Annotated in this window: 426 protein-coding genes and 13 tRNA genes (1 of these 439 only partly in view); 231 read left to right on the forward strand and 208 right to left on the reverse strand. The window is 63.6% G+C overall.

The window, feature by feature from the left end:
• A protein-coding gene (locus J2X44_RS10370; RefSeq protein WP_310083424.1) for a pyridoxal-phosphate dependent enzyme crosses the window boundary here: on the reverse strand, positions 1-577 show its 5' portion. The gene continues 413 nt to the left of window position 1, outside the view; only the first 577 of its 990 coding nucleotides appear in the window; the start codon lies at positions 575-577; its stop codon lies off the left edge, out of view.
• Positions 578-642: 65 nt separating this feature from the next.
• On the opposite strand from J2X44_RS10370, the gene J2X44_RS10375 reads away from it, so the two are divergent.
• The 4 genes from J2X44_RS10375 (at position 643) to J2X44_RS10390 (ending at position 4666) form a co-directional block, all read left to right on the forward strand.
• Positions 643-1851 (forward strand): saccharopine dehydrogenase family protein, encoded by a 1209-nt coding sequence (locus J2X44_RS10375; RefSeq protein ID WP_310083427.1) that lies wholly within the window; start codon positions 643-645, stop codon positions 1849-1851.
• Positions 1852-2002: 151 nt separating this feature from the next.
• The gene (locus J2X44_RS10380; RefSeq protein ID WP_310083429.1) at positions 2003-2353 is read left to right on the forward strand and encodes a DMT family protein; all 351 of its coding nucleotides are present in this window, start codon (positions 2003-2005) and stop codon (positions 2351-2353) included.
• A gap of 38 nt (positions 2354-2391) precedes the next feature.
• The gene (locus J2X44_RS10385) at positions 2392-3396 is read left to right on the forward strand and encodes a N(4)-(beta-N-acetylglucosaminyl)-L-asparaginase (protein ID WP_310083431.1); all 1005 of its coding nucleotides are present in this window, start codon (positions 2392-2394) and stop codon (positions 3394-3396) included.
• An 82-nt stretch (positions 3397-3478) separates the two neighbouring features.
• Positions 3479-4666 (forward strand): carboxynorspermidine decarboxylase, encoded by a 1188-nt coding sequence (locus J2X44_RS10390; protein WP_310083435.1) that lies wholly within the window; start codon positions 3479-3481, stop codon positions 4664-4666.
• Here the strand turns inward: J2X44_RS10390 and J2X44_RS10395 are convergent.
• Entirely contained in the window at positions 4659-6317 is a 1659-nt protein-coding gene (locus J2X44_RS10395; protein ID WP_310083438.1) for an FAD-dependent oxidoreductase, read from the reverse strand. The two genes, J2X44_RS10390 and J2X44_RS10395, sit on opposite strands and share 8 nt — an antisense overlap.
• A gap of 255 nt (positions 6318-6572) precedes the next feature.
• On the opposite strand from J2X44_RS10395, the gene J2X44_RS10400 reads away from it, so the two are divergent.
• The 6 genes from J2X44_RS10400 to J2X44_RS10425 all read left to right on the forward strand — a co-directional run bounded on the left by J2X44_RS10400 (position 6573) and on the right by J2X44_RS10425 (position 12853).
• Positions 6573-7766, forward strand: a complete 1194-nt coding sequence (locus tag J2X44_RS10400) for a type III PLP-dependent enzyme (RefSeq protein ID WP_310083440.1) — start codon at positions 6573-6575, stop codon at positions 7764-7766.
• Positions 7767-8048: 282 nt separating this feature from the next.
• A complete protein-coding gene (locus J2X44_RS10405; RefSeq protein ID WP_310083442.1) occupies positions 8049-9209 on the forward strand; it encodes a helix-turn-helix transcriptional regulator in 1161 nt (386 codons plus the stop codon).
• Between the two features lie 98 nt (positions 9210-9307).
• Positions 9308-10633, forward strand: coding sequence for an MFS transporter (locus J2X44_RS10410; protein WP_310083444.1), 1326 nt, complete (start codon positions 9308-9310; stop codon positions 10631-10633).
• A 69-nt stretch (positions 10634-10702) separates the two neighbouring features.
• Positions 10703-11908, forward strand: a complete 1206-nt coding sequence (locus tag J2X44_RS10415; RefSeq protein WP_310249270.1) for a CoA transferase — start codon at positions 10703-10705, stop codon at positions 11906-11908.
• 65 nt (positions 11909-11973) lie between these two features.
• Complete coding sequence (locus tag J2X44_RS10420; RefSeq protein ID WP_310083450.1) at positions 11974-12405, forward strand: MAPEG family protein; 432 nt, start codon at positions 11974-11976, stop codon at positions 12403-12405.
• Between the two features lie 13 nt (positions 12406-12418).
• Positions 12419-12853 (forward strand): MAPEG family protein, encoded by a 435-nt coding sequence (locus tag J2X44_RS10425; RefSeq protein WP_310083452.1) that lies wholly within the window; start codon positions 12419-12421, stop codon positions 12851-12853.
• A gap of 137 nt (positions 12854-12990) precedes the next feature.
• On the opposite strand, the gene J2X44_RS10430 is transcribed toward J2X44_RS10425, so the two are convergent.
• The 8 genes from J2X44_RS10430 to J2X44_RS10465 form a co-directional block, all read right to left on the reverse strand.
• On the reverse strand, positions 12991-14190 hold the full coding sequence (locus J2X44_RS10430) for a class I SAM-dependent RNA methyltransferase (RefSeq protein ID WP_310083455.1): 1200 nt from the start codon (positions 14188-14190) through the stop codon (positions 12991-12993).
• A gap of 1 nt (position 14191) precedes the next feature.
• Entirely contained in the window at positions 14192-15559 is a 1368-nt protein-coding gene (locus J2X44_RS10435) for an NAD(P)H-hydrate dehydratase (RefSeq protein ID WP_310083459.1), read from the reverse strand.
• Between the two features lie 143 nt (positions 15560-15702).
• Positions 15703-16092 carry a hypothetical protein gene (locus tag J2X44_RS10440; RefSeq protein WP_310083461.1) on the reverse strand — a complete coding sequence of 130 codons (390 nt, stop codon included), beginning with the start codon at positions 16090-16092 and terminating at the stop codon, positions 15703-15705.
• Complete coding sequence (gene ilvD / locus J2X44_RS10445; RefSeq protein WP_310083463.1) at positions 16089-17945, reverse strand: dihydroxy-acid dehydratase; 1857 nt, start codon at positions 17943-17945, stop codon at positions 16089-16091. Before ilvD ends, J2X44_RS10440 begins: the two co-directional genes overlap by 4 nt.
• Positions 17946-18004: 59 nt before the next feature.
• Entirely contained in the window at positions 18005-18736 is a 732-nt protein-coding gene (locus J2X44_RS10450) for an N-formylglutamate amidohydrolase (RefSeq protein WP_310083465.1), read from the reverse strand.
• Positions 18733-19584 carry a 4-(cytidine 5'-diphospho)-2-C-methyl-D-erythritol kinase gene (locus tag J2X44_RS10455; RefSeq protein ID WP_310083468.1) on the reverse strand — a complete coding sequence of 284 codons (852 nt, stop codon included), beginning with the start codon at positions 19582-19584 and terminating at the stop codon, positions 18733-18735. The genes J2X44_RS10450 and J2X44_RS10455 overlap by 4 nt, the downstream gene beginning before the upstream one ends.
• Entirely contained in the window at positions 19581-21188 is a 1608-nt protein-coding gene (locus J2X44_RS10460; protein WP_310083471.1) for a hypothetical protein, read from the reverse strand. The genes J2X44_RS10455 and J2X44_RS10460 overlap by 4 nt, the downstream gene beginning before the upstream one ends.
• 49 nt (positions 21189-21237) lie before the next feature.
• Entirely contained in the window at positions 21238-22893 is a 1656-nt protein-coding gene (locus tag J2X44_RS10465; RefSeq protein ID WP_310083473.1) for an electron transfer flavoprotein-ubiquinone oxidoreductase, read from the reverse strand.
• Between the two features lie 139 nt (positions 22894-23032).
• Here J2X44_RS10465 and J2X44_RS10470 point away from each other — a divergent pair, with 139 nt between their 5' ends.
• From J2X44_RS10470 to J2X44_RS10485, 4 genes are all read left to right on the forward strand, one after another.
• Positions 23033-23800 carry a uracil-DNA glycosylase family protein gene (locus J2X44_RS10470; protein WP_310083476.1) on the forward strand — a complete coding sequence of 256 codons (768 nt, stop codon included), beginning with the start codon at positions 23033-23035 and terminating at the stop codon, positions 23798-23800.
• 3 nt (positions 23801-23803) lie between these two features.
• On the forward strand, positions 23804-25570 hold the full coding sequence (locus J2X44_RS10475; RefSeq protein ID WP_310083477.1) for a lytic transglycosylase domain-containing protein: 1767 nt from the start codon (positions 23804-23806) through the stop codon (positions 25568-25570).
• The gene (moaB, locus tag J2X44_RS10480; RefSeq protein WP_310083480.1) at positions 25560-26084 is read left to right on the forward strand and encodes a molybdenum cofactor biosynthesis protein B; all 525 of its coding nucleotides are present in this window, start codon (positions 25560-25562) and stop codon (positions 26082-26084) included. Before J2X44_RS10475 ends, moaB begins: the two co-directional genes overlap by 11 nt.
• A gap of 150 nt (positions 26085-26234) precedes the next feature.
• Entirely contained in the window at positions 26235-27323 is a 1089-nt protein-coding gene (locus J2X44_RS10485; RefSeq protein ID WP_405053362.1) for a PA0069 family radical SAM protein, read from the forward strand.
• Between the two features lie 87 nt (positions 27324-27410).
• Here the strand turns inward: J2X44_RS10485 and J2X44_RS10490 are convergent, their stop codons facing one another.
• From J2X44_RS10490 to tpiA, 9 genes are all read right to left on the reverse strand, one after another.
• Complete coding sequence (locus tag J2X44_RS10490; protein ID WP_310087007.1) at positions 27411-29009, reverse strand: long-chain fatty acid--CoA ligase; 1599 nt, start codon at positions 29007-29009, stop codon at positions 27411-27413.
• An 81-nt stretch (positions 29010-29090) separates the two neighbouring features.
• Complete coding sequence (dnaE, locus tag J2X44_RS10495) at positions 29091-32591, reverse strand: DNA polymerase III subunit alpha (protein WP_310083482.1); 3501 nt, start codon at positions 32589-32591, stop codon at positions 29091-29093.
• Between the two features lie 142 nt (positions 32592-32733).
• Entirely contained in the window at positions 32734-33210 is a 477-nt protein-coding gene (locus J2X44_RS10500; RefSeq protein WP_310083483.1) for a glutathione peroxidase, read from the reverse strand.
• Between the two features lie 118 nt (positions 33211-33328).
• A complete protein-coding gene (locus J2X44_RS10505; protein ID WP_310083486.1) occupies positions 33329-34006 on the reverse strand; it encodes an ABC transporter ATP-binding protein in 678 nt (225 codons plus the stop codon).
• Positions 33999-35249, reverse strand: coding sequence for a lipoprotein-releasing ABC transporter permease subunit (locus tag J2X44_RS10510; protein ID WP_310083488.1), 1251 nt, complete (start codon positions 35247-35249; stop codon positions 33999-34001). Before J2X44_RS10510 ends, J2X44_RS10505 begins: the two co-directional genes overlap by 8 nt.
• A gap of 483 nt (positions 35250-35732) precedes the next feature.
• Positions 35733-36416 carry a Crp/Fnr family transcriptional regulator gene (locus J2X44_RS10515; protein ID WP_310083491.1) on the reverse strand — a complete coding sequence of 228 codons (684 nt, stop codon included), beginning with the start codon at positions 36414-36416 and terminating at the stop codon, positions 35733-35735.
• A 27-nt stretch (positions 36417-36443) separates the two neighbouring features.
• Entirely contained in the window at positions 36444-38075 is a 1632-nt protein-coding gene (locus J2X44_RS10520; RefSeq protein WP_310083492.1) for a CTP synthase, read from the reverse strand.
• A gap of 107 nt (positions 38076-38182) precedes the next feature.
• Positions 38183-38635 carry a preprotein translocase subunit SecG gene (secG, locus tag J2X44_RS10525; RefSeq protein WP_310083501.1) on the reverse strand — a complete coding sequence of 151 codons (453 nt, stop codon included), beginning with the start codon at positions 38633-38635 and terminating at the stop codon, positions 38183-38185.
• A 166-nt stretch (positions 38636-38801) separates the two neighbouring features.
• Positions 38802-39548 carry a triose-phosphate isomerase gene (tpiA, locus tag J2X44_RS10530; protein WP_310083504.1) on the reverse strand — a complete coding sequence of 249 codons (747 nt, stop codon included), beginning with the start codon at positions 39546-39548 and terminating at the stop codon, positions 38802-38804.
• 179 nt (positions 39549-39727) lie between these two features.
• Here tpiA and J2X44_RS10535 point away from each other — a divergent pair, with 179 nt between their 5' ends.
• The 6 genes from J2X44_RS10535 to trpC all read left to right on the forward strand — a co-directional run bounded on the left by J2X44_RS10535 (position 39728) and on the right by trpC (position 46782).
• A complete protein-coding gene (locus J2X44_RS10535) occupies positions 39728-41674 on the forward strand; it encodes a SurA N-terminal domain-containing protein (RefSeq protein ID WP_310083507.1) in 1947 nt (648 codons plus the stop codon).
• A 3-nt stretch (positions 41675-41677) separates the two neighbouring features.
• Complete coding sequence (locus J2X44_RS10540) at positions 41678-43195, forward strand: chorismate-binding protein (protein WP_310249273.1); 1518 nt, start codon at positions 41678-41680, stop codon at positions 43193-43195.
• 35 nt (positions 43196-43230) lie between these two features.
• Positions 43231-44298, forward strand: coding sequence for an alpha/beta fold hydrolase (locus J2X44_RS10545; RefSeq protein WP_310083513.1), 1068 nt, complete (start codon positions 43231-43233; stop codon positions 44296-44298).
• Positions 44299-44414: 116 nt separating this feature from the next.
• Entirely contained in the window at positions 44415-45005 is a 591-nt protein-coding gene (locus J2X44_RS10550) for an aminodeoxychorismate/anthranilate synthase component II (RefSeq protein WP_310083516.1), read from the forward strand.
• Positions 45002-46000 carry an anthranilate phosphoribosyltransferase gene (trpD, locus tag J2X44_RS10555; RefSeq protein ID WP_310083519.1) on the forward strand — a complete coding sequence of 333 codons (999 nt, stop codon included), beginning with the start codon at positions 45002-45004 and terminating at the stop codon, positions 45998-46000. Before J2X44_RS10550 ends, trpD begins: the two co-directional genes overlap by 4 nt.
• Positions 45997-46782, forward strand: coding sequence for an indole-3-glycerol phosphate synthase TrpC (trpC, locus tag J2X44_RS10560; protein WP_310083521.1), 786 nt, complete (start codon positions 45997-45999; stop codon positions 46780-46782). The genes trpD and trpC overlap by 4 nt, the downstream gene beginning before the upstream one ends.
• Before the next feature lie 330 nt (positions 46783-47112).
• Here trpC and J2X44_RS10565 read toward each other — a convergent pair whose 3' ends face one another.
• Complete coding sequence (locus tag J2X44_RS10565) at positions 47113-47991, reverse strand: hypothetical protein (RefSeq protein WP_310083524.1); 879 nt, start codon at positions 47989-47991, stop codon at positions 47113-47115.
• A 307-nt stretch (positions 47992-48298) separates the two neighbouring features.
• On the opposite strand from J2X44_RS10565, the gene moaC reads away from it, so the two are divergent.
• The 3 genes from moaC to lexA all read left to right on the forward strand — a co-directional run bounded on the left by moaC (position 48299) and on the right by lexA (position 50709).
• Positions 48299-48772: a cyclic pyranopterin monophosphate synthase MoaC gene (moaC, locus tag J2X44_RS10570; protein ID WP_310083527.1), complete on the forward strand. Its 474-nt coding sequence runs from the start codon at positions 48299-48301 to the stop codon at positions 48770-48772.
• On the forward strand, positions 48769-49959 hold the full coding sequence (gene glp / locus J2X44_RS10575; RefSeq protein WP_310083529.1) for a gephyrin-like molybdotransferase Glp: 1191 nt from the start codon (positions 48769-48771) through the stop codon (positions 49957-49959). Before moaC ends, glp begins: the two co-directional genes overlap by 4 nt.
• 66 nt (positions 49960-50025) lie before the next feature.
• On the forward strand, positions 50026-50709 hold the full coding sequence (gene lexA, locus J2X44_RS10580) for a transcriptional repressor LexA (RefSeq protein ID WP_310083531.1): 684 nt from the start codon (positions 50026-50028) through the stop codon (positions 50707-50709).
• Here the strand turns inward: lexA and J2X44_RS10585 are convergent.
• On the reverse strand, positions 50663-52822 hold the full coding sequence (locus J2X44_RS10585) for a ComEC/Rec2 family competence protein (RefSeq protein ID WP_310083534.1): 2160 nt from the start codon (positions 52820-52822) through the stop codon (positions 50663-50665). The two genes, lexA and J2X44_RS10585, sit on opposite strands and share 47 nt — an antisense overlap.
• Before the next feature lie 58 nt (positions 52823-52880).
• Here J2X44_RS10585 and gltX point away from each other — a divergent pair, with 58 nt between their 5' ends.
• Both gltX and J2X44_RS10595 read left to right on the forward strand, forming a co-directional pair.
• Complete coding sequence (gene gltX, locus J2X44_RS10590) at positions 52881-54359, forward strand: glutamate--tRNA ligase (protein ID WP_310083537.1); 1479 nt, start codon at positions 52881-52883, stop codon at positions 54357-54359.
• A gap of 38 nt (positions 54360-54397) precedes the next feature.
• On the forward strand, positions 54398-55684 hold the full coding sequence (locus J2X44_RS10595) for a citrate synthase (RefSeq protein ID WP_310083539.1): 1287 nt from the start codon (positions 54398-54400) through the stop codon (positions 55682-55684).
• A 225-nt stretch (positions 55685-55909) separates the two neighbouring features.
• On the opposite strand, the gene J2X44_RS10600 is transcribed toward J2X44_RS10595, so the two are convergent.
• From J2X44_RS10600 to J2X44_RS10610, 3 genes are read right to left on the reverse strand one after another with little or no spacing between them, the layout of a single operon-like run.
• Positions 55910-57292: a HAMP domain-containing sensor histidine kinase gene (locus tag J2X44_RS10600; protein ID WP_310083542.1), complete on the reverse strand. Its 1383-nt coding sequence runs from the start codon at positions 57290-57292 to the stop codon at positions 55910-55912.
• Complete coding sequence (locus J2X44_RS10605; RefSeq protein ID WP_310249277.1) at positions 57289-58212, reverse strand: hypothetical protein; 924 nt, start codon at positions 58210-58212, stop codon at positions 57289-57291. The genes J2X44_RS10600 and J2X44_RS10605 overlap by 4 nt, the downstream gene beginning before the upstream one ends.
• Before the next feature lie 58 nt (positions 58213-58270).
• Positions 58271-59485, reverse strand: a complete 1215-nt coding sequence (locus tag J2X44_RS10610; protein WP_310083546.1) for a hypothetical protein — start codon at positions 59483-59485, stop codon at positions 58271-58273.
• 108 nt (positions 59486-59593) lie between these two features.
• Between J2X44_RS10610 and J2X44_RS10615 the strand changes: the two genes are divergently transcribed.
• The 4 genes from J2X44_RS10615 to J2X44_RS10630 all read left to right on the forward strand — a co-directional run bounded on the left by J2X44_RS10615 (position 59594) and on the right by J2X44_RS10630 (position 64648).
• The gene (locus tag J2X44_RS10615) at positions 59594-60301 is read left to right on the forward strand and encodes an SDR family oxidoreductase (RefSeq protein ID WP_310083550.1); all 708 of its coding nucleotides are present in this window, start codon (positions 59594-59596) and stop codon (positions 60299-60301) included.
• 82 nt (positions 60302-60383) lie between these two features.
• Positions 60384-63122 (forward strand): DNA gyrase subunit A, encoded by a 2739-nt coding sequence (gene gyrA / locus J2X44_RS10620; protein WP_310083553.1) that lies wholly within the window; start codon positions 60384-60386, stop codon positions 63120-63122.
• The gene (locus tag J2X44_RS10625; RefSeq protein ID WP_310083556.1) at positions 63119-63427 is read left to right on the forward strand and encodes a DUF952 domain-containing protein; all 309 of its coding nucleotides are present in this window, start codon (positions 63119-63121) and stop codon (positions 63425-63427) included. Before gyrA ends, J2X44_RS10625 begins: the two co-directional genes overlap by 4 nt.
• Positions 63428-63499: 72 nt before the next feature.
• Positions 63500-64648 carry a DNA glycosylase AlkZ-like family protein gene (locus J2X44_RS10630; protein ID WP_310083559.1) on the forward strand — a complete coding sequence of 383 codons (1149 nt, stop codon included), beginning with the start codon at positions 63500-63502 and terminating at the stop codon, positions 64646-64648.
• 33 nt (positions 64649-64681) lie between these two features.
• Here J2X44_RS10630 and J2X44_RS10635 read toward each other — a convergent pair whose 3' ends face one another.
• On the reverse strand, positions 64682-65239 hold the full coding sequence (locus J2X44_RS10635; protein WP_310083561.1) for a peroxiredoxin: 558 nt from the start codon (positions 65237-65239) through the stop codon (positions 64682-64684).
• Between the two features lie 192 nt (positions 65240-65431).
• Between J2X44_RS10635 and J2X44_RS10640 the strand changes: the two genes are divergently transcribed.
• Positions 65432-66274 (forward strand): TauD/TfdA family dioxygenase, encoded by an 843-nt coding sequence (locus J2X44_RS10640; protein ID WP_310083562.1) that lies wholly within the window; start codon positions 65432-65434, stop codon positions 66272-66274.
• Between the two features lie 103 nt (positions 66275-66377).
• Here the strand turns inward: J2X44_RS10640 and J2X44_RS10645 are convergent, their stop codons facing one another.
• Positions 66378-67043 (reverse strand): lysoplasmalogenase family protein, encoded by a 666-nt coding sequence (locus J2X44_RS10645; RefSeq protein WP_310083565.1) that lies wholly within the window; start codon positions 67041-67043, stop codon positions 66378-66380.
• 75 nt (positions 67044-67118) lie between these two features.
• Between J2X44_RS10645 and trmFO the strand changes: the two genes are divergently transcribed.
• Positions 67119-68456, forward strand: a complete 1338-nt coding sequence (gene trmFO, locus J2X44_RS10650) for a methylenetetrahydrofolate--tRNA-(uracil(54)-C(5))-methyltransferase (FADH(2)-oxidizing) TrmFO (RefSeq protein WP_310083568.1) — start codon at positions 67119-67121, stop codon at positions 68454-68456.
• 104 nt (positions 68457-68560) lie between these two features.
• Here the strand turns inward: trmFO and J2X44_RS10655 are convergent, their stop codons facing one another.
• Positions 68561-69028 (reverse strand): hypothetical protein, encoded by a 468-nt coding sequence (locus J2X44_RS10655; protein WP_310083570.1) that lies wholly within the window; start codon positions 69026-69028, stop codon positions 68561-68563.
• Positions 69029-69164: 136 nt separating this feature from the next.
• On the opposite strand from J2X44_RS10655, the gene J2X44_RS10660 reads away from it, so the two are divergent.
• The gene (locus tag J2X44_RS10660) at positions 69165-70070 is read left to right on the forward strand and encodes a hydrogen peroxide-inducible genes activator (RefSeq protein WP_310083571.1); all 906 of its coding nucleotides are present in this window, start codon (positions 69165-69167) and stop codon (positions 70068-70070) included.
• An 85-nt stretch (positions 70071-70155) separates the two neighbouring features.
• Here J2X44_RS10660 and J2X44_RS10665 read toward each other — a convergent pair whose 3' ends face one another.
• The 3 genes from J2X44_RS10665 to pgsA are packed head-to-tail and all read right to left on the reverse strand — an operon-like array spanning position 70156 to position 71432.
• Positions 70156-70599, reverse strand: coding sequence for a molybdenum cofactor biosynthesis protein MoaE (locus J2X44_RS10665; protein WP_310083574.1), 444 nt, complete (start codon positions 70597-70599; stop codon positions 70156-70158).
• The gene (locus J2X44_RS10670; protein WP_310083576.1) at positions 70596-70853 is read right to left on the reverse strand and encodes a MoaD/ThiS family protein; all 258 of its coding nucleotides are present in this window, start codon (positions 70851-70853) and stop codon (positions 70596-70598) included. The genes J2X44_RS10665 and J2X44_RS10670 overlap by 4 nt, the downstream gene beginning before the upstream one ends.
• A gap of 6 nt (positions 70854-70859) precedes the next feature.
• Positions 70860-71432, reverse strand: a complete 573-nt coding sequence (gene pgsA, locus J2X44_RS10675; protein ID WP_310083579.1) for a CDP-diacylglycerol--glycerol-3-phosphate 3-phosphatidyltransferase — start codon at positions 71430-71432, stop codon at positions 70860-70862.
• 147 nt (positions 71433-71579) lie between these two features.
• On the opposite strand from pgsA, the gene J2X44_RS10680 reads away from it, so the two are divergent.
• A complete protein-coding gene (locus tag J2X44_RS10680; RefSeq protein WP_310083581.1) occupies positions 71580-72977 on the forward strand; it encodes an MFS transporter in 1398 nt (465 codons plus the stop codon).
• Between the two features lie 145 nt (positions 72978-73122).
• On the opposite strand, the gene J2X44_RS10685 is transcribed toward J2X44_RS10680, so the two are convergent.
• The 3 genes from J2X44_RS10685 to nadC all read right to left on the reverse strand — a co-directional run bounded on the left by J2X44_RS10685 (position 73123) and on the right by nadC (position 74985).
• Positions 73123-73344 carry a hypothetical protein gene (locus J2X44_RS10685; RefSeq protein ID WP_310083583.1) on the reverse strand — a complete coding sequence of 74 codons (222 nt, stop codon included), beginning with the start codon at positions 73342-73344 and terminating at the stop codon, positions 73123-73125.
• 83 nt (positions 73345-73427) lie between these two features.
• Positions 73428-74126 carry a ribonuclease T2 family protein gene (locus J2X44_RS10690; protein ID WP_310083586.1) on the reverse strand — a complete coding sequence of 233 codons (699 nt, stop codon included), beginning with the start codon at positions 74124-74126 and terminating at the stop codon, positions 73428-73430.
• Positions 74127-74136: 10 nt separating this feature from the next.
• On the reverse strand, positions 74137-74985 hold the full coding sequence (gene nadC, locus J2X44_RS10695; RefSeq protein WP_310083588.1) for a carboxylating nicotinate-nucleotide diphosphorylase: 849 nt from the start codon (positions 74983-74985) through the stop codon (positions 74137-74139).
• 104 nt (positions 74986-75089) lie between these two features.
• On the opposite strand from nadC, the gene J2X44_RS10700 reads away from it, so the two are divergent.
• Complete coding sequence (locus tag J2X44_RS10700) at positions 75090-76220, forward strand: nitronate monooxygenase (protein ID WP_310083590.1); 1131 nt, start codon at positions 75090-75092, stop codon at positions 76218-76220.
• A 190-nt stretch (positions 76221-76410) separates the two neighbouring features.
• Here the strand turns inward: J2X44_RS10700 and J2X44_RS10705 are convergent, their stop codons facing one another.
• Entirely contained in the window at positions 76411-76860 is a 450-nt protein-coding gene (locus J2X44_RS10705; protein ID WP_310083593.1) for a peptidylprolyl isomerase, read from the reverse strand.
• 169 nt (positions 76861-77029) lie between these two features.
• Between J2X44_RS10705 and mgtE the strand changes: the two genes are divergently transcribed.
• Together mgtE and J2X44_RS10715 are read left to right on the forward strand one after the other, a co-directional pair.
• Complete coding sequence (gene mgtE / locus J2X44_RS10710) at positions 77030-78484, forward strand: magnesium transporter (protein WP_310083596.1); 1455 nt, start codon at positions 77030-77032, stop codon at positions 78482-78484.
• A gap of 234 nt (positions 78485-78718) precedes the next feature.
• Positions 78719-78847: an entericidin A/B family lipoprotein gene (locus tag J2X44_RS10715; protein WP_293647339.1), complete on the forward strand. Its 129-nt coding sequence runs from the start codon at positions 78719-78721 to the stop codon at positions 78845-78847.
• A gap of 45 nt (positions 78848-78892) precedes the next feature.
• Here J2X44_RS10715 and tatC read toward each other — a convergent pair whose 3' ends face one another.
• The 9 genes from tatC to J2X44_RS10760 all read right to left on the reverse strand — a co-directional run bounded on the left by tatC (position 78893) and on the right by J2X44_RS10760 (position 86181).
• Positions 78893-79702, reverse strand: coding sequence for a twin-arginine translocase subunit TatC (gene tatC / locus J2X44_RS10720; RefSeq protein ID WP_310083601.1), 810 nt, complete (start codon positions 79700-79702; stop codon positions 78893-78895).
• Positions 79699-80079: a Sec-independent protein translocase protein TatB gene (gene tatB / locus J2X44_RS10725; protein WP_310083603.1), complete on the reverse strand. Its 381-nt coding sequence runs from the start codon at positions 80077-80079 to the stop codon at positions 79699-79701. Before tatB ends, tatC begins: the two co-directional genes overlap by 4 nt.
• 32 nt (positions 80080-80111) lie before the next feature.
• Positions 80112-80345, reverse strand: coding sequence for a twin-arginine translocase TatA/TatE family subunit (locus tag J2X44_RS10730; RefSeq protein ID WP_405053363.1), 234 nt, complete (start codon positions 80343-80345; stop codon positions 80112-80114).
• Between the two features lie 25 nt (positions 80346-80370).
• Entirely contained in the window at positions 80371-80964 is a 594-nt protein-coding gene (scpB, locus tag J2X44_RS10735) for an SMC-Scp complex subunit ScpB (protein WP_310083607.1), read from the reverse strand.
• On the reverse strand, positions 80961-81749 hold the full coding sequence (locus tag J2X44_RS10740; RefSeq protein ID WP_310083610.1) for a ScpA family protein: 789 nt from the start codon (positions 81747-81749) through the stop codon (positions 80961-80963). The genes scpB and J2X44_RS10740 overlap by 4 nt, the downstream gene beginning before the upstream one ends.
• Positions 81750-81757: 8 nt before the next feature.
• Entirely contained in the window at positions 81758-82765 is a 1008-nt protein-coding gene (gene nagZ / locus J2X44_RS10745; RefSeq protein WP_310083613.1) for a beta-N-acetylhexosaminidase, read from the reverse strand.
• A 108-nt stretch (positions 82766-82873) separates the two neighbouring features.
• Positions 82874-83647, reverse strand: coding sequence for an SPOR domain-containing protein (locus tag J2X44_RS10750; RefSeq protein WP_310083615.1), 774 nt, complete (start codon positions 83645-83647; stop codon positions 82874-82876).
• Positions 83647-85374 carry an arginine--tRNA ligase gene (argS, locus tag J2X44_RS10755; protein ID WP_310083617.1) on the reverse strand — a complete coding sequence of 576 codons (1728 nt, stop codon included), beginning with the start codon at positions 85372-85374 and terminating at the stop codon, positions 83647-83649. Before argS ends, J2X44_RS10750 begins: the two co-directional genes overlap by 1 nt.
• Positions 85375-85509: 135 nt before the next feature.
• Positions 85510-86181, reverse strand: coding sequence for a hypothetical protein (locus J2X44_RS10760; RefSeq protein WP_310083619.1), 672 nt, complete (start codon positions 86179-86181; stop codon positions 85510-85512).
• Positions 86182-86342: 161 nt separating this feature from the next.
• Here J2X44_RS10760 and ispH point away from each other — a divergent pair, with 161 nt between their 5' ends.
• The 4 genes from ispH to J2X44_RS10780 all read left to right on the forward strand — a co-directional run bounded on the left by ispH (position 86343) and on the right by J2X44_RS10780 (position 90016).
• Entirely contained in the window at positions 86343-87329 is a 987-nt protein-coding gene (ispH, locus tag J2X44_RS10765; protein WP_310083622.1) for a 4-hydroxy-3-methylbut-2-enyl diphosphate reductase, read from the forward strand.
• A complete protein-coding gene (gene thrB, locus J2X44_RS10770; protein ID WP_310083624.1) occupies positions 87329-88291 on the forward strand; it encodes a homoserine kinase in 963 nt (320 codons plus the stop codon). The genes ispH and thrB overlap by 1 nt, the downstream gene beginning before the upstream one ends.
• Positions 88288-88758 (forward strand): ribonuclease HI, encoded by a 471-nt coding sequence (gene rnhA, locus J2X44_RS10775; RefSeq protein WP_310083626.1) that lies wholly within the window; start codon positions 88288-88290, stop codon positions 88756-88758. Before thrB ends, rnhA begins: the two co-directional genes overlap by 4 nt.
• A gap of 322 nt (positions 88759-89080) precedes the next feature.
• Positions 89081-90016, forward strand: a complete 936-nt coding sequence (locus tag J2X44_RS10780) for a hypothetical protein (RefSeq protein ID WP_310083630.1) — start codon at positions 89081-89083, stop codon at positions 90014-90016.
• A 6-nt stretch (positions 90017-90022) separates the two neighbouring features.
• Here the strand turns inward: J2X44_RS10780 and J2X44_RS10785 are convergent, their stop codons facing one another.
• Positions 90023-91243, reverse strand: coding sequence for a hypothetical protein (locus tag J2X44_RS10785; protein ID WP_310083632.1), 1221 nt, complete (start codon positions 91241-91243; stop codon positions 90023-90025).
• Between the two features lie 70 nt (positions 91244-91313).
• Between J2X44_RS10785 and J2X44_RS10790 the strand changes: the two genes are divergently transcribed.
• The 4 genes from J2X44_RS10790 to J2X44_RS10805 are packed head-to-tail and all read left to right on the forward strand — an operon-like array spanning position 91314 to position 97439.
• A complete protein-coding gene (locus J2X44_RS10790; protein WP_310083633.1) occupies positions 91314-92084 on the forward strand; it encodes a hypothetical protein in 771 nt (256 codons plus the stop codon).
• The gene (locus tag J2X44_RS10795; protein ID WP_310083636.1) at positions 92081-94270 is read left to right on the forward strand and encodes a hypothetical protein; all 2190 of its coding nucleotides are present in this window, start codon (positions 92081-92083) and stop codon (positions 94268-94270) included. Before J2X44_RS10790 ends, J2X44_RS10795 begins: the two co-directional genes overlap by 4 nt.
• Entirely contained in the window at positions 94267-95316 is a 1050-nt protein-coding gene (locus J2X44_RS10800) for a TniB family NTP-binding protein (RefSeq protein ID WP_310083639.1), read from the forward strand. Before J2X44_RS10795 ends, J2X44_RS10800 begins: the two co-directional genes overlap by 4 nt.
• Positions 95317-95336: 20 nt before the next feature.
• Positions 95337-97439, forward strand: a complete 2103-nt coding sequence (locus J2X44_RS10805; RefSeq protein ID WP_310083642.1) for a TniQ family protein — start codon at positions 95337-95339, stop codon at positions 97437-97439.
• 170 nt (positions 97440-97609) lie between these two features.
• On the opposite strand, the gene J2X44_RS10810 is transcribed toward J2X44_RS10805, so the two are convergent.
• Both J2X44_RS10810 and J2X44_RS10815 read right to left on the reverse strand, forming a co-directional pair.
• Entirely contained in the window at positions 97610-97786 is a 177-nt protein-coding gene (locus tag J2X44_RS10810) for a DUF1508 domain-containing protein (protein ID WP_310083646.1), read from the reverse strand.
• A gap of 90 nt (positions 97787-97876) precedes the next feature.
• Positions 97877-99007, reverse strand: a complete 1131-nt coding sequence (locus J2X44_RS10815) for an FAD-binding oxidoreductase (protein ID WP_310083648.1) — start codon at positions 99005-99007, stop codon at positions 97877-97879.
• A gap of 101 nt (positions 99008-99108) precedes the next feature.
• Here J2X44_RS10815 and J2X44_RS10820 point away from each other — a divergent pair, with 101 nt between their 5' ends.
• The 7 genes from J2X44_RS10820 to J2X44_RS10850 all read left to right on the forward strand — a co-directional run bounded on the left by J2X44_RS10820 (position 99109) and on the right by J2X44_RS10850 (position 106174).
• On the forward strand, positions 99109-99591 hold the full coding sequence (locus J2X44_RS10820) for a prepilin peptidase (RefSeq protein WP_310083651.1): 483 nt from the start codon (positions 99109-99111) through the stop codon (positions 99589-99591).
• Between the two features lie 54 nt (positions 99592-99645).
• Entirely contained in the window at positions 99646-100680 is a 1035-nt protein-coding gene (gene cpaB, locus J2X44_RS10825) for a Flp pilus assembly protein CpaB (RefSeq protein WP_310083654.1), read from the forward strand.
• A 1-nt stretch (position 100681) separates the two neighbouring features.
• Positions 100682-102160 (forward strand): type II and III secretion system protein family protein, encoded by a 1479-nt coding sequence (locus J2X44_RS10830; protein ID WP_310083656.1) that lies wholly within the window; start codon positions 100682-100684, stop codon positions 102158-102160.
• Positions 102161-102185: 25 nt separating this feature from the next.
• Positions 102186-102833 (forward strand): CpaD family pilus assembly protein, encoded by a 648-nt coding sequence (locus tag J2X44_RS10835; RefSeq protein ID WP_310083659.1) that lies wholly within the window; start codon positions 102186-102188, stop codon positions 102831-102833.
• On the forward strand, positions 102830-104104 hold the full coding sequence (locus J2X44_RS10840) for a pilus assembly protein CpaE (protein ID WP_310083662.1): 1275 nt from the start codon (positions 102830-102832) through the stop codon (positions 104102-104104). Before J2X44_RS10835 ends, J2X44_RS10840 begins: the two co-directional genes overlap by 4 nt.
• Before the next feature lie 53 nt (positions 104105-104157).
• On the forward strand, positions 104158-105126 hold the full coding sequence (locus J2X44_RS10845) for a type II secretion system F family protein (protein WP_310083665.1): 969 nt from the start codon (positions 104158-104160) through the stop codon (positions 105124-105126).
• 70 nt (positions 105127-105196) lie between these two features.
• Positions 105197-106174 (forward strand): type II secretion system F family protein, encoded by a 978-nt coding sequence (locus J2X44_RS10850; protein WP_310087008.1) that lies wholly within the window; start codon positions 105197-105199, stop codon positions 106172-106174.
• A 56-nt stretch (positions 106175-106230) separates the two neighbouring features.
• Here the strand turns inward: J2X44_RS10850 and J2X44_RS10855 are convergent, their stop codons facing one another.
• Positions 106231-107232: a fumarylacetoacetate hydrolase family protein gene (locus tag J2X44_RS10855; protein WP_310083668.1), complete on the reverse strand. Its 1002-nt coding sequence runs from the start codon at positions 107230-107232 to the stop codon at positions 106231-106233.
• A gap of 58 nt (positions 107233-107290) precedes the next feature.
• A complete protein-coding gene (locus J2X44_RS10860) occupies positions 107291-107704 on the reverse strand; it encodes a hypothetical protein (RefSeq protein WP_310083670.1) in 414 nt (137 codons plus the stop codon).
• Positions 107705-107853: 149 nt separating this feature from the next.
• Here J2X44_RS10860 and J2X44_RS10865 point away from each other — a divergent pair, with 149 nt between their 5' ends.
• The 4 genes from J2X44_RS10865 (at position 107854) to J2X44_RS10880 (ending at position 110215) form a co-directional block, all read left to right on the forward strand.
• Positions 107854-109086 carry an ATP-binding protein gene (locus tag J2X44_RS10865; RefSeq protein WP_310083673.1) on the forward strand — a complete coding sequence of 411 codons (1233 nt, stop codon included), beginning with the start codon at positions 107854-107856 and terminating at the stop codon, positions 109084-109086.
• A 188-nt stretch (positions 109087-109274) separates the two neighbouring features.
• Entirely contained in the window at positions 109275-109481 is a 207-nt protein-coding gene (locus tag J2X44_RS10870; RefSeq protein WP_310083676.1) for a cold-shock protein, read from the forward strand.
• Positions 109482-109484: 3 nt separating this feature from the next.
• Positions 109485-109748, forward strand: a complete 264-nt coding sequence (gene infA / locus J2X44_RS10875) for a translation initiation factor IF-1 (RefSeq protein WP_310083678.1) — start codon at positions 109485-109487, stop codon at positions 109746-109748.
• A 227-nt stretch (positions 109749-109975) separates the two neighbouring features.
• Positions 109976-110215, forward strand: coding sequence for a hypothetical protein (locus tag J2X44_RS10880; RefSeq protein WP_310083680.1), 240 nt, complete (start codon positions 109976-109978; stop codon positions 110213-110215).
• Here the strand turns inward: J2X44_RS10880 and J2X44_RS10885 are convergent.
• Positions 110212-111528: an aspartate aminotransferase family protein gene (locus J2X44_RS10885; protein ID WP_310083683.1), complete on the reverse strand. Its 1317-nt coding sequence runs from the start codon at positions 111526-111528 to the stop codon at positions 110212-110214. The genes J2X44_RS10880 and J2X44_RS10885 overlap by 4 nt on opposite strands.
• A 498-nt stretch (positions 111529-112026) precedes the next feature.
• On the opposite strand from J2X44_RS10885, the gene J2X44_RS10890 reads away from it, so the two are divergent.
• From J2X44_RS10890 to J2X44_RS10925, 8 genes are all read left to right on the forward strand, one after another.
• Positions 112027-113373 (forward strand): glutamine synthetase family protein, encoded by a 1347-nt coding sequence (locus tag J2X44_RS10890; RefSeq protein WP_310083686.1) that lies wholly within the window; start codon positions 112027-112029, stop codon positions 113371-113373.
• Positions 113374-113387: 14 nt separating this feature from the next.
• Complete coding sequence (locus J2X44_RS10895) at positions 113388-114668, forward strand: FAD-binding oxidoreductase (RefSeq protein WP_310083689.1); 1281 nt, start codon at positions 113388-113390, stop codon at positions 114666-114668.
• Positions 114665-116008, forward strand: a complete 1344-nt coding sequence (locus J2X44_RS10900) for an aspartate aminotransferase family protein (protein ID WP_310083692.1) — start codon at positions 114665-114667, stop codon at positions 116006-116008. Before J2X44_RS10895 ends, J2X44_RS10900 begins: the two co-directional genes overlap by 4 nt.
• 7 nt (positions 116009-116015) lie before the next feature.
• Positions 116016-117407, forward strand: coding sequence for a glutamine synthetase family protein (locus tag J2X44_RS10905; protein ID WP_310083694.1), 1392 nt, complete (start codon positions 116016-116018; stop codon positions 117405-117407).
• A gap of 92 nt (positions 117408-117499) precedes the next feature.
• Entirely contained in the window at positions 117500-118606 is a 1107-nt protein-coding gene (locus tag J2X44_RS10910) for a spermidine/putrescine ABC transporter substrate-binding protein (RefSeq protein ID WP_310083696.1), read from the forward strand.
• Positions 118607-118623: 17 nt separating this feature from the next.
• Entirely contained in the window at positions 118624-119529 is a 906-nt protein-coding gene (locus tag J2X44_RS10915) for an ABC transporter permease (RefSeq protein ID WP_310083699.1), read from the forward strand.
• Positions 119529-120371, forward strand: coding sequence for an ABC transporter permease (locus J2X44_RS10920; RefSeq protein WP_310083702.1), 843 nt, complete (start codon positions 119529-119531; stop codon positions 120369-120371). The genes J2X44_RS10915 and J2X44_RS10920 overlap by 1 nt, the downstream gene beginning before the upstream one ends.
• A gap of 121 nt (positions 120372-120492) precedes the next feature.
• Positions 120493-121623: an ABC transporter ATP-binding protein gene (locus tag J2X44_RS10925; RefSeq protein WP_310083705.1), complete on the forward strand. Its 1131-nt coding sequence runs from the start codon at positions 120493-120495 to the stop codon at positions 121621-121623.
• A gap of 98 nt (positions 121624-121721) precedes the next feature.
• On the opposite strand, the gene J2X44_RS10930 is transcribed toward J2X44_RS10925, so the two are convergent.
• The 10 genes from J2X44_RS10930 to J2X44_RS10975 all read right to left on the reverse strand — a co-directional run bounded on the left by J2X44_RS10930 (position 121722) and on the right by J2X44_RS10975 (position 133441).
• Positions 121722-122663 carry a DUF808 domain-containing protein gene (locus tag J2X44_RS10930; RefSeq protein WP_310083707.1) on the reverse strand — a complete coding sequence of 314 codons (942 nt, stop codon included), beginning with the start codon at positions 122661-122663 and terminating at the stop codon, positions 121722-121724.
• A 146-nt stretch (positions 122664-122809) separates the two neighbouring features.
• The gene (locus J2X44_RS10935; RefSeq protein WP_310083711.1) at positions 122810-124186 is read right to left on the reverse strand and encodes an aspartate aminotransferase family protein; all 1377 of its coding nucleotides are present in this window, start codon (positions 124184-124186) and stop codon (positions 122810-122812) included.
• Positions 124187-124371: 185 nt separating this feature from the next.
• Positions 124372-125112 carry a gamma-glutamyl-gamma-aminobutyrate hydrolase family protein gene (locus J2X44_RS10940; protein ID WP_310083714.1) on the reverse strand — a complete coding sequence of 247 codons (741 nt, stop codon included), beginning with the start codon at positions 125110-125112 and terminating at the stop codon, positions 124372-124374.
• Positions 125113-125155: 43 nt separating this feature from the next.
• Complete coding sequence (locus tag J2X44_RS10945; RefSeq protein WP_310083717.1) at positions 125156-126124, reverse strand: glucokinase; 969 nt, start codon at positions 126122-126124, stop codon at positions 125156-125158.
• Positions 126125-126242: 118 nt separating this feature from the next.
• Positions 126243-126319: transfer RNA gene (locus tag J2X44_RS10950), tRNA-Arg, on the reverse strand.
• A gap of 44 nt (positions 126320-126363) precedes the next feature.
• The gene (locus J2X44_RS10955) at positions 126364-126891 is read right to left on the reverse strand and encodes a DUF1254 domain-containing protein (protein WP_310083720.1); all 528 of its coding nucleotides are present in this window, start codon (positions 126889-126891) and stop codon (positions 126364-126366) included.
• A gap of 1 nt (position 126892) precedes the next feature.
• A complete protein-coding gene (locus tag J2X44_RS10960) occupies positions 126893-127471 on the reverse strand; it encodes a DUF1214 domain-containing protein (protein WP_310083722.1) in 579 nt (192 codons plus the stop codon).
• Positions 127472-127561: 90 nt separating this feature from the next.
• On the reverse strand, positions 127562-130222 hold the full coding sequence (gene ppdK / locus J2X44_RS10965; protein WP_310083724.1) for a pyruvate, phosphate dikinase: 2661 nt from the start codon (positions 130220-130222) through the stop codon (positions 127562-127564).
• A 112-nt stretch (positions 130223-130334) separates the two neighbouring features.
• Positions 130335-132539 (reverse strand): glycine--tRNA ligase subunit beta, encoded by a 2205-nt coding sequence (gene glyS / locus J2X44_RS10970; protein ID WP_310083727.1) that lies wholly within the window; start codon positions 132537-132539, stop codon positions 130335-130337.
• The gene (locus J2X44_RS10975) at positions 132536-133441 is read right to left on the reverse strand and encodes a glycine--tRNA ligase subunit alpha (RefSeq protein WP_310083728.1); all 906 of its coding nucleotides are present in this window, start codon (positions 133439-133441) and stop codon (positions 132536-132538) included. The genes glyS and J2X44_RS10975 overlap by 4 nt, the downstream gene beginning before the upstream one ends.
• Positions 133442-133674: 233 nt before the next feature.
• Between J2X44_RS10975 and J2X44_RS10980 the strand changes: the two genes are divergently transcribed.
• From J2X44_RS10980 to J2X44_RS11015, 8 genes are all read left to right on the forward strand, one after another.
• A complete protein-coding gene (locus tag J2X44_RS10980; protein WP_310087010.1) occupies positions 133675-133890 on the forward strand; it encodes a helix-turn-helix transcriptional regulator in 216 nt (71 codons plus the stop codon).
• Positions 133880-134497: a hypothetical protein gene (locus tag J2X44_RS10985; RefSeq protein WP_310249282.1), complete on the forward strand. Its 618-nt coding sequence runs from the start codon at positions 133880-133882 to the stop codon at positions 134495-134497. Before J2X44_RS10980 ends, J2X44_RS10985 begins: the two co-directional genes overlap by 11 nt.
• A 67-nt stretch (positions 134498-134564) precedes the next feature.
• On the forward strand, positions 134565-135509 hold the full coding sequence (locus tag J2X44_RS10990) for a TraB/GumN family protein (protein WP_310083733.1): 945 nt from the start codon (positions 134565-134567) through the stop codon (positions 135507-135509).
• 53 nt (positions 135510-135562) lie between these two features.
• Positions 135563-136405, forward strand: coding sequence for a TraB/GumN family protein (locus tag J2X44_RS10995; protein ID WP_310083735.1), 843 nt, complete (start codon positions 135563-135565; stop codon positions 136403-136405).
• Between the two features lie 274 nt (positions 136406-136679).
• Positions 136680-137315, forward strand: a complete 636-nt coding sequence (locus J2X44_RS11000) for a 50S ribosomal protein L25/general stress protein Ctc (RefSeq protein WP_310083738.1) — start codon at positions 136680-136682, stop codon at positions 137313-137315.
• Between the two features lie 67 nt (positions 137316-137382).
• Positions 137383-137952, forward strand: a complete 570-nt coding sequence (pth, locus tag J2X44_RS11005; RefSeq protein WP_310083741.1) for an aminoacyl-tRNA hydrolase — start codon at positions 137383-137385, stop codon at positions 137950-137952.
• Between the two features lie 216 nt (positions 137953-138168).
• A complete protein-coding gene (locus J2X44_RS11010; protein ID WP_310083745.1) occupies positions 138169-139164 on the forward strand; it encodes an SDR family oxidoreductase in 996 nt (331 codons plus the stop codon).
• Positions 139165-139311: 147 nt separating this feature from the next.
• Positions 139312-141189, forward strand: coding sequence for a PhoX family phosphatase (locus J2X44_RS11015; RefSeq protein WP_310083748.1), 1878 nt, complete (start codon positions 139312-139314; stop codon positions 141187-141189).
• A gap of 48 nt (positions 141190-141237) precedes the next feature.
• Here J2X44_RS11015 and J2X44_RS11020 read toward each other — a convergent pair whose 3' ends face one another.
• A complete protein-coding gene (locus J2X44_RS11020; RefSeq protein WP_310083750.1) occupies positions 141238-141891 on the reverse strand; it encodes a CAP domain-containing protein in 654 nt (217 codons plus the stop codon).
• Between the two features lie 134 nt (positions 141892-142025).
• Between J2X44_RS11020 and ychF the strand changes: the two genes are divergently transcribed.
• A complete protein-coding gene (gene ychF / locus J2X44_RS11025; protein WP_310083753.1) occupies positions 142026-143123 on the forward strand; it encodes a redox-regulated ATPase YchF in 1098 nt (365 codons plus the stop codon).
• A 91-nt stretch (positions 143124-143214) separates the two neighbouring features.
• A complete protein-coding gene (locus J2X44_RS11030; protein ID WP_310083757.1) occupies positions 143215-144780 on the forward strand; it encodes an alkaline phosphatase D family protein in 1566 nt (521 codons plus the stop codon).
• Here J2X44_RS11030 and J2X44_RS11035 read toward each other — a convergent pair.
• Together J2X44_RS11035 and mutL are read right to left on the reverse strand one after the other, a co-directional pair.
• Positions 144777-145574, reverse strand: a complete 798-nt coding sequence (locus tag J2X44_RS11035) for a DUF1206 domain-containing protein (protein ID WP_310083759.1) — start codon at positions 145572-145574, stop codon at positions 144777-144779. The genes J2X44_RS11030 and J2X44_RS11035 overlap by 4 nt on opposite strands.
• A 63-nt stretch (positions 145575-145637) precedes the next feature.
• On the reverse strand, positions 145638-147470 hold the full coding sequence (gene mutL / locus J2X44_RS11040; protein ID WP_310083761.1) for a DNA mismatch repair endonuclease MutL: 1833 nt from the start codon (positions 147468-147470) through the stop codon (positions 145638-145640).
• A gap of 184 nt (positions 147471-147654) precedes the next feature.
• On the opposite strand from mutL, the gene J2X44_RS11045 reads away from it, so the two are divergent.
• The 7 genes from J2X44_RS11045 (at position 147655) to J2X44_RS11075 (ending at position 154510) form a co-directional block, all read left to right on the forward strand.
• Positions 147655-148701, forward strand: a complete 1047-nt coding sequence (locus J2X44_RS11045; RefSeq protein ID WP_310083763.1) for a rod shape-determining protein — start codon at positions 147655-147657, stop codon at positions 148699-148701.
• Positions 148702-148721: 20 nt separating this feature from the next.
• Positions 148722-149627, forward strand: a complete 906-nt coding sequence (mreC, locus tag J2X44_RS11050; RefSeq protein ID WP_310083766.1) for a rod shape-determining protein MreC — start codon at positions 148722-148724, stop codon at positions 149625-149627.
• Positions 149624-150148 (forward strand): rod shape-determining protein MreD, encoded by a 525-nt coding sequence (locus J2X44_RS11055; RefSeq protein ID WP_310083768.1) that lies wholly within the window; start codon positions 149624-149626, stop codon positions 150146-150148. The genes mreC and J2X44_RS11055 overlap by 4 nt, the downstream gene beginning before the upstream one ends.
• A 20-nt stretch (positions 150149-150168) precedes the next feature.
• Positions 150169-152076: a penicillin-binding protein 2 gene (gene mrdA, locus J2X44_RS11060; RefSeq protein WP_310083769.1), complete on the forward strand. Its 1908-nt coding sequence runs from the start codon at positions 150169-150171 to the stop codon at positions 152074-152076.
• On the forward strand, positions 152073-153179 hold the full coding sequence (gene rodA / locus J2X44_RS11065; RefSeq protein WP_310083771.1) for a rod shape-determining protein RodA: 1107 nt from the start codon (positions 152073-152075) through the stop codon (positions 153177-153179). Before mrdA ends, rodA begins: the two co-directional genes overlap by 4 nt.
• A gap of 112 nt (positions 153180-153291) precedes the next feature.
• Positions 153292-153367: transfer RNA gene (locus J2X44_RS11070), tRNA-Lys, on the forward strand.
• A 216-nt stretch (positions 153368-153583) separates the two neighbouring features.
• Positions 153584-154510 carry a lipid kinase gene (locus J2X44_RS11075; protein WP_310083774.1) on the forward strand — a complete coding sequence of 309 codons (927 nt, stop codon included), beginning with the start codon at positions 153584-153586 and terminating at the stop codon, positions 154508-154510.
• Positions 154511-154544: 34 nt separating this feature from the next.
• On the opposite strand, the gene J2X44_RS11080 is transcribed toward J2X44_RS11075, so the two are convergent.
• From J2X44_RS11080 to J2X44_RS11105, 6 genes are all read right to left on the reverse strand, one after another.
• Positions 154545-155300 (reverse strand): protein phosphatase 2C domain-containing protein, encoded by a 756-nt coding sequence (locus tag J2X44_RS11080; protein ID WP_310083776.1) that lies wholly within the window; start codon positions 155298-155300, stop codon positions 154545-154547.
• Positions 155297-156337, reverse strand: coding sequence for a type VI secretion system-associated FHA domain protein (locus tag J2X44_RS11085; protein ID WP_310083778.1), 1041 nt, complete (start codon positions 156335-156337; stop codon positions 155297-155299). The genes J2X44_RS11080 and J2X44_RS11085 overlap by 4 nt, the downstream gene beginning before the upstream one ends.
• Before the next feature lie 20 nt (positions 156338-156357).
• Positions 156358-158052, reverse strand: a complete 1695-nt coding sequence (locus J2X44_RS11090) for a protein kinase domain-containing protein (protein WP_310083781.1) — start codon at positions 158050-158052, stop codon at positions 156358-156360.
• Between the two features lie 52 nt (positions 158053-158104).
• Entirely contained in the window at positions 158105-158845 is a 741-nt protein-coding gene (locus tag J2X44_RS11095; RefSeq protein ID WP_310083783.1) for a LysM peptidoglycan-binding domain-containing protein, read from the reverse strand.
• On the reverse strand, positions 158842-160401 hold the full coding sequence (locus J2X44_RS11100; protein ID WP_310083786.1) for an EAL domain-containing protein: 1560 nt from the start codon (positions 160399-160401) through the stop codon (positions 158842-158844). The genes J2X44_RS11095 and J2X44_RS11100 overlap by 4 nt, the downstream gene beginning before the upstream one ends.
• A gap of 548 nt (positions 160402-160949) precedes the next feature.
• The gene (locus J2X44_RS11105) at positions 160950-161114 is read right to left on the reverse strand and encodes a hypothetical protein (protein WP_310083790.1); all 165 of its coding nucleotides are present in this window, start codon (positions 161112-161114) and stop codon (positions 160950-160952) included.
• A 110-nt stretch (positions 161115-161224) separates the two neighbouring features.
• Here J2X44_RS11105 and J2X44_RS11110 point away from each other — a divergent pair, with 110 nt between their 5' ends.
• From J2X44_RS11110 to J2X44_RS11150, 9 genes are all read left to right on the forward strand, one after another.
• A complete protein-coding gene (locus J2X44_RS11110) occupies positions 161225-161425 on the forward strand; it encodes a hypothetical protein (RefSeq protein WP_310083792.1) in 201 nt (66 codons plus the stop codon).
• 153 nt (positions 161426-161578) lie between these two features.
• On the forward strand, positions 161579-162115 hold the full coding sequence (locus tag J2X44_RS11115; protein ID WP_310083794.1) for an RNA polymerase sigma factor: 537 nt from the start codon (positions 161579-161581) through the stop codon (positions 162113-162115).
• Between the two features lie 110 nt (positions 162116-162225).
• Entirely contained in the window at positions 162226-164001 is a 1776-nt protein-coding gene (locus tag J2X44_RS11120; RefSeq protein WP_310083797.1) for a VWA domain-containing protein, read from the forward strand.
• A 186-nt stretch (positions 164002-164187) separates the two neighbouring features.
• Positions 164188-165255, forward strand: coding sequence for a tetratricopeptide repeat protein (locus J2X44_RS11125; protein WP_310083800.1), 1068 nt, complete (start codon positions 164188-164190; stop codon positions 165253-165255).
• 235 nt (positions 165256-165490) lie between these two features.
• Entirely contained in the window at positions 165491-166153 is a 663-nt protein-coding gene (locus J2X44_RS11130) for a hypothetical protein (RefSeq protein ID WP_310087012.1), read from the forward strand.
• 133 nt (positions 166154-166286) lie between these two features.
• Entirely contained in the window at positions 166287-169499 is a 3213-nt protein-coding gene (locus J2X44_RS11135; protein ID WP_310083803.1) for an autotransporter domain-containing protein, read from the forward strand.
• Between the two features lie 235 nt (positions 169500-169734).
• Complete coding sequence (locus J2X44_RS11140) at positions 169735-170256, forward strand: sigma-70 family RNA polymerase sigma factor (protein ID WP_310083806.1); 522 nt, start codon at positions 169735-169737, stop codon at positions 170254-170256.
• Positions 170246-171178 carry a FecR domain-containing protein gene (locus tag J2X44_RS11145; protein ID WP_310083808.1) on the forward strand — a complete coding sequence of 311 codons (933 nt, stop codon included), beginning with the start codon at positions 170246-170248 and terminating at the stop codon, positions 171176-171178. The genes J2X44_RS11140 and J2X44_RS11145 overlap by 11 nt, the downstream gene beginning before the upstream one ends.
• Positions 171179-171225: 47 nt before the next feature.
• Positions 171226-173664 (forward strand): TonB-dependent receptor, encoded by a 2439-nt coding sequence (locus J2X44_RS11150; protein WP_310083810.1) that lies wholly within the window; start codon positions 171226-171228, stop codon positions 173662-173664.
• A gap of 211 nt (positions 173665-173875) precedes the next feature.
• On the opposite strand, the gene J2X44_RS11155 is transcribed toward J2X44_RS11150, so the two are convergent.
• From J2X44_RS11155 to J2X44_RS11185, 7 genes are all read right to left on the reverse strand, one after another.
• On the reverse strand, positions 173876-175015 hold the full coding sequence (locus tag J2X44_RS11155) for an acyl-CoA dehydrogenase family protein (protein WP_310083813.1): 1140 nt from the start codon (positions 175013-175015) through the stop codon (positions 173876-173878).
• Positions 175016-175128: 113 nt separating this feature from the next.
• Positions 175129-176322 carry an acyl-CoA dehydrogenase family protein gene (locus J2X44_RS11160; protein WP_310083814.1) on the reverse strand — a complete coding sequence of 398 codons (1194 nt, stop codon included), beginning with the start codon at positions 176320-176322 and terminating at the stop codon, positions 175129-175131.
• Between the two features lie 133 nt (positions 176323-176455).
• Positions 176456-177352 (reverse strand): PAS domain-containing protein, encoded by an 897-nt coding sequence (locus J2X44_RS11165; RefSeq protein WP_310083815.1) that lies wholly within the window; start codon positions 177350-177352, stop codon positions 176456-176458.
• Between the two features lie 99 nt (positions 177353-177451).
• Positions 177452-179080 (reverse strand): TadG family pilus assembly protein, encoded by a 1629-nt coding sequence (locus J2X44_RS11170; RefSeq protein WP_310083818.1) that lies wholly within the window; start codon positions 179078-179080, stop codon positions 177452-177454.
• Positions 179081-179082: 2 nt separating this feature from the next.
• The gene (locus tag J2X44_RS11175; RefSeq protein ID WP_310083820.1) at positions 179083-179526 is read right to left on the reverse strand and encodes a TadE/TadG family type IV pilus assembly protein; all 444 of its coding nucleotides are present in this window, start codon (positions 179524-179526) and stop codon (positions 179083-179085) included.
• A gap of 179 nt (positions 179527-179705) precedes the next feature.
• On the reverse strand, positions 179706-180581 hold the full coding sequence (yghU, locus tag J2X44_RS11180) for a glutathione-dependent disulfide-bond oxidoreductase (protein ID WP_310083822.1): 876 nt from the start codon (positions 180579-180581) through the stop codon (positions 179706-179708).
• A 90-nt stretch (positions 180582-180671) separates the two neighbouring features.
• Positions 180672-181850: a CoA transferase gene (locus J2X44_RS11185; RefSeq protein WP_310083825.1), complete on the reverse strand. Its 1179-nt coding sequence runs from the start codon at positions 181848-181850 to the stop codon at positions 180672-180674.
• Between the two features lie 140 nt (positions 181851-181990).
• Here J2X44_RS11185 and J2X44_RS11190 point away from each other — a divergent pair, with 140 nt between their 5' ends.
• The 3 genes from J2X44_RS11190 to hspQ all read left to right on the forward strand — a co-directional run bounded on the left by J2X44_RS11190 (position 181991) and on the right by hspQ (position 185954).
• Positions 181991-185230: an amidohydrolase family protein gene (locus J2X44_RS11190; RefSeq protein ID WP_310083828.1), complete on the forward strand. Its 3240-nt coding sequence runs from the start codon at positions 181991-181993 to the stop codon at positions 185228-185230.
• A gap of 163 nt (positions 185231-185393) precedes the next feature.
• Positions 185394-185483 (forward strand) — tRNA-Ser (locus J2X44_RS11195).
• Positions 185484-185579: 96 nt separating this feature from the next.
• The gene (gene hspQ, locus J2X44_RS11200) at positions 185580-185954 is read left to right on the forward strand and encodes a heat shock protein HspQ (RefSeq protein ID WP_405053364.1); all 375 of its coding nucleotides are present in this window, start codon (positions 185580-185582) and stop codon (positions 185952-185954) included.
• A 10-nt stretch (positions 185955-185964) separates the two neighbouring features.
• On the opposite strand, the gene J2X44_RS11205 is transcribed toward hspQ, so the two are convergent.
• Positions 185965-186837 (reverse strand): ABC transporter permease, encoded by an 873-nt coding sequence (locus tag J2X44_RS11205; RefSeq protein ID WP_310083835.1) that lies wholly within the window; start codon positions 186835-186837, stop codon positions 185965-185967.
• Between the two features lie 118 nt (positions 186838-186955).
• Between J2X44_RS11205 and J2X44_RS11210 the strand changes: the two genes are divergently transcribed.
• Complete coding sequence (locus J2X44_RS11210; RefSeq protein ID WP_310083837.1) at positions 186956-187651, forward strand: GcrA family cell cycle regulator; 696 nt, start codon at positions 186956-186958, stop codon at positions 187649-187651.
• Positions 187652-187659: 8 nt separating this feature from the next.
• Positions 187660-188073, forward strand: a complete 414-nt coding sequence (locus tag J2X44_RS11215; RefSeq protein WP_310083840.1) for a PaaI family thioesterase — start codon at positions 187660-187662, stop codon at positions 188071-188073.
• Positions 188074-188130: 57 nt separating this feature from the next.
• Here the strand turns inward: J2X44_RS11215 and J2X44_RS11220 are convergent, their stop codons facing one another.
• Complete coding sequence (locus J2X44_RS11220) at positions 188131-188964, reverse strand: outer membrane beta-barrel protein (protein ID WP_310083842.1); 834 nt, start codon at positions 188962-188964, stop codon at positions 188131-188133.
• A gap of 169 nt (positions 188965-189133) precedes the next feature.
• Here J2X44_RS11220 and parE point away from each other — a divergent pair, with 169 nt between their 5' ends.
• Genes parE through J2X44_RS11240 form a run of 4 tightly spaced genes read left to right on the forward strand, consistent with a single transcriptional unit; the run spans position 189134 to position 193614 of the window.
• Positions 189134-191113, forward strand: a complete 1980-nt coding sequence (gene parE / locus J2X44_RS11225) for a DNA topoisomerase IV subunit B (RefSeq protein ID WP_310083845.1) — start codon at positions 189134-189136, stop codon at positions 191111-191113.
• Positions 191114-191168: 55 nt separating this feature from the next.
• Positions 191169-191720: a sigma-70 family RNA polymerase sigma factor gene (locus tag J2X44_RS11230; protein WP_310083848.1), complete on the forward strand. Its 552-nt coding sequence runs from the start codon at positions 191169-191171 to the stop codon at positions 191718-191720.
• Positions 191717-192307, forward strand: a complete 591-nt coding sequence (locus J2X44_RS11235) for a hypothetical protein (protein ID WP_310083851.1) — start codon at positions 191717-191719, stop codon at positions 192305-192307. The genes J2X44_RS11230 and J2X44_RS11235 overlap by 4 nt, the downstream gene beginning before the upstream one ends.
• Positions 192304-193614, forward strand: coding sequence for a serine hydrolase (locus J2X44_RS11240; RefSeq protein WP_310083853.1), 1311 nt, complete (start codon positions 192304-192306; stop codon positions 193612-193614). Before J2X44_RS11235 ends, J2X44_RS11240 begins: the two co-directional genes overlap by 4 nt.
• 90 nt (positions 193615-193704) lie before the next feature.
• Here J2X44_RS11240 and J2X44_RS11245 read toward each other — a convergent pair whose 3' ends face one another.
• The 7 genes from J2X44_RS11245 to uvrC form a co-directional block, all read right to left on the reverse strand.
• On the reverse strand, positions 193705-194496 hold the full coding sequence (locus J2X44_RS11245) for a LysR family transcriptional regulator (RefSeq protein ID WP_310083856.1): 792 nt from the start codon (positions 194494-194496) through the stop codon (positions 193705-193707).
• Positions 194493-194894, reverse strand: a complete 402-nt coding sequence (apaG, locus tag J2X44_RS11250) for a Co2+/Mg2+ efflux protein ApaG (protein ID WP_310087014.1) — start codon at positions 194892-194894, stop codon at positions 194493-194495. The genes J2X44_RS11245 and apaG overlap by 4 nt, the downstream gene beginning before the upstream one ends.
• 17 nt (positions 194895-194911) lie before the next feature.
• Positions 194912-196117 (reverse strand): aminotransferase class I/II-fold pyridoxal phosphate-dependent enzyme, encoded by a 1206-nt coding sequence (locus tag J2X44_RS11255; protein ID WP_310083858.1) that lies wholly within the window; start codon positions 196115-196117, stop codon positions 194912-194914.
• Positions 196118-196122: 5 nt separating this feature from the next.
• Positions 196123-197169 carry a 3-isopropylmalate dehydrogenase gene (gene leuB, locus J2X44_RS11260; RefSeq protein ID WP_310083859.1) on the reverse strand — a complete coding sequence of 349 codons (1047 nt, stop codon included), beginning with the start codon at positions 197167-197169 and terminating at the stop codon, positions 196123-196125.
• Between the two features lie 48 nt (positions 197170-197217).
• Positions 197218-197955: a DNA repair protein RecO gene (gene recO / locus J2X44_RS11265; protein WP_310083861.1), complete on the reverse strand. Its 738-nt coding sequence runs from the start codon at positions 197953-197955 to the stop codon at positions 197218-197220.
• A complete protein-coding gene (locus tag J2X44_RS11270) occupies positions 197943-198335 on the reverse strand; it encodes a PaaI family thioesterase (protein WP_310083864.1) in 393 nt (130 codons plus the stop codon). Before J2X44_RS11270 ends, recO begins: the two co-directional genes overlap by 13 nt.
• A 159-nt stretch (positions 198336-198494) precedes the next feature.
• A complete protein-coding gene (uvrC, locus tag J2X44_RS11275) occupies positions 198495-200429 on the reverse strand; it encodes an excinuclease ABC subunit UvrC (RefSeq protein WP_310083866.1) in 1935 nt (644 codons plus the stop codon).
• Positions 200430-200502: 73 nt separating this feature from the next.
• Between uvrC and J2X44_RS11280 the strand changes: the two genes are divergently transcribed.
• Positions 200503-201222, forward strand: a complete 720-nt coding sequence (locus tag J2X44_RS11280) for an SDR family NAD(P)-dependent oxidoreductase (RefSeq protein ID WP_310083869.1) — start codon at positions 200503-200505, stop codon at positions 201220-201222.
• A 277-nt stretch (positions 201223-201499) separates the two neighbouring features.
• On the opposite strand, the gene J2X44_RS11285 is transcribed toward J2X44_RS11280, so the two are convergent.
• The 8 genes from J2X44_RS11285 to J2X44_RS11320 form a co-directional block, all read right to left on the reverse strand.
• The gene (locus J2X44_RS11285; protein ID WP_310083871.1) at positions 201500-202042 is read right to left on the reverse strand and encodes a F0F1 ATP synthase subunit B; all 543 of its coding nucleotides are present in this window, start codon (positions 202040-202042) and stop codon (positions 201500-201502) included.
• Positions 202035-202535, reverse strand: a complete 501-nt coding sequence (locus J2X44_RS11290) for an ATPase (protein ID WP_310083874.1) — start codon at positions 202533-202535, stop codon at positions 202035-202037. The genes J2X44_RS11285 and J2X44_RS11290 overlap by 8 nt, the downstream gene beginning before the upstream one ends.
• Positions 202536-202614: 79 nt before the next feature.
• The gene (locus J2X44_RS11295; RefSeq protein ID WP_003044110.1) at positions 202615-202842 is read right to left on the reverse strand and encodes a F0F1 ATP synthase subunit C; all 228 of its coding nucleotides are present in this window, start codon (positions 202840-202842) and stop codon (positions 202615-202617) included.
• 42 nt (positions 202843-202884) lie between these two features.
• The gene (locus tag J2X44_RS11300; RefSeq protein WP_310083920.1) at positions 202885-203670 is read right to left on the reverse strand and encodes a F0F1 ATP synthase subunit A; all 786 of its coding nucleotides are present in this window, start codon (positions 203668-203670) and stop codon (positions 202885-202887) included.
• 67 nt (positions 203671-203737) lie between these two features.
• On the reverse strand, positions 203738-204058 hold the full coding sequence (locus J2X44_RS11305) for an AtpZ/AtpI family protein (protein ID WP_310083922.1): 321 nt from the start codon (positions 204056-204058) through the stop codon (positions 203738-203740).
• Positions 204059-204280: 222 nt separating this feature from the next.
• Positions 204281-204685: a YdbL family protein gene (locus J2X44_RS11310; RefSeq protein WP_310083923.1), complete on the reverse strand. Its 405-nt coding sequence runs from the start codon at positions 204683-204685 to the stop codon at positions 204281-204283.
• A gap of 14 nt (positions 204686-204699) precedes the next feature.
• Complete coding sequence (locus J2X44_RS11315; protein ID WP_310083926.1) at positions 204700-204891, reverse strand: YnbE family lipoprotein; 192 nt, start codon at positions 204889-204891, stop codon at positions 204700-204702.
• Between the two features lie 32 nt (positions 204892-204923).
• A complete protein-coding gene (locus J2X44_RS11320) occupies positions 204924-208091 on the reverse strand; it encodes a YdbH domain-containing protein (RefSeq protein ID WP_310083928.1) in 3168 nt (1055 codons plus the stop codon).
• 200 nt (positions 208092-208291) lie between these two features.
• Here J2X44_RS11320 and radC point away from each other — a divergent pair, with 200 nt between their 5' ends.
• Positions 208292-209002: a DNA repair protein RadC gene (radC, locus tag J2X44_RS11325; protein ID WP_310083930.1), complete on the forward strand. Its 711-nt coding sequence runs from the start codon at positions 208292-208294 to the stop codon at positions 209000-209002.
• Positions 209003-209063: 61 nt separating this feature from the next.
• On the opposite strand, the gene J2X44_RS11330 is transcribed toward radC, so the two are convergent.
• Positions 209064-209546 carry a calcium-binding protein gene (locus J2X44_RS11330; protein WP_310083932.1) on the reverse strand — a complete coding sequence of 161 codons (483 nt, stop codon included), beginning with the start codon at positions 209544-209546 and terminating at the stop codon, positions 209064-209066.
• A gap of 30 nt (positions 209547-209576) precedes the next feature.
• On the reverse strand, positions 209577-209870 hold the full coding sequence (locus J2X44_RS11335; RefSeq protein ID WP_310083934.1) for a hypothetical protein: 294 nt from the start codon (positions 209868-209870) through the stop codon (positions 209577-209579).
• Between the two features lie 199 nt (positions 209871-210069).
• Here J2X44_RS11335 and purB point away from each other — a divergent pair, with 199 nt between their 5' ends.
• The 8 genes from purB to J2X44_RS11375 all read left to right on the forward strand — a co-directional run bounded on the left by purB (position 210070) and on the right by J2X44_RS11375 (position 217674).
• Complete coding sequence (gene purB, locus J2X44_RS11340; RefSeq protein ID WP_310083936.1) at positions 210070-211386, forward strand: adenylosuccinate lyase; 1317 nt, start codon at positions 210070-210072, stop codon at positions 211384-211386.
• Between the two features lie 66 nt (positions 211387-211452).
• Positions 211453-211782: a LapA family protein gene (locus J2X44_RS11345; protein WP_310083939.1), complete on the forward strand. Its 330-nt coding sequence runs from the start codon at positions 211453-211455 to the stop codon at positions 211780-211782.
• The gene (pyrF, locus tag J2X44_RS11350; protein WP_310083941.1) at positions 211779-212453 is read left to right on the forward strand and encodes an orotidine-5'-phosphate decarboxylase; all 675 of its coding nucleotides are present in this window, start codon (positions 211779-211781) and stop codon (positions 212451-212453) included. The genes J2X44_RS11345 and pyrF overlap by 4 nt, the downstream gene beginning before the upstream one ends.
• A 115-nt stretch (positions 212454-212568) precedes the next feature.
• Positions 212569-213201, forward strand: a complete 633-nt coding sequence (locus J2X44_RS11355; protein WP_310083943.1) for a phosphoribosylanthranilate isomerase — start codon at positions 212569-212571, stop codon at positions 213199-213201.
• Between the two features lie 99 nt (positions 213202-213300).
• Complete coding sequence (trpB, locus tag J2X44_RS11360) at positions 213301-214542, forward strand: tryptophan synthase subunit beta (protein WP_310083945.1); 1242 nt, start codon at positions 213301-213303, stop codon at positions 214540-214542.
• Positions 214539-215330, forward strand: coding sequence for a tryptophan synthase subunit alpha (trpA, locus tag J2X44_RS11365; RefSeq protein ID WP_310083950.1), 792 nt, complete (start codon positions 214539-214541; stop codon positions 215328-215330). Before trpB ends, trpA begins: the two co-directional genes overlap by 4 nt.
• Positions 215327-216178, forward strand: coding sequence for an acetyl-CoA carboxylase, carboxyltransferase subunit beta (accD, locus tag J2X44_RS11370; RefSeq protein ID WP_310083952.1), 852 nt, complete (start codon positions 215327-215329; stop codon positions 216176-216178). Before trpA ends, accD begins: the two co-directional genes overlap by 4 nt.
• 146 nt (positions 216179-216324) lie before the next feature.
• Entirely contained in the window at positions 216325-217674 is a 1350-nt protein-coding gene (locus tag J2X44_RS11375) for a glutamate ligase domain-containing protein (RefSeq protein ID WP_310083955.1), read from the forward strand.
• 43 nt (positions 217675-217717) lie between these two features.
• Here the strand turns inward: J2X44_RS11375 and J2X44_RS11380 are convergent, their stop codons facing one another.
• The 3 genes from J2X44_RS11380 to J2X44_RS11390 all read right to left on the reverse strand — a co-directional run bounded on the left by J2X44_RS11380 (position 217718) and on the right by J2X44_RS11390 (position 220157).
• The gene (locus J2X44_RS11380; protein ID WP_310083957.1) at positions 217718-217912 is read right to left on the reverse strand and encodes a hypothetical protein; all 195 of its coding nucleotides are present in this window, start codon (positions 217910-217912) and stop codon (positions 217718-217720) included.
• A gap of 138 nt (positions 217913-218050) precedes the next feature.
• Positions 218051-219616: an AmpG family muropeptide MFS transporter gene (locus J2X44_RS11385; protein ID WP_310083959.1), complete on the reverse strand. Its 1566-nt coding sequence runs from the start codon at positions 219614-219616 to the stop codon at positions 218051-218053.
• A gap of 103 nt (positions 219617-219719) precedes the next feature.
• Positions 219720-220157: a response regulator gene (locus J2X44_RS11390; protein WP_310083962.1), complete on the reverse strand. Its 438-nt coding sequence runs from the start codon at positions 220155-220157 to the stop codon at positions 219720-219722.
• A gap of 154 nt (positions 220158-220311) precedes the next feature.
• Here J2X44_RS11390 and J2X44_RS11395 point away from each other — a divergent pair, with 154 nt between their 5' ends.
• From J2X44_RS11395 to J2X44_RS11420, 6 genes are all read left to right on the forward strand, one after another.
• Positions 220312-221175 (forward strand): pseudouridine synthase, encoded by an 864-nt coding sequence (locus tag J2X44_RS11395; RefSeq protein WP_310083965.1) that lies wholly within the window; start codon positions 220312-220314, stop codon positions 221173-221175.
• A gap of 5 nt (positions 221176-221180) precedes the next feature.
• A complete protein-coding gene (gene rsmD / locus J2X44_RS11400; RefSeq protein WP_310083967.1) occupies positions 221181-221723 on the forward strand; it encodes a 16S rRNA (guanine(966)-N(2))-methyltransferase RsmD in 543 nt (180 codons plus the stop codon).
• Between the two features lie 54 nt (positions 221724-221777).
• Complete coding sequence (locus tag J2X44_RS11405; protein WP_310083969.1) at positions 221778-224090, forward strand: UvrD-helicase domain-containing protein; 2313 nt, start codon at positions 221778-221780, stop codon at positions 224088-224090.
• 74 nt (positions 224091-224164) lie between these two features.
• Positions 224165-225073 carry a DUF4349 domain-containing protein gene (locus tag J2X44_RS11410; RefSeq protein WP_310083972.1) on the forward strand — a complete coding sequence of 303 codons (909 nt, stop codon included), beginning with the start codon at positions 224165-224167 and terminating at the stop codon, positions 225071-225073.
• Positions 225074-225126: 53 nt separating this feature from the next.
• Positions 225127-226176 carry an aspartyl/asparaginyl beta-hydroxylase domain-containing protein gene (locus J2X44_RS11415; RefSeq protein WP_310083975.1) on the forward strand — a complete coding sequence of 350 codons (1050 nt, stop codon included), beginning with the start codon at positions 225127-225129 and terminating at the stop codon, positions 226174-226176.
• 19 nt (positions 226177-226195) lie between these two features.
• Positions 226196-227359, forward strand: a complete 1164-nt coding sequence (locus J2X44_RS11420; RefSeq protein WP_310083978.1) for an acyl-CoA dehydrogenase family protein — start codon at positions 226196-226198, stop codon at positions 227357-227359.
• A 28-nt stretch (positions 227360-227387) separates the two neighbouring features.
• Here J2X44_RS11420 and J2X44_RS11425 read toward each other — a convergent pair.
• Positions 227388-227463: transfer RNA gene (locus J2X44_RS11425), tRNA-Ala, on the reverse strand.
• 96 nt (positions 227464-227559) lie between these two features.
• On the opposite strand from J2X44_RS11425, the gene J2X44_RS11430 reads away from it, so the two are divergent.
• On the forward strand, positions 227560-228576 hold the full coding sequence (locus J2X44_RS11430) for an NADP-dependent oxidoreductase (RefSeq protein WP_310083981.1): 1017 nt from the start codon (positions 227560-227562) through the stop codon (positions 228574-228576).
• 119 nt (positions 228577-228695) lie between these two features.
• On the opposite strand, the gene J2X44_RS11435 is transcribed toward J2X44_RS11430, so the two are convergent.
• Entirely contained in the window at positions 228696-230108 is a 1413-nt protein-coding gene (locus tag J2X44_RS11435; protein ID WP_310083983.1) for a DEAD/DEAH box helicase, read from the reverse strand.
• 121 nt (positions 230109-230229) lie between these two features.
• Positions 230230-230754 (reverse strand): hypothetical protein, encoded by a 525-nt coding sequence (locus tag J2X44_RS11440; RefSeq protein WP_310083985.1) that lies wholly within the window; start codon positions 230752-230754, stop codon positions 230230-230232.
• A gap of 189 nt (positions 230755-230943) precedes the next feature.
• On the opposite strand from J2X44_RS11440, the gene J2X44_RS11445 reads away from it, so the two are divergent.
• From J2X44_RS11445 to J2X44_RS11455, 3 genes are all read left to right on the forward strand, one after another.
• Complete coding sequence (locus J2X44_RS11445) at positions 230944-232368, forward strand: FAD-binding oxidoreductase (RefSeq protein WP_310083987.1); 1425 nt, start codon at positions 230944-230946, stop codon at positions 232366-232368.
• Between the two features lie 112 nt (positions 232369-232480).
• Positions 232481-233260: a SapC family protein gene (locus J2X44_RS11450; RefSeq protein ID WP_310083990.1), complete on the forward strand. Its 780-nt coding sequence runs from the start codon at positions 232481-232483 to the stop codon at positions 233258-233260.
• A gap of 14 nt (positions 233261-233274) precedes the next feature.
• Positions 233275-233829 (forward strand): cytochrome b, encoded by a 555-nt coding sequence (locus J2X44_RS11455; protein ID WP_310083992.1) that lies wholly within the window; start codon positions 233275-233277, stop codon positions 233827-233829.
• Between the two features lie 20 nt (positions 233830-233849).
• On the opposite strand, the gene J2X44_RS11460 is transcribed toward J2X44_RS11455, so the two are convergent.
• Positions 233850-234116 carry a DUF1674 domain-containing protein gene (locus J2X44_RS11460; protein WP_310083995.1) on the reverse strand — a complete coding sequence of 89 codons (267 nt, stop codon included), beginning with the start codon at positions 234114-234116 and terminating at the stop codon, positions 233850-233852.
• On the opposite strand from J2X44_RS11460, the gene J2X44_RS11465 reads away from it, so the two are divergent.
• Positions 234115-235416, forward strand: coding sequence for an RsmB/NOP family class I SAM-dependent RNA methyltransferase (locus J2X44_RS11465; protein ID WP_310083997.1), 1302 nt, complete (start codon positions 234115-234117; stop codon positions 235414-235416). The genes J2X44_RS11460 and J2X44_RS11465 overlap by 2 nt on opposite strands.
• A 28-nt stretch (positions 235417-235444) precedes the next feature.
• Here J2X44_RS11465 and J2X44_RS11470 read toward each other — a convergent pair whose 3' ends face one another.
• Positions 235445-237169 (reverse strand): DUF885 domain-containing protein, encoded by a 1725-nt coding sequence (locus J2X44_RS11470; RefSeq protein ID WP_310083999.1) that lies wholly within the window; start codon positions 237167-237169, stop codon positions 235445-235447.
• 129 nt (positions 237170-237298) lie between these two features.
• On the opposite strand from J2X44_RS11470, the gene J2X44_RS11475 reads away from it, so the two are divergent.
• The 4 genes from J2X44_RS11475 to J2X44_RS11490 all read left to right on the forward strand — a co-directional run bounded on the left by J2X44_RS11475 (position 237299) and on the right by J2X44_RS11490 (position 241489).
• Entirely contained in the window at positions 237299-238612 is a 1314-nt protein-coding gene (locus J2X44_RS11475) for an MFS transporter (RefSeq protein WP_405053366.1), read from the forward strand.
• 127 nt (positions 238613-238739) lie between these two features.
• Positions 238740-239408, forward strand: a complete 669-nt coding sequence (locus J2X44_RS11480; protein ID WP_310084001.1) for an alpha/beta hydrolase — start codon at positions 238740-238742, stop codon at positions 239406-239408.
• Positions 239405-240325 carry a cysteine synthase A gene (gene cysK / locus J2X44_RS11485; RefSeq protein ID WP_310084004.1) on the forward strand — a complete coding sequence of 307 codons (921 nt, stop codon included), beginning with the start codon at positions 239405-239407 and terminating at the stop codon, positions 240323-240325. The genes J2X44_RS11480 and cysK overlap by 4 nt, the downstream gene beginning before the upstream one ends.
• A 9-nt stretch (positions 240326-240334) precedes the next feature.
• Entirely contained in the window at positions 240335-241489 is a 1155-nt protein-coding gene (locus tag J2X44_RS11490) for a cell wall hydrolase (protein WP_310084007.1), read from the forward strand.
• A 7-nt stretch (positions 241490-241496) separates the two neighbouring features.
• Here the strand turns inward: J2X44_RS11490 and J2X44_RS11495 are convergent, their stop codons facing one another.
• From J2X44_RS11495 to J2X44_RS11525, 7 genes are all read right to left on the reverse strand, one after another.
• Complete coding sequence (locus J2X44_RS11495) at positions 241497-242252, reverse strand: DUF2306 domain-containing protein (protein ID WP_310084010.1); 756 nt, start codon at positions 242250-242252, stop codon at positions 241497-241499.
• Between the two features lie 218 nt (positions 242253-242470).
• A complete protein-coding gene (locus tag J2X44_RS11500; protein ID WP_310084013.1) occupies positions 242471-243508 on the reverse strand; it encodes an AraC family transcriptional regulator in 1038 nt (345 codons plus the stop codon).
• Positions 243509-243530: 22 nt separating this feature from the next.
• Positions 243531-244661 (reverse strand): zinc-binding dehydrogenase, encoded by a 1131-nt coding sequence (locus J2X44_RS11505; RefSeq protein ID WP_310084016.1) that lies wholly within the window; start codon positions 244659-244661, stop codon positions 243531-243533.
• Positions 244662-244850: 189 nt separating this feature from the next.
• Complete coding sequence (locus J2X44_RS11510) at positions 244851-245594, reverse strand: 3'(2'),5'-bisphosphate nucleotidase CysQ (RefSeq protein WP_310084019.1); 744 nt, start codon at positions 245592-245594, stop codon at positions 244851-244853.
• 1 nt (position 245595) lies between these two features.
• Positions 245596-247497, reverse strand: a complete 1902-nt coding sequence (cysN, locus tag J2X44_RS11515; protein WP_310084022.1) for a sulfate adenylyltransferase subunit CysN — start codon at positions 247495-247497, stop codon at positions 245596-245598.
• Positions 247497-248402 carry a sulfate adenylyltransferase subunit CysD gene (gene cysD, locus J2X44_RS11520; RefSeq protein ID WP_405053367.1) on the reverse strand — a complete coding sequence of 302 codons (906 nt, stop codon included), beginning with the start codon at positions 248400-248402 and terminating at the stop codon, positions 247497-247499. The genes cysN and cysD overlap by 1 nt, the downstream gene beginning before the upstream one ends.
• Before the next feature lie 82 nt (positions 248403-248484).
• Positions 248485-249387 carry a LysR family transcriptional regulator gene (locus J2X44_RS11525; protein WP_310084023.1) on the reverse strand — a complete coding sequence of 301 codons (903 nt, stop codon included), beginning with the start codon at positions 249385-249387 and terminating at the stop codon, positions 248485-248487.
• Between the two features lie 101 nt (positions 249388-249488).
• Here J2X44_RS11525 and J2X44_RS11530 point away from each other — a divergent pair, with 101 nt between their 5' ends.
• The 7 genes from J2X44_RS11530 to J2X44_RS11560 all read left to right on the forward strand — a co-directional run bounded on the left by J2X44_RS11530 (position 249489) and on the right by J2X44_RS11560 (position 256310).
• The gene (locus J2X44_RS11530) at positions 249489-250658 is read left to right on the forward strand and encodes an isovaleryl-CoA dehydrogenase (RefSeq protein ID WP_310084026.1); all 1170 of its coding nucleotides are present in this window, start codon (positions 249489-249491) and stop codon (positions 250656-250658) included.
• Positions 250655-251005, forward strand: coding sequence for a hypothetical protein (locus J2X44_RS11535; RefSeq protein WP_310084029.1), 351 nt, complete (start codon positions 250655-250657; stop codon positions 251003-251005). Before J2X44_RS11530 ends, J2X44_RS11535 begins: the two co-directional genes overlap by 4 nt.
• Positions 251002-251295 (forward strand): hypothetical protein, encoded by a 294-nt coding sequence (locus J2X44_RS11540; RefSeq protein WP_310084030.1) that lies wholly within the window; start codon positions 251002-251004, stop codon positions 251293-251295. The genes J2X44_RS11535 and J2X44_RS11540 overlap by 4 nt, the downstream gene beginning before the upstream one ends.
• Entirely contained in the window at positions 251292-252890 is a 1599-nt protein-coding gene (locus tag J2X44_RS11545) for a carboxyl transferase domain-containing protein (protein WP_310084032.1), read from the forward strand. Before J2X44_RS11540 ends, J2X44_RS11545 begins: the two co-directional genes overlap by 4 nt.
• A 5-nt stretch (positions 252891-252895) precedes the next feature.
• Positions 252896-254737, forward strand: a complete 1842-nt coding sequence (locus tag J2X44_RS11550; protein ID WP_310084035.1) for an acetyl/propionyl/methylcrotonyl-CoA carboxylase subunit alpha — start codon at positions 252896-252898, stop codon at positions 254735-254737.
• Between the two features lie 132 nt (positions 254738-254869).
• The gene (locus J2X44_RS11555; RefSeq protein ID WP_310084038.1) at positions 254870-255319 is read left to right on the forward strand and encodes a MaoC family dehydratase; all 450 of its coding nucleotides are present in this window, start codon (positions 254870-254872) and stop codon (positions 255317-255319) included.
• 139 nt (positions 255320-255458) lie between these two features.
• Complete coding sequence (locus J2X44_RS11560; RefSeq protein ID WP_310084046.1) at positions 255459-256310, forward strand: CoA ester lyase; 852 nt, start codon at positions 255459-255461, stop codon at positions 256308-256310.
• Between the two features lie 9 nt (positions 256311-256319).
• On the opposite strand, the gene J2X44_RS11565 is transcribed toward J2X44_RS11560, so the two are convergent.
• The 5 genes from J2X44_RS11565 to hisI all read right to left on the reverse strand — a co-directional run bounded on the left by J2X44_RS11565 (position 256320) and on the right by hisI (position 261155).
• On the reverse strand, positions 256320-257840 hold the full coding sequence (locus tag J2X44_RS11565; RefSeq protein WP_310084048.1) for a phospholipase D-like domain-containing protein: 1521 nt from the start codon (positions 257838-257840) through the stop codon (positions 256320-256322).
• A gap of 45 nt (positions 257841-257885) precedes the next feature.
• Positions 257886-259688: an acyl-CoA dehydrogenase C-terminal domain-containing protein gene (locus J2X44_RS11570; RefSeq protein WP_310084051.1), complete on the reverse strand. Its 1803-nt coding sequence runs from the start codon at positions 259686-259688 to the stop codon at positions 257886-257888.
• Between the two features lie 68 nt (positions 259689-259756).
• On the reverse strand, positions 259757-260188 hold the full coding sequence (locus J2X44_RS11575) for a MerR family DNA-binding transcriptional regulator (protein ID WP_088439096.1): 432 nt from the start codon (positions 260186-260188) through the stop codon (positions 259757-259759).
• A 66-nt stretch (positions 260189-260254) separates the two neighbouring features.
• Complete coding sequence (locus J2X44_RS11580; protein WP_310084058.1) at positions 260255-260788, reverse strand: hypothetical protein; 534 nt, start codon at positions 260786-260788, stop codon at positions 260255-260257.
• Positions 260775-261155 carry a phosphoribosyl-AMP cyclohydrolase gene (gene hisI, locus J2X44_RS11585; RefSeq protein ID WP_310084061.1) on the reverse strand — a complete coding sequence of 127 codons (381 nt, stop codon included), beginning with the start codon at positions 261153-261155 and terminating at the stop codon, positions 260775-260777. The genes J2X44_RS11580 and hisI overlap by 14 nt, the downstream gene beginning before the upstream one ends.
• A gap of 140 nt (positions 261156-261295) precedes the next feature.
• Here hisI and purF point away from each other — a divergent pair, with 140 nt between their 5' ends.
• The 3 genes from purF to J2X44_RS11600 are packed head-to-tail and all read left to right on the forward strand — an operon-like array spanning position 261296 to position 263939.
• Positions 261296-262753 carry an amidophosphoribosyltransferase gene (gene purF / locus J2X44_RS11590; RefSeq protein WP_310084063.1) on the forward strand — a complete coding sequence of 486 codons (1458 nt, stop codon included), beginning with the start codon at positions 261296-261298 and terminating at the stop codon, positions 262751-262753.
• Positions 262754-262763: 10 nt separating this feature from the next.
• The gene (locus J2X44_RS11595; protein ID WP_310087020.1) at positions 262764-263492 is read left to right on the forward strand and encodes an SDR family NAD(P)-dependent oxidoreductase; all 729 of its coding nucleotides are present in this window, start codon (positions 262764-262766) and stop codon (positions 263490-263492) included.
• A gap of 60 nt (positions 263493-263552) precedes the next feature.
• Positions 263553-263939 (forward strand): hypothetical protein, encoded by a 387-nt coding sequence (locus tag J2X44_RS11600; RefSeq protein ID WP_310084067.1) that lies wholly within the window; start codon positions 263553-263555, stop codon positions 263937-263939.
• A 100-nt stretch (positions 263940-264039) separates the two neighbouring features.
• Here the strand turns inward: J2X44_RS11600 and J2X44_RS11605 are convergent, their stop codons facing one another.
• The 6 genes from J2X44_RS11605 to J2X44_RS11630 all read right to left on the reverse strand — a co-directional run bounded on the left by J2X44_RS11605 (position 264040) and on the right by J2X44_RS11630 (position 271869).
• On the reverse strand, positions 264040-265212 hold the full coding sequence (locus J2X44_RS11605; RefSeq protein ID WP_310084070.1) for a serine hydrolase domain-containing protein: 1173 nt from the start codon (positions 265210-265212) through the stop codon (positions 264040-264042).
• A gap of 20 nt (positions 265213-265232) precedes the next feature.
• Complete coding sequence (locus tag J2X44_RS11610; RefSeq protein ID WP_310084073.1) at positions 265233-266513, reverse strand: cyclopropane-fatty-acyl-phospholipid synthase family protein; 1281 nt, start codon at positions 266511-266513, stop codon at positions 265233-265235.
• A 35-nt stretch (positions 266514-266548) separates the two neighbouring features.
• On the reverse strand, positions 266549-267937 hold the full coding sequence (locus J2X44_RS11615) for a deoxyribodipyrimidine photo-lyase (RefSeq protein WP_310084074.1): 1389 nt from the start codon (positions 267935-267937) through the stop codon (positions 266549-266551).
• Positions 267934-268893 carry a metal-dependent hydrolase gene (locus tag J2X44_RS11620; protein WP_310084078.1) on the reverse strand — a complete coding sequence of 320 codons (960 nt, stop codon included), beginning with the start codon at positions 268891-268893 and terminating at the stop codon, positions 267934-267936. The genes J2X44_RS11615 and J2X44_RS11620 overlap by 4 nt, the downstream gene beginning before the upstream one ends.
• A 79-nt stretch (positions 268894-268972) precedes the next feature.
• Positions 268973-270010, reverse strand: a complete 1038-nt coding sequence (locus tag J2X44_RS11625) for a 2-oxoacid:ferredoxin oxidoreductase subunit beta (protein ID WP_310084080.1) — start codon at positions 270008-270010, stop codon at positions 268973-268975.
• Positions 270007-271869 (reverse strand): 2-oxoacid:acceptor oxidoreductase subunit alpha, encoded by a 1863-nt coding sequence (locus J2X44_RS11630; RefSeq protein WP_310084083.1) that lies wholly within the window; start codon positions 271867-271869, stop codon positions 270007-270009. Before J2X44_RS11630 ends, J2X44_RS11625 begins: the two co-directional genes overlap by 4 nt.
• A 197-nt stretch (positions 271870-272066) precedes the next feature.
• On the opposite strand from J2X44_RS11630, the gene J2X44_RS11635 reads away from it, so the two are divergent.
• The gene (locus J2X44_RS11635; protein ID WP_310084085.1) at positions 272067-273014 is read left to right on the forward strand and encodes an alpha/beta hydrolase; all 948 of its coding nucleotides are present in this window, start codon (positions 272067-272069) and stop codon (positions 273012-273014) included.
• On the forward strand, positions 273011-273487 hold the full coding sequence (locus J2X44_RS11640; protein ID WP_310084087.1) for an RNA pyrophosphohydrolase: 477 nt from the start codon (positions 273011-273013) through the stop codon (positions 273485-273487). The genes J2X44_RS11635 and J2X44_RS11640 overlap by 4 nt, the downstream gene beginning before the upstream one ends.
• Here J2X44_RS11640 and J2X44_RS11645 read toward each other — a convergent pair.
• Positions 273448-274137, reverse strand: a complete 690-nt coding sequence (locus J2X44_RS11645; protein ID WP_310084089.1) for a uracil-DNA glycosylase — start codon at positions 274135-274137, stop codon at positions 273448-273450. The two genes, J2X44_RS11640 and J2X44_RS11645, sit on opposite strands and share 40 nt — an antisense overlap.
• A gap of 23 nt (positions 274138-274160) precedes the next feature.
• On the opposite strand from J2X44_RS11645, the gene folK reads away from it, so the two are divergent.
• Together folK and J2X44_RS11655 are read left to right on the forward strand one after the other, a co-directional pair.
• Entirely contained in the window at positions 274161-274682 is a 522-nt protein-coding gene (folK, locus tag J2X44_RS11650; RefSeq protein WP_310084091.1) for a 2-amino-4-hydroxy-6-hydroxymethyldihydropteridine diphosphokinase, read from the forward strand.
• Between the two features lie 43 nt (positions 274683-274725).
• Positions 274726-274801, forward strand: a tRNA-Lys gene (locus J2X44_RS11655).
• A gap of 56 nt (positions 274802-274857) precedes the next feature.
• On the opposite strand, the gene J2X44_RS11660 is transcribed toward J2X44_RS11655, so the two are convergent.
• On the reverse strand, positions 274858-275523 hold the full coding sequence (locus J2X44_RS11660) for a spermidine synthase (RefSeq protein ID WP_310084094.1): 666 nt from the start codon (positions 275521-275523) through the stop codon (positions 274858-274860).
• A gap of 185 nt (positions 275524-275708) precedes the next feature.
• Between J2X44_RS11660 and galE the strand changes: the two genes are divergently transcribed.
• Positions 275709-276725: a UDP-glucose 4-epimerase GalE gene (gene galE, locus J2X44_RS11665; protein WP_310084097.1), complete on the forward strand. Its 1017-nt coding sequence runs from the start codon at positions 275709-275711 to the stop codon at positions 276723-276725.
• On the opposite strand, the gene J2X44_RS11670 is transcribed toward galE, so the two are convergent.
• The 6 genes from J2X44_RS11670 to J2X44_RS11695 all read right to left on the reverse strand — a co-directional run bounded on the left by J2X44_RS11670 (position 276722) and on the right by J2X44_RS11695 (position 287216).
• Entirely contained in the window at positions 276722-277294 is a 573-nt protein-coding gene (locus tag J2X44_RS11670) for a TMEM165/GDT1 family protein (RefSeq protein ID WP_310084100.1), read from the reverse strand. The genes galE and J2X44_RS11670 overlap by 4 nt on opposite strands.
• A 177-nt stretch (positions 277295-277471) precedes the next feature.
• Positions 277472-277756, reverse strand: a complete 285-nt coding sequence (locus J2X44_RS11675; protein WP_310084103.1) for a hypothetical protein — start codon at positions 277754-277756, stop codon at positions 277472-277474.
• Positions 277756-281985, reverse strand: a complete 4230-nt coding sequence (locus J2X44_RS11680) for a translocation/assembly module TamB domain-containing protein (protein WP_310084106.1) — start codon at positions 281983-281985, stop codon at positions 277756-277758. Before J2X44_RS11680 ends, J2X44_RS11675 begins: the two co-directional genes overlap by 1 nt.
• Positions 281985-284279: a BamA/TamA family outer membrane protein gene (locus J2X44_RS11685; RefSeq protein WP_310084108.1), complete on the reverse strand. Its 2295-nt coding sequence runs from the start codon at positions 284277-284279 to the stop codon at positions 281985-281987. Before J2X44_RS11685 ends, J2X44_RS11680 begins: the two co-directional genes overlap by 1 nt.
• 196 nt (positions 284280-284475) lie before the next feature.
• Entirely contained in the window at positions 284476-285660 is a 1185-nt protein-coding gene (locus J2X44_RS11690) for a nucleotide sugar dehydrogenase (RefSeq protein WP_405053368.1), read from the reverse strand.
• A gap of 92 nt (positions 285661-285752) precedes the next feature.
• Positions 285753-287216 (reverse strand): protein adenylyltransferase SelO family protein, encoded by a 1464-nt coding sequence (locus J2X44_RS11695; protein WP_310084111.1) that lies wholly within the window; start codon positions 287214-287216, stop codon positions 285753-285755.
• A 168-nt stretch (positions 287217-287384) separates the two neighbouring features.
• Here J2X44_RS11695 and J2X44_RS11700 point away from each other — a divergent pair, with 168 nt between their 5' ends.
• On the forward strand, positions 287385-288890 hold the full coding sequence (locus J2X44_RS11700) for a right-handed parallel beta-helix repeat-containing protein (RefSeq protein ID WP_310084114.1): 1506 nt from the start codon (positions 287385-287387) through the stop codon (positions 288888-288890).
• 103 nt (positions 288891-288993) lie between these two features.
• On the opposite strand, the gene J2X44_RS11705 is transcribed toward J2X44_RS11700, so the two are convergent.
• The 5 genes from J2X44_RS11705 to J2X44_RS11725 form a co-directional block, all read right to left on the reverse strand.
• The gene (locus J2X44_RS11705; RefSeq protein WP_310249288.1) at positions 288994-290190 is read right to left on the reverse strand and encodes a sugar transferase; all 1197 of its coding nucleotides are present in this window, start codon (positions 290188-290190) and stop codon (positions 288994-288996) included.
• A 434-nt stretch (positions 290191-290624) separates the two neighbouring features.
• Positions 290625-291845: a glycosyltransferase family 4 protein gene (locus J2X44_RS11710; protein ID WP_310084119.1), complete on the reverse strand. Its 1221-nt coding sequence runs from the start codon at positions 291843-291845 to the stop codon at positions 290625-290627.
• Between the two features lie 44 nt (positions 291846-291889).
• The gene (asnB, locus tag J2X44_RS11715) at positions 291890-293833 is read right to left on the reverse strand and encodes an asparagine synthase (glutamine-hydrolyzing) (RefSeq protein WP_310084122.1); all 1944 of its coding nucleotides are present in this window, start codon (positions 293831-293833) and stop codon (positions 291890-291892) included.
• Positions 293833-294975, reverse strand: coding sequence for a glycosyltransferase (locus J2X44_RS11720; protein ID WP_310087024.1), 1143 nt, complete (start codon positions 294973-294975; stop codon positions 293833-293835). Before J2X44_RS11720 ends, asnB begins: the two co-directional genes overlap by 1 nt.
• Positions 294976-295103: 128 nt before the next feature.
• Positions 295104-296120, reverse strand: coding sequence for an EpsG family protein (locus tag J2X44_RS11725; RefSeq protein WP_310084124.1), 1017 nt, complete (start codon positions 296118-296120; stop codon positions 295104-295106).
• On the opposite strand from J2X44_RS11725, the gene J2X44_RS11730 reads away from it, so the two are divergent.
• Complete coding sequence (locus J2X44_RS11730; RefSeq protein WP_310084127.1) at positions 296090-297304, forward strand: glycosyltransferase; 1215 nt, start codon at positions 296090-296092, stop codon at positions 297302-297304. The two genes, J2X44_RS11725 and J2X44_RS11730, sit on opposite strands and share 31 nt — an antisense overlap.
• Here the strand turns inward: J2X44_RS11730 and J2X44_RS11735 are convergent.
• The 9 genes from J2X44_RS11735 to J2X44_RS11775 form a co-directional block, all read right to left on the reverse strand.
• On the reverse strand, positions 297274-298203 hold the full coding sequence (locus J2X44_RS11735; protein ID WP_310084129.1) for a glycosyltransferase family A protein: 930 nt from the start codon (positions 298201-298203) through the stop codon (positions 297274-297276). The two genes, J2X44_RS11730 and J2X44_RS11735, sit on opposite strands and share 31 nt — an antisense overlap.
• Before the next feature lie 2 nt (positions 298204-298205).
• A complete protein-coding gene (locus J2X44_RS11740; RefSeq protein WP_310084131.1) occupies positions 298206-299108 on the reverse strand; it encodes an FkbM family methyltransferase in 903 nt (300 codons plus the stop codon).
• Positions 299042-300367: an oligosaccharide flippase family protein gene (locus J2X44_RS11745; RefSeq protein ID WP_310084134.1), complete on the reverse strand. Its 1326-nt coding sequence runs from the start codon at positions 300365-300367 to the stop codon at positions 299042-299044. Before J2X44_RS11745 ends, J2X44_RS11740 begins: the two co-directional genes overlap by 67 nt.
• A 29-nt stretch (positions 300368-300396) precedes the next feature.
• Positions 300397-301695, reverse strand: a complete 1299-nt coding sequence (gene tviB, locus J2X44_RS11750; protein WP_310084136.1) for a Vi polysaccharide biosynthesis UDP-N-acetylglucosamine C-6 dehydrogenase TviB — start codon at positions 301693-301695, stop codon at positions 300397-300399.
• Positions 301692-302708: an SDR family NAD(P)-dependent oxidoreductase gene (locus J2X44_RS11755; RefSeq protein ID WP_310084139.1), complete on the reverse strand. Its 1017-nt coding sequence runs from the start codon at positions 302706-302708 to the stop codon at positions 301692-301694. The genes tviB and J2X44_RS11755 overlap by 4 nt, the downstream gene beginning before the upstream one ends.
• Before the next feature lie 21 nt (positions 302709-302729).
• Entirely contained in the window at positions 302730-303725 is a 996-nt protein-coding gene (locus J2X44_RS11760) for a hypothetical protein (protein ID WP_310084142.1), read from the reverse strand.
• A 282-nt stretch (positions 303726-304007) separates the two neighbouring features.
• A complete protein-coding gene (locus J2X44_RS11765) occupies positions 304008-306215 on the reverse strand; it encodes a polysaccharide biosynthesis tyrosine autokinase (RefSeq protein WP_310084145.1) in 2208 nt (735 codons plus the stop codon).
• A 17-nt stretch (positions 306216-306232) separates the two neighbouring features.
• The gene (locus J2X44_RS11770; protein ID WP_310084147.1) at positions 306233-306970 is read right to left on the reverse strand and encodes a polysaccharide biosynthesis/export family protein; all 738 of its coding nucleotides are present in this window, start codon (positions 306968-306970) and stop codon (positions 306233-306235) included.
• Positions 306971-307048: 78 nt separating this feature from the next.
• A complete protein-coding gene (locus J2X44_RS11775; protein WP_310087026.1) occupies positions 307049-308317 on the reverse strand; it encodes an O-antigen ligase family protein in 1269 nt (422 codons plus the stop codon).
• Positions 308318-308375: 58 nt separating this feature from the next.
• Between J2X44_RS11775 and J2X44_RS11780 the strand changes: the two genes are divergently transcribed.
• A complete protein-coding gene (locus J2X44_RS11780) occupies positions 308376-308573 on the forward strand; it encodes a hypothetical protein (RefSeq protein ID WP_310084150.1) in 198 nt (65 codons plus the stop codon).
• A gap of 49 nt (positions 308574-308622) precedes the next feature.
• Here the strand turns inward: J2X44_RS11780 and J2X44_RS11785 are convergent, their stop codons facing one another.
• Positions 308623-309405 (reverse strand): metallophosphoesterase family protein, encoded by a 783-nt coding sequence (locus tag J2X44_RS11785; protein ID WP_405053369.1) that lies wholly within the window; start codon positions 309403-309405, stop codon positions 308623-308625.
• Between the two features lie 261 nt (positions 309406-309666).
• Between J2X44_RS11785 and wecB the strand changes: the two genes are divergently transcribed.
• The 12 genes from wecB (at position 309667) to J2X44_RS11845 (ending at position 321497) form a co-directional block, all read left to right on the forward strand.
• Complete coding sequence (gene wecB / locus J2X44_RS11790; protein WP_310084154.1) at positions 309667-310773, forward strand: non-hydrolyzing UDP-N-acetylglucosamine 2-epimerase; 1107 nt, start codon at positions 309667-309669, stop codon at positions 310771-310773.
• A complete protein-coding gene (gene wecC / locus J2X44_RS11795; RefSeq protein WP_310084156.1) occupies positions 310763-312058 on the forward strand; it encodes a UDP-N-acetyl-D-mannosamine dehydrogenase in 1296 nt (431 codons plus the stop codon). The genes wecB and wecC overlap by 11 nt, the downstream gene beginning before the upstream one ends.
• Positions 312059-312071: 13 nt before the next feature.
• Positions 312072-312914 carry a class I mannose-6-phosphate isomerase gene (locus tag J2X44_RS11800; protein WP_310084159.1) on the forward strand — a complete coding sequence of 281 codons (843 nt, stop codon included), beginning with the start codon at positions 312072-312074 and terminating at the stop codon, positions 312912-312914.
• 55 nt (positions 312915-312969) lie between these two features.
• Positions 312970-313536 (forward strand): ATP-dependent protease subunit HslV, encoded by a 567-nt coding sequence (gene hslV, locus J2X44_RS11805; protein WP_310084161.1) that lies wholly within the window; start codon positions 312970-312972, stop codon positions 313534-313536.
• Positions 313537-313542: 6 nt separating this feature from the next.
• Complete coding sequence (hslU, locus tag J2X44_RS11810; RefSeq protein WP_310084163.1) at positions 313543-314844, forward strand: ATP-dependent protease ATPase subunit HslU; 1302 nt, start codon at positions 313543-313545, stop codon at positions 314842-314844.
• A gap of 143 nt (positions 314845-314987) precedes the next feature.
• Positions 314988-315845, forward strand: coding sequence for a RodZ domain-containing protein (locus tag J2X44_RS11815; RefSeq protein WP_310084166.1), 858 nt, complete (start codon positions 314988-314990; stop codon positions 315843-315845).
• A 114-nt stretch (positions 315846-315959) separates the two neighbouring features.
• Positions 315960-316904 (forward strand): tetratricopeptide repeat protein, encoded by a 945-nt coding sequence (locus tag J2X44_RS11820; RefSeq protein WP_405053370.1) that lies wholly within the window; start codon positions 315960-315962, stop codon positions 316902-316904.
• Complete coding sequence (gene tilS / locus J2X44_RS11825) at positions 316858-317862, forward strand: tRNA lysidine(34) synthetase TilS (RefSeq protein ID WP_310084172.1); 1005 nt, start codon at positions 316858-316860, stop codon at positions 317860-317862. The genes J2X44_RS11820 and tilS overlap by 47 nt, the downstream gene beginning before the upstream one ends.
• Positions 317863-317943: 81 nt before the next feature.
• Positions 317944-319890, forward strand: coding sequence for an ATP-dependent zinc metalloprotease FtsH (ftsH, locus tag J2X44_RS11830; protein ID WP_310084177.1), 1947 nt, complete (start codon positions 317944-317946; stop codon positions 319888-319890).
• 37 nt (positions 319891-319927) lie between these two features.
• On the forward strand, positions 319928-320338 hold the full coding sequence (locus J2X44_RS11835; RefSeq protein ID WP_310084180.1) for a hypothetical protein: 411 nt from the start codon (positions 319928-319930) through the stop codon (positions 320336-320338).
• A 33-nt stretch (positions 320339-320371) separates the two neighbouring features.
• Entirely contained in the window at positions 320372-320872 is a 501-nt protein-coding gene (locus J2X44_RS11840) for a hypothetical protein (RefSeq protein WP_310084183.1), read from the forward strand.
• 19 nt (positions 320873-320891) lie between these two features.
• Positions 320892-321497 (forward strand): DUF3800 domain-containing protein, encoded by a 606-nt coding sequence (locus J2X44_RS11845; RefSeq protein ID WP_310084185.1) that lies wholly within the window; start codon positions 320892-320894, stop codon positions 321495-321497.
• Between the two features lie 239 nt (positions 321498-321736).
• Here the strand turns inward: J2X44_RS11845 and rpoZ are convergent, their stop codons facing one another.
• Positions 321737-322081: a DNA-directed RNA polymerase subunit omega gene (gene rpoZ / locus J2X44_RS11850; RefSeq protein ID WP_310084188.1), complete on the reverse strand. Its 345-nt coding sequence runs from the start codon at positions 322079-322081 to the stop codon at positions 321737-321739.
• Between the two features lie 139 nt (positions 322082-322220).
• Here rpoZ and J2X44_RS11855 point away from each other — a divergent pair, with 139 nt between their 5' ends.
• Positions 322221-323417, forward strand: a complete 1197-nt coding sequence (locus J2X44_RS11855; RefSeq protein ID WP_310084191.1) for a phosphatidylserine/phosphatidylglycerophosphate/cardiolipin synthase family protein — start codon at positions 322221-322223, stop codon at positions 323415-323417.
• Here the strand turns inward: J2X44_RS11855 and J2X44_RS11860 are convergent.
• A complete protein-coding gene (locus J2X44_RS11860) occupies positions 323414-324052 on the reverse strand; it encodes a methyltransferase domain-containing protein (RefSeq protein ID WP_310084196.1) in 639 nt (212 codons plus the stop codon). The two genes, J2X44_RS11855 and J2X44_RS11860, sit on opposite strands and share 4 nt — an antisense overlap.
• A 149-nt stretch (positions 324053-324201) precedes the next feature.
• Between J2X44_RS11860 and J2X44_RS11865 the strand changes: the two genes are divergently transcribed.
• The gene (locus J2X44_RS11865; RefSeq protein WP_310084199.1) at positions 324202-325512 is read left to right on the forward strand and encodes an MFS transporter; all 1311 of its coding nucleotides are present in this window, start codon (positions 324202-324204) and stop codon (positions 325510-325512) included.
• Here J2X44_RS11865 and J2X44_RS11870 read toward each other — a convergent pair.
• Positions 325509-327836: a CDC48 family AAA ATPase gene (locus J2X44_RS11870; protein ID WP_405053371.1), complete on the reverse strand. Its 2328-nt coding sequence runs from the start codon at positions 327834-327836 to the stop codon at positions 325509-325511. The two genes, J2X44_RS11865 and J2X44_RS11870, sit on opposite strands and share 4 nt — an antisense overlap.
• A gap of 154 nt (positions 327837-327990) precedes the next feature.
• Between J2X44_RS11870 and J2X44_RS11875 the strand changes: the two genes are divergently transcribed.
• A complete protein-coding gene (locus J2X44_RS11875) occupies positions 327991-328869 on the forward strand; it encodes a LysR substrate-binding domain-containing protein (protein ID WP_310084201.1) in 879 nt (292 codons plus the stop codon).
• A 7-nt stretch (positions 328870-328876) separates the two neighbouring features.
• On the opposite strand, the gene J2X44_RS11880 is transcribed toward J2X44_RS11875, so the two are convergent.
• A tRNA-Thr gene (locus tag J2X44_RS11880) sits at positions 328877-328951 on the reverse strand.
• 118 nt (positions 328952-329069) lie between these two features.
• Between J2X44_RS11880 and J2X44_RS11885 the strand changes: the two genes are divergently transcribed.
• Complete coding sequence (locus tag J2X44_RS11885; RefSeq protein ID WP_310084204.1) at positions 329070-329198, forward strand: hypothetical protein; 129 nt, start codon at positions 329070-329072, stop codon at positions 329196-329198.
• Here the strand turns inward: J2X44_RS11885 and J2X44_RS11890 are convergent.
• Both J2X44_RS11890 and J2X44_RS11895 read right to left on the reverse strand, forming a co-directional pair.
• Positions 329188-329502 carry a DUF1905 domain-containing protein gene (locus tag J2X44_RS11890; RefSeq protein ID WP_310084207.1) on the reverse strand — a complete coding sequence of 105 codons (315 nt, stop codon included), beginning with the start codon at positions 329500-329502 and terminating at the stop codon, positions 329188-329190. The genes J2X44_RS11885 and J2X44_RS11890 overlap by 11 nt on opposite strands.
• Positions 329503-329504: 2 nt before the next feature.
• On the reverse strand, positions 329505-330509 hold the full coding sequence (locus tag J2X44_RS11895) for a peptidylprolyl isomerase (protein ID WP_310084210.1): 1005 nt from the start codon (positions 330507-330509) through the stop codon (positions 329505-329507).
• A 74-nt stretch (positions 330510-330583) separates the two neighbouring features.
• On the opposite strand from J2X44_RS11895, the gene J2X44_RS11900 reads away from it, so the two are divergent.
• From J2X44_RS11900 to J2X44_RS11920, 5 genes are all read left to right on the forward strand, one after another.
• A tRNA-Ser gene (locus tag J2X44_RS11900) sits at positions 330584-330674 on the forward strand.
• Positions 330675-331264: 590 nt separating this feature from the next.
• A complete protein-coding gene (locus tag J2X44_RS11905; protein ID WP_310084212.1) occupies positions 331265-332215 on the forward strand; it encodes a hypothetical protein in 951 nt (316 codons plus the stop codon).
• 169 nt (positions 332216-332384) lie between these two features.
• Complete coding sequence (locus J2X44_RS11910) at positions 332385-333638, forward strand: HEPN domain-containing protein (RefSeq protein ID WP_310249292.1); 1254 nt, start codon at positions 332385-332387, stop codon at positions 333636-333638.
• 88 nt (positions 333639-333726) lie between these two features.
• Positions 333727-334851 carry a hypothetical protein gene (locus J2X44_RS11915; protein ID WP_310084218.1) on the forward strand — a complete coding sequence of 375 codons (1125 nt, stop codon included), beginning with the start codon at positions 333727-333729 and terminating at the stop codon, positions 334849-334851.
• 531 nt (positions 334852-335382) lie between these two features.
• Complete coding sequence (locus J2X44_RS11920; RefSeq protein ID WP_310084220.1) at positions 335383-337188, forward strand: NERD domain-containing protein; 1806 nt, start codon at positions 335383-335385, stop codon at positions 337186-337188.
• 123 nt (positions 337189-337311) lie between these two features.
• Here the strand turns inward: J2X44_RS11920 and J2X44_RS11925 are convergent, their stop codons facing one another.
• A complete protein-coding gene (locus J2X44_RS11925) occupies positions 337312-337716 on the reverse strand; it encodes a hypothetical protein (RefSeq protein ID WP_310084223.1) in 405 nt (134 codons plus the stop codon).
• 327 nt (positions 337717-338043) lie between these two features.
• Positions 338044-338274, reverse strand: coding sequence for a hypothetical protein (locus J2X44_RS11930; protein ID WP_137751614.1), 231 nt, complete (start codon positions 338272-338274; stop codon positions 338044-338046).
• Positions 338275-338372: 98 nt separating this feature from the next.
• On the opposite strand from J2X44_RS11930, the gene J2X44_RS11935 reads away from it, so the two are divergent.
• The 3 genes from J2X44_RS11935 (at position 338373) to J2X44_RS11945 (ending at position 339944) form a co-directional block, all read left to right on the forward strand.
• Complete coding sequence (locus J2X44_RS11935; protein ID WP_310084228.1) at positions 338373-338927, forward strand: hypothetical protein; 555 nt, start codon at positions 338373-338375, stop codon at positions 338925-338927.
• Positions 338920-339225, forward strand: coding sequence for a sigma factor-like helix-turn-helix DNA-binding protein (locus J2X44_RS11940; protein WP_310084231.1), 306 nt, complete (start codon positions 338920-338922; stop codon positions 339223-339225). Before J2X44_RS11935 ends, J2X44_RS11940 begins: the two co-directional genes overlap by 8 nt.
• A gap of 245 nt (positions 339226-339470) precedes the next feature.
• The gene (locus J2X44_RS11945) at positions 339471-339944 is read left to right on the forward strand and encodes an Lrp/AsnC family transcriptional regulator (protein WP_310084234.1); all 474 of its coding nucleotides are present in this window, start codon (positions 339471-339473) and stop codon (positions 339942-339944) included.
• Here J2X44_RS11945 and J2X44_RS11950 read toward each other — a convergent pair.
• Positions 339930-340172: a hypothetical protein gene (locus J2X44_RS11950; RefSeq protein WP_310084236.1), complete on the reverse strand. Its 243-nt coding sequence runs from the start codon at positions 340170-340172 to the stop codon at positions 339930-339932. The genes J2X44_RS11945 and J2X44_RS11950 overlap by 15 nt on opposite strands.
• A gap of 16 nt (positions 340173-340188) precedes the next feature.
• A complete protein-coding gene (locus J2X44_RS11955) occupies positions 340189-340932 on the reverse strand; it encodes a LuxR family transcriptional regulator (protein ID WP_310084239.1) in 744 nt (247 codons plus the stop codon).
• Between the two features lie 435 nt (positions 340933-341367).
• Between J2X44_RS11955 and J2X44_RS11960 the strand changes: the two genes are divergently transcribed.
• The 14 genes from J2X44_RS11960 to J2X44_RS12025 are packed head-to-tail and all read left to right on the forward strand — an operon-like array spanning position 341368 to position 353810.
• On the forward strand, positions 341368-342021 hold the full coding sequence (locus J2X44_RS11960) for a lytic transglycosylase domain-containing protein (protein WP_310084242.1): 654 nt from the start codon (positions 341368-341370) through the stop codon (positions 342019-342021).
• Positions 342009-342374 (forward strand): TrbC/VirB2 family protein, encoded by a 366-nt coding sequence (locus tag J2X44_RS11965; RefSeq protein ID WP_282950457.1) that lies wholly within the window; start codon positions 342009-342011, stop codon positions 342372-342374. The genes J2X44_RS11960 and J2X44_RS11965 overlap by 13 nt, the downstream gene beginning before the upstream one ends.
• Positions 342375-342400: 26 nt before the next feature.
• A complete protein-coding gene (locus J2X44_RS11970; protein WP_310087030.1) occupies positions 342401-342724 on the forward strand; it encodes a VirB3 family type IV secretion system protein in 324 nt (107 codons plus the stop codon).
• A gap of 19 nt (positions 342725-342743) precedes the next feature.
• Positions 342744-345134, forward strand: a complete 2391-nt coding sequence (locus tag J2X44_RS11975) for a VirB4 family type IV secretion/conjugal transfer ATPase (protein ID WP_310084245.1) — start codon at positions 342744-342746, stop codon at positions 345132-345134.
• Between the two features lie 18 nt (positions 345135-345152).
• Complete coding sequence (locus J2X44_RS11980) at positions 345153-345860, forward strand: type IV secretion system protein (RefSeq protein WP_310084249.1); 708 nt, start codon at positions 345153-345155, stop codon at positions 345858-345860.
• Complete coding sequence (locus tag J2X44_RS11985; protein WP_310084251.1) at positions 345857-346114, forward strand: hypothetical protein; 258 nt, start codon at positions 345857-345859, stop codon at positions 346112-346114. Before J2X44_RS11980 ends, J2X44_RS11985 begins: the two co-directional genes overlap by 4 nt.
• A gap of 27 nt (positions 346115-346141) precedes the next feature.
• On the forward strand, positions 346142-347137 hold the full coding sequence (locus J2X44_RS11990) for a type IV secretion system protein (RefSeq protein ID WP_310084254.1): 996 nt from the start codon (positions 346142-346144) through the stop codon (positions 347135-347137).
• Between the two features lie 12 nt (positions 347138-347149).
• Entirely contained in the window at positions 347150-347470 is a 321-nt protein-coding gene (locus J2X44_RS11995) for a hypothetical protein (RefSeq protein WP_310084256.1), read from the forward strand.
• A gap of 5 nt (positions 347471-347475) precedes the next feature.
• Positions 347476-348162, forward strand: coding sequence for a VirB8/TrbF family protein (locus J2X44_RS12000; protein WP_310084258.1), 687 nt, complete (start codon positions 347476-347478; stop codon positions 348160-348162).
• The gene (virB9, locus tag J2X44_RS12005) at positions 348159-349025 is read left to right on the forward strand and encodes a P-type conjugative transfer protein VirB9 (protein ID WP_310084260.1); all 867 of its coding nucleotides are present in this window, start codon (positions 348159-348161) and stop codon (positions 349023-349025) included. Before J2X44_RS12000 ends, virB9 begins: the two co-directional genes overlap by 4 nt.
• Positions 349025-350215, forward strand: a complete 1191-nt coding sequence (virB10, locus tag J2X44_RS12010) for a type IV secretion system protein VirB10 (protein WP_310084262.1) — start codon at positions 349025-349027, stop codon at positions 350213-350215. Before virB9 ends, virB10 begins: the two co-directional genes overlap by 1 nt.
• Entirely contained in the window at positions 350215-351225 is a 1011-nt protein-coding gene (gene virB11 / locus J2X44_RS12015) for a P-type DNA transfer ATPase VirB11 (RefSeq protein ID WP_310084264.1), read from the forward strand. The genes virB10 and virB11 overlap by 1 nt, the downstream gene beginning before the upstream one ends.
• Positions 351197-353035 carry a type IV secretory system conjugative DNA transfer family protein gene (locus J2X44_RS12020; protein WP_310084266.1) on the forward strand — a complete coding sequence of 613 codons (1839 nt, stop codon included), beginning with the start codon at positions 351197-351199 and terminating at the stop codon, positions 353033-353035. The genes virB11 and J2X44_RS12020 overlap by 29 nt, the downstream gene beginning before the upstream one ends.
• Positions 353025-353810 (forward strand): LPD7 domain-containing protein, encoded by a 786-nt coding sequence (locus J2X44_RS12025; protein WP_310084267.1) that lies wholly within the window; start codon positions 353025-353027, stop codon positions 353808-353810. The genes J2X44_RS12020 and J2X44_RS12025 overlap by 11 nt, the downstream gene beginning before the upstream one ends.
• Before the next feature lie 93 nt (positions 353811-353903).
• On the opposite strand, the gene J2X44_RS12030 is transcribed toward J2X44_RS12025, so the two are convergent.
• Together J2X44_RS12030 and J2X44_RS12035 are read right to left on the reverse strand one after the other, a co-directional pair.
• A complete protein-coding gene (locus tag J2X44_RS12030) occupies positions 353904-354197 on the reverse strand; it encodes a hypothetical protein (protein WP_310084269.1) in 294 nt (97 codons plus the stop codon).
• Between the two features lie 209 nt (positions 354198-354406).
• Positions 354407-355756 (reverse strand): hypothetical protein, encoded by a 1350-nt coding sequence (locus tag J2X44_RS12035; RefSeq protein WP_310084272.1) that lies wholly within the window; start codon positions 355754-355756, stop codon positions 354407-354409.
• A gap of 429 nt (positions 355757-356185) precedes the next feature.
• Between J2X44_RS12035 and J2X44_RS12040 the strand changes: the two genes are divergently transcribed.
• The 9 genes from J2X44_RS12040 to J2X44_RS12080 all read left to right on the forward strand — a co-directional run bounded on the left by J2X44_RS12040 (position 356186) and on the right by J2X44_RS12080 (position 367258).
• Complete coding sequence (locus J2X44_RS12040) at positions 356186-356827, forward strand: hypothetical protein (RefSeq protein WP_310084275.1); 642 nt, start codon at positions 356186-356188, stop codon at positions 356825-356827.
• Positions 356824-358212: a 7-cyano-7-deazaguanine synthase gene (locus J2X44_RS12045; protein ID WP_310084276.1), complete on the forward strand. Its 1389-nt coding sequence runs from the start codon at positions 356824-356826 to the stop codon at positions 358210-358212. Before J2X44_RS12040 ends, J2X44_RS12045 begins: the two co-directional genes overlap by 4 nt.
• Positions 358209-359384, forward strand: a complete 1176-nt coding sequence (locus J2X44_RS12050; RefSeq protein ID WP_310084279.1) for an XRE family transcriptional regulator — start codon at positions 358209-358211, stop codon at positions 359382-359384. Before J2X44_RS12045 ends, J2X44_RS12050 begins: the two co-directional genes overlap by 4 nt.
• Positions 359359-360030, forward strand: a complete 672-nt coding sequence (locus J2X44_RS12055) for a hypothetical protein (RefSeq protein WP_310084281.1) — start codon at positions 359359-359361, stop codon at positions 360028-360030. Before J2X44_RS12050 ends, J2X44_RS12055 begins: the two co-directional genes overlap by 26 nt.
• The gene (locus J2X44_RS12060; protein WP_310084283.1) at positions 360020-360169 is read left to right on the forward strand and encodes a hypothetical protein; all 150 of its coding nucleotides are present in this window, start codon (positions 360020-360022) and stop codon (positions 360167-360169) included. Before J2X44_RS12055 ends, J2X44_RS12060 begins: the two co-directional genes overlap by 11 nt.
• Before the next feature lie 184 nt (positions 360170-360353).
• Positions 360354-361037, forward strand: a complete 684-nt coding sequence (locus J2X44_RS12065) for a hypothetical protein (RefSeq protein ID WP_310249295.1) — start codon at positions 360354-360356, stop codon at positions 361035-361037.
• Positions 361038-361266: 229 nt separating this feature from the next.
• The gene (locus J2X44_RS12070) at positions 361267-363636 is read left to right on the forward strand and encodes a hypothetical protein (RefSeq protein ID WP_310084287.1); all 2370 of its coding nucleotides are present in this window, start codon (positions 361267-361269) and stop codon (positions 363634-363636) included.
• Entirely contained in the window at positions 363636-365120 is a 1485-nt protein-coding gene (locus tag J2X44_RS12075) for a hypothetical protein (protein WP_310084290.1), read from the forward strand. The genes J2X44_RS12070 and J2X44_RS12075 overlap by 1 nt, the downstream gene beginning before the upstream one ends.
• Before the next feature lie 473 nt (positions 365121-365593).
• The gene (locus tag J2X44_RS12080) at positions 365594-367258 is read left to right on the forward strand and encodes a recombinase family protein (protein WP_310084293.1); all 1665 of its coding nucleotides are present in this window, start codon (positions 365594-365596) and stop codon (positions 367256-367258) included.
• A 23-nt stretch (positions 367259-367281) separates the two neighbouring features.
• On the opposite strand, the gene J2X44_RS12085 is transcribed toward J2X44_RS12080, so the two are convergent.
• From J2X44_RS12085 to J2X44_RS12095, 3 genes are all read right to left on the reverse strand, one after another.
• A complete protein-coding gene (locus J2X44_RS12085) occupies positions 367282-368340 on the reverse strand; it encodes a relaxase/mobilization nuclease domain-containing protein (RefSeq protein WP_310249298.1) in 1059 nt (352 codons plus the stop codon).
• Positions 368340-368894 (reverse strand): hypothetical protein, encoded by a 555-nt coding sequence (locus tag J2X44_RS12090; protein ID WP_310084300.1) that lies wholly within the window; start codon positions 368892-368894, stop codon positions 368340-368342. Before J2X44_RS12090 ends, J2X44_RS12085 begins: the two co-directional genes overlap by 1 nt.
• Positions 368895-369354: 460 nt before the next feature.
• Positions 369355-369690: a single-stranded DNA-binding protein gene (locus J2X44_RS12095; RefSeq protein WP_310084305.1), complete on the reverse strand. Its 336-nt coding sequence runs from the start codon at positions 369688-369690 to the stop codon at positions 369355-369357.
• A 169-nt stretch (positions 369691-369859) separates the two neighbouring features.
• On the opposite strand from J2X44_RS12095, the gene J2X44_RS12100 reads away from it, so the two are divergent.
• Positions 369860-370201 carry a hypothetical protein gene (locus J2X44_RS12100; RefSeq protein ID WP_310084308.1) on the forward strand — a complete coding sequence of 114 codons (342 nt, stop codon included), beginning with the start codon at positions 369860-369862 and terminating at the stop codon, positions 370199-370201.
• 3 nt (positions 370202-370204) lie between these two features.
• Here J2X44_RS12100 and J2X44_RS12105 read toward each other — a convergent pair whose 3' ends face one another.
• The 7 genes from J2X44_RS12105 to J2X44_RS12135 form a co-directional block, all read right to left on the reverse strand.
• Positions 370205-370402 carry a DUF1289 domain-containing protein gene (locus J2X44_RS12105; RefSeq protein ID WP_310084310.1) on the reverse strand — a complete coding sequence of 66 codons (198 nt, stop codon included), beginning with the start codon at positions 370400-370402 and terminating at the stop codon, positions 370205-370207.
• Positions 370403-370605: 203 nt separating this feature from the next.
• On the reverse strand, positions 370606-372462 hold the full coding sequence (locus tag J2X44_RS12110; RefSeq protein ID WP_310084313.1) for a ParB N-terminal domain-containing protein: 1857 nt from the start codon (positions 372460-372462) through the stop codon (positions 370606-370608).
• A gap of 42 nt (positions 372463-372504) precedes the next feature.
• Positions 372505-372696 carry a hypothetical protein gene (locus J2X44_RS12115; protein ID WP_310084316.1) on the reverse strand — a complete coding sequence of 64 codons (192 nt, stop codon included), beginning with the start codon at positions 372694-372696 and terminating at the stop codon, positions 372505-372507.
• A 14-nt stretch (positions 372697-372710) separates the two neighbouring features.
• On the reverse strand, positions 372711-373103 hold the full coding sequence (locus tag J2X44_RS12120) for a DUF3768 domain-containing protein (RefSeq protein WP_310084319.1): 393 nt from the start codon (positions 373101-373103) through the stop codon (positions 372711-372713).
• Positions 373100-373333 (reverse strand): hypothetical protein, encoded by a 234-nt coding sequence (locus tag J2X44_RS12125; RefSeq protein ID WP_310084321.1) that lies wholly within the window; start codon positions 373331-373333, stop codon positions 373100-373102. The genes J2X44_RS12120 and J2X44_RS12125 overlap by 4 nt, the downstream gene beginning before the upstream one ends.
• A 522-nt stretch (positions 373334-373855) precedes the next feature.
• On the reverse strand, positions 373856-375394 hold the full coding sequence (locus J2X44_RS12130) for an ATP-binding protein (RefSeq protein WP_310084324.1): 1539 nt from the start codon (positions 375392-375394) through the stop codon (positions 373856-373858).
• A gap of 6 nt (positions 375395-375400) precedes the next feature.
• Positions 375401-378352 (reverse strand): DEAD/DEAH box helicase family protein, encoded by a 2952-nt coding sequence (locus J2X44_RS12135; protein ID WP_310084327.1) that lies wholly within the window; start codon positions 378350-378352, stop codon positions 375401-375403.
• Positions 378353-378441: 89 nt separating this feature from the next.
• On the opposite strand from J2X44_RS12135, the gene J2X44_RS12140 reads away from it, so the two are divergent.
• Complete coding sequence (locus J2X44_RS12140; protein ID WP_310084329.1) at positions 378442-379371, forward strand: restriction endonuclease PLD domain-containing protein; 930 nt, start codon at positions 378442-378444, stop codon at positions 379369-379371.
• Between the two features lie 7 nt (positions 379372-379378).
• On the opposite strand, the gene J2X44_RS12145 is transcribed toward J2X44_RS12140, so the two are convergent.
• The 7 genes from J2X44_RS12145 to J2X44_RS12175 all read right to left on the reverse strand — a co-directional run bounded on the left by J2X44_RS12145 (position 379379) and on the right by J2X44_RS12175 (position 388455).
• A complete protein-coding gene (locus tag J2X44_RS12145) occupies positions 379379-381322 on the reverse strand; it encodes a DNA methyltransferase (protein ID WP_310084332.1) in 1944 nt (647 codons plus the stop codon).
• Positions 381312-381725, reverse strand: coding sequence for a hypothetical protein (locus J2X44_RS12150; RefSeq protein ID WP_310084336.1), 414 nt, complete (start codon positions 381723-381725; stop codon positions 381312-381314). Before J2X44_RS12150 ends, J2X44_RS12145 begins: the two co-directional genes overlap by 11 nt.
• A gap of 25 nt (positions 381726-381750) precedes the next feature.
• Positions 381751-382497, reverse strand: a complete 747-nt coding sequence (locus J2X44_RS12155; RefSeq protein ID WP_310084339.1) for a DUF4391 domain-containing protein — start codon at positions 382495-382497, stop codon at positions 381751-381753.
• Between the two features lie 10 nt (positions 382498-382507).
• The gene (locus J2X44_RS12160; protein WP_310084341.1) at positions 382508-385621 is read right to left on the reverse strand and encodes a DEAD/DEAH box helicase; all 3114 of its coding nucleotides are present in this window, start codon (positions 385619-385621) and stop codon (positions 382508-382510) included.
• A gap of 28 nt (positions 385622-385649) precedes the next feature.
• Positions 385650-386753 carry a Fic family protein gene (locus J2X44_RS12165; RefSeq protein WP_310084343.1) on the reverse strand — a complete coding sequence of 368 codons (1104 nt, stop codon included), beginning with the start codon at positions 386751-386753 and terminating at the stop codon, positions 385650-385652.
• Between the two features lie 269 nt (positions 386754-387022).
• Positions 387023-387107 (reverse strand) — tRNA-Leu (locus J2X44_RS12170).
• Positions 387108-387168: 61 nt separating this feature from the next.
• Positions 387169-388455, reverse strand: coding sequence for a site-specific integrase (locus J2X44_RS12175; protein ID WP_310084346.1), 1287 nt, complete (start codon positions 388453-388455; stop codon positions 387169-387171).
• Between the two features lie 271 nt (positions 388456-388726).
• Here J2X44_RS12175 and J2X44_RS12180 point away from each other — a divergent pair, with 271 nt between their 5' ends.
• On the forward strand, positions 388727-389830 hold the full coding sequence (locus tag J2X44_RS12180; RefSeq protein WP_310084348.1) for an AI-2E family transporter: 1104 nt from the start codon (positions 388727-388729) through the stop codon (positions 389828-389830).
• A gap of 112 nt (positions 389831-389942) precedes the next feature.
• On the opposite strand, the gene J2X44_RS12185 is transcribed toward J2X44_RS12180, so the two are convergent.
• Entirely contained in the window at positions 389943-391394 is a 1452-nt protein-coding gene (locus J2X44_RS12185; protein WP_310084350.1) for a coniferyl aldehyde dehydrogenase, read from the reverse strand.
• A 163-nt stretch (positions 391395-391557) separates the two neighbouring features.
• A complete protein-coding gene (locus tag J2X44_RS12190; RefSeq protein WP_310084353.1) occupies positions 391558-392556 on the reverse strand; it encodes an alpha/beta hydrolase in 999 nt (332 codons plus the stop codon).
• 206 nt (positions 392557-392762) lie between these two features.
• Between J2X44_RS12190 and J2X44_RS12195 the strand changes: the two genes are divergently transcribed.
• Together J2X44_RS12195 and J2X44_RS12200 are read left to right on the forward strand one after the other, a co-directional pair.
• Complete coding sequence (locus J2X44_RS12195) at positions 392763-393950, forward strand: acetyl-CoA C-acyltransferase (protein WP_310084355.1); 1188 nt, start codon at positions 392763-392765, stop codon at positions 393948-393950.
• A 283-nt stretch (positions 393951-394233) separates the two neighbouring features.
• On the forward strand, positions 394234-394704 hold the full coding sequence (locus tag J2X44_RS12200; protein WP_310084359.1) for a DUF1090 family protein: 471 nt from the start codon (positions 394234-394236) through the stop codon (positions 394702-394704).
• 72 nt (positions 394705-394776) lie between these two features.
• On the opposite strand, the gene J2X44_RS12205 is transcribed toward J2X44_RS12200, so the two are convergent.
• Complete coding sequence (locus J2X44_RS12205) at positions 394777-395238, reverse strand: SH3 domain-containing protein (RefSeq protein ID WP_310084363.1); 462 nt, start codon at positions 395236-395238, stop codon at positions 394777-394779.
• A gap of 125 nt (positions 395239-395363) precedes the next feature.
• Here J2X44_RS12205 and J2X44_RS12210 point away from each other — a divergent pair, with 125 nt between their 5' ends.
• Positions 395364-396362 (forward strand): D-glycerate dehydrogenase, encoded by a 999-nt coding sequence (locus J2X44_RS12210; protein ID WP_310084366.1) that lies wholly within the window; start codon positions 395364-395366, stop codon positions 396360-396362.
• Positions 396363-396481: 119 nt separating this feature from the next.
• Here J2X44_RS12210 and J2X44_RS12215 read toward each other — a convergent pair whose 3' ends face one another.
• The 4 genes from J2X44_RS12215 to J2X44_RS12230 all read right to left on the reverse strand — a co-directional run bounded on the left by J2X44_RS12215 (position 396482) and on the right by J2X44_RS12230 (position 400304).
• Positions 396482-396784, reverse strand: coding sequence for a GIY-YIG nuclease family protein (locus J2X44_RS12215; RefSeq protein WP_310084369.1), 303 nt, complete (start codon positions 396782-396784; stop codon positions 396482-396484).
• 44 nt (positions 396785-396828) lie between these two features.
• Entirely contained in the window at positions 396829-398232 is a 1404-nt protein-coding gene (locus J2X44_RS12220) for a nitronate monooxygenase (RefSeq protein WP_310084372.1), read from the reverse strand.
• 102 nt (positions 398233-398334) lie between these two features.
• Positions 398335-399456 carry a glycosyltransferase family 4 protein gene (locus J2X44_RS12225; protein ID WP_310084375.1) on the reverse strand — a complete coding sequence of 374 codons (1122 nt, stop codon included), beginning with the start codon at positions 399454-399456 and terminating at the stop codon, positions 398335-398337.
• A gap of 17 nt (positions 399457-399473) precedes the next feature.
• A complete protein-coding gene (locus J2X44_RS12230; RefSeq protein WP_310084378.1) occupies positions 399474-400304 on the reverse strand; it encodes an alpha/beta hydrolase in 831 nt (276 codons plus the stop codon).
• Between the two features lie 201 nt (positions 400305-400505).
• On the opposite strand from J2X44_RS12230, the gene astD reads away from it, so the two are divergent.
• The 6 genes from astD (at position 400506) to J2X44_RS12260 (ending at position 406277) form a co-directional block, all read left to right on the forward strand.
• Entirely contained in the window at positions 400506-401951 is a 1446-nt protein-coding gene (gene astD / locus J2X44_RS12235; protein WP_310084380.1) for a succinylglutamate-semialdehyde dehydrogenase, read from the forward strand.
• A gap of 113 nt (positions 401952-402064) precedes the next feature.
• Positions 402065-402853, forward strand: a complete 789-nt coding sequence (gene cobA / locus J2X44_RS12240) for a uroporphyrinogen-III C-methyltransferase (protein WP_310084383.1) — start codon at positions 402065-402067, stop codon at positions 402851-402853.
• Positions 402850-403146 carry a DUF2849 domain-containing protein gene (locus J2X44_RS12245; protein ID WP_310084387.1) on the forward strand — a complete coding sequence of 99 codons (297 nt, stop codon included), beginning with the start codon at positions 402850-402852 and terminating at the stop codon, positions 403144-403146. The genes cobA and J2X44_RS12245 overlap by 4 nt, the downstream gene beginning before the upstream one ends.
• Positions 403147-403338: 192 nt before the next feature.
• Entirely contained in the window at positions 403339-404970 is a 1632-nt protein-coding gene (locus J2X44_RS12250; RefSeq protein WP_310087032.1) for a nitrite/sulfite reductase, read from the forward strand.
• The gene (locus J2X44_RS12255) at positions 404963-405376 is read left to right on the forward strand and encodes a DUF934 domain-containing protein (protein WP_310084390.1); all 414 of its coding nucleotides are present in this window, start codon (positions 404963-404965) and stop codon (positions 405374-405376) included. Before J2X44_RS12250 ends, J2X44_RS12255 begins: the two co-directional genes overlap by 8 nt.
• Positions 405377-405530: 154 nt before the next feature.
• On the forward strand, positions 405531-406277 hold the full coding sequence (locus J2X44_RS12260) for a phosphoadenylyl-sulfate reductase (RefSeq protein WP_310087034.1): 747 nt from the start codon (positions 405531-405533) through the stop codon (positions 406275-406277).
• A gap of 118 nt (positions 406278-406395) precedes the next feature.
• On the opposite strand, the gene J2X44_RS12265 is transcribed toward J2X44_RS12260, so the two are convergent.
• Entirely contained in the window at positions 406396-407907 is a 1512-nt protein-coding gene (locus tag J2X44_RS12265; RefSeq protein WP_310084394.1) for a replicative DNA helicase, read from the reverse strand.
• Positions 407908-408036: 129 nt separating this feature from the next.
• On the opposite strand from J2X44_RS12265, the gene J2X44_RS12270 reads away from it, so the two are divergent.
• The 7 genes from J2X44_RS12270 (at position 408037) to J2X44_RS12300 (ending at position 412965) form a co-directional block, all read left to right on the forward strand.
• Positions 408037-408534: a UPF0262 family protein gene (locus tag J2X44_RS12270; RefSeq protein WP_310084397.1), complete on the forward strand. Its 498-nt coding sequence runs from the start codon at positions 408037-408039 to the stop codon at positions 408532-408534.
• A gap of 3 nt (positions 408535-408537) precedes the next feature.
• Entirely contained in the window at positions 408538-409293 is a 756-nt protein-coding gene (locus tag J2X44_RS12275; RefSeq protein WP_310084399.1) for a glycoside hydrolase family 25 protein, read from the forward strand.
• On the forward strand, positions 409290-409742 hold the full coding sequence (locus tag J2X44_RS12280) for a cytidine deaminase (protein ID WP_310084401.1): 453 nt from the start codon (positions 409290-409292) through the stop codon (positions 409740-409742). Before J2X44_RS12275 ends, J2X44_RS12280 begins: the two co-directional genes overlap by 4 nt.
• A gap of 38 nt (positions 409743-409780) precedes the next feature.
• Positions 409781-410335 carry a dCTP deaminase gene (dcd, locus tag J2X44_RS12285; protein ID WP_310084403.1) on the forward strand — a complete coding sequence of 185 codons (555 nt, stop codon included), beginning with the start codon at positions 409781-409783 and terminating at the stop codon, positions 410333-410335.
• Positions 410336-410405: 70 nt separating this feature from the next.
• Positions 410406-410918 carry a DoxX family protein gene (locus J2X44_RS12290; protein WP_310084406.1) on the forward strand — a complete coding sequence of 171 codons (513 nt, stop codon included), beginning with the start codon at positions 410406-410408 and terminating at the stop codon, positions 410916-410918.
• Between the two features lie 69 nt (positions 410919-410987).
• Entirely contained in the window at positions 410988-412157 is a 1170-nt protein-coding gene (locus J2X44_RS12295) for a saccharopine dehydrogenase NADP-binding domain-containing protein (protein WP_310084408.1), read from the forward strand.
• Positions 412158-412164: 7 nt separating this feature from the next.
• Positions 412165-412965 (forward strand): thioesterase family protein, encoded by an 801-nt coding sequence (locus tag J2X44_RS12300; RefSeq protein WP_310084410.1) that lies wholly within the window; start codon positions 412165-412167, stop codon positions 412963-412965.
• On the opposite strand, the gene J2X44_RS12305 is transcribed toward J2X44_RS12300, so the two are convergent.
• The 4 genes from J2X44_RS12305 to J2X44_RS12320 all read right to left on the reverse strand — a co-directional run bounded on the left by J2X44_RS12305 (position 412962) and on the right by J2X44_RS12320 (position 416271).
• Entirely contained in the window at positions 412962-414311 is a 1350-nt protein-coding gene (locus J2X44_RS12305; RefSeq protein ID WP_310084413.1) for a HAMP domain-containing sensor histidine kinase, read from the reverse strand. The two genes, J2X44_RS12300 and J2X44_RS12305, sit on opposite strands and share 4 nt — an antisense overlap.
• Positions 414308-415042 (reverse strand): response regulator, encoded by a 735-nt coding sequence (locus J2X44_RS12310; protein ID WP_310084416.1) that lies wholly within the window; start codon positions 415040-415042, stop codon positions 414308-414310. The genes J2X44_RS12305 and J2X44_RS12310 overlap by 4 nt, the downstream gene beginning before the upstream one ends.
• Before the next feature lie 148 nt (positions 415043-415190).
• Positions 415191-415823 (reverse strand): hypothetical protein, encoded by a 633-nt coding sequence (locus J2X44_RS12315; RefSeq protein WP_310084419.1) that lies wholly within the window; start codon positions 415821-415823, stop codon positions 415191-415193.
• A 220-nt stretch (positions 415824-416043) separates the two neighbouring features.
• Complete coding sequence (locus J2X44_RS12320; protein WP_310084422.1) at positions 416044-416271, reverse strand: hypothetical protein; 228 nt, start codon at positions 416269-416271, stop codon at positions 416044-416046.
• A gap of 219 nt (positions 416272-416490) precedes the next feature.
• On the opposite strand from J2X44_RS12320, the gene J2X44_RS12325 reads away from it, so the two are divergent.
• Entirely contained in the window at positions 416491-416985 is a 495-nt protein-coding gene (locus tag J2X44_RS12325) for an FKBP-type peptidyl-prolyl cis-trans isomerase (RefSeq protein WP_310084425.1), read from the forward strand.
• A gap of 13 nt (positions 416986-416998) precedes the next feature.
• Here the strand turns inward: J2X44_RS12325 and J2X44_RS12330 are convergent.
• A tRNA-Gly gene (locus tag J2X44_RS12330) sits at positions 416999-417072 on the reverse strand.
• Positions 417073-417184: 112 nt separating this feature from the next.
• On the opposite strand from J2X44_RS12330, the gene dinB reads away from it, so the two are divergent.
• The gene (gene dinB / locus J2X44_RS12335) at positions 417185-418315 is read left to right on the forward strand and encodes a DNA polymerase IV (protein ID WP_310084429.1); all 1131 of its coding nucleotides are present in this window, start codon (positions 417185-417187) and stop codon (positions 418313-418315) included.
• Positions 418316-418415: 100 nt separating this feature from the next.
• Here the strand turns inward: dinB and J2X44_RS12340 are convergent, their stop codons facing one another.
• Entirely contained in the window at positions 418416-420014 is a 1599-nt protein-coding gene (locus J2X44_RS12340; RefSeq protein WP_310084431.1) for a peptide chain release factor 3, read from the reverse strand.
• Between the two features lie 77 nt (positions 420015-420091).
• On the opposite strand from J2X44_RS12340, the gene J2X44_RS12345 reads away from it, so the two are divergent.
• Positions 420092-420730 (forward strand): hypothetical protein, encoded by a 639-nt coding sequence (locus J2X44_RS12345; protein ID WP_310084433.1) that lies wholly within the window; start codon positions 420092-420094, stop codon positions 420728-420730.
• A 248-nt stretch (positions 420731-420978) separates the two neighbouring features.
• Entirely contained in the window at positions 420979-421785 is an 807-nt protein-coding gene (locus tag J2X44_RS12350; protein WP_310084436.1) for an enoyl-CoA hydratase-related protein, read from the forward strand.
• Positions 421786-421885: 100 nt separating this feature from the next.
• Here J2X44_RS12350 and J2X44_RS12355 read toward each other — a convergent pair whose 3' ends face one another.
• The 3 genes from J2X44_RS12355 to J2X44_RS12365 all read right to left on the reverse strand — a co-directional run bounded on the left by J2X44_RS12355 (position 421886) and on the right by J2X44_RS12365 (position 423821).
• Positions 421886-422488, reverse strand: coding sequence for an HD domain-containing protein (locus tag J2X44_RS12355; RefSeq protein ID WP_310084439.1), 603 nt, complete (start codon positions 422486-422488; stop codon positions 421886-421888).
• 71 nt (positions 422489-422559) lie between these two features.
• Positions 422560-423267, reverse strand: a complete 708-nt coding sequence (locus tag J2X44_RS12360) for a hypothetical protein (RefSeq protein ID WP_310084442.1) — start codon at positions 423265-423267, stop codon at positions 422560-422562.
• Complete coding sequence (locus J2X44_RS12365) at positions 423264-423821, reverse strand: hypothetical protein (protein WP_310084445.1); 558 nt, start codon at positions 423819-423821, stop codon at positions 423264-423266. Before J2X44_RS12365 ends, J2X44_RS12360 begins: the two co-directional genes overlap by 4 nt.
• Positions 423822-423972: 151 nt before the next feature.
• On the opposite strand from J2X44_RS12365, the gene J2X44_RS12370 reads away from it, so the two are divergent.
• Positions 423973-424413 (forward strand): Rrf2 family transcriptional regulator, encoded by a 441-nt coding sequence (locus J2X44_RS12370; RefSeq protein WP_310084447.1) that lies wholly within the window; start codon positions 423973-423975, stop codon positions 424411-424413.
• 187 nt (positions 424414-424600) lie between these two features.
• On the opposite strand, the gene J2X44_RS12375 is transcribed toward J2X44_RS12370, so the two are convergent.
• Together J2X44_RS12375 and J2X44_RS12380 are read right to left on the reverse strand one after the other, a co-directional pair.
• Positions 424601-424676, reverse strand: a tRNA-Ala gene (locus tag J2X44_RS12375).
• 128 nt (positions 424677-424804) lie between these two features.
• Positions 424805-425128 (reverse strand): TIGR02300 family protein, encoded by a 324-nt coding sequence (locus tag J2X44_RS12380; RefSeq protein ID WP_310084450.1) that lies wholly within the window; start codon positions 425126-425128, stop codon positions 424805-424807.
• Between the two features lie 124 nt (positions 425129-425252).
• Between J2X44_RS12380 and aroA the strand changes: the two genes are divergently transcribed.
• The 5 genes from aroA (at position 425253) to J2X44_RS12405 (ending at position 430208) form a co-directional block, all read left to right on the forward strand.
• Positions 425253-426581 (forward strand): 3-phosphoshikimate 1-carboxyvinyltransferase, encoded by a 1329-nt coding sequence (gene aroA / locus J2X44_RS12385; protein WP_310084451.1) that lies wholly within the window; start codon positions 425253-425255, stop codon positions 426579-426581.
• On the forward strand, positions 426578-427108 hold the full coding sequence (locus J2X44_RS12390; protein WP_310084454.1) for a hypothetical protein: 531 nt from the start codon (positions 426578-426580) through the stop codon (positions 427106-427108). Before aroA ends, J2X44_RS12390 begins: the two co-directional genes overlap by 4 nt.
• Positions 427108-427737, forward strand: a complete 630-nt coding sequence (locus tag J2X44_RS12395) for a (d)CMP kinase (RefSeq protein WP_310084456.1) — start codon at positions 427108-427110, stop codon at positions 427735-427737. Before J2X44_RS12390 ends, J2X44_RS12395 begins: the two co-directional genes overlap by 1 nt.
• 276 nt (positions 427738-428013) lie before the next feature.
• Positions 428014-429726, forward strand: coding sequence for a 30S ribosomal protein S1 (rpsA, locus tag J2X44_RS12400; protein WP_310084459.1), 1713 nt, complete (start codon positions 428014-428016; stop codon positions 429724-429726).
• 203 nt (positions 429727-429929) lie between these two features.
• Entirely contained in the window at positions 429930-430208 is a 279-nt protein-coding gene (locus tag J2X44_RS12405; RefSeq protein ID WP_310084461.1) for an integration host factor subunit beta, read from the forward strand.
• A 150-nt stretch (positions 430209-430358) separates the two neighbouring features.
• Here the strand turns inward: J2X44_RS12405 and J2X44_RS12410 are convergent, their stop codons facing one another.
• Both J2X44_RS12410 and J2X44_RS12415 read right to left on the reverse strand, forming a co-directional pair.
• Positions 430359-431126: an ABC transporter permease gene (locus tag J2X44_RS12410; RefSeq protein ID WP_310084463.1), complete on the reverse strand. Its 768-nt coding sequence runs from the start codon at positions 431124-431126 to the stop codon at positions 430359-430361.
• Entirely contained in the window at positions 431123-432061 is a 939-nt protein-coding gene (locus tag J2X44_RS12415) for an ABC transporter ATP-binding protein (RefSeq protein WP_310084465.1), read from the reverse strand. The genes J2X44_RS12410 and J2X44_RS12415 overlap by 4 nt, the downstream gene beginning before the upstream one ends.
• Before the next feature lie 91 nt (positions 432062-432152).
• Between J2X44_RS12415 and J2X44_RS12420 the strand changes: the two genes are divergently transcribed.
• The 4 genes from J2X44_RS12420 (at position 432153) to J2X44_RS12435 (ending at position 436569) form a co-directional block, all read left to right on the forward strand.
• A tRNA-Leu gene (locus J2X44_RS12420) sits at positions 432153-432238 on the forward strand.
• Positions 432239-432310: 72 nt separating this feature from the next.
• Complete coding sequence (locus tag J2X44_RS12425) at positions 432311-433819, forward strand: ABC transporter substrate-binding protein (RefSeq protein WP_310084466.1); 1509 nt, start codon at positions 432311-432313, stop codon at positions 433817-433819.
• A gap of 40 nt (positions 433820-433859) precedes the next feature.
• A complete protein-coding gene (locus J2X44_RS12430; protein WP_310084468.1) occupies positions 433860-434282 on the forward strand; it encodes a DUF4112 domain-containing protein in 423 nt (140 codons plus the stop codon).
• Positions 434283-434463: 181 nt separating this feature from the next.
• Complete coding sequence (locus J2X44_RS12435; protein ID WP_310084471.1) at positions 434464-436569, forward strand: prolyl oligopeptidase family serine peptidase; 2106 nt, start codon at positions 434464-434466, stop codon at positions 436567-436569.
• 37 nt (positions 436570-436606) lie between these two features.
• On the opposite strand, the gene J2X44_RS12440 is transcribed toward J2X44_RS12435, so the two are convergent.
• Positions 436607-436692: transfer RNA gene (locus tag J2X44_RS12440), tRNA-Tyr, on the reverse strand.
• Positions 436693-436771: 79 nt separating this feature from the next.
• Between J2X44_RS12440 and J2X44_RS12445 the strand changes: the two genes are divergently transcribed.
• Positions 436772-437539 (forward strand): RNA methyltransferase, encoded by a 768-nt coding sequence (locus J2X44_RS12445; protein WP_310084473.1) that lies wholly within the window; start codon positions 436772-436774, stop codon positions 437537-437539.
• A gap of 84 nt (positions 437540-437623) precedes the next feature.
• On the opposite strand, the gene J2X44_RS12450 is transcribed toward J2X44_RS12445, so the two are convergent.
• Positions 437624-437941: a 2Fe-2S iron-sulfur cluster-binding protein gene (locus tag J2X44_RS12450; RefSeq protein WP_310084477.1), complete on the reverse strand. Its 318-nt coding sequence runs from the start codon at positions 437939-437941 to the stop codon at positions 437624-437626.
• Between the two features lie 101 nt (positions 437942-438042).
• Here J2X44_RS12450 and J2X44_RS12455 point away from each other — a divergent pair, with 101 nt between their 5' ends.
• Positions 438043-438660, forward strand: a complete 618-nt coding sequence (locus J2X44_RS12455) for a DNA-3-methyladenine glycosylase 2 family protein (protein WP_310087036.1) — start codon at positions 438043-438045, stop codon at positions 438658-438660.
• A gap of 161 nt (positions 438661-438821) precedes the next feature.
• Here the strand turns inward: J2X44_RS12455 and tig are convergent, their stop codons facing one another.
• The gene (tig, locus tag J2X44_RS12460) at positions 438822-440432 is read right to left on the reverse strand and encodes a trigger factor (RefSeq protein WP_310084480.1); all 1611 of its coding nucleotides are present in this window, start codon (positions 440430-440432) and stop codon (positions 438822-438824) included.
• A 100-nt stretch (positions 440433-440532) separates the two neighbouring features.
• Positions 440533-440617, reverse strand: a tRNA-Leu gene (locus J2X44_RS12465).
• A 167-nt stretch (positions 440618-440784) separates the two neighbouring features.
• Between J2X44_RS12465 and J2X44_RS12470 the strand changes: the two genes are divergently transcribed.
• Complete coding sequence (locus J2X44_RS12470; protein WP_310084482.1) at positions 440785-441003, forward strand: hypothetical protein; 219 nt, start codon at positions 440785-440787, stop codon at positions 441001-441003.
• A 129-nt stretch (positions 441004-441132) separates the two neighbouring features.
• Here J2X44_RS12470 and J2X44_RS12475 read toward each other — a convergent pair whose 3' ends face one another.
• The 5 genes from J2X44_RS12475 to J2X44_RS12495 all read right to left on the reverse strand — a co-directional run bounded on the left by J2X44_RS12475 (position 441133) and on the right by J2X44_RS12495 (position 446881).
• On the reverse strand, positions 441133-441654 hold the full coding sequence (locus tag J2X44_RS12475; protein ID WP_310084485.1) for a hypothetical protein: 522 nt from the start codon (positions 441652-441654) through the stop codon (positions 441133-441135).
• 49 nt (positions 441655-441703) lie between these two features.
• Positions 441704-443170 carry an Asp-tRNA(Asn)/Glu-tRNA(Gln) amidotransferase subunit GatB gene (gatB, locus tag J2X44_RS12480; protein ID WP_310084488.1) on the reverse strand — a complete coding sequence of 489 codons (1467 nt, stop codon included), beginning with the start codon at positions 443168-443170 and terminating at the stop codon, positions 441704-441706.
• A 99-nt stretch (positions 443171-443269) separates the two neighbouring features.
• The gene (gene gatA, locus J2X44_RS12485; protein ID WP_310084490.1) at positions 443270-444751 is read right to left on the reverse strand and encodes an Asp-tRNA(Asn)/Glu-tRNA(Gln) amidotransferase subunit GatA; all 1482 of its coding nucleotides are present in this window, start codon (positions 444749-444751) and stop codon (positions 443270-443272) included.
• Positions 444751-445053 (reverse strand): Asp-tRNA(Asn)/Glu-tRNA(Gln) amidotransferase subunit GatC, encoded by a 303-nt coding sequence (gatC, locus tag J2X44_RS12490; protein ID WP_310084493.1) that lies wholly within the window; start codon positions 445051-445053, stop codon positions 444751-444753. The genes gatA and gatC overlap by 1 nt, the downstream gene beginning before the upstream one ends.
• Before the next feature lie 64 nt (positions 445054-445117).
• The gene (locus J2X44_RS12495) at positions 445118-446881 is read right to left on the reverse strand and encodes a DUF4153 domain-containing protein (protein ID WP_310084496.1); all 1764 of its coding nucleotides are present in this window, start codon (positions 446879-446881) and stop codon (positions 445118-445120) included.
• Positions 446882-446965: 84 nt separating this feature from the next.
• Here J2X44_RS12495 and J2X44_RS12500 point away from each other — a divergent pair, with 84 nt between their 5' ends.
• From J2X44_RS12500 to J2X44_RS12520, 5 genes are all read left to right on the forward strand, one after another.
• Complete coding sequence (locus J2X44_RS12500) at positions 446966-448258, forward strand: DUF3089 domain-containing protein (protein ID WP_310084498.1); 1293 nt, start codon at positions 446966-446968, stop codon at positions 448256-448258.
• Between the two features lie 111 nt (positions 448259-448369).
• Complete coding sequence (gene ruvX, locus J2X44_RS12505; protein WP_310084501.1) at positions 448370-448831, forward strand: Holliday junction resolvase RuvX; 462 nt, start codon at positions 448370-448372, stop codon at positions 448829-448831.
• The gene (locus J2X44_RS12510) at positions 448828-449145 is read left to right on the forward strand and encodes a DUF1294 domain-containing protein (protein ID WP_310084504.1); all 318 of its coding nucleotides are present in this window, start codon (positions 448828-448830) and stop codon (positions 449143-449145) included. Before ruvX ends, J2X44_RS12510 begins: the two co-directional genes overlap by 4 nt.
• A 13-nt stretch (positions 449146-449158) precedes the next feature.
• Positions 449159-450154, forward strand: coding sequence for an aspartate carbamoyltransferase catalytic subunit (locus J2X44_RS12515; RefSeq protein WP_310084507.1), 996 nt, complete (start codon positions 449159-449161; stop codon positions 450152-450154).
• Positions 450145-451359 carry a dihydroorotase gene (locus J2X44_RS12520; RefSeq protein ID WP_310084510.1) on the forward strand — a complete coding sequence of 405 codons (1215 nt, stop codon included), beginning with the start codon at positions 450145-450147 and terminating at the stop codon, positions 451357-451359. Before J2X44_RS12515 ends, J2X44_RS12520 begins: the two co-directional genes overlap by 10 nt.
• A 135-nt stretch (positions 451360-451494) precedes the next feature.
• Here the strand turns inward: J2X44_RS12520 and J2X44_RS12525 are convergent, their stop codons facing one another.
• The 4 genes from J2X44_RS12525 to J2X44_RS12540 form a co-directional block, all read right to left on the reverse strand.
• Positions 451495-452796 carry an Hsp70 family protein gene (locus tag J2X44_RS12525; RefSeq protein WP_310084512.1) on the reverse strand — a complete coding sequence of 434 codons (1302 nt, stop codon included), beginning with the start codon at positions 452794-452796 and terminating at the stop codon, positions 451495-451497.
• Between the two features lie 447 nt (positions 452797-453243).
• A complete protein-coding gene (locus J2X44_RS12530; protein WP_310084514.1) occupies positions 453244-454662 on the reverse strand; it encodes an SPOR domain-containing protein in 1419 nt (472 codons plus the stop codon).
• A 23-nt stretch (positions 454663-454685) separates the two neighbouring features.
• Positions 454686-455426, reverse strand: coding sequence for a hypothetical protein (locus J2X44_RS12535; RefSeq protein ID WP_310084516.1), 741 nt, complete (start codon positions 455424-455426; stop codon positions 454686-454688).
• A 17-nt stretch (positions 455427-455443) separates the two neighbouring features.
• Positions 455444-456166: a ParA family protein gene (locus J2X44_RS12540; RefSeq protein ID WP_310084521.1), complete on the reverse strand. Its 723-nt coding sequence runs from the start codon at positions 456164-456166 to the stop codon at positions 455444-455446.
• A gap of 243 nt (positions 456167-456409) precedes the next feature.
• Between J2X44_RS12540 and J2X44_RS12545 the strand changes: the two genes are divergently transcribed.
• Positions 456410-457612, forward strand: a complete 1203-nt coding sequence (locus tag J2X44_RS12545) for an SPOR domain-containing protein (RefSeq protein ID WP_310084524.1) — start codon at positions 456410-456412, stop codon at positions 457610-457612.
• A 199-nt stretch (positions 457613-457811) separates the two neighbouring features.
• On the opposite strand, the gene bla is transcribed toward J2X44_RS12545, so the two are convergent.
• The gene (bla, locus tag J2X44_RS12550; RefSeq protein ID WP_310084527.1) at positions 457812-458684 is read right to left on the reverse strand and encodes a subclass B3 metallo-beta-lactamase; all 873 of its coding nucleotides are present in this window, start codon (positions 458682-458684) and stop codon (positions 457812-457814) included.
• Between the two features lie 217 nt (positions 458685-458901).
• Here bla and J2X44_RS12555 point away from each other — a divergent pair, with 217 nt between their 5' ends.
• Positions 458902-459804, forward strand: coding sequence for a LysR family transcriptional regulator (locus J2X44_RS12555; protein ID WP_310084530.1), 903 nt, complete (start codon positions 458902-458904; stop codon positions 459802-459804).
• Between the two features lie 25 nt (positions 459805-459829).
• Here J2X44_RS12555 and J2X44_RS12560 read toward each other — a convergent pair whose 3' ends face one another.
• The gene (locus tag J2X44_RS12560) at positions 459830-461191 is read right to left on the reverse strand and encodes a DUF1963 domain-containing protein (RefSeq protein WP_310084533.1); all 1362 of its coding nucleotides are present in this window, start codon (positions 461189-461191) and stop codon (positions 459830-459832) included.
• Between the last annotated feature and the right edge of the window lie 182 nt (positions 461192-461373).

Below are 461373 nucleotides of genomic sequence, written 5' to 3' on the forward strand. Positions count from 1 at the left end.
CGCCGCAGCATGCGATCACTTTATCGGGCCCGGCAAGGCCTCGCGCCGCCAGCTGCGCGCGCGCCTCGATCCCGGCACTGCCCTGCCCCTCAATGATCCACGGATCGCCATAGGCATGGACCAGCGTTCCGCCGCGATCCTCGAGCAGCTTTGCAGCGACTGCATCGCGCGACTCGGTCACCCGGTCGTACAGTATGACCTCGGCGCCTAGCGCGCGCGTTGCCGCCAGTTTCATCTTCGGCGCATTGCTGGGCATCACGATCGTCGCCGCGATGCCCAGCCGTTTCGCCGCCCACGCAACCCCCTGCGCGTGGTTGCCGCTGGACACCCCGACCACGCCCGCCGCCGCGTCTTCGGGGCTCAGATCGGTGAGGCGGTGCCAGGCGCCGCGAATCTTGAATGCCCCCACGGGTTGCAGGCATTCGGCCTTGCACCAGATCGTCCGGCCATCGACCTCCATCGGCAACAAGGGGGTCAAAGGCAGCAGTTCGGCGACCTTGGCGGCAGCGCGTTCGACGCCCGCCAGCGTCGGGGCGCGGTTCGGGCTCAAGAGGGGATCGGGGCTTTGCTGTGTCATCGCTTCGTCCTATAGCGCCCGGCATACAAGACAAGGCGGCAGAGGTCCGCGACAGGAGATTTTCGATGAGCAAGGTTCTGGTGATCGGCGCGGGTGGCGTCGGTTCGGTCGCGGTGCACAAAATGGCGATGAACGCCGACATTTTTCCCGACATCACACTGGCCAGCCGCCGCAAGTTCAAATGCGACGCGGTCGCCGAATCGGTCAAGGCACGCACCGGCGTCACGATCAAGACTGCCGAAGTCGATGCCGACCATATCGACGCCACTGCGGCGCTGATCCGCGAAATCGGCGCAACGCATGTCGTGAACCTGGCCCTGCCCTATCAGGATCTGACGATCATGGAAGCATGCCTGTCCACCGGCGCCCACTATATGGACACCGCGAATTACGAGCCGCGCGACGAGGCGAAGTTCGAATATCATTGGCAGTGGGCGTATCACGACCGGTTCAAGGATGCGGGGCTGATGGCGCTGCTCGGCTCGGGCTTCGACCCCGGCGTGACCAGCGTGTTCACGACCTGGCTGAAGAAACATCACTTCGCGCGCATCGACACGCTCGACATTCTCGATTGCAACGGCGGCGATCATGGCCAGCATTTTGCGACCAACTTCAACCCCGAGATCAACATCCGCGAAGTGACAGCGGTTGCGCGGCATTGGGAAAATGGCGACTGGGTCGAAACCCCGCCGATGTCGGTGAAGCAAAAATTCGACTTCGAAGCGGTCGGCGAAAAGACGATGTACCTCATGTATCATGAGGAGATCGAAAGCCTGAAAACGCACCTCCCCGAAATCCAGCGCATCCGCTTCTGGATGACCTTTGGCGAGGCCTATATCACCCACCTCAATGTGCTCCAGAACGTCGGCATGACGCGCATCGACCCGGTGATCTACGAAGGACGCGAGATCATTCCGCTGCAATTCCTGAAAGCCGTGCTGCCCGAACCGTCGAGCCTGGGCGAGACCACCAAGGGCAAGACCAACATCGGCGTCATCGCCACCGGTCTGGGTCAGGACGGCAAGGAAAAGACGCTCTACCTCTACAACATCTGCGACCATGAGGACGCCTATGCCGAAACCGGCAATCAGGCGGTCAGCTACACCACCGGCGTCCCCGCGATGATCGGTGCGGCGATGATGGTTACGAATACGTGGGGCGGCGACGGGGTGTTCAACATGGAGCAGATGGACCCCGATCCGTTCATGGCCATGCTGAATGATCACGGCCTGCCTTGGCAGGTGAAAGAACTGGACGGGCCGCTAGATTTCTAACGCGGCAGATAACCTCAATCCCGTTCGTGCTGAGCTTGTCGAAGCACCGTTCTTTCTTTCAGCACCAAAAGAAAGAGCGGCCCTTCGACAAGCTCAGGGCGAACGGAGTAGGGTCGTCTTTCCGCGATTCACGGCGGACGAAGGACAAGCCATGACCGCCTATCTCGCCCCGATCGGGCTGCTGATCATCTCGAACATTTTCATGACCTTTGCCTGGTATGGGCATCTGGGTGATGTATCGCGGCCGTTGTGGCTCGCGGTGCTGATCGCGTGGGGCATCGCCTTCTTCGAATATTGCCTCGCGGTGCCCGCCAACCGCATCGGCTATGGCGTCTACACCGCCGCCGAACTCAAGACCTTGCAGGAAGTCATCACCCTGGTCATATTCGCAGGGTTCGCGGTCTTCTGGCTCGGTGAGAAGCTCACCGTGAACCATCTCGTCGGCTTTGGCTTTATCGCGGCGGGCGCCTTTTTCATCTTCAAGGGACCGATTGCGGCCTGACCTCCGCCCCGCTAGCCTCGCATCACGGAGGATCGGCGATGGCAACAGATGATCGGGGCATTTCACGGCGGACGTTCGGGGTCGGCGCGGCAGGACTGGCCACCCTCGGCGCGTCACAGGCGTCGGCGAAACCGGCAAAGCCGAAAACGATCCCGACGGGCCAGCCCTTCATCCTGACGACATGGGACTTCGGCCCCGGCGCCAACGCCGTCGGCTGGCCGATTCTCGCAGGCGGCGGTTCGGCGCTCGACGTCGTCGAATCCGCAATCAACCATGTCGAACTGCTTGGCGATTATTGGGTCGGCGCCGGAGGCGTTCCGAACGAGGTCGGCGAGACCACCCTCGATGCGATGATCATGTGGGGGCCGACGCACGATGCGGGCGCGGTCGGTTGCCTCAAGCGCGTAAAGAAAGCGATCTCGGTCGCGCGCAAGGTGATGGAGGAAACCCAGCACAGCCTGATCGTCGGCGACGATGCGACGCGCTTTGCGGCGCGTGTTGGCTTTACCGAAACCTCGCTGACCAGCGTCGTGTCGCAGCAGGCGTGGGACAAATGGGCCGCCAAGGGCGAGAAAACCAACGCGTTCGCTCCCGAACCGATCGGAAAAAATCCGAAACTCGCCGGACATGACACGGTCGGCAGCATCGCGCTCGATGCCGCGGGCAATTTGTGCGTCGGCTGCTCGACCAACGGGCGCGAGTTCAAGATCCCGGGCCGCGTCGGCGATTCGCCGATCATCGGCGCGGGTGCCTATGTCGATCAGGCGATCGGCGCCGCAGTCGCGACGGGCAACGGCGATGTGATGATGCGGTTCCTGCCAACCTATCATGTCGTCGAACTGATGCGCGGCGGGATGGCCCCCCAGGCGGCGGCGGAGGCCACGATCCGGCGTATTGTCGATGCTGGATATGAAATCGACGGCGGCATCGCGGTCATCCGCCGCGACGGTAGGCACGGCGGCGCCAAGACCGGGTGGAAGGATACGCCGTTCAGCTATTCGGTCCAGACTGCGGCCGGAAATGTCAAAGTGCCCGTGGCATAGAAGCGCGGCGCCGGACCGGGATTTGGGCGGCCCCGGCGCAGCCCCCTTCCTTCACGGCGCCAAACCCCCTACATGGCCGCGCATGGAAACCAGAGCCGGCGACCCCGGGGCTTTTGCCCATTTCGACCTCACCCGCGTCCCCTCGCCCGCCTTTGTCGTGGATGCGGCAAAGATACGCGCCAATCTCTCGGTGCTGCGCCATATCGGCGATGCGTCGGGTGCGCGGGTACTCGCGGCGCTAAAGGCGTTTTCCATGTGGTCGCTGGGTCGCACCGTTACCGAATATCTCGACGGTGTCTGCGCCTCGGGGCTCTACGAGGCGAAGCTCGGCCGCGAGGAATATGGCGGCGCGGACGGGGACAAAGAGGTCGCGACCTATTGCGCCGGCTACAAGGAAGCCGACCTGCCCGAAATCGCGGCGCTGTCGGATCACCTCATCTTCAATTCGCCGGGGCAGATCGCCCGGTTTCGTCCGCTGCTGGATGACCTTCGCGCACAAGGGGCGACGTTCGACGTCGGTCTGCGGATCAACCCGATGCACAGCGAGGGCGAAACGCCGAAATACGACCCGGCGGCGCCGTGCAGCCGCCTGGGCTTTCCGGTCACCCAGCTGCTGCCCGAGCATATGCAGGGCATCGACGGCATTCATATGCATAGCCTGTGCGAACAGGATTTCCCGCCGCTCCAGCGCACTTGGGAAGCCGTGCAGCCGATGCTGCGGCCCTTCTTTGGCCAGCTCAAATGGATCAACTTCGGTGGTGGCCATCATGTGACACGCGCCGATTATCAGGTCGACGATCTGATCGCGTTCCTGAAACAGGTGCGCGCCGCGACCGACTGCGACGTGATGATCGAACCCGGTGAAGCGATCGCACTCGACGCTGGCATTCTTGTCGGAGAGATTCTCGACCTGTTCGACAATGGCATGCCGATCGGCATCACCGATATTTCGGCGACCTGCCACATGCCCGATGTCATCGAAGCGCCCTATCGCCCGGCGATGCTGGGCGAAGGCGATGAGGGGATGCCGGTGCGCCTTGGTGGCCCCTCATGCCTCGCGGGCGACGTCATCGGCGACTACCGCGTCCCCGGCGGCGCCCGCATCGGCGAGCGTTTCGCTTTCCTCGACCAAGCGCATTATTCGATGGTCAAAACCAACACCTTCAACGGCGTCCCGCTGCCGTCGATCTGGCTCTGGGACAGTGAGACTGACGAGCTCAAGCTGATCCGCGAGTTCGGGTATGAGGATTTCAAGACGCGCCTCAGTTGAGGTCCGCGCCGACCTCCGCCAGCGCCTGATGAATGTCGCTGACCACCACCGACCCCTCGCCGACCGACGACGCGACGCGCTTCACCGATCCCTTGCGGACATCGCCGATGGCATAGATGCGCGGCCAACTCGTCTCGTACCGGCTGGGCATCCGGTCGAGCGACCAGCCCGCCTTCACCAGTTCCATTGGCGAAATGTCGGCACCTGTTTTCACAAAGCCGCGCTCGTCGCACACCATTTCCTTTGGCAACCAGCCGGTGTTCGGGCTGGCGCCGAGGAACAGGAACAGGAAGCGGCAGTCGCAATGGCCTTCCTCGCCGGTCTCGCGGTCACGATAGGTAAGCCCGGCGAGCCCGTCGTCGCCATGCAGCGCGACCACGTCAGTCGACGGGATGATCTCGATGTTCGGATGGTCTTCGAGCCGCCTGACCAGATATTCGGACATCGTTTCGCGCAGGCTCTTGCGGCGAAAAATGACATAGACCTTCTTGGCAACGCCCGCGAGATAGATCGCCCCCTGCCCCGCCGAATTGCCCGAGCCGACGACCGTGACCTCGGCGTTGCCGCACAGCTGCGCTTCCATCGGGGTCGCGCCATAATAGATGCCGCGCCCTTCATAAGCCTCGATCCCCTCGATCGGCAGGCGCTGATATTGCGCGCCCGAAGCGACGACTACCGCGCGGCTGCGGAGCTTGCGCCCGTCGGCCAGATGAAGGCAATAGACGTCCTCGTCACGCATGATCGCCGTGCCGCGCACCGGCGCGACCAGCCGCGCGCCGAACTTCTGCGCCTGCACCGTCGCGCGCCGCGCCAGCTCATTGCCCGAAATGCCGGTCGGAAAGCCGAGGTAGTTCTCGATCTTTGACGATGTTCCGGCCTGTCCGCCCGGCGCGAGCGCGTCGAGCCCGATGACCGTCAGCCCTTCGGACGCCGCATAGACCGCCGCCGCCAACCCGCCCGGCCCGCTACCCACGACGATGACATCGGCGGTCGAGCCATCGGGAAGCAGGTCGAGCCCGAGCGCTGCCGCGAGCTGTTCGGGCGTCGGCTGGACCAGCACATCGGCGGCACCGAGGATGACGACTGGAAGTTGCTCCCCGTTGATATTGCGCTCGCCCATCAGGTGTCCGGCCACCGGCCCGTCGACGGGGTCGAACCAGCGATGTGCAACGCCATGCTTCATAAGCAGGTCGCGCAGCGCATAGACACTGCGATCCATTGCGGCGCCGATCACAATCGTCACCGCAAAACCGCGCTGGTTGCTGAACTCGCGCCGCGCCGAAAGCACCCGCACGAAAATGTCCGAATAATGCGAATTGCCGGCGATCAGCCGCTGGAAATCGGCGTGCTTGATCCGCAATATCTCGCCATCGGCGCCCATTTCGACCCGCGACAGATGCCGCTGCCCGGTCAGCACCGACAGATCGCCCGCGAACTGCCCGCGCTCCATCCACCCGACGCGCTTCCGACCTTCGTCGGTGGACGCAAAAATATCGGTATGGCCCGACAGGGTGATGATGCAATCGGGCGCCATTGCGCCCTCTTCGATGATCAGATCGCCAGCGCGATGCGATTCGACCGTACCGAACGCCAGCAGTTCCTGCAGCTCGGCATCAGAGAAAGTATGATTCACATCAGCAGGAGTAACCATGGCCAGCGCGTCCTTGTTGGCGTTGCAGAGGGGTTGCCTTAGCGCAGAGCTGATGCCCTGTCTCGATTTTGCCCCGTTCGGCGCGCTACTGCCCCGCTTCGCCCTTTGTGTTACTGCGGCGTTACAAAATTACGCGATGGGGTCTTTACATGGGGGGACCCCCTGCATATATCGCCGTCCGCTGCCCCAGGGGGACTTCCAATAACCGCAAGGCAGCCTTGTCGTTTACCGTTACACTTTTGGGGGTCCCTTGCATTGCACCAGCATCATAGCGCCCACGGGCTGATTCAGGCACTTTCGCCGGTCGAACCCGTCACGCTCGTCCGCCCGCACGCCGCGCGGCGCGCAGCGCGTTTCTTCATTGACCGGTTTCCCGGCACGACCATGTATGCGGTCAAGGCGAATCCGTCCGCTGACCTGCTGCGCGTGCTGTGGGATTCGGGCGTCACCCATTACGACGTCGCCTCGATCGCCGAGGTCCGACTGGTATCGCGCACCCTGCCGCAGGCGACGCTGTGCTTCATGCATCCGGTGAAGGCCGAGGAAGCGATTTCCGAAGCCTATTGGAAGCATGGCGTGCGCACCTTCTCGCTCGACACGATGGACGAACTGGAAAAGATCGTCCGCGCGACCGAAGGCGCCGCCGACCTCAACCTGCTCGTGCGCCTGCGAGTCTCGTCCGACCACAGCAAGCTCAGCCTCGCCGCCAAATTTGGCGCCGAAGCCGACGAAGTGGCCGAACTGCTGATGGCAACGCGGCAGGCCGCCGACGCGCTCGGCATCTGCTTCCACGTCGGCAGCCAGGCGATGACCCCGCACGCCTATGCCCAGGCGATGGAGCGCGTCCGCGCCGCGATCGTTGCCGCGTCGGTCACCGTCGACATCATCGATGTCGGGGGCGGTTTTCCGTCGTCCTATCCCGGCATGGAGCCTCCGCCGCTCGACGCCTATTTCGACACCATCCACCGCAGCTTCGAAAGCCTGCCGATCAGCTATTCGGCCGAACTGTGGTGCGAACCCGGCCGCGCGCTGTCGGCCGAGTATAGCTCGCTGATCGTCCGCGTCGAAAAGCGCCGCGGCGAAGAATTGTACATCAACGACGGCGCCTATGGCGCGCTGTTCGACGCCGCGCATGTCGGCTGGCGCTTCCCCGTGTCGCTGCAACGCGACGTCGAAAGCGATGCCGAGCTGGTGCCGTTCAGCTTCTATGGGCCGACCTGCGACGATCTAGACCATATGGCCGGCCCCTTCTTCCTGCCCGCGGACATCAAGGCGGGCGATTTCATCGAAATCGGCATGCTCGGTGCCTATGGCTGCGCGATGCGGACCAAGTTCAACGGCTTTGGCGCTGACGAAACCCACGTCGTCAGCGACGAGCCGATGGTCAGCCTCTACACCGGCGAAGTCGAACAGGAACGCCGCAGCGCGACGGTGACCAAGCTGTTCTGAACCGGTCGCATGATCGAAACAAACAGGGCTGGCGCAGCGATGCGACCAGCCCTTTTGTTTGCTGATGCAAAGAAGCCCGCCGGGTTGAGCCGACGGGCCTGAAGCGAACAGGATGGTCGTTGCGGACCATCCTGCCCTTGGGTCGCACCCGATCCATGCCCCATCCGGCGCGGGCTTTCGCTACCCATCTGGGTAGCGAAACGCATTTTTGTACGTTTCCGGCAGGATAATCGTGTATTGCTGTCACGCTACTGACCAATAGACCGCTTGCCGGGGAAGCGTGTGCCTGATGACGGTCCGATCTTTGCGCCGAGTCACAACGAACCCGCCGAATGGGAAACGCTGAATGCGCTGATCGGGCTCATCTACGATTCGGTCCTCCAGCCTGAACGCTGGAACGACACCCTCGCGCGGATCACCGGCGCGCTATGCCCGCTCAGTTGGGAAGCGGCATTCATTCTATGGGAAAGCAGCAATCCGCCGCGCGCGCGCTTCGTCGCGGCGACGGGGCTCGCCGCCGGGGTTCAGGAAATTTACGCGGCGGTTTATGCCGGCAACCACCCCTGGTCGCGCAAATTGATGCGTTACGGCAATGGCAGCGTCGTCGACAGCAACGACATCATGACCCGCGAAGAATTTGCCGAGTCCGCCTTTTTCCAGAACTTCCTTGCGCCGTGGGGGATCGACCGGATGGTCTGCGTCTTGCTCGACCGCCGCGGCGGCGAGCGGCTGGGCTTGATGCTGCCCGGCCCCGGCGACCGCGATGTCGAAACGCTCAAACGCGGGTTGCGCGTGTTGGCGCCCCATATCCAGCGCGCGATGCGGATCAGCGATCGCATCGCGACGCTCGAACTCGCGGTTGGTGCGGCGCGGGCGGCCGCCGATGTCGCGCCCTTCGCGATCTTCAGCCTCGACGATCAACTGAACATCCTCGCCGCCAACAGCCGCGCCGGCCGATATGAGGATGCCGGGGTCGTCCACCTCGCGCAGGGCCGCTTTGCCTTTGCTCACCCCGCCAGTCAGAAAAAACTGCTCGATCTGGTCCGGAGCGAGCATGCCGCAGGGCTCGCGTTTCAAACGATCGGCAATTCTGGGACCGAATGTCCGGTGCTCGTCGCCCGGATAACACCGCAAGCCGCGCAGCAGATCGGCGGCGTCACCGCCGGAGCCTCGCTGATCGTCACCCTGGGCAGCGCGCCGGGCGAAACCCCCGTCGTCGAGATCGACCGGGTCGCGCAATGGTTCGCCCTGACCCCGGCGGAAGCGCGGCTCGCGGTCGCACTCGCCGCGGGGCAATCGCTGCAAAGCTATGCCGCGCTGCGCGCCGTCAGCCTCAACGCTGTGCGTTTCCTGCTCAAAGGCATATTCCGAAAAACCGGCGCCACCAGCCAGGCACAGCTGGTCGCGATGCTGGCGCGCCTCCCGGCGGCTGGACAAAGCTAGACGCCACCCGCGCCTTTCGCGTTCCGACCGATCATGGTAGCCATCCGCCCGGGTGGCGTTCCAGCGCACCAGATGCGGGTCAGACAGCAGCGATATTTATGCAGCCCTTCCACCATCTCCTGATCAACAATCTGGTCGCCAACATCACCAATTTCACGGTGTGGTTCGCGATCACCTTCTGGATATTCCTGGAAACCCTGTCGGTGTTCGCGACGGGGATGATCGCCGGCATCTATCTGGTGCTGACCGGCGCGCTCGGCATCTGGTTCGGCAGCCTGGTCGATCATCACCGCAAACGCAGCATGATGCTGGTCTCCAGCCTGGTCTCACTGGCAATCTATGCCGCGGCGCTCGGCGCCTATGCGCTCGACCCGTCGATCGCCGCCGCGCGGGTGTCCAGCGTGTCCCTGTGGCTATTCGTCCTGTTGACGATGCTCGGCGTCATCGTCGGCAATATCCGCATGATCGCGCTGCCGACGCTGGTTACCCTGCTGGTGCCCGAGGACCGCCGTGACAAGGCGAACGGACTGGTCGGAATGGTCAGCGGTATCGGGTTTCTGACCACCTCGGCGATCAGCGGTTTTCTCATCGCTTGCGGAGGCATGGTTGCGACGCTCGCCTTCGCAATTACCTTCTCGCTCATTGCCGCCCTGCATCTCCTCTTGGTGTCCGTCGACGAGCCGCGCGAAGCGAGCGAGCATGACAAGCCGCGCCGCATCGATCTGATCGGCACGTTTCGCATCGTCACCGCAATCCCTGGCCTGTTCGCGCTGATCCTGTTCGCGGCGTTCAACAATCTGCTCGGCGGCGTCTTCATGGCGCTGATGGACGCCTATGGCCTGTCGCTGATGAAGGTCGAACAATGGGGGCTGCTGTGGGCGTTCGTCTCGTGCGCGTTCATCCTCAGCGGCGCGTTGATCGCCCGCACCGGGCTCGGTGCCAATCCGGTGCGGACCTTGCTGCTGGTCAACCTGATCGTGTGGGCGGTCGCGGCGCTGTTCACCGTACAGTCGTCGATCCTGTTGCTCACCGTCGGCTGCTTCATCTGGCTGTTCCTTGGCCCCTATGCCGAAGCCGCCGAACAGACGACCCTGCAAAAGGTCGTGCCGTTCGAACGGCAAGGGCGGGTTTTCGGCTTTGCCCAGTCGGTCGAACAGGCCGCCTCGCCGCTCACCGCCTTTCTGATCGCGCCGCTGACGCAGTTCATCTTTGTGCCGCTGATGACCAGCGGAGCGGGTGCCGACTTGATCGGCGACTGGTATGGGCGCGGCGCCGAACGCGGCATCGCGATCGTCTTCACCATCACAGGGATACTCGGAGTGATCGCCACGCTCGCCGCCTTCCGGTCGCAATCCTACCGCCGGATTTCGGCCGCTTACGCAGCGGGGGGCACGGGCGCAGACACGCCCACGCCTCCCCAATAATGGCAGGCAATCGCCTCTTCCGTTTCACTTCGAAATCATTCTATCCTTGGCAAAAGAGCAAAGGGAGGGATGCCGCATGGGGGTTGTGATTCGTCGAACAGCGGTGGCATCGGCATGACGATGCTGTCGGGCATCCGCATCATCGACCTGACGACGGTGATCTTCGGCCCCTATGCGACTCAGATGCTCGCCGATCTGGGCGCCGAGGTGATCAAGGTCGAGACCCCCGGCCTTGGCGACATATCGCGCTATCTGGGCAGCGGCGTTCCCGATCCGACGATGGGGTCGATCCATTTGACGGTGAACCGCGGCAAACGCTCGATCGCACTCGACCTCAAGAAACCCGAAGACGCCGCGGTGCTGCGCAATCTGGTCGCGGGCGCCGACGTCTTTTTCCACAATGTCCGCGGCAAGGCGATCGCCAAGCTGGGGTTCGACTATGCCGGATGCCGCGCCATCAAGGACGACATCATCTATGTCCATGGCACCGGCTTTGGGCAGGATGGTCCCTATGCCGATTTGCAGGCCTATGACGATGTCATCCAGGCGGCGACGGGCACGACCAGCCTGTTGCCGCGCGTCGATGGCGATCCCCGCCCGCGCTATTTCCCGTCGCTGATTGCCGACAAGATTGCGGGCCAGTTCGGCGCGCAGGCGATCCTCGCCGCGCTGATCCACAAGCTGCGGACCGGCGAGGGGCAAGCGGTCGAGGTGCCGATGTTCGAATGTTTCGCATCCTTCATGCTGACCGAACATCTGCGCGACGCCGCGCTCGACCCGCCGCTCGGCCCCGCGGGCTATCCGCGCCAGCTCGACCCGACGCGCCAGCCCTTTCCGACCCGCGACGGGTATCTGGCGATCGTCCCTTACACTCCCGAATCGACCGCGCGGCTGATGACGCTGCTTGGCAGCGCGGGGCTGACCGAAACGCCCGAATTCGAAGCCGCCAAGGCGAAGGGCCAGCATATGCCGATCGTCTATAGCGAGATTGCCCGCAAGACCCCGGCCAAGACGACCGCCGAATGGCTTGCGCTGTTCGCAGCGAACGACATCCCGGCGATGGCAGCGCGCGACCTGCAAGACGTCAAGGAGGATCCGCATTTCTCCGCGACCGGCTTCTTCCGCCCCCGCACCCACCCCGACGTCGGCGCGTTCCACGAAATGCAGCCGCCCGTGAAATATGGTGCGGCGCCCGCGCGCGACCTGGGCTTTGCACCGCGGATCGATGGCGACGGCGCGGCGATCCGTGCCGAACTTGCCAACCCGCATAGCTGAACATCGATCATTGCATTGTCCCGCGCGTATCCTAGCATCGCGCGGAAATAATCAGGGGGAACGATATGCCAGAAAATTTGCTGGCGCCCGGCGCGGTGCTCGCGCTGTGGACGCTCATCATGCTCATCTGGGTCGCCGCGACGCGCTTTTCGGCGATGGCCAAGGTCGGAATCGACGTGAAGGCCGCACCGCCCGGCGGTCGCGGCGCCGATCTGGAGGCCGTCCTGCCGCCCGTGACCAACTGGAAATCGCATAATTACACGCATCTGCTCGAACAGCCGACACTGTTTTATGCGGTCATCATCTTTCTGCATCTGTCGGGCGGCAGTACCGACCTGACGCGCGGGCTGGCCTGGGTCTATGTCGTGCTGCGGATCATTCACAGCCTGTGGCAGGCGACGGTCAATCGTATCCCGGTACGCTTTGCCATTTTCGGGCTATCGACATTTTGTCTATTCGCACTTTCGGTGCTGGCGGTGATTGCCACTTTGGGTTGAGGGGGGAAGATATATGGAGACGAATGCGATTTTGGGAGCGGTCGCGACGCTCGCGCTGTGGTCAATGATCATGTGGGTGTGGATGTACGCGACGCGCATCCCGGCGATGAGCCGCGCGAAGATCGATGCGAAGAATCTCGTCGGCACGACCGGTCGCGGCCTCGACGAGGTTTTGCCGCCAGAAGTGCAATGGAAAGCCCATAATTACAATCACTTGATGGAACAACCGACGGTCTTTTACGCCGTCGCGCTGGCGCTCGCGGTCGGCGGGATGGGCGGCGGGCTGAACACCCAGCTTGCGTGGGCCTATGTCGCGCTGCGGATCGTTCACAGCCTGATCCAGGTGACGGTCAACCGCGTCATGTGGCGTTTTCTGGTGTTCGCGCTGGCCAGCCTCGCGCTGCTCGCGCTGTGCGTGCACGCGTTCATGGGGTTTGTGTTGAATTGAGCGCAAACCCCCTCGCTTTTAGGGAGGGGCAGCGAGACTTGGCAGCTTGCTGCCTAGTCGCAGCGAGGGTGGGTCTGAAGTCATGCGCCTTCGGCGGCACCCACCCCTAACCCCTCGCGCAAGCGGGAAGGGTAAAGCTATCGCGAAAACCGCGCCGCCAACTCGACATGCGTCGACCAGCGGAACTGCCCGACCGGCTGCACCCAGTCGAGCGTGTAGCCACCTGCAACGAGCAGTTTGGCATCGCGCGCGAAACTCGCGGGGTTACAGCTGACATAGGCAATGACCGGCGCGTCCGACGCCGCCAGCTGCACCACCTGCTCCTCGGCCCCCGCGCGCGGCGGATCGAGGATCACCGCGCCAAAGCGATTCAATTCCGCGGGGATCAGGGGCCGCCGGAACAGGTCGCGATGTTCGGTGGCGACCAGCGCACCGGCGCGGTTCGCCGCGGCCTTCAGCGCCGCGATCGCATCGCGTGCGCCTTCCGCAGCATAGACCTTGCGCCCCTTCTGGAGCGACAGCGCGAAGGTTCCGACCCCGGCGAACAGATCGGCAATCGCCCCAGCGTCACCGACCGCCCGCGTCACGGCGTCCACTAGCGCCGCCTGCCCAGCGGTCGTCGCCTGCAAAAACGCAAACGCGGGCACCTCGACCGTCATATCGCCAAAGCGCACCGTTGGCGGTTCGGGCTGCCACAGCGTTTCCAGCCCCTGCCCCTGATCGATCGCAAAGCGCGCCAACCTATGCGCGCCCGCGAAATCCTGTAACGCCATCGCGGCGTCGAGCCCCTCGGCCTTGACGCCTTCCAATATCACTTCGACCCCCTGATCGAGCATCTGGAGCTTGACCTTTGTCGGCCGCCGTTGCTGCGCGATTGTCGTCAGCAAGTCGCGCAGCGGCGCGATCAGCGCGAACAATTCGGGCAGCAGCAGCGGGCACTGCCGCATGTCGACGATCTGGTTGCTCTGCGCGGCATTGAACCCGATCGCAACCTGCTTGCCGGTCCGCAGCGCCGTCAGCGCCGCGCGGCGGCGACTCTGCGGTGGCGAAAGATGGGCGGGCAGCACGTCGCCAACCGGCACCTCCTGGCCCGCCAGCGCACCGACCACCCGATCGCGGACAAAATCGGCAAGCGCAGGTTCAGCGACGTGCTGCAACTCGCATCCGCCGCATTTGCCGAAATGGCGGCACGGCGGCTCAGCGCGGTTCGGCCCCGGGATGATGATCCCGTCATAGCGAACGCGGTCGCCCGGCACGCCGCCCGCCACATGGCGACCGTCGGCCGTCACACCATCGCCGCGCGCGGCGATGCGCTCGATCAGCGCAGTTTCGCTCATTTCATTCCCTAACCAGATCGTCGGCGACCAGATCGTCAGCGACAAGGCCGGGGCCTATACGCACGGCCTGCGCGATATGCCACCCCACCGCCGCCACCGCGGCATCGAACGCATCGCCGCCACGCGCCAGCATCGCGCCGCACGCTCCCGCCAGCACATCGCCGGTTCCCGCGGTCGCCAGCCACGGGCTACCCGGCCACGCCCCCACCACACGGCCATCGGGCGCCGCGATGACGGTATCGGCACCTTTGTAGATCACCACCGCCCCCGTTCGCACCGCCGCGGCCTTGGCGCGGTCGATCTTGCTGCCGTATAATTCGGGAAAGGCGCGCGCGAACTCGCCCTCATGCGGGGTCAGGATCGCGCAGCATGGGGTTTCGCACAGCCGCGGCAGAGCTGCGGCAATCGCGGCGGCGTCGAGGACCAGCGGCTTGCCCGAATCGAGCGCCGCCTCGACATCGAACAGCAATTCGTCGCCCGCGGGAAAGCCCGGCCCGATCACCACCGCGCCGACTCGCGGGTCGCTCAACCGTTCGCCAAAGCGCGCGTCGCTTTCGGTGATGATCGCCGACAGCGGCGCCCGTTCGCTGCCTTCCAGCACGACATAGCCCGCGCCCGCGCGCAGCGCCGCTGCGGCTGCCAACCCCGCCGCGCCCGGCATCGGTCCGGCAAAGACCAGCACCATGCCGCGGTTGAACTTGTGGGCTGCCGCGGCGGGCGTTGCGACTGTCGCCGTCGGCAGCGTCCGCATCTTACCCGGCGCGGCAATTCCGATCGGCGCGAGCAGCACCCTGCCGCAGGCGGACGCGGTCGGCAGCAAGACATGCGCCGGTTTCAGCGCGCCCAGCGCCAGGGTGACATGGGCAGCCAACGGCGGCATCCATGCGGAGCCGCCGTCGCTGTCGACCCCGCTCGGGACATCGACGGCGAGGACGCGGTGTCCGGCAAAGCGATGCAGCAAACGGGCCAGATCGTCGGCCAGCGGCCGCGACAAGCCGACGCCGAACAGCGCATCGACGATCAACGGCGCAGCGGCCAGTGCGGCGTCGATCACTTCGACAGGACCGCTCCAAGCGGCGCGCGCGGCCTTCGCCAGATCGGTCGCGGGATCGGCACGCGCCGCCACTCGCACCGCCGCGCCCCGTTCCGCCAAGAGCCCCGCCGCGACATAGCCGTCGCCGCCATTGTTGCCGGGACCGCACAGGATCAGGATCGGCCCGCCCGCCGCCATGCGCCATGCGGTGTCGGCGACTGCCGCCCCCGCGCGCTCCATCAAGTCCGCCAGCGACGTCCCCTGCACCGCGCACGCCGCCTCCGCCTCGCGCATCGCGGCGCTGGTCAGGATCGGGGCGTCAGCGGGAACGGACATGGCGCTCAGACTATCACGGCCAGCGAAAAAGTCGCGATGGAAGCGATCGGCCACCTCAACCCGTCATTGCGAGCGCAGCGAAGCAATCCAGAGCGGCGTAAACCGCTCTGGATTGCTTCGCTGCGCTCGCAATGACGATGTTGCTACTTCGCCCCACCCGTATTCGCGGGCAACCGATAGCGATCATTTCCGACCGCGACCTCGATCATCCCGTCGCCCACGATCGTCACGTTGGCCGGTTCAGCGCCATCGGCCGACACGACACCGCGGCCGTCGGTGGTAATCTGCAAGCGACGGTAGCCGACATTGCCGCGTCCGACGACCAGAACGGCGCCGTCCTGACCGCTCATTTCCTCGACGGTGCAGGTGCGGTCGAACAGCTTGGCGCCTTCCAGCGCACATTCGATCCGGCCGTTCGCTGCCGCGTCACGCGATCCGCGCGCTTCGGCTTCGGCCAAGTCGCCATTGTCGGGTGCACCGCCGCACGCCGCAAGCAGCAGGAACCCAGCGACACACCCCAGTCTTTGCATCATTTGCCCTTCAGCTGCGACAGGTCGCGCACCGCGCCGCGCGCCGCACTCGTCGTCATCGCGGCATAGGCCTGAAGTGCCACCGATATCTTGCGCGGGCGCGGCTTGGCGGGTTGCCAGGCCGAGTCGCCCTTGGCCTCCATCGCCGCCCGCCGCTCAGCCAGCTCGGCATCGGATACGACAAGGTTGATCGTGCGGTTCGGAATATCGATCTCGATCAGATCACCATCCTCGACCAGCCCGATCACACCGCCCTCGGCGGCCTCGGGCGAGGCATGGCCGATCGACAGCCCCGACGTGCCACCCGAAAAACGCCCATCGGTGACGAGCGCGCAGGCGGCGCCCAGCCCCTTCGATTTCAGATAGCTCGTCGGATACAGCATTTCCTGCATCCCCGGCCCGCCCTTCGGCCCTTCGTAGCGGATGACCACAACATCGCCCGCGACGACCTGGCCGGTCAGGATGCCCGCGACCGACGCGTCCTGGCTTTCAAAAACCTTCGCCGGGCCCGAGAATTTCAGGATGCTCTCGTCAACCCCGGCGGTCTTCACGATGCAGCCATCGAGCGCGAGATTGCCCGACAGCACCGCCAGCCCACCGTCCTGGCTGAAGGCATGCTCGGCCGACCGGATCACGCCGCTTGTCCGATCGAGATCGAGCGATTCCCAGCGCCGCTCCTGACTGAACGCGACCTGCGTCGGCACCCCGCCGGGCGCCGCCATGAAGAATTTCTGCACATCGGGGTCGTTGGTCCGCGAAATATCCCATTTGTTCAGCGCATCGCCCAGCGTCGCGCTGTGCACGGTCGGCAGATGCGCGTGGAGCAGGCCGGCGCGCTCAAGCTGGCCGAGGATCGCCATGATCCCGCCCGCGCGGTGGACATCCTCCATGTGCACGTCCGATTTGGCGGGCGCGACCTTCGACAGGCACGGCACCCGGCGCGACAGCCGGTCGATGTCGGTCATGGTAAAATCGACCCCGGCCTCGAACGCCGCGGCGAGCAGATGCAGCACCGTGTTGGTCGATCCGCCCATCGCAATGTCGAGGCTCATGGCATTTTCAAACGCCTCGAAGGTCGCGATATTGCGCGGCAAGACGCTGTCGTCATCCTCTTCATAATGGCGGCGACACATCTCGACGACGATCCGCCCGGCGCGCAGGAACAAATCCTTGCGATCGGCGTGGGTCGCCAGCTGCGACCCGTTGCCCGGCAGCGACAGCCCCAGCGCCTCGGTCAGGCAGTTCATCGAATTGGCGGTGAACATGCCCGAGCAGCTACCACAGGTCGGGCACGCCGCCTGCTCGATCGCGGTGACTTCCTCGTCGGTATAGCTTTCGTCCGCGGCTGCAACCATCGCATCGACCAGATCGAGCGCGACCGTCTTGCCCTTCAGCACGACCTTGCCCGCCTCCATCGGCCCGCCCGACACGAACACTACCGGAATGTTGATACGCAGCGCCGCCATCAACATACCCGGCGTGATCTTGTCGCAATTGGAAATACACACCATCGCGTCGGCGCAATGCGCGTTTACCATATATTCGACCGAGTCCGCGATCAGGTCGCGGCTGGGCAACGAATAGAGCATTCCGTCATGCCCCATAGCGATCCCGTCATCGACCGCGATCGTGTTGAATTCCTTGGCAACGCCGCCCACTGCTTCAATCTCGCGCGCGACCATCTGACCCAGGTCTTTCAGATGGACGTGGCCCGGTACGAACTGGGTAAAGCTGTTGACCACCGCGATGATCGGCTTGCCGAAATCGCTGTCCTTCATTCCGGTAGCGCGCCAAAGGCCGCGCGCGCCGGCCTGATTGCGGCCGTGGGTGGTCGTCCGCGAACGATAAGAAGGCATTTTTATATTTCCTAGAAATAATATTACAATTTTTCACGACAGAAAGCGCCTCTACACGCCTATGTCGCGATGTTCAACGCCACTTTATGGCACATGCGCGCCAGTCGCTTGGCAAACAGTCGCTGTCCCGCGGCATCGCCGACCAGATCCTGCCGCATCTCGATCCCGACATAGGGAATGGCATTGCCCTCGGCATGACGGTTCATCGTCGCGTTGAGCAGCTTCCCCGAATAGGGCAGCTGATCGCCGACAATCAGCCCCTCGGCCGCCAAAGCCGCGATCGCCGCCGCCGCCAGCCGCTCGTCCTCATTATACAGCACCCCGACATGCCAGGGCCGCTCCTGTTCGGGATGCGCTGCCAGCGACGGGGTAAAGCTGTGCAGCGACAGGATCATCGCCGGGCGATACGCCGCGATCGTCGCCTCGATATGCGCGTGATAGGGCCGGAAGAACCGCACAAGCCGCGCCTCGCGCGCAGGATCGTCCAGCGCGTTACCCGGCACCGCATGCCCGTCGCTGGCGATCGGCAGCACCCCCGGTGCGTCCTCCTCGCGGTTACAATCGACCACCAGCCGCGACACGCCGCCGAGGATCGCCGCATCGACTGGGCCGTCCTGCACCAGCAGCGCCGCGACCTCGGCCACGCCGATGTCGACGGCGATATGATTGGAAAGTAATGCTGAATCGATCCCCAAATCAATGTCAGGCGGAACATGGTTCGACGCATGATCGGCGATCAGCAGGAAGCCGCCGGCGCGCGGCGTGCCTAACTGGCGCCACGCTTCGCTCACCGCAGCGTCCCTGCCATCAGCCACCAGTGCGGGTGGCTTTGCGCGAGGCGCGTCGCCGCCGCGTCGCGTTCGGCCAGCGCATCGAACAGCGCAAAACAGGTCGCCCCTGACCCCGACATCCGTGCCAGCCAGGGCCCGAGCGCGCCCAATTCGGTCAGCACATCGACAATGGCGGGGCATTGCGCGATCGCCGCGCGCTGCAAATCGTTGCGCGCCGCCAGCAGCTGCGCGCGGCCCGCCGGATCGCGGAACAATTCCCCGCGGTCGATCCCATCCCACGCGGCGAACACCGGCCCGGTCGCCACCGGCTGGCGCGGGTTGACCAGCAGCACCGGCGTGGCGCCAAGTCGCAGGTCCGGCACCGCGCGCAATTCCTCACCCACGCCAACTCCCAGACAGGTCGCGCTCGCGACGCAGGCGGCAATGTCGGCGCCGAGCGGCGCGATGATCCGCGCCAGCGTCGCATCGCCCAGCTCGGGCAGAAAATGCTGCCGCACGAGCCGCGCCGCCGCCGCCGCATCGGCGGACCCGCCGCCGATCCCCGCCGCAACCGGCAACCGCTTGGTCAGCGTTACCGCCAAGGGTGGCACCCGGTCAGCGCCATAGCGGGCGCGCAGCAAGGCCAGCACCTGCATCACCAGATTGTCGGCGCCCGCGCTCAAGCCCTCGGCAAAATCGCCGACGATCGTCAGCCTGTCCGCGTCGACCACCTCGGCGACCAGGCCATCGCCGCCATCGACAAAGGCGAACAAAGTCTCGATGTCGTGATAGCCGTCGCTGCGTCGCGCCCGCACATGCAGCGCCAGATTGATCTTGGCCCAGCCGGTTTCCTGCATCACCTGTGTCATGGCGCGGTCGTCGCCGGGGTCAGCCCGTCGCGCAGCTTCGCCGCCAGCCGCGTCGCCATGTCCGCCTTGGCCAGCAGCGCCGCAGCGCGCCAGGTGTAGCGCGCCTGAAACCTGCGCCCCGCCTGCCAATAGGCATCGCCCAGATGTTCGACGATCACCGCGTTAGTCGGCTCGCCGCGCTGCGCCTTTTCCAGCAGATCGACCGCGTCATCGGTGCGTCCGGTCAGGAAATAGGCCCAGCCGAGCGAGTCGGTGATGCTCGCATTCTGCGACTCCTGCGCCCACGCCGCCTCGATCCGCGCCAGTGATTGCTCGACATCCTTGCGCCGTTCCAGCGCCGAATAGCCCACAAAATTGAGCACCGCGGCATCGTCGGGGCGAAGCGCCACCGCCTTTTCCATCAGCGGCGCCGCGGCGTCCCACTGATCCGCCTGCAATAGCAATTCGGCGCGCGCGATCAGCAAACTGCCGCGCAGCGCCTGGTCGTCGGCGTCGTCGGCCAAAGCGCCTTCCAGCCGCTCATAGGCGCGCGCCGCCGCCTTGGGATCGTCGGAGCGCCGCGCGACATCGGCCAGCCGGACGAGCAGGCTGCGCGGCGTATCCCGCGCCGCCGCCGCGCGCTCGGCCAGTTTTGCCGCGCCCACCACGTCGCCACCATCGGCGACCAGTTCGGCGCGGCGCATCGCCAGCACCGGCGGCAGCGCCGTTCCGCTATCGCCCAGAAACGCCATTGCATCGGCGCGCTGACCATTGCGATCGAGCGCCTCGACCAATGTCGCCCGCACCGCCCAATCCTGATCGTTCAGCCAAAAGGACGCGCGCGAAAACAGCAGCGGCACCTTCGTGTTGCTGTTCGGGGTCCGCGCCAGCCCATCGCCGAGCAGGCCGAGCCAGTGGGCGACGCCCGCGCGCGCCGTCGATACCGGCTGATCGGGCAGCAGCAGCATCGGATCCTCGCGCTGTCCCGACGCCAGCGCGATCTTCGCGCGCAGGCGGGTAGCCGCATCGCGCTGTCCGGCCCGGTCCAACGTCGCCGCGAGACGCAGGGCGACGAGTTGGCTTGTCCGGTCGGTAAGCACGATATCGTCAGCCAGCGCCGCCGCCGCCCCCGGTCGCTGCGTCGCCAGCTGCACCAGCGCGACCTGCAACCCCAGCGCCGGTTCGGGGCGGGTGCGACTGTTCGCCGCCAGCAAATGCCGTTCGGGCTGCTTCTCGCGCGCGCCCACGTCAATCCAGGCGTTGACGGTCGGCAGGATCAGCCGCGCGATCGTGTCGGCGCCGGTCTTGTCGCCGCGCCCCGACATGATGTCACGCGCCGCCTTCCAGTCTGATCGCCGGATCGCATCGACCATCAGCACCAGTTGGGCATCGAAACGGCGGTCGCCCGCGGTCCATAATTGCAACGCCGCGGTGCGCGCCGCGGCCAGATCGCCGACCTGGATCGCCTGCTCCAAGATCCGCCCGCGCACCCCGGGCAGCCCTGGCGCCAGGCTCGACACGTCGGTCAGCGCTGCCAGCGCCGCGGCGGGCTCGCCGCTCTCCTCGGCCAGCCGCGCGCGGACCAGCGCGTTAAGCGCCGCGCCGCCATCGTCGGCGGCCTGCACCGGCCCCGCCCCCGCGAGTGCACCGACGGCCAGAAAAACCCGTGCGAGCTTACATATTCGGGTAATTGGGGCCTCCGCCGCCTTCGGGGGTGACCCAGTTGATATTCTGGGTCGGATCCTTGATGTCGCACGTCTTGCAATGGACGCAATTCTGCGCGTTGATGACGAATTTGGGATCGCCTGTATCCTCACCGACGATCTCGTAAACCCCGGCGGGACAATAACGCTGCGCGGGTTCGTCGTACAGCGGCAGATTGTATGCGACCGGGATCGACGGGTCTTTCAACTGCAAATGAACCGGCTGGTCTTCCTCATGATTGGTGTTCGACACGAAAACCGACGACAGGCGGTCAAACGTCAGCACCCCGTCGGGCTTGGGATAGTCGGGCTTGGGCATCATGTCGGCGCGGTACAGGCTTTCATTGTCCGGATGATGCTTCATTGTGAACGGGACTTTGATCTTCAGCGTTTCGAGCCACATCGTCATGCCCGACAGCAGCGTCCCCGCCAGATCGCCCCATTTTTCGACGAGCGGCAGCACGTTGCGCACAACGCTCAGCTCTTGCTTGACCCAGCTGTCGTCATACGCCGCCTGATAGGCATCGAGCGTGTCGCTGCCGCGTCCGGCGGTCACCGCCGCGAAAGCCGCTTCGGCCGCCATCATCCCCGATTTCATCGCAGTGTGGGTGCCCTTGATCCGCGGGACGTTCAGGAAACCGGCGCTGTCGCCGATCAGCGCGCCGCCGGGAAAGGCCAGCTTGGGAACCGACTGATATCCTCCATCGCTGATGGCGCGCGCGCCATAGGACACGCGCTTGCCGCCCTTCAGAATCTTCGCGATCTCGGGATGCGTCTTCCACTTCTGCATCTCCTGGAACGGAGAGATGTGCGGATTGCGATAGTTGAGCCAGGTCACGAACCCCAGCGCGACCTGCCCGTTCGCCTGATGATAGAGGAAGCCGCCACCATTGGCATGTTCGTCGAGCGGCCAGCCCTGCGTATGGATGACACGGCCCGGCGCGTGATTTTCGGGATCGATATCCCACAATTCCTTGACCCCAAGGCCATAGACTTGCGGCTCGCAATCGGCGTCGAGCGCGAATTGCGGCTTGAGCATCTTGGTCAGGTGGCCGCGCACGCCTTCACCGAAGAAGGTGTATCTGGCATGGAGTTCCAGCCCCGGCGCATAATCGCCCTTGTGGCTGCCGTCGCGCGCGACGCCCATGTCGCCGGTCGCGACGCCTTTGACCGAACCATCGTCGTTGTAGAGGATTTCAGCCGCCGGAAAGCCGGGGAAGATTTCGACCCCCAGCCCCTCGGCCTGCTCGGCGAGCCAGCGGCAGAGATTACCCAAGCTGCCCGTGTAGGTGCCCTTGTTGTGCATGAAACCGGGGGTGATGAAGTGCGGCACCCCGATCTTCTTGGTCTTGGTCAACACCCAATGCTGGTTGTCGTTGACCGGCACTTCGGCCATCGGACAGCCCGTGTCGCGCCATTCAGGCAGCAGTTCATCGAGCGACTTGGGGTCGATCACCGCCCCCGACAGGATATGCGCGCCGACCTCGGACCCTTTTTCCAGGATACAGACCGACAGTTCGCTGCCCGCCTCGTTCGCCAGCTGTTTCAGCCGGATCGCCGCCGAAAGCCCCGCCGGCCCCGCGCCGACGATGACCACGTCATAGGGCATCGATTCCCGTTCGCTCACCGCAAATACCTTTCTGCCGTCCCAGCGCGGACATTCATCGCGTCCTGCGCTCATTCTGTCACGAATTGCGATGCCCGCCAATTGACGGGTCCGTCAACTGCCTGTTTGAACAAATCACATGGGTGGGTCACAAACAGCCTTGCTGGCGGAAAGCATTGGCGACTGGTGGTCGCTGGCGGGCGTCGATGCGCTGGTCGGCGAAGAACCGGCCGGCTGGCTGGTACTGCCCGCGGCGAATGACGCGGCGGCAGCCAAGCCGAAACCGGCGATCGCGGCCGAACCGGAAGTCGTCCCACTCCCCGCCGTCCTGCAACGTCAGGAAGCGCCGCAACCCGAAGAAACCCGGGGACCGGTCGCGTTTCCGGACGGCTGGGATGATTTTCAACATTGGCTGGCGACGAGCGACGATGTGCCGGGCAGCCAATGGGATGCGCGCCGGGTGCTGCCGGTCGGCCAAGCGGGCGCGCCTTTGATGCTGCTCACCGCATGGCCCGAAATCGACGATCAGCAAGCCGGGGCACTATTTACCGGCGGCGCGGGCCAATTGCTCGACGCGATGCTCCTCGCGATCGGGATGAAGCGCGAAGACTGTTATATGGCGAGCCTTGCGGTCACCCGTCCGGCAGGCGGCCGCTGCGACGGCAAGGATGCGGCGGAACTCGATCGCTTGCTCTGGCATCATCTGCGATTGGCCAGGCCCGGCCGGTTGCTGCTGATCGGCAGCGACATCGTCCGCATGGCGGCGGCAAAAGAATTGCCCGATACGCGCGGGAAGTTACTGGATATTAACCAAGAAGGCGGCAAGGTGGCGATAGTGGCGGTGGCGCATCCGGCGATGCTCCTGGCCCGGCCCGCGCAAAAAGCCGCGGCTTGGGACAGCCTGAAACTGTTCAACCGGGGACGTTGACAGATGAAAATGATGACCAGAAGTTTTTTATCAGCTGCGATTTTTACTGCGGCGATCGCTGCGAACCCCGCGTCGGCGGCCGATGCCAGCAGCCGGGATATGGCGTCGGCGCCGCAAACCGTGCCCGACATACTGACGTCGAAACAGAAGCAACTCTATACGCAGGTGCTGACAGCGATCCGCGGCCAGCGCTGGCCCGACGCCAAGGCGCTGCTCGACGGGTCGGAAGGCGGTCCGCTCACTGATTTCCTGCGCGCCGAACTGCTCACCGCCGCGAACAGCCCGCGCGCCGAAGTCGCCGACATCATGCCGATCCTGTCGCGCTCACCCTATCTGCCGCAGGCCGAACAACTCGGCCGTCTCGCCGCCAAGCGCGGCGCGACCGATTTGCCGACCTTGCCGTCGCAGGCGCGTCTTGCCTGGGCGGGTAGCGCCCCGCGGCGGCTGGGCGCCGATGCGGTCAGCGGCGATCCGGTGGCGTCGGCGCTGACCCGCACGATCCCCGACCGGATCAAGAATGACGATCCCGTCGGCGCCGAGGCGCTGCTGAGTGCGGTCGCCGACCGGCTGACCCCCGAAGCGCGCGACGAATGGCGCCAGAAGGTCGCCTGGTCCTATTATATCGAAAATGACGATGCCAATGCCCTGCGCCTCGCCACCGAATGTTCTGGCGGACGCAGCGCTTGGTCGACGCAGGGGGCGTGGGTTCAGGGGCTTGCCGCGTGGCGCCTGCGCGATTATCCGACCGCGCTTGTCGCTTTCGACCGCGTGGCCAAGGAAGCGCCCGATAATGAGCTGCGCGCGGCGGCTTATTATTGGTCGGCGCGCGCCGCGATCGCCGCCGGACAGCCGGCGTCGGTGCAACCCCGCCTCCGCGCCGCTGCCGCCAACGAAGAAACCTTCTACGGCCTGCTTGCCGCGGAAACCCTGGGCGTCGAAACTAGCAACCAGCGCGAAAATGTCCGCGCCGATCGCAGCGCATGGCGCGCGCTCGCTGAACTGCCCAACGTCCGCGCCGCGATGGCGCTGTCGGAAATTGGCGAGGATAAATATGCCGACGCGCTGCTGCGCCACCAGGCACGGATCGGCGACGCGCGCCAGCATGAGCAGTTGCTCGGCATCGCTGGGGCCCTCAGCCTGCCCGAAACCCAGCTTTATCTCGCGCACAACACCCCGCAGGGACGCAAGCCCGCGGCGCAGTCGCGCTACCCGCAGCCCAGATGGGAGCCCAATGGCGGCTGGAAGGTCGATCCGGCGTTGGTCTTTGCCCACACGCTTCAGGAATCGCGTTTTCAGCGCACCGCGGTCAGCCCGGCGGGTGCCACGGGTTTGATGCAGGTTCGCCCCGGCACCGCGTCCGATCTGGCGCGCTGGGGCGGCGACGGCCGCGGCCCCGGCGACCTCAAGACCCCCGCGGTCAACATGGATTTCGGCCAGCGCTATCTGCAATATCTCAGCAAGGATAGTTCGACCGGCGGGCAATTGCTCAAGGTCATTGCTGCCTATAATGCCGGCCCGACGCCGATCGCGCGCTGGCAGTCCGAAATCCGCGATGGTGGCGACCCGCTGCTGTATATGGAATCGATCCCCTATTGGGAAACGCGCGGCTATGTCGGCATCGTGCTGCGTAATTACTGGATGTACGAAGCGCAGCAGGGCAAACCGTCGGACAGCCGTGCCGCGCTGGCACAGGGCAAAATGCCGCGCTTTCCCGACGGCAAGGATCGTATCCGCCTGACCTGGGCTGGCGGCCTCGCCAATGCCGATTGACGAAAGCCTGACGTTCAAACCGGTCCGCATCGCGCTGCTGACAATTTCGGACAGCCGCAGCGCGGCCGAGGATAGGTCAGGCGACAAGCTGGAGGAATTGCTGACCACCGCAGGTCACACCCTCGCGGCGCGCGCAATCATCAAGGACGAAACCGACCTGATCGTCTCGCGCCTCCACAACTGGATCGACGACCCAGAGGTCGATGTCGTGATCACCACCGGCGGTACCGGCCTGACGGGCCGCGATGTGACGCCCGAGGCGCTGCACCGGCTCGACGGCAAGGACATTCCCGGTTTCGGCGAGCTATTCCGCTGGCTCAGCTACCAGACGATCGGCACCTCGACGATCCAGTCGCGCGCCTGCGCGGTGGTCGCGCGCGGCACCTATATCTTCGCGCTGCCCGGTTCGACCGGCGCGGTGACCGACGCGTGGGAGGGAATTTTGGCGACGCAACTCGACAGTCGGCACCGACCGTGCAACTTCGTCGACCTGATGCCGCGATTGATCGAGTAGGCCGACGCCGAACCGTCGTCACCCCGGACTTGATCCGGGGTCCATACGGCGGCGCTGGAATGGATGCCGGATCAAGTCCGGCATGACGATGCTGGCCTCGATTGACGAATTGTTCTTTATTTGTTCTCACTGCAGCGATAAACTAGCTCGGTGGAACCCGCCAAACCCCTCCCCCCGATCGCTGGCCGCGGCGCCCCTGCCAACCCGCGCCCGACGCGCACCGGATCGCTCGATCGCGAGGCCGACGGCGACTGGCTCGATGTCGCAGAGATCATCGACGGCGCCCCATCACCGCTGCGCACCACCGTCACGGTCGAGCATCCCAAAACGATCATCGCGCGCAACACGTCGCCCGACATCGGCTTCGACCGTTCGATCAACCCTTATCGTGGCTGCGAACATGGCTGCATCTATTGCTATGCGCGCCCAACCCATGCCTTCCATGACCTGTCGCCGGGGCTCGATTTCGAAAGCCGCCTGTTCGCCAAGCTCGACGCCGCCAAGCTGCTGCGCGCCGAACTCGCCAAGCGCGGCTACACCCCCGCACCGCTCGCGATCGGCACCAACACCGACGGTTACCAGCCGATCGAGCGCGAATGGGGCATCACGCGGTCGGTGATCGAGGTGCTCGCCGAAACGCGCCACCCGCTGCTCATCACCACCAAATCCGACCGGCTGCTGCGCGACATCGACCTGCTTGCCGCCATGGCGCGCGACAATCTGGTCGGAGTCGCAATCTCGGTGACTACGCTCGACCCGGCGCTAGCGCGCACCCTCGAACCACGCGCCCCACACCCCAAACGCCGGCTCGCCGCGATCCGCCAGCTGATCGACGCCGGGGTGCCGACGCAGGTCAATATCTCACCGATCATCCCCGCAATCACCGATCACGAGATCGAGGCGATCATGGCAGCGGCGGCGCAGGCGGGCGCCATCCGTGCCTCGTACATCCTGATGCGCCTGCCGTTCGAAGTCGCGCCCCTCTTCCGCGCGTGGCTTGCCGCCCACTACCCCGACCGCGCCGACAAGGTGATGCATATGGTGCAGGACATCCGCGGCGGCCGCGACAATGACGCCGGGTTCTTCACCCGCATGAAGGGCCAGGGCGTGTGGGCGCAGCTCATTCGCGCCCGCGTTAAGCGCGCGGCGAGGGAGCATGGGATGGACCGCAGATTCCCGCCGCTGCGGTCAGATTTGTTCAGGCCGCCCGAGCGGGATGGACAGATGGAGTTGTTCTAGTCCTCGTCATTGCGAGCGAAGCGAAGCAATCCAGAGCGGTTTACGCGACGCTGGATTGCTTCGCTTCGCTCGCAATGACGAAGTGTTTTACACCCCCGCCAACGATTTCAGCTTATAATCCTTGTAATCATCGCGGATCTGCCGCTTCAAAATCTTCCCCGTCGCGGTGTGCGGCAATTCATCGACAAACACGATCTCGTCAGGCAGCCACCATTTGGCGATCTTGTCCTTCAGATATTCGACGATGCTCGCCTCGCTGACATCGGCGCCCGGTTTCCGTACGATCAACAGGATCGGTCGCTCGTCCCACTTGGGATGATACACGCCCACAGCCGCCGCCTCCTGCACCCCCGGCGCGCCCACCGCGGCATTTTCCAGCTCGATCGACGAAATCCATTCGCCCCCCGACTTGATGACATCCTTTGCCCGGTCGGTGATCTGCATGACCCCGTCGGGGTGGATCACCGACACGTCGCCGGTGTCGAACCAGCCGTCGGCGTCGGCAGCATCGGCATCGGCCTTGAAATAGCGCTGGATGATCCACGGGCCGCGACACTGGAGCCGCCCGCTGCTCATCCCATCGCGCGGCAGTTCCTGATCCTCGTCATCGACGATGCGCAGTTCGACCCCGAACGGCGGACAGCCCTGCCGTGCCACCACATCGACGCGCTCGTCGAAACTCATCTCGTCCCAGTTCCACGGGCGCTTGCCCATCGTCCCGATCGGGCTGGTTTCGGTCATCCCCCACGCATGGCCGACGTCGATTCCCGCCTTCATGAACCGTTCGATCATCGCGCGCGGACAGGCGGAGCCGCCAATGATGACGCGGTGCAGCTTGCCGTAATCGATGCCCGCCTGGTCCATATGCGCGAACATCGCGATCCACACCGTCGGCACCCCGGCGCTGTGCGTCACGCCCTCGCTGTGCATCAGGTCGCACAGCACCGCGGCGTCGTTAGTGGCGGAAAAAACCAACTTGGCGCCGACCGTCGCCGCCGCAAAAGGAATGCCCCAGCTATTGGCGTGGAACATCGGCACGATCGGCAGGATCACGCTGCGGTTCGACATGTCGAACACATCGGGCTGGATTTCGGTGATCGCATGGATGACGTTTGAGCGATGCTCGTACAGCACGCCCTTGGGATTGCCCGTCGTGCCGCTGGTGTAGCAGAGGCCAACCGGATCGCGCTCGTCGAGGCGGGCCCACTGAAAGCTGCCATCCTCGGCGCCGATCAGGTCACGATATGCCAGATAACCGTCCTGCGCGGGGGCATCGAACAGCACAAAATGCTCGACCGTCGGCAATTGACTGCGCAGCCGCTCGACGATCGGCAGGAACATCGCGTCGAACAGCAGCACGCGGTCTTCGGCGTGGTTGATAATATAGACCAGTTGCTCGTCGAATAGCCGCGGGTTGACCGTGTGCAACACCCCGCCCATGCCAGCGCTGCCGTACCAGCTGACCAAATGATGACCATGGTTCATCGCCAGCGTCGCGATGCGGTCGCCTTTCTGCATCCCCAGCTTGACCATCGCCGCGGCAAAGCGCCGCGCGTCATGCCCGACCTCGCCCCAGTTCGATCGCGTGACGCTGCCGTCGGCCCAGCGCGACACGATCTCGCGCCCCGCATGTTCGCGCGCGGCATGGTCGATTAGGCTGGTGACCAGCAACGGCTGGCTTTGCATTCCGGACATTTCGGGCATTCCTCTCTATGTTTGCCTCAGGAATAAGGCGAGGAACGCGTTTCGCGCAAGCACCAAGCGGGGTTAGCGCACTCGAAAATCGCGCGGGGTGACCAGCGACAGCGCGGCTTCGCTGATCCCGACAATGGTTTCGAACCGCGCCACGACATCAGGCCCCAGTGCAAAGCCGCGCCCCAGGTTGATGCGGATGTCATCGCCGGTTGCCGCATCCTCGGTCACGACAATCACCCGCCCGCGCGCATCGTCGCGCTTTTCCAGCAGCCGCGCCATCTCGGTGATCGCCTCGGGCTGCGCCACGCGGCAGGTCAGCTCCAGCGCCGCGGTCGCCGCGATCTCCGCCAGCGGCTGCGCCCCGCGCACCGTCACGCGCGGCGTTTCTTCGCCTTCGAGCAGGTCGAGTTCGACCGACAGCATTGCACAGCCGCCATCGACCGCCAGCGTCTCCAGCAGCTTGCACGTCTGCTCGTCGAAACAGCTCGATTGGAATTGCCCGCTGCGGTCGGACAGCGTCAGGTTCAGGAACCGGTTGCCGCGCTGCGACACGCGCGCCTTGGCGTTTTCGACCATCCCCGCCATCACCATCGGAATGCGCGTGCCGGGCGACATTTCGACCTGGGAGCAGATGTCGCCATAGGTCCGCGCGCCGCGCGCGGCAACAATCGCTTCATATTGCTCGACCGGGTGCGACGAGAAGTAAAAGCCGAACGCCTCCTTTTCGCGCGTCATCCGCTCCGCGAGTGTCCAGGGTTCGGCGGTCGGCAGTTGCAGCACCGGGGCGACGTCGATGTCGCCGCCAAACAAGCCGCCCTGTCCGGTCGATCGTTCATGCGCCGACGAATTGGCGCAGGCGAGCAGGCTTTCGGCCCCCGCATAAGCCCGCGGCCGGTTGGGTTCGACCCCGTCAAACGCACCCGCTCCCGCCAGCGCCTCGATCTGGCGCCGGTTGAGCAGCTTGGGATCGATCCGGCTGGCGAAATCGTCGAGGCTGGCAAAATCGCCCTTTGCCTGCCGCTCGGCGACCAGCGCTTGCATCGCACGTTCGCCGACCCCCTTCAGCGCGCCGAGTGCAAAGCGCACCATCAGTTCGTCGCCGCTCTGGCCCACCGAGAAATCGGCCTCGCTGTCGTTGATCGACGGCGGTGCGACCGCGATGCCCGACCGGCGCATGTCGTCGATAAAGATCGACAGTTTGTCGGTCTGATGGCTGTCGAACGACATCGACGCGGCGAAAAATTCGTGCGGATAATGTGCCTTCAGCCACGCCGTCTGATATGACAGCAGCGCGTAGGCGGCGGCATGGCTCTTGTTGAAACCATAGCCCGCAAATTTGTCGATCAAATCGAACAGCTCGTTCGCCGCCTTCGGCGCAATCTGGTTATGCTCGCCGCACCCTTTGACAAAGGTGTCGCGCTGCGCGTCCATTTCGGCCTGGACCTTCTTGCCCATCGCACGGCGCAAAAGGTCGGCGCCGCCCAGACTGTAACCCGCCAGGATCTGCGCCGCCTGCATCACCTGTTCCTGATAGACAAAGATGCCATAGGTTTCGGCGAGAATGCCTTCGAGCAGCGGGTGCGGATAGGCGATCGCCTCGCGCCCGTTCTTGCGCGCCCCGAACAGCGGGATATTGTCCATCGGCCCCGGGCGATAGAGCGCGACGAGTGCGATGATGTCACCGAAATTGGTCGGTTTCACCGCCGACAGCGTTCGCCGCATCCCTTCGGATTCCAGCTGGAATACTCCTACCGTTTCGCCGCGCTGGAGCAGCTCATAGACCTTTGGCGTAGCCTCGGCATCTTCCCACGGCAGCATGTCAAGATCGACGTCGATGCCGCGCAGCGCCAGCAACCGCCGCGCCTCTTTCAGCACCGATAGCGTTTTCAGACCCAGAAAGTCGAACTTCACCAACCCCGCGCTCTCGACATATTTCATGTCGAACTGGGTCACCGGCATGTCCGAGCGCGGATCGCGATAGAGCGGGACGAGCTGGTCGAGCGGGCGGTCGCCGATCACCACGCCCGCGGCGTGGGTCGAGCTGTGCCGCGGCAGCCCTTCGAGCTGGCGCGCCATGTCGAACAGGCGGCGCACCCCGTCATCCTGCTTATATTCGGTCATCAGCTCGCTGACGCCGTTCAGCGCGCGTTCGAGCGTCCACGGATCGGTCGGATGGTTCGGCACCATCTTCGCCAGCCGGTCGACCTGACCATAGCTCATCTGGAGTACGCGCCCAGTGTCCTTGAGCACCGCGCGCGCCTTCAGCTTCCCGAAGGTGATGATCTGCGCGACAGTATCGCGGCCGTATTTTTCCTGCACATAGCGAATGACTTCGCCGCGCCGCGTTTCGCAGAAATCGATGTCGAAATCGGGCATCGACACGCGCTCGGGATTAAGGAAGCGTTCGAACAGCAGCCCCAGTTTTAGCGGATCGAGATCGGTAATCGTCAGCGCCCATGCGACCACCGAACCCGCGCCCGACCCGCGCCCCGGCCCGACGGGAATGTCGTGCATCTTGGCCCATTTGATGAAGTCGGCGACGATCAGGAAATAACCGGGAAAACCCATCTGGGTAATCACCCCGACCTCGAAATTCAGTCGGTCGATATAGGTCTGGCGCTCGTCATCCGACAGGTCGGCATAGACTTCCAGCCGCGCATCGAGCCCGTCGCGCGCGTCGCGCGCCAACTGCGCCGCCTCCGCCTCGCGGTCACCGGCCAGGCTGGGCAGGATCGGGGCACGGTTGGGTGCCATGAACGCACACCGCTGCGCGACGACCAGGCTGTTCCGCATCGCCTCGGGCAGGTCCGAAAACGCATCCTCCATCGCCTCGGCGGGCTTCAGCCATGCCTCGGGGCTGCTCACCCGCCGGTCGGTGCTTTCGACATAAGCCGACTGCGCAATGCACAGCATCGCGTCGTGCGCGGGATGGAATTGCGGTTCGACAAAACTCGCCGGATTGGTCGCGACGAGCGGCAGCGCGCGCGCATAAGCCAGATCGATCAGCGCCCCTTCCGCCGCCATTTCGGTCGCATCGCCGCGCCGCGACAGTTCGACATACAGCCGCCCGGCGAACAATGCCTCCAACTGTTCGACATAGTCGTTCGCCGCGGTCACCTGCTCGCCCGCCAGCAACCGCGTCAGCGCGCCCTCGCCGCCGCCGGTCAGACAGATCAGCCCGTCGGTCTTGCCCGCCATGTCGGACAGCAGCACATGCGGCTCCTGTTCGACCGGGCGCCCGAGATGCGCCGCCGACACCAGCGCGCACAGATTGTTGTACCCCGTGCCATCCTGCGCATAGAGCGCCAGCCAGTCGATCAGCGGCGCCCCGTTCGCCAGCCGCTGCCCCGGCCGCGCAACGCTGAGCAGCGCCCCGACGATCGGCTGCACCCCCGCCGCCTTGCACGCATCGCCAAACGCCATCGCGCCATACAGCCCGTTACGGTCACAGATCGCGATCGCGGGAAACCCCCGCTCGCGCGCCGCCTTGGCAATCGCCTTCGGCTCGATCGCCCCTTCGAGCATCGTGTAGCTGGAAAAGACGCGCAGGGGGACAAAGGGGCTGTAGGCCATGCGGGGACGCTATGCGGGTCGAATGATTCTGGGAAGCGGAGAGTGACGGAAATGTGAAACCCGTCGCCCCCGCGAAGGCGGGGGCCGCCATCGGCCTTACGCCATCGCTCCAGCGGCCCCCGCCTTCGCGTGGGCGGCGCGTTCAGCCCAACAATTTCTCAATCTCTTTCCGAAGCTGCTCGGGCTTCGTCGTCGGCGCGTGCCGCGACACCACCTTGCCGTCACGTCCAACCAGAAACTTTGTGAAATTCCACTTGATCCCGCTCCCAAGCAGCCCCGTCTGCTCTTTTTTCAGATGCTTGAAAATCGGATCGGCGCCGTCGCCATTGACCTCGATCTTCGCCATCACCGGAAAGCTGACATCATAGGTCAGCGAGCAGAAATTGGCGATCTCGGCCGCGTCGCCCGGCTCTTGCGCGCCAAACTGGTTGCAGGGAAAGGCCAGGATTTCGAGCCCGCGATCCTTGTAATCGCGGTACAGTTCCTCCAGCCCTTCATATTGCGGGGTAAAGCCACATTTCGACGCGGTGTTGACGATCAGCAGCACTTTGCCGCGATAATCCGCCATCGATTGGCTCGCACCACCGGGCAGCGGCGCCGAAAAATCATAGAGGCTCATAAAAACTCCCTCCCCTAAAACTAATCGTCATCCCGGCGAAGGCCGGGATCTAACCCTCGCCTTGCAGCGCACCGCAAAGATTCCGGCCTTCGCCGGGATGACGAACCTCGAAGCCAGCCTAACTCTCTATCCGCCCGTCGTGCAAGCGCAGCACGCGGTCCATCCGCGCCGCCAACCGTTCATTGTGCGTGGCGACCAACGCTGCCGAGCCATGATCGCGCACCAGCGAAACGAACTGGTCGAACACCCGGTCGGCGGTCGCCTCATCCAGATTGCCCGTCGGCTCGTCGGCGAGCACGAGCAAGGGCCGGTTTGCCAGCGCCCGCGCCACCGCGACGCGTTGCTGCTCCCCGCCCGACAGCTTGCTCGGCTTGTGCTGCAACCGCTCGCCCAGCCCCAGCCGTCCGAGCAGTTCCGCCGCGCGTTCCTCGGCGTCGGCCTGCGCCGTCCCGCGGATCAGCTGCGGCAGCACGACATTCTCGATCGCGTTGAAATCGGGGAGCAGGTGGTGGAACTGATAGACAAAGCCGATCTTCTCGCGCCGCGTCTTGGTCCGCTCGCCCTGATCATATTGCGTCACGTCGGCGCCATCGATGCGGATCGTCCCGTCGAACCCGCCTTCGAGCAGCCCGACGGCTTGCAGCATCGTTGATTTGCCCGACCCCGACGGTCCGAGCAGCGCGACGATTTCGCCCCGCTTCAGATGCGCATCGACCCCGCGCAGCACGTCGATCGTGACATCGCCCTGCGTAAAGCTGCGCTTGAGCGCGGTCAGCTCGAGGATCATGTCACTCATAACGCAGCACCTGGACCGGATCGGTATTCGCCGCCTTGAACGCCGGGTAGAGCGTCGCGAGAAAGCTGAACACGACCGCCATCAACGCGATGCCCGCGATCTCGAACGGGTCGGGCTTCGACGGCAATTCGGTCAGAAAGCGGATCGAGGGATCCCACAAAGGCTGGCCGGTCAGAAATTCGACCCCGCGCAGCACGCCCTGCCGGAAATACAGCAGCCCGAAACCGAACGCCATGCCCATCAATGTCCCCGCGATCCCAATCGACAGCCCGATCGACATGAAAATACGCAGCACCGCATCGCGCGGCGCTCCCATCGTGCGCAATATCGCCATGTCGCGTGTCTTGGCGCGCACCAGCATGATCAGCGACGACACAATGTTGAAAGCCGCGACCAGCACGATCAGCGACAGGATAACGAACATCGCGACGCGCTCGATCGACAAGGCCTCGAACAGGCTGCTGTTCATCTGTCGCCAGTCCGACACCACTGCCTGCGCCGCGACCTTTTCCTTCAGCGGCGCCAAGGTAGCGTCGACATCGTCGGGATCGGTGACCTTCACCTCGATCATCCCAATCTGGTCGCCGGTCAGCAGCAGCAATTGCGCGTCCTCCATCGGCATCACGACGTACATTTTGTCGAAGTCATAGACCCCGATTTCGAACACCGCAGTGACCCGGTAGCTGATCTCGCGCGGCACGGTGCCGAACGGCGTCGAACGCCCCGCCGGGTTTATGATCGTCAGATTTGATCCGACCGTCGCGCCCAGATTGCGCGCCAGTTCGCTGCCGATCGCGATATTGCCCGCATTGGCGGTCAGGGTGTTCAGATTGCCCTGCAACACCTTGCCGCCCAGCGTCTGGTTGTTGCGGATGTCGGGCACCGTCATCCCGCGCACCAAAATCCCTTCGACCCGGCCGTTGAAGGTGGTGAGCAGAGGCTGCTCGATCAGCGGCGTCGCCGACACAACGCCCGGCGTCGCCTTCGCCTGTTTCAGCACATCGCGCCAGTCGTCGAGCCGCCCGCCAAAGCCCTGCACCACCGCGTGACCGTTCAGCCCGACGATCTTGTCGAACAGGTCGGCGCGCACGCCGTTCATCACGCTCATCACGATCACCAAGGCCGCGACGCCCAGCGTTACCGCGACAAAGCTGAACGCTGCGGCGACGAAGATGAACCCTTCGCCGCGCTGCGGCAGCATATAGCGTTTGAAGATGGTGCGTTCGTAGGGACGCAGGATCATGGGGCGACACGCCTTGGCGGCGCATGGGGATTGACACGCATGCGGCGGCTTTACGGGGCATCGCCACCGCTGGCAATGGGCGCTGGCATGACGTCATCTTGCGAGCGAGTCGCAGAATATGTTGCACATCGGCCACAGCCGGGGCCAAAAGCGCCGCCGAATGGCTGCCACAGGGTGACAAACCGCCAGCTTGCGCCTAGCCCGATGGCTTCTGGATCAAGCGGCCCCAAGGCCCGGTTTCAGGGAGTGCAGGCCTTTCGCCGGGCCTGCAACAAAGGGGGATGGCGAGTGTTCGTCACACGCGCCCGGGTCTTGCAAAGCGAGGCCCGGGCGTTGTGATTCCGGCGCGGAGCGTCGCTTACCTGGTCTCCATCTGCATCGTCACCCCGGACTTGATCCGGGGCCCATGACTTGGGCGCAGCAGTGGATCCCGGATCAAGTTCGGGATGACGACGAAAGATAGACGGGCTTTATGCCGCTCCCCTACCCCTCGCTCTCGCTGATATCCTCCAGCATAACGGCATCCAGCACCCGCACCCGCCCCTGCTCCAGCGAAATCACGCCCGATTCCTCCCAGCTTTTCAGCTGACGGTTGATATGCTCGCGGCTCATCCCGGCAAAATTGCCGAGTTCGGTCTGGCTCAGTTCCACGCGCTGTGACGCCTCGACATCCTTGCGGATCAGGCGTTTCAGGTAACGCGCCAGCCGCGGCCCGGACGCATAGGCACGGTCGCTTTCGATCGTCTGGTCGGCGGTGCGTAGCCGCCGTGCGAGTTGCTGCATCAGCGACCAGGTAAATTCGGGATGGCTTGCGGCAAAATCCTTGAGCGCATTACGCCCGAGTTGCAGTGCGCTGCCGGCGCTCGTGGCCGTCACCGATGCGGTCCGTTCGCCGCCGTCGAGCAAGGCGATCTCGCCCAGCACCGCTCCGGGTTCGGCATAGGCCAACACGATCTCGCGCCCGCCGCCGGTCAGCATCGACACGCGCGCCGTACCTTGGGTCAGGATCAGCATCATGTCGCCGGGATCGCCCTGGACCAGCAATTCCTTGCCCTTGACGAAATTGACCTGGACCGCGCGGCTGGTGATCTCAGCCCAATCTTCGGCCGACAGTCCCGAAAAAATGCTGTCGGGGCTCTGCAACTCGGCGAGTTTTGCGTGATCCATGCCCCTTAAACCCCTTTGTCCGAACGGTCAGACCAACCGGCTCTGTTTCACCGCCGCTTCGATGAAACCCGCGAACAACGGGTGCGGATCGAACGGCTTGGATTTCAGCTCCGGATGGAATTGCACCCCAATGAACCACGGATGGTCGGGTCTTTCAACGATTTCGGGCAGCATACCGTCTGGCGACATGCCGGAGAACACCAGCCCGCCCTTTTCCAGCCGGTCGCGATAGGCGCCGTTGACCTCGTAGCGGTGACGGTGGCGTTCGCTGATGTCGCTGGCGCCATAGACCGCCGCGACATGGCTGTTCGGCGATAATTTGGCGTCATAAGCGCCCAGCCGCATCGTCCCGCCCAGATCGGTGTCGGCGCCGCGCTGTTGCAGGCCTTCGGCGCTCATCCATTCGGTGATCATGCCGACGACCGGCTCGTCGGTCTTGCCGAATTCGGTGCTCGACGCGTCGGCGATGCCGCTGGTGTTCCGCGCGCCTTCGATGCACGCCATTTGCATCCCCAGGCAGATGCCGAAGAACGGAACGCCGCGCTCGCGCGCGAAACGCACGCTCGAAATCTTGCCCTCCGACCCGCGTTCGCCGAACCCGCCGGGGACCAAAATGCCGTGCAGCGGTTCCAGATTGGCGGCCAGATCCTCGTCGCGCTCGAACATCTCGGCGTCGAGCCAGCGGATATTGACCTTCACCCGGTGCGCCATGCCGCCATGGACCAGCGCCTCATTGAGCGATTTATAGGCATCGGGCAGCGACACATATTTGCCGACGACGCCAATCGTGACCTCACCCTCGGGATGCTGCTTGCGGTCCATGATGTCATACCAGCGCGACAGGTCGGGCGCGGGCGCATCAGGGATGCCGAAATGCCGCAGCACTTCATTGTCCAGCCCTTCGCCATGATATTGCACCGGTACCGAATAGATGCTGTCGGCGTCGAGTGCCGGGATCACCGCTTCTTTGCGGACGTTGCAAAATTGCGCGATCTTGGCGCGCTCGCCATCGGGCAGCGGCCGTTCGCAGCGGCAGAGCAGGATTTCGGGCTGGACGCCGAGCGAGGCGAGCTCGCGCACGCTGTGCTGCGTCGGCTTGGTCTTCAGCTCGCCCGCGGCGGCAATGTACGGGACCAACGTGACATGGACCGACAGCGTCTTGTCGCGGCCTTCCTCGTTGCGAAGCTGGCGGATCGCCTCGATGAACGGCAGCGATTCGATGTCACCTACGGTGCCGCCGATTTCGCAAAGCACAAAATCCAGATCGTCGAGTTCGGCGCGCGCAAACGCCTTGATTGCGTCGGTCACATGCGGGACGACCTGCACCGTCGCGCCCAGATAATCGCCGCGGCGTTCCTTGGTGATGATCTGCTGATAGATGCGGCCCGAGGTGATATTGTCGCTTTGCCGCGCCGCGACGCCGGTAAAGCGCTCGTAATGGCCCAGATCGAGGTCGGTCTCGGCCCCGTCGTCGGTCACATAGACCTCGCCATGCTGATACGGCGACATCGTGCCCGGATCGACGTTCAGATAGGGATCGAATTTCCGAATCCGGACGCGATAGCCACGCGCTTGCAACAAAGCCGCGAGGCTAGCCGCCATCAAACCTTTGCCAAGCGAGGAGACCACGCCGCCGGTGATAAAAATGAACCGCGCCATGGGAGGAAAGACTTACTCAACGGGAGGGGGACGGCGCAAGCCGTCGAATCGCGTGACGCGGAAATAATTTCCGCCGCGCGGGATGGAACGCCGACCGCAGCCGATGTTTATTTGGTGGCGGGTGCCTGCGCCGGAGCCGGGGCAGTTTCCTGCTTCGCCGCCGCAGCCGCAGCAGCGGCCAGCGGATCATCGCTCGCCGGAGCGGGGGTCGCCGCCGCCGGTGCGGTTTGGGCGGGCTGCGCGGGAGCAGTCAGCGACGAAGCCCGGGCAGCGCCGCTGGTCTGCGCCGTTTTCGACAGCGAAGTGTCGATCGTCGATCCGCCGCGCCCGACCGACGCCATCGCCGCCAGGACGATAGACAGACCGACGAACAGGCACGCCAGGACGGTCGTCGCCCGGGTCATGAAATCCGCCGCGCCGCGCGCCGAGAGCAAGCCCGCGGGGCTGCCGCCGACGCCCAGACCGCCGCCTTCCGACTTCTGCATCAAGATGACGCCGATCATCGCCGCAGCGACCAGCGCCTGCAGGACGAGGATGAAGGTGAAAAGGCTGGACATCATATTTTCCCGAACTTGCGCTGCCTCACACGGACCACGCCCGCGGCGCACATAGAGATGAAGCGGCTGCGCTTCAAGCCACAGCGTGCTTGATCGCGCCTACCTACCCCGTTCGTGCGAAGTCGCCACGAACCAAACCCGTCGCCCCCGCGAAGGCGGGGGCGACGGACTATAAGGCCGCAGCCGCCGCCACGATCGGCACAAACTTCGCCGCAGTCAGACTTGCCCCGCCCACCAGTGCCCCGTCGACATCGCCCGCATCCAGCAACTCGGCGGCATTATCGCCATTCACCGACCCGCCGTACAACAACCGCATTTCCTCGGCCTTGCCGCCGAACCGCGCCGCCAGCGCGCCGCGGATCGCGCCGTGCATCGCGGCGACATCGGCGACCGTCGGCACCAGCCCGGTGCCGATCGCCCAGATCGGTTCATAAGCGATCGCCAGCCGATCGACGGCAAAATCATCGGGCACCGATCCGGCGATCTGCGCCAGCACATAATTGATCGCGCCGCCCGATTCGCGGACCCCGCGCGGCTCGCCGACGCACAGGATGACCGAAAGTCCGGCGGCCAAGCCGGCCTCCGCCTTGGCGCGGACATCGGCATCCCCCTCGCCGCACCCTTCGCGCCGCTCGCTATGCCCGACGATCACCAGCCGCGCCCCGGCGTCAGCCAGCATCGGCGCGGCAACCGACCCGGTGAAGGCGCCCGCCGCAGCACTGTGGCAATCCTGCCCGCCGATCGCCGCGCCCGGCGCCGCCGCAACCATCGCGCCGATCAGCGTGAACGGGGGGCAAAGCGCGACATCGACGCCGGGATGCTCCGCTGCCGCGGCAAAAATCGCCTGCGCGTCGGCGATCGCCGCCGCCAGCCCGTTCATTTTCCAGTTGCCGACAACATATTTGCGCCGTGCCATTGCCGCGTCCCTCCCGCTGTTCGGATAATCCGACCGCCCTAGCGGCGGGCGGGGGCGATAGGCAAGCCGCCACAGGTCGATGCGAAAAACCCCCATCTCGCCTTGATGCGATGCGGGCTCGCGCCTAAAGCATCGCCCAAACGCGTATTCCTGCGCCCCGCCGAAAGACTGCCCGCTCCATGATTACCGCTATCCGCCGCATGTTTTCCTCGACGCTCGGCAAGATCCTCGCGCTCGGCTTCGTCGCCTTTATCGGCGTCGCGTTTGCGCTGAGCGATGTGACCGGTAATTCGACCTTTGGCGGCATCGGCGGCGCCAATGTTGCCAAGGTGGGCAGTGAGGAAATCGGCGTCGGCGAGCTGCGCGATCGCGTTCGCTTGGCCTATAATCAGGCACGGCAGAACCAGCCCGGAATGACGATGGCGGCGTTTGTCGAATCAGGCGGGCTGGACCAGGTGCTCGATCAGATTGTCGAGGGACTGGCGTTCGACCAGTTCGCCACCGAAATGGGCTTTGGGGTCAGCAAACGGCTGATCGACGGCCGTATCGCCGACATTCCGGCCTTTGCCGGTGTATCGGGCAGCTTTGACCAGACCCGTTTTGAAAATTTCCTGCGCGAAAACGGCATGACCGAGGCGCAGCTCCGCCGCGACTTGCGTCAGCAATTGCTGATCGAACAGATCGCGGCGCCGATCGCCACCATGCCGCGCATCGCACCCGGCATAGCACAGCCCTATGCCGCGCTGCTGCTCGAACAGCGCCGCGGTCAGGCCACCTTCATTCCCGCCAGCCCCTTCGCGCCCACCGCCGATCCCGGCGACGCGGCACTGAAAACCTATCTGACGCAGAATGCTGCAAGATTTACGGTGCCCGAGCGGCGCGTAATCCAATATGCGGTGTTCGACCGCGCGGCGGTGCCCGTTCCGGCGGTGACCGATGCCGAAATCGCCAAGGTTTACAAGGACAATGCCAGTCAGTTCGCCGCCAGTGAAACGCGCCGTTTCGCTCAGGTAATCGTTCCGGATCAGGCGACGGCGAACGCGCTTGCGGCCAAGGTGCGCGGCGGAACCCCGCTGACCGCTGCGGCGCAGGCCGCCGGTCTGTCGGCTTCGACGACCGGCGATCTGACCCAGTCGGCTTATGCCGCAACCAGCACCGCCGCTGCCGCCAAGGCCGCCTTTGCCGCCAAGCGCGGCGACCTGATCGGTCCGATCCAGACCGGTCTGGGCTGGAGCGTCGCGCGGGTCGAGGATGTCACGACGCGCCCGGCGCGCAGCCTGGCCGACGCCAGCGCCGACATTCGCACCGAGCTTGGCAAGAACAAGGCCAATGAAGCGATCGTCGATTATTATAATTCAATTCAGGATGCGGTGAACGGCGGCGCGGCGATCGAGGAAATTGCCGCCGACCGCAAGCTCGCGCTGGCCACGACACCGGCGTTGCTGCCCAGCGGCCGTGTGCCCGGCCAGCCTGCCTTTGCCTTGGCGCCCGAACTCGCGCCACTGGTGAGCCAGGCGTTCCAGGGCGGATCCGAAGGCGAAGGCCAGCTCGCGACGCTGGTCGAAAACGAAAAATTCGCCGTCTATGCGGTGAAATCGATCATCGCCGCGGCGCCGCCGCCCTTTGCACAGATCCGCGCAGATCTGCTGACCGACTGGCGGTTCGCGCAAGGGCAAAAGATCGCCCGCGACAAGGCCCGCGCGATCGTCAAGGCGGTCGAAGGTGGCAAAAGCCTGCCCGACGCGGTCGCGGCAGCGGGACCGAATATCGGCAATGTTCAGACCATTGGCGGTCGCCGCGCCGAACTGGGCGCTGGCGGCAAGCCGGTTCCGCCCGAACTCGCGCTGCTCTTTTCGATGGCCAAGGACAGCGTCAAGACGCTCGAAATTCCTGGCAATCGCGGGTGGATGGTGATCGCGCTCGCCGATGTGCAGCGGCCCGATCCCAAATCGATCGATCCGGCCCGCGTTGCCGGTATTGCCCAGCCGCTCGCCCCGGCCTTTGGCAACGAACTGGTCGAGCAGCTGGCCCGCGAAGCCAAGCGCCGCGCCGGAGTGACGATCAACAAGGATCTCGTCGAACAGCTGCGCAAAGAACTCACCGGCACCGCGCCGGTCGCCGAATAGGGCGTGAGCCTGGAGGGCAGAGCTGCCGCGCTCGAAGCGCTGGCACAGGGCCGCGGCGCAGTCGTGTGGCAGCGGCTGATCGCCGATGTCGAAACCCCGGTGTCGGCGGCGCTCAAGCTGATCGAGCCGGGACGCGGCGACTGGGTGCTCGAATCGGTCGAAAGCGGCGAAACGCGCGGGCGCTACAGCCTGATCGGACTCGACCCCGACCTGATGTTCGAAGTCACCGGCGACGCGGCGCGGATCAACCGCGACTGGCGCCGCAACCGCGATGCTTTTGTGCCGCTCTCTGCCCCCGCGCTTCAGGCGCTGCGCGACCTCGGCGCCGAATGCCGCTTCGACGTGCCCGATGGCCTGCCCAAGGCGCTGGCGACGCTCGTCGGCTTCTTCGCTTATGAAACGATCGGGCTGGTCGAGCGCATCGCGCGCGCGCCGGGAACCGGGCTCGGCTTGCCCGAAATGATCTTCGTGCGCCCGACGACGATCCTTGTCTTTGACCGTCTCGCCGACGAATTGTTCCTGATCGCGCCCATCTGGCCCGATCCCGACGGCGCGATCGACCGGATGATCGAGGCGGCGCAGGACCGGCTCGATAGCATCGCCGCACGTCTGTCCAGCGCCAACGTCCACGCCGACCGCGCGATTACCGCGGCGCTCCCCGCCGACATCGGACCGCATGCCGCAACCACCCCCGCGCAGTTCGCCGCGATGGTTGCCGCCGCCAAGGATTATATCGCCGCGGGCGACATTTTTCAGGTTGTGCTGTCGCAGCGTTTCTCGACCCCCTTCGACCTGCCGCCGTTCGATCTCTATCGCGCGCTGCGCCGCATCAACCCCTCGCCCTTCCTCTATTTCCTCGACCTGCCCGGCTTTGCGCTGATCGGATCGTCGCCCGAGATATTGGTTCGCGTCCGCGACGGCGAGATCACCATTCGCCCGATTGCTGGAACCCGCCCGCGCGGCCGCACCAGCGCCGAGGATGTTGAAAACCGCGACAGCCTGCTCGCCGATCCCAAGGAACGCGCCGAACATCTGATGCTGCTCGACCTCGGCCGCAACGATGTCGGCCGCGCCGCGGTGGGCGGCAGCGTGGTCGTCACCGACAGCTACACGGTCGAATTTTACAGCCATGTCATGCACATCGTGTCGAACGTCGTCGGCCGCATCGCCCCCGAGAAGGACGCGATCGACGCGCTGTTCGCGGGCTTTCCCGCGGGCACCGTCAGCGGCGCCCCCAAGGTCCGCGCCTGCCAGATCATCGCCGAACTAGAGGCTGACGCGCGCGGGCCTTACGCGGGCGGCGTCGGCTATTTTGCGCCCGACGGCAATATGGACAGCTGCATCGTCCTCAGAACCGCGATCGTCAAGGACGGCGAAATGCATGTCCAGGCGGGTGCCGGCATCGTCGCCGACAGCGACCCCGCCTATGAGCAGCGCGAGTGCGAGGCCAAGGCGGGCGCCTTGTTCGCCGCCGCCCGCGAAGCGGTGCGGCTGGCGGGAACCCCGGGATATGGGCAATAGCTTGACCTGAACCGGGCGGGCGTTAGCGTCGCGCCATGCGCAAAATCCTCGCCCCACTCGCCCTGCTGCTCACCAGCGTTCCCGCCCACGCCCAGACGCCGACGCCTGCGGGCGCGGCGGAAGGCGACGCAATCCTCAAGGATTTCGCCTTCGCCAGCGGCGAAAAACTGCCTGAGCTCAAGATGCACTATACGACGCTCGGCACGCCGCAGCGCGATGCGAAGGGGCATGTCACCAATGCGGTGATGATCCTCCACGGCACCGGCGGCACCGGCAAGCAATTCTTCCAGCCGCAATTTGCCAGTGAACTGTTCGGCCGCGGCCAGCTGCTCGACACCGCGAAATATTACGTCATCCTGCCCGACAATATCGGCCATGGCGGCTCGTCGAAACCGAGCGACGGCCTCAGGATGAAATTCCCGCAATATGACTATGACGACATGGTCGCCGCGCAGCACCGGATGCTCACCGAAAAACTGGGGGTGCATAAACTCAAGCTGATCCTCGGCACCTCCATGGGCTGCATGCACGCCTTTGTCTGGGGCACCACCCGCCCCGGCTTTGCCGAAAAGCTCGCGCCTTTTGCCTGCCTGCCGGTCGAGATCGCGGGACAGAACCGTATGTGGCGGACGCTGTCGATCGACGCGATCAAGGCCGACCCGCGTTGGCAGGGTGGCAGTTACACGTCGCCGCCCGCCGCGGGCCTGCGCACCGCCGCCTCGCTCAGCCTGATCGCGGGCGCCAACCCCTATGCGCTGCAAGTGCAATATCCGACGCGCGAAGCCGCGGAAAAGTACAAGGACGAAGCCTTCGCGCGCACCTATGGCCGCAACGACGCCAATGATACCATTTATCAGCTCGATAGCTCGCGAACCTACAACCCGTGGCCCCTGCTCGAAAAGATCAATGTCCCGACGCTGTGGATCAACTCAGCCGACGATTTCATCAACCCGCCCGCCTACGGCATCACCGAACAGGCGGCATCGCGGATGAACACCACCAAGTTCATCCTGATCCCCGCCAGTCCCGAGACCAAGGGTCACGGCACCCACACCTGGGCCAAATTCTGGAAAGATGATCTGGCGAAGCTGATGGCGGAGTAACCAATCCTCCCTGTGGCGAAGCCATGGGGCGAATCGCGACCTGAAAATCCCGTCTCGTCCCCGCAAAAGGACTTATTGCTTCACTCGCGCCCCTTCACCCATTACGGCCCACCCCCATGATCCTGGTCATCGACAATTATGACAGCTTCACCTTCAACCTCGTTCATTATCTGATCGAGCTGGGCGCCGACGTGCGCGTCGAGCGCAACGATGCGCTGACCGCCGCCGAAGCCCTCGCCACCGGCGCCGACGCCATCCTGATCTCGCCCGGCCCCTGCACCCCGAACGAAGCCGGGATCAGCCTCGATCTCGTCGCCGCCTGCGCCGACACCGCGCGCCCGCTGCTCGGCGTCTGCCTCGGCCATCAGGCGATCGGCCAGCATTTCGGCGGCACTGTCCAGCGCGGCCATCTGATGCACGGCAAGACCTCACCGGTGTGCCACGACGGTAGCGGGCTTTACGCCGGCCTGCCTTCGCCGTTTCAGGCGACGCGCTACCACAGCCTCGAAGTCGTCGACATTCCGGACTGCCTGATCATCAACGCGACGAGCGACGACGGCGCGGTGATGGGCTTCCGCCACGCCGAGCTGCCGATCCACGGGGTGCAATTCCATCCCGAAAGCATCGCCACGGAACATGGCCACGCGATGCTGGCCAATTTCATGACCGCCGCGGGTCTGCCGGTCGGGGCGCGCCAGGCCGCATGAACCGCTTCGGCCCGCTCCCCGACCCGGCGCACCTGCTGGACCATGACGAGGCGGCGCAGGCATTTGCCGATATTCTCGACGCGCGGACCAGCGAGGACCAGATCGCCGAATTCCTCACCGCGCTGTCCGATCGCGGCGAGACCATGGTCGAAATCGCCGCGGCGGCGCAGGCACTGCGCGACCGGCTGATCCCCATCGACGCCCCCGTCGGCGCGATCGACGTATGCGGCACCGGCGGCGACGGTCATCACACGCTCAACGTCTCGACCGCGGTCGCCATCGTCGTCGCGGCGTGCGAGGTTCCGGTTGCAAAGCACGGAAATCGCGCCGCTTCCTCTAAATCCGGCGCTGCCGATACGCTCGAAGTGCTGGGCCTCGACATGGAGCGCGCCGGGCGCCTTGCCGAGGCAACGCTCGCCGACCTTGGCATCTGCTTTCTGTTCGCCGCCAACCATCATCCGGCAATGAAGCGCATCCAACCGATCCGCACCCGACTCGCGCGCCGCACCATCTTCAATCTGATGGGCCCGCTCGCCAACCCGGCGCGCGTCACCCGCCAGCTAATCGGCATCGCGCGCCCCGGCTATGTCCCCGTCTATGCCGAGGCCTTGCACCGACTGGGAACCGAGCATTCGCGCGTCGTGTCGGGCGACGAGGGGATCGACGAACTGTCGCTCGCGGGCGGCAATGAGGTTGCGGTGGTGAATGCCGAAGGCGTGTTCATGCAGCGCAGCCAGGCCGCCGACGCGGGCCTCCCCACCCACCCGATTTCGGCGATCCGCGGCGGTGACGCGGCCGACAATGCGAAGGCGCTACGCGAATTGCTGCAAGGCACCCCCGGCGCCTATCGCGATGCAGTCCTGTACAATTCCGCCGAGGCGCTCGTGATCGCCGGCGCTGCCGAAACGCTGGCCGACGGCGTCGAGGAAGCCGCCGAAGCGATCGACAAGGGTCTGGCGAACGCGCTGCTCAACTGCTGGATCGCGTATAAATGAACAAACTCACCCAAATCCTCGCGACCAAGGCCGAAGAAGTCGCCGCGCGCCGCGCGAGGCGCACCGTCGCCGACCTCGACGCCATCGATGCGGGACCGGTGCGCGGTTTCCATGCCGCGTTGCAGGCGAAAATCGACGCGGGCGGCTATGCGCTGATCGCCGAGATCAAGAAGGCATCGCCATCCAAGGGATTGATCCGAAACGATTTCGACCCCTCCGATCACGCCCGCGCCTATGCGGCAGGCGGCGCCGCCTGCCTCTCGGTCCTCACCGACGCCCCCTATTTTCAAGGCCACGAAGACTATCTCGTCTCCGCACGCGCCGCCTGCCACCTCCCCGCGTTGCGCAAGGATTTCATGATCGACCCCTGGCAGGTCGCCGAAGCGCGCGCGATCGGGGCCGACGCGATCCTGATCATCGTCGCCGCGCTCGACGACCGCGCGATGCAGGACATCGAAGCCGCCGCGATCGATCGCGGCATGGACGTGCTCGTCGAAGTCCATGACGAAGCCGAACTGGGTCGCGCGCTAAACAAACTCAAATCGCGCCTGATCGGCGTCAATAACCGCGACCTTCGCACCTTTGAAACCGACCTCGGCGTCACCGAACGCCTCGCCAAACTGGTTCCCGTCGATACCCTGCTGGTCGGCGAAAGCGGCATCGCCACCCACGCCGATTGCCAACGCCTCTCGGCCAGCGGCGTGAAAACCTTTCTCGTCGGCGAAAGCCTGATGCGCCAGCATGACGTCACGGCGGCAACGAGGGCGTTGCTCGGAGGGTGAGTCCACTTTGGGGTGGGGAGTTGCCCTAATGTCGTCGTCATCCCGGACTTGATCCGGGATCCATCTGCCTTCGCGTCTCAGGGCAGTGCGGGGGCTCATGGACCCCGGATCAAGTCCGGGATGACGACCATGAGAAAATCCGCCCTGTGGCGCAGCCCAAGGGGGGACCGTTCGCGAAGCGAATGGCGGAGGGACGTGACCGGACGCAAAGTTCGCCAGGCTAATTGCGACAGAGCATCCTTTCGACCGAAAGATTTTAGAGCTGCTCGCACGCAGCGGTCTGCACATCGCGCGGCAGCGACGTTTGCGGTCTCCGCTGGACAGCCGCACCTATTCGCTGCCCGTCGCGCCCAGTTCCTTTATGATCGCTCGGCGGATGCGGTCGCGCTGGGAACTGGAATAGCTGTAAGGCGGAACGGAATACGCGCTCTTGAGAAAGGCAAGGTCCCATTGCGTCAGCGAGAGGGGCGTGTCGTCACCGATCTTACTGCTCATCACGCGCAGGATGGTCGGTGCATTGCTACGCGACAGTCGATGCGGAGAGATCGTGGTGAGTGCGCGCATCGCGGCATAATCGGCGATCTGCGTGGTCGTGAGACCGATCAACCCTTCTTGTTCGATCAGGATCATCGCGCCCATCGCTACCGGGCGGTATAGGGCGAGGACGCGCGGCGATGCGCCATCGAAGGATATTGATGTGATGCCGCTGGCGCTCGGTTCCAAGGTGTTGCCGTTCCGATCGAGCTTTTGTCTGACGTGCCACGCGGTAACGGGACCGTCTTCCTTGACGATTTCCACCGGCCGACGATCATAGTCACGGAAGAGCACCGGATGCTTGCTTTTCAAAGCCTTAAGCATCTCCTCATTGTCGGGGACTACGACTACGCGGACATTCGATCGACATCCCTCCTCCGCTACCTTTATGCCGGCGGCCGTTGCGACCGCGCGGATACGCGCGACGATTTCCCGATTCCGGGCTGGGGAAAGACCGATGACTCCCGGACAAATATTTTCGAATCGAGTCATCGGACTGTCCCAACCCTCGGTGGAGAGAGAGCGGACGAATTCGTTGATTAGCTCAGCTTGCTTCTCCTGCTTTTCGCGCTCGCCAACCACCAGGATCTCGGTCTCCGTTTTGGGAGGCGGCCGATCCTGCGCTACGGTCGGTGCAGCCGTCAGAACGAAAGCTAGCAGGTAAAAGCGTTTCACGCCGGTTCTCCGGGCAATGGGTCGGGACGGAGCCGGGGTAATCTCTTCCACGGTCAAGCTGCAACAGAAACCATCCGAAAAAATGGCTGAAGGCCCATGTCGATGACTATCCGAAACGTTGGCGGGAGGTGATTTCAGGACTTGGCTCATGGCAGACATGCCGGGTTGCAGTCGTCGAAGCGATAGATGTTTGTAGGCCACGAAGCAGCAACCGACCGTCCGCGATAGGTCGTTTCTGGTCATTAACGCCGAATGTCTACCGCCATCTCCCCTTGCCTTTCCCCCCCCACCTTGCTTCGCTCCCGCAATGACGCTGAAACCGACTCATCTCGACGACACCGGCGCCGCGCAAATGGTCGATGTCGGCGCCAAGCCGGCGACCCAGCGCCGCGCCGTTGCCAGCGGCCGCATCACCATGTCGGCGGCCGCGCTCGACGCGATCCGCAGCGGCAACGCGCCCAAGGGCGACGTGCTCTCGACCGCACGAATCGCCGGGATCGTGGCGGCCAAGCGCACATCGGACCTCATTCCGCTCTGTCATCCGATTGCGCTGACCAAGGTCGGGATCGACTTTGCATGGGAGGACAGTGGCATCGCGGTGACCGCCACCGCCGCCACGAACGGGCCGACCGGGGTCGAGATGGAGGCGCTGACCGCCGCGTCGGTCGCGCTGCTCACCCTTTACGACATGGCCAAGGCGCTCGACCGCGCGATGGTGCTCGGCGACATCCGTTTGCTCGAAAAAAGCGGCGGCCGCTCGGGCGACTGGCGCGCCGAATGACCGCTCTGCTGCCGGTCGAGGAGGCGCAGGCGCGGCTGCTGGGGCTAAAGCACCCGCTACCGACCGAAAAAATTTCTTTTTCCGAATGCTTTGGTCGCTATCTTTCAGACGATATCGTCGCGCAGCGCGATCAACCCGCGGCACCTCTGTCAGCGATGGACGGCTATGCGATTCGATTTGACGACCTGCCCGGACCATGGACCGTCGTCGGAGAAAGCGCCGCAGGAACGGCGCCCGACCGCGCGGTGGGCGCTGGGGAGGCCATGCGGATATTTACCGGTGCGATCGTCCCGGGCGGCGCCGACACCGTCATCGTTCAGGAGGATGTCGCGACCGACGGCGCCGCGCTGACGATGACCGGCGACGGCCCCGGCGCACGCGGCCGCCACATCCGTGGCCAAGCCACCGATTTTGCCGCTGGTGATTGCTTGTTGCACGCGGGAACGCGCCTGACGCCGGGCGCCATCGCTGCGGCTGCAATGAGCGGCGCCGTCCAGCTCACCGTCGGCCGCCGCCCGCGCGTCGCGATCCTCACCACGGGGGACGAGCTCGTTCAGGCGGGGCGCCCGCTCACGGCAGGGCAAATTCCTGACAGCAACAGTCCGATGTTGATGGCGATGCTGGCGGGCGGGCCTGCCGACGTCAGCCTGCCGCATCATGTGCGCGACGATCGCGCAACACTTACGAAGATTCTGAAGGAGTTGGCGCGACGTCACGACGTCATCGTCACCGTCGGCGGCGCGTCGGTCGGCGACCATGACCATGTTCGCGGCGCGCTGCAAGACGCGGGCGGGCAGATCGATTTCTGGAAGATCGCGATGCGTCCCGGCAAGCCCCTCATCGCCGGAACGATCGGCGATGCGGTCCTGCTCGGCCTGCCCGGCAATCCCTCGTCCGCGTTCGTCACCGCGACACTCTTCCTGCTACCGCTCGTCCGTCACCTTGCCGGTGCGCTTGATGCCTTGCCAGCGATCCACCAGGCTCCTCTTGCAAGCCCGCTCGGCGGCGGCGGCGGTCGCCGCGACTATCTGCGCGCCCGACTCGAAAACGGTGCGCTCCTACCGCTGATCGGACAGGACAGCGGCATGACGCTGCCGCTCGCCGCCGCCAGCGCCTTGCTGATCCGCAATATCGGCGCCCCGCCCCGCGCCGCAGGGGAAACGGCCGACTATATCGTCATCACTTGACAAGTTCCGCTCTGTTCCACTATCGTTCTCATTATGTCCGGTTTTGGTCCTGACGGAGGATGATCGATGTTGACCGCCAAGCAGCATGAACTGCTTCACTTCATTCAGCAAAAGCTCGACGCCAGCGGCATTTCGCCGTCGTTTGAGGAGATGAAGGAGGCGCTGGGACTGAAATCGAAATCAGGCATACATCGCCTGATAAGCGCCTTGGAAGAAAGGGGTTTTCTTCGCCGCCTGCCCAATCGTGCCCGGGCGCTCGAAGTGATCAAGGTGCCCGAAGCGGCTAAGCCTGCCGGGCGCGATGATCGCGACAATGTCGTTCCGCTGCGCAAGCCCGCCCCCGCGATGCGTCCCATCGCGGCGAACGATATCATCGAAGTGCCGCTGCACGGCAAGATCGCCGCGGGTGTGCCGATCGAGGCGTTTGAAGAGCATAACAACCTTGCGGTCCCCGCCGCACTGCTCGGTTCGGGCGAACATTATGCCCTCGAAGTGTCGGGCGACTCGATGGTCGAGGCGGGCATCTTCGACGGCGATTACGCGCTGATCCAGAAAGCGAGCACTGCGCGCGAGGGTGACATCGTCGTCGCGCTCGTCGACGGGCAGGACGCGACGCTCAAATATTTCCGCCGCGAAGGCCCGATGATCCGGCTCGATCCCGCGAACAGTGCCTATGAGCCACAGCGTTACCCCGCCGACCGCGTCATCGTGCAAGGGCGCCTGTCGGGACTGCTTCGTCGTTACCACTAAGCTGCTGCGGCTGTCGCCACGGATGCGCGTCGCCGACGCGCAACGTGGCGACCGCCTCGGTCCGCTCGCCCAGATAGAGCGCCAGCCCGCCGGTTTCGGCCAGGCTATCACGGTCGATCGTCAGCCAGCGCCCGGCGCATTCGCGCGGTAGCCAGCGATCGCTGATCACCACATCGGCGGCGGCGCAGGCGGCGATCATGTCGGCGCCCTCGATCCGGTCGCGCCCCCGCGACGCCAGGATGATCCGGCGGGTCGCGCCCGCGCCGTGGCTCCAGCGGCAGAAATCGCGGTTGCACTCGACATGATCGAGGTCGGCGAGCGCGGACAGCGGTGTATCGACCCCGGCGGCTTCGGACAGCGTATCGCGGATATAGTCACCGGCGCGGTCGCGCAGCAGCGCATAACCGCCATCGGGCAGCGCCGCGGCGATATGCTTGCCGTCGCCGGTCACCAATATGTCAGGGCGTGGTTGTGCAAGCAGAGCGGCCATGCCGATCGCCAGCGGCACCGCCCCCCAGCGCCGCCAGGGCGTCTGCCACAACAGCAGCCACAGTCCGCCGACGATCGCCAGTCCAAAGCCCCACGGTGGAAAGACCGGCAACGTCGCCACGGCCCCGGGGGCGCTTGCGACCGCATGCGCCAGTGCGATCAGCGCCTTCAACGCCTGTTCGGCGACCCACCAAAAAGGCGCGCCCAACCCGACCGCGTCGAACAGCAACGCCAGCGCCTCCATCGGCATGATCACAAAGGTGGTCAGCGGGATCGCCACGACATTCGCGAGCGCCCCATACAAGCCCGCCTTGTGGAAATGAAACAGCGCGATCGGCGCCAGCGCGACCTCGACAACCAGACCGGTCGCCAGCAACCCCGCGATCGCGCGGCCGAACCGCAACAGCCACGGTTCGTCGCGCCGCGCCAGAAAGGCGCGCATCGGTCGGCTTTCGTGCAGCGCGATGATGGCGGTAATTGCCGCGAAGCTCAGCTGGAAACTGGGTCCGGCGAGCGACTCGGGTCGCCACAGCAGCACGATCAACGCCCCCGCCGCGACCAGCCGCAAAGTCAGCGCCTCGCGCCCCATCAGAAACGCGACGAGCACCAAAAGCGCGGCGATAAACGACCGCAGCGTTGGCACCTCGGCGCCGGCCAGCAATGTGTAGGCTCCCCCGGCGAGCGCCCCCGCCGCCGCCGCCAACGGCAGGACATAGCCCGCCAGCGCGATCCGGCGGCTTAGCGCGAACAGGCGCGACGTGAGCAGAAACGCAAAGCCGACCACCGCGGTGACGTGCAGCCCGCTGATCGACAATAGGTGCGCCAGCCCGCTGCGCCGCATAGCCTCCTCGTCGGCCTCGCTGATCGCCCCACGGTCGCCGGTGACCAACGCCGCCGCGATCCCGCCCGCCGACCCCTCGATCTCGCCATGAATATGGGCGCTCAGCCGCCCGCGTAGCGGCGGCGCGGCGGCCCCGGCCCCGGGCCCGTGTGACACATCGCCCAGCACCGTCCCGACCGCGCCGATGCGTTCAAACCACGCGCGCTGGGCAAAATCATAGCCCCCCGGCAAGCTCGACGTCGGCGGCGGCATCAACCGCGCTCGCACCCCGATCGTTTCGCCCCCGACCAGCCCCGCGGCCTGGTCGCTGTCCAGCGTCAGGCGGAGGCGCGGCGGCAGGTCGGCGCGCTGCTGCGGCCGTGCAATGATCCGTACCTGATCCTTGGCCGGCAATGGCTCGACCCGCTCGACAACCGCTGCAAAGCTGGTGCTGACCGGCGCTGCGAGCACCGGTGCCGCGACCCACAGCGCCCGCGCCCAGATCAGCAGCACCCCGGCGGCCATCACCGCGCACCCGATCGCGACCATCCGCCCGACCCGGCCATGCCAGCCGATCATCAGGCCGACTAGAAATCCGGCTGCGAGCATCAGCAACAGGCCGATCCAATAAGCTGCGGCCGGAAGCGCAAACCACGCCGCAATCCCGGCGCCCAGCACGACCGGCAACCACAACCCGATCCGCTCGCGCTCCACCTCAAGCTGCGCCTCCAGACCATCGGCCAGCCCGCGCGCGTACCGGGCCCAGCGCCCGGAAATCGGCGTTTGAAGCTGCCTTGTCGCCATGCTAGGGGCTCCCCGATCGCCGCCGCGATGCGCGGCAAAGTGAGTGAAAGAGGCCTTGGTGGCAACCGATAATCAGACCAGCTTGGCAGCAGCGCCCCCTGAAGCGACGCTCGACGTTACCGGCGCCGACGTGGTCACGCGCTTTGCCCCCTCGCCGACCGGTTTCCTGCACATCGGCGGCGCGCGCACTGCGCTGTTCAACTGGCTGTTCGCGCGGCATCACGGCGGCAAATTCTTGCTGCGGATCGAGGATACCGACCGCGCGCGATCGACCGACGCGGCAATCGACGCGATCCTCGACGGGATGCAATGGCTCGATCTCGACTGGGATGGCGAGACGGTGTTCCAGTTCGCGCGCGCCGACCGCCACGCCGCCGTCGCCGCCGAACTGCTGACCAAGGGCGAAGCCTACCGATGTTACCTGACCCAAGACGAGCTCGCCGCGATGCGCGCCGAAGCGCAGGAAAAGCGCCTGCCCTTCCGCGTCCGCAGTCCCTGGCGCGACCGCGACGACGGCGATCCGTCGGTGCCGCACGTCGTGCGCCTGCGCGCGCCGCAGGATGGCGCCGCGACAATCGCCGACAGGGTGCAGGGCGAAGTCACCGTCCAGAACGCCGAACTCGACGATTTTGTACTGCTGCGCAGCGATGGCACCCCGACCTATATGCTCAGCGTCGTCGTCGATGATAATGACATGGGCGTCACCCACGTCATTCGCGGCGATGACCATCTCAACAACGCCTTTCGCCAGCTCGCGCTCATCCGCTCGATGCAGTGGCGCGAGCCGGTCTATGCCCATGTGCCGCTGATCCATGGCGCCGACGGCGCGAAATTGTCGAAACGCCATGGCGCGCTCGGCGTCGATGCCTATCGCGACGAGATGGGGTATCTGCCTGAAGCGGTGAACAATTATCTGCTCCGCCTCGGCTGGGGCCATGGCGATGATGAAATCATCAGCCGGGCCCAGGCGACCGAATGGTTCGACCTTGCCCATGTCGGGCGCTCGCCGTCGCGTTTCGACTTCAAGAAGCTCGAAAATCTCAACGGCCATTATCTGCGCGAGGCCGACGATGCGCGGCTCGCCGGGCTGGTCGCGCCCCGGGTGGAGACGCTCACTGGCCGCGCGCTCAATAACGCCGAGCGCGACGTGCTCACCCGCGCGATGGAATCGCTCAAACCGCGCGCGAAAACGCTCGACGAAATCGCCGACGGCGCGATGTTCCTGTTTCAGGGCGATCCGTTGCCGGTGGACGAAAAGGCTGCCGAGGTGCTAAAGGCTGCGCCCGAAGGCTTGCTGGCTGCCGTGACGCAGCGGCTGCGCGGGCTGAACCAATGGACGATAGAAGAGCTGGACGCCGCCGTGCGGGCCGAGGCCGAAGCCGCCGAACTGGGGCTCGGCAAATTGGCCGGGCCGCTACGCGCTGCATTAACCGGCCGGACCGTTTCCCCAGGGATTTTCGACGTGCTGTTGTTGCTCGGGCGCGATGTCAGTCTGGCCCGACTTGACGCAGCGCAACATTATCCGGCAGGGGCGTAGCCACGCTCTCTCCTAGCCGCCAGAACAGGGAAAAACATATGACCGACCAGCCCGCGAAAATCACCCTGGGCGACAAGACTGTCGAGAGTCCTGTATTGTCGGGCACTATCGGCCCCGATGTCGTCGATATTCGCAAATTCTATGCCCAGACCGGCGCCTTCACCTATGATCCCGGCTTCACCTCAACCGCGAGCTGCGAATCGCAGATTACTTATATCGACGGCGACGAAGGCGTACTGCTCCACCGCGGCTACGCGATCGGCGATCTCGCCGAAAATTCCAGCTTCATGGAAACCTGTTACCTGCTGCTCAACGGCGATCTGCCAAACGCGCAGGAACTGGCCGATTTCGACAACACGATCACCCGCCACACGATGCTGCACGAACAGCTGGCGACCTTTTACCGCGGCTTCCGCCGCGACGCGCATCCGATGGCAATCATGTGCGGCGTCGTCGGCGCGCTCAGCGCTTTCTATCACGACTCGACCGAGATTCACGATCCGCACCAGCGGATGATCGCCAGCCACCGCCTGATTGCCAAAATGCCGACGATCGCCGCGATGGCGTATAAATATTCGGTCGGCCAACCCTTCGTCTATCCCGATAACTCGCTCAGCTACACCGGCAATTTCCTGCGCATGACCTTTGGCGTTCCCGCCGAGGAATATGTGGTCAATCCGGTCGTCGAGCGCGCGCTCGACCGCATCTTCATCCTCCACGCCGATCATGAGCAGAACGCTTCGACGTCGACCGTCCGCCTTGCTGGTTCCTCGGGCGCCAATCCGTTCGCATGCATCGCGGCGGGCATCGCCTGCCTATGGGGTCCGGCGCATGGCGGCGCGAACGAAGCGGCGCTCAACATGCTGCGCGAAATCGGTCGCCCCGAACGCATCCCCGAATATATCGCGCGCGCCAAGGACAAGGACGACCCGTTCCGCCTGATGGGCTTTGGCCACCGCGTGTATAAAAACTACGATCCGCGCGCGACGGTGATGCAAAAGACCGTGCGCGAAGTGTTCGAGGCGCTGAAGGTCAACGACCCGGTGTTCGAAGTCGCGCTACAGCTCGAAGAAATGGCACTCAGCGACCCCTATTTCGTCGACAAGAAGCTGTTCCCCAACGTCGATTTCTATTCGGGCGTCATCCTGTCGGCGATCGGTTTCCCGACGACGATGTTCACCGCCCTCTTCGCCCTCGCCCGCACCGTCGGCTGGGTCGCCCAGTGGAACGAGATGATCTCCGACCCCGCCCAGAAAATCGGTCGCCCGCGCCAGCTCTACACAGGCCCGGCGCCGCGCGATTATGTGCCGGTGGCAAAACGCTGATCCGGCGCAACACCAACAACGAAAAAGGGGCCGTGCACGGCCCCTTTTTTGCGATGGCCGGTTTCGACGGATAGCAGACCTTTAATTTCGTCATCCCGGACTTGATCGGGGATCCATCTGCCCTCTCAAGATTACGGCGGCGCAAGGGGTCATCGACCCCGGATCAAGTCCGGGGTGACGAGGGTGGGGAACGTCTGCTCTCCACCCCAGAACTGATGCCGTCACCTACCCCACATCCCGCGCCGGCAGGCTCAGCGTAAATCGCGCTCCCTGCCCCGGTGCGCTATCGACAGTCAGATCGCCGTCCATCGCCCGCGCCAGTCGCCGCGCGATATACAGCCCCAGCCCCGAGCCGCCGCTGTCGGTTCGGCCCAGCCGCTCGAATTTCTCGAACACCATCGCCTGTTGATCGGCGTCGATCCCTTGACCCTGATCGGCGACCGTCACCATAGCGCGATCCCCGTCGCGGTCGACGCGGATCCAGATTTGCGAATTGTCGGGCGAATAGCGGATCGCATTGCCCAGCAGGTTGAGCAGCACCTGCAACACCCGGCGAAACTCGCCGGTTGCGGGCGCCTTGTCGTCGGTGCGCGGCGCGTCGATGCGGATGCCCTTTTCCTCGGCCTTCATCCCCAGCAGCCCGACCGCGCGGCGCGCCAGATCGCCGAGGTCGATTTCATCGGCCGCCGCCTTGAACCCCGGACGCTCGATATTCTGCAAATCGGCCAGATCGTCGACCAGCCCCAGCAAATGCCGCCCGGCATGGGCGATGTCGCCCGCATAGCGCGCATAATCGGCGCGGATCGGGCCATCGAACTGCCCCGAAATCGTCTCGGCCGTCGCAATGATCCGGCTGAGCGGTCCACGCAACGCGCCGTCAATCCGCCGACCGAATTGCGGGTCCGACAGCGGCAGCGACCCGAAAGCGGGATCGACCAGTGCCGCCGCAGGGACCGAATCGGCCGCCGTTTCTCTCTCCGTCACCGCGGCGGCACCGCGAAACCCGGTGAAACGCCCGGCCGCATCGAACAGCGCCTCGCCCGATAGGGTCATCTCCAGCCGTCCCGAGGCAGCATCGACCTCGACATGCTGGCCGTCGAAACGCGATTGCCGCGCCAACCCGCGCAGCACCGGAAAACGGCCATCGCCGTCGGGCTGCAATTCGAACAATTCGGACAGCGATCGCCCTTCCCAATCCGCAGGGACAGGCCGCGCGTCAGGCGCGGCGCGCAGGGCAACGAGGCGCAATTGCTGGTCGCACTCCCACGTCCAGCCGTGTGGTGCCGCGATATGGTCGGCCATCGCCGGAATCTGGGGCAGCGCCACAGGCCGCGTGCGCCAGTCACTTATTTCCAGGCTGGCGCCGTCGGCGTCGGGAATGATCCGGACCAGCGCGTGAATATCGCTATGATCGTCGGCGGCGTGCAGCGGCCGACTGATGTCGCGGTGCAGCCGCTGCGCCAGCGCGACTAGCCGCGCCAGATGCGGCAGCGCCAAGGGTTTGTTCAGCGCCGCCCCCGCGCGCTGTTGCAATCGCAGCAGCGGAGCGTCGGCGCTGACCAGCGCGCCCGACCGGTCGATCCGACCGCGAACGATGCGCTCGGTCATCGCGTGTTCCGCCCGGGCGCCAGCATCTCGCCATAATCGCGCGCGCCGTCCTCGATTATTGCGCGCGACGGCAACATCGCCAGCGATGCTTCGAGCGGCGCCAGCGCGGGACGATCGAGGTTCAGCGGCGCCAGCAGAGACGGCAGCGCCGCAGTCTCCGCCGTCAGCAATGCCAGAGCCATATCGTCATAGCTGCGGCGATGCGCCGCGGCGGCCAGCGCGATGAGCGTCGGCCAGTCGTGCCGCGTGATCGCGTCTGCCACGGCGTCGGACAGCGCCGGGCCCAACAGGTTGTGATACGCCGCCCCCGCTTGTGCGATCCCCGCCTCCTTGGCGTGGCACTCGGTGGCAACGCGCACCGCGTCGCCCAGTTCGGTGGCGCGCGCCTGATTAAGGCTCACCTCCGCTAGCCTCCACGCGGCAATGTCGAGCAATAGCGAGCGAAAGAGGTCGCCGTCGAGATCGGCGATGGCCAGCTCCGGATGGCCCAGCGCGTCGAACCGGCGGCGATCGGCGATCTGTAGCGCCAGATAGGCGCGGTCGATGTCCGATAGCGGTGCGCCGACCGATGGCGGATCGACAACCCCCTCTTCGGCATCGGGCAGGATCGGCGGCGGGCTGCTGCGCTGCGCCGACAATTCGCGCCAGCGATGCTCCTCTGCACGGGCAAAGCAGATGCGCGCCAGCCGCTCGGCGCCGGGCAATCCGCCGCGCAGCCATTCGCGCCACAACCCTTCGGTATCGATGCCGCGATCGAGCCGCGCCGCGACATCACCAACCAGTCGGCGCGCGATGCCGAGCGCCAGCGCGCGCTGTTCCTCGGTCAGGCGCGCGTCCGCGGGCGCCGCCAGATAATCGGCGAGTTCGCGCAAACGCGCGGACAACGGATCGATGCCGGACGAAGGGACGGAGTCAGTCATGCACGATCGCGGATAGCAGAATGGCGTTAATACGCGCTAAACCTTGAACTGCTTTGTTTCAGGACGCTTCCGGCCGCCGCGCCAAGCGCAACCAGAGCAGTATCTGGAGCAGCGCGAGCAGCGGCAGGATCGCAAACATCAGGGCAGCAAAGCCGAACAGCAGTGCGGGCGCCAGCATGATCCACGCCTGATCGGCATCAGGCAGCAGCCAATGGAACCGCCGCCGCTCGCCCGAATCTTCATACAGCGACCGCGCCACCAAAATTGTCGCGGCCAGGCATGGCGCCAAAGCCGCTTCAGAAAACAGGGGCATGCGATGCCCTGGCCCCGCCAGCGACACCAGCCAGGGGAAGATCGCGAGCAAGACCCAGGCGAAGGTGCGGATGACGTCGCGCACCCGGTCCTGCGCCGCGCTTTCGGCACGGAAAGCCGACAGGAACCGCATCGCGGTCAATCCCAGCCCGCCAAAGATTGCGACCAGCGCCCCGGCCGCCGCCAGACCGCTCGCCGCCAGCATAGCGACCGCAATCCACAGCGACGCGGTGACATAGGGCACGTATCGCGCCGTCGTCGGCGATTTGACCAGCAACGGACCGGCGAGCCGGATCAACGGCATCATGATCGCCGAGCGGCCAAACCCCATCCCGCCATATTCGACTTGTTGCAGGCTGGATTGTTCGATCAGCGCTGCGGTCGGCCGGTCGGTGACGATCGCGATCTCGCCCTGTTCGAACAACGCCGGTTCGCAATAGAGCCGCCGCGCGCCCGATTGCACCGCGAGGCGCAGCAGGGTGAGCATCATGTCCCATTCCCCCGGCGTCGCCGCGAGTTCGGCGACCATCGGCTGCGAAATGCTGGCCAGTCCACCCCAGCGCCGCGTCGCGTCGATACGCTCGAACCCTTGGGTCAACGGCGTGTCGCCGGTAACCAGGATCGCTGGCGCCCCTGGCTTGGCGATCGCGGCATAATGGGTGCCACCTGCCCGCAGGCCATCGGCGACCAGGATGATGCGGTCGTCGTCCTGGACCAGTCCCATCAGGTCGGCCGCCGCGCGGACTGGCGTCACTTTCACCCCGCGGCGGCGGATGCGGTCGCAGGTGGCGAGCAGGTCGGCCGGCAACGCCGCGACCGCAACTGCGACATGCGTCACACCGACATCGGCGAGCCGCGCCGCTTGCCGTTCGATCAGCGTTTCGCCCGCGACGGTTACAAGCGCCCGCAGCCCGCCGTCGGGCAAGACTTCGCTGGCGCCGATCAGCGCAATCAGAGCCATCGGCGGGCGCGAGGATGGTAAGGAGCCACGGCTGACCGTCATATGGCACCGAACCGGTTTGGCAAGCATCGCTTGTCGCCCTCTGACGCGGCGTGATACGCCACTGCGGTGACAGAGCATGGATCGGCCATCATCATCGGGGCTTCGGGCGGCATCGGCGCTGCGCTCGCGGACGCTTTGCAGGAGGAAGGTCGCCATGACGTCATCCACCGCTTCGCCCGGTCGTTTCCCGCCCCGCATAGGATCGACGTCACCGACGAGGCCTCGATCGCGGCCGCCGCGGCCCTGGTGCGCGACAGTGGCCGGCCGCCCCAACTGGTGATCGTCGCGACCGGGCTGCTCCATGCGGATGACCGCCGCCCCGAACGCGCGCTGGCCGACATCGACCCCGACTGGATGGCACAGAATTTTGCCGTCAACGCGATCGGTCCGGCGCTGGTCGCCAAATATTTCCTGCCGTTGCTGCCGCGCTGCGGGCGCACCGTTTTTGCGATGCTGTCGGCGCGGGTCGGCAGCATCGGCGACAACCGGACGGGCGGCTGGTACAGCTATCGCGCCTCGAAAGCCGCGCTGAACCAGCTTGTTCGCGGCTTCGCGATCGCCGAGACGCGGCGCAACCCCGACGCGCTGGTCGTCGCCTTGCATCCCGGTACCGTGGACACCAGTTTGTCGGCGCCATTTCAGCGTGGCGTACCCGCCGAACAACTGACCCTGGCCGCCACCGCCGCCGCAAATTTGCTCCGGACGTTAAGCGCGCTGACGCCCGCCGAAACCGGCCGGATTTTCGCTTGGGACGGCAGCGAAATCATTCCCTGAAAACCCACCGAATCGCTGGCGTTTGCCGCTATCGTCGGCTAGGTAAAAACAACCTCCCGAAAAGCAGAAAAAAGGCCGGGTCTTGACCGAAGAAAATACGCCGACGCCGCCGTCCGAAGACGGCATTTCGCCGATCAACATCGTCGACGAAATGAAGACCAGCTACCTCGATTATGCGATGAGCGTGATCGTCAGCCGCGCACTGCCCGACGTGCGCGACGGGCTGAAGCCGGTGCACCGCCGCATCCTCTATTCGGCGTTTGAAAGCGGCTATGTCGCGGGCCGCCCCTATCGCAAATCGGCGCGTATCGTCGGTGACGTCATGGGTAAATATCACCCGCACGGCGACAGCTCGATCTACGACGCGCTCGCGCGCATGACGCAGGACTGGTCGATGAGCGTCCCCCTCGTCGACGGTCAGGGCAATTTCGGCTCGATGGACCCCGATCCGCCAGCCGCAATGCGCTACACCGAATCGCGTCTGGCCAAGGTCGCCAACACCCTGCTCGGCGATCTCGACAAGGATACCGTCGATTTCCAGCCGAACTATGACGGCTCCGAATCCGAACCGACCGTCCTCCCCGCACGCTATCCCAATCTGCTCGTCAATGGCGCGGGCGGCATCGCGGTCGGCATGGCGACCAACATTCCGCCGCACAATCTGGGCGAAGTGATCAACGCGACGCTGGCGACGATCGACAATCCCGAAATCACCCTCGACGACCTGATGGCCATCATCCCCGGCCCCGATTTCCCGACGGGCCCGCTGATCCTCGGCCAGGGCGGTGCGCGCCTGGCTTATGCCACCGGCCGCGGGTCGATCATGATGCGCTCGACGCACATCATCGAAGAAGGCAGAAACGATCGCCAATCGATTGTATTGACGTCGATTCCGTTTCAGGTCGGCAAGTCGGGACTGGTCGAAAAAATCGCCGAAGCGGCGCGCGATAAGCGCATCGAGGGGGTGTCCGACATCCGCGACGAATCGAACCGTGAGGGCATGCGCGTCGTCATCGAGCTGAAGCGCGACGCGACCGCCGAAGTCGTGCTCAACCAGCTGTGGCGCCACACCCCAGCGCAGTCGAGCTTCCCCGCCAACATGCTCGCGATCCGCGGGGGCCGTCCCGAAATGATGGGGCTCAAGACGATCCTGTCGGCGTTCATCGACTTCCGCGAGGAGGTGATTACCCGCCGCTGCAAGTTCGAACTGAACAAGGCGCGCGACCGCGCCCATATCTTGCTCGGCCTCGTCGTCGCGGTCAGCAATCTCGACGAAGTCGTCCGGATCATTCGCGGCTCGACCAGTCCGGCGGCGGCGCGCGAAGCGTTGCTTGTCCGCGAATGGCCGATCGGCGACATTGCGCCCTATATCCGGCTGGTCGAAGCGATCGACGGTGAGATGGACGACAGCGCAAGCTATCGCCTGTCCGAAGTGCAGGTGAAGGCGATCCTCGACCTACGCCTGCACCGCCTCACGGCCTTGGGCCGCGATGAAATCGGTAAAGAACTCAAGGAACTGGCAGACGAGATTGAGGAGCTTCTGAGCATCCTCGCCAACCGCGACAAGCTGATCGCGGTGATGCGCGATGAACTGATCGCGGTACGCGACGAATTTGCCAAGCCGCGCCGCACGTTGCTCGCTCCCGCCGCCGACGGCATCGATGACGAAGATCTGATCGAACGCGAAGAGATGGTCGTGACCGTCACCATGGACGGCTATATCAAGCGCACCACGCTCGACACCTTCCGCGCCCAGCGCCGCGGCGGCAAGGGCCGCGCCGGCATGGCGACGAAGGACGAGGATGTCGTCACCGAAATGTTCGTCACTTCGACGCACACCCCGGTGCTGTTCTTCTCGACGCTTGGCAAGGTGTACCGCATGAAAGTGTGGCGCCTGCCCGAAGGTGGCCCTGCGACGCGCGGCCGCCCGATGGTCAATCTGCTGCCGCTGGGCGCGGGCGAGACGATCTCGACCGTTCTTCCCCTGCCCGAGGACGAAACCGAATGGGGCAAGCTCCACGTCATGTTCGCCACCGCCAAGGGCAGCGTGCGGCGTAACAGCATGGACGCCTTCACTAGCATTCGCACGGCGGGCAAGATCGCGATGAAGTTCGAAAATGATGACGAGGATGATCGGCTGATCGGCGTCGCCTTGCTCGACGAAGGTGACGATGTGCTGCTCGCGACCCGCCAAGGCAAGGCAATCCGCTTCGCCGGCAACGAGGTGCGCGAATTCCAAAGCCGCGATTCGACCGGCGTTCGCGGTATGCGGCTGAGTGCGGGCGACGAAGTGATCTCGCTGTCGATCCTGCACAAGGTCGGCGTCGCCGATCAGGACGAGCGGGACGATTATCTGCGCCATGCCGCCTGGAAACCCGAAGACACCGAGGGCGTCCGCAAGCCGCGCGAAATGGACGATGTCCGTTTTGCCGAGTTGCAAGACCGCGAACAGTTCATCCTGACCGTCTGCGCCAACGGCTATGGCAAGCTGTCGTCGGCCTATGAATATCGCCGCACCGGTCGCGGTGGTCAGGGGATCACCAACATCGACAATATCGCCCGCAACGGCCTGGTCGTCGCGAGCTTCCCCGCCACCAAGGCGCACCAGCTGATGCTGGTCACCGATCAGGCGAAACTGATCCGCATGGGCCTCGATTCGATGCGCGTCATCGGCCGCGGCACTGCGGGTGTGCGCCTGTTCGATGTCGCGAAAGACGAGCATGTCGTCTCTGCCGCGCTGATCGAGGAAGGTGAGGAGGACACGGTCGAGGACGACGTTGCCGAGGCAGCAACCCCGGAAACGGAAGCGCCTTCGGAATGACCGCCTCGACCGCCTTCAAGGTGCTGACCCAGCAGCAATGGGCCGATTTCGAACGCGAACGCGTGTTTCGCGGCGCCCCGATCGACATCGCCGACGGCTATATCCACCTGTCGACCGGCGAGCAGCTCGAAAGCACGATCGCCAAGCATTTTGCGGGCCAGTCGCCGCTGATGATCGCCGAGGTCGACCTGCTCCTCCTCGGCGACGCGATCCGTTGGGAAGCGGCGCGCGGCGGCGATCTGTTCCCGCATCTTTACGCGGAGCTGCCAATCCACGCCGTGGTCAGCTTGCAGCGGCGCGACTAATTCACCTAAAGCCCCGTTGCCGCGCTTGGTTGCCATCGATAGTTCATCGCGCATCAGGATCGGGACAGTGCCATGACCAGCCGCGCGATCAGGATAAGCGGGGCGGATGCGCGCCGTCTGTGCTTGCGCGCGCAGCGGCTTGACGAAGCTGCGCCCTTTGGCGCCGGCCCGTCGGCGGTGACGGCGGCGATCAGCCACCTCGGCTATGTCCAGATCGACACCATCAACGTCATCGAACGTTGCCATCATCACATTCTGTGGTCGCGCATCCCGAAATACCGCTGCGCCAACCTTGGCGCGGTGCAATCGATCGAGCGGTCGGCGTTCGAGTATTGGAGCCACGCGCTCGCCTATATTCCGACGACCGATTTCCGCTTCTTCGCCCCCGCGATGGAGGCCCGGCGCCTTCGACCGCGTCCGCCTTATGCCAAAATCGATCCCGACGCTTATGCCGCGCTGCTGTCGCGTATTCGCGGCGACGGCCCACTCACGCTCCGTGACATTGACGATGGGATCCGCGAAGAAAAGCAACATCCCTGGGCCAGCCGAAAGCCGTCGAAACGGTTGCTCGACTATGGTTTCTGGGTCGGTGACCTGACGATCAGCGCCCGAACGGGCATGCTCAAGACATATGAGCTGTCCGACCGGCATTTCGGGTGGGACCGGCGGCCAGCGGCGGCAACGCCGGACGAGTTTGCCGGCTATCTTCTCGACCGCGCGATCCGAACCCAGGGCATCTTCAGCCTCGAAAGCGCGACTTATGGCGACGCACCGGCAAAAGCTGCCGTGGCTCGACTGGTGGACGGCCGCATGGCGCGCGGGACGCTGGTGCCGGTCGAGATCGATGGATTGGCGCGCGCGAAACACTGGGCGGCACCGGCGGCGCTCGACGCGCTTCCATCGCTCGACCCGGCCCGGCGCGTGCATATCCTGTCGCCATTCGATCCGCTGGTCATCCAGAGAAAGCGGCTGTCGGCCCTGTTCGGATATGAGCATCGGTTCGAGGCATATGTCCCGGCCGCGCAGCGCCGCTACGGATACTTCGCGCTTCCCGTGCTCGCAGGCGACCGGATCGTCGCGGCGATCGATACGAAGATGGATCGCAAATCGGGCGGTCTGCTGATCCAGAAATGGAGCTGGATCGTGCCCGAAACGAAGCGATTACGAAATCAGATCGAGACAGCGCTAGGCCGGTTCGAGCGATTCCAACAGCGCGCCTGAGTCCACTTCAACCAACCCGCCTGTCGATCTGAATTACCGCCGCGCTTTCCACGCCCGCACCGCTGCCATCGTCTTTTCGACATGCGCCTGCGGTTTGCTGTCGGTGTAGGCGAGCAGGATCGTTCCGTTCGGCGCGATGACATAGGATGTGCGGTTCGACATCGGCTTCCCGTCCGCTCCCGGCATTCTGCTGTCATATTTCGCCGCGACCTTGGCGCCCGGGTCGGCGGCAACCGCGAATTTGTCACGGCACGCCGAGCGCGAAAATTCGGCGACGCGGTGGATATTGCCCGCAGTGACACCAATAACGCGCGCCCCCAGCTGGTTGAACTGGCCGTTGGCTTCGGCAAACAGATGCGCCTCGACGGTGCAGCCAGGCGTGAAAGCGGCGGGAAAGAAATAGAGGACGACCGGTCCGCCCCGCAGCACCTGCTTCAGCGACAGGCTGAACTCCTTGCCGCCCTGCGCCGCGGTCAGGGTGAAATCGGGAGCTTTTGTCCCTTGTTCGAGCGCCGCGATCCCTTGTGTCGGCAACGCGGCGAGCGACAGTCCGAACCCGATCGACAGGGCAATTTTCGTCAGCATTTTCATTGACGGTCTCCACGCAGCTGGGCGGAAAACACCTTCCGCTTTGCCACCTTGTATCGCGCAATCGAAGCGGCGTGCGGGAAAATCGACCGTGGCCAACCTGAAGAAATGGAAAAGCTGTGCGCTCGCTCGCCGCTTCGGCCGCTACTCCATCTCCCGATTGACCGCGCGGTCCGGCAGGCGCACTCTTCGCGAATGACCCTGACGATCGCCCCCAGCGGCCAATCCTGCGGCGCCCATGTAATCGGCGTCGATCTCACCCAGCCGCTCACCCCCGACAGCGTCGCCGAAATCCGCGCCGCCTGGCTCGATCATCTCGTCCTCGCCTTCCCCGATCAGAAGATAAGCGACGATGATCTCGAACGTTTCACGCAATATTTCGGCGGTTTCGGCGATGATCCTTTCATCAAACCGGTTCCCGGTCGCCGCCATGTCATCGCGGTCAAGCGCCGTGCCGACGAAACCTCGCCGCTGTTCGCCGAAAACTGGCACAGCGACTGGAGTTTCCAGGCCCGCCCGCCCTCGGGAACCTGCCTGTTCGGGATCACCATCCCGCCGGTCGGTGGCAACACCGACTTTTCGAACCAGCACGCCGCGCTCGACGCGATGCCCGATGCGCTGAGGGCGAAAATCGACGGTCGCAACGCGATCCACAGTGCGCGCGGCGGCTATGCGCCGTCGGGAATGTATGGCGCGGGGGACAAGGATCGCAGCATGGACATTCGCTCGGGCGATGAAGCACTGGCGACCCAGACCCATCCCTTCATCCGCCACCACCCCGAAACGGGTCGCGAGGGGTTGTTCGGCTGCGCGGGCTACATCATGGGTATCGAGGGCATGGACGATGCCGAGGCGCTGCCGATCCTCTATGAACTGCTGCAATGGCAGGACCGCGAGGAATTTCGCTACAGCCATGTCTGGGAACCCGACATGCTGATTATGTGGGATAACCGCTCGCTGCTCCACCGCGCCACCGGCGGCTACGACGGCCACGACCGCCTGCTCCACCGCACGACGATCGCCGCGTGGGAGGAGTAAGGTCGACGGGTGAAGCGGCTGCTTTGGGGTAGAGAGCGGCCGTTGCCGATCCTCCCCGGGACGGGGAGGAACTTAATGGCCGCTCCCGGTCGTTTCCTGCCAATCAGCTACGCCCTTCCCTCGCCAGCGTGCTCACCACCCCCCATGCAATCAGCGCCTGCCCTCCGAAATACAGCGGCCACACCAGCCACAGCGTGACGTCCTTTGACAGCACCCCGCCTTCGCCCGCAAAAATGAACAGATCGCTCGCCAGGAAGATCATCGCGCCGATGCCAGTCCGGTGACGCGGAAAGCGGCTGGTCCACGCGGCGGCGGCCATCGCTGCGACGAACAGCGAATAAACGGCGGCATGCCACCATCCCGCCGCCGGGCTCAGCATCGCCCAGACAATGACCAGGGTCGCCGGCATCGTCAGCCATCCGAGCAGTCGCTGTGATGACGTCGTTTTTGTGCGCCGGTTGGTCAGATACAATGCGATCGCGATCAGGTGCCCCACGACAAATGCTACCGCTCCCGTCTCGAGCCCCTTGGCGTCGAGCAGATAATCGCCCAGCGCCCCGAAACCGAGCGCCGCCGCGATCAACCAGCCGTTTTTCTCGCGGGCATTTGCCGCCGCCCACATCGCGAGCAACCCGACGCCCGTCGTCTTCCACGCCCAGATTGCGGGACCGTCGAGCCGCTGGAACACCGCGGCGAAAAAGCTGATCCCGCCAATCAGCGCGAGCCACCACAACCACCGCGCCCGGTCCCAGCTCTGCGTCCCGTTCATCCCACGCCCCTTTGCATCTTCATCCCAAGGCGCCTACTGCGCGGCGAAGCAAGCGCAAGTCAACGGATAGGGTAAATGGCGGAATACGACGTGCACATCATCGGCGGCGGCCTCGCCGGATCCGAAGCGGCGTGGCAGCTCGCCCAAGCAGGTTTCCGCGTGCGATTGTCCGAAATGCGCGGTGGGGGCGACATGACCCCGGCGCATCAGGGCGACGCGCTCGCCGAGATGGTCTGCTCGAACAGCTTTCGCTCCGACGATGGCGACAGCAACGCCGTCGGCCTGCTCCACCGCGAGATGCGCACGTTAGGCTCGATCATCATGCGCGAGGCCGATGTCCACAAGGTGCCAGCGGGATCGGCACTCGCGGTCGATCGCGACCTGTTTGCGGGCGGCGTCACCCGCACGCTCGAAAACCACCCCAATGTGAACATCGTTCGCGAACGCATCGACACGTTGCCGAGCGAAGGCCTGACCATCGTCGCCACCGGCCCGCTGACCGCCGCAGGCCTAGCGGACAGCATCGGCGCCGCAACCGGCAAGGACGCGCTCGCCTTCTTCGACGCCATCGCGCCGATCGTCTATCGCGACAGCGTCGACATGGACATTGCGTGGATGGCCAGCCGCTGGGACAAGGTCGGGCCGATCGGCGACGGCAAGGATTATATCAACTGCCCGATGGACAAGGACCAGTATCACGCCTTCGTCCAGGGGCTGGTCGATGGCGACAAGACCGAGTTCAAGGAGTGGGAGACCAACACCCCCTATTTCGAAGGCTGCATGCCGATCGAGGTGATGGCCGAGCGCGGCCCCGAAACCTTGCGCTTCGGTCCGATGAAAGGCGTCGGCCTCGACAATCCGCGCACCGGGCGCTGGCCCTACGCCGTCGTCCAGCTGCGCCAGGACAATGCGCTGGGCACACTATGGAACATGGTCGGCTTCCAGACCAAGCTGAAGCATGCGGCGCAGGTCGAGCTGTTCCGTACCATCCCGGGGTTGGAAAAGGCCGAATTCGCGCGTCTCGGCGGGCTTCATCGCAACAGCTTCATCCGATCGCCCGAGCTTCTCGACGCGCAGCTCCGCCTGAAATCAGCGCCGCATATCCGCTTTGCCGGGCAGATCACCGGCTGCGAAGGCTATGTCGAAAGCGCCGCGATCGGGCTGATCGCGGCGCGCTTTGCCGCCGCCGAACTCGGCGGCCGAGACCTGCCGCCGCCGCCGGGCGAAACCGCACTCGGGGCGCTGCTGGGTCATATCACCGGCGGCGCCGATGCCGCGAGCTATCAGCCGATGAACGTCAATTTCGGCCTGTTTCCGCCGCTCGCCGATGACGTACGAAAGAAGGACCGCAAGCTGGGCTATACGCAGCGCGCGGGTGCGGCGCTGGCCGAATGGGTTAAGGTGGCAGCTTAACCGTCGCCCCCGCGAAGGCGCGGCCGCTTGAGACCTAATCCAGCTTCGCTGCGTAAACCGATGGCGGCCCCCGCCTTCGCGGGGGCGACGACATTATTGACCGCCTAGCAACTACACTTCGCCTTCACCGCCCGCTTTGGCGCCGTCGTCGCAAATTCCGCGCGCGTCAGATCACCCGATTTGTCGCCGTCGGCGCCGCCGAACCGCTCGCCGGTCGCCGCGGCCCATTCCTCGAACGTGAGCAGATTATTGCTGTCCTTGTCGAGCTTGCGAAACGCCGCAGTACGCGATGCCATCAGCTCGACGCGGCTGATCCGGTCGTTGCGGTCGCGGTCGAAACGGTTGAAGCGCCGCTCCTCGCGCGACGCCTCCTTCGCTGCGGGCAAAGCGGGCGGCGCCGGTCCGCGTTTCGGTGCATTCGCCCCCGCCACCGGGATTGCCGCCAGCGCGGGCGGGGGTTCGGGCAGTACCGCCTCGTCAGCGATCTGCGTATGGCCCGCCCACATGAACAGACCTCCGGTCAAAAGCAGCGCGCTCGCCACACCGCCGACCAGAAAACGGGAAATCGCCATCCGTCCCTCCGCCATCACTTAATGGGACTGGCTATCATAGCGAGATCGATACCGGCAACAGGCGTCACCGATATGGCGACGAATATTTATCGATCCGATTGTTCAAAACTTCCGCCATCATTGCTATATCCGATCAATGTCGAATTACCTGCCGACCCTGAAACAGATGCAGTATCTCGTCGCGCTGCACGATCATGGCCATTTCGGCCGCGCCGCTGACGCCTGCAACGTTACCCAGTCGACGCTGTCGGCGGGCATCCGCGAGCTGGAAACGCTGCTCGGTCAGACGCTGGTCGAGCGCACCCGCCGCGTCGTCCGCTTCACCGGGCTTGGCAATGCAATCGTCGAAAAGGCGCACCGAGTGCTGCGCGAGGCCGAGGAACTGGCCGACATGGCCGCCGCCGCCGCGGCGCCGCTGGTCGGCGAGCTGCGGATGAGCGTCATCCCGACGATCGCGCCCTTCCTGCTCCCCGGCATGTTGCGCGTGCTGCGCAAAGAACGCCCGGCGCTCAAGCTGTTTCTGCGTGAGGAGCCCAGTGCCCAGGCGTGCGAATCGCTGCACCACGGCACCGTCGATTGCGTGTTGCTCGCCCTCCCCTATGGCTGCGGCGACGTCGAAAGCGAGGCCTTGTTCGACGACGCGCTGTTCGTCGCCTTTCCCGGCGACCAGTCCGAAGACCTGCCCGCGATGGTCAGCGCCGACCAGATCGACCCGGCACAAATGCTGATGCTCGAGGACGGCCATTGCCTGAAAGATCACGTCCTCGCGGCATGCAATCGCCCCGAACTGCGCGCCGGGGCGCGGATGATGGGGACGTCGCTGCACACGCTGGTCCAGATGGTCGACAACGGCCTGGGCATCACCATGCTGCCGCAAATGGCGATTGAGGCGGGGATTCTCGACCACACCGACATCGACACCCGCCCGCTCGATTCGGATCACGACTGGCGCACCATCGCGCTGGTCTGGCGCAAGGGAAGCCCGCGCGCGGATGAGTTCAAGATGCTGGCGGATATTTTCCGCAAGCATCGGGTGGGTTAAATCGCTTTTTCGTCACCCCGGACTTGATCCGGGGTCCATGCCAACGCCGCGGCATGGATCCCGGATCAAGTCCGGGATGACGATATTATTGACCCCATCTTTCCGCCCGCGCCGCATCCCCCTCGCGCGCCTCCACCCACGCCACGCGCCCATCCTCAAACGTTTCACGCTTCCACAGCATCACGTCGGTCTTCAGCCGGTCGATCAGAAACTCGCACGCTGCCAGCGCCTCGCTGCGGTGCGGGCTGCTCGCCAGCACCAGCACGATCGTATCGCCCGGCGCCATCGCTCCGACGCGGTGGATCAAGGTCAGCGCCGCCAGTTGCCACCGGTCCGCCGCGGCATTCGCCAGATCGCCCAGCCCGGCTTCGGTCATCACCGGATGATGTTCCAGATACAGTTCGTTCAGCCCGCCATCGCCACGCACCCGGCCGATAAAACTGGCACTCGCGCCGTGGCCGCCCGCGTCATGCAGGTCAAGCTCGGCGCCGACGTCGATCGCCGCCGCCTGCACCGCGACGCGGATCATCCGCCCGTCACCGGGGGGAATAGCGCAACCTCGCGCGCGCCGACGAGCGGCGCGTCCGGCCCCATCATCACCCCGTCGATCGCGGCGCGAATCCGCTGCGGCTCGGCAAAAGCAAAAGCCCCGCGCGCGTCCCGCGCCGCCAGCCACGCCAGCAATGCGGCCAGGTCGGTCACCTCAGTGGGCAGTTCGACGACCTCCTCGGCCGCTCCCATCCGCTCGCGCACCCAGGCGAAATAAGCGATGTCCAGCGCCATGCGCGCTCAATCCATGTGCTTCAGGCCGACGCGCAGATAGTCCCAGCCGGTCACCAGCGTCAGCACCGCCGCCACCCACAGCGACGCCAGCCCGACGCTCTTGACCCACAGGATTTCGGGCAGCGCCCCGGCCAGGATCAGCGCCCCGAATGACACGAGCTGAAAGGTCGTTTTCCATTTCGCCAGCTGGGTGACCGGCATCGACACCTGCAAGGTCGCGAGGAATTCGCGAAGCCCCGACACGATGATCTCGCGCAGCAGGATCATCAGGGCGGCAATGACGTGATAGCCGGTGATGTCGCGGGTAAACACCAACAGCAATATCACCGCGGCGATCATGATCTTGTCGGCGATCGGATCGAGGAATGCGCCCAGCCGCGACACGATCCCGCGCGAGCGTGCAACATAACCGTCAAAATAATCGGTAATGCCCATCAGGCAGTAGAGGACAAACGCCAGCGCATAATCGATCGGCTTGGGCTGGTGCGATCCCTCGACCACCCCCGGCCACAGCAGGAACAGCAAGATGGGCACCGCCAATATGCGCGATAATGTCAGGATGTTCGGAAGACTCAGCATGACCCCTGATTCCCGCCGCTGCGGCGTGCTCATCCCAAAATGGGCTTTGACCCCACCCGCCCTAACCGATAAGCCCCCCGCGCGACAACCATATTGCCGTGATGTTGCGGCGTTGTCGGATTGTCAGGCTGCAAAAGTGGATTTTCAATGACCGGTTCCTTTGCGCTGATGAAGCAACGCCGGTTTCTGCCCCTGTTCGCGACCCAGTTCCTCAACGCCTTCAACGACAATTTCTACAAGATGGCGATGGTGATCCTCGTCACCTTCACCATCTACAAGGATCCAGAGACCGAGGCGTGGTTCAACGCGCTTGCGGGCGGCCTGTTCATCCTGCCCTTCTTCCTGTTTTCGGCGCTGGCCGGGCAGCTCGCCGACAGCACCGACAAGACGCGGATGATCCGCCTGATCAAGACCGCCGAAATCTTCATTATGATCGTCGGTGCGATCGGCATCTGGCTGCATCTCGTTCCGGTCATGCTGCTCGCGCTGTTCGCGATGGGGACGCATTCCACCTTCTTCGGCCCGATCAAATATGCCATCCTGCCCCAGCATCTGGAGGAGGACGAGGTTCTCGCCGGAACCGGCTGGGTCGAGGCCGGCACCTATATCGCTATCCTCGGCGGCACGATCGTCGGCGGCCTGACCCCGCCGCATATCGCCATCCCGGGGATCATCATCGTCGCGGTCATCGGCCGCCTCACAGCCAACTACGTCCCCGCCGCGCCGCCCGAAGCAGAGGCCGAGGGGCTGGTGATCGACCATAATGTTTTTCGCTCGTCGTGGCGGCTAGTCAATTCGACGATGCACATCCCGCGCCTCTTCCTCGCAATCGTTTCGATCAGCTTTTTCTGGGCGATAGGCGCCATCCTCGCCGCGCAATTCCCGCCGCTGGTGAAGAATGCGCTGGGGGCCGACAACACCGTCGCGACGCTGTTCACCGCGATCTTCTCGGTCGGTGTCGCCGTCGGATCGATCATCGTCAACCGGCTGCTCAAGGGCCATGTCTCGGCGCGCTATTCGCCGGGATCGGTGATCGTGATGGGGCTGTTTGTCCTCGACCTGTGGTGGAACGTGAAGGGCTGGGCGCACGCGGGCTATCTCACAAATTGGCGTGAGTTCCTGTCAATGGCCGGGGCCGATCGCACCGTTCTTGCTCTTTTTAAGACGGATTTCTGGTGGTCGGCCAACCTGTGGTCGATCGATGTGTTTCACGACACTGGCGACAATCTGATGAACTGGCGCGACTTTCTGGCGCTGACGACCGGCGACCGCATCATCCTCGACCTGCTCGGCATCGCGATCGCGGGCGGTATGTTCGTCGTCCCGCTCTACGCATTCCTGACCACCACCGTGGCCAAATCGCAAACCGCACGCACCGTGGCGGCGAATAATATCGTCAATTCGGGCTTCATGGTGGCTGCAACCTTGCTGCTCAGCGTGCTGATCGGCATCGGCCTGACGATCGACGACACGCTACTGATGGTGGCCGCGATGTGCCTGGTATCATCGGTGCTGGCGTGGAAGCTGCACAAGGCGTGCGATTAGGCTGGCGGAGAGCCGATTTGACGTTTCGTCACCCCGGACTTGATCCGGGGTCCATGAGGCCTTGCACCACCCTATACTGAGAGGGCGAACGGATCCCGGATCAAGTCCGGGATGACGAGAGTGGAGCTCTGGTCTTTTCCCGACCTCAGATCAGAAACATCATCGTCGCGGTAAAAAACACCGCAAAGCTCTGCAAGAACAGCCGCAGATCGCTGCCTGCGAAGATCGATACCGGCTCGCGGTGCGCCGCCAGCGCCTTCCGCAATTCGCCCTGCCAGTCGGCGGGCGCACTCAGCCGCGCGATGGTCAGCTGGCGGGCGCCATGCGCCTGAATCCGGCGGCGAATATCGATGTGATCCGAGTCCATGTCCGGCAAGCTATGCCGGTCTTAACGACTTGGTAAGGTTAAAAGATCGTTAACAAACTGGCCGTGTCAAAGCGGCACAGCGACTAATCCTTTTGGATAGGTCGGACCCGCACCGTCCGCGCGTCGCGCGCGCCGGTCTGAAACGGCTTGCACCGCTGCGGCCGCATCCGCTGGCCAAGGCACAGCCGCACTTCCTTGAGCCAGCCCTGCTGATCGGTCGTCACTGCGATCATCGGTGCCGTCACCCCCGGGTTGGCCGAGGAAAATGCGCGGCGGATGCTGCCCGCGGTCTGCGGCCTTGCCGACAGCGCAGCCATGTCGGGAAAGCGCACCGAGCGGAAAAGCATCGCCGCCGAGCGGAAATAGGCCGCCGGATGCGGGCTCATGCACGTGCCATGCTTGGCCCATTCATGCTGGAGCAGCTGCGCCGACGGGGTCATGCACAGATGCTGACGCAGCACCGGCTGCGGCACGATCTTGGCCGGGCGGCACCATTGCGGATAATCGCGGCTGTCGGTTTCGGGCCACAGCCCGTGGAGCACCCAGCCAAAGCGGCCGTTGTCGCCCGAACATTGCAGGCGATCGCGCGTGTCACGCGGATTGCGAACATTGGCGCAATGCTGCGGCGACCAGCTTATGGCCAGCAGATAGCCGGTGATTGGCGGTTTCCGCACCGGCTCGCCGCGCCTCGGCTGTTCAAGCCGCGGCACCGGGATGCGGTCCGGGATCTGGCAGGCGAGCGCCTGGGCCTGCGCCGCCGTGGGCGCGAGCAGCAAACCCAACGCAGCGACGCTAGACCAACGCAAAATCGAGCCCGACATCCGCCGCGGGTGCCGACTGCGTCAACCGCCCGACCGACACATAGGTCACCCCGGTCGCGCCGATCGCACCAATCGTGTCGAGCCTTACCCCGCCCGACGCCTCGGTCGGCACCTTGCCGTCAACGACGGCGACGCAGGTCCGCAATTCATCCAGCGTCATATTGTCGAGCAACAGGTGCGTCGCCCCGGCGGCCAGCGCGGGTTCGACCTGCGCCACCCGGTCGACCTCGACGATGATGCTCGCGATCCCCGCCGCGACCGCCCGGCGTACCGCTTCCTCGACCGACCCGGCGACCGCGACATGATTGTCCTTGATCATCGCCGCGTCCCACAATCCCATCCGGTGATTGGTCGCGCCGCCCATCCGCGTCGCATATTTCTCCAGCACCCGCAGCCCGGGAATCGTCTTGCGCGTGTCGAGCAGCGTCGCGCCGGTTCCCGCGAGCGCATCGACATAGCGCCGCGTCATCGTCGCGATGCCCGACAGGTGCTGCACCGTGTTCAGCGCCGACCGTTCGGCCGTCAGCATCGCGCGCGCATTGCCCGACAGGCGCATCAGGTCGCTGCCTGCGGCCACTTCGGCGCCCTCAGCGACCAGGATTTCGATCTCCATGTCGGGTTCGAGCGCGCGAAAAAACGCTTCGGCGATCGGCAATCCCGCTACAATGATCGCATCGCGGCTGTCCATCACCCCGCCAAAGCGCGCGGCGGCGGGAATCACCGCCATCGACGTAATGTCACCCCCCGCCCCCAGATCCTCGGCCAACGTGGCGCGGACAAAGGCATCGAGGTCGAAATCGGGCAGGGAAAATTGGGTCATGCCCTCGCGATAATGAGCGGCCCGAGCAAATCAACTTGACGTCTACGTAAACTAACGCTGACATACACGTTACGTGGCAACATAGCCAACATCGGAGAGGCCCAATGCAATCCCCCATCTGCGCGATGCTCGGCATCGAATTCCCCCTCCTCGCCTTCTCGCACTGCCGCGACGTCGTTGTCGCGGTGTCGAAGGCGGGCGGCATGGGTGTGTTCGGCGCCGCGTCGCTACCGCCTGCACGGCTCGAGGAAGAACTGGCGTGGATCGACGCGCATATCGGCGGCAAACCCTATGGCGTCGACCTGATCGTCCCCAACAGCTTTGCCGGCAAGGGCGAGAGTCGAAGCGCGCTGCCGCCGATTCCCGCTGAACATAAAGCGTTCGTCGCCGATCTGCTCGGCAAGCATGGCGTTGATGACGGCAATCTCGCGCTTCCCGCTGTCGGCGGCGGGCTAGGCGACAACATGACCGATGACGGCGCCGCCGCGCTGCTCGAAGTTGCGTTCCGCCACCCCATCGGCCTGATCGCCAACGCGCTCGGCGTCCCGCCACCGCTGATGCTCGAACTGGGCAAGCGGCACGACGTTCCGGTTGCGGCGCTCATCGGCACCCGCGACCATGCGCTGGCGCAGGTCCGTGCCGGGGTCGACATCCTCGTCGTCGCGGGCGGTGAAGCCGGCGGGCACTGCGGCGAGGTCGCAACGATGGTGCTGGTGCCCGAGGTTGCCGCAGCGGTCGAGGCGGTCGGCGCGACCACCCCGATCCTCGCCGCGGGCGGGATCGTCACCGGGCGCCAGATGGCGGCGGCGATGGCGATGGGCGCGCACGGCGCGTGGACCGGATCGGTGTGGCTGACCACGGCCGAGGCCGAAACCAACCCGGTGGTGAAAGAAAAGATGCTGATCGCCAGCTCGCGCGACACGGTGCGTTCGAAAAGCCGGACCGGCAAACCGTCGCGTCAGTTGCGCTCGCCATGGACCGATGCATGGGAAGCCGAAGGCGCCCCGAAGCCGCTACCGATGCCGCTGCAATCGCTAGTCAGCGAACCTGCGCTGCGTCAGGTCGACAAGCTCTCCGAGGGCGGCCACGAAGGCGCCAAGGCACTGGCGACCTATTGGGTCGGTCAGGGCGTTGGGCTAATGAATGAAGCGATGGGCGCTGGGCAGGTCGTGCAGGAGTTCAAGGCCGACTGGATCGCCGCGTGTGAACGATTGAACGGATTTATCGGCGATTAGCACCGAAACCTCCCTCTTGATGGGGGAGGCAGCGAGACTTGGCAGCTTGCTGCCTAGTCGCAGCGGCGGGGGTGCGTTCTCGGCCTGAGACGGCGGCACAAGGACGCGCCGTCACCCCCATCCAACTGCGCCTAGCCGCTACGCGGCAAGGCTACGTATCCTTCCCCCATCAAGGGGGAAGAATAGATGCTTAGCCAACCGTCGCTTTGACGATCTTGCCGGGTTCGCGCGGCGGCTCGCCCTTGGGCAGCGCGTCGACATTGTCCATGCCTTCGATCACTTCGCCCCACGCGGTATATTGATTGTCGAGGAAACGCGCGTCGTCGAAGCAGATGAAGAACTGGCTGTTCGCGCTGTTCGGATTCTGCGACCGGGCCATCGAGCACACGCCGCGGACGTGCGGCTGCGCGTTGAATTCCTGCGGCAGGTCGGGCAGCGGGCTGCCGCCCATGCCGGTGCCGGTCGGATCGCCGCCCTGCGCCATAAAGCCGGGGATGACACGGTGGAACACGACGCCGTCGTAAAAGCCTTCGCTGGCCAGCTGGGTGATGCGCTCGACGTGCAACGGCGCCAGGTCGGGGCGCAGGCGGATGACGACGTCGCCGGTCGACAGCGAAAGGGTAAGGGTCTGGTCGGTCATGATCGGCTCCTGTAGCAAATGTTGGCGGTGCCATAGCGAGCCGGGCGGCCAAAGCCACGCATTAATTGCCGAGCCCCCCTTCCCCGGCGTTGCCATATGCGGGCGCCGGGACTAGGGGGAGGTCACGGCCCGTCGGCCATCCGCCGACACTGACAGGGAGGACCGCGCGATGGACAACCGCGAAGATTCCCGGTCCGCCGAGGATGTCGCCATCACCGACGATCGCGACCGCGATGCCGCGGTGCGCGAGACCGAAACCGAACTCGACGAGGACGACCGGCTAAGACCCCAATTCGTCCGCGACGTCATCGAGCTGGCCGAAGCCGGCGAAGGCGAAGCGGCGCGCGAGCGCATCGGCCGCCTGCACCCTGCCGACATCGCCGACCTGTTCGAACTCGCGCGCAGCGACGAGCGCCCGATGCTCGCCGCGGTGCTGGGCAACATGCTGTCCGCCGACGTCCTGTCGGAAATGAACGACTATGTGCGCGAGGAGCTGATCGACCTGCTCGCGCCCGAGCAAGTCGCCGAACTCGCCGCCGAACTCGATACCGACGACGCCGTCGCGATCATCGAGGATATGGAGGCGGACGAGCAGCAGGCAGTGCTCGACGCGATGGAGCCCGAAGATCGCGCCGCGATCGAGGACGCCCTCTCTTTCCCCGAGGAATCCGCCGGGCGATTGATGCAGCGCGACCTGGTGGCGGTGCCAGAGCATGTCACCGTCGGCGACGTCATCGACCGGCTGCGCGAAGATACCGACCTGACCAGCGATTTCTGGGAAATCTTCATCGTCGATCCGATGCACCGCCCGGTCGGCACCTGCCAGCTGAGCTGGATTTTGCGCACCCCGCGCGACATCGCGATCAGCGATGTGATGAAGCGCGAACAGACGTTGATCCCGGTCGACATGGACCAGGAAGAGGTCGCGCTGCGTTTCCAGAAATATGCGCTGATCTCCGCCGCGGTCGTCGACAAGGCCGGACGGCTCGTCGGTATGATCACCGTCGATGACGTCGTCCATATCATTCAGGAAGAGGCGGGTGAGGACATCTTGCGCCTGTCGGGCGCTGGCGACGGCGACATCAACGAACCGATCCGCGAGACATACAGCGCGCGGGTGCGCTGGCTGGTCGCCAACCTCGGCACCGCGCTGCTTGCTTCCTCGATCGTCGGATTCTTCGGCGGTGCGATCGAACAGATGGTGGCGCTCGCCGCGCTGATGCCGATCGTCGCCGGGGTGGGCGGCAATGCGGGAACCCAGACGCTGGCGGTGACGGTGCGCGCGCTCGCGATGAACCAGCTCACCGATTCCAACAGCTGGCGCGCGATCTGGCGTGAAATGAAAATCGCCTTGCTCAACGGCGCGACGATCGCGCTGCTGGCGGGGACAGCAACCGCGATATGGTTCGCCAACCCGCAACTTGGCGCCGTTATTGCCGCGGCGATGGTCGTGAACATCTTTGTGGCGGGCGTCGCCGGGGTCGCGATCCCGCTGTTGCTCGACCGGGTCGACCAGGATCCGGCGGTCGCGAGCTCCATTTTTGTCACCATGACGACCGACTCCATGGGCTTTCTGGCCTTCCTGGGCCTCGCAGTGGCGAGCGGCCTGACCACCATGGGCTAATCAAGATATTGGAATCAAAAGTCGATTCCGCAGCCCAAAAATGGTGCAAAAAAAATTTCATCGGCCGCATTTTTTTCGGGAACTTATCCGACATTTGGCTCGTTTCCCATTCGAGCAGCGATCATCGCCCCCCCGCAGCGCTGCTCAGCAACATTGGCCCGGCCCGCATTTCCCTCCCCCCCCTCGAAAGCGCGCCGGGCCATTTTGCATCCCCATCCAGAGAGGTTCGAAAAAATGACGAGTTTCCGCGCTATCATTCTCGCCGTTTTGGCAAGTGTCGTCGTCACCGGCTGTAACACCGTCAAGGGTGCGGGCCGCGACATCGAATCGGTTGGTCAGGCTGGCAGCGACGCCATCGACTGATCGGGCGATTTGACCGGGCGACTGGCCCCGGTTTATCCGCTTACCCTAAGCCTCTTCGAGAGGCTCGACAGGCGCCTCTCCGGCGCCTGTTTTGCGTCGGCGCTGGGTAAACCAGATCGCAAACAACGACATTTCGTAAAGCAGGATCAGCGGGATCGCGAGCAGGAACTGACTCAGAATATCGGGCGGGGTCGCCACCGCCGCGATCGCGAAAGCGGCGACGATCATGTAACGCCGCGCCGACACCAGTTGCTCACGCGTCACCAGCCCCGACCGTTCGATCAGCATCAGCAAGATCGGCAGCAGGAACGCGATACCGAACGCCATGATAAACTGCATGATGAAACTGAGATAATTGGCGACCGACGGCAGCGCTTCCTGCTGAATCCCGCCCATGTCGCCCTGATAGCCGAGCAGGAATTTCAGCGCGACGGGGACCGTGACGAAATAGGCCAGACAGGCGCCCGCAGTAAACAGCACCGGGGTCGCGAACAGGAACGGCAGCAGCGCCCGCTTTTCCTTTTTGTACAAGCCGGGAGCGACAAATTTCCAAAGCTGGTTGGTGATGACGGGAAACGCGATCATCATAGATGCGAACAGCGCGACCTTGATCTGGACGAAAAAGGCCTCGAACAGCTGGGTGTAGATGATCTTGCCCTGCCCCGCGGCGACGAGCGGCTGGACCAGGATGCTGAAAATCGGTTCGGCGTAATAAAGGCATACGCCAAACGCCAGTCCGATCGCGATCAGCGATTTGAGCAGCCGCGACCGCAGCTCGATCAGATGATCGAGCAGCGGCATCTTGCCACCCGCGCCGTCATCTTCACTGGCGGTGATCGGCGTTTCGGCGGTCATGGCAGCGGCCCGTCGCGCGGCGGCACGACATGCGTTTCAGGGGGCGTCGCGGCCGCGGCCTGATCCGCATCGGGTTCGCTGCGCTTGCCTGGTTCGGGCAGCGCCGGGGCAGTTGAGGGTGGTGTATTCACGTCGTCGATGCGCGGAAATTCGCGCATGATTGCGTCATTCTGCTCGCGCCATTGCTTTTCCAGCTCTTCCAGTTCGGCCTCGCGCATCATCGTGTCGAGCCCGGAGCGGAAATGGCGCGCCATGCCGCGCGCCTTGCCCATCCATTTGCCCACGAACCGCATCGCCTTTGGCAAATCCTTGGGGCCGATAACCACCAGGGCCACCACAATGACGAGCAGCAGCTCGGTGGGCGCAACGTCAAACATGAACTAGAACTTCCCCCGCAGCCGGACAGCAATCAGAGCTTGTCGTGCTCGGCGGTGGGCGTGGTTATCGGGGCGCCGTCGGGTGCGCGCTGGCCCTCGATGTGCTTGGGCGCCGCGGGCGGCGTGTCGTCTTCGGCCATGCCCTTCTTGAAACTTTTGATGCCCTTGGCAACATCGCCCATCATATCGGAAAAACGGCCCTTGCCGAACAGCAACAGGACGAGGATGCCGACGATCAGCCAATGCCAGATGCTGAAGCTACCCATGTCAAAATCTCCTTGAGGCGCTTATCTAGGCCTCTTCACCGTCTTTTACTAGGTCCAGCTCGCCCATAGCATCATCAAAAGCGAGGTCGACCGGATCGAGCAGACCCGCCGCGCGCAGATCATCGATGCCCGGCAAATCCTTGCGGCTGCTAAGGCCGAAATGCTGCAAAAATGCGTCGGTGGTCTTGTAGATCAGCGGCCGGCCCGGCACCTCGCGGCGTCCAGCGGGCGCGATCCACTCGGCCTCCATCAGCACGTCGAGCGTGCCTTTCGACGTCTGGACGCCGCGGATCGCTTCGATCTCGGCGCGGCTGACCGGCTCATGATAGGCGACTATCGCCAGCACTTCGGCGGCAGCGCGCGACAGCTTGCGCGGATCGTCGCGTTCGCGGCGCAGCAGATGGGCGAGGTCGGCAGGGGTCTGAAAATGCCAATGGCCGCCGCGTTCGACCAGTTCGATGCCGCTGCCCGCATGGCGCTGCGCGATCGCCTCGATGATCGCGCGCACCTGCCCCGGCGTCATCGCGTCGCCCAGCCGCCCGACGATCTGCCGCGGGTCGAGCGGTTCGTCGCTGGCGAACAGCATCGCCTCAATGGCGCGTTCCAGATCGTCGATCATGCGGGTTGTTGTCCCATCGGGGCTGCCTTCAGATAAAGGGGTTCGAACGCCCCATCCTGTTTCAGATCGACCCGGCCCTGCCGCGCCAGTTCGAGCGCCGCAACAAAACTAGACGCGATCGCCGACCGGCGTAGCGGGCCGACATAGTCGGACGGCAAGAAGTCGGCGAGTTCGGCCCAGTCGAGCTTGATCCCGATCATCCGCTGCAAATGGTGAAGCGCCGCGTCGAGCGTGACCACCGGGCGCCGCGACACCATATGCACGACGGGTTCGGAGCGCAGCTTGACCTGGCCATAAGCCGCCAGCAGATCGTAAAGGGTGGCGTCCCAGCGCCGCAGCTTGACGTCGCGCAGTCCCTCGGGTTTCGCGCGCAGAAACACGTCGCGGCCAACCCGGTCACGCGCGAGCAGCCGCGCAGCGGCTTCGCGCATCGCCGCAAGCCGCTGCAACCGCAATTGCAGGCGCAGCGCCAGTTCGTCGGGCGAGGGCTCCTCGAGCGGATCCTTGGGCAGCAGCAGCGCCGATTTGAGATAGGCAAGCCAAGCGGCCATCACCAGATAATCGGCGGCGACCTCCAGCTTCAGCTGGCGCGCCTCGGCGATGAAAGTCAGATATTGTTCGACCAGCGCCAGGATCGAAATCTGCTTGAGATCAACCTTCTGGCTGCGCGCCAGCGCCAGCAGCAGGTCGAGCGGCCCTTCCCAGCTTTCGAGCGAAAGTTGCAGCGCATCGTCGCGCTCTGGCGCCGCGGGGGTTAGTTCGAAATCAAGCGCCAGTTCGTCCATCACCCGGCTTACGCGACCGCGAGCAGCGCGTCGCGCTGATCGACCAGCGTCGCGAACGCACGGTCGTTGCCGACCCCCGCTATGCGGTCCATCGCGCCCTCCAGCCGCGCGCGCGACACGGTGCTGATCGGGTCGAGCGCGTTGGCGATGCCGATCATGTCGTCCATCTTGCCCCAGCAATTGAGCGCGATGTCGCAACCCGCCGCCACCGCATCGGCAGCGCGCGACGGCACATCGCCCGACAAGGCTTTCATATCTAGATCATCGGACATCAGCAGCCCATGAAAACCGATGCGCTGGCGGATCACGCTGTCGATGATGATCGGCGACAAGGTTGCGGGTCGGTCGGGATCCCACGCTTCGAATATGACATGACACGTCATTGCCATCGCCGCGTCGCGGAGCGCGGCGAACGGCGCCAGATCGGTCTGCAAATCGCGGTCGGGGGCGCTTACCACCGGCAGGGCTTCGTGCGTATCGAGCAGCGCGCGGCCGTGGCCGGGGATATGTTTGACGATGCCGACGACGCCGCCGTCCTGCAACCCGCCGAGGATCGCACGGCCGAGCGCGGCCACGCGCATCGGCTCGCTGCCCAGCGCGCGGTCGCCGATGACATCGCTGGCGCCCGGCTGGCGCACGTCGAGCAGTGGCAGGCAATCGACGTTGATACCGACTTCGGCGAGCATCGCGGCGAGTGCCATTGCGTTCAGCCGCGCCGCCTCGATCGCGCTCGCCGGGGCGCGGTCATACAGCGCATCAAACGTCGCACCGCTTGGGAACAGCGGCCATTCGGGCGATTTCATCCGCGCGACGCGGCCGCCCTCCTGATCGATCAGGATCGGCACGTTGGCGCGCCCATCGAGCGCGCGCAGTTCGTCGGTCAACCGCCGCAGCTGCTCGCGGTTATCGATATTGCGCCCGAACAATATGTAGCCCGCAGGATCGCTATCCCGGAAAAATGCGCGCTCGTCTTCGGTAAGGGTCAGTCCCGACAGGCCGAAAATAGCGGGTATCATCGTGCATCAACCTCCGTCGGTCGCCGCGCCCTCACGCGGCGACCAGGGCATGCATCATGCCATAACGGCCCAATTGCACCAACGGAGTCTGCGGCCAAGCGGGCCAAATCAGCGAACGACGACGCAATTTTCGCCCGCAACGCGCAATTTTCCGCACAAGTTCGCAGCGTTAGCCGCGGTTCCCGCCGAAACGCGCAGGCGATAGACGGTGCCGTCGCCGACCTTTGCCGGTGACACCGACTTGTTGAGGTCGGCCAGATAGGCAAAGCGTTTTGACAGGTTGGTCCACGCCTTGGCCGCCGCCGCATCGCTGCTGAACGCGCCGAGCTGGATCATCGCCGACCCGACCGCTGCAGGAGCGGGCGCGGCCTTTGGTGCCGCGGCGGGTGCCTTGGCCGGTGCCGCGACAACCTTCGGAGCTGCCTTTACGGGCGCGGGCTTAGGCTTCGCTTTCGCCACCGCGGCCTTGTCCGCCGCTGCTTTCGCGGCTTCACGCTCCTGCGGCGTCACCGCCGGCTCTTCGGGCATGCGCGTCGGATCGACCTTGCCCGCGGGCTCGGCGCCTTCGCTGGCCGAGAAGCTGGCATCGCCCTCGCCTTCAAAGGTCTTGGCGCCATCATTCTTCGGCGCGACTTTATAATTGCCCTCCTGCGCCGCGATCAACTCGCCCTTGCCGCGCGCGCCGCCGTTCTGGACCCACCACAGGCCGCCCAGCACCGCCCCGATCAACAGCAGTCCGCCGAGCACCATCACCAGCAAGCGCGCGGGCGAAACCTCGCCATCTTCCTCGACCCCATCGGCGGCTTCGAGCCATGGCAGGCGATCTTCGCTCTCCAGCCCCAGCCCCGCATCGCCCTGGTCGGCGTTCTTGTCCTCGGCCATCAGTTCATCTCCTCGAGCGCCTCTACCCCCATCAGGTGCAGCCCGTTGCGGATAACCTGCCCGATTCCATCGGCCAAATAAAGCCGGGTCGCGGTCAATTCGGGGTCATTTGCCAAAATGACACGGGCGTCGGGCCGATCGTTACCAAGGTTCCACCACGCGTGGAACGCCGCCGCGACGTCGGCGAGATAGAAAGCGATACGGTGGGGTTCGCGGGCCGACGCCGCTGCCGTGACGATCCGCGGGAATTGCGCGAGCAGTTTGACGAGGCCGAGTTCATACGCGTCGAGGCGGGCCGCGTTCGGCGCCGCGGGCGCAACGCTTGCTTCGGCCAGCTTGCGTTTCAGCGACGCAATCCGGGCATGGGCATATTGGACATAGAAGACCGGGTTGTCGCGCGATGCCTCGACCACCTTGGCAAAGTCGAAGTCCATTTGCGCGTCGGCTTTGCGCGTCAGCATGGTGAACCGCACCGCATCCTTGCCGACCTCGTCGACGATGTCAGCCAGAGTGACGAAATTGCCCGCCCGCTTCGACATTTTGAACGGCTCGCCATTCTTCAGCAGCCGCACCATCTGGACCAGCTTGACGTCGAATTTCTTCTTTCCGTCGGTCAGCGCGGCCACCGCCGCCTTGATCCGCTTGACCGTTCCGGCGTGGTCGGCGCCCCAGATGTCGATCAGTTCGTCAGCCGTCTGGCTCTTTTGGAAATGATAGGCGAGGTCGGCGCCGAAATAGGTCCAGCTGCCGTCCGATTTCTTGATCGGGCGATCCTGATCGTCGCCGAATTTGGTCGAGCGGAACAGCGGCAGTTCGACCGGCTCCCAATCCTCGGGCGTCTCGCCCTTCGGCGCTTCCAGCACCCCGTCATAGACGAGGTCGTGCGCGCGCAGCCATTTCTCGGCGTCAGCGGGTTTGCCCGCCGCCTGCAACTCCGCTTCCGACGAAAACAGATCGTGATGGATGCCCAGCTTGGCCAGATCGGCGCGGATCATGTCCATCATCGCGCTAACCGCTTCGGCGCGGAACAGGCCCAGCCACGCGCTTTCAGGCGCGCCGACGAAGCGGTCGCCATATTCGGCCGCCAGCTTGCCCGCGACCGGGACCAGATAATCGCCGGGATAAAGCCCCTCGGGGACCGCGCCGATCGCCTCGCCCAGCGCTTCGCGGTAACGCAAATGGACCGAGCGGGCGAGAACATCGACCTGGCCCCCGGCATCATTGACATAATATTCGCGGGTGACATCGTGGCCGGAAAATTCCAGCAGCGCCGCCAGCGCGTCGCCAACCACCGCGCCGCGGCAATGGCCGACGTGCATCGGACCGGTCGGGTTCGCCGACACATATTCGACATTGACGCGCCGCCCCTGCCCCAAGGTCGAACGGCCATAGTCCTCGGCCTCGGTGTGGATCAGCGCCAGTTCGTCGCGCCAGCTGCCGTCGGCAAGCCGCAGGTTGATGAAACCAGGACCCGCAACGCTTGCCTCGGTCACTTCGCCCAGCGCGGCGAGTTCGGCGACCAACAGATCGGCCAGCGCGCGCGGGTTCATGCCCGCGGGCTTGGCGAGCACCATAGCGGCGTTGGTCGCGACATCGCCATGCGCCGGATCGCGCGGCGGTTCGACACTGATCGCGGCGCGATCAAGTCCCGCGGGCAAAGCGCCTTTGGCGACCAGCGTGTCGAGCGCGGTGCCGATATGGACGGAAAGACGACTGAACAGGGTCACGGGCTGGGCCTATCTTCGATCGGGAAAAGTCTTGCGCGCGCCCTATCGCAGCTTGGCACACGCGAAAAGCCCTGCGTCGCCCGAACGGCGCGCAGGGCGAAATTGGGCGAACGGCGCCAAAGCGCCGCCGCGATCCTATCGTCGGACGTTATATTCGAGCTGTTCCTGCGTCAGCTGGAAACCGATCAGCAGTTCAAAGCTGGCGCGCTGCACCGCGGCGCGCACTTCGGGCTGGCTCAGCGGATCAATCGCGGCGTCCTGATCGCCCGCCTTGCGCTTGCGCGTGATCCGTTCCTGAATGTCGGCGGGCAGCGTCGCGGCGGCGCGGTCGACATAGGCCGATGCCTGCGCCCGGCCGGTGCCGCGCGTCTGTCCTTCGGCGAACGAAACCACCACATTGCCCAACCGCTTGGCGACCACGGCGGTGCCGCCCTGCAACACGGTACCGTAATAAGGCAGGGTTACCGAGCGCGCCGGACCGGCATCGCGGCGCGTCGCGACGACGTCGAAACTGGCGAGCTGATAGACTTTTTCGGCGGCATCATTGCACTGCGGCGTCACATTGGTGATCGCGGCGACGATGTCGATGGCGCGCGCATCGCGGCTGGTCGCCGGATCGAACAGCGTGACGTCGCCGGTGTGCAGTGGCACGCCGACCGCCGGACAGGCGCTGCGCGTCGCGGTGATGCCGACCCCGCTGGAAACGTCGATGTCGTTATCCTTCGCACAGCCCGCCGCCGTCGCCATGGCTGCCGTGCAGCACAGCACGGTCAGGAATTTACGCGACGGAAACGAAATGGACATCATGATAATCAGGCTTTCCAAACAGGCGCGCGAACCAGGCTCAGGTGCTTCGGGACGGTTGATCCCGCTTCATGCGCGCCGCTTCTTATCGGTGCGATGAACGCGGCGCAACGGTGCGAAGCGGCTTTACGCTATATGGCCTGCTGCGCTAGAGCGCCCACATCATGAATACACCCCATCCGACGCCCCGCCCGAATGACGGCGAAACGCCAGAACTTCGGGTTTTGATCGCCGCCCCGCGCGGCTTTTGCGCCGGCGTCGATCGTGCCATCCGCATTGTCGAACTGGCGATCGAACGCTTTGGCGCGCCGGTTTATGTGCGGCATGAAATCGTCCACAACCGCTATGTTGTCGACACGTTGAAGGCGCAGGGGGCGATTTTTGTCGAATCGCTCGACCAGGTGCCGGACGGCGTCCCCGTCGTGTTCAGCGCCCATGGCGTCCCCAAGGCGGTGCCCGCGAAGGCGGAGATGCGCGGGCTCGACTATATCGATGCAACCTGTCCGCTGGTGTCGAAAGTCCACCGCCAGGCCGAACGCGCGCACGAATCGGGGCGCCATATAGTCTTTGTCGGCCATGCCGGTCATCCCGAGGTCATCGGCACGCTGGGCCAACTGCCGGTCGGTTCGATGACCTTAGTCGAATCGGTCGATGATGTTGCGGCCCTGGCACCGCCCGATCCCGCAATGCTGGCCTTTCTGACCCAGACCACCCTGTCGGTTGACGATACGCGCGACATCATCACCGCGCTCCAGCACCGTTTTCCCGCTATAACGGGTCCGCGCGGCGAAGATATTTGCTATGCGACGTCGAACCGCCAGGATGCGGTCAAGGCGATCGCGGGCGATTGCGATCACATGATCGTCATCGGCGCGCCGAACAGTTCCAACAGCCTGCGCCTGGTCGAGGTCGCACAGCGGATGGGAACCCCGGCGCATCTGGTCCAGCGCGGCAGCGACGTCGATCCGGGCTGGCTGACCGATATTGCAACGCTGGGGATCACCGCAGGCGCCAGCGCGCCCGAAACGCTGGTTCGCGAAGTGATAGAGGCGGTCGCGGCGCACCGCCGCATCGTCGAAGACGTCGTCGTGACGGTCGAGGAAAACATGGTGTTCAAACTGCCGCGCGGGCTGGAAACGTCTGCGGCCTGATGGCGGTCTATACCCACGTCGATCCGGACGACCTTGCCGCGCTCGTCGCCCGTTACGCCATCGGCACGGTCCAGTCGTGCAAGGGGATTGCCGAAGGGGTCGAGAACAGCAATTTCCTGTTAGAGACGACCGGCGGACGGTTCATCCTGACGCTGTATGAAAAGCGGGTGAGCGAGGGCGACCTGCCCTTCTTCGTCGATCTGCTCGACCATCTCGCAACCAGCGGTTCACCAGTCCCGGCCATGATCCGCGACCGCGAGGGCATCGCGGTTCAGCAGATTTCGGGCCGCGCCGCCTGTATCATCCAGTTTCTGCCGGGCATCTCGCTGACCCACCCGACCTCCGCCCAATGCGAGGCGGCGAGTGCCGCGCTCGGCGCCATGCACCGTGCCCTCGCGGGATATGGCGAGACGCGCGAAAACAGCATGGGGCATCGCCATTGGCAGGACGTCGCGACCGCGACCGGCGATCTCGACGCGGTGCGACCTGGCTTGCAAGCGATCGTCGATGACGAGCTTTCCTATCTGGACACGCATTGGCCGACCGATCTCCCCGCCCACGTCATCCACGCCGACCTGTTTCCCGACAATGTGTTGATGCTCGGCGACCGGGTTACCGGGTTGATCGACTTCTATTTCGCCGCCAGCGATTTCCGGGCTTATGATCTGGTCATCACCCATGCCGCGTGGACCTTTTCCGCCGACGGCAACATTTGCGACCAGGCGCTGGCCCAGGCGCTGATGCGCGGATATGCGCGCGAAATTGCCCTGACCGATGCCGAAATTGCCGCCTTGCCTACCCTAGCCCGCGGCGCGGCGCTGCGTTTCCTGCTGACCCGCGCGCATGACTGGGTTCATACCCCCGCCGACGCACTGGTCACCCGCAAGGATCCGACGCCCTTTCTGGCCCGCCTGCTGCGTTACCGCGCCGCCGACGCCGCCAATCTGTTCGCCGCCGCATGACCGACACCCGGGCAAAGACGGTGATCGTCGCAACCGACGGCGCGTGCAAGGGCAACCCCGGCCCGGGCGGCTGGGGCGCGGTGCTGCGCTGGGGTGACGTCGTAAAAAAACTGTCGGGCGGCGAACCCGATACGACGAACAATCGCATGGAATTGCTGGCAGCGATCGAGGCGCTCGCCGCGCTCAAGCGCCGCTGCAACGTCGAGCTGTCGACCGACAGCGTCTATGTCCGCGACGGCATCACCAAATGGATCTTTGGCTGGCAGAAAAATGGTTGGAAAACTGCGGCCAAAAAACCCGTCGCCAACGCCGACCTATGGCAACGACTGCTGGCAGAGGCCAAGCGGCACGACGTCGAATGGCTGTGGGTCAAAGGCCATGCCGGGCACGGCGACAACGAGATCGCCGACCAGCTCGCGAGCGATGCCGCGCTGGAAATCGCGCGGGCGCTGATAGATAGGGCGTAAGTTGTCCCGTTGAAGCGCTCTACGCGTTGAGTAGCCGGTGCTTCTGCCACTTTCCAGTCCCGAAACTGCCGGTTTTACGTGACGAGCGAGACAACTTCGCTTTTCAGAAAACACCATAACTTGTCCGAGCTGTCCACCATTCGCTGACCCGACCATGAGTGCGGAACGGTGGAACCAACGGCGCGGAAAGACGATCGCCAACATAACAGCGCGATCGAGACCTGACGACAAACCAATTCAACGATGAGCCGACTTTCGTCGGCGCAATTGCCGACGCTCGTCTTCGCGACGCTCGTCTTCACATCCTGCAACGGAGGAATTTATGAATTCCGACGACCCTGACCTGTCGCTCGTCGCGCCTCATCGACGCGACGAGGTGCGACGACGCATCGGCGTGCTAAGCGCCTACGTGAAAAACCCTAGTGTCAAAGCAGCCAAGGATGCAGCAGCCGATTTGGGACTATCCCTGACCTCCTTCTACACTCTTGTGCGTGCATGGTCCGAAAGGCGAGCGGAACTCTTGCCAGGTGCGGGTCGCTCCCGGCAACGCAAGGATGATCTAACCGAAGATCAACGTAACATCTTCGAGGAGGTCGCAAAAAACGCGCAGACGGCCGTCCTGCAAAGGGCGATCGAAAATGCCGAGAAGCTCGCGAAGGCACGCGGGGTCGCAATGCCGAGTTGGAACACTGCGCGTCGCCACCTTCGCAAGTTGATCGGAGCACGCCTTTCAAACACGTCGATCGCAGCCGGTGCCACCTATGCGGTGGATTATGTCGCACTCGATGTGCCGGTCAAGGATGGCACCCTGATCATCATGCCGGTCGCCGCTATCGTGTTGCGCATTGACGATGCTGCTATTGTGGGAGTCGATCTCTCGAGTGCAGGCCCGTCACCGAAAAACGCAATGTCAGCAATCGAGATGGCGCGCTCCTCAATCCTGCGCGATGGGACGCTGGAAACAGTTCTTGCCCTTGAAATATTTCCGGGCGACGAGTGGCGAAGTTTCTTGGAAGGGCTGCGCGGCTTACCTGTCAAACTTCGCGTCTTCGAGCGTGAAGCGCTGGGACGCAAAGGACCAGCTGCGACGATGCTACCTGCAAAGATCGCTGGCATCAGTCTCAAGCCCCGTCTCGCGGGGCGTGATCGTCAACGGAGGCTCGCTACGCTTCCTGCCGGGGCAGAACCACTGACCCTGGCAGATGCCAACGCCTTCGTGCGGGAGCGTTGGGCAATTTCCGGAGGTGGGGTAAGTTAGTCGTCGCTATCTCTCCGGATCTACCATTGGCGGAAGAAGCAAAGCCAGTGCTGACGCGCACTCACGTCCCAAGGAAACGGTTGAGGCAAGACGATCTCGGCCATCCCGCCACCGATCGACGGCCTTCAATATAGTTTTCAACGCAAGAGCATCTCCGGTCTCCTCACTAACTTCAGAGTTCGTGACCTGCGATCCGGTCACTTTCGTAACCGCATCGATCAGGACATTCCGCCGGTCAGCATTGTGATGTCGGACCGCCTCCCCAATGAGCGCCGTCGCGTCCTTCAGACTCACTATTCTTGCTGCAGACATCCCGTTGGCGGGCGGCTCCCCACGGGCATACGCGCGCGGATGCAGGCTGACACGTCCAATGCGGTGTCCGAGCAGCTTGATCAATTGGCGTCCGAAACGACGCTCACCAGAATTCACGATCTCAATGCTACTCTGCGGCGAGATCAGGAGCCCAGCGAAATTGCCGAAGCCTTCCGGCGTGACGATGCGTAAGCGCCCGGGTATCTGGCCGGCGTCCCCCACGTCGTCGTAGTCTGCGGCTGAGTTGAATAAGGTCTCCAACAGCATTGTGCCGGATCGGGAGATCGGTCCTGCGGCCCAGCCGAGGATAATGCGGCTGGCTGACTCAACCGCGAGGCAGACGGCAACGATATGGCCGCCTTCGTCGATCGCGGTGCGCATTGCGGTGCCGCTGAAATCGACGAGAATCTCGGAGCCGAGTTCCTGCTCTATGACCTCTGGATCCGCTGACGCCCGCGCCGAAGCATCCCGCAACAGCCTGGTCGCGGTCTGCCTGGAGATCGCATCCGCCGACTGGGCGATCAGTTGCTCAACCAGTATCGACGTATCGGCATTTTTGCCTGCATCCTTGACTAACTTCAACGCGAGTTCGGATGCACCTTCCTTGCCAAGGCCTACTCTGCGTGGGGCTCGGCCAATGAAAGGAGTAAGGGAGCGCAATGATCGATCGCGCTTCCACCTCTGGCGCAGACGGAAAAAGGCAATACGATCCATGCCGGCCTTTATTGCCGCGTCGGACAACGGCAGCCGACGTTCCTCATCCATCACTGCATCCAGACGCTGCAAGGCGATGTGTAGGCGATCGGGCGCCATAGACCGCGCAATTGCCCATTCCTCAGCTGGCACAACGTCGCCCCATGCCTCGTGCATAAGAGCTTCAAGCAACGAAAACTGATCGGGATCCGTCCTGCTCATGTTGCATACTTAGATGAGTATGTTGACGAACGCCACCATCGATCTTACTTAAGCGATGTTGCGCACTTAAATGAGTATGTTCATGGGGCTTAGGTTTCACGCGGAAGGTTGGCCCGAGGGGCTGGATATCTCACTCACTCCGCTGCGCAGGGTGATCAGGCGCGCATCCGTTATCTGCAACGGCTGGCATCGCACGCACAAACACCCTCTTGGCTATCTGCCTGGCGAGTCGCAGAACGAGCTGCTGGTTCTTGTGCTAGCTGAGATGGATCCCGGCGTTACGGCAATCGCTGCGCAGCCGATCAAGATCACCACGTCGACGCGCTCAGGCTGCCTTTTCTCGCACATCCCCGACTACGCCATGGTGCTGGATGGCACCGGCGTGCTCGTAGAGGCTAAGCCTGCCGACAAGGCGGCCCGCCCCGACACAATCGAAAGGCTCCGCAGGGCGGCCGACTACGCCAGCGACGGCGGCTACGACTACAGGTTGGCGTTGCGGGACGAGATGCTCGTGGACCCTCGGCTGCCTGGCATCATGAAAATCTGGCGTCAGTTTCGTCCCGGAGCAGACGAAATATTGCGGCTGCGCGCCGCTAGCGTTTTAAGAAAGGGCAGAATCCCGATCCGCGACCTACTGACAGAAATTCGCCACGGCGGGAACTTGGACGCGACCTTTGAGGACGTCCTAGCGCTGATCGCCGCAGGCCATGTGTTCTTTGATCACGACATGCCCGTCGACGATGGCGCCTTGGTGCGGTTTCCGGATCGCAGCGGCCTGCCCGACACGCTGCTACCCGCTCGGCGCCCGCGCGATCCGATCGGCTTGGAGGTGCGCACGTGAGTTATGCCCATATCGTCGGCGGTGCGTCGATCAAATACATCAACCAGCGCTGGGACTTCCAGCGACGACAGGGCGCGCGAACCGAATGGCGATCTGACACCACCTACGAAGTCGTCAATTTCACCGATTTTGAGCTGCAGAAGCGCATTCGGCTGGGCGAGATCGTTCTCAACGATGGAGACGGAATCGTCCCCGTCGAAGGCAAGCCTTCGGCCATTCACGGCGTCACGAAGGCAAGCCCGCAGGATGTCGAGGAAGGTCGTCGTGCGCTCATTTACGTCTTAGCCATTCACGAAGCCGGTCTTTACGGCGTCAGGAACCGCCCGGATGAGTGGAAGTCATGTATCGCCGACACCCATAAGCGCTATGGCCAGCAGTGGGGTAAGCTTCGCGGCCAAGGGATGGGCAACCCCGTTGCTGCGCCATCGCTCAAAACGGTCCAAAGAATGGTTGGCAATGGCGGCGCGAACCCGACACTTGAGAAGCTGATCCCGCGACACCGGGCCAAAGGCAATCGAGATCGCCGTTACGACGAAGCCCTTTTCGAATTCATTATGGAGAAGGTCGACGAACAATATCTACAGCGGCCAGCGATCAATATTAACGACTTCAAGTCTTGGCTCGATGTCGAGACCAAGAAGGAAAACGTCCAGCGATCGGCTGCAGGCTTGTCAGCGTTCCCGATCGCTGGAATTACGGCTATCGAGAATTGCATCGCGGAATTCGATCAGGAAGAGGTGGTCAGACGACGCTACGGCGAGCAAGCCGCATTCATCTCCTACGGGTCGGCTGAGGCGCAGAAGGCACCAGAAGCGCCGCTTGATAGAGCGGAATTCGACGCCACCGTTACGGACTTGTTCGTGGTTGACGATGAGACGATGCTTCCGCTCGGTCGGCCGACTTTCGTTGGCGGCAAGGACCGTTGCACCGGCATGCCGCTGAGTTGGACGATCACCTTCGAAAAGCCGAGCATCCTCGCGCTGAGCCAGAGTATCCGCAATGCCGTCCTTAGCAAAGACTACGTGGAGGAGCTTAATAACACCGCCGGCTGGAGCATCCGCCATAAGTGTGAGACGTTCGGCGTCCCACGCACGCTAGTTTTGGACCGCGGACTGGAGAATCTCGCTGAGAGCATCGCTGTCATGGCGACGAAGCTCGGCATCAATCGCATCCTTATCATGGGCCGCAAAAAACCTTGGTTGAAGGGTGCGATCGAACGGATGATCCGGACCATGTCGGAAGCCGTGCTCCACGTCGCACCCGGCACAACCTTCCACAACGCTCTGATGAAGATGGGCTATAATCCGGAGAAGGACACGGTCATCACCGTCTCTGCCCTCGATCACGCACTCCACAAGTTCTTTATCGACATCTACCCCCGGGGCGGCGAGCGAACGCACAACAACAAGCGCCGCATCGACGTTTGGCGCGATCTCACGCGAAAGAATCCGGTGCGGAGCGTCGGTGACGTTCAGAACGTCAACCACCTATTCGGCCGGACGGACTATGCCGTCCCCGGACGGCACGGGATCAATTACGAAAACATGCAGTTCTTCTCAACGCGCCTGTTGGCTGAACGCAAATCTGCCAAATTCCAGAAAGCGCTCGAGCGTCAAGGCGGCAAGATTCAGTTCCACGTCGATCCCGCTGACCTCGGCGCCATCCATGTTGTGCTCCCGCACCTCGACGAGACCATCCGCGTCCCGGTTGCGCCCAAGTGGACGAACTATGCCACCGGTCTATCTCTGTGGAATCACCGCCGCATCCGCGAATTCGCCCGAGACAGCAGCAGGAGTGCCAACGAAGCCGACTCGCTAACCGAGTGCAAGGCCGAACTCATCTCGATGTTGCGCGAACAGATGCAGGGGCGCCGAGGCACCGTCAGGGCCGCTCAAACTGTCGCACGCATGGAAGGAGTCAACCGGATCGCACGTGCCGGCAATGATGCCGCTACGACGGTGCCCGGATCGGCGGCTCATGAGCGGCAGGAAGAGGCTAAGGCAATCCAGGCTGCCAGGGACGCCGTCGCAGAATCGAGACGTCGGCCGACTTCGCGCCGGCGCCCCGACCGGCGTGGTAAGGAGATGATGAAGGTCACTCCTGTCCAGCCGGTGGATACGAGCTCGTCCGGCGTCCTCGACATCGGAGGCTCCGCGCCCCTTAAGAAGAAGGGCTTCAAGCCGTGAGCGATGACGTTCCTTGGTCCCGAATGTCGAAAGATGCTCGGCTTTCACAGTTGGGCAAGCTGTTCGTCGAGCGCGAAATCGAAACCCAGATTTATTCGATCCTAGACAAGATGCGCGCTTCGCGGCTCATCTATGACGAGCCGCGCAATGCAGTCATCACCGGAGAGACCGGCGTGGGCAAGTCGAAAATCTTCTCACGCTACCTTGCCATGAATCCGACGAGACGACACGAAGACGGCAATCTAGTGCGGCCAGTCGCCCTCGTAGACATCCGTCACAGTTCATCACCTCGGGCTGTTGCGCAGTCCATCCTTCTGGGCTTGGGAATCACCAAAGGCCTCCAAGCCGCCAACGTGACTGACCTCGCCCGCCAAGCGAAATACAATCTGGTCAGGCAACGAGTAGAACTCGTGATGCTCGACGAGTTCCACAACACGCTGACGGACGCCGGTAACGTGCGGGAGGAAACCAGGTCCAACCGCATCGCAGAATGGGTCAAAGATCTGTGTAAAACGAAGGACCGCACTCCCGAGTGGCCCGATGGCACGACGGACGAAAATATTCCGTTTGTGATGATTGGCACGCGCAAAGTGCTAAACATCGTCAATGCCGACCAGAATCCGGAATTGGCATCACTGACACCTTTCAACGTCAGCATCCCTCGATATCGCTTCGAGGGAGAGGGCGGAATCGAGGAGTTCGAGACCTTCCTCGTCAAGCTCGACAACGAGCTCCCCTTCGACGACTTCAGTGGGCTCGCACAGAATGGCATGGCGGAAAAGATCCACATCGCCACCTATGGCCTGCTTCGGCAGATCCATCACCTCGTCACCTACGCAGCGGAGCTCGCAATTATCGAGGGCGACGCAGGCATCCGCGAACATCACCTTCATCGTTCCATCGAGGATCAGCGTAACCTGCTCCAATCCAACCTCCTTGTTGATGGGGAGGAGAAAGGACGAGTGGTCGTTAATCCTTTCGCACCGCCAAGCCTGACACGAGAGACTGCGCGCCCGATGGCAAAGAGTGGTTGCAGGTCGAGGTGAGCGCGACACCTGAGCACGGTATGCTACCACTTGTCGTCCGCCCGTTTAGTGGGGAAAGCGTGGTCAGTCTGATCGGGCGTCAGGCCAATGCTCTCTGCGCGCCCTTCTCCGCCGTCTGCACCCACCTCGGCATAAACGCGAATTTCATGCTCTCCGACGAGAGTTGGACCCGCCTGGCAAACGCGATCGGCGTGGAGGAAAAGGACCTGTCCGGCATGCGCCGAACGACGGTTCGGCTCGGACAGGAAAGCGGAGGAGTCGGGATACTCGGACTTACCCTGCGCCATCACCTCGTCAATCACGGGGCGCTCCGCGTCTGCCCCTCTTGCCTTGACGAAGATCTTCCCATGCTAGAGCGTTGGGACATCGTCCATGCACCTGTGTGCTTGCGCCATTGCGCTCAGTTGGTAGACACCTGCCGGTGTGGCCGTCCACTGTCCCGTCGGCGTCGCGGATTCAAGATCTCAAACAGCTGTCCGTGCGGTTCCCCCTACGCCACGCTGAACGCGCCGCGCGCCCGCCCTGGCCTGATGGCGATGGGAACGATCATCGACAATGCGCTGACGGGATGTTCGCAGGAAAGCCTAGACCCTGCATTGCGAGGTCTGCCCCTATCTGATCTGCTTTGCTTGGCGCACGTGGTGGGCTTTGCCGCCACCACCTTGGCGAGCGATGACCCGAATGTTGAGCTCCGTGGGGCGGTCTATGGATCGGTTAGCATCGGAGCGGCCCTAAAGGACGTCGCAAGCATCGCAGATCTCATCGAAGCAGCGGTGCCGCACCTCGCTACATGGAGCGACACCTATCCTACGTTACTTGCCAACGTCGCTTGCCGTAACGAGGCGGCCGGAACCAAGAGTGCGGACGCAGTGTTTGCCACGACCATCGGCAGGATGCTGCGCCGCCCTCCACGTGGTATCGACGGAATCCCTCTCTCCTGCATGACAGAGCAGGTGGAGCGCTTCTGCGAAAACATGTTCGGCATCAAGCCACGTAAGAAGTCGCACCGACGCGATAGTCCTGTAGGACGCAAGGTTGCGCAACATATCTCTCGACGCAAAATCGCAGCGACGCTTGGGGTAGGCGCACAGTCGCCTGCGCTTACACGAATCTTCGACGAGGTAGTCCGCACCCTTGATCAAGAAAACGCGGCCACTTCGACTAGCGCAAAGGTCTTGGCAAAGCGGGTCGAGGAGTTGGTCCTCCGGCGCTGGCATAATACCAACGGAACGCTTTCGTTGGACGAAGCATCGCGTCGGCTTAGCCACCCACGCTCCACCCATTCGCCCAGCGACTGGATACATCCTCAGCTCCTTGTGCCGATCGATGTGGGACAGCACGGAGTAGACGGTGTCCTCTCCAAACGGCGCAACGGCATATCGTTTCTAACATCGGACGTGGAAACCATGCGTGACAGGATCGCTGAACGCACGCAGACGGTGGCGACAGACTCCGAGATGGAAGGTTACGCATCCTTCGCTCAGTGCAGGAAGTTTCATGGTGGTGGTTGGCCGAGGAGAGAGTTCCTACTCGCCTTTCTCGCTGGTCGCATCCCCGCCCGCTCGCCGATCAACCGGCCACACATCGCTGACATTTGGTTTGAGACGAACGCCGTGCGAAATCTCGCACTGGAATACAGGATCAGGGCCGTCCTGGCAAAGGACTCGTTCGCCATCGCATACCGATGTCGCTCTCTCGTGGCCGAACTCTGGGGCGGGACTGCCGAGGATCTCTCCGACTATCATCTGCGGCATCTGCGTCGAACAGAGGCGATCCGCTTCAAAGACGTCCGCAACACAACCGAAGGTCGCGACAGGCCCCTCTACCACTATTCGATGGTTGACCTGCTCGAACGCGCACGCCTGATCCAGGGAGCAAGCATAACGACACTTGTGGACCGGTTGATCGATAAGAACCGGGCTAGCCGCGCCGTAGGCATGCGGATTACCGTCGATGCCGAGCAGGCATCCGCCAACACCTACCTAGCGGCGCTTGCTTCAAATGCCGCCAGCTCACTCCCCGGCCGCAAGAAGGCTATGGTGGAAAACTTTGACAATTCGCCCCCGCCGCCCGGATGGCGGCGTGGAAGCGGTGCACTAAGGCCACCAATCGGTCCAGCCTGACATGATGCTCGGACAACTTATGCCGGCATCATACTTAGTCAGAGACATCTTTTGAGAGGTCGACGGACATCTTCATGAATTTACAGAGCGGCCCCCACCGAGCGAGGAAAAGCTGATGCCGGACAACTTATGCCCGGTCTATCAGGCGCGCTGAGCGCCCGCGCGACCGATTACTCGGCGTCGCGAACTTCGGCGCCGGGTCCGTTTTTCAGGATCGACTCGATGGCATTCTTTGCCGACGCTTTGCTTGCGTAGCCTTCGGTCCAGAAGATGCTTTCGCTGTTATATTTGAAATAGGCGACGAACTCGCCGGCCTTGTTCTTCTTGATCTCAAAATAATGCGCCATGCCATCCTCCACGGGTCATCGCCGCGTCGGGGGTGGCGCGACATCACCATGGTAAGCCGACCGCCGCCCCGCGCAAGCCGTTGAATGGGATCAGCGAAAACGTGACGCCGCGAAGGGCGCGGGATCGACCGCGGCGATGTCTCCGACGGGTGGCGGCGCGCCGAGCTCGGCGGCGAGCAGCCCCGCGATCGCGGGTGCCGTCTGGATGCCAAAGCCGCCCTGCCCCGCGCACCAGACAAACGCAGGCTGGTGCGGATCGGCACCGAACACCGGGATGCGATCAGGGGCAAAACTACGCAGACCCGCCCATTTGCGTTCGACCGCGGCGATCGGCCAGTCGACCACCGATTGCAGCCGGTCGATCGCGATCGCAACGTCGATCTCCTCCGGCGCGGCATCGTGCGGGTCGACCGGGGTTTCGTCGTGCGGGCTGAGCCAGACGCGCCCTTCGCTCTCGCCCTTGAAGTAAAATTGGCCGCCGACATGGATAACCAGCGGCAGCGCGGCAGGCACCGCCACCCCCAATCGCAACTGGAGGACGGTGCGGCGATAGGGCTGGATGCCGACCGGCGCGACGCCGCACGCCGCCGCCACCCGGTCCGCCCAGGCTCCAGCGGCGTTGACGATTACCGCCGCGTGGATCGCTTGCCCGCCGATCTGCACCTCCCAACGGTCGCCGACCCGCCGCGCCGATTCCAGCGACGCGCGCGTCGCGATGGCCGCTCCGGCGCGCCGCGCGGCCCGAAGATAGGCGGCGTGAAGTCCCCCGACGTCGATGTCGCTGCACGCAGCTTCATAGGCGGCCTCGCTCCATTCGGGGCGAACGCCGGGGATTTTTGTCGCGATTTCTGCGCTGTGCATCCGCTCGACATCGACACCCTTGGCGATGAACTCGGCGGCAAAGGCATCGACCGCCGCCGCTTCCGAGCGATGACCGATCGTCAGCGCGGCGCGCGGCGACAGGAAGCCACGGTCTGAAAATCCGGGCTCCGGGTGGCTGAGGGTCGCAAAGGACGCAACCGACAGCGGTTGCACCCGCGGTCCGCCATAGGTTTCGTGCCAGAACGCCGCCGACCGGCCAGTGGCGTGATACCCCGGCGTTTCTTCCGCCTCGATCAGCATGACGCCGCGATACGGCGCCAGCGCGGCGGCCAGGCTGGCGCCGGCAATGCCCGCGCCGACGATCAGCACGTCGGTGGCGGAAGGCGGCGCGTCGGTCATGCCTCGCCGCATATCCATTGGCACACGGAATGCAAGCGACGCCGTCGGCGTGGGCCAGCATGGTTACCCTTTGGTAAGCCATGTTGCGTAGGAGGGCGCCAATGGACAGCGGCACGATCTCTCTTGGCCTGATGGCCATTCTTGGCCTGTTGATGATCGCCGCGGCGATCAGCGACCTCAGGTCACGGACCATCTCCAATGAACTGAACGCGGCGATGGCGGTGCTCGCGATCCCCTTCTGGATCGCCAGCGGCCTTGCCGTCTGGCCCGACGTGCCAATCCAGCTCGGCGCGGCCTTTGCGGTCTTCCTCGTCTTTGCCGGATTGTTCGCGATCGGTGCGATGGGCGGCGGTGATGTCAAGATGATCGGCGCCGTCATGCTGTGGATCCCGCTGCCGCTGTTCCTGCCGATGCTGATGGTCATGGCGGTCGGGGGGGGCATCCTGTCCGCGGTGATGCTTATCCATATGAAATTGCGGCGGTCCGAAAAACCGGTGGAGGTTCCCTATGGGGTTGCCATCGCGGTGGCGGGGCTTTGGGCGCTTCACCAACAATATCTTAACCAGTTTCAGGCTATCGGTTGAACCTGAGGGCAAACACGGCCGTGTCTGGCTGGTGTTAGGAGGCGAAAAATCGTCATGGATACGCGAAAGATTATGCTGATCGTCGGCGCGCTGGTCATTGCGATCGGCGCAGCGTTCGGGGTCAACCAGATGATGCGCGGGGCTTCCGCTCCCGAAGCGCGTGCTGCAGCGGCGCCGGACATAACCGGTCCGATGATCCTGGTTGCGACGCGCCAGCTGCCGGTCGGGACGATTATCGGCCCCGACAGCTTCCGCTTTCAGCCTTGGCCGAAAGAGCTGGTCGAAAAAGCCTATTTCATGAAGGAAAAGACGGACGTCAACACGTTGGTCGGCACCGTCGTGCGCTATCCGATCACCGCCGGTCAGCCGCTGACCCAAGGCGCGCTGGTCCATCCCGACGATCGCGGCTTCCTCGCCGCGGCGCTTGGCCCGGGCATGCGCGCCGTGACAGTCAAGGTCAGCCAGGAACAGGGCGTTGCCGGTTTCGTCTTTCCGGGCGACCGCGTCGATGTGCTGCTGGCACAGACGATTGCGATCAAGGAAGGCAGCTCCTATCCCGACGAGCAGCTCTTCACCGCCGAAACGATTGTCCGCAACGTTCGCGTGCTCGCCACCGACCAGCGCTATGACGCCGAAGACGAAACCGGCAAGACCCCGGTTCGCACCTTTGGCTCGGTCACGCTGGAGGCGACGCCTGAACTCGCTGAACGGATCGCCGTTGCACAGAGCATGGGCAAATTGTCGCTCGCCCTGCGTCCGCTGGCGGAAAGCACCGGCGAACTGGAAGCGGCGATCGCGTCGGGCGACATCAACGTTCCCGAAAAGGGCGGCAGCGTCGCCGAACGCCGGATGCTGGCGCAGGCCCAGGCTCGCCCCGTGACGGCCAAGTCGGCAACGACCGGCGGCGACGTGTCGCGGTTCTGGATCCCGGTGCGCGGCCGCGTCGGCGGCGGCGGAAACCCGCAACCGATGGTGAATAACGCACCGTCGGCTCCGTCGGGAGGCAATTATGGGCCGGCATCAAGTGGTCCGGTCGTCCGGGTCACGCGCGGCGAAAAGACCACCGTCGTTCCGGTTGGGGGAAAGTAAGATGAACAGCAAAGCCAATTTCAAGGCAGCGGCCCTCGCCCGCACCCTGGCCATCGGCCTGGTGGCAGCGGCCCTGGCATCCGCTCCGTCGCTGCCGGCAGCCGCCCAGGCGACCCAGAATGCGAGCAGCAGCATCGACCTGTCGGTCGGCCGCGGCCGCCTGATCAGCCTGCCCGCCGCGATGACCGACGTTTTCGTCGCCAATGACGAAGTCGCCGACGTCCAGGTGCGCTCGGGCCGACAGCTCTATATCTTTGGCAAAAAGCCTGGCGAGACCAGCATTTATGCCACCGATGCCAGCGGCCGGGTCGTTTTTTCGACCGTCGCCCGCGTCGGCAACAATATCGAGACGATCGACCAGATGCTGTCGCTGGCCATGCCCGACGCCAGCGTTTCGGCCAACACGATGAACGGCTTTGTGCTGCTCACTGGCACGGTCCAGTCGCCCGACGACGCAGCCGAGGCCGAACGTCTGGTCCAGGCCTTTGTCGGCGACACGACCAAAGTCCTGTCCCGCCTTCGCACCGCGACCCCGCTCCAGGTCAATCTGCAGGTCCGCATCGCCGAGGTAAACCGCACGTTGGTCAAGGAAATCAGCGGCAACGTGCTGACCCGCGACCGCGACGGCCCGCTCGGCAACGGCTTTCTGGGTAGCGTGTTTCGCGGCCGCAACGCCGGCACGATCACCTACAACGCCGACGGCAGCACGACGTATGGCATCAACAACCAGGCGGGTACCAACAGCCTGGCCGGCGCCGGCCGTCTGTTCGGCCTCGATCTGATCGCCTCGCTCGATCTGGGCGAACGATCGGGCATGGTCGTGACGCTGGCGCAGCCGAACCTGACCGCGATTTCGGGTGAAACCGCCGACTTCCTGGCGGGCGGCGAATTCCCGGTCCCGATCCCCGGCAACCTCGCCGGGACGACGATCGAATATCGCAAATATGGCGTCAGCCTGGCCTATACGCCGACGGTGCTTTCGAACGGGCGCATCAGCCTGCGCGTCCGCCCTGAAGTATCGGAACTGTCGACCGAAGGCGCGATCGAGATGGAAGGCTTCCAGATCCCCGCGCTGACGATCCGCCGCGCCGAAACGACGGTCGAGCTGGGATCGGGCGAAAGCTTCATGATCGCGGGCCTGATGAACAACCGTTCGATCGGCGCGATCGACAAGATGCCCGGCTTGGGCGACGTGCCGCTGCTCGGCATGTTGTTCAAATCGGACAGCTTCCGCCGCGGCGAGACCGAACTGGTCATCGTGGTGACGCCTTATCTGGTACAGCCGGTGTCGGCCAACGACATCAAGCTGCCGACCGACGCCTATCAGAACGCCAATGACTTGTCGCGACTGCTGCTAAACCAGGAAAACTCGGGCGTGACTGGCGGGGATCGACCGAAGCCGCGGCTCGACACAAGCGTCGGCGATGCCGATCGCCCGCGGGGCACCGGCGACGCCTCGCCCGGCTTCAGCATCAAGTGACGCACGGAATTCAGGGAGCAAAGTGATGAAGAAGATCGCAACTTGGACGGTTCTGGCGCTGGCCACCTCGCTCGCCGGCTGCGGGGGCACCGCCTACACCAACCGTAGCCTGGATTCGGTGCATCAGCCGGTCGTGCGCAACGCAATCTATCAATTCGACGTCGCCGCCGCCAATGGCGAGCTGCCGCCCAGCGAACAGGGCCGCCTCCAAGGGTGGCTCGACGCGATGGGTGTGCGCTACGGCGATCGCATCTCGATCGAAGACCCGTCCGTTTACGGCGCCACGTCGGCGCAGGCGACGGTGCGGTCGATGGTCGCGCGGCGCGGCTTGCTGGTGACCAACGATGTTCCCGTGACGACCGGAGCGGTGCCGCAGGATCACCTGCGGGTTATCGTGACCCGCGCGTCGGCATCGGTGCCCGGTTGCCCCAATTGGGACAGCAAATCCGCGATCAATATCGCGAACGCAACCTCGTCCAACTATGGCTGCGCGAGCAACAGCAACCTGGCGGCGATGGTCGCCGATCCCAACGACCTGATCAAGGGCGCGCGCAACGCGGGCAATGATCCGTCGATGGCAACGCGCGCGATCAAGACGTTCCGCGAAAAGCCGCCGACCGGCGCCGGTGAACTGCGCGGCAACGCAACCAGCAACAGCGGAGGTGGCCAGTGAACGCTCCTTTCAAACCGGTCGGCGCGCGCGATCCGTTCAGCGCCTTTGTCTGCGACGACGACACGCTGGAGCTGATCCGCGCCGCCGCCAACGACATGGGCTGGCCGATCGAAAAATGTAACAAGGGCGGCCTGCGCAATGCCGTGCAATCGCTGTCGGTGTCCGCTAGTCCGAACATCCTGTTCGTCGACATGTCCGAATCGGGCGATCCGATCAACGACATCAATGCGCTGGCTGAAGTTTGCGAACCCGGCACGGTGGTGATCGCGGCGGGCCAGGTCAATGACGTCCGTCTGTATCGTGACCTGCTGTCGAGTGGGATTCAGGACTATCTGCTGAAACCGCTGTCGCTGGAACAGGTCCGCGAATCGCTGACCATGGCGCACGCAATGCTGACCGCGCCGAAACATGCCGACATGCAGGACGACAAGCCGCATCACATGATGGCGGTCGTCGGCGTGCGCGGCGGTGTCGGAGCCTCGCTGGTGTCGACCTCGCTCGCTTGGGCGATGAGCGAACAGGCAGGCCGCCAGACCGCGCTGCTCGACCTCGATGTCCATTTCGGCACCGGCGCCCTGACGCTCGACCTGGAGCCCGGCCGCGGCTTGATCGACGCGATCGACAACCCCAGCCGTATCGACGGCCTTTTCATCGAGCGCGCGATGGTGCGGGCATCGGACAAACTCAGCCTGCTGTCGGCCGAAGCGCCGATCCATCAGCCGGTGATGACCGACGGCTCGGCCTTCTTCCAGCTGGAAGAAGAGCTGCGCGGCGCGTTCGAGATGACGATCGTAGATATTCCGCGCCAGGTTCTGATTCCCTTTCCGCACTTGGTGTCGGAAGCTGGAACGATCCTGCTGGTCAGCGATGTGACGCTCGCCGCGGCGCGCGATACGATCCGCTTGCTGTCATGGTTCAAGCAGAATGTGCCCGGCGCCCGCGTCGTGCTGGTCGCCAACAAATTCCAGAACGCCGTCGGCGAATTATCGCGCAAGGAATTCGAATCGTCGATCGAACGCCAGATCGACATCGTAATTCCGTTCGATCCGAAATTGGTCAGCCAGTCTGCGAAGCTGGGGAAATCCTATGCTGAAGTCTGCAAGGGCACGAAAGCAGCGCAGGTGTGGACCAACTTGATGCGCCTGATCCTTGATGGAGCCGACGTTGAAGCCGAGGAGGCGCAGACCGCCCAGGTCAAGGGCAAGTCGGGCGGGTCATTGCTCGGCAAACTTGGGCTGATGTCGAAAAAGGGTGCGAAACAGCCGGCGTGACCCCGAAACCCGGGTATCACTGCCACTAGCTATAGAAGCGGACATCAGCCGACATGAATCTGCCAGTCATCCTTATCGTCGCGGGGGCTTTCCTGGCCTTTGCTATCCTCGTGATTCTGCTTGGCGGCCCGTCTGCCGGCAAGGCGAAGACGCGGCGGCTGGCGATGGTCAAGGATCGCCACGCCGCTTCGACCGAAGCCGTAGTCGCGGCGCAGATGCGCAAAACGATCCAGTCGGGCGGTAAGGGCAGTTCGTCCCTGACAAGCCTGATGCCGCGCCGCGAGGAAATGGAAAAGCGTATCCGTCGGACCGGCAAGGGCTGGACGCTGACGCAGTATATGTTCGCATCGATGGCGTTGTTCGTCGTTGTCACCGGCGGTCTGCTGGTAGTGCGCGCGCCGATCCTGATGGCAGGCATGATCGGTCTGTTTCTCAGCCTCGGCCTGCCTTATCTGGTCGTCGGACGGGCGATCAAAAAACGCGTCGCCCAGTTCAATACGCGTTTTCCGGATGCCATCGACCTGCTGGTCCGCGGCCTGCGGTCGGGTTTGCCGGTCACCGAAACTTTTCAGGTCGTAAGCCAAGAGTTGCCCGGCCCGGTCGGCGAGGAATTCAAGGGCGTCGTCGAACGCATCCGCATCGGCAACACGATGGAAGCCGCGCTACAGGAATCGGCCGTGATGCTGGGAACCCCCGAGTTCCAGTTTTTCTGCATCACCATCCAGATTCAGCGCGAAACCGGCGGCAACCTGGCGGAAACACTGGCGAACCTGTCCGACGTGCTGCGCAAGCGCGCCCAGATGAAACTGAAAATCCGTGCCATGTCATCGGAAGCCAAAGCGTCGGCGTATATCGTCGGTGCCCTGCCCTTCTTCGTGTTCGGCGTCGTCTGGTCCATGAACCCGTCGTATCTCGCGGGCTTCTTTACCGAACAGCGCCTGATGATCGCCGGGATCGGCGGGCTGATCTGGATGAGCATCGGCGCCGGGATCATGGCCAAAATGATCAGCTTCGAGATCTGAAGGGGCAAGACCAGTGAACAGCAGCCTCCTTCTCACCACATTTACCGGCGCCCAGACTGGCCCGACGCTGATGGGCGTCGATGTCATCTGGGCCGGCACGATGTTGGCCGCCGTCGGCGTCTTTGCCGTTCTTTTCGCCATCTATGGCGCACTGACCGTGCGCAATCCGATGACCAAACGCGTCAAGGCGCTCAACGAACGCCGCGAGCAGTTGAAAGCTGGCATCACCGCTTCGACCGCGAAGCGCCGTGCCAAGCTGGTCCGCAAGAACCAGCACGCCGACAAGATGCGGACGTTCCTTGGCAAGCTCCAGGTGTTGCAGGAAGGTCAGGTCAAGGAGGTCCAGCAAAAGCTGGCCCAGGCGGGCATTCGGTCGAAGGATTTGGCCGTCGCGGTGATTTTCGGCCGCATGGTCCTGCCGATCGTGTTCGGCGGGCTTGCCGCGTTCCTGATCTATGGCATCGAAATGTGGCCCGATCTGACCCCGTTCAAACGGTCGGGCGCCACCATGGCGGCGCTCATTCTTGGCTACAAGGCGCCCGACCTGTTCGTGCAGAACAAACGGTCCAAGCGCACCGACGCGATCCGCAAAGGGCTTCCCGACGCGCTCGATCTGCTCGTGATCTGCGCCGAAGCGGGTCTGACAGTCGATACTGCCTTTTCCCGCGTATCAAAAGAACTGGGCCGCGCCTATCCAGAACTGGGCGAAGAATTTGCGCTGACGTCGATCGAACTCGGCTTTTTGACCGAGCGCCGTCAGGCGTTCGAAAACCTCGCTTATCGCGTCAATCTGGAATCAGTGAAGGGCGTCGTCACGACGATGATCCAGACCGAGAAATACGGGACGCCGCTGGCCAGCGCGCTGCGCGTGTTGTCGGCCGAATTCCGCAACGAACGCATGATGCGCGCCGAAGAAAAGGCCGCCCGGCTGCCCGCGATCATGACCGTGCCGCTGATCCTGTTCATTCTGCCGGTGCTGTTCGTCGTGATCCTTGGTCCCGCGGCCTGTTCGCTCAGCGACGCGATGTCGGGCGGCAGCTTCGGCTGATCGCCGGACCAAATCCAACGACCAAAGGGGCGGGTGCAGACCCGCCCCTTTTTTTATCACATTACCTGCTGTTCGATCGCGCCAAAAATGCTGTGGTGCCGCTCGTCGTCCATCCAGATGCGAACGCTATCGCCTTTTTGCATGAAGGGCGTCTTGGCCTCGCCCTGCTGGATCGTCTCGACCGTCCGCACTTCGGCGAGGCAGGAATAGCCCAGACCGCCGTCGGCGATCGGCTTGCCCGGACCGCCGTCGGCGTCGCGGTTCGACACGGTGCCCGACCCGATGATCGTCCCCGCGCCCAGATCGCGCGTCTTGGCCGCGTGGGCGATCAACGCACCGAAATCGAAGGTCATGTCGACGCCGGCGTCGGCGCGGCCCAGCGGCTGACCGTTCAGATCGACGCACAAAGTGCCGTGCAGCTTGCCGTCCTGCCAGCGATCGCCCAGTGCTTCAGGCGTCACAAACACCGGCGACATCGCACTCGACGGCTTCGACTGGAAAAAGCCGAAGCCCTTGGCGAGTTCGCCGGGGATCAAACCGCGCAGCGACACGTCGTTGGTCAGCCCGACGAGCAGAATTGTCTCGCGCGCTGCGGCCGCATCGATGCCTGCCGGGACGTCGCCGGTCACCACCACGACTTCGGCTTCCATATCGCACCCCCACGCCGGATCGGCGAGCGGGATCGGGTCGCGAGGCGCCAGAAATGCGTCGCTGCCGCCCTGATACATCAACGGATCGTGCCAGAAACTGTCGGGCATTTCGGCGCCGCGTGCCTGCCGGACCAGCGCGACGTGGTTCACATAGGCGCTGCCGTCGGCCCATTGATAGGCGCGGGGCAAGGGCGAGGCGGCGTCACGTTCGTGAAAGCGTTCCTTGGGGATCGCATCGTGATTCAGGTCTTCGGCCAGCGCGGCGAGGCGCGGCGCGGCATAGGCCCAATTGTCGAGCGCCGCCTGCATCGTCGCCGCGATCTGACCAGCGTCGGCGTACCAGGCGAGATCGTCGGACACGACGACAAGACGACCGTCGCGACCCTGTTTGAGCGAAGCTAGTTTCACGGAAACTCCTTTGGCTGACGACGCGGCTGAACCGACATCGCCAGAATAGGAGCGAAAATCAGCGCGACGTCGTGATCGATGCGAAACAGGTAAAGCCGCTCTGCCCCGCCTGCAAGCGCCGGATATACTGCAGATACGCCTGCGACTGACTATAGGTCGTGCCGGGCAGCGTCTGGCCGCGGAACGCACGCTTGACTTCTTCGCCGGTGAACGGGCGCAGCGCGCCCGGAAACGCACCCTTGGTGCCGGGCGGCACCAGCTTGCCCTGGGTGTCGATAAATTTGCCGGCGCCGCCCGGACCGGGGACCGGAATCTGGCAATTCATCACCGATACCGCGGTCTGGGCAAAGGCGGGGCGGATCGTCAGCGCGGCGGAGACGCCGGCGGCGCCCAGCGCCAGCATCCGGCGCCTCGACGGAATGGCTTCGCCCATGTTGTCGGGGCTTTCGGACGGAATTTCGCGATGATCCATGCGCGGCGCATAACCCAATGACACGCCAAGGAAAAGCAAAACACCGACCCAGCATCACCGCTTCCCGCTTTGGGACATTCACCGCCTATGCGTTAACGGCAGGAAATCGCCTTGCGCCCGCCCCTCGCTTCGTGCGAGGCGCGCAGGCGATGTTCGATCGCCTGTCCAGCTTCGTCATTGCCCTCACGATGGTTGCCATCGCGGCGATCTTTGCCGCGCTCTCCGGCGGCGACCCCTTGTCGATCGCGATCATGGCGGTCGCAGGGCTTGTTGCCGCCGCGATCGTTTACGGCGCGCTGCCTGCAGCGCCACCAGAACCGCAGGGCGCCGCACCATCCACCGTCCCCAATGTCCCTCCGTCGCTGCTCCGTCATCCCGATTTCGCGCATTGGGTCGATCAGGAAAAGGAACCCCTGTTCGGCATTGCCGACAATATTGTCACCATTGCCAACGACGCGGCGGTTCGGCTGCTCGGGCGGCATATCGTCGGCGCCGATGTGCGAACCGCGATCCGCCACCCTGCCGCGACCGAATGGCTGTCGCGCATTCAGGGCGACGCGCCGCTCGAAACCGTCAATTTGATCGATTTCCCGCGGCCCGGCCAGCGTTGGACGATGCGGATCGCCGCTTTGTCGGGCAGCGAATATATCATCTTTCTGTCCGACCGGTCGGCGATCGACGCCGCCGATCGGATGCGATCCGATTTCGTCGCCAACGCCAGCCACGAACTGCGCACGCCGCTCGCGGCGATCCTCGGCTATGTCGAAACATTACAGGAAATGAACGGCGACACCGATGCGCCGACCCGCGACCGTTTCCTGTCGATCATCGAACGCGAGGCGCGGCGGATGCAACAGTTGGTCATCGATCTGCTGTCGATCTCGCGGGTCGAGGCCGACCGCTTTCGTCGCCCGACGACGACGGTCGATCTGGCGGCGATCGTCCGCACCGCGATCGGGCAGCTCAGCGACAGCGAACCGGCGCGCGCGAAAGATGTGGTCGCCGCGCTGGGCGACGCCACTCAGCCGATGGTTGGCGACGCGGCGCAGCTCAGCCAGCTCGCCCACAACATCATTTCCAATGCCATGAAATATGGCCATGCCGGAACCCCGGTGACGATCGAACTTGTGCGCGAGGGGCGCCGGGTCCGCCTGTCGGTCAGCGACGTCGGCGACGGGATTGCCCCCGACCACCTGCCGCGCCTGACCGAGCGCTTCTATCGCGTCGACGAAGCACGCAGCCGCTCGGTCGGCGGAACTGGCCTCGGCCTCGCGATCGTGAAGCATATCGGGGAACGCCATCAGGGCCAGCTCGACATCGACAGCGAAGTCGGCAGGGGAACGCGGGTTTCGGTGACTTTCCCGCTGCATATCAGCGATTGAAAGCTCGCCTTACCAAGCCTGAATCCTTGGCTATCCTTGACTTTTCATACCATAGCGCCTATTTGTATCGAGCTATCGTCGCTTACGACGGATTTTGTTGCCGTAACGGCAGGACCTTCCTTCCTCACGCTTCCTGGCGTCATCGTTATGAAACGGTGACAAATCCACTTCCGTGAAAGGAACGCCTCATGGCAATCGGCACCGTGAAATTCTTCAACACCGACAAAGGTTATGGCTTCATCGCCAACGAGGATGGCTCGGGCGACAGTTTCGTCCACATCACCGCCCTCGAACGGTCGGGCATGTCGACGCTGAACCAGGATCAGCGCGTATCTTACGATCTGGAAACCGACCAGCGCGGCAAAGTCGCCGCGGTCAACATCCAGTCGGCCTGATCTTTGGCCAAAGAGGAACTGCTGACACTCGACGGCCAGATCGACGAGATTCTTCCCGACGGACGCTTTGGCGTCGTGTTGGAAAATGATCATCGAATTATCGCCTATACGGCGGGCCGGATGCGACGCTTTCGCATCCGCTCGGTCGTCGGCGATGCCGTTCGCGTCGAAATGACGCCTTACGACCTGACCAAGGGCCGCATCGTGTATCGCGATCGCGGCGCCGGTCCGGCCGGCAGCGGTCCGCGCAAGGGCAACCGGCGCTGATCCCGACAATAATAAAATCAATGAATACAGGACAATATGAACTTAATTTCGAATAGCTTCCCTTCCCTCCTCCGCCCTTATGCCGCGATCGACGCGCCGGCGCGAAAGTCCATCCGGCGCTCGCCGACCCTGTCGCAAAGCGAATTACGCCGCCTGATCGCCCAGATGATCGACTGAACCCACTCAGTCCAACCGCCGACCCCACCCCAGACCAAAGGATAACCGCCATGTCGAACACCAGTGACTTCTATCAAGCCCAGGCTGATAAATGCGCGCTGGATGCGGCGGCGAGCACCTTGTCGCAGGTTCGCGACCGCAATCTGCGTGCCGAACAGGCGTGGCGGACGATGGCCGAACGTCTGGTCCAGACCGAAGCGACGCGCGCCCGTCAGGTCGCTGCCACTGCGGCAAAAGCCGAAGCGAACGCCGAGGCCGCCGCATTGCACATCGACGGTCTGGAGCGTTAATCGACCGCGTCGAGGAGGTCGGCAATCTTGGCGAACATTTCGTCGATCTGCCCCTTCTCGACGATCAGTGGCGGCGACAGCGCGATGATGTCGCCGGTCGCGCGCACCAGCAAGCCATTGTCGAAGCAGGCGTGGAACAGTTCCATCGCGCGCGCCGTCGGCGCGCCCGGGCGGGGCTCGAGTTCAATGCCTGCCACAAGGCCGATGGTGCGGACATCGATGACGTGCCGCTTGCCTTTCAGGCTATGCGCAGCATCTTCCCAATAGCCGCCGAGTTCGATCGCGCGATCGAACAGGCCATCGCGCGCGTACAAGTCCAGCGTCGCAAGCCCTGCCGCGCTCGCCAGCGGGTGCCCCGAATAAGTGTAACCGTGGAACAGCTCGATGCCCGCATCGACGCTGTCCAGCACCGCATCGTGTAGTGCGCGCTTCACCGCGACGGCACCCATCGGCACCGCGGCGTTGGTCAGCCCCTTGGCCATGGTGATGATGTCGGGGGTCACCCCCCACTGCCCCGCCGCAGTCGAGCCGCCGACGCGCCCAAAGGCGGTGATCACCTCGTCAAAGATCAGAATGATGCCATGCCGGTCGCAAATCTCGCGCAGCCGCTGCAGATAGCCGACCGGCGGCACCAGCACGCCGGTCGATCCCGCCATCGGCTCGACGATCACCGCCGCAATCGTTTCGGCGCCGTGCAGATCGACCAGTCTCTGAAGATCCTCGGCAAGTTCGGCGCCGTACTGCGGAAAACCGCGCGTGAAGGCATTGCGGTCGATGTCATGGGTATGACGGATATGATCGACGCCGGGTAGCCCGCCGCCAAACGCCCGGCGGTTGTTGACGAGGCCGCCGACGCTGATCCCGCCAAAGCCGGTGCCATGATAACCGCGTTCGCGCCCGATCAGCCGGGTGCGCGTCCCCTGCCCCTTCGCCCGCTGGATCGCGAGCGCGATTTTCAGCGCCGTATCAACCGATTCCGAGCCGCTGTTGGTAAAGAAAATCCGGTCGAGCCCGTCGGGCATCAATGTGGCAAGCCGCTGCGCGAGTTCAAACGGCAGCGGATGACCGAGCTGGAAGGTCGGCGCGAAATCGAGCGTTGCGGCGGCCTTCGCGATCGCTTCGGTAATTTCTGGGCGGCAATGACCCGCGTTGCTACACCATAATCCCGAGGTGCCGTCCAATATCTCGCGACCGTCGCTCGACCGGTAATGCATCCCACTTGCCGAGACGAGCTGGCGCGGGTTGGCCTTGAACGCGCGGTTCGCGGTGAAGGGCATCCAGAAGGACGCCAGCTGATCGTTATCGCCCCGCATCATGCGCCCCCATGATCCGTTACTTTTCGGACGGCGCACGCACTCAATTGCGGTCGGAAGGTCACAAAGGTCACACTACGCACCCCTCTTGTATCTCTCACGTGGAGCAACATGCCGCGCACCCGCGAAGCAGACAGAAAACAGGGCGCGAACATGACATGGCGCGAGGTTATCGCGCCAGGAGAATGTAAGACAGTGAAAAATCAGGTGGCGGAATTGCGGCTTTGGGGTGGGGAGCTGCCCGCATGAACTCGTCACCCCGGACTTGATCCGGGGTCGATGAGGCCATGCGCCGCCCGCTGCTGAGAGGGCGCATGGATCCCGGATCAAGTCCGGGATGACGAAAGTTTATGTCCGCTTCTGGTCGCAAGCGGACATTCTACCCCGCAGGATGGTCGCGGAAAAATGGCCGATAACGGCCCCTCTGGCGCTCGGCTTCACTTCGCGATAGGCTGGTCTTCTACAAACGGGCCAGCTCCTTGGCCCAATCGGGGGCTCATGTCAGTCAATCTGGAACAGTGGATCAGCGACCATAAGATCGACGAAGTCGAATGTATCGTCCCCGACATCAACGGGGTCCAGCGCGGCAAGGTGCTGCCGGCCAAAAAATTCCTGTCGTCGGTCAAGGACAAGTCGCTGCGGATTCCCGGCAGCGTGTTCATCTGCACGATCGACGGCCATTATCCCGAGGACATCGACGACATCTGGGACAAGGATCCCGACAAGATCCTGATCGCCGATCCCAGCACGATCTGCATCGCGCCGGGGTTCAAATCGCCGACCGCCTTTGTCATCGCCGATGTGCTGAACCGCGACGGCAGCGAGGTCGATATCGCGCCGCGCACCATCCTGAAAAAAGTTCTCGCGCTCTATGCCGAAAAAGGCTGGCGCCCGGTCATCGCGCCCGAGGTCGAATTTTACCTGGTGTCGCAAAATGTCGATCCCGACTTCCCGCTGACGCCGCCAACCGGGCAGTCGGGGCGCAGCGAGTCCGCCAGCCAGCCCTATGGGCTGGAGGCGATGAACGAATATGAGGATATCATCGATCATATCTATGACGATTGCGAGCTGATGGGGCTCGACATCGACACGATGATCCACGAAATGGGCGCCGCCCAGCTGGAGGTCAATTTCGAGCATGGCGACCCGCTGCGGCTGGCCGATGAGGTGTTTCTGTTCAAGCGCGTCGTGCGCAACGTTGCGAAGCAACATGACGTCTATGCGACCTTCATGGCCAACCCCATGGCGGGTCAGCCGGGCAGCGCAATGCACATTCATCAATCGGTCGTCGACCGGGTCACCGGCAAAAATCTGTTTTCGACCGCCAATGGGCGCGACAGCGCGATGTTCCGCAGCTACATCGCGGGCCTCGTGCGTTACATGCCGCAGATCGCGCCGCTGTGGGCGCCTAACGTCAACAGCTTTCGCCGGATGCGGCCCGACAGCGCGGCGCCGATCAACGTCCAGTGGGGCGAGGACAACCGGTCGTGCGGGTTCCGCGTCCCCATTTCGGAAAAGGCCAACCGCCGGGTCGAAAACCGGCTGCCCGGTGCCGACAGCAATCCTTATCTGGCGATCGCCGCATCGCTGATCTGCGGCTATATCGGCGTCGTTGACCGCATGGTTCCAGCCAAGTCGATCACCGGCAGCGCGTATAACCGCGCCCGCACCCTGCCCCGCACATTGGAGGCGGCGCTCGACCGGTTCAGCTCGTGCAAGAAGGTGCGTAATCTGCTCGGCGACGATTTCTTCGAAATCTTCTTTGCGGTGAAGGATTATGAGCTTTTCAACTACCAGTCGGTGGTGTCGAGCTGGGAACGCGAGCATCTGTTGATGCGGGTCTGACCCGCAGTTCCGCCATGTCTGAACCGCTAACTTACAGCTATTACGGCGGAAGCGCACATCGCTGGCCCGTCCAGCCACGCCTTGACGGTGATCGCCAGTGCGACGTTGTGGTTATCGGCGGCGGGTTCACCGGCCTGTCTGCTGCGCTCGCTTGTGCCGAACGCGGCTTTTCGGTGATTCTGCTGGAAAAGGAAAAAATCGCTTTTGGCGCCTCCGGCCGCAACGGCGGCCAGCTCATTCCTGGCCTTCGTTGGACCGCGTCGGAGTTGGAGGAGGATTTTGGCAAGGAGCGCACTGATGCGCTTTTCGACCTTTGCTGGCGTCAGAACCGGGTAAAAGCTCGCATCGAAAAACATCATATCAACTGCGATCTGAAAGCAGGACACCTCGAAGCGGCATGGACGCCCGCCGATTTCGAGGCAATGCGGCGCGAGGCTGAACATCTTTCGGCGCGCTTCGGCTATCAGAGCAACGCGATCGCCAAGCCGGACATGGGCGCACATATCGGCAGTACGTTATATCACGGCGGGATCTACGACCAGCAGGGCGGCCACTTTCACCCGATCAATTATGCAATTGGTCTCGGTAAGGCGGCGCTCGCGGCGGGCGTGATCATATTAGAGGATTGCCGGGCATTCGGAGTGATCGATGGCCTCCAACCCGTCGTGTCGGCTTTGGGCGGCGATATTCGGGCACGTCATGTCATTCTGGCGGCCGATAGCTGGATGAGCGAAATATGGACGCGCGATGATGCGCCGCGTCTCGGCCGCTACACCGTACCGATCATGAATTACAACGTCGCAACCGCGCCGCTCGCGAACGCCGAGGCGCTGCTCCCGACCGACGCCGCCGTCGCGGACAGTCGCTTCGTGCTCAACTATTTCCGCCTGTCGGCTGACAAGCGCCTGATCTTTGGTGGCGGCGAGCGTTATTCGCAGACGCCGCCGAAGGATATTGCCGCCTTCGTGCGGCCGTTCATGGCCGAAGTGTTTCCGCAGATCGGCGATGCAAAAATCGACTATGGCTGGGGCGGCGCGGTCGCGGTGACGATGAACCGGCTGCCGCATATCGGACGGCGCGGGAATGTGTTTTTCGCGCATGGTTTTTCGGGGCATGGCGCGCTGGTGACGACGCTGGCGGGCGAGCTGATTGCCGAGGCGATGGCGGGGACCGCCGAGCGGTTCGATGTGCTCGCCAATCTGCCCAGTCGCCCCTTCCCCGGCGGCAAATGGTTGCGCCAGCCGCTCGCGACGTTGGGGCTGCTCTATTATGCGATGAAGGACAAGCTCGGGTGATCGGCGATGCCGCCATCGCGCGCGTCGCGGCGCGCGAAGCCGACCGCTTTCGCGGCGCAAACCCGCGCGCCTTTGCGCATCATGCCGCGGCATCCGGTTGGTTCCAGTCGGTGCCGTTCCACTGGATGCGCGACTGGCCCAGCCCGGTGCCCATCGTCGCGGCATCGGCCCGTGACGCGACGCTGACCAGCATCGACGGCCACACCTATGACGATTTTTGCCTTGGCGACACCGCCAGCCTGTTCGGTCATTCGCCGCCTGCGCTCGCCGCCGCGCTGGCGAAGCAGGCGGGCGAAGGGCTGAGCTATATGCTCCCGACCGAACGCGGCGCGGCGCTTGCGGCAAAGCTCGCGGCGATGTTCGCGTTACCCCAATGGCAGGTCACGACCACCGCCAGCGAAGCCAATCGCGCGGTGATCCGCTGGTGCCGCGGGATCAGCGGGCGCCCGAAAATCCTGACCTTCAACGGCGCCTATCATGGCGCGGTCGATGATGCCTTTGTCGATCTGATAGGCGGCGCGCCGGTCATGCGCGCTAGCCTGATCGGGCAGGTTCACGATCAGCGCGCCACGACCACGGTGATCGAATTCAACGACGAGCAGGCTCTCGCCGATGCGCTGCGCCGCGGCGACGTCGCGTGTGTGCTCGCCGAGCCGGTGATGACCAATGTCGGTATGGTGCGCGATGCGCCGGGGTTTCCCACAACGCTCCGCAAGCTGTGCGACGAGACAGGTACGTTGCTGGTGTTCGACGAAACGCACACCATTTCTTCGGGCTATGGCGGTCATGGCGTGACCCATGGCACAGCGCCCGATATGATCGTTGTCGGCAAGTCGATCGGCGGCGGGGTTCCTTGCGCGGTCTATGGCTTTTCGGCTGCGGTCGGCGAACGCATGGCCGCCCTCAACCATTCGCGCCCACCCGGACACAGCGGCATCGGGACGACACTCTCCGCCAACGCGCTCGCGATCACCGCGATGGACGCGATGTTGTCCGACGTCATCACCCCCGCCGCCTATGACCATATGCTACGCGGCGCCGCGCGACTGGTCGCCGGGCTGGAGCAGGAAATCGCCGCCGCCGGTCTCGACTGGCATGTCACCCAAGTCGGCGCGCGGGTCGAATTCCTCACCTGCCCCACCCCGCCCCGAAACGGCGGCGAAGCGAAGGCCGCGATGCAGCCCGACCTCGAAGCCGCAATCCATCTGTTCCTCGCCAACCGCGGGATTTTGCTGGCGCCGTTTCACAATATGATGTTGGTGAGCCCGGTTACCGGCGGCGACCAGATCGACCGGTTGGTGAGCGGCTTTGCCGACTGCACCAAAGCGTTGAAGGAGTAGAGGGGCGATGTCGAAATCATCGGGCGTGATCGCGCCGCGTTCGGAGGCCGAGGCTTTTTTCAAGGCGAACCCCGACGTCGATTCGATCGAGATGATCTACACCGACTTCGGCGGCGTCCCGCGCGGCAAGCGGCTGCGCCAGCATGAGGTGATGGCGGTGTATGAAAGCGGGCGGATGTTCCCGGGATCGATCACCGTCGTCGACATCACCGGCCAGGATACCGTCGAAACGGGGCTGGTGTGGGAGGACGGCGACGCGGACCGGTCGATGAAGCCGATCCCCGGCACGCTTGTTCGCACCCCGTGGGGCGGCGACCATGCCGCGCAATTCCTCGTCGATTTCTACGAGCTCGATGGAACCCCGCACGATCTCGACCCGCGCCATGTGCTGGGCCGCCTCGTCGATCGCTTCGCCGCCGATGGCCTGACGCCTGCGCTTGCGGTCGAGCTGGAATTCTACCTCGTCGACCCGCGCCGCGCCCGCGACGGCACTGTGCGTCCTGCGCGCCCGGGCTACAGCCGCGACACCCCGCGCAATGTCGAAGTCTATGGCCTGCGCGAGCTGGACGATTTCCGCCCCTTCTTCGACGCACTCTACGCCGCCACCGAAGTGCAAGGCTTGCCGCTCGAAAGCGCGATTTCCGAATTCGCGCCGGGCCAGTTCGAGCTGACCCTGTGCTACAAGCCCGACACGCTGCGCGCCTGCGACGATGCCATCATGTACAAGCGTCTCGTCAAGGCAATTGCCCAGCAACAGGGGCTGGAGGCGACCTTCATGGCCAAGCCCTTTGCCGACCACGCGGGCAGCGGCATGCACATCCACGTCTCGATGAATGACGACAAGGGCAGCAATATCTTCGCCAGCGACGATCCCGAGGGCACCCCCGCGCTGCGCCACGCGATCGGCGGAATGATCACGACGGTCGGCGACGCCTTTGCGCTCTTCGCGCCGCACGCGAATAGCTATCGGCGGTTCAAGGCGAACAGCTACGCCCCGGTCGCGCCGACCTGGGGCGTCAACAATCGCACCGTGTCGTTCCGCATTCCCGCTGGCCCGCCGCCCAGCCGCCATGTCGAACACCGCGCCTGCGGCGCCGACGCCAATCCCTATCTCGCCGTCGCCGCCGTGCTCGCCGGGATGCATCACGGCATGACAAACCAGATCGACCCGGGCGCCGCAGTGGTCGGCAACGGCTATGACCGCGACAACAGCGGCGACGACAAGCCCCCGTCGAACTGGTTCGCCGCGGTCGATCGTTTCCACGATTCGAAGCTGATGCGCGACTATCTGGGCACCCGGTTTGTCGAGATGTTCAGCATCGTCAAACGCGTCGAGCAAGACCGCTATTTCGGCGTCGTGCCGACGCTTGATTACGACTGGTACCTCCGCAACGCATGAATATGTCAAAGATTCCTGTTGCGCTGCAAAATAACCTCTTTCCAAGCGGGCCTTATTGAGTCAGCTTGGCGTCACAAACAGGGAGGCTGCACATGGATCCGATGGAATTGATCAAGCAAAGCCGCGGGCGCCGCTCGCTGCTGCAGGCGATGGGGGTCGCCGCGATCGGGATCAGCTTTGGCGGCCTCGCCGCGTGCAGCAAGGGCGAAGGCAAGAAACTCGCGAACGGCGAGGAAGCCAAGCTCAACTTCTATAATTGGGACACTTATATCGGCGAGACCACGCTCGATGATTTCAAGGAAGCGTCGGGCGTCGAGGTCAAAATGGACCTGTTCGACAGCAACGACGTGCTGTTCGCCAAGTTCAAGGCCGGCAATCCGGGCTATGACGTCATCGTGCCCTCGAACGACTTTGTCGAGCGGATGGCGCAGGCGGGCATGCTGCAGGCGCTCGATCATGCCCAGATCCCGAACATGAAAAATATCGACCCGACTTTTATCGACGTCGCCTATGATCAGGGCCGCAAATTTTCGATGCCCTACACCTGGCTCGCGCTCGGCATCGGCTATCGCAAGTCAAAGGTGAAGACGAAGCCGGACAGCTGGAAAGTCCTGTTCGACAGCCCCGAATATGCCGGCCGCATCGCGCTGTTGTCGGAGGCCGGCGATATGTTCCGCCTGTATGGCAAATATCTGGGCAAATCGGTCAACGCGCTGACCCCCGCTGACATCGCGACGATCGAGGCGATGATGATCAAGCAAAAGCCCAATGTGAAGAATTTCCACGTCGATGACGGTCAGGATCTGCTGCTCAAGGGTGATGTCGATCTGGTGCTCGAATATAATGGCGACATCGCACAGGCGATGACCGAGGATGATGATATCGATTTCATCATTCCCAATGAGGGCAGCCAGCTCAATTCGGACAATCTGTGCATTCCGAAGGGCGCGCCGCATCCCAAGAACGCCCACGCCTTCATCAACTATCTGCTCGATGGCGAGGTCGACAAGAAGATCACCGAAACGATCCTCTACCCGACCCCCAATGCCGCAGCCAAGGCGCTGATGCCCGACAGTTACAAGAACAACCCGGTCATCTATCCGCCGGCCGATGTGCTGGCGAAATGCGAATATGCCAAGTTCAATCCGACCTTGCAGCCGCTGTATGAGGAAGCGTTTACGCGAGTGCGGGCGGCTTAAAAACGGAAGGCTTGGGGGTGGCCGAACAGGATTGGAAAACGAGCAAACGGACCTTCGCGGCGGTGTCTCTGCCGACCCTGCTGTGGGTGATCCTGTTCTTTCTCGTCCCGATGGCCATCGTCTGGCTCTATAGCTTTGGTGAGAACAAGGGTCTGACCGAAATCGAATTTTCGGGCACGCTCGACAATTACAAGCGCGCGACCGAGTGGCTGTACCTCACGATTTTCGGCAAGAGTTTCGCGGTCGCCGCGCTCGTCACCCTGATCTGCCTGATCATCGGCTTTCCGGTCGCGATGGCGATCACCTTTGCCAGCGAGAAATGGCGGCCGTGGCTGCTGCTCGGCATCATGCTGCCCTTCTGGACCAACCTGCTCATCCGCACCTATGCGCTGATGATGCTGCTCGGCACCCAGGGGTTTGCCAACAAAGGGCTCGGCGCCTTGTGGGAGGGGACGAGCTGGATCAAGACGCTCGTCGGGCTGCAACCGCTGCCGACGTGGGAGCCGGTGCAGCTGCTCTTCAACAATTTCGCGGTCGTCTTCGGCCTCGTCTATGTCCATTTGCCCTTCATGGTGCTGCCACTCTACGCGGCGCTCGACCGGCTCGACCGCAGCCTGATCGAGGCGAGCCTCGACCTTGGCGCCGGACATTTCCGCACCATCATGCGGATCGTCGTGCCGCTGGCGGCGCCGGGCATCATCGCCGGGGTGATGATCACGCTGATCCCCGCACTCGGCGCCTACCTCACCCCCGACCTGATGGGCGGCACCGACAGCCAGATGATCGCCAACGTCATCGAGCGTCAGTTCAAAAAGGCAAATGACTGGCCATTCGGCGCCGCGCTGTCCTTCCTGCTCATCTATGCGATGTTCGCGTTGATCGCGATCCAGTCGATGCGCAAAAAAGTGCCGGAGGTCCGCTGATGGCCCTGTTCGCCCGCACCCCCGTCGCGCCGCTCGAATATAGCCGCACCTTGTGGATGCGCCTTTGGGTCGGCGCGGTGATGGTTTTTCTCTACGCGCCGTTGGTCGTGCTGATGATCTTCAGCTTCAACGACAGCAAGCGCAACGTCGTGTGGCGCGGCTTCACCACCAAATATTATGAAAAGGCGCTGGGCAACGACCAGCTGGTCGAGGCGCTGATCAATTCGCTGACCATCGCGGCGCTCGCGACGCTGGCCAGCCTCGTCCTCGGCACGCTCGCCGCGGTAATGCTGTGGCGCTTTCGCTTTCCGTGGAAGGGGGCGATCGACGGCACCATTTCGTTGCCGATCATCGTCCCTGAAATCTGCCTCGGCGTCGCCTTTCTGATGTTTTTCGCCGCGTTGGGCTGGCCAACCGACCTCATATGGCCGCTCAACCTCGGCGCGATCACCATCGCGCACATCACCTTCTGCTTCCCCTTTGTGACCATGGTCGTCCGTTCGCGGCTGGCGAGCTTCAACCGCGAGCAGGAGGAAGCCGCCAAGGACCTGGGCGCCAGCGAAGGCCAGGTGTTCCGCGACGTGCTGATCCCGCACATCAAGCCCGCGCTGGTCGCGGGCGCGCTGCTCTCTTTCACGCTCAGCCTCGACGATTTCGTCATCACCTATTTCACCAGCGGCCCCGATACGATCACCTTCCCGGTGAAAGTCTATTCGATGGTCCGTTTCTCGGTGACGCCCGAAGTCAACGCGGCGTCGACCCTGCTCATCATCCTCACCGTCGTCCTGACCTTCATCGCGCTCAAGGCTCAGGGCGTGAAAGCCATCGCGGAGACGCATTGATGGACCACCCTCTTTTTCCGTTCGTGTCGAGCGAAGTCGAGACACCCCGAAGGCGCGCGCTGCCGATGGGCATCTCGACTCCGCTCGATGCGAACGGCGTTGATAGGTTGAACCTTTGACCATGACCGACCCCGCCAAACCGATCATCCAGATCCAGAATGTGTCGAAACGCTTTGGCAAGGTGACCGCGGTCGACAGTGTCAGTCTCGACATCAACGCGGGCGAATTTTTCGTGCTGCTCGGCCCGTCGGGCTGCGGCAAGACGACGTTGCTGCGAATGATTGCGGGTTTCGAGCTGCCGACCGAGGGCAAAATCCTGATCGACGGGCAGGACATGGCGGGCATCCCGCCGAACAAGCGCCCGGTGAACATGGTGTTTCAAAGCTATGCGGTTTTTCCGCACATGAGCGTCGCGGATAACGTCGCCTACGGCCTGAAGATCGCGGGCATAAAGGGGGGCGAGGTCAAGGACCGTGTCGCTGAGGCGCTCGATCTGGTCAAACTCGGCGGCTTTGGTGAACGGATGCCCGATCAGATGTCAGGCGGCCAGCGCCAGCGCGTCGCGCTTGCGCGCAGTCTGGTGATGCGGCCCAAGGTGCTATTGCTGGACGAACCGCTCTCGGCGCTCGACGCCAAGCTGCGCGCGCAGATGCAGTTTGAGCTGTCCGACTTGCAGGAAAAGGTCGGCATCACGTTTGTCACCGTGACCCACGATCAGGACGAGGCGCTGTCGATGGCGTGTCGCATCGGGGTGATCAACAAAGGCGAGGTGGCGCAGCTCGCGACGCCGTCGGACCTCTACGAATATCCCGCCAACCGTTTCGTCGCCGACTTCGTCGGTTCAGTGAACATTTTCGAGGGCAAGCTGACATTGGACGAGCCCGATAAGGCGGCGGTCGATTGCCCCGGCGTCGGCAAAATCTACCTCAACCATGGCGTCACCGGCCCGCACGGCGCCGATGTCTGGATCGCGCTGCGCCCCGAGAAAATCTATCTCCACGTTCCCGGCGAAGGGAAGGCCGTGAAAGCGGCAGCGCAAGATGCGCCCGACGGGTACAATTTCGCACGCGGCAAGATCAAGGGGATGAGCTACCTCGGCGACATCACTTTGTTCGAAATCGAATTGGAGGGCGGTGCGCGCATCCGAGTCTCGCGCCCAAACCTGTCGCGCCACGATCAGGAGGATTTCACCTGGGACGACAAGGTCAGCATGCACTGGCGGGCCGACAGCCCGGTGGTGTTGCTGGGGTAGTTATTGTAGTCGTCACCCCGGCGCAGGCCGGGGTCTCAACGTCTCGTCAGGACGCTATGGCAAGATCCCGGCCCCCGCCGGGATGACGACGTAAAGCGTCAGTGCGCCGCCGCCTTCTTCCCCGGCACCAGATGCAGCGCCGCGACGATCAGCCCGCCAAGCACCAGCCCGAACAACCCTGCCCCACCGGCATTTATCAGCCATTCCCACAATCCGGCCCCAGGCAAATTCCCAGCCAACGCATGGGCGAAATCATGCAGACCATGCCCCAGGTTGCCGATATGATATTCGTCGAGCCCGTGCAGCACGATCTGCCCGCCGACCCACAGCATCGCAGCGGTGCCGATCAGCGCGAGCGCGCCCAGCAGCTTGGGCATGAACGCCACCAGCCCGCGCCCGATCGCTTTGCGCGCGCTGTTGCCCTCTTTCGCCATATGTAGCCCAATATCGTCCATCTTCACGATCAGCCCGACCGCGCCATAGACCGCGATCGTGATCGCGATGGCCACCACGATCAGCGTCGCGGCCCGCATCGCGAACGGCTCGGTCAGCACTTCATTGAGCGCAATCACCATGATTTCGGCCGACAGAATGAAGTCGGTGCGGATCGCACCCTTCACCATCACCTCTTCATGGTTCGGATCGACGACTTCGGCCGCCTGTTCGGCCAGACTGTGTTTTTTGGCGGCAAAGCTGTGCCAGACCTTTTCGGCACCCTCGAAGCACAGATACGCGCCGCCGACCATCAACAGCGGCGTGATCGCCCATTGCGCGACCGCCGAAAGCAGCAGCAAGACCGGCAGGATCAGTACCAGCTTGTTGAACAGCGACCCTTTGGCGATCCGCCAGATGATCGGCAGTTCGCGGTTCGGCTGAAAGCCGGTGACATAGCGCGGCGTCACCGCGGCGTCGTCGACCACCACGCCCGCGGCCTTGACCCCCGCTTTCGAAGCGGCGGCGCCGATATCGTCGATGCTGGCCGCAGCCACTTTGGCGATCGTGGCGACGTCGTCGAGCAGGGCGAAAAGGCCGGAGGGCATAGAGTGTTGATCCTTCTGAGGAGTCTGGGTTGCCCCCTCTACCCGTTCGTGTCGAGCGAAGTCGAGACACCTATCGGCCTCACGCTACCACGATGGGTGTCTCGACTTCGCTCGACACGAACGGATTGATAGGAAGGCGCGAGTTTTCAGCTTAGCGCCCGCAACTTGGGCAGCACCTCATCGAGCGATTTGCGGATGATGGCAACCATGTCGTCGATCTGTTCGGTCGAAATCACCAGCGGCGGGCACATCACCAAACTGTCGCGGATGCCGCGCACCATCAGACCGTTGGCGATGCACGCGTCACGCGCCATTGGCCCCGCGGTTCCTTCGGCGCCGCCAAAGCGCGCACGGGTCGCCTTGTCGGCAACGATCTCGACCGCGCCGAGCAGCCCGATCGAGCGCGCTTCGCCGACCAGCGGATGATCGTTCAGTGTGGCGAGCGCCTTCGCCAGATGCGGGCCGGTGACGTTGCCGGTGCGTTCGACCAGCCCCTCGCGCTCGATAATCTCGATATTCTTGAGCGAGACCGCCGCCGCGACCGGGTGGCCTGAATAGGTAAAACCATGGACGAAATCGCCGCCGGTCTTGAGCACCTCGACGACATGCGCCGCGACCGCGGTCGCCGAAATTGGCAAATAGCCCGACGACAGTCCTTTCGCCATCGGCATCAGGTCGGGGGTGAAGCCCATTGTCTCGTGCCCCCACATCTTACCGGTGCGGCCGAAACCGCAGATCACCTCGTCGGCGACGATCAGCAGGCCATATTTGCGCGCTACCGCCTCGACCTTTGGCCAATAGCCTTTGGGCGGAATGATCACGCCCCCCGCGCCCTGCACCGGCTCTCCGATGAACGCCGCGCAATTTTCGGGACCGACTTCCAGGATCTTGTCCTCGATCGCCTGGACACAGGCGTCGCAGAACGCATCCTCGGTCATCCCCTGCCCTTCGTTGAACGCATAGGGTTGACGCACATGCTCGACCCCGGCGATCGGCAAATCGCCCTGCGCATGCATCGCCTTCATTCCGCCCAGCGACACGCCCGCGACGGTCGAACCGTGATAGGCGTTCCAGCGGCTGATAAAAACGGTACGCTTCGGCTCGCCTTTCAGTTTCCAATAGTGGCGCACCATGCGGAACACGGTGTCGTTCGCTTCGCTGCCCGACGCGTTGAAAAAGATATGCGGCAGGCGATTGCCGGTGAGCGAGGCGATCTTCGCCGCCAGCGTGACCGTCGGCGGCGTCGCGGTCTTGAAGAAGGTGTTGTAGAAGGGAAGCTCGCGCATCTGCGCCGCCGCCGCCTCGACCAGTTCCTCGCGGCCATAACCGACATTCACGCACCACAGCCCCGCCATGCCGTCGAGGATGCGGTGGCCGTCGCCATCGTGAATATAACATCCCTCGGCGTGGGTGATGATGCGGCTGCCACCGAGTTTTTCGATCTCGGCCCAGTCGGCCTGGGCGGGCAAATGATGTGCGACGTCGAGGCGACGCAGTTCGGCGATATCGTGATTGCGGGGCATGTGAAAACTCCTGACTTTCTGAAAACCGTTCGCATCGAGCAAGGTCGAGATGTTCCCTCGAAATTGCACTATGTTGATGGGTGTCTCGACTTCGCTCGACACGAACGGAGAAGAGCACTCGATTTTCGGTCAGGGCGAAAAGCTGATCCGCGCGAGATAGCGATCATAGCGGGTCACGCGCCGGTTCATAATTCGCCTCTTAACGCGCGGCCCAGCAATCGAAAATAGGTCTGGCTTTCGGCATTGTCGTCGGTCGCCCATTCGGGGTGCCATTGCACCGCGAGCAGCGGCGCGCCGTTCGGCCGCGCACTATACGCCTCGATCAGTCCGTCGGGCGCCCGCGCTTCGACCTGCAAGCCGTCGGCCAGTGCACCGATCCCCTGATAATGAACCGAATTCACCTCCAGCGCCGCCGCGTCATAGGCCGTCGCCAGCACCCCGCCCGCCGCCAGATCGACGCGGTGCCGATGGTCGAACATGCCATCGAAACTTACGCCATCGGGCGCGTGGTGGAGCAGCAGTCCGGCGCTGGCCGACGTGTCGCGGCGCAGCGTCCCGCCCAGTGCGACGTTGATTTCCTGAAAGCCGCGGCAGATGCCGAACAAGGGTCGCTGCGCCGCGATCACCGCGTCGACCAATTCGATCATCATGCGGTCGCGGTCGGGGTCGAACGGCCCCTCGCCCGCATCCGCATCGCCATAGCGCGCGGGTTCGACATTCGACGGGGTCCCGGTCAGCAGCACCCCGTCGAGCCGCCCGACAACCTCGCTCGCGCGCATGTAATCGGGGAGCGAAGGAATAATCAGCGCCGCGCAATCGGCATATTGCATCGCGGCCGTCGCATAACGGTTCATCACCGCCTGCGCGACCTCTGTCCCGACCATACGGTTGCAGGCGATGATGCCAAGGACGGGGCGCGTGGACATGATCCTTAGCTGCCGATTTTCGCGGCGGCGCGCCAGTCCTAATTTAGGCGTGCTGGCGCGCGAACGCCGCCGCGGCGCCGAACAAGCCGGGCTGCGGATGGGTGATCAGCTTGACCGGCAGCGCCGCCATGAATCCCTCGAACCGCCCTTTTTCGATGAAGCGTTCGGGAAAGCCCGACCGCACCAGACTGTCGCGGATCCGAAGGCCCAGCCCGCCCGCGATGACCACGCCGCTCGCGCCCTGAGCCAGCGCCAGGTCGCCCGCGACGCTGCCCAGCGACAGGCAGAAACGATCGACCGCCGCGGCGGCCAGGCTGTCCTGCCCGCCGAGCGCCGCGGTCCAGATCGCCTTGTCGTCGAGCGGCGTCACGGCGCGGCCTTCCAGACCCGCCAGCGTTTCGTAAATATCGACGATCCCCGGTCCCGACACGATCCGTTCGATCGACACCCGGCGGTGGCGCTTGCGCAGCCGCGCGAGGATCGCATCCTCGATGCTGTCGAGCGGCGCGAAATCGATATGGCCGCCTTCGGTGGCCTGCACCCGGTAATCGGCGCCGTCGCGCCAGATATGCGCGACGCCCAGCCCGGTGCCGGGGCCGATGATGCTGATCGTCCCCGTCGTCGGCAGCGGCTCGTCGGGGCCGGTCAGCCGTTCGAAATAGCTGTCGTCGGCCTGCGCCACGGCGTGGCCGACCGCCTCGAAATCATTGACCAGTACATGGCGGTCGACGCCCAGCTTCTCGCCGATCAGCGCCGGACGGATGATCCATGGATTGTTGGTGAAGCGGATGATTTCGCCGCGCGTCGGCCCGGCAATCGCAATCGCTACCGCGCGCGGCAGCCCGCCCTGACGCGCCGCGAAATCCTCCCACGCGGTTTGAAAGCTCGCGTGATCCTTGGTGTGCAGCGTCGTCGCCTCACCCAGCGACAGCACGCGGCCGCCCGCGATCTCGGCCATCGCAAAACGCGCATGGGTGCCGCCGATGTCGACCGTGACGATGGTTTCGCTCATATCTCTCCCTCGCCGGTCGGTTGCGGCTTTGCCCGACGGGAATGTCGCATGGCCCGCAGCGATGCAACAGGGCATAGCTATGCGCTGTGCGAACGCGAAATATTCAGATTTGGGGAAATGGCGCACCCGGAACGATTCGAACGTCCGACCCTCAGATTCGTAGTCTGATGCTCTATCCAGCTGAGCTACGGGTGCGTGGAGAGGCGCCTTTAAGGGGCGCCGCGCGGGCGCGCAACCCCCTATTTCAGCTTTGTGACCGTGGCGCAGGACGATTGGCGGCGCACCGCGTCCAGCCCGCCGATTTCCGCAGGGTCTTTCAAGAGCAAGCGGATCAGCGCAATGCCGCGGTCATGGTCGGTGTGGACGACCTCTGCCCCCTTGGGAACTGCCTGCCCGGCCCGCGCGACGATGATTCGATACGGCTTACCCGCCGCCTCGACATCGTTGCGGACAAAGATCACGTCGGTTGCGGCGTCAAACACGCTGAGCGAACTGTAGCGTCCCGGCACCGGCGTCACGTCGATCGCCAGCGGCCCCGCCGACAGATCGTAAGGGCAGCTGGAATAAGCGAGATCGGGGCTGGGCCGCACCACCGGTTGCCGCTCGGGCGTCGCGAGATTGCCGTAGGACATGCGGTTGACCCCGCCCTGCCCCAGCCGCTCCATCGCGATGTTCATCAGACCATAGGGCGCGTAGCCGACGGCCGCCGCCGTCGTCGCAGCTGCGACGACCAGGCCAAAGGCGAGCGGGCCAAACCCGTTCCGCATCTCAGCACCCCTCCCTGACGATTTTCGGCAACTGCGCCGCGGCAGGATCGGCGCGGAACGCCTGTCCCGGATTGTACATGCGCAGCGTCAGGTGCAACGCCTGGCCCTTGATGCCCGGCAGCCACGCCGCGTCGGCGGGCTTTGTCGGCGCAATGACGACGCGCCATTCGCCCTTGGCATCGAGCGCGACATTGGCGCCGTTCACCGACCAGATGTTGGCCGGATTGGCGACAAGATAGCCCTTGGCGTCGTAAATCGTGACGCTCCACCAGCGCGCGTCGAGCGGCTGGCCCGACAGGCGGTAACGGCAATTGCCGTCGAGCGGCGCGCCAGCAGCATCGGTCTTGGCCGACCAATAGACGGTTTCCTTGGCGGGCAGCGCGAGCAGGCCCGACCGGGCAACCATCGCGCGGGTCAGGGGGTCGGTCGCCTTGGTGCCGTAACCGAGCGAGGTCGTCCACGGCCCGTTGCGGATCGCGCCATCGCCCAGGCCGCCGCTGGTCAACGCCCACGCGGCGCCGAGGCCCAGCACCAGACCGCCGACCGCGGTGATAGTATAGCGGTGCCAGCTTTTCATCATGCGCCCTCCCCGTCGCCCCCGCGAAGGCGGGGCTCGCTGGCAGCGTCGCGCAAGGCCGATAACGGCCCCCCGCCTTCGCGGGGGCGATGATTATTTCGCCTTCAACGCCGCCTGCGCTGCCGCCAGCCGTGCAATCGGCACACGGTAAGGCGAGGCGCTGACATAGTCGAGACCGGTTTGCTCGCAGAAATGGATGCTCGGCGCGTCGCCGCCATGCTCGCCGCAGATGCCCAGTTTGACGTCGGGGCGCGTCGCCCGGCCGCGATCGGCGGCGATCTCGATCAGCTGCCCGACGCCCTCGACATCCAGGCTGACGAACGGGTCGGTCAGGAAGATGCCCTTGTCGACATATTGGGTCAGGAAGCGGCCTGCATCGTCACGGCTGATGCCGATCGTCGTCTGGGTCAGATCGTTGGTGCCAAAGCTGAAAAACTCCGCCGTCTCGGCAATCTCGCCCGCCATCAAGGCGGCGCGCGGCAGTTCGATCATCGTGCCGACGAGATAAGCGATCTCGCGGCCCTTTTCGGCGAACACCGCCTTTGCTTGGGCATCGACGACCGCCTTCATCAGGTCGAATTCGCGGCGCGTCGCCACCAAAGGTATCATCACTTCGGGGATCGGCGCCGCGCCGGTCGCGGCGGCGACATCGCACGCGGCCTCGAAAATCGCGCGCGCCTGCATCTCGTAGATTTCGGGATAGGTGACCCCCAGACGGCAGCCGCGATGGCCGAGCATCGGGTTGAACTCGTGCAGCTCGTTGGCGCGTGCCTTAAGCGCCTCGATCCCTACCCCGGCCGCCGCCGCAACATCGGCGAAATCCTCTTCGCGCGTCGGCAGGAATTCGTGAAGCGGCGGGTCGAGCAGGCGGATGGTGACCGGAAGGCCCGCCATCACCTCGAATATGCCCGCGAAATCCGCCCGCTGTTCGGGCAGCAATTTGGCGAGCGCGACGCGGCGGCCTGCCTCATTCTCTGCCAAAATCATCTCGCGCACCGCGGTGATCCGCGCGGCGTCAAAGAACATATGCTCGGTACGGCACAGCCCGATGCCCTCGGCGCCGAAATCGCGCGCGACCTGGGCGTCTTGAGGGGTTTCGGCGTTGGCGCGCACCTTCATGCGGCGAACCTTGTCGGCCCACACCATCAGCGTGCCGAAATCGCCGACCAGTTCGGGCAGCAAGGTCTTGACCTCGCCCGCCATCACTTCGCCGGTCGAACCGTCGAGGGTGATGATGTCGCCCTCGCGCAGCTCACGCCCGGCGACGCGGAGCACCCTGGCATGGCCGTCGATCGACAGCCCGCCCGCACCCGAAACGCAGGGGCGCCCCATGCCGCGCGCGACCACTGCGGCGTGGCTCGTCATGCCGCCGCGCGCGGTCAAAATGCCCTTGGCGGCGTGCATGCCGTGGATGTCTTCGGGCGACGTTTCGACACGCACCAGGATCACCGCCTCGCCCATTTCGGCGGCTTTTTCCGCCGCATCGGCGGTGAACATGATCTTGCCCGACGCGGCGCCGGGGCTGGCGGGCAGCCCCTTGGTCAGCACATCGCGCGGCGCATGGGGGTCGAGCGTCGGGTGGAGCAGCTGGTCGAGCGCGCCGGGGTCGACGCGGCCGACCGCTTCCTCTTCGGTGATCAGACCTTCGGCGGCCATGTCGACCGCGATCTTCAGCGCCGCCTTGGCCGTGCGCTTGCCCGACCGGGTTTGCAGCATCCAGAGCGTCCCGCGCTCGACGGTGAACTCGATGTCCTGCATGTCGCGGTAGTGTGTCTCGAGCGTGTCGAACACCTCACCCAGCTCGGTGAAGGTTTCGGGCATCGCCTCTTCCATCGACAGCGGCTTGGCCCCGGCCCGCTCGCGCGCGGCTTTGGTCAGATATTGCGGGGTGCGGATGCCCGCGACCACATCTTCGCCCTGCGCGTTGATCAGCCATTCGCCGTACCAGGCGTGCTCGCCGGTCGCCGGATCGCGGGTGAAGGCGACGCCGGTTGCCGACGTGTCGCCCATATTGCCGAACACCATCGCCTGAACACTGACCGCGGTGCCCCATTCGCCGGGAATCGCATTGATGCGGCGATAGACTTTCGCGCGGTCGCTTTCCCAGCTTGCGAACACGGCGCCGACCGCGCCCCACAACTGGTCGTTCGGGTCTTGCGGGAAGGGCGCACCGGTCTCGCGCTCGACGATCGCCTGATAGTCCTTGACCAGCGCCTGCCAATCGTCGGCCGACATCTCGGTGTCGAGATAAAAGCCGCGGTCTTCCTTGGCGATTTCCAGCGCTTCCTCGAACTCGGCATGGTCGAGCCCCATGACGACGTCGGCGTACATCTGGACGAAGCGGCGATAGCTGTCCCATGCGAAACGCGGGTCGCCCGATGCGTCGGCCAGCCCGACCACGGTCGCGTCGTTCAGGCCGAGGTTGAGGACGGTGTCCATCATCCCCGGCATCGACACCCGCGCGCCCGAGCGCACCGACACGAGCAGCGGGTCGGCGGAGTCGCCGAATGTCTTGCCCGTGATGCCTTCGATATGGGCGATACCGGCGGTTACCTGTTCGATCAGGCCCGCGGGGAATTGTTCGCCATTCGCATAATAAGCGGTGCAGACGTCGGTGGTGATGATCAGGCCCGGCGGCACCGGCAGGCCGATCGAGGCCATTTCGGCCAGGTTCGACCCCTTGCCGCCCAGCAATTCCTTCGAACGCTCGGCCGTGGTGGCCGCGCCGCCGAACAAATGCACCATCTTCGTCATCATATACTCCTGCTGCCCCGGGGAGGAGGTTGCGGCTGGATAGGTATGCAATCGTCTTTGGTCGATTCAGTTTTGCTTCGTTCGCTATAAGCTGCGGCGCATAGCCGGGCCGTCAGCCCTCGATCTTCGAAAAATCGGCGACGCCATGCACCGCGCCGGTAAATCGCGCGAGCAGGCCGAGCCGATAGGCGCGGACGTCCTCGTCGGGGTCGTTGACCATCACCCCATCGAAAAACGCATCGATCGGCGCGCGCAGCGACGCGAGCGCGGCCATCGCGTCGGTGAAGCGTTCTTCCGCGACTGCGGCGGCGGCGGCAGGTTCGGCGGTGTCGAGCGCGGCGAGGAGGGCAGCGTCATGCACCGTCATGCTCTCCGGCGAAAGCCGGAGCCCAGCGCGTGCGTCCGCCACGGTGGGTTCTGTGCCGCCCTGGGCTCCGGCGTTCGCCGGAGAACCTTGACCAGCCTGCTTCAGGATATTCGCCGCGCGCTTATACCCCGCCAGCAAATTAGCACCGTCATCGCTCGCCATAAACGCCTGCAACGCCTTCACCCGCGCAAGCAGACGAACCAGATCATCCTCGCCGCCAAGCGCAAACACCGCGTCGATCAGGTCATGACGAACACCGGCTTCGCGTTGTTGGACTTTGAGACGGTCGGCGAAGAAGGCTGCTAGTTTGGCTTCGGCATGATTATCCCAAGCCGCTCCAAACAGGCCCAAGTCATCGCCAATTGCGACAAGCAACACCTCTTCTAAGCGGAAGCGCAATCTGTTCTGCAATATGATCGCGATTACACCCAGCGCAGCTCGTCTGAGGGCGAACGGATCTTTGGAGCCAGTTGGTGTTTCATCGGCCAAAAAGAAACGCGTCAGAGTATCCAACTTATCCGCGAGCGCAACGGCAACGGTGACCGGCGCCGTTGGAACGCTGTCGCCCTGTCCGACGGGCTTGTAGTGGTCCTGAATTGCATCTGCGACGGCATCGGAGAGACCTCTGGCACGGGCATAATATCCCCCCATAAGACCTTGCAGCTCGGGAAATTCGCCGACCATCTCTGTAACAAGATCGGCCTTTGCTAGACGTCCTGCGAGTTCCGCCATGTGGGTCCGCTCAGCGCGTTCATTGGCTGTATTTTCGTCAAGAATCCATGGCCCGACGGTTGCATGGGGTCCCGCTTCGGATCGACGAGGTTGATAAGGAACTATCCCCTGCTCAACAAAATATCTTGCCAGCTTCGCGACGCGCTCAACCTTGGCGGCCACGGTCCCCAGCTTCTCGTGAAAAGTAATGTTCGCGAGCTTCTCCGCATGCTGCGCCAGTGTCTTCTTCTGGTCCTGCTCCCAGAAGAAGCGCGCATCGGACAATCGCGCCGCCAGCACCTTGCGGTTGCCCGCGACAATCTCTGCCCCGCCATCATGCGCCGCGATGTTCGCGGTGCAGACAAAGCCGTTCGCCAGCTTGCCCACCGCGTCGTTCACGACGAAATATTTCTGGTTCACCCGCGCCGTCAGCTGGATGACCTCGGGCGGTACTTCCAGAAACGCTTCGTCAAAGCGCCCCAGCAGCGGCACCGGCCATTCGGTCAGACCGGCGTTCTCGATCACCAGCCCCTCGTCCTCGACCAGCTTCAGCCCGGCGTCGGCTGCCGCCTTCGCGGCGCCATCGCGGATGATCGCCTGGCGTTCCTCATGGTCGACGATGACGTGGCACGCGCGCAGCTTTTCGGCATAGTCCGCTGCCGATCCGATGTTGATCTCGCCCGGGCAGTGAAAGCGGTGGCCGCGCGTTGCGAAACCGGCGGCAACCCCGCTCACTTCACACGGCACCAGCGCGTCGCCGAAGATCGCGACGATGCCCGACAGCGGGCGGACCCAGCGCAGGCTCTCGCTGCTCGCGCTGTCCTTGCCCCAGCGCATCGACTTGGGCCAGGCGAAGGCGCGGACAATCGCGGGGATCGCTTCGGCGAGCACTTCGGCGGTCGCACGGCCCGGCTTGTCGATGACGGCGAAATACACGCCGTCGCGGTCTTCGAGCTGGTCCTGCGTCAGCCCGGTCTTGCGCAGAAAGCCTTCGAGCGCCTGCGGCGGCGCGCTGCTGCGCGGGCCTTTGAGCTCCTCGCTGACCGCCGCGGTCGCGTCGGGCAGCCCCTTGGCGATCAGCGCGAGGCGGCGCGGGGTCGACCAGATGCTGAGGTCGCCGACGTCGATACCCGCGGCAGACATTTGAGCGCGGAACAATTTGTCGAGTTCAGCGCGCGCCCCCGCCTGCATCCGCGCGGGAATCTCTTCCGAGCGCAGTTCGAGAAGAAAGTCGGTCACAGCGTCCACCCCGGATATTTAGCGGTCCATGCGTCCGACTGACTGTCGATCCACGCCTTGCAACTGCCTTTGGCAAGGTCGCGAACGCGCGCCATGTAGTTGGCGCGTTCCTGGACGCTGATGACGCCGCGCGCCTGGAGGAGGTTGAACAAATGGCTCGCCTCGATCGCCTGGTCATAGGCGGCGAGCGGGACGTTCGCGGCGATCGCGCGCTGGCACTCGGCCTCAGCGGCTTTGAAGCCCGCAAACAAGGAGTCGGTGTCGGCGACCTCGAAATTCCATTTCGAGAACTGGCGTTCGTTTTCCAGAAAAACGTCGCCATAGCTGACCGCCGCCACGTCGCCGACCGCATCGGAGAAGCGCAGGTCGTACACATTGTCGACATTCTGGATATACATGGCGAGGCGTTCGAGGCCGTAGGTGAGCTCGCCCGCGACGGGCTTGCAGTCGAACCCGCCCATTTGCTGAAAGTAGGTGAACTGGGTAACTTCCATCCCGTCGCACCAGACTTCCCAGCCCAGCCCCCACGCGCCAAGCGTCGGCGATTCCCAATCGTCTTCGACAAAGCGGATGTCGTGGAGCAGCGGATCGATGCCGATGGCGGCGAGGCTGCCCAGATATTGTTCCTGCAGGTCGGCGGGCGATGGCTTCAATATCACCTGATACTGGTAATAATGCTGGAGCCGGTTCGGGTTCTCGCCATAGCGGCCGTCGGTCGGGCGGCGGCTCGGCTGGACATAGGCGACGTTCCACGGCTCAGGACCGAGCGAGCGCAAGGTGGTTGCGGGGTGAAACGTCCCCGCCCCGACCCGCATGTCATAGGGCTGCAAAATCGCACAGCCGCGCGCCGCCCAATAGCCGTGCAGCGTCAGGATCATGTCCTGAAAGCTGAGGGATTTCATTTCCGTCGCTGCCGCCACTGTCCGCTCTTTCGCACGTGCAAATAGTGTCGCCGCCCTTGGCGCAGCGGGGCCGCAGGGTCAAGGCTCGGCGCCGCGCGCTGCGGTGCCATTTGGGGGTAATGGTCAGGCACACACAACTTTTTGTCAGGTCTTGTTGACACAGTCAGCGAATCATGTCATTTAGTCAACAACACATGACATACGGTCAGTGTCGCCTGACAACAGGATCGATGATGGACAACCAGCTGAAAGTGCTGCGCGCGATGCGGAACTGGAGCCAGGCCGAACTGGCCGACCGGCTCGATGTATCGCGCCAAGCGGTGAACGCGATCGAAACGGGGAAATATGACCCGTCGCTGCCGCTCGCCTTCAAGCTGGCCCGGCTGTTCGCGATGCCGATCGAGGAAATTTTCGACGATGGCCATGAAGGACGTGACGATGGACATTGAACCCAAAGAGCGCCGCGCGCCCAACATGCTCTGGCCGGTCGCGATCGGGATCGGCACCGCGATGCTGGCGGGCGGCTTTGCCGGTTACAACGAGGCGGCGGCGGAACACGGCGACGCGCTGGTATCGGCATGGGTCGGGCCGGTTGTCGCAATCCTGATCGGCGGCTTGGCCATGGCCTTTTATGTCCGACGCCACGCCGGCTGGTTCCGCAACTGGTCACCGCGCAAGCGGCTCTATTGGATCAGCTTGGTCCTGTCGGGCGCGCTGGGTTTCGTCGCTGCAATAGTGATGCAGGCCGGGGGCGCCGGAACCGCCGGGCTGTTCAGCAACGCTGCCATGACCCCGACGGTAGCGATCGCGCTGTCAGCGATGTGGCTCGTCGGATTGACGGTTGCACTGATACTCTACCACCGCACGGTCGATGACCATGAGCGCCATGCCTATCATCTTGGCGGGCTCGCGGGCTTTTACGCCTTTGTCTTTCCCTGCCCCGTCTGGTGGGTGCTGTGGCGTGCCGATCTGGCGCCCGAGGTTCAGGCGATGCCGCTGTTCGCGCTGTCGCTGGCCGCCAACGCGATCGTCTATTTCTGGTTCAAATTCCGCTGACCCTTTTCGCTCTCCCCTTCTCTACCTCCTCCGGCCATAAGGGCCAATAATGAAAGGACATTTCTCCATGAAGACCTGGTTCAAGATGCTCGCTTCGACCTGCGCCGTCATCCCCTTTGCCCAATGCGCGATACTGCCCGGCAGCAACATCGCGTCGGCCGCCGAACCTGTCGCCGCCGCGGCCCCGGCGGCTGCGATGACCGACGCCGATCCGGCGCTGTGGGTCGTCAAGGACGCCGACACGACGATCTATCTGTTCGGCACCGTCCATGTCCTGAAACCCGGCCTCAGCTGGTTCGACGAGGCGGTGAAGACCGCGTTCGACAAATCGGACGAGATGATGCTGGAACTCGTGATGCCCGAAGATCAGGCCGCGGTCGCCAAAACGATGATGCCGCTGGCGATGGATACGACCGGCAAGACCATCCCCTCGCGACTGACCGCCGACGAGCTCAAGGCCTATCAGGCCGCGATGGTCAGCGTCGGGGTGCCGGCCAATGCCTTCGACAGTTTTGAACCGTGGTTTCCGGCGATGACGCTGTCGGTGCTGCCGCTCACCAAACTCGGCTATGATCCCGAACAGGGCGCCGAAAAGCTGCTCACCAAATTTGCCAAGGACAGCAGCAAGCCGGTCTCGGGCCTCGAAACGCTCGAAGAACAGCTCGGCTTTTTCGACAAGCTGCCCGAAACCCAGCAAGTCGCCTTCCTCAATTCGGTGGTCAAGGACATGGACAAGCTGGGGCCGATGCTCGACCGGATGGTCGTGCTGTGGGCTAAAGGCGATCCCGACGGGCTGGCGGTCGCGATGAACGAAAGCATGGCGGCGACCCCCGAACTCGCCACGATGCTGCTTTATGATCGCAATCAGCGCTGGGCCGACCAGATCAAGACGCGAATGGACAAGCCGGGCACGGTGTTTATCGCCGTCGGCGCGGGGCATCTCGCGGGCGAAAAGAGCGTGCAGGATTATCTGAAAGCGCGCGGGCTGACCGCAACGCGGGTCAAATATTGACGCCAGCACCGACTCTTTCTCGACAATGGGGTCGCCGCTTTGCGGCGGCCCTTTTGCCGTTGCTGGCCGCCGGGTGCGGCACCGCCGAAACCGCGCCACCGGCGCGCCCGGCAATGTGGCTGGTCGCCGATGATGACACGCGCATCTATATATTGGGGACGATGCACGCGCTGCCGCGCGGGACCGATTGGGACGATGGCGTGGTCGCGGCGGCAATTGAATCCGCCGACGAGTTGGTGATGGAATTGGCCCCTGCCCAGCTCGCAGCAGCAGGTGCCGAATTCCAGAAACTGGCGCCGCGCACCACGCCGCTGGCGATCGAAGCGCGTCTGCGGGGCGAGGCGCTCACCAATTATCGGGCGCTCGAGGATGGCGGCAAAGCCTTTGGCGGCGATGCGCTCGACGACTGGGCGGCCATGGTGCTGATGGGCCAGCGGGTCGCGCAGAACGCGGACCTGTCGTCAGCCGACGGGGTGGAAACCGTGCTGACCGAGACGTTCCAGGCGGCGGGCAAACCGATTGCCGGGCTGGAAACCGCGCGAGCGCAGCTGATGCTGTTCGAAACGCTCGACGCACCGACCCAGCGCGCGCTGCTGACCCACGCCGCCGAGGGAGCGGATAACGCAGTTGCCGAGGTTACCGCACTGACCGCCGCATGGCGCCGCGGCGACGTTGCCACGCTGGAAGCGATGATCAACGAAGATGTCGATGCAGTGCCCGCAGCGCGCAAGGCGATCATCACGGACCGCAACCGGCGCTGGAGCGCATGGGTGCAGAAGCGGATGGCGCGGCCCGGCACGGTTTTGATGGCGGTCGGCGCAGGGCATCTGGTCGGGGGTGATGGGGTTCCGGCGATACTGGCGGAGACAGGGATAAAGATAGAGCGGGTGCAGTGAAGCGGCGACTTTGGGGTGGCGAGCGGACTTGCCCATCCTCGTCATTCCCGCGAAAGCGGGAACCCAGTTGCACTGTCGGCTCGCTGGGTCCCGGCTTTCGCGGGGATGACGAAGCGAGCGGTGCGGCGGTAATGATTGCTGAATAGTACCCCAAAGACCCCTGCCCCCTTCCCGCGCTTGCATTTTCCGCGCGTCCCCGCTAAGCGCCGCCGCTTCCGACCATGGTCATCCCTGGAGGCGTGGCGGACTTTGAAACTTTTCTCGGAGAAAAATGATGAGCGACCAGCTGGTGCTGTCGGCCGAGACGCGTGATCGGGGAGGCAAGGGAGCCTCGCGTGAACTGCGTCGTGAAGGCCGTGTCCCCGCCGTTGTCTATGGCGGCAAAGAAGAACCCCTGATGATCCACGTCGAAGAAAAGCTGCTGATGAAGCAGTTGATGACGGGTCACTTCATGAACTCGGTCGTCATGATCGACGTCGGCGGCAAAAAAATCCGCACGTTGCCTAAGGACGTCGCCTTCCACCCGGTCAAGGATCGTCCGATCCATGCCGACTTCCTGCGCATCGCCAAGGATGCGACCGTCCACGTCGCCGTTCCGGTGGTGTTCGCGAACGAAGACGCCTCGCCTGGCCTGAAGCGCGGCGGCGTGCTCAACATCGTTCGTCACGAACTGGAACTCGTTTGCGATGCGGACAAGATTCCTGACGAAATTTCGATCGACGTGACCGGATTCGACGTCGGTGATTCGATTCACATCAGCAGCGTCACCCTACCCAAGGGCGTCGAAAGTGCGATCACCGATCGCGACTTCACCATTGCCACCATCGTCGCTCCGTCGGCGCTGAAGTCGAGCGAAGGTGACACGACGGTCGACGGCGGCGAAACGGCTGCCGAAGGCGACGACGCCTAAATAGTCGGACGCGCCCCTCCCCCCTTGCGGGAGGGGCGTTTCGATCAGACCCGGGAAAGGCAGTATCATGCAGCTCTGGGTCGGCCTCGGCAATCCCGGGCCTCAATATGCGATGCACCGCCACAATGTCGGCTTTATGGCCGCCGATGTTATCGCCAACGTCCACGACTTTCCGGCACCCGCGAAGAAATTCCAGGGCTGGATCCAGGACGGGCGCATCGGATCGACACGCATCCTCCTGCTGAAACCCGGCACCTTCATGAACGAAAGCGGCCGCAGCGTGCGTGCGGCGATGGATTTCTACAAACTCGACACGCCGGACGTTACCGTCTTTTACGACGAGCTCGACCTGATCCCGATGCAGGTGAAGGTCAAGCGCGGCGGCGGCGCCGCGGGGCATAACGGCATCCGCAGCATGATCCAGCACATCGGCGAAGATTTTCGCCGCGTCCGCATCGGCATCGGCCATCCGGGGCACAAGGACCGCGTGACCGGCCATGTGCTGGGCAATTATCACAAGAGCGAGATGGAACCGCTGATCGACCTGCTTGGCGCGATCGCGGCCGAAACGCCGTGGCTGGCCGACGGCAACGACGTTCGTTTTCAGAGCGATCTCGCGCTGCGGTTGCAGGGATAGGCAGAGGCTGGAAACGACCGATTGCGGGCATAAACTTTCGTCATCCCGGACTTGATCCGTGATCCATGCGCCCTCTCAGCAGCGGGCGGCGCATGGCCTCGTGGACCCCGGATCAAGTCCGGGGTGACGAGTCGATGAGGGCAGCTCCCTACCCCAAAGCCGCCGATTTGGCAGCCGATGTTAACTAGGGCAATATAGTTCCGAAAGGAGCCAGTCATGACCAATCGCCATACGCCCAGCCGCCGCCAACTCATTGCCGGAGCCGCAGCGCTGACCGCCACCTCCCCTGCCCTGCTGCAAGCCACAACACCTTATATGGCTCCTTTCCTGAAAGGTCGAACCATTCTGATCACCGGGGCGTCGAGCGGCTTTGGCCGCATCGGCGCGCTGTATTATGCCCGGCTCGGTGCCAAGGTAATTGCCACGATGCGCGGGCTGCCACGGCCCGACGCGGAGACGCTGACGGCCGAGGCGGCGAAGGAAAAGCTCGACCTGCATATCCTCGAAATCGACGTGACCGACGACGAATCAGTGGGCCATGGCGTTGCCGACGCGCTCGAACTGGCGGGCGGCCGGATCGATACGCTGATCAACAACGCCGGGATCGGCATTACCGGCCCGGTCGAGGTCCAGGACATGGCGGCGACGCGGCTGATCTTCGAAACCAACGTGCTGGGAATCCAGCGAATGCTGCGCGCGCTGCTGCCGCAGATGCGGGCCGCGAAAAGCGGGCAGATCTTCAACATCTCGTCGCAGCTCGGTCGCGTCATCGTCCCCGGCGGTGGGCATTATTCGGCGACCAAATTTGCGGTCGAGGCCTTGTCCGAACAGCTTGCCTATGAACTGGTGCCGCATGGCATCGACGTGACGGTGATCCAGCCCGGCGGCTATCCGACCAAGGTCTGGGTCAATCGCAACGCCTATACCGGCGCGCTGAAGGCGCGCAGCGAAGCGGCGCTGCTTGATGCCTATGCGCCCTTCACCCGCGGCATGGGGACCGAGGATGGCAGCGGGCGCAGCGCCGATCCGCTCGACGTGCCGCGCGCAATTGCCGAGATCATGGCGATGCCCGCCGGAAAGCGGCCGCTGCGCCGCGCCGTGCATCCGGGCAACAAGCCGCAGGAGGCGATCAATCGCGTGTCGGCCGAAGTGCAGGTGGCGTGGCTGGGCGGCGGCGCGCTGGGGCCACTGGTCAAGGCGGTTCACGACTGACCCGCCACGATGTCACCATAACGTCATCGAAATCCTGCCTTTCTGACTTGGTGAAGCCATTTAGCTGACACCTCCCGCTGCCATCGGTGCGCCACCCAAGGCCGGACAAACCAGTCCGGCGGCTCAACCGAAAAACAGGGGGACTGAATGTCACATCTTACCGACGACGCCCGCGCGCCGTATCGCGGCGACACCATCAGCGATCATGCGCCGGGCAGCTTGGAGGCGATCGTCGCTGCCAATCCGACCCGCCGCACCCTGCTCCGCAACGGCCTGTTCGGGCTCTCGATGCTTTCCACCACCGCATTGGCGGCCTGCGGAGGCACCAGCGGTGATCCGGTGGTCACCCTGCCCCCCACCGCCGGGCCAAGACCGACGCCCACCCCGACCGCGCCGCCGGTCAGCTATGCCGTGACGTTTGCCGCGGTCGCCGCGAACCAGAATGACGCGGTGACGGTCCCTGCGGGTTATACCGTCGACGTGCTGCTGAAAGCGGGCGATTCGGTCGAAAGCGGCGCGGCCTATACCGGCAGCTTCCCGACCCCAGCGATCGCCGAGAAATGGGCCGGCGGCAATCACGACGGGATGGAATATTTTGCCTTTCCCGGGGTCGACGCCAACAACCGCGGCCTGCTGGCGATCAACCATGAATATCCCGATTTTAACATCCTGATGTCGGGCAATTACAATGCCGCCACCGCCACCGCCGACCAGAAAGCGGTCGCGCTGTCGGCAGTCGGGATCAGCGTCGTCGAGATCGCCAAGGGTAGCGACGGCAAATGGTCGGTGCAGTCGGGATCGACATATAACCGCCGCTACACGGGCAACAGCAGCTACCGCGTCGGCGGCCCCGCCGCGGGCGTTGTCGCTGGACCGATCAAGGGCATGCTGAATAACTGCGCTAGCGGCCGCACCCCGTGGGGCACCTATCTGACCTGCGAAGAGACGACCGACAATTATCTCGACCCGACGCAGCCCGCCAACGGCTATGGCTGGGTCATCGAAATCGACCCGCGGCGCGAACTGGCGCAGCCGACCAAGCGCACCGCGATGGGCCGCTTCGACCATGAGAATGTCGCGTTTCTGGAAAACAGCGACCGCCGCACCGCCTTTTACATGGGCGACGATGCCACGCCGGGGTGCATCTATAAATTCGTCCCCGACCGCGCCTATAGCGCGACGAACCGCGCCGCGAACACCGACCTACTCGATTCAGGCACGCTCTATGTCGCGCGTTTCAACGGCGACGGCACCGGCGAATGGCGCGCGCTGGTAGTGGGTCAGAACGGCTTGGCCGCCGGGGCGTCCGATCCCGGCAACACCAGCCAGAGCACGACCCCGCCGGCGCCGACGATCGTCAATTTCAACAGCCAGGCCGATGTGCTGATCAACTGCAAGTCAGCGGCGCGCGTCGCGGGCGGCACCGTGATGGATCGGCCGGAGTGGATCACGGTCGCGCCCGATAACAGCGCGGTATTCGTGACGCTGACCAACAACAGCGGCCGCCGCGTCACCAACCCGATGAACCCGCGAACGACCAACCTGCACGGCCATATCATCAAGTTCAGCGAACAGGGCAATTCACCGCTGGCGACGACGTTCCGCTGGGAAATCTTCCTGCTCGCGGGCGATCCGTCGCTGGCGGCAGGCGGCAGCAACCTGACCGGCAACATCAACGGCGATACCTTTTCCAGCCCCGACGGGATTGCCATCGATCCGCAGGGCCGATTGTGGGTCCAAACCGATCACAGCGTCCCGGGCAACTCAGGTGTATCGGGCCGCTCGATCGATCAGGCTTTCGGTCACAACGCCATGTTCCATGTCGATCAGGTGACCAAATTGTCGAAGCGTTTTCTGGTCGGCCCGCTGGGCTGCGAGATTACTGGGCTGACCTATACCCCTGATCTGCGGACCTTCTTCGTCAACATCCAGCATCCGACGGGCAACTGGCCGGTGGCCGGGCAGCAGCCGCGGTCGTCGACCATCGTCGTGCGACGCACCGACAACCAGCCGGTCGGCGCGTAAGAAGCCAGTTCGCGCCCGCCTGTCCTTTCGGGACAGGCGGGCGGTTCGTCAGGGCGCGCGTTTCGGCGGCGGCGGTGGCGAGCCATCGGAGGTTTGCGACATCAGCATCACGCACATCGTGCGGTGCACTCGGTGCGTGCCGCAGGCGACACCGGCATAGCGGTGGGTCGGACGCAGCAGGCTGTGCCGGTGGCCGCGGTCGGGGACGCCATCGTCGATCAGCAATTGCTGGACCACCCCTGCCGGGCTGTGGTGGCCATATGTGATGACTTCGTTGACATAGGGGCCGCCGCCGCGCGCTTTCATCCGCTCGCCGGGGCCGCGCCCGCGGGTGTAGTGGCCGACAGCGCCCGACCGTGACTGAGCCGCGACATGGTCGGCCGCCGCATTCGCCAGCATCGCGCTTTGCTGCAACCGCGCCAGCGGCTTTTCGCGGCGCAGGTCACGGATCGCTTCATCGACCGCGGCGACACCCTCGTTGGTCATGATGTCGATCTCGCTGTCGTCGTCGGCGAGCAACAATCGGCCATCGAAGCGGTCGCGATAATCGCGCAGGACGTCGGTATAGCCCGCAGGATCGCTGCGAAAGCGGTTGAGTTCGGCGAGCACCCCGGCTTCGAAGCGGCTCGGCGCAGCACTGGCGGCAACCGCGCCAAGGCCCAGCACCAGCGCGGCGGCGGTCCATCGGGAGAATGTCATCATGGTGCCCGCGATAAAGCCGCAAGGCTGAACCTGTCGCAACGATATTCGGCAAATACGGCAAACGCTGGCGTCGCGGTCGACTTGGCGCTAGGGGCGCAGCAAGCCCGGCCTCACGCCGGTCATACGGAGTTTTTATGGGTTTCAAATGCGGCATCGTCGGACTGCCCAACGTCGGCAAGTCCACCCTGTTCAACGCGCTGACCGAGACGGCAGCGGCGCAGGCGGCCAATTACCCCTTTTGCACGATCGAGCCGAACATCGGCAATGTCGCGGTCCCCGATGCGCGATTGGAAAAACTGGCCGCGATCGCGAGCAGCAAAAAGATCATCGCGACGCAGCTTGCCTTTGTCGACATCGCGGGCCTCGTGCGCGGCGCGTCGAAGGGCGAAGGACTGGGCAACCAGTTCCTGGGCAATATTCGCGAAGTCGATGCGATCGTCCACGTCCTGCGCTGTTTCGAAGATGACGACATTCAGCATGTCGAAAACAAGGTCGATCCGGTCGCCGATGCCGAGACGGTCGAAACCGAATTGCTGCTATCCGACCTCGAAAGCCTGGAGAAGCGCGTTCCCGCTTTCACCAAGAAGGCCGCGCAGGGCGACAAGGAAGCGAAAATCGCCGCTTCGGTGCTCGGCCAAGCGCTCGAATTGCTGCGCGAAGGCAAGCCCGCACGGTTGACCGACCCCAAGGACGACGAGGAAGCCCGCGTCCTGCGCACTGCGCAGCTGCTGACGTCAAAGCCCGTTCTTTATGTTTGCAATGTCGATGAGGGCAGCGCCGCGAACGGCAACGCCTTTTCGGAAAAAGTATTCGCCAAGGCGGCCGCCGAGGGCGCTCAGGCCGTCGTCGTCTCGGCCGCGATCGAAAGCGAGCTGGTAACGATGGATATGGCCGACCGGCTGGAGTTTCTCGAAGAAATGGGCCTCCACGAAACCGGCCTCGCGCGTGTCATCCGCGCCGGATACGAGCTGCTCCACCTGATCACCTTCTTCACCGTCGGCCCGCAGGAAGCGCGCGCGTGGACCGTGCACACGGGCGCCACGGCGCCTGAAGCCGCAGGCGAGATCCACAGCGATTTCCAGAAGGGCTTCATCCGCGCCGAAACCATCGCCTATGACGATTATGTCGCGCTGGGCGGCGAGGCGCGGGCGCGCGAGGCGGGCAAGCTGCGCGCCGAAGGGAAGGCTTATGTCGTGCACGACGGCGATGTGATGCACTTCCTGCACAGCTGATCCGCGCGTCGGCGGGTTCGGCTTCGGTCATTGATGTAACGCGCGGCTCCGCTATCGAGGAGAAGCGATTCGCGTCCCCGGGAGCCCAGCCATGTACAACCGCCGCCATTTTCTTGCCGGAGCGACCCTTGCCGGTCTCGCAGCGCCGGCGATTGTCCGGGCGCAGGGCATATTGCGCGATTTTCCGTTCAAGCTGGGCGTGGCGGCGGGCGATCCGGCGAGCGACGGTTTCGTCATCTGGACGCGGTTGGCGCCCGAACCGATGGAACGTCACGGCGGGATGCCGCTGGCCAATGTGCCGGTCGAATGGGAAGTCGCGAGCGACGGTGGGTTTCGCGATGTCGTCGCCAAGGGCACCGAGCTGGCACGCCCCGAGCTGGCCCACAGTGTCCATGTCGAAGTCGCGGGGCTGCTTCCCGATCGTCCCTATTATTACCGCTTTACCGCCGCGGGCGAGCGCAGCCTGCGCGGCCGCGCGCGCACCCTGCCCGCCCCCGGTGCCAAGGTCGATGCGCTGAAATTCGGGGTGGCCGGATGCCAGCATTTCGAGTCGGGATTTTACGGCGCCTATCGCCACATGGCGCGCGAAGACCTGGCCTTCGTTTATCATTATGGCGACTTCATTTACGAATATCAGCAGAATTATCTGTACGACAGCGGCTTGCCGATCCGCCCGGTGCGCCGATACGAACAACGCGCGTTGTTCGACGTCACCGATTTCCGCGCCGCTTATGCGCAAACCTTGCTAGACATCGACCAGCAGGCGGTGCGTTCGGTCCATGCGCATCTGTCGAGCTTCGACGATCATGAGATCATCAACGATTGGGTGTCCGACATCGACAATTGGTCGATCGACCTGCCCGGGAACGATCCCGACGCGCCGTCGCCCGAGGTTTTCATGCTGAAAAAGCAGGCGGCGATGCAGGCGTGGTACGAGCATATGCCGGTGCGCAAGGCGCTATTGCCGCGCGGCGGCATGGTCGCGATGAACCGCGAGTTCCGCTATGGCGACCTGATGGCGATGCAGCTGCTCGACACGCGCCAGTACCGGGACGACCAGCCGTGCGGCGACGGCTTCAAACCCGCCTGCCCCGAAGTGTTCGCCAAGGACGCGCAGGTATTGGGCCGCGCGCAGGAAGACTGGCTGAACCGGAATCTGGCGAAAGGCGGCGCAACGTGGAACGCGCTGGCGCAGCAGGTGACGATGATGTCGCTCGACCGGCGGCGCAAGCCCGACGAGCCGAAGAAGATCGTAAATCTCGACAGCTGGGCGGGCTATGAAGCGCCGCGCGAGCGGATGTTGTCGCGGCTGGGCGGCCTCGACAATATCGTCGTGCTGACCGGCGACGAGCATCAGAATTTCTGCGGCGACCTGGTGCGACAAGACAAGGTCGTCGGTGCCGAATTTGTCGCAACCTCGATTTCGAGCGGTGGCGACGGCAGCGACAAGCGCAACGGCACCGACGAGTTCTTAAGGCTCAACCCCGAACTGAAATTCGCCAACGACCAGCGCGGCTATCTGGTGTGCGAAGTGGGCCGCGAGGCGTGGCAAACACATTTCATGGTCGTCGACAAGGTGACGACGCCCGTCAACACGCTGTCAAGGCGCGCGACCGCGGTGGTCGAGAACGGCGTTGCCGGGATCAAGATGGCTTAGCGGGCGGCGGCCTTGAGCCGCGCGACGACATCCTCGTCGCGAATACGGCGCCACTTCGCTTCGGCAAAGCTGTGGACACCGAACAGAAACAGCCCCGCGGCGACCAGAAGATAGAGTTCGGCATGTCCGGTCAGCGCCGACAGCGCATCGCCAAGTCCTTTGACCTCGCCCGCCGATCCGAACCAACCCGCACGGATCAGCGACACGCCGATGACCGTAAACACCACCGCGCGCGCGGCGAGCCCGGCACGGCCGACGGGGACGACCCACGCGGGCGCATCGGCGGCGACGCCCTGCATAAACTCGGTAGTCCAGGCCTTCATCGCCTGATGCGCGGCAGCGGCGAGAAAGCACAATCCGATGGCACCGAGCAGCGTGCCGCCCAGCGGCATGTCGAGCAGCATCCCGGCGGCCGCCTGTTCCTGTTCGCCGTTACCGGCCGCGGCCTGGCCCGAGGCGAGCCTGACGGCGGCCCAAGCCAGAATGAAATGCGCGATACCGCTCGCCGCATAGCCGATGCGGATCGCGATACCCTTGGCATCGTCGCCCTTGCCCTCGCTGTCGAGTGCGGCGCCATAGAGGCGATAGGCACCGTAAAGCGCGAGACCGATCGCCAGTAGAATGAGCAGATAGGGGCCGCCCGACATCTCCTTCACCGCGCGGAACACGCCTTGCGGGCTGGCGTCCGACGCGTTGGCGCTGGTCAGCGCAAAAAAGGCGAGCAGGCAATAAACGACGCCGCGCGCGCACCATCCCGCGCGAGCAAAGGTTTCGAGGCGGCGCAGTCGGTTCATCGGGTGGCTCCTAACGTAATGTCGTCAGGCAACGTCCCGGCGCAAGCGCAGTTCCGTGCGCGGCTATTTCCGGCCGAACAGCCGTTCGACATCGTCCATCGCCAGCTTGACCCATGTCGGGCGGCCATGGTTGCACTGGCCGCTGTGCGGGGTGACCTCCATCGTGCGGAGCAGCGCGTTCATTTCGGCGACGCTGAGGGTGCGGCCGGCGCGGACCGAGCCGTGGCAGGCCATGGTGGCGGCGACCAGTTCGAGCTTTTCGTTGAGCCCGAGCGCGGCGTCATAACCCGCCAGATCGTCGGCGATGTCGGTGACGAGTTTGCGGCAGTCGATCGCGCCGAGCATCGCCGGGGTCGCGCGGACCATCACCGCGGCGGGGCCGAAGCGTTCGAGCTCGACCCCGAGCGTCGCCAGCTGCACCGCCGCGGCTTCGAGGCGGTCGCACGCAGGTTCGTCGAGTTCGACGACTTCGGGGAGGAGCAGGCCTTGCGACGGGACCGCCTGCCCGCTCATCCCGCGGCGCAATTGTTCGAGCACGAGCCGCTCGTGCGCGGCGTGCTGGTCGACGATGACCAGCCCGTCCTCGGCCTCGGCGACGATATAGGTGCGCGCAATCTGGCCGCGCGCGATGCCCAGCGGATGCGCGTCGGCATGCGGAACCGGCGCCGTCGCCGCTTCGGCGCGGCCCATTGGCAACGTATCATGGGGAAGCGCATCGCGCGGCGGCGCGAAATCGACAACGCGGTCACGGAGCAGCGCGTGGGTGGCCGGATCAGTATCGGCGCCAAACAGATGCGTCGCCGGGGCGTGCGGATAGGGCAGATGTGCGGCAAACAGGGTCGGCGCGGGCGGGGCGACCGGTTCCTGCTGCCATGCCGCCAGCGCCGCCTCGGCGGGGCGCTGGACGCTGCGAAAGCCATGCTCGTCGAGCGCGCGGCGCAGCCCGCCGACGATCATGCCGCGGATCAGCTGCGGGTCGCGAAAACGCACCTCGGTCTTGGCCGGGTGGACGTTGACGTCAACCTCGCCGCCCGGGACGTCGAGGAACAGCGCAACGACGGGGTGACGGTCGCGCGCGAGCAGATCGGCATAGGCGCCGCGGAGCGCGCCGACCAGCAGCCGGTCCTTCACCGGGCGGCCATTGACGAACAGATATTGATGGTCGGCAATGCCGCGATTGTAGGTCGGCAGGCTGATGACGCCGCCGATTTGGATGCCGCCGCGATCGAGATCGACGCCGATGCTGTTCGCCGCCAGATCGCGCTGGGTCAGGGCTGCAACGCGGCTGAGCTGGTCCTGCCCGCCCTGCACGTCGAGCACGCGCCGCCCGTCGTGCTCGACGATGAAACCGACGTCGGGGCGCGCCATCGCGAGCCGTTTCACGACGTCGAGGCACGCGGCATATTCGCTGCGCGCGCTGCGCAGGAATTTAAGGCGCGCCGGGACACGCGCGAACAAATCCTCGACGACGACGCGGGTGCCCGGCGCCAACGCAGCCGGTCCCTCGGCGATCACGGCGCCGTTATCGACGACCCGCCGCCAGCCGTCACCGCCCGCGACCCGGCTCTCCAGCGTCAGCCGCGCTACGCTGGCAATCGACGGCAACGCCTCGCCGCGAAAACCCAGCGTGGTGACATCCTCAATCGCGTCGTCGGGCAGCTTTGACGTCGCATGGCGTTCAAGCGCGAGGGCCATGTCGGCGGCGGTCATGCCGCAGCCGTCATCCTCGACCTCGAGCCGCGCGATTCCGCCTTCACCGATTCGCACCGAAATGCGACTCGCCCCCGCATCAATGGCGTTTTCGACCAGTTCTTTCAGCGCCGCGGCGGGTCTTTCGACCACTTCACCGGCTGCGATCCGATTTACGAGGGTTTCAGGCAGGCGACGTATTGACATGGGGCGTGTCCTAGCGCAGTCGGACGCAAATCGCGACCCACCCGCACAGCCTTGATCATATGGTCCAGCCAGCCCCCCATAGCCGAGCCGGAATCTCTCCCTGATTGGTCCTGTCGCCGGCCGGGCGCGCGGGTTCACGACGACGGCACGGTCCCCCGGTGCCGATGACAGGGAAGCAGTATCGATGTCCTTCTTTTCTCGCTGGTTCAAATTCAACTCCCAAGACATGGCGATCGACCTCGGCACCGCCAACACGGTGGTTTATGTGCGTGGCAAGGGCATCGTCCTGAACGAACCTTCGGTCGTCGCGGTTGAAACGATCAACGGGATCAAGCGGGTGAAGGCGGTCGGCGACGACGCCAAGCTGATGATGGGCAAGACCCCCGACAGCATCGAGGCGATCCGCCCGCTGCGTGACGGCGTCATCGCCGACATCGATGTCGCGGAACAGATGATCAAGCATTTCATCACCAAAGTGCACGGCGGCAAGCCCAACGCGTTCCGCAGCCCCGAAATCGTAATCTGCGTTCCGTCGGGTTCGACTAGCGTCGAGCGCCGCGCAATCCGTGACGCCGCGTCGAACGCGGGCGCCAGCGAAGTGTGGCTGATCGAAGAGCCGATGGCCGCCGCGATCGGCGCCGACATGCCGGTGACCGAACCGATCGGGTCGATGGTCGTCGACATCGGCGGTGGCACGACCGAGGTTGCGGTGCTGTCGCTCCGCGGCCTGGCCTATACCACGTCGGTCCGCGCCGGCGGCGACAAGATGGACGAAGCGATCGTTTCCTATGTGCGCCGCCACCATAATCTGCTGATCGGCGAAGCCACCGCCGAGCGGATCAAGAAGGACTTCGGTATCGCGCGTATCCCCGCCGATGGCGTCGGGCTGACGATCCACATCAAGGGCCGCGACCTGGTCAATGGCGTACCCAAGGAAATTTCGATCAACCAGGCGCAGATCGCCGAGGCGCTGTCCGAACCGATCGGCACGATCGTCGAGGGTGTGCGTATCGCGCTGGAAAACACTGCCCCCGAACTCGCCGCCGACATCGTCGATCAGGGGATCGTCCTGACCGGCGGCGGCGCGCTGATCGCCGAGCTCGACGAACTGCTGCGTGATGCGACCGGCTTGCCGGTCACGGTGGCCGAAGACCCGCTGACCTGCGTCGCGATCGGCACCGGCCGCGCGATGGAGGATCCCGCCTTCCGCGGCGTGCTCCAACAAGCCTGATCGGACGGTAGCGCTTTACTATGGTCCGCCCGGCACATCGGCGTCCGGGGCAATCCCGCAAGGCCCAGTATAGCCTGTTCGTTGCCTATGTCATTGCGGTGACGGGCGCGGTCGCGGGGCTGTTGCTGGCGATCCTGTCGGTGGTTGATCCCGTCGGCTTTGCCCAGCTTCGCGTGGCAAGCCAGGAAATCACCGCGCCCGTTGCGCGCGTGTCGCGATCGGTGATCGGGTCGATTTCGGGCATCGACGACAGCGTTGGTGCCTATGTCAGCGCGGGGTCGCAGAACCGGCGGCTGCGCGGCGAATTGGCCGACACCCGCCGCGAACTGGTCGCCACCAGCTCGCTGCAGGAAGAGAACCGCCAGTTGAAAGCCCTGCTCAAGCTGCAGGAAACCGACAAGACGGCGCTTGCCAACGGCTATCTGCTCACGTCGACCTCAACCAGCAGCAAGCGCATCGCGCTGCTCAGTATCGGGCGCAATCTGGGCGTGACCGCAGGTCAGCCAGTCCGCGGCGCCGACGGGCTGATCGGCCGCATTCTCAGCAGCGGCCCGTCGGTGTCGCAAGTGCTGCTGCTGACCGACGTCGACAACATCGTCCCCGTCCGCCGCGCCCGCGATGGCCTGCCCGCGCTGGCCTATGGCCGCGGCAACGGCGATCTGGACATTCGCACCCTCAACATCGCCAACAATCCGTTCAAGCCCGGCGACATCCTGGTTACTTCGGGCACTGGCGGCCTCTATCCGCCGAACATCCCGGTCGCGATCGTCGTGCGGCGCCAGGACGACGGCGCCCTCGCCCGCCCCCTCGCCGACCCCGGCAAGGTCGATGCGGTATCGGTGCTGCGCCCCTACACCCCCGACAATATAGAGGCTCAAGCGGCCCCTGCCCCGCCGCCCGCAGCACCCGCAGGTGCCGCCCCATGAACAATCGCGCCGCGCCGCGTCTGGGCGAACCGGCCTCGCTGTGGCGTATGCGGATCGTGCCGGTGGCGACGGTGATGCTCGCCTCGGCGCTGCCGCTGATGCTGCCGCTGGTCGCCAATTCGCCGGTGCTGCCGCCGCTGGGGCTGCTGTTCTTTCTGTGCTGGCAATTGCTGCGCACCGAAATGTGGCCGGTGTGGATCGGCCTGCCGCTGGGATTATGGGACGATCTGTTCAGCGGTCAGCCGATCGGCACCGCGGTCGGGCTGTGGACGCTGGCCAGCATTGCGATCCATTATTCGTCGCAACGCATTTATTGGCGCGGTTTCCTGCACGACTGGGCGATCGCGGCCTTGCTGATTGCGATCATCCAGTCGCTGGCGGCGCTGATCGTCCATCCGGATGCGGCGACCGGGCGCGTGCTGGGGCTGGTGGTGCCGCAAATCATCATTTCGGCGCTGCTCGTCCCGCTGTTCATGCGGTTGACCGGCAAGTTTGACAATTTCCGCCTGAAGCGCCGATAACCCCGTTAGTCAGAAACCAGATGTCGCGCAAAAACCCGCCCATTACCGAAGCCTGGAGGGGACTCACCTTCACCCGCCGCGCGCTTGTCGTGGGCGGCGCGCAGGCCGCAGTGGGCGTCGCGCTGGCGGCCCGCATGGCCTATATCTCGGTCGTCGACAATGATCGTTATGTGCTGGAATCGGAAAGCAACCGGGTCAATCTGACGCTGGTGCCGCCGCGGCGCGGGTGGATCGTCGATCGCCATGGCAAGGCGCTGGCGAACAACCGCGTCAGCTTGCGCATCGACATCATTCCCGACCGCTTGCACAACAAGGAGCTGGTGCTGGGCCAATTGCGGACGTTGCTGCGGCTTGACGGTGATGCGATGGACCGGATCAACCGCGACCTGAAGGCAGCATCGGGGTTCCAACCGGTCGCGGTCGCCGAAGACATGACCGAGGCCGAATATGCGTCGATCCTGGTCCGCTTGCCCGAAATGCCCGGCATCGCTCCCCAGCGCGGCTTTGCGCGCAACTATCCCACCGGCGCTGCGGTCGGTCATCTGATCGGCTATGTCGGCGCCCCAAACGCCGAAGAATATCAAAAGGCCAAGGATCCGCTGTACATCACGCCCGGATACCGGATCGGCAAGGACGGGTTGGAGAAATATTTCCAGCCGATGCTGAAGGGCAAGCCCGGTGCACGGCGGGTCGAGGTTACCGCTGGCGGCCGCGTCGTGCGCGACCTCGATACCCAGCCCGACGTCCAGGGCAAGACCGTCCACCTGACCATCGACGCCGATTTGCAGGAATATGCGGCGCGGCGGATGGGCGGCGAGTCGGGCGCCGTCGTTGTCATCGATTGCCTGACCGGCGACATCCTGTCGTTCATCTCGATGCCCAGTTTCGATCCGAACAGCTTTTCGGACGGGATCAGCAACAGCGAATATAGCTGGCTGCGTGCCGACGATCACCAGCCGCTGATCAACAAGGCAACGCGCGGGCTGTATCCGCCCGGATCGACGCTGAAACCAATGGCGGCGATCGCGGCGGTCCAGCATGGCATCGATCCGGGCGAGCGGCACACCTGCATCGGCGGCTATCGGCTCGGCAACCGCTTCTTCCGCTGCCTGGGCACGCACGGCAGTGTCGATATGCCGACCGCGATCGAAAAAAGCTGCAACAGCTATTTCTACTGGCTCGCCCACCGGCTCGGCTATGACGCGATGGCGCCGACCGCCAAGCTGCTCGGGCTGGGCGAGGAATTCCAGCTCGCGGGTAGCAACCAGCGGTATGGCACCATCCCCGACAGCGCATGGAAGATGCGCCGCTATGACCAAAAATGGTCGGCATCGGATTCGTTGAACGCGGTGATCGGCCAAGGCTATGTCAGCGTCAATCCGCTGCAGCTGGCAGTAATGACAGCGCGGATCGCGTCGGGGCGGCGGCTGTACCCTCGCCTGATCAATCGCGAATTTCGCAACGAGCCGCTACCTTTCTCAGCCGAAGCCCTTGCCGTCGCGCGCGCCGGGATGGACCGCGTCGTCAACGGCGCCGGAACCGCGGTGCGTAGCCGCCTGCCGCTCGACGGCATCACGATGGGCGGCAAGACCGGCACCGCGCAGGTGCGCGGTCTGGCCTCGGGCTCACGCGGCCAGAGCGGCGCGTGGAAATATCGCGACCACGGGCTGTTCGTCTGCTTTGCGCCGGTTGAAAACCCGCGCTACGCCGCGTCGGTGGTGATCGAGCACGGCATGGGCGGCTCGCGCGCCGCGGCGCCGATCGCCAAGGATATCTTCACCTTCCTCTATGACCGCGAAAAAGCAATGGAGGCGCTCGAGACGTTCGAGGCCGGATGGGGTGGCAACATCAAGGAACGGATGGACCGCGACTATGCGGCGTGGAAATCGGGCGCGTCGAGCGATCCCAACCCGGAGCTGCCGCAATGATCGTCGTGCCGCCCGCCATCCAGCGCATCCCCTGGAAGCTGATCGCGCTGCTCAGCGCCATCACGGGCTTCGGCATCCTCGTGCTCTATTCGGCGGCGGGCGGAAGTTTCACGCCGTGGGCGATGCAGCAGACCATCCGCTTCCTCGTCTTCCTGACCGTGGCGATGATCCTGGGACGCTTCCCTATCCGCATTTTCGAGGATTTTTCGTACCTCGCCTACATCGGCGTGCTCATCCTGCTGATTGGGGTCGAACTGCTTGGTTTTGTTGGCGGGGGGAGCCAGCGCTGGCTGAACCTCGGCTTCATGAACCTACAGCCCTCCGAACTGATGAAGGTGACGATCGTTGTCGCGCTGGCCCGCTTCTACGCGCAATTGCCGCCAGGCAACACGCGCAGCTGGACCGCCTTGTGGCCCGCGCTCGTGATGATCGGCCTGCCCGCCGCGCTCGTCATGCTGCAACCCGACCTTGGCACCGCCCTGTCGATCTGCATCGGCGGGGTGGTGGTGATGTTTGCTGCCGGGTTGCCGTTCTGGTGGTTTGGCAGCACCGCGATCGCCGGCGCCGCGGCGCTGCCGGTGCTGTTCTCGTTCCTGCACGATTACCAGCAAAAGCGCGTGCTGATCTTTCTCGACCCCGAAAGCGATCCGCTCGGCGCCGGTTATCATATCAGCCAGTCAAAGATTGCGATCGGGTCGGGCGGGATTGGCGGCAAGGGGTTTCTCAACGGGTCGCAAAGCCACCTCGACTATCTGCCCGAGGGGCATACCGATTTCATCTTCGCCACCATGGCCGAGGAATGGGGGCTGATCGGCGGGCTGGGGCTGCTGTTTGCTTTCTTCCTGCTGCTGCGTTGGGGAACGCGCGTCGCGTTGAAAGCGCGCACCCGCTTTGGCCAACTCACCGCCGCGGGGCTGACCATGACGATCTTTTTCTACATCGCAATCAACCTGATGATGGTGATGGGGCTGGCGCCCGTCGTCGGCATCCCGCTACCGTTGTTTTCCTATGGCGGATCGTCGATGCTGACGATCATGACCTGCGTCGGCATCATTTTGGCGATTGAAAACGACAGCAAAACAGGGACGCGCCGCCTCCATTGAGAAAAATCTTCGCGCCAGCCATTGCCATCCCCGCAACACCATGATAGCGGGCCGCTCGCTTCGCAGCAAAGAGGATAACTCGCCGCCGCAAAGCGCGCCGCAACCCGGCAGTGGACGCATAGCTCAGTTGGTAGAGCAGCTGACTCTTAATCAGCGGGTCCTAGGTTCGAGCCCTAGTGCGTCCACCATTTCTTTCCCCAAAATTTGACGGCAATTTTCCCCGCCGGGGAACATGTCATTGCGCTTTCGGTTTGACGGACGGCGATCCGCCGTGCTTGCTGACGATCACACCGCCGTGATTGTCCGGCCGGTCGCCGATCCCCGTTTCCGACGGTCTGGTTTCGGACGCGGATCGGTTATAGCAAGACATTCCTCGCCCTTTTTCCTGCGATTGGTCTTATTCTATGCCCTCGCCTTTCGGCAAACGTATCCTGCTCCTCCACAATGCCAAGGCGCGGCAGGGCGACGGCGCGTTGGCGCCGGTGCGCACCCGGCTCGAAGCCGGCGGCTTTGCGGTCACGGTCGAGCCGTTCGAAAATCTTCCGGAGATCGCACGGGACATCACCCGCTTGCATCAGGCGGCGGATGCGATTGTCGTATGCGGCGGCGACGGATCGATCTCGTCATCGGCGCCCGCGGTGATCGAAAGCGGTCTGCCGCTCGGCATCATTCCGGCGGGAACCGCCAACGACCTTGCGCGGACGCTGGCAATCCCGCTCGACTTCGCGGCGGCAGCCGACGTGATCGTGGCTGGCCACAAACGACAGATTGATGTCGGAACGGTCAATGGCCACGCCTTTTTCAATGTCGCGAGTATCGGCCTGAGCAGCGAATTGGCGCAGAACCTGGATCCCGACATCAAGAAGCGGTTCGGACGGCTTGGCTATGCCGTTGCAGCGCTCCGTATCCTGGCGGGCGCCCGGCGCTTTCGTGCGCGGATCGTCGAAAAGGGCAGCGGGACGCAGGTCAGGACATACCAGATCGCGATCGGCAACGGCCGCCTGTATGGCGGCGGGAATGTCATCGAAGAAACCGCCGCGATCGATGACGGCACGCTGGATCTTTACAGCCTGGAGATGCCGAACCTTTGGAAATCGGCCCTGATGGCGCGTGCCTTTCGTACCGGCACGCACGGGGCGTGGAAAGAAGTGCGGACCGCGCGTTGCGTGGAATTCGACATTGAAACGCGGCGTCCGATGCCGATCAACACCGATGGTGAAATCGTGACCGCAACGCCCGCTCATTTCCGCGTCCTGCCCGCCGCCGTTACAGTGTTTACGCCGCCCGGCGCCGGAGCCAGCGGCGGCGCTGTCCGCCTCTATCATCGCTGACGACCCGACGCGGCGGGTTGCGGTCGGTCGGCAATCAACCGCCGCTCGCGACGATCAGCACCAAGCTGGCGTTATCGCTGCCGTCATGGGCCAGAGCTTGATCAAGCACTGACTGCGCGAGCGCTTCCGCCGACGCGGCGCCGGGCGTTTGCAGGCGCAGGCTGCGCGAGACGCCATCAGAGCAAAGCATGATCGCGTCACCGGCGCCGAACGTCGTCACCAGCCGATCGATAACGACCTCCGCGTGCACGCCGAGCGCCCGCGTGATCACATTGGCTTTAGGATGACCCGCCGCCGCGGAGGCTGACAGCGCCCCCGCATCCACCATTTGCTGAACGACGCTGTGATCGCGGGTCAAAAGGTGCCATATGCCCGATCGCCGTTGGTAGGCGCGGCTGTCGCCCGCCCAGAAAATCTCCAGCGCCCCATCGGTCAGCAAGGCAGCGACGATGGTCGTTCCGCTGCGGCGTTCGGTATCGGGAAAGCGGTCGTATATCCGGGTGTTTGCACATTGCAGCGTCGCAAGAATATCGTCGCCGCACAAGTCCCGCCCGCTGCCCGCCAGATCCGCCAGCGCATCGACCGCAATCTGCGCCGCGACATCGCCCGACTGATGACCGCCCATCCCGTCCGCCACTGCCCACAGTCCGGCCGCGGGCAAATCGAGAACCCGATCCTCGTTCACAGCACGGACGTGACCGACGTGGGTGCGGGCGACCGATTGGAGGGTGCCTATGGCGCCATTGCTACTCACCGCATCGCCGCGGCCGAAGATGCGGAAAAAATTCATTCGCGATCATCCGTCGCGGCGGCGTCGGCGACGCCATAGGCCTGAACAAATGCCCGATCGAGCACTCCCGATTTTCTGCCTTCGATCTCTTCGAGCAGATCGGTATGGCGCCTTTCCAGCTCTTTGATCTGCGCTGCGGCCCGGTTCTGGAACAGCGACCGGCCGGGCGCATCGCCGCCAAGGCGATCGGGGTCAAAGCAGGCAATCGCCTGCTGCAAACTGCCGCGCAGCCCGGCGAAGGTGGCGACCAGATGCCGTTTGATGTCGCGAAACGACGATTGCAGCGCCGCCGGACCTGAAAGGAACCCGTGCGATCCGCCCAGAATCAGATCGATCGCAAGGCGCTGGGTCGGAGCCCATTTGAAGGGATTGTTGTCGGCGCTGCCGATGGTCGTTCGCGTCATCTGATACTGCGAGCGCGCGTGATCGCGCTCACTCATCAGATCCCCGACACCCAGCACCATCTGGCGATAGACGCCGCCGACACGGCGCATGATCTCAACCGGATCCTCGCGCGCCAGCAGCGAAGCATCAAGGCCGGCGCCTTCGCAAAATGCGTCGAGCAGCGAGCCGGTGGTGATCGCCGCCGCCGCGGGACGCACCGCGACGGCGGTTTCGATGCCGGTGCCGGTGTCGGTGTCGGTCCAGTCGCTGGGAACGTCGATCGAATTACCGAGTGGTGGCGTCAGCACCATGGTGCGCGTCTCCTGACCGGCAATGTCACCGTGCGGCGCTTCTGATATGACGATGCGAAAGTCGCCGAGCCGGATGGCGAACGGCAGCGCGACCGGGACGTCGGCCTGGTCGGGAAGGCGTTCGCCGGTAGCCGCGTTGAACACGCCATTGGCACCGAGCGGCCGCAAGATCAGTCCGTCCGGCGCCACGGAAAATTCGCAGTGGGTGCGCGACAAGGCGCAATTGGGATCGGGAATCGACCAATCCGCCTTGTTGTCGCGGCCGACCCGCAACACGCCTTCGCGCAGCAGCCGGGCATCGACCGGATGGATTTCGTCGCCGCGCTCGAAAAGTTGCAACATGAACATGGCTAAGATTTTCCTCAGGCGACCTGGCGTACGGGCGCCGAGGCGGCAGGCGGTTCGGCGATCCGGGTCGCGAGCAGCGAGGCGTCGTCGCTCGGTGCACCGCCCGCGAAATTTTCCTCAGCGACGCCGGCTGCGCGATTGAAGGCATCGAAAGCAGCCCCGAACTCGTCACCGCGTCGATGCGAAATACGCAGCGCGAAACGGGATTTTGCGGCCTCATCAAGCGCCTTGCGAAGCCGCGCGAGCGGACGCGTGACCGCAGCGCCGCTCAAATAGCCGACGACCATCACGGTGGCCATGACGACGAGCGACAGCATCACCAGCAGCCAACGCGTGTTGTTCGCCGCGGCGGCAAGGGCCTCGGTGCGGACGACGACATCGACCTTGCCATAGCTTGCCCCGGCATAGCGGATTGGCTGAACAATCCGCATCCCGGCATCCTGGTCGGCACCGACATAGCTGACGAGGGCGCCATTGGCCGCGCCAACGCGCGCTTCACCTTGCGGCGCGGCATATCGCGCCCCGACCCGGCGGCCGTCGGTGGCGGCGCGGATAATATTATCGCCGTCGACGACGGTCATGGCGCGAATTTCGCGGTCCTCGCCGGCGCTGGTGACAAAGGCCTGCAGCGCCCCCCAGTCCTGCTGATCGGCAGGCAGCCCGGCATTGTCGACGGCAACAACCCCGGCGTTGCTCGCGACAAACGCCGCGATTGTCCGGCCCGACGTGGCGGCCATTGCCTCGAACGCCCGATCTTCGCGCGTGCTGATCAACGCACCGCAGATTGCGAGCACCGCAAATGTGACCGTCGCCAGCAAGAGTGGCAGTTTGACGCGCAGCGACAGTCCCCGCCGGGGCGCCGCGGTGTCCTCGCGCGCACTCATTTCGCGCATGATCGCTTTGCGAACCGCGTCGCCATCGGCGAAGCGTTGTTCGGGCTTTTTCGACAATAGTTTGTCGATGACAAAGCGCAGCCCCGGCGGACAGTCGCTGGCCGACCGCTCGATCGGTTCAACCCGCTCTTGCGCGATCTGGATCGCCAGCGTCGCCAGGCCAATGCCCGGGAACGCCGCCTTGCCGGTCACCATTTCGTACAGCACGATGCCCAGCGAAAACAGGTCCGAGCGATGATCGACGGGAAGGCTGAGCGCCTGTTCGGGGCTCATGTAACGCGGCGTTCCGATCATCTGCCCGAACTGGGTCTGTGCCAGATGATCGTTGTCGCCGTCCGGATCGGGATCGTCGATGCGCGCGACGCCGAAATCGACCAGCTTCGCGGTGCGGCCGTCGTTGGTCAGCAGAATGTTCGACGGTTTGACGTCGCGGTGCACGACGCCCATCCCATGCGCGTAGGCGAGTGCGCCGGCGAGTTGCTGGCCGAGCACCAGCACGCGTTCGTACGGCATCCGGCCATTGGCCTGCAGCAACGTGTCGAGCGGCTGCCCTTCGATGAGTTCCATGGCGATATAGGCGATGCCATCTTCCTCACCGACCTCGTAAATCGTGGCGATATTGGGATGACTCAGCGCCCCCGCGGCGCGCGCTTCGCGCAGAAAGCGGATGTTGAGACCGGGGTTGCGCGCATATTCGGGCTTGAGCACCTTGATCGCCACTTTGCGGCCAATGCTCGGGTCGACGGCGCGATAGACGTCGGCCATCGCGCCTTCGCCCAAGCGGCCCTCGATACTGTAGCGTCCCAGCGATTTCATCCGATTGCACCCTGTTGATCACCCGTCATAACGGGCAAAGATTGAAACACCGCTAGCGGCGCGACCGGACGGTCGCCTCGATCCGTTCGGCGCGCGCCAGATCCGCTCTGATGACCGCATTGTCAGGATCGAGAGTCGAGGCACGCCGCAGCAACTGCACCGCGCGCGCCGCCGACCCTTTGTTGAGCGCGGCCAGACCCTGAGTCCGCAGCTGGCGCGCCGCCGCGGGGTTGGCGCGCGCAGCGGGCGGCGCCACGGCCTGTTTCGGCGGCTGCGCCCGCGTCGCGGGCAGCGCCGATTTCGGCGTCGGCGCAGGCGTCGCGGCACGCCGTGCCGGTGCCGGCTTGGCGCCGGGGATCCGTAATGTCTGTCCTGCTGCCAGCACTATTGGCTTTTCGATCCCGTTGTATCGGGCGAGCTGATAGGTCATCAGCCGGTTGCCCAGATACCGTTGCGCGATGCCTGCAAGCGTGTCGCCGGGCTGCACGACATAGTCAAAGGATTGCGGCCCGAGCAGTTCGACCGGATCGCGCGCGATCGAATCGCGGAGCAGAGCCAGCGACGCATTGTTGGGGTCGCGCTTCAGCCCGGCCTTGATCAGCTTGCGCGCTGACGACACGTCGCCCTGGTTCAGATATTCCGCAATCGTATCGATGCTCTGCGCGCTACTCGCTGGCCCTGACACGGCGCCCGGTTTGGGACCGCTTGCACATCCCGCGACAGCGAACATCGCCGTCAATATGATGCCATACCGGACATGTCGGCGCAGGCTGTTGTGAACGGCGGTCGTCATAATGTCATTCTCTCGATCTGGGGGACTGGATTGGCCGACCGGAGCAACGCCGCAAGGCCCGCCCGGTCGTTGATGAACGTCGCGAAATCCGCGGCCGACAGCGGACGCGAAAAATAATAGCCCTGGAAATGGCGGCAGCCGTGCCGGACCAACCAACCATATTCCTCGGCGGTTTCGACCCCCTCGGCGAGAACCCGGATGTCGAGCCCGCGGCCGAGCGCGAGGATACTCTGACAGATGGCCTGGCTTTGCGGACGCCGATGGACCTCGGTCACGAACTCGCGGTCGATCTTGATCTTGTCGAAGGTGAGTTGGCGCAGTGTGCTGAAGCTGGAATAGCCGGTACCGAAGTCATCGATCGCGATCATCACCCCCAGCGCCCGTATCTTGGCAAACAGACGCGCGAGTCCGGCATCGTCGGTGCTCGCCACCCCCTCCGTCAGCTCGATCTCAAGGCACTCCGGATCGAGCGAATGATTGTGCAGTGTCCGGCTCAGAAACGCGGCGAAATTCGGATTGTGAAGCTGGTTGGCCGAAATATTGACAGCGATCCGGAGCGGCCCGAATTGCCCGCCCTCCCATTCGCTTGCCTGCCGCGCCGCGGCGTTGAGAACCCACAGCCCGACCTCTTCCGCCAGACCCGAGGCCTCGACGATCGGAATGAACAGCGACGGCGGCACGTTCCCACGCTCGGGATGATTCCAGCGGATCAACGCTTCGGCGCCGGTGACACATTGCCAGCTCGCGTCGATCAGCGGCTGAAAGAACAACTGAAATTCGTTGCGCCCGATCGCGCCGCGCAAATCCTGTTCCATTGCATAGCGGTGCTGGATCTGCGCGATCGCCTGGACACTATGTTCGTGCGTTTCAGGCACATCCTGGAGCGCGAAGGACGCCAGCGTTCGCGTCAGCAGCTGCTGCGGCGTTATGCCGTCCACCAGGGCCGCACAGCGCGTTGCAATGCTGGGCAATATCTCTCGCTGCCCGATGATCACCCGGCCGCCAAGGGCATAGGCGATGGCATCAATCTCTGATCGCGCCAGCGACGGATCGATGGTCTTGCCGTACCAGATTGCGAAATGCCCCTGATCGACATGCGCTATCAAGCGTTCGGGCGGTACCATTCGAACAATGCGCCCGACGATTTCCAAAAGCACCCGTTCGGCGAGCGCAGGATCAAATCCGGCCAGCCGCTCGAAGTCGTCGAGGGCAAAGGTGCCGAGCACGCCCGAGCCATCGCGTTGCATTTGGTCGAGCAGCGGCTCGCGCGTCGGCAAACCGCTGACGCCATGGCGTTCGATCAACCGGCGCTCAATGGTCGCGAGTGCGATTTCCAGACCTTTGGCATTTTCCGCCAGCCTGTCGGCGATCACGATTTTCTGGCTTTCGCCGGAAATCATTTCCAGCCGCTGCGACAGGCGCCAGAGTTTCCAGTCATGCCGCCAGGCCGAACCGGCCCAGCCGCACCCGACGGCGCCAGCGATCAGCGCGAAAGTCGCGAGATCGTCCGCACCGACATGCACGAGGCACGCGCCCGCGACAAATACCGACGCCAACGCCAAGCGGCGCAAAAGGATCGCGCCCGAAGTTGCCCCTGTTTGGACCATAACCGCCATTTGGGCTGGCAGATGATACCAAGTCCTTAAATTCCTGTCCAGAAATGGAGCAGAGTGGCTCAACTCGTCGCATTTCAAGCGTTCGATCCAGACCGGGCCGCGGCGCCGGAAAATGGATCGTTCCGGTCCCCCGAAATCCGCGCTGAGGCGGTGCGGTGAGGACGTCGGAGTGGCGAAACCAGTAAACCCACCGGCAGCGGCCACGCCGAGGTTTGACGGATCGCAAGCCCCCGGCCTAGCGCTGTCGGCGTTTCGCTGTCATGTGCGATGCTGGCGCGGTCGGCCGAGCCATTCCTTGTCCCGAGGCGAAATGCGAACCAGGCTCAGCATCTGCAAAAGGAAGCGGTCGTACCCAACGGCGGCGGACGCGATTGCCGTCGCCCGGGACGCGGCAGCGGAGCTGCGATCTTATCGCTGCGACCGCTGCCGCCTGTTTCATTTGACCAGCCGAACAAAAGGCAAGCCTGTGCTTTGGCGCGGTGAACGCCCTACCCGAGCGTCTTGAACGCCAGTTCGGGGAAATCTTCGGCGGCCGACTGGTCCAGCGCGTCGTCATAAAGATTGGCACCGCCGAAATAGATCAGCACTCGCGCGCCCTTGTCGTCGCGATTGGCGCCCATCATCCATGAAATGACCTTGTCCTCTTGCGCCATCAGGGTCTGGCCGTGGATGTTGGCGGTCGCGGCGGTCCATTCGCGTTCGGCTTCCTCGCGCGGTTCAAAAGCGCATGTAGTTCTGCGTTTCTTCGCGGCCCGGATAGCGTTTGGTCCACGACCATTGCTGCAACAGCTCGGGCGAGGAGGATCTGGTGGCGATGTTCGAGCGCGGTAAATTCGACCTCGTCGCGCTGGGCCGGGTGCTGCTTGCCGATCCCAACTGGCTGGACAAGGTCGAGCAGCGCCGGATCGACAGCCTGACGCCGTATGACCGCACGACGGCGCTCCAACAATATGAACATCACTGACACTTCGGCAGTGCACCAATATGCGATGGTCTTCGTCAACCGGTTGAGGCACAACTGCAGCGATGGCGCGATGCGGGGGATCAGTTTGGCCTGTGAGGCGCTTGCCGTCCACCGGTAGCGCTGATCACTGCCCGGTGCCCATGGCGCTACCGCATGGCTGAGGCCGACGATGCCTCGATCATAAAGGCGGCAGTGGCGGGGAATCGCGACGCCTTCGCTGCATTGCTCCGGCGCCACTACGACCGCATCCACGGTCTCGCCTGGCATTTGACGGGGTCACGCGCCGACGCCGACGACATTGCGCAGGACGTCTGCTGCATCCTTGCCGAAAGGCTAAGCAATTTCCGCGGCGACGCCAAATTCACGACCTGGCTGTGCGCTATCGTCTATAACGCCTGCCGCGATTTCCGGCGGCGGCGCTCGGCCTTTGCGCGCTTTACCGGCAAGCTGGGCGTGATGGCCGGTCTTGCCAAAGGACCGGACGGCCGCGATCTTTATGACGCGATCTGGATCGAGAGTGCCATCGCCCGGTTGAAACCCGAACTTCGCGACACCGCGATCCTGGTTGCCGCGCAGCAACTGACGCATGGCGAGGCGGCGCAGATTTTGGGGATCGCCGAAACGACGGTGTCGTGGCGGATGCACGAGATCCGGCGCCAACTCGCGCCCAAAGGCGGTCTGGACGCCTGACCCCACATCTTGCCGCAATTTTTTTCGCACGGCTGCCAAGGATTTCCGGCGCCGACACATCTCAGGCACATGCGGGCAATTTTGCACCGCTGTTGCCAGGGAGGCACTCCATGTCCCGCTTTCATCTGATGCTCACCGCAGGCCTGTCTATCTCGCTCGTCACCGCCTGCTCGCCGTCGAACGATATTGCCTCGCCCGCATCGGCCCCGTCGCCCGATATTGTCACCACCGCCGAAGCCCCCGCGGTCGAGCAGGATTCGGGGGCTATCGTCGTGACCGGACGCCGCGCGAGCGACGCGGTGTACGACACGCCGGTCGCCATATCGGTCGTTTCGTCTGAAAATCTCTCCGCCGCACCGCCCCCGGCCGCGCGGCACGTGATGGTGACGGGCAACTCGCTGTATGCGCCGCCGCGCGGCGATGTGACGACACCCTATTACCAGGACGTCGGGCGCGACAAATTTACGGCGGCCGAGCAGAATATCTTCAAGATCGCGCGCGACGAACCCGTGTCGACCTTTTCGATCGATGTCGACACCGCGTCCTATTCCTTCGTTCGCGCTTCGCTGAACCAGAATGTCCTGCCCCAGCCCGCCGCGGTGCGGACCGAGGAACTGGTGAATTATTTTCCCTATGACTATGCCCCAGCGCAAAGCGCCCAGCGACCCTTCAGCACCAATGTTGCGGTGTTTCCAAGCCCTTGGACCAAAGGCCGCAAACTCGTCCGCGTCGGGATCAAAGGCTATGCGATCGAGCGTGCAACACGGCCCCGCGCCAATCTGGTTTTCCTGATCGATACGTCGGGTTCGATGAACCACCCGGCCAAGCTGCCGCTGGTCAAACAGTCGCTGGCGATGCTGCTCGAACAACTCGACGCCAATGACCGGGTATCGATCGTTACCTATGCGGGTGGTGCTGGTACCGCGCTGGAGCCGACCCCGGCGGGTCAGAAGAGCAAAATCCTGGCCGCGCTCGACCAGCTTGGCGCGGGCGGCAGCACCGCGGGCGCCGAAGGGATCCGCCAGGCCTATGCCCTCGCCGAACGCAATCTGGATCCACGCGGCGTCAACCGGGTCATTCTGGCGACCGACGGCGATTTCAACGTCGGCATCACCGACCGGAACGAGCTCAAGGGCTATATCGAGCGCGAGCGCGGCAAGGGTATTTTCCTCTCGGTCCTCGGCTTTGGCATGGGCAATTACAACGACGCGTTGATGCAGACCCTGGCCCAGAACGGTAATGGCGCCGCAGCCTATATCGATACCATCGGCGAAGCACGCAAAACGCTGGTTGACGAAGCGACCTCGACGCTGTTCCCGATCGCCAAGGATGTGAAAATCCAGGTCGAATTCAACCCCGCCACCGTCGCCGAATATCGGCTGGTGGGTTATGAAACGCGGATGCTGAAGCGTGAGGATTTCGACAATGACAAGATCGACGCCGGCGATGTCGGGTCGGGCCAGACGGTCACCGCGATCTATGAAATCGTGCCCGTCGGCGGGCCGCGTGCCAACGGCGACCTGCGCTATTCCCAGCCCGCCCCGCGGATCGCGGCGGCGGGGCAAGCCGGGGAATATGGCTTTGTCAAAATCCGCTACAAATTGCCCAAATCGGCGACCAGCCAACTGATCGCGACGCCGATCAACCGCATGGTCGAATTCGCGCGTTTCGAGGATGCGCCGCAGGACGCGCGCTTCGCCGCCGGGGTCGCATCTTTTGCCGAGTTGCTGCGCGGCGGCCGCTATAACGGATCGATGACCTATGACGACGTGCTGCACATTGTCGGCGGCGCGCGGGGCCGTGACGATTATGGCTATCGCATGGAATTGGTCAATCTGGTCCGCGCCGCAAAATCAGCCGGCGCATTGGCACGACTGGAGCGGTGAGGGCGGCGGCTTTGCTGCCAACGTCAGGATGCAGCGGCGATCGGGTACCGGCGCCGCTGTATCGACCGCCGCTCATTTCTGCGTATAAGACCCGATAATGCCGACGCCCCTGCCCCTCATTCCAGGCCTCCCCCTCGGCGTCGCTCGGCGCCATCGGGAAAGCCGGGCGGCTGACCGGAAACGCCGATGATGCGCGACGACGATGTCAGGGCGGTCTTGCCAGAAGCGCCGCCGCCCGCGCCGAAGCGCCGTGAAGCTGCGATTGCAGAAGCCCTCGCGCGCTTCGACGGAATGCCCGCCGCAGGACGTGACCCCGTCCGGCCACCGGCGCCGTGGTGGACCACGCTCCGCCGTCCGCAGGCGGGGCTGTTCGCCGCCGCCGCGCTGGTGGCCGCGATCAGCCTGCCGTTCGCGTGGCAATCGCCGATTTCACCGGTTCCTGTGGCGGAGGAGCGGATCGCATCCGGCGCGAACGATGATGCGGCGCGCGTCAAAATAGTCGCCGCGGCGCCGCCGGTGGCGATGCGGGCGGTGACGCCGCCTTTGGCGACGCCGGACACCTCCGACATCGCTCTACCGCCGCCCCGGTCGGACGACAGCGTGGCGGCGGCCAAGCCGATGCCGCCCCGCCAGGCTGCCCCCGCCGCACCCCCGCGCGTGATGGACACGCAAGATGCCGCGGCCATCGTGGTTCAGGGACGCGCTTCGCCGCAAGCCGTGCAGGAATCCCCGGTCGCGGTGTCGGTGGTGTCGTCCGAACAATATTCCAGCCCAAGCGAAGGGTCGATCGTCGTCACCGGCGCGCGCATCGCGCCCAGCCAGCCCGTGCGGCGCGGCGACTGGAACGCCTGCACGGTCAACGACCCGAACCGCGCCTTGTCGCAGTGCCGCAAGCTCGCCGACAGGGCGGCAAAAGCCGTGCGGAGCCAGGCCGACATCCATCTTTCCGAAGGCCTGAGACAGGCGTGGAGTGGTGATCTGGACAAGGCTATCGCAGCGTTCGACGCGGCGCTTGCCATCGCGCCCGACCTTTCCGCCGCCTATCTCAATCGCGGCATTACCCATGACCGGCAAGGCGACAGCGCGGCCGCAATAGCCGATCTCGACCGTGCCATAAGATTGGCGCCGAAATCGGCGCGCGCCTATTACAACCGCGCCGTCTTGCTGCGAAAATATGGCGATGCGAAACGCGCGAGCGCCGATGAACAACAGGCCATCAATCTGGACCCGAGGTATCAGGCGGTCCTGCGCTAGGCTTGCAAATTGCGTCGCAGCGTCTGGGCCGGGCACCCGCCCTTGTCAAAGATGTGGCGCGCCACTATCCCCCGCAAACACCGCTTCGGCTCGTGCCAGCGGACGCCGCCACCAAAGATTGCTTCCGCTGAACCCTGTTCCAGCCCCCCTCCCCGTCGAAGCGCTCAATATCGGGGCAGGACGACGCGCGCTTGCCATCGGCCTGGCGGTTCTAATCCCGGCGATCTTGCTGCTCATGCTGCTCTCATTTGGTGTGGAAGCCCCGAGCGAAGACAGCCAGACGCGCATCACCGTGGTCAACCTGGAGGCCAGCGAGATTGCCGATGAGGCGCCCGCACCAGGCAGCCCAGAGCCCCAACGGACCGAAAACCAACCTGCGCCGCCGCAGCCCGCCCCCGACGAACCGCTGCCACCCGTGCCCGCCAAACCGCTGCCCCCGCCGCCCGCCACACCGATCATCACCACGCCAGCCGAACGCCCGCCGCCGCCCGCGGCGCCCCGTATCCCGGCCCGCCCGCCCGGTGGACAGGTGTATGGGCCGCCGAACACGGGCGGCTCGTCGTCGTCATCGCGCGACAGCGAGCGGGTGGGCACCGCACCGAACGGCGAACCGCTCTATGCCGCGGCGTGGTATCGCGAACCGCGCGATGACGAGTTGCGCGGCTATTTGTCCACCGCCAGCGGACCCGGATGGGGACTGATCGCGTGCCGCACGGCGCCCGATTATCGGGTCGAGGACTGCGTTGCACTGGATGAATATCCGAACGGATCGCAGATCAATCGCGCCGTCCTCGCCGCAGCATGGGCGTTCCAGGTGCGGCCGCCGCGCCTCGGCGGACGGCCACTGGTGGGCGCGTGGGTCAGGATCAGGATCGATTATGGCGTCCGGCGGCGTTAGGGGAGTCGGCAAGGATCGAAGCGCGCGGCGCTTTGCAGGCGCCGCGTTTTTTCTTCCAAGGTCGCCGCGCGCGGGCTCCGTCTTGTGATTGTCGCCGGGATGACATCCCGGCCCCGATCACAAGAGGAACCCGATGCGCAACACTTTGCTGGCCACCACCTGTCTGGCCGCCCTGCTCTCGACGACAGCCCAGGCCGAAACAACGATCACCACTGCGACCACCGCACCGGTGCGGACGGCGACGATCAAATCGGGCGCCCCCGACGACATCAAGATCACCTCGACCGGTTCGATCAAGCCGACCAGCGGCACCGCGGTCACCATCGACAGCAACCATCGCGTCATCAACGAAGGCACGATCGAGATCGGCAACGCCAACGGCGCGCGCGGCATCGTCGCCAACGCCGGCACGGTCGGATCGATCACCAACACCGCGACCGGCAAGATCATCATCGACGAACCCTATGCGCCGACCGACATCGACAATGACGGCGACATCGACGGCGCCTTTGCACTGGGCAGCAACCGCGTCGGCATCGCGACGCTCGGCGCCTTCACCGGCAATATCGTCAACAGCGGATCGATCGCGATCGAGGGCAATGATTCGGCGGGCATCCGCCTGGGCGGCCCGCTGACCGGTAATTTCACCAGCGACGGCACAATTTCGGTGCTGGGCGACCGCGCGCTTGGCGTCGGGTTGCAGGATGTCACCGGCAATGTTCGCCTCGCAGGGACGATCGCCGCCACCGGCCTGGACGCGACGGCGGTCCGGCTGGCGGGCAACATCACCGGCGCGCTGGTCGTTCAGGGCAATCTGACCGCTACCGGCTACCGCATCACCGCTGTGCCGGCTGACCCGTCGAAACTCGACGCTGACGATCTGCTGATCGGTGGCCCGGCGCTTTCGGTCGAGGGTAATGTTACCGGCGGCATCGTGCTGGCAGTGCCGCCAAAGGATGCGAGCACCACCGACAACGACGAGGACAAGGACGGTATTCCCGACGACAAGGAGGGCAGCGCTGTTGTGCGCTCGTTCGGGTCGGCGGCGGCGGTGCGGATCGGGTCGGCGACGCAAAGCGTGACGATCGGTCCGGTCGCGGGAACCGGTACCGGCCTGGGGCTGATCATCGACGGCGCCGTCGTCGGAAACGGGCTTTATGCCGGCAAGGACGGCAACGGGATGCAGATCGGCGGCCTCGGCGGCGCCGTGACGATCGCGGGCGGCATCGGCATCGGCACTACGGGTAGCGTGATCGCCCTGTCGAAAGATGTCGCCGCGACGGCGGTTCGCATCGGCAGCGGGGCGACGACACCCGAGCTGCGCAACGCGGGCAAGATCGAGGCGACAAGCACGGGTAATGTCGCCGGGTCGGTCGCCACCGCAGTCGTGATCGAAGCCGGCGGCAACGTTGCGCTGATCCGCAACAGCGGAGCGATTAATGCCAAGACCGGCGGCGACAACGGCACCGCCCGCGCCATCGTCGACCTGTCGGGCAGCGTCGGCACGGTCGAAAACAGCGGCACGATCAGCGCCGCCGGGGCGCTCGCCACCTCGGACCGCAACATCGCCATCGACCTGTCGGCCAATGCCACCGGCGCAACCGTCAAGCAGACCGCCGTCGCGTCGGGCATTGCTGCACCCAGCATCGTCGGCGACGTCCGCTTTGGCGGCGGCAACGACATCTTCGACATCGCCGACGGGTCGGTAAAGGGCAACAGCGTCTTTGGCGGCGGCAACAACCGCCTGACGCTGTCGGGCGATGCGACTTACGCCGGCAACGCGCGCTTTGGCGCTGGCAATGACAGCATGACGCTGGCAGGCACGGCGAAATTTACCGGCGCGGCCGATTTCGGCGGCGGCACCGATACGCTGAGCATCGGCGGAACGTCGGCCTTTTCGGGCTCGCTCGCCAATGCCCAGGGGCTGGCGGTATCGGTCAGCGGCGGCACCTTTGACGTCACTGGCGCGGCGCGGATTGCGTCGCTGGCGGTCACCGACAAGGGGACGCTCGGCGTTCTGCTCGACACCGGCAGCACCGGCACTGCGTTACAGGTTACCGGCAACGCCAGCTTTGGCGCCGAGTCCAAACTCGCGCTGCGGCTGTCGAGCATCGAACAGGCCGAGGGACGGCATGTCGTGCTGACCGCCGGAACACTGACCGGCGCGAGCAACCTGACCGCGTCGCAGACGCTGCTGCCTTTCCTGTACAAGGGCACGCTGACCTCGAACGCGACCCAGTTGATCGTCGATGTGTCGCGGAAAAGCACGACCGAACTCGGGCTCAACCGGTCGGAAGCGGGCGCGTTCGATGCGGTGCTCGATGCGGTGATCGCCGACCAGAAGATCGAGGACGTCTTTCTGGGCATCACCAGCGGCGAACAATTCCGTGGCCAGCTGGGCCAGATGCTGCCCGAGCATGAAGGCGGGGTGTTCGAAACCGTGACCTCGGGCTCGCGCGCGCTGTCGCGCCACCTGCAGGATCCCAACGCACCGTTCCAGGACGAAGGCAAATGGGGTTATTGGGTCAACCAAGCGGTTTGGGGGACGTCGAAAAGCGTTGGCGACACCGCAAGCTATGACGTTAGCGGCTGGGGCATCGGCCTGGGCGCCGAGATCAAGAGCGACGTCGGCAACTTCGGCGGCTCGATCGCTTTTCTCAGCGGCAAGGACGCCAATGGCAGCAACGCCAATGAAGTCAGCACCAGCCAGTTCGAAGGCGCGCTGCACTGGCGTCTGCGCTCCAATGGCTTCATGGCCAACGCGCGCGTATCGGGCGCGCCCATCAAAATGAAGGGCACCCGCATCTTCAGCGCCGAGGCGGGCGCCGACGACATCGAAAAGACGATGAAGGGCAAATGGGACGGCACCCTGTGGTCGGCGTCGGGCTCGCTCGCTTATGATGCAGAAGCGGGAGGCATAACCATTCGCCCGATGGTGGCGGTCGATTATTTCAAGCTGACCGAAAAGGGCTATCAGGAAACCGGCGGCGGCAACGCACTCGACCTCAAGGTGCTGGGCCGCGACAGCGACGAGCTGGCGGTGTCGGGCACCGTGGCGCTCGGCATGGATTTCGGCGGTCTCGACCAATATGACGGCTGGACGCGCTTCGAAATCGAAGGTGGCCGCCGCCAGATTGTCGGCGGCACCCTGGGCACGACCACCGCGTCGTTCAAGGACGGCACGCCGTTCACCCTTACCCCCGATGATCGCACGAGCGGCTGGGTCGGCCGTCTCCGTGGCATTGCTGGCAATTCGGCCTTTCAGGTCGCCGGCGAAATGTCTGCGGAGGAACAGCAAAACCATATTGGTTGGGCGTTCCGTGCGAGTCTGCGGGTCGGCCTCTAGCCCCCCGGCCGGCCCCGCGTGCAAGGGGGAAGCGAGACCCCTACCTTCGCTTCCCCCTTGCCATTTATGGAAATGAACGAACACAGCGATGCTTGCACTAGCCCTCCCCTCCTTTCCGGTGCCGCGGTTGCGCGGTCGGGCGCGGACGCTATATGACGGCGTCATCAGGGGAACCGATGGCGCGCGCCGGGGCGGCGCGCCCCGACAGACAATGGCGTTCCAGAGCAAGCAATCGATGACCAGTTCGCACGACCGAACCGACGCCGCGCAGGGCATCGAAGGCGTATTGCTCGCCAACCGGAGCCGGATCGTCCGGTTTCTGGAAGTGCGCGGCGCGGGCGACGCTGCCGAAGACCTGTTCCAGGATCTGTGGATGCGGCTGACCGATCGCCCGATCGGACCGATCGCCGACCCCCTGCCCTATGTCATGCGCGCCGCGAACAATCTGATGCTCGACCGCTACCGCTCGCTACGCCAGAGCGCACTGCGCGATCAGGCGTGGGGCGAAAGTGCGGCAGGTCACGAACCGTCAGCGGAAATCGCGCTGATCTCGCGCGAGCAACTCGGGCTGGTCGAAGCTGCAATTACCGCGACCGGTGAACGCCCGGCGCGCATCTTTCGCCGGTTCCGGGTCGACGGCCTGGCGCAGCGCGATATAGCGAGCGAAATGGGGGTCAGCCTGAGCACCGTCGAAGCCGATTTGCGCAAAGTTTACGCGACACTCGCCGCGCTACGGAGGCAGTTCGATGCAGCCTGATGCCAAATCCGCCGAAGCGCGCGCCATCGATTGGGTGATCCGCCAGCGCGATGCCGCGTTCGACGATTGGGACGGTTTTGCCGAGTGGCTTGCCGAAGACCCCGTTCACGCCGCAATTTACGATGAGGTCGCCAGTCTCGATCAAGACCTGGGCGCCTTACCCCCGGCTGTCAGCCCGTCGGTCGTCGTAAGGCCCGTTGCACAGCGCCGTCCGTCACGCCGCGCGTGGGTCGGCGGCGCAATGGCGGCGGCGTTGGTCGCGGTCATCGGCGTGTCGACGCTCAATCCGTTCGGCAATGGCAACCGGATCGAGACCGCGGCCGGCGAACATCGCACTATCCAACTCGCCGACGGGTCGCGGATCGAAATCAACGGCGGATCGATCATCGAAATCGACTCGGACCGCCCGCGCTTTGCGCGGCTGGCGTCGGGCGAGGCGATGTTCCATGTCGTCCACCGCGATAGTGATCCTTTTGTCGTCGAAGCGGGCGGCGACCGGATCGTCGATCTGGGCACCGCCTTCAACGTCGTTCGCCGCGAACGCCAGACCTCGGTCGCTGTGTCGGAAGGCATCGTCCTCTACAACCCCGATCGCGACAAGGTCCGCCTGGTCGCGGGCAAGGCGATCGAAGCGCGCGATGATGATGACCGACCACCGGTCGTGCAGGACATCGATGTCGCCAGCGTCGGCGGCTGGCGCAGCGGACTGCTCGTTTACAATGGCGCCCCGCTGGCCTTGGTGGCCGATGATCTGAAGCGGACCGCCGGAATGGATGTCCGCATCGCACCCGCCGCCGCTAACCTGTCGTTCCGCGGGGCGCTGATTATCGACAAGAACCGTAGCCGCACGATCGCCGATCTGGCCGCCTTGTCGGGAACGAAGGCGCAGCGGCAGGGCGATGGCTGGATATTGACCCGCTGAGCCCGCAGTCCCGCCTTGCCTATGTCGCTGCGGCGATCGCGCTGACCGTGCCCGTACAGGTTTTGGCGGCGGAGGAGCGCGCCTTCGACGTGCCGAAGGGAAGCCTGTCGACCGCACTGCCGGTGATCAGCCGCCAGGCCGGGGTCAGCATCAGCGTCGTCGATGCCAAGCTATGGCAGGCGCGGGTCAAGCGGGTGCGCGGGCGGATGAGCGTCGAAGAAGCGATCCAGCGCTTGCTGAGCGGTTCCGACGCCCGCGCCGTCCGCGTCAGCGCCACCAGCTGGCGCATCGAACGCCGCCCGGTGACGCCGCGGTTGGCCCATCGCCCGGCCCCCGCGCGCCAACCGACACCGCAACCGCGGGCGCGCGAACCGTCGCAGGACATGGTCGCCGCAGAGCAGGATGAAATCATCGTCACCGCGTCAAAGACCGACCTGCCCTATTCGCATTTCGCCGGCGTCGTCACCCAATTGAGTGGCGGCGATTTGGCGTTTGGCGGCGAACGCGGCATGGAATCGATCCTGTCGCGAACCGCGACCGTGTCGTCCACCCATCTGGGTTCGGGGCGCAACAAGCTGTTCATTCGCGGCATCGCCGATTCCAGCTTCACCGGCCCGACGCAATCCACGGTCGGACAATATCTCGGTGACATCCGGCTTAGCTATAATGCGCCCGATCCGGACCTTCGCCTCTACGACGTCGACAATGTCGAAATCCTCGAAGGACCGCAGGGCACGCTCTACGGCGCCGGATCGCTCGGCGGGATCATTCGCGTCGTCCCCAAGGCGCCCGACCCGCGCGCCATGTCGGTGCAGGCGATCGCGGGCGTTTCGGTCACCCAGCATGGCGACCCCGGCGGCGACATCGCCGCGATCGCCAATCTGCCGGTCGGCGACAATGGCCATGCGCTGCGGCTGGTCGGCTATATGCTGACCGATGGCGGCTATATCGACAACCCGCTGCGCGGCCAGAACGACGTCAACCGCGTCCATGTCCGCGGCGGCCGCGCGGCGTTTCGCTTCGACGCCGGTAATGATTGGACCGTCGATCTGGGGGGCGTTTACCAGTCGATCAAGTCGAACGACGCCCAATATGCCGACAAGGCCGCCGACCCGCTGACCCGCAACTCGATGGTCGAACAAAATGCGTCGGCACGCTACGGCCTTGGCACGATCGTCGTCATGAAGGATTGGGACGGTCTGCATTTCCAGTCGTCGAACGCCTTTATCGACCATCGCCTGTTCGAACGCTTCGACGCGAGCCTGCCCGAAGCGCCCGCAGGGTCCGCCGCTACCGCGGGCGCGGTGGACGTCGAGCGGCTGTTCGCGCCGGTTCAGGTGACGCCGCTTGCCGACGTCCCGCGCGTGCTCGATCAACGCAATGCGACGCGGATGTTCGTCAGCGAAAACCGCCTGTCGCGGCCTTATCACGACGGTTTGGGCTGGGTCGTCGGCGCGAGCTTCATCGACAATCGCGCGCGGCAGGACCGTGAATATGGCTATGGCGCGCTGCGCGCGGTTCTGCCGGGCGTCACCAACAAGATTACCGAAGTCACCGGCTATGCCGAGGCGACGGTGGAAGTGATGCCCGACCTGATCGCCGCAGGCGGCATCCGTTTGTCGCACGCAAGGCTCGGCGGGATGGCGGAGGGCGTATCCCTCGCGCTATCCCAAGCTGGCCGCGCGACGACTGCGTCGCGCAACGAGACCGACTTGCTGCCGTCGTTTTCCCTGCTCGCGACGCCGCTGCATAACCTGCGGCTCTATGCGCGTTATCAGGAAGGCTTTCGCCCCGGCGGCCTCGCCGTCGATGGCAATTTCGTGCGGCGGTTCCTGAACGATCAGGTACGGACGTGGGAGGCGGGCGTTCGCTTCGGCGACAAGGGGCAAAGCCTGTTCGACGCCAGCATCGCGGTGTCGCACAGCCGCTGGCGCAACATTCAGGCCGATTTCATCGATAGTACCGGTTTCCCGACAACGGCCAATATTGGCGACGGACGGATCACCAGCGTGTCAGGCGCGCTCGCAATGCGCCCCACCGAGGCGCTGACCTTTGAACTCGGCGCGGTCTATAACCAGAGCCGGGTCGACGATCTGGCGCTCGACATCTTGCCGGTGTTTGCGGCGGCACCGGGGCGGCTTGGACGCATCCCCAACGTCGCCAGCCATGCGGTGCGTGGGTCGGTCAACTATGCGACAGTGATCGGGGACGAGGATTTCCGCGTCAACGGCTGGGCAAATTATGTCGGGCCGTCGCGGCTCGGCATCGGCCCGGTGCTCGGCGAAAGCCAAGGCGACTATATCGATACCGGGCTGGCGATGCGCGTCGGCGACCAGCGCCGCGGACTGTCGGTGACGCTGACCAATTTGTTCGATTCACGCGGGAATCGCTTTTCGCTGGGGACTCCGTTTGTCGAGGGTAATGCGGGTTTTATGACGCCGCTGCGGCCAAGGACGCTGCGGATTGCGGTAGACGTGGCGTATTAGCGAAGGTCGGCTTTGGGGTGGGGAGCGGACAAACCCCACCCCTCGTCACCCCGGACTTGATCCGGGGTCCATGACCCGTTGAGCCGCCGTAATCTTGAGAGGGCAGATGGATCCCGGATCAAGTCCGGGATGACGAAATTAAAAGTCCGAAATCGGTCGCTAGCCGTCACCTTCGTCGATGCCCCTCTCCGCCAGAGAGGGACTCGCCGGATCAATCCGCCAGCACCAAGCGTTCATAGCGGTCCATGTGATAATCGTGGCTGCCGAACTGGCCTTCGATCATCGTGGCGCGCTTGAAATAATGGCCGATCGCCAGCTCCTGCGTGATGCCGATGCCGCCGTGAGTTTGAATTGCGTTCTGGCCGACAAATTTCGCGCCGCGTGCGACCTTGGCTTTTGCGGCTGACACCGCCGCCATACGTTCGTTCGCGGGCAAATCGAGCTTCAGCACCCCCATGATCGTCATCGAACGCGCCTGTTCGACCTCCATGAACATATCGACCATGCGATGCTGGAGCACCTGGAACTTGGCGATCGGCACCCCGAACTGCTTGCGCTGCTGGGTATATTCCAGCGTGCCTTCGTGCAGTTTCTGCATCACCCCGGTCGCCTCGGCGCAGACCGCGACGGTTGCTTCATCGACGATCTGTTCGACCAGCGGCAAGCCGACGCCTTCGCCGCCGAGCAGCGCGTCGCCCGGGATCGCGACATTTTCGAAATAGATTTCCGACGCGCGGCTGCCGTCGACGGTCGGATAGTCGCGGCGGACGATGCCGGGCAGGTTGGCGTCGATCAGGAACAGCGACACGCCCTCCCGGTCGCGCTGGCCGCCGCCGGTGCGCGCGGTGACGAGCAGATGCGTCGCCCAGGGCGCGGCGTAAACGACACCCTTGTGGCCGTTCAGCACATAACCCGCGCCGTCTTTCTTCGCGGTGCTCCGCAGATTGGCGAGGTCGTAGCGACCCTGCGGCTCGGCATAGGCAAAGGCGATAATCGCATTGCCTGCAATGATCTCGGGGATCATCGCATCGGCCTGCGCCCCGCCGACGGCTTTCAACGCGCCGCCCGCGATGACGACGGTCGGCAGATAAGGCTCGATCCCGATGACCTTGCCCAATTCCTCCATCACGATCGCATTTTCCAGCGCGCCGCCACCCAGGCCACCGTGCTCCTCGGCGAAGGGCGCACCCAGCATGCCCAGTTCCTGCGCCAGCGCGGTCCAGATCGCCGGGTCGCGGCCGCTGTCCGAATTGATGAACTTCTGGCGCGTTTCAAAATCATAAGTGTCGCTCAGGAAGCGCGCGAGCGTGTCGCGGATCATGTCCTGCGTTTCGGTGTAGGTGAAATCCATCTCTCATCGTTCCTGATTTTGATCGTCATCCCGGCGAAGGCCGGGATCTCAACCTCTCGCCATGACGCGGCGGCGAGATCCCGGCCTTCGCCGGGATGACGTCTGTTATGTGTTTAAAGGCCGAGCACCATCTTCGCGATGATGTTGCGCTGGATCTCGTTCGACCCGCCATAGATCGTCGTCTTGCGGACGTTGAAATAGGTCGGCGCGGCGCGGTGCGCGTAGTCCGGGCCGATCGGATGCTCGTTGTCGCCCTCTCCGAAACCGCGGAAATAGGGCGCGCCATAATGGCCGACCGCTTCCAGGCTCAGTTCGGTCAGCCGCTGCTGGATTTCCGATCCCTTGATCTTGAGCAGGCTCGACTCCGGCCCCGGCCCGCGGCCCGCATTCGCACCCGCCAAGCTCCGCAGCTCGGTAAATTCGAGTGCGGCGAGATCGACTTCCAGCTCGGCGACTTTGCGCTTGAAGAACGCATTGGCGAGGAGCGGCTTGTCGCCGTCGAGTTCGGTGCGGGCGATCGCCTTCACCTTCTCGATCCCGCGCTTCGAGGCGGCAACACCCGCGATGCCGGTACGTTCGTGCGCGAGCAGGAATTTGGCACAGGTCCAGCCCTTATTCTCTTCATAAACGCGTTGCGAGACGGGAACGCGGACATCCTCCAGCCACACTTCGTTGACTTCATGCTCGCCGCCCAGCGTGATGATCGGGCGCACGGTGATGCCGGGCGATTTCATGTCGATCAGCAGGAAGGAAATGCCTTCCTGCTGCTTGGCGTCCTTGTCGGTGCGGACGAGAAAAAAGCCCCAGTCGGCATGCTGGGCCAGCGTCGTCCAGGTCTTTTGGCCGTTGACGATATAATCGTCGCCATCGCGGATGGCCGTGGTGCGGAGCGACGCCAGATCGCTGCCCGAACCCGGCTCAGAATAGCCCTGACACCACCAATCCTCGCCCGACAGGATACGCGGCAGGAAATAGGCTTTCTGTTCGGGGGTGCCGAAGGTGTAGATCACCGGCCCGACCATCGCGAGGCCGAACGGCATCAGGCGGATGCAATCGGCGCGCGACGTTTCCTCCGACCAGATGAAACGCTGGGTCGGCGTCCAGCCGGTGCCGCCATATTCGACCGGCCATGCGGGAGCGATCCAGCCCTTTTTGTGCAGGATCTTGTGCCAGGCGAGGAAATCCTCCTTGGACATCTCTTCGCCCTCATCCTGCTTGTCGCGCAGCTCGGCGGGGTAATTTTCGGCGATGAAGTCGCGCACTTCCTGTTGGAAGGCGAGATCTTCGGGGCTGAATTCCATGTCCATCACGAATCTCCCATCGGATAATGGCGCCCTTATACCGGGCGCTCACCTTTACGTAAACGGCAAGTTGCGACTTGCAACGTTTGTCACCCGATGATTGCGCCAGTGGACGCCGCTTGTCCAGCGAAGTGGCGCTCTAAGGCGCGGAGCGCGTTACCAAGACGACGGCGCCATCGCTGGCGTAGGGACCGCGCACTTCGGCGATGGTCAGCGTGACGGCAATCGCGGTCCCGTCGCGCGTCACGATCTGCGACGCGAGGCGCGCCGACTGGCCCGACCGGAACACCGATTCCAAGGCTTCGGCAAAGGCACTGCGTTGCCCAACCGCCAGCAGCGCGGAGAAGCGCACCCGCCGGATCGCTGCAGGATCGACCCCGAGCAGGTCGGTCAGCACGGCATTGGCCGCCTCGACGGTCTCACGCACCGACAGGCGCGCATGACCGATGCCGCCATCCGTTTCCACCGCTTCGAGCAACGCTTGCCGCGCATCGGTCGCGGCAAAACCGTCCATTGCTTCGCTGACATCGCGCAGGATCAGCGCTCCGCCGATCGGCGCGGGAACCAGATCGACGCGCAGCCACTGACGCGGCCGCAAGATGTCGGGCACCTCGCCCGAAAAACGCTCGCGATGGTCGATCATGCGAACGATATGTTGCGCCAGCAAACTGCCCCCCAGCCGCGGCACCGCAGTTAGCAGCGGCGCGCCGATCAGGTCGGCGCACGACGTCTCCAGCATGTCCGACGCCGCGGGATTGACCGCGACGATCCGCCATTGCCGATCGATCAGGATCACCGCGTCACGGATTGCTTCGGCCAGCCCGGCGAGCGAGTGATGCAGGCTGTCCGTCGCCGCGGCGACGTTGTCCGCATTGCGGTCCAGCCGCCGATAGTCGTCGAGCGAGATCAGCACATGCGCGTCCTTGCCATGATGCGTCACGACGACCGGTTTGCGCGCCGATTGCAGTCGCCAGTTGGCAAAGCCGCGGATGAAATCCGCCGCTGAAACGCGCTGTGGTTCATGGACTGCTGGCACTTTTGCCTCCCCGCTGGCCGGATCACTTATGATCCTTTTGGGGCCGACCGCGCGATGATGGCCACAAAGTGCATCCGCCCCGGCACCGTTATGGCGTAGTCACACCAGCTTCGCCTTGCCGCAGCGCAGCGCGTTGACTCGCGCATCCGCCTGCCCCAGATGCACGCCGAGCAGCCCGGTGACATCGGCTAACACGGTATCGAGCACCGGCGCCGCCAGCGCGACGGTATCGCCGACGACGGTTCGCAGCGCGTTGAGGTTAAGCCCGATGCCGAGCACATTGACGCGCAGGTCCATACGATCGGACAGCGATTTGGCGGCGCCCGCAACCAGTCCGCTGCTCGACACCGTCTTCACCTGTCCGTCGTCGATGTCGTCGCGCGAAAAGCCGACCTGCTTTTCGGCAAGGTCCGACAACACCAGTTCGGCCTCGGCATCGACGCTGGCGAGCGGCAGTTTCACCACCCGCGCCGGGCGCGGATCGAGCGGGCGTTGCATATCCTGAAAATCGGCGTCGTCGACGGTTCCTATCGCCAGCATCGCAGGCGAGGTGACCACCGCCAGCGACACCGCCGCGCCGCTGTGGGGCCGACAATCAATATCCGAAATCCGCGCCGATGCCGAGCCGAGCTCGGCCAGCACCGGGATATGGACGCTGGCAAGCGGGGTCGCGATCCGCGTATCGAGTTTCAGCCGCACCTGCGCGGTCCGCACGACAACCTGATTGGTATCGGTCACCGCGATCAGCGGCGAATGCGCGGGCGGCTCGCCGATCAGCAGCGCGATGTCTATTCCCGATCCGCCGGGCAGATTGCTGGCCACCGACAGATCGACCTGGCGATTGGCGCTGCTCAGCAACAGCATCGCACGCAGCAGGCTGAGTGCGTTGACCTTGACCGGGTTGGCGGGATCGACGCGGATGCTCGACGACCGCGGCCCCAGATCGATCGCGCGCGATGGTAACAGGCTGCGCGGCAAGGCACGATCGGCGATATGCTCGAGCGCGCTTGCCGCCTGCCCGTCCGACGCGCTCGCCAACGCCGAAACGACCTGCGGCAGGGTCACCTGACTGTCGAGCGTCTGGCCAAAGGTCAGGACGTCGGCGTCGATTTCGGTGCGCAGCGCATCGGAAAACGCCAGCAGATCGATGTCGGTGCTGGCCAGCGCATTGTAGTCCATCAGCGACAGGTTGACCTGGCTGCCGGTCAGCCCCGACAACAGAGCGTTCGGCAGGCCGCCATTGACCGCGGCAACCCGCGAGCCGAGCGAAAAAGCCGCATAGCCGCGCCGCGCGCCCGTCGCGGTGGCGCGGATCACGCTGTCGCTCTTGCCGGTCAGGAATCGTCCAAAATAGAGCGGGCGATCGCGGGTCAGGCTGATCCGCACCGCGTTCGCCGATGCGCCGCCCGGGGCAAAGCGCTGTTCGGCGGCGATCGCTCCGTCGGGCGTGTAGGTGCCGGGGGTCAGCGCCGCGATGCGGATACCGCAATCGCAGTTGGCGGCGATGATCCGTTCGGCCGCCGCCTGCTCCTCGCCCGGTCGGCCTGCGGCCGCCATCGCTGCGGCATCGGCGATGCCCTGCAATTTTCGGCGGTCGAGATAGAGCGAACCGACATCGACCGCGAGCGCCGCGGCGCCGATCAGCATCGTCATCGCGAATGCGGTGGCGATGCTGATCCCGGCGCGGCGATCGCGGACAAAAATGCGGAGGTTTTGCAGCAATATCATCGTCAATCCACCGGCAATTCGAAGGTCGCGCTTGAGCGGATGACGTTGGTCGGCGACGGGATCAGCGCCGAGCGCAGGAAGGTGTCGGGCGGCGCCGTAAATGTGACAGCGACGGTGATCGCCTCGCTCGTTTCGGACACCGCGACACTGTGCGCGCCGCTCACCGTCTGCAGGCTGCGTTCGACCGCCCGCGCCGCCACGGCGCGGCGATCTGCGGCGTCGAGCCCGACGATAGCGGCGCGCGCGCCGTCGTTCGCCGCCTGCTGAACGCTGTGCGCCAGCATGAAATATTGGCCATAGACGAGCACGCCCATCAACAGCGCGAGGAGCAGCGGCAGCACCAGCGCCATTTCGACGATCGCGGCGCCGCGCTCTTCACGCGCCAGCGCAAGCTCGCTCGGGGTAGTTTGGCGGGGAGACCCCGGACATGGGAGGAAAGCTGTCATGCCCGTCAGCATGGCGGACCGAAATGAAAGCGGCGTCGAGAGCGCCCGACGCCGCTTTTGTGTATTTTACAGGAACCTGGTTCCGGTCCCGATCGGACAACCGAAGCAAGTCCGCCGAACCGCGCAGATGATAAGCAAAGCCTTAAACATCCTGCGCCGCCCGCTATCGCAAATTGCGACTATTCGGCGGCCTCGAGCTTGTCCTGCGTCCGCAGGTCAAAGTCCGACGCATCATGCCGTTCGTGCAACTGGCTCGCCGGATCGCCCATCACGCGATTGACCATCCGCCCGCGCTTGACCGCCGGACGCGCCGCGATCTGGTCGGTCCAGCGCTGGACATGCTTGTAATCCTGCACTTGCAGGAACTCGCCTGCCTCATAGACTAGACCCTTCACCAGAGCGCCGTACCAGGGCCAGATCGCCATATCGGCGATTGTATAGTCGGCGCCTGCGATATATTCGCTCTCCGCCAGTCGCCGGTCGAGCACGTCCAGCTGGCGCTTCACCTCCATCGCATAGCGATTGATCGGATATTCCTGCTTGAACGGCGCATAGGCATAGAAATGGCCAAAGCCGCCGCCCAGGAACGGCGCGCTGCCCATCTGCCACATCAGCCACGACAGCGTCTCGGCGCGCTGCGCCGGGTCGGTCGGCAGAAACTCGCCGAATTTTTCGGCCAGGTGGATCAGGATCGCGCCCGATTCGAACACCCGGATCGGTTCGGCGCCGCTGCGATCGACCAGCGCCGGAATCTTGCTGTTGGGGTTGGCGTTCACGAACCCGCTGGAAAACTGGTCGCCGTCGCCGATCTTGATCAGCCACGCGTCATATTCGGCGCCGCTATGGCCGCGCTCGAGCAGTTCCTCGAGCATCACGGTGACCTTCACCCCGTTCGGCGTCGCCAGCGAGTAAAGCTGGAGCGGATGCTGGCCGACCGGCAAATCCTTGTCGTGCGTCGGTCCGGCGATCGGACGGTTGATGTTGGCAAAGCGCCCGCCGCTCTCCTTGTCCCAGGTCCACACGGCTGGTGGCACATATTCGGCTTGATCGCTCATCTCGACACTCCTGGGCTGTTTTTGGGGAGGCTGAATTTCATACTGATCGGTATTTAAGGATCCCGGGCGTCGCCGTCCACCCCTCGCCGCTCAAATAATCTTTGCCGCCCGCAAAGCTGCAATCGCGGCCGTGTCGTAACCGAGCTCCGCCAGGATCGCATCGCTATGTTCGCCAACCTGCGGCGCGCGCGCCGACGCCGTTTTCGCGCTGTCCGACAGGGTCATCGGCGCCCGAATGACCGGCGCGTCGGTCGGCGTGCCGGGATAGGCGGCGGGTTCGACCAGCCCCATCGCGGCGACATGTGGCTGCGCCAGTGCCTCGCCCGCTCGCAGCACCGGCGCCGCCGGAACGCGCGCGGCGCCCAGTTCGGCGATGGCATCGGCGCTGCTGCGCTCGCTGCACCAGGCTTGCATGATGACGCTCAACGCCTCGCCATTGTCGCCGCGCAAGATATCACTGGCGTAAAGCGGATCATCGATCAGTTCAGGTCGCCCGACCAGATTGGCCCAGCGGGCAAAAATGCCGCCGCCGACAATCTGGGTGACGATCCACCCGTCGCGGGTGCGAAAAATGTCGGTCGGCGCCGAACTGTAACTGCGATTGCCAATCGGCTGGCGTTCGATGCCGTTGAGCGCATGGTCGATCGCCAGCGCATTCGAGAAAGCGAGCGCGGTGCCGAGCAGCGATCCCGACACGCATTGCCCCTTCCCCGTCGTCTCGCGCTCGCGCAGCGCCAGCATCACCCCGAATGCGGTGTGCAGCGCGGTGCCGAAATCGACATAATTGACCTGCGCCCGATACGGCTGATCGGGCGTCCCGGTCAGGTGGACGGCGCCGGACATCGCCTGCCCTACCGCATCGAAGCCGACGTTCTGCGCCAGCGGCCCCTGGCTGCCAAAGGCCGACGCGGTGGCCAGGATGACGCGCGGGTTGATCGCCGACAGGCTTTCGAAATCCAGTCCCAGCTTGGTCAGCGCGTCGTGCGGCAGATTGGCGACGACGACGTCGGCGGTCGCGACCAGCCGCCGCACAATCTCGCGGCCTTCGGGGCTGCCGGGTTTCAGCGTCAGGCAGCGTTTGCCGCGGTTCATCTGCATGAACATCGCGCCCGATCCGTCGTCGGCGACGGGGACCGTGTAGCGATCGTCATTGCCGCCGGGCGCCTCGATCCGGATAACGTCGGCGCCATAGTCGGCGAGCAGCGCCGCGCAATAGGGTCCTGCAATATAGCGCCCGAAATCGAGGACTCTTATTCCCTTGAGCGGCACGCTTTGCTCTCCCTTTATTATCTTTGCTGCGGGCTAGCAGCCGCCCGTCGAGCGTGCCAGCACCTTCGTCGAAACCTGTCGCTTGCATGTTCTCACCGGCGGCATATGGTCGGCACATAATTTCAAACGGGGATAATATCATGGCGCGCTTTGTTTTCGCCCTCGCGGCGACTTTGGCCTGTTCGACGTCGGTTTTTGCGCAGCAGGCAGCGTCCGCGCCTGCTGCCGAGGCGAAGCCTGAAAAATGGGACGTCAACGCCCCGCCCGGCATGGCGACACGCACGGTGCCGATCGCAGTCGACGAAGGCAGCTGGATGAACGTCGATGTCGCCCCCGACGGCCGCACGATCGCCTTCGACCTGCTCGGCGATATTTATACGATGCCGATCGAGGGCGGCACCCCGACGCGTATCGCCGAAGGATTGGCGTTCGAGCATCAGCCGCGCTTTTCGCCTGACGGCAAACGCATCGCTTTCGTCTCCGACCGTGCGGGCGGCGACAATATCTGGCTGATGAACCGCGACGGCAGCGGCAAGGTGCAACTGAGCAAGGAGGATTTCCGCCTGCTCAACCAGCCAAGCTGGAGCCCCGACGGGCAGTTCATCGTCGCCAAGAAGCATTTCACCACCGGCCGCTCGCTCGGCACCGGCGAAGTGTGGATGTACCATGTTTCGGGCGGCGCTGGGGTGCCGCTGGTCAAGAAACCGAACGAACGTCACCAGAAGGAGCTCGGCGAGCCGATCTTCGCGGCCGATGGCAAGAGCGTGTTTTACACGCGCAACGTCACCCCGGGCGCGATCTTCGAATATGCCCAGGACAGCAACACCGACCTATTCCACATCGAACGCTATGACTTGCAGGACGCCAAGGTCAGCACCGCGGCTTCCGGTAATGGTGGCGCGGTGCGCCCCACCCCCTCGCCCGACGGCAAGCGGCTGGCGTTCGTGCGCCGGGAAGGCACCCAGTCGAAACTCTATGTCAAAGACCTCGCCTCGGGCACCGAGCGCAAGCTGTACGACGCGCTCGATCAGGATGTGCAGGAAACCTGGGCGGTCACCGGCGTCTATCCGAACATGGCGTGGACCCCCGACAGCAATAGCATCGTCTTTTGGGCGGGCGGCAAGCTGCGGCGCGTCGGCAGCAATGGCGGCGACGCGCGGATCATTCCGTTCAGCATCAACGACGACCGCGTCATCGTCGACGCCACCCACCCCGCGGTCGATGTCGCACCCGACAGTTTCACGACGCAAATGCCGCGCTGGGCCGAAGTCTCGCCCGACGGCCGCACCGTCGTGTTCGAAACCCTTGGCAAGCTCTACCTCAAGCCCTCGGCCGGCGGCGCCGCGCGGCGGCTGACCGCGGCCAAGGATGATGCGGTCGAGGCGTGGCCAAGCTGGTCGCGCGACGGCAAGTCGCTCGTCTTTGTGCGCTGGACCGACACCGGTCTTGGCGAAATCCATGTCGTCGGCGCGGGCGGCGGCACGTCGCGCAAGGTGACCTCGGTCCCCGGCCACTATGCCGAACCGCGTTTCTCGCCCGACGGCAAGACGATTGCTTTCGAACGGCGTGGCAGCGGTGGGCTGACCTCGGCGCGGTGGAGCGAAGACCCGGGCGTTTACCGTATCCCGGCCGCAGGCGGCACGGCGGAACGGGTCAGCAGCGACGGCGCCAAGCCGCAGTTCGGCGCGACCAACGACCGCATTTTCATGGTCACCGCAGGCGACGGCAAGAGCCAGTTGGTCAGCACCGACCTCAGCGGTCAGGACAAACGCACCCACGCCAATGGCGAACTGGTCAGCGACTATGAAATCTCGCCCGACGGCGGCACGCTGGCTTTCCGCCAGAATTACGATGCCTATGTCACCCCGCTGATGCTTGGTGGGCAGGACGTATCGCTCGGCACCAAGAGCGGCGCACTGCCCGTCACCCGGGTCAGCGGCAGCGGCGCCGAATATATCCACTGGTCCGATGGCGGGCGCCGCCTTCACTGGAGCCGCGGCGCGACACTGTTCAGCGCCGATCTCGCCAGCCTGTTCACCAACGCTCCAGCCGACGAAAAGGCGCCGAAATTCACGCCGCCGACCGACGGCGTCTCGCTCGCGATGACGCAGACTGCGGCCAAGCGCCGCGGCACCGTGGTCATCACCGGCGCGCGCATCGTCACCATGGCGGGCACCGATGGGGGCATCATCGACAATGGCGCGATCGTGATCGAGGGTGACCGCATCACCGCCGTCGGCCCGCTCGCATCGATCAGCGTCCCTGCGGGCGCGGTCACGGTCGATGCGACGGGCAAGACGATCGTCCCCGGCTTTGTCGATGCCCACGCCCACGGCAGCCACGGCGACGACGAGCTGATTCCGCAGCAGAACTGGTCCGAAATCGTCAACCTTGCGATGGGGACCACGACGAGCCACAATCCGTCATCGCGCGCCTCGGAAATCTTTGTCTCGTCCGAAATGCAGCGCGCCGGGCTGATCCTGGCGCCGCGCATCTTTTCGACCGGCGAGATCATCTATGGCGCCAAGGCGGCGGGGGTTTACGCCGAGATCAACGGTTATGAGGATGCGCTGGCGCATGTGCGCCGCCTGAAGGCCCAGGGCGCGCACAGTGTCAAAAACTATAATCAGCCGCGCCGCGATCAGCGCCAGATGGTCGTCAAGGCCGCACAGGCCGAGAACATGCTGGTCGTGCCCGAGGGCGGCTCGCTCTACACAATGGACGTGTCGCTGATCCAGGACGGCAATTCGACCGTCGAGCACAACATCCCGCTCCACACCTTCTACAAGGATCTGGTGCAACTATGGGGGCAGACCAAGACCGATTATACGCCCACCCTGGTTGTGACCTATGGCGGCCCGGCTGGTGATCCTTATTGGCGCGCGCACACCAATGTCTGGGAGCATCCGATCCTGACCAGACATATCCCGCCCACCGAGCTTGCTGCGAACAACAAGCGCCGGACGATCGCCCCCGAAGGCGACTATGTCGACGATGATTCGGCGCGCGAAGCGGGCAAGATTGCGGCGGCGGGCCGGATGGTGTCGATCGGCGCGCACGGCCAACAATCGGGGCTGGGTGCGCATTGGGAAATCTGGTCGTTCGTGCGCGGCGGGTGGAGCAATATCGATGCGCTGCGCGCCGCGACGATCATGCCCGCAACCTCGCTGGGCTATGGCAAGGATGTCGGGTCGCTGGAGGCGGGCAAGCTCGCCGATCTGCTAATCCTCGACGCCGATCCGACGCAGGACATCCGCAACACCGAACGCATCCACCGCGTCATGCTGGGCGGGCGGCTCTACGATCCGCTGACGATGAACGAGGTGGCGACGGGGACCCGCCAGCGCGCCGCTTATTGGTGGGAAACGGAAAAGCCCTGAACCCGCTTTCTGTCACCCCGGCGTAGGCCGGGGTCTCGACATTGCGTCATGACGCGATGTGGAGATCCCGGCCTGCGCCGGGATGACAAAATAGAAGGTCGCTTTTGTGACTAGAGGGTTGCAAGGGCGACGGACCGCCGCTAGGGGCGTCACCTCTCAGCGAGGAGAGTTGGCTGAGTGGTCGAAAGCGTCGCACTCGAAATGCGAAGTGCCGGCAACGGTACCGAGGGTTCGAATCCCTCACTCTCCTCCATTTTTCCCCATGATCGACCACATGCCACCCCGCGCTGGCGGGCGGCGCGGATCAACTCGCCCTTGAACGGTCGTCGAATCGTCATAGATTGTCAGGATGATGACCGAATCCTCCCCTGAGCATCCTGCGACCGTTACCGCCCCGTTGATCGGCGCCGCCAGCTTTGCGCCGGGCGACATCGTGCGGCACCGCATGTTCGATTTTCGTGGCGTCGTGTTCGACATCGACCCGGTCTTTGCCAACAGCGATGAATGGTATGAGGCGATCCCGGAGGAAATTCGTCCGGCGAAAGAGCAGCCCTATTATCACCTGCTCGCCGAAAACGGCAATTCATCCTATATCGCCTATGTCAGCCAGCAGAATCTGGTGCCCGACGCCGAAGGCGGCCCGATCGATCACCCGCAGATCGACGCGATGTTCGAAGGGCTGGACGACGGTCGCTACCGCGTCCGCGCGATCCACCGACACTAAGCGGCCGCGATCAGGCTTTCAGCTTCCAGCCCGAAGCCAACAGACGATAGGTCAGCAGCCCCAGCACGATATTGACCCCGACGAGCACCAGGATCGCAGTCAGCACCGGATTGGGAATCGTCGAATCGACCGTGCCGATGAAGCCGTAGCGAAAGCCCATGATCGCGTAATAGACCGGATTGCCGTGCGCGACGGTCTGGAACCAAGGCGCCAGCCGATCGACCGAATAAAATGTCCCCGACAGCAGCGCGAGCGGGGTGACGACAAAGTTGGTCACCGCCGCGGCATGATCGAACTTTTCCGCCCACACCGACGTGATGAGGCCAAGAAAGCCGAGCATCGACGCGCCAAGCACACCGAACACCGCAACCGCCCACAGGTGGTCGGGCAGCACGCTGACCCCCGGCCACAGTGACATCGCCAGCCATAGCGCCAAACCGACAAGGATCGCACGAGTGATTGCGGCGCCGACGAGCGCAATGATGAGCTCGCCGACGGCGAGCGGTGGCATCAGATAATCGACGATCGTCCCCTGAATCTTGCCGACGAGCAGCGAGAAACTGGAATTGGCAAAACTGTTCTGCAGCATCGCCATCATGATCAGCCCGGGCGCAATGAAATCGGCAAAGGGAACCCCGATGACTTCACGCCCAGCACCGCCGAGTGCAACGGTGAAAATGACGAGGAACAGCAGCGTGGTGATCGCCGGTGCCCAGATAGTTTGCAGCTGCACCTTGAAAAAGCGCCGCACCTCCTTGACATATAGCGCCTGCATACCGGGCACGTTAAGCGTCCGGATGTGCGGCACTCCCGGTTCGGCAAAGGGCGGGGTTGCCGCGAATTTGCTCGAGTCGGGGCGCGAAATTTGGGGCTGGTCGTTCATGGCGTTCTCGCCTATCGCCTCCCCGATCTTACCGCAAGCTGGGCAGTAGCGCCGGTCCGAAAGGATCGCATCGATGACCGCGACATGGCCCGCGGCGTGGAATGATAAGGAATAGACTATGTCATGGACCGATGAGCGCATCGAAAGCCTGCGCACCATGTGGGAAAAAGGGCTGACCGCCAGCCAGATCGCCGATGAACTCGGCGGTGTCAGCCGCAATGCCGTGATCGGCAAGGCGCATCGCCTGGGCCTGAAATCGCGCCCGTCGCCGGTCAAGGCAACCGACAAGGCGAAACCCGTCAAAGCTGCGGCCCCCGCCGCACCCAAACCCGTCACACCGGCCGCACCGCCGCGCGCTGCTGCTCCGGCTGCGCCGCGTCCGGCCCACACGGCACCGCCGAAAGCCGAAGCCCGCCCGACCGTCGATACCCCGACCGCCGACGGTTCGGTGGGTGAGCAGATTCCCAAGGCGGATCAGCCGCGCATCGTGTCGATCGGCCCCGGCGGCTTTATCCGTCAGGGTCCGGGCGACCAGCAGGCACCGATCCCGCCCGCCCCGCCGCGCCGTCTGGTCCCGGCCAAGCCGAGCCCGGAGATCGCCGACAAGACGACCTTGCTCGACCTCAACGATCGCATCTGCCGCTGGCCGATGGGGCACCCGGGTGAGCCTGACTTTCATTTCTGCGGTCAGGCGGTCAATCCCGGCTTCCCCTATTGCGTCGAACATTGCGGCCGCGCCTATCAGGCGCAATTGCCGCGCGGCACGCGCCGCCCGCCCCCGCCGCCGCCGTTCGGGGGTCCGCGAGTTCGTTAGGGCGCGCGGTGAAGCCGTTCGCGCAGGAGTTTGAATTTGCGCGCGCGCTCGGCCTGCAAATGGTCGAGCGCGGCGATGGCCGCTGCACCATGGCGATCGACGTAGAGCGGCAGCGACATTTCAGCCCGCAGGGCGCCGCGCATGGCGGCGTCGCTTACTCGCTCGCCGACACCGCAATGGGCGGCGCGCTGACCAGCTTATTGGGCGCCGATCAATGGTGCGCGACGCTGGAAATCAAGTTCAACTATCATGTCCGCGTCGGCGAGGGCCGCCTGACCTGCGAGGCAGCGGTGCTCCATCGCGGCAAGCGCGTCGCCAATATCGACGCGCGGCTGTATCAGGATGGCCGCCTGGTGAGCAGCGCCAACGGTAATTTCGCCATTTTCGCGGCGCCTGTCGCCGCTCCCCCCGCCGCCAAATAGCCGAAAGGCGCCGGATCTCGCGATCCGACGCCTTCCGATTGCCGCTTCCGAGAGGATTTAGAAGCGGAAGCTGAGCGACCCGCGCACGCTGTGGGTGCGGAAATGGTCGCTGCTGCGCTTCATGTCGGTGCCGCCGCCGTTCAGCAGGAACGGGTTGGTCGGCGGCGCGGTGCCCGGGCCGACGTTGACGACATAATCATTGTCCTTGAGATCGGTGTAGAGATACTCGAGGCCGACCGCGATATTGTTCGTCACCATGATTTCGGCGCCGCCACCCGCAGCATAGCCCCAGGCATTGGTGCGGCCGTTGTCGGCAAAGCTGTTCGCGCCATTGCTGGTGGTGAAACGGTTGTCGAGCTTGGCATAGGCGCCGCCGCCGGTGACATAGAACAATGCGCCGCCGCCGGGGGTGTAACCGGCACGCAGGCGGGCGCCTGCCTGATAATCAGCCTCGCGGCTGAACGTATAGCTCGCCGGTGTGGTCGAAAATGCGCTGACGCTGTCGCGCGCTTCGCTGCGGCCGCCTTCGATCACCGCGCCGAGGACAAAATTGCCCATGCGCTTGTCAAAACCCAGACGACCGAAATACTCGGGACCGTCCTTGTCGTTGCGGCAGCCGATGTTGGCGCTGCTGGTCGCCGCGCCGTTGCAGAAACCGGTCGAAAAGGCATTGGCACCGGCAAAGGTCGTCACCTGGTCGCCATAGGTGCCGTCGCGGTTGGTGTCGAACACGACGGTTTCGCCGCGGTCATTGCCCTGCAGCGTGCCGCCGCCGACGATGCTGATATAGGGACCGTCGAAGTCCCCCGAAGTGTCGCGGCCGTCTTGGGCCATCGCCGGCACGGCCAGCATCGATGCCGCCGAGGCGACGAGGAGAGAGGCGAGTTTCATATTGTTGCTCCAACTTTTTTTGTGACTTTGCGTCAGCGGCTAAACGACAGCGGGTGCGCTAATGTTCCGTATTCGCTGATAAATGGGACGAAATGAGTTTTTGCGCGCTGCGCCAACCGCCCAAAAACCCCGCTTGCCAGCGCGCTTTGCCGCCCCCTATAGCCATGCCATGAGTCACGATTTGTTCGACGCCGCGACCCCGGCCACCGACAGCTATAATGCTTCGCAGATCGAGGTGCTGGAGGGACTGGAGCCCGTCCGCCGCCGCCCCGGCATGTACATCGGCGGCACCGACGAGCGGGCGCTGCATCACTTGGCCGCCGAGGTCATCGACAACAGCATGGACGAAGCGGTCGCGGGGCACGCCAACCGCATCGAAGTGACGCTGGAGGCCGGTAACCGGCTGACCGTGACCGACAATGGCCGCGGCATCCCGATAGATCCGCACCCGAAATTCCCGGGCAAATCGGCGCTGGAGGTCATCATGACCACCCTCCATTCGGGCGGCAAGTTCGAGGGCAAGGCCTATGCGACCTCGGGCGGTCTGCACGGGGTCGGGATCAGCGTCGTCAACGCATTGTCGATCGACACCGAGATCGAGGTGGCGCGCAGCAAGTTGCTCTACCGCCAACGTTTTGCGCGCGGAACGCCCGTCGGCGGCCTGGAAGAGCTTGGCCCCACGCCCAACCGCCGCGGCACCAGCGTGTCCTTCATTCCCGATCCCGAAATCTTTGGCGATCATGGCCGCTTCAAACCACAGCGCCTGTATCGCATGGCGCGGTCGAAGGCCTATTTGTTCGCAGGCGTTGAAATCCGCTGGAAATGCGCGCCCGAACTGATCGGCGACGATACGCCAGCCGAGGCGACCTTCCAGTTTCCCGGCGGACTTGCCGACCATCTGAAGGAACAGATCGGCACCCGCGAATGTGCGACCGCCGAACCGTTCATCGGCCGCCAGGATTTCCCGGGCGATCAGGGCCGCGCCGAATGGGCGATCGCCTGGCCTCTATGGTCGGACGGGTCTTACAGCTGGTATTGCAACACCATCCCGACGCCCGCGGGCGGCACCCACGAAGCGGGGCTGCGCGCCGCACTGACCAAGGGATTGCGCGGTTTTGGCGAATTGATCGGACAAAAGAAAGCGGCGCAGATCACCGCCGAGGATGTGTTCAACGGCGGCGAGATGATGCTGTCGGTGTTCATCCGCGATCCGCAGTTTCAAAGCCAGACCAAGGATCGCCTGAGCAGCCCCGAGGCGGCACGCCTGACCGAAAACGCGGTGCGCGACCATTTCGACCATTTCCTGTCGGACAATATGGACCGCGGCCGCGCCCTGCTCGGGCTGATCCTCGACCGCATGGACGAGCGATTGAAGCGCAAGGCCGAGCGTGAGGTCAAACGCAAGACCGCGACCAGTGGCCGCAAGCTGCGTCTGCCCGGCAAGCTCACAGATTGCGCGAATGATGGCCCCGAAGGCACGGAATTGTTTATTGTCGAAGGCGACAGCGCCGGCGGCAGCGCCAAGCAGGCGCGCGACCGCAAGACGCAGGCGATCCTGCCGATCCGCGGCAAGATTTTGAACGTCGCCAGCGCCAGCAACGACAAGATTCGCGCCAATCAGGAAATCGCCGATCTGGCGCTCGCGCTCGGTTGCGGGATGCGTAAGGATTGCGACGCCGACCGGCTGCGCTACGAAAAAATAGTCATCATGACCGATGCCGATGTCGATGGCGCACATATCGCAACCTTGTTGATGACCTTTTTCTTTCAGGAAATGCCCGACATCGTCCGCCGCGGCCATGTCTACCTAGCGCAGCCGCCGCTCTATCGGCTGACCGCGGGCAGCACATCGGCCTATGCGCGCGACGATGCCCACCGTGCCGAGCTGGAAGCGACGCAGTTCAAGGGCAAAAAGGTCGATGTCGGCCGTTTCAAGGGGTTGGGCGAGATGAACCCGAACCAGCTCAAGGAAACAACGATGGACCCCGCGACGCGCTCGATGCTGCGCGTCACCCTGCCGCAGGAATATGAGGAACGGCATCTGGTCAAGGATCTGGTCGACCGGCTGATGGGCAAGCACCCCGAACACCGCTTCCAGTTTATCCAGGCGAACGCCGCGACGCTCGACGAGGCGGCGATCGACGCCTGACGAAAAAATTTCGCATCGCCCGTCAGAAATCCGTCCCGCATCCGACTAAAGGATCATGCGGTATGAAAATCTGGAGACGCGGGTGATCGAAAGCGAGCAGGACCGGCATTTCGCGGAAGCGATCGCGCGTTTCGGCGGCGCGCTGGCGCGCCTTGCCCGCGCTTATGAGGCCGATGCCGACCTGCGCCGCGACCTTGCGCAGGAATTGCAGGTCGCGCTGTGGCAGAGCTTCGCGAAGTTCGATGGCCGCTGCTCGCTCAGCACCTGGGTGTGGCGCGTTGCGCACAACCGCGCGACCTCCCACATGCTCGCGCGCCAACGCCATGCCAGGCGGACCTGGTCGAGCATCGAAGACCTCGACATCGCCGACGATGCCCCCTCGCCGCTGGAAACCGCAGAGAGCGAACAGGCGATGGCGCTGGTCTTGTCGATCGTCGACCGCCTCGATCCACCCGACCGGCAGATATTATTGCTCTATCTCGAAGGCGTCGCCGGGGCCGAAATCGCAGATGTAACCGGCGTTTCCGCCGATGTGGCGGCCGCCAAAATCCACCGCTTCAAGGCCATGCTGACGCGCCGCTTTTCAGCTGCGGGAGTGACGATATGACCGACCCAACCGACGAAATGCGCCTGCATGCGCTGTGGCAAGGCCGCGAGGCCGCGCTCGCGCCGCTTCCGCTCGACGAGATCAAGCACCGAGCCGCCCGGTTCGGCGACGCTGTTCGTCAGCGCAACCGCCGCGAATATGGCGCAACGGCGGCGGTCGTGGTGTTTTTTGCGCTCTATGCCATCTTCCTGCCCGAGCTCCTGCTCAAGCTGGGCAGCCTGCTGATCATCGCGGCCGCGCTGTTCGTCGCGTGGCAGCTCGGGCGCCGCACCTCGCGGCCCGATGCCGAAGCCGAAACGCAGGATGTCCGCGGCTATTACCGTGCCAGGCTGGTGCGCGAAGAACATATGCTCGCGCGCGTCGGCCGCTGGTATCTCGCGCCGTTCGTTCCTGGCCTGCTGATCTTCCTCGCTGGTCTGGCAAGGGGCAGCGGATTGGCGAACCCGCTGGTCTTCCTCTCGGTCGCGGCGTTCCAATTGTTGATATTCGGCGGCATCTGGTGGCTCAACCACCGCGCCGCCGCGACACTCCGCACGCAGATCGACCGGCTCGACCGCGCCCATTCACATGAAGGAGACCTATCATGAAAACCCTGTTCGCTTCGCTTCTGACGGCGGCGATGATCCTGCCCGCTTCCGCCGCCCTTGCCCAGCAAACGCCGGAAGCGACTGCAGCGGCCGACACGGCCTTTGACCGCCGTGCAGCGCAGCTTGTCGACCTGCTGGCGGGGCGCATCGCCTTCGCGGATTATTTCGACCCGTCGTTTCAGGCCGCGGTGCCGGAAGCGCAGTTCAAGACGATCACCACCAGCTTGGTGGCGCAATATGGCACCCCCGTTACGATCGACAGCGCGACGTCGACCGACGGAAAGTCGGGAACGGTGCGGGTGCGGTTTGAAAAGGGCATCGGCACTATCGGGCTCGAAGTGGGCAGCGCCGCCGACCAGCGCATTGCGGGGCTCCGCATTTTGGGATTCGAAATTGCCGACGACAGCTTTCCCAAGGTCGCAGCGGAATTGGCCGCCTTGCCGGGCGACACCGGTTTTCTTGTTGCTGAACTCGACGGCAACGCGATGAAGCCGCTCGTGGCGGCGAACCCCGATCGGCAGTTTGCGGTCGGGTCGACGTTCAAGCTCTATATCTTGGACGAATTGGCGGCGCAGGTCGCAGAGAAGAAGCGCCGCTGGTCCGATGTCGTGCCACTGTCGCACCTCAGTTTTTCATCGATGGGCACCGCGAACTGGCCGAAAGACACGCCGGTGACGTTGCAAAGTCTGGCAAACTGGATGATTTCGGTCAGCGACAATAGTGCGACCGACACGCTGATCCACCTGCTCGGCCGCGAGGCGATCGAGGCACGGATGCGCGCGGCGGGGCACAGCGATCCATCGCGCAATATCCCGTTCCTGACGACGGTCGAGGCGTTTGCGCTGAAGGGCAATAATTTCGCGAACGAACGCACGGCGTTTGTCGCGGGCGATGACGCGGCGCAACGGAAACTGCTCGCCGCGAACCGCGACCGGCTGACCCTCGCCAATGTCGATGGCGTCAGCTTTGCTGGCGGTCCGCGGTTTATCGACAGTCTGGAATGGTTCGCCAGCCCCAACGACGTTGCCCGGGCGATGATCGATTTGCGGAACCGGCAATCGCCTACCGCGATGTCGGTGATGGCGATCAATCCCGGCGTCAACCCGGGCGCGACCAAGGATTGGTCGTGGCTCGGCTACAAAGGCGGGTCCGAACTCGGGGTGATTTCGATGAGCCTGCTCGGTGAGCGGAAATCCGACGGCAAATGGTTCGTCGTCACCGCGAGCTGGAACAATCCCAAGGCGCCGGTGGCCACCGAAACGCTGGTCGGGCTGGTGACGCGATTGCTGGCGCTGGCGGCGAAGTAGAAACGCACGTCGCCCCGCGAAGGTGGGGGCCGCCATCCGGCTCGCGCATGGTTGCTAACGGCCCCCGCCTTCGCGGGGGCGACGACAAGGCTAAGAGGTCAACGCCGCGACCAGCGCCTTGACCTTCGCCTGCCGCCATTGCGGCGTCGGAGCGACAAGCCAGTAACCACGCTTCACCGACACCAATTCGCCGATCTGGCGCACGCGGCCCGACGCGATGTCGGCCTCGGCCAGCATGGCGGGAACATTAGCCTGGCCCAGCCCGTTCGCAGCGGCGTCGATCGCCAGCCCGGCATCACCCAGCCGAAGCGCGGGCTCGCCGTCGGCCACCGGACAACCGGGCCAGGCGATCCGCGTGTCGCTGGCGCTACCTGGCCCGGCCACGGTCACCATCAGCGGATCGGCGAGCGAGACACCCTCATGCTCGCCGACGCCGTCGGACCAGAAGATCGCGAGATCCAGATTGGCCTCGGTAAAATCGATGCCGCTGTCGGCCGGCACCAACGTAAAGCGCACATCGGGAGCCTGCTGGCTGTAACGCGCGAGCCGCGGCGCCAGCCATTTTGCGGTCAGGTCGCGCGGCGCCGCGATCGTCAGCGACTGCGACGATTGCCCCGCCTGCATTGCGCGCACCGATTCCTCGAATTGCAGGAACCCCTGGCGCAACGCATCGAGCCCCGCGTCAGCCTCGCCGGTCAGTTCCAGCCCCTTCGGCGTGCGGCGAAACAGGACAACGCCGAGCATATCTTCAAGCGCGCGGATTTGCTGCCCGACCGCCGCCGGGGTCACCGCCAGTTCGTCGGCGGCACGCGTGAAGCTGAGGTGCCGGGCAGCGGCGTCGAATACGCGCAGGGCGTTCAGCGGCAGATGGGTGCGCTTCATGCCGCGGTCGCAGGCGCCACAAGCGGGAAATGCGGGATCGCGATCAGCATTTGCGACCCGTCGCCAACCTCCATCGCATAGCTGCCGACCATTGAGCCCTCGGGGGTCGGCAGCGGACAGCCCGAGACATAGTCATAGGCACCGCCGGGCGCGATCAGCGGCTGTTCGCCGACGACGCCTTCACCCTCGACTTCGCTGATCTGGCCGCGCCCGTCGCTGATCCGCCAGTGGCGGCTGATCAACTGCACGGCGACGTCGCCATGATTCTCGATCCGGACGTGATAGGCCCAGAACCAGCGGCCGAGCGCAGGATGCGACTGTTCGGGCAAATAGCTGACCGATACGCGCACCGTGACCGGTCCGGTCGTCTCGGCAAAGGGGAAAAAGGAGTCGATCATCTTGGCGCCAAATTCGCTCAAAGCCCGACCTTGGTCAATGCCTGGTCCAGATCGGCGATCAGGTCGCGCGGATCCTCCAGCCCGATGTTGATCCGCAACATGCCCTCGACCACCCCCATATCGGCGCGCGCTTCGGCGCTGACGCTATAGTGGGTGGTCGACGCCGGATGGCAGCACAGGCTGCGCGAATCGCCGATATTGTTCGAAATATCGACCAGTTCGAGCGCGTTGAGCAGCGCCATCGCCTGCTTGCGGTCTTCGAGAATGAACGAAAAGATCGGCCCGCACGCCTCCATCTGGCTCATCGCCAGATTATATTGCGGATGGCTGGCAAGTCCGGGGTGAAGCATCTTCGGTACCCGCTTTTCGACGAATTTTCCGACCGCCAGCGCGTTTTCGGACTGGCGCCGCGCGCGCAGGTCGAGCGTTTCAAGGCCTTTCAGCACGACCCAGGCATTGAACGGCGACAGGTTCGGGCCGGTGTTGCGCTGGAACGGCAGCAGCACGTCGTTGATGAATTTCTCGGTCCCGCACACCGCCCCGGCAAGGACGCGGCCCTGCCCCTCCATCAGCTTGGTCGCCGAATAGGCAACGACGTCGGCGCCGAAATCCATCGGTCGCTGGAGCACCGCGGTCGCGAAGGCATTGTCGACGACCGACGTGATGCCGTGCGCCCGAGCGACACCGCAGACATGCTTCATATCGACGATGTCCATGGTCGGGTTGGCGGGGGTTTCAAAGAAGAATACTTTGGTGTTCGGCTGGATCGCACGTTCCCACGCGTCATTATCGCGCCCGTCGATCACCGTCGTTTCGATCCCGAAGCGCGGGCAGAGCTGATCGACCAGCCAGCGGCACGAGCCGAACGCCGCCTTCGCTGCAACGATATGGTCGCCCGCCGACAGCTGACACAGCAGCGCCGTGGTCATCGCCGCCATGCCGGTCGCCTGCGTCCGGCACGCCTCGGCGCCCTCCATCAGCGCAATACGTTCCTCGAGCATTGCCACGGTGGGGTTCTGGAGCCGCGAATAGGTCATGCCGGTCTCTTCGCCCGCAAAACGCGCCGCGACCGTTTCGGCATCATCATAGGTGTAGCCCGAGGTCAGGAACAACGCCTCCGACGTCTCGCCATGCTCGCTGCGCCAGGTTCCGCCACGCACCGCCTGCGTCGCGGGGTGCCAGTGGCGGGTGGTGTTGCGATCGAAACCCGTGGTCTTTTTCATCTCGTCTATCCGTTCAAAGCCGCAACAACCGCATCGCCCAGCGCCGCCGTGCCCATGGTTCCGCCCAGATCGGCACCGCGGCACCCGTCGGCCAGCACCTTCGCCACCGCTGCCTCGATCCGCGCCGCACTCGCCTCGTCATCGCCCGAATAGCGGAGCAGCATCGCGAGCGACAGGATCATCGCCAGCGGATTGGCGACGCCCTGTCCGGCAATATCGGGGGCGCTGCCGTGGATCGGCTCGTACAGCCCCTGCTTGCCTTTGCTCAGCGATGCCGAAGCAAGCAGGCCGATCGATCCGACGCACATCGACGCCTGATCGGACAAGATGTCGCCGAACAAATTGCCGGTGACGACGACGTCGAACTGACCGGGGTTGCGGACCAGCTGCATCGCGGCGTTATCGACGTACATATGGGTCAGCGCGACATCGGGATATTCGGTCGCCACCTCGATCACCACATCGCGCCACAGCTGCGACGTTTCCAGCACGTTGGCCTTATCGACCGAACACAGCCGCCCTTTGCGGCCCTGCGCGGCACGAAAGGCGACGTGGGCGATCCGCCGCACTTCGCTCTCGCTGTAGGCCATGACATCATAGCCCTCGCGCTGGCCATCCGAGGTGGTGCGGGTGCCCTTTTCGCCGAAATAGACGTCGCCGTTCAGTTCACGGACAATCAGCAGGTCGATCGCCGAGGCAACTTCGGGGCGCAGCGCCGAGCTGTCCTCCAGCCCGGCAAACATCTTGGCGGGGCGCAGATTGGCGAACAGGCCGAGTTCGGCGCGCAGCCCGAGGATTGCCTGCTCGGGGCGCAAATGCCGCGCGGCGCTATCGAAACGCGGGTCGCCGACGGCGCCGAACAGGATTGCGTCGGCGGCCTTCGCCTTCGCCAGCGTTTCGGGCGGCAGCGGATGGCCGGTCGCTTCATACGCCGCGCCGCCAACCAGCGCGCGATCGAGCATCACCGGAAGCCCAAGCGCGGCGAGCACCTTTTCGGCCTCGACCATGATTTCCGGACCGATACCGTCGCCAGCCAGCAGCAGGATTTTCAACTTGTCGCCCTTTCGTGTCTCGCCCGCCGCTTAGACAGCGGCGGCGCGTCACGCAACCGCCCTGCCCAGCCGATCGATCAATCGCGCACGAACGCTAAGCAGTTCGCGCGCGCGGCCGTCAAGCAGGTCGCGGTCGATGAAATGACCGGTGATCGCCAGGCCATCGAGCACGTCGTTTAGCGACGGCGGCGCGTCGGCACCGCGCAGAAAGGGCGGCAGACGCAGCAATCGCTCCTCATAGCCGACCGCGGCGGCCAGACTGACCGCCCCGCCCGACTTGCGGCTGACGAACGCTAGATCGCTGGCCGCCCCCGTCACCACACATTCGTCAAGATCGAGCCCGAACCCCAGTTCGGCGAGCAGCAGCAATTCATAGCGCGCCAGCGCCGCCGCCCACTGCCGCGCCGACGACGCGACGCCGATCGCGTCGAGCAACCCCGACAGTGCCGAAAAGAGCGCCGGATAGGGCTGGCTTTCGGGCAGAATTGTCGCGGTGACGCTGGTCGCCCAGTCGATCGCCGCCGCTGCCAGCGGTTCGGCGAGCAGCGGCGCCCGGCTCGCCAGCAGCTCGGCGGTCGCGCTCGCCAATTGCTCCTCGGTGCGCGCCCGCAGTTCCAGCGCGACCAGATTGCCTGCGATCAATATGGGGCGCAGCCGCGTCGATCGCCCGCCGCGCACATAACCCGCGACCAACCCCGCCTCCTCGGTCAGCGCGCGCAGGATCGCCCCATGCTCGCCATGCGCGCGGACCGCGCAAACGATCGCCGGGGCGGTCAGGCTGGCCAAAGCACCAGCTGCGTCTGGGTCACCAGCGCGACATCGGCGCCGTCTTCGGTCGCGATGCGCGTCTGCCATACCGACACGCGCTTGCCGACTTTCACCGGGGTCGCTTCGCCGACCAGTATTGATCCGACCGGCCCGGCGCCAAGGAAATTGGTCTTGCTCTCGATCGTCGTTGTCCCACTCGCGCCCTCGGGCAAGGTCAGAAACGCCCCGACCGCGCCCAGGCAATCGGCAAAGGCCATGATCGCGCCGCCATGGACGATGTTGCCCGCGGTGCAGATGTCGGGTCGCACGGGCAGCTTGCCGGCGACGCGGTGCTTGCTGCCCTCGTCGATCGTCACCCCCAGCGTGGCGGCTAGCGGCATCATGGCTGCGAAATCCATCATACGTCTCCTATCTCATCCCCCGTTCGTCCTGAGGAGCCATTGAGCTTGTCGAAATGGCGTCTCGAAGGACCACGCGCCGCGCATGGTCCTTCGAGACGGGCCTTCGCCAAAGCTCAGTCCCTCCTCAGGACGAACGGCGATTGTTGTCCACCAAACTCATCCCCCCGCATGATAGAAATCATGCACCGCCTGCGCCACCGCTGCGCTTACCCCCGGCGCCTTCTGCAAATCCTCCAGGCTCGCCCCGCGCACCGCGCGGGCGGTGCCGAAGTGCATCAGCAGCGCCTTTTTGCGCGATGGGCCGATCCCCGGCACCTCGTCGAGCGGCGAGCTACCCAGCGCCTTCGCGCGCTTCGCGCGGTGGGCGCCGATCGCAAACCGGTGCGCCTCGTCGCGCAGCCGCTGAATATAGAACAGCACCGCATTGTTCGGCGGCAAGGTGAATTCGCGCCCGTCGGGCCAATAGAATGTCTCGCGCCCGGCATTGCGATCGGGCCCCTTGGCGACGCCCACAAAGGGCAGATCGTCGATACCCAGCTCGGCGAATACGCCTGCGACCGCCGAGACCTGCCCCTTGCCGCCGTCGATCAGCACCAGGTCGGGCCACTCACCCTTCGTCCGCTCGGGGTCTTCCTCGATCGCGCGGGCAAAGCGGCGCTGGAAAACCTCGCGCATCATCGCAAAATCGTCGCCCGGCATCGTATCGGCGCGCTTGATGTTGAACTTGCGATAGGCGCCCTTGATCCACCCTTCCGGCCCGGCGACGACCATTGCGCCTAGCGCGTTCGTGCCCTGGATATGGCTGTTGTCGTAAATCTCGATCCGCTGCGGCGGCGACTCCAGATCGAACAGCTCGGCGAGTTCGCGGCCCAGCTTGGCTTGCGAACTGCTTTCGGCGAGCCGCCGGTCGAGTTCCTCGCCCGCATTACGCACCGCCTGCTCGAGCAACCGCCGCCGGTTACCGCGCTGCGGCACGCTGATCTCGATCTTGCGTTCGGCGACTTCGCCCAGCGCCTCGGAGAGTAGCTCCATCTCCGCAGGTTCGCGATCGACGAGGATCGTCTTCGGCGGCGGCACGCCCTCGTAGAATTGCATCAGGAAGCTCGCCATCACCTCGGCCTCGGGCACCCCCGCCACATGCGCCGGGAAAAAGCTGCGATGGCCCCAATTTTGCCCGCCGCGGATGAAAAAGCCCGCGACGCACAACTGGCCGCCCTTCGCCGCCAGCGCGAAGACATCGGCGTCCCCCAGCCCGTCGGCGTGCACCGACTGGCTGCCTTGAATGAAGGTCAGCGATTTCAGCCGGTCGCGCAGCACCGCGGCCTGCTCGAAATCCATCGCGTCGGCCGACTTGGTCATCGCATCGCCCAGCCGCTTTTGCACCGCGGTCGAGCGGCCCTCCAGAAAGTCCTGCGCGTCGCCGACCAGCGCCGCATAATCGTCTTTCGAGATGCGGTCGACGCACGGCGCCGAACACCGCTTGATCTGGTACAACAGGCAGGGCCGTGAACGATTGGCGAAAAAACTGTCGGTGCAGCTCCGCAGCAGGAACGTCTTTTGTAGCGCATTCAGCGTCTTGGCGACCGACCCTGCGCTGGCGAACGGTCCATAATAACGTCCCTTGGCGCGCCGCGCGCCGCGATGTTTTTGCACGCGCGGAAAATCATGGTCCAACCGCAGCAGGATGAAGGGAAAACTTTTGTCGTCGCGCAGCAGCACGTTGTAGGGTGGGCGATACCGCTTGATCAGCTGCGCTTCGAGCAGCAGCGCCTCCGCCTCGCTCGTCGTCGTGACGATCTCCATCGCACGCGTTTGCGACACCATGCGCTGCAACCGTTGCGGTAGCCGCGCGACCTGGGTGTAGTTGGTCACCCGGTTCTTGAGCGCCCGCGCCTTGCCGACGTACAGCACGTCACCGCGCGCATCGAGCATCCGGTACACCCCGGGCCGCGTCGGCAATTTGCGCACGACGTTGCGGATCGCTTCGGCGCCGCGTTCCAGATCGGGCTTATCGTCCGCCGCGTCGCTGCCACGGATGACGTAGGTCGCCTTTTCTTCATTGAATCGGTCGGGAGCGTTCGGGCGAGCCATGATTTTGCATGTAGGCGATGGCGATGCGACCCGCCATAGTGTCGCGGGTAAAACAGACATCGGAGGGGTCCGCATGGACGTGAGAGGAAAATTGGCGCTGGTCACCGGCGGCAGCGATGGGATCGGGCGCGAAATCGCGCTGCAATTGCAGGCGGCGGGCGCGGAGGTGATCATCACCGGGCGATCGGCCCAAAAATTGCAGGCGATGGCGGCGCTGGGGTTTGGGACAATTACAGGCGATCTGTCGACCGCCGCGGGGATCGATGCGGTGGTTGGTGGCGTCGCAGGCAAGCCGCTGGCGTTGCTCGTCAACAATGCCGGGGTGGGTAGCGACTATGAGCTGGACGACGCCGCAACGCTCGACAGCGCGGCGCAGTGCATCCGCACCAACCTCGACGCCCCGATCGCGCTTTGCACCCGCCTGCTCCCAGCCCTGCACGCCCAGCCAGAGGCGGCGATAGTGAATGTCACGTCAGGCCTTGCGATCGCGCCGCGCGCGGGTGGCTCGATCTATTGCGCGACCAAGGCAGGCCTGCGCAGTTATACACAGGCGATCCGTTACCTGCTGAAAGACAGCAATGTCCGGGTGATCGAGGCATTGCCGCCGGTGGTTGAAACCAACATGACCGCAGGCCGCGGCGGCAAAAAAATGAGCGCGCACGACTGCGCCGCCGAAATCCTCCGCGGCGTCCGCACCGGTAAAAGCGAGGTCAATGCGGGAATGGTCAAGATTTTGCAGCTGGTTCACAGCATTTCACCGGCGCTGGCGCGGCGGATCATGATCAAGTTTTGAGGCACGGCGCGGTATGATGTAAAGCCGCAGTGGCTGAGCCGAATGTCAGCTTTGGGGTGGGAAGCGGACATTCCCCACCCTCGTCACCCCGGACTTGATCCGGGGTCCAAGACCCCTTGCGCCGTGGGAATCTTGAGAGGGCGGATGGATCCCGGATCAAGTCCGGGATGACGAAAGTTTATGTCCGCTATCGGTCGATAACGGTCATACGCGCCACCCAAAAGCAAAACGCCCGCGGAAATCCGCGAGCGCTCTGTATCGGCAAGGGCGCAGCGCGTCAGCCCTTGGCAACGCCTGCGATCGCCTGATCGACCAGCGCCTTGTCGGCCTTGGCATCATGCTTTTCAGCAATCAGCGCCGCCGCGGCAGCCGTCGCCGCTTTGGCCGTCGCCGCGCGAACTTCGCTCAGCGCAGTGGCTTCGGCCGCGGCGATACGGTCTTCGGCCATCTGCTTGCGACGACCGATGAGCGCGGTGGCGTCGGCCTTGGCTTTGGCGACCAGCATTTCGGCCTCGTTTTCAGCGCGGGCGCGCATGTCGTCGGCTTCCTTCGCCGCGGCGGCGAGCTTGGCCTCATATTCAGCCTTCAGCGATTCGGCGTCGAGGCGCAGCTGTTCGGCCTCGGTCAGCTGTTTCGAGATCTCGGCAATCCGCTTGTCGAGCATCGTGCCGATGGCCTTGGGAACGCCCTTCCAGACGAGGATGCCCAGAAACACGAGCATCGCGATCGACACCCACACCGTGGCGTCCATGCCGAACGCCTTGGGCGTCGCATGCGCTTCGCCAGCGGCTTCCGCCAAGGTCATGAGGAAATTAGCCATGGAGCACCGCCTTCACCGCCGCCTTGGCATCCGCCGCACCGACCTTCACGCCTGACAGCTTGGCGACGAGATCGCCCGCCGCTTCGGCTGCGACCGATTCGATCTCGGCCATCGCCGACTTGCGCGCAGTCGCAACGTCGGCTTCCGCCGCCGCCAGCTTGTCGCCCAGTTCGGCATCGACCTTTGCCAGACGCTTTTCGGCGTCCTTCGCGGCCTTGGCCTTGGCTTCGGAAACCGCCTTTTGCGCCGCGACACGGCTGGCGTCGCTTTGCTGACGATAGCTTTCCTCAAGTCCGTCGGCGGCGGCATGCGCCGCTTTGGCGGCTGCCAGATCGTCTGCCACCTTGCGGTCGCGCGCGTCGACGGTCGCTTCGATTTTCGGCAGCATGCCGCGGCCGATCACCAGATAAATCCCGGCGAAGACGACCAGCAGCCAGAACAGCTGCGAGGCAAGATACCAATTGTCAGCGGTGAGCTGGGCTATTTGAGGCATGAAAGGCGAACCTTAACTTACTGAAAAACCTGCCACGAAACCGATCCCGCCGGGATCGGCCTCGCACATCATCGTCCAATCAGACGACGAACAGCAGGATCATCGCAACGACGAACGCCAGCAGGCCGAGAAGTTCGGCAGCGGCGAAGCCGATGAACAAGCGGCCCTGCTGGCCGTCGGCGGCTGCCGGGTTGCGCAGCGCGCTTTCGAGAAAGCTGCCAAACACGTTGCCCACGCCGATGGCGGCCATGCCGGCACCGATGGCTGCCAGACCGGCACCGATCAGCTTTGCTGCTTCTGCGTCCATTATCATTACTCCTTGGTATAATCGTTTGAAAGTAAACGTAACTTAGTGAAGGTTGACCGCGTCGTTGATGTACAGCGAGGTCAACAGGGCGAAAACATAAGCCTGGATGCCGGCGACCAGCAGCTCAAGCGCGCTGATCCCGATCATCAGGATGAAGCTGAGCACCGAAACGATCGAACCGAGCCACAGGGTTTCGGCGTTGAAGCCATTGATCACGAAGCCCGACAGCACTTTCAGCAGGACGTGCCCCGCCGTCATCGCGACGAAAAGACGCAGGCCAAGGCTGAACGGGCGGACCATGAACGACACGAACTCGATCGGCGCGATGATCGGGATCATCGGCAGCGGCGTACCATGCGGTACGAACAGCGAGAAGAAATGCAGGCCATGGCGCCAGAAGCCGACGACCAGGACGATCGCAAAGCTGATCAGCGCCAGTACGCCGGTGATCGCGATATGGCTGGTGACAGTGAAAGGGTGCAGCCCCAGCACGCCCAGCGGCAACATGCCGAGCAGGTTGCAGAACAATATGAACATGAACAGCGAGAAGACGTAAGGCGTATATTTACGGCCTTCGGTGCCGATATTCGCCATCATCATGTTCGAGATGAAGCCGGTGAAACTTTCGACCGCAGCCTGCCAGCGACCCGGGACGAGCTGACGGCGCATCCCGCCCCACATGAACAGGCCGAGCGCAATCGCCGCGATCACCATCCACAGCGCGCTGTTGGTGAACAGGATGTCGTGCCCGCCGAGGTTGAAACCGCCGCCAAGCGGGGTCACCTCGAACTGGTGCATCGGGTCGATCTTGCCGGATTCCGCCGCCACTCTTCACTCCACGCGTCTGGCGAGGCGGCGAAGGCGCCGTCTCGCTAAAAATATCTTTTGCGCCCCGCTAGTTGCGCGGCGTCTTGGACAGTCGGATGATGTTCCGAAAGGCCACGATTATGCCCAAGAACAACATCACCAACAAACCCCAGGGCGACGTTCCCGCGAACCGGTCGATCAGCCAGCCGAACAAGGCACCGCCGATCAATCCGCCCAGCAGTTCGGCCAGAACACGGTTGCCGAGCCGGTAATTGGCATCGGATTCCGGTCCGGCGTTCACCGCGGTCCGCTTTGCCTCTGCGGCTTCGGCCCGGTCCAATCGCTCGTTGAGCGAGACCAGGCGCGAATCCTCTGAGCCAAGTTCCGGATCGCTGCCGTTCCCCGTCATTTCCCGCCATCCTCCTGAAACAGAACCGGAAAGCCCCGATCCCGCCTGCGAAAAAAGGCCCGAAAAATCGGGGGACCCCTAAGGCGCGGTCCGTTTAGGAACGACGCCCGGTTAAGTCAATGCCCGCCCCCCACACAATTGCGGCGATGCACAAAAATGCCGCCGCGTTTAGGGGCGCGGCGGCATGTGGCGCCCGTGGGCGCCCTTGAACGATTCTTCGTGTTACGGGCAGCTTGCGTTGCGCACCGGCGGGCTGTCGTCACGGGTCAGCCAGCGGCCGTCGGGCGCCTGATATTTCTCGCCCGGCTTGGTGCTGGCAATCAGGTTGCACCCGCTGGTGAAGGCGAATTGTTCGACCGTGCTGCCCGTCGCCTGCGCGCTTTCGGTATATTTCGCCTTCCGCTTGATGTTGATGTCCTGGACCAGCGCACGGATCGCCGGGGTCGGCGAGGTTGCAAAGCCCAGATAACCATCGGGCTGCTCGCCCACCTGACCGGCGGCACGCGCCGCGGCATAGGCCGGGTCGCGCTGCGCCATCGCCGACGGCACCGCAAATGCCACGGCAGCGGTTGCCGCAATCGCAGCAAGCGCCAGTCCGGCGGTTTTTCCCATCTTCAAACGCATCATATCATTCCCTGTCATCAGAATATCTCGCTATTCTGCTCGATGAGCTTCTTGGCATCACCGTCCAGCCTGTACACCACTTCCTGACGAATGTTGATGTTCAGGTTGATCTCGATCGGCTTGTCGGGGGTTTCGATCTGCACGCAGCCGGTGAGGGCTCCCAATAGGGTTGACGCGCCGATCAGGACCACCAGACCGCGGCCGATCATGGCCCGCCTCCTTGCTCCAGTCTTCACTATGTTCATCGCATGGGCTCGCTTTCTGGAGGCTGAACGGGGGCGGATGGGCGTTGTTTCGCGGCTTCGGCTTCGTCCTGGGCGCGGATCAGCGCCGGCAAATTTTGTTCGATGAGCAGCGTCGGATCGTAAAAGCCTTTTGCCGAGGTCAATAGTTGGCGGAACGGCGCCTTGATCTTCACGTTAAACACCAGCGGAATTTTTGCGATCTGGTTGGTCAGGAAATTGCGCGACGCGCCCTCGCCCTGCCCCACCCCGCCAAAGCGAATGTCGGTCACCATTTCGCCGTCCAAGTCCCCGTTCAAAATGATCGTCAGATCATCATATTTCAGGCTGCGGAGCGCGCCAAAGGCAAAATTTGCGATCGCGCCCAGATTGCGGTTCGACAACTCGCCGACATAGGCGAGCGTGCCGCCGCCAGCGCGCGAATCGATCCGCCCGCCGACGATGCGGCCGCCCAGCCCGCTGAATTCGACCGGCAACGTCCCGTCGAACTTGCCCGTCGCGTTGATGTTTTCGAACCCGAAACTTTGCAGGAATATCGCGGCATCGACCCCGACGATGTCAAAAGACAGCCGCCGCGTCTGTTCGGCACCGAAATCGAGCGTCGTCGGATGGAGCAGCAATTGCCCCCCGCCAAAGGGCCAGCTGCCGCCCTCGACCCGCACCCGGTTGTCGCCCAGCAGCTGATATTCGATTTTGCCGTCGAGCACCGGGATACCGGGGTTGATTTCCTTGATCCGGGCGATCTGGCCGGGCGCCGAGCGCAGCCCGATCAGGTCGTCGAAGGTCAGCGTGGTGGTGAGGCCAGTGACCGGACCAAAGGCGGCGGCCAGATTCGCATCGGCGGTGGCAAAGGTGCCGCGGCTGGTCACGCCCGCAGCGGTCCATTCGATGCGCCCGTCGCCGACCACCGACCCTTGGACATTGGCGACGACGCCGAGCGCGAGGTTCGTCAGCTGATCGGGCTGAAAACCGTCATCGAACCGCAGCTCGCGGACCTGAAGATCGGCAAAGCCGCTGCTGTCTGCGAACCGGTGGCGGATGATCGTATCGAGGATTTTGGTACCGGTCTGTCGTTCATCGAAACCGGCCTTGGCGTCGATCACCCCGTCGGCGAAGCGCAGCGTGGCATTGTTGCTGATCAGCGGTGCGAAGCGCGCGTCGGGCGCTGTATCAGTGAGCAGCAGCCCGCCATCGAGCGTCAGGGCGCCGTCCGCCCAGCGCCATCTCCCATCGATCTCACTCATGGTCAGCGGCACCGCGCCGATCTTGCCGCTGGCACCGCGGAGTTCGCCGACCATGCTTTGCCCGTTGGGGCGCCCCGTGACGCTCTGGGCGCCGAACCGAGTGACACTGTCGCCTTGCCCCAGCCGGAAATCGGCGAGCGCGACAGACCAGCGCATCGCGGTAACGTCAATATTCGCCGGTCCGCTGGTCACCGTAAAGGGTGAACGGCCGCTGGTGCCGCGCAGATTGACGGTCGGGATGCGAATTTGCCCGCGCAATCCGCCCGGTCCCGCGCTGAGCAGTGGCGCGCCGGGACGGCTGCATAGATCGATCGCGCTGGGGCCGATCTGAAAGCCCGATAGGGTGACCCGCTGCGCGCTGACCCGGCTGCACCCACCGTTCAGCGCGAAAGCGCCGGTGGGAGCCAGAAAGCCATTGAGCGGGACGCTGAGCCGTTCAACACGTCCGTCCGCCAACGGACCCGACAAATCGGCGCGCGTCGCAAAACGCAGCAATCCGTCGCGGTCGCCCGAGAACCGCACCGGCGCCAGCACCAGCGCTGCGCCACCGGCCTGATAGGGATCGAAGCTCGCAAGCCCGCTGATCGATCCGTCGCCGCGACGATCGAGGTTGATCGAGCCGCTCGGCAGATCGCCGCCACCGAACGCCCACCGCCCCGACGCCAGGACCGCCGGCGGCGCGGCGCCGTAAAGATAGCCGATGCGGCTGTCGGCGCTGCCGGTAAAGCGCGCCCCGCTGGCGCTCGCCAGCTCTGGCGCGATCAGATCGATGCGCGCCGACGGGCCTTCGCCGACCAGCGCAAAATCGGCGCTGCCGCCGACGTCGGCCAACATCCTACTGAGCGCCGCGCTGGCCTTGGCCGCCAGCGGCCCGACCGGGGTTTGGGCAAGCCCGGCGACGCTGTCCCCCACCGCCCGCCGCAGCGCCGCGCTGCCACTGGCGCGCGCAAAGCGGACCTTTCCAGCGAGCTTTGGAGCGGCCTGACCGATGACCCCCTCGGCATCGATACTGACCGTCTCGGCCGCAAAATCGGCGCCGCGCACCTGCGCCATATCGGCGTCGAGATCGAGCTTGGTTGCCGCTGCGGTGCCGTCGAAACGCGCCAGCACGCCCAAGCGGTCGGCCTGCGCCCGCCCCGCCACCAGTTGCGCGATGCTGGCATCGGCCTCGCCCGTCCAGCTTTGCAGGTCCTTGGACAGCGATATGTCCAGCGCGATTTGCGGCGAGGCCGCGGTCACGCCGCCGTCGGCGCACGACAGGCTCCGCCCGCGCAATGGGCCAACCAGTTGCGGGCGGACGTCGCGAACCAGCAAAGTCCCGTAAAAACTGACATCGCGCCCGCTGCATCCGGCGGCCGCCACATTCGGCGCCACCAGCGCGAGCTTGCCGGTGAAATCGCGGCGCAGATTGCCGCCGCCGTTCAGCGCCGCGCCGATATTTCCCCACGGCGTTTCAACCCGCGCCCGCGCATCGCGCAGCACGACCGCCAGATCGGGTAAGGCGAACGGGTCGGTGCTCGCTGGGTCGCGAAACTTGTCGAGCGCCCCGAACGACAAGCGGCCCTTCACGAACCGGCCATAGAGGCGGACGCCCTCGGCGCGGATTTCGGTGACATACGGCCCCGACCAGCCATAGCCGAGCAGCACCTCGACCTTTTTCGCGGTCAGGTCGGGGTTGGCGGGATCGCCGATCACGACATTCGACAAGCGTTCGCTGCGGAAACCGATTGCGTCGATCTGATACCGGGCGGCAACCCCGCGACTGCCCAGCTGATCGGTGATGAAGCGGTCGGCGATCGGTTCGCGGGCGATCCAGACCCCAGCCACGACGACAATCACCGCGCCCGCGGTTAGCCAGCGTTTCTTGAACAGCACGGTGCGGTGCCGCCACTTCGGTTTCGGGCGCTCCTCGGCCTCTGTCATGGCATCGGCGCCCTCCGCCATCGCCTGTCAACGGATGACGTCATGGCGCCTGTTCGTCCTTCGTCCGGTCCTGCGGTCACCGCCAGCAACGCCGGAAATCCCTTTTCGCTGCAACGAATTGGGAAACAAATTGGTCCGGATCGCCATCATATGTTTCCTATGACCGTTGAGTGCCGGTCACAAGGCGGTTATTCGGGGCAATGGCCGATGCCGAACCGCCCGCCCCCTCATCCGGCCCTGCCCCCGATCATGCGGGCCACCGCGCCCGGCTGCGCGGGCGGCTGCTGGGCGGCGACGTCGACGGCATGGCCGACTATGAACTGGTCGAATATCTGCTCGCGCTCGCCGTCCCGCGCCGCGACACCAAACCGCTGGCCAAAGCCTTGCTGCGCGAATTCGGCTCGCTGGCCCAGTTGGTCAGCGCCGATCCCGAATCCTTGCGCCGCGTCGGTGGGCTCGGCGACACCGGCATCGCGGCGCTGAAAATCGTTCAGGCCACCAGCTTGCGGCTGCTCAAGGGCGAATTTCGCGACAAGCCTTTGCTGTCCAGCTGGGACGGACTGCTCGACTGGTTGCGCGCCGACATGGGGCCGATCGATGTCGAGCGCGTCCGCGTCCTCTATCTCAATTCGCGCAACATGCTGATCCGCGACGAGCTGGCCAGCGAGGGATCGATCGACCAGTCGGCGATCTATGTCCGCGAAATCGTCAAGCGCGCGCTGGAGCTTGGCGCGTCGGCGATCATATTGGTGCACAACCACCCCAGCGGCAGCCCCGAACCCAGCCGTCAGGACATTGCGATCACCCGCGACATCGCTGACGCCGCGAGCCGTCTGGGGATTGCATTGCACGACCATGTCATCATCGGCGGGTCGGAGTATCGCAGCTTTCGCGCGATGGGGTTGCTATAACGCCCAAACGGATGCAGCCGCCGGATCGCTCCGACGGCTGCACCACCCCGCGGGAAGCCGGTTAAGCGCCGCGCGAAAGGAAACCGGTCAATTCGGTCTTGTTGACCGCGCCCGACTTGTCACCATCGGCGGCGGCAAATGCCTGGCCGATCCACGTCTTCACCTCGGCCGACTCGGGGTCGACGCTCGGCTCGGTCGCGGCGCGCAGCTTCTTCATCCACGCGGCAAATTCCATATCGTTCAGATCGCCATTGGCATCGGCGTCATAGGTCGGAAATTCCTTTTCCACGATCTGCGCGATCTGGGTCGGGGTTGCCGCCGTTCCTGCCGCGGCAGGTTCAGCCGGGGCGGTGGGCGCCGACGCATCAGGGGCAGGCGCCGGGGCGGGAGTCGTTGCCGCATCCGCCGTGGGCGCTGCGTCGGTCATCGGCGCGGGCTCGGTGGCGGTTGTCGGCGCCGCGGGATCTGCGGCGGGAGCGGTCGTCTGGGCCAGCGCCGGGAAACTCACGGCGGCGGCGCCGATCAAAAGCATCTGCTTCAACATGGTCATTCTCCTAAATCATTATCTGGGGTGTTATTCCGGGTCGGGCTCAGGTTTCGGCTCGGGCTCCGGAGCAGGCTGGTCAGCCGGTGGGGTAGGCTCGGCTGCCGGGGGTGTGTCGGTCGGCGCAGCGTCCTCTGTCGGGGCCGTGCCATCCGACGGCTTGGCATCGTCAGCCGGATCTTCATCCGGCGCCGGAGCCGTGGTGTCGGCGGGAGCGGGCGTCTGACTGGTCGGCGCCGGTTCCTCACCCGCCGGTCCAGTCGTCTGGGCCAGCGCCGGGAAGCTCACCGCCACCGCGCCGATCAAAAGCATCTGTTTCAACATGAAAATTCTCCTTTCGAGGCGACTTCAAGGGATTTGCGACCCGTCGCCTTTTTTTGATGGGGCATGAAAGCAACAGCCGGGCCCAATCATGGTTGCGGACCCGCGGCATTTGGCGAAACGCCCCGTCCCTGCTACGGGGCGCCCCGGCGCGGTTCCGCAGGGATTCCGCGATGGAGCGCCCTAAAAGGAAGGAAATTCAATGGTTCCGCGTTACGCCCGGCCGGAAATGACCGCGATCTGGTCGGCCGAGAATCGGTTTCGCATCTGGTTCGAGATCGAGGCGCACGCCACCGACGCCCTCGCCGAACTGGGAACCGTTCCGAAATCCGCTGCGAAAGCCCTGTGGGATTGGTGGGCGACAAAGCCCGTCATCGACGTCGCCGCGATCGACGCGATCGAGGCGATTACGAAGCATGACGTCATCGCCTTTCTGACCTGGGTGTCCGAAAATGTCGGCGACGAAGCGCGCTTCATGCATCAGGGCATGACCAGTTCAGACGTCCTCGACACCTGCCTGGCGGTTCAGTTGGCGCAGGCGGCGGACCTGTTGATCGCCGATCTCGACGCGCTGCTCGCCGCGATCAAGCGGCGCGCGTTCGAACATAAGCTGACCCCGACGATCGGGCGCAGTCATGGCATCCACGCTGAACCCGTCACCTTTGGGCTTAAACTGGCGCAGACCTATGCCGAATTCGATCGCTGCAAGGCGCGCCTGATCGCCGCCCGCGCCGAAGTGGCCACCTGCGCCATCTCGGGCGCCGTCGGCACCTTTGCCAATATCGACCCGCGGGTCGAAGCGCATGTCGCCGCCAAGCTCGGCCTCTCGATCGAACCCGTATCGACGCAGGTCATCCCGCGCGACCGGCACGCGATGTTCTTTGCCACCCTGGGCGTCGTCGCCGGGTCGATCGAGCGGCTCGCTACCGAAGTCCGCCATTTGCAGCGCACCGAAGTTCTGGAGGCGGAGGAATATTTCTCGCCGGGTCAAAAGGGCAGTTCGGCGATGCCGCACAAGCGCAACCCGATCCTGACCGAAAACCTCACCGGCCTGGCGCGAATGGTGCGCAGCGCCGTCGTCCCCGCGCTCGAAAACGTCGCGCTGTGGCACGAACGCGACATCAGTCATTCGTCGGTCGAACGCTTTATCGGTCCCGATGCAACGATCACGCTCGACTTCGCGCTGGGCCGCCTCACCGGAGTGATCGACAAGCTGCTGATCTATCCCGAACGGATGCAGAAGAACCTCGACCGCATGGGCGGCCTCGTCCATTCGCAGCGCGTATTGCTGGCGCTGACACAGGCTGGCGCCAGCCGCGAGGACAGCTATCTGCTGGTGCAGCGCAACGCGATGCGGGTGTGGGAAAGCGACGGCCGATTGTCGCTGCTCGAACTGCTGAAGGCCGATGCCGATGTTGCCTCGCGCCTGTCAGCAGCGCAGCTGACGGAACTTTTCGACCTTGGCTATCATATGAAGCATGTCGACACGATCTTCGACCGTGTCTTCGGCGCGGCATAGGCCGGACTGGAAAGCCGCGCCAATCTGGCATAGGGTCGTGAGCGACCGACAGAGGAGCATGTTATAGTGGGAATTCTGCGGACAATTATCTGGGTCTTGCTGACCGCGATATTGGTCATTTTCGCGATGGCGAATTGGCTGCCGGTGACCGTCACCATCTGGCCGGGTCAGGTGCTCGACACCAAATTGCCGGTCCTGATACTCGCCGCCTTCCTGATCGGCAGCGTGCCGATGTGGATCGCGCTTCGCACCACCCGCTGGTCGCTGAAGCGCCGCCTCGACACCAGCGAACGCCAGCTTGCCGACATGCGCGCGCTGGCCAATCGCCCCGTCGAGCCCGTCGCCGCCCCGACGCCGGTCAATGACATTCCCCCTTCACCGCTGGAGACACCATGAGCTCGCCGCTTTATCTCGCCATCGATCATCCGCACCTCGACGCTGCGGTCACGCTGGCGCAAAAGGTGCGGCATCATGTCGGCGGGCTGAAGCTCGGCCTCGAATTTTTCTGCGCCAACGGCCATCATGGCGTCCATGAAATGGCGAAACTCGGGCTGCCGATCTTTCTCGACCTAAAGCTCCACGACATTCCCAATACCGTTGCCAAGGCGATTCAGGCGCTTCGCCCGCTCGAACCGGCCATTTTGACTGTGCATGCCGCGGGCGGCCGCGCGATGCTGGAGGAAGCCAAGGCGGTGGCGGGGCTCAACACCAAGGTCGTCGCGGTCACCGTGCTGACCAGCCTCGACGCACCTGATCTCGAGGACATCGGCGTCGGCGGCACCCCGCACGACCAAGTCGTCCGCTTGGCAGCGTTGGCGCGCGAAGCCGGGCTCGACGGCATCGTCTGCTCGGGCCAGGAAGTGAAGGCCGCCCGCAAGGCGTGGCCAGGCGGCTTTTTCGTCGTCCCCGGCGTGCGGCCTTCAAACGGCAGCGCGGGCGACCAGAAACGTGTCGTGACTCCGGCCCAGGCGATGGCCGATGGCGCGTCGATCCTGGTTGTCGGCCGCCCGATCAGCCAGTCGCCCGACCCCGATCTTGCCGCGCGGGAAATCGAAGCGACGCTGTAGGAATTTTCCCATTGCCGTTCGTGTCGAGCGAAGTCGAGACACCGCTCCGACAAGCGTAAGGCCGGGGCGCATCTCGACTTCGCTCGATGCGAACGGATAGCTAGAGCCTGTATCCATGCCCCCCTTCGTCAAAATCTGCGGCCTTTCCACCCCCGATACCGTCGATGCGGCCATTGAACTGGGCGCGACGCACATCGGTCTGGTGCACTATGAGCCGAGTTCGCGTCACGTTGATCTGAAAACCGCCGCCGAATTGCGCAAGCGCGCCGGGCGCCACGTCCAGGTCGCACTGTTGCTCGTCAACGCCTCGCAGCAACTGACCGCCGACGCGCTGGCCGCGGTGCGGCCCGACATCATCCAGTTTCACGGCAACGAGACCCCCGAATGGCTCGCCGTCGTGAAACGGCTGGTGCCCGCACAGGTGTGGAAAGCCGTCGGCCTGAAAGACGCCGGCACGCTGGACCGGATCGGGAAGTATCAGGGAATCGCCGACCGCATCCTGTTCGACGCCCCAGCGGCAGCGATGCCGGGCGGCACCGGCACACGCTTCGACTGGTCGCTGCTCAAAAACCATCGCCACTCGATGGATTGGGGCGTCGCCGGCGGCCTGACCCCGGCCAACGTCGCCGAAGCGATCGCGGCGACCGGGGCGCCGCTCGTCGACGTCTCATCGGGGGTCGAAAGCGCACCCGGCGTGAAGGATGTGGACAAGATGGCGGCTTTCCTTAAAGCGGTCGCCACATGTTGACGGCACATTCCTTTACGCTGCGCATCGGAAAACGATGGCGCTGATCGCTTCAAATCCCAGTTTGAGCGAGCGCCCACCCTATTGCCGATGGAAACGATCATGACCGATACGACGACCCTTCCCAACAGCTTGCGCACCGGCCCCGACGCGCGCGGCCATTTTGGCCAGTTCGGTGGCCGCTATGTCGCGGAAACGCTGATGCCGCTGATCCTCGACCTCGAACGTCATTATCGCGCCGCACAGGCCGACCCGGCATTCAAGGCCGAATTCGACTATCTGCTCGAACATTATGTCGGTCGCCCCAGCCCGCTGTGGTTCGCCGAGCGGCTGACCGAGCATCTCCGCGCAGGCGCCGACGAAGGCTTGGGCGCGAAGATTTATCTGAAGCGCGAGGATCTCAACCACACCGGCGCCCACAAGATCAACAATTGCATCGGCCAGATCCTGCTCGCCAAACGGATGGGCAAGACCAAGATCATTGCCGAAACCGGCGCGGGCCAGCACGGGGTCGCCACCGCGACCGTCGCGGCGCTGTTCGGCCTGCCGTGCACCATCTTCATGGGCGCGGTCGATGTCGCGCGGCAACAGCCGAACGTGTTCCGCATGAAATTGCTAGGCGCCGAAGTCGTCGCGGTCGAAAGCGGCGCCAAGACGCTGAAGGACGCGATGAACGAGGCGCTGCGCCACTGGGTCGCGAACGTCGACGACACTTTCTACATCATCGGCACCGTCGCGGGGCCGCACCCTTATCCGCAGCTCGTCCGCGATTTCCAATCGGTGATCGGCGACGAAGCCAAGGTGCAAATCCTGGCGGCCGAGGGCCGCCTGCCCGACATGTTGATCGCGCCCGTCGGCGGCGGATCGAACGCCATAGGCCTGTTCCACCCGTTCCTCGACGACCCCGAGGTCGAGATCGTCGGCGTCGAGGCGGCGGGCGAGGGTTTAGAAGGCAAACACGCCGCCAGTCTGGCGGGCGGCAAGCCCGGCATCCTGCACGGCAACAAAACCTATCTGTTGCAGGACGACGATGGCCAGATCACCGAGGCGCACAGCATCTCGGCGGGTCTCGACTATCCCGGCATCGGACCCGAACACAGCTGGCTCCACGACATCGGCCGTGTGCGTTATGAACCCGTCACCGATGCTGAGGCGCTGGCGAGTTTCCAGAAACTGACCAAGCTCGAAGGCATCATTCCCGCGCTCGAAAGCGCGCATGCCGTCGCCGCCGCCGAACGCATCGCGCCGACGCTGGGCAGGGACAAGATCATCATCGTCAATTGCTCGGGGCGCGGCGACAAGGACATTTTCACCGTGGCTGACGCGCTGGGGGTCGCACTGTGACCCGGTTCGCCACCGCTTTCGCCAAGCCCCACCCGGCGCTCGTCACCTTCATCACCGCGGGCGACGGCGACACCGCGGCCAACCTCGATGCGCTCGTCGCGGGCGGCGCCGATGTGATCGAACTTGGGATGCCGTTCACCGATCCGATGGCCGACGGCCCGGCGATCCAGCAGGCAAACCTGCGCAGCCTGGCCAAGGGCACGACCACCACCGACATCTTTACGCTGGCAGCGGCTTTTCGGGGCCGCCACCCTGATGTCCCGCTGGTGCTGATGGGCTATGCCAATCCGATGACGATCCGAGGCGGCGACTGGTTCGCCGCCGAATGTGCGAAAGCGGGGGTGGACGGCATCATCTGTGTCGACATCCCGTCCGAGGAAGACCCTGAACTCGGCCCCGCGCTGCGCGCTGCCGGGGTAGATCTCATCAGGCTTGCCACCCCAACCACCGACGCGGCGCGCCTGCCCGACGTGCTCAACGGCGCCAGCGGTTTCCTCTATTATGTGTCGGTCGCGGGCATCACCGGCCAACAGCAAGCCGCGCAGGCGAGCATCGACGAAGCCGTCGCGCGTTTGAAGGCCGCGACCGATCTGCCGATCGCGGTCGGCTTTGGCGTTCGCACCCCGGCTCAGGCCGCCGAAATCGCGAAGGTCGCCGACGGCGTCGTCGTCGGATCGGCATTCATCGACATCATCGCCGAGCATGGCAACGCCGCGGCGCCACATGTCGAAGCCTTCACCCGCAGCCTCGCCGCTGCTATCCATGGCGCAAAGGAGATCGCCGCATGAGCTGGCTCGACCGCGTCCGCAACGCCCTGCCCTTCGCAGCCAAGCGCGATACCGCCGACAACCTGTGGCACAAATGCCGCCAGTGCCAGCAAATGGTGTTCGTCAAGGAATGGGAGGACAATCTCAACGTCTGCCCGCGTTGCGACCATCACGACCGCATCGGCGCCACCGAGCGTTTCGCGCAGCTGTTCGACGGCGGCCAGCATGAGATGCTGTCCGCTCCGCCAGCGCCCGAAGATCCGCTGAAATTTCGCGATACCAAAAAATATGTCGATCGGATCAAGGCGGCGCGCGCGCAGACCGGCGACCGCGACGCCTATCAGAATGCGTTCGGCCGTATCGCCGGTCAGCCAGCCGTCGTCGGCGTCCAGGACTTCGCCTTCATGGGCGGTTCGATGGGGGTCGCGGTCGGCGAAGCCTTTGTCGCGGGCGTCGAACAGGCGATCAAACGCCGCTGTCCGTATATCGCCATCACAGCCGCGGGCGGGGCGCGGATGCAGGAAGGCACGCTGTCGCTGATGCAGATGCCGCGCGCCACCGTGGCGCTGGCGCGCCTGCGCCGCGCCGGTCTTCCTTATGTGGTGCTGCTCACCGACCCGACGACCGGCGGTGTCACTGCCAGCTATGCGATGCTCGGCGATGTCCAGATCAGCGAACCCAAGGCGCTGATCGGCTTCGCAGGCCAGCGCGTGATCGAAAATACGATCCGCGAAAAACTGCCCGAAGGTTTCCAGCGCGCCGAATATCTGCTGGATCACGGGATGATCGATATGGTCGTGCATCGGAAAGAGTTGCCCGAGACGCTGGGGCGGTTGATCGGGTATCTGGCGCCGGAAAAGGCGGCTTAGGGTCACCGACAATCTGCCTCTTCCCTCGTCACCCAGGACTTGGTCCAGGGTCCATACCACAGGCGGAGTGAATGGATGCCGGATCAAGTCCGGCATGACGAAGATGAGGAAGGTCTGACGGCAATTTTAAGATCAAGGCTTTAACAATGCCCGACCACGCCCGCTCCTCCGACCCCGCCGTCCAGACTCAACTTGACCGCCTCGCCGCGCTCTCGCCGGGCCGCGACATCCTGGGCCTCGAACGCGTCGCCGAGCTTTGCGCCCGCCTCGGCAACCCGCAAAACCAGCTGCCGCGCACCTTCCACGTCGCAGGCACCAACGGCAAAGGCTCGACCTGCGCCTATCTGCGCGCGATCCTCGAAGCGCAGGGGCGCCGCGTCCACAGCTACACCAGCCCGCATCTCGTCCGCTTCAACGAACGCATCCGTCTGGCCGGAACGCTGATCGACAACACCCTGCTTGCGGCGCTGCTCGAAGAAGTGCTCGACGTCGCGGCTGACCTGCGCGCCAGCTTTTTCGAGATTACCACCGCAGCCGCTCTCCTCGCCTTTGCCCGTATCCCCGCCGACGACTGCATTATCGAAGTCGGGCTCGGCGGCCGCCTCGATGCCACCAACATCATTCCGCCGCCTGCGGTGTGCGGCATCGCGTCGCTCGGCATAGATCACGAGGCGTTTCTGCTGGCGCCCGAAGATGGCACCCCTGACGATCCGGCGGTTCGCATCGCGTGGGAAAAGGCGGGCATTTTCAAACCCGGTGCCGCGCTCGCGACGCTCGCCTATCCGGAATCGCTGATGCAGATCATCAGCGAGCGTGCCGCCACGGTCGGCGGCACATTGTTTTCCGAGGGCGACACCTGGCGCGTCGATGCCGCGGGCGATGGCTTTCACTGGCGGTCCGAATTTGGCTCGATCGAAGCGCCGCTGCACACGCGCATGCCCGGCGCGCACCAGCATCGTAATGCAGGGCTGGCGATCGCCATGCTCAGCATTGCGCCGCACCCGCGCCCGAGGGAGGCTGAAGTTGTCCAAGGGATCGCCAACGCCTTCTGGCCGGGCCGAATGCAGCGGCTAAACAAAGGCCCGCTCACCGCGCGCCTGCCCGTCGATCGCGATTTATGGGTCGATGGCGGCCATAATCTCGACGCCGCCCGCGAACTTGCGAAACTGCTCGCCGGGTCGCTCGCCCGCGACCAAAAGATCGACGTCGTCCTCGGTATGCTGGCGAACAAGGACGCCGCCGGCTTCCTCACCCTGCTCGCCCCGCATATCGCGCGCGTCGCCGCGGTGCCAATCGCCGGGCACGAGCATCACAGCCCCGCAGCACTTGCTGAAATTGCGCGCCAAGCCGGTATCGCCAATGCGATGGTCGCGAGCGACATCGGCGCAGCAATCGATGATCTGGCGGCGAACAACCCGGCGCCCGCGACCCTGATCAGCGGTTCGCTTTATCTCGTCGGTCAGGCGCTCGATCTCAACGCGCAGCTTCCGGTCTAACCGACGGTCGACTTAGCGTAGCGGTGGGAGGAAGGTCCTCACCCTACCCCAGTTCCGCCAGCATCCGCTTGGCCCAGTCATACATTTCGGCATTGGCCCTCAGCATCGCCGGCGGGGTGCGCTTCTTGCGCATTTCGACTTCGTTCAGCACCGCCCGCGCCGCCGCCTTGTCGCCGTCGGCAATCAGGATCGCCGCCATGCGGCACCGCACTTCATCGCCCGGCACTCGCTCGACCATGCCGCGATACAGCGCCAGCGCATCGCCGCCGCGACCGTCGAGTTCGGCGACCTTGGCGCGCAGCGGGTCGCGCCGGTCCTGCTCGGACTGCGACGTCGTTTTGGGGCAACCGGTCGAGCGCCGCCAGCGCGACGAAGATCAGGAACCAGGCGCCGCCTTCAGCGCATTGCCCTTCCACGCCAGCAACGCGCCGACGCCAAAGGCCGTGATCGCGGCGATCATGACGGTCGTTCCCAAATCCAGCTGCTGCGCCATCAGCACCCCGACCAGCCCGGCAACGATCAGCGCAAAACCGGCAATGCGGACCGCGCCGACCGGTTCACGCAATTTGCCTTCGTCGATACCGATGGTCTGACGAATAGATTGCACGACATAGCCGCGGCGCCACATCATCCACAGCAAGATCATACCGGGTATGGCCGCAACGACTGTCAACCCCCAGAAGCCGGTCCAGCCCAGTTTTTCGGCGGCAAAGCCAGCTGGGCCGGCCATGAATGTACGCCCGACCACTGCAAAGGATGACAACAGCGCAAACTGCGTCGCCGTATAGGCAATATTCGACAGACCCGAGAGATAGACGGCAACGACCGTCAGGCCGATGCCGCTGGTGATATTTTCCGTCACAATGGCTGCAACCAGCATCCAGTAATTATTGCCTGCGATGGAAAGCGCCATGAACATGAGGTTCGAGAACATCATCAACAACACCGAAATCAGCAGCGCTCGGCCCATGCCAAGCCACAGCACGAAGGGCGCGCCCAAAGCCGACCCGATGATGAGCGCCGCAAATCCCCAGATCTTGTTCGCGGTAATATAGTCAAGGTCGGCAAACCCCAGATCGACGATCATCGGGCCGAGCATCGCCTGCCCCATCGCATCGCCGATTTTATAGACCAGAATGAACAGCAGGATCATCAGCGCGCCATTGCGGGTCAAGAATTCGCGAAACGGATTGACCACGGTTTCGGTCAGCCATTGCCCCGGCTTCATCCCCGCGGCTTGACTGAACCGATCAACAAACTTGCCTTCACCAGCCCAGAGCGCGCCGATAATTGCGGGAACGACGCAAAGTGTGGTGAGCGCATATGCGGTAGCCCAACCAAGTCCTAGCCCTTCCTGCGAGGCAAAATAGATCGTCCCGGCACCCGCGATCAAATTCCCGGTGCGATAGCCGAACTGGTTGGTCGCCGTGCCATGCGCAAATTCTTCTTCTTCCAATATCTCGATGCGATAGGCGTCGATGACGATATCCTGCGTCGCAGAGAAAAAAGCGGTGATCACCGCCCAGAACAGAAACGCGCTGTAATCGTCCGGCCGGGGGTCGCTGGCGCCCATTTGCCAAATCGACATGACGAGAAAAAACTGCGCAAAAAATAACCAGCTTCGCCGTTGACCCAGAGCCTTCGTCAAAAAAGGCAGCGGAATCTTGTCGACCAGCGGCGCCCACAAAAATTTGACGGTGTAGGGAATGCCGACCATCACCGCGAAACCGATGGTGGTTGGCGTGAAACCGACCTTTGCCAGCCAGAACGTCATGGTGGCGGCAATCAAGGTGAACGGGAAACCGCTTGAAATGCCCAGCAGGAAAGCGACGGCGGGATTTTTTCGGAGATAGGGGCGGAACGCCGGGATCGCCAGCGCGACGACAACAAGCCCGATCAGGATGCCGGCGAAAATGAGGAAACGGATAAGATCGACGGACATGGCTGCTCCCTGGGGCCGCTAGGCAGCGGCTCTTTTTCCTTGGAACAATGGACCTAAAGCCTCGTGGTCAAATTGGAAGCGGCGATTTATCGGCCCGCCGCGCTCAGGCGGCTTCGGGTCGCCAATAAGTCAACAGCCCGCTCACCTTGCGCGGTTGCTGGTTCTTGCACGTCATCGTTTCGACCGCGCGCAAAGCGCTGACCAACGCCGATGCGCTATGTGGTTTGCCCAGACAAGCGACCGCGATGTCGCCCGCATCTTCGGGGCATTGCCCGGTCACCAGCAGCACCGCGATGCCGCGATCGCGCGCCAACCGGGCGACCTCACGCCCCGTCATATGCCCCGCCAATCCCAGGTCGAGCACCAGCGCGTCGATCTGCTCATCGGCGATGATCGGCACCGCCGCCTCGCCCGAATCGACCGTCGCGACGATGTCGTACCCGCTGTGCTTCAACGTCCGTTCATTGTCGAACGCGACCAGCGGATCATCTTCGATGATCAGCAGCCGCTTGATGCAGGACGGGCGGGACGCGAAGAGCATAGGGTCTCCCTCTAACGGCGCCATGACGCGCCCGGTTCCGTCGTGCAAGATTGCTTCCGCTTGCCATCGACGAAGCGACACTTTTCCGGCTATGAGCGTGGCCACAGGGCAACACTATTGCCCGCATAACGACAAGAAGGCCGTACCCGTTCCCATGACCACCCGCCGACCTCCCCGCACCGCGTCGCGCACAGCGCCCAAGTCCGCTGGCGACCGCGACGCCCCGAAAGGCCGCCGCGCCGCGCGCGGTGTCGCCTCGGCGCTCAAAGCCAAGCCCGCCGACGCCGAACGCGACGAGGATGGCCCCCAGCGGATCGCCAAGTTGCTCGCGCGCGCCGGGGTCGGTTCGCGCCGCGACGTCGAACGAATGGTCGAGGAAGGGCGCATCGCGCTGAACGGCGTCGTCATCGTCCAGCCGGCGCCGCTGCTGACCTCGCTCGAAGGGCTGACGGTCGATGGCAATCCGGTCGCCAAGCCCGTTTCGACGCGGCTTTATCGCTTTCACAAACCCGCGGGCTGCATCACTGCGGCGCGCGACCCCAAGGGGCGTAAGACGATCTATGATGTCTTGCCCAAGGATCTGCCGCGGCTGATGCCGGTCGGCCGCCTCGACTATAACACCGAGGGGCTCCTGCTGCTCACCAACGATGGCGAATTCAAGCGCCAGCTCGAACTGCCCGCCAGCGGCGTCGAGCGTACCTACCGCGCCCGCGCCTTTGGCGACATCAGCCAGGAACAGCTGGAAGAACTCGCGATGGGGATCGAGATCGACGGTGTGCGTTACGGCAAGATCGACGCCAATCTGGAACGCCGCACCGGGCGCAACCAGTGGGTCGAAATGACGCTGACCGAGGGCAAGAACCGCGAAGTCCGCAAGGTGCTCGAACATTTCGGTCTGCAGGTCAGCCGCCTGATCCGCACCCGCTATGGGGCATTCGAGCTCGACGGATTGCCGATGAGCACGATCGACGTCGTCCCGCGCGACGAATTGTTCAAATTCCGCCGGCACATGGGCTGACGACGATGCGAATCATTTCAGGCGAATGGCGCGGCCGCAAACTGGCGGCGCCGAAGGGAGACTCGACGCGTCCCACCGCAGATCGCACCCGCGAGACCCTATTCTCGATGTTGACCAGCCGCCTTGGCAGTTTCGAAGGACTGGTCGTCGCCGATCTGTTCGCGGGATCGGGCGCGCTGGGCATTGAGGCGCTGTCACGCGGCGCAGCGACCTGCCTGTTTGCAGAGCAGGACCGCGACGCCCTCGACGCGCTGCGGGGGAACCTGTCCAGCTTGGGCGCGGCCGCGCGCGCTGACGTCCGCGCCGGGTCGGTACTCGGGCTTGGTCCGGCGCCGCGCGCTTACGACTTGCTGATGCTCGACCCCCCTTATGGCACTGGCGCCGCCAGCGTCGCACTCGACAAATTGAACCGCCTCGGCTGGATCGGCCCTGAAAGCTGGGTGTCGGTCGAAACCGGGCATGGCGAAAGCGTGGATGTCGCGGGCTTGGCCATCGACGCCGATCGCAAGGTCGGCAAGGCGCGGCTGACGTTGCTGCGGCTCGCGTAACAACCTACCGCGCCAAGCTGGACAGCGCCGCCGCTGTTCCCTAATCGTTCGCGCGTGACCCTGCCTCCTGCCTCGCTTCCCGACCTGCCCCCGCCCGATCCATCGGACCCGCCCTATCTGCGCGGACTGAACGGACCACAGCGGCAGGCGGTGCTGACCACTGAAGGCCCAGTGCTGATGCTCGCGGGGGCGGGCACCGGGAAGACCGCGGCACTGACCGCGCGGCTCGGCCATATCATCGCGACGCGACGCGCCTGGCCGTCCGAAATTCTCGCGGTCACCTTCACCAACAAGGCTGCGCGCGAGATGCGCGAACGCATTGGCCGCATGATGGGCGACGCGGTCGAGGGGATGGCGTGGCTCGGCACCTTTCACAGCATCGCGGCCAAGATGCTGCGCCGCCACGCCGAACTGGTCGGCCTGCAAAGCAATTTCACCATCCTCGACACCGACGACCAGCTCCGCGTCCTGAAACAGCTGATTCAGGCCGAGGGGCTGGACGAGAAACGCTGGCCCGCGCGTCAGCTGGCGGGGCTGATCGACCGTTGGAAGAACCGCGGCCTCGTCCCCGCCGACCTCGACGCTGCCGACAAGGAATCCTACGCCGACGGTAAGGGTCAACATTTCTATGCGCTCTATCAGGCGCGGCTGAAGACGCTCAACGCGTGCGATTTCGGCGACCTGTTGCTCCACATGCTGGTGATCCTGAAAAACCACCGCGATGTGCTGGCGCAATATCAGGAACGCTTCAAATATATCCTCGTCGACGAATATCAGGACACCAATGCCAGCCAATATCTGTGGCTGCGATTGTTGGCCCAGCAGCGCAAGAATATCTGCTGCGTCGGTGACGACGACCAGTCGATCTATTCATGGCGCGGCGCCGAAGTTGCGAACATCCTTCGCTTCGAAAAGGATTTCCCCGGCGCAACCGTGATCCGCCTCGAACAGAACTACCGCTCGACCCCGCAGATATTGGCCGCCGCGTCGGCGCTGATCGCGCAGAACAGCGGGCGGCTGGGCAAGACGCTGTGGACCGATCTCGAACCCGGCGACAAGCTGCGCGTCGTCGGGGTGTGGGACGGCCCTGAAGAAGCGCGGCGGATCGGCGAGGAGCTGGAAACGCTCCAGGTTCGCCGGATCAGCCTCGACCGCGCCGCCATCCTCGTCCGCGCCCAGTTTCAGACGCGAGAGTTCGAAGACCGCTTCATCGCGATCGGCATGCCCTACCGCATCGTCGGCGGTTTCCGTTTTTACGAACGCGCCGAAATCCGCGACGCCCTCGCCTATCTGCGCCTCGTCCAATCGCCCGCTGACGACCTGGCGTTCGAGCGGATCATCAACACGCCCAAACGCGGGCTCGGCGACAAGGCGTTGGCGCGGATCCATCAGTTTGCCCGGATCGAGCAGGTGCCCCTGCTGCGCGCCGCGGCGCGCATCACCGAAACCGACGAATTGACCCCGCAGGCGCGGCGGCAGCTGGCCAACTTCGTCGCGTTGATGCGCGGCTGGCAGGAAAAGGCCGGCAATCTTTCGCATCCCGAGCTGACCCAGCTAATCCTCGACGAATCGGGCTATACCGCGATGCTGCAAGCCGATCGCAGCGTTGAGGCCGCCGGGCGGCTCGAAAACCTGTCCGAACTCGTTCGCGCGATGGAGGAATATGATTCGCTCGAAGCCTTCCTCGAGCACGTCAGCCTGGTGATGGACCGCGATCAGAATGACGACACGGAAACCGTCACCATCATGACGATCCATGCCGCCAAGGGGCTGGAATTCGACCATGTCTTCCTCGCCGGGTGGGAGGATGGCGTGTTCCCGTCGCAGCGGTCGATGGATGAAGGCGGCACCGCCAGTCTCGAGGAAGAACGCCGCCTCGCTTATGTTGCAATCACCCGCGCCCGGGTGCGCGCCAGCATCTATCATGCCGCGAACCGCCGCATCTATGGCCAGTGGATGAGCAGCATCCCCAGCCGCTTCATCGCCGAAATCCCGCCCGAGCATGTCGATAGCGAAAACAGCTTCGGCGGCGGCGCGAGCTTGTGGCGCGCCAACTGGTCGGCGCAGGGCGATCCGTTCGCGCATGTCGCAGAACGCCAGCCGTCGCGCATCATGACGCGCGGCCCGGCGTGGCAACGCGCTGCGGCGCAATCGCCGACGATCACCCGTGCCCCTGCCCCCAGCGAAAAAGGCCCGGCGGCATCGGTCGGCGCCAAGGCGCGCGCCGATCTGGCCATCGGGGTGCGCGTGTTCCACGAAAAATTTGGCTATGGCGAAATCGCCGACATCGACGGCAACAAGCTGGAAGTGGCGTTCGAACAGGCCGGCAGCAAGCGGGTTTTGGATAGCTTCGTTCAGCTCGCTTGAGCCTATTGTCAACTAGAACAGTTATGATATGCCATCCCACGCGACCGTCGAGTCGCGTTTTGGGAGAATCTCTAATGAAAATGAAGCTCTTAGCGGGCGTGATGGCGCTCGCCCTGGTCGGCTGTTCGGAACAATCGTCCGAACATGCCGAAGCATCGGGTGCCGCCAACACCGAAGTCCCGGCGGCTGCCGAAGAAAGCGCCGACGCCGCTGCAGCCCCCCGTATCAGCATCGAAGCCGCCCCCGGCGTCGCCTTTGACTATGCCTATAGCTTCCGACTCGCCGACGAACAGATCGCCCGAGTGCAGGAAGAACATGCCGCCGCCTGCGAAACGCTGGGCATCCAGCGCTGCCGTATCGTCGATGTCCGCTACCAGCTCAGTGACGAAAAGCTCGTCGAGGCGCAAACCCAGTTCAAACTCGACCCCGGCATTGCGCGTAAATTCGGCGCCAACGCGATCGCCAGCGTCGAAAGGGCCGAGGGCGTGCTCGCCGACGCCAGCGTTGCAGGGGAGGATGTCGGCACCGAAATCCTCGCCTCGCAGCAACGCAGCGCCGGGTCGGAGGCCGAGATCGCCCGGCTCGAAGGCCGTCTGAAATCGGGCGGGCTCGACAAGCGCGAGCGCGCCGAGCTGCTCGCGCAGATCAGCCAGCTGCGCGGGCAGCTTGGTGACGAACGCCAGAGCCGCCGCACCGGCGAAGCGCGGATCGCGTGGACCAGCGTCGCGTTCAACTATGTCAGCGACGGCGGTCTGCCCGGCATCGGTCACGAAAACCCCTTTGCCAACGCTGGCGAGGCGCTGGTGCGCAGCGGCAGCACCGCGCTGACCTTTGTCCTGACGCTGGGCGCGGCAATACTGCCGTGGGGCATCCTGCTCGCGCTGCTCGCCGCCGCCTGGCGAAGCCGGTTCGTCAGCGCGGTTCGCGCGCAATTGCGAAGCAAGCCGTCGGCGACCGATCCAGCGGCCCCGCCCGCGGGCTGACGCACGACCGGGCGTCGCTTGCAAAGGTCCGTCGCTACGTTATGGCAATGGCCATGACGGGGCAGGCAACATGGCTGGACCAGGCACGCGACGCCCATCGCCGCGGCGATGTCGCGGCGGAAACCGCGGCGCTCGACGGCGCGATCCGCGCCGATCGCGGCAACATCGCCGCCATGCTCGCCATGGCTGAACTCAAGCGCAGCCTGGCCGACGACCGCGCCGCCGGGAGCTTCTACCGCCTCGCGCTCGGCACCGCCGCCCAGGCGAAAAGCATCCCCGCCGCCCTTCATCCCGGGCTGCAACGCGCCGAACAATTTCTGGCTGCGGCAGATCGCGCCTATACCGATCACCTGCTCGGCCAACTGCGCGGCGCGGGCATCGATGCCGTTGGCGCGGCGCCGCGTGTTGCTACGGCGCTGCGAATGCTGGCCGGCGACCAGCCCCTCTATCTGCAACAGCCCAGCATGTTCTATTTCCCCGGCCTGGCCCAGCGCCCGTTTTTCGACCGCGCCGATTTCGCTTGGGTCGATGCCATCGAGGCCGCGACCGACGCCATCCGCGCCGAATTGCTGGCGTTGATCGATAATGCCGCCGATCGTTTCGGTCCCTATGTCACGGCCAGCGCCGATCGCCCGCCGCCCAATAATCCGCTGCTCGATAAACCCGATTGGGGCGCCGCCTGGCTTTGGAAAGACGGCGTGATCGCCGATGGCATGGCCATGCTGTGCCCCGCCGCACTCGCCGCGCTGTCGCTTGCCCCGCAACCGGTGATCCCCGGTCGCGCGCCGCTCGCGCTGTTTTCGCGGCTGACCCCCGGCACCCATATCCAGCCGCATCACGGTATGCTCAATACGCGGCTGATCTGTCATCTGCCGCTGGTTGTGCCCGACGGGTGCGGGCTGCGCGTCGGTGCCGAAACGCGCCATTGGGCCGAAGGCGAGCTGCTGATCTTTGACGACAGTTTTGAACATGAAGCGTGGAACCGCGGCACCAGCGACCGTACCGTCCTGCTGTTCGAAATATGGCGGCCCGATATCGACGCCGATGAGCGCGAGCAGCTGACGCGCATTTTTTCCGCCATCGACAGCTATTCGGAACAATAGACCAAGGGACAGGACGACGATGATCAACCCCGGAATGGACGCCGACATCTACGACGCCTTCATGGAACAGCTGCAACGCTATGTCCGCGAACGGCTGATCCCCGCCGAGGACCAGCTCGAAGAACTAGGCCATGTCCCCGACGACATTCTGGCCGAAATGCGCGACATGGGACTGTTTGGGGTTACGATGCCAGAGGAATATGGCGGCGCCGGGATGAACGTCAGCCAATATGTCGGCTTCATCCGCGAGATCGCCTACGCCTCGCCGGCCTATCGCTCGATCGTATCGATCAACATCGGCATGGTGTGCAAATCGCTCCTCGGGTTCGGCACCGCGCAGCAGAAAGAGCATTGGCTGCCCAAGCTGGCGATGGGCAGTATCGCCGCCTTTGGCCTGACCGAACCCGACAGCGGATCGGACAGCGCCGCGATGAAGACCCGTGCGGTCCGCGACGGCAATGGCTATGTGCTGAACGGCACCAAACGCTATATCACCAACGCCCCGTTCGCCGACGTGATCCTCGTCATGGCGCGCACCAATGCAGAAGCGCTGCCCAAAAACGCCCATGTCAGCGCATTCATGGTGCCGCGCGACGCCCCCGGGGTGTCGATCGGCAAACCCGACGGCAAGATGGGACAGGCCGGATCGCAAATCGCCGACGTCATCCTCGAGGATGTTCATGTCGACGGCGACGCCCTGCTCGGCGGTGAAGAAGGCATCGGCTTTCGCGCTGCGATGCAAAGCCTCGACAACGGCCGCCTGTCGGTCGCCGCCGCCAGCGTCGGCTATGCCAAGCGGATGCTCGATGCGGGCCTGAAATATGCGATGGAACGCAAAGCTTTTGGCGAACCAATTGCCAATTTCCAGCTGATTCAGGCGATGCTGGCCGACAGCAAAGCCGAAATCTATGCCGCCGAATGTATGCTCGCGGACGCCTGCGCCCGCGCCGATCGCGGCGAGAAAATCCTGGTCGAGGCGGCCGCCACCAAGATGTTTGCTAGCGAAATGTGCGGACGCGTCGCCGACCGGGTGGTGCAAATCCACGGCGGCGCCGGGTATCTGAAAGAATATCTGGCCGAACGCTTCTATCGCGACTGCCGCATTTACCGGATTTATGAAGGAACGACCCAGATCCAGCAGCTAGTCATCGCCAAAAACATGATCCGCGACTACGCGGAGTAAGTCCATATGATCGCGGGAGAAAGGTCGCTGGTGGAGCCGAGGGGAATCGAACCCCTGACCTCTGCAGTGCGATTGCAGCGCTCTCCCATCTGAGCTACGGCCCCGCGACCGCGGGGTGATAAACGCACCGCATGGCAGTGGCAACGGCTTTTCTGATCTACGCTGTCACCGCCACGCGAAATCAGGGAATGGGGGTTCCGATGAGCAAAGCCTGGCATTTGACCAGCCGTCCGCAAGGATTGCCGACGGCCGACAATTTCGCGCTCCGCGACTTACCCGACATGCCACTCGAGGCCGACCAGTTGCAGGTCCGCAACCTGTGGCTGTCGGTCGATCCCTATATGCGCGGGCGAATGAACGACGCCAAAAGCTATGCCGCGAGTTTTCAGATCGACCAGCCGATGACTGGCGGCGCAATCGGCGAAGTGGTGGAAAGCCGGATGGACGGCTTCGCCCCCGGCGACCTGATCCTGCACATGGGCGGCTGGCGCGACGGCGGCGTCATCGGCCTCGACATGATGCCCAACAAGCTGCCTGCCGAAGCACTGGCCGCGGGCCTGACCCCGCAAACCTTCCTGCACAATATGGGCTTGACCGGCGGCACCGCGTGGATTGGCCTGCTGCGCGTCGCCGCGGCCAAGCCCGGCGACACGATATTCGTCTCGGCGGCGGCAGGCGCGGTGGGATCGGCGGTCGTCCAGATCGCCAAGGCGCGCGAGATGACCGTCATCGGATCGGCGGGCGGCGCCGAGAAATGCGCCTGGGTCAAGGATCTGGGCGCCGATGCGGTGGTCGATTACAAGGCGGGACCGGTATTGGCGGGACTGGCGCAAGCACTCGATCAACTGGGCAAGCCCGGCATCGACGTCTATTTCGACAATGTCGGCGGCGAGCATCTCGACGCTGCCTTTGCCACCGCAAATGATTTCGCGCGCTTTGCGATCTGCGGCATGATCGACGTCTATAACGACGGCAAAGCGCAGGACATGAAATATCTGATCCGCACGATCCCGGCGCGCATCCGGATGGAAGGCTTTATCTACACCGACCAGTTCTTCGACTGCATGGAAGAATTTTATGCCGACATGGGCGGCTTGATCGCCAGCGGCGCGGTGACGATGCGCGAAACCGTGCACGACGGGCTGTCATCGGCGCCCGACGCCTTCCTGGGGCTATTTGCGGGCGCCAATATGGGGAAGATGCTCGTTCGGGTATAGGCCTGCGACCGCTAACGACCGAAACTTTCCGTCGCCCCTGCGAAGGTGGGGATGTCCGCTACCCACCCCAAAACCGACGCCGACTTCCGGGTTCGTCACCTCAAATGGTCAGAAGATACTCAGTTCCCAAAGCCGACCGACAGGAAGCCGGGGGTCGGGCCGTTCCAGCCGTCGTCGGGGCCGTCCAGATCATCGCGGCGCTGAGCGGGCGCCGGTTTGCGATCGCCACGGGGCTTGGTCGCCGATGTCGAGGCGGCTTTACGCTCCTCGGTCGAGCGCGTCGGCTCAGCCGCTTTCTCGGCTTTCTCGGCTTTCGCCGCGCCCCTGCCGCGTCCGCCACGCTCTGACCGTGCGCGCCGGGGCGCCGCCTCGGCTTCGGCATCGCGCGGCGCCGACGGCGCGGCCTCTGCAGCCGGAGTTTCACCGCCATGGACGGGAATTTTATAACCCGTCAGCTTTTGGATATTGTCGATCGCCTCGTCGTCGGACGGGCTGACCAGCGTGAAGGCCCGCCCCTTCGCCCCGGCTCGACCAGTCCGACCGATGCGGTGGACATAATCGTCGGGATGCCAAGGAGCATCGAAGTTGAAGACATGGCTGACGCCTTTTACGTCAAGCCCGCGGGCCGCGACATCGGACGCAACCAGGATGTTGATCGTGCCAGCCTTGAACCGGTCGAGTTCGGCGGTGCGGCTCGACTGGTCCATATCGCCCTGGATTTCGCCCGCGCTGTAACCCGAACGCTGCAGCGCCTTGGCCAGTTCACGCACCGTTGTCTTGCGATTGCAAAAGACGATCGCGGTGTGAACCTTTTCGGATTCGATCAGCCCCCGCAGGGTGTCGCGCTTGCCGCGTTCCGACGTCTTGACCAGAAATTGCTCGATATTCTCGTTACGGCTTGCCGGACGCGCGACTTCGACCGTCTTCGGGTTCGACAGGAATTTGTCGGCCAGCCGTTTGATCGGCGCCGGCATCGTCGCTGAAAACAGCAGGGTCTGGCGATTCGCAGGCAGTTTGGTGCAGATATTCTCGATGTCGGGGATGAAGCCCATGTCGAGCATCCGGTCGGCTTCGTCGATCACCAGCAGGTTGCAACCGGTCAGCAAAATCTTGCCGCGTTCGAACAGGTCCATCAGGCGGCCGGGGGTCGCGATCAGCACGTCGACGCCCTTTTCCAGCGCCTTGACCTGATCGCCCATCTGCACGCCGCCGATCAGCAGCGCCATCGACAGCTTGTGATACTTGCCATATTTCTCAAAATTCTCAGCAACCTGCGCGGCCAGCTCACGCGTCGGTGCGAGGATCAGCGAGCGCGGCATGCGCGCGCGGGCGCGGCCATGGGCCAGGATGTCGATCATCGGCAGCACGAACGACGCGGTCTTGCCGGTCCCCGTCTGGGCGATGCCGATAATGTCGCGCATCATCAGGACCGACGGGATGACGCCGGCCTGAATCGGGGTCGCTTCGTCATAGCCCGACTCGTCGATGGCGCGCAAAAGTTCGTCGGAGAGGCCGATGTCGGCAAATTTCATAAGATCATCATGTCCGGAAATAGAGGTGACGCTCAGCCTTCCACGCAGGCGGCGCTGCGCGGGCCTTGGGCAAATAGCGATGAAAAGTCAAGAAATGGCGACGAAAAGCGCGACCGAAGGCCTAATCGTCGTCGCGAACCGGAATCATCAGGCGAAACTTGTCGATCTCGCACTTGGCGCCGGTGCGGGCGTGGATTTCGTCGCGGTCCTCGCAAAGCTGTCCATCTTTGCTGCCCTGCATGTAAAAGCCGGCGTAAAAGTCCAGCGCCCGGCACCCGCGATTGAGCTGAGCACGCAGCCGCTGTTTCTGCCGCGTAAGGATGTCGATACTGTCGCGCTGGACCGCCTGCATCCCCATGATATTACGCATTGCGACGCATTTTGGCGCCTTTTTCTCTTTCCAGACGATCGGAATTTCGGTGGCCCGCCGCGACGGCGATGGACCAGCGGCAAAATTGTTGAGCTGCGATCGCTGGGCGGGAACGCGGATGATCAGTTGCTGTTCGATCACCACCTGCCAGAACGACGTAATCTGTTCGGGGGTCGGCGCGGTGATCGCGACCAGCGGCTCGGGCGCCGCAACCGGCGGCACCGCGTCGGCAACGGGCGCCGCTGCGGCAAACCACAGGACCGCTGCGGTCAGCACAACAGCGCTGCCGCTCCTTCGGCGTCCTGACGATAATTGCTGCCCACCCGTCGCTCCTGTGTCCAAACGCGCTGGACGAAATCATGCTATTCATCCAACGCTCGCTTTAACAGCCATGATTGAACATCAAATGAACTATAATTGCGTCCGCGTCGCCGCCCAGCCTCAACAATTCCGGAGTCAGGCGGCATGACATCCGCGCCATCGCCTGCGTTGCTCGATGCGTTGGCCCAATTGCTGGGGCCAAAGGGTTATACCGCCGACACCGACGTGATGGCACCATGGCTGACCGACTGGCGCGGCAAATACACGGGATACAGCGCAGCGATGCTGTCGCCTGCCTCGACCGCCGAGGTCGCAGCGGTCATTCGCCTCTGCGCTGACGAACAGGTGGCGCTGGTCCCGCAGGGCGGCAACAGCGGCATGGTGGGCGGCGCGACGCCCGACACGAGCGGCGACCAACTGCTGCTCAGCCTGCGCCGCATGAACCGGGTGCGCAGTGTCGATACCACGGCGCGGATTGCGGTGGCCGAGGCGGGGGTAATCCTCGAAACCCTCCATCTCGAAGCGCTGGCGCACGGCCTGCGTTTCCCGCTGACCCTCGGCGGCAAGGGATCGGCGACGATCGGCGGCTTGGTATCGACCAACGCCGGCGGCACCCAGGTACTACGCCACGGCACCATGCGCGCGCTGGTCGCCGGGATCGAAGCAGTGCTCCCCGACGGCAGCATCTTCGACGGCCTCGCACCGCTCAAGAAAGACAATCGCGGCTACGACCTGCGCCACCTGCTGTGCGGGGCCGAAGGGACATTGGGCATCGTCACCGCCGCCAGCCTGCATCTGGTCCCCGTCGCGACGGCGCGGCGCACCGCATGGATCGCGATCGATTCGCCGGACAACGCCTTGCTCCTGCTTCGCCGCCTCGACGCCAGCATCGGGCGCGAACTGGAAGGGTTCGAGATCATCCCGCACGCTTGCCTTGCGGCGGTGCTACGGCATATCCCCCAAACCCGCGCCCCGATCGCGGCGGCTTATCCCTGGTATGTGCTGGCTGAAATGGCAGGCGAGGACGAGGCATTGCTGGGTCCAGCCTTGGAGCGAGAATTGGCCGCGGCGCTCGACGCCGGATTGATCCGCGATGTCGTGATCGCCAAGAATGATCGCGAGAGCGAGGATTTCTGGCGTCTGCGCGACTCCATTTCAGAAGCCGAGCGCGCCGAGGGACCCGCGTTGCAGCATGACGTCAGCGTCCCCGTCGATCTGATGCCCACCTTCATCGCCAACAATCCGGACCGGCTGGCACAGGCCTTTCCCGGCGTGCGCGCATTGTCATTCGGGCATCTGGGCGACGGCAATGTCCACCACCACGTCCAGCCGCCCGTCGGCGCCGACGGAGCGGCGTGGCTCGCCCAATATGGCGCCGCGGTCAGTCGGTTGGTCTATTCGCATGTCATTGACCTTGGCGGATCAATATCCGCCGAACATGGCATCGGCCAGATGAAACGCGACATCCTGGCCGAACTCGACAGCCCGGCGCGGCTGGCGGCGCTGCGCGGGATCAAGGCCGGGCTCGATCCGGCGGGCATCTTCAACCCCGGCAAGCTGATCGACTGACGCTTTGGCCTTTCCGCACCATCGCCCCCTTGCGCGGCGGGTCGCGGGTCAATAAGGCGCGCTGTTATCTTTTTCGTCCCGGCTGGTCGGGGCGACCTACCGGAGTTTTATCATGGCCACTGCGCCCGCCCCTGCCAACCTGCCGCTGTTCTATAAGGACCTCGTGCCGCTTTCGAGCGTCGATCACGCCGATTTCCACGCGCGGCCGCTGGACAACGCCGATTTCCTGATCAACCAGCATGCGATCCCGCTGACGTCGGACGAGTTCGTGTCGGCGTGCCGCTTTTTCCCGATCGTGTTTTCGGCCGGCGACAATCCGGTGCCGCTTGCGCTGATGGGCCTGAACGAAGGCGTGAACACCTTCGTCGATGACAATGGCAAACTGGTCAATCCGGTCTATGTTCCCGCCTACATCCGCCGTTATCCGTTTCTGCTCGCCAAGCTCCAGCCGAATTCCGACGAACTGTCGCTGTGTTTCGACCCGACGTCGAGCGCGATCGGCAAGTTCGACGAAGGTGATGCGCTGTTCGACAATGGCCAGCCCACGGCGCCGGTTCAGGCGGTCCTCGAATTCTGCAAAAATTTCGAAGAAGCCGGTCAGCGCACCGGGATGTTGGTTGACGAGTTGAAAAAGGCCGACCTGCTCATGGACGGCGAAGTCAGCATCCAGCAGGAAGGCAGCGACAAGCCCTATATCTATCGCGGCTTCCAGATGGTGGACGAGAACAAGCTGCGCGAGCTGCGCGGCGATGTGCTGCGCAAGCTGATGCAGAACGGCATCCTCGGCCTGATCTTTGCCCACCTCTTCTCGCTGCAATTGATGCGCGAAGTCTTTGCCGAACAGGTCAAAGCTGGCAAGGTGCCCGAAATCCAGGAAGTTCCCGCGATCTGAGGAGCATGAAACCGATGGCCACCTTGGCAGACCCCGCCGACACAGTCGGCCCGCGTTATACCAAGGTGGCCATCTGGCTTCACTGGCTGATCGGCTTGGCGGTCATCGCCAATATCGGCCTCGCCATGCTGACCGAGGACATGCCGCGCGAAACCCATCGGGCTGCGATGGATATTCACAAGGCGCTCGGTATCACGATCCTGGCGTTGACGATCGTCCGGATCCTGTGGCGAGTGGGTCACAAGCCGCCGCCGTTGCCCGCGGCGACGCCCGCGTGGCAGCGCCCGCTCAGCAAGATCGTGCATTTCCTCTTCTACGCGCTGCTGATCTTGCTGCCGCTGTCGGGGTGGGTATGGATGTCGGCGGCGGGGCGGCCCATCGACTTTTTCGGGCTGGCGACAATCCCGACGATCGCCCAGCCAGACGAGGGTCTGGCCGATGCGATGCACGACCGGCACGAGATGCTTGGCCTGGCCATGCTGGCGCTTGCCGCAATCCATATTCTTGCCGCACTGAAGCATCAATTTATCGACCGGACCGGGCTGATCGGGCGGATGAATCCTTTTTGACGCGATCGCCGATCGCAGCGTCAAAAATCGACCGCGATGCCCTTCAGCTCCCAGTCGCCGTAGCGCACTGGATTTCGCCCCCCGGGTTGTTCCTCGGCCTTTTCCTCGCGGATCGGCGCTGGCGGTGGTACCGGACTGGTGGTCCAGTCGGCAGGCGCCTTCACATGCGCCGGACGCTTCACCGCTCGTGGCGTTCCGCCAATCGTTTCCGTTTCACTGCGCTCGGTCATGGTGCAGCCACTATAGGATTTTTCATGCCTCACGCCAACCGCGTCGAACATCATCATGGTTGATCGCCCCCGGCGCCCCAAACAGCGCGCGCAGAACGAACCCGACCCGCCCGGCACTGCGCCGCGCCGCGCCGCGTTGCGGCTGGTCGATGCGGTCCTGCGTCGCGGTGACCCGCTCGATGTGGCGATGCACGCCGCCGCCCAGGGGCTGACCGGTCCTGACCGCGCCTTTGCCGTCGCCATCGCGTCCGAGACCCTGCGCTGGATGGTCGACATCGACGCGCTGATCGATAGTGCGACGGCGCAGATTCTGCCCGACGACGTCAAATCGCGGGCTGTCTTGCGGATCGCGCTGGCGCAGTTGCTCGTCCTCAAAAGCCCCGCGCACGCCGTGGTCGCGACCGCGTTGCCGCTCGTCGCCGGCGGCCCGCGGAGGCTGGTTCACGCGATCCTGTCGCGCGCGCAGCAGGACGAATGGCGGCTGCCCGAGCGCGCCACCCTGCCCCTGCCCACCGCCGAACGATGGGCTGAGCAATGGGGTCTGCCGACGGTCGAAGCTGCGGAAGCCGCGTGGAGCGCGCCGCCGCCGATCGACCTCAGCTTCGCCGCCGAACCGGGTGCAGAGGAATGGCCCGAAGCCATCGCGCTTGCACCGCGCCATCGGCGCCTGCCGCGCGGGCAAGCGGTTGAAGCAATGCCGGGCTATAACGAAGGCGGCTGGTGGATCCAGGATCTTGCCGCAAGTCTGCCAGCGCGGTTGCTTGGACCCGGCGAAGGCCGTTCGGCGCTTGATCTTTGCGCGGCGCCCGGCGGCAAGACGATGCAGTTGGCGGCCGCCGGCTGGCAGGTCGTCGCGGTCGATTCCAGCGCCAAGCGTCTCGAACGGCTTGGCGCCAATATGGCGCGCACCAGCTTGGCAGCCGACATTGTGCAGGCCGACATCCGGTCATGGACACCCGCCGCGCCCGCCGACGCCGTGCTGCTCGATGCCCCATGCTCGGCGACCGGCATCTTCCGGCGGCACCCCGACGTGCTGCACCGCATTGAGTCGCGCCAGATCGACGACATGGCGGTGCTGCAACGTGAACTGCTGACCCGCGCCGCGCGCTGGGTGAAGCCCGGCGGCACGCTGATCTACGCCACCTGTTCGCTGGAGCGCTCCGAAGGCGAGGATCAAATTGCGGCGTTCCTGAACCAGCACGCCGCGTGGACAGTCGATCCTGTGCGCGGGGACGAACTGCCCGCGGCGATCGCGCCTGACAGCGATGGTTTCGTCCGCACGCTGCCGGGCGTGCTGCGCGACGCTGGCGGCCTCGACGGCTTTTTCATCGCACGGCTGCGGGCGCCGACGGGCTAAGCCCCGCCAGCGCCTGCACCCTCTGCCCTCAGAACACCGCCTTTGGCGTGTCTTCCTTCATCATCGCGGCGCGCACCATCGGGATCGGCGGGCCGCCATAGGACAGGAACTCGTCGTGGAACGCTTTCCACTTCGTGCGGTCGCCTTTCGTCCAATCCTCACGCAGCTTGCGGATCATCAGCTTGCCCATCGTGTAGTTGAGGTACAGCGGGTCATAGGTGCCGCGTGCCGCCTGTTGCCGGGCATTGCCCTCGTCCTGATAACATTGTTCCTTGAACAACGTTTCGGACTCGGCGACCGTCATTCCCTTGGTGTGCAGGCCAATGGCGGACAGATAGCGGCAGTTGCGAAGCAGCGCGTTCGACAGCTGGCCGATATGGGTTTCGGGATCGCCTTCGCCCAGCCCGGCGTCCCACATCATTTCTTCGGTGTAATGCGCCCAGCCCTCGGCAAAGGCATAGCCGACGAACAGCTTGCCAAAAATGCTCTCCGCGCGATTGGCGTGAAGGAAGTTGAGGAAATGCCCCGGCCACACTTCGTGGACCGAGGTGAACATCAAATCCTTGCGGCCCGGCACGAAATCGGCCTGCGTCTGCTTGTCCCAGCTCGGATCGGGCGGTGAGATATAGTAAACCGACGGCAGGCCTTTTTCATATGGTCCGGGGATGTCGATATAGGCACTGTTCTGGCGGTTGTACGGCGGCGATTCCTCGACCTGTGCCTGTTCGGTGCCGGGGATCGACACCAGATCCTTTTCGACCAGGAACGCCCGCAGCATCGGCAACTGCCGCCGCGCCTCGGCGACCGGGCCGTCGACGGGCTTGTCGGCATTCATCTTTTTCATGCACTCGCCGATCGTCATGCCCGCAGCATAGGTCGCGCACGCGGCTTTCAGCGCGTCCTGATTGCGCTTGAGATCGGCCTGCCCGATGCGCTCCAGCTCGTCGAGCGGGGTGTCCACCCCCTCGTTGGTCAGGATCATCTTGGCGAACTTGTCGGCGCCCAGCGCATAGCCGTCGGCGGTGCCCGGCTGCGACCCGACATATTTCGCCAGATCGGTCATCGCGGCACCGGCCTTGGCTGCGGCGTCATCGAACTGCTTTTGCAGCGCCTCGTCCTTGACCTCGGCAAAGGCCGCCTTCGCGTCACCAGCGTAATAGTCGGCAAAGCCGCCAAACCCGGCGGTGCCATATTTGACGAAGGTCGCGGGCAGCGGCAGCTTCAGATTCGCCTTGATCTGCGCGGCGGCGGCGGGGACTTTTTCGGCATAGGCGATGAACGCCTTCATCCGCGTCGTCGCGTCGGCATAGGGCCGCGCGATGTAGACATTGGGGTCGAGCGCGCCGGTGTAATAGGACGGGTTCTTTTGCGCGAAATCGGTATCGCGCAGAAAGAACAACTGCCCCTGCGCGACATGCACCAAATAATCGCGCTCGAACTTTTCGGCCGCGGTCATCTCGCCGTCAAAGGCCTTCGCATCGGCGATCGCTTTTTCAAGATAGGCGGCCTGCTTCTCCAGCCCCGCGGGTGACCAGTCGGGCAATTGCCCGTCAAATTCATGCTTGCCCTGATACACTGCAAAATTCGGATTGAGCGGGAAATAACCGGCTAGAAACTGGTCGCGAAATTCGGTCCAGCTTGCCGAGCTCGGGGCGGCGGTGGCGGACTTGTTGTCCGACGCGTTGCAGGCGGTCAGCACCAGCAGCGTCGCGGCCATGGCGGCGCCGCAAAAGCGGGCAAATTTGCGTGTCATTCGGCTATCTCCCTGGATTTCCCTGACCCGGCTTCTGCCACTCGTGACGACCGATAACATCCGTTAATCGACGAACGGCGCCAGCAACGCCACTGGACAGCGGCAAAAACCCGTTTAGGGCAAAGCGTGATGGCGACGATCCCTCCCGCAGATGGCGACGAACCGGTGATGCCGGGCGCGGCGCCCAAAGCCCCCTCGCCGCTCAGCTTTCCCGATTACCGCTATTTCTGGCTGGCGCGCTTCACCGCGGTGATGGCGACGATGGCAATGGTCGTGGTCATCGGGTATCAGCTCTATGACACCGCGCGCACCGATTATGGCATGTCGATCCGCGAGGCATCGTTTCAGCTCGGCCTGCTCGGGCTGGTGCAGTTCGTTCCGCTGGCGATCCTGACCCCGGTGGCGGGGTGGGTCGCCGACCGGCTCGAACGACGAAGCGTCGCGATCTTTTCCAACCTGATCGACCTGGTCATCGCCGCGCTGCTCGGCTGGTTTACCTGGACCGACGCATTGACTCTGCCGCTGCTGTTCGGCCTCGCCGCGCTGCATGGGGTCGCGCGCGTGTTTTCCGGCCCGGCGATGAGCGCGATCGCGCCCAATATCGTCCCGCCCGCTGTTCTGCCGCGCGCGATCGCGATGAGCAGCATCGCGTGGCAGTCGGCGTCAGTCGTCGGGCCCGCCGCGGGTGGGCTGATCTATGCCGCGCACCCCGCGTCGGTCTATGTTTTTGCGGCGATCCTGCTCGCAATTTCGGCGTTCACGATCAGCCGCGTCCGCCCGGTCCTCCCGCCGCCCAGCGAAGTGCGCCGCCATCCGCTCCGCGAAATGGCCGATGGGTTGCAATTCACCTGGCGCGAACGGTTCCTGCTGGGGACCATCACGCTCGATCTGTTCGCCGTCATCCTGTCGGGCGCGACCGCGCTGCTGCCTGTGTTCGCGCGCGACATCTTGCAGACTGGGTCGGAGGGACTTGGCTTCCTGCGCGCCGCCCCGGCGGTCGGCGCCGCGGTCGTCGCCCTCGGCCTCGCCTTCCGCCCCATCGAACGCAACGTCGGCGTCAAAATGTTGTGGGCGGTCGCCGTGTTCGGCGCCGGAACCGTCGCATTCGGCCTATCGACCAACTTCTTCCTCTCGCTCGCGCTGCTCGTCCTGATGGGCGCCGCCGACATGTTCTCCGTTTTCGTGCGCGGGACGCTGATCCAGCTCAACACGCCTGACCATATGCGCGGCCGCGTCAGCGCGGTGTCGGGGTTGGCGATTTCGGCCTCGAACGAGCTTGGCGAAATGCGCGCCGGGTCAATGGCGGCGGTGTTCGGCCCGATCCCGGCGGTCGTATTTGGCGGCGTGGCGGCGATCGGCGTGACCGCGCTCTGGGCCTGGCTGTTTCCCGAGCTACGGCGCGCCAGAACCTTCGAACCGCAATTCAAACAGCCGACGGATTAGCGCGCAAACCGTCCACCGCATTTGGGCGTCATCCCGTCTAATCTCTATTGTCAATTTAATCGATTGAGTTATTTCCTCCTCACCCGTCACCGCGGTTTTCCTCTCCCCCCTCGATGGAGCGACCGCCATGCATGATCTGACTATCCAGCATAAAATACTGACCATACCGGGCCTGAACAACAGCGGGCCGACCCATTGGCAAAGCCTGTGGGAACGCCGTTTCGCCCATTGCGAACGCATCGAACTCGGCCAATGGGACGCTCCCGCCAAAGATGCGTGGGTCGAACGGATCGCTGCGGCAATCGACGCCGAGCACGACCCGGTGCTGATCGTCGCGCACAGCCTGGGCTGCCATGCCTTCGCGCACTGGTTTGCCGATGCGAGCAGCATCGCCCGCGACCGGATCGTCGGAGCACTGCTCGTTGCGCCGCCGGATCTGAGCCAGTTGCGCGGCAAGCACCGTATCGCCGGTTTTTCAGACTCGCCCGCATTGTCGTCGCAAACGCCGATGATCGTCGTCGCCAGCGATGACGATCCCTATGCCAAGACCGCGCATGTGTGGCGCCTGTCGCGGCACTGGGACGCGCGTTTCGTCAACGCCGGACCGTTCGGCCACATCAATGCCGACTCGGCGATCGGCGACTGGCCTTATGGACAGTATCTGCTTGCCTCGTTACAACCCGCGCCGACGCCGGCCCTGGCGGACGAGGCCCGCTGGCTGCGTGCCGGCGACTGGCCAAACCGCGTCCGCCGCGACCCGCGGTTCGAATTCAACGAAAGAGCGCACCGATCATGAAAGCCAATTCGATCCTCGATACCATCGGCAACACGCCGCATATCCGCATGGGCAAGCTGTTTCCGGACGCCGAAGTCTGGATCAAGTCAGAACGCAGCAATCCCGGTGGATCGATCAAGGATCGCATCGGCCTCGCGATGATCGAGGCGGCCGAACGGGATGGCAATCTGAAACCCGGCGGCACCATCGTCGAGCCGACGTCGGGCAATACCGGCATCGGCCTGGCGATGGCCGCCGCGGTCAAAGGCTATAAGCTCGTCCTCGTCATGCCCGAAAGCATGTCGATCGAACGCCGCCGCTTGATGCTCGCTTATGGCGCGACCTTTGACCTGACGCCGCGCGAAAAGGGCATGAAGGGCGCGATCGAGCGCGCAATCGAGCTGGTCGAAACCACCCCCGGTGCTTGGATGCCGCAGCAGTTCGAAAATGAAGCCAATATCGACGTCCATGTCCGCACCACCGGCCCCGAAATCCTCGCCGATTTCAAGGATACCCCGATCGACGCGCTGATCACCGGGGTCGGCACCGGCGGCCACATCACCGGCACCGCGCAGTTTCTGAAAGCCCATTGGCCGAACCTGAAAATATTCGCGGTCGAACCCGAAGCCTCGCCCGTGATTTCGGGTGGCCAGCCAGCGCCGCACCCGATCCAGGGCATCGGCGCCGGTTTCATCCCGCGCAACCTCCACACCGACCTGCTCGACGGGGTGATCAAGGTCGATGCTGCCGACGCCAAAAATTACGCGCGCCGCGCCGCGACCGAGGAAGGGATGCTGGTCGGCATCTCGTCGGGAGCCACCTTGGCCGCCATCGCGCAGAAGCTGGCCGAACTGCCGCCGGGCAGCCGGGTGCTCGGTTTCAATTACGACACCGGCGAACGCTATCTGTCGGTCCCCGATTTCCTCCCGGAGATCTGAGGCCAGGTCATGTCCGCTCAGGTTGATCCATCGGCGTTGCCCGTGCGGCGCGATTGGACCGGCTGGCTGTTCGTGCTGCTGTCGGCATTGGCCATCGGCATCGTGCTCTGTGCCAGCAATCCGTCGGACGGCGGCGCGCTCCGACAGCGCCCGCATCCCTTCGCGCCGCCAGCCGACGTCGTCCCCGATGTGCTGCCCATGGAACTTGCCCCGGTCGCAAAGGATGACGCCCGCGCTGCCAATGCGCGGATTGCTGTGATGACGAACGACGTCGTGGCCGCCCGCCCTTTCATCTACGCCGGGACCGGCGACGCCCGCCTGCGCGCCCGCGACTGCCTGGCCGCTGCGATGATCTATGAGGCGGGGGACGACGCCAAGGGCCAGCAGGCGGTCGGCCAGGTCATCATCAACCGCGCGCGGCATCCGGCCTTCCCGAAATCGATCTGCGGCGTCGTCTTCCAGGGGTCCGACCGCGTCACCGGCTGCCAGTTCACTTTCACCTGCGACGGCGCTCTCAATCGCCGCTACTCCGATGCGGCGTGGACGCGGGCACAGGGCAACGCCGACCTGATGCTGTCGGGCGGCACCTTCCCACCCGTCGGCCTCGCCACCCACTATCACACCGACTGGGTCCGCCCCTATTGGAGCGACAGTCTGGAAAAGATCGCCATCGTCGACACCCATCTCTTCTTTCGCTGGCCGGGCTATTGGGGCACCCCGGGGGCGTATCGCGGCGCGGTGTCGGGCGGCGACGGCCCGGTCGCAAAAATGGCGGCGCTGTCGCCCCTGCACGCCATCGCGCTCGGTTTGCCCGCCGACGTTGCCACCGGCGTCGACGCCAATGCGGCGGTCGGCGAAGCACGCGTCGTGGTTGGCGCCGGCGAAGCGACAGGCCGCGACACCATCTACACCCAGCTCGACCGCCGCGCCGCCCCCGAAAGTTTCGTGACGACCGCGCTGCGCCTTTGCGGCGACAAGCCCTATTGCAAGTTCATGGGGTGGACCAACCCGGTACTGAAACCCGATAGCGACGCGATGAGCGATACTCAGCGCGCCGCGATGACCTTTTCCTACCTGCGCGACGACAAGGCGGGGTTCGAAAAGGCGCTGTGGAATTGCAGCGAATATAAACGCGACGACGTGCGACAGTGCATGAAGCGGTGACCGCGCTTTATCCCATATTCGGCTGCCACATAAACAGCCACGCCATCCCAATCCCAACGCCCATCGCGCTCGACGCGACGAACAGGATTGCTGCGACCGACCAACGCGCCGCTGCGCTCTTGCTGCGCTGCGCCCATCGGTAAAGCTCATAAAGCAAGAGCGGTACGGTAAACTGGGCATAGTTGAGCGCGATGCCCACCGGTCCGCCCAAACTTTCGCCCAGCCCGTCAGGACCCATCAACAATATCCACAACATGACAAACACGCGCAGGAACCAGACTCCGCTGACCATCAGGAACAGGCGGATTGCCCATGGCTGATGTCGGACAAAGTCGCGGGCGCGGGCATAATGGGTGGCGAGCGCCGCGCAGATAAGGATCAGAATACCGTTGATCGACGTCGCATAGCCCGACCCGGTTTCTCCACGGCCCCAGGTGACATAGAATCCACCGACGCTCATGATGACCGCAAAAAGCATATAGAAACGACCATTCCAGCGGTGGAATCGCGGGAATCGTGTTCGCACCTGCGGGGTCAGCTGCAACAGTCCGCCAAAGGTGATCAGCGCGCCAAACAGCAGATGAAGGAAAAGCGCGGCATTGCCCGCGCCGTCCCCGGCGATCATTCCGTCGGGAAGAACATCGTTCGCTGCGCTCCAATCGCCGGTAACGGTCGCGCGGCCATAGAAGATCAGAATGTAAAGCGTGAACAGGCTTTGACCGATGAAGGTGAGGACGAACCAATAAACGGCCGCCGCCGACAACGGTCTCTGTCGAATTGTCTGTAACATGATGGCGTAATGTCCCGCTGTTTTCCCAAGCGGGTTCGCCTGTCACAAAAGCCGATGGGCTAACCCGCTGGCTACTGTGCTAAGCGAGCAATACACTTCGCGCCATGACCGCATGATCCAAAATATTGACCTTGTGTTGCCTGGAGACCGTGTAGGTCTTTGCGTTCCCCTTCCCGAGACCGGAACGGGTCTTAAACCGCGGCTCCATTGTCGCGCCTGGTGGTCCCCTTGAGCAGGGCGCGCGGGGACGTTCCGGTCCACCGCTTGAACGCCCGCGTGAATGCGCTCGGCGCCGAATAGCCGAGCAGATAGGCGACTTCGTTCACCGACACCTTCCGCTCCTGAAAATAGCTGAGCGCCAGTCGGTGCCGCAAATTGTCGAGCAGCTTTTCATAACTGGTATTCTCGGCCTTCAACCGCCGGAAAATGGTCTGGCGGCTGACGCCCAATTCATTTGCCACCGTCGCCAGATCGATCGATCCGGTGTGCAGGCGCGGCATGATCGCGGCCTCAATCCGATGCGCAAAATCGTCGCTGCACTGCAAATCCTTCAGCAACCGGTCAGCATGCGCGCTCAGGATACCGAAAGTGAAACGCGGCTGTTTCCCCACCCGATAGGTGAGCCACCGTTCGTCAACGCGCATCGCGTTGCGACCCGCCGAAAAGTTGACCGGCGCTTGAAAGACCGCCTCATACTCCCTCGCATAGGTCGGCGCTCGATGGCTGACATGGACCTCCAGAACAAAAGGCGTGTCGCCAAACATCCGCGTCCCACACACCATGCGGGCAAAAGACATTTCGGTCAGTTCGATAAAGTCATTCGGGTCGGCGCGATGGTCGGTCAGCCAAAGCCCCTGCGCATCACGCTCCAGCGTGAACCGGCTCGGTCCGTTCGACGCAACGTCGGTGATCAGGCGCGTATAGCGATTGATCTGGGCAAAGGCGTCGATCATCGTTTCCGATGCGTGAGTGATCAGCCCCAGCACAGAGATTTCCGACACGTCAACCGCCTCGGCGTAATGCAACGCAAATGCCGGATCGTCCGTGAGCGCCGCGCCTGTCTCGATCAGGCGTCGGTACGCCGGTAGAGACAGGCGTGCGTCGAAATTTCCAAGCATCCCCTCGGTCATGCCCGCCACCGCCAGCAAATGCTCGCGATCAATGCCTTGCCGGACCGCAAAATTCACCATGCCGCGGGCGTCACCCACCGCGGCCGTCAGTCGTGCCATATGCGCCTCGCCAAAAAGCTCGTCAGGGTCGGATCAGATATTTCTCTCCGGTCCGCTTGGCGTTGTAGGCATTGGCGACGTCGAGCGATAGCGCGTCGGTGAGCGAGATTTCATGGCTGTAATGGCTTTTGAACGTCGATGTCAGTTCGTCGACGACCCGCTTCCGCAACCGCAAATTGGTTTCCATCCCGGCCTTTTGCAGGAAGGGCGTCAGCAGGAAACCCGACAACGACCACGTCAGTCCGAACGCGCGGTTGAGAACCGTTGGCCCCAAGTCGAGCGCGCCATAGATATAGACCTGCTTGAACGTATCCGATCCATAGCGGCTGTATGTCGTCATCCGCTTCACCGCGGCAACTTCCATGGCCGACAGGATCTGACCCGCCAGCTTGCCACCGCCGATCGCATCGAAACCGATCGTCGCACCGGTTGCGACGATCGCGGCGACCAGTTGGTCGATGAAATCGTCGGCGCTGCTGTTGACGATATGCGTCGCGCCGATGGCCTTCAGGATGTCGACCTGCGCATCGCTGCGGACGATGTTGACCAGCGGAATGCCGTCCTTGGCACAAATCTTGACCAGCATCTGGCCAAGGTTCGACGCCGCCGCGGTATGGACGATCGCGCTGTGCCCCTCATTCTTCATGGTTTCGGTGAACGCCAGGCTTGTGAGCGGATTAACGAAGCACGACGCCCCGTCTTTCGGGTCGGTGCCGCCGGGCAGCGCCATGCACATCTGCGCGGGCAGGCAGCGATATTCGGCATAGATTTCGCCGCCAATCAACGCGACGGTCTTGCCAAGCAGCGCCTGTGCCTCGGGCGAATCGCCCGCCGCGACGACGGTGCCGCACCCTTCGTTACCGATCGCCAGCGCCTCGCCGATCCGGCCCGTCATCGCGCGCATCCCGGCAGGTGGAATGTCGGCGGTGATCACCGGCAAGCCGTCGCGGGTCGATGCGCGCGCCGTCGACATGTCGGCGCCGCCGAACAGCAGGCCCAGGTCCGACGGGTTGATCGGGGTGGCGAGGATCTTGACCAGAACCTCGTGGGCTTTCGGCGTCGGCATCGCTCGCCGTTCGAGCGACACTTCCAGCTCGCCTTCGGGTTTGACCAAGGTCAGCATTGTCAGGTTGGTATCAGGCAGGTCGGTCATTGCGGGTCTCCCGTCGCTTTTCGGTTTCTCGATGCAACGGATTAGGCGAGGCAAGCCACCATGACAATGGTCGCCACGCGCCTTTCTTGCCCCCGTTCGTGTCGAGCGAGGTCGAGACACCCATCAGGAGCGCGCGACCTCAAGGCATCTCGACTTCGCTCGATGCGAACGGGAATTGAAAGCCGCCTGTTACACGCCTGCTGAATATTCCGCCGCCACCCGCAAAACTTCATCCGCCAACTCCGTTCGGCAAATCAGCAAATCCGGCAAATAAGTGTCCGCCGCGTTATACCGGATCGCCGACCCATCGACGCGGCTGACGTGCAGCCCCGCCGCCTGCGCCACCGCGACCGGCGCGCAATTGTCCCATTCATACTGGCCGCCGGTGTGGAGGTAGATGTCGGCCTCGCCGCGCACCACAGCCATCGCCTTGGCGCCCGCCGATCCCATCGCGAGCAGCTCGGCACCCATCCGCTCCGCCACGAAAACGGCTTCGGCGGCAGGACGCGTCCGGCTGACGAGCATTTTCGGCGGCAGGTTTGCGGGCCGAAGCGGCATCGGTGCCCCCGAAGTCAGCGTGATCCCCAGCCCCGGCAACGCGACCGCGCCGACCGTCGCGACGCCATCGATCGCCAGCGCGACATGCACCGCCCAGTCGTCCCGACCTTCGCCATATTCGCGCGTACCGTCGAGCGGGTCGATGATCCACACCCGGCGGTGCGCCAGCCGCGCGGCGCTGTCCTTCTCTTCTTCGGACAGGATCGCATCGTCGGGGCGCGCCGCGCGCAATTTGCGGCACAGCATCGCATTAGCCGCCTCATCGCCCGCCTGCCCCAGCGCCTTGCCGTCCAGCCCCTCCGCCCGCAGCGCCAGCAGCATCGCGCCCGCGTCGGTCGCAAGCCGTTCGGCGAGTTGCTCGTCGCTTTCGGTCATGTCAGCCAAGCAGCCGGTCGATGATGAGGTCCGCCGCTTCTTCGGGCGACATCGCCGTCGTGTCGATCCGGATTTCCGGCGTCTCGGGCGCCTCATACGGGCTGTCGATACCGGTGAAATTCTTGAGCTGCCCGGCGCGCGCCTTTTTATACAGACCTTTGACGTCGCGGCGTTCGGCTTCGGCGAGCGGGGTGTCGATAAATATCTCGATAAACTCGCCCTCGGGCAGCATCGATCGCACCATGTCGCGCTCGACGCGGAACGGCGAGATGAAGGCCGTGATGACGATCAACCCGGCGTCGGTCATCAGCTTGGCAACCTCGCCGACGCGGCGGATATTCTCGATCCGGTCGGCCTCGGTAAAGCCCAGATCGCGGTTCAGCCCGTGGCGGACATTGTCGCCGTCGAGCAGGAAGCTGTGGCGGTTCATCCGGTGCAGCTTCTTTTCGACGAGGTTGGCGATCGTCGACTTGCCCGATCCCGACAGCCCGGTGAACCACAGCAGCGCGGGGCGCTGATTCTTCAGGTTCGCGCGCATGTCGCGGTCGACGTCGGTCGCCTGCCAATGGACATTCTGCGCGCGGCGCAGGCTGAAATGAAGCATCCCCGCGGCGACGGTCGCATTGGTCAGCTTGTCGATCAGGATGAAGCCGCCCAGCGTATGATTTTCGCCATAGGCCTCGAACACGATCGGCTTGTCGGTCGACAGCTCGACCACCCCGATGCCATTGAGTTCCAGCGTCTTGGCGGCCAGATGGTCGAGCGTGTTGACGTTGATCTCGTATTTCGGCGCCTGCATCGTAGCCGACACGCTCTGCGTCGCCAGCTTCAGCCAATAGGCGCGCCCCGCGATCATCGCCTCGTCGGCCATCCACACCAAAGTCGCTTCGAATTGGTCGGCGGCCTCGGGCGGTGCGTCGGCGGCGGCGATGACATCGCCGCGCGAGCAATCGACCTCATCGGTCAGCGTCAGGGTGACCGACTGACCGGCGATGGCCTCGTCGAGGTCGCCGTCAAGCGTGACGATGCGGTCGACCGTCGTCGTCTTGCCGCTGGGCAGGATGCGGACGGCGTCGCCAGGCCGCACTTTGCCGCTGGCAAGCTGGCCCGAAAAGCCACGGAAATCGAGGTTTGGCCGATTGACCCACTGCACCGGCAAGCGGAAAGGCTTGGCCTCGTCGGCCCTCGCCCCGATCTCGACATTTTCGAGATGCTCGATCAGCGCCGGTCCCTTGAACCACGGGGTGTTGTCCGACAGCGCGGTGATATTGTCGCCCTTGAACCCCGAAATCGGGATCGCGGTAAAGTTGGTAATCCCGATCTCGCTCGCAAACGCCCGATAGCTGAGCAAAATGCGCTCGAACACGGTCTTGTCATACCCGACAAGGTCCATCTTGTTCACCGCCAGCACAATATGCTTGATGCCGATCAGATGCGCCAGGAAGCTGTGGCGCCGCGTCTGCGTCAGCACACCCTTGCGCGCGTCGATCAGGATCACGGCCAGGTCGGCGGTCGAGGCGCCGGTGACCATGTTGCGCGTATATTGCTCATGCCCCGGCGTATCGGCGACGATGAACTTGCGCTTCTCGGTGGTGAAAAAGCGGTAGGCGACGTCGATCGTAATCCCCTGCTCGCGCTCGGCGGCAAGGCCGTCCACCAGCAGCGCGAAGTCGATCTCCTGCCCCTGCGTCCCGACGCGCTTGCTGTCAGCCTCAAGCGCCGAAAGCTGATCCTCGAAGATCATTTTGCTGTCGTAGAGCAGGCGGCCGATCAGCGTCGATTTGCCGTCGTCGACCGATCCGCAGGTGATGAAGCGCAGCAGTGACTTCTTTTCGTGGCCCGCCAGATAGGCGTCGATATCCTCGGCGATCAGCGCGTCTGTGACGTAAACGGGGTCCGTCATCAGAAGTACCCCTCCTGTTTCTTCTTCTCCATCGAAGCGTCGCCGCCGTCTTTGTCGATAATGCGGCCCTGCCGTTCGCTGGTCGTCGTGAGGAGCATTTCCTGAATGACTTCGCTCAGCGTTTTCGCTTCGCTCTCGACGGCGCCGGTCAGCGGATAACAGCCGAGGGTGCGGAAGCGTACCGAGCGTTCGACAGGCACCTCGCCTTCGTTCAACGGAAAGCGCTCGTCATCGACCATCAGTAGCAATCCGTCGCGTTCGACGGTCGGGCGCGGCGCGGCGAAATAGAGTGGCACGATCGGGATATTTTCGCGCGCGATATATTGCCAGATGTCGAGTTCGGTCCAGTTCGAGATCGGGAAGACGCGGATGCTTTCCCCTTTGGCCTTGCGCGCATTATAGAGGTTCCACAGCTCGGGCCGCTGCTTTTTCGGATCCCAGCCGTGGCTTGCGGTGCGGAACGAGAAGATGCGCTCCTTCGCGCGGCTCTTTTCCTCGTCGCGCCGCGCGCCGCCAAAAGCGACGTCAAAGCCGTAAAGGTCGAGCGCCTGCTTCAACCCTTCGGTCTTCCACATATCGGTGTGCAGTGGACCGTGATCGAACGGGTTGATCCCGCGCTCCTTCGCCTCGGGATTTTGATAAACGATCAGTTCCATGCCGCTTTCGCGCGCCATGCGATCACGAAGCTCATACATCGCCTGGAATTTCCACGTCGTGTCGACATGCAGCAGCGGGAACGGCGGCGGCGAAGGGTAAAACGCCTTGCGCGCCAGATGCAGCATCACCGCGCTATCCTTGCCGACGCTATACAGCATCACGGGCTTGGCCGCGTCCGCCATCACTTCGCGCAGGATATGGATGCTCTCGGCCTCCAGCCGGTCGAGATGGGTCAGCGTATCGGTCATGCCCCGCCCTTGCCGCTGCGGTGCGCGGCGATCAAGCTGTATGGCCTTTTGGCCATGCAAGCCAGACTTGTAAGGCGCCGCGTCATGCGGCGGCGTCGACCCGGGCCCGGCGCCATTCCGCGGCAATGGCTGTCACCGTGTCGCGGGCATGGGCCAGCCGCGGATGGACATCGGGCAATCCCGCCCACGCCGGACCGACGATCAAGCCCAGCTCGCGCCGGAAATCATAGCCCACGACCTTGAGCGGCACGACGCCGTCGATCGCCAGCGACACTGGCGCCGTGGTGATGCCGATCCCGGCGGCAACCATCCGCAGGCAGCGCTCGTCGCTTTCGCTGCGCAAGGCAAAGCGCGGGCGGACACCATGCCGCGTAAAGAAGCGGCTGGTAGCGTCGAGAAATTCGCAAGAGCGCCGCGCGATCATCGTCTCTGCGGCGAGTTCCTCCGCGCCAACCTCAATCCGTCCCGCGAGCGGATGACCCTCGGCCATGAACATTGCCAGAGGCTCTTCGTACAGCGGCACAACGTGGTCGCCGCGCTCGCCGGGACGCAGCGGGAGCAGCGCCATATTGATGCGCCCGCTGCCCAGAGCTGCGCGGAGTTCGGATTCGCTGTTCTCGATCAGTTCGATGGCGAAGCTGGGGCGCAACGCCATAACGATCGCCTGCAAAAACTCCCCCGAAACCGATCTTATCACGCCAAGTTTGAGTTCGGTCGCCTGCCGGTCACTCTCGCGGCCGAAATCGTCGGCGGCGCGAAAGCCGCGCTCCAGATCGCGCGCGATTGGCAAGAACCGCCCGCCGGCTTCGGTCAGCCGGATCTGACGGCGGTTACGAATGAACAATGGCGTGCCGACGAGTTTCTCCAGCTCGGCAATCCCGCTCGACAGCGCCGGCTGCGTTACCCGGATGCGCGCCGCTGCCTGCGTGAAACTACCGGCATCGACGACGGCGAGAAACTGGCGGACATGGGCGCGCTTAATCATAGATTTTGCTTATGCCAAATCCATTATCGTTTCAATTTCCATATGATCGATTTTTGGGGCAGTATCGTGCTCTGCCCCGCCCTCGATCAATAGGTTCATCCATGCGCGCCACCCCCGATTTTGATTTCGCGCTCGGCGAAACCGCCGACATGATCCGCGACACCACCGCTCGTTTCGCGGACGAACAGATTGCACCGCTGGCCGCCAAGGCCGACGCAGAAGACTGGTTCCCACGCGATGAACTCTGGACGCAAATGGGCGAACTCGGGCTGCACGGCATTACGGTCGAAGAAGAGTTTGGCGGGCTTGGCCTCGGCTATCTTGAGCATGTGATCGCGGTGGAAGAAGTCAGCCGCGCAAGCGCTGCGATCGGCCTCAGCTACGGCGCGCATTCGAACCTGTGCGTCAACCAGATCCGCCGCTGGGGCAGTGCCGAGCAGAAAGCGAAATATCTGCCCAAGCTGATCAGCGGCGAACATGTCGGCAGCCTGGCGATGTCCGAAGCGGGCGCGGGCAGCGATGTCGTGTCGATGAAGCTGAAGGCCGACCGGGTGCAGAGCGGTTATGTCCTCAACGGCACCAAATTCTGGATTACCAACGCGACCTGCGCCGACACGCTGGTCGTCTATGCCAAGACCAGTCCGGAGGCCGGATCGCGCGGCATCACCGCTTTTCTGATCGAAAAGGATATGCCGGGGTTTTCGATCGGGCAAAAGATCGACAAGGTCGGGATGCGCGGTTCGCCGACCGCGGAGCTGGTGTTCAACGACTGTGAAGTCTCCGAAGAGCAGGTGATGGGCCCCGAAAATGGTGGCGTCGGCGTACTGATGTCGGGGCTTGATTATGAGCGCGTCGTGCTCGCCGGGCTCCAGCTCGGCATCATGCAGGCGTGCCTCGACACCGTCATCCCCTATGTTCGCGACCGCAAACAGTTCGGCAAGCCGATCGGGTCGTTCCAGCTGATGCAGGCGAAGGTCGCCGACATGTATGTCGCGCTCCAGTCGGCACGGTCTTACGTCTATAACGTCGCCAAGGCGTGCGACGCCGGGCAGACGACGCGCTTCGACGCCGCCGGTTGCATCCTGCTCGCGAGCGAAAGCGCCGTGAAGGTCGCGGGCGAAGCGATCCAGGCGCTCGGCGGCGCGGGTTACACCAAGGACTGGCCGGTCGAGCGTTACTGGCGCGACGCCAAGTTGCTCGACATCGGTGCGGGGACCAACGAGATTCGCCGGATGCTGATCGGTCGCGAACTGATCGGCGCTGGCGCGTGATCTGGCTCTGGCTGTCGGCGGCCTTCATGGCGACGACGGCCTTGGTGCATGGCGCGCTGGGCGAGAAAAGATTGATCCAGCCGCTGCTTGCGCTTGATCAGGGAATCATGGCGGTCGATCTGGCGCGCAAGGTGTTTCGCTTTGCCTGGCACGCGATGTCACTGTTGATGATTGTGTCGGCTGCGACCGTTGTCTGGCCGGGGACACCGCGCGACCTGATCTTTTTGGTCGGCGGGGCGTGGACCGCGGTCGGGCTGGCCGATGCCATCTACACGCGCGGACGGCACATCGGCTGGCCGATCCTGACCGCGTCGGGCGTCTTTGCGATCTTGGGCGCGACGGCGTGAACGACACGCTGCTCACCGCCCTGCAATATTATGGCGCGGGCGCCTCGACGCTCGCGGCGTTGATCGTGTCGCTGAACCTCGGCCGTCGCCGCACCGGCTGGGCGTTTGTCATCTTTGTCTCCAGTAGCATCGCACTGATCGCGTGGGGCTTTTTGCAGCCCGACAGTGAAGGCATCGGTTGGCAGAACATCGCGCTGCTGATCATCAACGCGATCGGCGTCTATCGCTACCTGATCGAGAAAGATAAGCCGGATCATCCGGACAAACCGCGGGGAGAGACTGTACAGTGAGCGCACCGGTCCTTGGCACCAACGTCGATCCCGACAGCGAAGAATTTCGCACCCGCGCGGCGCATAATCGCGCGTTGAAGGACGAGCTGTACGCGCGCGTCGCCGAGGCGGCGCTCGGCGGCAACGAAAAGTCGCGCGAGCGTCACACCAGCCGCGGCAAGCTGCTGCCGCGCGAGCGCGTCGAACGACTTCTCGATCCGGGGTCACCCTTTCTCGAAATCGGCCAGCTGGCGGCGAACGACCTCTACGACGGCGAAGTCCCCGGCGCGGGCCTGATATGCGGCATCGGCCGCGTGTCGGGGCGCCAGTGTATGATCGTGTGCAACGACGCGACGGTGAAGGGCGGCACCTACTATCCGCTGACCGTGAAAAAGCATCTGCGGGCGCAGGAAATCGCGCTCGAAAACCGCCTGCCGTGCATCTATCTGGTCGACAGCGGCGGCGCGAACCTGCCGCATCAGGACCAGGTGTTCCCCGACCGCGACCATTTCGGGCGCATCTTTTTCAACCAGGCGAACATGTCGGCACGGCGCATCCCGCAGATTGCGTGCGTGATGGGCAGCTGCACCGCGGGCGGCGCTTATGTGCCGGCGATGAGCGATGAGACGGTGATCGTCCGTAATCAGGGCACGATCTTCCTCGCCGGCCCGCCGCTGGTGAAGGCAGCAACAGGCGAGGAAATCAGCGCCGAGGATCTGGGCGGCGGCGACCTGCATGCGCGCAAGTCGGGGGTAGTCGATCATCTGGCCGAGAATGACGAACATGCGCTGACGATCGTGCGCGATATCGTTAGCCATCTGGGCGCCGACACCGGGTTCGAGGTCGCGCTGAAAAACCCGCGCCCGCCCAAATATGACCCCGAGCAGCTCTACGGCGTCGTTCCCGACGACGTCCGCGCGCCCTATGACGTCCACGAAGCCATCGCGCGCATCGTGGACGCCAGCGAGTTTCATGAGTTCAAGGCCAATTACGGCAGCACGCTGGTGTGCGGTTTCGCGCACATCTGGGGTATCCCGGTCGCGATCCTCGCCAACAATGGCGTGCTGTTCAGCGAATCTGCGGTCAAGGGCGCCCATTTCATCGAGCTGGCGCAGCAACGCCGCATCCCCCTGCTCTTCTTGCAGAACATCAGCGGATTCATGGTCGGCGGCAAATATGAGGCCGAGGGGATCGCCAAGCATGGCGCCAAGCTGGTCACCGCAGTCGCGACCGCAACGGTGCCCAAGGTCACGGTGCTGATCGGTGGCAGCTTTGGCGCGGGCAATTACGGCATGTGTGGCCGTGCCTACTCACCCCGCTTTCTGTTTACCTGGCCAAATGCCCGGATCAGCGTGATGGGCGGCGAGCAGGCCGCGTCGGTGCTGGCCTCCGTCCACCGCGACGCCGACAAGTGGACGCCCGATGAGGCCGAAGCCTTTAAGGCACCGATCAGGCAGAAATATGAGGACGAGGGCAATCCCTATCACGCCACCGCGCGCTTGTGGGACGATGGCATCATCGACCCGGCGCAGACGCGCGATGTTCTGGGGCTGGCCTTCGCCGCAACGCTGAACGCCCCGGTCGAAGACCGTGGGTTCGGCGTGTTCAGGATGTAATGACGATGATCCAATCCCTCCTCATCGCCAATCGCGGCGAGATAGCCTGCCGGATCATCCGCACTGCGCGCGAGATGGGCATTCGCACGGTTGCAGTTTATTCGGACGCCGATGCCAAGGCGCTGCACGTCCGGCAGGCCGACGAGGCCGTCCATATCGGCCCGTCGCCGGCGCGTGAATCCTATCTGGTCGGCGAAAAGATCATTGCCGCAGCGCAGGCGACCGGGGCCGCGGCGATCCATCCGGGTTATGGTTTTCTGTCGGAGAATGCCGCGTTCGCGCAGGCGGTGATCGATGCGGGACTGATCTGGGTTGGCCCCAAACCGGCCAGCATCACAGCGATGGGGCTGAAGGATGCCGCCAAAAAGCTGATGGCCGAAGCCGGGGTGCCGGTGACCCCCGGCTATATGGGCGAGAACCAGGACCCTGCCTTCCTCGCTGAGCGCGCCGGTGAAATCGGCTATCCGGTGCTGATCAAGGCCGTGGCGGGCGGCGGCGGCAAGGGGATGCGCAAGGTCGATGCCGCGTCGGATTTCCTCGACGCGCTCGCCTCGTGCCAGCGCGAGGCCGCGGCGTCGTTCGGCAACGACCATGTGCTGATCGAGAAATATATCCTGACCCCGCGCCATATCGAGGTGCAGGTGTTCGGCGATACCCACGGCAATGTCGTCCACCTGTTCGAACGCGACTGCTCGCTGCAACGCCGCCACCAGAAGGTGATCGAGGAAGCCCCCGCCCCCGGCATGGACGAAACGACGCGCGCCGACCTGTGCGCCGCGGCGGTCCGCGCGGCGCAGGCGGTCGATTATGTCGGCGCCGGGACGATCGAATTCATCGCCGACGCCAGCGAAGGCCTGCGCGCCGACCGCATCTGGTTCATGGAAATGAACACGCGGTTGCAAGTGGAGCATCCGGTGACCGAAGAGATCACCGGCGTCGACCTCGTCGAATGGCAGCTGCGGGTGGCATCGGGCGAACCCTTGCCACTGCGTCAGGATCAGCTTAGCATCGACGGCTGGGCGATGGAGGCGCGGCTCTATGCCGAAGATCCAGCCAAGGGCTTTCTACCCTCGATCGGCACCCTCGAACTTTTCCAACTCCCCGATCATCTGGGCCGCGTCGATACCGGCGTTTACGAAGGCGCCGAGGTCTCGCCCTTCTACGACCCGATGATCGCCAAGGTTATCGCATGGGGCGAAGATCGTGAGGAAGCGCGCGAATTGCTGTCCGAGATGCTCGAAGACAGCGCGATTTGGCCGGTGAAGATCAACTCGGCCTTCCTGATCAATGCGCTGGGTCATCCCGATTTCGTCGCGGGCACTGTCGATACCGGGCTGATCGGCCGCGACGGCGATGCGATGACCGAAGAGCCGATGCCGACCGCGCAGGCGCTAACCAACGCCGCAATGGCACTGACGCCGCGCTCGCTGCGATCGGGCTTCCGCCTGAACGCAGCCGATGTCCGCAGCGCCCCCTTCCTGCTCGACGGCAAACGCGTGGAGGTCGAACTCCACGGCCCCGGCACCGAAGAACCCGCCCCTGCGATGCTCGTCGCGGAAGGCGGGTCGGTGTGGCAGCTTACGCCCTGGCGCGCCGAGGGCAGCACGGGCGGCGCAGCAGGCGACGGCGCGATCCTCTCCCCGATGCCCGGCAAAATCATCGCGGTCGAGGTTGTGGCGGGCGACACAGTGACCAAAGGCCAGAAACTGCTCACCCTCGAAGCGATGAAGATGGAGCATAGCCTGACCGCGCCGTTCGACGGCGTGGTGGCCGAGCTTAATGCGACCGCAGGGGCGCAGGTGCAGGTCGAGGCGCTGTTGGTGCGGATCGACGCGGCGAGCGAATAGGTCGCCATTCTTCGTCACCCTGAACTCGTTTCAGGGTCCACGGCCGGGCCTCGACAATCACACCGCGCCAAACGAGAGAACAGGTCATGGATGCTGAAACAAGTTCAGCGTGACGAACATTGGAGAGAAGCGATGGCCGGTAAATATTTCGACGAATGGACCATCGGCGACACGCTGACCCACGACATTCGCCGCACGGTCACCGAAACCGACAATCTGCTATTCACCGTGATGACGCACAACCCACAGCCGCTGCATCTCGACGCCGAAGCGGCGAAGGCGTCGGAGTTCGGCCAGATCCTCGTCAACGGCACCTTCACCTTCAGCCTGATGGTCGGGCTGTCGGTCGGTGACACGACGCTGGGCACACTCGTCGCCAACCTTGGCTATGACAAGCTGGTGATGCCGAAACCGGTGTTCATCGGTGACACCCTGCGCGCGGAGAGCGAAGTGATCGGCCTCAAGGAATCGAAATCACGCCCGAACGCCGGGATCGTCACCTTCCTCCACCGCTGCATCAACCAGCGCGATGAACTTGTCTGCCAGTGCGAACGTTCGACGCTGGTCAAAAAACGATCGTAAAATCCTCCCCGCTTGCGGGGAGGTGGCAACCCGCAGGGTTGACGGAGGGGGGTAGCGGCCTCACACTTTGCACCATGACGAAAACCCCCTCCACCATCCTTCGGATGGTCCCCCTCCCCGTCCCGGGGAGGATCGGATCATGAGACTACGCTCCCTCCTCTTCGTCCCCGGCGACCGGCCCGAACGCTTTGCCAAGGCAGCGGCATCGGGTGCCGATGCCATCATCCTTGATCTTGAAGATTCGGTGTCGCTCGCGAACAAGGACGCGGCGCGGCGTGCGATCGCCGACTATCTGGCCGGGGCGCGCGAGGTCGTCACGCTGGTGCGCGTCAATCCGCTCGACGGGCATCTGACCGCCGCCGATGTCGCCGCGATCATCGCTGCGCGGCCCGACGCGATTATGCTCCCCAAGGCCGAAGGCGCGCCGAGCATCGCACAGCTAGATACGATCCTGCGTAGTGAATCAGCGGCCAATGCCTCGCTGCCGCCGATCCTGCCGATCGCCACCGAAACGCCCGCCGCGATCTTCACATTGGGCAGCTACCGCGAGGCGAAGGACCGTTTGCTCGGACTGACGTGGGGGGCCGAAGACCTGCCCGCGGCGATCGGCGCAACAACGAGCCGCGAAGCGGAGGGCGGTTACACCTCCCCCTATGAGGTCGCCCGTGCGCTGACCCTGTTCGCAGCTCATGCCGCAGGCGCCGCGGCGATCGACACCGTGTTCCCGGCGATCAAGGACGAAGCAGGCCTCGCCGCCTACGCCGCCCGCGCGCGGCGCGACGGCTTCACCGGGATGATGGCGATCCACCCGTCGCAGGTGGAACCGATCAACGCTGCCTTCACCCCCAGCGCCGACGAGGTGGCGCGTGCACAAGCAATCGTCGATGCCTTTGCCGCCAATCCCGGCGTCGGGGTGCTGCAGGTCGATGGCAAAATGGTCGACGCGCCGCATCTGAAACAGGCGAAGCATATTCTGTCGCTAGCGGATTGAGGGCTACGGTTAAGCAGTCGATGCTTTCGACCGTTGAAAGGGTCGGTGCCGCTTCATCCAGTTTTTCCCGCGGTGCCAGCTTTTCTTCAAACCGCGTCTGGCAAAACCTTCGAACATCGCATCCGGGCTGGTCGGATCGAGCACTTCATTGTCGGCGATAAATTCATCGAGCGGGCCGGGCGGCACCAGGTCGAGCAGTTCGAGCGAGCGGCCGTCGCCGCGCAGTGCTTCGATGGTTTCGATCAGCGAGCCGGTGCGCTCAAACGTCGATGCGACATCGTCCTCCGCCACCCCCAGATGCTCGACAATCAGTGATGTGCGCAAGCGGGTGATGACGGGCTCGATGCCTTGGTTCGCCGCCAACGCCGCATCGATCGTCACGTCGCATTCGCTGTCGAGCCCCATCGATCGGTTGTTCAGGTTCGACGATCCAATCCGGATCAACCGGTCGTCAACGATCGCCGTCTTGGCGTGGACATAAATCGGATCACCGCCCTTGGTATGCGGCACATAAACCTTCAGCCGGTCGCCATGCCGCGACTTGGCGATCGAGCGGACGAGCTGGACGCGCGCCGCATCCATCGCCATCTGCTCCAGCCAGCCGTCGGCGGTCTTGGGCATCACCATCACAAATTCGGGCGGATCATCTTCGTCGAGCCGCGCCGCAATCGCTGCGGCAATCGCGCCGCTGGTGAAATACTGATTCTCGAAATAGATGAAGCGCTTCGCACCGGCGATCATGTCGAGATAGAGTTGCTCATTCTCACGCACTTCGGCGCGGCCGTCATATTCAGCGCTGGTGCGCGAAATGGCGACATCGACATCTGTGAAATCGGCTTCAAGATTGTCCGGCCAGTTTTCGCCCGCACCACTCAGATCCCGAAGCGGCTTGTTCGTCGCACGCTGCCACCGCTCGTTGCCCAGATCGGCAAGCGCAGTTCCGATCGGCCCCGACAGGATCATCGTCGAATCGTGCCACGGCATATAGGCTTTGCCATTGGGTCCGGTGCGCCGCGGATCGTGATCGACATGGTCGCAGGTGTCCCACCGCGCTGAGCTCACATCGATGCCGCCGCAAACCGCCAGATGATCGTCGAACACCGCGACCTTTTGATGGTGGCTGCACCCCACCGGATGCGCGCTGTCGAGGCGAAAGCTGATCGACTTGGTCATCTTCCACCGCAGCACCATCGCGACGATCGACGGCACGAACAGATGCTTCAGACCCCCGAAGTTCCAGCGCAAAATATCGATATCGCGCTTCGGCTGATCCTTGGCGAGGCGGAGCAGGTAATGGCCGAGCGATTCGCCTTTCCCCTGTTCATCGGGGATCAGCGGAATGCGCGGATCGAAATCCCAGCCGATCAGCAGTATGCGTTCTTTCGCCCCCGCCATCAATCTTTCGAGCAGCGCATAATAATCGGCGGCATCGACGATCATCCGCGCCTTGTTGGCGCGTTCGATGCGCCAGCAATTGCGCCCTTCGACGACGATGGGGGCCAAAGCTGGCGCGCGTTCGGGATCGCTCATCGCCGACGCCACGCATGGCGGCGGCGATCGTTCCATCGGGCGCGCTCAGGCAGCGTAAAATTGTTCCGGGGTCAGCGCCATCATCGCTTCGCTCCCCGCTTCGATCTTGCGGCGCAGCGACCCGGCGTCGGGCAGGAACCGTTCGCCAAAGTGGCGCGCGGTGACAAGCTTGGCTTCAAGGAACGCCTTGTTGCCGCGCCCTTCGGCGAGCGCCTTCTGCGCCGCCTCCGCCATCATCAGCCACATCGATCCCAGCGCGACGATCCCCATGATGTGCATGTAATGGTGCGCGCCGGCCCCGATATTGTTGGGGTTCGCCATGCCGTTCTGCATGAACCACATCGTAGCAGCCTTCAGTTCGCCGTTTGCTTTTTCCAGCCGCCCAGCGAAGTCCGCCAGTGGCTCATTGTCCTTGGCGCGCGCGCATTCGGCGTCGATGATCGCAAAGAACGCCTGGATCGCACGCCCGCCATTCTGGGCCAGCTTGCGCCCGACCAGATCCATCGCCTGGACGCCGTTCGCGCCTTCGTAGATCATCGTGATGCGGGCATCGCGGACATATTGGCTCATCCCCCATTCTTCGATGTAGCCGTGGCCGCCGAACACCTGCTGCGCGTTGGTCGCGACGTCATAGCCCTTGTCGGTGCCATAGCCCTTGATTACCGGGGTGAGCAGGCTGACGAGGTCGTCGGCGCGCTGGCGCTCCTCTTCGGTTTCCGCGACATGCGCCAGATCGACTTGCAAGGCACCCCACAGGCACAGCGCGCGCAGCCCCTCGACCGTCGCCTTCGCATCGATCAGCATCCTGCGCACGTCGGGGTGAACGAACAGCGGATCGGCCTTTTCCTGCGGGTCTTGCGGTCCGGTCAGCGCCCGCCCCTGACGGCGGTCCTGCGCATAGGCGACGGCGTTCTGGAACGCGATGTCGGCCTGTCCCAGCCCCTGGATACCAACGCCGAGGCGCGCCGCGTTCATCATCACGAACATCGCGGCGAGACCCTTATTCTCCTCGCCGACCATCCAGCCCTTGGCGCCGTCATAGTTCATGACGCAGGTCGAATTGGCGTGAATGCCCATCTTGTGTTCGATCGACCCGCATTGCAGCGCGTTACGCTCACCCAGCGAGCCATCGTCATTGACGAGGAACTTCGGCACGATGAACAGCGAGATGCCCTTGACGCTGTCGGGCGCGTCGGGGGTCTTGGCGAGGACAAGGTGGACGATATTCTCGGTCAGGTCATGCTCGCCCGACGAAATGAAAATCTTGGTCCCGGTGACGTCATAGCTACCATCGCCGTTCGGCACCGCACGGGTGCGGATCAGGCCCAGGTCGGTGCCGCAATGCGGTTCGGTCAGGTTCATGGTCCCGCCCCATTCGCCCGAAATCATCCGCGGCGCATAAAGCGCCTTTTGTTCATCCGAACCCTTGACCAATATTGCCGCGACCGCGGCCTGAGTCAGCCCCGGATACATCGCAAAGGCCTGGTTTGCTGCCATGCGATATTCCTCAACCGGGAAACCGACGACATGCGGGAGCCCTTGGCCGCCAAAGGCTTCGGGCTGGGTCAGCAGCGTCCAGCCGGCCTCGCAATAGGCCTTATACGCATCCTTGAAGCCTGTGGGCGTCGTCACCGATCCGTCGTCGTGCCGGGTGCAACCTTCCAGATCGCCAGACTGGTTGATCGGGAACAGCACTTCCTCACAGAATTTTCCCGCCTCGGTCAGCACCGCTTCGATCATGTCAGGAGTCGCATTGGCGAAGCCGGGGAGATTGGCGTAACGCTCGACCCCCAGCACATCGTTGAGGAGGAAAAGGCTGTCTTGCACAGGCGCGCGATAGACGGGCATGGGGTATCCTTTTGAAAATCAGGTTGGCAATGTCATACTTGCCTGGGGAGGCTTGCCGAGGAAGAGCTTCAACCGACTTTTTGGCCGGCATCGACTTTCTTCACCATATCGATGAAACGCGACAATTCTTCGACAGCGCTGTCGATGTCGTCGCGCTGGCGCTGCAACAAACCGATGCGCTGTTCGCATTTTTCGATCGTCACTTGGCGTTGCAGCTTGCGGCCGTCGCCAACGTCGTAGAGGTCGATCATCTCGCGAATATCGGCCAGGCTGAAACCCGTTCGCTTCGCGCGCAGGATCCACGCCAGCCGGGCGCGGTCGCGTTTTGAATAGATGCGCGACAATCCCTTGCGCGACGGGCTGATCAGCCCTTCATCCTCATAAAACCGCAACGCGCGCGCGGTGACCCCGAACTCGGTCGACAAGTCGGTGATGCTGAATTGTTCGCGCCCCAGATGATCGGGCGTATCGATATGGGCGTGGCCATATGGTTCGGTCATGTCGACGAAACTAGTTTCCGTTGACGTGAACGTCAAGACCGGCAAATTGCGCCAATTCGGGGCCGGTCAGACCCCGCAGGGCTGATGCATATTGCCCTGTCGATCGCGGATCTGCAAGCCCCGCGCATCGTCGGCCGACCAGCTGGCGCGCGGCAGGCGCAAACCCGACAGCGAAGCGCGGGCGGGACACAGCGACGCGCATTGCGGCGGCAGGTCTCCGGGCAGGCGCAGTTCGTCCTCCTCCTCATGAACCAGTGCCTCGCAGCCGTCGGCGAAGCGTAGCCGCCAGCCGCCGCGATCGCGCGTCATCGTTCCGCTTGCCGTGCAGGACAGGGTGGCGCCGAACGCCGCCGTGACCGCAAAACGCCACTGCCCCGCTCCGTCGGGCACAACGCACATCGCATCGCGGCCCAGATCATGGGTGCGTTCGAACACCCCGACCGGTGATGCGGCATCGGCCCGCACGACGCCGCGCTCGCGGGCCGCCTGTTCGAGCGGGTTGTCGGCGTCGACCCCCTGCCCGCTATCGCCCGAGGTCGATCGCTCGCATCCGGCGAGAAGCAGCGCCGCGAGCGCCAGTGCGGCACTAATCCGCCGCATCGTCCGCCAGGAAAATCAGGCTGCCATCTGCTTCGACGCGGCGATAGAAACAGCTCCGCCGCCCGGTGTGACAAGCCGGACCCGCAGGCGTCACCCGCAGCAACAGCGCATCCTGATCGCAATCGACGCGCATCTCGAGCATGGTCAATCCGTTGCCCGACGTCTCGCCCTTGCGCCACAGCGCGCCGCGTGAGCGCGACCAGAAATGCGCCTGCCCCGTCGCCTGTGTCCGCTCGATAGCCTCGGCATTCATGTGCGCGACCATCAGCAGCACGCCGGTGTCGGCATCGGTGACGATCGCAGTCACCAGTCCCGCCGCGTCAAAGCGCGGCATAAAGCGGTCGGCGGTGTCGCGCTGATCGTTCATCCCTGCGCTTTAGAGCAGGAGCAAAGCCCCTGTCACCCCGTCGATCGCCACCGCGATGACAATATCGTGAATAGGGGGGCGACATTTGCGATCGCCGTCCCTATATGCGCGCCAGTCACTGCCCTCGCTGCTGGACCATCATGCTCACCACACACCCTTTCGACGATGACAAGCTCCGCGAGGAGTGCGGCGTCTTTGGTATTCATGGCGCCGACAGTGCCGCGGCGGTCGTTGCGCTGGGCCTGCATGCCCTCCAGCATCGCGGGCAGGAGGCAGCGGGCATCACTGCCTTCGACGGCCGCGAATTCCACACCCACCGCGCGATGGGCCATGTCGCCGGCAATTTCGACCGCGACGACATCATGCGCCAATTGCAGGGCGGATCGTCGGTCGGCCATGTCCGCTATTCGACGACCGGCGAGACGGCGCTGCGCAACGTCCAGCCCTTGTTTGCCGATCTGTCCACCGGCGGTTTCGCGGTCGCGCATAACGGCAATATCTCCAACGCGACCGCGCTTAAAAAGCTGCTCGTCCGCCGCGGTTCGATCTTTCAATCGACCAGCGATACCGAGGTGATCATCCATCTCGTCGCAACGTCGAGCTATCGCTCGCTGCTCGACCGGTTCATCGACGCGCTGAAACAGGTCGAGGGCGCCTATTCGCTGATCTGCCTGACCGCCGAAGGCATGATCGGCTGCCGCGATCCGCTCGGCATCCGCCCGCTCGTCATCGGCAAGCTCGGCGATGCGCACATCCTTGCCTCGGAGACCGTCGCGCTCGACGTCGTCGGCGCCGAATTTGTCCGCTCGGTCGAACCCGGCGAGTTGGTGATCATCCGCGACGGTCAGTTGAAATCGCATCGGCCCTTTGCCTCGCAATCGGCGCGGCCGTGCATCTTCGAATATGTGTATTTCTCGCGTCCCGATTCGATCGTCGACGGGACCAGCGTCTATTCGGTCCGCAAGGCGATCGGCGCCGAACTGGCGCGCGAAAATCCGGTCGATGCCGATCTGATTATCCCGGTCCCCGATTCGGGCACCCCCGCCGCAATCGGCTATGCGCAGGAATCGGGCATCCCGTTCGAACTCGGGATCATCCGCTCGCACTATGTCGGACGCACCTTCATTCAGCCGGGCGACAAGGTTCGCCACCTGGGCGTAAAACTGAAGCACAACGCCAATCGCGCGTTGATCGCGGGCAAGCGGATCGTGCTGATCGACGATTCGATCGTGCGCGGGACGACGAGCCTGAAAATCGTTCAGATGATGCGCGATGCCGGCGCCGCCGAAGTCCATATGCGGATCGCCAGCCCGCCGACCCAGCATAGCTGCTTCTATGGCGTCGATACCCCCGAGCGCGCCAAACTCCTCGCCGCGCAGATGACCGTCGGCCAGATGGCGAACTTCATCAACGCCGACAGCCTGTCGTTCGTCACCATCGACGGCCTGTACCGCGCGCTGGGCGAAGCAAAACGCAGCGACAACGCACCGCAATATTGCGACGCATGCTTTACCGGTGACTATCCGACCACGCTGACCGATTTCGACGAGCATGGCTTGGAAGATCAATTTTCGCTGCTTGCCGAACGGGTTGTCTAACACAATGACGATGAAGACTGAAGAACTGGCGGGGCAAGTTGCGCTCGTCACCGGGGCAAGCCGCGGTATCGGCGAAGCGGTTGCCGAAGCCTTGGCCGCACGCGGCGCGCATGTCGTGATCACCGCGCGCACCGCGGGCGGGCTCGAGGCGCTTGAGGATCGTATCCACGAAGCCGGCGGCGCTGCGACGATCGCCCCGCTCGACCTGACCGACGGCGACAGCATCGCGCGACTGGCAAGTGCAATGGCCGAACGCTGGCAACAGCTCGACATGCTGGTGCTCAACGCGGCGATGCTCGGCACACTGACCCCGGTCGCGGCGATCGACGGCAAGGAATTCAACAAGCTGCTGACGCTAAATCTGATCGCGCAGCAGGCATTGATCGCCAATTTCGACCCGCTGCTGCGCCGCGCCGCCAGCGGCCGGGTGCTCGCTCTGTCGAGCAGCGTCGCGCGCGAGCCGCGCGCCTATTGGGGCGCATATGCCGCATCGAAGGCCGCGTTCGAGACGCTCGTCACCAGCTATGGCGCCGAAATGCGCAACATCTCGACCGTTCGCACCGCGATCCTCGATCCCGGCGGCACCCGCACCCAGATGCGCGCGCGCGCCTACCCGGGCGAAGACGCCCAAAGTATCAAGGATCCCGCCGCGGTCGGCGAGTTTGTCGCAGGGCTGATGGTCGATGGCTTCGACAGCACCGCATTCCACGCGCTGCCCAAGGTCATGGAAAAGGCTTAACGTCATCTTCGTTTTCCGGCACTAAGGCAGCCACATAACGGGGTTTGCGAGGGTGCGGGAATGACCAAGGAAATTTTGCGATCGGCGATCGCTGCGGTGATCGGCATCGCCGTCGCATTCGGGCTGATCTGGCTGGCCCAATATGCCGGCAATGAAATCTCGCCCGCCGAATATGACCTCGACACCGGCGAGATATTGATCCCGATCGGATCGACGATCGCCCTGATCGTCGGTTGGTTCATCGGCACCTTTGCCGGAGCGTGGCTGGCGATCCGGATCTCGGCGGGCACCGGGGCCGGATGGATCGTCGCCGGGTCGGTGATCGGCGCCGCGCTCTACCGCGCCGTGACCCTGGCCGATACCTGGTGGATCATGGCGCTGGGCGTCGCGGTGCCGTTGGCGGCGGTGTGGTTGGCGCAGCGGGCGGCAACCATCATTGCAGACTAACATACCGTCGCCCCCGCGCAGGCGGGGGCCACTTGCGGCCTTTTCCTGCTTCGACGGGTAGACATCCAGCGGCCCCCGCCTGCGCGGGGGGCGACGGATCTTATTTCGCTTCCCCGTCCACCGCCGCCTGCACGCTCTTGTAAAACGCCTCGCGCGCCGCGCCGACACCCTCGGGGTCGGTTGCGGTCGGCCAGTTGCCGTTCGACGCGATCACCAGCTTGCGCTTGGGATCGATGAAGATGCCCTGCCCGAAGATGCCCTGCGCGGCAAAGCTGCCGTCATCGTTGGTCCACCATTGATAGCCATAGCCGCGGCCCGGAATGTCAATCCCCGCCTGCTTGGTCGTCGCGGCGGTCATCCAGTCATCGGGCACGACCTTTTCACCGCCCGCGACCCCGCCGTTCAGCATGAACTGGCCGAACCGCGCATAATCCTTCAGGCTTGCCGACATGCAGCAGCCGCTGATCTCATGCCCGGTGGCGCCGAGCATCCACACCGCATCCTGCTCCATCCCGAACGGCTTCCACACCTTTTCGGACAGATATTGCGACAGCGTCTTGCCCGTCGCACTCGACACCAGCACGCCGATCAAATTGGTCTCGCCGGTCTTATACACCCACTTCGACCCTGCGGGCGCTTCGCGCGGCAAGGTCTTCATATAGCTGACAGTTATATCCTCGCCCTCGACGGGTTTCTGCATGTTGAACTGGGCCACGTCGGATTTGGGATCGGTATAGTCCTCGTTCCACTTGACCCCCGACGTCATCGTCAACAACTGCCGCACCGACACATCGTCATAGGCCGAACCCTTGAGTCCCGGAATATAGACGGTGACCTTGTCGTCGAGGCTCTTGATATAGCCATCCTTGACCGCCGCGCCGACCAAGGTCGAGGTGAAGCTTTTGGCAACCGAAAAGCTGGTCCAGCGCCCCGCGGCGCCGTAGCCCAGCGCATATTTCTCGAGCCGGATCTTGCCTTCCTGGACGATGATCAACCCGGAATTGCGCTGCTTCGCCATGTAAGCATCGACATCCACGCCAAGGTCCAGCGGCTGCCCCTGCGGCAGCGGATAGACCGTGTCGCCAGCCTCGACCGTGTTGACCGCCACCTTGGGAACGGTTTCCATTGTCCGGAAAGCGGTGTCGCGTTGATCCTGGGTCCAGAACAGCACATTCATATCCTTTGGCAGCGTGTCGATGGTTTGGGTCGATGCGGGCGTATTGCACCCCGCCACCGCAGCACATAAAAGTGCCGCTGCCAGATATCGTCGCATAGGCTTCCTCTCCCCTGTTTTCAGGCTGTTTTTTCCAGCGTGACTTGCGCGACGTCGATGCCGCCACCGCGAAAGCCGCCTTCGCAATATTGCAGATAATAGCGCCAGAGCCGCGCAAAGCGGTCGTCGAAGCCCGACGGCAGCAGGTTGGCGGCGACCGCTGCATCAAAACGCTCGCGCCACTGACGCAGCGTTTCGGCGTAATCGTCGCCGAACCGATGGACATCGCGCCATGCCAGACCGCGCTCTTCGGCCAGCGCCCGAAACCGGCTTTCGGACATCAGACAGCCGCCCGGAAAAATATAGGCCTGGATGAAATCGCTGCTCGCAACGTAGCGGTCGAACAGCGCATCGTTGATCAGAATATACTGGATCGCGGCCTTGCCGCCCGGACGCAGCAGCCGCGCGATCGCATCGAGATAGGTCGGCCAATAAGCCTGCCCGACCGCCTCTACCATTTCCACACTGGCGATCGCATCATAGGGCCCTTGGGCGTCGCGATAGTCGCAGATTTCGATGCGCGAGCGCCCTGACAAATCGATCGCAGCCAGCCGTGCGTCGGCCACCTCTGCCTGTGACGGCGACAGCGTGATTCCAGTGTAGAGCACATCGTGACGCTCGACCGCGCGCTCGGCCAAGGCACCCCACCCGCAACCGATTTCCAGCAAACGGCTGCCCGATCGCAGATCGAGCCGATCAAGAATTGCATCGACCTTTGCCGCCTGCGCCTCGTCCAGCGACTGCGCCGGATCGGTGAACAGCGCGCTCGAATAATTCATCGCCCGATCGAGCCACAAGCGATAGAAATCATTGCCCAAATCATAATGGGCGTGGATGTTTCGCTTCGCGCCGCGGCGATCGTTCCGGCGCAGCGCGTGAACCGCCTTGTTCACCCAGCGCAGCGGCCCGCGCGCGCGCGCCGCGTCACCCAATGTTTCACCATTGCGCATGAACAGGTCGAACAATGGCACCGGATCGGGCGAGGCCCACTCTTCCGCGTCCCAGGCGCGATACCAGCCGACCGAGCCCGACAGCCCAAGCCGCACGAGTGCGGCCCAGCTGTGCAAATGGACAACCGCCGTCGGCCCGTTCCCGCGACCGCCCAGCAACCGGACGCTGCCGTCGGGCAAATGCGCCTCGATCGTGCCGAGTGACAGCCCGACATCGATGCGATCGAGCAGCCGGTGAAATATCCCCGCAGGCGCCAACGCCAACAGCCGGGCCAACAGCCCGCCGCTGCGATAGGCGCGATCGGCGCGAAGCAGTTCCTTGCCACGACGCGGGCTGACATGCGTGTTCATAGCGCCTTCCTGCCCCAAAGTCCGGCGCCTGACAATCAGTTGCCGCGCGCCTTCATGACGTCGTAGGCGGCCAGCGCGCGTTCGCGCGCTTCGCGGTGACCGATGATCTTTGCCGGGTAGGTGGGAGGCCGCTGTCCGAAGCTGTCCGGGTCGTGGATCGCGGGCTCGGGAAGGTCGGCCAGTTCGGGCACCCATTCGCAAATATAGGCCGCGGCATCGAACTTTTCCGACTGCGTCAGCGGCGCCATGATCCGCGGGAACATGTTGCTGTCGACGCCGCTGCCCGCCACCCACTGCCAATTTACCGCATTCGATCCATAGTCCGCATCGGCCAGCGTGTCCCAGAACCATTGCTCGCCCTGCCGCCAATCGATCAATAGATGCTTGATCAGGAAGCTCGCGGCAATCATCCGCACCCGATTGTGCATCCAGCCGGTCGCCCATAACTGCCGCATCCCGGCATCGACGATCGGATAGCCGGTGCGCCCCTGTTGCCACGCGGCCAGGTCGGCATCGGCCTCGCCGCCGCTGCGCCACGGCAAAGCGTCGTCAAAGGCGCCGCGCGCGCTGCGCCCGCCATAGTCCGGAAATTGCAGGATGATATTCTGGGCATAGTCGCGCCAGCCGATCTCGCCCAGAAAGACATCGACCGAACCTCCGGCGTCGGCGACACGATGCCAGATGGCGGCGGGCGACACCTCGCCAAAATGGAGATGCGGCGACAGGCGTGAACTGCCTTCCTGTGAGGGCAAGTTACGGCTGCGGTCGTAATCCGACGCGGCATCGACGAAGTCGGCTAGACGCGTGCGCGCGCCCGCCTCGCCCGGCTGCCATTCGGCCGCAAAACCGGTGGCCCAGTCGGGTTTGGTCGGCAGCAAATTCCAGTCGCTCAGCTTGTCCGATGTCGGCCACGTGCTCGGCGCTGCGATCTCGCGCGGGCGGTTGCGCGGATGTGCGGGCGGCATATGCTCTTTCAACGCCCGCCAAAAGGGCGTGTAGATCTTGTACGGCGTTCCGCCGCCGGTCGTCAGCGACCCGGGCGGCAACAGGTAATTGCCGTCGTGGCAAACCAGGTCGAGCTGCTTGGCCACCGCCTTTTCGGCGTTGCGCCACCAAGGTTCGTAGTGGCGCAGGCAATGCACCCGCGCGGCGCCAGTTTCTTCCGCGATCAGAGCCAGTTGATCTTCACACTTGCCGCGCCGCAGGATCAACCGCGATCCCTTTTCACGCAGGCTGGCGTCGAGGCTGGCGAGACTGTGGTGCAGCCACCAGCGCGACGCTGCACCCATACGGCGATGCTTGGGTGTGTCATCGTCAAGAATGAAGACCGGAATCACCGGGCCTTCGGCGGCCGCTGCGATCAACGCCGCCTGGTCCGACAGGCGCAGATCGCGGCGAAGCCACAGGATGCTGGGCGCGATCATTCTTCGTGGGTGGCGGTGTCTGGCGCCGTCAGCCGCGCCTGAAACCGGTCTTGCGCCAGCGGATGCATGAAGCGTTGGTCTCGCAGCAGGATCGCGTCACCATCCTTTTGCGCCACCGGCATACGCGCCCAGAACAGAAAGGCGCGCGCGTCGGGATCACCCATCAGCCATGTTTTGAGGCGCGGATCATCCATCCCGGTCGGCAGGCCGCTGATGTCCAGTTTCCCGCCCACGCCCGGCGTAAAAGTGCCGCTGCCATAACGCTCCGCGGTGCGCCAGAAAATATCACGTTGCCAGAACGCCAGCGGCGGCGGGCTGGCAACGACCAGCGCGTCGCGGTGGCCACCCGCGGCCAGCGCGCTGGCGGTCGTCCGTTCAGCGGCACCGGTGATGAGGCCGTTGGCAAAGATATAGGCGCACACCGCGGTGAAGCCGATCCAAGCGGGGCGCTGCCAATTACTCGCGCCAGCACGCTCGCGGCGGATCGACAGCCAGATCGACGCGCCGAGCGCAATCCAGACCCACAGGTCGATGATGAACAGCGTGTCGCCGTAGAACCATCGCGACGAAAAGGGTTCAAGCAGGCGAATACCGTAATTGTTGAGCCAGTCGAGCGCCGGGTGGCTCAGGCAGCCGATATAGGCGAGCGCGAGCAGCCAGCCTTTGTCGATCGGCGGGCGCCCGGCAGGACGCTTGCCACGCTTCGTCTGCCAGCGATCGAACGCCAGCATCGCCGCCCAGAGCAAGATCGGCAGGACAACCAGCGCGATCGGGCCATGCGTAATCCCGCGTCGGAACCCCAGATGCTGGATGCCGTCGAGCCACACCAGACACGCCGCATCGATGTCGGGCAAGTTCGCCGCCAATATCAGCGTCGGGATCGCCAGCCCGGTTTTCTTCTTGAGCCCCATCTGGCCGAGCACCGCGCCGAACAGGCTATGCGTGAGATTATCCATCGCCGCTTGGTGGCGCGGATCGCACCGCTTTGCAATGCGCTATGCGGACCGGTTCACGCTCCGCTTAGCCCAAGCCACGCTACAAGTCGGGACCGCCCTCGGTCACCGTCCATGTCTGGCCTTTTTTCAGCAGGCTCTGCAAATCAGCGGTCTTGCCTTCGGAGGCCGCCGCATTCTGGCGCCAGACATCGGCTTCAAAGGTCGGACGCGGATCGTCGTAGAGGACGCCGAGCGCCATCGGGAATTCCCCAAAACGCATTTCGACCAGCATATGCGCGACGCTGCGGTTGGTTACGTCATGGACGATCACCCCCGCGGCCTGCCAGTCGCCATCGACGACATCGACGGTCTTGAGGTGCAGCGCCTCGGCGTCGAGCGCAATGCCCTTGGTGCCTTTGGCATAAAGCATCGGTTCGCCGTTCTCGAGCCAGAGCTGGCGATCTTCGGCGCCTTTCGGCGCCGCGAAATCCTCGAACACGTCTTTGTTATAAACGATACAGTTCTGGAAAATTTCGATAAACGCTGCGCCCTTGTGAGCATGGGCTGCTTTCAAGACTTCGGGCAGCTTTTTCGACACGTCGAAGCCGCGCGCGACAAAGCGCGATCCGGCCCCCAGCGCGAACGCCGCGGGCTGCGCCGGGCGATCGACCGAACCATAGGGGGTCGAGGGACTCGTCGTCCCGACGCGGCTGGTCGGCGAATATTGCCCCTTGGTCAGCCCGTAAATCTCGTTGTTAAACAACATGATCTGGCAATCGAGATTGCGGCGGATCAGGTGCATCGTGTGGTTACCGCCGATCGAAAGCCCGTCGCCGTCGCCGGTGACGATCCACACGTCGAGGTTGGGATTGGCGAGCTTCAGCCCCGTCGCGAACGCCGGCGCGCGACCATGGATCGTATGGAAGCCATAGGTTTCCATATAATAGGGAAAGCGCGACGAGCAGCCGATGCCGCTGATAAACACGGTATTTTCGGGCGCGGTGCCGATTTCGGGCATCGTGCGCTGCACCGCCTTCAGAATCGCATAGTCGCCGCAGCCTGGGCACCAGCGCACTTCCTGATCGGTTTCCCAGTCTTTCAGCGTCGTCGGTCGCGCAATGGTCGTCATCTCGTTCATGCGAGTGCTCCTTCGATGGCGGCCTCGATCTCGGCGATCGTAAACGGCTGGCCCGACACCTTGTTCACCGGCTTCGCATCGACCAGATACTGATCGCGCAGCACCGTCTTGAGCTGGCCGGTGTTCATTTCGGGCACGATCACCTTGTCATAGCTTTTGAGCAACTCGCCCAGATTGGCGGGCATTGGCCAGATATGGCGGATATGGATGTGGCTGACGTCGGCACCCTCTGCCCGCTTGCGGCGCACCGCCTGATGGATTGGGCCAAAGGTCGAACCCCAACCGACGATCGCCAGCTTGCCGCCCTCGGCGCCCAGTTCGACGACCTGGTCGGGGACCGTGATCCCGTCGATCTTGTCCTTGCGGATGTCGGTCATCGCCTGATGGTTCGACGCCTCGTAATTGATGTGGCCGGTGTCGAGCTCTTTCTCGATTCCGCCGATGCGATGCAGCAAACCGGGGGTGCCGGGCTTGACCCACGGGCGCTTCAGTTTTTCGTCGCGGCCATAGGGCTTGAACCCGCCCTCGGGGACTTCGGTCAGGAATTCGACCGGAAACGCCTCGTAAGTCGTGAGGTCGGGCACCGCCCAAGGCTCTGCGGCGTTGGCGATGTAACCGTCGGTCAGCAGCATCACCGGGGTCATATATTGCACCGCGATCCGCACCGCCTCGACCGCGCATTCGAACGCGTCGCCGGGCGAGCGCGCCGCGATGACCGGCATCGGCGCGTCACCATTTCGGCCATAGACCGCCTGATAAAGATCGGATTGTTCGGTCTTGGTCGGCAGGCCGGTCGACGGACCGCCGCGCTGCGAATTGACGATGACGAGCGGCAGCTCGGTCATGATCGCCAGGCCCATTGCCTCGCCCTTCAGCGCGATGCCCGGCCCCGACGAGCTGGTAACGCCCAGCGACCCGGCATAGCTCGCGCCGATCGCCGAACAGATGGCTGCGATTTCGTCCTCTGCCTGAAAGGTCGTGACGTCATATTCCTTGAGCCGCGACAAATGGTGCAGGATCGCCGACGCCGGGGTGATCGGATAGCCGCCGAAGAACATCGGCAGCTTCGCGAGCTGCGCGCCAGCCACCAGACCAAGCGCAATACCCTCGGCGCCGGTCAGCGTGCGATAAAGCCCAGGCGCCACCGGCGCGGGATCAACATGATGCTGCTTGAGCGGCCCCGCCAGCTCGGCGGTTTCGCCATAGGCATGACCGGCGTTCAATGCCGCGATATTGGCGGCGGCCAGATCGGGCGCCTTGGCGAACTTGCCGTTCAGCCAGTCGACCAACGGCTGGCGATCGCGATCGAACATCCAGAGCGCCAGCCCCAGCGTCCACATATTCTTGCAGCGCAGTGCTTCCTTATTGCCCAGGCCGAACGGCTTCACCGCGTCCATGGTCAGCTGGCTGATGTTGAGCTTCAGCAGTTGCCATTTGGCCAGGCTGCCGTCATCGAGCGGGTTCGCGGCATATTTCGCCTTGGCGAGGTTGCGATCGTTGAACTCGCCCTCGTCGGCGATGATCAGCCCGCCCGGCTTGAGCGACGGCACATTGGTCTTGAGCGCCGCCGGGTTCATCGCGACCAGCACGTCGGGCGCGTCGCCCGCGGTTTCGATCGCCGACGATCCGAAATTGATCTGGAATGCAGACACGCCGAACAACGTGCCCTGCGGCGCGCGGATCTCTGCCGGGAAATCAGGGAAAGTCGCAAAATCATTGCCCGCGAGCGCCGAAGACAGGGTGAACTGACCGCCTGTCAGCTGCATCCCGTCGCCGCTATCGCCTGCAAATCTGACTACCACTGCGTCCGAAAGGGGGGACTGCCGCTTGTCGGCTTCGTCCACTACCGCTGTCGCCATGTTATCTTCTGCCTTGAATCTTGCGAACCTGTGACGCTGGCCTAGGCCTGTGGGCGCGATGCCGCAATTCAGAAAAAATTGTGCGCCGCAAACTTCAAACGTCCGATAGGTTGCCAATTGCCATTGAATTATCCGCCGCGATGCCGAATAGCTGCGCGAACGACAGGCCGCACAAGCGGAACGAGGGGATCAGCAGGATGACCGACGGCACCACCCATTACACGCGCCCCGACGTGGCGATGTTCCTGGCGTTCCTCAACGCCCAGGAAGGCCCCAAGATGGAAGAGCTGCCACCCGAGGCAGCGCGCGAGATGTTCCGGATGATGGCCCAGATGGCCGACGCCCCGCGCGGCGAAATCGCACATGTCGAAGACCAGAAAATCCCTGGCCCTGCGGGCGATATTGCGATCCGCATCTATGACGATCGTCCGGGCCGTGAACCCGGCCCCGTGATGGTCTTTTATCACGGCGGCGGCTGGGTGATCGGCGACCTCGACACCCATGATGCCTATTGCGCCGAAGCGTCACGCATCCTCGATATACCCGTGATCGCGGTCGATTATCGCCTCGCGCCGGAACACCCCTTCCCTGCTGCGCCCGACGATTGCGAGGCCGCGACACGCTGGGTTGCCGATCATTTTCCTTGCACCGGCCTTGTCCTGTGCGGCGAAAGCGCGGGCGGCAATCTGACGATAGCGACGGCACTCACGTTGCGCGACGAGCCGGCCGCAAAACCGGTTATCGCCATCCACCCTATTTACCCCGCGGTCACCACCCACGACGATTGGCAAAGCTACCGCGATTTCGGCGAAGGTCATTTGCTGACCACCGGCAGCATGACGTATTTCGGCAACCATTACGCCGCCGATCCCGCCGACTATCGCGCGTCGCCGCTGGATTTCCCGGCCGTCGGCTTGCCGCCGACGCTGCTCACCACCGCGGGCCTCGACCCGCTGCGCGACCAGGGCCGCGCCTATGCCGCGAAGCTGATCGAGGCCGGGGTGCCGACGACCTATCGCGAAGCGACCGGCACGATCCACGGCTACATTAACCTCGCGCAGGGTATCCCCAGCGCGAAGGATGACATTCGCGGCGCCTTGATAGTCTTGAAAGCGATCATCGCCGAAGCTAACGGCACCGCATGATCGATCTTGCCGCCCTCCCCTACCGCCCCTGCGCCGGGGTCATGCTCGCCAACCGCGATGGCCGCGTCTTCGTCGGCCAGCGGCTCGATTCGTCGAGCGAGGCGTGGCAAATGCCGCAGGGCGGGATCGACCCCGGCGAGGACGCCGAAATGGCGGCAATCCGCGAGTTGGGCGAGGAAACCGGCGTCCATGGCGGACTGGTCGAGATCATCGCGCGCAGCCGCGAGGAATATTTCTACGACCTGCCCGACGAACTGATCGGCAAGATGTGGGGCGGCAAATATCGCGGCCAGCGCCAGCATTGGTTCCTGATGCGGTTCATGGGCGAAGACAGCGACATCGACATCGCCACCAAGCATCAGGAGTTTCGCGCCTGGAAATGGGCCGAACTGCACGAGATCGAAAAGATGATCGTGCCGTTCAAGCGCGTGCTTTACCGCGCACTGGTCGAGGAATTCGGCCCGCTCGTCTGATCCTTGCGTGCGAGTGCGGTGCGAAAGACGTCACGGAACATTTCGGGCGTCAGCCGCCCGGTGTTCGTGTTGTAGCGTGAGCAGTGATAGCTATCGATCAGGTGTCGCCCATCCGCGAGCCGGTGAATGGCGCCATGGCCGAAACGATAGGCGGCGAGCCGCGCCCCCGTCGCCCTTAAAACCGCGTCATGCGCGATCCGTCCCAGTGCGACGATGACGCGGACGCTTGGCAAGGCGGCGAGTTGCGTCTCGAAAAACGGTCTGCAATTGGCGATCTCCTCCGGCGTCGGTTTGTTCTGCGGCGGCAGGCATTTGACGCTGTTGACGATGATCGCACCGTCAAGCGTCAGTCCGTCGTCGATCCGCGCATCATAGTCGCCTCGGCTCAATCCAAACTCGGCCAGCGTCGCGAACAGCAGGTCGCCGGCATAATCGCCGGTAAACGGTCGTCCGGTGCGGTTGGCGCCTTGCTTGCCGGGAGCAAGCCCAGCGAACACCAGCCATGCGTCCGGATCGCCGAATGCATGAACGGGCGCATTCCACCAGTCGGGATATTCGGCTCGGCATTGTTCGCGAAACGCAACCAGCCGCGGGCAGCGCGGACAATCGCGCGGCGGCTCGGTGCGGGGCAATGGACTGTCAATTTCCACGTTTCTGCGATAGGCGCGGCAGCATGAGCAACGCAATGCCGCTTCCCCTTTATGCGATCGGCCTGGGGTCAAACCGCCGCCATCCGCGCTTCGGCGATCCGCGCGCGGTGCTCATGGCGGCGCTCGCGGCGCTGGAAAGCGACGACATCGAGGCCGTCGATGCCAGCCCGATCATCGCCAGCGCCCCGCTCGGCCCTTCGCGCCGCCGCTATGCCAACGCGGTGGCTCTGGTCGCATCGCCGCTCAGCCCGCCCGAAATGCTGGCGCGCCTGCAAGCGATCGAAGCCAGCTTCGGACGCCGCACGGGACAACGCTGGAGCGCGCGCACGCTCGACCTCGACATTCTGCTCTGGTCGGGCGGCATCTGGTCCGACGCGGCGCTGAATATTCCGCACCCGGCCATGACACAGCGCGATTTCGTGCTCGGTCCGCTGCGCGCGATCGTTCCCGATTGGCGTCATCCGCTAACCGCCCACAGCGTCCGGCAACTGGCCGCACGGCTAGTGCGGGCAAAGCCGGTTGACCGCGCCGCCTCACCGCACTAGGGCGACGGCTCGTTTTGCGCGCCGCGATACGCAGCGCCGGAATGGGCCCTTAGCTCAGTCGGTAGAGCAACTGACTTTTAATCAGTAGGTCGCTGGTTCGAACCCAGCAGGGCTCACCATATCATGGTCGGACGCCATCGCCCCGATCGCGGGTGCCCGCCACATATGTCCTGCCTCATCGGGCGAACCAGATGACGTGCCGCGCGCCCTTGCCGTTTGGCCGCGCCCGCACGCCGACTTCTTCGACCGCGAAGCCTGCCGCGGTCAGGCGGCGGGTAAAGCGGGCATCGGGGGCGGCGGACCAGATCGCCAGAACGCCGCCCGGTTTCAGCGCCGCTTTCGCCCTGGCCAACCCGGCTGGCGCGTATATCCGGTCATTCTCTGGCCGGGTCAGGCCATCGGGGCCGTTGTCGACATCGAGCAGGATCGCATCAAAAGCCGCGCCCTCGGCCGCGATCGCGCCCGCGACGTCGGCGATCGCAATCTCGACGCGGGGGTCGTCCAGGCACCCCGCGGTCAGCGTCGCCATCGGACCGCGCGCCCAGTCGATGATTTCGGGGACAAGTTCGGCGACCGTCGCTCTGGCCTGCGGCCCCAGTACGGCCAAGGCGGCGCGCAGCGTGAATCCCATCCCATAGCCGCCGATCAGCAGTCTTGCGGTATCCGGATCGCGCAGTCGGTCGCAGCTCATCGTCGCGAGCGCCTCTTCCGAACCGCTCATCCGGCTGCTCATCAGCTCATTGCCGCCGAGTGCGATGATATATTCGTCGCCGCGCCGGATCAGGCGCAGTTCGCCGCCGCCAGGTATCGGCGCGGTATCGATCAGTTCGCGTGTTTTCAATTGCTGTCGTCCGTCATAATGGATGTGTCCGCCGCATTCGATCAATCCGCTTACCCAATTCCGGCGCTTTGCCAAACGTCCTGTCGATCGACACTGGCGAACGGACAACCGGTTGGTAGGGGTTTCAGGATAGAATAGGGCAACCGAGGGACGGTGCGAACGTCCGCGTGGAGGCAAGATAACCGATGAAGATCCTATTGACCGGCGGTGCAGGATATATCGGCAGCCACGTCGCGGCAGCCCTGGTATCGGCCGGGCATGACGTCGTCTGCTTCGACAATCTGGCGAACAGCGATGCCGGCGTCATGGAGCGGCTGGAATCGATCACCGGAACATCGATCCCGCTGATCGTCGGCGACATTCGCGACGGCGACGCGGTGCGTCAGGCGATAAAGGATCACGACATCGCGGCGGTCATTCATTTCGCCGGACTGAAAGCGGTCGGCGAATCGGTCGCCGAGCCGATGCTTTATTACGACAACAACGTCCGCGGCACGCTGTCGCTGGTTCAGGCGATGGCCGATTGTGACGTCAAGACGCTCGTCTTTTCGTCGAGTGCCACGGTCTATGGCCAGCCGCGCTATTTGCCGCTCGACGAAAATCATCCGACCTCGGCGACCAATCCCTACGGCCGTACCAAGTTGATGATCGAGGAAATGCTGTCCGACATCGCCGCCGCCGATCCGGCTTGGCGGATCGCGACCCTGCGCTACTTCAACCCGGTCGGCGCGCATGACAGCGGTTTGATCGGCGAGAATCCGAACGGCGTCCCCAACAATCTGATGCCCTTCATCAGCCGGGTCGCCGCGGGACGGCTCAGCGAATTGTCGATCTTCGGCAGCGATTATGACACGCCCGATGGCACCGGGGTGCGCGACTATATCCATGTTCTCGACTTGGCTGATGGCCATGTCGCTGCACTCGACGCCATCGCCCGGGCCGACCCGGCTCTGTCGACCTGGAACCTCGGCACCGGCCAGGGCTATTCGGTGCTCGACATGGTCGCGGCGTTCGAGCGCGTGAATGATGTCCGCATCCCCTATCGCCTCGCGCCGCGTCGCGACGGCGATGTCGCGAGCTGCTTTGCCAGTCCTGACCGCGCGGCGCGCGACCTTGGCTGGACGGCGCGGCGCGATCTCGAGGCGATGTGTGCCTCAAGCTGGAGTTTCGAACGCACGCTCGCGATGCGCAATTCGGGTTAGCCCAGCCAGCCAGCCGTCTGCGCCAGCACCCACAGGCCGATGACGAGGAACATCGCGGCTGCCACGACGCGCACTTTCGCGAGATCGACGCGCTTCAGCAATTCATGGCCCAGGAAGATCGCGGGCACATTGGCGATCATCATGCCCAGCGTGGTGCCCGCGGTGACCGCGACGACATCATGATATTGCGCGCCCAGCGCGATCGTCGCGATCTGGGTCTTGTCGCCCATTTCGACGAGGAAGAAGGCAACGAGCGTCGTCAGAAACGCCCCGAAGCGTGGCCGGGGCGCCTCGTCATCCTCGAATTTATCCGGGATCAACGTCCACGCGGCCATCGCGAGAAACGACGCGCCGACGGCATAGCGAAAAACGGGGCTGTCGAGAAACGCCGCCGCCGACGCGCCGAGCAGCGCCGCGAGCGCGTGGTTGGCCAGCGTCGCGACCAGGATACCCAAGATGATCGGCAGCGGCCGGTTGAACCGCGTCGCGAGCAATATTGCGAGCAACTGCGTCTTGTCGCCGATTTCGGCGAGCGCGACGATCGCGGTCGAGGTCAACATGGCTTCCATGAACATACTCCGGGGCCAGGCGGCGTTGCGATTCCAACGGACATCGACACCCGCCGCCCGGCCCGGACGAGGGATGCGATGCCATTGGTCTCGCCCAAGCGGTTCCCCGCTTCCACCGCACCACGACCTCTCGGCCGAGTATGTTGACACGGTGGCCCGTCCCGGTCGGACGGCTGGCTACTCCCCAGATGACGGCGGCGGGTTAGTCGGGTTGACGGTTTCTGGCAAGGGTTCGGGCGCCACGCGGGGAATTTTTCCGCCCGGCTCGATCCCCGGTTCAGAGACCGATTCCGCGTCACCGGCGGCTTTCGCCGCCGCTTCGGATGCCGCGATGTCGGCGTCCATTGCCTTGGCGCGCGCTTCGATTTCTTCCGCCGCCTTGTCGTAGCGCGCCTCGAAATCGGGCTCGTCCTTGCACCCCATGAGCAGCAGCAACGGCAGCAGAAGCAGGCCGCCGCGCATCAATAATCCTTGCGATACCGGATGCTGAGGTTCGACTGACCCGACCCGCCCGCCTGGCTGAGCAGCGACAGTGCCGGGGTCAGGCTGATCTCGAGTTGGGTCGCCGTATAACCGCGCGCGTCGGTGATCACCTCCAGGTAAATGTCCTTGGTGATATATTGCCCCGCGGCGAGCGCGGTGCCGCGCCCGACGGTGTCGTCGGGGCCGAGCACGCGCAACCGGTCGATCCCGGTCGCGGACTGGAGCGCCCCAAGCGGGCTCAGTCCGCCGCCGCCGCTGCTCAGCGTGTTGAGCGACGAGGCGAGTTGCACCGCTTGCAGCGGCGACAGGGTGGTGATCGAATCGCCGAACAGGATGCGCGACACGATCTCGTCCTGCGGCAGGCCGGGGACGCTGGAGAAGGCGATCTGCGGATTGCTGGCGCGGCCCGACACGCTGACGTTCACCGTGACGGTGTCGATCGTGTCGCTGGCCAGCAACCGGATCGCCGGGTCAAAGGCGTCGCCGGTCGGGAAGGTCACCCGGCCCTCCTGCAATTCGAACGACCGCCCGGCAAAGCCCAGCGTCCCGCGCACCAGTTCGATCTCGCCGGTGACGCGCGGCGCTTCGGTCGTCCCGCGCAGCACGATGTCGGCCTTCCACTCTGATTCGAGCCCCATGCCGGTGACATAGATTTCGTCGGGCGCCTTCAGCGCGATGTCGAGGCGGATGAGGTCGAACAGACTGCCACCGACCGCCGCCAGCCCATCGCCGCTGATCCGCTGGCGACCCGTCGGCGGCTTGCGCCGAACCCCGGTCAGCACCGGCACCTGCGCCGCTCCTTCGCGAATAATCCGGTAACGCGTTTCGGGAAGGCGCAGGCTGCCCGACAGCAGCGCCGTCTGCCCCGCCACCTTCTCCAGCGTCAGATTGCCGGTCGCGCGCGCCGCGATATTTTCGCTGCGCGCCAGCCGGGCATTGTCGAGCGTCATCGCGATGTTCATCGGATACCCATCGGCCTGCGCCAGGCTGACATAGCCTTTCGCTGCAACCTTGCCGTCGCCCGCGGTCGCCGTCAGCTGATCGATTTCCAGCCGGTTGCCGGTGAACCGGCCGGCGACGACCATATTGGTCAGCCGCGTGCCATAGGTCTGGTTTTCATACACCATGTCCTTGCCGCGCACGACGCCCGACAGGCAGGGGTCGGCGACGCTGCAATTGAAATCGGCGGCCACCGCGATCGGTCCCGACACGCCTTGGTCGGCGGGACCGAAGAAGGAATAGAGCGTATCGGCGGGCCCGTTATACCGGATGCCGCCGCCCAGCGGCGCGGCACGCAGCCGCGTCATCCAGTCGCCCGCGCCGGGGCCCAGCGGGCGCAGCGACGCCTGGATACGCCCGATCACGCTGCCGCGCTTGCGCATCACGGCACGCGCTTCGCCGCCGTCGCTCAGCAATTTTCCGGCGAAATTGACATCGACCGGCTGGCTGACCGACGCGGCGGTGGTGCGGGTAAAGCCGGTGATCGACAAACGCGCGTCGGCGCGCGGGAAGCTGTCCGAACTGGCCTGCTCGAAATCGAGACTGCCCGTCGCGCGGCCGCCCAGCCCCATGTCGGGATAGACCGCGTTGAGGATCGCCATATTGACGCGCTCCAGGCGGCTCTGGACCATGATGCCGTCGCCGAACCGCCCGGCGATCCGCGCGCTGCTGCCGCGCCCCAGATTGACCGTCGTCGGCAGCAATTCATACCCGTCGGCACTCGGAATGATCCGCGCTGGCGACGTGGTGCGGAAATTGATTCCGGTCGCGCGGCCCTGCACCGATGCGCGCCACAAGTCGGGGGTCAGATCGGCATTGGCGGCGATGCGGAACGGCACCCCGCTGGTCCCTTCGACCAGCGCCTGCGCCTTGCCGCGCTCGTCGCGATAATCGATCTTCACCCGCCCGACTGCGATGTCATATTCGCGGATGCGCGTCTCGGCGATCTGGATGTCGGCGACCACATGCGGGGTGTCATAAAGGGTGACGTCGGCATCGACGATCGCCGATCCGACGACAAGTTTGGCCGGGCCGGGCAGCACGACATCATTGGCACGCACGTTGATCGCCGCCGCCTGATGCTGCCCCGCCGCGCTCAATCGAACGAGCCCGCCCAGCCCCTGCCCCGATGCGTTGAGCTGGCCGACAAACGGCCCCGCGCTGCTTTGCACCAATCGCCCATTAAATCCGATCCCCGACAGGTCGCCGCGCTCGACGTCGATCGTCAGCGGCCCTGCCGCGGTCAACAGCACGACATTGGCCGACAGCGGCCCATAGTCGGTGTCGCCGGTCGCCGCGAGGCGGTAGCCGTTCGGCGCCCCGTTGATCTCTGCCACCAGATTGGCGAGCCCGATGCCAAAGCCGGGACGCTCGGCGGTCAGCGTCGCGCGCGGGTCGCTGATCGTTCCCGCAAGCTGGACGCCCAGTGGCCCATAGTCGGTCGAATCGGCACGCGCGGTCAGTCGCACCTGCCCGTTCGGCGCATAGCTCCCCTGCCCGCTGACGATCCGCAGCAAAGGCGACGTCATGCGAAGGTTGGCAAAGCGGACGATGCCGTCGGTGCCATAGCGGATATTGCTGGTCGCCACCGCATTGCCGCCGAGCAGATCGCGAACACCCGAATTGAACAATTGCGTCGATCGCGCCCGAACCCGGCCTGCGATCGCAAAGCCGCCGTTCGGTGCGGTTTCCAGATCGGCGTCGGTGTCGATGTCGAAAATGCCGACGCTTTCGATGCGATAATCGTTGATGCGACCGTCGATCGCCCCGGTGTAAAAGCCGCGATTGAGGTCGGCGATGACGATCGCCTTGGCATCGATCCGCGGCGACCGCAGCCGCAGATTGTCGCTCAGGATACGCCCGTCGCTATACGCCAGATCGCCATCCAGGCGCACCGCCACCAACGTGCCGCCAGCAACGGTATCGAGCCCGCGGATCCGTGCGGCTCGGCCCACCACCGGGATCAGGATCTGATCGGCATCGACCCGCGCCTTGCCCGCCAGGCTCAGCGTTTCGACGACGATGTCATTGACCGCCAGCGATGTCGCATTCGCCTGATACTCCACCGTTGGCATGTCGAACGCGCCGTCAAGCCGCGCCGTCGCGCGCACCCCGTTGGCGCGCACCGACGGCGCGATGGCACTTGGGCGGAGCAGCACGAACGCCAGTTGCAGCGCCTCGTACCGGCTGCCCCCCAGATCGATCCCGCCACTCACGCCCAGCCGGAAGGCGTCCGAAGAAAAACGGCCGTCCAGATCGGCCTTGCGCTCGGCAAGCCGCGCGGTCAGATCGACGGCGGTTTCCGACCCCAGCAACGCCGCAGTCGGTCCTTCGAACAGCCGGGAGGCCTGCGCGATTCCCTTGACCGCAAAGGCGCCGTCACGCGCCGTCAGCGCGAGGCGGGCCAGCGGCGCGGCACCCAGATTGGCGGTCAGATTGCCGTTCCACACTTTCCAATCGCCTCGGCCGGCCAGCTTGGCGGTCAGCGGCTCCGAAAAACCGCCCATCGCCGCCAGCACCCCACCCTGCGGCGCGGTGACGTCCAATGTCATCGCCAGCCGGTTCGCCTCGGGCACCGCGTCGAGCAGCAACGCCAGCGTATCGCCCTTTGCACCGGCGCCGATCGCCTCGGCGTTGGCGGTAATCTGGGCCCGACGATCGGCAATAGCGATCTTGCCGGCCAGCCGCGCTTCCTGGCGTTCGCCGGCGACCGCAGGTTCAAAAATCAGGCGATCGACGCGCACCGCCGCGATGTCGATGTCCAGGTCGGGCAACAAGGGTTCGCCGGTATCGGGAACGACCTTGAACGCGGGTATCTTGCGCATCGTCATCGTCGCGGCGGTCGCCGAGCGGACATCGACATGGTTGGCAAAATAGCGGATCGGCCGCCAATCGACGCGGACCTCGGGCGACGCCAAGAACACTCCGGTCGGATCGGACAGCGTGAAGTTGCGGATGACCATCCGGCCATAAAGCGATCCGTCGAGCCGCCCGATGCCGATCTTCATCCCGTTCTCGAATTCATATTTTTCGATCTGGGTGACCACAAAGCGCCGCCCGGCGTCGCTGTTGAGTCCAATCAGGAACAACGCGAACAGCAGAACCAGCCCCAGCAGCGCCAGCCCGATCCAGCGCAGGATGGTCATGATCCAGTTACGCGGCTTTGCCGCCGTCGCCGTTTCGGCGGCCGCAGGCGCCTCGTCCGCCATCAGAAGGCTTGGCCGATCGACACATAGACGCTGACCAACGCCTCGCCCGGTTTGCGCCCGATCGGGGTGGCGACGTCGAGCCGCATCGGGCCGAAGTTGGTATAGTAACGCGCGCCAACACCGGCGCCAAAGCGCAGATTGGAAAAGGTCGGGGCCGATCCGCGGTAGACCTGCCCGGCATCGACAAAGCCGACGACGCCGAAATTTCCGAACCGATAGCGCGCCTCGAACGCCGCTTCGCTGACGCTACGCCCGCCGATCGGATCATTGTTGGGATCCTTCGGCCCCAGTTCCTGATAGCCAAAGCCGCGCACCGAACCGCCGCCCCCGGCATAGAAGCGCCGCGACGGCGCCAGCCGTTCGCGCGCCGCGCCCAGGATCGACCCAAAGCGGATGCGGCCCGCCAGGACGATGGCGTCGGCCACCGGATAATAGCCGCTGATATCGACCCGCGTACGCGCGTAAGGCGAAAACCGCCCCGCCAGTGACCCTTCGGGCTGAATCAGCGAAGTGATGCGAAATCCCTTGGTTGGATCGAGCAAACTGTCGGTGCGGTCCATGCCGACCTGCCCGGTCAACCCAAAGATCGTGTAGAAATCGCGCTCGCGCGTTCCGCGCGTGAAATCATAATCGTCTTCGCTCGTCGCGATCAGCTCGGCGCCATAGGCGTAGGTGAATTTCTTTTGCCAGATCGGGGTCGAATCATAGCTCACGCGCGCCGCGACGCGGCCAGTAAACGCCTCGAACGCGTTGGTACTGCTGCGCGTCGCTTCGGTGACCAGCTCAAAGGTGCGATCGCGCTGCCCGGCGTTCGACCGGCGCAGCGTCGCGCCGACCCCTTGCTCCTGCGTCCCCAGCACGCCGCGAAAGATCAGCGCGCCTTCGGGCGGCAACAGATTGCGATGCGTCCAGCTGCCCTCCAGCCGGATGCCTTCGCCAGTGCCATAGCCCGCGCTCGCCGCCAACGTGCGAGGCGGCCCCGCCTGCTGGGTCACCAGCATCGTCACATATTCGGTGTCATCCCCGGCACTTTCGCCGGTCGGCTGCGGCTCGGCGGCGACGGTCGAGAACAGTCCGGTGGCGATAAGCGCCTGGCGCAGGTCGTCGACCTTGCGGCTGTCGTAAAGCTCGCCGCGTTTAAAGCGCGCCAGCACCTCGACATGCTCGGCGTCAAACGCTAGATCGCCGGTCGTCTCGATGGCCCCGAACCGCGACCTTTGGCCGATCTTGACGGGCAGCGTGTAAACACCGTTGCCGGTCGCGCCGTCGAGCAGGATGTCGCGCTGGCCAATCTCGGCAAAAGGATAGCCCTCTTCGGGCAATTTCAGCGCGATGGCCGCCTCTGCGCCCTGCACCCGCTGCGCGACGATCGGTTCGCCAACGCTCAGCGGGAAATTATCGGCGATCAGCGTCGGCGGCACCGTCGGGTCCGCGTTGATGATAATATCGGCCAGCGTGTAGCGCTGGCCTGGCTTTACATCGATGACCGCGGTGATCGGTCGGCGCTGACGCGGTTGCCCCTCTGGCGTATCCTCACGCTCGCCGCGATCGATCCGCGTATCGACCACCGCGTCATAATAGCCCTCGGACGCCAGGATCCGCTGCATCAACTCGCCGTCGGCGGTCAGGCGCGCGCGGACCATTGCGGCATTGTCGGCTTTGCCATCGCCGTCGTACAACGCCGACAGGTCGCCGAACAGGTCGGCCAGATCGACGTCGGTGCTGTCGTCGGCGGGGACCAGGCCGTTGACCTTAACCGTATAACCGACGCTGACATTCTCGCGGTCTGCCTCGGCTTCGGCAAACTCGACCGGCTCGACGTCGAAATTTTCCAGCGGCGGCAAAGGCGCGGCCAGCTCGGTATCGGCAATCGGCGCATCGCCGATTGCCTCGACCGTATCGCCATCGGCCAATGCGGGGATCGGCACCCCGCCCACCGCCGGTGCGGGTGCCTCGGCTGCTCCCTCACGGGTCTGCGCCGCTTCGGCCGCCTGGCGCTTTTCAAAGTCGGCGATCGATTCCAACGGCCGATCGAGTTCGGCATCATCTTCGGCGCTGATCGGCGGAATCGCCTTTTCAAACTCTTCGTCACCGATGATCGGCGCGACGTCCGGCAACACCACATCGGGCGGCGGCGGCGATGGTGCCGCGATTGCAGCATCGACCGTGGCGACGACCGGCGGCGGCTCGACCGGCTGGGGCTCTGACGTTTGCGCCGCGGCGCTGGTCGCCCACGCCAGACAGCAGACCGACGCCGACACGATCCACAGCGAGCGCGCCCGCGTTAATCGCATCAGGTGATAATCACAGGAAGTTTCAGGGTTTTGCATCTATCCGCCGTCGATACGGCATCTGTGGCTGGCGCACGGCGACGGCGCAACCCGTTTCTATGCGGTCAAAGCCCCGATTCAGGCTCATTTCGTCGCATATTCGCTGCCCGGACGCCGGGCGCCTCCCATCGGCGCGCCCCTCGCAAGCAAGTTCCGCGCCTCAGGAATCCACGCCGAAGAGATCGCGGCTGTAAACCTTGTCTGCCACATCGGCCAATTCATCGCTCACCCGGTTCGCAATAATCACGTCGGCCTCGGCCTTGAACGCCGCCAGATCGCGCACGACCCGCGAATTGAACAGCCGCTCGTCGCCGATCAGCGGTTCATAGACGATGACCTCGACGCCTTTCGCCTTGATCCGCTTCATCACGCCCAAGATGCTGCTGGCACGAAAATTATCCGACCCCGCCTTCATCGCCAAGCGGTGGATGCCGACAACCCGCGGCCGGCGCCGCAGCACCTCTGATGCGACAAAATCCTTGCGCGTAGTGTTCGACGACACGATCGCCTGGATCAGGTTCTGCGGCACCTCGCGATAATTCGCCAGCATCTGCTTGGTGTCCTTGGGCAAGCAATAGCCGCCATAGCCAAAGGACGGATTGTTATAAAATTGGCCGATCCGCGGGTCGAGACAAACGCCCTCGATGATCTGGCGCGAATCGGCATCGTGCATCGCCGCGTAAGTGTCGAGTTCGTTGAAGAAAGCGACCCGCATCGCCAAATAGGTGTTGGCAAACAGCTTGATCGCCTCCGCCTCGGTGTTGCCGGTCATCAGAATCGTGGTCTCGGGTTTCAGCGACGCGCTCAGCAACAGCTGGGCGAACGCGGCAGCGCGCGGGTGGGTGTTGCCGACGATGATCCGCGAGGGATGAAGATTGTCGAACAGCGCGCGCCCCTCGCGCAGGAACTCGGGCGAAAAGACGATCGCATCGCTGCCATGCTTGGCGCGCATCCGATCGGTAAAACCAACCGGCACCGTCGATTTGACGACGATGACCGCGTTTGGCGCCAAGTCCAATGCGTCGGCGATCACCGCCTCGACCGAACCGGTGTTGAAATAATTGCTGTCGGGATCGTAATCGGTCGGAGTCGCAACGATAACGAAATCGGCGCCGTCATAGGCGATTTGTTTGTCGATGGTGGCGGTCAGATCAAGGGCGCAATTGGCCAGATAATCCTCGATTTCGGGATCGGCGATCGGCGACGTCCGCGCGTTGATCTGATCGACCTTGCGGGCATCGATGTCGAGTGCGACGACGCGGTTGTGCTGCGCCAACAGCACCGCGTTGGAAACACCGACATATCCCGTCCCGACAACGGTGATTTTGACCGGAATATTCGGCACTGGCAGGATCCCTTCGCAATCGTCGCTGCCCCCCTAACAGGCGGGGTCGGATCGCTCAACCGCGTCACCATCGGACAGCGTCCATGCCTTGATCAGGTGCCGCAAAAGGTGGTGTAGGCCGCGGCATCGCGCGGCCCAGGCTCCGCAAATGCGCTCCATTCGGCGCGGTGGACATAGGGGTTGCGAACCACTTCCAACAGCGTGTTCCATGGCGCCATATCGCCGCCCTCGGCGGCTGCCAGCGCCGCCTCGACCACATGATTGCGCGGGATATACAGCGGGTTGACCGCATCCATCGCATCGGCGCGTTCAAGCGGGGCGATTTCCTCGCCTTCAAGATGCGCCCACCAGTCGGCTATCCACGGCGCCATCGCATCGGTATCGGGCAACAGCGCCTGCATCAGATCGCCGTCGCCGCGCAGCAATTGCGCCAAGGCCCGGAAAAACGATGTGAAGTCGACATCATGCTGCTCAAGCTCTCCGAACAGCGAATCGATCAGTTGCACGTCGGCCTCGTCCGCCTGCACCAGGCCGAGCTTCGCGCGCATCCGGTCGAACCATATGGCGCGAAACCGCTCGGGAATCGCATCGACCATCGTTTTCGCCTGATCGACGTCGGACGGTTCGACCGCATGAATTGCGGGCAGCAACGCTTCGGCAAAACGCGCCATGTTCCAGTGCATGATCTGCGGCTGACGGCCATAGGCATAACGCCCGTTGGCATCGATCGAACTGAACACGGTGTTCACCGCAAACCGGTCCATGAACGCGCAGGGTCCGTAATCGATTGTCTCGCCGCTGATCGCAACATTGTCGGTGTTCATCACGCCATGGATAAACCCGGTGCCCAGCCAATGCGCCACCAGCTCGCATTGCAGACCGATCACCCGGTCAAGCAGCGCGAGGTGCGGGTTCGCGGCTTCGGCCAGCTCGGGGAAATGACGACCGATGCTGTAATCGGACAGCTGGATCACATGGTCGGCGCCGAAATGCGCGGCGAAAAACTGAAAGGTGCCGACGCGGATATGGCTGCTTGCGATCCGTGTCAGCACGGCCCCCGGATGCGCCTGCTCCCGCTGCACCCGATCGCCGGTCGCCACCGCGGCCAGCGACCGTGTCGTCGGCACCCCCAAGGCGGCCATCGCCTCCGACACTAGAAATTCACGCAAAACGGGCCCGATTGCGGCCTTGCCGTCGCCGTTGCGCGAAAAAGCAGTCGGCCCCGATCCTTTCAGCTGGACGTCGAACCGCGCGCCGTCTGGCGCGACGATCTCGCCAATCAACAGCGCCCGGCCGTCGCCGAGCTGCGACGAGAAATGGCCGAATTGATGTCCGGCATAGGCAAAGGCAAGCGGGTTGGCGCCAGCGGGCAGCTCGCCGCCTGAAAACATGCTTGCGAGCCGGTCGTTCTTGACCCGTCCCATCATCAGCCCCAAGCGCTTCGCCAGTGCGCGATTGAACGCCAGCAACGTCGGCGCCGATGGTTTTGCCGCCTCGGCAGGCGCGTAAAAGCCCTCCATCACGGCGTGGAAACTGTTGTCGAAAGAGAAATCCATAGGGCGCTCCCGGTTGCCCCCTATGTCGGACCTCTGTGCCGAGGTTGCAAGTTTCGCGGTCGCCGCGATCATCACCCGCCGCTTCGCTGCGCATCCTGCCGCCCTCCCCCGGGTCACTGGAAGTTCAGCCAGAACGCTTTAACATCGGGCCTGTTATGACCGCGCAGCATGCCGAAGGGACACCGCGACTTGATTACGCCGAACGACTTTCGCCGTCCGGGCGATGCACCTTTGTCGCGGTTGCAGCGCTTTTTCGACGCGCTGGGCCGCGGGGTCGATGCCGCACTCGACGCAAATTATGTGATTCCATCGCAATTGGTGATCGATAGCAGGTCGGGATTCACGCTGCGCGGCAACGGGCATCGCATCAAGCTGAGCGACGGCGCGCCGACCGGCTGGGGCGGGTCGGCCATCTACATAGCGCATTGCACCGATTTCCAGATTGTCGACCTCATCTGCGACGGCAACCGGGCCCAGCGAAAGGTGTCCGAGGATCCGGCGCATGTTATCGTCGTCGACAAATGTCACCGCTGGACGTTTCGCAACGTTCAGGCGGTGAATGGGACCTGCGATGGATTTTTCATTTCGGCCGGCGCCCATAAAGCGGGGAGCGGCCCAAATGGCGCGGTCTCGCTGGACGATTGCCCGTCGAACTGGAAAATGGAGCGGTGCGTTGCGCTCAACAACTATCGTCAGGGCGCGTCGATTATCGAAAGCATCGGCGGCCTGATCAGCGGCGGTCGATACGGTTTGACCAACGGCATATTGGACGACGGCAGCGGCCCAGGCGCCGGCATTGATTTGGAACCCGACGATCAGCCGAGCTGGCCGCCGAACCGGATTCGCAACATTCGCATTCATGATGTGCTGTTCGATCGCAACCAGGGTCCGGGGTTGCTGATCACCCGCGTCAACGGGGTTCAGAATATCGAGGTGAGCGATTGCACTTTCGACCGGAACCAAAAAGCAGCGATCGAAAGCGTCGGCGATGACGTTGCAATCCTCAGGCCGCGCGTCAAAGGCTGGAGCGGTGCAGCCTACACGCGCCGCGCGTCGGCTCCTCCAAAACGCGGGGCCATCGACATCGGCTATCAAGCCGGGCCGACCAAGATCGTCGATCCCGAATTTCAGGCGACCAGCCGCTCAGGAACGACGGCCAACCCGTGCATCTATGTGCACGGCGGCGCCGCTGCGGACATCACCATCACCGGGATCAAGTCGGACGGGTCGGCGTCGATCATCTGCGCCGCCCATTCCCCGCACGTCCGCGTCAGTCACAGCGTCATCGATCTGCGCAACGCCACCCAGCAGGACGCATTTACATTTCTCGGCGACTATCCGGTTTTTGAAGAAATGATGCTGCTTGGGGTTTATCGGCGGGCCGCATATTTCGGCGGCAAGAGACCCCGGATAACGAACAACAAATTCTATATCCGTGCTTCCGATCAACAAAGCTCGGTCATCAGCGCTTGGGATGCGAAAAGTCCGGAGTTTCGGGCGAATCTTGTCGAATATGAAACACGCGATGCGTCGATTGTGTTCGGGATCGGCCCGGATGCTGTGGTGATCGACAATATCGTCATCAACAACGGAAATCCCGCCGCCTTTGCGTTCACCGCCGCTCCGCGACTGTCTTCGGGCAACCAGATGCTGAAAGCTCGACCGGTGCCGTAGGTCGCGACGTCTCGGGTCGCCGCGGCCTGTCGTTCCGAACGGGATAGCCGCCCGATCGGCGAAGCGCAGCGACAGGTCGCTGCGCCATCGCAACCGCCATATCCTACTTCGCCCCGATACCCCGGATGACAACCAGAACGGTCTTGAACAGGATCGCCAGGTCGATCCACATCGAGAAATTCTTGATGTAGTAAAAATCGAAGCGAAGTTTGTCGTGAACCTCGCTGATGCCGGCGACATGCCCTTGGTTGACCTGCGCCCAACCGGTCACGCCTGGGCGCACGATATGCCGATAGATATAAAAGGGAATTTCCCGTTCATACCATTCGGACAGCGGCTGCGCTTCCGGGCGCGGGCCGATCCAGCTCATTTCGCCGCGCAGGATATTGTACAGCTGTGGCAGTTCGTCGATCCGCGTCTGACGAAGAAAACGGCCGATCCGCGTGATCCGATCGTCGTCGTCCTTGGTGATCGCGGCATCGACCAAATCCCCGCTGGCCGATACCGGCTCGGCAACCCGCATGGTGCGAAATTTCAGGACGCGGAATTGATGGCCGCGATACCCGATCCGCTCTTGGCGAAAGAACATCGGTCCCGGCGAATCAAGCCGGATCAACAGGCCGGTGATCAACAGCGGCAGGAAAAGGATCGGCAACACCGCCAGCGTCAGCACGACGTCGAACAGCCGCTTTCCCTTGGAATAGGAATTGCTGGGAATCAGCGATCCCAGGCTGTTTTCCGACAGATGTTCGATGCGAACCTTGCCGGTGCGCGCTTCCCACACCTGTTTGTAATGATACACGCCGACGCCGTTGAGCGCCGCCACCGCAAAGGCGCGTTCCCACTCCGGCAAATGGTCGTGATGAAGATCCGCTACGATGATCGCCCGCGGATCATTGGGAAGCAGCGGCTCGTTCAGGATGACGCACACCGTCTCCAACTCTTCGCGGATCCGTTCGACATCGCCGCCGGGCACCAGATAATAGCGGTTGGTGTCGCGCCGCGGCTCAAGCGCGCCAATCACAAAGCGCGTCGTCAGCACGCACACGAACGTCACCGACAACAATACCCCGCTATAAGGCGCGCGAATGAACAGGATCAGCAACAGCGCGATCGCATAGGTGATCGCCATGGCCGGAAAAATATAACTCACCCCGACGGAGCCAGGAAATGTCCCGAATTTGCGCGCCGAAACAACGCCGACGATCGTCACGATCGTCGCGGTCAGGGTCGATACGACGATCGCCTCGTTCGACGAAATCACCGACAGATTGCCACGCGCCAGAATAAATACCGGCACGAATACGCCAAATATCAGGCAAAGCGGCAATTGCACGCGCAGCAAGGCAAGCCATTGCGACCATTTATGGGCCGGCTGCACCGGATGGTCGATTGCCTTCAAAGGGAAAACCTTCTTTCGCAGATCAGCAACACCATGCAAGCCGTTGGCCGCCACGGCAGTCGGGATGGATTCGGCCGACGCATCATTGGCCGGGCGCAATCCCTGCCGGTTTAACATGATATTCTCATAAAGTTGCTTTTCGTCCGACGCAACGCGTCCCGTTTGAGGTCGCCCTTGAATAGCGATCCGCTGCACGACCATTTTGATCGACCTCGGCAGGGCGCTTTCGACGCGCTAATAGCTTGATAACAAAGCGCCGTCAGCCAGAAAATCGCGCCGCGCCCGCCACCTATCGTGCAACCCATCGTGCAAATGACCCGCATCGCCGGGATTCACGCCGGGTCGGGGCCGATCAACGCCGCGCGCATGTGATGGTTGATCACCCGCACGTCGAACTTCTGCTCGACCAGCGCGCGGCCGGCCGCGCCATGTTCGGCGGCAAGGCCTGGCTCGCGGGCATAACGGATCATCGCCTCGGCGATCGCAGGCGCCGATCGAACCGGCACCAGGAACCCGTTCACGCCGTCCACCACCGTCTCGCGGCAACCGGCAACGTCGGTGGTGATAACCGCCAGACCGATCGCCATCGCCTCCTGGGTGCTGCGCGGCAAGCCTTCGCGATAGGACGGCAGAACGAACACGTCCGATTGCGCCAGATAGGGGCGGACATCGTCAACCTTGCCCGTCCAGGAGATGATGCCGGCGTCATGCCACCCCTGAACCGCATCTTCGGTCAACGAACCCGGATTGGAATCGACCCCGCCGACCAGCAGCACGTCGACATCAAAACCCTGTTCGCGCACGATCTTCGTCGCCTCGACCAGTTCGATCACGCCCTTTTCGCGCAGCAAGCGCCCCATCCAGACAAAGGTGAGCCGCCGCCCCGGATCGCGCGGCCCCTCGCGCAGCGGAAAGCGGTCGAGATTGACCCCGCTGCCATCGACCAGCATGACCCGGTCGCGCGGCGCGATCCCGCTGTCGATCATCAGCGCGAAATCGTCGGGATTCTGGAAAATCCCCAGATTGGCAAGTCGAAACGACAACCAATAAAGGCGACCGACCAGGAACCGCAGCAAGCGCACTTTCATCGACGCGGTGTCGTCAGCATTGATGAATATAAAGCCGAGGCCGGCGACCATCACCACGCGCCGGGGCACCCGCGACAGCCATGACGCTATCGAACCATAAATGACCGGCTTCATGAACAGGCTGAAAAACACGGCGGGCCGAATACGTCGCAACAAGCGATAAAGTGAGATCAAGCTCGCGATATCACGAACCGGATTTAACCCATTGCGGTCCAGCGCCAGCGGCGTTGGAATACCCCCGAACGCTTCGATCCGCTTGCGATTTTCGGCGTCATAATCCGGCGCCAGTACATAAACCCGATAACCCCTGTCGGCCAGTTCACAGATCAGGTCGCCGCAGAAATTATAGAGCGATTCAGCCGAATTCGATAAGACAACGATCGCTGGTAATGTATTTTTTTCAGGGCTTTGCACACTAATCCTCGTTGTTGCGGCGCAACATCGCCTACGCGGATCGTCGTCCATTTACAATATCAAGCGTAGCAACAGAATGCATAGGCCAGCTGTGTCTAACCAGCGGTGGGCGAATCCAGCCACGCCTGAAACATCAGGATGTCCCAGATATGGTAATGCATCCGGCGACGGCCGCTCCGCGTGTCCGACCACATCCGGCTCACCGCATCGACATCGAAAAACCCGTCGCGCTTGAGCCGGTCGGGCGCCAGCAAATCATCCGCCCAGTCGCGCAGCGGACCGCGCAGCCAATGTTCGATCGGTACGCCGAACCCCATTTTCGGCCGCTCCATCATCTCGCGCGGCACATAGCGATAGAGGAGCTGGCGCAGCGGCCATTTGGGTTGGCCATCGCGGATTTTGTAGGCGAGCGGCAGCGCGAGCGCGAACTCGACGACCCGGTGATCCAGTAGCGGCACACGCGATTCCAGGCTGAACGCCATGCTGGCCCGATCGACCTTGACCAGAATGTCGTCGGGCAAATAGCTCCGCATATCCAGATACATCATCCGGTCGCGGAAATCCCCGTTGGCCGGCCAGCCGGCATCCGGCGTCGTCAGGATCGTCGGCGGTTCTTGCGCGCCCAGCACCAGATCCGCCGGGCGCTTGGCGTGCGATACCAGCGAGCGATAAAAATCGTCTGCGCTGTCCACGTCCAGCACGTCGGCAAATTTGAGCAATCGGTCGCCGACCGCCATCTTTCGCAACCGCTCAGGCGCAATCCGCATCGCCGTATCGATCGCGCCCGCGGGCGTCATTCTCAGTGCGCCTGCCGCCAATTTCCGCATCCCGCGGGGCAGCACGCCCAAGCGTTTCCAAATGTCATGGCCCAGCTTGTAACGGGTATAGCCGCCAAACAGTTCGTCGCCTGCATCGCCCGACAGACTGACGGTCACCTCGCTGCGCGCCAAGCGGCTGACCAGCATTGTCGGAATCTGCGAGGAATCGGCGAAAGGTTCATCCCAATGATGCGGCAGGATCGGGATTTGCGCCAAAGCATCGTCTGGGGTGACATATAATTCGGTGTGGTCGGTGCCCAGATGCGCCGCGACGCGTTTGGCATGATGCGCCTCGTCATATTCGGCTTCCGAAAAACCGATCGAAAACGTCTTCACCGGGCGCGACGATTGGCGCTGCATCAACGCGACAACGGTGCTGGAGTCGTAGCCGCCCGACAGAAAGGCGCCCAACGGCACATCCGCCGCCATGCGGATACCCACGGCGTCGAGCAGCAGTTCCTCCAGAGCATCCACGGCCGCATCGGGCGAGCCCGCGAACGGCGCTTCGCGGCCATCGCGCGCTTTGTCGGCGATATTCCAATAGGCCACCGGCTCACCGGGCGCCGCATCGCTCGCGGCGATCTCAAGATAGTGGCCGGGCGGCAGTTTGCGGATCCCGGCAAAGATCGAATAGGGACCGGGAACATAATTGTGTCGCAGGAACAGCGCCAGCACATCGCGGTCAATGCTGCCCTGCCAGCCGGGATGCTGGCGCAGCGCCTTCAGCTCGGAACCGAACAGCAGTGCGCCACCCTGCATGCCATAATAGATCGGCTTTTCGCCCATGCGGTCGCGGGCGAGGATCAGCTTGCGTTCGGCGCGATCCCAAAGCGCGAACGCGAACATCCCATTGGCGCGCTCCAGCGTCCCCCGCACGCCCCAGGTTGAAAAGCCCTGCAGCAAGGTTTCGGTATCGGAATGACCGCGCCACGCAATGGCGCCCCGCGCTTCAAGTTCGCGCCGCAGGTCGAGGTGATTGTAGATTTCACCGTTGTAGCTCAGCACATAACGGCCGTCGTGGCTCGCCATCGGCTGATGTCCCGCCGCCGACAGATCGATGATCGCCAAACGGCGGTGCGCCAAGGCGATCCCCGCCTCGCCATCGACCCAATAGCCATCGCTGTCGGGTCCGCGATGAATGATCGTGTCGGCCATCTGCCGCAGCAGCGCCTCACCGTCCGAGAACCCGGCCCGATCCAGAAAGCCCACAAAACCGCACATTAGTCTTCTCTTTTTATCAAGGAATCATAGAGTCTTGAATAGGCATCCAATGTCGCATCAAACCCAAAGCCTGTAACGATTCTCTCACGCGCCGCCATCCCGATTTCCTGCCGCTGTTCGGGACTCAAACGAGCAAGGTCGGTGATCGCGTTGGCCATGGCTACCACGTCCCCCCGGCCCACAATCAACCCATGCCCATTCATCACCCGAACACAATCGCCAACGTCGGTGGCAATGCACGGGAGCGCGCTGGCCATCGCTTCGCCCAAGACATTGGGAAAACCCTCGCTGGCCGACGACAGGCAAAGCATGTCGAAACCGGGCATAATACTTTCGATGTCGCCTCGCCGCCCCAGCACATGTACTCTGTCGACCGGCAAACGCGCAAAATGCGCGGCGAGCGCCGGGTTATCAGCATTCAGTCCCTCTCCCACCAGCGCGACATGCACCCGCGGGTCAGTGGCCATCGCCAGCGCGCTTGCAGCGAGAAAGGTTGGGACATCCTTGATCGGATGATAACGGCCGACAAATCCCACGACAATATCGGCATCGCCGACGGCAAGGGCGCTCCGCGTCGCTTGACGGTGGGCCGGATCCGGGCGCCAGCGACCGGCATCGAAGCCATTCGGGATAACGACCGACCGTTCTGCCCCGAATCCGAAGGTTTCGTGATGGTCGCGCGCTTGGAAGCTGTTATATACGATTGCGTCGGGTCGGGCCGACAGCTTGGCGAGCAGCCGTATGACCTTCTGCGTCCCGCGTTTTTCGGTTCCAAGATCATACAGCGACTGCCGGATATTCCAGGCAACAGGCACGTCCGGGCCAGCGATCAGGCTGGCCAACGACGCGATCAGATTGCCATGATACATCCAACCCTGGATCACGTCCGGGCGGAACCTTTCGACAATGCGATAGAGCCTTAGCGGCGCCGACAGCAGTCGAGACGGATGGTTCAACTCAAGCGGATCGACTGGGATGCCGTGCGCGCCCAGTATCTCACCATAATGGCCCAGGCCCGACAGCGAAACGACATGGGCGTCTTGTCGGTCACCGCGGCGGTCGAGGAGCACGTTCGCCAGCGATCGCTCAGCACCGCCCACTTCGAGAGCGGTGATGATGTGCAGGACGCGAGGGACGGCCATCACCGCCGACCACCGGTCGGACCACGCACCACGATCGCGATTCGCTTCGGGCGCCGCGACGCGAGTTCGATGCGGCCCGCAACGCTAGGTTCGGCGCCCCGCCCAATCCAGTGACGTTCCACCACCGCCTACCCGTTCAACGTGTTCAAGTAATAATACCATTGAGCGAACATATACATCAGAAAGATCACAAGCGTCGGGATGCGTACGGCCGGCCGAGACATCATGATCGCTGCGATCGCAAAGGGATAAAACATCGACAGAAAACGGAGCGAATAGAAAGAGGTAAAAATATTGACGAAAACGATCGCCAGTACGCAGAGCGTAAATCGCCCTTCGAGAGAACGGAGAGTTTCTCGGTAGTTCTGCAAGAAGATGCCGAAGAGGATGACCCAGAAGCTCATGTAAAGCAGGCCGCTCGACGCATCGGCATATTCGGCGCGCCGATCACCTACAAATGTCAGGATCGAACCTCGCAACGGCCCGATCATCAGCCCGACGGCTAGCCCGGCACCAACCACCAGCGCCAACCGAACCTCCTTAGACCACCCCGAAAGTTTCCCGCCCTCGTCGGCCGTGACGCTACAAAGCACGTAAATCGCCAGAAATATGAGCATTGACGTATGGATCGTCGCCGCAAACAAACACAGGGCGATCGCAATCAAGTTCGATTTCGGCCGAACAAGATAGACAATATAGAGGATCGACACAGCCAAAGCGGATCTGAGCTGCGAATAGGCAAGATCGAACACAAGCGGGTTAGCGATTAACGGAAGGCTAAAATAGCCGCCGTGACGATAAATAATCATCGCGGCGGAAACGACCCAAATAGATGAAATAATCTGAAAAAACAGGGTGTGATCGATTGGGATGACCCCGTCTTGGATCATCTTGATCAAAAATTCCCAAGTATATTCAGCTGTAAAATACGACGAAAATGTGTCATAATCAAAGTAATTTAGAACAGAGTCTCCAGTAATAATTTTCTGCGCGTAGATCTCTCGATCCCAAAGCATCTTGTTTGTCGCGGACAGCAATATGTCTGACCATGGGACAATCGAAATCATCACCATGATCAATGCAGGAACAATATACGCCTTACCGCTGAGTTGTCTTGGTAAATTATATTGATTTATTTCACGCATGGCGCAATATCTTTGCTGAATTTCTTTCTGCAGGAAGTTTCACGGTGAAAATTCTTTTCCTGACTTCGTCTATGGGAGGGGGTGGCGCTGAACGGGTGGCTGCGCTGCTCGCCAACGCATGGGCCGCCCAAGGACATGGCGTCACGTTGATGCCGACTTTCTCAGCCCGTGGCGAGTGCGTCTATCGGTTGGCGGAAACGGTCCAATTGGAGTTTCTTTCGGATCACTGCGAGACTGGCGCCGGTCGATTGACCCGGCTCAAAACATTGCGCCGGTTCATAGGGGCGTTGCAGCCCCATGTCATCGTTTCATTTTTGCCGCATGTGAACATTGGCGCGCTCATCGCTGCGAAAGACACCGGAATTCCGGTTATTGCTTGTGAACGCACCTATCCGCCCCGGCTGATGCCGCCGCTCCCCCTATCCTACCGTTTCCTTCGCCGCTTGACCTATCCTTGGGCGGCGGCGCTTGTGGCGCAAACCGAGGCGACAGCGGACTGGTTGCGGCGGCGTGCGCCCCGGGCAAAGACCGTGGTCATTTCGAATCCCATTGCCTTGCCTATGGTCGATGCAGACCCCGTCATCTCGCCGTCAGCGTTGTTGAAGTCGGGGGATCGCGTCATATTGTGGGTGGGCCGAATGGATGCCGCCAAGCGGCCAGACGTCATGATCGACGCCTTTGCATCGCTTGCTGGCGTGACCAACGATTGGAAACTCGTCATGCTGGGCGACGGTCCGTTGCGCCCAGCGCTGCAAACCATGCTCGCCGACCGGGGGCTCGACGGACGGGTGCTTCTCCCCGGCTTCGCCGGCAATCTTGCCACTTGGTACGACCGCGCCGATCTGTACGTCATGACCTCAAGCTATGAAGGCTTTCCGAACAGTTTGCTGGAAGCCATGGCGCACGGCGTCGCGTCGGTGGCGTTCGATGTCGAGACAGGCCCGGCGCAATTGAGCGATGACGGACGCCGATTACGGTTATTGCCGGACAACGACCATGCGCAGCGCCTTCGGGCGACCTTGCAGGAATTGACGACCGACGATCGGCAGCGCGCAGCCCTTGCCGACGCCGCTCGTGAGGTTGCTTGTGTCTATTCGCTCGACGCCATCTTGGCGGACTGGGACAATCTGTTTCGCGACGTCGCGGCTCAGGATCAAGACCGCACCGACCCAAGCTCGTCGTAGGCGAACGCCGCAATACCGACGGGCCAGGCAAGCAGCTTGAGCGCCCAGCCGGCAAAGGTTTGCGGCGGGTGGCGCACGGAACGGCCGCTGCGACGCAGATGCCACGCAAAGCGGGTGTGGTTGGCGGCGATCTTCGCGACATCGACCGGCGCCTTCGCGAACCAGCGCCAGTCATGATCCAGAAATGCCGCTGCCGCGTAGCATTGTCCTTCGGCAACACCGCGCATTTTGGCCACCGTCTTCTGGCTATGAATCAGCGAATCGGGCTCGACATGGTAAATGCGCACGACATCATTGACGTAGCGGGTCCGATATTTCCGGGCGATCGCATTCCAGATCAGCCCTTCGCCGACCAGCCCCTGAATGAACTCGGGAAACGGAAAGTCCCGAAGCACCGCCAACCGCTGAAAGCCCCATTTTTCCCCGCCGATCCCGTCGCCCAGCGTCGATGACAATGTATCGCTGTCATACGGGCTGGTGGGATAGCGGTCGCCGACGATCGCACCCGCTTCGTCGATGCAAAGGCCGGTAACCCCGACATAGGCATCGCGATCCACTTTCGGGATCGCAAACCAGCGATCGCGAAAAATCTGTAAAGCATCGGATGGCGCGGTATCATCGCTATCCCAGCACAGGAACAATTCGCCCCGCGCCTCGCGAACGCCGCGATTGAACGCGGTCTTCTTGTGCCCGTTCGGCTGATGGAAATAGCGGATCGGGAAATCAGCCTCGCGCGCCCATGCCCCCACCAGTTCAGCGGTATTGTCGGTCGACCCGTCATCGACAACGACCCATTCGAAATCGCGAAACGTCTGCGCCGCGATGCTTTCGTAAACCCGCGACAACGTGTGCGCACGGTTATAGCTGGGGGTGAAAATCGTAAAGAGCGGCGCCGCCATGACTATTCGGCCAGCAGGCGCTGGGCTTGGGGATCACGCGACGCGAGGATATTCTGCACCATCGGAAAGGGATGGTCGCGATCGGTGACCGGATGCCATGCGCCATCAGCTTTCGCTTTATCCAGCGCAAAAATCGCAAAGCCCTGCGCGATCAACAGGTCGTGGATATCGGCATAACGATAGCCGAATTGCGCGAAATGCACGTCGCCAACCTCGATGAGCAGATGGCGGGTCCGTCCCAGTGATTTCTGCAGCCCTTTCAACACAAAGAACTCGAATCCCTCGACGTCGATCTTGATCAGATCAATGTCCTCGTCGGGCAGCAACATCTGCGCCGGAATCGTCGGGACGACGATCTCCCCATGACCGATCTGGTTCATGTCATCGGATCGCATGTCGCTAAAACGCGCCCAGCCAAAATCTTCGCCGCAAGCCGCGTTCACCGGGTGAATATTGGGTGCTTGATTCAGTCGCAAGTTTTGCGACATGAGCCCGAAGATCCGCGGATGTGCCTCGAACGCAAAGACTTTTCCATCCGGCCCAACGGCTTTTGCACCAGCAAGAACCAGATCACCGATATTGGCCCCAATATCGACATAGGTGCCGCCCGGTTTCAACAGCGACTGAATGATATCGACATCATCCGACCGTTCGTTCGCGTAAAGCCAGAGCGTCATCGAAAGCGCCGTGTTGAAAAAATGGAGCTGATAGCCGCGGCGCTGGATCTTGAAGCCCAGCTTTTCGGCCAAGCCCGAACGCGCCAAGATGCGCGAAGCCAGAAAGCGCATGGGCTGCCGCTCTTCACCCAGTCGTTTGACGATATGCGAAATTTGCATGTTTACTCCATGTCCGTTCTGAGTGGTGCGGCGCTTCCGACCTTGGGCGCGGGCCCAAATACCGCGCAATTGATCGCGAGAGTCCTGTACACGGCGCGAAAGGCGAGCGCACGATAACTGACCAGCGCGATCGAAGCCGCGAGGGCCGCCCCGGTCAATCCCAAGAGGGGGATAAGGCCAAGGCAGAGCATCAACGATATTGCCAGGCCGATGCCGACGAGCGCGGTGATCCGGTTGTGGTGGCCCGTCATGTTGAGCAGATAGACGGGATCGCCAAAGAAGAAGGTAGCGAAATGACCCGCAGCCAGGATCGAAAGCGCCACGCCGGCGTCGGCATATTCGGCCCCAAAAACCAGCGTGATAATCTGTTCTGAAAAGATGATGAGGGGAAGCGCGGTCGCCGCTCCCGCCAGCATGATCAGTCGGCCAGTTTGCCGGACAATGCGTTGCAACAGTTGATGCTCGCCCGCCGCAAACAGCCGGGCATATTCGGGAGCGAGCACGATCGTAGCGGCGCCATAGGCAAATGCGACGAGCAACCCGCCCTCCACGGCCACGCGATAGAGGCCCACCGCTGCCTCGTCTGCCATCAGTCCCAGCACCAGTAGGTCGACCCGCATCAGCGCCATATAGACCAGCGCGTTCAGCATGAAGCCGAGGCCCGTTTGCAACAGCTCACCGGCACCGCGCACCTGGCTGGCGTCATCGACGACGTGGTGGCGCAGCAGCGACCACAAATGACCGCCCGCGATCAACAGCAACAGCGTGACCGCTATAAATCGCCCCTCAACCGCGATGTCGGCATCGTAGCGGTTCAGGGCGAGCATGAGCGCCGCGCTGATCAGCAACGTCACCCCGGACAGGAGCAATGTGCCATAGAGTTGGAACGACAGGGTGCGGCCCAGCCCGCGCAAAACGCCGATCGTCACCTCAAAAAATGCCGCGGGCACGATCAGCCATAGGCCAAATTTCATCAACTCGCCCAGCGACGTCTGCGGCGCCAATTGCAAGGCCACTTGCCCGATCAAGACGATCGCGAGAGCGGCGGCGCCGACGAGCAGATAGCCTTTGCGAATCGTCGCGCGCACATTCACGGTTGCAGCGCTGCCGCGCGATGCCGCGATGTCGCGCGTCAACAGTTCGGGCAAACCCAGCCTGGCTGGCAACAACAGCAGCCCGATAGCGGCAATGACGAAGGAATAGGCACCAAATTGCGCAGGGCCGAGCCAGCGCGCAAAGATGATGCCCACGCCAACCGCAACAACACGATCAACCAGGCTCACGGCGCCGACGCCGGCGGCTTGCTGAATGAAGGAACGGAGTTGCATACAGATTGAGCCCGTATTTGCGCGCCGGTTTACAGGCGCAAATCGCTTTCGGCGAGCGGCAGGATGCCCTTTACGTCGACCAGAATAGCGTCCGCCTTGCCAAAAGCCCGCAGCGCGGCGCTGCCTCCTTCGGCAAATTCCCGGTGCGCGACCGCCAGGACCACGGCGTCATAATCGCTCGCGGCCGGGTCGGTCAGGTCGATCCCATATTCATGCTGCGCTTCGGCGGCATCGACCCACGGATCGTGGACATCGACCTGTGCGCCATATTCCGTCAGCTCCGACACCACATCAACGACGCGGGTGTTGCGAATGTCGGGGCAATTTTCCTTGAACGCCAGCCCGAGCATCAGGATGCGGGCGCCCTGCACCGGCAGGTTGCGTTTGATCATCAGGCGGACGATCTGGCTGGCGATATAGCCCCCCATCCCGTCGTTGACCCGCCGCCCGGCCAAGATGACTTCGGGGTGATAGCCGACCGACTGCGCTTTGTGAGTCAGGTAGTAGGGATCGACGCCGATGCAGTGCCCTCCGACCAAGCCGGGCGTGAATTTCAGGAAGTTCCATTTGGTGCCCGCGGCGGCGAGGACGCTGTGGGTGTCGATGTCGAGTTTGCCGAAGATGATCGACAGTTCGTTCATCAGCGCGATGTTCAGATCGCGTTGGGTGTTTTCGATCACCTTCGCGGCCTCGGCCACCTTGATGCTCTGGGCCATGAAGGTGCCTGCGGTGATGATCTCGCCGTACAGGCGATCGACCCATTGCGCCGCTTCGGGCGTCGAACCGCTCGTCACCTTGCGGATCGACGGCAGGCGATGCTCTTTGTCACCGGGATTGATCCGTTCGGGGCTGTAGCCACAGAAAAAATCATGGTTGAAAGTCAGGCCGCTGACCCGCTCCAGGATCGGGACGCAATCCTCTTCGGTACAGCCCGGATAGACGGTGCTTTCATAAATGACGATGTCGCCGCGCTTCAGCACCCGGCCGACCGTCTCCGATGCCTTGATCAACGGGGTCAGGTCGGGGCGCTTGTGCTGGTCGATCGGCGTCGGCACGGTGACGATGAACACCCGCGCCGACGCCAGATCAGCAGGATCATGCGAAAAACGCAGATGGTTCGCCGCCGCCAGCTCGTCGGCGGTCGTTTCCAGGGTGTCGTCGCGACCTTCGCGCAGCGCGGTGATCCGAGACATATTGATGTCGAACCCGACGACGGGACGTCGGCGGCCGAACTCGACGGCCAACGGAAGTCCGACATAGCCGAGGCCCAGCACGGCAATGGCAGCGGAGTCGAAATCGGGAAGCGATGCGGGGGAAGTCGCGCTCATTTTTGAAAATAGTCCCTATACCAGGCAACGAATTGGCGGACGCCGTCGCGGAAATCGGTTTGCGGTCGATAGCCGGTCAGCCGTTCGAGCAGGCTCGCATCGGCCCAGGTCGCCGGAACATCGCCCATCTGCATCGGCATCAGGTTGCGCTTTGCGGTCATCCCGAGCGTGTCCTCGATCGCCGCGACGAAGTCGAGCAGCCGGACCTTGTCATTGTTACCGATGTTGACGATGCGGAACGGCGCGACGGGCGACAGGCTGTCGCCAGGCTCGATATCGGCGGCGCTGGCCGGACGCTCCGGCGCGGCGTCGATCAGCAGCCGAATACCGCGAACCAGATCCTCGACATAGGTAAAGTCGCGGTACATATCGCCGTTGTTGTAAAGGTCGATCGGGCGACCATCGAGCATGGCATCGACAAATTTGTAGAGCGCCATGTCGGGGCGCCCCCACGGACCATAGACGGTGAAGAAACGGAACATCGTCGTCGGCACGTTCCACAAATGGGCGTGGGCATGCGCCATCGATTCGGTCGCCTTTTTGGTCGCCGCGTAGATGGTCAGCGGCGTGTCAGCCTTTTCGGTCTCCTGGAACGGCATCTCGTCATTGGCGCCATAGACCGAAGAGGTCGATGCCATCAGCAGGTGCGCTACCTGGTTGCGGCGCGCCGCGTCCATCACATTGAAGGTGCCGACGACGTTTGCCGAGATGTAGGCATGGGGATTTTCCAGCGAATAGCGAACCCCGGCCTGCGCCGCGAGATGGACGATCACATCGGGTTTGAAATCGTCGATCGCGTCATCGACCCGCGTCCGATCCTCAAGCATCGCCTCGACGGCGCGGAAATGCTGGTTCTGCATCAGGATCTGGTGGCGGCGACGCTTCAGATTGACGTCGTAATAATCAGTCATCCCGTCGAAGCCGGCGACTTCGAAGCCCTCCGCCAGCAATAGCTTGGCGAGATGAAAACCGATAAAGCCGGCGGTGCCGGTCACGAATATTTTGCGTCGCACGTAAATCTCCGAAGAACGGGGCTAGTTTTGAACTGGGCGTCGAACCGGCCGGCCTGATCCCGCGACCTGACGCCTAAGGCTCAGGCGGTCGAGCGTGATATCGACGCCGGAATCCACATTCATCGCGTCAAGCTCGAGTTCGAACCAGTACCAACGACACGGCGATGCAGGCAGATTGATCATCTCGCTTCCCGCGCCTTCGCCAAGCTGCCCGGAATCCGCAGACTTGCCGCCACTGATACCCGGGTCGGTGCATGACAACCGATACCGCAGTTCGGCGCCGGGTGACGCCTTCAGCCCAGTCAGTTTCCAGTCCAGCTGATAGCGGCCCGGCGTCAGCGCCGCGATCTGGCGCGCCGCGATACCGCTGGACGACGGCAGACTGGACAGCAGCAAGCTGCTTTTTGCCGGATCGACCGTCACTCCGATTTCGCCGCTCTGCGTCAACTCCCAATCGACGGGCGAAAAGCGCGAAACTTGCAAAAAATCGGAATTTATCAGGCTATCGCCCGCCGTCGTTTTCAGCCCGAGCGCCCGCGCCAGTTTGGACGCCGTGTCATATTGGCCCGACTCGACCAGTCTGGTGACGAGCAACGCGTCGGTTTCCAAGGGCTTGCGCTGGTTCCACGGCGACTGCGCGATACGAAGGCGCAATTCGCCGACCTGCGGCACGGCTTGTGAGAAGCGGAGGGCGGCGGCCCAATATTCGTTACCCCAATCGGGGGCACGGCCCAGCATGGGGGCCAGCGCCTGAATAGCGGCGGGGTTGAGCGTCGCTGTGGCCAACCGCTCGAGATAAAAGCTGCGGACCTCGGTGCTGACGGCCATCGCGCGATCGAACAGCTTGATCACGCGGTCGGGACGATTTTTCGGCAATTCTTCGTCGATCAGCATTGCATTAATTAGCCGATCGCGCCGCGTAACCTGGCCAGCGAGTTGCAGCAACGCGATAGATTTCTGTCGATCGCCGTCCGCCGTCAACCCGGCGACCAGAATCGGCAGCGCATTGGCCGCCAACGGTTCTGCGGCAAAGGCGCGCTCCGCCAGGCGGCGCGCCGCCGCGCCTGGATCAGCCTTGGGATTTTTAACGAGCCGGGCACCATAAAGTGCGCGCGCGACGCCCGCCTGCGCCAGCCCCTGTGGCGGAACGCCGACCGCCATCGCCACGGCGGGTTTGCGCGTCTGGTTCGCGATCGCGAAGCTCGTCGCACCCACCGCAGCGGCCGCCAGCACGCCTACTCCCAGCACAAGATATCGTCTGTCCATTTTCACGCGCCAATCGCTTTCCGACCCGGGACGTTAATCAGACTTCTCGGCGGTCTTGTCGGCACCATAGCCGTAGCCATACCCATAGCCGTAACCATAGCCATAGCCGTAAATCTCGTTCCGGCGGCTGACCTTGGTCACCAGCGCGCCAAAGATCTGGGCGTCCGACTGGCGCAACCGGTTGAGTGCCGACTTGATCGCCCGCGAACTGTTGCTCGACGCGTCGATCGTGAAGATGAGGCCTTCGACACGGCGCGACAGCAGCGGCGCGTCCGCGAGCCCCAGCACCGGCGGCGAATCGAGGATCACATGGTCATATTGATCTTGAAGCAACTCGATCAGCTTCCCAAGCCGCGACGAGCTGAACAATTCGGCCGCGTTGGGCGGGGTCGGCCCTGCGAGCATATAGTCGAAACCGAAGGTGTCCGACCGCGCAATCAAGCCGCCCACGTCGTCGGAACCGGTCAGATAATTGCTGAGTCCCTGCTTGTTCTCGATCCCGAGCATCTCGTTCAGCGACGGGCTGCGGATGTCGGCGTCGATCAGGATGATCTTTTTGCCGGTTGATGCGAACACGTGCGCGACGCTCAGCGCCGAGCTGCTCTTGCCTTCGGCCGGCCGCGTCGATGTCAGCAGGAAGCTGCGCGGCGCGCCGTGATGGGTCAGGAAGGTCAGATTGGTCTGCGCCGCCAGATAGGCTTCGTAAACCATCGACTTTTTGTCGAGCAGGAGATTCTGGAAATCGTCCGATTCCACACGGGGGATCGAGCCCAACAGCGGCAAGCCGAAGCGATCGTTGACCTCCGCCGGATCGCGGATCGATTGGTCGAGCTGTTCCAGAATGAATACGAGGCCGCCGGCAAGCAAAAATCCGGCGATAACCGACAAGAGCAGGTTGAGGAACAGCTTCGGGCTCGACGGCGCACTGGGCAGCGTCGCTTGATCGACCACCGCTATATTGTTCGTCCCGACACCAGCGACACCGATTTCCTTGTAACGCTGGAGCAGGCCGTCATACAGCTGACGATTGGTATCAACCTCGCGCTGCAAAATCGTATATTCGATCGATCGACGCTGCTGACTGCGGTAATCACCAGTGACGCGATCGAGTTCGGCCATCAGGTCGCGCTCGCGCTTTACCGCACTGTTATAGGATTCGCGATTGACGGTTTGCGTCCGCCCGGATTCGGTCGCGAGCGAGCGATTGATGCTTTCAAGCTGCTCGCGCTTGGCGATCAATTCCGGATAATCTTCGCCAAAGGTCGATCGTAGTTGCGCCAGCTCGGCGGTCACTTCGGCGCGGCGCTGCCGCAAGATGCTGACCGCATTGTTACCGGAAGCGTCGGCGGCTGCGGTCGAATTGGCAATCTGGCTTTCCGCCGCGATTCTAGCATCGCGGGCGGCGGACAGTGCTTGACTGATTTGCTCGATGTCCGCCGACACCAGCGTGCGCTCGACCGTGGTGCGGCCATTGGCATCGCTCCGCCCTTGCAGCGTGATGATATCGTTGTTCGTCGCATAGTTGATCAACTCGCGCTCGGAATCTTCCAGATTCCGCCGCAGACTGACGATGCGTTCTTCTAGGAAGCGCCGCGCATCACTCGTCGCAGCATATCGCCGGTCAAGACTGGCCGCCACGAACTGCTTCACCCAGAGGTTGGTCAGGCGCGCCGACAAGGCAGGCGACGGCGTCGAAAAGCTGACGTCCACCAGGCTGGACGTTCGCACCGGCGTGATGGTGACCGCATCCATCAGGATACGCGCTGCCCGCTCCGCCATACGTTGGCGCGCTTCGCTGGTACGCAGGTCACCGTCTTCTGCCTCGTCCAACCCGTAGAGTTTGACAAATTCTTCGTCGTTCAGGAGGTTGCCTGCCCGCACCGCACGCTCGGACAGCGAGCGCGATTCCAACAGGTTATATTGGGTATTGTAGAAGGCGATCTCGTTCGTCAGATTTTTTTCGCGCGCGCCCTCGACCTCGGTCTCGACCGGTGCTTGAGGCGAAATTTCGACGCGCGACGTGCTTGTATAAAGGGGCGTGGTCAGAAACGTCACGATCAGGCCCAGCGCGACGCAGCCCAGCACCGCGCCCAACACCCATGCCTTGTGATTGAGCAACGCGACAAAAGCGCGCTCAAGCATATGCATGTCGAAAAATCCGCCCTGATACGATGCTTCACGCGTTTCGGCATCGGGAAGTCGCGGATTGATCGCCGAACGCCCGGCTTTTACACTGTCCATCTGATTTGCTGTCCGTCTTAGATCTGGTTGCCGAGAATGATGAGCGGCGTGGTCAGCAGCGTCGATGCCTTCAAAATATTGTCGAACATCCGACGCTGCGGGGAGTCGCCCACGACGACGACGTCGTTGGGATAAATCTCCGGATCGCCGTAATTGCCGCGCCGGATCGCCTGAAGATTATAGGCGCCGACATATTGCTGCCCCTCGACCTTGCGAAAGATCAGCACTTCATCCAGCTTGGAAAATTCGGTCGTGCCGCCGGCCAAGGCGATAGCGCGCATCAGCGTCACCTTGCCATAGATCGGAAATTGACCGGGCTTTGTGACTTCACCATCAACCGTCACCGATTGCGCCAGCATCAGCGCCGGGTTGGTCGGCACCTTGAAATTCACGCTGACATTGGGGTTGCGGATATAACGCCCTGCCAGCCGCTGCTCAATTTCGCGCGCCACCTGATCGGGCGTCTTCCCCGCCCCATCGACCAGCCCCACCAGCGGAAAATTGAATTTTCCCTCGCCGTCGGTCAGCACGTCGCGCTGAAGGTCGCGAACGCCATATACGTCGATGGCAAGCTCGGTAAATGGCCCGACAAAAGATTGCCGCGAAGTCTGGCGCGTATCATTGCCGCCTGGCGTCGGCAGGTCGGTGAGCAACGTAACCCCCGACGCGGGGTTTACCGCAACCGGTCCAGGAGCTTTTGTACAGCCGGACAACGCTATTGCCGCGACAACAAAAATGATACGCAGGCCATTCATAAATGAGGATTCCAGACCAAGGATAATTAGGTAAATGAAAAACGCCCATAGGCAGAAACGACGGGCTACGGAAGCCCGCTAGTCCCTTTTTCCCAATCTGTCGCCGTCGGATCGAGCCCGTACCAGGATCACGACAAGAACAGCGAACACCATCATCAACGATGGTTGCCGCAGCGGATAGTCGACGAGACTGCCAATCGCCAGAAACACAAAGCACGTCGCCAGCGTCACCTGTTCGATCGTGGCTGGTCCGCCGGAACCCGTGCGCTGGCGTATCGCACGCAAGATCGTCCACGCCAGCCACCCGATCGCCGTGAGCGCGATCACCATCGCCGGAAGGCCGCCTTCGATCGGAAACTGCAACCAGTCGTTGTGGGCGTGATTGAAATAGGTCGGCCGCAGCAGCGCATCGGGCTCGACGACTTGGAACGCTTTGGCAAAGGATCCAAACCCCGATCCCCAAAGCCACTGACCGCGCAGCAATTCGGTGACGGTGGACAATGCCTCCAGCCGCATTTCCGCGGCGGTGTCTCCCGAATTTCCAAGCATTCGGGTGATCGAACTCGCCCGCCCCGACAAATAGGTCGTCAGGCCGACGATCACCACGATGACGACGGGCACCAAAGTCAGCGATATCCGAATCAGCCGGTCCCAGCGCGCAGACTTTGCCGTGCGCAGTTGATTCACTGGCTGGTGGCGAAACCGATACCCCCAACGGACGACGACGAAAGACAAGATCAGCGCCAATGTGCCGCAAAGCAGGCCAAGGCGCGAACCGGTGATCAGGATGAGGACAAAAAACAAGGCGATACTGCTGCCCAGCGCCGCGATGACGAGCGGCTTGCGCTGCTTGCGGACCATGTCTTTGACGATCAGCCAACTGGCGGCCACGATTGCCAGCGCGAGCAGAAAGGCCTGATGATTGCGATTGGCAAAGAGCCCCACCAGCCCTTCCTCATTGGTAATCCGGTACAGATAAAAGGCGCTGCGCGGTCCGGCGACAAACTGCATCAGGGCAAATGCCGATGACGCGACGGCGAATCCCCAGATAAGCCACCACAGCCGTTCGCGCTGCTCGACAGGCGCCGCGGCCGCAACCAGTAACGCCGCGGAGGGCACGACAAGCGACAGCAGGCTGTTTAGGGTCAGCGACGGCGTCAGGCTGATCGGCCGCCACCGGTCGCCATGCCCAAGCAGCGCATCCATCTTAAAAATGACGTCGCGGCTTGGCAGGTTCCGCCAGACATCCGATGGCAGCGGGACAAGCTGAACCACCATCCAGACTGCCAGGGCCGCGAGCAGCAATAACGGCATCTTGAGCGACCGCCAGGCCGACGCGGGCGTCATCGCCACGGCGCCAAAGGCAAAGAGGACGGCGAAAGCGCGCAAAAAGGGCAGCGATGCGATGTCGCTGCGCGACGAACCACCCATCAATGCGATGATCGCGACGAACGCCGTCGCCATCACCCACCGGCCCCGCGCTGACATTTCGCCAGCGGCGGTAAACAGATGCGCCTTTCTGGTTGACGATCCCTTGGTCGGAAATCGGTTCATCGAACAACGCCGCCGTTCAACCGGCGCAGCGTCGGCGCGGCCCCGTTAAGGCTCATGGCTCCTACAACTCCCATATTGCTTGCCGCTCGCCGCTCGGCTTACGCGTCATCAACTGTGTCGAGAAACCAGCGATTATCGCCTTCCAAACCCAGCGCGGTCAGACGTCCCGTCATATAGGCTCCCGTATCGATTCCGATCCGATTCGCCGCCTCGTCAACGGTTTCGGATATGGTGTGGCCATAAACGATTATCCCGTCAAAGCTATCGTTGGCTTCCAGAAAATCCTCGCGGATCCAGCGCAGGTCGGACAGTTTCTGCCGCTCCAGCGGCACGCCGGGCCGCACCCCCGCATGGACAAAGACATAGTCGCCGATCTGGACCATATCTTCGCCGCGGCTCAGGAAATCGATGTGCGACTGCGGCACCACACCGGGCAACTGCTGCGCCAGCTCTTCGAAACTCGCCGCGGCATAGGCCGCATCATCGCCCCAATAGCTGCGGATGGTGGCGTCGCCGCCGATACGGACGAAATAACGCACCCGTTTCAAATCGCCGGTCAGCGCGGCGAGGAAACATTCTTCGTGATTGCCGATGAGCATCACCACCTTGTCGAACGGCGCCCCCAGCCCGATTGCCCGCTCGATCACCGATGCGGAATCGGGACCGCGATCGACAAGATCGCCAAGTAAGATCAAGGTTGTAAAGGCCTCGCCGCGGGCGGCGTTATCGGCCTCGACCTTGGCCAGCAATTGCGCGAAAAGATCATCACGGCCGTGAATATCGCCGATAGCATAAACGCGCTGGCCATCGGGCACGCGCGAAGGCGTCGCCGACACCCGGTCGTCGCGTTGCCGGCGTTTCAAGAAACCTAGAAATGACATATGGGCGTTATATCAACTATATCAGCAGCTTACAAAACCGAACATGTCCGTCTGCCCCCTCGATGACGGATGCCGTGCCACTTTGTGATACACCAACCGGACAGCCGATCGAGAATCCCTTGCGGTCGGCGCGGCGATTAGAGCCAAGTTAAGCGACCGGCAAGAGCTTTGCGCTAGGACGGCCGGAAGATTAGCCAAGGAACCACCCGATTCATGCCTTTGGAACTGCGTTCACCCCCCCCGCCTGACAGCCGAAAAATCATGGTCGTGTTTGGCACCCGTCCAGAAGCGATCAAGATGTTCCCGGTGGTCCACGCCTTGCGCCAGACGCCGACGCTCGACGTGCGCGTTTGCGTGACTGCGCAGCACCGCGAGATGCTCGACCAGGTTCTCGAAATCGCCCGGATCACCCCGGACGTCGATCTGGATGTCATGCAGGCCAACCAGACGCTGGACGGCCTGCTCGCCCGGCTGGTGGTCGGACTGGGCGAAACATTCGACGGCGAACAGCCCGACCGAGTGCTGGTGCATGGCGACACGTTGACGACAATGGCCGCCACCCTCGCAGCTTATTTCCGCAAGATCCCGGTCGGCCATGTCGAGGCGGGCTTGCGCAGTGGCAATATCTACCATCCTTGGCCTGAAGAGGTGAACCGCAAGGTCGCCGGAGCGGTGGCTGACCTGCATTTCGCGCCGACCGAAACCGCGGCGGGGGCGTTGCGAGCCGAAAATGTGCCCGCTGACCGGATTCACATCACGGGCAACACCGTCATCGATGCGCTGCTCGCGACCAAGGCGCGGATCGATGAGGAGCCGGTGCTTGCCGCGGGCCTTGATCCGCTGCTTGCGCGCTTTGCCGGCAAGCGGATCATCGCGGTGACGTCGCACCGGCGCGAGAATTTCGGTGAGGGGATGAAAGCGATCGCCGATGCCATCGCAGGGATCGCCGCGCGCGACGACGTCGCGGTCGTCTTTCCGGTCCACCCGAACCCACATGTCCGCAGCGCGATGGAGCCGATCCTCGGCAATCTCGACAATGTCGCGTTGATTGATCCGCTGGACTATCCGCACTTCGTCCGCCTGCTTGCCGCAAGCGAGCTGGTACTGACCGACAGTGGCGGGGTTCAGGAAGAAGCGCCGGCGCTGGGCAAACCGGTGCTGGTCATGCGCGAAACGACCGAGCGCCCCGAAGGCATCGAGGCGGGCACTGCGCGGCTTGTCGGAACCGACAAAGCGCGTATTGTTTCCGAAATTTTCAGGCTTCTGGACGATAAAGACGTCTATTCGGCCATGGCGCGCGCCCACAATCCGTTCGGTGACGGCACGGCGGCCAGACAGATTGCGGAGATTGTTGCACGTGCCCATTGATACACATCAGACGGTCACCGTCCTCGGGCTTGGTTACATCGGCCTGCCGACCGCCGCGTTGATCGCGCGCTCGGGTTGCAAGGTGACCGGCGTCGATGTCAGTCAGCATGTCGTCGATACGGTCAACAGCGGCAAAGTGCATATCGAAGAAGTCGACCTCGACGGCTTGGTCCAAGGGGTCGTTGCGCGCGGTGCGCTGGTGGCGTCGGTCGATGTCGCGCCCGCCGACACTTTTGTCATCGCGGTGCCGACGCCCCACGATGACGCGCACCGGCCCGACATTACCCATGTCCTGTCCGCCGCGCGCGCAATCGCGCCGAAACTGGAAGCGGGCAATCTCGTCATCCTCGAATCGACCTCACCCGTCGGCACGACCGAAAAGGTCGCCGCGCTGCTCGCCGAGTTGCGCCCCGACCTCAAGGTTCCCGGCGCCTGCGCCGGCGCCGCCGACATCTTCGTCGCCTATTGCCCCGAACGCGTGCTGCCCGGCCGCATCCTGGTCGAGCTGGTCGATAATGATCGCTGCATCGGCGGCATCACGCCGCGCTGCGCCCGCCGCGCGATGACCTTTTACCGCCAGTTCGTGCGCGGCGCGTGCGTAACCACGTCGGCGCGCGCCGCCGAAATGGTGAAGCTGGTCGAAAACAGCTACCGTGACGTCAACATCGCCTTTGCCAATGAGCTGTCGATGATGGCCGAACAGATGGGGGTCGATGTCTGGGAGGTGATCCGCCTCGCCAACCGTCACCCGCGCGTCAACATCCTGCAACCCGGCCCTGGCGTCGGCGGCCATTGCATCGCGGTCGATCCTTGGTTCCTGGTCCATGGCGCCCCCGATCACAGCCGCCTGATCCGCACCGCGCGCGAGGTCAATCTGGCCAAGACCGCGCATGTCATTGGCGCCGCCGAAATGCTGGTGTCACAATATCCCCACGCGCGCGTCGCCTGCCTCGGCCTCGCGTTCAAACCCAATATCGACGATTTCCGCGAAAGCCCCGCGGTCGAAGTCGCTGCGGCACTAGCGCGCCGGTTCGGCCAGCAGATCCAGATCGTCGAACCCTATGCCCGGGGGCTGCCGATGGAGTTCGCCGGGACCGGCGCCGCGTTGATCGATCTCGACAGTGCGCTGGCCGCCTGTGACATTCTGATCGTCCTCGTCGATCACGACCTGTTCAAATCCATCCCGCTGGAAGAACGCAGCGACAAAATCGTCTATGACACGCGCGGCCTGTGGCTCGACCAACCGAATGTGGCAGGCGCCAGTCCGCTGCATCGCGCGGCCTGAACCCTCCTTGTACATGGCATCCCTTCCCCGTCCGCGCCATAACGCCGGAAACGTCCGGCGACTGCCACGCCTGGTCGTCGAAAAGCCGTGGGGACGCGACGATATTCCGCGCGAATATGGCGATTTTCAGGGACGCCGCATCGGAGAGATCTGGTTCGCTCATCCGGGCGGCGATGCCGCGCCGCTGATGGTCAAATTCCTGTTCACCTCCGAACGCCTGTCAGTTCAGGTTCACCCCGATGACATTGCGGCAAAAGCCGCAGGCCTGGCGCGGGGCAAGGACGAATGTTGGCTAGTCCTCGCGGCCGACGCCGATGCCGAACTGGGCGCGGGGTTGACCGTTGAGGTCGACCGCGACGCACTCCGCGCCGCAGCGCTCGACGGCTCGATCGTCGATCTGATCGACTGGCGGGCTGCGGCCAAGGATGATTTCGTCTACAACCCCGCTGGCACGATCCACGCGATCGGGGCCGGCCTGACGATTGTCGAAGTGCAGCAAAATATCGATCGCACCTACCGGCTCTATGACTATGGCAGGCCGCGCGATCTGCACCTGGACGAGGGGCTGGCCGTTGCCCGGCTCGATCCCGTCGCCGACCCCCGCGACCGCCGTGTCGATCCCGCCGCCGATGCCAGGCTGGTCAGCGGTCCCCATTTCCACGTGCTCCACCTGACCGGGTCGGTCAATCAGGAGGCGATCGCTGATGCCCGTGGTGAACTGACGTTCGTGCCGCTGTCGCCCGGATGCCGCGCGGCGGGCGAAACGGTATCGCTGGGAGAAGCGGTGCTGATCGACGATGCCTCGCTGGTCGAAATCGCACCCGGCGCCCGCGCCCTTCTGTGCTGGGCCGCCTGACCGGCCCATCGCCCTCCTCTTGCGGCCCCGCCCGCTATCTCCCATATCCCGCCCCATGACCAATTCTCATGCGCAAAGTGCCGCGCCTTGGCACGGAACCACCATCCTGTCCGCCCGCACCCCAGACAAGGTCGTCATCATCGGCGACGGGCAGGTGTCGATGGGCCAGACCGTGATGAAGCCCAACGCGCGCAAGGTTCGGCGCCTGCATGATGGCAGCGTCATCGGCGGATTTGCTGGCGCAACCGCCGACGCCTTTACGCTTTTCGAGCGGCTAGAGGCCAAGCTGGAACGCCACAACGGCCAATTGCTGCGCGCCGCGGTCGAACTCGCCAAGGATTGGCGCACCGACAAATTTCTCCGCAATCTCGAAGCGATGATGATCGTCGCCGACAAGGAGGTCACTTTGGTCATCACCGGCAACGGCGACGTGCTGGAGCCCAAGGGTGGCATCGCCGCGATCGGATCGGGCGGCAATTACGCCCTCGCTGCCGCGACCGCGCTCGCCGAATATGAAAAGGACGCCGAAATACTGGTGCGCAAGGCGATGCAGGTCGCCGCCGACATCTGCGTCTATACCAACGACCAGTTCACCCAAGAAACCATCGAAACCCAGGCGTAAAAACAGATGAACAAAGACCTGACTCCCAAGGCGATCGTCGCTGCGCTCGACACGCATATCATCGGCCAGGACGCCGCCAAGCGCGCGGTCGCGGTGGCGCTGCGCAATCGCTGGCGCCGCCAGCAGCTGTCGGCCGACTTGCGCGACGAAGTGACGCCGAAGAATATCCTGATGATCGGCCCCACCGGCTGCGGCAAGACCGAGATTTCGCGCCGTCTGGCCAAGCTCGCCGACGCCCCCTTTATCAAGGTCGAGGCGACCAAATTCACTGAGGTCGGCTATGTCGGTCGCGACGTCGAACAGATCGCCCGCGACTTGGTCGAAGAAGCCGTGCGGCTGGAAAAAGAGCGCCGCCGCGAAGCGGTGCGCGCCGCCGCCGAGGAAGCCGCGATGGAACGCCTGCTCGATGCGTTGACCGGCAAAGGCGCGAGCGAGGCGACGCGGCAGAGCTTTCGCCAGCGCATTCGCGACGGACATCTCGACGACAGCGAGGTCGAGATCGAAATCGCCGATGCGCCGTCGATGCCGTTCGAACTGCCCGGCCAGCCGGGACAGATGAACATGATCAACCTGTCCGACATGCTCGGCAAGGCGATGGGCGGCGCCCCCAAAAAGCGCCGCAAGCTGAAGGTGATTGACGCCGCAACGCGGCTGATCGAAGAGGAACAAGACAAACGGCTCGATCAGGACGACGTCGCGCGCATCGCGCTGGCCGATGCCGAGGCTAACGGCATTGTCTTCCTCGACGAGATCGACAAAATCGCGGTCAGCGATGTGCGCGGCGGGTCCGTCAGCCGCGAAGGAGTGCAGCGCGACCTGCTGCCGCTGATCGAGGGAACGACAGTGGCGACCAAATATGGTCCGATGAAGACCGACCACATCCTGTTCATCGCCAGCGGCGCCTTTCATGTCGCCAAGCCGAGCGACCTGCTCCCCGAGCTGCAAGGCCGTTTGCCGATCCGCGTCGAGCTGAGCGCGCTCACCGAAGCCGATTTTGTCCGCATCCTGAGCGAAACCAAAGCGGGGCTGCCCGAACAATATGCCGCGCTGCTCGGCACCGAGGGGGTTACCCTGTCGTTCACCGACGACGCGATCGCGCGGGTCGCCAAGCTGGCCGCCGAGGTCAATGAACGGGTCGAAAATATCGGCGCGCGGCGATTGCAGACGATCATGGAGCGGCTGGTCGAGGAGGTCAGCTTTGGCGCCGAGGACATGACCGGCACCACGCTGGCGGTCGATGCCGCCTATGTCGATCGCCAACTCGCCGAAGTGGTCGGCGATACCGACCTCAGCAAATATGTGCTGTAGCCCGCGGCGGTTCGGGCGGACGTATTAAGGCATCTTTTCAGCCTTTCGTTCGCCGAACTTCATTTGACTTTTTCCGTTCGTCAATGCGATGAATGGCGCGACACGGTCACACAGGGTTGCAACCGACCGGCGCGGAGACAGTAATGACAGATGAGGACGTCGCCCCGGAACAGGGCGAGTTGGCGATCACGCGCACCGGCGATCGGCTTCGGCTGGCGCGGGAAGCGGCGGGGTTGTCGCTTGCCGATGTGGCGACGCGGACGCGGATCACCCAGCGTCATCTGTCGGCGATCGAAAAGTCGGATTTCTCGGAACTCCCGGGCCGCACCTATGTCACCGGTTTTGCGCGCGCTTACGCCCGCGCGGTCGACCTGCCGGAGGCCGAAGTCGGCGCCGCGGTCCGCCGTGAACTCGAAGAAGACGCTTATGGCGCGCGGCCGCTTTATGAAGCCTATGAGCCGACCGATCCGGCCCGCCTGCCCACCGCACGGATGACCTGGACGCTGGTGATCGTCGCGCTGCTCCTCGCCTCGGCCTATGGCGTGTGGCGTTTCCTGTCAGTCGAACCCGGCGAAGCCCTGGTGGCGGCACAGAACCGCGCGGCCGACGCATCCGAAGCGCCGCAGAGCGACGCCGCCACACCGCCGACAGCCAAAGCAGGCACCGCCGCCGTCGCCGCCAATGCGCCCGTCGTGCTGACCGGCATATCCGAAGTGTGGATCGGATTCGACGACGCGGCGGGTAAGACCGAAAACTGGCGGACGCTCGATCCGGGCGAAACCTATCAGGTGCCGCCCGAATATATCGCGCAATTCACGCTGCGCACGAGCATTCCGCAGGCGCTGAAGGTGACTGTCGGCGGCCGCGACGTCGGCGCGATCGGGCCGGCTGACACGCTGGTAAAAGGCATTTCGCTCAAGCCCGCCGACCTGGTGGCGCGCGCCGAAGGCAATGGCGCCGCGAACGCAGCGGCGACGGCGAGCGCGCAGCCCAAGGGCTGAATCGGCCATCATTCGGGCCGGTCAGAGCGGCAGCGCGCCGAATTGAGTTTGCGCTGGCGCGCGTTGCCGCGTTATGAGCGACAAAATGGTTAATTGGTGGGGGCCGAACGGCAGATGAAGATGCGTGATATCACTTTCCTCGGGGCGGCTTCCGTCGCGCTGCTGGCGACGATGCCCGCGGCGGCGCAGGACGGCGCCATCGACAAGCGGGTCGAGCGGCTGGAAAAGGAAATGCGGGCGGTCCAGCGCTCAGTGTTTCCCGGCGGCAGCCCGACCTTTTTCGAAGGCGAGATCGCGCCCGACAACACTCCAGGCGAACGCGCGCGAACCAATGCGCCGGTCATCGACCTGACCGCCCGCGTCGATGCGCTGGAAAGCCAGCTCCAGACCCTGACCGGCCAGACCGAACAAAATGCGTTTCAGCTGCGCGAGCTGGAAAAGCAGTTCACCGCCTACAAGGCCGAGATGGACAAGCGATTTGCCGACCCGGCGGCCGTGGCAACGCCCGCGAGCCTGTCGCCTACCCCGACGGTGAAGCCGCCCGCGACCACATCGACAGCAGCCGCCGCACCGGCGAAAAAGCCGACAACAACCGCCGCCAAGCCCGCGAACGCCACCCCCAATGCCGCGCGGCTCGCGCTGGTCAAAAAAGTCGAAATCCCTGCGACCGGCAACGACACGAAAGACGCCTACGACTATGGCTATCGCCTGTGGGAAGCCAAGCTCTACCCCGAGGCGCAGGTCCAGCTGAAACAGGTCGTGACCAAATGGCCGAACAGCAGCCAGGCCAGCTTTGCCCAGAATCTGCTGGGCCGTGCCTATCTGGACGAAGGCAAACCCAGCCTCGCGGCCGTCGCATTCTACAACAATTACAAGGATCGTCCGAGCGGCGCCCGCGCGCCGCACAGCCTGATGTACATGGGCGTCGCGCTCGACAAGCTCGGCCGCAAGGCCGACGCCTGCAAGGCGTTCCGCGAGCTCGAAGAAGTCTATGGTGACAAGGCTCCGCAGGATGTCCGGACCGATGCAGCTACCGCCAAAACAAAAGCAGGTTGCTGACCGCGACAGCGCCGACCGGCTGGCGAGCGACCTGCGCGCGCTCGTTGGATCCGATTGGCACCGCTTCCATTATGGCGTCGCCGTGTCCGGCGGGCCAGACAGCATGGCACTGCTCTGGCTGATGGCCACGCTGCTGCCTGGACAGGTCTGGGCGGCAACGGTCGATCACGGCCTTCGCAAGGGATCCGACGACGAAGCCCGCATGGTCGCGGGCTTTTGCGAGCGCGAACATATCCCGCATTCGACCCTGCGACCCGCCGCGCCGATCAAGGGATCGTTGCAAGCCGCGGCGCGGGCCGAACGCTATCAGCTGCTCGAACAATGGCGCGGCGCCAACGCGCTCGATCATATCGTCACCGCGCACCATGCCGACGACCAGCTTGAAACGCTGGTGATGCGGCTCAATCGCAGCAGCGGCGTCAGCGGCCTCGCCGCGATCCGCGCGCGCAACGGCGTCATTCTGCGCCCCTTGCTGCGCTGGCGGCGCGGCGATCTCGTCGATCTGGCGCTCGATGCCGACCTGCCCTTCGTCGATGATCCGTCGAACAGCGACAATCGGTTCGACCGCGCGCGGCTGCGCCAGGCGCTGCGATCGCAGTCGGTGCTCGACCCGGCGGCGGCGGCGCGATCGGCCGAGTGGCTGGCCGAGGCCGACGAGGCGATCGACTGGGCGGTCGAGCGGTCGATCGCATCCTGGCCCGACGCTTCCGACATCGCGGTGATCCGCGATGAGGGCTATCCGCGCGAGATGTTCCGCCGCATCGTGGCGCAGCGCCTGCGCGCCAATGCGCCGCAGCTCGCGGTGCGCGGTGCCTCGCTCGATGGCGTGATTGCCGCGATGCATGGCGGCAAGCGCGCGATGGTCGGAGCGCTGCTGATCGATGCCGTTCGCGGCTTTGAAGGGACAATCTGGCGCATTTCTGCGGCACCGCGCCGGAAAGCGCCCAAAAAGGCCTGATTGCCTCATTGTCATTTAACCCGATTATCCTATCTTGTGGGGACAGGAGCGCATCGCCGCGCCGATTAGGAAAGTACTCGCATGCAGGACGACAAGGAACCGCAGGGCAACCCCTGGATGAAGAGTGTGATGATCTGGAGCGGCATCTTGCTGGCCATGCTCCTCGTCGCCTCGATGTTCGGCGGCGCCGCGCAGCCTGCGGGCAGCGCGCTGGCCTATTCGGAGTTCCGCCAGAAGGTCGAGGAAGGCAGCGTCAAGGACGTCGTGCTGTCCGAAGACAAGGTAACCGGCACGCTGTCGAACGGCGACCGCTTCACCGCCAATGTCGTGCGAGATCCCGACTTGCTCAAGATGCTCAATGACAATGGCGTCAAATATGACGGCAAGGCGACCGAAGCGCCCAATTTCTGGATGTATATGCTCTTCCAGTCGCTGCCCTTCCTGCTGATTCTCGGCATCGCGTTTTTCGTGTTTCGCCAGGTTCAGAAAAACAACGGCTCGGGTGCGATGGGCTTTGGCAAGTCGCGCGCCAAGATGCTGACCGAAAAACAGGGCAAAGTGACTTTCGACGATGTCGCCGGGATCGACGAAGCCCGCGAGGAGCTCGAGGAAATCGTCGAGTTCCTGCGCGATCCGACCAAATTCTCGAAGCTCGGCGGCCAGATTCCGAAGGGCGCGCTGCTCGTCGGTTCGCCCGGCACTGGCAAGACGCTGCTCGCCCGCGCTATCGCGGGTGAAGCGGGCGTGCCCTTTTTCACCATTTCGGGTTCGGATTTCGTCGAAATGTTTGTCGGCGTCGGCGCCAGCCGCGTCCGCGATATGTTCGAACAGGCCAAGCGCAACGCGCCGTGCATCGTGTTCATCGACGAAATCGACGCGGTCGGCCGCCACCGCGGCGCTGGGCTCGGCAATGGTAATGACGAGCGCGAACAGACACTTAACCAGCTGCTCGTCGAAATGGACGGCTTCGAGGCGAACGAAGGCATCATCATCGTCGCCGCGACCAACCGCCCCGACGTGCTCGACCCGGCCCTCCTCCGCCCGGGCCGCTTCGACCGCCAGGTCGTTGTGCCGCGCCCCGACATCGAGGGTCGCCAGAAGATCCTCGAAGTCCACACCCGCAAAAAGCCGCTCGCACCCGACGTCGATCTGCGCCGCGTCGCGCGCGGCACCCCGGGCTTCTCCGGCGCCGATCTGGCCAATCTGTGCAACGAAGCCGCGCTGCTCGCGGCGCGCAAGGGCAAGCGCCTGATCGCCAACGACGAATTCGAAGAAGCGAAGGACAAGGTCATGATGGGCGCCGAGCGGCGTTCGATGGTAATGACCGAAGACGAGAAGAAATCGACCGCCTATCACGAGGCGGGTCATGCGCTCGTATCGTTGCATGTCGACGGTTGCGACCCGCTGCACAAGGTGACGATCATCCCGCGCGGTCGCGCGCTCGGCGTGACGTGGAACCTGCCCGAACGCGACCGTTATTCGATGAGCATGAAGCAGATGAAGGCGCGGCTTGCGCTCTGCTTTGGCGGCCGCATCGCCGAACAGCTGATCTACGGCAAGGACGAACTCAACACCGGTGCGTCGAACGACATTCAGCAGGCGACCGACATGGCGCGCTCGATGGTCATGGAATATGGCATGTCGGAAAAACTGGGCTGGCTGCGTTATCGCGACAATCAGGACGAGGTTTTCCTCGGCCATAGCGTATCGCGCGCGCAGAATATGTCCGAAGATACCGCGCGGCTGATCGACGCCGAAGTTCGCCGGTTGGTCGAAGAAGGCGAGAATGTCGCGCGCAAGGTGTTGACCGATCATCTCGACGAGCTCCACCTGCTCGCTGGCGCGCTGCTCGAATATGAAACGCTGTCGGGAGAGGAATCGAAACGCGCGATCAAGGGCGAAGACATCGGCCGCGAGGACGATGCCGACAAGCGCGGCACCCCGGTTGCGGGCCATGCAGGCTCGCTGCCGCAGATCAAGCGCAAGCCGCGCGGACCGTTCGGCGACCCCAAGCCCCAAGGCGCCTAGGCCTGGAGCCCGGCGCGTCCGATTCAGGGGTTATTCATTGGCTGACGGCATTTTGCGGCGCATGGTCCCGGCGAAACATGCCCGCATCCTGCCAGTCTTGCTCGCCGCGCCATTGCTGGTCGCGATGGCGCCCGGGGACATGAGCGTCGCGGCCTTTCTGGCGCGCGCCGATGCCATCGCCCGGCTCGGGCCGCTTGCGCTGGCCACGCCGCAGGGAAACCAGCTCAAGGGCGAAGTCGTCGCCGCCGGGAAACGGTACAAGGCGCGGATCGACGCCGATCGCCGCGCGGGCCGGAAAACGACGAGTTGCCCGCCCGAATCGGGGACGCTGACCCCCGACCAGTGGTTGGCGCATCTGCGATCCTATCCTGCCCCGGCGCGCAAGGCGGTGACCATCAATACGGCGTTCGATGCGCTGATGAAGAAACGCTACCCCTGCCCTGCCTGATGCGCCATGGAGCGATCGACCAAGGAGACGGTGATGATCGGTAAAGCGTGGAAAATTCTGGCGATGCCAATTGTGGCGATGGCCGTCGGCATGGGGATCGTTGCGATACCCGTCGCCGCGCAAGGCACTGGCGCGCTGACCAGCAAGATCGAACTTGAAAAATTGACCCCGACAACCGACGGGCACGCCCCCGCAAAATCCTATATCGCGCCTGACGTCGTGGTCCCCGGCGACCGCATCCGGGTGACTTTGACCTTCACCAACAATGGCGCCGCGCCCGCGGCCGGGCTGAATCTGACCAACCCCATCCCCGAAGGTCTGGTGTTCGACGAAACCGCTGACACCGCCGGATTTTCGGTTTCGGTCGATGGCGGCAAGACGTTTGGTGCGCTCGCGGGCCTGACCATGCCGGTATCCGGTGCCGATCCCCGCGCCGCGGCGGCGGCCGATGTCACCCATGTCCGCTGGCTGTGGCCCGATGCGGTGGCGCCCGGCCAAAGCCGCTCGGTCGCCTTTTTCGGCCGCGTCCGTTGATCGCACGCGGCGCAAGCCGATGATAATTTACTGCGACGAATCGGGCGGACTCAACGCGGGCGCGATGACCTTTTCAGCGGTGATGCTGACGCCGCAGGCGGCGGCCGATATTCACGCGCGATTTCGCAGCGTCACCGGCCTGCGCGGAGAGTTGAAGGGCAGCCGGATCAGCATCGTCGAGCGGGCCTATCTGCTCGAACTGTTCGACCGCGCCGGTGGCCGCGCCTGGGTCGCGGTAGCAAAGCGCGATACGCTGGCGCAAAACCCCGGCGGGACCTTGCCGAGCGATCTGATGCTTTACGCCGCCCTGCTCGATCTCGCGGTCGGACGCTGGCTGCCCGAAACCGGCGGCGTGTGCACCGATGTGGTGATCGATGAAGGCCGCTATGATGCGTCGATCCTGGCCAAGGTCCGCGAAGACATTCAGGCCGGGCTAGGCGGGTGGGGCCGCGCCTCGCTCGCCGACAGCCGCCGCAGCGACGGTGTCCAGATCGCCGACGTGATCGCCAACAGCCTGTTCAACATCACCGTCGGTTCGCCGCGCGCCCACCGCATCGAGCAAATCATCGAACCGATGCTGGCATCGAAAGCGATCCGCGTGGCGGAGTTGACGCAGGTTTCATAGCTCGATGGCTGGTTTAGGGTGGTTTCCAGGCTGTCCTCTATTTCCGCTCGTGTCGAGCGAAGTCGAGACACCCATCGGTAGCACAGGACTTCCGGGTGTCTCGACTTCGCTCGACACGAACGGAATTCAAAAGGCGGCTTGCACGCAACCGGTCGCCAAGAGACATTTCGTAAACCTCATCCCAACAAAAAAGGGCCGCAGTTTCCCGCGGCCCCTTTTGTCGTCGGCAGTCGCGCCGGTTATTCGAAGTCGCTGCCACCACCCGCGGGGCTGCGCGGCGGGGCTGCGGCGGTCAGGCGAAGCGCTTCTGCCGAGCGGCTGATCGAGCTGATTTCATCCGGCGTATCGTCATCGTCAACGACGACCTTCTGCAACGTCGTGATCAGCACTTCCTTCAGATCCTTCGGACGCACGGTCTGTTCGGCAATTTCGCGCAGGGCCACGACGGGGTTCTTGTCGCGGTCGCGGTCAACGGTCAGTTCCGAGCCGCCCGAAATCTCGCGCGCCCGGTGCGCGGAGAGCAGGACCAGGTCGAAACGGTTGGGAATCTTGTCGACGCAATCCTCGACGGTAACGCGGGCCATGTTGTTTCCTTAGAATATCGGAGAGACCAGCCTTTTTGGGGGCGTGGCGGCAAGCGCTGCGCGCTAGCAGCAAGGCCCGTCGCTGTCAATCGACGCCCTGCCCTTGCCGCGCTCGCAGCGCCATGCCTATGAGCGGACGATGACCGATGCGCCCTGCCCTGCCGACGACCCTGACAAGCTGACGGCAGACGTGGCCGGGCACCGGCTGGAGGTCATCGTCGACGGCGACCAGCGGCTCGAACGCATCCTCGCGCTGCTGAACGGCGCGATCCGCAGCATCGACATCGTCATGTATATTTTCGAGCATGACGGCGCCGGAACCCGCGTCCTTGATGCGATGATGGCGGCGGCACAGCGCGGGGTTCAGGTTCGCGCCGTCATCGACAGTTTCGGCTCGTCGGATACGTCCGACGACATCTTTGCCCCGCTGCGCGCAGCTGGCGGCAGCGTCACCTTTTTTTCTCGGCGCTGGCGGTCAAGCTATCTGGTCCGCAATCACCAGAAACTGTTGCTGATTGACGAAGCGGTGGCGGTGACCGGCGGTTTCAATATCGCCGCACCCTATCTGGGAACGCAGCCCGGCCAATGCTGGTTCGACTTGGGTATCGTCGTGCGCGGCCCGTCGGTTGCGCGCATGGTCGCCTGGTTCGCCGAAATCCACGATTACACTTTAAACAACGACGGCAAGTTGCTGATGCTGCGCCGCCTGATCCGCGAATGGCCGGTGGATAGCGGACCAGTGACCTGGCTGGTCGGCGGCCCGACCCAGCGGCTCTCGCCGTGGGCGCGCGCGGTGCGCACCGACCTAACCGGCGCGCGCCAGCTCGACATGGTCATGGCCTATTTCTCGCCCGGCCAGGGTATGTTGCGGCGGCTCGGCCGGGTCGCGCGCGATGGCCGCGCGCGCTTCATCATGGCGGCGAAGTCCGACAATGCGGCGACGATCGGCGCCTCGCGGCTGCTCTATGGCTATCTGCTACGCAAACGCGCGCTGATCTGGGAATATCAGCCGTGCAAGCTGCACATGAAGCTGATCGTCATCGACGATGTCGTTTATGTCGGCACCGCCAATTTCGACATGCGAAGTCTGTTCGTGAATGTCGAGGTGATGCTGCGCGTCGCCGACGCCGGTTTCGCGGCGCAGATGCGCGCGTTTATCGCGGCGCAGCAGAACGACTGCGACGACATCACGATCGCGGTGCACAAGGCGCGCGCCGGGTGGCTGACCCGGCTGCGCTGGACGCTGGCGTGGTTTGTCGTCGGTGTCGCCGACTACACCGTGTCGCGGCGGCTGAACTTCGGGCTCGGCGAAACCGATCCCGATCTGGAAGTTTAGTCCTTCCAGCCCCAGAAGAGGAAGCAGGGCGGCACGTTCACCCACTCGAACGCATTGTCGATGCGGGCAAAGTGCGGCGCCAGGAAATCGCGGGCGCGAGCGCGGAATTGATAGACCAGAAACGCGCCCCCGGGGCGCAACACGCGGTGCGTCGCGGCGGCGATCGCCGGACCGACACCGGTGGGCAGCGTCGAAAAGGGCAGGCCCGAGAGGACATAGTCGGCCTTTTCAAACCCATGCGCCGCGATGATCGCCTCGACGTCGGACGCCGAACCATGGACCGCGATAAAGCGGCTGTCCCGGATGTCCTTGCGCAAATAGTCGATGAAATCTTCATTGGTATCGATCGCGATCAATGTCGCGTCGCCCGCCATGCGTTCGAGCACCGGGCGGCAAAAGGTGCCGACCCCCGGACCATATTCCACAAACAGCGTGGTATTTTTCCAATCGACCGGCCGCAGCATATGACGGATCAGCGTCGGCGACGACGGGACGATCGACCCCACCATGACCGGATGCTTGATGAAGCCACGGACGAACATGCCCCACGGCCCGAAAAAGCGTTTGAGGCGTGCGCGAAGGCGGCGAGCCAGCGGCACTTTCGTTTCTTGGGCCTGTGCCCGCGGATTGGTCATGATGGCTTTCGCGTTGTTGCGGTTGGCGCTGGCGTGGCAAAAACGGCGCCAAGGCGCAAGGAAAGAGTCAGTCTTGACTCTGGACAGGTCGCCGCTGGCGTGTAGGGAAAAGCCGACTTGCAGGGACCGCGCGGCGAAAGGGATCGGCCATGGCAAAGACATCGGGCGCGATCCCGGCCGACCGCATGACGATCCTGTTCGCGGTGATGCTGGTTGCCGCCGCGGGCAACACCGCGATGCAGTCAATCCTGCCCGCCATCGGTGCCAAGCTGCATATCCCCGACGTGTGGGTCAGCCTGGCGTTCAGCTGGTCGGCGTTATTGTGGGTGATGACCGCTCCCTATTGGGCACGCCAGTCGGACAAGCGCGGCCGCAAGGCGCTGATGGCGCTGGGGGTGATAGGGTTTATGCTGTCGATGGCGCTGTGCGGCGTGGCGCTGTGGTCCGGGCTGCAAGGCTATCTCGCCGCCGGGACCACCTTCGTCATTTTCGCCCTGTTTCGCAGCCTGTATGGTGGCTTCGGGTCGGCGGCGCCGCCCGCGGTGCAGGCCTATGTCGCGGCGCGCACCGACCCGGCGGAACGCACCCAGGCCTTGTCGCTCGTTTCCTCGTCCTTCGGCCTTGGCACGGTGATCGGTCCCGCGATCGCGCCCTTCTTCATCCTGCCGTTCGTCGGGTTGGCCGGTCCGTTGCTCGTCTTTGCCCTGATCGGCCTGCTCGTTCTGATCATGCTCCGCTGGCGGCTGCCTGACGATGTGCCGCGGTTCGCCGCGCGCGGCGCGATCGTCGCCTACCCGACGTCAGCGGGTTCACCCGCCACGGCAACCGACGATAGCGACCACGATGTCGTCGATCCCGGCGCCGCCAGCGCCCCGCCGCTGCGCTGGTCCGACACCCGCGTTCGCCCGTGGCTGCTCGCCGGGTTATACGGCGGGCAAGCGCAGGCGATGATGCTGGGCGTCATCGGCTTCCTGATCCTCGACCGGCTCGATCTGCGCCTCAATCCCGACGAGGGCGCGGCGATGACCGGTATCGTGTTGATGGCCGGCGCTTTTGCGACGTTGTTATCGCAATGGGGACTGATCCCGTTGCTCAAGCTATCGGCGCGGACCGCGGTCTTGATCGGTTCCGCGCTCGGCGCCACCGGGCTGATCATCACCGGCCTGTCGCAGGATCTGCACGGCATCATCATCGGCTTCGCGCTCGCCTCGCTCGGCTTTGGCCTGTTCCGCCCGGGCTTTACCGCTGGCGCTTCCCTATCGGTGCCGCGCCGCGACCAGGGCAGCGTCGCGGGCATGACCGCGTCGATCAATGGATCGGCCTATATCGTCTCGCCCGCGATCGGCGTGCTGCTCTACAACTGGCACCCGATGGTCGCCTATGGCCTGATGGCGGGATTTTGCGGCTGGCTGGTGCTGTGGGGCTGGTCGGCACTGCGGCTCGACCAGCCCGCGGCTTAATCCTTCACCGCACCGTCGGTGTGCTTTTGCTCGCGCACGGGTTTGAGCATCCCGGGCGCAAAGAAGCCGATCGGATTGACGCTCATCGCCGCCTGCTTGATCTCGCCCTGGATTTTTTCATAATCCTTTTCCATCGCTTCGGTCACCGACGCGCGGGTATCCTTCATCGCAGCGTCGAAATCGGCCATGGTCACCAGATCGCTGTCGATCGACCGCTTGAGCGCCGCCAAACCCGCCCGCCGCGTCAAATCCTCCAGGTCCGCACCGGTGAAACGATCAGACTTTTCGGCCAGCACCGCCAGATCGACATCGTCGGCGAGCGGCATTTTGCCGGTCTGGATTTCCAGGATGCGCTGGCGCCCTTCGGTGTTGGGAACCGACACATAGATCAGCTCGTCAAGCCGCCCCGGCCGCAGCAACGCCGGGTCGATCAGGTTCGGGCGGTTGGTCGCGCCGATAACGACGACCGACTGCATTTCCTCGATCCCGTCCATCTCGGCCAGGATCGTGTTGACGACGCGTTCAGTGACCTGGGGCTCGCCCGACGTGCCGCTGCCACGCGCTGGCACCAGGCTGTCGAGTTCGTCGATAAAGATAATCGTCGGCGCGACCGCGCGGGCGCGGGCGAACAGCCGCGCGATCTGCTGCTCGCTCTCGCCATACCATTTCGACAGCAGATCCGACGATTTGATCGAAATAAAATTGGCGTCGGACTCGCGCGCCGCCGCTTTCGCCAGCAACGTCTTGCCGGTTCCCGGCGGGCCATAGAGCAGGAAACCCTTCGCAGGTCGGATGCCCAGCCGACGAAACGCCTCGGGATGCTTGAGCGGCAGCTCGATCCCTTCGATCAGCTTTTCGCGCGCCGCGTCCAGCCCGCCGATGTCGCTCCACCGCGTCGTAGGCGCCTGCACCATCACTTCGCGCATCGCCGACGGCTGGACGCGCTTTAACGCATTGCTGAAATCCTCCCGCGTCACGCGCAATTCCTCCAGCACCTCGGGCGGGATCGTTCCTTCGGCCAGATCGAGTTTGGGCATGATCCGGCGAACCGCCTCGATCGCCGCCTCGCGCGTCAGCGACGCCATGTCGGCGCCGACAAAGCCAAAGGTCGTGCGCGCCAGTTCGGCCAGATCGACATCGATGGCCAGCGGCATACCGCGGGTGTGGATCCCCAAAATCTCACGGCGTCCGCTCTCGTCGGGCACCCCGATGACAATCTCGCGGTCGAAGCGGCCCGGACGGCGCAACGCTTCATCGATTGCATCGGGACGGTTGGTAGCCGCAATCACTACCAGATTGGTGCGTGGCTCCAGCCCATCCATCAGCGTCAGCAACTGGGCGACGAGGCGCTTTTCGGCCTCGCCGGTCACCTGCCCGCGCTTGGGCGCGATCGAATCGATTTCGTCGATGAAAAGGATCGACGGCGCCGCCTTGGCGGCCTGTTCGAAAATATCGCGCAGCCGCTTTTCGGATTCGCCATAGGCCGACCCCATGATTTCGGGGCCGTTGATCAGGAAAAATTGTGCTTCGCTCTCGTTGGCGACGGCGCGGGCAAGCCGCGTCTTGCCGGTGCCCGGCGGCCCGTGGAGTAGCACCCCGCGCGGCGGATCGACGCCCAGACGGCGGAACAACTCGGGGTAACGCAGCGGCAGTTCGACCATTTCGCGCAGCTGATCGATCGTCTCGCCCAGCCCGCCCAGATCGTCATAGGTGACATCGGTGCGGCGCGTGTCCTGCGGCTCCTGATATTCGGGCAGCAGTTCGATTTCGGTATTTTCATCGATGAACACCACGCCCTTGGGCGCCGCCGATACGACGATCAGGCGGACCTCGGCCAGCGCATAGGCGGGCGCGTTGAGCATCTGGCGCAATTGCGGCGGCATGTCGCCCGATTCCAGCCGCTGCTGCCCGGCGGTCGCGACGGTGTCGCCGGCCACCAGCGGTCGCCCGAAAAAGCTGCGTTTCAGCGCGTTCGCCGATCCTTGCAGCCGCAGATTTTCCTGAGCCGGGGCGAACACCACGCGGCTCGCCGGGCGCGTTTCGACGCGGCTCAGCATCACCATGTCGCCCGCGCCCGCGCCCGCATTCGCGCGCTGCAAACCGTCGAGCCGGATGACCTCCAGCCCTTCATCCTCGGCATAGGGAAGGACGACGCGCGACGCGGTCTCGCGCTTGCCGCTGATCTGGATGATGTCGCCCTCGGTGACGCCCAGTTCGGCCATCGCCGAGCGCGGAATGCGCGCGATACCGCCGCCGCTCTCTTCGGCGCGCGAATTCGCCACCTGCAGTTTCACTTGCTTTTCTTTTACCGCTGCATCGGCCAAGGCGCGTCTCCGTCAAAAAGGTCACTATGCCGAAGATAGGATGGTCGTTCCCGATTTGCGACCCCTCGCGCTTGGCGCGGCTCGCGCAATCCTATGACGCACTGCACAAAATTGTGGCAAGTCGCACGGCGGCATGTCATCATCGGCACTCGATATGGCACGCCTTCCTCCCCTCAGCAGCATGGAGGCCTTTCTCGAGGTCGCCCGCCATGGCACGGTCAAGGCGGCTGCGATCGAACTCGGCCTGTCGATGCCGGCGCTGTCGCGGCGCATCCAGACGCTGGAACATGCGGTCGGGCGGCCGCTGTTCAACCGCCATCATCACGGGCTCAGCCTGACCGAGGCGGGGCGCAGCTTGCAGGAACAGCTGGCGCCGATCCTGGATGAGCTCCGGACCGTCATCGGTCAGGTCGGCAGCCCCGACGCCTCGCTGCGCCTGCACCTCAATGTGCTGCCACTGTTCGCGCAGCAGCGGCTGTTCCCGCGCCTGCCTGAACTGCGCCGCGAACATCCCGAACTGCACATCGACATCGACACGATGTCCCACGCCGAAGCGCGGCTGGGCGACGGGATCGACGCCGCGATCGCCCTCGCCCGCTCGATCGACCCAGCACTCTATGCGGCGCGGCTCGATCAGGACAAGGTGTTCCCGATCGCGGCGCGCAACCTGACCGACGCCGACCGGCCGATCGCGGTCCCCGAACAATTGCAGCGCACGACCATCCTGCTCCACCGCGAGATGCCCGAGACCTTTACCGAGTGGAAAAAAGCAATCGGCATGCCCTACCTCGAGCCCGCGGGCATCGACTATTTCGACTCGGGCCCGCTGATGCTCGAAGCCGCGGCGCAGGGCATCGGCGTCGCCTTCATGCACGGCCACCACTTCGACGACGCGCACGACCCGCGCCTCGTCCGTCTGTTCGATTTCGACGTCGACAGCCCGTACAGCTACTGGTTCGTCTGCCGCCCGCGCGCGCTGCGCCAACCCGCGGTAAAACTGTTCCACGACTGGTTGCTGGCAGCAAAGATCTGAAGGATGATGGTGCTGCTGGGGAGGATTGAACTCCCGACCTCGTCATTACCAATGACGCGCTCTACCACTGAGCTACAGCAGCAACCGAAACGCCCGCAAACGCCTGTTCGCTGGGCAGGCGCGGCCTATGGCGGGGCGCCTGTCGCCTGTCAAGGTGCCAGGCTTGACGATATAGCAAATTCGGGCGCATGGGTGGGCGGGTGAGCAAAACACCTTCCCCCGCCGACATCGAACGCGAACGCCGCCTGGCCGAGGCGTTGCGCGACAATCTGCGCAAGCGCAAGGCGCAGGCGCGCGGCGCCAAGGCTGAAACCGCGCCTAAAGACTGACGGTCACGGTCACGGCATCACCCTCGGCCAACTCCTCGGCCTTGCGGACCGCGGCTTTGACCGGCAGCAACCAGCCGCCGCTTTCCTTGTGTGGGAACACTGACGTCTGCCAGCGCGTGTCGCCGATGGCCGCATCGACCCGCGCCGACCCGAAGCCCTTCCGCCCGTTCAGCCACTGCCCGCTGATCGCCGCGATCCGGATGCCGTCGGCGGCGTCGCCGGTAATGGTGACGAAAAACCACGCCGCCGGGGCGGTCGCCGATTGCCAGCGCCAGAGTGGCGTGGTGACGGTGAAATCCTCCACCGCTATTTCGGGGCGGTCGCGCGGACGGGCACCGGGATATTGCAGATGTCGGCGCCACCCGCAGGCTTGATGAAGAAAGGATCGCGGCGATTGGTGCGCGCGTCGGCGTAGCGGGCGAAGCTGTCGCTTTCGGTTGAAAGATATTCAAATCGCGGCTGGTCGGCAGCGGCGAGTTCGGTGGCGATGCGGATCGAGGCGATCGGCACCCGCTCGGCTTCGATCTCATAGAATCCCAGCGCGCCGGTTCCGCGCGGCAAGCTCGACAGATGCTCGATGCCGCTGACAACGCGCCCGATCAGCGCGATATTCCGGTCCAGATGGCGCGGGGCGTGGCCGATCACGGTGTAGAGTTCGGCGCCGCTGCCGGTGTCGGGCGACATGTTGCGACCGACTCCGACCATGCCATAGCAGTGGACGGGCCACCAAACTTGGTCCCAGCCATATCCCGAAGTGGCAACCGGCCAGCCGGAATAGAAGTCCGCCCACTGTGCATATGCGTCGCGACTATGCCAGTCGGGATAGGGGTCAGGTTCGACGCGCGGCAACAAGATTGCCGACGCCTGCCGCGGCTGACGCTTTGCATCGCGCTCCGCATTGCGAGCCTGCCATTCGGAAAGGCCGGACGTATACTGACCCTCCGGCACCGTCACTAAACCCTCAGGCAGTGCCTTCTTCTCGGTCGCATCACCCCATTGCACGACATAATTGTCCTGCACCCGGTTGACGCTCGTCCCGTCCCACCAGTGCGCGGCGGCGAGTTTGCGGATGTTGCCGATCCACCCCTGGCTGAAAGGCGCGGGCATCAGCTGGATGACGATGCGGCGCGGCTTGCTCTTGGCGTCGGGCGTCAGGTCCATCACCAGCAGGTCGGACGGCGCAATCGCAATCCAGTCGCTGACCGGCGCGGCGGCCGCGATCTCGCCGGGCGACGGAATCGATGTGAGCTCCTGCGCGGCGACCGGGGCGACGAGTGAAGCCGCGGCGGCGGCCAGAAGCAGATGTTTCATGCCGCCTGTCTGCCACGCTCAACCGGCTTGCGAAAGCCCCGCCGAGCGATTAGGGCGCGCCTTCCAGTGCATGCGGAGCGGTGGCCGAGTGGTCGAAGGCGCTCGCCTGGAAAGTGAGTATAGGTCAAAAGCCTATCGTGGGTTCGAATCCCACCCGCTCCGCCAGCTGCCGCACCGCGGCGATGCCTGCCGCGCTTTTCCCGCTGCATCGTTTGAATTTGGGGGGACGATCGGCGGCGCCGGTTGGCGGCGGCGGTTGACCGTAAATGGTGCCCCTGGCCGGACTCGAACCAGCACTCCTTGCGGAACCGCATTTTGAGTGCGGCGAGACTTCCGTATAACATTGATAACACTGCATGTTTTTGACTACAACCGAAAACTGTGTAAGGATTTGTGTAAGTTTGGATCCTTAGAGTGTCTGCTTTGCACCCCAATTGTCGCCGTTGACCGATCGCGCGGTTGATCACGAAACCCGCCGTTCGTTCGTCTTCGGATGCCTGGATTGCGCCTGACTGACTTTGGGACAAAACGGTCGTTCCCAAGCATGATCGGCAATGGCCAGTTTCGGCGGCACCGGACATTCACTCAGTTGCGACGCTGCCCCCAATGAATGCGCAAGACTGACCGGTTGCAGGCCGGCAACTCCAAAATACCTGATGCGGGGAAGCTGGCATTCGTCCAGTCAGTTAACCGAGCCGATTTCACTGATGCAATGTGACTTGCTTCGCTCCGGCATGTACAAGTAGAATCCGCGGATGGCTGAAAATCAACCTGATACAAAACTGAAGCGCGATCCCGCCGAGCTGTTCGGCGGCAAGCGATTCGATATCGAACACGCTCTCAACATGTACGCGACGAGCTTCGTTCTCATGCCTGCCTTCGGAATCTACGAGGAGACGATTGTGGCGGCGTTCAAGCCGCAGCTCGCGAAGTGTCACATCTACGTCATCGGCACCATGCCGGCGATGGAGACCATCGATCAACGCCTTGAGAATGGGCAGCTTGTCATCGGTATGCTCGTTGCCGGCAAACGTCATGAACTCGCCTGGCCGATGCCTGAAGGCGTCGAGATGGTCGAGACCGAGCGGGGCTGGTTCATCAAGAACGGTGACGGCTACTGGGCGCCCTCTGACGACGAGATAGCGCAACGGTTAAATAACGAACAGGACGCAGTCCACTTCGAGGTACTCTATATCGGTCAGGCTTATGGCAAGGACGGGTCCCGCAACGCCCTAGACCGGCTGCTCAAGCACGAGACCCTGCAGCGGATCTCGGTCAAGGGCGTACCCGCCGATCGTCGACTCACGCTTCTCATGCTTGAAATCGTGCCGGGCAACCGCATGATCACGTTTATGAACCCTTGGGCCCAGGCCACGGAGGACGGCAGCGCCCGCATCTCGGCGGGCTTAGACAAGCTGTTCGGGACATCAGACGCCGAACGCGTGACCCTCTACGAGGCGTCGCTGATCCGTCACTTCCAGCCACCGTTCAACAAGGAGTTCAAGGAAAGTTTCCCTTCGACCAATCTGAAGGTACTGGCGGACTGCTACGACAAGGACTTCTCCGCCTTGATCTCGGAGATCTGCATCGACGAACTACCGTTCAAGATGACCTCGGATGCCGTTCCCCCGTCCCAGTATCACACCGCCAAGTTCGACCTTCACGAGGACGAGGCGCGTAAAGTTTTCTTCGGCAGGAAGAGGTAGCGGCGCGGGGGCCGTGGGCACGGTACGAGGTGGTCAGAGAGACCATCTGCGTCGCTATTCTGCATAGCCAGTCGTCGCGTCAATTTTACCGTTTTTGTCGCACTTCGGCATGAGCGCCGGAGTTCGAAGGGAGCCACGAAGATATGGCAACGATACGGCATGACGCTAGGTGAGTGGCGAACTCGAAGGCGGTCATTTCGACATTACGGTTGACAGAATAGCTATGATGGGAGGGGATTTGACGCACGCTCAAGCAATAGAATTGCTCGACGAAGCGGCGCGCGAACTGGCTGAAATTCATCGCGGGAAGCACTATGCTTTGTGGCGCGATGAAAAACGTCGTTCCCTTGGCGACGCCCTTCAACAAGTCTCGCCGTTCAACGCCTATAGTGACAATTGGATTTTCACTGGCGATGGCGGGGGGGCGATAGCGCAAGGCCGGTTCGGCGATTGGGCGATTGATCGTCTGGTCGAGAAGCTCGACGCTGCCGCGATTTTCGCTGCCTTTGGCGAAGAGATCGCCGGAAATGTTGGACACTATTCCGAACTGAGCGCAATCCTCGGCGTGCAACTAGACGCTACCGTCGATTTGGGCGGCGGCGTGACACTGGATGCAGAGCCCGAGGATTATTTCGAGGGGCTGATGCACCGCATCCCATTCCAGATGCTGCCCGTGCCGTCAGGAACGAGCGTGCTGTGCCATCAATACCGTGTCGAGCCCGCATTCGAGCTCCGCACCGGCGCGCCGCTCGGCGAGAGTGTGACGACACCTGCTGCGTCGGCCCGTGATCAGGTGCGCCAGCGAGTGCGCCTGGCGTGCCTCCTCGCCAGCACCGGTCCGGTCGAGCTACCTTTTTCGCTGCTGCAGCCGGATCGAGCGAGCCTGTTCGTTGCTGGAGACGGCAATCAGTCCGGGCGCCCGTTCGCCGCGATGCCGTTGGTCGCATTTCCCGTTGAGGGCGCGGCAGTCGCGCGAGCCTATGGTCTTCTCGCAACCTTCCGGGGCGGCGCCAGCATGGCGCGCGCGATCGACCGGCTGGGACGTTCGCGCCTGGCGATCAACCCGGTAGATCGCGCGCTCGACCTCGGCATGGCGTCCGAGATCGTGCTGATGCACGACCACAGCCCCAACAATACCGAAATTGCCCATAAGATCGGCAGCCGCGCGGCATGGCTTCTCGGTCAAGCACCGACCGAGCGGGCGACGATTTTCGCTGACATGAAATCGCTCTATGGAGCTCGGTCACAAGCGGTGCATTCCGGCGTTTTGTCGTCACGATCGACCATAGACCTCGATGCTGCTGATGCGCTCGTCACGCGTATCTTCACCGCGATCCTCGCTCGTGGCGCCTTTCCGGATTGGTCTAGCCTGGTGATGGGCGGAGACGCCTTGCAACCGGGGGAGGACGAAGGTGACGCATAATACAATGCGTGCGCGTCCTCGACCGGAAAAACGAAGTGCGGCTCATTCTTGCGTTCAAATGACGCGCCAAAGTCGGTAGTTATTCCAGATGCCTACCACCGCCTTTTCGAACCACTTCAGACGCGAACTTGATGTCGGCCAGCTCGCTCGCCTGATCCTGCAGGGCGCGCCGCACGCGAGCGAGAATCACCTCTCGGACGCTCAGCGCGTCTGGATCCGGACCGACGTGCGCTGCTCGTCCTGCGGCGTGGGCGGCGCTCAGATTGTGCGGGCAACGAAGCCCGCGGGCGCACGGGGCGGCACCCGACAGGCGCATTTTCGCTTCGTCGGCGATAATGCCATGGACGCCCACCACCGCTTTTGCGAGTTCCACGGGGCCGATGGCCAGGAGCGGCAGACCGAAAGTCTCGTCGACTTCGGAAGTGCCAAGACCATCGAGACCCGGCTTATCGGCCAGCTCGTCTGCAAGGGGATCGAACAGGGTATCTTCGACCAGACCGCGATCCGTGGAATGCGGCAATGGTTCTTCGACCTTAAGGCGGCAAACCGCTTTACCATCGCCATTGATTCGACGGCAGTCGACTGGCTCTCCGCGCTCCTGCGCCATCCCTTCTACCAGCGATGGGTCTTCCACCCAGTGCAGGCGCAACTTCCTGGCTTCGACTGGAAGCAGGCGACCCGTCAGGCATTCACCGAGCAGTTCTGGCCACTTTTCGATCACATGTCCGGCAGGCGCCTCGGCGATACCAAATCGCGCACGAAGGAGTTGGTTGCCCGCTTCGCGGGCCAGGAGGTGTTTGACCCAGCGGCGCTCAAGCCGAGCTATGAGCTGACCCTCCAGCTCGCGACCTTCATCGGACGCAATTCCGGGCTGGATTTTCGCCGGTCAAAGCCCGATGAATATCGGTGGAACGGCGCACCGCCGGCGCTGCTGGCCTTGTGTGCCCTCATACTGTTCGTATCGGACTGGCAGTTGAACGCGGCGATCGGCAAGTTCGCGCAGATCCTGGCAGCGCCTGATCCGAGTGATCCGCTCCTTGGAAATGTCGTCGGGCTGAATCCCTTCCACGACTATGCCGCTTGGAAGATGGTGGTGCTCGCCCAGGAGATTGCCGAGCAGCCCACTGACGTCCGTGTCTATGATGCCGAGCTCGCGCGGATCGAGGCCGAACTGCGCGAAGCCTATCACGCTTGGACCCAAGGCCAGGGCTGATCGCTCATCGCGGAGGTGGAGGGCGCATCTGGCCGCCCAAAGCCGTCCTATCTTCCCAGGCCTGCCGCACCATTGCATCGCAGATCAAGTCGCGCGGAACCTCGCCTTTACGAACGAGAGCTGCCATTCGCTCGCGAGCCTCGAACGTCGTATTCTGGTCGGCTACCGCCAGCCCGATCGGCAGCAGAAGGGACTTAGCGGCCATCCGCAGCCCAAGGGCGAAAGTCAGCTTCCGGCAGTAGCGGATGTGCGACGGCTAAGGTCAACTCGGTCCTAAAAATGCAGCATCCATAAAACGGTGAACGTCCTGCGCGAACAGCCAAACTCTCGCACTGCGCGCGAACCTCAAGCTATCCAAGCATCAGAAAGATCTGCGACCCTTTGACCTATGCTTAGCTGACGTTAACATCGGCGCCTTAATCCGCTGAGCCATTCGCTTAGCAGCAATCGAGGGTTCGTTTGGGAAGGTTGATTTCACCGCCTTTGGTCGATTTGCCGAAGCTGCGACAGCCGCTGACGGCTGGCGAGAGCATGGTGCTGGAAATGTTTGATCAAACGCTCGATCCCGAGTGGGAAATCTACGTCCAGCCCCATCTCAACGGCCTGCGGCCGGATTTCGTCCTCTTGCATCCAAGGGTTGGAATTGCGGTCTTCGAGGTGAAGGACTGGAATCTTGATGCGATGGACTATTTCGTTCGTAAAGGAACGAAACGTCCGGAGTTATGGGCTAGGCGGGACGGTAAGGAGTTCTCCCGCCAATCCGAGAATCCCTTTCCAAAGGTTGAATATTACAGAGAAGCCATATACAATCTTTACTGCCCCAGGCTCCCTAAGGACAAAGGCTTCGGCGCTATTACGGCGGGCGTTATATTCCCATTCGCTAGCATTAATCGCCTGCGTTCTCTCTTCTCCCCTTTTTTGCAACACGGTGAGCTGGAAGCTGCGGCGAAATATACCCCCTTGAGCGGTGTAGAGGAGGTCGCAAATGGGCTGATCTCTCAGGTTTTCCCGGAATCTGCGCGCAAATCGTCGATGCTGATGCGTCCTGAGCTCGCCGACGATCTTCGGGGTTGGCTCATGGAACCAGATTTCTCAGCGACACAACGCCGTCCCCTCGAAATGAACGCTAGCCAGCAGCAGTTCGCTGGCTCCAGAACCGAGAGTGGATTTAGGCGGATAAAGGGTCCGGCGGGATCAGGGAAATCACTGGTTTTGGCTGCGCGCGCCGCCCGACTTGCCGATGAAGGCAAGACAGTCCTCGTAGCGACTTTTAACATCACGCTATGGCATTACCTGCGAGACTTGGTCGTTCGTGAGCTGAAATCTGGATCCAGTTATCGGAATATTGTTTTCGTCAACTTTCACAGTTGGTGCAGGGACGTTTGCGAGACCGTGGGGTGGTCCGAACCCTACGACGAACTCTGGAAATCTGGTGATCCTGTCTCGGTAATGGAGACAGCCCTCCCGGAACTGGTAGGGCAATCGGCCGCTGAATCAGCGGCCCCGAGCTATGACGCCATACTTGTCGATGAGGGACAAGATTACCGTCCCCTTTGGTGGAGCACACTGCGCACGTTTCTGAAGCCTGGCGGCGAGATGCTCATGGCGGCAGACGCGACACAGGACATTTACGGGACTGCTGGAGCATGGACTGACGATGTTATGGCGGGAGCTGGCTTCAGAGGTGCGTGGGCTAATCTGGATGTTAGCTACCGGCTGCCCGTATCCGCAGTGCCGCTAATTCGAGACTTCGCTGAGCGCTTCCTTCCGGATACGGAGATCAACCTACCGCTTCCACAGCAAGCCTCGTTCGAACTCGCACCTTGTCGGCTACGATGGGTACAATGCGCGACTGAAAACTCGGTCACCGCCTGCGTCGAAGAACTGCTGCGCATGATGCATTTCACCGGCGAGGGTAGCTTCGCCAATGCGGATATTACCTTCCTTGCGTCCGACACAGCAAGCGGGAGCGAGGTAGTTGATGAGCTAGAATCACACGGCATCAGAAGCGTGTCCACCTTTGCGCAAGACACGCAAGAGCGGAGGCGCCAGAAAGTTGGCTTCTACATGGGTGACGCGCGCATAAAGGCGACGACACTTCACAGCTTTAAGGGCTGGGAATCCCCGTTGCTGGTCATACAGGCTGGAGCTTCGATCGATGCTGGAAGCCGAGCACTCATATATACCGGCCTTACGCGGCTCAAGAATACGATCGCGGGCAGTCGACTTACGATCGTAAGCTCGTCACCAGACTTCCTGGATTTCGGGAGAACGTGGCCCAATTTCCATGACGTTTCAGCCGAAGGCAAGACCGGTTTCGGCGTGAGCGGACGCTGATGCGACGGTCGCAGGATGGCTTGAACTGGTCGCCTGCTGTCGATCAGAGAACTGGCGAAAAATGGGACATAGCCGTCAATCGAGCCAGAAAACTCGAACGTCCGTGCCTCCAACACCCGACGTTCAAGGCTGATGCAGGCAGGAGATGAGATCATCGCAGGCGGCATAATAATATTGACCCGGCTCCGAGGTCATTTTTGGCTTGTAGAGCGCTGAAGGCCAAGCGTCCTTCCTCTGGCACTCTTTAAACATGAGCGAATGGAACAGGTCGCTGTCCATGTAGATTTCCATGCGAGGATGGGTCCCCGCCTTGATGGCCTTGCGCGCAGCCGCTTCGATCAGCGAGATTTGCGCGAAGGGAAGCCCCAGGCTGTTGAGCGAGATGTGGTTCTGCGCTTTCGAGATATGGAGCAACGGGTCGTCATAATATTCGTTCGACCCTTGCGCGAACACCCCATAGATTTCGAGGCCCAACGCGTCCCGGTACAGCGTCTGCAACTGCCGGAAGAGAATGAAGAGGTTCTCCATAGTGGAAGACCGTCTGCTCGCTAACTTTCACGTACAATTTGACGGTTCCTTTCCTGATATTGAAGCCCAAGCGCGGATTTTTGCCACTTGCATTGCACGTAGCCAATATTGACCCGACTCGGGCGCCCGCCGGTCATTCCGGCGGGAACCCAACATTAATCGGCCGGAATCCAAATGATGGCGAACTGATCGCCGTCCTCAGTTCCAGCGGTATGAACAAGGTTTGCGTGAAGCTGTCGTGGTTCGAACCCAAGCAAGACACGCGTGGAGCGATATTTCGACCGATGCGACGGCGAGGCAAAATGCAGTCGATCAACGCTGCGGTGCTTAAAGCTTCTGCTCTTCTTCTCGCCGCCGCAGCTCCCGCTCGACCGCCTCGCGAATAAACTTCGCAAGCTGACGGTTTCCGACCTGCGCTTCGATCCGGCGGATCGTGTCTACAGATAGCCGGATGGTCGTGGCTTTCATTCCGAGCGGCGGGCGTCCCATGCCGTCGTCGCTATCGGCGTCGCGCTCAATCTCAAAGAGAATCGCGTTAATGACATCGTTTATTTGCATATACGCTACCGTTTATGCTATAAACGATAGCGTAAACAAGCTTAGGCTTTTCGGCGGAAGATGAACTGAGGCCGAATCACGCCAGCGACGGAGGCGACATGATCCACAAAGCCGCTAGCCCCCGATCGAAGTCGATCAGGATAGACAAACCGGCGCCCGTCCCGACTTCGCCTTTATTGGAGGAGCAGCGCCCCGCATTCCCGATGCTAGTGAGATCACGCGAGGGCCGGGTATTAAGCGAAGCTCGCTATCGGAACGGCGAGAGTTTCGCCCTCGCGATTGAGGAATTGCGTTTCCCCGATACTGGCGACCTTCTCTACCAGACCGGCATCGTGACCCAGATGGCGTTAAGCTCGCATCTGCTGGATGTTGGCTTTGATGATCGATGGTGCGCCCGGAACATCGGCCTGCACATCAGCACGGCACTGGCATATGCCAATGCGACCGGCCTCAATTATCAATCCCCGGAACTAGAGCGGCTGGCCACGGTGCTGTCACCCTATAACGTCTGGCGAAATCCGGACATCCACGGTTCGCGGCCCCCGGTCCCCGCATCGCTGCCGGACATTCCACTCTTACTCAGAGAACTGCTGGACCATGTGCGTGGCATAACCGGACACTCTCGCCCTAGGCGGAGGAAGGCTCTTGGCTGAGGACAACATGGCCGCCCGCTTCGCGCGCACGATCCGAGGCCTGTTGGTCCCGCCCCCGGTGGTTCCAAGACTTGACGAACATGTCGATCCGGAGATTGCGCGGGTCGAGTGGGCGATAGCCCGCTTGCCGAAGCTCACTCGCGAAGTGTTCCTGATGCACCGCTTTGAAAATCTTGGATACGACCGTATCGCGCATCGGCTCGGCATCAGCGAAAAGGCTGTTGAGCGGGAGATCGTCAGGGTGTTGCGCGCCGTTCGCAAGGCAAGGGAAGATCATGCCCGCGAGCTTTACAAATAGCTGTCTGGCATCGTCGCCTATGGCTGTGATTTGCGGCGCAAGGCTAAGCCAATGCAGATTGCCGGGACGGCGCCAGCATACGATTTTGCCCTGCTTTGGGGGTAGCGCGAACTGCACGCGCGATCGCTTAGGCGTCGAACCTGCCCACATTTCCGGTCTGGTCGAATGTTGTTGATTGCGAACGCCAGCGCATGAACGGGGTCAATCCCGCTTTCCCGGTATGTCCAAAAATAGGCGCACGGAGCATGCCTTTCATCATGAACCGAAGCCGGTACATCGCGCGCGCCCTTGACCCTGTTGATCGAGCTATTTGCCTTGCGCTAAGCCAAAATGCGCGTCTCACGATACGCGAGATTGCTCGAATAATCGGATTATCCTCGCCAAGCGCAACGGAACGAATGCGTCGATTGGAAGATTCGGGGGTAATTGCCGGTTACACGATCACAGTCGATAACCAGCTGGTCGGACAGCCTGTTGGTGCCCATTTTCGTCTTCGCCCTATTGCTGGTGAGATACCACGCATCGTCGCAATGCTCGCTGAATCACCTGAAATGGTGGAAGCTGACCGCGTGACAGGCGATAATTGCTTAGTCGCCAAGGCTTATGTTACAGATTTGAGCGAGCTTGAACGGTTGATTGATCGATTTCTTCCCTATGCGGCGACGACAGCAGACGTGATTCAATCCACTCCAATCAAACGCCGTTTACTGAGGTTTTAACCTCACCGGCAGCATCAATGTTCTACCAATGGGGTCACTTACTGCAAATGAAGTGCGCTTGAACGACGGCGCGCCGATGGCCGGGTAGCCGATGCAATGTCCAGGTCGCTTCGCGACTAAAGGCACCGGCGCATGTTCTCGCACATGTTCTCTTTGCCCGGCTTCGCCCGTCGTGTCGGAGAAGATCAAGGAAGCATCTTTATGCAGACCCTGGTCCTTCACAGTCATGAGAATAAAGGTCCCGCTAGGGCAGGATATCTGAGAAACTAAGCGTGCCGTCGAACAGGGCACGAACGAGCAGCATTGTGCGTTTCGGTACCTCGTATCGCTCTCGCGCATTTGTGAGATGACGATCGACGGTATCCTCCGTAATCCCCAGTATTCGACCGGTCTCCCAGTCGCTCTTGCCGCGACCGACCCAAAGCAAGCAATCTCGTTGGCGGTCCGTTAGTCGTGGCGGGCTTTTCTCAAACGCCCGGATTCCCGAGCAACTACGCGCGCGCTCAAACGCGAAGATGCCGACGAGTTGCGCCAACGGCAGCGTCGCCTCATCGACGGGGATGTCCGCGACGCTTGCGAAGGAACATGATCCGCTTGGCTCTCCAGGAACATTTGCCGGCACGGTAAAGCCATCGCCGACTCCGTATTCACGGCTGAGTGCGAGGACCCGCCGGTCCTCCGAATTTAGTGGGATCATCGTCTCCATTTCAGACCACAAAAACCCAGCGCATGACATATGGCTTGCCCGGTGAACGGGGTCGGATGTGCCGAGAGCGTTGCGGTCATGGTAGGCGACCCATTGTGACGGATAGTTGTGGATCCGGACGACGTTGGCGGCGCCTCGTGTCACCTCCACATGGTGTGTGAGAGCGAAGTATTTGAATCCCATCTGCGTGCAGATATTTCCAAGTGCTGCTGCCAACTGCCCGGCCTCAGGCGCAGACTTGATCTCGCGCAGCATCTCTTGGGTCGTCATCTTGATCGTCATCAGCTAGCCTTCGGATCGCTGACGGACCTATCTCGCGGTCCCGTTGTCGTTGATCGTCCTTCACTGATTTAATGCTTTGCGATGCTTCTCATGGCGTCGGTCGGCAATAGTTGCGGGGAAAAACTGAATAACTTTATGAATCTCCTACATTCAACTAACTGATTATAGCTCAGATTCTGCTTCAAATCTACCTTTGTTGAAAAGCCCCTGCTCCGTAGAAAGCTGAAAGGTACATACCCCTTTTCCGGGATTTTCAATGAGTGCGCATTTCCAGATCAATGCGCATATGGCTTCCTACCGTCATATTTGGATTTCAGATTTCGGACACCCGGCGTCAACCTTCATTGTCGCGCGCTCGACCGATCACAAAGCCGAAATCTACGCACCGTCCCGCACCTCATTTGTAGGTATTCAGCGGTGACCATGTCAGGGGCCATGATTGCCGCCTTAGCATCGCAATGTGCGCCCAATGTCGCGCCGCAGACCGTCGCTGCAATCGTGCAAACCGAAAGCCACGGACGGCCCTTCGCGCTAAACGTCAATGGCGGGAAACAACCTCCGCCGCAGCCCGACGCCGCCAGCGCCGCTGCGACTGCACAGCGCTACATCGCTGCCGGCTATTCGGTCGATCTTGGTCTCGGCCAAATCAACTCACGCAACATGCGCTGGCTTGGCCTGACCTGGGATAAAGTGTTTGACCCCTGCAAAAATATCGAGGCGCTCGGCAGAGTACTCACCCAAAATTATAATAGGGCAATTGTCCGACACGACCCACAATCCGCGCTTCGCATTGCACTCTCGCTTTACAATACCGGAAGCTCCTCGCGGGGATTCCGCAACGGTTATGTCGCAAAGGTTGTCAGAAATGCGGGCTTTGTCGACCTAGTAGCGATGGAAGCGCCGACGGCCGCGACGATGCCTCTCGACCCGCGCGTCCGACTCATCTCGGAGAATTTTGGTTCTAAGTTGCTGCCTATCGCGCGCAGCAGCGCGCCACCTGCGTGGAACCTATTCGAGCGCGCCGCTCATGACCGGCAAAGGTCCAACCCATCTGAAACGATAGAAAGCAGGAGCGTATGGCGGGATTAAAATACTGTGTGCGAAGAACCGCAGGTGTTCGGTCCCGACTGGCGCTTTGGTTCGAGGGTATACCGCAGTCGCGGCAGAACGTGCTGCTTTGGAGCGTCGCACTCGCGCTGGTGTTAGGGGTTTCCGCGCTCAACCCTGACCCCGCCTCCGCACAGAATCTGGAGAGCTTCGCCACCAAAGTTCGCGGCCTGCTGTCATCGACGCTGCTGCGGACGCTTGCGGTCATCGCGGTGATCGTCACCGGCCTGCTCTGGTTCACGGGTCGAGCCTCCACAACGATCCTCGTGACCGTTATCATCGGCATCGCCATTGTCTTTTCGGCTGATTCCATTGTCGGCATCATTGCGGGCTGACGCGCGTGAACGCCGACACCGAAATCATGACCAAGGACCCGCTGTTCCTCGCCGTGACCCGCCCTGCACTCTGGGCTGGAATCCCGATTGAGGCGGCGGTGCTGCTGCTCATTTGCAGCGCGTCGGTCCTGATCGGAACCAACAGTCCGGTTTACGCCGCATTGGTCGCCATATTCGGCTATTCGATTTCGCGGCTGGTTGTGCGCCACGACGTCAATGCGTTCCGGCTTCTGTTCCTCTGGGGCCGGACCAAAGCGGGCAACCGCAACCGGGCGTTCTGGGGCGGAAGCAGCTACTCGCCGCTCACGCTGACGGGCATGCGCCGCAAGGGTTTTGGCCGTTATGCCTAAGCGGCTTGCATCCGATGCCATGCGACCCAACGCCGTGCCGCTCAAAGTCGCGCAGCGCGAGACGACGCCCGGGAAGTTCCTGCCCTATTCGCGTCATGTGAATGAAGAGATGGTGGCGCTCGATTCCGGCGACATCATGCTGACCTTCGAGCTGCAAGGCCGTGCGTTCGAGACGGCCGACGTGCGCGACCTGAACGATTGGCACACCAAGCTGAACGGGATGCTCCGCAACCTCCATGATGAAAGGCTGTCGATCTGGACGCATCTGATCAGGATGCGGGTCGATCAATATCCTGGTGGGGCGTTCAAATCGGGCTTCGCTGCCGATCTCAACCGTGCCTATTTTGGGCGGATCAACCAGGAACGGATGTTCGTCAACCGCTTCTTTGCGACGCTTGTGATCCGTCCAGCCGCCACCGGCGGCGACAAACTCATCCAGCTTCTCAAGCGCAAGGTCTCGGGCAATGCCAAGCGCAGCGCGGCGCTGGGGCTGGAGATCGACGAGTCCCTGATCGAGCTTCTCGACGACAAGGCCCGTGATTTTGAAAAGCTCATGGTGCGCTGCGAACCGCGCCGCTGCGCGATCTATGAGCATCGCGGTTTGATGTTTTCCGAAACGATGGAAGTCGCCGATATGATGATGACCGGACGCCCTGCCCGCGTCCCCGTTGTGCGCGGTCATCTGGGCGGTGCGTTATATCGCGCCCGCACGATCTTCGGCGCCGAAACCATAGAAATTCGGGGCGCCGACACGTCGGTCTTTGGCGGTATCTTTGGTATCCGCGAATATCCAGCACAGACAACCCCGCGCCAGTTAGAGGCTTTGCTGTCGGTGGATTTTGGCTTCGTTCTGACACAATCCTTCACCTTCCTTGGAAGGGCTGCGGCCACTGAGAAATTCCGGCTGCGCATGACCCAGATGGAAAATGCCGGCGACCGCGCCGTCAGCCAGGCCGATGCGCTGATCGATGCCGGCGATGACCTGATGTCAAACCGCTTTGTGCTGGGCGACCATCACTTCACCCTCGCGGTCTATGCCAGTTCGATGAAGGCGCTCCGCGACCAAATGGCGATCGCCCGGGCCGCGCTTGCCGATACGGGAATGGTCGCGGCGCGCGAAGGGGCTGCGCTCGAAGCGGCTTACTGGTCGCAGCTCGTCGGAAATTTCGCATGGCGTGCCCGTCCCGCGCCGATCACTTCGCTCAATTTCGCGGCCTTCTCACCCTTCCATACCTTCCCCGCCGGCCTCGCCAGCGGCAACCATTGGGGCGATGCGGTGGCGCTGCTCAAGACCAATGCGCGCAGCCCGTATTTCTTCAATTTCCACAAGGGCGATCTGGGACACACGCTGATTATCGGCCCATCGGGCGGCGGCAAGACGGTGCTGCTCAACTTCCTGATGGCACAGGCTGAAAAGACCGGCGCACGTCAGATCTTTATCGACAAGGATCGCGGCGCGCAGATCTTCGTCCAGGCCAGCGGCGGGACATATCTGGCTTTGCGCAACGGCGTCGCCACCGGTTTCTCACCGCTGAAAGCCCTTTGCGATACACCCGGGGACAAGAGTTTTCTGTCTATTTTCATCCGCCAGCTCGTTCGTGCTGATGGCCTGCCCGTCTCGGTTCAGGAAGAACGGCGGATTGAAGACGGCATCAATGCCGTGATGAAACTTCCCAGCGCCGACCGCTCACTCAGTGCGCTCCGCTCGATGCTCGGCATGAAGGACATCAGCGGCGTCGGCGCGCGTCTTGAAAAATGGACGTCGGAAGGTTCGCTTGGCTGGGTGTTCGATAATCCTGCCGACAGGATGACGCTCGGCGCCCGATTCATCGGGTTCGACATGACCGATTTCCTCGACAACGCCGACATCCGCACGCCGGTCATGTTGTATCTGTTCCACCGGATCGACCAACTCCTTAGCGGCGAGCGGATGATTATCTGCATCGACGAATTCTGGAAGGCGCTCGGCGATGAAGCCTTCCGGCGCTTCGCTCAGGACGGCCTCAAAACCTACCGCAAACGAAACGCCCTGTTGGTCTTCGCCACGCAATCGCCTGCCGATGCGCTCAAGAGCGATATCAGCCATTCGATTCTGGAACAGGTCGCCACCAAGATCATGCTCCCGAATCCGTTCGGCGCGCGGCGTGATTATGTCGAAGGCTTCGCACTGTCCGAAGCCGAGTTCAAACTGGTACGCGACGACCTAGCCCCGGAAAGCCACAAGTTTCTGGTGAAGCAGGGCCATGACAGCGTGGTGGTCGAACTCGATCTGAGCGGTCTGGACGACGCGCTGGCGGTGCTGTCGGGCCGCGCCGAAACCAACGCTGTTGCCGACGAAATCATCGCCGAGGTGGGGAACGACCCGGTGCTCTGGCTACCCCTCTTCCATCAACGGAGACGTCCAAGCTGAACTGCAAGGAAAGGCAATATGATGAAAACGATGACCAAGCTACTCGGTGCGGGACTGCTGATAGCGGCTCCCCTCCCTGCCATTGCACAGGGCATGCCGGTTCATGACAGCGCCAGTCTGGTGCAGCAAGTCAAAGCGGTGCGGCAGGCAATCCAGATTGCGGCGCAGGGCAAACAGCAGATTTCCGAAGCGCAGAAACTCTATCAGGATCTGAATAAGCTGACCGATATTCCGCAGCTGGCATCACAGCTCAAAAGCGACGCGCTACGTGAACTCGATACAAGTCCGGCCGTGCTGCATGGCTTCGGTAGCGGCGATCTCGATGTTGTAGGTGCGGCACGCGCCAAAGCCGATGCGGTTTATCGCCGCCTCCTTGAAAAGCGCGGGGTGTCGGGGTCCGAAGAGTCGCGCGCTGGCTTCGATCTCAACGCGCGCAACATCGGCATCACCGCGGGGCTTGCCGATAATATGGGTGCCGCCGTCACCTCGCGGACGCAAGGGCTTGACCAGCTCCGCGCCCGAATGGCGACCGCCGTCACGGCCAAGGAAGTCGGCGACCTGACCGTCCGGCTGCACCTCGAATCTGCGGCGATGCAAAACGACCAGCTTCGCCTCCAGGCCATCGCCATGCAGCAACAGGCTCAGGAACGCGAACGGGCGGCGGCAGGAAAGGCGGCACTTGCCCAAAAGCTCGACGCGGCGAGCCGTTATTACAAGGGACAATGAGATTGCGGATCGCGACCGTCTCGATCGCGCTGCTGATGGCCGGGTGCGGCCCATCCCCCGCCCCGCCTCCAGCCGATATGCCAGCGCGGACTTGGCAATATTATGTTGCCCACGGCGAGGAGATCGAAGCGATGCAAGCCATCTGCCGCAAATGGTCGGCCAGCGATACGCCGGCTGGATCGCAACCCGCGGTGGTCACGGGTAATTGCCGCGCGGCGGCGTTCGCCAAGTCGCAACTCCAGATCGCTCTATAAAGCGTCAACCGGGACCCGGAAAGATATATGGATTTCACCAATCATGTATTCACCACAATGTTCGAGGCGCTGGACAATGCGCTGGCGGCCATCGTGGGCAAATATGCGGCCGTGATCGGCGTCGTTAGCCCTGCTCTGCGCATCGGGATCGTGATCTATATTTCTCTGCTGGGCTACGCGATCATGCGCGGGGCGGTGCAATATCCGTTCCGCGAATATACCTATCGCGGTTGCCAGCTCGCTGTTCTCTATTTTGCCGTGACATCGCTCTACGGCACCCAGATTGGCATGTTTGCGCTGGGTGGCTTGCCCGGCCAGTTCGCAAACGCGCTGGGCGGTGCGGACGTTGGTGGTCTTGGCGGTTTTTATGACAAGCTGGCAGGCACCGGCTTTGAAACTGCCAACACAATGCGCAAGATCGCCGCTAATTATCAGGATTCCCAGGGTGCGCTCCCCGATATCGGCTATGCCGTCTTTGCGGGCTTTCTGGTGGTCATTGTCATCATCGCCACGCTGCTGTGCGCGGCCATCGGCTTCGTCATCAGTGCGTTCGGCTTGTTTGCGCTCGGGCTTCTCTCGGTTGTCGGTCCGCTTTTTGTGGCCGCCCTGCTGTTCGAGTCCACGCGCGGATATTTCTTTGCCTGGCTCGGGGCATGCATCAACTATCTGATGCTGATCGTTTTCGCGCTCGTGCTGACACTGTTTCTGACCCAAACGGGCGAGACGATCATCGCCACCATCTCGGAAAATGACGACATCGGCATGGCCGCGATCAAGGCGCTGGCTTTTTACGCGCTCGGCTTCTTCTTTTTCCTCCAGATTCCATCGCTCGCCGCTTCGCTCGGCGGCGGCGGCCCTGCCCTTGCCAACCAGTTTGCGTCCGCAATCGCAGCGGCAGGCGGGTTCGTCGTTGGGCGCGGCGCAACCGGCGCTCAGGCCACCAGCCGAGCCATCGAGCGGGGCTTCGCGCGCGGCATAGCGCGGATGCGGACATCTGGATCAATCAGTCGCGGCGCAGCATAAAAGGATTGGATCATGCGTAAGCATATGATGAGTATATTGGTTGCGCTGGCACTCATTGCACCAGTCGAGGCCATCAGCGCTGCCTCGAAATCGCCAAAACTTGCCAAATGTAGCGGTAAGCAGCGCCGCCCGGCCAACCCCAATGGTACGATCCTGCCAACGGTCGATCCCCTCGCAGGAACATCAACCCCAGCCTACCAGACGCCAGACCAGGAAGAGGGACGCAAAGGCGTTGACGTATTTCCCGAGCCCGCACAGCCCGACGCCAAACCCGGCCCGCAGGTCCCGCCCATCAGCAGCGCAACGCCAACTACCTCCTATCGGAGTTGCTGAGCATCATGGCTGGCGGCGTTACAGACAGGCAGGATCTCAAGGCCTATTTTTCAGAGGCCGCGAGCTGGGACCATGACCGGCTAATAGCCGCTAACCGCTCGAAACGGCTGGCGTGGATCATCGCGGGCATGGCCGGCAGTCTTGCAGTCACAGCGGTTGCGGCCGTGGCCATGCTCACGCCGCTCAAGACCGTCGCGCCCTATGTTATCACCGTCGACAAGGCCACCGGCGCGAGCGAGATCGCTGCGCCACTGACCGGCGACCGGCAGATCACCTATAATGAGGCGGTCGCCAAATATTTTCTCGCCGATTATGTCCGCAATCGCGAGGGATGGATTCCTCAGGCCCGCCGGGAGTTTTTCGAAGGCGTGCTGGCGATGTCGTCGCGTGACGAACAGGCGCGCTGGACGGCGTTCTACGCCAAGGGCAATCCCCAATCGCCTCAAAGCGTTTTCACCGATCTAGATACGGTGTTTATCGCCATAAAGTCGGTGACCTTCGTGTCAAAGAACGTCGCGCAAATCCGCTTCACCAAGACACTCCAGCGCGGCGCGTCGACGATCGACACACCGGCGATCGCGACCATGACTTACGACACCACCGACACCCCAACCACCGAACAGCAACGGTTCAAAAACCCGCTGGGGCTGGAAGTCCAAAGCTACCGCGCCGATCTGGAGGTGACGCAATGAAACCAGAACACGGCATCATTGCCATCGCCCTGATGTTCTCCGCCAGCGCCGCAGGTGCCAGCGAGACGCCGCATCCTACCGCGCAGGACAGCAGAATCCGCGAAGCGATCTATAGCGACGCCGAAGTTTACCGCATTGTCGGCGCGTTCCGCTCGGCAACACAGATCGTCTTTTCAGCGGGCGAACGGGTCGAGCATGTCGCGCTCGGCGACAGCGTGTCGTGGGAGGTGGCGCCAGCTGAACATTCGCTGTTTATCAAACCACGCGAACTGGCCGGAGCGACCAATCTGATCGTGATCACGCGTTCCGACGTCGGAAGCCGCAGCTACACATTCGAACTGTCGGCGCGGCGCGGGAGCATCGGAGCGCGGTCCGCCGACACATTCTTCAAGGTCGTGTTTCGCTATCCGCGCGAGGAAGCCGCCGCAGCACAAGCGGCGGCGGCGCAAGCCGCATACGCGCGAGCCACGGCCCTTCAATCGGGCGCGATCCGCTCGGCCCTCGACCTCGCGGTCCTCGAAGGCAAGCGTAACCTCCAATATAGTGTGCAGGGATCATCCGCGATTCAACCGTCCGAAATTACCGACAATGGCCAGTTCACTGCGCTGCGCTTTCCGAACCAGCGCGAGCTGCCTGCGTTCTTCGCCGTCAATCCCGATGGCGGCGAAAGCATCGTCCCGTTCGATGTCCGCGACGAATTTGTCGTGATCCACGGCGTGTTTGCCCAGCTCCGTTTGCGGCGCGGCAAAGAGGTGCTGTGCGTCTTCAACGAGGCTCCGGATTTCTACGGGCGCGATCCCAAGACCGGCACCGCGTCCAGCATCGTCGAGCGCACATCTGGTCCCGATGGGGAGACGAAATGATGGCCGACACAGTTGACCCGGAACGCGCCTCAGACCGAGGCGCCAATTGCCCCGCCGTCGATCAAACACCCGATCCCGACGAGATTGATCGCACCCCCGCCTCCGAACGCGGCAGCAAAATGCCGTCGATCTCCGGCACCACGATGGACCCAAAAAAGATGATCGGCCTGGCCGCCGCCGCAGGCGCCGTCATGTTCACGGTCCTGGCGCTGGGAACCGGACTGACGGGCAATACGGCTCTGCCACCCGTCAAACCCAAACCCGCGCTCGAGCCCGCGCAATATGACCCGGCAACGGTTATCGCACCGACCCTGGCTGGGGCAGCAACCGACCCCGACGCCCCCATTTCCCTTGGAGAACCGGCCGTGCCCGCCATCGGCCCGCAACAAGGTTCGCCAGCAGCACTGCAACAGCCGCGCCAGCAATCTCCGGCCGAAGCCCTCCGCGAAGCCACGCGTCGGTCATCGCTGATCGCCTATGGCGGGGAACGCGAGAGTGCGGGTGGAAGCGTTCGTTACGGCGACCATGGGACTACGGCTAATCCCGGTCACGCGGCATCCCCCGAGCCCACCAATCTCGACAGACTTCGGCGTGGCTCGGTCATCGGACAGGCGCAGGCTCGCGCGCTTCCCGACCGCAATTTCCTGATTACGGCGGGAAGCTTCATTCCGTGTGTGTTGCAGACCGCAATGGATTCAAGCCAGCCGGGCTATGTGAGCTGTATTCTTCCGCGCAATATCTATTCGGACAATGGCAGGGTCGTGCTGATGGAAAAAGGCACGAAGATCTTTGGCGAATATCAGGGTGGCCTCAACCGCGGGCAATACCGGCTGTTCGTCCTGTGGACGCGTGCCGTCACGCCGCGCGGGATTGCGATCGATGTCGGATCGCCCGCAACTGATGCGCTCGGGCGCGGCGGCGTGGATGGCCGGGTCAACAATTTCTTCTGGCAGCGTTTTGGCACAGCCCTGCTGTTCAGCCTTGTCGAAGATGCGGCGACCGTCGGGTCGGAAGCCGTTGGCAATAACGGCTCGAACACCACGCGCGTCCCCTCCGATGCGGCATCGACTGTCTTGCAGCAAAATGCCGAGATCAAGCCAGTGCTGCGCAAGAATCAGGGCGAGGATGTCGGGATCACGGTGGCGCAGGATTTCGACTTCTCGACCGTTTACGGCCTCGCGCTGAAATAATGGCCGCACCGGGCAAAAACACCGCTGTCCTCGACAGCGTGACGGCACCCTTACGCAGATATCTCGATGACGCGAGCGTCACCGAACTGGTCATCAATTTGCCCGGCGAGGTCGGGATTGAACGACGCGGGCGCTGGACTTGGGAAAGCGAACCCTCACTCGATTTCAAGACACTCATGGCGCTCGCGACTGCCGCCGCCGCCTTTACCTCGCAGGATGTCACCCGCGAAAACCCCATCGTCTCGACGATCTTCCCGACTGGCGAGCGCGTGCAAATCGTCGTGCCACCCGTCGTGCCGGACGAAACGGTCTCGATCACTGTGCGCAAGCCATCGACCGTGACAATGACACTCGCCGATTTCGAGGCGGCTGGCCTTTTCAGGGACACGCGAATCTCGGAAAAGAAAGTAACTCCGCAGGAATTGGAGTTGCTCGCACTTCTGCAATCAGGCCGTCATGTCGAATTCTTCGACCGAGCGGTGAAGGCCAGGCTCAATATTCTCATTTCGGGGGCAACAGGATCAGGCAAGACTACGCTGTCGAAGGGCCTGATCCAGTTGATCCCGCCCGACGAGCGGTTGCTGACGATCGAGGACACGCGCGAACTGATCGTCGGTCAAAAAAACGTCGTCCACATGCTCTATGCCAAGGACGGCCAGGGCACTGCCAATGTCACTGCCAAACATCTGCTCGAAAGCGCGCTCAGGATGCGGCCCGATCGTATCCTGCTCCAGGAACTGCGCGACGGGACTGCCTTTTTCTATTTGCGCAACGTCAATTCCGGCCATCCCGGCTCAATCACCACCATCCATGCCGATTCCGCCGAATTAGCGTTCGAGCAACTCACGCTTTTGGTGAAGGAAAGCGAAGGCGGTTCCGATCTGGCCCGCGGCGATATTCGCGCGCTGCTCAAGATGCTGGTCGATGTCGTAGTGCAAACCAAAAAGACCGATGGCGAATTTCGGGTGACGGAGATCTATTATGACCCGGAAGGCAGGTACGCCGCCTAACGGCGGGACGGCTAGATTGCTGGTCGGCATTCCGCTCGGCGTGCTGATCGCGCTCGCCATCGCCACCATGATCGGCTGGCTGGTCCTCGGCCTGCCCGTCGCCGCCTATGATCCCCTCAAAATGCCGCAGTTCGTCTGGTATTATCGCGGCGACCCGCGCGTTGTCCGCGCGATGGCAGGCGGGCTGCTCGGCGGCGGCCTGCTCCTGGGCGGCCTGATCTATGCGCTTTGGGCGCGCGGCGCACCGCTGCATGGAGCCGCGCGCTTCGCCCGCGAAAGCGAGATCAAGCGCCACGGATTTCGCGCAAGCTCTGGAATCGTCCTTGGCCGCAAGCGCGGACGGTTCCTGACCTTTGGTGGCAGCGAGCATGTCATTGTCGAAGCCCCGACCCGCTCGGGCAAAGGCGTCGGCATCGTCATTCCGAACCTCCTGACCTGGGCTGGCTCGGTTGTCGTCCTCGATGTGAAACGCGAGAATTACGACGCGAGCGCGGGCTTTCGCGCCCATTACGGGCAGGCCGTTTATCTGTTCAATCCGACCGACCGCGAAGGCCGCACCGCCCGTTACAATCCGCTGGCCTATATCGACCGCCACGACGCGGATGATGTCATCATCGAATTGCAAAAGATCGCAACGATGCTGTTCGTTGCGCCCGAACAGGGCGAAGCCTTTTGGGCCAATGGTGCCCGCACCGGATTTGCAGGCGTTGGTGCCTGGCTCGTGGAAACTAGCAACGAACCGCTGACGATGGGTGCGATCTATCGCCATCTGACGACAAGCGATCCGCGCGTCTTTTTCAAAAAGGAACTCGCCAATCCCGGACTGAACCTCTCGGTAGGCTGTCGGACGGCGCTCGCTGATTTCGCCGGCGGCTCGGACAACAGCTTTGCCGACATCAAGAAGACGATCACCAACGTCCTCGGCCTTTGGCTCAACCCGCTAGTCGATGCCGCGACAGCGGCAAGCGACTTTGATTTTCGCCAGCTCCGCAAGCGCCCCATGTCGATCTATCTCGGCGTGTCGCCTGATGAACTCGACAGGATCGCGCCGCTCTACAATCTCCTGTTCCAGCAGCTCATCGACCTCAATGTGCGCGAATTGCCCGACGAAAACACACCCGTGCCGGTGCTGGTCATTCTTGATGAATTTGCCCGGCTCGGTCGGGCCTCGGTCATTGCGAGCGCCTTCTCCTATGTCGCGGGCTACGGAATCAGGCTCTTGCCCGTCATCCAGTCACGCTCGCAATTGCGCGGCGTTTACGGCGAGCATGTCGCCGATGAAATCGTCGCCAATTGCGGTGTCGAAGTCGCATTCACGCCCAAGGAGCTTCGCGTCGCCAACCACCTGTCCGAGAGGCTCGGCTATGCCGGACAGGATAGCGTCACCAGGTCGCTCACGATCAATGGTCTCCTCGCCAATCGGTCAAAATCCATCGCGGAACAGCGCCGCGCTCTGTTGTTGCCGCAGGAACTCATGCAGTTTCCAACCGATAGGCTGATCCTCCTGCGCGGCGGCATTCCGCCTATCGTCGGCACGAAGATTGCCTATTTCAGCAACCGCTTTTTCAAAAAGCGCACGTTTCCAGCGCCGGAAGTGCCAGCCGCACCGAAGCGAACTCCTGGCACCGCGCTGCCCGCGCTGTTCCGCGACATGATCGCCGAAGAGGCTGCCGGGCACGAGACCCGGCCTATGTCACAGGATGATGTCCTCACCGAAGATTGCCCGAGCTTCTTCGCCGACATGCTGACGCTGGATCACGACGGCAATGTATCTGGGCTTATCGAGGAAGGTGACGAAAATGGCGGATAAACAGGATGGCGATGCCTCTTCAGGACGCAGCCGCAAGGCAATGCCGAAGCCGGACAAAGCCAAATCGGAGCCGGCGAAGCCGAAGCGCAAAGCCGAAACACCCACCCTCACCGACGACCTTACCGGCAAATTCCTGCGTGTCGGCAATGCGCTCTATCGCACTACGGATGATAAAAAGCCGATTGCCCGCCTCGAACCCGACCGGCTCAAGACCAGCAAGATCGACGCTCTTCCCGACATTCTGCGGATCGCCAAGGCCAATGGCTGGACGTCGATCAGGATCAATGGCGGCGATACGTTCAAGAAGGCCGCATTTCTTGCTGCGGCCGCACAAGGGCTGACGGTCGAGAATTACACGCCTTCGAAAGTTGTCCAGGCCGAATCTGACCGCCTGCAAGCCCGGCTGGCCGAACGCGACAAGCGCCGCGAAGCGAAAACCATCAAAAACAAATTCCGTCGACCGCCCGATGAGACAATCAGCCTCAAAGCTCTGTCGGAACGGTTCTTGGGCCAGACCCATGAGCAAAATGCCCGCGATCCGGAACTGCGCCGCGCGCAGAGCCTTGTCGCCCAAACTATATCGATCACGCGCGCGAAATACCCCGATGATCCGGCCAGGGCATCAAAGGACGTCGAGGCCAAGCGTCACGAGGTGGCTCGCCGCATTGCCAACGGCGACAAGATCGCGGCAATTCAGGTGCGTAACCAACAGGCGCAGTGCATCCGAGAAGTCACGCAGGATCAGGCATTGAGACGCGAGGGGCGGACGCGCTGACTTGGGGCCACGGGATCATATTCACAGTAAACCGAACGAAAAGTCGATATTGGGCGCGACATGGGAAGCGGACATTTCGCCATCGCCGAGCCGCTACGACGGATCGGTCGGCGGAAAGCGCAATGTGGCCGCAATCTGTGCTTCGGCCGTGGTTGCTTCAGCAATGAGCAGGCGCAGCGTCTTTGCGGTGTCTTCCAAAAGCCCGTCACCAAGAGGCCGCTCGCCATTGATGAAACGGCGGATGGCTCGCTCGTCTATGGCAAGGCGCCGCGAGAATGCAGTGGTGCCGCCAAAAAGTTGGACGCAATAGGCAAAATGCTCGCGTCGCTCGTCCACTGAAAATGACGCTACCATTGTTTTCCCTTTTTGTTCGCTGCCGGTGGCCATAGGCTATCTGTCGGATGAGGCGCAATCGACCAATTGCGGGTATTGGAAGTTGCGCTAAGCCGCGCAGGCGCTGGCTACCGCGGAAGTTGGCCGGAAGCGGACTGTCGGGTCTTAAAGGGGTGCAAGCCTGAGCGGTCGTTCCTCGCTCCCCGCGGACGCCGTCATCTGGTCAGAAAATTGCTTGTCCCCACAGGAGAAGCTCCCGGCTCTTACCGAAGACGGCGGCGTGCAATCCCGCGCTCATGGTCCGAGAAAAGGCTCGACCACTCGGGTCTCAGGACAATGGATTCAATCGCAAGGTCGAGGCGATTGAGCTCAAATAGACGTGCGAAACCATCGGATGGTGGCCGCGCAAGCAGATGCCTGGCGGTGGCGATCGCACCCAGACGTTCCATCAGATCGAGCATACCAGTGGGCCGATATCCCAGCTTCTCGCACTCCCTGTAGGTACTGAGAAGCTCTGCTTCGAATTCGCGGGCAAGCCGATGCGGATCGACTCTATTATTTTGCTCGGGTGACGCGACGCCCCCGGTTTTTCCCTGCTCTGACCCCTCACCCAAAAATATCTGAGCAAGCTGCTCAGCAGACCCAGTCAGCCACTCGACGAGCCTGCCAATTGCTTCAAGTCCCTCCAGGACTTTGGCCCGCTCCATCTCGAAAGGAAGCGTGGGATCAATGCCAGGCGTGGCTACGTCGATCGCTAGGGACTTGCCGGCAGCTCGCAGTGTGTATCCCGTCCCGGCCATAATTCCGCTGGCACTGAGCAACGGCAGAAGCTCTGCTTGGCCTGCGAACTGGGCGTTGACGTATTTGGTCGCAACGTTCGAACCGAATTCGTGCCGGATTACCACAGGAAGGAGGTCTGGGCGTAGGCGGACGGGCTCGAAAATGCGTGTGAGCGCCTTCGGTCCATCGGTAGAAGGCCGAACAATGAGAGGAAGAATTTCTCCCGCCAGTTCTGCATAGGCTTTCGCGAAATCTCGTTTCGCCTCAATCGTTACGGGGGTCCAGGCGTTCTCAGACCGGCGCCCGCACAAGGCTTCGAGAAGGTCAATTCTAGCAGTCAGCCGCGCAGTCAGTTCCAGTTCCAGCAAGGGATTTCGCAGACGCTCCTTAAGCGAGGCTACGATATCCTCGATCGCAATCTCGCCGTCGAAATGACCGTCATGCACCAGACTGGAAAATTGTGCTTTTGGCGCGACAAGCACGGTCGCTACGGCATGTTCACCAAGCTCAGTTCGCAGTGCTTGCGCCTCTGCAGCGTAGGCCGCTGCCTGTCCCTCCTGAAAACCTGATCCAACTTTGTTCTCGATGAGGATCGCCGCTTTCAGTGCGCTGTCATCTGCGAACCACCCGATCCGGACATCAGTCTGCCGTGAATCCTGGGTCCGGGCCGGCGACTTGTGTAGCCGAATCGCAAGATCTTCGGGCGCCGCGAATGCTTTACCGGCACGAGCCACGAACCACGCCCGGAATTCGGGCGAAGCATAAAGCTCTTCGACAAGAAAATTGTCGAGATCGCGCTCCCTCATTCCCCTGTTGAACAATTCGCCAGCCATCTTCCCCGAGATTATGGCAGCTTTGGCCTATGCGCAACTGCGGCAAAGGTCTTAACGAGGAGAATGGCCGATATCGGTCAGGCCGCTTTGGGGCGCAGCATTCGATGAGCGGGCATCGCCGGGCCAGCCGAGCGCGCCTCGCCGGAGATTGCGGCCGCACTCGGGCAAGCGTTATTGAAGCGCGAGGCACCTTAGGCGCGATTTCAGGAGCCTTGTCGCCTCGAATTTGTCAAGCGAACAGCGTTCAATCTTGCCCTTGGCAAATCCTCATGACCTCGGCGCGATGCGAACGCAGCCGTGCTGCATGTTAATGCCGGGCGCATGTAGCCCGCGGGCGCGCCGGCAAGCCTGTGGAGCCGCCCGAACGACCAGTGGGATGGTAGCAGGGGACCGAAGGCGCCCGCTCAAGCGATGGCTTCCACCATATGAATGTCAGATATTTTTCCCATTGTTATTGACAATGTCAGGTCACGGATTAATTTGGCTCGCAGGAGACCTGCCATGAGTGATGGACCTTACCGTTCCCTGCCAATGTCGCCGCGCTGGAAGCTCGCGGCCAAATTCGCTTACGTTCAGGCCTTCTCGACGCGCGAGATCGCCGACGCGCTGCATGCGGCTGCCGAGCGGGATTGCCGCGCCGAATTGTCGCCAGGCTTCCTCGGCAGGGTGTCCAGCCTGATCATCGGCCCCGATGATCCCGGCCTGTTCCGCGACCTGCCCATCGCCGATCTTCGCGCGATGCACGCCCAGGCCAGTTCGCCGATGGAGGCGAGTTTCCTGCGCAATGCGGTCGATGCCCTCAATGACGGTTGCGCTCCGGCGGATGCCCTGCGACAGGCTGCCGAGGGCACCGTTTCCGATCGGCTGCTCGCAGGATATCGCCAGGTTGAAGAGCATATGTTCCGCGAGGCGTCCAATCAGCGCGCACGCGCGGTGCGGTCGCGTCTCGAAGGCGCCCATGGCGAGATTGATATTACCGCGGTGGCGCGGCAAGTGCTTCGCACCTCGGATGCTCCGCAGGCTCCGGCCGTTGCCACTTATTCTGGGCTGGACGACGGAGTGCCGCTGTGAATGTGAAGGCTTATCATGTGGCGGATGCGGAAGGCGTGCGGATCGACGCCGTCGAGGAAGGGGAGCCGCTGCGCGCCGAGGCGCAGGGCGCGATCCTCGGCAAGAGCATCACGCTGTCGATTGAAGGGCTGAAGGACTTCTTCTTCGCCGGCTGGCATCCCGAGCTGGTTGACCTGATGATCATAGCCGCCGCGGTCGAATATTGCGATCTAAGCGTGCGCCGCCCGGCCTGGGGCTGGGCGCGCGCCTTTGATCTGCGCGTGGCCGTTCATGAAGATGCGCTTTGGGAAAAGCCATCGGTCCGCCACGCCCTGGAGGAAGCGCTCGCTTTCCTCACCGGCGATCGGTGGGCGTTGAGCTTCGTCCGGCGCCGCCACGACGTCGTCAAGGTCGGTCCGCGCAAGCTTGATCTCTCGACCCCCGACAAGATCATCATGCCCTATAGCGACGGTCTCGATTCGCGGGCCGTGGCCGCGCTCGTTGCCGCAGAGGAGAAAGGCGGGCTGGTGAGGGTCCGCCTCGGCACCAAGGGGGCCGATACCAAAGGTACACCGCGCAAGCAGCGGCGGTTCACCGCGGTTCCGTTCGACGTGAAGCTGGGCAAGCGGCAGCGTGTGGAATCCTCAGCGCGGTCGCGTGGGTTCAAGTTCGCGATGCTCACCGGCATTGCCGCACAGCTGGCGAAGGTCGACCGGATCGTCGTCACCGAGAGCGGGCAAGGCGCCCTCGGGCCGATCGTTGCGTCGAGTGGCCAGATTTATCCCGATTATCGCGTGCATCCCGCCTTCACGCAGCGGATAGAGAAGCTGTTCGCGGCGATGGGCAAGCAGGTCCCGACTTACGAATATCCACGTATCTGGTACACCAAGGGCGAGACCCTCGCCGCGGCGCAGGCGCTGGAAGCAGCCCCGAACTGGCACGACACCCGCTCCTGCTGGCAGGACTCGCGGCGTGTCAGTTTCGACGGCCGCCGCCGCCAGTGCGGTATTTGCGCGGCCTGCATGCTGCGCCGCATGAGCATGCACACCGCCGGGATCGTCGAGGCGTCTGACGAATATATCTGGGAAGATCTCGGTGCGAGCGACATTCGCGGCGGCACCGTCAAAGGGTTTGCCCGGATGAGCAAGGCGTTCGAGGATTATGCCATTGCGGGAATCCTGCACCTCGATCATCTTGCCGCCCTCGCGCGCTCGGACCTCCACCGCCGCGCGGTGCGGCGCGTTGCGCATGAAACCGCCGACGGGCTCGGTATAGAGGCGGCGGTCGCAGAGCGGGAATTGTTCGATCTGCTCGAACGGCACCGGTCGGAATGGCTCGCCTTCCTCGCGAGCCTCGGGAAGGAGTCGTTCGTCTCGCGCATCGCGATGGTGTCGCCGTGGCAATGATCACCGGTTCCCTGACAGCCGAAGGCATTGGCGAGCTCCTGCGCGACGCGCGCGAGAATGCGAAGATGACCCAGGCTGCCGCCGCGGCGGCGCTCAATGTCGCGCGGACCACGCTTGTGGCGATTGAGCAGGGGCAGCGCCGCGCGCGCGTCGACGAACTGCAGAAGCTGGCGGCGCTCTACGGGACCTCGCTCAACGTCCTGCTCCGGCAGGACAGCGCGAAGGTCGATCTGCGGCCGCGCTTCCGCAAGGCCGGCGAACAGGGCGACGATATCGATCCGGCGATCAATCTGCTCAACGGTCTGGTCCAGGCCGAACTTGAGCTGGAAAATGTCCTCGGTATCAAGCGCGTGCGGTTCGATCCGCCCGAGCGCCCGCTGTTGCCGGGCAACGTCCTGCTCCAAGCGGAACAGGATGCGTGGGAGCTGCGGCAGTTTCTGGGGCTCGGCTTGGCGCCGATCCACGACATTGTCAGCCTGCTTGAGCTGCAGCTGGGCGCCCGCGTGTTCATCCGCCGCATCGATCCGAAGATTTCGGGTCTCTATGCCTTTGACGACGCGATCGGCGCGTGCATCCTTTTGAACGCTTCCCATCCACGCGAGCGGCGCACCCAGACCGGCGCGCATGAGCTTGGCCATTTCATTTCGACCCGAAGGTCACCCGACGCACTGCATGCCAATTCACCCGAATCGAGCCGCGAAGAGCGTTATGCCAATGCGTTCGGGCGCTGCTTCTTGACCCCGGCTCGGGCTGTTGCGGCCAAGTTCCAGGAGCTGACTGCAGGCGCGGCAAAGCTCACTCGCCGCCATATTATCCTGCTCGCGCATTATTTCGGCGTGTCGCGCGAGGCGATGGTGCGCCGGCTCGAGGAACTCGGTCTGACCAAGGCCGGTGCCTGGGACTGGTTCGCGCATCAGGGCGGAATCACCGACGTCCAGGCCCGGGAAGTGCTCGGCGACGCGATCCCAGCCGATGATGCGCGTGCGGACGCAGGGCGCCAGGTGCCGATGCGCATGAGTCTGATGGCGAGCGAGGCATGGCGCCGCGAACTGATCAGCGAAGGCCAGGTCGCGCGTCTCCTGCACATCGACCGCGTGGATGCTCGCGTGCTGATCGACGAATTCGAAGCGGAAGGAGCGGAGACGGATGAGTCCCCCTCGTTCCTCCTTTGATGGCGGCCGTCCGCTCGTCGCGGATGCCAGCGTCTGGATCAACATCATCGCAGGGGGACAGCCCATCGCGATCCTTCGCGCGCTTGTCCGCCCGCCCATCCTGCCGCGCATCGTGCTCGGTGAACTGGAGCGCGGCCGTGACAAGGGGCGGGCCACGGCCGAGAGGATGGCCGAGCTGATCGAGATGGGTCTGGTCGAAGTCGCAGAGCTGCACGCGGACGCAGAAGCCTTGTTCATGGGACTCGTCGCCGGGTCGATCAGCGAGACCCTCGACGATGGTGAGGCCGCAACCTTGGCGCACGCCCTGCAGATCGGCGGCACCGCGATGATTGACGAGCGCAAGGCGATCGGCCTCGCGGGTCGCCGCTTCCCAGCCCTGCCGATTGTCAGCTCGGCAGAATTGCTACTGAGTCCGGTAACGCGCGGCGTGCTGAATGAAGAGCAGATCGCGGTCATGCTGCATGCCGCTCTGCAAAGCGCCCGGATGCGGGTTCCGGACGAATATCTAGTTGAGGTTTGCCGGATTCTTGGCCCCGTCCGGGCTGCCGATTGCACGAGCCTGCCGGCCGCAATGCGAGGCGAGGCAATGCTGGTGTCGAACGGGAAACAAGGAGGCGACCTTGCCGGGAGGCGCGATGACCGATGACATTGTTGAAGGTCAGCGCATTCCCGGGGTCAGCGACCGGCGCGCACGGCGCTTCCGCATTTTCAGTTTCGACTTCGACTCACGGGCGATGGACCACCAGGATTCTCCAATTAAAGAGTGGAGCGAGGAAGTTCGTTGAAAGTCCCCGCCATGATGGAAGTCTAGCCGAAGCGACCGGTCAAGTCATGCGATCGTGGCAAACAATGTCTGCCCTCGGCAGCCCAAAGTGGCGCACGTCTGCTTTCAGGCGACGATCTAGCGCACGGGAACCGCTGAGATCAGGCGCATTGAGGCCCGGCATCTCTTCAGTTTAAACTGGCCAGTTGCCGTCAAGCAGGTTTCCGGGACCCTTTATACTTGGCTGCCGTCTAAATCTTATCACGGTTTGGCAGGAGCCGCTACGCGATGTGGCCAACATACACAGCGCGTCGAAACTGGGCATTTACGGATTCGCGTCTAACGTCGGGATCATGAAGCACGGCCCGACAGATATGTGGAATGACGACAACGCCATCTACGACGATGGCGAGTGGATCACATGGACCGAAATCAGTTCCCATCTTGAACGGCTTGAATTCCAAGCGCGCTTCCCGAATCTCGACGTCGATCTGGTGCCGATCTTCCAACGCCTGCTCGAAGCTGCTGCGGATTATCATGAACTCACCGGGCGCCATCTGCAGGTCTATGGTGACCTTGGCGAACTTTATGGCGCGATCACCTATGGCATCAAGCCGCACCGGATTTACGCGCAGGGCTCCGACGGCAAACTCGGGAATGACTTTGTCGAGGTGAAGACGATCACACCGTTCAAGACGACCGAGAGGGTAACGCTCAACCTCAAGGGCAATTTCAGCAAGGTGCTGATCGTGAAGATCGACGCCAATTTCGAGGTCGAAGGCAAGCTTATCGATCGCAAAGCGCTGCCTAGGACAAAGCGCGATATGCTGTGCCTTGAGTGGGCGGACTTTCCATCCTCGCCGCACCGGACGCCCGCCGCGCGATCCTGATCTCATTCACAGGACCGCGCTCTATCCGGCAGACGAACGACAAGCCGCATCGGCCAGAATCGAGGCCAACAAAAAGGCCGATTGCACCAAACCGGAAGTAAACGCCCTCGCCGCCCGGTTGCCCGTCACCGATAGCTGTGCGAATTAGCCACGGGGGGCAGAGGCACATGATCGATCGGGAAAATATCGTCCACGCGGCTGGCACTGCCGCCTATGGGGCGGATCGCCTGTGAAAATCTTCTCACAGCTCGATTTGATCGCTGCGCATAAATGGCGCCGCGCCACCTTCACGACCTATTCGTTCAGCGCGTCATTCACCGAGGCGGTGCTCGTCGAGGCGCTGCTCCGGCAGAGCGTGTCGGACATCACGATCCTCACCGATCCCCTCGGCTACCGCATGGCGCTCAAGGAACGCGGCGCCGTTCGCATCGGCCGCGAATACGCCGTTCATCCCGTGGCCGCGCGCGCCGGCTGCTTCCACCCTAAGCTGATGGTTCTCGAGTCCGATGACGCTACGCACGCGACCGTGGGGTCCGGCAATCTCACTTTCGGCGGCTGGTCGGCCAATCTCGAATGCCTCGATCATGTGCACGCCAATGGGATGGCACTGGCCGTGGGCGATCTGGGCCGGTTTTTCACCGTGCTTGGCACGGCGCAGACCTGCGAGCACGACGCGCGCACACTTTGCGAAGCGCTCGGCGCACGGCTGTCCGCGTCGGCAGCGGCAGGACGCGATGAGGGGAGCGTCCGTATCATCAGCAGTATGGAGGCGCCGATCGCGGAGCAGCTTACCTCCGCGGCCAAAGCGATCGGCGGCGCGCGCTCGCTCTCGATCGCATCCCCCTATTGGGACGCAGTGGCGATCGAAGAGCTCGCCGATGCGCTCGGGGTAGCGCACGTCGAGGCGCATGTCCCTCGAACCCGCGTTCCCGCTCCGAAGGACATGGATTGGCCGCGGCGCTCGGCGATCGTCCGCCCGGTCGAGCTTACCAACCTCGTCGGCCAGGATGAAGCCAAGCGTGGTCTTCATGCCAAAATCATTGAGATCGGCTGCGCCGAGGGACGCCTCATCCTGTCGGGCAGCGCCAATGCGACCTCGGCGGGACTTCTTTACGGGGGCGCTGGCGTTCGTAATGTCGAGCTTTGCACATTGCGTGTCGATCGCCGAACGGGGCATCGCTGGAAGTTCACAGCCGTCAAGGCGCCGCCGAAGCAAGCTGTGTCTTTGGAGGACGATGACGACGGCGCCGCCGAGACAGGAATTTTGGTGGCGGCGCACACCGACGGCGGCATTCACGGACGTATATTAACGCCGTGGCGCACCGAGCAGGCGGTCGTCACAATGGAACTTAACCGTCGTCCGATTGATCTCGGCACCGTGGCTATAAAGGATGGCAAATTCTCCATTCCGATGGAGAAGCTCGACCAGCAGGCCGAATTGTCGCTTGAGGGGCGCATTCAGCTCCGCCTAGTGTCGGGAGAGGGTATCGCGGAGGGTTTCGTGATCGCTCCCGACTTTGGTTCGATCAAATCGCGGGCGGGCAAGGCGCTACCGTCGATGCTGGCGGTCATGCGCGGCATGCAGACCCCCGAGCATGTTCTTGCGCTGATGGAGTTCGTGCGCACGAATCCCGAGATCCTGAACGTCGAGCCGATAATTGCCAGCCGGGGCACCGGTTCGCAGCAGAAGCGCCCCGATCCGCTGGTCGACGCGGCGCGCGTCGGCACGGGCCAGCTCGGCGGCGCCGAACACAGCGGTGGAAATGAAGACAGCGGCGGCGGCGATGCAGGCAAGGAAGAGCGCGCGTGGCGGCAGTTCGTCGCGCGCTTCCTGCGGAGCATGGCCACAGCGACACCTGCGGCGGAGGATGATGAAGACGAAGCCGATCGCAGCGAGCGAGTCCGCAGGCAGCGCAACGCAAATGCGACTGACAAGCTCAGCCTACGTCTTCCCGAGCTGTTTCAGAAACTTGCGGGGCAAGTCGACAATGACGTGAAGCTCATGAACGTGGCGCGCATTATCCGGTTCATTTGCGTAACGACCGAAGATCCGGCAACCGAAAGCCTGCTGTCGCGCATCTTGCGGCTCGCGGAAGATATCGAGCTTGGCGGCGAGGCGCGGGCTATGATGGCGTGGTGCATCGCTTACCTTGCCGCGGGTGGAACCGAGTTCGACGCAGCAAAAGCGCGCGGGCGTATGTTGAAGCTCGGAATCGATCCTGATTGCTTGCCCGACGATCAATGGGCGCTTCCCGGGCTCGTCGATTTTATGGCGCCGGGCACAGATGCGCTCGACACGCTGAAGGCAATCCAAGCTGCGCGGACGATCTATGACGATGTCCGCGCCCTCGAAACTGCGCTTGAGGCGGGTCAATTTCCCAGCCGCCTCACGGTGCTTCCCCTTCATGAGATGTGGCCGCAACTGCTCGACCAATGCCAACGCGAAGCGGGTAAGCGCCGTGTCCAGTTCGTCGAACATCCGGTGAAGGCCTGTCGGCGTTGCAGCATCGCCATCCCTGACGAGGAAGCCAATCGATTACGAAGCACCGGCCTTTGCGAAGCACGTTGCCACGGCTTCATTCTGACGAGGAACCCCTGATGACATCGTCGCTCGCCGAATTTGAAGAGCTGAGTAGGAAGGCGAAGAGTTGCTTTATCGTCGATCCCGCAGGCGCCGGTCTCGGCGGCGTTGATCCGCTGGGCCTGAGGCAGATCAACTTCGACCTCATGAACGACGTGTTCCCCGGTCTAAACAATGTCGCCCGTTATATCCGGCCCTTCACGCTGGTGACGTGGGCGTGGCGGCGAACGATTGAACTTGCCCGCAAGTCTGGCGAGGCGCTGCCCGTTTCGGCGCATGAAGATTTCGTCGCTCGCATCGAAGTGGCCTTTGTCTGGTCGATGCTGCAGAACGACGAAGTCGACGTCGATTTGCCCGGCAAGCAGGTCGTCTGGTCGCGGTGGGGGGCTGCGGATAAAATCTTATTCGGCGATGCGGACTGGACCGCATTTGTGAAGGCACGCCGCAATTCGACCGCGCTCACCGCTGCTATCAACTACGGCCCGGGCCTTCGCGCCTTCAGGCTGCTCGAAGACGACAGCAATTACGCGGGCACGCGCTTTCCAGGCGAGGCGACCGCCGAGCTGCTCGACGCATTCGAAGCGAGGATCAAGCCGCTGCTCCGGCATGCGCTGTTTCGCGAACGCGGCCTCTGCACACTAACCAGAAAAGCCGCGAAGAGCTGGGCCGCGATCTGGGACATGGAGAATCTTCTAGAAGAAGAAAAACGCGCCATGCGCGAGCGATTGATGGGCGCCCGGGCGCCGACCAAAAGACGCGGCGGCTTCGAGCTCCTGACGCGCGCTGCTAATGATCAGCACGAGGAGGATGAAGGCGAAGGCGAACTGCGCCCGGCGATGCTCGAACTGGAAGATGCAAAGATCGCAGAGCCTGCGCTGCACTGGAGGCGGGTACAGATGCGCCAGTCCTTCCGACTGGGGCTGGAAGCGCTGTTCGAATGGATCATTGCCGAGATCGGCGGTGGCACGATGACCACCGAAGCCCTCGCCGCGCATATGCTCGAACGCACGCCGCCAGAGGAAGGACAGACCGCTCGGCCGTGGCTCGAGGCGCTTGCCGCCACCGCAGTGTCACCCGTCGACGCAATGGATGCGTTGCAGACCAACTTTCCGAGCGGTGCGACCTTCGTCCCGGCTGCACTCGCCGCGATTGCGGTGCCCATGCTGGCAAACGCGTCTTTGCACGATCGATCGGAGCGACGCGAGCGGCTTCCGATTGCGCTTGCAGCCGCCGACCTGGACCGGATCGGTGATAATAGTCCTCAGCAATTCCTCGAGCATATGATCGAAAACTGGCTCATTGCACAGCACACTTACTGGTCGGTGGGCCGCGGCCTCGCTGACGCACGTGCCGGGGCTAAGAAGATCATGCGGCTGCGGCTTGTTCTCGAGCCCGGCGGGTGGCGCGTTACCCGTGGCCGAGGAACGCGCGGTATGCCGCGGCCAACGCCGGACCGGCTGCGGACAGCGATCAGCCTTGCCCAGCAATGCGATCTGATATGACGCTCGCAAGCTCCAAGGCGTAAAGCCTTCCTATAGGTCGCAACGACTTCGACGGACAGCAGGCGAGCCTGGCCCCCGTCAAAATCGGCAAGGATGAGGCCGGAAAGATTTTTGCCGACCTGCCGACATGGTCGAGTACAACATTTTTTAGATCCCGGGAGACCCGACAAGCGATAAAATGGCAATTGGCTGCGTAACCCAAAGTGGAATGGCATGTTTCGGGCAGCCGCTTCGCAACTACCTACGAATTAGATCGTGCGCGTAGCTCACGCCCTGTTCCGACCGGTGCGAGACGGCAGGTTGTGTCTCTTCGGTTGCGAAAAGCCATCGCGCTGCAAATGATCAAATTCGTAGCGACTAACCCCCTTATTCCCGTTGCTTAGTTTTCTTTCACCAGGCCCACATATCTCGTAGCGCTGCGGAATGCAGTCGCTGAATTAGCTTCGGCGCGCGGCGAGAACCAAGGAAAACGCGTGAGAAAAATTATAAAGCCCGCCACCGATCCGGTGCGGGCGGCACAATATATCAGAATGTCGACAGAGCATCAGCGCTACTCTCCCGATAATCAGCAGTCAGCTATAGCGACATATGCGTCACTTCGGGGATTCGAAGTCGTCGAAACCTACCTCGATTCTGGCAAAAGCGGCCTGACGCTCAGTGGTCGACCCGCCCTGAAACGCCTCTTGAGCGACGTGCTTTCTGGAGCGATGCCTTACAAAGCGATCTTGGTCCTAGACGTAAGCAGATGGGGACGATTCCAAGATACCGACCAAGCTGCGCACTACGAATATATGTGCCGCGAGGCCGGCGTACCTGTGCATTACTGCAATGAGCCGTTTGAGAACGAAGGCGGCACGATGGCGTCGATCGTCAAACACATGAAGCGCGTCATGGCAGCCGAATATAGTCGCGAACTATCGACGAAAGTCTCCCGTGCCCAACGTCAGCAGGCCCGATTGGGGTTCAAGCAAGGCGGTATGAACCCCTTCGGCACCCGCAGGCAAGTTGTCGATGAGCACGGCAACCCGCGTTTGGTTCTGGAACGAGGGCAACGAAAGGCACTCACAACGGACAGGGTCGTTCTCATCTGGGGGCCAGCTGAGGAAATCGCTGCCGTCCGGCGAATTTTTCGGATGTTCGTCGAAGATCAGATGAGCCTTGCCGAGATCGCGCGGTGGCTCAACACACGAGGCCACACGCAAGTGCATGGGGCCGAATGGCGCGCTCCCGCAGTTCGTTACGTGCTCAGAAACGAACTTTACATCGGAACGTACATATTTGGCCGGAAATACAGCAATGTCGGTGCCCCTCATCCCGCGCCTGTGCAGGACTGGGCGCAGGTCGATGTTCTGAAACCCATCATATCGAAAAAGCTATTTTCTGATGCCGCTGCCAGGCTCGCGAAGCTCGCGCCTAACTCCTATACCAACGAGGAACTGCTGGAAGGGCTAAGGCAACTGTTGGCCGAAAAAGGCACCCTCTCAACCTTTCTCATAAAAAATTCGCCGTTTTTGCCATATCCTTGCACCTACATGCGACGATTTGGGAGCATGTCGGCAGCTTATCTTTTGATTGGTTTTGATGAGCCGACGCACAACGACCGCAACAGCCTGCGCTTCCAATGGACTGAAGAAATGCTTCTCGACGTAATTCGGCGTATTTATCTCGAGAAGGGGTATGTGGACGGCGGCTCAATCTCCGCTGATCCCACCTCCCCAAGCCGATCTTTATTCTCATATAGATTTGGCGGATTGCTGAATGCGATGATCGTCGCGGGCTTGCCCGTCGGCCCACTTTCCCCACAGCAGGAGGCTGCTCTATCTAGGCAGCGAGAGCAATACGAGCATAGGAAGAAAGTTAGGCTCATTCCCATAATGCGCACCGCGCAAGGAAGCCGGATCCGAAATGAGGAACTGGATGCTGCACTGAGGCGCCTGTTGATCAAGCACGGCTATTTGTCGTTGCAACTGATCGATTCCGACCCGACCGTTCCTTCAAGCTCGTTTTTTCGGAATCGCCTTGGCGGTTTGAAAGGAGCGTATGCTCGCATCGGCTACTTTTCCTCGCAAAGCGAGCTATTGAAAGAAGCCCATCGGAGGGCGCGGCTCGAGCCGCCGCTCAGCGCCGAACCTAGCTAGGTCATATCGTTCCGCCGCGTATATTAGCGCCCTCGATCGTGCGGTGGTGGCTCGGGAATTGGCGGATCATGATTACCGCGCGCTGCCGACAGGGCTTGGGCATGACGCGCGGCAAAGATTTCGGGCGTGGCATGTACGTCGGGTTGCTTGTCGAGGAATCTTCGAACGTCCCGTGCGAGCGCCTGATCATCCGGTTGCCCACTTGCATCCAGCGCGGCGGCCGCTTGGCGGTAAGCTTGGCATATCGCCTGCCAGCGGTTTTTGCCTTTGACGATAAAGGATGGAAGATTGGCCTGACCGCGCGCAACGGCGATGGCCTGCTCATTAGTTCGCCTGTCAGCGTTGGTCATCACGCCGCTGGCCACGCTCGCCAGACGGGCGCGAAGTTTGACTAGCCTAATGCTGGATCCGGCAACTCCCCTTCCTCTCGCCCGTCTCGGCGTGGCTTCCGCGGCGACACCGCGCTCGCGCAGTTCGCGGGCGAACCGCTCGCGAAAGCGGTGAAGCTGAACCGGTCTGGGATTGAACCGGTTGCGGTCCAATCCTTCGGCCTGAACCGTCAGATGGACATGGGGACGCGGCGTGTCTGTATGAAGCGCCAAGAGATAATCGTGATTGTCGCTGAGTTCGGCATGGGCCAGCGCGCGAACGGCTCCCAGCACCTTATCAGGGTCGGTGCCTTCGGGCATCGAGAAGATCAGCGCCACCGACGAGACCGTTGGCCGCGACCGCCATTCAAGCGTATCGCTCCATTCGGCCGCACGCTCGGCGATGTCGTCCTTGCTGGTCAGGATTTCACCATCGCGGGTTTCGATTTCGACCGCCCCCTTCCGCCCGATATATCCGAGATGGGCTTTGACATGGGTGCCACCCCGCTGACGGCCAGTGACCTTGACCACCACCTCGGGCGCGCCGCGCACGATCCGGCCCAGCTTGGCGCGTGCCGTCTTCGGATTGGCGACACCGTAGCTGGCGTAAAGCGGCACGCCGGGCTGGGCGCCCGGATCGTGGATATAGCGCACACGATACGGCGGACGGCTCGCTTCCCACACGGCTGATTCCAAGCTTGATCCCATCGCCATCAGTCGGCCACCGTCCAATAGCTCGCATCGCCGCGCATGGCATCGCCGACGGCTGCGACCTGCTCGGAAATCTCCATCCGCATATCGGCGATCCGTCGCAGCTCGGGTTCGATCTTCCTGTCGCCGGTTTCGAGCATGGCTGCATTGGCGGCCTTCATCGCCTGATTGAGATTGCGACCGATGCGGAGCAACTGCATTCTGATCGGTGCGAGTTCAGCAAGCAGGCCGTCATCGACCCGTGATTTCAGGGCAAGGTGGCGGCGCACCAATGCCTTGATCCAGCCGGCGCGATCGGTCGAACGCTGTAATGCGCGGTGCGCGATCACGGCAATTTCGACCTCAGTAAACCGCAGCGAGATCCGGTTGCGCGCGGCGCCCTCCGGGCGGTCGATATGTGGTCGGTCGCTGTTCTCTTGCAGCGTCCGTTCGATCATCTGACGCACCAGAGCGCTCCGACCGCCACGACCGACCGCGAAGCTATCGAACGCCGTAAGCGCCTGCGCATCGACGCGGACGCTTAGCATCGCAGTGGTTGGCCCAGAATTTGTCGCCATCAATCATGCCCGGTGAAGCAAAGCTGAAATCATAGGCCAATGTAAGACAACACGCGCCGCTAGGCATATCCTGCAATCAAGACAATAACCGACAAATTCCCAAACTAACGAAGGCAGAATCGCCGAATCATCGCTCCGATCCTCGGCAGCTCGACACGAGCGATAGCGCCCATAGTAATCAGCCTGCGCCCATTCCTCCGGTCGCGTCGCTGGCCGTGTGAAGATGCCGACAGCGTATAGGCCTCCCCCGGATACTACTGCCAGGGCGAGCCGCATTGGCCACACTATCCCGACAGAGCGACCAACCGACCGCCCCCATTCCTGCCAACATCAACGCGCAAAAAAAACGGCGGCGCGCGACACCAACCCCGTTGGTGCCGCGCGCCGCCTCGGCCTGCCTTATCGGCGGCATCGGACGCAGTGAAGAAGCGGGGCGGCTTGTCGCCGCCCCGCTGGGTGGTCAGTCCGGCTTTTCGTCATCGGCAGGGCCGCCGTCCTTCTTGGCGAGGATCGCGATGCCGTCGGCGATCAGATCGACGCCGTAGTGGGTGCTGCCGCCTGCCTCATATTGGTTCTGGCGGACGCGACCGGTGATGTGAACGAGGTCGCCCTTGCTGGCCGTCAGACGCTTGGCGAGCTTGTCGAACAGCGTGACACTGTTCCAGTGCGCGTCGGTCTTCCAGTCGTCGCCATCCTTGCGGTTGTAGTTCGAGGCCACCGAAAGATAAGTGACCTTCTCTTTGACCTCGACCTTGCCGATGCGGCCGATGATCCGAAATTCTGCGATGTTCTGCATGGATCTTACTCCGTCTTGGATTGCAGGGTGATTTCCTGACGGTCTTCAAGGGGGCCGCGAAGGAGCCGCGATCCAGCCAAAAAAACGGAGGCTCCGCGCCATGCAATGGGGCGGAAACCGTAGGACGCCTCGCCCGCCTTTGCGGGCATCTGGGCGTCCGGTTTTTTGCTTGATCGTATTAGGCGACGCGCGCAGCCACGAAACCGGCAAACAAGGAAATCGTCCTGCCAACCCCGGACAAGAGAAACTGCCGATCCTTCGCTCGATCAGTTCTGGCCGTATCGACACCGAGGTCTGCAATGTCACAGCCGGTGCCAGCTCACCCGCCACCTACGGCCCCACCAGGCCGCGCGCCCCCGAACAGTCTCGCCGACCTCCAGCACGCACACGCTGCGCGCAGCCCGCGACCTTCAACCCGTCCGGGCCGTCCGCCACAACCGCGGCGGCGGCATCAACAGCAACGGCGATTTGCTTCTCGATTGGCATGATCCCGACGAAGGCGGCGGCATGACGATTACAGCATGACCGGCTGACCGGCGGCAAGCTGGGCCATCCGCTTCGGCAACAAGGCAAGTATCGCGCACTGCCGTTCGGCAGTCGCCTCGCCCCATTCGCCGATCTCGGCGATGGTGCGACCGCAGCCTGCGCAAAGCCCAGCGCGCGCGTCGAGCGCGCAGACCGCAACACAGGGTGATTGAGGGCGGTCGGTCATGCCGTTCCCCTAAACGCGAAGCAGCTCGCTCGCTATCCTTCGCGCGCAATCGGCACGGCAGCTATAAGCTGTCGTGCCGATTTGAGGCCGGCCGGAACGTCCGGCCTTTGCCCGTCCAGCAGGGACGGGCCGCGCGAACACTTGAACTGGGAATACGGAAACAAGAAAATAAGGGCGGGCCGCTCGGCCCGCCCTCTCGATCATCATACCGCGTCTTCCTCCTCGAACTCGGTGGCTTCGTCGTCGTCGCCGCCCTCGTCGTCAAACACGGGGCGCTCCTGCGCGACCTCGACGGACGGCTCGGCGATCACAAGCGCGGGCGGCAGCCATCCACGCCCTGCCATCCGCTCGGCGGCCGCAGCGGCAAGGTCGCCCTTCTTCATCTTGGCGCAATTGTCGGCGGCGGCCTTGCCCAGCACATCGGCCATAATCTTGGCGATCACAGGCTTTTTGAGCCGGTCGTAAAAGGCGACAGGCGCTTGCCACTTGGCGACCATATCGACGCCAGAGGCAAAGGCGATCTGGTCGAACCTTTGGTGGCGACGATCACGGCGCGAACCGGACGTCTCGCCGCCGTTGATCTGCCGTGCCACAAGCAACGCCAGCAACCGGCCCTTGGCCTCGGCGTCCATTGCCTGAATGGCCGCGAACCGGTTGACCTCGGGCATGGCAGCGAAGTCGCCGCCGCCGATCTCATCAACCGACGCAATGTCGCCAAGGGTCATCATGTCGTCAGGAACGGCGGCATTGAACTCTTCGAGCCGAAGCGACAGCGGGGAGTAATAGGACGGTTCGCGGTGAATGCCCTGCCCGACAAGACAATCGAGCAAGATGTCGAGCGCAAGAGCGGGATTGGTGGCGACCGCTTCCTGCACAGCCAGCGTCTTGATCTTCGATAGTGTCTCGATCATCGCCCCCGAATAATCGGGCTTGATGGCGGCTGCGTCGCCGCTGCCGCCTTTGGCAATTCGCTTGGTGCGGATAGCTTTGGCCTCGACCTCGCCGCCGTTGCCGACGAACAGCACCATCGCACTGTCTGCCTTCTGCTCGTCGGTGAACACACACAGGCGGTTTTCAAGGATGCGGGCTTCTCGCTCCAGGCCGTTGAAAACCCTGTCGCCCCACTGGTTGCCCTTGCCGAGTTCGGCAAGTCGTGCGTCGGCTGATTCCTGAATACGCGCGCGCTCGGCCACTTCGGCTTCGGTCGGCTCGCGCTTCCCCTCGGCGTGGACAGTGACAAGATTGTAATAGTCGTCTGGTCGTTCGAGCGATGCCCGAACATCGCTCCACCCTTCCCCACGATAGCCCGTTTCGATCTCTGCCATCTTGGCAGTTGCCAGTGTTTCAACCAGTTCGGGGTCGTCGGCATAACCGTCGCCCCCTTCCGCAAACAGGTCGGCGGTAATCGTCCCGCCCGCTGCGACATAGGCACCACGCCCGACGAACAGGAACAGGGCATGACCCGTGCCGATCTTCTCCTCGGTCAGCATCCGCCGGATTTGGTGGGCGCTGTTGCCGAAACGCTTCAACGCCTCAAGCTGGCGGTCGTGGTCATCGGTCAGGGTCAGTGCCTGTGCCGCCTCCATGCCGATCTGATCGCGTGCCAGACAGGCAAGCGCATCGGGGTGCAATGCCGACAGCCGCAACACCTTCTTGACGTAGGACAGGGCCACGCCGAACCGCGCGGCAATATCCTCGGGCGATTTGCCCTCGGCACGGAGGTCGCCATAAGCGATCACCGCATCGGCAACGTGCATATCCTCGCGGCTCACATTTTCGGCCAGCGACAGTTCGACTGCCTCGGCCTTGTCGCGCACGTCCACACTGACCGGATGGCTGGCAGAAATCGCCCTGGCCTTCTCAAGCTGCTTGAAGGCGCGGTAACGTCGGCCTCCGGCGGCAACCTCGAAACGATTGCCTTCGGCGTAAACGACAAGGTTCTGCAACTGACCATGCGCCAGTATGTCGGCGGCAAGCTGGTCGATGGCTTTCGGCTTCACGCGCCGCACGTTCAACGGCGATAGGCGAAGTTGCGAGAGTTTGACGGTCTGGAGTGTCATGGTCGTAATCCTTGGTGTAATGGCTGATTGATTGGTCGGCGGTCAGAACATTTCGATCTGGTTTCGCATCGGGTCCCAAAACCCGATGTCGAGCGGGCGCTGCTCACGGCGGGGCTGCATCGGCTGCGCGGCAAGCCAACCAAGCCGTTCGCCCATGCTGACGGGCGCTATGCCCGCCATCATGATCTGATTGGGGTCGGGGGCTGCAACGGTGGGCAAGTCTTTGCGCTTCATGGCTCTGCCTCCGCTCAATATTCATCAGACAGCATGATCGTCAGGACGCGTCGCGTGACGGCAGGGTTCGCCGCGTCCTCGCTGGCGAACTCCATCTGGCGGTCGTAATAATCGAGTTTCCAGAACACCCGTCCGCGCTCATCCTCGCGCAATCGCGGGCGCTCGGTCGTCCAGCTTCCATCGGCAGTCTGGTATATCGTCCCGAAATCGCGTTCGCCGTGCGGGTCGTTGTCCTCGTCGAAGGCGTCAAAGGTTTCGATCAACTCGCGGACGCAGGATTGATCCGCTTCGGGCAGCGACCGAAAACCGACTGTCGCAACGGCGGTGCAGGCAACGCCCATCGCTTGCCGCGCCAAGTCGTTCAACCGGGCGATGCGCTCGCGCTGGCTGGTGAGGGTCGCGCTCATTGCACCCGCCCCCGACGCTCTTCGCAAATCAGGATAAGCGCCCCGAAATCCTCGCGCTCGCCAAGCCGGTCGGCGATCTTCCGAACACACTCCAGCGGCAAGCCGTTCTCGTTGGCGACACCGCGCAAATAATCGTCGCGGCACTCCGCGCCGCAAGCACGATAGCTCAAGAGCAAATCGGTCATCTGAAACCTTCCTTCCTCGGCTGAAAGCCGCACTGCCTGCGGCATGCGGCTCTGCCTTCCGGCGAGGATGGGAGGGGGAGGGAAAGCTGAATCGACGCCCTGGCGCGGGCCAGCGGGCGCGCAGCGACCGCCACACGGGGGCGCCTATTCTGCTTTGGGAACGAGAGGGCAAAGCCCTTGGCGTTCCCGCACCATCAAACGAACGGAGGCGATCAGCCTCCCCCGCCGCTGCGCGGCACTAACAACGGCACCCTTGCGCGGCGCGACGCCGGCGGGCGGTGTGGCGGCGAGCAGAGCGGTGACAAGGCTGTTGCGCCTTCGGCGCAGCGCCGCCCGTCGAAGCGAACGCGCGTCGCCGCCGGCACGGCAAGGAGAGAGGCAAGAGTGTCGGCGGGTCAGCCCAATGACTTCGCACCCTCAAGGAGCGCGCAGCGCGGGACAGAGTGCGTCCCTGGAGAATCCCGCTCATTTTCCCACGCTCCCGATCGTCACCCGGAGGGCCAAGACTACAGGCTTGGTTCGCGCCAGCGAATAGAGCGGGTCGCCCGAAGGGCAGCGCCCATACAACTATGCGTCTGGAACTTGTGGCCCGTAAATCAGCTCGTCCAAGCGCGAAGCGGCCTTGCGGATATAGCTAACGAGACTGCGATCCTCAGCCCAGAATTCGAGCGCCTGAATCACCAAGCCGTTCGCATAATCGAAAATGCTGGAATCAGCGTCTTTCAGACCCGTCATTGCGTCCATCACGGCCTTCACCCGTGTGACGGTTGTCATGTCGCCAACCGCCTGTTCACGGATCTGGTTGAGAATATTCAACCTCTTCCCACCCGCCGCAGCAAACAAAGTGCGCTGCCGTTTCAAGCGACGAATAATCTCCTTGGCGGTATTGGGTTTGGCATTGCGGTGCGCCTTCAAGTCGGCAACCGCGCCTTCGCGGCTTTGGCCCGCGAGGTGCAGATAATAGAAGATCGGCAGAAGGAAAGTCTGCTCATGGCTGGCCTGCCGAACATAGGCCAATGGCTCATCGACCAACACGCGCCCGACAAAATTGCGAACAATCGATTCCTCGGTCAATTCGGTTCTTACCGTTTTGATTGTCGTCACCGATGACAGGTCAACCTGGTTGACATCACCGACCAGTCGTAATGTTTCCGCACCTTCCTTTTCGTCAAATTCGCCGTCCCGGATGAATTTGATCCGGTCGACGAGCTGCTGGTCGATGATGATCGGGCGAGTGCCGCCTTCCAACTGGCCGTCGGCCAGATTGGCGACCATCGCATCCTTGGGGCCAAGTTCGAGCAATCGCTGCACCATCGGCAATATGGCCTCGCGGCTCCGCTGATCGCGTTCATCAAGGATGGCGCGTAGATCGGCGTAGCAAATGGCCTTGGTTTCGCCAGGGTAGCGATAATAGATCGCGCCTTCGGCAACATCGCCCTCGGCCTTGCTGGCGATGACGGGCTTGGCCTTATGCGGTTCAACGTGAATTACGCCGACCGTCATTGCGTCAAGTTTGAGGCTGGCGACGCGGAAACGCGGAGTGGGCTCCAGCACGGAACGGATAGTCTGGCTGAATTTGTTCTGATCGGTCTCCGTGAACCGATCATCTGCAAGCCCGCAAACGGCAAAGCCAAGCGGTTTGTCTTTCACCCCGAAAAATAGATAACCTCCGCGATTGTTGGCGAATCCGGCGATGGTGCGCAGCGGCTTGCCAAAGTTGCGAAGGCTGAACCCCTCCTTGCACTCAAATTCGTCTGTTTCCCCCGCAGTGCTGTGCCACGCGCCGTTTGCGTCCTTACAAAAGAAGGATCGCAGCATCCTTTCATCCATCGCATCCATCGGTGCAGCAGGAGCAGTTTCGACGACGATGCCGGGGGCAGATAGTTCGGGCGACGTGAAATTGGCGATGAAGGCCGACAGGGCTTCATCGCTGGCTTTTGGCACTTCGGGGCCATAATCGCGGTGCTTGATACCGCTGATCCGGCCCGAATTGACCGCGCGATCCTGCCGGTTGAAATAGAATTGGATAGCCTTGTTCGCCATGCCGCGTGCCAGCATGGCTTTGATCAGTCCGATCTCCTCGTCGGTGATGGAGCGTCTGACCATTCGCGGCTATTCCCCTACCAACCGCAGCACGATATCTTCGGCGTTCACAGCCTTGACGAAATCCACCCCGAGTGCCTCGAAATGTGCAATTCCGCAGCGGATCTTGGCTTCTTCGTCTTCGCGCAGTTTGCCGAAATCGCTTTTGGACTCGGACACGAGGTGGATGGCGGGCGCGCCATTATCGCCGCCAGTCACCGCCCAGTCGGGGTTATAACTGCCAAGCGGTGTGTCGATCTTGAAATCGTCTGGAAGTTTTGCGAACAGCGTCACGGGTTCTGCCCGGTCGAGCTGCTCGGCAATTGGCCGTTCGATGGTTTTGGAATCGACGCGGATGTGCGTGGTGGGGGCATTGTCCACCGCGACCAGATCAGCTTCGTCAGCTTCGAACGGTTCAAACAACGTCTGTTCGAAATGTTCGCCGGTGCGTTCGTAACTGATGCCTTGCGTCAGAATATCGCGGCGGGCGAGTATGATCGCCTTGTGGGCCAGTTCGACGAACGCTGCCGGATTGTCGCGCGCCCAGCCCAACCGGTCGGCCTGCACCAATATCTTGGCGACGATCCCGCGCGGCAGGTCGGTTCGCGCCGCCAGCTCGCTCAATACGTCCGGCATGGGACCGGTAAAGCCGCCGATATGCCTTGGCGCGGCATAGGTCACGCGGCCGGTATCGACACCGTCTCGGGCAATCAGCAACTCGGCGCTCGCCCACGTCACACGCGCCGTAGAGGGGTCAGGCATACGCTGCAAATAACTGGTGGCCTTGGCGATCAGGTCATCATCAGTGAAGGACAGCGCATAGCGCGTGCGCGCCGACACTTTGGCCCAGAGCGCCCGAAAAGCGTCGGACGCGATCAGTTCCTCGCGCCGCTCAACGCGGATTTTGCTTTCGGTGTTGTGCACCAGCTTGGCTGTTAGTCGCTCCGCCAGCGCCCTTACCGCCAGCCTTGCCTCGGCGCCAAGCGTATCCGGCAATGGCACCGAATTCGTCGCCACCGCCTCGCGCATGGCGTCGGTCACGCGGCCCAGCGCATCCACCATCCCGGCCTCTTCCCAGCCGGTGAAGACAGCGCGCGCTTCGGCCACGCCCAGCACCTGCGGTTCGTTCGCGCCGGGCATGGGATAATAAAGCTTGGCCAGCACCTCGACAGTTGCCCGGCCAAAGGGACGCTTGGTTTCTTTCTCCAGCTCACTCTGCAATTCGTCGGCAAAGGTCGCATATTCGGTATCGGCGATCACCGTCAGCCGCGCGATGCCTTCATCTCGGCGGCGCAGGCCGTGGTGGTCGACCGGCAAGCGAAGTCCGCGCCCCAAAGATTGGCGGCGTGACCGCTCGGTGCCCATTTCGCGAAGCGCGCAAATCTGGAAGACATTGGGATTGTCCCACCCTTCGCGCAGCGCCGAATGGCTAAACAGGAAGCGCAGCGGCTCGGCTTCATCGAGCAGCTTTTCCTTATCGCGCATGATCAGATCGAAGGTGCGCTCCTCCACCTTGTCATCGCTGGTGCTCTTCGAAAATTCTTTGTCCTCGAACGGCGTAACGCTGTGTTTGTCTTGACTGAAATAGCCGCCATGCGCCCGCACCGGATCGGCGGGGGTTTCCACGAATAGAGTGCGGAACTCTTCGCGGGCCGCCAGCTTGCGATATTCGCGTTCGAACACATCGGCGAGCGGTCCGTTCTTCGGCCCTTCCGGTGTGTAAAGCCGGTAATCCGCAACCGCAGGCACAAAAAACAGCGACAGCGTCTTGATGCCGAGCGGGCGGTTGCGCAGCTCGGTGCGGAAATGATGTTCGATGGTCCGCGCGATCATCGCGGTGGCAAGGCTGTCGCCTGCGCCGTCGCCGTGGACTTCGCCGCGCGCCATCGTCTTGATGTCACCGGGCAGCATCAACTGCATCGTTTTTGCGCCCGCATCGATATGGCCGATTTCTAGCCCTGCATAGATTTCGCGCCCGTCCGAAAGGGCCGTCAGCGCATCGCCATCATGCGCCCACACCGCCTCGCGCCTTGGCCCGGTGGCGAATTGCTTATCGATTTCGATCCGCGCGCGCGGCGCATGGCCCTTGCGCGCTTCGACATCCGCTAGGCGGATATATGGGCTGTTCGCCGCGTCCTTCACACTCGCACCATCGACCCAGATCCGCTTAACCAGCCCGAGCGAAAACGCATCAAACGCATCGAGCCGGTGGATGGCATGGACGACATTCACGGGCGTCGCGGTATATTTGAACATGGCGAGCGGGTTCATCGCCGCCAGCGCCTTTCGCCCTGCGCCCTTCAATCCGCCTTCGACCGATTGCGGTTCATCGACGATCAGGATGGGCCGCGTCTTCGCCACCCATTCGGCCGCGGCCTGATCGCCCAGCGCCTCTTGATTGGCATCGTAAAACACATTGTTCGCGCTGTTGATCGACTGGATGGTGACGATCATCACCTGAATATCCGCCGCCGTGGCAAATTCGCGCACGCGGCCCAGCTTCATCCGGTCATAGACAAAGTCCGACAGGCGCACGCCGTCGAACTGGCTGGCAAAATGGTCGCGGGTCTGCTGGATCGATTTCTTTACCCCTTCGCGAATGGCGACCGAGGGAACGACGATGACGAATTTGGTGAAACCGTGTTTGCGGTTCAGCTCGATGATCGTGCGCAGATAGACATAGGTTTTGCCCGTGCCGGTTTCCATCTCGACGGTAAAATCCGCCCCGCCGAACGCCTCATCGGGTTCCAGCGCATTGGCGAGCTGCACGGCCTGGATGTGCGGGAGCCAGTCGTCGCCCTCCAATGAACAGACATTGCCAATGCCGACACCTTTTTCGGCCAGCTCCATCTGACCTGCGATTTCCAGCGGCGCGACGGTGAAGGTTGCTTGGCTACCGCCATTGCCGTCGCCGAATATGCCAAGCGCGGCGTCGATTGCCGCGCGCTGATGGGGTAGGTCGTTTTCGAAGACGAAGCGCATTGGTTAGCCTGTAACATGATTGGAGGGTTTACAACTGCTTAGATATATGGTCGGCCCTTGTAGTTTATACCGATTGAGTAGGCTTTGTCATGCGCTTCATAAGTCACGCCCTGCCAAGTGACCTCGATGTGATACTCGATTCGGACAAAGTGCATGTCGTATCGCCGTTCCTATCGGAAAAGACGATCTCACGAATAAACATCAATAGGCACAAGACATTCAGCCTCATTACGAGACTACCTAAGTCATATAACTTTCCATCAGCATTTATTGAAAATGACCCGAAGCCTCTGCTTGACGCAATGCAGCGAATGGGATCGAAGTTTAGACTCTACGCACTGCCACCGGTCCATGCAAAAATTTACATCAACGAAGCTTCAAGCTGGACGGGTAGCGCTAACTTTACCGCAAACGGCTTTTCCGGAAAGCCAGAGATTCTCGTCGATTTTGAACAGGTCCATCCTGAGTTGTCTCGGACTTTTCGCACGTATCTCCAGCAGTCAACGTTGATCACCAAACAGAACCTGAAAGCACTCATCGGTTGGATTGATGAGGGTTTGACTGAAATTTCACGTCCTGGCGCATCAAAAGCCACGCAAGACGAGCCAGAAGCTGCAGGTGCGAGCTATGAAAGCTTTCTCGCCTGGCTTCGCACGTATCAGGGTGCGCACAAGCGCGATGCCAAGGTTCTCCTTAATCGCGCAGAAGGAGGCAACCAGATGAGTGGCCATGTTGCAATCGCGTTCAACGGCGTGATGAGTTTTTTGAGAAAGAATCCTAACCTAATTTCAAATTTGCTGGCGAACACGACGGGGTATCCGGGCACGGAAGTTATGCAACCGCTTGCGAATTTCATCAGGCAGCATGGAGATGCGTACAAAGGTCCGCGCGGAGGGAAATGGCGCAGCTATCTTTCTACCGACTTAGGCGGTCGCCAAACAGGGGGGGGCGCAGGAAACGTGATCGTTAGACGGACCCTAGTTCTAATACCGGCATATCTTCGGGATCGACGCGCCTAAAATGAAGTCAAATGGCCCCCAGTTTTTCTATTGCGTCATTGCTCAGACGCTGCCGCAGCGTGGCAGCCAGGTTGGCGCGGGCTTCGGCGCAGCGCGTGCCGCCTGGATCGAAACCGCTGTCCTTGAAGAAGAAGGTAGTGGGCGCAGGTGGATGGCTATCGTCTAACCAGTCGGCGATGCCATCGGCCAGGGCGCGCGCAGCATCGGCAGGAATGTCGGACAGGCAGACAATCAACGTGCCGCCGCCCAGCATATGAACGGTGCAACCCGCAATATCGCGGCGTTGAGACGGCAGGGTCAGGTCAACGCCGGTTTTCAGCAGCAGTTCGACCAGCAAATCTTCTTCACTGCGCCCAGGTAAGATGTTGCCCGCCGCGTCGAGCAGGTCGGCGGCAAGATCATCTCCTGGCGTCCAGGGTTTGATATTGGATGTAGCGAGCCTGTAGACACGAAAGCCGGTGTCGATGTCAGCTTCCAGCTTATCCGCCTTAACTTTGTCGCCCGCCCGCCGCAGCCGTTCCTTGGTCAGATCGGCGATAGTAGAGAAACGAGGATGATCTGATACTGGCTCAGGTATTTGGACTAAGATATAGCGATGGTGGGTCGATTGGCGGGCATTAAGTTCCATAACCGCGTGACCAGTCGTGCCTGATCCACCAAAAAAGTCGAGCACAATTTCGTCCTCAAGCCCCCTCAGAACGCTCTCGACTACGTCATATACTGCCCAGAGACTCTTCGGAAAATCAAACGGGGAGTCCGGAACGAGCTCCTTCAGAATTGCTGTTCCATATCCGTTTGCATCATACCTTGAGTCTCGCCAGATCGATTTCTGGAGGCCAAACGTCTTGCCCAACTCGATATCATAGCCACCATTGATCTTCTTTGCCCGAAGCATATGGCGAATAGCCTCGACCGATTGCCGAGCATATCGCCATTTCCGCTCAACGCCGTTGCGGTCGATTGGATATACGTGAAAGACATCGCCCACCTCTTTGGTTTGAGGTGGATGAATTTCATCTGGAGTGACATCACCAAATCCGACAATTTCGCCATTCTTTACAAATATTGGATAAAAGCAATTCTTTGCATCAGAGCGCTCTGACTCCCCACCCCAATTACGTAGTGGTGCCCAATCTACATCGGCATCGTCTATCTGGCGGTCCGCAATTACCTTAGTGTCTTTCCGATATACAATTACGGCATACTCATGAGTATACGAGAAATTTCGTCCCTGCACGCCTCTCGGGTTATGGACAACAGCGATGATGTCGATATCAAAAACACCCTTTGGGAATACGTCTTCGCAGACTGTGATGACGTTGTGCAGTTCATTTTCATCAATAGTCACAACCATCACGCCATCTTCCTTGAGCAGCGTGCGAGCCAAATAGACCTGCGGATAGAAAGCATTGAGCCAATCAGTATGGAATCGGCCGCTACCCGGCTTGATGGTGCTAAACCTCACCCCATCGGTATCGACTAAACCGATTGCTTCTTCATACGCGCGGAGAGGGGCAGAAAAGTCATTACGGTAAATCAGATTATTGCCGGTATTATAAGGCGGGTCGATATAGATCAACTTCACCTTCCCCGCGTAGGATTTACGCAGCAGCTTCAGCACTTCCAGATTGTCGCCCTCGATCAGGATGTTCTTCGTTATGTCCCAATCCTTGCTGTCGTCCTTCGCCGGGCGCAGCGTGCCAAGGCTTGGGGTCAGGGCAAAGGCGCGGGCGCGGGCCTTGCCCTTCCAGTTCAGGCCATAGCGTTCGGCCCCTTCCTCGACTTCGTCGCCTAGCAATTGCCGCAGCACATCGAAATCGACCTTGCCGTCGGTGACGATGGACGGGAACAGCGCTTTCAACGCCGCCACATTCTCCGCCATCACATCCCCCGAATGCGCCGCCTGATCATCACGGGTAACGGGCGGGATGGGGTTTTCGTCACTGGCCATTTGGAACCTTCTTCTTTTTTGTATGCGTTTTGAGCCACGCTGCCACAGCAGGGTGTGCAATGTTGATCGTACCCGTTTGCAACAAAATCTGTTCGGTCACCAGTTGCTTCAGTGCAGCGCGGCGGAGCTCTGGCTTTTTGGGCAGCGGTCGACCGATCGCAACCAGCAGCTCATCCCTTGTGAAAGCGAGACTGGAGGCCAGTTTGTGCTTGCGCAGAACCTTTTTGCCGACTGTCTTTCCCGCGACCATGATCGCGGGCTCAGCCACTCGTGGAGTTTTCGGCCTTCGGGCAGGCCTACCGGTCGGTTTGGCTTTGGCAAGAAAATCGAAATCGGGATCAAAGGACCAGCTGCGACCGGCACCAATTAAGGTTGAACCTCCATTATATCCGCCACGTCCCACGATTCAGCTCCTTTGCCATAATCAACTATTCCAAGGCTGAACGGTATTTGTCTAGCGTTGCTTTGAGAACGCGTACTTTTTCTCCAATCTCCACCCTTGTTGCCAGGCGATTTTGTTTCCGGATTGTGCCAGAAAGCGCTGAAATTTCGGCAGACACCATATTACATTGCACTATTGTGTTCCGCCACAGGCCGTGTTGATCCGGGCTATCGGCCAGCCGGAAGGGCCGCACCGCCATCTTAGCCGCCGCCAAGGCTTCAACCCGCTCGACCAATCCGGCATAAAGTGCGGCCAGATCATGCGTTGGCAACGTGGCAAGCGCCAGCGTCGCGGCGAAACCCGCGTCGGCGTTTGAAAGCGGGCCAGTGTCATGCACCTCTATTGTCACCACGCGCCCGGCCTCTCGCTCTGCTGCACGTTTAGGGGCCAGCGAGAGGCTGGCCGCGCTGCCACCTTCTTCCACGTGGATCAAGATGACGGGCTTCGGGATCGCCCGGTGGATGATTTCCGCAAGACGCGGCGGCATTGGCCCGCGTGTCGTCGCGGACAAAAGGTTGATTGTGTCTATGGTCAGTCCCTCGACCTCTCCCGCTGGCACGCCGATGGTCGCCGGGGTTAGCCCCGCAACCCAATCGAGCCGCGCCAGTGCCTTGTCGATCAGGCGGCGGTCGGCCGCGGTGGGGGCATGATCGGCCAAACTCGCCTTTGGAACCCTGCGCGGCGGCGAGCCAGCGGGTAATGCGAAAGCCGCGATCAGGGCGTCGGGTGTCATTTTGGCGGCGTCATTCGGATGGGAGCACTGGGAACCAGGCGATGACTTCCCAATCATCCAGGCCGCTCGCCCCGCTCATACCCTGCGGGGCGCCGGTGGTGAAAAGGCTATCGACACTGCGTTCCAGTGCGGTGCCGGTGATGCCCGCAATCCCCGCCTCTAGGAGCACCTGCCAGCTTTCCATTTTTGCGCCGCGTTTTGTCTCACGGTCGAACCGCTTCCAGAGCGAGGCGCTTTCCTCCGGCGTCGTGCGGGCGATACGGCGGAGCGAATCGAGAATACGCTTGGGTGCGCTATGCGGCAGATGGATGGTTCCATCACTGCGCACATGCACTAGCGCGTGGGGGCGAAGCGGGTCTTTAGCATCGAGCGCCCCCATCGCCGCCACCGTTTCCCCGCGCAACACGAAGATCGCGCCGGTGGGCATGTCGTCGCTCGCGGCAACGGGGGCGTGGACGGTGAAAGGCAATTGATCGATGTTGGCGCGCGCATCTGCATCCAGTTGCGCGAGATCGAGTCGAAGGTCATTCAGCGTCAAATCAGTGATCGAAACGCCCTGCGACAAATCCTCCAGATCAATCACCTGATCCTGCATCGCCTCCAACTGCCGGCGGCGATATTCCAGATCGTTCATGCCATTGGCCGGGTCAGCCTCGATGATGTTTTCCTCACCCGTCGCCGAAATGTCGAGCAGTTTCATCCGCCCCGATACCGTGCGTTCAAGGCCGATATAGGCATCCAGATCCATATTCGGCCAGAAATTGACCAGCTTGATCCGGTCATTGTCCGACCCCAGCCGGTCAATCCGCCCGAAACGCTGCACGATGCGCACGGGGTTCCAGTGAATGTCGTAATTCACCACACAATCGCAATCCTGCAAATTCTGGCCCTCGCTGATGCAATCGGTGGCGATGATCAGGTCGATTTCGGGTTCATCGGCAAGACTCTCGGGTCGCTTGCGCGCTTTGGGGGCGAAGGCGGTCAGAATGGTCGCCAGATCGGTTTTCAGCCGCGTGCTCGATGTCTTGTTCGTGCCGCTGCCGGTGACCAGCGCGGAAATTCCGTCGACTTCATCCGCCAGATTTTCGTAAAGATAGGCCGCAGTATCGGCAAAGGCGGTGAAGACGAGTAGCTTGGCGTTGCCGGGGTTGATCGGGTGGCGGCGCTTTTCCTCGATAATCCGGCGCAATTCAGCAAGCTTTGCATCGGCGCCCGGCGTGATCGCCTGTGCCTGCCGCATCAACCGCATCAGCCGTGTGCGGTCGGCATCAAGATCGCGGCGCCACGCAATCAGATCAGCATCGCTGAGCAGCACCTTGACATTGCGGCCCACGCCAAGCGCCTCAAACAGCGGGTCATCCTCGGCCAGTTCCTCAATGGCTGGCACTTCGATGCTATCATCATGTTGCGAGATTCTCTCGATCAGCGCTTCGACCGACGCAAGCTGACGCGCGACTGTCAGCGCAAAGGCGTGGACCGAGCTTTCCATGCGCTTCAGCAGATTGACGCGCATCAGGCCGACCAGGCTTTCTTCGCGGTCAAGCTGGCGGAATACCGACTGGCCGGGTTTGGCCGTCTGGCTATAGCGCCGGTCATATTCGTCACGCTTATGCGCCAGCACGTAACGCAGCGGAGCATAGGCGGCGAGCGTCAGGCGGCGGATTTCATCATTGATAGCCGCGATGGGCGGATAGCTGCCATCGGTGGCCACATCGCACTTGCGATTATCCGGTGGCAGTTTTTCGGGGAAACGGCCTGTCTCAGCCAAACCATAATAGCGCTCGATATGCTTGCGCGACCGCGCAATGGTGAGGAGATCGAGCAGCCTGACATAGTCAAAGCCGAGCATGTCAAGCAGCCGCTGCGATGTCCGCCGGTCCGATGGCAATGCTTGCCATTTGTTGAATGCTGCCTGCGCCAGCCGCACGGTGCCTGCGATGCTCTTAATCCCGGCATCGGCCAGCGCGGCGTCGTCTCCTTCGGTCGCGAAAGCGATCTGGTTTTTCAGATCGTTGAGGCGGTTGTTCACCGGCGTTGCCGAAAGCATCAGCACGCGTGTGCGAATGCCCGCCTTGACGATATTGCGCATCAGCTTGTCGTACCGGCTATCGCCATCGCGACCGGTGGGCCGGTTACGAAAATTATGCGATTCATCGATGACAACCAGTCCGTAATTGCCCCAGTTGACGTGGTCGAGATCGATATCACCCGATAGCCCGCCATCGCGCGACAAGTCGGTATGGTTTAGGACGTCAAATGCAAAACGGTCGGTTGCCAAAGGATTGCGGACATCGTTGCGCGTCCAAAGTGTCCAGTTGTCTCGAAGTCTTTTGGGGGCCAGCACCAATACGCGCTCGTTGCGTAGTTCATGATATTTGATGACGGCCAGCGCCTCAAACGTCTTGCCGAGGCCTACACTGTCGGCAATGATACAACCGCCCCACTGCGTCAGTTTGCCGATAGCGCCCAGTACGCCGTCGCGCTGAAAACGGTAAAGCATGTCCCAGACCTTGCTATCTTCCAGCCCGATGCGCCGGTCGGGCAGGTCCGCAGTGTCTGCAGCCATGTCGCTGAACAATGCAGCCAGCGCGCGATGATAGCAGTCAGCGGGCGTCGTTTGAGCGGCGGCAATTCGCAATTGCGAGAGTAAGGGAATATCATGCTGTTCTTGCGCATCGCGCCATAGTTTCTCGAACCAATCGGCCATTGCGGCGACTTCGTCGGCCTGGTCGAACAATTGCACCATGCCCGCAGAAGCGCTGCGGGCAAGGCCCAAGCCCGCCGTCGTCAATTCGCACTCGCCGGCCAATGCCAATGGCGATGACAGGCTGAGCACCAGCGATTGTCTCAAGGCACGATCGGTTGCGCGTACCGAAGCCGCGTCGAGCCAAGCCAAAACTCGCGCGGATTCCTCACGCATGGTCAATTTGTTACGGCGGCGGCGGTCATGCCCGTCCACTTGCAACGCGGCGTCGTTCGCCAAAAGGCACCGCTCTATTGTGTGAGCGACTGCCATAACCGCCGCGCCTTCGAGCGAAACAGACGATGTAATGAGATTGAACGGCGTATTCGTTGGTAACACATCCGCTACACGTTCGCTCCCGATGTTCGAGATCAGCCGCATTGTAATAATTTTTCCTTGGTTGTGGCAATTAGGGCTTCGCAAGATGATAGCGGGCATAGCGCCGCTCACCAGTGCGTATCAGCGCACCTTTTTCAACAAGATCGGCTAGATCGCGCGTCGTAGTGGCAAGACTTGCGTCTGTTATCGTCCGATAATTTTCGGCGCTCAACCCACCCGCAAAGCCGTCCGGTCCTTCACGGAACAATCGAAGCAAGGCCTCTTCCTGCCGTTCGTTGATTTCGCCGCGCAAGCGATCGAGCAGTCGTGTTTTGTCGATCAGGAAGCGGATGCGGGTGATCGTCCGCGCCTGCGCCTCGATGACAATATCGGCAAACCATGTCAGCCAGGCATTGATGTCGTTGCTTTGGCTGCCAAGCTGAAGCGCGGCGTAGTAGGCTTTGCGGTGGCGGTGGATCGTTTCCGCGAGTGCCGTCAGCGTCGGGGCCGCGAGGCTTTGGGCCAATACCTTTTCAGCAATCGCGCGCCCGATCCGGCCATTGCCATCTTCAAAGGGGTGGATACTCTCGAACCACAGGTGCGATATTGCGGCACGGGTGATCGCGGGAAGCGGGTTTGATGACGACGGCGCGCTATCGTTGAACCAGGCTATGAAACGGGACATTTCCATTGGGACGACATCTGACGGCGGTGCCTCGAAATGCACACGCGGCGCATGGAGTGCGCCCGAAACGATCTGCATTGCATCTGCGTGCGTTCGGTAGCGCCCCATATCAGCAATGTCGCGACGCCCGTTCATCAGCATGGCGTGCCATGCGAATAGAGTCCGATCGTCGAGCGGTGCAGCATGGCCGCGATAAACATCGGCCATGAGTTCGGCGGCTCCGGCCTCTGCCGCGCTTGCACGGCGCTGATCGGCGGCAAAGCCCAGGTGTCGTGCCAGCGACGACTGGACACTGGCGCGGTCGAGGATCTCGCCCTCAATGGCTGAGCTATCGACAACCTCCTGCGAGATGAGTTCGATGGTCAGGCCGTCGCGCGCATCGGCGTCCAAGTGGTGGAGCGCGCCAATGACGACGCCGGAACCTTTCAGGAATTGTTCTTCGGACGCGCGAATTCGCTCCTCGTCGAAGCGGAAGTCAGGCCAGTCGGGAAGTTGCCAATTCCAGCGCATGATGGATAGGATACCTTTCTATCAATCACTTTATAGGCCATTTATGATTGATAAAGCGATAGCCAATCAATCATCATAGGCACATTGTCGCTTCGCGGTGTCGATTTGTGGCGATGGCTGCATCCCGGATGGGCTGCCAAGTGCCAGCATGACAATAGCGTTCGATTGTCATTTCGCGCAGCGGAGCGCGGGCCGTGCGACCTTGGGGCGTCCGCTGATGCAGGCTCCTGTCCCCGTGCGGTGGACTTTACAGAGCCTGCAATCTTGGATGGTGCGGGCGGTGGGAATCGAACCCACACTCCTTGCGGAACGGGATTTTGAATCCCGCGCGTCTACCAATTCCACCACGCCCGCGTTGGGAGACGCCTATAGCGCCGCCATCAAAACACGCAACGGCAAACATAAGCTATTTGGCTTAGGTTGCTGGCATCAATGCCTTCTTTCGGGCGGCGACTTTCGGGGGCTTAGCCTTGCGAACATTGACGGCGGATGCGTCGATGTTGTTCTTCAAATGACGCCCGTAAAACTTCTCGATCATTTCGACACTGGTGCGGCAGTTCTTCGCGACCTGATAAATGTCCGCCCCTTCGAGCAAACGCAGACAGATATAGGTATGCCGCAGACTGTAGCAGGTGCGGATGTGGCCATCGCGGTCGAACTTCAGATTCAGCTCGTCGAGAACCGTGTTCATTAACTCGCGCGGCGTTTTCCCGAATATCCGGTCGGTCGGCTTGAGCTGCTTGCGTTTGCGAACGCGCTCGAAGGGCAGGATCGCACCGGGCATCGACTTGCAGAAGCCGACCCCGCGCTTGCCGCGCACCTCGATCTCCAGGATGCGCTCGCCGGTCGACTCGTCATTCACGACCTTGACGTCGCGCAGCTCAAGCCGAGCGGACTCATCGGGTCGAAGTCCGGTGTTGCCCATGAACAGAACATAATCGTGGAAGGTCTCGCAAACTTCACGCCAGCGCGGCTTCGGCGGGTTCTTCGCCCGCTCGCGCGTAGCTTCATAAAGCATCTTGTATTCCTCAGGCGAGAACCACGCGCGATGCTCCACCTTGCCGGACGTCTTGTAGGGCGCTGACATATCCGGGATTGCCGAAATCCAGCCCTTGCGGTTGGCGGTTTTTAAGACCTGCCGAAGTGTGACGATCTCGCCGTGCAAGGTCGCGCGTGCCGGCTTCTTCGGCTTGCCGGTTTTGGGATCGACCCTCGATGTCTGCCGGTGCGCCCGATACTCCTGCACTTTGCCGGCCGTTATGTCCTCAAGCGCGGTGTCGCCAAAGAAGGGTAACAGGTGAACGCGGATGTGATCTGACTTCGATGCCACATATTCCGCGTTGCGTTCGCCCAGCGTGATTACCTCGAACTCGCTGGCGAACGCATCTGCGGCATCCTTGAAGCTTGGGCCAGTAGGCGTTCGCCGACGCCGACCATCGGTCGGCGCGCCGGTTCCGGTGGTCGGGGGCTGGACGGTGCCGTCCCGCAAGGCAACACGACCGCGTCGGCGTTGGCGATCCTCGACGCAACGCTCCATATACCAGTCGCGCGCGAAATCCTTGGCGGCAGCAAGGCTGACCTCCTTGGTCGTCTGCCGGTAGTTGCGGCTGCCAAGATAGGTCGAGCATTGCCAGTAGCGGCTGTTCTCACGCCGATAGACGTGCAGCGCCCCATCCATCAGCAGATGGCTTTCTGTAGGCATTGCGAAAACTCCAAAATGTGTAAGACATGTGTAAGTCTTTTTGGAGGTCTCGTCCTTGCTCAAACTATTGGTTTTGTGTGGTTTTTAGCTTACTTTTTTAGGCTAAACGCAATTTTGAGTGCGGCGCGTCTACCAATTTCACCACAGGGGCCCGTGGACGGCTGCCAGACCGGAAGATGATTCCCGCGCGGCGACCGATGCGGAGGAGCCGTTGCCACAGAAAGGTGGTTTTAGTCTAGTGGATAAGCGGCATCGTGCATAAGACGGTGGCATGACCGACAAGAGCAAGGCAGCCGCTGCCCCACCCGCACCTCCCGCCACCCGCGCCAAACCAGCCCCCGCCGCACCATTCGGCCCCGGCCGGATCGCGATGGCGGCAGTGACCGTCATCGCGATTATCGGCGTCGCTTGGCTGGCGATTACCCTCACCCGATTTTTCATGCTGGTGTTCGCCGCGATCGTGCTGGGCGCGATCTTTGACGCGATCGCCAGCTGGCTGGTCCGCCGAACCGGCATGAAGCGCGGATTCGCACTGGCCGGTTCGGTGATCGGCATCATCGCCATCTTTGTCGGCGCTTTTGTGCTGTTCGGGTCGCAGCTGGCAAATGAAGTCGATACGATCCGCCAACAGGTGCCGCGGGCCCTGCAAGGGGTCGAAGCCTTTCTCGATCGTTATGGCCTGGGCGCGCGGGTGCGCGAACTGGCCGAGGTCGGCGGCAACGACATCTCGCAAATCGTCTCGCAGGCCGGGGGCTATGCGCTGGCGGCGGGCAGCGGCATCGCCGATTTCGTGCTGGTGCTGGTCGCCGCGATCTTCCTTGCCAGCGATCCCTCGACCTATCGCCGCGGGTTGTTGTTGCTGATGCCTGCAAAGGCTGAAGCAACCGCCGAACTCGCGCTGGGCGACGCGTCGCGCGGGTTGAAGGGCTGGATGGTCGGCCAGGCGGTATCGTCGCTGGTCGTCGCGGCGCTGACTGGCGCCGGGCTGGCGCTGCTCGGCGTGCCCGCCGCCGGCGGCCTGGGCCTGATCGCCGGGCTGCTCGACGTGATCCCGATGATCGGGCCGATTATCGCGGGCATCCCTGCGGTGCTGCTCGCCTTTACCGTATCGCCTGCCACCGCGCTGTCGACGCTCGTGCTGTTTCTGGTGATCCAGCAGTTGCAGGGGAATTTCCTGCAACCGATGATCCAGAAACAAGCGGTCGACGTGCCGCCCGCGGTACTCTTGTTCGCGGTGGTCGCGGCAGGGGTGCTATTCGGCTTCCTAGGCGTGCTGCTCGCCGCGCCGCTGACCGTGGTGGTCTATGTGCTGGTGCAGCGGGTGTATGTGAAGACGTTGCTGGGCAAGGACATCAAGATCGCCGGGGCGGATTGACGCTGGCCCCACCATAAAAGACCGTAGCCCTGGGCCTGTCGAAGGGCGCCTATCCGGATAAGCGCCCTTCGACAGGCTCAGGGCTACGGCGTTAAATTGCTCGCTCAGTTCCCTACTTCTTCAATTCCTTGGCCAGTGTCTTCGCCGTCGCCTTGCCATAGGGCGGCTTGAACCCCGCCAGCCCGGCAACATCCAGCTTCGGCTGGCGATACACCGCGCGCGCATGGCTGAACGTCCTGAACCCGTCGACACCATGGTAATTGCCCATGCCCGAAGGCCCGACCCCGCCGAATGGCAGATCCTCCATCGCGTTGTGGAACAACACGTCGTTGACCGTCACGCCGCCCGAGATCGTCCGCGTTAGTACGCGGTCCTCCTCGCTCTTGTCCTGCCCGAAATAATAGAGGCCGAGCGGGCGGTCGTTCGCGTTCACATAATCGATCGCATCGTCGATCGTCTTGTACGTCCGGACCGGCAGGATCGGGCCAAAGATTTCCTCCTGCATCACCTTCATGTCGTCGGTCGGATTGCGGACGATATGCAGCGGCATCTTGTGGCCGTTGGCGCTAGCGAAATCCTCCTTGCCCGGATTGACCTCGATCACTTCGGCGCCCTTTTCGCGCGCGTCAGTCAGATAGGATTGCAGGCGGTCGTAATTGCGCGTGTTGACGACTGAGGTGTAATCGTCGTTGGCGAGCAGCGTCGGATAGAGCGCGGTCGCGCCCTTGGTGACGCTGTCGATCACCTCGCCCTCCTGATCCTCGGCAACCAGCAGATAGTCGGGGGCGAGGCAAATCTGCCCCGCGTTCATCATCTTGCCGAGCGCGACACGCTGACCGACCAGATCCTTGTTCGCGCTGCGCCCGATAAAGGTCGGCGACTTGCCGCCAAGTTCGAGCGTGACCGGCACCAGGTTATCGGCGGCAGCGCGCATGATATGTTTGCCGACGCTCGTTGCGCCGGTGAAGATCATATGGTCGAACGCCAGCTTCGAGAATGCGACGCCGACATCGGCGTCGCCGGTGAACACCGCCATTTCGCTTTCGTCGAAATATTCCGGCACCAGCCGGGCGATCAAGGCCGAGACATTTTCGGTAAACTCGCTCGGCTTGATCATCGCGCGATTGCCCGCGGCCAGGATCCCCGCCATCGGCACGAAGACCATCCCGACCGGGAAATTCCACGGCGCGACGACGCCGACGACGCCCTTGGGCTGATAGACGACCTCGGCCTTCGCGCCGAGCAGGCCGAGCGGAAATGTGGGTTTGCGCTTCTCGCCCTTCGCCCAGCTCGCCATATGCTTTTTCGCATGTTTCAGCGCGCTGACCGACGGCATGATGTCGGTCATCAGCGTCTGTTCGCGGCTGCGGTGACCGAAATCCTCGCTGACCGCCTTGGCAAAATCCTCGGCATTGTCGACCAGCAGCGCGATCGCGCGGTCGATGCGGTCGGCGCGAACGCTCAGGCTTTCGGGCATCGCCGCGGTAAAGGCGACCTTTTGCGCCGCCAGCACCTCAGCCATGCGCTGCGTTTCACCGCTGATATTGGTTGCGACCGTTGCCATTGCCCATCTCCCTGTTTGCCGGCGCGTGTTTGATCATGAGCCGAGGCGGGTTGCAAGATGAAACCGGCCACGACCAAACCGCCGACCGGGGAAATGTCCAGCATGTCCGCTACGCGTCAGCCCAAGCGGCCACCGCAATTTAGATCCACAATGCTAGGATGCGTCAAAATATGCCGATATTCGTTAGCCATTGCTTCAGGTGGCCCGGCCATTGCGTCGTGATCGGATCGCTCGTTGGCCGCATCCCAAAGGCATGACCGCCGCGGGCGTAGAGCCGCATGTCAACGGGCACGCCTGCATCGTTCAATGCCAACGCATAAGCCATCGGCTGTCGAACATCATCAACGGCATCGTTCATCGCGTGGATGATAAGCGTCGGGGGGGCTGCCGCACTGACCTTGACCCACGGCTGCAATTCCAGGCTGTTCTTTCCCTTGCTGTTGTCCAGAACGCGCGCCGTATAAGCGACGATCGCGAAGTCGGGTCGCGACGATTGTCGATCGGCCGCGTCGATCAGCGCATAGGTGCGTTCGTCGGTATTGCTCATATTGATGACAAGATATGCGCCCGCCGAAAAACCGATCGCGCCAATCTTGTGCGGATCAATTCCGTAGTCAGATGCGCGGTGCCGCAGCAACGCCATCGCGCGCTGCGCGTCTTCCAATCCCAGCAGCACCGTTGGTCGTTGCTGCTTTCCTTTCGCTCTCGGCCACACTTGCGGCGTCCGATATTTCAGCATGGCGCAAGTCATGCCATGCTGGACCACCCAGTTACATATTTCGGTGCCCTCCAGGTCCGTCGCCACCGCATGGAACCCGCCGCCGGGCAGCACGAGCATCGCGGCGCCGGTATTTTTTCCCTGCGGCCTGTAAATGGTCATGGTCGGCCGCGTGACATAGCTTGCCCAGTGCCATTTCCGTCCTCCGACCAGGGGCGAGCCATTGCCGGTCGCCTCGGGATGGTCGCCGCTATCCGGCTTCGCAAGCGTAACGTCGGCAGGCCACAGCGGCACCTGCGTGCCGCCGCCGGATGGTTGCCACACGCCTTCCTTTTCCACCTTCGGAACCTCGATCCGGTCAGGTGGACCGCCAGACGGCACCGGCTGACCAACCGCCGCGCTGCCGATACCGCCGACAAGCAGCAAAGCAACGATGAACCCCAATCGTGACAACGCCCTATCTCCCGCTGCGAATCCCGAACCTGCCCTTATGGCCACAGCCTAAGCGCTACGGCGACACCTGCAACATCTCCGGACCAGCAGCGTCAGATACCACCCGAGAAGCAGGACGGCGCCGCGCCCCCTTTCGCCAAGGGGGCAATTCGGCTAACCGGGCCGCTGACCATCCTTCCCCACCGGAGTCTTGTCCCATGACCGCCACCGATCCCGTCGTATTCCTCTCCTATGCCCGCACCCCGATGGGCAGCATGCAGGGGAGCCTGTCCGACGCGAGTGCGACTGACCTGGGTGCCACCGCGGTCAAGGCAGCGGTCGAGCGCGCCGGGGTGGCGGGTGACGACATCGAGCGTATCTATATGGGCTGCGTCCTCCCCGCTGGTCTGGGCCAGGCGCCCGCGCGGCAGGCGGCGATCAAGGCCGGGCTGCCCAAATCGGTGCAGGCGACCACGGTCAACAAGGTGTGCGGCTCGGGCATGCAAACGGTGATCATGGGCGCCGAAGCCCTCGCCGCGGGCAGCGTCGATCTGATCGTCGCGGGCGGCATGGAATCGATGACCAACGCGCCCTATCTGCTCAAGAAGCATCGCGGCGGCGCGCGCATCGGGCACGACACCGCCTACGACCATATGTTCCTCGACGGGCTGGAAGACGCCTATGAAGCGGGCCGCGCGATGGGGACGTTCGCGCAGGATACCGCAGATGCGTACCAGCTGTCGCGGCAAGCGCAGGACGACTACACGCTCGCCTCGCTAAGCCGCGCCAAGGCCGCGATCACCGACGGCGCCTTCGCGAACGAAATCGCGCCGGTGACGATCGCGGGTCGCAAGGGCGACACCATCGTCGACACCGACGAGGCGCCGGGCAAGGCGATGCCCGACAAGATCCCGACCCTGAAGCCCGCCTTTGCCAAGGACGGCACGATCACCGCCGCGACCAGCTCGTCGATTTCGGACGGCGCCGCTGCCGTGGTCCTGACCCGTCAGTCGGTTGCCGAGGCGAAGGGTGCAAAGCCCGTCGCGCGCCTCGTCGCCCACGCCGCCCACGCGCAGGAACCGAAGGATTTCACGATCGCCCCCGTTGGCGCGATCAACAAGGTGCTGGCCAAGGCGGGCTGGACGATAGGTGATGTCGATCTGTTCGAAGTCAACGAAGCCTTTGCCTGCGTCGCGATGTTTGCGATGCACGACCTTGGTATCCCGCACGACAAGATCAACGTCCATGGCGGCGCGACTGCGCTGGGCCACCCGATCGGCGCCAGCGGCACGCGCATCATCACGACGCTGATCGCCGCGCTGCAACGCCACGGCAAGACGCGCGGCATCGCCAGCCTGTGCATCGGCGGCGGCGAAGCGACGGCGGTCGCGGTCGAGCTGGTTTAGTTTGACCGTCGCCCCCGCGAAGGCGGGGGCCGCTGGACGGTGTGCACCGCTGCCTTATGATGCAGCTGCCAACGGCCCCCGCCTTCGCGGGGGCGACGATTAACGAACGCGTTGCACGGCGCCGTCGCAAGATGGCGCCGTTTCGTCGTTTCACTGCGACAATTTGCGACACTAATGTCCTGAAAATAAACGCGCCGTTCCGGAACAATTCAAATCGACTCGCGTAAATCTATCCTTGTCATCGGGCAGTCCCCTCCCCCTGACGGATTGAAAGGATAGACCAATGAAGACCAAGTTTTTGACCGCCGGCCTCATCGCGGCCCTGATGGTCCCCGGCGCCGCTGCGGCGCAGACCCGCGGCGAAGTTCGTGACAGCCGTCAGGACGTCCGCGAAGAACAGCGCGAGTTGCGTCAGGCGCAGCGTTATGGAGATCGCAGCGATGTTCGCGAAGAACGCCGCGATGTTCGCGAAGCGCGCCAGGAGCTGCGCGAGGATCGCCGCGACTGGCGCCAGGATCGTCGCTATTCCAATTATCGCGCGCCGTTCCGCTACCAGCAGTTTCGTGTCGGCGCGACGCTCCGCTCGAACTATTACGCCCCGGCCTATCGTCCCAGCTATGACAGCCGCTGGGGTGTGCCGCGCGCCGGTCGCAACCTGACCTACGTGCGTCATTACAACGACTTGCTGCTGGTCAACGAGCGTAACGGCAAGGTCGTCCGGGTTTACCGGAACCACTTCAACTGGCGCCGCTAATCGCCAAGCCAGTAAATAGAATATCAGAGGGCCGGGCGGGAAACCGTCCGGCCCTTTTTTGTCGGTGTGTGATCAATCGCCCCAGATATGGTCGGTTTGGATCCAGCCGCCGCGGCCCTTGACGTCGAAGCGGCACCAGCCCTCAGCGCACTCGGTGATCCGCCCGACCACCCCCGGTTCGGCGCGATAGGCGACCGCAGCCGCTGCGCTGGCTTCGTCGCGCAGCGGCCGGATGCCGCCGGTGACGATCGCCGTGCGTGTCCGGCTGAGCAGCCGCGCCGCCATCCAGCCCTGCGTCCCGTCGGGATCTTCGATCTTGCGCCAGGTTTCGAAACGCGCGACGACCTTGACCGGCAAATCCTTGCGCCGATATTCCCAGATCACCGGCACGTCGGGCGACGGCCCCTTGCGCATCCGCGCCTCGTCGACGCTGATCGACGCCCAATAGGGCAGCTTAACGGGGTCGGATTGTGCCGACGCCGGTCCCACAACGGCAAGGCTGAGCAAAATCACGGCGATTTTTCGGCTGGTCATCACCAACCCTTGTCAAAATCGGCGCGCATTATCAACCGGTCGCGGCGCGCAAACGCCGCATCGTCCACAGATTTGCTCGCGACGGCCCCTTGACCCCCGCCGCGCGCCGCGCTCTATCGGCGGCCATGCCCGATTCATCCCGCCCCAAACGCCCGCGCGTCATCGTCACCCGCCAGTTGATGCCGCATGTCGAGGCGCGCATGGCCGAATTGTTCGACGTTGCGCTGTCGGCGCATGACCACGCCTTCACCAAGGACGAACTGAAAGCCGCAGTCGCCGACTGCGACGTGTTCGTGCCGACGGTGACCGATGAAATCGACGCCGAGGTGCTGGCGGCGGCGGGCGAGCGATTGAAGCTGATCGCCAATTTCGGCGCCGGGGTCGATCATATCGATCTGGCCGCGGCGCGCGCCAAGGGCATCATGGTGTCGAACACCCCCGGCGTGTTTACCGAGGACACAGCCGACATGACGATGGCGCTGATCCTGTCGGTGCCGCGGCGGCTGGCGGAAGGCGAGAAATTGATGCGTTCGGGGCAATGGGCGGGCTGGGCGCCCAGCGCGATGCTCGGTCACCGCGTCGGCGGCAAATTGCTCGGCATTATCGGCATGGGCCGCATCGGGCTGGCGGTGGCGCGGCGCGCGCGCGCATTCGGCCTATCGATCCATTATCACAACCGCCGCCGCCTGCCCGAGGCGATCGAGGAGGAACTGGGCGCCAGCTATCACGCCAGTGTCGATACGCTGCTGCGGATCAGCGACATCGTCACCCTCCACTGCCCGCACACCGCCGAGACGCACGAGATGATCCATGCGGCACGGATCGGGTCGATGAAGCCGACCGCCTATTTGATCAACACCGCGCGCGGCGAGATCGTCGACGAAAAGGCGCTGATCGCGGCGCTCCAGACCGGGCGCATCGCGGGCGCCGGGCTCGACGTTTACACCCACGAACCCGCGGTCGACCCCGCGTTGCTGGCGCTCGACAATGTCGTGCTGCTCCCGCATCTGGGCTCGGCAACGATCGAGGGCCGCGAAGCCTCGGGCGAAAAAGTCATCGCCAACATCCGCGCCTGGTGCGACGGCCACCGCCCGCAGGATCAGGTGCTGGAGGGGTGGGCTTAGCGCATCACTGTTGGCGTCAGTTTTCCAACGCTCTGGATTGCTTCGTCGCTGCGCTCCTCGCAATGACGAAGCCTAAAAGAACTGCCGTCATTGCGAGCGAAGCGAAGCAATCCAGAGTGTCACTCGCTGCCATCGACGATCTGAAACCACAAATCCTGCCAGAGCGGATTGTCAGCTTCGATCAACGCGAGCTTCTTAGCCCGGCTTCCGGCTTTGATCTGCTTTTCGCGCGCGATGGCGGCTTCCATCTTGGCGTGGATTTCAAACCAGACAAGCAGCTTGCAGTCGTAACGCGTTGAAAAGCCGCCGAGGCCTTCGCGATGCTGCCATATCCGTCGAACGAGATGCCCTGTCACACCCGTATAAAGCGTTCCGTTGCGCCGACTGGCGACGATATAGACTGCTGGCAGGCGTTCGCGCATGGCCGCTCTGGATTGCTTCGCTTCGCTCGCAATGACGAGGGTTGTTAATCCCCCGTCAAAATCCGATCCACCAGTTGCTTCACTGTCGGGGTGAAGTTGTTCGAATAAAAGGGATCGGTCTTGAAATTGAATGCGGCGTGGCCCGCGAACATCAGATTTTGTTCGGGGTCGCCGCCGTGCGCGATGTCCTGCAACGTTTTCTGGATGCAAAAGCTGCGCGGGTCGGCGAGGTAGCCGGTGGTGTAATCGTCATGGTCCTTCCACGACGAAAAACCGCAATGCGACAGGCAGCCCATGCAGTCGGTCTGGTCCTTGCGGATCACCGCCTTGTCGGCGTCGGTCACGAACACCACCGTGTTGTCGGGGGTCTTCAGCGCCTCGGTATAGCCTTCGGCCGCCCAGTCGCGGGCGCGGGCCCGATCATGGGGGGTGACCCAGAAATTCTTGCCCTTTACCCCGACGTCGAGCTGGACGATATGATCGCCCGCTTCCTGCTTCGAATAGGGAATCTGGCGTTCCGACCGCGCTTCGAGGTCGCGCAAGAAGGGGGTGCGGACCGCGCTGGAGTAAAAGCCGGTCGGCGAGAAGCGGTGCAAAAGCACGTCGCCGTCGTCGAGGGTGCGAAGGCGATCCTTCCACGCCTGCGGGATCGGGCTTTCCTCGGTGAGCAGCGGCCGGGTGCCGTACTGGAACACGATCTGGCCCAACTCGGGATTGTCGATCCAGTTTTCCCAGTCGCGCAGATACCACACGCCGCCCGCCATCACGATCGGCACCGTATCGGCGATCCCCTCGGCGCGCATCGTTTCGCGCACCGCGGCGACGCGCGGATAAGGATCCTGCGGGACTAGTGGATCCTCGGCATTCGACAGGCCGTTGTGGCCGCCTGCCAACCAGGGGTCTTCGTAAACCACCGCGCCCAGCAGATGCGGCACCTTATGATAGGCCCGCTTCCACAGCGCGCGAAAGGCGCGCGCCGAGCTGATGATCGGCAGATACATGACATTGTGGCGCTCGGCGATTTCGCTGAGCTTGTACGGCATCCCGGCGCCGCAGGTGACCCCGGCGACCATGCCCTTGGTCCGCGCCAGCACGCCTTCCAGAATCTGCTGCGCGCCGCCCATTTCCCACAGCACGTTGATGTTGATCGCACCCTTGCCGCCCGACACCTCATAAGCGCGTTCAACCTGGGCCACCGCGCCTTCGATGCCGTATTGGATCAGCTCTTCGTGGCGCTCGCGCCGGGTCAGCGCATTGTAAACCTGCGGGATGATCTTGCCCTCGGCGTCATAGCTGTCGGCGTTGACCGCAGACACGGTGCCGATGCCGCCCGCCGCGGCCCACGCGCCGCTCGACATATGGTTGGTCGCCGACACGCCCTTGCCGCCCTCGACCAACGGCCAGACTTCGCGTCCGCCGTAAAGGATGGGCTTCAATCCTTTGAACATTTTAGATCTCTTTCTCTCCACCGGCCGTCCATTTTTCAGCCAGTCCCCGTGCCGGTTCCGTAAGCGGAAGCGCGCGGCGAAAGTCAATGGTTCCGCCGCTGGCTAACCCGTAAACAGGCGGCGCCCGGCCAGCGCCCGACCATAGAGATTTTCATACGCCGCGACCATCGCCGATTCATCGAACTGCTCAGCGGCAACGCGCCGGTTCGCGGCGCCGATCCGGCCACGCAGGGCAGGATCGGTGGCAACTTCCGCCAGCGCCGCTCGAAAGCCGGCTTCATCGGCAGCAATAAAGTTCTGGTTGTCGGGCGCGACCATCGCCGCAACATCGCCGACTTCAGGACTGACGACGGGCAGCCCCGCCGCCATCGCCTCGATCACCGCAATCGGCGCCTGCTCGCTCGCCGATGATAGCGCCAGCAAGTCGAAATGGCCGATCCAGCGCGCGGGCTCGGCCATAAAGCCTGGCATCACCAGTCGGTCAGCGATCCCGCCTGCCGCCGCTTCCGCCACGATCGCCGCGCGCTCCGGTCCTTCGCCGACGATCACCAATCGGACGTCGTTCGGTAATGTCGCAACCGCGCGCACTAGCCTCGGCAAATCCTTGACTTTGCGCAGCCCGGCCACCGTCCCGATCACGACCTCCCCCGCACGCCGCTCCAGCCCCGGGATCGCCAACGAAGGCGCCGCGCCATAAGTCGCAGTGTCGATGCCGTTGCGGATCACCACCGTCCGCCGCCGCGCCCGCCACTCGTCGGCGGCGATCCGTTCGAGCAGCGTCGACGGCACCACCAGCGCCTCGGCGGTCGGCAGCGCGAGGCGGCGAAAGCCATTGCGTTTCCAGTTGCGCCGGACACTCTCGTCTTCGTTGAACCCGTCCTCGTGGTGGATCAGCGGCGGCAGGTCGCGGAACGGCGCGAACACCCGGTGCGCCATTACCCCATCCATCGCCCCCCAATTATAGCTGAGCACCAGGTCGAATTGCTGCATGTAGCGCGCAAGGTCGCGATAGCGGGCGGGGCCGGGCTTGCCATAGAGCGGCGGGGCATCGGCGGGAAATGCGACGTCTATCTTCGGATCGATTGCGTCGCGGGCGCCCATCGCCTCCGGCACCGCCGACAGGATCGTGTGGCGCGCGCGCGGTCCCATCAAATTCATCAATCGGACGGCGCGGGCCTCCTTCCCACCCAGCGAGAAGCTGGAATGCAGGTGCAGCAGGCGCATGGGAGCCGTTGCGCCGGTCACGCGGTGGGCAGTTCCGCCACCCAGGCGTCGATTGCCCCGCGGGCTTCGGGTTCGTCCAGCGTCGGCGCATGGCCGACCCCTGGCACCTCGACCAACCGAGCGTGCGGCAGCCCTGCGACCATCTTTTCTCCCGCCGACCGCGCCAATATATCGGACAATTCGCCGCGCAGGATCAACAGCGGCACATCGCCCAGCGCGCGGTACACCGGCCACATATCGAACGCCGCCTCGCCGCCGGTAACGCGCAGCGGCGCCGCGATTTGCTTGTCATAATCACTGACGATCCTGCCTTCGGGGGTCAACCGGTGCGTCCGCTTGGTCAACCGCAGCCAGTCATGGATTTCATAGCTGGGGTAAACCGCCCGGTTGAGTTCGGAATAGCTGCGCGCGGCGTGCATCCACGTCGGCTGGCTGCCGCCTGCCCCGATATAGTCGCGGATCCGATCAAGCCCGGCGGTCTGGAGTTCTGGTCCGACGTCGTTTAGCACCGCGCCGATCAGCCGTCCCGGCAGCGTCGCCGCCATCAGCATCGATACGAGCCCGCCCAGCGAGGTGCCAATCGTCGCAAAACGATCGATTGCCATGTCGTCGAGCAGTGCGACAACATCCTGAACATAGGTCAGCGGGACATAGGTCATCGGATCCTTGGCATAAGCGCTTTCGCCGCGGCCGCGGAATTCGATGACGATCGTCTTGCGCACCTGCGCGACATGCGGCGCCAGCAGCTCGAAATCGCGGGCGTTGCGCGCGAGTCCCGGCATGCACAGCACCGGCGGCACGCCCTCGCTGCCTTCTGGCCCCGCATAGACGCGCGCATGCAGCCGCACACCGTCGCCCGACCACCAATATTGGTCGGACCAGTCGCGGCGGCTGTCCTGTTTCGCTAAAATGGCGCGTTCCCCTTGTCGATGCGCGGTCGATGCCGACCCTGTCTATCGCCACCATACTGCCCGGTGCAAGCAATCCGTCGCGCCAAACCGTGGCGCAGGTTGCCGCCACCGGCTTTCGCCGATAAGACCGGGGCGACCATGAGTGACACCCTGCTTTCCTTCGAACCCGCAACCGGTGAAGAGCTGTGGCGCGGCACGGTCAGCAATGTCGATGACGAGGTCGCCATCGCGCGGGGCGCCTGGCCCGAATGGGCGGCCAAAGCCGTCACCTTCCGCACCGAAACGCTGCGCCGCTTTGCCGATCGCGTCAAAGCCGAAGCCGACGTGCTCGCTGACCTGATCGCGCGCGAAACTGGCAAGCCGCTGTGGGAAGCGCGCACCGAGGTCGAATCGGTCGCGAACAAGGTCAATATCTCGGTCACCGCTTATGCCGAACGCACCCCGAACCGTCGGATCGAAGGCGCAATGGGGCTGCGCAACGCGGTGCGCCACAAACCGCATGGCGCGCTGGCGGTGCTCGGCCCGTATAATTTCCCCGCCCATCTGCCCAACGGCCACATCGTTCCGGCGCTAATCGCGGGCAATTCGGTGTTGTTCAAGCCGTCGGAAAAGACCCCCGCGGTCGGCGCCAAGCTGGTCGAACTGTTCCACAGCGCCGGGGTGCCGACCGATGTCCTGCGGCTGATTATCGGCGGCCCGGAGACCGGCAAGGCGCTGGCGGGGCATCAGGGCATCGACGGCCTGCTATTCACCGGCTCGGCGCGCACGGGTCTAGCCCTAAATCGCCAGTTTGCCGACCAGCCGGGCAAGCTGCTGGCGCTGGAGATGGGCGGTAACAATCCCATCGTTGTCTGGGACACCGCCGACATCCGCACCGCGGCGATCATCGTCGTGCAATCGGCGTTCCTCAGCGCCGGGCAGCGGTGCAGCAATGCACGGCGGCTGATCGTCCGCGACAGCCTGGCGGATGGGTTGATCCAAGAGGTCCGCGACCTGACCAACCGTTTGATCGTCGATCATCCCCACGCCGACCCCGCGCCCTATATGGGGCCGGTGATCGATAATGAGGCGGCCGACGGCCTGACCGAAAGTTTCCTGATCCTGATGTCGAACGGCGGTCAGGTGATCCGTCACATGACCCGGCCGGTTGCTGGACGCCCATTTCTGACCCCCGGCATCATCGATGTGACCGCAATGCCCGAACGCCCAGACATCGAACTGTTCGGCCCGCTGCTCCAGGTCATCCGCGTCGACAGTTTCGAAGCCGCGATTGCCGAGGCGAACAACACCGCTTTCGGCCTGTCGGCGGCGCTGATCGGTGGAACACCGCAGCTGTACGATCAATTCTGGGCCAATGCCCGTGCCGGGGTGATCAACTGGAACCGCCCGACCAACGGCGCCTCATCGGCGGCGCCGTTCGGCGGCGTCGGGCTTTCAGGCAATCACCGCCCCAGCGCCTTCTATGCCGCCGATTATTGCGCCTATCCGGTTGCGAGCGCGGAAAGTGACGCGCTGCGCGCGTCGATCGGAGTTGGCCTGCGCGATCCCGAGGGCTCGCGATTGATTCCGAAGAATTACAATTAGACAATAGACCCCGGCGCAAGTCCGGGACGACGATGAAGAGGGGCAATTTTACCTTCATCAGCGTCAATAAAGCCTGCTTTGCCATTCGGCGGGTGCGCTATCATCTAGCGTGCATGGAAAAGACTCTCCCCCTTGCCGGAAAATTGTGGCTCGTTGGCGCCGGTCCGGGCGATCCCGACCTGCTAACGCTGCGCGCCGCGCGGCTGTTGGCGAGCGCCGATCTCGTCGTCCATGACGGGCTGGTCGGCGACGGCGTGCTCGCGCTGATCCCGCGACATGTCGAGCGGATCAGCGTCGCCAAACAGCGCAGTCGCCACACGATGAAGCAGGAGCTGATCAACGAATTGCTCGTCCGCGAGACGGTGGCCGGGAAACAGGTCGTGCGGCTCAAAGGCGGCGACCCGTTCATCTTCGGGCGCGGCGGCGAAGAACTCGACGCAGCACGTGAAGCCGGTGTGGCTTGCGAGGTCGTCCCGGGCATCACCGCCGCCGCAGGCTGCGCCGCGCAGGCGGGCCTCCCCCTCACCCATCGCGACGACGCCAGCGCGGTCAGCTTTGTCGCCGGACAATGCAAGGATCTGTCCGATCAGGATTGGTCGGGGCTTGCGGGCCACGGCCGCACCCTGGTCATCTATATGGGTATCGCCACCGCGACCGCGATCGCCGACAAGCTGATCGCCGACGGCGTATCACCCGACCTGCCCGTCGCGGTGATCGAGCGCGGCACCACCGCCGACGCGCGCGTCCTGCGCACGCTGCTCACCGACCTCGGTGACCTCGTCGCACGCGAAGCGGTAAAAAGCCCGGCGCTGATCATCGTCGGCAAGGTCGCGGCGCGCGCCGACGCGCTCGACTGTCTCGGCGCCCCCGGCGTTGCCGCAAAGATAAGGGATTTCACATGAAACTGCTGACCGGCAACGACCTGAAAACAGGATTTGTCACCTGGTGGACCGGCGCCGACTGGTCGCTGCATATCGAGGACGCCGCCGATGTCGGCGAGCATGGCGAGGCGATCCTGGCGGTCGAGGACGCCGCGCGCCGGGTCAACGCCCCCTATATCATCGCCGGTGAGTTGACCGCCGATGGCCCGCGCCCCGCGCATATCAAGGACCGCATCCGCGCGCTTGGCCCGACGGTGCGCCCCGACCTGACATTGAAACCCGCCGATCCTGCGGCCGGCGACTGGGTGATCTGATGAGTTTCATCCCAACATCCGATCGTGCTGAGGAGCCCCCTTCGACTGCCTGCCTGCGGCAGTCGCTCAGGACAGGATTGAGCTCGTCGAAATGGCGTCTCGAAGCACCCAAGCGCAACGTCCTTCGAGACGGGTCTTTGCCAAGGCTCAGCCCCTCCTCAGGACAAACAGAAATTTTTGGCGGGATCCGATATGTATAAATATGACGAATATGACCAGCAGATGGTCGATGCCCGCGTTGCCGAATTTGCCGATCAGGTGAAGCGGCGCCTCGCCGGTGAAATCACCGAGGATCAGTTCAAGCCGCTACGGCTGATGAACGGTCTCTATCTCCAGCTCCACGCCTATATGCTGCGCGTTGCGGTGCCCTATGGCACCCTCGACGGCCGTCAAATGCGGATGCTCGCCCACATCGCGCGCAAATATGACCGCGACTATGGCCATTTCACCACCCGCCAGAATATCCAGTATAACTGGATCAAGCTCGAAGACGCGCCCGCGATTCTCGCCGATCTCGCGTCGGTCGAAATGCACGCGATCCAGACCAGCGGCAATTGTATCCGCAATATCAGTTCCGACCAGTGGGCGGGCGCCGCCGCAGACGAGCTGACCGATCCGCGGCCATGGGCCGAGCTGCTCCGCCAATGGTCGAGCTTCCACCCCGAATTCAGCTATCTGCCGCGCAAGTTCAAGATCGCGGTGATCGCCGCCGACGAAGATCGCGCAGCAATGCGGCTTCACGACATCGGGATCCAGATCGTCGAACGCGACGGCGTTCACGGCGCCGCTTTCTATGTCGGCGGCGGCATGGGCCGCACCCCGATGATCGCGCCGCTGATCAAGGATTTCGTGCCGCTCGACGATCTGCTGAGCTATGCCGAGGCGTGCCTGCGCGTGTACAACCGCTATGGCCGCCGCGACAATATCTACAAGGCGCGGATCAAGATCCTGATCCACGAGCTGGGCGCCGACGAATATCGCCGCCAGGTCGACGAAGAATGGGCGCATGTGAAGTCGCTCGGGATCGACCCGCCCAAGGCTGAGTTCGACCGCATCGCGGCGCAATTCGCCATGCCTCCGCTCGACGCCAGCGCGCCCGATGCCATCGACCGCAGCGACCCCGACTTCGCGGTCTGGGTCGATCAGAATGTCGCCGCGCACAAGGTGCCGGGCCACGCGATCGTCAACATCAGCCTGAAACCCGTCGGCGGCATCCCCGGCGATGCCTCGTCGGCGCAGATCGACCTGATGGCCGACCTCGCCGAACGCTACAGCCACGACGAACTGCGCGTCACCCACGCGCAGAACATCGTGCTGCCGCATGTCCGCAAGGCCGACCTGTTCGCGATCTGGCAGGCACTCGACGCCGCGGGGCTGGCGACGCCGAACCTCGACCTGATCAGCGACATCATCGCCTGCCCCGGCCTCGATTATTGCAGCCTTGCCAACGCCCGCTCGATTCCGGTCGCGCAGAAAATCGCGACGCGCTTCTCTGACCTTGGCCGCCAGAAAGAACTGGGAGAGCTCAAGCTCAAGATTTCGGGCTGCATCAACGCTTGCGGCCATCACCATGCCGGTCACATCGGCATCCTGGGCGTCGACCGCAAAGGCACCGAAAATTACCAGCTGCTGCTCGGTGGATCGGGCGCGGAAGACGTGTCGCTCGGCACGATCACCGGCCCCGGTTTCGACGAGGACGGCATCGTCGATGCGATCGAGCGCGTCACCGACAAATATCTGGCCGAACGCACCGACGGCGAACGGTTCGTCGATACCTATCGCCGCGTCGGCATGGCCCCGTTCAAGGAGGCGATCTATGGTTGAGCATCTGCAAGCCGACGGCGAAGAACCCTGCGTCACCCTCGACGCTTTTCTCGAACAGTCGAATGCGACCGCGGTGCGGCTCGAATCGGATGAGGACGCGCGCGCGCTGATCCCGCATCTCGACCGGCTCGCGCTGATCGAGGTCGCCTTCCCGAAATTCCGCGACGGCCGCGGCTATTCGTCGGCGCGCATATTGCGCGAGGCGGGCTACACCGGTGAACTGCGCGCGCAAGGCGACGTGCTCGTCGATCAGATCGGCTATCTGAAGCGTTGCGGCTTCGATACATTCGCGCCCGAAAAATCGCTCAACCCCACCGATGTCGAGGCGGCGCTGTCGCGCTGGCCCGAACATTATCAGGGCGCCGCCGACGGCGCAGTGCCGATCTGGAAACTGCGGCATGGGTAAACCACAGAAATCCGTTCGTGCTGAGGAGGGGCAAAGCTTGGCGAAGACCCGTCTCGAAGCACCGCTAGCAGTCCTTCGAGACGCCGTTTCGACAGGCTCAACGGCTCCTCAGAACGAACGGAAGAATGTCACCCAAGATCGAACCCGCGACCGCATCGACGTCGCGCCGCGCTTCACCGACGCCGACGTCATCCGCCTGAACAATCTGTTCCGCGGCCAGGACGCCGCCGAGGTGGTCGCCAGCGTCGTCGGCGCGGGGCTGCTCGGCGACACCGCGATCGTTTCCAGCTTTGGCGCCGAAAGCGCGGTGCTGCTGCACCTGGTGGCACAGGTCGCGCCCGATATGCCGGTGCTATTTCTCGACACCGGCAAGCATTTCCCCGAAACTTTGGTGTATCGCGACACGCTGGCGGCGCGGCTGGGGCTCAACATCATCAACCTGACCCCCGATCCAGAGGATCTGGCGGCGAAGGACGCCACCGAACTGCGCTGGTCCTACGACCCCGACGGCTGCTGCGACATCCGCAAGGTCAAGCCGCTGGAAAAGGCGATGGCGGGGTTCGACGCCTCGATCACCGGCCGCAAAGGCTTCCAGTCATCGACCCGCCAGGGCTTGCCGCGCTTTGAACTCGACGGCACCACCGGACGCCTGAAATTCAACCCGCTCGCCAACTGGACGCGCGCCGACCTCGACGCCTATTTCGACGCGCACGACCTGCCGCGCCATCCGCTGGAATCGCAAGGCTATCCGTCGATCGGCTGCTCGCCGTGCACGTCAAAGGTTCAGCCCGGCGAAGACCCCCGCTCGGGCCGCTGGCGCGGCTGGGACAAGACCGAATGCGGCATCCACGAAGCGGTGTCGCCGATCGGCGATGACCCGGCGAACGATCCGGCGTTCTAGTTCATCGCATCCCCAAAAGGCGTCGTCATTGCGAGCGAAGCGAAGCAATCCAGGGCGTGACAAGCCGCACTGGATTGCTTCGCTTCGCTCGCAATGACGGGCCGAGATCGGCTACGCGTCACTCATAATCCGCGAACGCCTGACTCTCGTCAGCCAGATCGCTGAACTTCGTCGTCTTCGCCTCGAAGTGCATCCGGATCTTGCCCGTCGAACCGTGACGCGATTTGGCGACGATCACTTCGGCAAGACCAAAGACACGCTCCATCTCGGCGGCCCACTCCTCGTGCGCCGCGTGAATCTTTACGTCGTCGCCCTCCATCGGGCGTTTTGGCTCACGCGAGGCGACATAATAATCCTCGCGAAACACGAACAGCACCATGTCGGCGTCCTGCTCGATCGAGCCCGATTCGCGCAGATCGGACAGCATCGGCCGTTTGTCTTCGCGTTGTTCGACCGCGCGGCTAAGCTGCGACAGCGCCATCACCGGCACATGAAGTTCCTTTGCCAGAGTCTTCAAACCGCGTGAAATTTCCGAAATTTCCTGCACACGATTGTCGCCGCTTTTCGAACTGCCTGCCAGCAACTGGAGATAATCGACGATGATCAGGCCGATGCCGTGCCGTCGCTGCAAGCGCCGCGCGCGCGTCCGCAGCCCCGCGATCGTCAGCGCCGGCGTGTCGTCGATGAACAGCGGCAAGGTCTGCAGCGTCTGCGCCGCACGCGACAGTTGCTGAAACTGCTCCTTGCTGATCTTGCCCATGCGCAGCGCTTCGCCCGACACCCCAGATTGTTCGGCAAGGACGCGCGTCGCGAGCTGGTCGGCAGACATTTCAAGGCTGAAGAAGGCGACCTTGGCGCCCATGTTTTTTTCCGGCGGAATGCCGTCACCCTCGTCGCGGCGAAAGCGTTCGGCGGCGTTATAGGCGATATTGGTGGCGAGCGAGGTCTTGCCCATGCCCGGACGTCCGGCGAGGATCATCAAATCGCTGTTGTGCATACCGCCGATCTTGGCGTTCATGCTCGAAATCCCGGTCGTGATCCCCGACAGATGACCGCCCGAATTGAGCGCGCGTTCGGCGGCCTGCAGCGCGGTCAGGCTGGCCTGGCTAAAGCTCTTGACCGACCCCATCTCGGCCTCGCCGCCAGCGACGCGGTAGAGCGCCGTTTCGGCCTCTTCAATTTGCGCCTGCGGATCGACGCGCTCGCTGGTATCAAGGGCGTTGTCGACGAGCACCCGGCCGACGCCCGCCAGTTCGCGCAGCAGCGCGAGGTCGTAAATCTGCTTGGCAAAGTCGCGCGCCCCGATCAGGCCTGCACCGCTGCCGGTCAGCTGCGCCAGATAGCCGGGGCCGCCGACCGCCTTCATCGCCTCATCAGATTCAAAATAGGGTTTCAGTGTCACCGGCGTCGCGATGCTGTTGCGTTCGATCAACGCCATCGTCTGCTGGAAAATGCGGCCATGCAGCGGTTCGAAAAAATGATCGGGGGTCAGCGCGACGGGCAGATCCTCGACGACTCGGTTGTCGATCAGGATCGCGCCCAGAAACGCCGCCTCTGCCTCGATATTGCGCGGCAATTGGCGGTCATCCCCGGCGGATGCCGCGATCGGTAGGCGGGCTACGTCAAGCATGGGCGGCACCATGCGACGACGACGCAAGGCGCGCAACTGCCATCACGGCGGCCCTGACATGCCTGTGGACATTTTCGGGATAAGTCGTCCCTTGCCCTTCGCCCCGCGCCAAGTAGAAGCACAGGCAGCATGGCCGACGCAGACCCTTCTCGACAGCGCATCATTTCGGTCGAACTCGACGAGGGTTCGATCGTCTGGCGCAATCCCGATGTCGAACAGGAACGCCGCGTCGCGATTTTCGACCTGATCGAGGATAACAAGTTCGTGCCGCAGCGCGGTCATCCCGATGGTTATGCCGGCCCCTACCGCCTGATGCTGCGCGTCGAAGAAGGCCGCCTGATTTTCGAGATCAGCCGCGAGGACGGCTCGCCGCTCGAGGCGATCATTCTGGGGCTCGGGCGTTTCCGCCGTCCGATCCGCGACTATTTCGCAATCTGCGACAGCTATTATCAGGCGATCAAGACGTCGACCGCGCAACAGATCGAGACCGTCGATATGGCGCGCCGCGGCCTGCACAACGAGGCCGCCGAGATGCTGATGGACCGGCTCGACGGCAAGATCGCGGTCGATTTCGACACCGCACGGCGGCTGTTCACGCTGATCTGCGTCCTCCACATCAAGGGTTGAGGCGTGGCGACGGGGGCAATCAAGCGCAAGGATCCGGCAAGCCCACGCGGCAATTGGCGCAGCGCGATCGCGCGCCTGCTGCGGCGCGTCGGTGCGGCGATTGTGCTGCTGCTGCTCGCCACCGGCCTGGCGCTGTGGTGGGCAGCGCGCTGGACCCCCGACCGAACGCTTTATCCCACCCAAGGGGTGACGATCGACGCGGGCAATGGCGATGTGCAATGGGGATCGATCAAGGCGGCGGGCGCCGATTTTGCCTATGTGATGGGCACCGACGGTACTCGCGGCATCGACGCCCAATTCACCCGCAACATGACGGCCGCGCGCGAGGCGGGGGTGCAGACCGGCGCGATCCACCGTTACAGCCTGTGCCAGCTCGCGACCGATCAGGCGGCCAATTTCATCCGCCACGTCCCGCGCCGCGCCGACGCGCTGCCCGCGGTGGTGTGGCTCGACTATGACGACCGCTGCCCCGACCGCCCAACCCGGGCGCTGCTATTGTCCGAACTCGCGACCTTTCTAGCGCAGATCGAGGCGCATATGGGCAAACGCAGCCTGATTGCTCCCGGCCCGGCGTTCGAAAGTGACTATCAGGTGACGAGAGGTATCGCGCGCACCATTTGGCTGCGCCGCGATTTCTTTGAACCCGATTATGCCGCGCACCCCTGGGCGATGTGGCAGGCGAATGATTATGTGCGCCTGACGGGCGCCAATGGCACCGTCGGCTGGAACGTCGTCCGCCCCGCAGGAGAACAACCATGACCGAGGCCCGTGACGAGCTGATCGTTGCCGCCCGCGACGCCGCCAGCCGCGCTTATGCGCCCTATTCGGGCTTTCACGTCGGCGCCGCGCTGCTGCTCAAGAACGGCGACGTCGTCACCGGTGCGAATGTCGAGAACGCCAGCTATGGGCTGACCCTCTGCGCCGAAACCGCCGCGGTGGCGAAGATCGCCAATGAAGGCTGGATCGGCGAACTCGCCGAAGTCGCGATCATTGGCGGGCGCCCCGATGGCGACGCGCTGCTCGGCAGCGATCCGGTCAACCCCTGCGGCCGCTGCCGCCAGATATTAAACGAAGCCGCCGAGCGGTCGCAAACCGACATCCTTGTCCATTGCGCGTCTGGCGACGGGATGACGGTCAAGACCTACAAGCTCAGCGAACTGCTCCCCGCTGCGTTCGGACCAAAGGATCTGGGGCTGATCGGCGACTGACCGCTTGCGCGAATCTGCGCGCGCCGACAAACAACGGCATGGCCATTCTTTCCGACCGCTGGATTCGCGAAGCCGCCCAGACGCAGGGCATGATCGAACCCTTTGTCGAGGCGCAGCGCCGCGACGGGTGCATCAGTTACGGTCTGTCGTCCTACGGCTATGACGCGCGCGTCGCGCCCGAGTTCAAGATTTTCACCAATGTCGATTCGACGATCGTCGATCCCAAGAATTTCGATCCCAAGAATTTCGTCGATCGCGAAACCGATGTCTGCATCATCCCGCCGAACAGCTTTGCGCTGGCCCGCACCGTCGAATATTTCCGCATCCCGCGCGACGTGCTGGTCATCTGTCTGGGAAAATCGACCTATGCCCGCTGCGGCATCATCGTCAACGTGACACCGCTCGAACCCGGCTGGGAAGGTCATGTGACGCTGGAGTTTTCGAACACCACCCCGCTGCCCGCCAAGATTTACGCCAATGAAGGCGCGTGCCAGTTCCTGTTCCTTCAGGGCAATGAACCGTGCGAGACCAGCTACGCCGACCGCGCAGGCAAATATATGGGACAAAAGGGCGTGACCCTGCCCAAGCTGTAACGCGGAACCTCCAGCGCCGCGGCGCGTCCTCTCTGACGAGCGGACGGGGCATCATCTGGAGGATAGACGCATGTCCATGATCGCTGTCTTTATCGGGCGCCTGTTCATCGCCGTGATTTTCATCGTGTCGGGGATCAACAAGCTGATCCACGTCAACGACACCACTGCCGCGATTGCAGCCGCCGGCTTGCCCGGCGGCCTCGCGATCCCGACCGGATTGTTCGAGCTGATCGCCGGGGTATGCATCGCGCTCGGCATCGCGGTGCGGCTGTGGTCGATCCTGCTCGCGGGCTTTGTTCTCGCCACCATCCTGTTCTTCCACCGCGAATTCACCGATCCGGTGCAGGCGATGGCCGCGATGAAGAATCTGGCGATCGCCGGCGGTCTGCTCAGTCTGTTCGGCTATGGCCACACGCGCTGGAGCTATGACGCGCTGCGCCAGCGCCGCCGCGACGAACTGGCAACGCACAAGGCGCAGCAACATGCCGCCGAAGCCGAACTGCGCGCCGCGCGCGCCGAAGGTCGGGCCGCGGTCGCGGGCGAAACCGTGGTGGTCGAAAAACGCCCTTTCTGGCGCCGCTGACGCTTCGCGCTTGGCATCGGCCCTGCGCTGCGCTAGCCTCCCTTTACGTTTACGTAAGGGGAGGCTTCCATGGCCAGCCGGGAATTTGACATCATCGTCTATGGCGCGACCGGGTTCACCGGTCGGCTCGTTGCCGAATATCTGACTCAGCATTATGCGGGGCGCAAAGATGCGCCAAAATGGGCGATGGCAGGACGCAGCGCCGCGAAGCTGGCCGAGGTGCGCGACCTGATCGGCGCCCCCGCCGACACCCCGCTGGTCGTCGCCGATGCCAGCGATCCCGCGACACTCGACGCCATGGCGGCGCGCGCCACGGTCATTCTGACCACCGTCGGCCCGTACCAGCTTTACGGCAGCGACCTTGTCGCCGCCTGCGTTAACGCGGGCACCGCCTATGCTGACCTGTGCGGCGAGCCCGGCTGGATGCGCGAGATGATCGACGAACATGAGGTGGCCGCCAAGGCTTCGGGCGCCCGCATCACCTTCAGCTGCGGGTTCGATTCGATCCCCTTCGACTTGGGCGTCCATTTCCTGCAAGCCGAAGCGGTGAAGCGCCACGGCAAGCCCGCGCCGCGGGTCAAGGGCCGCGTCCGCAAGATGGCGGGCGGCGCGTCGGGCGGCACCATCGCCAGCCTGACCGAGACGTTGAAGGCGGTCGCCAAAAAGCCTTCGCTGGCGCTGCTGCTCAAATCTTCGTTTGCGCTGACCCCCGGTTTCGAAGGACCGTCGCAGCCGACCGGCCTGTTCCCCGAATATGACAGCGCCACCGGCACTTGGACCGCGCCGTTCGTCATGGCGCCGATCAACACCAAGAATGTGCACCGCACCAACTTCCTGCTCGGCCACGCCTGGGGCGCGGATCTGGTCTATGACGAGATGGTGATGACGACGATCGGTGACGCCGGAAAAGCAATGGCCGAAGCGATGACCAAGGCCAACCCGTTCGGCGAATCCAAGCTGAAGCCCGGGGAAGGTCCGAGCAAGGAGGAGCGTGAAAACGGTTTCTACGACATCCTGTTCGTCGGCGAATATCCCGACGGCACGACGATCCGCGCCAGCGTTCAGGGCGATCGGGACCCCGGCTATGGCTCAACGTCGAAAATGCTCGCCGAAACCGGCATCGCCTTGCTCGCGAACAAGGGCGACGGCGGGGTGTGGACCCCGGGAGCGCTGCTCGGCGACGCTTTGATCGCCCGGCTGACCCAGCACGCCGGACTGACTTTCCAGATCGAGGAATAACGCTCAAATGACAAGCTCTCCCAGCGCGCTCGACGCGCTTCTGTCGACGCTGCGTACCGAAGAGGGCGTGGCCAAGGCGCATATCGACGAAGGCTGGATGCAGGGCCGTACCGCTTATGGCGGGATCAGCTCGGCGGTTGCGCTGGCCGGCACGATGATGCTGCACCCCACCGAAACCCCGCTACGCTATGCCCAGATCAGCTTTGTCGGCCCAGTCGGCGGCGATTGCACGGTGAACACGCGGGTGCTGCGCCAGTCCAAATCGTCACTGTTCGTCGATGCCGGGGTGTTGAGCGATGCGGGTTTTGGCACCGCCGCGGTCTTCGCCTTTTCGCCCGACCGCAAAAGCCACCTCGATCACAACCGCCTGTCGATGCCCGACTGCCCTGCGCCCGAAACGCTGGAACCGGTGCCCGACCATCACGCGCGTCCGTCGTTCGTCCGCCATTTCGACATGCGTCCGACGACCGGCCCACGTTTTGCGTGGAAAAGCGAGGTCGGCGAATATCTGACCTGGGTGCGCTTTGTCGAGGAACCCGCCTGTCATCCCGCGGTCGCGCTGCTCGCAATGGGCGACGCGCTGCCCCCCGCCGCGATGGCGCTGTTCAGCGAATTCGGCCCGATCAGCTCGATGAACTGGACCGTCAACATGCTGACCGGCGATCCGAAAACCGACGATGGCTGGTGGCTGTTGTCGGCCAAGACCGGCTATGCACGCCACGGGCTGTCGGTGCAGGACATGATGCTGTGGAACCGCGCCGGCGAACCGGTGCTGAGCGGCAGCCAGGCGATCGCGATTTACGCTTAAGTCGCGGTCGGCAACGTCACCACTGCATCAAGGCCGCCGCCGGAACGATTGACCAGCGTCAGCGTCCCGCCCTCGCCCTCGGCAATGTCGCGCGCGATCGACAGGCCCAGTCCCGATCCACCGGTGGCGCGGTTGCGCGACCCTTCGCCGCGCGCAAACGGTTCGACCAGCGTTCGGATCTGTTCGTCGGTCAGGCCGGGGCCGTCGTCCGACACGATGATCCGCACCACACCCGGCGCCCGCTCGACCGACAGGAGCGCGCGCTGGCCATAGGTGGCGGCATTGTCGATCAGATTGCGCAGCGCCCGGCGCAGCAACAGCGGCCGCGCCATCACCGCGGCATCGACCGCCGCAGCGACCGTCACATCCTTGCCGCGTTCGCGATAATCAGCGGCCAGTTCCTCGACCAGCCCGCGCAGCGCCACCGGTTCGCGCCCCTCGGTCCCCGCCCCTGATCGCGCCAGCGCCAATATGTCGGTCAGCATCGCCGCCATTTCGTCGATCGACGCGATCATCTTTTCGCGCAACACATCGTCGTCGATCTGCTCGACACGCACCCGCAGGCTGGCGAGCGGGGTCCGCAAATCGTGGCCGACCGCGCCGAGCATCCGGTCCTTGTCCGACAGCATCGTCGCAATCCGGCCGCGATAGGCATTGAACGCGATGATCAGGTCACGAACGTCCGACGGCCCCTCTTCTTCCAGCGGCGTCGCATCGCGCAATGCGGGATTGGACCGCGCCGCGCGGGTCAGGTCGCGCAGCGGCGCTGCGGCGCGCCACGCAATGACCATGATCGGAATGAGCAACAGCAAATAGAGTGACAGTGTCTGCCAGACGAGAAAGCCTTGCAGCCGGTTGCCGCCGGTCGGAATCCGGCTGCGCACCGCGAAATAGCGACCGTCGATCTGCGCCGACACGATGACGGTCCGACCGGGGAAATTCGCGCGCAGGCGAGGCCGCTGCGGTAGCGCCCAGGCATCGACCGACTGCGCGGCGACATCGGCCTCGTTCAGCAGGTCGGCGACATAATCGGCGAGCTCGGGCATACGTACCGCCCCGGTCGGAACCGGGACCGGCGCGTCCGAAATCACCAGCTTCTGCGCGCGCTCGTGCTCGTGCGGACGGCCGCGCTCTTCGCGCGGACCGCGCCGAAAATCGCCGCGCCGGTCGCGATCGACGGCATCAATGATCCGCGCGACCGCCATCCCGCCGCCATGCGCCAGCGTCTGCTGTTTCTGCCCCCGAACGAGCAGCGCAAAATTGATCGCCTGCGCCACAAACAGCATCAGCGCCACGGCAAAGACAAGCTGGCCGATCAGGCTGCGTGGCCACAGGCGTAGTTTCACGCCGCCGGTCCCATCCGCTTCACTTCGCACGCCAGCGTATAGCCGCCGCCCCACACCGTCTTGACGATCTGCGGATGCGCGGCATCGACCTCGATCTTCTTGCGCAGTCGGCTGACCAGATTGTCGATCGCGCGGTCGAAAATATCCGCCTCGCGCCCGCGCACCAGATCGAGCAGGCGATCGCGGCTCATCACCTGCCGCGGGTGACGGAGCAGCGCGTGGAGCAGATGATATTCGCCCGACGACAAAGCCACCTCGTTGCCGTCGCTATCGACCAGCACCCGTTCGACCTCGCGCAGCACCCAGTCGGCAAAGGCATAGCTGGTGCCGCCGGGATCGAGCGCACGGCCGCCCTGCTGGGTGCGGCGCAGCACGGTGCGGATGCGCGCCACCAGTTCGCGCGGGTTGAACGGTTTGACGACATAATCGTCGGCGCCAATCTCCAGCCCGACGATCCGTTCGGTATCCTCGGCGCGCGCGGTCAGCAGGATGACGGGGATGGCGCTCGTCTCGCGCAGATGGCGGGTCAGCGACAGGCCATCCTCGCCGGGCATCATGATGTCGCTGACGACCAGATCGACCGAGTGGGCACGCAGCACCGATCGCGCTTCGGCGGCGCTCGCCGCCGCAGTGACCGAAAAACCTTGGCTGGTCAGATATTCGCTCAGCGGTTCACGAATCGACGGTTCGTCGTCGATCAACAGGATGCGCGGGGAATGGCTGTCGGTCATCGTCGGCCCATGGCTAAGCGGGGGTTGAAAGCTGGTTCGCCCACCGGCCGCAGGGCCGATGGGCGATAGCTGGCAGGGACCAGCGGCAAAGGCAATGCCGGGAGGGGGGAAGAAAGCCTGCCCCGTGCCGCTGGCCCCGGCCAAATACTTATTCGCTGGTGGGAGGAGCCGACCGTGCCGCGCGCTTGGCACGCCATTCACCGCGCTGCGCCTGGCGTTCCGCGGCAGTCACCTGACCATCCTTGTTGGAGTCGGACGCATCGAAGCGCGCGAGCGCCGCGGTCTGAAATTCGGCCTGGCTGATCGCCTTGTCACCGTTTGTGTCGGCCTTGGCCATCATACCGCCGCGCATCCCGCCACCGCGCATGCCATGGTGGCCGCCGCGCTTGCCGGGACCGCGCATCGCGTGGCGTTTGCCATCGCCAGCCTCGCCCGCATCGGCGCGCTTGGCCCCGCGCTCGGCGCGTTTCGCGGCGCGATCGGTCCCGTGCTGGTCCCATTCGGCCTTGCTGATGCTGCCGTTGCCATCAGCGTCGATCGCGGCAAACCGTTTGGCCTGGCGTTCGGCCTGCTGCGCCGCGCGGTCGGTGGGATCGACCTTGCCGTCCTTGTTCGCATCCATCTTGGCAAACATCTGCGTGGCATGCGTCTGCGCTTCGGCACGGGTCAGCGCGCCATTACCGTCGGTATCGCCCTTCGCGCCCATGCCGCCGGGCGCGGCCAGCACCGGCACCGCGATCAGCGCTGCACCCAGCGTCAAAAATGTGATTTTCTTGTTCACGTCACGAACTCCTTCATGGGGCGTCCGGACACAGGCCGGATGCCGATGAAGCGGTTCTAGGCGCCATTTGTCCCAGCCACTTGCCGGATCGGCGCAAAATTGTCGCAAATTGTCGCAAACGCGCCGCGTCGTTCATCGCCGCGCAAGCGGACGGCCACGACCCCGCCGGGCGCGCGCACCAGCGATGCGCGCGCGCCCGGTTGTTGCGGCCAAGGCCCGGTTACGGGCTGGTCGGCGAATCTTCGTCGTTGTCGGCGACCAGCACGATCGCGGCGACACCGGCGAGCAGGCCGACGAGCCCGATCAACCATCCGGAATTGCCTTCCAGCTCGCTTTGGCCATCGACCGTCGAAGCCGCCCGCGCGCCGCTGGCGGCCGATGCGGCAACCGGCGCGATGACCGCGGACGTCGCCGCAAGGGCGATGACGAGCTTTTTGACCATATGCATTGCATTCTCCATCCGTGAACACTGTGACGTTGAACCCGACCAACGATCCGCCAGCCCGTATTGATCCCGCGCGCTTCGGCGTTCGTCGCATTAATCGGACAGGTGGGCGGAGCCCGCCGCAACACCGCAGCGCTGGCGCAGAGCGCCAGACGGACACGATAGGGATTGCACAACCGGGCCCACCTGCGTCTATGAACCGCGATCATAACAGGAGTGACTATGCGCGTATCACGACCCCACCGACTACTGCTGGCGACGCTCGGCCTTGGCCTTCTGTCCCCCGCCACCACCGCCGCCGCCGAACCCACGCAGGGCACCGCGTGGCTGAACCGCCAAATGGCGGCGCTCGCGCAGCGCCACGGCGCTGATGGCTGGCACGTTACGGACAGCGGCCTGCGCTGGCGCCGCATCGCGGGGGACGGCACCGGGGCGCGGCCCGGCCCGACCGATAGGGTCACCGTCCATTATGTCGGCACCCTCGCCGACGGTCAGGAATTCGACAGCTCGATCAAGCGCGGCGAACCGACCAGCTTCCCGCTCAATCGCGTCATCCAGGGTTGGCAGGAAGGCGTCGCGCTGATGGGAGTCGGCGACAAGGTCGAACTCGCCATTCCCTATCAGCTGGCCTATGGCGCCGACGGCAAAGGCCCGATCCCGGGCGCCGCGACCCTGTTGTTCACGGTCGCACTGCTGGGCATCGAACCGGCGGGATAAAATGGGAAAGGCTTGGAGCGGGTAGCGGGAATCGAACCCGCCTAGCTAGCTTGGAAGGCTAGAGCATTACCACTATGCTATACCCGCTCACCAAGGTCGGCGGCGATTGCCATCTTGCCCCATCTTCGTCAAGTCCGGCGTCAAGCGCCGCGTCACGCACGCCATTGAGAACATCGTAGCAACATGCTAGGCTGCGCGCGTGGAAGTTGCCGCAGACCTTGCCCCCGACACGCCGGTGGACGAACCCGTCCGCAAGATCATCCATGTCGATATGGATGCCTTTTACGCGTCGGTCGAACAGCGCGACGATCCGGCGCTGCGCGGCAAACCCGTCGCGGTCGGTGGGTCGTCGCGGCGCGGGGTGGTCGCCGCCGCCAGTTACGAAGCGCGAAAGTTTGGCGTCCGATCGGCGATGCCGAGCATCACTGCCAAGCGCCAATGCCCCGAGCTGATTTTCGTGCCGCCGCGCTTCGACGCCTATCGCGAGGTGTCGCACCAGATCCGGGCGATCTTTCACGATTATGCCGATGAGGTCGAACCGCTATCGCTCGACGAAGCCTATCTTGACGTCAGCGCCGACAAGGCCGGACTGGGCAGCGCCACCGCGACCGCAAAGCTGATCCGCCGCCGCATCAGCGAAGAAACCGGGCTCACCGCCTCCGCCGGGGTGTCGTACAACAAGTTCATCGCCAAGCTGGCGTCGGATCAGAACAAGCCCGACGGGCTGACCGTCATCCCGCCAGGCAAGGGCGGCGATTTCGTCCAGACGCTGTCGATCCGACGCTTTCATGGCATCGGCCCGGTGACGTCGGCGAAGATGGAGGGACTGGGCGTGTTTTCGGGAGCCGATCTGGCAGGCAAAGACCCGCGCTGGCTCGCCGAAAACTTCGGCAACAGCGCCGAATGGCTGTATAATCTGGCGCGCGGCATCGACCATCGCCGCGTCAAATCGAACCGTCCATTGAAGTCGCTCGGTGGCGAGCGGACCTTTTTCAACGACCTCACCACCGACACCGAAATCCGCGAGGCGCTCGCGCATGTCTGCACCGTGGTGTGGGACCGCGCCGCCAAAAAGGGCGCGCGCGGGCGGACAGTGACGCTGAAGCTGCGCTACGCCGATTTCCGGACGATCACGCGGGCGAAGTCGGTCGCGGCGGCGATCACCGATGGCGCATCGTTGCTGGCGGCAGGCGAAGCGATTTTGGCCCCGCTGTTGCCGACCGAACAGGGCATACGTCTGCTGGGGCTGACCTTGAGCAAGTTCGAGGGCGAGGAGGATGACGAGGAGGCGGCCCCCGCAGCGTCCAACGATCTGTTGAGCCTGATTTAAGTGTCGTCATCCCAGCGAAAGCTGCGATCGCTGGCGTTCCGTTATGACGATAGCGGCCCCAGCTTTCGCTGGGGCGACGACTTGGGTTGGGCGACGGGTCTTACTCCGCCAACGCCCCCAGCCGCCGTTCCTTCGTCGCGGTGAACCGGATGTCCGGGTTGCGCTGAGTGATATAGCCGACTTCCCAGCCGTCCTTGGCCATGAATACCGGCGCGCCGTCGCGGTCCGTGGCGCTGGCGCCGCGATGTTCGGACTGGAACGCCTTCAGCTTCACGGGGTCGTCGCTGGCGATCCAGCGCGCAGTTTCCCATGGCGACTGCTCCAGCTTCGCCTCGACCTTATATTCGGCGTCGAGGCGGCTGATCAGCACTTCGAGCTGCAATTGTCCGACCACGCCGACGATCATGTTGGCGCCGATTTCGGGATAGAAGACCTGGATGATCCCCTCCTCCGCCATATCGTCGAGCGCCTTGCGGAGCTTCTTGGTCTGGGTCGGATCGATCAGCGCGACACGGCGCAGCAATTCGGGCGCGAAGTTCGGCAGCCCGGTGATCGTGATGTCGGTGCGTTCGGACAAAGTGTCGCCGACGCGCAGCGTGCCGTGGTTGGGGATGCCGATGATGTCGCCGGGAAAGGCCTCCTCGGCCATCTCGCGGTCCTGTGCCAGGAACAGCATCGGGCGGCTGATCGCGATCGCCTTGCCCGTGCCGCCCTGCATCAGGCGCATCCCGCGCTCGAACTTGCCCGAGCACAGCCGCATGAACGCGATGCGGTCGCGGTGCGCGGGGTTCATATTCGCCTGCACCTTGAACACAAAGCCGGTGACGGCATCGTCGGTGGGTACGACCGGCGCTGGTTCGGCGGGCTGCGGCTGCGGGCCCGGCGCGTGCTGCGCCAGCGCCGACAGCAGATCGACAACGCCGAATTCCTTCAGCGCCGATCCGAAATAGACCGGCGCCAGATCGCCATTGCGGTAAGCCGCGCCATCGAAAGGCGCGTAGCAAGCCGAGGCCAGTTCGGTCTCTTCCTTCAGATGCGCCAGCGCGGCGACGCTGAGTTCGGCCGCGAGCGCCGGATCGTCGAGCCCGGCGACCGTCGCGCGGTGTCCCTCATACATCCGCGACGCATCGCCGCCGGGACGCATGATCGCGGGATCGACAAGGTCGTAAATCCCCTCGAATTGTCCGCCCATGCCCGCGGGCCAGTTCATCGGGCACACGTCGAGCGCCAGCCGGTCGGCAATCTCGTCGAGCAGTTCGAACGGCGGCAGGCCTTCGCGATCGACCTTGTTGATAAAGGCCATGATCGGCACCGAGCGCAACCGGCACACCTCGAACAGTTTCAGCGTCTGCGGTTCGATGCCCTTGGCGGCGTCGATCACCATCACCGCGCTGTCGACAGCGGTCAGGGTGCGATAGGTATCTTCGCTGAAATCCTCGTGCCCCGGCGTGTCGAGCAGGTTGAAGATCAGCCCCTGATGCTCGAACGTCATCACCGACGAGGTCACTGAAATCCCGCGCTGCTGCTCGATCTTCATCCAGTCGGACCGCGCGCGCCGCGCCTGCCCGCGCGCCTTGACCTCGCCCGCGATATGGATCGCGCCGCCGGCGACGAGCAATTTCTCGGTCAGCGTCGTCTTGCCCGCGTCGGGATGCGAGATGATGGCAAAGGTGCGGCGTTCGGGATGCGTCTGGGACATGGCGCGGGCGGTTAGCAGGTGGCAGGGCAAGTGGAAAGGGGCTGGCGCCCGCACGGCACCCGACGCATGATCGCGTCATGCGCTCCCTGCTCTTCGCCTTCGCCCTTGCCGCCGTTCCCGCAACTGCGCAGGATTCACCCTTTGTCGGCGAATATAGCTTGGCCGAGGGCCCCGACGTCGGCGGCGGGCTGCTGATCCGTAATGACGGGCGCTTTCAATATATGCTCGCCGCGGGCGCGCTTGACGAGCGTGCCGAGGGCCGCTGGGAAGCGCGCGGCGATCAGGTCTGCCTGAGCACCGATCCCAAGCCGGTGCCGCCCACGATGGAAAAGGGACCGCTGGTCGAGGTCGATGGCGCCGTGCCGACGCTGCTCGTGACCTGGCCCAATGGCCGCGGCATCCCGGGGGTCGATTTCACGATCGGCTTCGACCGCGGCGATCCGATCGCGGATTACACCCAGACCTATGGCTGGACGATGCCCGAGGACGACCAGCGCACCCCGCGCTGGATCGAGGTCCGCGAGGCCATCTATAACATCACCGCGCCGCGCTTTGATTTGACCGAGGCAGACAGCGGCAAGGTGCGCGCCATCATCGTCCCCAATGACATCGGCGTGGTCGATTTCGACGACGCCTGCGCCGAAAAGACCGAACGCGGAATTACCCTGCACCGCGCCGAAGGCGACATGCGGTTCGTGCGGCTGGGCGGGGAGTAATGGCAGCTTTGTGGTGGGGAGCTGCCATTCCCCACCCTCGTCATTCCCGCGAAAGCGAGAACCCAGGGTGGGATCAGCCGACGCGCGCCCTGGGTTCCCGCTTTCGCGGGAATGACGAAGTGAAAAAACGGCAAACGTCCGCAACCGGCCGTAAGCCGCCCCGCACCCTTCCCTCTTGCACTCGACCCGCAAATGAGTCACACTTTACGTGAACGTAAAGGTAAAGACCGCGAGAGGATTTCTTCCCCATGACCGACACCCCGACCTTCGATACGATCAAGCTGGAAATCAGCGACAATGTCGCGACGATCACGCTCAACCGGCCCGACCGGCTGAACTCGATGCCGCCCGCAATGGCGGACGATATTCGTGAGGCGCTTGATCATCTGCCGGGCCTCGGCGCGCGGGCGCTGCTGATCACCGGCGAGGGGCGCGGTTTCTGTTCGGGCGCCGATCTGGCGGGGGACCGCTCAGCGGGTGGTGCAGTCAGCGGCGGCGCGCGCAGCCGCAACGCCCTGCGCGGCCATTATAATCCGATGCTGCTCGCACTGGCGAACCTCGACATTCCCGTCGTTGTCGCCGTCAATGGCCCCGCGGCGGGCGTCGGTTGCAGCTTCGCCCTGTCGGGCGATTTCACCATCGCGGGCAAGAGCGCCTATTTCCTTCAGGCCTTCGTCAACATCGGCCTCGTTCCCGACGGCGGCTCGTCGTGGCTGCTGCCGCGCCTGATCGGCGTCCCGCGGGCCTTGCAGATGATGATGCTGGGCGAAAAGATTTCAGCCGATCAGGCCGCCGACTGGGGCATGATCTACAAGAGCGTCGAGGATGCCGATCTGATGGCCGAGGCACAGGCGCTTGCCACCCGCCTCGCGAACGGCCCGACCGTTTCGCTCGGCACCATGCGCAAAGTGCTGCGCGACGGCCTGACCCAGGATTTCGCGACGACGCTCGACGCCGAAGCCAAGGGCCAGTTTATCGCGGGCGGCACCGCCGATGCGATGGAAGGCATCATGGCATTCCAGCAAAAGCGAAAGACCGAGTTCAAGGGGCAGTGATATACGTCGCCCCCGCGAAGGCGGGGGCCGCTATCGTTTTACCCCGCCAGGCCAGTGCAACACCGACAGCGGCCCCCGCCTTCGCGGGGGCGACGGCTGTTTACTCCGCCGCTTCCTCGGCCATCACCTTCTTGTAGATGCTGTTCTTCGGATAGCCGCAGACCCGCATCACCATCGGCTCGAAAAACGTCAGCGGTTCACTGTCGTAGTCGGGGTCGAAGGCCGGCGCGTCATATTTTTCACAGAATTCTGCGCACGCCGCGTAATAGGGACTGTCCCTGAACTGATCGCGCATGTCGCGGTCGAGGCCGATATAGTGGAAGAAATAATGGCCCTGGAAAATCCCGTGGTGCTGGACGATCCACAGATTTTCTTCTGACAGGAACGGCTTCAGGATCGCCGCCGCGACGTCGGGATGGTTGAACGCCCCCAGCGTGTCGCCGATGTCGTGGAGCAGCGCCATCACGACATATTCCTGATCGCGCCCGTCGCGATGCGCCCGGGTTGCGGTTTGCAGGCAATGTTCCAGCCGATCGACCGGAAAGCCGCCATAATCGCCGCCGAGCAGCTTCAGATGATCGAGGATGCGCTTGCCGTTCTGCGGCGCGAACTCTTTCTGCTCGCGCGCGATGATGTCCCAGTCATTCTGCGTCCCCTCGATCATCGATCGGAACGTCGCATGCTCGTGCGTCATGTCGTTCATGGCAACCTCTCCTCTATTTTAGGGGAGCCTATCCTGTTCGTTGTTATTTGCAACCTTGTGGCCATCGCCGGTCATTCGAACTCGGCGTTCACCACCCCATATTTGATCGCTTCGTCCGGCGTCAGGCAGCGCCGGGTTGATTGGTCCGCACCGCTCCCTTTCACCGCTTTCTGCTTGTACATGATGTCGGTGAGCAGTTCGCGCGACAGGAACATGCGGATCATGAAGTCATTGTCTTCGCTGGCCAGCTGCGCCGCGTCCTGCTCGATCTCGCCGATCAGTTCGGTCGTTGCATCGGTCCCCAGCGCCACGCTATAATCGATCGCGCCGCGATCGCCGGTGCGCGTGAACATATGGACCATAAATTGGCCGCCAGGATCGATGGTGCGCGACCGCCCGCCCATGAACATGAAGTTGCAGGCGCTGTAACAGGCCCACCCCGACGGGATACGGGTGATCACGTCCAGCGTATCGCGGATCAGTCGTCCCGCTTCGTTGCCCGCGCGCGCATCGCCGCCCGGCGAGCTGAGCCATATTTCATCGAGATCGGGATGTTTGGCGAGCGCCGCCTTCAGCCGCGGCACGACATCCTTGTCGATCCGCCCCTCGCCCTTGATGATCTTCCACCCCTTTTGTTCGAAATAGGTGAAGGTCATCTGCGGCTTGGTCGACCAGCCGGGATTGAGCGGGCAGGTCGGATTGATCGGATCTTTCGCGGGGGCCGCAGCCAGGGTCAGCACGGCCGCCGCGCCCAGCACAAGGCGCGTCCATCGCGTCACGCCGCCACCACATAGCGCGCCTGCCCCGGCTCCTTGCACATGCGCTTCGTGACCCGCGTTTCTTCACCCTCGACGATGATAAAATCGGTCACGTTCATGCAGCGCCGGCCGCCGCGTTCGTCATTGATCGACGCAACCGTCGATGATCCGCTGACCTCGGGCCGCGTCGCGCTGGTCCAGTTCGATGTCGCGCCGACTGCTTCGCCGCGCGTCACCTCTTCGGTCGCCGCCGCCGCCTGGACCTGCTCGGCGGGATCGAGGCGGCAGGCGATCGCGTCGGTCAAAGTCCCGCTGACCTCTGAAATCGGCACATAGCTATAAACGCCCGCCTTGCTTGCCGCGTCGCCGACCGCATCGTTCAGCACATTGCCCAGGATGTTGCGGCCGATGCTGCTGCCCTTCTTGCCTTTCGGACAGCCGCCATTGCCCTCTTCGCTGGGTTTCGGCGCCGGGGTCGTCACCTTGCGCAGCAGTCCGCCGAACTGCGCCTGCGCGGGCGCCACCGCAAGCATCCACGCCGCCAGCACCGCCGGAGCTCCCCAATATTTACGCATCATCCGCCCTACCCCAATCATCGCCACAATCAGCATCTTGGCGACGCGTCTATCCGGCCTTCATGCCATCCGCTGTGATTTTCATCAACTCTTGGCGAAATCTCATCCAGACAGGTTGAATTAAGCCTGAATATGTCACACTAACCGCGCCATGCTGTCGCAAAAGACCCGCTATACGATCCGTGCCTTCCAGCATCTTGCCGATCATTGGGGCAAGGGGCAGGTGCAACTGGCGGATATTGCCGAGGCGCAGAATATTCCGCCCAAATTCCTGACCGTCATCCTGTCCGAAATGGCGCGCGAAGGCCTGCTCATTTCACAGCGCGGCCGCGATGGGGGCTATCAGCTCGCGCTGCCCCCGATCGACATCAGCTATGGCGATCTGGTGCGCCTGACCCGCGGGTCGCTTGCGCTCGTGCCCTGCGCGGCGCGCAACGCGCACGAACATTGCAAAAATTGCCTGCCCGAATCCGAATGCCGGCTGCGCAGCCTGATGTTGAAAGTGCGCGACGACACCGCATCGATCCTCGACCGCATCACGCTGGCCGACCCGATCGCGCTGGAGCCGCTGTTCGACGAGGTGGTGGGGTAGATCCGCAATGGCTGGTTGCCACCGATAAAGGACGTTCCGCGTTTTTTACTTCGTCATTCCCGCGGAAGCGGGAATGACGAAGTTTAATAATGGCAGCCTCCCAACTCAAAGCGGCCATTGACGTCAAGCAAGCCCCGCACCGCCACCAACAAAAAAGGCCCGCTTTCGCGGACCTTCTTTGAAGAAGTGGTGGAGCCTAGCGGGATCGAACCGCTGACCTCCTGCATGCCATGCAGGCGCTCTCCCAGCTGAGCTAAGGCCCCACATCTTCGCTGGATCGCCCTCACCATGACGGCTGCTGCGATCGGGTTGCCGCCTTTAACAGTGCGGGCGGTCGATGCAAGGGGCCAAATGCATCTTTCGACGCGTTTTGGATCCCGCACCGGAAAAATCAGGTTTCGACGTCGTCGTCGTCCGCCGTCGCAACGCCCAGATCGTCGTCACCGCCCAGGTCAACGTCATTGTCCGGCGAATCATTGTCTTCATCGACATCGACGTCCAGATCCAGATCCTCGTCGACGACGACCTCTTCCTTGACGGTCTTGCCGGGCTTTTCAACCTCGAACGGGGTCGATTGCTTCGATTTCAGGACCGATTCCGGAATCCAGTTGTAACCGCAATTGATGCAGTTGATCGGATCATCCTTGGTCAAATCATAGAATCGGGTGGCGCATTTCGGGCAGCTGCGTTTCGTGCCCCATTCAGCCTTGATCATAAATGCCTCGTAACCTTCTGGAAACAGAATAAAATTTTAGGAGAGCGACGGACGCCTGCGCGGCGTCCATCAAATCGGCGTGCGCCTTGCCAGATTGTAAGGGCGCTGTCAAAAGCCGCTCGCCATGACCGATCACACCGCCATCCCGCGCAGCTTTTCCGCTTCCGTTCCGCTCAAGGGCCGGATCGCGATTCCCGGCGACAAAAGCATCTCGCACCGCGCTTTGATGCTGTCGGCGCTCGCGGTGGGGACAAGCCGCGTGACGGGCCTGCTCGAAGGCCATGACGTGCTCGCCACCGCAGCGGCGATGCGCGCGATGGGCGCCAGCATCGAACGCCGCCCGGACGGCGAATGGGTAATCGACGGCGTCGGCGTCGGCGGGTTGCTCCAGCCACGCGAAGCGCTCGACATGGGCAACAGCGGCACCTCGACCCGGCTGCTGATGGGATTGGTCGCGAGCCACCCGATCACCGCCACTTTCGTCGGTGATGCCAGCCTGTCGGGCCGCCCTATGGGCCGCGTCATTGATCCGCTAAGCGCCATGGGCGCCGACATCAGCGCGTCGCCGGGGGGCCGCTTACCATTGATGGTGCGCGGCCTCGCTCCTGCGATCCCGATGTCCTACCGCCTGCCCGTCGCCTCGGCGCAGGTGAAAAGCGCGGTACTGCTCGCGGGTCTGAACACCGGGGGGGTCACCGAAGTGGTCGAGCCGGTGCCGACGCGCGATCATAGCGAGCGGATGTTGCGCGGTTTCGGCGCCAATCTGAGCATCGAAATCGATCCCACGGGCACGCGCCATATTTGCATCATGGGCGAAGCCGAACTCAAGCCGCAGACGATCGTCGTTCCCGGCGATCCGTCGTCGGCCGCCTTCTTCATCGTCGCTGCGCTGCTCGTGCCCGGCTCCGACATCACCATCACCAATGTCGGGTTGAACCCGACCCGCGCCGGGCTGATCGATGTGCTGCGCCAGATGGGTGGAGACATCGAAGCGATCGACCCGCGCGAGGTCGGCGGCGAGCCCGTCGCCGACCTGCGTGTCCGCCACAGCGCTCTCACCGGCATCGACGTTGATCCCGCGGTCGCGCCGAGCATGATCGACGAATTCCCGATCCTGTTCGTCGCCGCGGCGCTGGCCAAGGGCCGCACCACCACGACCGGCCTCGACGAACTGCGCGTCAAGGAAAGCGACCGGCTGGCGGTGATGGCGACCGGCCTGAAAGCGATCGGCGCGCACGTCACCGAGACCGAGGACGGCCTGATCATCGACGGCACCGGCGGCGATCCGCTGCCCGGCGGCGCGACAATCGCCGGGCACCTCGATCACCGTATCTGCATGAGCTTCGCGATCGCCGGACTTGTCACCGGGTCACCAGTGACGGTTGACGACATCGCCCCGGTAGCGACAAGTTTCCCCAATTTCGAACGCCTGTTGGAGGAACTCCAGACATGATGACATATCGCCCACGGCTGATCATGGCGCTTGGCGCCCTCTCCATCGCCGCGGCGGCGCTCACCGCGCCGTCGGCCATCGCCCAGCAACGCGCGGCCGACCCGTTCGTCCGCGCCGATACCAGCTTTTCGCCGCATCGGCTGAACCGCGCTGTCCGGCCACAGGCGATCGGCAAACCCGTCAATTGCTTCGACGACGAATGCGAATGGATCGACACGGCCGGGGTCGCGCACAGCTTCGGCGGCAAATTGCTGGCGATCAAACTGATGGCGGTGGCCCCCGGCGACCGCCGCGCCTTGTCGGCGCTGGGCATCGGCACCGCGCGCGACCGGTCGGCGGTACTGACCCGGGTCCGGGCGTTCCTGCCCGAAATCAAGGTCACCTGCCTGGACCCCGGCCTAGCGGGCGAAGGCGAAGGCATCGCGTCGTGCGGCGGTTCGTTCAAAAGCGGTGGCTGGATAAAATTGCTGTTCGGCCCCGACAATCGGCTGACCAGCGCCCGCATCGACGCGTTCCAGATCAACTGATGATCATCGCCGTCGACGGGCCGACCGCATCGGGAAAAGGCACCATCGCCCGCGCGCTGGGCGATCATTTCGGCCTGCCGGTCCTCGACACCGGGCTGCTGTATCGCGCCGTCGGCTATCAGACCCAGCTGAACCATGGCGACGCCGACAACGCCGCCGACGCGCTGGCGGCGTGCGATTTTCCGGGCGCGCTGCTCGACGACCCGGCGCTGCGCTACGAAACCACCGGCGGCCTCGCCAGCCGGGTGTCCGTCCACCCGCAAGTCCGCGCTGCGCTGTTCCAGCGCCAGGTCGATTTCGCCAATCAGCCCGGCGGCGCGATCCTCGACGGGCGCGACATCGGCACCGTCATCGCGCCGCATGCCGATGCCAAACTGTTCGTGACCGCCAGCGCCGACGTCCGCGCCCGCCGCCGTCATGCCGAGATGCTGTCGCGCGGCGTCGATGTCACTTATGACGCCGTCCTCGCCGATGTTCACGCCCGCGATGCCCGCGACACCGGGCGCGCCGACGCGCCGCTGCTGCGCGCCGACGATGCGATGTTGCTCGACAACAGCGACATGCCCCGCGACGCCGCAATTGCCGCCGCGATCGCGTTCGTCGAAGGCCGTTTAAACGACCGCGGCTGAGCGGGCTTTCGACCTTGCCTTTGGCGGGTTTGCGGACTATAGGCGCCCGGTCCGACGGGCCTGTCAGCCGGTCGAGGCATGGACAGCCGCCGCCCCGAACTGGAGCGTCGGGCGTGACGGATTGATTCCGCCGCGCCCTTTTTGCTTTGCCCCTGCCCCGTCCGAACCGGTCCGAAGGATGTTCTGCATCGCATCCGGCGCGCGGGACATATCGGCCATTAAGACCAGCGGATCCAACCGCTTGGCCGGAACAAATGAAGTAAGGATATCATATATATGGCCACTACGGCTTTCCCGACGCGCGACGATTTCGCCGCGATGCTCGACGAATCGCTTGGTGGTGCCGACGGCGGCTTTGAAGGCCGCGTCGTCAAGGGCACCGTGACCGCGATTGAAAACGACCTGGCAGTGATCGACATCGGTTTGAAGAGCGAAGGCCGCGTGCCGCTGCGCGAATTCGCCATGCCGGGCCAGAAGGCCGACATCAATGTCGGTGACGAAGTCGAAGTCTATGTCGACCGCGTCGAAAACGCCAATGGCGAAACCATGCTGTCGCGCGACCGCGCTCGCCGCGAAGCTGCCTGGGACCGCCTGGAAGAAGAATTCAACAAGGAAGCCCGCGTCGAAGGCGTCATCTTTGGCCGCGTCAAGGGCGGCTTCACCGTCGATCTCGGCGGCGCCGTGGCGTTCCTGCCCGGTTCGCAGGTCGATATCCGCCCGGTGCGCGATGTCGGCCCGCTGATGGACCTGCCGCAGCCCTTCCAGATTCTCAAGATGGATCGCCGCCGCGGCAACATCGTCGTGTCGCGCCGCGCCATCCTGGAAGAAACGCGCGCCGAACAGCGCTCGGGCCTGATCCTGAACCTCGAAGAGGGCCAGATCATCGAAGGCGCCGTCAAGAACATCACCGATTATGGTGCGTTCGTTGATCTCGGCGGTATCGACGGCCTGCTCCATGTCACCGACATGAGCTACAAGCGCGTCAACCACCCGAGCGAAGTCATCAACATCGGTGACACCGTCCGCGTCCAGATCATCCGCATCAACCGCGACACCCAGCGCATCAGCCTGGGCATGAAGCAGCTTGAGAGCGATCCGTGGGAAGGCGTTGCCGCCAAATATCCGGTCGGCGCGAAGCTGTCGGGTGTCGTTACCAACATCACCGATTACGGCGCGTTCGTCGAACTGGAAGCCGGCATCGAAGGCCTGGTCCACGTCAGCGAAATGTCGTGGGTCAAGAAGAACGTCCACCCCGGCAAGATCGTTTCGACCAGCCAGGAAGTCGACGTCATCGTTCTCGAAGTCGACAGCGACAAGCGCCGCATTTCGCTGGGCCTCAAGCAGGCTCAGTCGAACCCCTGGGGCGCGTTTGCCGATGAACATCCGGTCGGCTCGGTCGTCGAAGGCGAAGTCAAGAACGCAACCGAATTCGGTCTGTTCGTCGGCCTGCCCGGCGACGTCGATGGCATGGTCCATATGTCGGACATCGCCTGGGGCATCTCGGGCGAAGAAGCGCTGCACCTCCACCGCAAGGGCGAGGCCGTGCAGGTCGTCGTGCTCGACGTCGATGTCGAAAAGGAACGCATCAGCCTCGGCATCAAGCAGCTTGAAAAGGGTGCGCCCGCGGTTGGCGGCGGCACCGCCGCTGCCGGTTCGGTCAAGAAGAACGACGTGATCACCGTCACCGTCCTCGAAGTTCGCGACAACGGGCTGGAAGTCCAGGCCGGCGACGATGGCGCCACCGGCTTCATCAAGCGCGCCGACCTTGGCCGCGACCGCGACGAACAGCGCGCCGAGCGCTATCAGGTCGGTCAGAAGTTCGATGCAATGGTCATCGGCTTCGATCGCTCGAAAAAGCCGAACTTCTCGGTCAAGGCGATGCAGATCGCCGAAGAGAAGCAGGCTGTGGCGCAGTACGGCTCGTCGGACTCGGGTGCCTCGCTCGGCGACATCCTTGGCGAAGCACTGAAGGCCGGCAAGAAAGATTAATTTCAAACTTGCATAGCGAAACGAACGAAAAGGCCCGCAGAGCGTCCCTCTGCGGGCCTTTTTCTTTCAGTGATATATTTTGACCAAACAGTGATTCATGATAGTCTTCGCGCGCGTTGGGAGGGGTCTCACGCACAGAATGGACCGGCAACGACCGGACGCCTGCTTCGGCGGGAGAGCGTGATTTATAATAGGGGAAGCCAATGATCCGGTCAGAACTGGTTCAGAAGATCGCGAGCGAAAACAGCGATTTGCGTGTCGACGAGGTCGAGCGCATCGTGGATACTTTTTTTGATTCCATCGTCGAGCAGCTGGCCGCCGGGGGCCGCGTCGAGCTGCGCGGGTTCGGGGCGTTCTCGACCCGTTCGCGCGAATCGCGCACCGGCCGCAACCCGCGCACCGGCGCGTCGGTCGACGTGAAGGCGAAAAATGTCCCCTATTTCAAACCCGGCAAAGAAATGCGCGAGCGCCTGAACGACTAAATCAGTGCGCCGAGCGATCATCGAGCCGGGTGCAGACGTTAAGTTTCGCCCGGTTGCGATGCAAATATCTGTGATGGCAATCATACTGCCTTTAAGGTGTGCGCCCGGCTGCAATGGCTAAACCGCGCACCGATGTCACTTCGCGTCCGATCAGTTCTTGAGCCGGTATCCAGTCCGAAACATCCAGAAAATCACCCCCAGGCACAGCGCGAAAAACAGCGCGACCGCGCCCATGCTCACCCCGATGCCGACGTCGCCCTGCCCAAAGAAGGTCCAGCGAAAACCGCTGATCAGATAGACGACGGGATTGAACAAGGTCACCGTCCGCCACGCCGCGGGCAGCATGTCGAGCGAGTAGAAGGCGCCGCCCAAAAAGGTGAGCGGATAGATGACGAGCATCGGGATCACCTGCAACTGCTCGAAACTCTGCGCCCAGATGCCGATGATGAAGCCGAACAGGCAAAATGTCACCGCCATCAACAGCATGAAGCCGACCATCAAAAGGGGATGCGCCACCTGGACATCGACGAACAGATGTGCGGTGGCAAAGATGATCGCGCCGATAATCACCGACTTGGTCGCCGCCGCACCGACATAGGCGATCACCGTTTCCAGCGGTGACAGCGGCGCCGACAGCATCTCGTAAATCGTTCCGGTCCATTTGGGCATATAGATGCCGAACGACGCGTTGCTGATGCTTTCGGTGAACATCGTCAGCATCATCAGCCCGGGGACGATGAAGGCGCCGTAAGGCACGCTGCCAACCTCGCTCATGCGGCTGCCGATCGCCGATCCGAACACGACAAAATACAGCGCAGTAGTGATGACCGGCAGCGCCAGACTGGTCCACACGGTGCGCCCGAAGCGGGCCAGTTCAAAAGCATAGATTGCGCGCACGCCGCGCCAGTTCGCGGTCATGCGGCCTCTCCCTTGGTTTCATGGACCAACCCGACGAAAATATCCTCGAGCGAACTTTGTTTTGTGTGCAGATCCTTGAACGCGATCCCGATGTCGCTCATCCGCCGCAAAAGCGACGGCACCCCAGTCGCTTCGGCCTGGCTGTCGAATTCATAAACCAGCTCGTGGCCATCGCCCGCCAGTTCAAGCGTCCAGTCGGCCAGCTCGGCGGGGATAGCACCCAGCGGTTCGGCCAGGTTGAGCGTGAGCGTCTTGCGCCCCAGTTTCTTGATCAGCGCGTGCTTTTCCTCGACCAGGATCAGGCGCCCACCGGTGATCACCCCGACCCGGTCGGCCATTTCCTCGGCCTCTTCGATATAATGGGTTGTGAGGATGATCGTCACGCCGCGCTCGCGCAGCCCGTGGACCATCTGCCACATATCGCGGCGCAGCTCGACATCGACCCCCGCGGTCGGTTCGTCGAGAAACAGGATTTCGGGCTCGTGGCTCAGCGCCTTGGCGATCATCACCCGGCGCTTCATCCCGCCCGACAGCTCCATGATTTTCGACCCGCGCTTGTCCCAGAGTGACAGGTCGCGCAGCAATTGTTCGATGAACAGGGGATCGCGCGGCTTGCCGAACAGCCCTCGCGAAAAACTGACCGTCGCCAGCACCGTTTCGAACGCATCGGTGTGCAATTCCTGCGGCACCAGCCCGATCATCGTCCGCGCCGCCCGATAGTCGCGCGCATGATCACGGCCAGCAACAGTCACCGTCCCCGCCGTCGCGGTCACAATGCCGCAGACGATGCTGATCAGCGTCGTCTTGCCCGCGCCATTCGGCCCGAGCAGCGCGAAAATTTCGCCTTTGTTGATGGTAAGGTCGACATCGCGAAGCGCGACGTGGCCGCTTTTATAGGTTTTCCCGAGGCCGGAAATTTCAAGCACTGCTGTCATGCCCCGCCGTCTAGCCGACCCACCCGGCGGCGGGAAGCGGCAAACATCGCTTGACCTGCCCTAGCCCATCGGCTTGATCGGCACCGCCTGTGCGGACGTGGCGAAATCGGTAGACGCAGCAGACTTAAAATCTGCCATCCTCTGGATATGCGGGTTCAAGTCCCGCCGTCCGCACCAGCACCATCCTTTGCACCGCCCCGCGGCCCGATGCCACTTTCGGTTTTGTGTGGCGCGGCTATGATGGCGCCGATGACAGCGAAAATCGACCAAGGGCAGAACAGGATGCGGATCGCCGCGACGGCGGGCCTGCTCCTGCTCAGCCTTGGCAGCTGCGGGCTGTTCGGCGAGCGCGGTCCGGTCAGGATCGCCGCGATGGGGCCGCTCAATCCCGCCGCCAGCCCGCTGACCGGCGAATTGTCCGCCGCCAATATCGCGCTGCTCGATGCGACGTCGCAGGGGCTGGTCAGCTATGATGGCGAGGGTCAGATCGACACTGGCCTCGCCGATCGCTGGACGGTGACCACCGACGGGCGCAGCTATATTTTCCGCCTGCGCGAGGCAAAATGGACCAATGGCCGCAAAGTGACGGCGCAGGATGTCGCCGCAATCCTGCGCGCCTATCTGGCGCCCGCCAGCCGCCACGTCCTCAAAAGCGATTTCCCCGAGATCGAGACGATCCGCGCGATGACCGATACTGTTATCGAAATCCGCCTGTCGGTGCCGCAGCCCGCGATCCTCGAACTGCTCGCGCAGCCGTCGATGGCGATCGTCAACCGCGGCATGGGCTGGGGACCGATGCGGTCGCGCAAGATCGGGCGGGCCATATTGTTGTCGCCCGCCCCCGACCCGCTTGCCGAGGATGCGGCCGCCGCCGAAGCCGCCGCGAACGATCCCGCCGCGTCGATCGAGCTGGTCGGCACCTCGCCCGCCGGCGCGCTGGCGCGGTTCAAGAACGGCTATGCCGACGGGGTGATCGGTGGCCGCTTTTCCACCCTGCCCTATTTCGCGGCGTCGAACATCGGCCGCTCGCGACTGGTCGTCGACCCCGCCCCCGGCCTGTTCGGCCTGTCGTTTGTCCGTGCCGAGGGGTTTCTGGCCACCGACGCCAATCGCGATGCGCTGATGCGCGCGATCCGGCGCGAGCGGCTGGTCGAGGCGTTCGGTCTGGAGGAATGGCAGCCGCAATTGACGCTGCGCCCCGCGGTCCACACCCGCGACGGCGGCCCCGCGCCGCTGCGCCCGGCCTGGGCCGATTATGACGATGCGTCGCGGCAGGCGCAGGCGAAGCGGATCGTCGATGCGTGGCGCGCCGCCGGGCGCGACATCGAACCGCTGCGGATCGCGGTTCCCGATTCGCCCGGCGGCCGCATCCTCTTTGCCTATGTCGCCGCCGATTTCGCCGCGATCGGCGTCCCCAGCCGCCGCGTCGCGATGGCCTCCACCGCCGACCTGCGCCTGATCGACGAGGTCGCCCCCAATGATGACGCGCTGTGGGCGCTGCGCCGCCTGTCGTGCCGCCGCGACACACTGTGCAATCGCGAGGCGCAGGACCTGATCGAACAGGCAATGCGCAACATCGACATCGGCCAGCGTGCCGCGCAGATCAGCGACGCCGAAGTCGTGCTGGCCCGCTACACCCCGTTCATCCCGCTCGCCACGCCGCTGCGCTGGTCGGTCGCGGCGCAGCGGCTGACCGGGCTGCGCCCCAACCCCCGCGCCCAGCACCCATTGAATCACATGATCGCCGCTCCCAATTAAAGCGATGGCGCCGATCGTGGCGCATTACGAAAGCACCTCCATGGCCCCCACGCCGCCCAATCCCGACGCCATTTTCGACGCGCTGATCCAGAACCGCAACGACCCGGCGGCACTCCGCAAGCGGGTCGAGACGCTGGAAATCCTGCTCGAACGCAGTTTTGTCATTCCCGGCATCAACCGGCCGGTCGGGCTCGACGCCATCGTCGGGCTGGTCCCCGTGGTTGGCGACCTCATCGCCGCGACGATGGGCGCCTATCTGATCTGGGAAGCGCGCAACCTTGGTATGCCGAAATGGAAACTGTGGCGGATGGCGGGCAATTTGGGCGTCGACACCGCGCTCGGTGCGATCCCGCTGGTCGGCGACGCGTTCGACCTGTTCTTCCGCTCGAACACCCGCAATCTCAAGATCATCAAGCGCCACCTCGACAAGCATCACCCCGGCACGATCATCATCGATCAATAATTTCATCGTCATTGCGAGGAGCCGAAGGCGACTCGGCCATCCAGGGCGCGCGTAAACCGCTCTGGATTGCTTCCCCCGGCTTTCGCCGGGGTCGCAATGACGAAGCGTGGAGTAGAGCCCTTCCCCTTCGGTGTCTGACGATGCTAGCACAGCGTCATCACACCGCACGGGAGACCGCATAATGATCCGCGCCAGCCTTGCCGCGCTTGCCCTCAGCTGTTCGTTCGCCGCGGTTGCCGCCGCGCAGGAGGCCGACCCCTATCTGTGGCTGGAAGATATTGAGGGCAAAAAGGCGCTCGATTGGGTCGCGCAGCAAAATGCCGCGACTGACAAACTGATCACCGCCCGCCCCGGATTCGAGGCCGACCGCGAGCGCGCTCGCGAAATCCTCGACGACGATCGCCAGATCGCGATGCCCGGCGCGGTGATGGGCGAGACGATCACCAATTTCTGGCGCGACGCGTCCAACCCGCGCGGACTGTGGCGGCAAAGCCCGCTCGATGCGTATCTGGCGGGCAAGCCGGTGTGGACGACGCTGATCGACGTCGATGCGCTGGGCAAGGCAGAAAAGCAGAGCTGGGTGTGGCACGGCGCCGACTGCCTTGCCCCCGCCTACACCCGCTGCCTCGTCTCGCTCAGCCCCGGCGGCACCGATGCCGACATCGTGCGCGAATGGGACCGCACCACCAGACGCTTCGTCGACGGCGGCTTCACGCTGCCGCAGGCCAAGAGCAGCGTGACGTGGGAAGATGCCGACACGCTACTGGTCGCGACCGATTATGGCGCGGGCAGCATGACCGCGTCGGGCTATCCGCGCATTGTCAAACGCTGGAAACGCGGCACACCCCTGACCGCCGCCGAAACCGTGGCCGAGGGCGAGAGCGAAGACGTCGGCATGAACGTCTTCGCCTTCACCGACGGCGACAAACGCTGGCCGATGATCAGCCGCGGCAAGACATTCTACACCGCCGACATCAAGCTGCGCGGTAGCGGCGCGTCGCGCTATATCTCGACCATCGTCCCCGATACCGCGAGCGTCCGCGACGTCATCGACGGGCAGCTGATCGTCTTCCTCAACCAGCCATGGGCCGACATTCCCGCGGGCTCGCTCGTGTCGCTGTCGCTCGCCGACATGGCGGCCGACCGTCAGGTGCCGATCGTCACCGCGATGATCCCGACCAAGGCGCAGGCGATCGAGGAGGTGTCGGCGACCGACACGATCCTGTGGGTCAAGGCGCTCGACGATGTCGAGGGCAAGCTGTTCGCGCTGCGCCGCGACGCCGCGACCGGCAAATGGCGCCAGCAGGAGGTGCCGCTCGCCGCCAACGCCACCGTCGGCATCGCCGGGACGATCGGCAAGTGCGACGTCGTGCTGGCGACGGCCGAGACTATGCTGATGCCGCCGACCCTCTACGCCGTCGCCGATGCCAAGCCGCCGCAGCCGGTGCAGACCCTGCCCGCGACCTTCGATGCCAAGGATATGACGGTCGAAAAACGTTTCGCGACGTCGAAGGATGGCACCAAAATCCCCTATTTCATTGCGCGCAAGAAGGGCGCGACCGGCCCCGTCCCGGCACTCGTCCACGCCTATGGCGGGTTCCGCGCCGCGCAGACCCCCGGCTACCTCACCGGCCAGCCTTATCGCGCCGGTCCGCTGGGGCTGTTCTGGGTCGAGGACGGCAACGCCTATGTCCTCGCCAACATCCGCGGCGGCGGCGAATATGGCCCCGCTTGGCACCAGGCGGCGCTGCGCGAAAAACGCCAGAACAGCTTCGACGACCTTCATGCGGTCGCCGAGGATCTGGTCGCCACCGGGGTCAGCACCAAAGGCAAGATCGCGATCTCGGGCCGCTCGAACGGCGGCGTCCTGGTCGGCGCTGCGATGACGCAGCGCCCCGACCTCTATGGCGCGGTAATCTCGGGCTCGCCGATCAAGGACATGCGGCGCTATGACAAGATGCTGGCCGGGGCATCATGGGTCGCCGAATATGGCGACCCCGACGTGCCAGAGGACTGGGCCTTCCTGTCGAAATATTCGCCCTATCAGGCGCTGCGCAAGGGCATCACCTACCCGCCGATCTTCCTTTACTTGTCGACCAAGGACGACCGCGTTCACCCCGGCCACGCCCGCAAATATGCGGCGCGGCTCAAGGAACTGGGCAACGGCGTCTATTATCACGAATATATGGAGGGCGGCCATTCGGTCGGCGCCGACCATGCCGAGGATGCGGTGCGCGCCGCGATGCTCCACGCCTTCCTGCTGCGCGAACTGGTAGAGAAGAAATAGCGCCCGTGGGAGCGGGTTTGCATGCCGCTGAGGGCGGTGGTGGACAGGGCTGGATTCGAACCAGCGTACGGAAACCCGGGCAGATTTACAGTCTGCTGCCTTTAACCACTCGGCCACCTGTCCATGGGGTCCGCTTTGGGAAGCGGTCCAATGGCGAAACGAGGCTTGCCTGTCAATGGCAGTCATGGGAAAGGCGCGCGCTATGAGACAAATTTCCCGCCATCGTCGCCCCGCCGGCCAAGCGCCGCGCGGACAGGCCATCCGCTTCTGGGGTCGCCACGCGGTTTTTGCCGCGCTCGCCAACCCCGAACGCACCGTCAAGCGCATCTGGGGCACCCGCGAAGCCCTGGGCCAGCTCGACCTGCCGCCGGTCGTTCCCATCTCTTATGCCGAGGTCACCGACCTGGCGCGACTCGTCGCCCGCGATGCGCCGCATCAGGGCCTGGTGATCGAGGTCGATCCGCTGGAGGGCGTCTATCTGGGCGACCTGTTGCAGGAAGAGGTCGACGCGGGCAGCAAGCGCCCGCTGGTCGTCCTCGACCAAGTGACCGACCCGCACAATATCGGCGCGGTGCTGCGCTCGGCCGCCGCGTTCGACGCGGCCGCGATCATCACTCAGGACCGCCATAGCCCCCCCGAAAGCGGCGTGATCGCGCGCTCGGCATCGGGCGCGCTCGAAATCGTGCCTTGGGTCCGCGTCGTCAACCTATCACGCGCGCTCGAGGAAATTGCTGAGGCGCAATATTGGCGCATCGGGTTGATGGGCGACACCGAAACGACGCTCGGATCGACGCTCGACGGCAGCAAGGTGGCGCTGGTGCTGGGGTCCGAAGGCGACGGGATGCGCCACAATGTCATGGAACATTGCGACGTGCTGGCGAAACTGCCGATCTCGCCGCGCATGGAAAGCCTGAATATTTCCAATGCTGCCGCGGTCGCGCTTTATGCGGTGGCGACGGCGGGGAAATAGTCGTCATCCCAGCGAAAGCTGGGATCGCAGGCGTCTTGCCCCGAAGCGAGCGGCCCCAGCTTTCGCTGGGGCGACGATTCCGCCTTAATCCTCAGCGGCGATCCGCACCTTCAACCCATCCAGCGCCTCGCTGAACGGCAACTGGCACGACAGGCGCGAACCCGCATCGCGATCGGTGGTCGAATCGAGCAGGTCGTTCTCGTCCTCGCTCATCGCGGGCAGCTGATCCGCCACGCCAGCCTCGACATGAACATGGCACGTCGCGCACGAACAGCACCCACCGCACAGCGCCAGCAGTTCGTCGAACCCGGCGTCGCGGATATTTTCCATCACCGTCAGGCTGGTGTCGCCCTCGATCTCATGTTCGGTTCCGTCACGCGTCACGACAATCAGCTTGGCCATGCTAGTCCCCATATCTTCGTTGTTGGTGGCGCTATGTCGCGCGTTGCGCGCCAAATCAAGCACTGCTAGTGATAGGTTGTGGAACAAAAGGGGAATATGTGATGGGCCTGACCCAGCAGCAGCTGAACGCGGGAATCGACGCGCTGGCGGCGCGCGACGATAACTTCGCGCGCGCGCTGGGCAATGCGGGCTATCCCGAACCGCGTATCCGGGCGCCGGGCTACGCCACCCTGCTCCGCACCATCGTCGGCCAACAGGTCAGCGTCGCCGCCGCCACGTCGATCTGGAACAAGCTGGAGGCGCAATTCGGCGAAGGCTGCCCGGCCGAGGTGATGGCGGCGGCCGAATTCGACACGCTGCGCGCCTGCGGCCTGTCGGGGCAGAAACAGGGCTATGCCAAAAGCCTCGCGCAGTTGATCCTCGACGGCGAACTGCAATTCGGCGCCCTACCCGCCGATGACGAGGAGGCGATCGCGCTGCTCACCAAGGTCAAGGGCATTGGCCGCTGGTCGGCCGAAATCTACCTGCTGTTTGCCGAGGGGCGCCCTGACATCTGGCCCGCGGGCGACCTGGCGGTGCAGGAAGCCGTCGGCCGCATCCTCCAACTCGAAGCGCGGCCGAGCGAAAAGGCGGTGCGCGAACTCGCCGAACCCTGGCGCCCGCATCGCGGTGCGGCGGCGATCTTCAGCTGGCATTGCTATAACATGGCGGTGATTTGAGGGCATTTCGTCGCCCCCGCGAAGGCGGGGGCCGCCGTCGGCCTTCTGCTTCGTCGCCGGGTAAACCGGAAGCGGTCCCCGCCTTCGCGGGGGCGACGGCTTAAAAAAAGGCCGGGTGCAGCATCCTCCACCCGGCCCTTTTTGTGATTGTCAGCCGAAGCTTATTTCTTCGCCGCGGCCTTTTTAGCCGGAGCCTTCGCCGCGGGCTTTTCCGCCGCTGCCTTAGCCGGAGCAGCCTTCTTCGCCGCCGCGGGCTTTTCCTCAGCCTTGGCCTCAGCCTTCTTCGCCGGCGCCTTCTTGGCGGGCGCAGCCTCGGCGGCCTCTTCCTTCACATCGGCCTTTTTGGCAGCCGGCTTTTTCGCCGCTGCCTTCTTGGCCGGCTTGTGGTCGTGATCATGGTCGTGGTCGTGGCCGCAACCCGGACCATGGACATGGCCCGCGTCGTCATCGGCTTCGATCGCCGCTTCCAGTTCCTCGCGGGTGGTTTCGCGGTCGCTGATCTCGGCCTTTTCGAACAGGAAGTCGACGACCTTGTCCTCATAGAGCGGCGCGCGCAGCTGGGCCGCGGCGAGCGCGTCCTGCTGGACATATTCCATGAACCGGCCACGATCTTCAGGGCGGTACTGCTGCGCCGCCTGCATGATCAGGCGCTGCATTTCCTGCTGCGACACCTGGACGCCATGCGCCTGGCCGATTTCCGACAGGAGCAGGCCCAGGCGGACGCGGCGGACCGCGATCGCGTGATAATCGTCGCGGTCGGCTTCCAGCTCAGCCTTCGCCGCGGCCGGATCGTCCTCGCGTTCGACTTCCTGTTCCAGCTGCTGCCAGATCTGGTTGAATTCGGCTTCAACCATCGTCGGCGGCACGTCGAAATCATGCGCCGCGGCCAGTTGGTCGAGCAGCTTGCGCTTCATATAGGTGCGGGTCAGGCCGTTCAGTTCCTGCTCGACCTGATCCTTCATCAGCTCTTTCAGCTTGTCGAGGCTTTCCAGACCGAGCGTCTTGGCGAACTCGTCGTCGATTTTCGACGCCGCGGGAACCTTCACTTCCTTCACCGTCACGGCGAATTCGGCCTTGGCACCCTTCAGATTCTCGACCGGATATTCGTCGGGGAAGGTCACTTTGACCGTCTTGTCGTCGCCGACCTTGGCGCCGATCAACTGGTCCTCGAAACCCGGGATCAGCTGGCCCGAACCGATTTCGACCGCCATGTCCTCACCAGTGCCGCCGTCAAATGCGACGCCATCGACGCTGCCGGCGAAATCGATGATGACCTGATCGCCCGCCGCGGCCTTCTTGGTCTTCGGCGCGTCTTCGAACCGCTTCATCTGCGAAGCGAATTCTTCGATCTTTGCCATCACCGCCTTATCGTCGGTGGGCACAGTGAGCCGTTCCAGCTTCAGGCCGTCGATCGACGGGGTCTTGATGTCGGGCAGCACTTCCAGCGCCACGGTGACTTCGGCGTCCTTGCCGGTTTCATAACCATCGGCCAGCGTGACCGCGGGCTGCAACGCGGGGCGCAGCTTTTCCTTGGTCATCAGATCGCGGACGCCAGCGTCGATCGCCTTGTTCAGCGCGTCGGCCGACAGCGCCGGGCCATGCATCTTGCGGATCAGATTCGGCGGCACCTTGCCGGGACGAAAGCCGGGCATCCGGACGGTCGGGGCGATGCTCTTCACCTCGTCGTCGACGCGCGCGTCGATGTCCTTGGCGGTGATGGTCACGCGATATTCGCGCTTCAGGCCTTCGTTCAGCGTTTCGACGGTCTTCATTGCCTTGGTCTTATCCTTGCTCAAAATCTCGTATCGATGAACCCCGGCCACATGGCGGGGCTCCCCTATCCCGGCAGCATCCCCATCAGATCGTCGGAACTGGTGCGGGCGAAGGGACTCGAACCCCCACATCTTGCGATACTGGTACCTAAAACCAGCGCGTCTACCAATTCCGCCACGCCCGCAGAGGCTGTCGGCCGGGTGCACAAAGCCGCGCGCTATGCCGCGCACGCCCGTGCGGGCCGCGCGGGGCTATAGCAGACGCATCGCTTAGGGCAAGCGCCGAAAGCCCGCCATTTGCCGGTGGAACGGGCGCCGCTCGTGTTCGTTGTTAGGGGCAAGGAGAACCCCAATGACCTACGCCTCGAACCTGCATGTCCGCGCCACCGATCCCTTCCCGAAACCTAAGCCCGACATCATCGAACCGATGGCGCCGCCGGAGCATCCGATCCAGCCGACGCCGCAGGAAGACCCGGCGGGCCAGCCGCAGGAAATTCCCGGCAGTCCGGGCGGCGGCGACATCGACGAACCGGGCCGCGGCCCCGACGAGGTGCCGCCGCAGCAGGTTTAGCCTCGACTAAACCCAATCTGCATCGTCATTGCGACGAGCGTAGCGACGCGGCAATCCGGGGTAGCGCAAGCCGCTCTGGATTGCTTCGCTTTGCTCGCAATGACGCGTCCTCAGGCCGGGCTTATGCGGTCAGCCGGTGCAGAAAGCTATGAAGCGTTTGATCGCCTGTTTGCCGCTCGCGGTTCCCGCCATCGCGACCGTCCCGCCGCCATCGGTCATCCGCAGCCAGCCGTTCGCGGCAAAGGCCGTGATGAAGGCCGAACCGCCCGCAATCTCTTCAGACGAGAAATAGGGCATTTCATCGACGTCGGTCGTCCCGGTAACGCGCAGCGTCGCGTTGCCCGACACCAGCTTGATCGCCTTCAGGTCAGGCGAATTTCCCGAAATCCCGGCAAAGATGCGGTTGCCGCCCTGCTCACAGCGGAAATTCAGCGGCTGGTCGTCGGTACCGTCGACTTCATAGGCCAGGATCGCGTCGGACACGCGGTCTTCATTGACCCGCATCGCCCAGTCATAGCCGTCGTTCACCGCTGGCGCGGGCGCCGCGAGCGCTGCCGCGTTGGTCAGCGCCCATCCGCACGCCGCCAAAACCAAAAGCCGCTTCATCATCAGTATGTCCTTCGAATCCTGCCACGCCGATGGCACGTCCATGCCATCGAAGCGACTGAATTCGCTGTGAACTCAATCACTGGATGAGCGGTCAGCCGAGCGCCTTTTTGAGCAGCTCGTTGACCACCTGCGGGTTCGCCTTGCCCTGCATCGCCTTCATCGTCTGGCCGACGAAAAAGCCGAACAGCGCTTCCTTGCCGCCCTTATACTGCTCGACCTTGTCGGCGTTCGCGGTCAGGATTTTGACGATTTCCGCTTCGATCGCGCCGGTGTCGCTCGTCTGCTTCAGCCCGTCGCGCTCGACGATCGCCGTTGCGCCGTCGCCGCTCTCCAGCATCTTCTCGAACACCGCTTTCGCAATCGTTCCCGAAATGGTGCCGTCGGCGACCAGACCGAGCAATTCGGCCGCCTGCGCGGGACTGACGGGGGAATCCGATATGTCGCGGCCCATGCGGTTGAGCGCCCCGAACAGCTCACTCGTCACCCAGTTCGCGGCCGCGACCGGCTTCACGCCTGCCTCCAGCAAGGTGTCGAACCACAACGCCGCCTCGACCTCGGCGGTCAGCACATCGGCGTTATACGGCGAAATCCCTGCGGCCAGATAGCGCGCGCGCTTCGCGTCGGGCAGTTCGGGCAGGCTGTCGCGACACTCGGCCAGAAACGCATCGTCGAGTTCGAGCGGCAGCAGGTCGGGATCGGGGAAGTAGCGGTAATCATGCGCGTCTTCCTTCGACCGCATCGACCGCGTCTCGTTGCGATCGGGGTCGTAGAGCCGCGTTTCCTGCACCACCGTGCCGCCGCTCTCGATCAGTTCGACCTGGCGCTTCGCCTCGCCCTCGATCACCGCCATCACAAAGCGGACCGAATTGACATTCTTCGTCTCGGTGCGCGTGCCGAATTCGTCGCCGGGTTTGCGGACCGACACATTAACATCGGCGCGCATCGAGCCTTCTTCCATATTGCCGTCGCACGACCCGACATAGCGCAGGATCGAGCGCAGCTTGCGCACATAGGCCCCCGCTTCGGCGGGCGAGCGCATGTCGGGGCGCGAAACGATCTCCATCAGCGCGACGCCGCTGCGGTTCAAATCGACGTAGCTCATCGTCGGATGCTGGTCGTGCATTAGCTTGCCGGCGTCCTGCTCGACATGGATGCGCTCGATCCCGATCACCTTGTCGGTCGGAATCCCCGCCTTCTCATCGGCGGCGATCGTCAGCGAACCTTCGCCGACAAGCGGATGATAAAGCTGAGAAATCTGATAGCCCTGCGGCAAATCGGCGTAGAAATAATTCTTGCGGTCGAACCGCGACCATTTGTTGATCTGCGCCTCGATCGCCATGCCCGTGCGCACCGCCTGGCGGATGCACTCGCGGTTCGGCACCGGCAGCATCCCCGGCATCGCGGCGTCGACCAGCGACACCTGCGTGTTCGGCTCGGCCCCGAACGCCGTCGCGGCGCCCGAGAACAGCTTGGCGTTGGAGGTGACCTGCGCATGAACCTCAAGGCCGATCACGACCTCCCACTCGCCGGTTTCGCCCTGAACTCGATAATCACTCATCATCCGCATCCTTTGTGCGTTCCCGCGAAAGCGGGAACCCAGAGTGGGGCAGCGCTAGGCCGCCCTGGGCTCCTGCGTTCGCAGGAGCACACCACTAAATCACCACCACTTCTCCGCCCGCGCGGTAAAGCCCGCCCGCTCTTCAATTGCCAGCCCGGCGTTCAGCACGCCCTGCTCGTCGAATGCCTTGCCGATGATCTGCAAGCCCAGCGGCAAACCTTCGCGGTTCAGCGCCGCGGGGACCGACATGGCGGGCAGCCCCGCGAGGCTCGCGGGCACCGCGAACACGTCGTTGAGATACATTGCCAGCGGATCGGCCATCTTTTCGCCCAGCCCGAACGCCGCCGACGGCGCCGTCGGCGCGAGGATCACGTCGCACACCCCGAACGCCTGCTCGAAATCGCGCGCGATCAGCGTCCGCACCTTCTGCGCCTGCGTGTAATAGGCGTCGTAAAAGCCCGCCGACAGCACATAGGTGCCGATCATGATGCGGCGCTTGACCTCCGCCCCGAAGCCATCGGCGCGCGTCGCGGCATACATATCCTGCAACCCCGCCCCGTCGGGCAGGTCGCGCAAACCGTAGCGCACGCCGTCATAGCGCGCGAGGTTCGATGACGCTTCGGCGGGCGCGATGATATAATAGGCGGGCAGCGCATATTTGGTGTGCGGCAGGCTGATCTCGACGACCGCGGCCCCCGCATCCTTCAGCATCGCGATCCCGGCGTCCCACATTGCGTCGATGTCGGGGTCGATGCCCTCCAATCGATATTCCTTGGGAATCCCGACCGTCTTGCCCTTGAGATCACTCGACAAGGCCGCTTCCCAATTGGGCACCGCCATATTCAGGCTGGTCGCGTCCTTGGGATCGAAGCCCGCCATATTCTCGAGCATGATCGCGCAATCGCGCACGTCGCGCGCCATCGGCCCCGCCTGATCGAGCGAGCTGGCGAACGCCACGATGCCCCAGCGCGAGCACCGGCCATAGGTCGGTTTGATCCCCGAAATGCCGGTGAAGGCCGCGGGCTGGCGGATCGAGCCGCCGGTGTCGGTCCCTGTCGCCGCAGGGCACAGCCGCGCCGCGATCGCAGTCGAACTGCCGCCCGACGATCCGCCCGGCGCCAGCGCCGCATTGCCGCCGTCCTTGCGCTTCCACGGCGAGATCACATTGCCGAAGTAGGAGGTTTCGTTCGACGACCCCATCGCGAACTGATCGAGGTTCAGCTTGCCCAGCATCCCGGCGCCCGCGTCCCACAGCTTTGCCGACACGGTCGATTCATAACGCGGGACAAAGCCTTCGAGCATATGGCTCGCCGCGGTGGTCTGGACCCCGTCGGTGCAGAACAGGTCCTTCATCCCGATCGGCACACCCGAGAGCGGCCTCAGCGTCCCCGCCGCCCGGTCTGCATCGGCGACCTTCGCTGCGGCCAGCGCATGCTCGGGTGTTTCGACGATAAACGCATTCAGCGCCTTCGCCCCCGCGACATTGGCGTTGAACGCCTCGGCAACCTCGACGGCGCTGAAATCGCCCGCGCGGTGGCCGTCGCGGATCTGCGCGACGGTCAGGTTGGTGAGGTCAGTCATTATTCGATCACCTTAGGCACGCCAAAGAAGCCGTGCATCGCAGCCGGCGCGTTCGCCAACACGTCGTCGCGGCGGTTGCCGCCGGTCAGCGGGTCGGCGTCGATCACATCGTCGCGCAGCCGCAGCGTGTTGGGGATCACCGCAGTCATCGGCTCGACCCCGCTCACATCGACCTCGCCGAGTTGCTCGACCCAGCCCAGAATGCCGTTGAGTTCGCCTTCCATCGCGGCGGCTTCGGCATCGCTGATCGCGATGCGCGCCAGCGACGCTATTTTCCTGACCGTTGCCTGATCGATTGTCATCTATTTCGCCTTTGCGGGAGAAGGAGCGCCGCTAGCATCCCCGCTTGTGCGCTTCAAGCCGTGCCTATTCGAACGCCCCCGATTCCGGCACCCCATTCACTAATATCCGCCGCTGTGCCACCGTTTCGACCGTCACCACCGCCGTCGACAGATCAATTTCGAGCCGCGCCGGGCGGGTCTCGCGACCAATATCGCCCTGCACCCAGCGCCCGTCCTTGTTGCGCGATACGAAATCGAAATTCGTCGCTTCGCCCGGTTCATTCTGCCCCAGCACCCCGATCCGGTCGTCGCCCAGCCACACCGCCACGCACGCCTTGGCGCGGCTGCACATATAGGTTCCGGCGATGCGTTCCAGCGCGTCGGCAGGCAGCGCCCGATCGGCGGGGATGACGCGCAGCCGCTCGGCCAAGGGCTTGAGCAACACCGGACCCCGCGGCCCGGTCAGATCCCAGCGATTCTTCGCTGTCAGCGCCGCTTTCGCTGCATCCGCGCGCGGCTTTTGCGGCGATTTCGCCAGTTTCTGCAACGCCGCCCGTCCCTTGGGTCCGAAATCAAACGCCATCGCCGCCCAATCGAATCTTTCGACCTTGGTTGCGCCCGACGTCAGCCGCGCCAGCTGGTCGCGGGTCGAAATCGCCCCGAAATCGACGATCGGCAGCGCCAGGAACAGCGCCAGCAGAGCGACCCCGATCGCCAGCTTCTGCTGCAACGGCCGCAGCACATCGTCGAAATCGCGCCGCCCCTTCACCACCGCCCATAGGCCAGCCAGCCCATAAACCAGCGCGATGCCCGCCGCGATCACCCCCCATATCCGTTCGGGCGTCCAGCCATATTGGCCGATCCGCAGCTGCATCGAATAATAAGCGATCCCCGCCAGCGGCAGCACCGCGACCGCCAGCACCGGCGCCGCCCAGCGCAGCAGCGGATTGGTCGCGCGGTCGTCGGCGCCGTTGCCGATCACCGCATTGGCCAGCAGCACCGCAAACGCCGCCGCCGCCAGCATCAGCGCGGCGGTCGAAAAGCCAGATGCCCACAGCTTTGCCAGCCCGGTTCCCGCCAGCGAGAGCAGGAAAATTACCAGCGCCGCCGCCAGCACCGGCGCCAGCACCGCCAGCACGATCATCACCAGCCGCTGCAACGTCGAAACCAGCTTGTCGCGTTCGCGCAGCAAGCCGACCGCGCCGCCGAACGCTGCGCCCGCAAGCATCCACCCGAACCATTCGCCGTTCAGCAGATCGCGGATCAGGTCGATCCCGATCAGGTGGAACATCTCCGAAATCAGGAAGGTCAGCAGGAACGCGGTGCCGACGAACGCCAGGCCCGCCGCGCCGATCACCGCATCGGTCCACGCATGGCTGTGCAGCCGGGCGTAGGGCATGTCCCACAGCTTCCAGAACCGCCAGTCGGGCGCGACATCGCGGCGGGTCTGGAACAAAGGCGTCGCGACCAGCACCGCCAGCATCCCCGACCAGAATGGCCATTCGATCGGATTTCCCTGCAAATTATACGCCGCCGTCTGCCACGCGATCAGCCCCAGCACCGCGCCCCACAACAGCGCAAAGCCCAGCGCCCAGTGCCAGCGGCGCAGCTCGACCCCCAGCACGAACACCACCGCCGCCACCGCCACCGCAGTCGCCAGCGCGCTGCGCCACTGCGCCAGTGCTTGGTCATGGTCGTGATCGACCAGCGCGTGGAACGCCAGCCCCGCGGCCGCGCAAATCGCGGCCATGATCCACGGCCGCAGCGGCCAAGGCGGGTCGTTATCGTCCAGGCGTGCGGAAACTCGGAGCGAATCGGCGGCGGGGCCGGTTGCGAGCGCGTCGGTCATTCCCCACATCTGGGCTTGTTTCACAGGCCAGCGCAAGCCAAACAGCGCACCAGTCCGTCTCCCCCTCCCCCCATGGAGCCCCCATTGGCCCGCAAATTTCTTTACGTCATCGCCGCCATCATCCTGCTGATCCTTGCTGCCGGGGTCGTGTATCAGCTTTATCCCGGCTGGCTCGCGCGGGTCGCTTTCGTGCCCAGCGCCGAATTCAAGCAGCAGGCGGCGGTCGAACCCAATGCCTATGACGATCCCAAAATGTGGTTCGCGCGGCCCGGGATGACGAACGACCCGTCGGCCTGGCGCCCCGCCGCCGGAGGATCGGATGCAGCCGCGCCCGACGGCGCCGACGCCCAATCGCGCGATCAGCTCATCCCGCCCGCAACCGCTGCCGAAACCTCCGCACCGCCCGTCGAACGCGGCGACGCTGCGGTCTTTTTCGTCCACCCAACCAGCTATTACAGCCGCTCCAGCTGGAACGCCCCGCTCACCGATCGCGATTCGGACCACCGCGCCAACCTGTTCGTGCAGGGCATGGCCAGCGCCTTTGCCGATGCCGGCGAAATCTGGGCGCCGCGCTATCGCCAGGCGACGCTTGGCGCTTTCCTCGCCGAAGATCGCGTCACCGCGGGCAAGGCAATCGACGCCGCCTATCGCGACGTCGAAGAAGCCTTCGACGCCTTCGTCGCCGCCCAGCCCAAAAACAAACCGATCATCCTTGCCGGCCACAGCCAGGGCGCGCTCCACCTCACCACCCTGCTCAAGAACAAGATCGCCGGGACGCCGCTCGCGAAGCGGATCGTCGCCGCCTATGTCATCGGCTGGCCGATCAGCCTCGACACCGACATGGCGGCACTTGGCCTGCCCGCGTGCGAAACCCCCGGGCAGAAAGGCTGCATCCTCGGCTGGGCGACCTTTGCCGATCCCGCCGACCCCGAAATGGTCACCGCTGCCTATGACGGCACCATCGGTTTCGACGGTCGTCCACGCGCGGGCACGCGGATGCTGTGCACCAACCCGCTGACCGGCACCCGCGACGCCGCGGCGGCGTCCGATGCCAATCTGGGCACCCTGGTTCCCACCGAAGGGTTCAAAAGCGGGTCGCTCAGCGTCGGGAAGATCGGCGCCAAATGCGACGACACGCGCGGCCTGCTGATGATCGGCGACGCCGAGGTGGCGAAGAATTTTGTCGTCGCGGGCTATGTGCTGCCGGGCAACAATTACCATGTGTACGACATCACCCTGTTCTGGGCGAACGTCCGCGCCGACGCGCTGCGGCGGCTGGCGGCATATGAGGGCAAGCCGTCGCCGGTGCCAGCAGCGGCGACGGCGCTGCCGGTAACGCCAGTGGTGCCCGCAACTGCATCGGCCCCCAAGTCCTAACCTCGTCATTGCGAGGAGCGAAGCGACGCGGCAATCCAGAGCGCGCGTAAACCGCTCTGGATTGCTTCGCTTCGCTCGCAATGACGATATTTTGGGACTAATGGCAGCAATATGATCACCACCGCCGCCCCCGACTTCGCCGCACAATTCCCGAACGGCGGCCGCCTGATCGGCCTCGACGTCGGCACCAAGACGATCGGCGTCGCCACCTGCGACAGGAACTGGAGCTTCGCCACCCCCGACACGACGATCATCCGCAAGAAATTCTCTGCCGACCTCGAAACGCTCAAATCGGCACTCACCGCCCACGCCGTTATCGGCCTCGTCGTCGGCCTGCCGCTCAACATGGACGGCAGCGACAGTCCGCGCACCCAAAGCACCCGCGCCTTCGCGCGCAACCTTCTACCGCTCGGTCTGCCGATCCTTCTGTGGGACGAACGCTGGTCGACCGCCGCGGTCGAGCGCGCGATGATCGCCGCCGACGTCAGCCGCGCCAAACGCGCCGAACGGATCGACAGCGCCGCCGCCGCCTTCATCTTGCAAGGCGCGATCGACGCGATGACGCGCGCTTGACCGAATATATCGCTTACTGGCTCGCCGCTGCCAACGGCATCGCCTTCGGCCTGATGGTCGCCGACAAACGGCGCGCCGAAGCCACTGTGCGTCGGATACCGGAATCCACCCTGCTTCTCTGGGCCTTCCTGGGTGGCGCTTTCGGTACCGTCCTTGCCGCGCGCCTCGTCCGCCACAAGACGCGCAAGCAGCCCTTTGCCACCTGGATGCTGATTTGGCTCTGGCTCCAGATCATTCTGCTCGGACTTTGGGCGCTCGAATTATTGGGGCCAATCGTCGCCGCAGCGCTTGCCTATTTTCCTCGCCCTGCCTAAACGCTCCCCTTTAATGACATCATCAACAATCCGACCCGCCAGCGACTATCCGCCCGGCGGCGATGCCTTTCGCCATCGCCACCTGATCGGCATCGCCCAGCTGACCCCGTGGGAGATCAGCTACGTCCTCGACGCCGCCGAAGAATGGGTCGATCTGAACCGCGCCGGCGCCGCAAAATATAATGACAAGCTCGCGGGCCTCACCATCATCAACGCCTTTTTCGAAAACTCGACCCGCACGCTTTTGTCCTTCGAAATCGCCGGAAAACGCCTCGGCGCCGACGTCGTCAACATGCACGCCGCGCAGTCGAGCGTGAAAAAGGGCGAGACGCTGATCGACACCGCAATGACGCTCAACGCGATGCGCGCCGACGCGATGGTGATCCGCCACGGCAGCTCGGGCGCGGTGCAACTGATCGCGGGCAAGGTCGACTGCCCTGTCCTCAACGCCGGCGACGGCCGCCACGAGCATCCGACACAGGCGCTGCTCGACGCGCTCACCATCCGCCGCCGCCTCGGCCGTGTCGAAGGGCTGACCATCGCCATCTGCGGCGACGTGCTGCACAGCCGCGTCGCGCGCTCGAACATCCTCGCGCTCACCCTGCTCGGCAACGAGGTGCGCGTGGTCGCGCCAGCAACGCTCACCCCGCCTGCAATCGACCGTATGCATGTGACGACCTTCACCGACATGGACGAGGGACTGAAGGACGCCGATGTCGTGATGATGCTCCGCCTCCAGAACGAGCGCATGGACGGCGCCTATCTGCCGTCGGCGCGCGAATATCACGCACTCTACGGCCTCAGCCCCAAGCGCCTCGAAAAGGCGAAGCCCGACGCGATCGTGATGCACCCCGGCCCGATGAACCGCGGGGTCGAAATCGACAGCAGCGTCGCCGACCACCCCACCCGCTCGACGATCACCGAACAGGTTGAAATGGGGGTCGCGGTCCGCATGGCGTGCCTCGACATATTGACGCGCCGCCAGCGGGGGGTCGCGGGATGGAACTGAAACCGCTCCTGATCAGCAATGCGCGGATGCTGGGCGGCGAGAGTGGCAGGCTGCTTGTCATGGACGGCCGCATCGCAGCACTCAACCCGGCTGAGACGCCGGACGGCACCGAAACCGTCGACGCCAAGGGCCAGTGGCTCGCCCCCGGCATCATCGACCTTGGCGTGTTCGCGACCGACAAGCCCGCCTTCCACTTCGGCGGCATCACCCGCGCCGCGCTGATGCCCGACGCCGGACCGCTCGACGACCCCGGCCTGGTCGAGCGCGCCGCGAAGGGCGGCAAGCCCGACCTGTGGGTCCACCCCCTCGCCGCTGCAACCAAAGGCCTCGCGGGCCGCGAACTCGCCGAAATCGGCCTGATGAAAAGCGCCGGTGCCCGCGCCGTCGCAACCGGCCGCGCCCGCGTCGCCGACAGCGGCGTGATGCGCCGCGTCCTCGCCTACGCCGCGTCGCTCGGCCTCGTCACGATCATCCACGCCGAAGACGAAGGCCTTACCGCCGGCGCCGTCGCGACCGATGGCGAAATGGCGACCCGCCTCGGCCTCGCCTCCTCACCCGCCGTCGCCGAAGCGATCGCCATCGCCCGCGACCTCGCGCTCGTCGAGGAAACCGGCGCGCCGGTCCATTTCCGCCAGGTCACTACGGCAAAAGGCCTCGACCTGATCCGCGCCGCCAAGGCGAAGAAGCTGCCCGTCCTCTGCGGCATCACCCCGGCCCATCTCTTCCTGTCCGACACCGCGATCGGCGATTTCCGCACCTTCGCGCGTCTGTCGCCGCCGCTGCGCAGCGAGGACGACCGCCAAGCGTGCCTCGCCGCGGTCGCCGACGGCACCATCGACGTCCTCTCGTCGGGCCACGACCCGCGCGGCCCCGAAGACAAACGCCTGCCCTTTGCCGAGGCTTTGCCCGGCATGGCGGGCGCCGAAACTTTGCTCGCCCTCGGCCTGAACCTCGTCCGCGACGGCCATGTGTCACCCGCCCGCCTGTTCGACCTGCTCGCCGCCACCCCCGCCTGCCTGCTCGGCGTCAACGCGGGCCGCCTGACTGTGGGCATGGAAGCCGATCTTATCCTGATCGACGACGGCACCCCGTGGCAGGTTGATGCCAAGAAGATGGCGGCCTACGCCGGGAACACTCCGTTCGACGGCATGCCGGTGCAAGGCCGCGCGACCGCGATGTGGAAGGGCGGCTTGCGGGTGCGGTAGTCCGCCCGTTCCCCACACTCGTCATTCTCGCGAAAGCGGGAACCCAGAGCGCGCGTCGGTCTACCTATCCTGAGTTCCCGCTTTCGCGGCAATGACGAGGTTGGAAATGGAACGGCAACAGTAGCGACACCCACATCAAACCGCCCACTCCCCCGGATCATCCGCCTCGCCAATCAACGCCAGTCCATGCGCGATCGACGTCAGTTCGCCGCCGCCCGCAATCCGCTCCGCCCCGAACCGCCGTTCGAACAGCGCGCGGATCGCGGGGATCAGCGACGATCCACCGGTCAGGAACACCCGGTCAATGCCCGCCGCCGCCACGCCCGCCCGAACCAGTGCCGCATCCATCGCCGCCTCGATCCGCCGCAGATCATCGGCGATCCACGCCTCGAAATCGGCGCGGCGCACCACGGCCTCGATCGCGATCCCATCGCCCGAAAAGCGAAAATCCGCCTCTTCCGCGCTCGAAAGCGCGCGCTTCAGCCGTCCCACCGCGTCGTACAGCGGAAACCCCTGCTCATGTTCGATCAGCGCGATCATCCGCCCGATCGGTTCGGGATCGACCGCATCGCGCTGCAACCGCTCCAGCTCGCTTAACGTGCGCCGGTTGCGCATCAGCGCCAGCCGCGACCAGTCAGCAAAATCGCGGAAATGCCCGCCCGGAATCTCGAGCAATTTGTCGAACGAGCGGTACAGCCCGCCCTTGCCCAGCAAAGGCAGCACCAACTTGTCGACAATCCGGTAGTCGAACCGGTCCCCCGCAATCCCGATCCCCGCCGACGCCAGCGGCACGCAGCGCCGCGGCGCCCCCGGTTCGGCGACCCGCACGATCGAAAAGTCGGTCGTCCCGCCGCCGAAATCGGCGACCAGCACCGTCGCGGGTTCGGTCAACCGCGCCGCATAGCTGTGCGCCGCGCCCAGCGGCTCGTGCACATAATATATCTCGGTGCCGAACGCGCCGAGCATCGCGTCATAGCGTTGCCGCGCCAACGCCGCATCGGGCCGCGCCCCGGCATATTCCACCGGCCGCCCGACGATCACCCGCCGCGGCAGCGTGTCGAGCCGCCCCCCCGCGTGCGCGACCAGCCGCTGCAGGAACAGCCGCCCCAGATCCTCGAACCGGTACGGCTTGTTGAAGATCAGCGCCCGCTCGAACGACGCGCTCGCGGCAACGCTCTTGAACGACTGGACAAAACGGCTGTCGAGCGGCGATTGCAGATATTCGGCGATCGCCCACGGCCCCGCCTCATGCGCCACCCCCTGCCACGCGCGTTCTTCTTCCCAGAAACACAGCGCCGACCGGAACACCGCCCCGGTCGCGTCGTCCCCGGCAAACTCCACCAGATCCGACCCGCCCTGCCCGTCGGTCAAGGCAACCACCGTATTGGTGGTCCCGAAATCGAGCCCGAGCGCGCGCGCCGTGGCATGGCTGGTCATGGCGGGCTCCTGCGGGGGTTGGCGGGCGGCGCCTATTGCATGGGGCGCGGCGACGGGCAAGGCGGAGACGGACGCGGTTGACGATCCATGTCGAACCGTCTGCGGCGTCCCTACACCCTCGTCATTCCCGCGAAAGCGGGAACCCAGGGCGTGCGTCGGCCGATCCCACCCTGGGTTCCCGCTTTCGCGGGAATGACAAGCTCTATCAAGTCAGCGACCTTCTAAACGTCGTCATGCTGAACTTGTTTCAGCATCCATGGCCCAAGCCCTCATCTTGCGCCGCCACGAGGGAAACGACAGACCATGGACCCTGAAACAAGTTCAGGGTGACGATAGTTTGATGGCTGTTTTTATCGAAACCAGCCCTAACCCAAACAGAAAAAGGGGCGCGGCTCTGCGTCCGCACCCCTTTTCCGTGGATCCCGCCGACAGGCTGGGAAACTCAAATCATCGCGAAGCAAGCCGCAACGGGCTGGCTTTCGACGCCCACTGGATGCTCTCGCTGCCGCCCATCGCGCGGATGAAGCAGGTCTGACCCTGCGCCTTCAGCTCGCGGCACAGATTGTTCGCATCGGCGCGGGTCGCCAGACCGTTGACGGTCAGGCGATAAAAGGTGCGGCCCTTGACCGTCGCGGCGTGGCTTGATGCCGGAAAATTGGCCAGCATGGCGCTGCGTTTTTTCAGCCCGCCCCATTTTTCCTTGGCGATGCCCAGACTGTCATAAGCGCCCAGCTGCACGGCCCAACCGGTCGGCTTTTTCGCATTGAAAGCGATTGCCTTCGGAATCAGCACGGTTGCCAGTTCCAGCGCCTGCTGCTGCGCCGGGCGGATCCGACCTTCGCCCGCCACGCGCGGAGCGGCGCGATACGGCGCGGCGTCGGCCAAGATGACCTCGCTCGCCGCCTGCGGCTGTGGCAATTCAGTGACCGGTACGACGCCATCGGCGGTGCGCTTCGGCATCGGCAGCTCGACGCTGCGAATGGCGTTGCTGGCATCCGCCAGGACCGGCGCCACCACCGGCGGCGGCGGTGCATAGGCCTCGACCGGTGCCGGATCGGCGCTGGCGAGTTCGACGGGGGCCGGTTCGACGGGCGACGGCACGGCGGCCAGCTGGGTGTCGGCATAATTGCTCAGCGCCAGGCGCACCGGCATCCCGGCGTCCTGCCGCACGTCGGTGCCGATCAGGCTCGCGACGCGCAGTTGCTGGTTCGGCGTTTCGGCCAGTTTCGACCATTCGGCCATCCGCGCTTCCAGCTTGGCTGGCGACAGGTCCTGCGATGCCAATATGCGCGCCTGCGCCCAACGCCCGGACAGGGCATAGGCCAGCGCCAGATTCTGCCGCGTCCGCGCGCCAGCCTCGGGGGCGCGCGCCGCTTCGCTCAGCACATAAATCGCGCTTTCGCTATCGCCTGCCAGCGCCAGCGCCAGTCCGATGTCCGATGCGGGGACCGTGTCGCGGTGCGCTTGCAACAAGGCAACCGCCTCGCCGCTCTGGCCCTGCGCGATCTGCGCCAGAGTCAGCGCGATGATCGTGTTGCTGTCGCTGGCGCCCAATTCCATCGCTTCGGTCAGCGCGGTCGTGGCCGATGCAAAGCGGCCGTCGTTCAAATAGGCTTGGCCCAGCAGCGCGCGATAGCTTGCGTCGCGCGGGCTTCCTGCCACCGCTGCTTCGGCCAGTCCGACCGCCTTGCTGATCTTGCCTGCTTCCAGCGCGGCGCGCGCCTGCGTCGCCGATTTGGCGGCGGCGGCGGGCTTGCCCGCGGCGCGCGACGGCGCCTCGGCCATCGCGCCCATCCCGCTGCATCCGGTCGCAACACTCAGGACAAAGCCTGAAATGGCCAGGTTCATCAGCATTTTGCGGTTCATCTTATGGTCCCCTCTGGACTGGTTCAGCGCGGCATCGTCTGGCGCGTCGGACGAGCGGCCGGCAGGCGGCTCGCCATCGCGTCAATTTCGGGCAGCGAAGACAGATATTCGTCGAGCAGGTCGGTCAGGATCACCTGCGACGACCGGTTGGTCACCGCACTCGCCAGCCGCAGCCGCAGATGGCGTTCGGCGTCGAGGCGCAGCGTGAACGCCGCCTTTTCGCGGGCGCGCAGCGCGCGCGGCGCCTTTTCCTTCTTCGGTTTCGGCACCGGCCGCGCTTCGACCTTGCGTGCCACCGCGGCGACGCGATCGATCAGCGATTCCTGCTGGCGGACGATTTCCGGAACCTCATGGACTTCGGCTTCAAAAGCGTCGGCGCCATAGGGGTCCGGACCACGATCTGCCGTCCCGAAATCTGGCGTGCCGAAATCCGGCGCGCTGAAATTCTGGCCGCCAAGATCTTGCCCGATACCATCGGTCAATTCCTGCCCGGCGCTCTCGTCGACCGCATGTTCGGCCTCGACATTATGCGCCGGTACCGATCCGGTGAGGAGCGGCTTCAAGTCGAGCATCCGCGCCGGCTCACCCGACTGATCGGGATCGACGTCGTAGCCCATGTCGTTCCAGCCCAGGTCGTCGTAACCGACGGCGTTGGTGGGTGCGGGGCCGCTGCCCAGCGGCTGGCGGCGCATGGCGGGCCGGGCGCCGCCCTTGCGGGCCAGCAATCCGGCGCTCAGCGATGCGAGAGGTTTGGGTTCGCCCATGGTTCCGATCCCCCCCGTCACTGGCCAGCGATGCGGCGGCCAAAGCCACCACCCATCGGGCGCACCGCGCCATAATTGCCCTGCGTCGGAACCGGCGCGGCAAAGATCGTGCGGCGGAAATTCTTTTCGAGCCGATCGCTCATATAGGTCCACAACTGGCGGATCTCTTCGGCCGATCGACCATTGGGATCGACTTCCATCACCGTGCGGCCGTCGATCATCGACGCGGCATAATCGGTGCGGTGATGCAACGTGATCGGGGCGACGGTGCCGTGCTGCGACAGCGCGACCGCGGCCTCGCTGGTGATTTTCGCTTTCGGGGTCGCGCCGTTGACGACGAACACCAGCGGCTTGCCGGCGCGTTCGCAAAGGTCGACGGTGGCGCCGACGGCGCGCAGATCGTGCGGGCTGGGCCGGGTCGGCACGACAATCAGTTCGGCGACCGAAATCACGCTCTGGATCGCCATGGTGATCGCCGGCGGCGTATCGATGACCGCGAGTTTGAAGCCCTGCTGGCGCAGGATTTCCAGGTCGGACGCGAGCCGCGCCACGGTGGTCTGGGCAAAGGCCGGCAGGTCGGTTTCGCGCTCGTTCCACCAATCGGCCAGCGAGCCTTGCGGATCGATGTCGATCAGGACGACCGGGCCTGCCCCCGCAAGCTGCGCCTGTACCGCGAGATGCCCCGACAGGGTCGTTTTTCCCGACCCGCCCTTTTGTGAAGCCAATGCCAAAACGCGCACAGCTGTCCCCCTGAAAAACCACGAATTGGCGGTGGAATGCCATGCGGGGCGCTAAAATTGAGTTAACGATGATAAAAAGAAGGTGAACGGCTCGCTCGCCATCATGGTTAACAAGGCCTCAACAGCAACTTGTGCCGAAATGGATCAGATATGCTACAAGGCACAGGTTGCTAACGCGGTGTTAGCCATTCCACGCTAAGAAACCCCCGGGGACTGCAGCGATGCCAGTCATTGGAGAATATGATGCGTCATTTCCGCACCGCCGTTTCGTTGGCGTTGCCGCTGATTGCGGCAACGATGCTGACCGCGCCCGCCCATGCCGACGTCAAGGACGGCGTCGATGCGTGGCAGCGCGGCGACTATCAGGCGGCGGTCGCCGCGTGGCGCGCCGAGGCGCTGGCCGGCGATGCCGATGCCCAGTTCAACCTTGGTCAGGCCTATAAGCTCGGCCGCGGCGTTCCCGCCGATCTGGTTCAGGCCGAAAGCTGGTATCGCCGCGCCGCCAAACAAGGGCATTTGCAGGCCGAGGATAATCTTGGCCTCGTCCTGTTCACCGCCAACCGCCGCGACGAAGCAATGCCGTTCATCACCCGCTCGGCCGAACGCGGCGAACCGCGCGCCCAATATGTCCTTGGCACCGCGCTGTTCAACGGCGACCTCGCGCCGCAGGATCTACCGCGCGCCTATGCGCTGACCAAGCGCGCCAGCGACGCCGGGCTCGGCATCGCCTCGGCCCGCCTGGCGCAGCTCGATATGCTCATCCCGCTCGACCAGCGCCAGCGCGGCATCGCGATGCTGCCCGCGATCGAAAAGAACGAGGCGCGCGCGCGCCTGACGGCGGTGACCGCCGCGGCGCCCGCTGCCGCGAAACCCGCCCCCGCGTCGCCGATCAAGACCGCCAGCCTGCCCGCCTCGGCGCCCGGCACCAGCTATACCCCGCCGCCGGTGATCGCCGCCGGGCCGCCGCCCGCCAATTTGCCGCCGACCCGGCTGCCCAGCCCGGCCGCGCAGGCGGCCGCGACGGCCGCAGCCGAAGCCACCGCTGCCGCCACCGCCGCGACGGACAGCGGCAAACCGGGAACGACCTACGCGCCGCCGCCCGCGAACGACAAGCCGTCGCCCGCACCGGTAGCGGCCAAACCCAAGCCGCCCTTCAACAACGATCCCATCACGATCCGCGAAACCCCCACCCCGGCCCGCCCCGGCGGCGGCAACAGCCCGTGGCGCGCCCAGCTCGGCGCCTTCGGGGTCGAGGCGAACGCCCGCAACCTGTGGGCCTCGCTCGGCAAGAAACACCCCGCCGTCGCCGCACGCCAGCCGGTTTACGTCAAGACCGGTAAGGTCACCCGCCTCCAGACCGGCGGCTTTGCGAACAAGGGCGAAGCCAACAACTTCTGCGCCGCGCTCAGCAAGAGCGGCCAGGCGTGTTTGGTGGTGGATAAGTAAGCGAATTTGCTCCTGGTGATGTAATCGGGATCTTGCTTAAACACTCGTCATTGCGAGCGCAGCGAAGCAATCCAGAGTGGGGTAGACCGCCCTAGATTGCTTCGCTGCGCTCGCAATGACGAGTCTAGAAAGTGGGATGGTGTTGACCGCCCTCGGCGGCGCGCGGCGCGACCATCATCCAGTGCGCTTGGCCAACCCGCTACTTTATCGCTCCCGCCTTCTCCGCCGCCAACCGCTTCGCCAGCGCCTGACGCGACCGATCAGCATAAGCCCGGCAAGCCCCCGGATTGGCGTTATACCGCCCCTCCCCCGCATTGTCGGGGTGCGCCGCAATCAGGATGTCGCACGGCAGCGCCTCCATCGTTCGCCAGCTTTGGGCAAAGGCCGCGACGAACGGCGCTCCCGCGGCGCTGCTGAACTTATAATCATCCGCCGACACCGGATTCAGGCTCGACGCAAAGACGATCGTCTTGCACCCAAGCTGCTCACAAGCCCGCCAGCTCCAGCTCATGTTGCCCATCGTATGCCCCGGCGTCGCATGGGCGGTGATCGCAATCTTGCCCAGCCGCAGCACCTCGCCGTCCGCCATCACGCGCACCGGCGTCGTCACCGCGGGCCAGCTGCCGCCATAGGCCAGCTGCGGATCGTCGGCGGCGTGCCGCCCCGATTTCAGCCCTTCGGCGCCGCGCGCACTCGCAACCACCGTCGCGCCCGTGTCGCGCGCCAGCGCCGCCAGCCCACCGGCATGGTCGAAATGCGGCTCGGTGCTCAGAATAAATTTGATGTCTTTGGGATTGAACCCCAGCGCCCGGACATTCGCCAGGATCGCAGGCGCTGCTTGCGGCAACGCGCCATCGACCAGCACCAGCCCGGCGCCGGTATCGATCAGCGCCACGCTCATCCCGCCGAACCCGACCAGATAGCTGGTGCCCAGAATTTTCTCCGGCTTGGCGGGCGCCAGCCACTGCGCCGTGCGCGACGTCACGATCGGTTGGGTCAGCGGATCGGCCGCGGGCACCGGCGCTCCGTTCGCCGCGGCAAGCCACGCGAACAGACTGATTGCTTCGAACATTCCCGTCTCCTTCGCCGCCAAAATGCCCATTGGGTGCGTGCCCGACAAAGCATCATTCCTCGACAAAGCCATGAGAATTTCTCATAAGTCTCGTTATCCCGGACTTGATCCGGCGTCCATTGCCAGCAGCCCCCGCATGGACGCCGGATCAAGCCTGTCCTGAGTTTGTCGAAGGGTCCGGGGTGACGAGGCGAGACAGGTCGAGATAGTAAGCCCAATGGACCGCGCCCAACTGCCACTCAACGCGCTGCGCGCCTTCGAAGCCGCCGCGCGCCATCTCAACTTCACCCGCGCCGCCATTGAACTCTGCGTCAGCCAGGGCGCGGTCAGCCACCAGGTCGCGCAGCTCGAACGCCGCCTCGGCACCCGCCTGTTCCATCGCCTGCCGCGCGGCCTGGCGCTGACCGACGAAGGTCATGCACTCGTCCCCGTCGTCGCCGACGCCTTCGATCGCGTCGCCGCGACGCTCGATCAATATAGCGGCGGCCACTTTCGCGAGACGCTGAAAGTCGGCGTCGTCGGCACCTTCGCCACCGGCTGGCTGCTCCCGCGCCTCGACGCCTTCGCGCGCGCGCATCCCGGCATCGATCTGCGGATCGCAACCAACAACAACCGCGTCGATCTGGCGGGCGAGGCGCTCGATTTCGCCATCCGCTTCGGCGACGGCGCGTGGCACGGCACCCACGCCGAACCGCTGCTCGCCGCCCCGCTGGCGCCGCTCTGCACCCCCGCGATCGCCGCAAAGCTCAAAAGCCCCGCCGATCTGATCCCCGAACGCCTGCTGCGCTCGTATCGCGCCGACGAATGGGTCCGCTGGTTCACTGCAGCGGGGTTGGCCGCACCGCTCCTGCGCGGACCGATCTTCGACAGCAGCACGCTGATGGCGACCGCTGCCGCCGCGGGCCAAGGCATCGCCCTCGCGCCGCCCGCCATGTTCACCCGCGAACTCGCTTCGGAAATTCTCGTTCAGCCCTTCCGCATCACCATCGACGCCGGTCGCTACTGGCTCACCCGCCTGATCTCGCGCGCCGAAAGCGATGCCATGGCGCGCTTTCGCGGCTGGCTGTTCGATGAAATTTCGTCAGCGATGACGCTAGCCTCGCCGCCCGATGCCGAATAGGGCCGACCCGCTCTTTCGCCCGCCCTCAATGCCCCTCCAGCGTCGCCCAGGCCTTGCTGAAATCGCGCTGCGCCAGGGCGTCGGGGGCGATCCAGAACGTCGCTTCGCCGACATCCCCGAACATCCATCCCAGCCCGGCATCGCTGGCCAGGTTGAGCAAACACACGGTCGGATCGTCGGTCTCCCGAGCTTGCTGCGACGACGGGGCATGGCCCAGCATCTGCGAATATTGGATGCCCCACGCCGAATCGCCCTGAAAATGCGGCGCCATCACATCGTAGAGGGTGGGCGTGATCAGCGCCGCCTTTCGCGGATCATGGGCAAAGCTGCGGATCGCCGCTTTTGCCGCTTCCAGCATCCAGTCGGCGACCGCATAATCCAGCGCCACCTTCGCCTCGCCGCGCTGCATCGATGTTGCCCAGCGCCGGAAAGTGTCGCGCTCGGCCGCAGGAACCGGCGCTGCCGGATCGGACGCATCGGCGATGCTGATCCACTTCGCCGCCGCAGCGATGCGTGCTTCGGCATCCTCGATATTCTTGCGCGCCGTCGGCCGCTCCAAACCGGCGCGCAGCGCGCGGCAGAAAAAGCCGACATGGATCCAGCGATCGGGCCACGCGTGGCTGCCGCTGTCTTCTTGCAGGATCCGCATCGCCAACTGGGTGTTGCGAAAATAGGGCTCGCCGGTCTTGGGCCGCGGCCGCGCAAAGCCGCTGGCGGCGTAAAAGGCGTCGGCGCGCTTCACGTCCAGCTGATCCTGATAGGCGTCCCACAGCTGGGCGCGATCGGCCTCCTGCTGCTGCGCCTGCTTCTCCTTGTTGACCAGCGCCAACAACCGCGATCGCCAGCCTTCACCGCTGCCTGCGCCAAAATCCTCGTCGGTCAGCGCCGCCGCGTCGGGCCATGTGTCCATCGCCCGCAATTCGATCGGCCATTCGACATGGACATTCGGCCCCGTCTCGCCCTCCAGCAGCAACGGCCGCCAGTTGGGCCGCGGATAAGAGCCGCCGATCGGCATCAGATCGGGCGGCGCCGGGCGGGCCGGATCGTCGCCGACCGCGCCCGGCGCGTGGATCACCCGCCACGCCTGGTCGCCGACATAATCTTCGCCCCAGATCTGTTCGTCATCGTCGCGCCCGAAAAAGAACAACAGGCCGCGATCGGGCAAGACGCCGCGCACCGGCAGCGCGCTGCAATCGATCTGCGCCAGGAAATGCAGCGGCGTTCCGTCTTTCATCCGCGGCCATTCGATCGCGTCGGGCAACGCGGGCAACCCCCCGAATCGGCTCTGCGTCGCGGCGGACGCGAACGGCGGATAAGGCCGGTGCAGTAACACCGCCGCGCTGCGATGCCGCGCGAATATTTCGGCAATCTTTGCGCTCGAATCCATGATTGCCTCCTCGGCGCAGGGTTTCACGCTTTTCGGGCGGAACGGCAAGCGGGTGTGAGCTACCGGGTCTGCATTGGGGTGGGGGGCTGCTATTCCCCAGATTCGTCATCCCCGCGAAAGCGGGGACCCAGAGCGTGCGTAGGCTAACCCCATCCTAGGTTCCCACTTTCGCGGGAATGACG

It is taken from the genome of Sphingopyxis sp. BE259 (genome assembly GCF_031457495.1).
Lineage (GTDB): Bacteria > Pseudomonadota > Alphaproteobacteria > Sphingomonadales > Sphingomonadaceae > Sphingopyxis.

Excerpts from the sequence above, each read along its gene's own strand:
- J2X44_RS10375 (WP_310083427.1), top strand. The coding sequence starts at position 643 with ATGAGCAAGGTTCTGGTGATCGGCGCGGGTGGCGTCGGTTCGGTCGCG.
- J2X44_RS10380 (WP_310083429.1), top strand. The coding sequence starts at position 2,003 with ATGACCGCCTATCTCGCCCCGATCGGGCTGCTGATCATCTCGAACATT.
- J2X44_RS10385 (WP_310083431.1), top strand. The coding sequence starts at position 2,392 with ATGGCAACAGATGATCGGGGCATTTCACGGCGGACGTTCGGGGTCGGC.
- J2X44_RS10390 (WP_310083435.1), top strand. The coding sequence starts at position 3,479 with ATGGAAACCAGAGCCGGCGACCCCGGGGCTTTTGCCCATTTCGACCTC.
- J2X44_RS10395 (WP_310083438.1), bottom strand. The coding sequence starts at position 6,317 with ATGGTTACTCCTGCTGATGTGAATCATACTTTCTCTGATGCCGAGCTG.
- J2X44_RS10410 (WP_310083444.1), top strand. The coding sequence starts at position 9,308 with ATGCAGCCCTTCCACCATCTCCTGATCAACAATCTGGTCGCCAACATC.
- J2X44_RS10415 (WP_310249270.1), top strand. The coding sequence starts at position 10,703 with ATGCCGCATGGGGGTTGTGATTCGTCGAACAGCGGTGGCATCGGCATG.
- J2X44_RS10420 (WP_310083450.1), top strand. The coding sequence starts at position 11,974 with ATGCCAGAAAATTTGCTGGCGCCCGGCGCGGTGCTCGCGCTGTGGACG.
- J2X44_RS10425 (WP_310083452.1), top strand. The coding sequence starts at position 12,419 with ATGGAGACGAATGCGATTTTGGGAGCGGTCGCGACGCTCGCGCTGTGG.
- J2X44_RS10430 (WP_310083455.1), bottom strand. The coding sequence starts at position 14,190 with ATGAGCGAAACTGCGCTGATCGAGCGCATCGCCGCGCGCGGCGATGGT.
- J2X44_RS10435 (WP_310083459.1), bottom strand. The coding sequence starts at position 15,559 with ATGTCCGTTCCCGCTGACGCCCCGATCCTGACCAGCGCCGCGATGCGC.
- J2X44_RS10440 (WP_310083461.1), bottom strand. The coding sequence starts at position 16,092 with ATGATGCAAAGACTGGGGTGTGTCGCTGGGTTCCTGCTGCTTGCGGCG.
- ilvD (WP_310083463.1), bottom strand. The coding sequence starts at position 17,945 with ATGCCTTCTTATCGTTCGCGGACGACCACCCACGGCCGCAATCAGGCC.
- J2X44_RS10455 (WP_310083468.1), bottom strand. The coding sequence starts at position 19,584 with ATGACACAGGTGATGCAGGAAACCGGCTGGGCCAAGATCAATCTGGCG.
- J2X44_RS10475 (WP_310083477.1), top strand. The coding sequence starts at position 23,804 with ATGAAAATGATGACCAGAAGTTTTTTATCAGCTGCGATTTTTACTGCG.
- moaB (WP_310083480.1), top strand. The coding sequence starts at position 25,560 with ATGCCGATTGACGAAAGCCTGACGTTCAAACCGGTCCGCATCGCGCTG.
- J2X44_RS10490 (WP_310087007.1), bottom strand. The coding sequence starts at position 29,009 with ATGCAAAGCCAGCCGTTGCTGGTCACCAGCCTAATCGACCATGCCGCG.
- dnaE (WP_310083482.1), bottom strand. The coding sequence starts at position 32,591 with ATGGCCTACAGCCCCTTTGTCCCCCTGCGCGTCTTTTCCAGCTACACG.
- J2X44_RS10500 (WP_310083483.1), bottom strand. The coding sequence starts at position 33,210 with ATGAGCCTCTATGATTTTTCGGCGCCGCTGCCCGGTGGTGCGAGCCAA.
- J2X44_RS10505 (WP_310083486.1), bottom strand. The coding sequence starts at position 34,006 with ATGAGTGACATGATCCTCGAGCTGACCGCGCTCAAGCGCAGCTTTACG.
- J2X44_RS10510 (WP_310083488.1), bottom strand. The coding sequence starts at position 35,249 with ATGATCCTGCGTCCCTACGAACGCACCATCTTCAAACGCTATATGCTG.
- J2X44_RS10515 (WP_310083491.1), bottom strand. The coding sequence starts at position 36,416 with ATGGATCACGCAAAACTCGCCGAGTTGCAGAGCCCCGACAGCATTTTT.
- J2X44_RS10520 (WP_310083492.1), bottom strand. The coding sequence starts at position 38,075 with ATGGCGCGGTTCATTTTTATCACCGGCGGCGTGGTCTCCTCGCTTGGC.
- secG (WP_310083501.1), bottom strand. The coding sequence starts at position 38,635 with ATGATGTCCAGCCTTTTCACCTTCATCCTCGTCCTGCAGGCGCTGGTC.
- tpiA (WP_310083504.1), bottom strand. The coding sequence starts at position 39,548 with ATGGCACGGCGCAAATATGTTGTCGGCAACTGGAAAATGAACGGGCTG.
- J2X44_RS10535 (WP_310083507.1), top strand. The coding sequence starts at position 39,728 with ATGATTACCGCTATCCGCCGCATGTTTTCCTCGACGCTCGGCAAGATC.
- J2X44_RS10545 (WP_310083513.1), top strand. The coding sequence starts at position 43,231 with ATGCGCAAAATCCTCGCCCCACTCGCCCTGCTGCTCACCAGCGTTCCC.
- J2X44_RS10550 (WP_310083516.1), top strand. The coding sequence starts at position 44,415 with ATGATCCTGGTCATCGACAATTATGACAGCTTCACCTTCAACCTCGTT.
- trpD (WP_310083519.1), top strand. The coding sequence starts at position 45,002 with ATGAACCGCTTCGGCCCGCTCCCCGACCCGGCGCACCTGCTGGACCAT.
- trpC (WP_310083521.1), top strand. The coding sequence starts at position 45,997 with ATGAACAAACTCACCCAAATCCTCGCGACCAAGGCCGAAGAAGTCGCC.
- moaC (WP_310083527.1), top strand. The coding sequence starts at position 48,299 with ATGACGCTGAAACCGACTCATCTCGACGACACCGGCGCCGCGCAAATG.
- glp (WP_310083529.1), top strand. The coding sequence starts at position 48,769 with ATGACCGCTCTGCTGCCGGTCGAGGAGGCGCAGGCGCGGCTGCTGGGG.
- lexA (WP_310083531.1), top strand. The coding sequence starts at position 50,026 with ATGTTGACCGCCAAGCAGCATGAACTGCTTCACTTCATTCAGCAAAAG.
- J2X44_RS10585 (WP_310083534.1), bottom strand. The coding sequence starts at position 52,822 with ATGGCGACAAGGCAGCTTCAAACGCCGATTTCCGGGCGCTGGGCCCGG.
- J2X44_RS10595 (WP_310083539.1), top strand. The coding sequence starts at position 54,398 with ATGACCGACCAGCCCGCGAAAATCACCCTGGGCGACAAGACTGTCGAG.
- J2X44_RS10600 (WP_310083542.1), bottom strand. The coding sequence starts at position 57,292 with ATGACCGAGCGCATCGTTCGCGGTCGGATCGACCGGTCGGGCGCGCTG.
- J2X44_RS10605 (WP_310249277.1), bottom strand. The coding sequence starts at position 58,212 with ATGACTGACTCCGTCCCTTCGTCCGGCATCGATCCGTTGTCCGCGCGT.
- J2X44_RS10610 (WP_310083546.1), bottom strand. The coding sequence starts at position 59,485 with ATGGCTCTGATTGCGCTGATCGGCGCCAGCGAAGTCTTGCCCGACGGC.
- J2X44_RS10625 (WP_310083556.1), top strand. The coding sequence starts at position 63,119 with ATGACCGCCTCGACCGCCTTCAAGGTGCTGACCCAGCAGCAATGGGCC.
- J2X44_RS10630 (WP_310083559.1), top strand. The coding sequence starts at position 63,500 with ATGACCAGCCGCGCGATCAGGATAAGCGGGGCGGATGCGCGCCGTCTG.
- J2X44_RS10635 (WP_310083561.1), bottom strand. The coding sequence starts at position 65,239 with ATGAAAATGCTGACGAAAATTGCCCTGTCGATCGGGTTCGGACTGTCG.
- J2X44_RS10640 (WP_310083562.1), top strand. The coding sequence starts at position 65,432 with ATGACCCTGACGATCGCCCCCAGCGGCCAATCCTGCGGCGCCCATGTA.
- J2X44_RS10645 (WP_310083565.1), bottom strand. The coding sequence starts at position 67,043 with ATGAACGGGACGCAGAGCTGGGACCGGGCGCGGTGGTTGTGGTGGCTC.
- trmFO (WP_310083568.1), top strand. The coding sequence starts at position 67,119 with ATGGCGGAATACGACGTGCACATCATCGGCGGCGGCCTCGCCGGATCC.
- J2X44_RS10655 (WP_310083570.1), bottom strand. The coding sequence starts at position 69,028 with ATGGCGATTTCCCGTTTTCTGGTCGGCGGTGTGGCGAGCGCGCTGCTT.
- J2X44_RS10660 (WP_310083571.1), top strand. The coding sequence starts at position 69,165 with ATGTCGAATTACCTGCCGACCCTGAAACAGATGCAGTATCTCGTCGCG.
- J2X44_RS10665 (WP_310083574.1), bottom strand. The coding sequence starts at position 70,599 with ATGATCCGCGTCGCGGTGCAGGCGGCGGCGATCGACGTCGGCGCCGAG.
- J2X44_RS10670 (WP_310083576.1), bottom strand. The coding sequence starts at position 70,853 with ATGGCGCTGGACATCGCTTATTTCGCCTGGGTGCGCGAGCGGATGGGA.
- pgsA (WP_310083579.1), bottom strand. The coding sequence starts at position 71,432 with ATGCTGAGTCTTCCGAACATCCTGACATTATCGCGCATATTGGCGGTG.
- J2X44_RS10680 (WP_310083581.1), top strand. The coding sequence starts at position 71,580 with ATGACCGGTTCCTTTGCGCTGATGAAGCAACGCCGGTTTCTGCCCCTG.
- J2X44_RS10685 (WP_310083583.1), bottom strand. The coding sequence starts at position 73,344 with ATGGACTCGGATCACATCGATATTCGCCGCCGGATTCAGGCGCATGGC.
- nadC (WP_310083588.1), bottom strand. The coding sequence starts at position 74,985 with ATGACCCAATTTTCCCTGCCCGATTTCGACCTCGATGCCTTTGTCCGC.
- J2X44_RS10700 (WP_310083590.1), top strand. The coding sequence starts at position 75,090 with ATGCAATCCCCCATCTGCGCGATGCTCGGCATCGAATTCCCCCTCCTC.
- J2X44_RS10705 (WP_310083593.1), bottom strand. The coding sequence starts at position 76,860 with ATGACCGACCAGACCCTTACCCTTTCGCTGTCGACCGGCGACGTCGTC.
- mgtE (WP_310083596.1), top strand. The coding sequence starts at position 77,030 with ATGGACAACCGCGAAGATTCCCGGTCCGCCGAGGATGTCGCCATCACC.
- J2X44_RS10715 (WP_293647339.1), top strand. The coding sequence starts at position 78,719 with ATGACGAGTTTCCGCGCTATCATTCTCGCCGTTTTGGCAAGTGTCGTC.
- tatC (WP_310083601.1), bottom strand. The coding sequence starts at position 79,702 with ATGACCGCCGAAACGCCGATCACCGCCAGTGAAGATGACGGCGCGGGT.
- tatB (WP_310083603.1), bottom strand. The coding sequence starts at position 80,079 with ATGTTTGACGTTGCGCCCACCGAGCTGCTGCTCGTCATTGTGGTGGCC.
- J2X44_RS10730 (WP_405053363.1), bottom strand. The coding sequence starts at position 80,345 with ATGGGTAGCTTCAGCATCTGGCATTGGCTGATCGTCGGCATCCTCGTC.
- scpB (WP_310083607.1), bottom strand. The coding sequence starts at position 80,964 with ATGATCGACGATCTGGAACGCGCCATTGAGGCGATGCTGTTCGCCAGC.
- J2X44_RS10740 (WP_310083610.1), bottom strand. The coding sequence starts at position 81,749 with ATGGACGAACTGGCGCTTGATTTCGAACTAACCCCCGCGGCGCCAGAG.
- nagZ (WP_310083613.1), bottom strand. The coding sequence starts at position 82,765 with ATGATACCCGCTATTTTCGGCCTGTCGGGACTGACCCTTACCGAAGAC.
- J2X44_RS10750 (WP_310083615.1), bottom strand. The coding sequence starts at position 83,647 with ATGGCCGAGGACAAGAACGCCGACCAGGGCGATGCGGGGCTGGGGCTG.
- J2X44_RS10760 (WP_310083619.1), bottom strand. The coding sequence starts at position 86,181 with ATGATGTCCATTTCGTTTCCGTCGCGTAAATTCCTGACCGTGCTGTGC.
- ispH (WP_310083622.1), top strand. The coding sequence starts at position 86,343 with ATGAATACACCCCATCCGACGCCCCGCCCGAATGACGGCGAAACGCCA.
- thrB (WP_310083624.1), top strand. The coding sequence starts at position 87,329 with ATGGCGGTCTATACCCACGTCGATCCGGACGACCTTGCCGCGCTCGTC.
- rnhA (WP_310083626.1), top strand. The coding sequence starts at position 88,288 with ATGACCGACACCCGGGCAAAGACGGTGATCGTCGCAACCGACGGCGCG.
- J2X44_RS10780 (WP_310083630.1), top strand. The coding sequence starts at position 89,081 with ATGAATTCCGACGACCCTGACCTGTCGCTCGTCGCGCCTCATCGACGC.
- J2X44_RS10785 (WP_310083632.1), bottom strand. The coding sequence starts at position 91,243 with ATGAGCAGGACGGATCCCGATCAGTTTTCGTTGCTTGAAGCTCTTATG.
- J2X44_RS10790 (WP_310083633.1), top strand. The coding sequence starts at position 91,314 with ATGAGTATGTTCATGGGGCTTAGGTTTCACGCGGAAGGTTGGCCCGAG.
- J2X44_RS10805 (WP_310083642.1), top strand. The coding sequence starts at position 95,337 with ATGCTACCACTTGTCGTCCGCCCGTTTAGTGGGGAAAGCGTGGTCAGT.
- J2X44_RS10810 (WP_310083646.1), bottom strand. The coding sequence starts at position 97,786 with ATGGCGCATTATTTTGAGATCAAGAAGAACAAGGCCGGCGAGTTCGTC.
- J2X44_RS10815 (WP_310083648.1), bottom strand. The coding sequence starts at position 99,007 with ATGACCGACGCGCCGCCTTCCGCCACCGACGTGCTGATCGTCGGCGCG.
- J2X44_RS10820 (WP_310083651.1), top strand. The coding sequence starts at position 99,109 with ATGGACAGCGGCACGATCTCTCTTGGCCTGATGGCCATTCTTGGCCTG.
- cpaB (WP_310083654.1), top strand. The coding sequence starts at position 99,646 with ATGGATACGCGAAAGATTATGCTGATCGTCGGCGCGCTGGTCATTGCG.
- J2X44_RS10830 (WP_310083656.1), top strand. The coding sequence starts at position 100,682 with ATGAACAGCAAAGCCAATTTCAAGGCAGCGGCCCTCGCCCGCACCCTG.
- J2X44_RS10835 (WP_310083659.1), top strand. The coding sequence starts at position 102,186 with ATGAAGAAGATCGCAACTTGGACGGTTCTGGCGCTGGCCACCTCGCTC.
- J2X44_RS10845 (WP_310083665.1), top strand. The coding sequence starts at position 104,158 with ATGAATCTGCCAGTCATCCTTATCGTCGCGGGGGCTTTCCTGGCCTTT.
- J2X44_RS10850 (WP_310087008.1), top strand. The coding sequence starts at position 105,197 with ATGGGCGTCGATGTCATCTGGGCCGGCACGATGTTGGCCGCCGTCGGC.
- J2X44_RS10860 (WP_310083670.1), bottom strand. The coding sequence starts at position 107,704 with ATGGATCATCGCGAAATTCCGTCCGAAAGCCCCGACAACATGGGCGAA.
- J2X44_RS10865 (WP_310083673.1), top strand. The coding sequence starts at position 107,854 with ATGTTCGATCGCCTGTCCAGCTTCGTCATTGCCCTCACGATGGTTGCC.
- J2X44_RS10870 (WP_310083676.1), top strand. The coding sequence starts at position 109,275 with ATGGCAATCGGCACCGTGAAATTCTTCAACACCGACAAAGGTTATGGC.
- J2X44_RS10880 (WP_310083680.1), top strand. The coding sequence starts at position 109,976 with ATGTCGAACACCAGTGACTTCTATCAAGCCCAGGCTGATAAATGCGCG.
- J2X44_RS10885 (WP_310083683.1), bottom strand. The coding sequence starts at position 111,528 with ATGCGGGGCGATAACGATCAGCTGGCGTCCTTCTGGATGCCCTTCACC.
- J2X44_RS10890 (WP_310083686.1), top strand. The coding sequence starts at position 112,027 with ATGTCAGTCAATCTGGAACAGTGGATCAGCGACCATAAGATCGACGAA.
- J2X44_RS10895 (WP_310083689.1), top strand. The coding sequence starts at position 113,388 with ATGTCTGAACCGCTAACTTACAGCTATTACGGCGGAAGCGCACATCGC.
- J2X44_RS10905 (WP_310083694.1), top strand. The coding sequence starts at position 116,016 with ATGTCGAAATCATCGGGCGTGATCGCGCCGCGTTCGGAGGCCGAGGCT.
- J2X44_RS10910 (WP_310083696.1), top strand. The coding sequence starts at position 117,500 with ATGGATCCGATGGAATTGATCAAGCAAAGCCGCGGGCGCCGCTCGCTG.
- J2X44_RS10920 (WP_310083702.1), top strand. The coding sequence starts at position 119,529 with ATGGCCCTGTTCGCCCGCACCCCCGTCGCGCCGCTCGAATATAGCCGC.
- J2X44_RS10925 (WP_310083705.1), top strand. The coding sequence starts at position 120,493 with ATGACCGACCCCGCCAAACCGATCATCCAGATCCAGAATGTGTCGAAA.
- J2X44_RS10930 (WP_310083707.1), bottom strand. The coding sequence starts at position 122,663 with ATGCCCTCCGGCCTTTTCGCCCTGCTCGACGACGTCGCCACGATCGCC.
- J2X44_RS10935 (WP_310083711.1), bottom strand. The coding sequence starts at position 124,186 with ATGCCCCGCAATCACGATATCGCCGAACTGCGTCGCCTCGACGTCGCA.
- J2X44_RS10940 (WP_310083714.1), bottom strand. The coding sequence starts at position 125,112 with ATGTCCACGCGCCCCGTCCTTGGCATCATCGCCTGCAACCGTATGGTC.
- J2X44_RS10945 (WP_310083717.1), bottom strand. The coding sequence starts at position 126,124 with ATGAGCGAAACCATCGTCACGGTCGACATCGGCGGCACCCATGCGCGT.
- J2X44_RS10955 (WP_310083720.1), bottom strand. The coding sequence starts at position 126,891 with ATGCGGAACGGGTTTGGCCCGCTCGCCTTTGGCCTGGTCGTCGCAGCT.
- J2X44_RS10960 (WP_310083722.1), bottom strand. The coding sequence starts at position 127,471 with ATGATGAAAAGCTGGCACCGCTATACTATCACCGCGGTCGGCGGTCTG.
- ppdK (WP_310083724.1), bottom strand. The coding sequence starts at position 130,222 with ATGACGAAGATGGTGCATTTGTTCGGCGGCGCGGCCACCACGGCCGAG.
- J2X44_RS10975 (WP_310083728.1), bottom strand. The coding sequence starts at position 133,441 with ATGAAATCCCTCAGCTTTCAGGACATGATCCTGACGCTGCACGGCTAT.
- J2X44_RS10980 (WP_310087010.1), top strand. The coding sequence starts at position 133,675 with ATGGACAACCAGCTGAAAGTGCTGCGCGCGATGCGGAACTGGAGCCAG.
- J2X44_RS10985 (WP_310249282.1), top strand. The coding sequence starts at position 133,880 with ATGGACATTGAACCCAAAGAGCGCCGCGCGCCCAACATGCTCTGGCCG.
- J2X44_RS10990 (WP_310083733.1), top strand. The coding sequence starts at position 134,565 with ATGAAGACCTGGTTCAAGATGCTCGCTTCGACCTGCGCCGTCATCCCC.
- J2X44_RS11000 (WP_310083738.1), top strand. The coding sequence starts at position 136,680 with ATGAGCGACCAGCTGGTGCTGTCGGCCGAGACGCGTGATCGGGGAGGC.
- pth (WP_310083741.1), top strand. The coding sequence starts at position 137,383 with ATGCAGCTCTGGGTCGGCCTCGGCAATCCCGGGCCTCAATATGCGATG.
- J2X44_RS11010 (WP_310083745.1), top strand. The coding sequence starts at position 138,169 with ATGACCAATCGCCATACGCCCAGCCGCCGCCAACTCATTGCCGGAGCC.
- J2X44_RS11015 (WP_310083748.1), top strand. The coding sequence starts at position 139,312 with ATGTCACATCTTACCGACGACGCCCGCGCGCCGTATCGCGGCGACACC.
- J2X44_RS11020 (WP_310083750.1), bottom strand. The coding sequence starts at position 141,891 with ATGATGACATTCTCCCGATGGACCGCCGCCGCGCTGGTGCTGGGCCTT.
- ychF (WP_310083753.1), top strand. The coding sequence starts at position 142,026 with ATGGGTTTCAAATGCGGCATCGTCGGACTGCCCAACGTCGGCAAGTCC.
- J2X44_RS11030 (WP_310083757.1), top strand. The coding sequence starts at position 143,215 with ATGTACAACCGCCGCCATTTTCTTGCCGGAGCGACCCTTGCCGGTCTC.
- J2X44_RS11035 (WP_310083759.1), bottom strand. The coding sequence starts at position 145,574 with ATGAACCGACTGCGCCGCCTCGAAACCTTTGCTCGCGCGGGATGGTGC.
- mutL (WP_310083761.1), bottom strand. The coding sequence starts at position 147,470 with ATGTCAATACGTCGCCTGCCTGAAACCCTCGTAAATCGGATCGCAGCC.
- J2X44_RS11045 (WP_310083763.1), top strand. The coding sequence starts at position 147,655 with ATGTCCTTCTTTTCTCGCTGGTTCAAATTCAACTCCCAAGACATGGCG.
- mreC (WP_310083766.1), top strand. The coding sequence starts at position 148,722 with ATGGTCCGCCCGGCACATCGGCGTCCGGGGCAATCCCGCAAGGCCCAG.
- J2X44_RS11055 (WP_310083768.1), top strand. The coding sequence starts at position 149,624 with ATGAACAATCGCGCCGCGCCGCGTCTGGGCGAACCGGCCTCGCTGTGG.
- mrdA (WP_310083769.1), top strand. The coding sequence starts at position 150,169 with ATGTCGCGCAAAAACCCGCCCATTACCGAAGCCTGGAGGGGACTCACC.
- rodA (WP_310083771.1), top strand. The coding sequence starts at position 152,073 with ATGATCGTCGTGCCGCCCGCCATCCAGCGCATCCCCTGGAAGCTGATC.
- J2X44_RS11075 (WP_310083774.1), top strand. The coding sequence starts at position 153,584 with ATGCCCTCGCCTTTCGGCAAACGTATCCTGCTCCTCCACAATGCCAAG.
- J2X44_RS11080 (WP_310083776.1), bottom strand. The coding sequence starts at position 155,300 with ATGAATTTTTTCCGCATCTTCGGCCGCGGCGATGCGGTGAGTAGCAAT.
- J2X44_RS11085 (WP_310083778.1), bottom strand. The coding sequence starts at position 156,337 with ATGTTGCAACTTTTCGAGCGCGGCGACGAAATCCATCCGGTCGATGCC.
- J2X44_RS11090 (WP_310083781.1), bottom strand. The coding sequence starts at position 158,052 with ATGAAATCGCTGGGACGCTACAGTATCGAGGGCCGCTTGGGCGAAGGC.
- J2X44_RS11095 (WP_310083783.1), bottom strand. The coding sequence starts at position 158,845 with ATGACGACCGCCGTTCACAACAGCCTGCGCCGACATGTCCGGTATGGC.
- J2X44_RS11105 (WP_310083790.1), bottom strand. The coding sequence starts at position 161,114 with ATGGCGCAAGAGGACAAGGTCATTTCATGGATGATGGGCGCCAATCGC.
- J2X44_RS11115 (WP_310083794.1), top strand. The coding sequence starts at position 161,579 with ATGGCTGAGGCCGACGATGCCTCGATCATAAAGGCGGCAGTGGCGGGG.
- J2X44_RS11120 (WP_310083797.1), top strand. The coding sequence starts at position 162,226 with ATGTCCCGCTTTCATCTGATGCTCACCGCAGGCCTGTCTATCTCGCTC.
- J2X44_RS11125 (WP_310083800.1), top strand. The coding sequence starts at position 164,188 with ATGATGCGCGACGACGATGTCAGGGCGGTCTTGCCAGAAGCGCCGCCG.
- J2X44_RS11130 (WP_310087012.1), top strand. The coding sequence starts at position 165,491 with ATGCTGCTCTCATTTGGTGTGGAAGCCCCGAGCGAAGACAGCCAGACG.
- J2X44_RS11135 (WP_310083803.1), top strand. The coding sequence starts at position 166,287 with ATGCGCAACACTTTGCTGGCCACCACCTGTCTGGCCGCCCTGCTCTCG.
- J2X44_RS11140 (WP_310083806.1), top strand. The coding sequence starts at position 169,735 with ATGACCAGTTCGCACGACCGAACCGACGCCGCGCAGGGCATCGAAGGC.
- J2X44_RS11145 (WP_310083808.1), top strand. The coding sequence starts at position 170,246 with ATGCAGCCTGATGCCAAATCCGCCGAAGCGCGCGCCATCGATTGGGTG.
- J2X44_RS11155 (WP_310083813.1), bottom strand. The coding sequence starts at position 175,015 with ATGGATTTCACCTACACCGAAACGCAGGACATGATCCGCGACACGCTC.
- J2X44_RS11160 (WP_310083814.1), bottom strand. The coding sequence starts at position 176,322 with ATGGACATGGAATTCAGCCCCGAAGATCTCGCCTTCCAACAGGAAGTG.
- J2X44_RS11170 (WP_310083818.1), bottom strand. The coding sequence starts at position 179,080 with ATGATATTGCTGCAAAACCTCCGCATTTTTGTCCGCGATCGCCGCGCC.
- J2X44_RS11175 (WP_310083820.1), bottom strand. The coding sequence starts at position 179,526 with ATGACAGCTTTCCTCCCATGTCCGGGGTCTCCCCGCCAAACTACCCCG.
- yghU (WP_310083822.1), bottom strand. The coding sequence starts at position 180,581 with ATGAGCGATCAAGCCGAATATGTGCCACCAGCCGTGTGGACCTGGGAC.
- J2X44_RS11190 (WP_310083828.1), top strand. The coding sequence starts at position 181,991 with ATGGCGCGCTTTGTTTTCGCCCTCGCGGCGACTTTGGCCTGTTCGACG.
- hspQ (WP_405053364.1), top strand. The coding sequence starts at position 185,580 with ATGATGACCGAATCCTCCCCTGAGCATCCTGCGACCGTTACCGCCCCG.
- J2X44_RS11205 (WP_310083835.1), bottom strand. The coding sequence starts at position 186,837 with ATGAACGACCAGCCCCAAATTTCGCGCCCCGACTCGAGCAAATTCGCG.
- J2X44_RS11210 (WP_310083837.1), top strand. The coding sequence starts at position 186,956 with ATGTCATGGACCGATGAGCGCATCGAAAGCCTGCGCACCATGTGGGAA.
- J2X44_RS11220 (WP_310083842.1), bottom strand. The coding sequence starts at position 188,964 with ATGAAACTCGCCTCTCTCCTCGTCGCCTCGGCGGCATCGATGCTGGCC.
- parE (WP_310083845.1), top strand. The coding sequence starts at position 189,134 with ATGAGTCACGATTTGTTCGACGCCGCGACCCCGGCCACCGACAGCTAT.
- J2X44_RS11230 (WP_310083848.1), top strand. The coding sequence starts at position 191,169 with ATGCGGTATGAAAATCTGGAGACGCGGGTGATCGAAAGCGAGCAGGAC.
- J2X44_RS11235 (WP_310083851.1), top strand. The coding sequence starts at position 191,717 with ATGACCGACCCAACCGACGAAATGCGCCTGCATGCGCTGTGGCAAGGC.
- J2X44_RS11240 (WP_310083853.1), top strand. The coding sequence starts at position 192,304 with ATGAAAACCCTGTTCGCTTCGCTTCTGACGGCGGCGATGATCCTGCCC.
- J2X44_RS11245 (WP_310083856.1), bottom strand. The coding sequence starts at position 194,496 with ATGAAGCGCACCCATCTGCCGCTGAACGCCCTGCGCGTATTCGACGCC.
- apaG (WP_310087014.1), bottom strand. The coding sequence starts at position 194,894 with ATGATCGACTCCTTTTTCCCCTTTGCCGAGACGACCGGACCGGTCACG.
- J2X44_RS11255 (WP_310083858.1), bottom strand. The coding sequence starts at position 196,117 with ATGAAAAAGACCACGGGTTTCGATCGCAACACCACCCGCCACTGGCAC.
- J2X44_RS11270 (WP_310083864.1), bottom strand. The coding sequence starts at position 198,335 with ATGGATTTCGCAGCCATGATGCCGCTAGCCGCCACGCTGGGGGTGACG.
- uvrC (WP_310083866.1), bottom strand. The coding sequence starts at position 200,429 with ATGGCTCGCCCGAACGCTCCCGACCGATTCAATGAAGAAAAGGCGACC.
- J2X44_RS11280 (WP_310083869.1), top strand. The coding sequence starts at position 200,503 with ATGGACGTGAGAGGAAAATTGGCGCTGGTCACCGGCGGCAGCGATGGG.
- J2X44_RS11285 (WP_310083871.1), bottom strand. The coding sequence starts at position 202,042 with ATGGCTAATTTCCTCATGACCTTGGCGGAAGCCGCTGGCGAAGCGCAT.
- J2X44_RS11290 (WP_310083874.1), bottom strand. The coding sequence starts at position 202,535 with ATGCCTCAAATAGCCCAGCTCACCGCTGACAATTGGTATCTTGCCTCG.
- J2X44_RS11295 (WP_003044110.1), bottom strand. The coding sequence starts at position 202,842 with ATGGACGCAGAAGCAGCAAAGCTGATCGGTGCCGGTCTGGCAGCCATC.
- J2X44_RS11305 (WP_310083922.1), bottom strand. The coding sequence starts at position 204,058 with ATGACGGGGAACGGCAGCGATCCGGAACTTGGCTCAGAGGATTCGCGC.
- J2X44_RS11310 (WP_310083923.1), bottom strand. The coding sequence starts at position 204,685 with ATGATGCGTTTGAAGATGGGAAAAACCGCCGGACTGGCGCTTGCTGCG.
- J2X44_RS11315 (WP_310083926.1), bottom strand. The coding sequence starts at position 204,891 with ATGATCGGCCGCGGTCTGGTGGTCCTGATCGGCGCGTCAACCCTATTG.
- J2X44_RS11320 (WP_310083928.1), bottom strand. The coding sequence starts at position 208,091 with ATGACAGAGGCCGAGGAGCGCCCGAAACCGAAGTGGCGGCACCGCACC.
- radC (WP_310083930.1), top strand. The coding sequence starts at position 208,292 with ATGGCCGATGCCGAACCGCCCGCCCCCTCATCCGGCCCTGCCCCCGAT.
- J2X44_RS11330 (WP_310083932.1), bottom strand. The coding sequence starts at position 209,546 with ATGTTGAAGCAGATGCTTTTGATCGGCGCCGCCGCCGTGAGTTTCCCG.
- J2X44_RS11335 (WP_310083934.1), bottom strand. The coding sequence starts at position 209,870 with ATGTTGAAACAGATGCTTTTGATCGGCGCGGTGGCGGTGAGCTTCCCG.
- purB (WP_310083936.1), top strand. The coding sequence starts at position 210,070 with ATGGTTCCGCGTTACGCCCGGCCGGAAATGACCGCGATCTGGTCGGCC.
- pyrF (WP_310083941.1), top strand. The coding sequence starts at position 211,779 with ATGAGCTCGCCGCTTTATCTCGCCATCGATCATCCGCACCTCGACGCT.
- J2X44_RS11355 (WP_310083943.1), top strand. The coding sequence starts at position 212,569 with ATGCCCCCCTTCGTCAAAATCTGCGGCCTTTCCACCCCCGATACCGTC.
- trpB (WP_310083945.1), top strand. The coding sequence starts at position 213,301 with ATGACCGATACGACGACCCTTCCCAACAGCTTGCGCACCGGCCCCGAC.
- accD (WP_310083952.1), top strand. The coding sequence starts at position 215,327 with ATGAGCTGGCTCGACCGCGTCCGCAACGCCCTGCCCTTCGCAGCCAAG.
- J2X44_RS11375 (WP_310083955.1), top strand. The coding sequence starts at position 216,325 with ATGCCCGACCACGCCCGCTCCTCCGACCCCGCCGTCCAGACTCAACTT.
- J2X44_RS11380 (WP_310083957.1), bottom strand. The coding sequence starts at position 217,912 with ATGGTCGAGCGAGTGCCGGGCGATGAAGTGCGGTGCCGCATGGCGGCG.
- J2X44_RS11385 (WP_310083959.1), bottom strand. The coding sequence starts at position 219,616 with ATGTCCGTCGATCTTATCCGTTTCCTCATTTTCGCCGGCATCCTGATC.
- J2X44_RS11390 (WP_310083962.1), bottom strand. The coding sequence starts at position 220,157 with ATGCTCTTCGCGTCCCGCCCGTCCTGCATCAAGCGGCTGCTGATCATC.
- J2X44_RS11395 (WP_310083965.1), top strand. The coding sequence starts at position 220,312 with ATGACCACCCGCCGACCTCCCCGCACCGCGTCGCGCACAGCGCCCAAG.
- rsmD (WP_310083967.1), top strand. The coding sequence starts at position 221,181 with ATGCGAATCATTTCAGGCGAATGGCGCGGCCGCAAACTGGCGGCGCCG.
- J2X44_RS11410 (WP_310083972.1), top strand. The coding sequence starts at position 224,165 with ATGAAAATGAAGCTCTTAGCGGGCGTGATGGCGCTCGCCCTGGTCGGC.
- J2X44_RS11415 (WP_310083975.1), top strand. The coding sequence starts at position 225,127 with ATGACGGGGCAGGCAACATGGCTGGACCAGGCACGCGACGCCCATCGC.
- J2X44_RS11420 (WP_310083978.1), top strand. The coding sequence starts at position 226,196 with ATGATCAACCCCGGAATGGACGCCGACATCTACGACGCCTTCATGGAA.
- J2X44_RS11430 (WP_310083981.1), top strand. The coding sequence starts at position 227,560 with ATGAGCAAAGCCTGGCATTTGACCAGCCGTCCGCAAGGATTGCCGACG.
- J2X44_RS11435 (WP_310083983.1), bottom strand. The coding sequence starts at position 230,108 with ATGAAATTTGCCGACATCGGCCTCTCCGACGAACTTTTGCGCGCCATC.
- J2X44_RS11445 (WP_310083987.1), top strand. The coding sequence starts at position 230,944 with ATGACATCCGCGCCATCGCCTGCGTTGCTCGATGCGTTGGCCCAATTG.
- J2X44_RS11450 (WP_310083990.1), top strand. The coding sequence starts at position 232,481 with ATGGCCACTGCGCCCGCCCCTGCCAACCTGCCGCTGTTCTATAAGGAC.
- J2X44_RS11455 (WP_310083992.1), top strand. The coding sequence starts at position 233,275 with ATGGCCACCTTGGCAGACCCCGCCGACACAGTCGGCCCGCGTTATACC.
- J2X44_RS11465 (WP_310083997.1), top strand. The coding sequence starts at position 234,115 with ATGGTTGATCGCCCCCGGCGCCCCAAACAGCGCGCGCAGAACGAACCC.
- J2X44_RS11460 (WP_310083995.1), bottom strand. The coding sequence starts at position 234,116 with ATGATGATGTTCGACGCGGTTGGCGTGAGGCATGAAAAATCCTATAGT.
- J2X44_RS11470 (WP_310083999.1), bottom strand. The coding sequence starts at position 237,169 with ATGACACGCAAATTTGCCCGCTTTTGCGGCGCCGCCATGGCCGCGACG.
- J2X44_RS11475 (WP_405053366.1), top strand. The coding sequence starts at position 237,299 with ATGGCGACGATCCCTCCCGCAGATGGCGACGAACCGGTGATGCCGGGC.
- J2X44_RS11480 (WP_310084001.1), top strand. The coding sequence starts at position 238,740 with ATGCATGATCTGACTATCCAGCATAAAATACTGACCATACCGGGCCTG.
- cysK (WP_310084004.1), top strand. The coding sequence starts at position 239,405 with ATGAAAGCCAATTCGATCCTCGATACCATCGGCAACACGCCGCATATC.
- J2X44_RS11490 (WP_310084007.1), top strand. The coding sequence starts at position 240,335 with ATGTCCGCTCAGGTTGATCCATCGGCGTTGCCCGTGCGGCGCGATTGG.
- J2X44_RS11500 (WP_310084013.1), bottom strand. The coding sequence starts at position 243,508 with ATGGCACGACTGACGGCCGCGGTGGGTGACGCCCGCGGCATGGTGAAT.
- J2X44_RS11505 (WP_310084016.1), bottom strand. The coding sequence starts at position 244,661 with ATGACCGACCTGCCTGATACCAACCTGACAATGCTGACCTTGGTCAAA.
- J2X44_RS11510 (WP_310084019.1), bottom strand. The coding sequence starts at position 245,594 with ATGACCGAAAGCGACGAGCAACTCGCCGAACGGCTTGCGACCGACGCG.
- cysN (WP_310084022.1), bottom strand. The coding sequence starts at position 247,497 with ATGACGGACCCCGTTTACGTCACAGACGCGCTGATCGCCGAGGATATC.
- cysD (WP_405053367.1), bottom strand. The coding sequence starts at position 248,402 with ATGACCGATACGCTGACCCATCTCGACCGGCTGGAGGCCGAGAGCATC.
- J2X44_RS11525 (WP_310084023.1), bottom strand. The coding sequence starts at position 249,387 with ATGATTAAGCGCGCCCATGTCCGCCAGTTTCTCGCCGTCGTCGATGCC.
- J2X44_RS11530 (WP_310084026.1), top strand. The coding sequence starts at position 249,489 with ATGCGCGCCACCCCCGATTTTGATTTCGCGCTCGGCGAAACCGCCGAC.
- J2X44_RS11550 (WP_310084035.1), top strand. The coding sequence starts at position 252,896 with ATGATCCAATCCCTCCTCATCGCCAATCGCGGCGAGATAGCCTGCCGG.
- J2X44_RS11555 (WP_310084038.1), top strand. The coding sequence starts at position 254,870 with ATGGCCGGTAAATATTTCGACGAATGGACCATCGGCGACACGCTGACC.
- J2X44_RS11560 (WP_310084046.1), top strand. The coding sequence starts at position 255,459 with ATGAGACTACGCTCCCTCCTCTTCGTCCCCGGCGACCGGCCCGAACGC.
- J2X44_RS11565 (WP_310084048.1), bottom strand. The coding sequence starts at position 257,840 with ATGAGCGATCCCGAACGCGCGCCAGCTTTGGCCCCCATCGTCGTCGAA.
- J2X44_RS11570 (WP_310084051.1), bottom strand. The coding sequence starts at position 259,688 with ATGCCCGTCTATCGCGCGCCTGTGCAAGACAGCCTTTTCCTCCTCAAC.
- J2X44_RS11575 (WP_088439096.1), bottom strand. The coding sequence starts at position 260,188 with ATGACCGAACCATATGGCCACGCCCATATCGATACGCCCGATCATCTG.
- J2X44_RS11580 (WP_310084058.1), bottom strand. The coding sequence starts at position 260,788 with ATGCGGCGGATTAGTGCCGCACTGGCGCTCGCGGCGCTGCTTCTCGCC.
- hisI (WP_310084061.1), bottom strand. The coding sequence starts at position 261,155 with ATGAACGATCAGCGCGACACCGCCGACCGCTTTATGCCGCGCTTTGAC.
- purF (WP_310084063.1), top strand. The coding sequence starts at position 261,296 with ATGCTCACCACACACCCTTTCGACGATGACAAGCTCCGCGAGGAGTGC.
- J2X44_RS11595 (WP_310087020.1), top strand. The coding sequence starts at position 262,764 with ATGAAGACTGAAGAACTGGCGGGGCAAGTTGCGCTCGTCACCGGGGCA.
- J2X44_RS11600 (WP_310084067.1), top strand. The coding sequence starts at position 263,553 with ATGACCAAGGAAATTTTGCGATCGGCGATCGCTGCGGTGATCGGCATC.
- J2X44_RS11605 (WP_310084070.1), bottom strand. The coding sequence starts at position 265,212 with ATGCGACGATATCTGGCAGCGGCACTTTTATGTGCTGCGGTGGCGGGG.
- J2X44_RS11610 (WP_310084073.1), bottom strand. The coding sequence starts at position 266,513 with ATGAACACGCATGTCAGCCCGCGTCGTGGCAAGGAACTGCTTCGCGCC.
- J2X44_RS11615 (WP_310084074.1), bottom strand. The coding sequence starts at position 267,937 with ATGATCGCGCCCAGCATCCTGTGGCTTCGCCGCGATCTGCGCCTGTCG.
- J2X44_RS11620 (WP_310084078.1), bottom strand. The coding sequence starts at position 268,893 with ATGGATAATCTCACGCATAGCCTGTTCGGCGCGGTGCTCGGCCAGATG.
- J2X44_RS11625 (WP_310084080.1), bottom strand. The coding sequence starts at position 270,010 with ATGAACGAGATGACGACCATTGCGCGACCGACGACGCTGAAAGACTGG.
- J2X44_RS11630 (WP_310084083.1), bottom strand. The coding sequence starts at position 271,869 with ATGGCGACAGCGGTAGTGGACGAAGCCGACAAGCGGCAGTCCCCCCTT.
- J2X44_RS11635 (WP_310084085.1), top strand. The coding sequence starts at position 272,067 with ATGACCGACGGCACCACCCATTACACGCGCCCCGACGTGGCGATGTTC.
- J2X44_RS11640 (WP_310084087.1), top strand. The coding sequence starts at position 273,011 with ATGATCGATCTTGCCGCCCTCCCCTACCGCCCCTGCGCCGGGGTCATG.
- folK (WP_310084091.1), top strand. The coding sequence starts at position 274,161 with ATGAGCAACGCAATGCCGCTTCCCCTTTATGCGATCGGCCTGGGGTCA.
- galE (WP_310084097.1), top strand. The coding sequence starts at position 275,709 with ATGAAGATCCTATTGACCGGCGGTGCAGGATATATCGGCAGCCACGTC.
- J2X44_RS11670 (WP_310084100.1), bottom strand. The coding sequence starts at position 277,294 with ATGGAAGCCATGTTGACCTCGACCGCGATCGTCGCGCTCGCCGAAATC.
- J2X44_RS11675 (WP_310084103.1), bottom strand. The coding sequence starts at position 277,756 with ATGCGCGGCGGCCTGCTTCTGCTGCCGTTGCTGCTGCTCATGGGGTGC.
- J2X44_RS11680 (WP_310084106.1), bottom strand. The coding sequence starts at position 281,985 with ATGGCGGACGAGGCGCCTGCGGCCGCCGAAACGGCGACGGCGGCAAAG.
- J2X44_RS11685 (WP_310084108.1), bottom strand. The coding sequence starts at position 284,279 with ATGCGATTAACGCGGGCGCGCTCGCTGTGGATCGTGTCGGCGTCGGTC.
- J2X44_RS11695 (WP_310084111.1), bottom strand. The coding sequence starts at position 287,216 with ATGGATTTCTCTTTCGACAACAGTTTCCACGCCGTGATGGAGGGCTTT.
- J2X44_RS11700 (WP_310084114.1), top strand. The coding sequence starts at position 287,385 with ATGCCGAAGGGACACCGCGACTTGATTACGCCGAACGACTTTCGCCGT.
- J2X44_RS11710 (WP_310084119.1), bottom strand. The coding sequence starts at position 291,845 with ATGGACGACGATCCGCGTAGGCGATGTTGCGCCGCAACAACGAGGATT.
- asnB (WP_310084122.1), bottom strand. The coding sequence starts at position 293,833 with ATGTGCGGTTTTGTGGGCTTTCTGGATCGGGCCGGGTTCTCGGACGGT.
- J2X44_RS11720 (WP_310087024.1), bottom strand. The coding sequence starts at position 294,975 with ATGGCCGTCCCTCGCGTCCTGCACATCATCACCGCTCTCGAAGTGGGC.
- J2X44_RS11725 (WP_310084124.1), bottom strand. The coding sequence starts at position 296,120 with ATGCGTGAAATAAATCAATATAATTTACCAAGACAACTCAGCGGTAAG.
- J2X44_RS11735 (WP_310084129.1), bottom strand. The coding sequence starts at position 298,203 with ATGGCGGCGCCGCTCTTTACGATTTTCACCCCCAGCTATAACCGTGCG.
- J2X44_RS11745 (WP_310084134.1), bottom strand. The coding sequence starts at position 300,367 with ATGCAACTCCGTTCCTTCATTCAGCAAGCCGCCGGCGTCGGCGCCGTG.
- tviB (WP_310084136.1), bottom strand. The coding sequence starts at position 301,695 with ATGAGCGCGACTTCCCCCGCATCGCTTCCCGATTTCGACTCCGCTGCC.
- J2X44_RS11765 (WP_310084145.1), bottom strand. The coding sequence starts at position 306,215 with ATGGACAGTGTAAAAGCCGGGCGTTCGGCGATCAATCCGCGACTTCCC.
- J2X44_RS11770 (WP_310084147.1), bottom strand. The coding sequence starts at position 306,970 with ATGAATGGCCTGCGTATCATTTTTGTTGTCGCGGCAATAGCGTTGTCC.
- J2X44_RS11775 (WP_310087026.1), bottom strand. The coding sequence starts at position 308,317 with ATGACGCCCGCGTCGGCCTGGCGGTCGCTCAAGATGCCGTTATTGCTG.
- J2X44_RS11780 (WP_310084150.1), top strand. The coding sequence starts at position 308,376 with ATGTCGCTGCGCGACGAACCACCCATCAATGCGATGATCGCGACGAAC.
- J2X44_RS11785 (WP_405053369.1), bottom strand. The coding sequence starts at position 309,405 with ATGTCATTTCTAGGTTTCTTGAAACGCCGGCAACGCGACGACCGGGTG.
- wecB (WP_310084154.1), top strand. The coding sequence starts at position 309,667 with ATGGTCGTGTTTGGCACCCGTCCAGAAGCGATCAAGATGTTCCCGGTG.
- J2X44_RS11800 (WP_310084159.1), top strand. The coding sequence starts at position 312,072 with ATGGCATCCCTTCCCCGTCCGCGCCATAACGCCGGAAACGTCCGGCGA.
- hslV (WP_310084161.1), top strand. The coding sequence starts at position 312,970 with ATGACCAATTCTCATGCGCAAAGTGCCGCGCCTTGGCACGGAACCACC.
- hslU (WP_310084163.1), top strand. The coding sequence starts at position 313,543 with ATGAACAAAGACCTGACTCCCAAGGCGATCGTCGCTGCGCTCGACACG.
- J2X44_RS11815 (WP_310084166.1), top strand. The coding sequence starts at position 314,988 with ATGACAGATGAGGACGTCGCCCCGGAACAGGGCGAGTTGGCGATCACG.
- J2X44_RS11820 (WP_405053370.1), top strand. The coding sequence starts at position 315,960 with ATGAAGATGCGTGATATCACTTTCCTCGGGGCGGCTTCCGTCGCGCTG.
- tilS (WP_310084172.1), top strand. The coding sequence starts at position 316,858 with ATGTCCGGACCGATGCAGCTACCGCCAAAACAAAAGCAGGTTGCTGAC.
- ftsH (WP_310084177.1), top strand. The coding sequence starts at position 317,944 with ATGCAGGACGACAAGGAACCGCAGGGCAACCCCTGGATGAAGAGTGTG.
- J2X44_RS11840 (WP_310084183.1), top strand. The coding sequence starts at position 320,372 with ATGATCGGTAAAGCGTGGAAAATTCTGGCGATGCCAATTGTGGCGATG.
- J2X44_RS11845 (WP_310084185.1), top strand. The coding sequence starts at position 320,892 with ATGATAATTTACTGCGACGAATCGGGCGGACTCAACGCGGGCGCGATG.
- rpoZ (WP_310084188.1), bottom strand. The coding sequence starts at position 322,081 with ATGGCCCGCGTTACCGTCGAGGATTGCGTCGACAAGATTCCCAACCGT.
- J2X44_RS11855 (WP_310084191.1), top strand. The coding sequence starts at position 322,221 with ATGACCGATGCGCCCTGCCCTGCCGACGACCCTGACAAGCTGACGGCA.
- J2X44_RS11860 (WP_310084196.1), bottom strand. The coding sequence starts at position 324,052 with ATGACCAATCCGCGGGCACAGGCCCAAGAAACGAAAGTGCCGCTGGCT.
- J2X44_RS11865 (WP_310084199.1), top strand. The coding sequence starts at position 324,202 with ATGGCAAAGACATCGGGCGCGATCCCGGCCGACCGCATGACGATCCTG.
- J2X44_RS11875 (WP_310084201.1), top strand. The coding sequence starts at position 327,991 with ATGGCACGCCTTCCTCCCCTCAGCAGCATGGAGGCCTTTCTCGAGGTC.
- J2X44_RS11895 (WP_310084210.1), bottom strand. The coding sequence starts at position 330,509 with ATGAAACATCTGCTTCTGGCCGCCGCCGCGGCTTCACTCGTCGCCCCG.
- J2X44_RS11905 (WP_310084212.1), top strand. The coding sequence starts at position 331,265 with ATGGCTGAAAATCAACCTGATACAAAACTGAAGCGCGATCCCGCCGAG.
- J2X44_RS11915 (WP_310084218.1), top strand. The coding sequence starts at position 333,727 with ATGCCTACCACCGCCTTTTCGAACCACTTCAGACGCGAACTTGATGTC.
- J2X44_RS11920 (WP_310084220.1), top strand. The coding sequence starts at position 335,383 with ATGGTGCTGGAAATGTTTGATCAAACGCTCGATCCCGAGTGGGAAATC.
- J2X44_RS11925 (WP_310084223.1), bottom strand. The coding sequence starts at position 337,716 with ATGGAGAACCTCTTCATTCTCTTCCGGCAGTTGCAGACGCTGTACCGG.
- J2X44_RS11930 (WP_137751614.1), bottom strand. The coding sequence starts at position 338,274 with ATGCAAATAAACGATGTCATTAACGCGATTCTCTTTGAGATTGAGCGC.
- J2X44_RS11935 (WP_310084228.1), top strand. The coding sequence starts at position 338,373 with ATGATCCACAAAGCCGCTAGCCCCCGATCGAAGTCGATCAGGATAGAC.
- J2X44_RS11945 (WP_310084234.1), top strand. The coding sequence starts at position 339,471 with ATGCCTTTCATCATGAACCGAAGCCGGTACATCGCGCGCGCCCTTGAC.
- J2X44_RS11950 (WP_310084236.1), bottom strand. The coding sequence starts at position 340,172 with ATGACTGTGAAGGACCAGGGTCTGCATAAAGATGCTTCCTTGATCTTC.
- J2X44_RS11955 (WP_310084239.1), bottom strand. The coding sequence starts at position 340,932 with ATGACGATCAAGATGACGACCCAAGAGATGCTGCGCGAGATCAAGTCT.
- J2X44_RS11960 (WP_310084242.1), top strand. The coding sequence starts at position 341,368 with ATGATTGCCGCCTTAGCATCGCAATGTGCGCCCAATGTCGCGCCGCAG.
- J2X44_RS11965 (WP_282950457.1), top strand. The coding sequence starts at position 342,009 with ATGGCGGGATTAAAATACTGTGTGCGAAGAACCGCAGGTGTTCGGTCC.
- J2X44_RS11970 (WP_310087030.1), top strand. The coding sequence starts at position 342,401 with ATGACCAAGGACCCGCTGTTCCTCGCCGTGACCCGCCCTGCACTCTGG.
- J2X44_RS11975 (WP_310084245.1), top strand. The coding sequence starts at position 342,744 with ATGCGACCCAACGCCGTGCCGCTCAAAGTCGCGCAGCGCGAGACGACG.
- J2X44_RS11980 (WP_310084249.1), top strand. The coding sequence starts at position 345,153 with ATGATGAAAACGATGACCAAGCTACTCGGTGCGGGACTGCTGATAGCG.
- J2X44_RS11985 (WP_310084251.1), top strand. The coding sequence starts at position 345,857 with ATGAGATTGCGGATCGCGACCGTCTCGATCGCGCTGCTGATGGCCGGG.
- J2X44_RS11990 (WP_310084254.1), top strand. The coding sequence starts at position 346,142 with ATGGATTTCACCAATCATGTATTCACCACAATGTTCGAGGCGCTGGAC.
- J2X44_RS11995 (WP_310084256.1), top strand. The coding sequence starts at position 347,150 with ATGCGTAAGCATATGATGAGTATATTGGTTGCGCTGGCACTCATTGCA.
- J2X44_RS12000 (WP_310084258.1), top strand. The coding sequence starts at position 347,476 with ATGGCTGGCGGCGTTACAGACAGGCAGGATCTCAAGGCCTATTTTTCA.
- virB9 (WP_310084260.1), top strand. The coding sequence starts at position 348,159 with ATGAAACCAGAACACGGCATCATTGCCATCGCCCTGATGTTCTCCGCC.
- virB10 (WP_310084262.1), top strand. The coding sequence starts at position 349,025 with ATGGCCGACACAGTTGACCCGGAACGCGCCTCAGACCGAGGCGCCAAT.
- virB11 (WP_310084264.1), top strand. The coding sequence starts at position 350,215 with ATGGCCGCACCGGGCAAAAACACCGCTGTCCTCGACAGCGTGACGGCA.
- J2X44_RS12020 (WP_310084266.1), top strand. The coding sequence starts at position 351,197 with ATGACCCGGAAGGCAGGTACGCCGCCTAACGGCGGGACGGCTAGATTG.
- J2X44_RS12025 (WP_310084267.1), top strand. The coding sequence starts at position 353,025 with ATGGCGGATAAACAGGATGGCGATGCCTCTTCAGGACGCAGCCGCAAG.
- J2X44_RS12030 (WP_310084269.1), bottom strand. The coding sequence starts at position 354,197 with ATGGCCACCGGCAGCGAACAAAAAGGGAAAACAATGGTAGCGTCATTT.
- J2X44_RS12035 (WP_310084272.1), bottom strand. The coding sequence starts at position 355,756 with ATGGCTGGCGAATTGTTCAACAGGGGAATGAGGGAGCGCGATCTCGAC.
- J2X44_RS12040 (WP_310084275.1), top strand. The coding sequence starts at position 356,186 with ATGTCAGATATTTTTCCCATTGTTATTGACAATGTCAGGTCACGGATT.
- J2X44_RS12050 (WP_310084279.1), top strand. The coding sequence starts at position 358,209 with ATGATCACCGGTTCCCTGACAGCCGAAGGCATTGGCGAGCTCCTGCGC.
- J2X44_RS12055 (WP_310084281.1), top strand. The coding sequence starts at position 359,359 with ATGAGTCCCCCTCGTTCCTCCTTTGATGGCGGCCGTCCGCTCGTCGCG.
- J2X44_RS12060 (WP_310084283.1), top strand. The coding sequence starts at position 360,020 with ATGACCGATGACATTGTTGAAGGTCAGCGCATTCCCGGGGTCAGCGAC.
- J2X44_RS12075 (WP_310084290.1), top strand. The coding sequence starts at position 363,636 with ATGACATCGTCGCTCGCCGAATTTGAAGAGCTGAGTAGGAAGGCGAAG.
- J2X44_RS12085 (WP_310249298.1), bottom strand. The coding sequence starts at position 368,340 with ATGGCGATGGGATCAAGCTTGGAATCAGCCGTGTGGGAAGCGAGCCGT.
- J2X44_RS12090 (WP_310084300.1), bottom strand. The coding sequence starts at position 368,894 with ATGGCGACAAATTCTGGGCCAACCACTGCGATGCTAAGCGTCCGCGTC.
- J2X44_RS12095 (WP_310084305.1), bottom strand. The coding sequence starts at position 369,690 with ATGCAGAACATCGCAGAATTTCGGATCATCGGCCGCATCGGCAAGGTC.
- J2X44_RS12105 (WP_310084310.1), bottom strand. The coding sequence starts at position 370,402 with ATGACCGACCGCCCTCAATCACCCTGTGTTGCGGTCTGCGCGCTCGAC.
- J2X44_RS12110 (WP_310084313.1), bottom strand. The coding sequence starts at position 372,462 with ATGACACTCCAGACCGTCAAACTCTCGCAACTTCGCCTATCGCCGTTG.
- J2X44_RS12115 (WP_310084316.1), bottom strand. The coding sequence starts at position 372,696 with ATGAAGCGCAAAGACTTGCCCACCGTTGCAGCCCCCGACCCCAATCAG.
- J2X44_RS12120 (WP_310084319.1), bottom strand. The coding sequence starts at position 373,103 with ATGAGCGCGACCCTCACCAGCCAGCGCGAGCGCATCGCCCGGTTGAAC.
- J2X44_RS12125 (WP_310084321.1), bottom strand. The coding sequence starts at position 373,333 with ATGCCGCAGGCAGTGCGGCTTTCAGCCGAGGAAGGAAGGTTTCAGATG.
- J2X44_RS12130 (WP_310084324.1), bottom strand. The coding sequence starts at position 375,394 with ATGGTCAGACGCTCCATCACCGACGAGGAGATCGGACTGATCAAAGCC.
- J2X44_RS12135 (WP_310084327.1), bottom strand. The coding sequence starts at position 378,352 with ATGCGCTTCGTCTTCGAAAACGACCTACCCCATCAGCGCGCGGCAATC.
- J2X44_RS12140 (WP_310084329.1), top strand. The coding sequence starts at position 378,442 with ATGCGCTTCATAAGTCACGCCCTGCCAAGTGACCTCGATGTGATACTC.
- J2X44_RS12145 (WP_310084332.1), bottom strand. The coding sequence starts at position 381,322 with ATGGCCAGTGACGAAAACCCCATCCCGCCCGTTACCCGTGATGATCAG.
- J2X44_RS12155 (WP_310084339.1), bottom strand. The coding sequence starts at position 382,497 with ATGACACCCGACGCCCTGATCGCGGCTTTCGCATTACCCGCTGGCTCG.
- J2X44_RS12160 (WP_310084341.1), bottom strand. The coding sequence starts at position 385,621 with ATGCGGCTGATCTCGAACATCGGGAGCGAACGTGTAGCGGATGTGTTA.
- J2X44_RS12165 (WP_310084343.1), bottom strand. The coding sequence starts at position 386,753 with ATGCGCTGGAATTGGCAACTTCCCGACTGGCCTGACTTCCGCTTCGAC.
- J2X44_RS12175 (WP_310084346.1), bottom strand. The coding sequence starts at position 388,455 with ATGCCTACAGAAAGCCATCTGCTGATGGATGGGGCGCTGCACGTCTAT.
- J2X44_RS12180 (WP_310084348.1), top strand. The coding sequence starts at position 388,727 with ATGACCGACAAGAGCAAGGCAGCCGCTGCCCCACCCGCACCTCCCGCC.
- J2X44_RS12185 (WP_310084350.1), bottom strand. The coding sequence starts at position 391,394 with ATGGCAACGGTCGCAACCAATATCAGCGGTGAAACGCAGCGCATGGCT.
- J2X44_RS12195 (WP_310084355.1), top strand. The coding sequence starts at position 392,763 with ATGACCGCCACCGATCCCGTCGTATTCCTCTCCTATGCCCGCACCCCG.
- J2X44_RS12200 (WP_310084359.1), top strand. The coding sequence starts at position 394,234 with ATGAAGACCAAGTTTTTGACCGCCGGCCTCATCGCGGCCCTGATGGTC.
- J2X44_RS12205 (WP_310084363.1), bottom strand. The coding sequence starts at position 395,238 with ATGACCAGCCGAAAAATCGCCGTGATTTTGCTCAGCCTTGCCGTTGTG.
- J2X44_RS12210 (WP_310084366.1), top strand. The coding sequence starts at position 395,364 with ATGCCCGATTCATCCCGCCCCAAACGCCCGCGCGTCATCGTCACCCGC.
- J2X44_RS12215 (WP_310084369.1), bottom strand. The coding sequence starts at position 396,784 with ATGCGCGAACGCCTGCCAGCAGTCTATATCGTCGCCAGTCGGCGCAAC.
- J2X44_RS12220 (WP_310084372.1), bottom strand. The coding sequence starts at position 398,232 with ATGTTCAAAGGATTGAAGCCCATCCTTTACGGCGGACGCGAAGTCTGG.
- J2X44_RS12225 (WP_310084375.1), bottom strand. The coding sequence starts at position 399,456 with ATGCGCCTGCTGCACCTGCATTCCAGCTTCTCGCTGGGTGGGAAGGAG.
- astD (WP_310084380.1), top strand. The coding sequence starts at position 400,506 with ATGAGTGACACCCTGCTTTCCTTCGAACCCGCAACCGGTGAAGAGCTG.
- cobA (WP_310084383.1), top strand. The coding sequence starts at position 402,065 with ATGGAAAAGACTCTCCCCCTTGCCGGAAAATTGTGGCTCGTTGGCGCC.
- J2X44_RS12245 (WP_310084387.1), top strand. The coding sequence starts at position 402,850 with ATGAAACTGCTGACCGGCAACGACCTGAAAACAGGATTTGTCACCTGG.
- J2X44_RS12250 (WP_310087032.1), top strand. The coding sequence starts at position 403,339 with ATGTATAAATATGACGAATATGACCAGCAGATGGTCGATGCCCGCGTT.
- J2X44_RS12255 (WP_310084390.1), top strand. The coding sequence starts at position 404,963 with ATGGTTGAGCATCTGCAAGCCGACGGCGAAGAACCCTGCGTCACCCTC.
- J2X44_RS12265 (WP_310084394.1), bottom strand. The coding sequence starts at position 407,907 with ATGCTTGACGTAGCCCGCCTACCGATCGCGGCATCCGCCGGGGATGAC.
- J2X44_RS12270 (WP_310084397.1), top strand. The coding sequence starts at position 408,037 with ATGGCCGACGCAGACCCTTCTCGACAGCGCATCATTTCGGTCGAACTC.
- J2X44_RS12280 (WP_310084401.1), top strand. The coding sequence starts at position 409,290 with ATGACCGAGGCCCGTGACGAGCTGATCGTTGCCGCCCGCGACGCCGCC.
- dcd (WP_310084403.1), top strand. The coding sequence starts at position 409,781 with ATGGCCATTCTTTCCGACCGCTGGATTCGCGAAGCCGCCCAGACGCAG.
- J2X44_RS12290 (WP_310084406.1), top strand. The coding sequence starts at position 410,406 with ATGTCCATGATCGCTGTCTTTATCGGGCGCCTGTTCATCGCCGTGATT.
- J2X44_RS12295 (WP_310084408.1), top strand. The coding sequence starts at position 410,988 with ATGGCCAGCCGGGAATTTGACATCATCGTCTATGGCGCGACCGGGTTC.
- J2X44_RS12300 (WP_310084410.1), top strand. The coding sequence starts at position 412,165 with ATGACAAGCTCTCCCAGCGCGCTCGACGCGCTTCTGTCGACGCTGCGT.
- J2X44_RS12310 (WP_310084416.1), bottom strand. The coding sequence starts at position 415,042 with ATGACCGACAGCCATTCCCCGCGCATCCTGTTGATCGACGACGAACCG.
- J2X44_RS12320 (WP_310084422.1), bottom strand. The coding sequence starts at position 416,271 with ATGCATATGGTCAAAAAGCTCGTCATCGCCCTTGCGGCGACGTCCGCG.
- J2X44_RS12325 (WP_310084425.1), top strand. The coding sequence starts at position 416,491 with ATGCGCGTATCACGACCCCACCGACTACTGCTGGCGACGCTCGGCCTT.
- J2X44_RS12340 (WP_310084431.1), bottom strand. The coding sequence starts at position 420,014 with ATGTCCCAGACGCATCCCGAACGCCGCACCTTTGCCATCATCTCGCAT.
- J2X44_RS12345 (WP_310084433.1), top strand. The coding sequence starts at position 420,092 with ATGCGCTCCCTGCTCTTCGCCTTCGCCCTTGCCGCCGTTCCCGCAACT.
- J2X44_RS12350 (WP_310084436.1), top strand. The coding sequence starts at position 420,979 with ATGACCGACACCCCGACCTTCGATACGATCAAGCTGGAAATCAGCGAC.
- J2X44_RS12355 (WP_310084439.1), bottom strand. The coding sequence starts at position 422,488 with ATGAACGACATGACGCACGAGCATGCGACGTTCCGATCGATGATCGAG.
- J2X44_RS12365 (WP_310084445.1), bottom strand. The coding sequence starts at position 423,821 with ATGCGTAAATATTGGGGAGCTCCGGCGGTGCTGGCGGCGTGGATGCTT.
- J2X44_RS12370 (WP_310084447.1), top strand. The coding sequence starts at position 423,973 with ATGCTGTCGCAAAAGACCCGCTATACGATCCGTGCCTTCCAGCATCTT.
- J2X44_RS12380 (WP_310084450.1), bottom strand. The coding sequence starts at position 425,128 with ATGATCAAGGCTGAATGGGGCACGAAACGCAGCTGCCCGAAATGCGCC.
- aroA (WP_310084451.1), top strand. The coding sequence starts at position 425,253 with ATGACCGATCACACCGCCATCCCGCGCAGCTTTTCCGCTTCCGTTCCG.
- J2X44_RS12390 (WP_310084454.1), top strand. The coding sequence starts at position 426,578 with ATGATGACATATCGCCCACGGCTGATCATGGCGCTTGGCGCCCTCTCC.
- J2X44_RS12395 (WP_310084456.1), top strand. The coding sequence starts at position 427,108 with ATGATCATCGCCGTCGACGGGCCGACCGCATCGGGAAAAGGCACCATC.
- rpsA (WP_310084459.1), top strand. The coding sequence starts at position 428,014 with ATGGCCACTACGGCTTTCCCGACGCGCGACGATTTCGCCGCGATGCTC.
- J2X44_RS12405 (WP_310084461.1), top strand. The coding sequence starts at position 429,930 with ATGATCCGGTCAGAACTGGTTCAGAAGATCGCGAGCGAAAACAGCGAT.
- J2X44_RS12410 (WP_310084463.1), bottom strand. The coding sequence starts at position 431,126 with ATGACCGCGAACTGGCGCGGCGTGCGCGCAATCTATGCTTTTGAACTG.
- J2X44_RS12415 (WP_310084465.1), bottom strand. The coding sequence starts at position 432,061 with ATGACAGCAGTGCTTGAAATTTCCGGCCTCGGGAAAACCTATAAAAGC.
- J2X44_RS12425 (WP_310084466.1), top strand. The coding sequence starts at position 432,311 with ATGACAGCGAAAATCGACCAAGGGCAGAACAGGATGCGGATCGCCGCG.
- J2X44_RS12430 (WP_310084468.1), top strand. The coding sequence starts at position 433,860 with ATGGCCCCCACGCCGCCCAATCCCGACGCCATTTTCGACGCGCTGATC.
- J2X44_RS12435 (WP_310084471.1), top strand. The coding sequence starts at position 434,464 with ATGATCCGCGCCAGCCTTGCCGCGCTTGCCCTCAGCTGTTCGTTCGCC.
- J2X44_RS12445 (WP_310084473.1), top strand. The coding sequence starts at position 436,772 with ATGAGACAAATTTCCCGCCATCGTCGCCCCGCCGGCCAAGCGCCGCGC.
- J2X44_RS12450 (WP_310084477.1), bottom strand. The coding sequence starts at position 437,941 with ATGGCCAAGCTGATTGTCGTGACGCGTGACGGAACCGAACATGAGATC.
- J2X44_RS12455 (WP_310087036.1), top strand. The coding sequence starts at position 438,043 with ATGGGCCTGACCCAGCAGCAGCTGAACGCGGGAATCGACGCGCTGGCG.
- tig (WP_310084480.1), bottom strand. The coding sequence starts at position 440,432 with ATGAAGACCGTCGAAACGCTGAACGAAGGCCTGAAGCGCGAATATCGC.
- J2X44_RS12470 (WP_310084482.1), top strand. The coding sequence starts at position 440,785 with ATGACCTACGCCTCGAACCTGCATGTCCGCGCCACCGATCCCTTCCCG.
- J2X44_RS12475 (WP_310084485.1), bottom strand. The coding sequence starts at position 441,654 with ATGGACGTGCCATCGGCGTGGCAGGATTCGAAGGACATACTGATGATG.
- gatB (WP_310084488.1), bottom strand. The coding sequence starts at position 443,170 with ATGAGTGATTATCGAGTTCAGGGCGAAACCGGCGAGTGGGAGGTCGTG.
- gatA (WP_310084490.1), bottom strand. The coding sequence starts at position 444,751 with ATGACTGACCTCACCAACCTGACCGTCGCGCAGATCCGCGACGGCCAC.
- gatC (WP_310084493.1), bottom strand. The coding sequence starts at position 445,053 with ATGACAATCGATCAGGCAACGGTCAGGAAAATAGCGTCGCTGGCGCGC.
- J2X44_RS12495 (WP_310084496.1), bottom strand. The coding sequence starts at position 446,881 with ATGACCGACGCGCTCGCAACCGGCCCCGCCGCCGATTCGCTCCGAGTT.
- ruvX (WP_310084501.1), top strand. The coding sequence starts at position 448,370 with ATGATCACCACCGCCGCCCCCGACTTCGCCGCACAATTCCCGAACGGC.
- J2X44_RS12515 (WP_310084507.1), top strand. The coding sequence starts at position 449,159 with ATGACATCATCAACAATCCGACCCGCCAGCGACTATCCGCCCGGCGGC.
- J2X44_RS12520 (WP_310084510.1), top strand. The coding sequence starts at position 450,145 with ATGGAACTGAAACCGCTCCTGATCAGCAATGCGCGGATGCTGGGCGGC.
- J2X44_RS12525 (WP_310084512.1), bottom strand. The coding sequence starts at position 452,796 with ATGACCAGCCATGCCACGGCGCGCGCGCTCGGGCTCGATTTCGGGACC.
- J2X44_RS12530 (WP_310084514.1), bottom strand. The coding sequence starts at position 454,662 with ATGAACCGCAAAATGCTGATGAACCTGGCCATTTCAGGCTTTGTCCTG.
- J2X44_RS12535 (WP_310084516.1), bottom strand. The coding sequence starts at position 455,426 with ATGGGCGAACCCAAACCTCTCGCATCGCTGAGCGCCGGATTGCTGGCC.
- J2X44_RS12545 (WP_310084524.1), top strand. The coding sequence starts at position 456,410 with ATGCGTCATTTCCGCACCGCCGTTTCGTTGGCGTTGCCGCTGATTGCG.
- bla (WP_310084527.1), bottom strand. The coding sequence starts at position 458,684 with ATGTTCGAAGCAATCAGTCTGTTCGCGTGGCTTGCCGCGGCGAACGGA.
- J2X44_RS12555 (WP_310084530.1), top strand. The coding sequence starts at position 458,902 with ATGGACCGCGCCCAACTGCCACTCAACGCGCTGCGCGCCTTCGAAGCC.
- J2X44_RS12560 (WP_310084533.1), bottom strand. The coding sequence starts at position 461,191 with ATGGATTCGAGCGCAAAGATTGCCGAAATATTCGCGCGGCATCGCAGC.